Consider the following 450,777-nt stretch of genomic DNA (forward strand, 5'->3'; position numbering starts at 1 on the left):
GCGTTTCCTCGGTGGGGCAGTCCATCTGGCCGATGCGCAGGCGCGCCAGCAACTGGCCCGGGCCGGCCTGCAGCGCGGCGGCGCCGCCCGACATGCGGATGGCGCCGGCGTCGTGGCTGCAGCAGGCCGTGGCGGCGTGGCCATGCCCATGGTCGTGATCGTGGCGGTGGTCGTGACCTTGACCATGGTCGTGATCGTGGCCTTGGGCCTGGCCATGGTCGTGGCCGCAGCCCGGGCCGGCGCGCTTGGCGGCGGGCGCGTGTCCACCGCAGCAGGCGCCGGCGGTGGCGGAGTGTTCGGGGTGTCGGGTCGATGCTGAAGACATTCTCGTTGCCTTTTCGTAAGCCATTGACCGCATTGCACACCTTGGAGTTACTATAGGGTCAACCCCCTAAATCCATCGGATGCGTCCGGGAGGCACGATGCGTATCGGCGAATTGGCTACGGCGGCCGGCACCACGGTCGAAACCGTCAGGTATTACGAGAAGGAAGGGCTGCTGCCCGCCCCGGAACGGGGACTGAACAACTACCGCAGCTACGGCCAGCCCCACCTGGAGCGCCTGCGGCTGATCCGCAACTGCCGCGCGCTGGACATGACGCAGGACGAGATCCGCGCCATCCTGTCGCTGGCCGACAATCACCAGGCAGGATGTGGCCCCATTAATGAACTGTTCGATGAGCACATCTCCCACGTGGACGAGCGCATCGCCGAGCTGACCCAGTTGAAGACGCAATTGACCGATCTGCGCCAGCGCTGCCTGTCGGCGCGGCCCGACGCGGAAGACTGCGGCATCCTGCACGGCCTGTCGGAAATGCAGGTCGAGGAACGCCAGGAACGCCATACCCACCTCGGTTGAATCCGCCAGTCGCCATGCGCCGGGCAGGGGGATAGCCGTCCCCCGCGCGGCCATGGCGTAATATGAGAACCCTTCTCTTTCCCATTTGGGAAGCCGCCAGAATTCCGTAACTTGTGCCTGACTCCATGACCCAGACCACCACCGCCACGCCCCTGCACGCCATCACCTCGCGCCGTTCCGTCAAGTTCCTGCGGGCGCCGGCGCCCAAGCCCGACGAACTCGAACAGATCCTGCAGGCCGCCATGTCGGCCCCCGACCACGGTGCGCTGCGTCCCTGGCGTTTCGTGGTGATCAAAGGCGAGGCCATCGGCAAGCTGGCCGACGTGGCGCTGGAAGCCGTCAAGCGCAGCGGCGATCCGCGCATGACGCCGGAAAAGGAAAAGTCGGTGCGCGAGTGGATGGCCGGCGTGCCGCTATTCGTCGCCGTGGCGCAGAAGATCGCCCACGACAACACCAAGATCCCCGAGGCCGAGCAGCTGCTGGCCACTGGCTGCGCCACCATGAACATCCTGAACGCCGCCCACATGCTGGGCTACGGCGCGTTCTGGAGCACCGGCATCGGCACCTACGTCGAAGACGTGCAGGCGGCGCTGGGCCTGGATTCGCTCGACTACCGCTTCCTCGGCTTCCTGGCGATCGGCACCCCGGCGTGCGCGGTGCCGCCGGCCAACCGCCCGGACTACCGCGAGTTCGTCACCGAGTGGACCGGTCCGGCCTGAGGCGCGTCGTGGCGCAAAAAAAACCGGCTTCTGGCCGGTTTTTTTGCGTGCGTCGCTTACCGTTGCGACGCGATGGGCCGGAAGGCCGCGCGCACGAGTTTCTCCAGGCCCCAGCCCACGGCATAGAAGAGGGCCAGCGTCGGCAGCCCGATCAGCAGGTAGCCGCCGACCCAGGACAGCTCACCGAGCTGCCGGTCCAGGTTCAGTTCGTGCAGCAGCGCAAGCTGCAAGGCCAATGGCAATTGCAGCAGCACGAAGCGGCCCTTGTCGTCGCCGTCGGCCGACAGTGCGCCGGCGATGCAGAGGATGACGATGGCGAGGTAAAGCGCGGCAAACACGATGCCGGTCCAGCTGAACCCTTTCGAGGCAGTCAATCGAGGCACGTCGGTTTCCAGGGGAATCGGAAGCCGCAAGTATAGAGGTCGGCCAGATGCGGTCCAGCGAGCCAAGCCGCCCAGCCAAGCCACCGAGCCACGACACCGAGCCACGACACCGAGCCAGGCCGACGTTGCTCGCCATCCGGCTGTACCGGGCAGGCTTGCGCGGCCACCAATAAATGACAATAATTCTTATTGTTGATTAGCCCGCCCTCCCATTCCCTCCATGTCCCATCCTGCGCAGCCGACGCCGCACACCGCCGCCCAGCTGTACGAGGCCCATCATCCGTGGTTGCTGGAATGGCTGCGTCGCCGGCTGGGTTGCCGCCATGATGCCGCCGATCTGGCGCACGACACTTTCGTGCGGGTACTGGCCGGCCGCCCGACCGAGCCGATCCACGAACCCCGCGCGTTCCTGACCACGCTGGCGCAACGCACGCTGTACACGTTCTGGCGCCGCCGCGAACTCGAGCGCGCCTATCTTGACAGCCTCGAGGCCCTGCCGCATGCCAGCGTTCCCAGCGAAGAGCAGCGCGCCTTGGTGGTCGAGGCCCTGATGCAGATCGACCGGGCCTTGCAGCGCCTGCCGGCGCGCGTCCGGCAGATCTTTCTCCTGAGCCAGTTGCACGAGCTGACCTATCCGCAGATCGCCGAACGCCTTGGCGTATCCGCCATCACCGTCCGCCGCGGCATGAAGCAGGCCATCACGCTGTGCGTGGCGGCGCGCCTGGCCGCATGAGCGTGCCCGCGCTGCCGGCCGTCGTCGAGGCCGCGGTCGACTGGATGGTGCTGCTGTCGTCGGGCGAGGCGGCCGAGGCCGATCGCGTCCGCTTCGAGGCCTGGCTCCATGCCGATCCCCGTCACGCCGCCGCCTGGGAGGCGGTTGCCGGCGCCGTCACAACCACTTTTGCGCCGCTGGGCGACGGCGCCTCGATCCAGGCCGCGGGCGCGGCGCTGCTGGCGCCGGTCTCGCGACGCCGCGCGCTGCGCAATGCCCTGCTGCTGGTGCTGGCGGCCGGCGGGCTCGCTGCACTGGCCGACCGCCAGACGCCGTTGCGGACCCTGGCCGCCGACCTGCGCACCGGGACGGGCGAACGCCACACCTATCCGCTGCCGGACGGCAGCGAAGTCACGCTGAACGCGCGTTCAGCCGTCGACCTGGCGTTCGACGGCCGCGCCCGCGTGCTGCGGCTGCGCGCGGGCGCGGTGTACGTGCGGGTCGCGGCCGACGCCGCGCGGCCCTTCATCGTCGCCAGTCCCGATGGCGAGGTGCAGGCGCTGGGCACGGTGTTCGGCGTGGCGCGCGACGAGCAGGGCAGCGTCGCCTGTGTGATCGAGCACAGCGTCCAAGTCCGCGCGGCGGGCCAGCGGCGCGTCCTGGCGGCGGGAGAGGGCGCGCGCTTCGGGGCGGATGGCATCGGCGCGCCGGATGCCGCGCTGGCCGAAACCGCGGCCTGGCGCGACGGCATGCTGGTGGTGCGCGACCAGCCGCTGGGCGCGGTGGTGGCGGCGTTGCGGCCTTACCGGCGCGGCTTCCTGCGCATTTCACCCGAGGCCGCGCGGTTGCGGGTGCTGGGCGCCTTTCCGCTGGACGATACCGACCGCGTGCTGGAATCCCTGCGCCAGACCCTGCCGATCGAGGTCGGCGGGCTGGGCGGCTGGCTCGTCAGCATCGACCTGCGCGCCGATGCCGCCGAAAAAAAATGATCGCTTGCGGCGGGCTCGCTGGACATACCTCCTGAAGCACCCCCTTGTCGCAGGAGATTCCATGTTCCCCGTTCGTCCCGCGCCGCAGCTGGCGGCCGCGTTCCTCATTGCCCTGGCCGCGCCGGCCGCTATCGCCCAGGCGCAGGCGGGCGCCCAATCGGGCGCGTCCCTGGCGCAGCGCTACGATCTGCCCGCCGCGCCGCTGGCCGAGACCCTGACCCGCATCGCGCGCCAGAGCGGCCGCGCGGTGTCGGTCGATCCGGCGCTGGTGGCGGGCCGCCAGGCGCCAGCCGTGGCCGGCACCTACACGACCGAGCAGGCCTTGCGCCAGGCGCTGGCGGGCAGCGGCCTGGAACTGCGCATCACCGCCAACGGCACCTTCAGCGCGCGGCCCCTGCCGCAGACGGGCGGGGCGGCCCTGCTGGAGCCGGTGCGCGTGACCGGCGCGGCGGAATCGGCCACAGGCCCGCTGCATGGCTACGCCGCCCATGTCAGCGCCACCGGCACCAAGACCGATACGCCCATCATCGAGACGCCGCAGTCGATCACGGTGGTCGGCGCCGAGGAAATCGAGACGCTCAAGGCGCAGAGCCTGCAGGACGCGTTGGGCTACGTGGCGGGCGTGAGCCGCGCCGAGGGCCAGGACCGCACGTCCGACAGCCTGTTCCTGCGCGGCTTTCGCGGCACCCAGGGCAGCTACTATCGCGATGGCACGCTGTACACCGTGAACATCTACAACGGACGGCAGGAACTGTACGGGCTGGAACGGGTCGAGTTCCTCAAGGGCGCGGCCTCGGTGCTCTACGGCGCGGCGCCGCCGGGGGGCGTCATCAATACGGTCAGCAAGCGTCCCACCACCGAGCCGTTGCATGAACTGAATGTCGAGGCGGGCAACTTCCGCCGCAAGCAGATCTCCGGCGACTTCGGCGGCGCGCTCGATGACGAGGGAAAATGGTCGTACCGCCTGACCGCCCTGAAGCGCGACAGCGATACCTTCATCGATCACGTGCCGGACGATCGGACCTACGTGGCCCCGGCCCTCAAGTGGCAACCCAGCGACGCCACTTCGCTGACCCTGCTGGCGGAGTACCAGGAGGACCGCACGGTCTACGTCTACGGCCTGCCTGGCCAGGGCACGGTGCTGCCCAATCCCAATGGCAGGATTCCGCGCAATCGCTTCACGGGCGAACCGGGCTTCGACAAGTTCATCATGAAGCGCTATTCGATCGGCTACCTGTTCGAACACGCGTTCACGGACCAGTTCAAGCTGCGCAACAGCGTGCGCTACTTCCACGCGGACAGCACTTATTTCTCCACCGACATCTGGCAGTTGCAGGCCGACCAGCGCCACACCGCCGATCGCGGCGCGATGCCGCGCTGGGACCGGTCTTCGGCGGTTGTGGCCGATACATCGCTGCAGTACGACGCCACCACCGGCCCGCTGCGCCACACGCTGCTGGCGGGCCTGGACTACTCGCTGCCCAGACACGAGACCGAGCGCTACCTGCGCGGCAACACCAACATCGATCTCTATGACCCCGTCTATGGCGTCCCGCTGGGACCGACTACGCCGTTCCCGTGGTCGTCCTCGAGAACCGACATGAAGCGCCTGGGGGTCTACCTGCAGGATCAGGTCAAGATCGCCGATAAGTGGGTGCTGCTGCTGGGCGGCCGCCACGATTGGGTCACGGTCAACGAACGCAATTTCTTCACCGGCGAAAAGATCGCGGACGACGAAAAGAGCCAGGCCTTCACCGGCCGCGCCGGTGTCGTCTATCTGGCCGACAACGGCCTGGCGCCGTTCCTGAGCTACAGCGAATCGTTCGAGCCGACCAGCGGCCAGGATCGCCAGGGCAGCCGCTTCAAGCCCACCACCGGCGAGCAGTACGAAGCCGGGCTGCGTTACCAGCCGGCCGGGTCGGACACCATGCTGTCGGCGGCGGTGTACCAACTGACGCGCAAGAACGTGAACGTGGCCGACCCGTTCGATACCAACTACGAGATCCAGGCCGGCCAGGCGCGCACCCGCGGGCTGGAGCTGGAGGCGCGCACCCGCGTCGGCCGCCACGCCAACCTGATCGCCGCCTATGCCTACACCGATGCGCGCACCCTCAAGGCCAGCCCGCTGCAACCGGACGAGGTCGGCAAGCGCCTGAACTCGGTGCCGTTCAACCAGTTCTCGGTCTGGGGCGACTACGGCTTCGGCGCCTTCGGCCTGCCGGGGCTGCGGGTCGGCGCGGGGGTGCGCTACGTCGGCAGCACGCGCGGCCTGGCGCATGGCACGGCGGTCGAGGTGCCGTCCTTCACGCTGTTCGATGCCATGGTGAGTTACACCACCGGGCCGTGGAAATTCGCGCTCAACGCCACCAACCTGGCCGACAAGACCTACATCGGCAGTTGCACCTACGGTTGCTTTTATGGCGAGCCGCGGCGGGTGATCGGCACGGCGACCTATCGCTGGTAAAACCGGACGGGCAGGAGGGGGAAAACCTCCCGCCGCGCGCGCCGGCCGGTCCTGGGCCTGTGCGGCGAGCGAGGCCTGGCGCGGCCCCTGTCTCGGGGCCGCGCCCTGTGCTACTCTGGCTCCCGGCCGTGCATGTTTATCCCTTTGCACAGGCCGACGATGGCAATGTCCGAGGTCACCCCCCTGGGCAGTGTCTTGGTAAGAAGAATGCGCATGACACGATCAAGCGTGGAGACAATTCATGAGCCAATATGGGCCGCTGAAGTTGCACGTCCCCGAGCCTACCGGGCGTCCGGGTTGCAAGACCGACTTTTCCTACCTGCGCCTGTCGCCGCCCGGCGAGGTGCCCAAACCCCCCATTGATGTCGCCGCGATCGACACCGGCAGCCTGGCCTACAGCCTGGTGCGGGTCATCGACGACGACGGCCGCGCCGTCGGCCCGTGGGCGCCGGAGATCAGCGACGAGCTGCTGCGCCGAGGCATGCGCACCATGCTCAAGACGCGTATCTTCGACGGCCGCATGCTGACCGCCCAGCGCAAGAAGAAGATCTCCTTCTACATGCAGAGCCTGGGCGAAGAGGCCATCGGCTCGGCCCATGCGCTGGCGCTGGAGCAGGGCGACATGTGTTTCCCGACCTACCGCCAGCAGAGCATCCTGCTGGCGCGCGACGTGTCGCTGGTGACCATGATGTGCCAGCTCATGTCCAACGAGCGCGACCCGCTCAAGGGGCGCCAGCTGCCGGTCATGTATTCCGACCGCGAGAACGGCTTCTTCACCATCTCGGGCAACCTGGCCACGCAGTTCATCCAGGCGGTGGGCTGGGGCATGGCCTCGGCCATCAAGGGCGACACGCGTATCGCATCGGGCTGGATCGGCGACGGCGCCACCGCCGAGGCGGACTTCCATACCGCGCTGACCTTCGCGCACGTGTACCGCGCGCCGGTGATCCTGAACGTGGTCAACAACCAGTGGGCCATCTCGACCTTCCAGGCCATCGCCGGGGGCGAGGGCGCCACCTTCGCCGGCCGCGGCGTGGGCTGCGGCATCGCCTCGCTGCGGGTCGACGGCAACGATTTCCTGGCGGTCTACGCCGCCTCGCGCTGGGCCGCCGAGCGCGCGCGCAGCAACCTCGGCCCCACCCTGATCGAATGGGTGACCTACCGCGCGGGCCCGCACTCCACCTCTGACGACCCCTCCAAGTACCGCCCCGGCGACGACTGGAGCCACTTCCCGCTGGGCGACCCGATCGAGCGCTTCAAGAAGCACCTGATCCTGCGCGGCATCTGGTCCGAGGCCGAGCACGACGCGGTGCGCGCCGAGCTCGACGCCGAGATCCAGGCGGCGCAGAAGGAAGCGGAAAGCTACGGCACCCTGGTGGACGGCCACGTCCCCAGCGCCGCCAGCATCTTTGAAGACGTCTACAAGGACATGCCGGAGCACCTGCGCCGGCAACGTCAGCAGCTCGGAGTGTGAGTCATGGCTATCGATAACAATGCTGGTCCGGCGTCCGCGCCGATGACCATGATCCAGGCTTTGCGCTCGGCCATGGATGTGATGCTGGAGCGCGACGGCAACGTGGTGGTGTTCGGCCAGGACGTGGGCTATTTCGGCGGCGTGTTCCGCTGCACCGAGGGCCTGCAGGCCAAGTACGGCAGCTCGCGCGTGTTCGACACGCCGATCTCCGAAGGCGGCATCGTCGGCGTGGCGGTGGGCATGGGCGCCTACGGCCTGCGGCCGGTGTGCGAGATCCAGTTCGCCGACTATTTCTATCCGGCCTCCGACCAGATCGTGTCGGAAGCGGCGCGCCTGCGCTACCGCTCGGTGGGCGAATTCATCGCGCCCATGACCATCCGCATGCCTTGCGGCGGCGGCATCTACGGCGGCCAGACCCACAGCCAGAGCCCCGAGGCGATGTTCACCCAAGTGTGCGGGCTGCGCACGGTGATGCCGTCCAACCCCTACGACGCCAAGGGCCTGCTGATCGCGTCCATCGAGAACGACGATCCGGTCATCTTCCTGGAGCCTAAACGCCTGTACAACGGTCCGTTCGACGGCCACCACGACCGTCCCGTGACGCCGTGGACCGGACGCCCGGGCAGCGTGGTGCCGACCGGCTACTACACCGTGCCGCTGGACACCGCCGCCATCGTGCGGCCCGGCAACGCGCTGACGGTGCTGACCTACGGCACCACGGTGCACGTGTCGCTGACCGCGGCCGAGGAAACCGGCATCGACGCCGAGGTCATCGACCTGCGCAGCCTGTGGCCGCTGGATCTGGAGACCATCGTCAACTCGGTCAGGAAGACCGGCCGCTGCGTCGTGGTGCATGAAGCCACGCGCACCTGCGGCTATGGCGCCGAGCTGATCGCGCTGGTGCAAGAACACTGCTTCCATCACCTCGAAGCGCCCGTCGAGCGCGTGACCGGTTGGGACACTCCGTATCCGCACGCGCAGGAATGGGCGTATTTCCCCGGCCCGCGCCGGGTCGGCGAAGCGTTCAAGCGCGCGATGGAGGTGTGAGATGGGTATTCATGTCATCAAGATGCCCGACATCGGCGAAGGCATTGCCGAGGTCGAACTGGTGGGCTGGCACGTCAAGGTGGGCGACACGGTCGCCGAGGACCAGCCGCTGGCCGACGTCATGACCGACAAGGCCACGGTCGAGATCCCGTCGCCCGTGGTCGGTCGCGTGGTCGCGCTGGGCGGGGAAGTCGGCCAGGTGATGGCCGTGGGCGGCGAATTGATCCGCCTGGAAGTGGAAGGCGAAGGCAACGTCAAGGGTGACGTGGCGGCGCAGAAACCGCAGGCCGCGCCCGCGCCGGCGGCAAGCGCGCCGGCCGCCGCGCCGACGCCGGCCAAGGCCGACAAGACCCCGGCCGGCGGCGTTGCCGGCCAGATCGCCGCGTCGCTGCAACCTGCCGCCGCCGCGCCGCAAGCGCCATCCGCGCCGCCCAGCCGTCCGGCCGCCGCGCGCCAGTCCCCCGCCGCGGCCCGCCAACCCGGCGAGAAGCCGCTGGCCTCGCCGGCGGTGCGCAAGCGCGCCTGGGACCTGGGCATCGAGCTGCGCTACGTGCACGGCAGCGGCCCGGCCGGCCGCGTCATGCACGAGGACCTGGACGCCTATCTGCAAGGGCAGGGCGCGGTCACCGCCGCGCGCGGCCCGGCCTACGCCGAGCGCAACGACGAAGAGCAGGTGCCGGTGATCGGCCTGCGCCGCAAGATCGCGCAGAAGATGGCCGAGTCCAAGCGCCGCATTCCGCACTTCAGCTACGTGGAGGAAATCGACGTCACCGAGCTCGAGGACCTGCGCGCCAGCCTGAACGCGAAGTTCGGCGAGTCGCGCGGCAAGCTGACGCTGCTGCCGCTGCTGGCGCGCGCCATGGTGATCGCCCTGCGCGACTTCCCGCAGATCAACGCCCGCTATGACGACGAGGCCGGCCAGGTGACGCGCTATGGCGCGGTGCACATCGGCATCGCCACGCAGAGCGACGGCGGCCTGATGGTGCCGGTGATGCGCCACGCCGAAACCCGCGACCTGTGGTCGATGGCGGCCGAGATCGGCCGGCTGGCGCAGGCGGTGCGCGCCGGCAGCGCCGGACGCGACGAGCTGTCCGGCTCGACCATCACCATCACCAGCCTGGGGCCGCTGGGCGGCATCGTCACCACGCCGGTCATCAACCATCCCGAGGTCGGCATCGTGGGCGTGAACCGCATCGTCGAGCGGCCGGCCTTCCGCAATGGCGCCGTGGTGGCGCGCAAACTGATGAACCTGTCGTCCTCGTTCGACCACCGCGTGGTCGACGGCATGGACGCGGCCCGCTTCATCCAGGCCGTGCGCGCGCTGCTGGAACAACCCGCGCTGCTTTTCGTGGAGTAAGCATGAGCCAGACTACCAAGACGACAACCCTGCTGGTGATCGGCGGCGGGCCTGGCGGCTACGTGGCCGCGATCCGCGCCGGGCAACTGGGCGTGCCCACCATCCTGGTCGAGGGCGACCGGCTGGGCGGCACCTGCCTGAACATCGGCTGCATTCCATCCAAGGCGCTGATCCACGCGGCCGAGGAATTCGACAAGGCGCGGCACTACGCCGGCCAGTCGGCGCTGGGCATCTCGGTGTCGGCGCCCGCCATCGACATTGGCCGCACCGTGGCCTGGAAGGACGGCATCGTCGGCAAGCTGACCGGCGGCGTCGGCGCGCTGCTCAAGAAGAACGGCGTGCAGGTGGTGCAGGGCTGGGCCAGCCTGCTGGACGGCAAGACCGTCGAGGTCGAGAGCGCCGACGGCAGCCGCCAGCGCATCCAGTGCGAGCACCTGCTGCTGGCGGCCGGCTCCGAGCCGACGCCGCTGCCGTCGGTGCCGTTCGGCGGCATGGTGGTGTCCTCGACCGAGGCGCTGTCGCCGGCCGACATCCCGAAGAAGCTGGTGGTGGTGGGCGGCGGCTACATCGGCCTGGAACTGGGCACGGTGTACCGCAAGCTGGGCGCCGAGGTGGCCGTGGTCGAGGCGCAGGACCGCATCCTGCCGACCTATGACGCCGAGCTGACCAAGCCCGTGGCCGCCGCGCTGGCCAGGCTGGGCGTCGAACTGCACCTGGGCCGCAAGGTGCTGGGGCTGAATGGCGCAGGCACGGCGGTGCGGATCCAGGATGCCAGCGGCGCCGAGACCGCGCTGCCGGCCGACCGGGTGCTGATCGCCGTCGGCCGGCGTCCGCGCACGCAGGGCTGGGGCCTGGAAAATCTGCAGCTTGACCGCAAGGGCAACGCGCTGCGCATCGACGACCAGTGCCGCACCTCCATGCGCGACGTCTGGGCCATTGGCGACCTCGCCGGCGAGCCGATGCTGGCGCACCGCGCCATGGCGCAGGGCGAGATGGTGGCCGAGCTGGTGGCGGGCAAGCGCCGCCACTTCCAGCCGGCCGCGATCCCGGCGGTGTGCTTCACCGATCCCGAAGTCGTGGTGGCCGGCCTGTCGCCGGCCGAGGCCGAGGCGGCCGGGCTGGACTGCCTGGCGGCCTCGTTCCCGTTCGCCGCCAACGGCCGCGCCATGACGCTGGAATCCACCGACGGGTTCGTGCGGGTGGTGGCGCGCCGCGACAACCACCTGATCGTGGGTTGGCAGGCGGTGGGGCGCGGGGTGTCGGAACTGTCGACGGCGTTCGGCCAGTCGCTCGAAATGGGCGCGACGCTGGAGGACGTGGCGGGCACGATCCACGCCCATCCGACCCTGGGCGAAGCGGTGCAGGAAGCCGCGCTCAAGGCGCTGGGGCACGCGCTGCACATCTAGAAGCTGTCGCGGCGTATCCGGAGCCGTGGTGGTGGGCATCCTGCTCGCCGCCGCGGCTTTTTCCTGTGTGGGCCCGTTTGCCGGACGGCATGGGTTGCCCGTGATGCACGCAGGACACGCGGCGCGGCACGCGCGTTCAAGGCAACAGGCCTTGAACGCCCGCGTTCGTGCTCGCTAGCGGCGCGCGTCGATGTAGGGCCGCGCCTGCAGGATGATGATCCTGTCGCCGACCACCGCCCATTCGATGTCCTGGTCGACCTGGCCCAGGCGTTGCTTGACCTGCCGGCCCACGGCCGCCAGCCGCGCGACCAGCGCGTCGTTCAGCACCTGGCGCGCGTCCGGCGCGATCGGCACTTCGCGCACGCCGCCGCCGGCGTCCGCCACCAATTGCGTGTCCTCGGCCGAGCGGCTCAGCACCTGCACCGCCTTGGACCAGCTCGAATACATCACTTGCTCGGCCTGGCGCTTGCCTTCCACCACCTTGATGCCCAGGCCGCGCTTGGCCGAGATGTAGGTCACGTAGCGGCGGCTGGCGTCGAACGGATCGCGCGTGATCATGACGCCGGAGCTGTCGGACGGCGCCGCCAGCTGCACCAGCACGGCCATCACCACCGCGTCCTGGGGAATCCCGGCCGCGCGCCGCGCTTCGTAGGCGTCGAAGTTGTAGACCGAGGCCCATACCGTCTGCACCGCCTTGGCCAAGGCGTCGGGCTGGGTGACGTTGGGCACGGTGGTGTACAGGCCGGCGCCGCTGAAGCCGGGCAGGTCCTCGGAATTGGACGAGCTGCGCACGAACACGCCCGCGCCCTTCAGGCGCGATTGCCACAGCGCGCGCCAGGATTCGGCCTGCGCCGGGTCGACGGCGGCTTGCATGATGTCCTGGCGCAGGGCGGCCAGTTCCTTGCGCCGGACTTCGGCGTCGGCCACGAAGTCGGCGCGCTGTTCCAGCGCCGCCACCCGTTGCGCCACGTTCAGCCGCTTCATGAAGGCGGCGTATTGCGCGAACGGGATGCAAAAGCCGTCCGGCACGCTGGCGGCCGGCGGCAATGCGGAGCGGAGCGCGCCCAGGTTGGCGGCCTTGACGCCGCAATGGCGGCTGTCGCGCACCGCCAGGGCATCGAGCGGCTTGAGCGTCTGCACCGTCAGGTCCGGCTTGGGCAACTGCGCGCGCGGCTTGGGCGGCGTGGCCGGCGGCTGGGTGGCGGGCTTGTCGGCGGGTTGCACCCGGTAGTCGTTGCCGCTGACGGTCAAGGTGACCCATTGGCCGTCGTACTGGCGCAGCGCGGTGGTGGCGTCGCGCACGTAGGCGTTGGGAATGCCCCAGCCCTTGGCCAGCAGGTTGACGTGCGACAGCAGCGTGGACGGCCGCTGCGTGATCAGGCCGGCCACGGGCGGGATGGCGATCGGCACTTCGTCCAGCACCACGATGTCGTCGCGCTTGAGGTCGGGCGTGGCCTCGATCGAGGTGACGATGCGCAGCCGGCCCTGCGCGCTGCCGGGATTCAGCGGCAGGAAGGCCTGTTCGCGCAGCAGGGCTTCCTGGGTCACGAAGGTCAGGCCGGCCGTGGTGGCGGCCTGTTCGTGCAGGGTCGAGTTGGTCTTGAAGCGGACCGGGGCATAAAAGCTCTTGGCGACCACCTCGTCGGCCAGTTTGAGCAGCTCGGGGGTGAGGCGGTCGCCTTCCCAGAATTCATAGGTATATCCCGGCAGGTCACGCTGCCAGCTGAGGGTGCCGAACAGCAGGCGGCGGTTGGGGTCCTTGTACTGCGCGATCAGCACGGCCTTGTCCTTGCCGGGCAGCAGGCGCCGCTCGCGCGCGAAGGTCTCGTGCAGGCCGTAGCGCGGCGTGTCCAGGTAATGGATGCGATTGCCGCGCTGGCGGTCGATCACGAACAGCACGTGCGGGATTTCCAGCGGCGTGCCGGCGTTGTAGACCCGGGCCAGCTGGCGGAACGCGGCTTCGTTTTCGATCCGGGCCATGAAGGCCGGGCCGCCGCGTCGCGCATCCTCGGCCTTGCGCGCCGCGATCTCCTCGGGGGTGAGCGGCCGGGGAGGCTTGAGGGGTTCGATGACGTTGTTTTCGTACGGCGACGGCTTGCGCGCCGTCTGCGCCTGGGCGGCGGGGAGGGCGGCAAGCGCCAGCAGGCAGGCGGCCGTCAGGATGGCTGGACGGGACAGGGGCGATGGAAACCAGGACGCGCGCAGGGCTGGCATGGGGGAGGGGCTGAGTGGAAAAGCGCCCATCATAGCGAACCCGTCCCCGCCGCTCGTGCGAGATCGGAAACGAGGAATGACACGCCGTGACAGGTCATTTGCGTAGCGTGGCCACAAAAGAAAACGGCCCCGGAAATCCGGGGCCGCTTGTTTTCCCGCCAGGGAATCGCCGGCGTGTTACGCCGCCGTCTCCTGCAGCACGCGGCGGGCTTCCTCGGCCACGCGTTCGGGGGCGGTGCCGCCCACGTGCTTGCGCGCGGCCACCGAGCCTTCCAGCGTCAGCACCTGGTGCACGTCGTCGCCGATGGTCGGGTGATAGGCCTTGAGCTCATCCAGCGACAGGTCGGCCAGGTCGCAGCCGCGCTGTTCGCAGTCGCGCACGGCGTGGGCCACCACTTCGTGGGCGTCGCGGAACGGCACGCCGCGCTTGACCAGGTAGTCGGCCAGGTCGGTGGCGGTGGCGAAGCCCTGCAGCGCGGCGGCGCGCATGTTGTCGGCCTTGACCTTGATGCCGGCGGCCATGTCGGCGAAGATCGTCAGCGTGTCGCGCACGGTGTCGACGGTGTCGAACAGGCCTTCCTTGTCTTCCTGGTTGTCCTTGTTGTAGGCCAGGGGCTGGCCCTTCATCAGGGTCAGCAGGGCGACCAGGTTGCCGTTGACGCGGCCGGTCTTGCCCCGCGCCAGTTCGGGCACGTCGGGGTTCTTCTTCTGCGGCATGATCGAGCTGCCGGTGCAGAAGCGGTCGGCCAGGTCGATGAAGCCGACGCGCGGGCTCATCCACAGCACCAGTTCTTCGGACAGGCGCGAGACGTGCGTCATGATGAGCGCGCCGGCGGCGCAGAACTCGATGGCGAAGTCGCGGTCGGAGACGGCGTCGAGCGAGTTGCGGCAGACGCCGTCAAAGCCCAGCGTCTTGGCGACGCGTTCGCGGTCGATCGGGAACGAGGTGCCGGCCAGGGCGGCGGCGCCCAGCGGCAGGCGGTTGACGCGGCGGCGGCAGTCGGCCAGGCGCTCGGCGTCGCGGCCGAACATCTCGGCGTAGGCCAGCAGGTGGTGGCCGAACGTGACGGGCTGGGCCACCTGCAGGTGGGTGAAGCCCGGCATGATGGTGGCGGCGTTGTCCAGCGCCACCGTGGCCAGCGCGTGGCGCAGCTGGCGCAGCAGGTCGATCAGGGTGTCGATTTCGCCGCGCAGCCACAGGCGGATGTCGGTGGCCACCTGGTCGTTGCGCGAACGGCCGGTGTGCAGGCGCTTGCCGGCATCGCCGACCAGCTCGACCAGGCGCTTCTCGATGTTCAGGTGCACGTCTTCGAGGTCGAGCAGCCACTGGAAGCTGCCGGCGTCGATTTCCGACAGGATCTGGGTCATGCCGCGCTGGATGTCGGCCAGGTCCTGGGCGCCGATGATGCCCTGGGCCGCCAGCATGTCGGCGTGCGCCAGCGAACCCTGGATGTCGACGCGCGCCAGGCGCTTGTCGAAGTCCACGGACGCCGTGTAGCGTTTGACGAGTTCGGAAACCGGTTCCGAGAACCGGGCGGACCAGGCCTGCGCCTTGTTGGCGAACTGGTTTTGATCGGGGGAGGGAGTGTTTGCCATGATGGCGGGGATTATAGGGCCTGCCCCGGGCGGCTGACGAATCCCGGCGCGACGGGCCGCGCCTGCCGTTGTTGCGGCTGGAAACCTGCGCCGGCGCGAGTTGTCGGATAATTCAGGGTCATATCCGATTGCGGCGGGCTCCGTACGCCCCGGATGCCGGATGACGCCATCCCCCCACGTTGTTAGAAGAGAGCACACGACCTATGCCCATGGAATGGGAACAGCTGGCCACCGAACTCGATACCTATATGCCGCACCAGCCGTGGGCGCAAACGCTGGTCGGCATCGGCGTGCTGATCCTGACGGCGTTGTTCGTCCAGTGGGTGGTCGCGCGGGTGGTGCTGCTGCTGGCGCACCGGCTGCTGGTGGTCAGCGGCCACGAAGACTGGGACAAGGCCCTGCAGCGCCGCCGCGCCTACCAGAACCTGTGGTACGCGGTGCCGTTCGCGGTAGTGTCGGTGGGCATCGACCTGGTGCCGCACGTCGAGAAGGCCGTCACGCTGGTCGGGCGGCTGGCCCACGCCGGCGCCTGGATCTGCGTGTTCGTGGCGTTTTCCGGGGTGCTGAGCGCCTGGCAGGACACCTATTCGGCCACCACCCGGGCGCAGACGCGCTCGATCAAGGGCTATATCCAGATCAGCAAGCTGATCCTGATGGCGGTGTGCACCGTGTTGGTGCTGTCGATCCTGATCGACCGCTCGCCGCTGTGGATGATCTCCGGCCTGGGCGCGCTGTCGGCGGTGCTGCTGCTGGTGTTCAAGGACACGCTGCTGTCGCTGGTGGCCAGCACCCAGCTCACCAGCAACGACATGCTGCGCATCGGCGACTGGATCGAGATGCCGCAGTCCAACGCCGACGGCTTCGTCAAGGACATCGCCCTGCATACGGTCAAGGTGCAGAACTGGGACAACACCGTCACCACGGTGCCGACCTACAAGCTGTTCTCGGAAAGCTACCGCAACTACCGCCACATGTTCGAATCGGGCGGCCGGCGGATCAAGCGCACCCTGCGCATCGACGCCAGCAGCGTGCGCTTTCTGACCGACGACGAGGCCCAGCGGCTGATGCGCTTCCGGCTGCTGCACGACTACCTGCGGGTCAAGACGCAGGACATCGCCCAGGCCAACCAGACCATGGGCGAGCTGGCCAGCGTGCCGGCCAACCGCCGCCGCCTGACCAACATCGGCACCTTCCGCGCCTACGGCCTGGCCTACCTGAAGCAGAACCCCGAGGTGCGCCAGGACATGGCGATGATGGTGCGCATGATGGAACCCACCGCCGACGGCATCCCGGTCGAGGTCTATTGCTTCACCGCCGTCACCGCCTGGGTCGAGTACGAGCGCATCCAGGGCGACATCTTCGATCATCTGCTGGCGATCCTGCCGGAACTGGGCCTGCGGCTGTACCAGCAGCCGTCTGGCGCGGACATCGGCGCCATGGGCAACTACCTGCGCGAGGGCGCCGTCCAGGCCGCGATGGCTGCCGAAGGCGCGCATCACCGGGCCGATCCTGAGCGTCTGGCGCCGCCGTCCGGTGCATGACGCCGTGAGATAATCGCCCGGTAGGATTCCCAGGGCCTGCAGCAGGCCCGTTTCGTGCAGTTCCGTATCAAGGCGCCCCAGGCGATGAATCCGATGTCGAACCCGTTCTTCAACCTGTATTCCCATGGCTTCGCCCGGGTCGCCGTGGGCGTGCCCGAGTGCAAGGTCGCGGACCCGGCCTTCAACGCCGCGCAGACCATCGCGCTGGCGCAGCAGGCGGCCCAGGGCGGCGCCGTGCTGGTGGCGTTCCCCGAACTGGGCCTGTCGGCCTATACCTGCGACGACCTGTTCCACCAGAAGGCCCTCCTGGACGCCTGCGAGGCGGCGCTGGACCAGGTGGCGCGGGCCACGGCCGAACTGGATATCGCCGTCATCGTCGGCGCGCCGCTGCGGGTGGCGCACCAGCTGTACAACTGCGCCGTGGTCATCGCCGGCGGCCGCATCCTGGGCGTGGTGCCCAAGAGTTTCCTGCCCAACTACAGCGAATTCTACGAAGCGCGCCAGTTCAGCGCGGCCGATTGCGCCGTCGCCACCGAGATCCGCCTGCTGGACCAGACGGTGCCGTTCGGCCCCGAGCTGCTGTTCCAGATGGAAAAGCTGCCGCTGTTCCAGTTCCACGTCGAGATCTGCGAAGACGTCTGGGTGCCGATCCCGCCGTCCTCGTTCGCGGCGCTGGCCGGCGCCACGGTGCTGGTGAACCTGTCGGCCTCGAACATCGTGGTCGGCAAGTCGGCCTACCGCCACCAGTTGGTGGCGCAGCAGTCGGCGCGCTGCCTGGCGGCCTACATGTACACCTCGGCTGGCCGCGGCGAGTCGTCCACCGACCTGGCCTGGGACGGTCAGGCGCTGATCTACGAAAACGGCGAGCTGCTGGGCGAGTCCGAGCGCTTTCTGAACGAGTCGCACCTGCTGTTTGCCGACGTCGACCTGGAGCGCCTGTCGCGCGAGCGCATGCACCAGACCACCTTCGGCCAGTCGGCGCGGCGCCACCGCGATGAAGTGCGCAAGTTCCGCCAGGTGCTGGTGCCGGTCGCGGCGCCGCTGGAGGACGCCGAGCTGCCGCTGGAGCGGCGCGTGGCGCGCTTTCCGTACGTGCCGGCCGACCCCCGGCGCCGCGACGAGCGCTGCAAGGAGGTCTACAACATCCAGGTGCAGGCGCTGGCGCAGAGGCTCTCGGCCAGCGGCATGTCCAAGGTGGTCATCGGCATCTCGGGTGGGCTGGATTCGACCCACGCGCTGCTGGTCTGCGCCCAGGCCATGGACACGTTGGGGCTGCCGCGCGCCAACATCCTGGCCGTGACCATGCCGGGTTTTGCCACCAGCACGCGCACCCTGCAGCAGGCGCGCCAGCTGATGGCGGTGGTGGGCTGCACGGCCTCCGAGGTCGACATCCGCCCCAGCTGCCTGCAGATGCTCAAGGACCTCGGCCATCCCTATGCCGACGGCCAGCCGGTGTACGACATCACGTTCGAGAATGTGCAGGCCGGCGAGCGCACCAACCACCTGTTCCGCATCGCCAATTTCAACAACGCCATCGTCATCGGCACGGGCGACCTGAGCGAGCTGGCGCTGGGCTGGTGCACCTATGGCGTGGGCGACCACATGTCCCATTACAGCGTCAACGCCAGCGTGCCCAAGACGCTGATCACGCACCTGGTGCGCTGGGTGGCCGAATCCGGCCGCCTGGGCGAGGCGGGCGCGGCGGTGCTGCTGGACGTGCTGGGCACGGATGTCAGCCCCGAACTGGTGCCGGGCGGCGACGACGGCAAGCCGACCCAGAAGAGCGAAGACACGATCGGGCCCTACGAGCTGCAGGATTTCAACCTGTACTACACGCTGCGCTACGGTTTCGCGCCGACCAAGGTGGCGTTCCTGGCGCTGGCGGCCTGGCGCGACCGCGATGCCGGCGCCTGGCCGGAAGGCGGCCACGTGGCGCGCAACCAGTACGACCTGGCGGCCATCAAGCGCAACCTGAAGATTTTCCTGGACCGGTTCTTCCGTCTCAGCCAGTTCAAGCGCACCTGCGTGCCGAACGCGCCCAAGGTGGGCTCGGGCGGGTCGCTGTCGCCGCGTGGCGACTGGCGCGCGCCGAGCGATTCCGAGTCGGTGGTGTGGATGCGCGACGCCGACCGGATTCCCGACCAGACGCCACCGGCCTGACCGGTCTGCGGGTTTTCCCGGCAGGCCAGGCGCCGGGCTTGGCGGGCCGGGCGCCGGTGGTATTCTCTCAATCATCGTGCCCCGGTCCGATATGTAGCCCGGGGCGCCGCAACAGATCGAACAATCAGGACGACCAACGTGAAACAAGTCACCGCCATCATCAAACCCTTCAAGCTCGACGAAGTCCGCGAAGCGCTGGCCGAGGTCGGCGTCAGCGGGCTGACCGTGACCGAAGTGAAGGGGTTCGGGCGCCAGAAGGGGCATACCGAGCTTTACCGCGGGGCGGAATACGTGGTGGACTTTCTGCCGAAGATCCGCGTCGAGGTGGTGCTGCCGGATGATCAGGTCGAGGCGGCGATCGAGGCGGTGGTGAAGGCGGCCCGTACCGGCAAGATCGGCGATGGCAAGATCTTCGTGACGCCGGTGGAACAGGCCATCCGGATTCGGACGGGGGAGAGCGACGAAGAGGCGCTTTGAATTTGCGCTGGATTCGGTTTTGGGTTGGCTGTCGGGGGGATCGTTATGGTCTCCCCGAAGTTTTTTGGGCAGGTGTTGTGTTCTTGGGCCGCCCGGCGCGCTGACGCGACGGGTGCGGGCGCCAACGATTGCGGTCCGGAGCGTTCGCTCCGGACTGCCCCTTCGTCATCTTCGTTGTCGCCTGCGGCGACTGCCTCTCAAGAAACTCCACTTAAGTCATTGATACCTCGTTGGTTTCTCCTTAGGCGGTTAACGGCACCAAGCTGTAGCCCATGGTTTCTGCACGTTTTGTCAGGTGATGCAGGACGCGTTGGCGGTGGCGTTCTTCGTAGTACAGCTCACCTTGGTCGACGTATTCGGACCCTTTGGTCAGTAGGGTGTAAATCAGTCGAGCCAGTTTGTGCGCGGCTGCGGTGATGGCGCGCCGCTTGTCCAGGCGAGCGCACAGCCTTCGGTAGTAGGCGCCTAAAGCGGACTGGCTGTGACGTAGCGCCATGGCCGCCAGACGCAGGGCCTGTGCGGCGCGGTTGGGTGAGCGTTTGGTGGCGCCGTTCAGAACCTTGCCTCCGGAGATGCGTGTGCCCGGGCACAAGCCTAACCACGAAGCGAAGTGCTTGGCCGAAGGGAAGCGGTTCATGTCCGGACCGACCTCGGCCAGGACGGTAAAGGCAGTCATCTCGTCGATGCCGTTGATGCGGGTCAGGTCCACGCCGCACATGGCAAATAGATGCGTGCGCAGATCGAAGGCCATGGCCTTTTTGGGCCAGCGGCGCTGCGACTTGCCCGGATCGCCGTCATGGCGGTGCAGTTTGTGCAGTTCGGCTTGGATGTGCTGATCGCAATCGTTGAGCAGTTGTTGATAGGTGTCGTACAGGGCCAGCGCTTGCCGCAGCGCGAACAAGTGCTCGTGACGCCAGTTGCCTTGCAGCGCGGCAGCGATATCGTCCTCGCTGGCCTTGACCTGGCGCTTCTTCAGGCGGGCCAGTGCATGCGGGTCGCGCTCGCCGCCGACGATGGCGCGGATGATGGCCTGACCGGTGACCCCGACCACGTCCGACAGCACTTGCGTGAGCTGAATGTTCATCTGGGCAAGTGCCTTCTGCATGTGCTGCACGTGGCGCACCTGCGAGGCAAGCAGCATCTCGCGCTGGCGCGAGAACTCGCGCAAGACGCAAATCTCGTCAGAGGGACGGAAGGCGCCGGCCAACAGGCCATAGCTCATGAGCTGTTGCAGCCACTGGCAGTCCAGGACATCGGACTTGCGGCCCGAGACGTTCTTCACGTGACGGGCGTTGACTAGGTAAACGTTGAAACCCTGGCTATCGAGCAGCTCGTAAAGCGGGATCCAGTAAACGCCGGTGGACTCCATGGCCACGGCGGTAACGCCGCAGTCCTTGAGCCATTGCGCTAGGCGATACAAATCGGCCGTAAAGCTCTTGAACTCGCGGACAGGTTGGTCGTCGCGGTCATGAGGCACGGCGACGAAGTGGCTGGCCGACCCGATGTCGATGCCCGCGGCATCGGGATGGGCCAGGCTTAGGGTTGCATCGGACTTGCGAGGTGACATGGCTTGCTCCATCATCGCTAACGGAATGCCGCCAGGCATGGGTACGTCGTTGTACTCACTCTCTCAAACGGGATGCACGCGCTAAGCGTGTGCTCACCAATGTCGGTGACGTCACCCGGGGCCATGCTTCAGTACGGGCGTGGGCAAACACGCACCATTGGAAGGTCGGTCTTTACCTGAGCGGCATTCCACCTTGCCACAGGTGCAGCCACGAAGACAGTTTCTTCGTCACGGGCGTCGTGAATGACGACTATTGGGCTTCAGATTCCCTCGGGCGCATCGACGGCGCCCGCACCCGCCGCGCCAGCGCGCCGGGCTCGCACCTTTGAGAAATGAAGCGCTGCTGCGGCGGCTGCCTGCGGAGGACTTGCGGGGCCCGCCCGAGACGGCCGCGCGGGCGGCCGCCTCGGGCATACGCGGTGGCAGGCGTCGACCGGTGTCGCTTCGCGCTGGGGTAGAGAGGGGGAGTGGCCGCGGCCTTGACTGGCGGCGTCTTTGATGCGCGTTTTGCCTGATGGTTTGCGTGTTGTTCGTCGTGAATGTTTAGCGGTTGGTCGCCGCCCCTGTTGGCGTCCGTCATCGACTCTCCGAGGCCCGTGGGTGGACGCGGGCCTTTTCCTTTTGTGCGTCTAGCGGATCAGTTGATTCATTTCCAGGATCGGCATCATCACGGCCAGCACGATCAGCAGGACGAAGCCGCCCATCAGCAGGATGAGGGCGGGTTCGAGCAGGGCGGTCATGGCCATGGCGCGGCGTTCGAGGTCGCGTGAGAGGTTCTGCGCGCCGCGGTCCAGCAGTTCGGGGAGCTGGCCGGTCTTTTCGCCGCTGGCGATGAGGTGGATGAGGAGCGAGGGGAAGGCTTTTTGCGCGGCCAGCGAGGCCGATAGCGAGGCGCCTTCGCGCACGCGGGCCGCGGCTTCGTCGACGGCGCCGCGCAGGACGTCGTTGCCGAGGGTGCGGCGGGCGGCTTCGAGGGCGGTGAGCAGGGCGACGCCGCTGCCGCAGAGGATGGCCAGGGTCGAGGCGAAGCGGGCGGCGTTGACGCCGAGGGCGAAGCGGCCGACCAGGGGCAGGCGCAGGACGCGGGCGTGCCAGGCGCGGCGGGCGGCGGGCACGCGCAGGGAGTAACGCCACAGCACGATGGCCAGCGCGATGACGGCGCCGGTGGCCAGGCCCCATTCGCGCACGTAGTCGGACAGCGCCAGCATGATGCGGGTCAGCAGCGGCAGCTGCTGCTTGGCGTGGTTGAAGGCGGACACCACCTGCGGCACCACGTAGCCCAGCAGGAAGACCACGATGATGACGGAGACGCAGGCGACCACGGCGGGGTAGATGAACGCCGTCATGACTTTGCTGCGCAGCGTATTGCGTTCCTCGATGTAGTCGGCCAGTTTTTCCATGACCTGCGCCAGGTCGCCGGACTCCTCGCCGGCACCGATCAGGGCGCGGTAGATCTCGGGGAAGTCGCGCGGACGCGAGGCCAGCGCGGTGGACAGGCGATGGCCGGCGCGCACATCGTCGCGCACGCCTTCGAGCGTGGCGGCGATGTGCTTTTTCTCGGCCTGTTCGAGCGTGGCGCCGAGCGCGGCGTCCAGCGGCAGGCGGGCGGCGAGCAGGCTGGCGAGCTGGCGCGTGAGCCAGGCCAGGTCGGCGTCGGACAGGCGCGTGCGCAGGGCGGCGCCCAGGCCTTCGGCGCGCGCGGCGGGAGAGGTCGACAGGGGCAGCAGGCCGCGGCCGCGCAGCTGGTTGCGGGCGCCGCGCTCGCTGTCGGCGTCGATCGTGCCGTGCACGATTTTGCCGAGCGCGTCAGTCGCTTCGTAACGAAAGGATGGCATGGTGGGAGGTGGTTCGGGCCCCGCGCCGATCGGCGCAAAGGCCCGTAAATCAAGGCTTTGCAGCCCGTCACCTTGCCTTTGGATTATGACCGTAGTGTTGCAGTGTCACCCCGTATACTCCGACGCGCTTTCACGTTTTTTCACACGACTTCACGTCTCAGGCACATCCCGTCATGCGTCATATCGCGCAACTCAGCCTAGCGGTTTTGCTCGCGGCAAGCCAACTCGGACCCGCGGCCAACCAGGCCCATGCTCAACAGGCGGACAATCGCGTCAGCCTGAACTTCGTCGACACGGACATCCCCGCCGTGCTGCGTGCGCTGTCGTTGTTCACCAAGCGCAATTTCCTGGTGGATCCGCGCGTGAAGGGCAAGCTCACGCTGGTGTCCGACCGGCCGGTCGATAGCGGCCAGGCGCTGTCGATGCTTACCGGCGCGCTGCGGCTGCAGGGCTTTGCGATCGTCGAGGTGGACGGCGTGACGCGGGTGGTGCCGGAGGCCGATGCCAAGCTGCAGGGCAGCGCGGTGGTGGGCGATCCGCGCCCGGCGGCCACCCCGGCCGGCGCGGCCAAGGGGCCGGTGCCGGTGGCGGCGTTCGCGCGTGGCGCATCGGGCAACAGCGGCGAGATGCTGACGCGCGTATTCCCGCTGAAGTACGAGAACGCGGCCAACCTGGTGCCGGTGCTGCGCCCGATGGTGCCGCCCAACAACCCGATCAATGCGTATCCGGGCAACAACACGCTGGTGGTGACCGACTACGCCGACAACCTGGACCGCATCGCGGCGGTGATCGCCCGTATCGATGTGCCCAGTTCGATCGACACCGATGTGGTGCCGATCCGTTCGGGCATCGCGTCCGACATCGCCATCCTGGCCTCGCAGCTGCTGGATACCCAGAGCAGCGATCCGACGCAGCGCATCGCGGTGGTGGCGGACCCGCGCAGCAACAGCGTCCTGATCCGCGCGGGCAGTCCGGCGCGCACCCGGCTGGCGCGGGACCTGATCATGAAGCTGGATGCGCAGCAGAACCGCGCGGGCAATCTGCACGTGGTCTACATGCGCAACGCGCAGGCCACCCGCATCGCCGAAGTCCTGGGCGGCTTGCTGGCTGGCCAGGCCAATTCGGCGCCGGGAGCCAATCCCTCGGGCGGCGCTGGCGGCGGTCCCGGCCAGGCCGGCGGCAACCGGTCGCCCCAGGGTTCCGGCGGCAATACCGGCACCGGCCTGGGGATGTCCAGCTCGACGAATGCGTCCGGCAACGCCAAGGGCGGCCTGTCGGGCGACCAGGAGCGCATCGCGCGCGACGATTCCGGCAACCAGGCGGTGTCGTATTCCGCGGGCGGCGCCACCATCCAGGCCGATCCGGCCACCAACTCGCTGATCATCGCCGCGCCGGAGCCGCTGTACCGCAGCCTGCGCGAAGTGATCGACCAGCTCGACCAGCGCCGCGCGCAGGTGCTGGTGGAAAGCCTGATCGTCGAGGTCAGCGAGCAGGCGGCGGCCGAATTCGGCATCCAGTGGATGACCGGCGCCGGCAACATCAACAGCGGCGGCACCAGCTTCATCGGCGGCACCAACCTGGGCGGCAGCGGCCTGACGGGCACCGGCCCCACCTCGATCGACGCGCTCGGCAGCGGCCTGAGCCTGGGCGTGGTCAAGGGCACGGTGGACGTGCTGGGCAACAAGGTCATCAACCTGGGCGTGCTGGCGCGCGCGATGCAGAACACCGGCGAGGCCAACATTCTGTCCACGCCGAACCTGCTGACGCTGGACAACCAGTCCGCCAGCATCCTGGTGGGCAAGACGGTGCCGTTCGTGACCGGCCAGTACGTCACCAACGGCGGCAACAACAACAACCCGTTCCAGACCATCCAGCGCGAGGACGTCGGCCTGAAGCTGAACATCCGGCCGCAGATCTCCGAGGGCGGCGCGGTCAAGCTCGACATCTACCAGGAAGTCAGCAGCATCGACGAGAGCCGTTCGTCGGCCACCACGGGCATCGTCACCAACAAGCGCGCCATCGATACCAGCGTGCTGATCGATGACGGCCAGATCATCGTGCTGGGCGGCCTGCTCGAAGACAACGTGACGCTGACCTCCAACAACGTGCCGGGCCTGAGCTCGATTCCGGTGCTGGGTTCGCTGTTCAAGTACGACAGCCGCAAGCGCACCAAGACCAACCTGATGGTGTTCCTGCGTCCCTACGTGGTGCGCGACGCGCGCCAGAGCGCCAGCGTGACGATGGACCGCTACGACTACATGCGCCGCGCCCAGGGCGGCGCGCAGCCGGGCAATCATTGGCTGCTGCCCAACATGCAGGCGCCGATGCTGCCGCCGCCGGGCTCGGCGCCGTCGGTGTCCAACAACGTCTATGACATGCGGCCCGAGCAACTGGCCGAAACGATGCGGCGGCCGCCGCCCACCACGGTCGAGTCGTTCGCGGTGCGCCAGTATCCGGCGGCGCGCCAGACCAGCGATCCGTCGCTGCCGATCCGCGCCAACCTGCCGCTGGGCGTGAGCGTGGCGCGCGATCCCGCCTCGCTCTACGGCGAAGCCGACACCACCAGCGCGACCCTGCAGTTCGCCTCGGTCAAGACCCGCGGCGAAGCCGATCGCATTGCCCAGCGGGTCCAGGCCAGCGGCCTGCAGGCCTATGTGCAGACCGGTCCAGGCGGCATGGGCTATGTGGTGCGCAGCCAGGTGTCCAAGGACCCCGGCACCATCTCCACGGCCACCGCGCTGCTGCGCGAGCTGGGCTTCAAGGGCGAGCTGGTGTCGCACCTATGAGCGCGCATCCCTTGCCGTACGCGTGGGCGCGGGCGCAGCGGGCGGTGCTGTCGCTGCGCGCCGGCCATGCGCAACTGACCGTGAGCCCGCGCACGCCGGAATGGGCGGTGCGCGAGATCCGGCGCTGCCACGGCGACATCGCCGTGGCGCAGGTGGACGACGAGGCGCTTGAGACATTGCTGGCGGCGGCCTACAGCCACGCCGAGGACGCCGCCTCGGTGATGGGCGTGGCCGAAAACGAGATCGACCTGGACCGCCTGCTGCAGGACATGCCGGAGGTGGCCGACCTGCTGGACGCGCAGGACGACGCGCCGGTGATCCGCATGATCAACGCGCTGTTCGCCCAGGCCGCGCGCGATGGCGCCAGCGATATCCACATCGAACCGTTCGAGACCCATTCGGTGGTGCGCTACCGCGTCGACGGCACGCTGCGCGACGTGGTGTCGCCGCGCAAGGCGCTGCATGCGGCGTTGATTTCGCGCATCAAGATCATGGCGCACCTGGACATCGCCGAAAAGCGCCTGCCGCAGGATGGCCGCATCGCGTTGCGGGTGGGCGGCCGTCCGATCGACGTGCGCGTGTCGACCCTGCCGACCGGCCACGGCGAACGGGCGGTGCTGCGCCTGCTGGACAAGGAAGCCGGCCGGCTGCAGCTGGAAAAGCTGGGCATGGCGCCGGGCGTGCTGCGCCAGCTCGATCGCCTGATCCGCCAGCCGCACGGCATCGTGCTGGTGACCGGACCCACCGGCAGCGGCAAGACCACCACGCTGTATGCGGCGTTGAGCCGGCTGGACGCCGCCACCACCAATATCCTGACCGTCGAGGATCCCATCGAGTACGACCTGGCTGGCATCAGCCAGACGCAGGTCAACGCCAAGATCGACATGAGTTTCGCGCTGGCGCTGCGCGCGATCCTGCGGCAGGACCCGGACGTCATCATGATCGGTGAAATCCGCGACCTCGAAACCGCGCAGATCGCGGTGCAGGCCTCGCTCACCGGCCACCTGGTGCTGGCCACGCTGCATACCAACGACGCGGTGTCGGCGGTGACGCGCCTGACCGACATGGGGGTGGAGCCGTTCCTGCTGTCGTCCTCGCTGCTCGGCGTGCTGGCGCAGCGGCTGGTGCGCAAGCTGTGCCCCGCCTGCAAGAAGCCGGCGACGCAGGATGGCGCGCGGGTGTTCCAGCCGGTGGGCTGCGAGGCCTGCAATCACACCGGCTACGCGGGTCGTTCCGGCATCCACGAATTGTTCACGGTCGACGACGAGGCGCGCCGCTTGATCCACGAAGGCAGCGACGAGCGCGAACTGCGCCGCGCCGCCAGCGCCGCCGGCATGCTCAGCATGCGCGAGGACGGCGCGCGCTGGGTGGAAAGCGGCGAGACTTCGCCCGAGGAAATCCTGCGCGTGACCCGCGACGCGTAGCCGCGCGCGGCGGAGCGTGATCGCGCGCGCTCAGGGCGTCGCTTTGGCCGGCGCCTGCGCGTCCGCGCAGGCATCGGCGATGCGCCGCAGGTCCGTGGCTGACAGTGCGCCCAGCTGTCCGTCGCAGACGCGGGCCGTCCGGGTCGCCACGGTGAAGGGTAGGGCGCCGACGCGGTTGCCGGCGCTGCGCATCAGGGCCGCGACGTTGCCGCCGGGGCGCAGCACCGGCAGCGTGATCGCATGGGCGCGGACGAATTCGGTGGCGGCGGCCGGGGTATCGGTGCTGACCAGCAACACCGTCCACGTGGGATGGGCGTTGGCGAATGCTTGCAGGCGCGGCAACTCGGTGACGCAGGGCGGGCAGTCGCGGCTCCAGAAATTCACCAGGACCGGGCCTTGCTGGTCCGACAGCCGCACGAAGCGGCCGCCGTCCAGCGCCGGCAGCGAGAAATCCCAGGCCAGGCCCGCCTGCGGGCGGCCGGCCGGCTGGGCGCCCGCCAGGATGGGCGGGGCGCACAGCGCCAGGCATGTCCACAGCAGCAATCGACGCATCAGAAGCTCAGCTTGGTGCCGGCGTACAGGTAGCGCCCGCGGCTCGGCCCCCACAGCTGGGTCACGTCGAAGCCGCCGTCGCCATTGACGAAAAGCGGGCTTTCCTTGTCCGACTGCTTGTAGTCGAACACGTTGTCGACCCCGGCGTAGACCGTGAAATGCTTGTTGATGGCGTACTCGCCGCGCACATCCAGGGTGAAGAAGCCCGGGCTCTTGTCCCGCTTGGGCGTGCCGTCGAGGTTGTAGCGATCCTGCTGGCCCGAGCCGTCGTCGTGGAACTTGCGCAGGTTCATCGGGCCAGTCCAGACCAGCTTGGCGTTCAGGTCGAGATCGCCGCGGTCGTAGTCCAGGCCAAGATAGGCCTTGGCGTTGGGACGGGCGAAGATCAGCGTGCCTGCGGGGAATCTGTAGTTGAAGCCCTCGGCGGCGGCCATGACCGTCAGCGCCGGCGTGACCAGGTAGGACAGCGTCACGTCGACACCCTGCACGATGACGGGCTGCCTGGCGCTGCCGAACACCGTGATCGGCTTGCCGTCGGCGTCGGTCTGGTCGGGATCGAGCGTCGCGAAATTCTTGATGTGGTTGTAGTTGTACGACCCGGTCACGGCCAGCCGGTCGTCGGCGTAGTTCAACGCATAGCTGGCGTTGAGCGACTCCTCGGGCTTGCTGATCTGGCGATCGATGCGGATCGTGTTGAGGATGCCATGTTCCTGCTCGAAGAAGCTGGTGGGCGCGCGGAACCCCTTGCCGACGCTGAAGCGGCTGGAGAGCCGCTCGGTGTGGTGCCATAGGGCGTTCAGGCGCGGCGAGGTGATGCCGCCGAAGACGTTGTGGCGGTCATAGCGCACCGAGCCATTGATTTCAAGCGCGTCATCGAACAGGGAACGATAGGCTTGCAGGAACAGCGCGGGGGTCCGGTAGGTGTAGTCGTCGACGCCGCGTACCGGCGTGCCGTCTTCCATGCTGCCGTGGCTTCTCAAATCTTCGTAGCGGAAGTTGGTGCCCAGGGTGGTCAACCAGCCTGCGATGGGCGTCTGCCAGCTGGCCTCGGCGTAGTACTGCTTCTGGCGGGCGATGTAGGTGGCCAGTTCGTAGAAGCTGTCCTGCTTGTGCTCGGCCGCGCCCGCCGCCAGCCGCAGCAGGCTGTCGCCAAAGCGTTTTTCGCCGGTGGAGATGAACTGCACGCGGTCGGTGAAGATGATCTCGGACATGCCGCCACGGCCGTCGTCGTAGGCCATGACGCTGCCGTCCTCCGGATTGACCCAGCCTTCGCGGTCAGGCGAGCCGTGCACGCCGCCGCGCCAGTCGAAGGGATTGCCCGTGGTGCTGTGCTTGATGGCGGAATAGTCGGTGCCGAGCGCGCCGCCGCCGCGTTTTTCGTTGACCACGTCGAGCCGGCCGCGCACCTTGAAGCCGCCGGCGTCGTCCAGGAAGAAGCCGATGCCGCCCAGCCGGCGGTCGTAGCCGGTGTATTCGGAGATGCCGTTGTGGTCGGCGTCGACGGAATCGTGTTTGTTGTAGTTGAGCGTGGCGGTGATGGCGCCGCCTTCGAACGGCCGCGCCAGGTAGGCGTCGCCCTGGCGCGAGCCGTAGCTGCCGATCTGCGCGCGGGCGCGGTTCTCGGCCTCGGTGGGGCGCTTGGTGACGATGTTGACCGAGCCGGACAGCGCCTCGGGCGCGATCAGGCTGGCGCCGGCGCCGCGCGCCACGTCGATGCGTTCGACGCCATAGACGCTGACGCTGTCCAGTCCGTAGGCCGACGATACCGAGGAGAAGATCGGCACGCCGTCGATCATCAGCGTGGTGTAGCGGCCCGGCAGGTTGTTGAGCAGGATGTTGCGTACGTTGCAGATCGAGCATTCGACCTGGACGGCGATGCCGGGATTCTTGTCGAGCGCTTCGTTGACGTTGGTGGCGCCTGCCTTGGCGATGGCGCGTTCGCTGATGGATTCGGTCTTGACCAGTTCGTCGCGCAATGCGCCGGGGCGCATCGAGCCCTGGTTGGAGCGGTCAATGACGGTGATCGGGGCCAGTGTGGGGGCAGGGACGCCAGCGGTTCCAACATTCTGCGCCTGGGCGGTCCAGGCGGTGGTCAGGGACGCCGCCAGCACGGCGAGGCGCAGCGGCGTACGGGGGGCAAAGACGGAAGGCATGGCGCAGGGCATCTGATGGGCAGGTTCCAGGAGCGACGCGCCAGGCGCCACGGGCGACGAGCCCGGGCCATGGCGCGTCAGTTGATACAGGAACCGGCCGTTGCGAGACCGCGCGCCGCGGCGCCGGGCGAAAGAGGGGCGTAGCGGTTGTCGGCGGGAGAGGCGGGGGAATGTGGCATGGCGCGAGCGAAGCAAGACGGCGAAGGTAAAAACAATTCAAAACGTTATGTTTTATGAATTTTTGCGTCAATCGCGAGCCGGTCCGAGATTACGGTGTGGTCGCGGGATGGCCGCGCGGGCCGGCTGCGTGCCGGCAGGCGGGGCGTGGCGCGGACTGCGCGAGGGCCGTGGCGGGAGCGCGCGACGGCACGTGAATCGGTCCGGTATTGGGTGCGACGTGGCCGGCGCGCATCGCGGCGGCCGGCGTCCGGGGCTATGCCGGCGCTATTTGCCGGTGCCGAAGACCACCGTGTCGTCGCTGCGCCGCCCCAGCGCGGACATGAGGCCGTCGAGCGCGCCGCGTTCGGCCTCGGTGGCGCCGGCGGCAAAGGTGGCCTGGCCCTGGAAGCGCACGCCACGGGCGTTGAGGCTGCCCTGGCCGGTGACCGCCAGCGGGCCGCTGTCGGTGCTGAGCGCCAGCGTGGCGCCGGCGCGGCCGTCGCCGCGCACCCGCAGCACATAGGTGCCCACGGGCGCCACCGGCGACAGGGCGGTGGCCGCATCGCGCCAGCGCAACTCGGCCAGGGGCGCTTGCGGCAGGGCGGCGCCCAGGCGCAATGCCTGCCAGCTGATTTCCAGCGTGCCCTCGGGCGCCAGCGTATTCCAGGGCGCGCCCAATGCCGGCAACACCGTGGCCGGCAGCCGCAGCGATTGCGCCGACACGGCCACGCCGTCCCAGCCCAGGCCGGCGCGTAGCGGCCCCTGCAGCCACGGATGCGACAGCTCCAGCGTCAGCGACGACCAGCGCCATTGCCAATGCAGCGGTTGCGGCAGCATGCGGCGCGCGCCGGGCGGACCCAGCGCGATCCAGGCGGCGCCGTTCCAGAGGGTGCCGGCGGCATCCGCCAGGACCAGCGGGGCATCGTCCGGCTGCAGGGCCAGCAGCCAGCGGGCCGGCAGTACGGCGCCACCGAAAACCAGGGCGCTGGCGGCGCAGGCCAGCGCCAGGCCGGCGCGCTTGGGCAGGCGGGGCAGGCGCATCAGGAACGCGCCTGCGGGCCGGGCAAGGCCAGTGTCACGCTGCCGTTCACCAGGCCGGGCAAAGGCCGGCCGTTGGCATTGGTGGCGCGCGTCAGGGCTACCGTCTTGACCATCAGGCCCCAGTCGCCGGCGGTGTTTTCCAGCCACCGCAGCAGCGCCGACGACGGGATCTCGGTCACGGCCACGGTGATGCGGTCGCCCGGACCGGGCTGCGCTACTTTCCAATGGTCGGCCGGCAACCCGGCGCGCTCCAGGCTGGCGCCGATATCCGCCGCGGTCGGCAGGGTCGCGGCCGGGCCCGTGCGTTTGCCGCGCAGCGTCGCGGCCTGCGTGGTCAGGTCGGCCACCATGGCGGCCTGGCCGCGCAGGCGCGGCAGTTCGTCGCGCAGCTTGCGCACCGAATCCAGCGCCGGTTCGATCAGCACCGTGAACACCAGGGCCGCGCCCAGCAGGGCGGCGGCGCCATTGACCAGCAGCCGCTCGCGCGGGGCCAATGCCTGGTAGCGTTGGCGCGCGCGCCGGGCGGCGGGGGCCAGGGGAAGGACGGCGGCGCGCCAGCCGGCGCTCAGGCGTTCGATGGGCTTCATGGTTGCGTGCGCGTGATGCGCCAGGTGTTGTCGGTGTCGCCGCGCTCGAGCTTCAGGCCCTGGGCGGCCGCCTGCTTGACCAAGGCGGGCGTTTCGGCCACGCGCTGCGCCTGGGCGCCGCTGTCGGCCAATTGCAGCGTCAGCGCCTGGTCGGCATAGCCCAGTTGCGCCACGTTGTCGGCGGCAAACGGCAGGGTCTTGGCGGCGGCCCGCGCCAGCGGCAGGAAATCGCCGGCATGGGCGCCGCCGCGGCGGCTTTGCAGCGCCTCGAGTCCCTGTTGCGCCTGCCGGGCGGGGTCGAGCACCACCGGCACTTCGGGAAAGGCCGCCAGCACTTGCCGGCGCATGCCGTCGCGCAAGGCCTGGGCCTCGCCGCGCAATTGCGCCGCATGCAGGTTCAGTCCGCCGATCCACACCGCCGCGGCGATCGCGCTCCAGCGCCAGGCAGGGCGCCAGCGCGATACGCGCGCAGGCGCCAGTTGCGGCATGGCCAGCGACCAGGATGGCGACGGCGCCAGCCAGCGCGGGTCCGCGGGGTCGCGCAGTGGCGTGGCCTCGTGCGGCGCCAGCGCCTGGGGCGCGACCAGGGCGTGGGCGCGCAGCCCCTGCGCGTGCAGCAGGCTCCAGGCCCGGCGCACGGGCTCGCGCGGGGCCCAGGCCAATGCCACATTGCCATCGGCGCCGCGCGGGCCGTGGCCGATCGCCAGGTCGTCCAGGTCGCTCAACACCAGCGGTTCGAGCGCGCCGAGCACGGCGGCATTCAAGCGCGCCTTGGCGACGGCGGGAAGTTGCACCGTGGTGGCGATCACGTCGCTCGGATGCAGCACGGCTTCACAGGCGGCCTGGGGGTAGGCCTGCCCCAGGGCCTGCAGCGTCAATTCGCCCTGGCGCGCGCAGCGCCCGCGGCGGTCGAACCAGGCGTAGGGCAGCGGCGAGCCGGGACCGAGTTCGGCGAGCGGGGCCAGCGCGATGCGCAAGGAATTTTTCAAGGGTTCTCTCTCGTCCAGATGGTGTCGGGCGCAGTGGGCGGGGCGCTGCGTATCAAGGCCTGCATCGATACCCGGGCCCGTTCGTAGACCACGGCGCCGCTGGCCAGGAACCAGCCGCTGGCGGTGGCGACCGCGGGGGCCGGCGTCTTGACGCCGGTGGCGGCGAGCCGGTTGGCGAAATCGCCGCTGTTGTTGAACCAGTTGCCGCGGTCCCGTTCGCCAGCCAGGGCGCGCGCCTGGCTGAGCGACAGGCCCGGCACCAGCGCGGCGATGACTTCGGGCGGCGCCGTATTGACGTTGACGCTGGTGGCGACCGGCAGCACCGTCATGGTGCGTCGCAGTTCGCCGCGCACTGCCGGCTCGAGGCCCAGAAGGGCGGCGACGTCGTCGATGCCGCGCGGTTGCGGCGCGCGCGCGTCCGGCGTCTTGCCGCCCTGGGCCGGCATGGGCGCGCCGGCGGTTGGCGCCGGCGGCTGGCTGGCGGCGATGATGTCGATGATGCGGCCGGCGAGCGTATCGGGCAGGCCCATCACGCCCAGCAGGCGCCGCAGCACCTTTTCCTGCTCGGGCTGGGGCGCGCCGTGGCTGGCCAGGTTGCCGAGGTTGTACTTGCCCTGTTCATCCTCCACCTTGCCGGAGAACACCGCCACGCGATCGTCGCCCGGGCGCTCGATACGGGTGTCCAGCACCGGCGTGGCCCAGATCTGGTCGCCGCGGGTGGTGGATTCGCGCCGGCCATGGTCGCGTATCACCAGGCGCGCCCAGTCGATGCCGCCGGCCAGCAGCATGCGCGCCTGGACGCGCGCCATTTCGTTCTCGATGCGCCGGGTGCTGGCGGTCTGGCGCTGGAACAGGCTGGTGGTCAAGGCGGCGACGATGGCGACGATGATCAGCACGCTGACCACCGCGGCGCCGCGTTCGCGCGGCAGAGACGGCCTCATGGCAGCTCCAGGATGCGGCTGTAGCGCCGCAGGTCGCCGGCCGGGCCGCGCTCGAGGGTGATCTCGATGCCGGCCGGCGTGGCGGGGAAGGGCGCGCGCGTGTCCAACCAGCCCGTGCCTGTTACCCAGCCGCGCAGCGTCAGCGCGCGCACGCCGGACAGCAGCAGCACGCCCTCGTTGACCGGCGGCAGGGGCCCCTGTTCGGCCGGCACGCCGCTGGCGCGCCACAGGCCGTCCTGGCGCACCGACCACTGTACCCGTTGCCAGCGGCCGTCGCCGTCCGGGTCGGGGCGCAGGATTTCAAGGATCTGCGTGCCGGCCGCGCCGCGCAGCAGGCGCACGCCGGACGTGAATACCCGCGCGTCGATGCCGGGGGCGGCGAACGAGGGGCCGTTGTAGGCCATCTCCACGTCACGCCCCATCTGGCCGAGCGCGCGGACGATGGCATCGGTGTCGTCGGCCTGCCGCGCGATCCAGTCGCGCGCGCTGGAGACGCTGTCCAGGCCGCGCCAGGCCATCAGGCTGACTAGCGCCATCAGCGCCAGCGCCACCAGCACTTCGATCAGGGTGAAGCCGGCCTGGGCGTGGGAGGCAACGCGGCGAGGTGTCATCGCAGGCTCGACAGGAGGCCGTCCAGCTGTAGCAGGGACGCGCCGTTGGCGCCGTCGCGCACTTTGACGGAGACCTGGCGGAAGCTGCGGTTCAGCGAGTTGCTGAACACCAGTTCGCATTGCAGCGCCAGGCCGCCCTGCGGGCAGGCCACGGTCTGGGAGCCGGCCCGCGGCAGCGTCTGTTCCAGGCGCAGCTGGGTCAGCGCATTCTGCGCCGCCAGCAGCGCCAGGGTCTTGTCCTGCAAGGCGCGGTTGTTGGCCGCCATGACGCCGGTTGCGCGCAGGGCGGCGCCCATCGCCACGGCGATGATGGCCAGCGCCACCATCACTTCGATCAGGGTGAAGCCGCGTTGGCGGCCGCGCCGGCGCGCGGGAAGGGGCGGCAATTCAGCGGATGTCATAGTGTCCGGCGGCGTCGCGCGTCAGCGTCACATGCGAATCGCCCGCGCGCAGCCGCAGACTGAATGGATCGGCGACCCATTCGGTGTTGAAGACCAGCGGGCGGTCGGGATCCAGGCGCCACTGCACCTGGCCGGCGCGCCAGGACTGCGGGCGCAGGGCCGCGTCGTGTTCCAGCCGGTCCATGGGCAGGGGCCTGTCGTCCTGCGCGGTCGGCGCATCGGAACGGCCGGCGCGTTCGAACGACCAGCCGCCGCTGGCCGGCGACCAGCGCAGGGCGCGGCCGTCGCTGCGGGCCTCGCCTTCGGCCACGGTGAATGCGTCGAGCAGGCGCTGGGCATCGTCGCGCAACGGATCGGCGCCCTTGCCGACGGACAGGCTGACCATGCTGGCGGCGATGGCGACGATCACCAGCACCACCATGACTTCGACTAGCATGAAACCGCGCTCAGAGTTCCCACGAACCGATGTCGGCATCGCCGCCTTCTCCCCCGGGCTTGTTGTCGGCGCCGAACGAGAACACGTCGATTTCGCCTTTGACGCCGGGGCTCAGGTATTGGTAGGGGTGGCCCCAGGGGTCGTTGGGCAGCTTGTCCAGGTAGCCGCGCCAGTTGGAGGCGCCTTCGGGCTTTTCCACCAGCGCGCGCAGGCCTTGCGCGGTGGTCGGATAGCGGCCGTTGTCCAGTCGATACAGCTTGAGCGCCTGCATGATGCCGCCGATGTCCTGGCGCGCGGCGACCTGGCGCGCCTGGTCGGGGCGATCGAGCACGCGCGGCACGATCAGGGCGGCAAGAATCCCCATGATCACGATGACCACCATGATCTCGATCAGGGTGAAACCCTGCTGGCGGGCGAGCCCACGCGATGACTGGCGCACTTCACGACTCCGGTATTTCAGTGAGAAGCGTGCGATTGTGGACATGAAATATGACAGCAATATGAGGCGCGCGGCTCACGGCGCGGCGCGCGCGATGCCGCCATCGGGCGCGGGCGAGGCCGGCGTGGCCAGGCGGCTGGCGCGGCCGCCTTGCTCGACGGTGACGGCGTCGGCGCCGATGTTCTTGAGCACGATGCCGGGCGCGACCTCGTCGCCGACGCGCCAGGCCAGCGGCGGGCCGCCATCGACGCTGAAGACCGCGGCGCCGTCGGGGCCGGCCGCGATCACGCCCAGCACGCTGATCTGCGTGCGCAGCGCTTCATCGCGGCCGAACCACAGCGCCACCGGCGTGTTGTCGGCGGCGCGCGGGGCGGGCGCCGAGACCGCGGCGGGCAGGGCGGCCGGCGCGGGCGCCAACAGTATCGCGCCCCACACCCCCAGGCCGGCGGCCAGTGCCAGGATGGCAAGGACACGGAACGCGGCGGGGGCGGCGGGCAGGGACGGGCGCAAAGACAGGGGCATGGTCGGGCGATGGCGGTACGGCGGGAATGCGCCCGACTCTAGCAGCCGATCATGACAACCGCGCGATGGCACGCCGCATCGGGCGCTTCGGCCAGGCGCAGGCAGGCACCTTCCTGTTGCGGTCTGTAGCGCTGCAGAAAAAAAACCTGATCCATCGATCAACGATTCCTTTCTTCGCTTCATGGGTCTTTCACCTTGCGTCGCCACTATGTGGGCCACCCACAAAGCGGGTTTCGAAAGGGAAAGAGCATGCAGTTATTGAAGTGGAAGCGCTGGTGCGCCGCGCTGGCGGCCCTGGGCGCGCTGGCCGGCTGTGGCGGCGACGACGACAAGGACGACGACACGGCGGCGCCGCCGACCGTGCAACCGGGCAGCGGCGCGAACGCCAAGGTGCTGTTCATCGGCATGGATGGCATCACTTACGATGCCTACCGCCAGGGCATGACGGACAAGTCCCTGCCCAACCTGGCCCAGTTGACGGCGACCCGTTCCTGGACCGGCGGGGTCATCGGCGGCGTGACGCAGCAACCCACGCTGCTGGCGCCGGGCTGGGCCACGCTGCTGACCGGCCAATGGGCCGACCAGCACGGCGTGCGCAGCAACGCGCCGGGCCAGGCGCCCAAGTCGGCCACGCTGTTCCAGCGCATCAAGGCCGCCAGGCCGGCCACGCGCGCCGCGGCGGCCTTCAATTCGTCGCTGCTGGCGGGCCTGGTGGGCGGCGATCGCGATGCCGGCTACCTGCAAAGCCTGACCGACTGTGCCGGCGTCGACGATTGCGTCGCCAGCCAGGCGCGCGACCGCATCACCGAAGGCTATGACGTGGTGGTGGCGCAGTTCGGCGCCGCCGAGCGCGCGGCCGCCAGCGCCGGTTTCGGCGAGGGCTATCGCGCCACCCTGCGGCAGGCCGACAGCGCCATCGGCGCCTTGCTCAAGCAGGTCGCGGACCGCCGCGCCGCCCATCCGGATGAGAACTGGCTGGTGGTGGTGGCTTCCAGCCACGGCCTGGATCGCACCGGCGGCAGCGACGGCCTGCCGCTGTCGCTGAACAAGACCACGTTGCTGGCGCTGAACCGCGCGCCGTTGCTCGGCGGCAGCGCCGACGATGCCGCGGTCGACGGCGTCTGGGACACCGCGTGGTACGGCCTGCCGAGCGCGGCCGACGCGGCGCCGACGCTGCTGGCGCACCTGGGCGCGCTGCCGGCCCCGGGCCAGTACGACATGGCCGGCACCTCGCTGTTCGAAGCGGTGGCGCTGCGCCGCGGCGCCAGCCGCACCTCGATGGACAACAAGAGCGTGTCGCTCAGCTGGAGCCGCGTGGGCACGCCCACCGGCGAGATCGTGATCACGCGCGACGCCAAGGAAATCGCGCGCCTGCCGGGCACCGCCACGGACTACGTCGACACCGGCTTCACCTTCACCACCGAAGGCGTGCACGAGCTGAACTACGCCATCGCGGTGGGCGGCGCCGTCACGGCGGTGCGCGCCACGGTGGTCTACACCGCGCCGGTGCCGCTGCTGCCGTCGCTGAGTTCCGGCCTGACGATGCTGTTCCCGTTCGAAGGCAACCTGACCGACAAGGCCGCCGGCGGCGGCGTGATCACGCCCTATGACGGCGTGCAGGCGCCGGCGTTCGCCGACAAGGGCGTGTTCGGCAAGATGTTCCGCAACGAGCGCGGCGGCGATCCCATCGGCGCCTTCAAGCTGGACTACCCGGCGGGCCTGCTCGACAGCGTCCAGGCGTTCACCATCGGCTTTTGGTACCAGTCCGACGGCACCGCCAACGACCGCTCCATCCTGGGCAACAAGGACTACAACTCCGGCGGCAACCCGGGCATCACCATCGCCCAGTGGGCCGGCCCCGAGCTGCGCTTCAACCTGGCCGGCGGCAGCCGCGTGGACATCAACGGCGTCAAGTTCACGGCCAACAAGCCGGTCTACGTGGCGATGGTCGTCAACAAGACCGCCAAGACCATGGCCGCCTACGTCTACGACACCGAAATGGGCTGGTTCAGCCGCTCGATCTCCACCGGCACCGTCAACTTCGCCCAGATCGCCGGCCTGTTCGGTCCGCACCTGGGACTGAACGAAGACGGCAAGGGCACCTACGGCGTGTGCTGCGCCGGCACCAAGGGGCCCTACACCATGTATTTCGACGACCTGGCCTTCTGGTCGCGCGCCCTGACCGAAGCCGAGGTCAAGTCGCTGGCCATGTCCGGCAAGTCCGTTTCCGAATTGATTCCCTGATGTCCGAGGATAGACACCCCATGAATACCGCCAACCCGATCCTGCGCGCCTGCCTGCGCATGGGCGCCGCCCTGATGGTGGCCGCCGTCCTGACCGCCTGCGGCGGCGACAAGGATGACGACGACGATGCCGGCAACCCCGGCAACCAGCCCGAAACGCCGACCCAGCCGGCCAAGCCCCAGTTGCGTTGCGCGCCCTGACGCCGCGCCTTCTCCAGAATCCAAGGAATAGTATCCGTGACGTCCGCCAAAGACCCGATCCACGCCGGCAAGCGCCGCTTCCTGCGCAACGCCGCCGCCTCGACCGCCGGCCTGACCGCCTTGTCGATGTTCCCGCCCGCCATCCGCCGCGCGCTGGCCATCCCCGCCAACAATCGCACCGGCACCATCAACGACGTCGAGCACGTGGTCATCCTGATGCAGGAAAACCGCTCGTTCGACATGTACTTCGGCACGTTCAAGGGCGTGCGCGGTTTCGGCGACCGCATCACCGTGCCGCTGCCGCAGAACCGCTCGGTCTGGGAACAGACCAACGGCACCCGCGTGGTGCTGCCGTACCACCTGGACAGCACCAAGGGCAACGCCCAGCGCGTGTCCGGCACGCCGCACGACTACCCGGATGCGCAGAACGCCTGGGACGGCGGCCGCCTGTACCAATGGCCGCGCTATAAGCAGAACCAGTCGATGGGCTACTACACCCGCCAGGAGCTGCCGTTCCAGTTCGCGCTGGCCGAGGCCTTCACGCTGTGCGACGCCTACCACTGCTCCTCGCACGGCGGCACCAACACCAACCGCCTGTTCCACTGGACCGGCACCAACGATCCGCTGGCGCAGGGCAACGGCCCTTCGACCCGCAACCAGTGGGACGGCCTGGGCGCCTCGACCATCGGCTGGACCTGGAAGACCTACCCCGAGAAGCTGCAGGAGAACGGCGTCAGCTGGAAGGTCTACCAGAACCTGCCCGACAACTTCACCGACAACCCGCTGGCGGGCTTCCGCCAGTTCCGCAAGGCCTATGAGCTGTCCGGCAACGACCCGACCGCCAGCAACCCCAATCCGCCCGCCTGGACGCCCGCGGCCGACAGCGGCAATCCGCTGTACAAGGGCGTGGCCAACACCATGGCCGGCGACAACGGCCTGCTGCAGTCGTTCCGCGACGACGTGCTGAACGGCTCGTTGCCGCAGGTGTCCTGGATCGTGGCGCCGGCCAACTATTCCGAGCACCCCGGCCCGTCGAGCCCGGTGCAGGGCGCCTGGTACATCCAGGAAACGCTCAACGCCCTGACGGCCAATCCGGACGTCTGGAGCAAGACCGTGCTGCTGATCAACTTCGACGAGAACGACGGCTTCTTCGACCACGTGCCGTCGCCGGCCGCGCCGTCGCTCAACCCGGACGGTTCGATGGCGGGCGCATCCACCATCAACACCGACCTGGAGCGCCACATCAAGCCGTCGCTGCAGGATGCGGCCGACAAGCGCGTCTACGGCCCCGGTCCGCGCGTGCCGATGTACGTCGTCTCGCCCTGGAGCCGCGGCGGCTGGGTCAATTCGCAGGCCTTCGACCACACCTCGGTGCTGCGTTTCCTGGAAGCGCGCTTCGGCGTCAAGGAAACCAACATCAGCGATTACCGCCGCGCGGTGCTGGGCGACCTGACCTCGGCCTTCAACTTCGCCACGCCCAACAGCGAGCAGTTGCCCGACCTGACCATGTGGACCAAGGCCACGGCGGACCAGACCCGCGCCGACCAGCAGGCGCTGGCCCAGGTGCCGCTGCCCGACACCACCACCCAGGCCAAGCCCAGGCAGGAAACCGGCGTGCGTCCGTCGCGCGCCTTGCCCTACGAGATGCACACCAGCGGCCGCGCCCAGCCCGGCAGCAGCGCCATGTGGCTGGTGTTCGCCAACACCGGCAGCGCCGCCGGCGTGTTCCACGTGTACGACCGCCTGCACCTGGACCGCCTGCCGCGCCGCTACGCGGTCGAGCCCAACAAGCAGCTGGAAGGCAGCTGGGACGTGGCCGCCGACGGCGGCAAGTACGACCTGTGGGTGATGGGCCCGAACGGCTACCTGCGCCATTTCGCCGGCGACCTGGCGCTGGCCCGCACCGAAGGGCTGGGCGCGGAAATCCGTGTCTGCTACGACATCGCCAACGGCGACGTCTACACCAGCTTCATCAATAGCGGCACCAGGCCCTGCACCTTCGTCATCACGCCGAACGCCTACTACACCAACAATGAGAAGTGGACGATCACGGTGCCGGCGGGCAGCCAGGTCGAGCAGTCGTGGTCGCTCAAGGCCAGCGGCAACTGGTACGACTTCACGGCGCGCCTGAACGAGGACCCGGCCTACATCCGCCGCTTTGCCGGCCGGGTGGAGACGGGCAAGGCCTCGGTCACCGATCCGGCGATGGGCCAGTAAGGTCCGCCGCGCGGGTGCGGCCGGCAATGGCCGCGCCCGGCGCAACGCCTCGTGTCGCTTCCGCCCGGGAGACGACGCGGGGCGTTGTCGTTAGAGGCGGACCTGCGCCGGCTCTTGCGCGTCACGCGCCCGGAAGGCCGCGGCGCAGGCTTCGCAGATGGCCGTCGTGATGCCCTGGCGGGCGTGCTCGCGCCGCTCCAGCATGCCGATGGCGCGCGCCGCCGGCCCCAGGTCGTCGGGCAGGGGCAGGATGCGCAACTGCGGGCTGTCGCTCCAGTTCGAGCCGTTGATCAACGGCAGCAGCGTCACGCCAACCTCCTGGCGCACCAGCTCGACCAGGGTCTCGATCGCGTTCAGTTCCAGGAACTCGTCCAGCGGCACGGCCAGCCGCCGCAGCAGCCGGTCGATCTGCAGTCCGGTGCGCTGGGTGCGGTCAAAGCGCAGGAAGGGGTTGCCCGCCAGCACCTGGCGCGCGTCGCGCCCGGCGGCCGAGGGCGGGGCGATCACCACCAGCGGTTCTTCATACAGCGGGGTCCAGCGGGTGCTGGCCATCTTGCGGCCGGCCTCCACCAGGAAGGCCGCGTCCAGTTCGCCGTCCTCGACCTTGCCGGCCAGCTCGCTGGCCTTGCCCGACAGGATGCGCACGTCCAGCTTGGGATGCGACTTCTTCATGCCCGACACCACCTTGGACAAGGTGCCCATGCAGGACACGATGCTGCCCACTGAGACCGACCCGGCCAGTTCGCCCGGCACCGTGCGCGGTAGTCGCATGCGGTCGTATAAATCCAGCAAGTGCTTGATTTCCGGCAGCAATTCCCGGCCCGCCGCGTTCAGGATGGCCAGCCGCCCGCTGCGGTCGAACAGCTCGCGCCCCAATTCCGCCTCCAGCGAGCGCATCTGGAAGCTGACGGCGGCCTGCGTCAGGGCCACCTGTTCGGCCGCCTCCGAGAACGAACCATGGTGCGCCACGGCCAGGAAGGTGCGCAGGAATCGGATGGTGCTCATGGGATCAATTCACAAAAATTTCTTTTATTACCGAACAAAAAATCAAATTGATTTAATTAGATCACGGGAGTACCTTCGCCTGCTTACCTCTATGAGACAAGCGCCATGAAATCCTTCGACTGGGTCAACCCGTATCCCTCCATCCGCATCCCGCTGTTCGCGCGCAATGTGGTGTCGACTTCGCACCCGCTGGCCGCCCAGGCCGGCCTGCGCATGCTGCTCAAGGGCGGCAACGCAGTCGACGCCGCCATCGCCGCGGCCGCCACCATCGTGCTGGTCGAGCCGGTCTCCTGCGGCCTGGGCGGCGACTGTTTCGCCATTGTCTGGGACGGCAAGGAACTGCATGGCCTGAATTCCTCGGGCGTGGCCCCGGCCGCCTGGAATGTCGAGTACTTCAAGCGCAAATACGGCGTCGGCGCCGACGGCCTGGCGATCCAGCCCAAGCGCGGCTGGGACGCGGTCACGGTGCCGGGCGTGGTGGCCGGCTGGTCCGCGCTGCACGAAAAGCTTGGCAAGCTGCCCTTCGAACAACTGTTCGAGCCGGCCATCGAGATCGCCGAGCGCGGCTACGCCGTGCCGCCGGTGGTGGCGCACAAATGGGCCGCCGCCGCCAATGAACTGAGCAGCCAGCCGGGCTACGCCCAGGCCTTCATGCCCGAGGGCCGCGCGCCCAAGGTCGGCGAGCACTTCCGCTTTCCGGACGCCGCCTACACGCTGCGACGCATCGCCGCCACCAAGGGCCGTGATTTCTACGAAGGCGAGCTGGCCGAGCGCATCGCCGCCTTCAGCCAGGAATGCGGCGCCGCCATGACGCTGGAAGACCTGCGCGGCTACCGCCCGGAATGGGTCAAGCCGATCTCGCGGTCCTATCGCGGCTACGAGCTGCACGAGATCCCGCCGAACGGGCAGGGCATCGCCGCGCTGATCGCGCTGGGCATCGTCGAGCGCTTCAACATCGCCGACATGCCGGTCGACTCGGTGCAGTCGCAGCACGTGCAGATCGAGGCCATGAAGCTGGCCTTCGCCGACCTCTACAAGTACGTGGCCGACCCGCGCTCGATGGAGGTCACGCCCGAGCAGATGCTGTCGGATGACTACCTGGACAGCCGCGCCAAGCTGATCCGCCTGGACGGGGCCACCCATTTCAGCGCCGGTCGTCCGGCCGCCGGCGGCACCATCTATCTGACCGCCGCGGACGAGAATGGCATGATGATCTCGTTCATCCAGTCCAACTACATGGGCTTCGGTTCGGGCGTGGTGGTGCCGGGCACCGGCATCAGCCTGCAGAACCGCGGCGTCGGCTTCTCGATGGATCCCAAGTCGGCCAACGTGGTCGAGGGTGGCAAGCGGCCGTTCCACACCATCATCCCGGGCTTCCTGACGCGCGGCGGCAAGCCGGTCATGAGCTTCGGCGTGATGGGCGGCGACATGCAGCCGCAGGGCCACCTGCAGACCGTGGTGCGCATGATCGACTACCACCAGAACCCGCAGGCCGCCTGCTGCGCGCCGCGCTGGAAGGTCAACCGCGATTTCTCGCTGGACATCGAGACCAATATGAAGGCTTCCACTATTGCGGGCCTGAAAGACCTGGGGCATGCTTTGAAATCCGTGGACGATCCGTACATGGATTTCGGCGCCGGCCAATTCATCTGGCGCATGTCCGAAAGCGACAACGAGCTCGGCTACGTCGCCGCCAGCGACAGTCGCCGTGACGGCCAGGCCGTGGGTTTCTGACGCGGGCATTGCTGTCACGCATCGCGGCCCGGCCTTGCAGCCGGGCATTGCAGCCACAAGGGGAATAAACACAATGAAACGCTTGACCATGACCTTCGGCGCCAGCGTGCTGGCGCTGGCCGCCGGCGCCGCGTGCGCCCAGAACATCCGCATCGGCCTGCAGGAAGATCCGGACGTGCTGGACCCGCACCGCGCCCGCACCTACGTCGGCCGCATCGTCTTCACCTCGCTGTGCGACAAGCTGGTGGACATCGATCCCAAGCTGCACTTCGTGCCGCAACTGGCCACCTCGTGGTCGTTCAGCCCGGACAACAAGGTGCTGACCTTCAAGCTGCGCGAAGACGCGCTGTTCCATGACGGCAGCAAGTTCGACGCCGCCGCCGCCAAGGCCAACCTGGAACGCGCCATGACGCTGCCCGACAGCCTGCGCAAGGGCGAGCTGGCCTCGGTCGAGAAAGTCGAGGCGCCCGACGCCGCGACGCTGGTGCTGACCCTCAAGCAGCCCGACGCCACGCTGCTGGCGCAACTGTCCGACCGCGCCGGCATGATGCTGTCGCCCAAGTCGTTCGCCGACGCCGACGTGGCCTCGGTCGGCCGCAAGCCGATCTGCTCGGGTCCGTACAAGTTCGTCGAGCGCATCCAGAACGACCGCGTCGTGCTGGAGAAATTCGACCAGTACTACGACGCCAAGGACTACGCCTTCAAGCGCATCACCTTCCTGCCGATCCCGGACACCACCGTGCGCCTGTCGAACCTGCGCGCCGGCGACCTGGACCTGCTCGAGCGCCTGAACCCGTCCGACGCGGCGCAGGTCAAGGGCGACGCCAGCCTGACCTTCGCGCCGGTGGCCGGCCTGGGCTTCCAGCAGTTCATGTTCAACGTCGCCAACGGCAAGCGCGCCGAGGACAATCCCTTCAAGAACAAGCTGGTGCGCCAGGCATTCCAGCTGGCCATCGACCGCAACGCCATCAACGAAGTGGCCGGCGGCGGCATCTTCGAGCCGGCGCAACAGCCGTTCCCGCCCGCCAGCCCCTACCACAGCGACAAGTTCCCCGTGACCAAGCGCGACGTGGCCAAGGCCCGCGCGCTGCTCAAGCAGGCCGGCTTCGAGCGCGTCAAGGCCGAGGTCATGTTCGGCAACAACACCACCACCTCGTCGGTGGCCGAGATGGTCCAGGCCATGGCCTCCGAGGCCGGCTTCGACCTGTCGCTGCGGCCCACCGAGTACGCCGCGCTGCAGAAGGAATCCGCGGGCGGCAACTTCCAGGTGGTGATGCTGGGCTGGTCGGGCCGGGTCGATCCGGACGGCAACATCCACAGCTTCGTGACCTGCAAGGGCGCGCTGAACGACGGCCACTACTGCAACCCGGACGTCGACAAGCTGCTCAACGAGGCCCGCACGGTGCCCGATGAAACCAAGCGCCGCGCCATCTACGACCAGGCGCAGGCGATCATCCAGGACGAGCTGCCCGGCGTGTATAACTACTACCAGCCATGGCCGTTCGCGCTGGCCAAGAAGGTCAAGGGCTTCGTGCCGTACCCGGACGGCATGATCCGCCTGAAGGGCGTGACGTTCGCGCAGAAGTGATCGCGGCGCGGCGGTTCGCCGCCGCGCCCGCCGGCTGCCTGAACGCGGCCGGTCGTTTCCCGCGGCGGCCGCGCGCCGTGCCCTGACGGGCCGGCTCCGTCCGCCGCTTTCGTTCTACGGTTTTCCCTCATGCTCAAACTCATCTTGCGCCGCGTGATCGTCGCGATACCGACCCTGATACTGGTGTCGATGATCGTCTTCATGCTGCAGAAAATCCTGCCCGGTGACGCGGTGCTGACCATGGCCGGCGAAGAGCGCGACCCGGCCGTGCTGGACTACCTGCGCGAAAAATACCGCCTCAACGACCCGCTGCCGGTGCAGTACGTCGCCTGGGCCACCCAGGTGGTGCAGGGCGACCTGGGCAAGTCGCTGCGCACCGACGTGCCGGTGACCACCCTGATCGGCCAGAAGCTGCCGGTCACGCTGCAACTGGCCGCCATGGCGATGTTCTTCGCGCTGCTGATCGGCATTCCCATGGGCATCGTCGCGGCGGTGCGCAAGGGCAAGCCGGTCGAGATGGGCGCCAACATCGCGGCGCTGTCCGGCATGTCGATACCCAATTTCTGGCTCGGCATCATCCTGATCATGGTGGTGTCGGTGCAGTGGAAGCTGCTGCCGGCATCCGGCTACGTGTCGCCGACCGAGGACTTCTGGCTGTCGATCAAGACCATGCTGATGCCGGCGCTGGTGCTGTCCACGGCGATCGCCGCCTACCTGATGCGCCACACCCGCTCGGCCATGCTCGAGGCCCTGTCGGCCGACTACGTGCGCACCGCGCGCGCCAAGGGCGTGTCGCCGCGCCGCGTGGTGCTGCGCCATGCGTTGCGCAATGCCCTGATGCCGATCGTCACGCTGGTGACGCTGCTGTTCGGGGAACTGATGGCCGGCGCCGTGCTGACCGAACAGGTCTTCACCATCCCGGGCTTCGGCAAGCTGGTGGTCGACGCCGTCTTCACGCGTGACTACGCGGTGGTGCAGGGCGTGGTGCTCTGCGTCGCGGTGGGCTTCATCCTGATGAACCTGCTGGCCGACATCCTGTACATCCTGGTCAATCCCCGTCTGAGGCACGCATGAGCGCACTTCCCGCAACGGCCGCCGCCGTCACGCCGCCCCGCAGCCGCAGCCGCGCCTGGGCCAAGTTCAAACGCAACCACGTTGCCATGCTGGGCCTGGGCATCGTGCTGTTCTTCGTGCTGGTGGCGCTGGTGGCGCCGCTGGTCGCCAACCACGACCCGTTCCAGACCAGCTTCACCACCATCCGCAAGGCGCCGTCGGCCTCCTACTGGCTGGGCACCGACGAGCTTGGCCGCGACATCTTCAGCCGCATGGTCTATGGCGCCCGCGCCTCGCTCATGGCCGGCCTGGTGTCGGTGCTGATCGCGCTGGTGGTGGGCGTGCCGTTCGGGCTGGCCGCCGGTTACTTTGGCGGCTGGACCGACAGCTGCATCTCGCGCGCCACGGAGGCGCTGCTGGCGATCCCGTTCCTGATCCTGGCCATCGCGCTGGCCGCCTTCCTCGGCCCCAGCCTGACCAACGCCATGATCGCCATCGGCGTGTCGGCCGCGCCCAAGTTCATCCGGCTCACGCGCGGGCAGGTGCTGGCGGTCAAGAGCGAGGACTACGTGCAGAGCGCCCGCGCGCTGGGCGCCTCGGACCTGCGCATCATCTGCCGCCACGTCTTCCCGAACGTCATGCCGCCCCTGATCGTGCAGGCCACCATTACCATCGCCACGGCCATCATCGCCGAGGCCAGCCTGTCGTTCCTGGGCCTGGGCCTGCAGCCGCCGAACCCATCGTGGGGCTCGATGCTGAACACCGCCAAGAACTTCATGACCCAGGCGCCCTGGATGTCGATCTTCCCCGGATCGGCCATTTTCCTGGTGGTGCTGGGCTTCAATCTGCTGGGCGACGGGCTGCGCGACGCGCTGGATCCCCGTCAGGACAAGTAATCATCATGGCAACCATGGACCCAAAACGCGTCGTCCAGGTCAACGACCTGACCGTGCGCTTCAAAACCCCCGAGCGCGTCGTCGAAGCGGTGCGCAACGTGTCGTTCCACGTCGACCGCGGCGAAACCCTGGCGATCGTGGGCGAGTCCGGCTCGGGCAAATCGGTCACCTCGCTGGCGCTGATGCGCCTGGTGGAATACGGCGGCGGCCGCATCGTCAACGGCGGCATGCTGCTGCGCCGGCGCAACGGCGACGTGCTGGACCTGGTCAACGCGCCCGACAGCACGCTGCAACGCGTGCGCGGCGCCGACGTGGCCATGATCTTCCAGGAGCCGATGACCTCGCTCAACCCCAGTTTCACGGCCGGCAACCAGATCGCCGAGGCCCTGCAACTGCACCAGGGACTGGACGCGGCCGCGGCGCGCGCCGAAACGCTGCGCATGCTGGAGCGGGTGCGCATCCCGGAAGCCCGCGCCATTCTCGACCGCTATCCGCACCAGTTGTCCGGCGGCATGCGCCAGCGCGTCATGATCGCGATGGCGCTGTCCTGCAAACCGCAGCTGCTGATCGCCGACGAACCCACCACGGCGCTGGACGTCACCATCCAGGCCCAGATCCTGCAACTGATCCGCCAGTTGCAGGAAGAAATGGACATGGGCGTCATCTTCATCACCCACGACATGGGCGTGGTGGCCGAAGTGGCCGACCGCGTGCTGGTCATGTACCGCGGCGACAAGGTCGAGGAGGGCGGTTCCGACGACGTCTTCGCCCGTCCCCGGCATGCCTACACCCGCGCGCTGCTGTCGGCCGTGCCGCGCCTGGGCGCCATGCATGGCACCGACGAGCCGGCGCCGTTCCCGCTGCTCAAGGTCGAAGAGGCCGCGCGCCAGGCCGAGCCGGCCGCCGCCCCGGTGGCGCAGCCGTCCACCGTGCGCCGCGACAACGGCCCGGTGCTGAAGGTGCGCGACCTGACCACCAGCTTCGACATCACCGGCGGCATCTTCGGCCGGGTGCAAAAGCGCGTGCATGCGGTCGAAAAGGTCAGCTTCGACCTGTATCCGGGCGAGACCCTGTCGCTGGTGGGCGAATCCGGCTGCGGCAAGACCACCACCGGCCGTTCGCTGCTGCAACTGGTCAAGAGCAAGAGCGGCACGATCGAGTTCGACGGCCAGAACATCGGCGCGCTGCGCGGCAGCGCCATGCAGACGCTGCGCCGCCACATCCAGTTCATCTTCCAGGATCCGTTCGCCTCGCTCGACCCGCGCATGACGGTCGGCTATTCCATCATGGAACCGCTGCTGATCCACCGCGTGGCCAGCGGCGCCAAGGCCCAGGAACGGGTGCGCTGGCTGATGGACAAGTGCGGCCTCGCGCCCGAGATGATCGACCGTTATCCGCACGAGTTCTCGGGCGGCCAGCGCCAGCGCATCTGCATCGCGCGCGCCCTGGCGCTGAACCCCAAGGTGGTGATCGCCGATGAATCGGTGTCGGCGCTGGACGTGTCGATCCAGGCGCAGATCGTCAACCTGCTGCTCGACCTGCAGCGCGAGTTGGGCGTGTCGTTCCTGTTCATCTCGCACGACATGGCGGTGGTCGAGCGGGTCAGCCACCGCGTCGCGGTGATGTACCTGGGCCAGATCGTCGAGATCGGTCCGCGCCGCGCCATCTTCGAGAACCCGCAGCATCCCTACACGAAGAAGCTGATGGCGGCGGTGCCGATCGCCGATCCGCAGCGCCGCCACCGCGAGCGCTCGCTGCTGGTCGACGAAATCCCCAGCCCGATGCGCAAATTGGGCGACGATCCGCTGGTCGAGCCGCTGGTGCAGGTCGGGGAAGGGCACTACGTCGCGCGCCATTCCGTCGGCGTGTACTGAGCCACTGCCTGATCGCCCGCCGCATCGGCGGCGGGCGGCGGCCGTTGCGCGGGGCCGGCCGCGCCACAGGCGGTATCATGGCGGCCTTCAGTCATTCGCCCCATTCAACGGATTTTCTCGCCATGGCCCTGCGCGCCACTATCTACAAGGCCGACCTCAACGTGGCCGACACCGATCGGCACTACTACGGCAGCCACTCGCTGACGGTCGCCCGCCATCCCTCCGAAACCGACGAGCGCATGATGGTGCGCCTGGTGGCCTACGCGCTGCAGGCCCAGGAAGAACTGGCCTTCACCAAGGGCCTGAGCGACACCGACGAGCCGGACCTGTGGGTCAAGGACCTGACCGGCGCCATCACCCTGTGGATCGAAGTCGGCCAACCCGAAGAACGCCGAATCCTGCGCGCCTGCGGCCGCGCCGAGCAGGTCATCGTCTACTGCTACGGCGGTTCCGCCAGCAAGATCTGGTGGGACGGCGTGCGCAACAAGCTGGAGCGCACCCGCAACCTCAAGGTCATCAACCTGCCATCCGAGCAGACCCGCGCCCTCGCCAATCTGGCCGAGCGCACCATGCAGCTGAACGCCAATATCTCTGACGGGGTGGTGTATTTCTCGGCCGACAAGGGCGAAGTCAGCATCGAGCCCGAAATCTGGCGCTGACGGGTCTCTAGACGACTGGTCTAATAGTTGCTACAGTGCGGCGCATGGATACACCCGCCACACCCGCCGCCCCCTCCGACGTTCGCCAGCACATTCTCGACGTGGCCCGCCCGCTGCTGCTGGCGCGGGGCTATACGGCCGTCGGCCTGGCCGAGGTGCTGGCAGCCGCCAAGGTGCCCAAAGGCTCTTTCTACCATTACTTCGCTTCCAAGGACGCCTTCGGCGTTGCCCTGCTGGAGGACTACTTCAAGGGCTACCTCGCCTACATGGACGGCCTGATGGCCGGCCCGGGCAACGGCCGTGAACGGTTGGTCCGCTACTTTCACGAATGGCGCGAAACCCAGGGCTGTGAATCGCCGCATAGCCGCTGCCTGGTGGTCAAGCTCGGCGCCGAGGTCTGCGACCTGTCCGACCCGATGCGCACCGTGCTGCAAGCGGGTACCAGGGCCATCACCGAGCGCATCGAACGCGGCATCGAGGCGGGCAGGGCAGACGGCTCGCTGCCGCCGGCACCGGGCGGGCTGGCGCCCGCGATTCTGGCGGCCAACCTGTACGAGCATTGGCTTGGCGCCAGCCTGCTGGCCAAGATCATGCGCAGCCGGCAGCCGCTCGACACGGCCATGGCGGGTTCGCTGCATGCATTGGGCGTGGCGGACGACGAATAATCTCCGGGGCGGGACGCGTAGCGTTCCCGCTCTTTTTTTACCCAGTTTCTAGACGACTGGTCTACTTCAATCACATATCAGGATCGAATCATGCCGCAAACCGCAACCGTCAATCGCCGTATCGTCCTTGCCGCACGTCCCAATGGCTTGCCTGTGCCAGCCGATTTCCGCCTCGAACAGGAGGCGGTTGCGGAACCCGCCGAGGGCCAGGTGCTGACTCGTACGCTTTATCTGTCGCTGGACCCCTACATGCGTGGGCTGATGAGCGCAGAGGGCCCCGGCTATGCACCGCCGACGCCGCTGGGCGCGCCGATGGCCGGCGGCACCGTCAGCCGCGTGGTGGTGTCGCGCCATCCCGGTTTCCAACCGGGCGATCTGGTGCTGGGCTACGCCGGCTGGCAAGACTACGGCCTGTCCGAAGGGGCCGACCTGGTGCCGCTGGGGGATATGGCGCAGCCATCCCTGGCGCTGGGCGGACTGGGCATGCCGGCGTTCACCGCGCATTACGGCCTGCTGGACATCGGCCAGCCCAAGCCGGGTGAAACCGTGGTGGTGGGCGCCGCGACGGGCGCTGTCGGCGCGGTGGTGGGACAGATCGCCAGGCTCAAGGGCGCGCGGGTGGTGGGCATCGCCGGCGGCGCCGACAAGTGCCGCTACGCCGAGCAGGAGCTGGGTTTCGACTTGTGCCTGGATCGTCATGCTCCAGACCTGGCGGCGCGGCTCGCCCTGGCCTGCCCGGACGGCATCGACGTCTATTTCGAAAGCGTCGGCGGCGAGGTGTTCGATGCCGTGCTGCCGCTGTTGAATATCGGCGCGCGCGTGCCGGTCTGCGGCTATATCGCCGGCTACAACGATCAGGCCCCGCCCGCTGGCCCGGACCGCCTGCCGCGGCTGGTGGCGACCCTGCTGGCCAAGCGCATCCGCATGCAGGGCTTCATCATCCTCGACCACTATGGCGAGCGTTTCGACGCATTCCGCCGGGATATGCAAGGGTGGCTGGCCAGCGGCCAGGTAACGGTGCGCGAACAGATCGTGGAGGGGCTGGAGAACGCGCCCGCGGCTTTCACCGGGATGTTGCAGGGGGGCAACTTCGGCAAGCTCGTGGTGAAGGTGGCCAACGGCGACTAGTGCGCCGCAACAAAAAAGCGTGCAAAGCGTCCGGGGCGGGTTTATATTATGGTCATCATATTCAGGAGTCCCGACCATGGCCGGCCCCGCTTCCCGCAAAGAGATCTCCCATGACCGCATCGTGGAAGCGGCCGCGCGAGCGATTCGCCGGGAAGGCTATGCCGGCGTGGGCGTGGCGGACGTCATGAAAGAGGCCGGGCTCACGCACGGCGGCTTCTATGCGCATTTCCCGTCGCGCGACGCCATGCTGGTGGCGGCGATGGAACGCGCCGGCCGCGATGGCGCCGCCCGCATGGCGCAAGGCATGGCGCGGCGCCGCGCCGAAGGCGCCAGCCCGCTGCGCGCCCTGGTCAAGAGCTATCTGTCAGAGGGCCACCTGGTCGGTTGCGAAGGGGGCTGCCCGATTTCGGCGCTGGCCTCGGAGATGCCGCGCCAGTCGCCCGAGGTGCGTGAGATCTCGGCCAGCCGGGTGACCGGGCTGGTCGGCGTGGTGCAACAGGCGCTGCCGGCCGACGCCGGCCCGCACGCCGCGATGGCGATCACCAGCAGCCTGGTGGGCGCCATGCAACTGGCCCGCGCGCTCGGCGACAACGCGCAGGGCCACGCCATGTTGGCGGCCGCGCGCCAGTCCATTCTCGACCAGTACGACAGCGAGGGCCGCCAGGCCGCCCACTGAAGCCCCCTTTTTCGGGCCGCATTGCGCGGCCTTTCTTCATCCCATAAATATGATGACCATCATATTTATATAACCGGCCGGTGTTACCGGCCACAGCCAGAACGCAGCACCCAAGGAAAGACATCATGGAACTGAAGAACGCTACCGTCCTCATCACCGGCGCCAACCGCGGCATCGGCCTGGCCTTCGCCCGCGAGGCGCTGGCCCGTGGCGCGCGCAAAGTCTACGCCGGCGCGCGCGATCCGGCCAGCATCTCGCTGCCGGGCCTGCAGGCCATCAAGCTCGACGTCACCAGCGACGAGGACGTGGCCGCCGCGGCCGCGCTGGCCAAGGACGTGACGCTGGTCATCAACAACGCCGGCATTGCCGCGACCGGCGGCTTCCTGGCCGACGACAGCATCGAATCGGCCCGCCGGCACCTGGAGACCAACCTGCTGGGCCCGCTGCGCGTGGCGCAGGCGTTCGCGCCGGTGCTGGCCGCCAACGGCGGCGGCGCGCTGCTGAACGTGCTGTCGATTGCGAGCTGGATCAACCGGCCGCTGCTGGGCGTGTACGGCATGAGCAAGTCGGCCGCCTGGGCCCTGACCAACGGCCTGCGCCATGAACTGCGCGAGCAGGGCACCCAGGTGCTGGGCCTGCACATGGGCTTTGTCGATACCGACCTGACGCGCGGCCTGGACGCGCCCAAGAGCACGCCCGAATCGGTGGTGCGCCAGGCCTTCGACGCGTTGGAAGCCGGCGCCGAGGAAGTGCTGGCCGACGACGCCACGCGCCAGGTCAAGCAAGGCCTGGCGGCCGAGCCGCCCGTCTACCTGCAGGCATGAACCGCGGGCGCCACGCCTTCGCGACCTTCCCGACGCCATTTCCGAGTCCGATCGACATGCATTCCAATGCCACCCCCGCGGCTTCCCAAGCCGCCGCCGCGCCGTCCGCGGCCGAATCCCCCTGGCCGATCTTCTGGATCGCCAGCGTGGCCGTGTTCCTGGTTTCCCTCGACGCGACCATGCTCTACGCCGCGTTCGGCGCCATGCGCGCCGGCTTTCCCGAGGCCTCGGCCGCCGACATGTCCTGGGTGCTGAACGCCTACACGGTGGTCTATGCGGCCATGCTGATCCCGTCCGGCGGGCTGGCCGATACGCACGGGCGCAAGCGCATGTTCATGATCGGCGTGCTGCTGTTCCTGGCGGCCTCGGCCGCCTGCGGCCTGGCCGGCACCGTCGGCTGGCTGATCGCGGCGCGCGTGGCGCAGGCGGTCGGCGCGGCGTTGCTGACGCCGGCCTCGCTGTCCATCGTGCTGGCGGCGTTCCCGGCCGCGCAGCGCTCGGTGGCGGTGAGCCTGTGGGGCGCCGTGGCGGCGCTTGCCGCCGCGGTCGGCCCCAGCCTGGGCGCGTTCGTGGTCGATGCCGCCGGCTGGCCCTGGGCCTTCTACATCAACCTGCCGCTGGGCGCGCTGTCGCTGTGGTTCGGCGCCGCCCGCCTCGTGGAATCGGTGCGGCCCGAAGCGCGCCGGCGCGTCGATGGCGTCGGCATGGCGCTGCTGATGGTGGGCGTGGGCGCGCTGGCGCTGGCCATCGTGCAGTCGGAATCGCCGCACTGGAGCCGTGGCGAGCTGTGGATGGTGGCGGCCGTGGGGCTGGTGTCGCTGGCGGCCTTCGTGGGCTGGGCCCGCAGCACGCCGCATCCGCTGGTCGACCTGGCGCTGTTCAGGCATCGCACCTATCGCTACGTGAACCTGGCCACGCTCAGCTTCGGCATTGCCTTCGCGATGATGTTCTTCGCTTTCTTCTTCTACATGACGGGCGTCTGGCACTACAGCCTGCCGCGCGCCGGCCTGGCGGTCACGCCGGGTCCGCTGCTGGTGATGCCGACCGCGATCATCACCGGCAAGCTGGCCGCGCGCATGGGGCATCGGCCGTTCCTGGTGGGCGGCGCGCTGGTCTATGCCGCCAGCGGCCTGTGGTTCCTGCTGGTGCCCGGCGCCGAGCCCGCCTACCTGGCGCATTGGCTGCCGGGAATGCTGCTGAGCGGGTTGGGTGTGGGCATGGTGCTGCCCTCGCTGGCTGGCGCGGCGGTCAACCGGCTGCCGCCGCAGCACTATGCGGTGGGCAGCGCGGTCAACCAGGCCACGCGCCAGATCGGCGCGGTGCTTGGCGTGGCGTTGACGGTGCTGCTGCTGGGCAAGGGCGCGCTGAGTCACGCGGATTTCGACCCGCTGTACATCGGCCACGTTGGCCTGGCGTTGCTGACGGGCTTGCTGTGCCTGGCGGTGGACACGCGGCCGCGTCCGGCGCCGGCCCATGCCTGATCGGCAGCCCGGGGGCAAGGGCGCGGGATTGCATGGCGTGGGATGGCGCGCGGGCGGCCGCGCCCGCGGCATTGCGCCGCGCCTAGCGCGGCGTGCGCTGGTGCGGCACCAGCGGCGGCGCCGCGCGGCCCGCCAGCAGCTTCCAGAAGTCCGGCAGGAAACACTCGGCCACCAGCAGCGGCTGGCCCTGGCGCCAGAATACCGAGCGCCGCGCCCACACGCGGCCAGCCTCGCGCGCCTTGCCATTGGCCGCGAGGGCGCCCAGGGCAGTGGCGTGGAACGGCACCGGCGAGGCAAGGCGGCGACAGGCGAAAGGCGAGCGGATCACCGTGCTGTCGTGGTACAGCATGTCGGCCAGCGGTCGCGTCAGCAGCCGCCGCATGCCTTGCCAGGCGCCGTGCGAAGCGCGCAAGGGCGTCAGGCTGCGCGCCGGCACGCTGTCGATGCCGTCGACCGACATCAGGACTTCGCGCACCCATACGGGCGCGCCGGGCGCGATGCGCATGGCATGCGCCTCGTCGGCGGGGGCGCCGTCCGCATATTCGGCCAGCACCCGCAGGCGCACCTGTCCGACCTGGCGCAGGCCCGCGGTCAGGGCGCCCGGGCGGAACAGCCAGTGGCGCTGCGTGAGTGTCAGGACGGGCGGCGCGCTGGCCAGCCAGCCCGCGGCGAGGGGAGGGTGATGTGCTGCGGCTAGATTCATCATGGCTGCGTATTATGCCAAGGCCGGCGCGCCGTCCGGGCGCGATGCCCTGTGGCCGATTGCCGCAGGCGCGCCGGCGCAGGCCCCGAGGCGGGGGCGCCGGCGGGGCCTGCGCATACAATACCGCCCATGGAAAAAGTACGAATCTCCAAGCTCATGTCCGAGCGTGGACTCTGTTCGCGCCGCGAGGCCGACAGCTATATCGAACGCGGCTGGGTGCGGGTCGACGGCGAAGTGGTGTCCGAACTGGGCGCGCGCGCCTTCCCCAACCAGGTCATCACGCTGGAACGTGCCGCGCAGGCGCGCCAGACTTCCCGCGTCACTATCCTCATCAACAAGCCGGTCGGCTACGTCTCGGGCCAGGCCGAAAAAGGCTATACCCCCGCGGTCGCGCTGATCGACGCGCGTTCGCGCTTTGCCGGCGACCGCAGCCCGCAGCGCTTCGAGCGTGGTCACCTGGACGGCCTGGCCGTGGCCGGGCGGCTGGACATCGATTCGCAGGGCCTGCTGGTGCTGACGCAGGACGGCCGTGTGGCCAAGCTGCTGATCGGCGAGGACTCCAGCATCGACAAGGAATATCTGGTGCGGGTGCAGGGCGACCTGTCCGAGAACGGCCTGGCGCTGCTCAACCACGGCCTGTCGCTCGATGGCAAGGCGCTCAAGCCGGCCCAGGTGCGCTGGCAGAATCACGACCAGTTGCGCTTCGTGCTGCGCGAAGGAAAGAAGCGCCAGATCCGCCGCATGTGCGAACTGGTGGGACTGAAAGTGGTGGGCCTGAAGCGCGTGCGCATCGGCCGCGTGGCCCTGGGCGACCTGCCGCTGGGCCAGTGGCGCTACCTGCGCGACGACGAACGCTTCTGACGGGCGCGGCGGCGCAATGCCGCCGCGCGCCCGCCGCGCCGGCGCCTACCGGCCGCGTACAGATTTTTCAGTGTGTTTCCGGCTGTCTTTCATTTCATGAAGGGCGCGGTATCCTTCGCCTGCCCGTCGCCGCCCAGGCGCTCCATCAGGAACTCGATGAAGATCCGGGTCTTGGCGGGCAACAACCGGGTTTCCGTGACGGCATAGACCGGGAACGGGCCCAGTTGCCAGTCCGGCAGCACCCGTCGCAGCTGACCCGATTTCTGTTCGGCCGTCTGGCCTCCGACCAGCACGGTGATCCCCGCGCCCAGCATCGCCAGGCGCCGGGCCATCGCCACGCCATTGACGGAAAAGCGGTTGCCGGGCGTGAACTGGATGTGCTGGTCGCCGCTGTTGAGCGGCCAGCGGGTCACGCGGCCGGCGCCTTCGGCGCGGAACTCGATGCACTCGTGGCGGGTCAGGTCACTGGGGTGCTTCGGCTCCCCGTGCTTCTCCAGGTATTCGCGCGAGGCGTACAAATGGGCCGGCAGCATGCCCAGCAGCCTTGCGATCTGCGTCGAATCGGGCAGTTCGCCGATCTCGATGGAAATATCGCTGGTCTGGAACACGCGCTGCGCGTGGTCGGGATTGGCCAGGTCCAGGAAAAAGGTGACGTCGGGATAGCGGCGCGAGAACTCCATGAACGATTCAGCCAGGAAGTCCGTGCCGAAATCCGCCGGCATGTTCACCCGCAGCGGCCCCGACGGCGTGTCGACCAGCTTCTGCAGCTCCTCGTGGGCGATCTGGGCCTCGGCCACGATGCGCTGGCAGCGTTCGAAGTACAGCCGGCCGGCGTCGGTCAGTTCGACCTTGCGGGTGGTGCGGCTGAGCAGGCGCAGGCCGACCGACCGTTCCAGTTCGGCCACCTGGCGAGACAGTGTTGATTTGGGCACTCCCAGGGCGGCCGCCGCACGGCTAAAACTGTGCGTCTTGGCGACCTCCACGAAGAGCTCCATGCCTTGTAAGCGTTTCATGGAAGGAATTCTGTCACATGGCGGGGCGAATTATTGTCCCATATCTGGAATGATGTTTTCGTAATATGCCTCTTTGTTTCTCGGGCGGGATAACGCAAAATGCCGATTCTGCAATGCAGCAAAGCGTCGAAGCCCTGCCTGAATGTCTGAGGCGAAACCACCCCAGTCAATCCTCACGAGCCGAACCGATGCATGGTTCGGCTTGCGCCGTCGTTGTCGTCGGAATCCCGGCGGGCGCAGGCCCCGGTGGGCGGGTGTGAGGGCTACCTTTTTAGTTGGAAATCGGGAATGCAATCTATGAACAAGAAAAGCGCTATGTGGCGCGGCGCGGCGGTGGTCACGCTGACGGCATCGGCCCTGACGTTGGCCGCTTGCGGCAAGAAGCAGGAAGCACCCCAGGCGGGCAAGCCGCAGGTGACGGTCGTCACGCTCACCACCAAGCCGGTTTCCCTGACCACTGAATTGCCGGGCCGCACCTCGCCGTTCCGCGTCGCCGAAGTGCGGCCGCAGGTCAACGGCATCGTGCAGAAGCGCCTGTTCACCGAGGGCGGCGAGGTCAAGGCGGGCGAGCAGCTCTACCAGATCGACCCCGCGCTCTACCAGGCCAGCTTCGACAGCCAGAAGGCCGCCCTGGCGCGCGCCCAGGCGCAGCAGAAGACCGCCGCGCTGCTGGCCGAGCGCTACAAGCCGCTGGTGGCCACCCGCGCCGTCAGCCAACAGACCTATGACAACGCCGTGGCCGCGCGCGACCAGGCCGTCGCCGATGTGCTGTCGGCCAAGGCCGCGCTCGACACCGCGCGCATCAACCTGGTCTACACCAAGGTGCTGTCGCCGATCAGCGGCATCATCGGCCGTTCGTCGGTCACCGAAGGCGCGCTGGTCACGGCCAACCAGGCCACGGCCCTGGCCGCCGTGCAGCAGATCGACCCGATCTACGTCGACGTGACGCAGTCCAGCGTGCAGCTGCTGCGCCTGCAGAACGCGCTCTCCAGCGGCCAGCTCAAGAAGGCCGAGGGCGAGCAGGCCGCGCTGGTCACGCTGACGCTGGAAGACGGCTCGCAATACACCCAGCAGGGCAAGCTGCAGTTCTCCGAAGTCACGGTCGACCCGGGCACCGGCTCGGTCACGCTGCGCGCGGTGTTCCCCAACCCGGATCGCCGCCTGTTGCCGGGCATGTTCGTGCGCGCCCGCCTGGTCGACGGCGTTGCCGCCGACGGCCTGCTGGTGCCGCAACGCGGCGTGACGCGCAACCAGCGCGGCCTGCCGACGGCGCTGGTGGTCAATGCCGAGAACAAAGTCGAACTGCGTGAAATCAAGACCGACCGCGCCATCGGCGACCAGTGGCTGGTCACCGATGGCCTGAAGGCCGGTGACAAGGTCATCGTGGAAGGCGTGCAGATGGTGCGCCCGGGTGTCGAGGTGGTTGCCACTGAAGCCAGCGCCAAGCCGGCGCAGCAACCGCAAGCGGGCGCCGCGGCGGCCAAGCAGTAGTCAGGGAGCCTTGCATGGCAAAGTTTTTTATCGATAGACCGGTTTTCGCGTGGGTGATCGCGATCGTGCTGATGATGGCCGGCGCGCTGTCCATCCTGAAGTTGCCGGTTTCGCAGTATCCGAACATCGCGCCGCCCGCTATCGGCATCGCGGTGACCTATCCGGGCGCCTCGGCGCAGACGGTGCAGGACACCGTGGTGCAGGTGATCGAGCAGCAGATGAACGGCCTTGACGGCCTGGAGTACATTTCCTCGGAAAGCAACTCCGACGGCAGCATGTCCATCACGCTGACGTTCCGCCAGGGCACCAACCCCGACACCGCCCAGGTGCAGGTGCAGAACAAGCTGTCGCTGGCGCAGCCGCTCTTGCCGCAGGAAGTGCAGCAGCAGGGCATCCGCGTCACCAAGGCCACCAAGAACTTCCTGATCGTGGCGGGCTTCGTGTCCACCGACGGCACGATGACCAAGGACGACCTGGCCGACTACGTCGCCTCGTACGTCCAGGATCCCATCAGCCGCACGCAGGGCGTGGGCGACTTCCAGCTGTTCGGTTCGCAGTACGCCATGCGCATCTGGCTGGATCCGGCCAAGCTGGTGAACTACGGCCTGACCACGGTCGACGTGGTCAACGCCATCAAGGAACAGAACGTCCAGGTCTCGTCCGGCCAGTTGGGCGGCCTGCCCGCGGTGCGCGGCCAGCAGTTGAACGCCACCATCATCGGCCCCTCGCGCCTGGAAAAGCCGGAAGACTTCGGCCGCATCCTGCTCAAGGTCAATGCCGACGGCTCCCAGGTGCGCCTGGCCAACGTCGCCCGCATCGAACTGGGCGGCCAGACCTACGCCATCGACAGCTACTACAACGGCAAGCCCGCCTCGGGCCTGGCGATCAAGCTGGCCCCGGGCGCCAACGCGCTCGACACGGCGCAGGCGGTGCGCGACACCATCAATAACCTGAAGCCGTACTTCCCGCCGGGCATGGACGTGGTCTATCCGTACGACACCACGCCGTTCGTCAGCCTGTCGATCGAGGAAGTGTTCAAGACGCTGGTGGAAGCCATCATCCTGGTGTTCCTGGTGATGTACCTGTTCCTGCAGAACTTCCGCGCCACGTTGATCCCGACGCTGGCGGTGCCGGTGGTGCTGCTGGGCACCTTCGGCGTGCTGGCCGCATTCGGCTATTCCATCAACACCCTGACCATGTTCGGCATGGTGCTGGCCATCGGCCTGCTGGTGGACGACGCCATCGTGGTGGTGGAAAACGTCGAGCGGGTGATGGCCGAAGAGGGCCTGACGCCCAAGCAGGCCACCCGCAAGTCCATGACCCAGATCACCGGCGCGCTGATCGGCATCGCCATGGTGCTGGCCGCCGTGTTCATCCCGATGGCGTTCTTCGGCGGCTCGACCGGCGTGATCTATCGCCAGTTCTCCATCACCATCGTGTCCTCGATGGTGCTGTCGGTGATCGTCGCCATCGTCTTCACGCCGGCGCTGTGCGCCACGCTGCTCAAGCCGATTCCCAAGGGCCACCACGGCACCAAGCGCGGCTTCTTCGGCTGGTTCAACCGCGCCTTCGACCGCAGCAGCCATGGCTACGCCAATACCGTGGCGCGCGGCCTGGGCCGCACCAAGCGCCTGATGGTGGTGTACCTGGCCATCGTCATCGCCATGGGCTGGATGTTCACCCGCATCCCCACCGCGTTCCTGCCGGCCGAGGACCAGGGCATCCTGTTCGCCCAGATCCAGACGCCCGCCGGCGCCACCGCCGAGCGCACCAAGGCAGTCATCGACGAGGCCACCAACTACCTGCTGACCGAAGAGAAGGACGCGGTCACCTCGGTGTTCGCGGTCAATGGCTTCAACTTCGGCGGCCGCGGCCAGAACGCCTCGATCCTGTTCATCAAGCTGCGCGACTGGGAAGACCGCGGCGACGCCAAGCTCAAGGCGGCCGCCGTGGCGGCGCGCGCCAATGCCCACTTCAGGAAGACCGAGCGCGACGCCATGCTGTTCGTGGTGCCGCCGCCCTCGGTGATGGAACTGGGCAACGTCGATGGTTTCGACTTCCAGCTGATGGACCGCGCCGGCGTGGGCCATGAAAAACTGCTGGCCGCGCGCAACCAACTGCTGGGCGAGGCGGCGCAAAGCAAGATCCTGCAGGGCGTGCGCCCCAACGGCATCGAGGACGCGCCGCAGTACCAGCTCGACATCGACCGCGAGAAAGCGCGGGCGCTGGGCGTGGCCGTGTCGGACATCAACAGCACGCTGTCCACCGCCTGGGGTTCGTCGTATGTCAACGACTTCATCGACCGCGGCCGCGTCAAGAAGGTGTTCGCGCAGGGCGAGGCCTCGGCCCGCATGCTGCCCGAGGACCTGGACAAATGGTACGTGCGCAACAAGGATGGCGACATGGTGCCGTTCTCGGCGTTCGCCAAGGCCACCTGGAGCTTCGGCCCGCAGAAGCTGAACCGCTACAACGGCGTGCCGTCCTACAACATCCAGGGCCAGGCGGCGCCGGGCTACAGCTCGGGCGCGGCGATGGAGGAAATGGAACGCATCGCCAGCAAGCTGCCGGTGGGCGTGGGCTTCGAATGGACCGGCATGTCGTACGAAGAACGCCTGTCGGGCGCCCAGGCGCCGGCGCTGTACGCGATTTCGCTGATCGTGGTGTTCCTGTGCCTGGCGGCGCTGTATGAAAGCTGGACGATCCCGTCCGCGGTCATGCTGGTGGTGCCGCTGGGCATCATCGGGGCGCTGGGCGCGACCATGCTGCGCGGCCTGTCCAACGACGTGTACTTCCAGGTGGGCCTGCTCACGACCATCGGCCTGGCGGCAAAGAACGCCATCCTGATCGTGGAGTTCGCCAAGGAGCACTACGAGGCTGGGGCGAGCCTGACGGAGTCGGCGATCCACGCCGCCCGCCAGCGCCTGCGCCCGATCCTGATGACGTCGCTGGCGTTCATCCTGGGCGTGGTGCCGCTCGCGATCTCCTCGGGCGCCGGTTCGGGCAGCCAGAACGCCATCGGCACGGGCGTGATCGGCGGCATGCTGACCGCGACCTTCCTGGCCATCTTCTTCGTCCCCGCGTTCTTCGTGATCATGCTGCGCCTGTTCAAGGTGGAACGCATGAGCGCGCGGCGCGATCCGCACGACCCCAGCGCCAACGATGCGCAGGACGTGTCCGTCGAAGGAAAACCGCAATGAAGCTGCAGATGAGAACCCTGGTTTCCCTTTCCCTGGCGGCGGCCCTGGCGGGCTGCTCGCTGGCCCCCACCTACGAACGGCCCGACGCGCCGGTCTCGGCGGCCTATCCGGCCGGCCCGGCCTACAAGGCCGATGCCGCCGGTCCGGTGGCCACCGCCGACATCGGCTGGCGCGACTTCTTCGCCGATCCCTTGCTCCAGCAACTGATCGAGCAGTCGCTGGCCAACAACCGCGACCTGCGCGTGGCGGCCTTGAACGTCGAGGCGGCGCGGGCCCAGTACCGCATCCAGCGCGCCGACCTGCTGCCCAGCGTCGGCATCGCCGGCAAGGAAACCGCCCAGCGCACGCCGGCCGACCTGTCGCCCAGCGGCCAGGCCACCACCAGCCACAACTACCAGGTCGGCGCCGCGCTGTCCTCGTGGGAGCTGGACCTGTTCGGCCGCATCCGCAGCCTGAGCGACAAGGCGCTGGAATCGTACCTGGCGCTGGACGAAACCCGCACCGCGACCCAGTTGACGCTGATCGCCGAAGTGGCCAACGCCTACCTGACGCTGCGCGCCGACCAGGAGCTGCTGAGCCTGACGCGCGACACGCTCAAGAGCCAGGACGACTCCTACAAGCTCACCAAGCAGAGCTACGACCAGGGCCTGTCCACGGCGCTCGACCTGAGCCAGGCCGAAGTGTCGCTGCGCACCGCCCAGCGCAACCTGTCGCAGTACACGCGCCAGGCCGCGCAGGACCGCAACGCGCTGGTGCTGCTGGTGGGCCAGCCGCTGTCGCCGGAAATCTCGGCGGCACTGGACAACGCCGTCAAGCTCGACGACGGCATGCTGCCGACCGCGCTGCCGGCCGGTCTGCCGTCCGAACTGCTGGCGCGCCGCCCGGACATTCGCGCGGCCGAGCACCAGCTCAAGGGCGCCAACGCCAACATCGGCGCGGCCCGCGCCGCGTTCTTCCCGACCATCAGCCTGACGGGCAACGCCGGCACCGCCAGCGCCAGCCTGGGCGGGCTGTTCGACGCGGGCTCGGGCGCCTGGAGTTTCGTGCCCCAGATCACGGTGCCGATCTTCGCCGGCGGCTCGCTGCTGGCTGGGTTGGACCTGGCCAAGGTGCAGAAGAACATCCAGGTCGCGCAGTACGAGAAGACGATCCAGACCGGTTTCCGCGAAGTCGCCGACGCGCTCGCGGGACGCGGCACGCTGGACGAACAGATCCAGGCCCAGCAACTGCTGGTGGCCGCCAACCAGCGCGCCTATGACCTGTCCGAGCAGCGTTTCCGCCAGGGCATCGACGACTACCTGACGGTGCTGGATTCGCAGCGCTCGCTCTACACCGCGCAGCAGGCGCTGGTCGATACGCGCCTGTCGCGCCTGTCCAACCTGGTCACCTTGTACAAGGTGCTGGGCGGTGGCTGGACCGAGCGCACCGTCACGGCGGCGCAGCCCGCGCCGGACGCGGCGGTCGCGCCTGGCGGGCAGCCGGGCTGAGCCTCGCGGCGCGCCGGCAGTGGCAAAAAAAGCGGGCCGATCTTTCGATCGGCCCGCTTTGCATGGCGCGCGCCAGGCGCGTCAGCCGCGCTTCTTGGCGATGAGGCCGACCACGAACAGCACGATGATCGCGCCGACCACCGAGCCGATCCAGCCGGCCGGTTCGCCCGGGGCATACCAGCCCAGGTTCTGGCCGAGGAAGCCGGCCACGACCGCGCCCACGATGCCCAGTATGGTGGTCATGATGATCCCCATGTTCTGGTCTCCGGGCATGATCGCGCGGGCTATCAGCCCGACGATGAAGCCGACGATGATCATGATGATGATGCTCATGCGCGTACTCCTTGCGAGGGTAAAGGGCGATGTGCCCTGATATTACTCACGCGCGTGCCGCCGGGGCTGTAACAACTGGTGTGTGGGGCAAGCACGCAACATGCTGCGCCGCGTCGTCCGTGCAGCAATGTTGCAAGGCGCCTCTAAGAGGTCAGGTCGATGAGCTGGCGCAGGTCCTTGGTCATCGCCTCGATGCTGTCGGTGTCCGAAGCCAGCAGACGGGCGCGGCCCTGATTGTCGAAAATGTACACGCCGCGGCTGTGCGTTACCTCGTACTGGTCGGCGTCGTCGCCGGGCCGGGGCTTTTCGATCTGGTAGGCCACGCGGTAGCGGCGCGCCAGGTCGGCCACCTGCTTTTCATTGCCGGTGACGCCGATGGCCTGGCTGTTGAACGCATTGACGTAGGCCTGCAGGATGTCCGGGGTGTCGCGATGCGGATCGACGCTGACGAACACGATGCGCACGTCGCGCGCCTTGTCGCCCAGGTTCTGCAGCACCGCCGTCAACTGCGCCATGGTGGTGGGGCAGATGTCGGGACAACTAGCGTAGCCGAAGAACAGGAGCACGGTCTTGCCCTTGAGGTCGTCGCTGCTGACGGTCTTGCCGCCGGCGCCCGGTAGCGAGAACTTCAGGTCGGGCAGGTGGCCCTTGACGTTGTAGAGCGTCCAATCGACATTGCGGTCGCCGCAGGCGGCAAGCAGCATGCACAGGGCCAGAAAGAGACCGCGCCAGGCGCGTCCGGTAAGCAGGTGTCGCATGGGTTCCATCGCCGGTTGGAGGGATAAACCCGTCGATTCTACCCGTTGGCGGCGCGCTGGCCGCGCGCCGCCAACGGTGGTGTTTGTCCCGGCGCAAGGCGCGCGCGGCGCACTTGTGAAGCTTTGTCGAAATATTGTTGGAGAAGTGGCAAATCGGACCATGCGAACGGTTATTGACAGCTACAGTCAGGATATTGTCAGTTGCCGGCGAGGTGCCACCCTATGAACACCGCGGCCAGCCACGCGCTGGGCTACCCCTATTTTCCGTATTACCCCGTGGTGCTCGACATCCTGCGCAGCCGCCTGGCGGAGCGTGTGCTGGAAGCGCCTTGCAGCCGCGGCTGGCTGGGCGACATGGTGCGCCCGGCGACCGGACACGATGTCGAACTCGATGGCGTCGGTCCGGCCGGGTTGCCGGCGTCGGCCAATGGCTACCGGCGCCTGACCGTGCATGACCTCGAAACGCCGCTGCCCGCGGCCGCCCCCTACGACGCCGTGGTCTGCAGCGAAGCGATCCACCTGGCGTCCAACCCCGGCCTGCTGGTGCGCGGCTTTCATGACGCGCTGCGCCCAGGCGGCACGCTGGTGCTGACCACGCCCAACGCGGGCCGTGTGCGGGTCCGCCTGCGGGCGCTGCTGCGCGGTGTGCATGTCGATCCCTGGAGCGCCGCGGCGCGCACGGAAGGCGCGCTGTTCCCCCTGGGTTTTGCCCAGCTGCATCAATTGCTGGCGCATCATGGATTCCACGACATCACCCTGCATTCCGTGGTCGAAACCGGGCAAGGGCGCTGGCTAGATCATCTGCTGGCCTGGCCCGCGCGGCGCTATTGCCAGGCGCGCTTGAAACACGCGCAGGACGAGGACAGCCGCCACTTCTGGCGCCAGGCCGGTTCGGAACCGTCGGCGCATGGGAACTGGCTGGTGGTATCGGCGCGCCGGCCGCCGGCCGGCGGCAATGACGCCACGCCTTGAAAACCGGCCCGGCTTTGCGCGGGCCGGGGCTTGTCACGGCGCAGCGGGCCAGCGGCTCGGCGGCGCTCGCGATTTCCCGCATGCGCGTTGCCTTTCATGGCGTCGGCGCAGCGGCAGCATGTGCTGTTCTTCGATCTGATTTCCTGGGCTGAATGCAATTTTTTCGTATTTCCCGTATCTAAGAATTGGGGGCTAAATGCGCCGCCACGGCGCTATCGGCGTCGCTACCATGCTTGGCATGAAAAAGACCAAGCGATATCCCGTTCTTCCCTCATTCCAGAAGAAAACCCTTGCTTGCGTGATGCTGGCGTTATTCGGCCCGGTTTCGGCCGCGCCGGCCGCATCCGTTGTTGTCGTCGAGGAAGGGCAAGCGCTCAGGGGCGCCGACGGCGCTGTCGGCCGGAACGGCGCAGCAGGCATGGACGCCGTCCCAATCACGGGATGGAATCCAAGTCGGCCGCCTACGAAGGGAGCCAATGGGGCGAGGGGCGGGGACGGGCAGTCCGGGATCGTGGGGAGTGGTTTGAATATTGTCAACCATGGCGACATCTACGGCGGCAACGGCGGTGATGGCGGCAAGGGCGGTGACGGCGGCTACGGAGGGGATGCCAAGAAAATCAATAACTATAGCGGCAACGCAGGTAACGGCAGCGACGCAGGCAATGGCGGCAGCGGCGGCAACGGCGGCAACGGCGTCTCGGGAAGTGGATTGAGCATCACGAACTATGGGGTGATTGCGCCGGGCGTCGGCGGAAAGCCCGGCGCCGGCGGGGTTGGCGGGAGCGGAGGTGTGCCATCTGTTGATTACTTTTCGGGCGTCCTGGGTAAACCGGGGCGCCGGGGCGCCGACGGATTGGCTGGTTCCTTCGCTGGCCAGGTCGGCAATGCGATTACTTTCAACGGTGGCGCGAATCTCCTCACGCTCGAGGCAGGATCCAGGATCATCGGAGACGTGGTGTTGCCCGGTGTGGCTGCCGGCAGCGCCAACGATCTGCGGATTACCAGTCATGCCGCGACTGGCATAGTTGGCGGCTTGGCGGCGGGTAGCAGTGTGGGCATCACGCTTGCGGGAGGAGGGCTGAGCGTGGACCACGCGTCTCTGGCGAGCAATGCGACGCTGTCCATCATCGACACGCGCGGCGGCGACCCGAATCCGGAAAGCTTGCTGGTGGTCAACGACGTGAGCATCGGCGCGGACGTTGCCTTCAATCTGGCCGGCGTCAGCAACGCTTTCGCGACGGACAAGGTATTGTTTCGTACGACCGCTGGATCGATCGTCAACGATTTCGCCGATGTCAAGATCGGCGGCGTGTCGATCGCGCCGGACGCTGCCGGTATGCGGGCGACCGACTATCTGACCCAGATGACCGCCGCAAAGACGGCCGACGGCAAGGGTTACCTTGCGACCTATCAACTATCCTGGTTTGACGCGCCTGAAAAGTCGCACGGCACGTTCACGGTCGATGCGGGAGGAGAATTCACCGTCGCCGCCATATTGGAAGACGTCGCCTCCAACGCGGACGGTTCCTGGCGGGGCAACCGCCTGACCAAAGCCGGCTCGGGCGCGCTGATTCTGGCGGCCGACAATACCTATAGCGGCGGCACGAGCATCGAAGGCGGCACCCTGCAAGTGGGCGAGGGCGCAACCGCAGGCTCCGTGCTGGGAGACATCGCCAACCAAGGCGCGCTGGTCTTCAATCGTAGCGACGCCGTGGAATACGGCGGCGTGATTTCCGGAACGGGCACGGTCACCAAGCGGGGAAACGGCAGGCTGGCCTTGACCGGTGCCAACGCCTACAGCGGCAGCACCCGCATCGAGGGCGGCACGCTGCAATTGGGCGATGGCATTCCCGGCGTTGCGAACACCTTGGGCGGCGGCATCTGGGTGGCCGGCGGGGCAACGCTGGCAGTCCGTCCGCCGACGGCCGTGAACGTTGCCGGAGACGTCACCTTCCAGTCCGGCTCCCACTTGAGCCTGCGGGACGTGCGCGCCGCCGATCCGTCTTCTGGCGCGATGCTGGCGGACAAAGTGGTCATTGGCAGTGGCGCCATCTTCGATCTGGCGGACGTCGTCGGGGCCGATTTGAAGGGCAAAGTCCTGTTCAGCACACACAATGGCATCTATGGTGATTTCGGCAGCTTCACCTGGAGCGGGGTCGACGACAGCCAGCCCGACTATCTGACCTGGAGCGCCCGGAAATCGGCGGACAGCAAGCAGTACCTGGCGGACTATGGCCTGAGTTGGTTCGCCGGCAACAATCTGGCGCACGGCACGTTCACGCTCGATGCCGGCGCGCAGGACACCGTGTCCGAAGTGCTCAAGGACGTGGGGCCCAATCCCGCGTTGGCCTGGGAAGGAACGCGCCTGACCAAGAAGGGGGACGGCGCCTTGATATTGAGCGCCGGCAACACCTATGGCGGTGGCACGACCATCGAGGGCGGCACGCTGCAATTCGGCGGCGGCGCGGTCGCCGCGAATACGCTGGGCGGCAACATCCAGGTGGCCGCTGGCGCGACGCTGGCCATCCAGACGCCGGCGACCGTGAGCGTTGCGGGAGACGTCATGTTCCAGAGTGGCGCCCGCCTGACCCTGCGGGATGTTCAGATAGCCGATTCGCCTTCTGGCGCCATGCTGGCGGACAAGGCGGTCATCGGCGACGACGTCACCCTGAATCTGTTGGGCGGCGGCAGCGCAGTCAAGAACAAGGTGTTGTTCAGTACGCGCAATGGCATCGAGGGTGACTTCGCCAGCATTACCTGGGGCGGAGCCGACGACAGCAGGCTCGATTATCTGACCTGGATCACCAGGAAATCGGCGGACAGCAAGCAGTACCTGGCGGACTATGGCCTGAGCTGGTTCGCCGGCAACAATCTGGCGCATGGCACGTTCACGCTTGATGCCGGCGCGCAGGACACCGTGTCCGAAGTGCTCAAGGACGTGGGGCCCAATCCCGCGCTGGCCTGGGAAGGAACGCGCCTGACCAAGAAGGGAGACGGCGCCTTGATATTGAGCGCCGACAACACCTACAGCGGCGGCACCACGATCGCCGGCGGCACCCTGCAACTGGGCGCGGGCGGCACCACCGGCTCCTTGCGGGGAGACATCGTCAATGATGGCGCCCTGGTCTTTGACCGCCGTAACGCGGTGCGATACGACGGCGTCGTGTCTGGCGCGGGCGAGCTCGTCAAGCGGGGAACCGGCGCGTTGATCCTGACGGGCGACCATGTCTACCGTGGCGGCACCACGATTGCCGCCGGCACGCTCGTGCTGGGCAGTGGCGGCTTCACCGGCTCGTTGGCGGAGGATGGCGACATCATCAACAACGGCACGCTGATCTTCGATCGCGTCGACACGGTGACGCACTCAGGAGCGATTTCGGGCGTCGGCACGCTCTTCAAGAAGGGGCACAATACCTTGATGCTGACCGGTGAAAATACCTATACCGGCCGCACCACGCTCGAAGGCGGCGAATTGCTCATCGGCAATGGCGGCGCGAGCGGGTCCATGGTCGGGGACATCGCCTTCACCGGCATCTCCGGTATCTCCGGCGACGTGATCTTCGACCGCAGCAATGCCTCCCTCTATCCCGGGGTGATTTCGGGCGCGGCCAAATTGACCAAGAACGGCGACGGCACGCTGACTCTGTCGGGGCATAACGCCCACACTGGTGGCACCCTCATCAGCGCGGGCACGCTCAAGACCGGCGTGGCCAACGCGTTCGCGAGGACTTCCGACGTGGCGGTCAGGGCTGGCGCCAAGCTGAACCTGGGCGGATACAGCCAGATCATTTCCCAGTTGGATAATAGCGGCGTCATCCTGTTCAACGATCTGGGCGCACCCCGATCTTGGTCCGGCGTGACGGTAACGGGAAACATGAATAACCGTGGCACGCTGGTGCTCAATACGTGCTCCAACTGCGCCGGCCAAGTCTATACCCAGGCAGGCGATTGGGCGGGCAATGGAGGCTCCGTCTCCTTCGGCACGGTGCTGGGCGGTGATGACAGTAAAACGGACAAACTGATTATCACTGGCGACGCGACCGGCACCACCTACGTCGCGGTGGTCAACGAAGGCGGTTCGGGCTCGCGGACGGTCGAGGGCATCGAGTTGATACGGACGGCCAGTTCCACGCCGGACGCCTTCGTGCAGCAAGGCCGCATCGTGGCTGGCGCCTATGACTATCACCTGAAACAAGGCTCGGCCTCGGGAAACAATGAAAACTATTGGTATCTGACCAGCTTGATTTCTCCTGATGACCCCGTGTCGCCTGGGGCTGGCACGGCTGGCGGCGGCGATGCTGCTGGTGGTGGCACGGCTGGTGGCGGCGATGCTGCTGGTGGCGGCACGGCTGGCGGTGGCGATGCTGCCGGTGGCGATGCTGCCGGTGGCGATGCTGCCGGTGGCGGCACTGCTGGTGGCGGCACTGCCGGTGGCGGCACTGCTGGCGGTGGCACGGCTGGCGGCGGCGATGCTGCTGGTGGTGGCACGGCTGGCGGCGGCGATGCTGCTGGTGGTGGCACGGCTGGTGGCGGCGATGCTGCTGGTGGCGGCACGGCTGGCGGTGGCGATGCTGCCGGTGGCGATGCTGCCGGTGGCGGCACTGCTGGCGGTGGCACTGCTGGTGGTGGCACGGCTGGCGGCGGCGATGCTGCTGGTGGCGGCACGGCCGGCGGTGGCGATGCTGCCGGTGGCGGCACTGCTGGCGGTGGCACTGCTGGTGGTGGCACGGCTGGTGGCGGCACGGCTGGCGGTGGCGATGCTGCCGGTGGCGGCACTGCTGGTGGCGGCACTGCTGGCGGTGGCACGGCTGGTGGTGGCACGGCTGGCGGCGGCGATGCTGCCGGTGGCGGCACTGCTGGTGGCGGCACTGCTGGTGGTGGCACAGCTGGTGGTGGCACGGCTGGCGGTGGCGATGCTGCCGGTGGCGGCACTGCTGGCGGTGGCACGGCTGGTGGTGGCACGGCTGGTGGTGGCGGCAACCACGGGCCTCACTACTATCGTCCGGAGATCGGCAGCTACGCCGCCAACCTGGCGGCGGCGAACACGCTGTTCGACACACGACTGAGCGATCGCGAGAGCGGCGAATCCGTCGACCCGGTAACGGGCACGCGTGGCCGGGCTTGGGCCAGGATGGCGGGTGGGCACAGCCACGGGAGCCTGTCTGACGGACAGAATCATTACACCGCCCACCGCAGCGTGGTCCAACTGGGCGCTTCAGTGGCGGGCGGCAGTTTCAGCGGCGATGACGCTTGGCGCCTCGGAGTGATGGCCGGCTACGGCAGTCAGCGCAGCAAGGCGCGGGGCAGCATGTCGGGCTACCAGTCGCGCGGCGACATCACGGGCTACAGCGCGGGCGTGTATGGCACGTGGTACCAGGATGCGAGGACGCGCGCCGGGCTGTATGTGGACGGCTGGGCCCTGTTCAACCGGTTCGACAACACGGTCAAGGGTGACGGGCTGGACAAAGAACAGTACACGAGCCAGGGAGTCACCGCGTCGGTGGAGGCAGGCTACCTGTTCGAGGCCGGCTCGCATACGACGGGCAGTGGCAGGGAAAACCGCTTCTACGTCCGTCCACAGGCGCAGGTGCTGTGGTCGGGCGTCACAGCTGGGGATTACACGGAGCGGAGCGGCACGAAGGTGCAAGGCGGGAGCGGCGGCAACGTGCGGACCCGTCTGGGGGCGCGGTTGTCGTTGGCAAGCACCCGGCCGTCCGCCGGCCCGGGCAGGACCGGGCAGGTCGAGGTGTTCCTGGATGCTAATTGGCTGCACGCCGCCAATCCCTATGGTGTGACCATGGACGACACCCGCTCGGTGGTTCAGGGAGGCCGGAATGTGGTGGAGTTGAGGGCGGGCGTGGAAGGTCGCCTGACCGACCGTCTGAGCCTGTCGGCCGACATGACGCAGCGCCAGGGCAGTGGAGGCTACCGCGATACACAGGGTGCGTTGAATGTGAAGTTCCGCTTCTGAACCCCGTGGGGGGGTATGACGCGAGGCCCGGACGATCCGCGCGGAGATCGTCCGGGCTGGGGCGCCGTGAGGCGGCCCTCCCGCGAGATCTGCCCTGTCCGCAAGGGCGGCGGTACAAAAAAGGCCCGCTTATCGCGGGCCTCGGATCATGGCGCGGGCGGCTCAGCCCGCGCTCATGCCACTGTGGCGCAGCAGCGCGTCGATGCGCGGGGCGCGGCCGCGGAAGGCGGCGAACGATTCGGCGGCGGGGCGCGAGCCGCCGACGGCCAGCACTTCGCGGCGGAAACGCGCGCCGGTGGCCGGATCGAGCGTGCCCAGGGCGTTGTCGGCCTGCCTTGCCGCGGCTTCTTCAAATGCCTCGTAGGCGTCGGCGGACAGCACCTCGGCCCACTTGTAGCTGTAGTAGCCGGCGCCGTAGCCGCCCGCGAACAGGTGCGAGAAGGCATGCGGCAGGCGGTGCCAGGCGGGCGGGAACAGCACCGCGACCTCGGCGCGCACTTCCTGCAGCAGGGCCAGCACTTCGCCGATGCTGGCACCCTTGGCGCGGTCGTGCATCAGCATGTCGAACAGCGCGAACTCGATCTGGCGCACGGTCTGCATGCCGCTCTGGTAGTTGCGGGCCGCGACCAGGCGGTCGTAGAGCGCGCGCGGCAGCGGTTCGCCGCTGTCGACATGGGCCGACAGCTTCTGCACCACCGCCCATTCCCAGCAGAAGTTCTCCATAAATTGCGAGGGCAGTTCGATGGCGTCCCATTCGACGCTGGCGAAGGCGGCGGCGCCGGGCTCGTCCACCTCCGACAGCAGCGCGTGCAGGGCGTGGCCGGTTTCGTGGAACAGGGTGATGACGTCGTCGTGCGTCAGCACGGCGGCGCGGTCGCCGTTGGGGCGCGAGAAATTGCAGGTCAGGTAGGCGATCGGCGTCTGCACGCGGCCGGCGACCACGCGGCGGGTGCGCTCGCTGTCGACCCAGGCGCCGCTCTGCTTGCCGGCGCGGGCGTACAGGTCCAGGTAGAGGTAGCCGATCAGGTCGCCCTTGGGGCTTTCGACGCGCACGCCGCGCACGTCGGCATGCCACGACGACACCGGCGTTTCCGCCAGGCGCACGTCGAACAGAGTCTCGATGACCTCGAACAGGCCGGACAGCACGCGCGGCTCGGTGAAGTACTGCTTCACCTCGTCTTCGGAGTAGGCGTAGCGCGATTCGCGCAGGCGCTCGGAGGCATAGGCCACGTCCCACGGCTGCAATTCGGCCAGGCCGAGTTCGGCGGCGGCGTAGGCCTTCAGCTCGGCCAGGTCGCGCTGGGCATACGGCTTGGCGCGCGCGGCCAGGTCGCGCAGGAAGGTGGTGACTTCCTTGGCGTCGCGCGCCATGCGCGTCTGCAGCCGCAGCGCGGCGAAGGTGCCCAGGCCCAGCAGGGCGGATTCCTCGGCGCGCAGCGACAGCAGTTCCTCGATCAGGGGCGAGTTGTCGAACCGGGCGTCGCCCTGTTCCGACGCCACCGTGCCGTAGCCGCGGTACAGCGCCTCGCGCAGCGAGCGGTCCTGCGCGTACTGCATGACGGGCAGGTAGCAGGGCATCTTCAGCGTCAGCTTCCAGCCCGGCTTGCCGTCTTCCTCGGCGGCGGCGCGGGCGGCGGCCCGCACGTCGGCGGGAATGCCGGCCAGGCGGGCCTCGTCCTCGATCAGCAGCGACCAGGCGTCGATGGCGTCCAGCACGTTCTCGGAGAATTTCTGCGAGGCCTGCGCCTCGCGGTCGGAAATGGCGGCGTAGCGCTCGCGGTCGGCGCCGCGCAGTTCGACGCCGCTCAGGCGGAAGTCGCGCAGGGCCATCTCGACGATGCGGCGGCGCACCGGCGACCACGACGCGAAATCGGGCGCGGCGGCCAGGCGCTGGTACTGCTGGTACAGGCCTTCGTGCAGGCCGACCCAGGTCGAGAACTCGGTTACCAGCGGCAGGGCGGCGTTGTAGGCCTCGCGCAGTTCGGGCGTGTTGACCACGGCGTTCAGGTGGCCGGCCACCGACCAGGCGCGCCACAGCCGCTCGGACGCGGTATCCAGCGGCTCGACCACGGCTTCCCAGGTGGGCGCCAGCGCGGGATCGGCGGCGCGGTCCACGGCCTGGCGGGCGATGCCCAGCAGTTCCTCGATGGCGGGCACCACGTGGGCGGGCTTGACCGCCTGGTAGTCGACCAGGTCGGAGACGGGGGCGAGCAGGGGATTCTGGGTCATGGTGTTACCAATAGCGTGAGAGGAGGGCGGGCAGCACGCGAGCGCGCCGGCAGGCATAAGGGTCAGGTTGGGGCGGCAGGCCGAAAAGCAAGAGCAGGCCCTGGGCGCGCCCGGTCTCGTGCACCGCGCCCAGAGACGACTGTGGGTTTGCCCCCGTCCCCCGGAAGGGCGCGGGGCAAACCCACAAGGGTGCCACGGCGGGGCGCGGGACCGGTCTTCAGGCCGCGGCCCGTTCCGCCGCTTCGACGGTGTTGACCAGCAGCATGGCGATGGTCATGGGGCCGACACCGCCCGGCACGGGGGTGATGGCGCCGGCCACCTGGCTGGCGGAGGCGAAGTCGACGTCGCCGCACAGCTTGCCGTCGGCGCCGCGGTTGATGCCCACGTCGATGACGACCGCGCCGGGCTTGATCATCGAGCCGTCGATCATGCCGGGCTTGCCGGTGGCCACCACCAGCACGTCGGCGCGGCGGGTCTGCGCCGCCAGGTCGCGGGTCTTGGAGTTGCAGATGGTGATGGTGGCGCCGGCGGCCAGCAGCAGCATGGCCATGGGCTTGCCGACGATGTTGCTGGCGCCGACGATCACGGCCTCGGCGCCGCGCAGGGCCACGCCTTCCGATTCCAGCATCTTCATCACGCCGTAGGGCGTGCAGGGGCGGAACAGCGGCTGGCCGGTCATCAGCAGGCCGGCGTTGCTGACGTGAAAGCCATCCACGTCCTTCTCGGCGGCGATGGCCTCGATGACCTTGTGCGCGTCCATGTGCTTGGGCAGCGGCAGCTGCACCAGGATGCCGTGGATGGACGGATCGCGGTTCAGCTTGTCGATGCGGGTCAGCAGTTCGGCCTCGGTCATGTCGGCGGGGTACTGCTCCTTGACGGAATGCAGGCCGGCCTTCTCGCACGCCGCGACCTTGTTGCGCACGTACACCTGGGAGGCGGGGTCTTCGCCCACCAGCACCACGGCCAGGCCGGGGCGGGTGCCCTTGGCGGCCAGGGCGGCGACGCGTTGGGCGACTTCTTCGCGAATGCGCTGCGACAGGGCGGCGCCGTCGATGATCCTAGCGGTCATGCGTGTGCCTCGGGTTTGGCCAGAGCCACTTTCATCAGATCGGCAACGGTGGTCACTTCAAGTTTTTCCATGATGTTGGCGCGGTGCGCCTCGACGGTCTTGATGCTGATGCCGAGGTCGTCGGCGATCTGCTTGTTCAAGCGGCCGGCGACGATGCGCTCCAGCACCTGCTGCTCGCGCGCGGTCAGGCGCGCCAGCATGGCTTCGTGGTCTTTCTGGGCCTGGTGCTTGCTCACGCGCTGCGTGGCCTGCTCCAGCATGCGCGCCACGATTTCGCGCAGATCGGATTCGTTGAACGGCTTCTCGAGGAAGTCGACGGCCCCCTTCTTCATGGTCGACACGGCCATCGGCACGTCGCCGTGGCCGGTGATGAAGACGATGGGCAGGGGGGCGTTGCGGGCGATCAGCTGTTCCTGCAGCTCCAGGCCGCTCATGCCCGGCATGCGCACGTCGGCGATCAGCACGCCGATCTGGCTGGGGTCGTAGTCTTCCAGGAACGACTCGCCGCTGGCGTAGGCGCGAACGCGGTAGCCATTGGCCTCCAGCAGCCAGCGCAGCGAATCGCGGACCGCTTCGTCGTCATCAACAATGAATACCGTGCTCGACAGGTGGGGCGTGTTCATGCGTGCAACTCCTCTGACTGGTCATTCTGGGCCTGCGTCTGGGACGCAGCGCAGGGCAGGGTAAAGCGGAAAATAGTACCGCCGGCGGGGTTCGGGTCCGCCCACAGGCGGCCGTGGTGCGATTCGATAATGGTACGGCAGATATTCAGCCCCATGCCCAGGCCCTGGGTCTTGGTGCTGAAGAAGGGCTCGAACAGGCGCTCCGGCTCGGCCAGGCCATGGCCGCGGTCGACCACCGCGACCTCGATGTGCTGCTCGTGCAGGATCACGGCCACCTTGAGCTCGTCGGACTCGCTCTTTTCCATGGCTTCCAGGCCGTTCTTGAGCAGGTTCAGCAGCACCTGTTCGATCAGGATCGGGTCGGCCAGCACGTCCGGCGCATTCGACGGCACGAAGCTGTCGATGCGGATGCGGCGCTTGCGGGCGTCGATCTCGGCGAAACCGATGGCGTTGTCGACAATGCGGCCGATCGCCACGCGCTGGCGGCGCGGCTCGCTGCGCTTCACGAATTCGCGGATGCGGCTGATGATCTTGCCGGCGCGCTCGGCCTGCGAGGCGGCCTTCTCCAGCGCCGGCAGCAGCATGTTGGGGCTGGTGTGGCCGGCCTTGACCAGGGCCACCGCGCCCATGCTGTAGTTGGCGATGGCGGTCAGCGGCTGGTTCAGTTCGTGCGCCAGCGACGAGGCCATCTCGCCCATGGTGGTCAGGCGGCTGGTGAGCTGGATCTTTTCCTGCTGCACGCGCGAGGCTTCTTCGTGGGTGCGGCGCTCGGTGATGTCGCGCGCCACCTGCATGCGCACGCGGCGGCCGTCGGTCCAGGCCAGCATGCGGTGATGCACCTCGAACCAGCGCTGCACCGAAGGCGCGAAGACTTCCACGGATTCATCCGTGAAGCGGCCGCGGCGGCCGGCCAGCAGCTCGTCGTGGCCGCCGGTCTGGGCGCCGAACACGCGGCGGTAGGTGCGGTTGGCGAACAGCAGCTCCAGGCCGTCGTGGGTGTCGGCGGTGACCGAGATGGCGTCGTCCAGGCCTTCCAGCACCGTCATGAAGCGCTCGTGCGCGGCGGTCAGGGCCTCGCGGATGCGCTTGGGCTCGGTGATGTCGGTCATCGACGTCATCCAGCCGATCTGGTTGCCGTTGGGGTCCAGCAGCGGCGACACGTACATGCGCGCTGTGAAGCGCGAGCCGTCGCGGCGCTGGGCCTCGACTTCCAGGCCGCTGCTGGGCGTCTTTCCGGACATCAGCACGTCCAGGGTGTGCTGGTGCTGTTCATGGCGGCCCGGCACCCAGTAGGGGAAGGGCGGGCTGCGGCCGATCAGGTCGGCCTCGTTCCAGCCGATCATGCGGCAGAAGGCCGGATTGACGTAGGCGATGCGGCCTTCCATGTCCAGCACGCGCATGCCGGTGGACATGGAGTTCTCCATGGCGCGGCGGAAACCGGTCTCGGCGATCAGGGCGGCCTCGGCGGCGGAACGGAAGCGCGTATAGCGCCACAGCATCAGCAGGCTGATGACGATCACGCACGACAGCGCCAGCACCACCCAGATCAGGCGCTGCTGCCGCATTTCCTGGTCGATGGTCACGAACATGACGCTGTCGTCATGGATGCGCTGCAACCAGAAGAACACCCCCATCACACAGATATAGAGGATCAGCACCATCGCGGGCGTGACCCAGTACACCCCGCGGCGGCGCGTGCGGGCGTGGTCGTGGAACGGCGTGGGTATATTGGACTTGGGCGCGCTGGACATGTAATTTGGGCCGGATAGGCCGGGCATTTTTCATCGCCAGGCCGCCTCAAGATGAAAACGGCCCCGCGGGGCAGCAAGCCGAAGGCGCGGCGTGGGGGGCATTTTAGTGCGTGTCGGCGGGAATTGCCGGGAATCAAGCCCTTCAGAAGGGAGATGGGCTAAAAAAGTGCCTTCCATCCTTTTCAGCTTCTGTTCATATTTTCGCATTATGAAATGCCGTACCGCAACATGAAATTTTCCTTGCGACCGGTTAATCTTCTTTCTTAGAATGCCGGCTGATAGGGAAACCGCTCCCGAGTAGCTGGTCTCTAGCACAACACCCCGACCCATGCATGGCATGGTAGCCCGGATGATCCCGACTACCATGGCATGTCCGCGAGTAGATAAATAAGCGGGTGCGGTCACGAACGAACCCCAACAGGAGACACACGATGTCCTCTTTCGCCCAGGCTGGCGCCGTGCAGGCTGCCAACGACGAAGACACCCTAGAAACCCAGGAGTGGCTCGAAGCCCTGGCGGCAGTCCTTGATCGCGAAGGACCGCAGCGCGCGCACTACCTGCTGGAACGCCTGATCGACGAAGCCCGTCGTTCCGGCGCCCACATCCCGTTCTCGCCCAACACCGCTTACGTCAATACGATTCCGCCCGGTCTGGAGCCGGCGCACCCGGGCAACCTGGAACTGGAATCGCGCATCCGCTCGTACGTGCGCTGGAACGCCATGGCCATGGTGGTCAAGGCCAACAAGCACAATCCGCCGGACGGCGGCGACCTGGGCGGCCACATCGCCTCGTTCGCCTCGCTGGCCACCATGATCGGCTGCGGCCAGAACCACTTCTGGCACGCCGAAGACGAAAACCACGGCGGCGACCTGGTCTACTTCCAGGGCCACACCTCGCCCGGCATGTACGGCCGCGCCTACCTCGAAGGCCGCCTGACCGAAGACCAACTGAACCACTTCCGCCAGGAAGTGGACGGCAAGGGCCTGTCCTCGTACCCGCATCCGAAGCTGATGCCGGACTTCTGGCAGTTCCCCACGGTGTCGATGGGCCTGGGCCCGCTGATGGCCATCTACCAGGCCCGTTTCCTCAAGTACCTGCACGCCCGCGGCATCGCCGACACGAGCAAGCGCAAGGTCTGGGTGTTCTGCGGCGACGGCGAAATGGACGAACCCGAGTCGCTCGGCGCCATCGCCCTGGCGGCCCGCGAAAAGCTCGACAACCTGATCTTCGTCATCAACTGCAACCTGCAGCGCCTGGACGGCCCGGTGCGCGGCAACGGCAAGATCATCCAGGAACTGGAAGGCGACTTCCGCGGTTCGGGCTGGAACGTGATCAAGCTGATCTGGGGCGGCTATTGGGATCCGCTGCTGGCGCACGACAAGGAAGGCATCCTGCGCAAGATCATGGAAGAAACCGTCGACGGCGAGTACCAGGCGTACAAGGCCAACGACGGCAAGTTCGTGCGCGAGCATTTCTTCGGTAAGCACCCCAAGCTGCTGGAAGCCGTGTCGCGCATGAGCGACGAAGACATCTGGCGCCTGAACCGTGGCGGCCACGATCCGCACAAGGTCTACGCCGCGTTCGACGCCGCCTCCAAGCATGAAGGCCAGCCGACCGTCATCCTGGCCAAGACCATCAAGGGCTACGGCATGGGCCACGTGGGCCAGGCCAAGAACCCGACCCACCAGCAGAAGAAGCTGGAACTGGACTCGATCCGCGAATTCCGCGACCGCTTCGGCATCCCCATCCCGGACGACAAGCTGGCCGACCTGCCGTACTTCAAGCCGGCCGACGACTCGCCCGAAATGAAGTACCTGCACGAGCGCCGCGCCGCGCTGGGCGGCTACCTGCCGCGCCGCCGCGCCAAGGCCGACGAACAGCTCAAGGCGCCGGCGCTGGACGCCTTCAAGGCCGTGTTGGAACCCACCGCCGAAGGCCGTGAGATCTCCACCACCCAGGCCTTCGTGCGCATCCTGAACCAGGTGCTGCGCGACAAGCAGCTGGGTCCGCGCGTCGTGCCGATCCTGGCCGACGAATCGCGCACCTTCGGCATGGAAGGCCTGTTCCGCCAGATCGGCATCTACGCGCCGGAAGGCCAGAAGTACACCCCGGTCGACAAGGACCAGGTCATGTACTACAAGGAAGCGGCCGACGGCCAGCTCCTGCAGGAAGGCATCAACGAAGCGGGCGCGATGAGCTCGTGGATCGCGGCGGCCACGTCGTACTCCTCGAACAACCGCATCATGATCCCGTTCTTCATCTACTACTCGATGTTCGGGTTCCAGCGCATCGGCGACCTGGCCTGGGCGGCCGGCGACATGCAGGCGCGCGGCTTCCTCTTGGGCGGCACCGCCGGGCGCACGACGCTCAACGGCGAAGGCCTGCAGCACGAAGACGGCCACAGCCACATCCTGGCTTCGACCATCCCCAACTGCGTCTCGTACGACCCGACCTTCGGCCACGAACTGGCCGTGATCATCCAGCATGGCCTCAAGCGCATGGTGGAAGACCAGGAAAACGTCTACTACTACCTGACGGTGATGAACGAAAACTACCCGCAGCCTGGCCTGACCGCCGGCGACGAGGAAGGCATCATCAAGGGCATGTACAAGCTCAAGTCGCACGGCAAGGGCAAGAACCGCGTGCAACTGATGGGCTCGGGCACGATCCTGCGCGAAGTCATGGCCGCCCAGGAACTGCTGGAAGCCGACTGGGGCGTGGCCTCGGACCTGTGGAGCGTCACCAGCTTCACCGAACTGCGCCGCAACGGCCTGGACGCCGAGCGCCACAACATGCTGCACCCTGACGAGAAGAAGCCACAGGTGGCCTACGTCACGGAACAGCTGGCCAAGACCGAAGGCCCGATCATCGCGTCGACCGACTACATGAAGCTGTTTGCGGACCAGATCCGTCCGTTCGTGCCCAAGGGCCGCGAATACAAGGTGCTGGGCACCGACGGTTTCGGCCGTTCGGATTTCCGCGCCAAGCTGCGCGAGCACTTCGAAGTGGACCGCCACTTCGTCGTGGTCGCCGCCCTGCGCGCGCTGGCCGACGAAGGCAAGGTGCCGGTTGCCAAGGTGGCCGAAGCCATCAAGAAGTACGGCATCAACCCGAACAAAGCCAACCCGCAATACGCCTGAGGGTAAAGAGACATGAGCAACGTCGTGCAAATCAAGGTTCCCGACATCGGCGACTTCAAGGAAGTGGAAGTCATTGAAGTGCTGGTGGCGGTGGGCGACACGATCAAGGCCGAGCAGAGCCTGATTACCGTCGAATCCGACAAGGCCTCGATGGAAATCCCCGCCTCGCAGGGCGGGGTGGTGAAGTCGATCGCGGTCAAGGTCGGCGACAAGGTCGCCGAAGGCGCCGTGGTGCTCGAGGTGGAAGCGGCCGACGCCGCCGCCCCGGCCGCCAAGGAAGAACCCAAGGCCGAAGCGCCCAAGCAGGCTGCCGCCGCCGCGCCCGCCGCCAAGGCCGAGGCTGCCGCGCCGGCCGCCAGCAGCGGTCCGGTCGAGATCGAAGTGCCGGACATCGGCGACTTCAAGGAAGTAGAAGTCATCGAAGTCATGGTCGCCGTGGGCGACACCATCAAGGCCGAGCAGAGCCTGATCACCGTCGAGTCCGACAAGGCCTCGATGGAGATCCCGGCCTCGCAGGGCGGGGTGGTCAAGGAAGTGAAGGTCAAGGTCGGCGACAAGGTCGCCAAGGGCTCGGTCGTGGTCGTGGTGGAAGGCAGCGCGCCCGCCGCCGCCGCCGCGCCGGCTGCCAAGGCCGAAACCGCGCCGGCCAGGTCGGAAGCCCCGGCCTCCAAGGCGGAAGCGCCCGCGGCCCCGGCCACGCCCGCCGTCGGCTCGCGCCCGGCGCCGGCCGCCGCGCTGGAAGACGCCAACCTCAAGCCCGGCCAGCTGCCGCATGCCTCGCCGTCGGTGCGCAAGTTCGCCCGCGAACTGGGCGTGAACCTGAGCAAGGTCAAGGGCACCGGTCCCAAGGACCGCATCACCGCCGACGACGTGCGCGGTTTCGTCAAGACCGCGCTGGCCTCGGGCGCCGCCCCGGCCGCCGCCGGCGGTTCGGCCGATGGCGCCGCGCTGGGCCTGCTGCCGTGGCCCAAGGTCGACTTCACCAAGTTCGGCCCGATCGAAGCCAAGCCGCTGTCGCGCATCAAGAAGATCTCCGGCGCGAACCTGCACCGCAACTGGGTCATGATCCCGCACGTCACCAACAACGACGAAGCGGACATCACCGACCTGGAAGCGCTGCGCGTCACGCTGAACAAGGAAAACGAGAAGTCGGGCATCAAGGTCACGATGCTGGCCTTCCTGATCAAGGCCGTGGTCGCGGCCCTGAAGAAGTTCCCCGAGTTCAACGCCTCGCTGGACGGCGACAACCTGGTGCTCAAGCAGTACTACCACATCGGCTTCGCCGCCGACACGCCCAACGGGCTGGTGGTGCCGGTGATCCGCGATGCCGACAAGAAGGGCATTCTGCAGATCGCCCAGGAGATGACCGACCTGTCCAAAAAGGCGCGCGAAGGCAAGATCTCGCCCGCCGAAATGCAGGGCGGCTGCTTCTCGATCTCGTCGCTGGGCGGTATCGGCGGCACGTCGTTCACGCCCATCATCAATGCGCCCGAAGTGGCCATCCTGGGCGTGTCGCGTTCGTCGCACAAGCCCGTCTGGGACGGCAAGCAGTTCGTGCCGCGCCTGATCGTGCCGCTGTCGCTGTCCTATGACCACCGCGTCATCGACGGCGCCGCCGCTGCCCGCTTCAACGCCTATCTGGGCGCCTTGCTGGCCGACTTCCGCCGCATCGCGCTGTAAACGGGGAGCCCCATGAGCAATACCGTTCAAATCAAAGTGCCGGACATCGGTGACTTCAAGGAAGTCGAGGTCATCGAGGTGCTGGTCGCCGTGGGCGATACGATCAAGGCCGAGCAGAGCCTGATCACGGTCGAGTCCGACAAGGCCTCGATGGAAATCCCCGCCTCCACGGGCGGCGTGGTCAAGTCCATCAACGTCAAGGTCGGCGACAAGGTCGCCGAAGGCTCGGTGGTCCTGGAAGTCGAGGCGTCCGACGCCGCCCCGGCCGCCAAGCAAGCGCCCAAGGCTGACGCGCCGAAGGCCGAAGCCCCCAAGGCCGAGGCCAAGCCGGCCGCCGCGGCCCCCGCCGCCGCGACCTTCAAGGGCTCGGCCGACGCCGAGTACGACATGCTGGTGCTGGGCGCGGGCCCCGGCGGCTATTCGGCCGCCTTCCGCGCCGCCGACCTCGGCCTGTCCGTGGTGCTGGTCGAACGCTACGCCACGCTGGGCGGCGTCTGCCTGAACGTGGGCTGCATCCCGTCCAAGGCGTTGCTGCACAACGCCGCCATCATCGACGAGGCGCGCGAACTGGCCGCCCACGGCATCAGCTTCGGCGAGCCCAAGATCGACCTGGACAAGCTGCGCGGCTACAAGGACAGCGTGGTCGCCAAGCTGACCGGCGGCCTGGCCGGCATGGCCAAGGCGCGCAAGGTCACCGTGGTGACCGGCGTGGGCGAATTCGCCGATGCCAACCACCTGGCGGTCAAGGGCGCCGACGGCAAGTCGCAGACCATCCGCTTCAAGCAGGCCATCATCGCCGCCGGCAGCCAGTCGGTGAAGCTGCCGTTCCTGCCGCAGGACGAGCGCATCGTCGATTCCACCGGCGCCTTGCTGCTGCGTGAAATCCCCAAGAAGATGCTGATCATCGGCGGCGGCATCATCGGCCTGGAAATGGGCACGGTGTATTCCACGCTGGGCGCGCGCCTGGACGTGGTGGAAATGCTGGACGGCCTGATGCAGGGCGCCGACCGCGACCTGGTCAAGGTCTGGCAGAAGAAGAACGCCGGCCGCTTCGACAACATCATGCTCAAGACCAAGACGGTCGGCGCGGAAGCCCGGAAAGACGGCATCTACGTCACGTTCGAGGGCGAGGGCGCGCCGAAGGAACCGCAGCGCTACGACCTGGTGCTCCAGGCCGTGGGCCGCAGCCCCAACGGCAAGAAGATCGGCGCCGAGAAGGCGGGCGTGGCCGTGACCGACCGCGGCTTCATCGAGGTCGATCGCCAGATGCGCACCAACGTGCCGCACATCTTCGCTATCGGCGACATCGTCGGCCAGCCGATGCTGGCGCACAAGGCGGTGCATGAGGGCCATGTGGCGGCCGAAGCCGCCGCCGGCCAGAAGTCGTTCTTCGACGCCCGCGTGATTCCGTCGGTGGCCTACACCGATCCGGAAGTGGCTTGGGTCGGCCTGACCGAAGACGAGGCCAAGAAGCAGGGCATCAAGGTCGAGAAGGGCGTGTTCCCGTGGGCCGCTTCCGGCCGCGCCATCGCCAACGGCCGCGACGAAGGCTTCACCAAGCTGCTGTTCGACGCCGAGACGCACCGCATCCTGGGCGGCGGCATCGTCGGCACCCATGCCGGCGACCTGATCAGCGAAGTGGCGCTGGCCGTGGAAATGGGCGCGGACGTCATCGACATCGCCAAGACCATCCACCCGCACCCGACGCTGGGTGAATCGGTGGGCATGGCGGCCGAAGTGGCCGAAGGCGTGTGCACCGACCTGCCGCCGATGAAGAAGAAGTAGATCGCCGTGGCTCGCCGGATCTTCGGATCCGGACGCCGGCACCGCAGCCCGAAGCGCCCAAAGGCCTTCGGGCTGTTTTCATTGGGGGCCCCTTGCCGTGACGCCCGCAGTCACTGCGCGGAGGGCGAGCCGCGAACCACCCGCCGGCCGGGCCATGATTGGTACGGTTTTCTGGATAATCTATCCGGTCGCACCCGGCTGATCCGGCCCGCGCGGCTGCCTAGAATCGAATCTCCATCGACACATGCGGGAGATTTTCCATGGCAGACCATTCCATCAAGGGCAAAGTCGTACTGATCGCTGGCGGCGCCAAGAACCTGGGCGGCCTGATCGCCCGTGACCTGGCGCAGCAGGGCGCCAAGGCCGTCGCCATCCACTACAACAGCGCGGCGTCCAAGGCAGACGCCGACGCCACCGTGGCCGCGATCCAGGCCGCCGGCGCCAAGGCGGTGGCGCTGCAGGCCGACCTGACCACCGCCGGCGCGGTCGAGAAGCTGTTCGCCGACGCGGTGGCGGCGGTGGGCCGGCCCGACATCGCCATCAATACCGTCGGCAAGGTCTTGAAGAAGCCGCTGACCGAGATCAGCGAGGCCGAGTACGACGAGATGAGCGCGGTCAACGCCAAGACGGCCTTCTTCTTCCTGAAAGAGGCTGGCCGCCACGTCAACGACAACGGCAAGGTCTGCACCCTGGTGACCTCGCTGCTGGGCGCGTTCACGCCGTTCTACGCCGCCTATGCCGGCACCAAGGCGCCGGTCGAGCACTACACCCGCGCGGCCTCCAAGGAGTTCGGCGCGCGCGGCATTTCGGTCACGGCGGTCGGGCCGGGCCCGATGGATACGCCGTTCTTCTATCCGGCCGAAGGCGCCGACGCGGTGGCGTACCACAAGACCGCCGCCGCGCTGTCGCCGTTCTCCAAGACCGGCCTGACCGACATCGAGGACGTGGTGCCGTTCATCCGCCACCTGGTCAGCGACGGTTGGTGGATCACTGGCCAGACCATCCTGATCAACGGCGGCTACACCACCAAGTAACCATCGAGCCCCGGGCCGCCGCCCACGCGCCGGTTTGGGGCGTGCCTGGCGACGCGTGCTGGGCGAAGCGTGCTGGGCGAAGCGTGCTGGGCGAAGCGTGCTGGGCGAAGCCGCCGTCGGATGCCCGCGACGGCTGCCGGAGCGGCTATGCTGTCACGGGCGGCGGGGTGCCGCCGGCACTGCCGCAAACCGGGGGAGCATGGACAGGTTCGAACAGTATCGCGTCTTCGCGCAAGTGGCGGAGATGGGCAGTTTCATCAAGGCCGCCAACGCGCTGGAGCTGCCGCGCGCTTCCGTCTCGGCCGCCGTCCAGCAGCTGGAAGCGCAACTGGGCGCGCGGCTGCTGCACCGGACCACGCGCCAGGTGCGCCTGACCGCCGATGGCGCCCAGTTGCTGGAGCGCTTGCGGCCGCTGCTGTCCGAAGTCGAGGACATCGACCACCTGTTCCAGCAAAGCCAGCGCCAGGTGTCCGGCCGGCTCAACGTCGACGTGCCCAGCCGCATCGCGCGCCGCCTGGTGGCGCCGGCGCTGCCGGGCCTGCTGCGGCGCCACCCCCGATTGCAACTGGCGCTGGGGTCCAGCGACCGCGCCATCGACCTGATCCAGGAAGGCGTCGACTGCGCGGTGCGCGTCGGCGCGCTGCACGACAGCAGCCTGGTGTCGCGGCCGCTGGGCAATATCGGCCTGGTCAATTGCGCCAGTCCCGCCTATCTGCGCGACCAGGGCGTGCCCCATGCGCCGGACGAATTGCCGGCGGGGCATTGGATGGTGGGCTACGCCTCGCCCACCACGGGGCGCGAACTACCCTGGGAGGTGGTGGGCGACGACGGCGGCCGCCGGCTCATCGCGGTGCCCAGCCGGGTGGTGGTGAACAACGCCGAAAGCTATATCGCCTGCTGCCTGGCGGGCCTGGGGCTGATCCAGATTCCGCGCTTCGACGTGCAGGACCTGCTGGAAGCGGGCGAACTGGTGGAAGTCATGCCGGCGCATCGCGCCGCGCCCATGCCGGTGGCATTGCTGTATCCGCACCGGCGGCAGCGTTCGCGCCGGTTGGCGGTGTTCCTGGAGTGGTTCGAGGAATTGATGCGCAGGCACCTGGAGGCCTGACGGCGTGAGCCGGGGCGGACAGGGGAGGCGAAAGGGGGCGCGAGAGGGCGGCGCGAAAAGGCGGCGCAAAAGGGCGGCGCACGAAGAAGGCGCGCCAAAGCGAAGGGAGCGCGGCAATCGTTGCCGCGCGCCAGGGCGATTTATGCCTGGGTATTGATGCGGGTGCCGATCTTGCCGTCGATGGCGACGACCGGCAGGGACTGCATCAGCGTGGCGACCGTGTCGGCCTGGGCGTTGATGGCTTTCTTGGTGACGCGGGCCTGGACTTCCTGCATCAGCTGCGCATCACGCATGGCCAGGCCGGTGTTCACGGTGTTGCTGACGGAAAGATCCATGGTGGGGAGTCCTGTGAGGCTTGCCGGACGGCGTCCGGGACAGATGGATTATGCGTGATTATTGCGTACTTCAACGTCTCGCGGTGAAATTCTCGGACGAAGATTGCGCAGGGTCAGGGTTGGGCCGGACATTCCTTGACGGCGCCCCAGCCCTGGTTCGGGCCGCAATACTGCTTGCGCGCCGCCCAGGCGCAATCGGGGCGTTCGAAAAAACCCAGCGTGGCGCAGCGCGCCAGTTCGGCTTTCAGGTTGTCGACCCAGGCATGCGGATTCTCGGCGGGGATCTCGGTGATGCGCAACGTGGGCTTGGGCATGGCGGGGCTGTCCGCGTGCGGAGCGGCGCCTTCGCGGGCCGGGATGGCGGCTGCGGCGGGCGCCGCGCTCGCGGCGGACTGGCCCTGGGTGTGCGGCGTCGGCGCGGCGTCGTCAGGCGACGGCGCGGCGGAAGGGGGGACGCTGTCCGTGGCGCCCGGCTGCGGCGGGGGAGCATCGGCGGTGCGCGGCGCAATCGGAGCCGCGGGCGAGCGCGGGTCCGACGACCGGGCAGCCTCCGGTCCCACGCCCGGCGGCGCGCCCAGGGGTACGCGCACCGGACCGGCGGCGGATGCGCCCGTGCGCCCGGCATCGGGCGTGCTCCAGGAAACCACCAGCAGCACCAGCGCGCCATAGATCGCCAGGGTGTAGAGCACCGTCAGCGTGGCGTAGCCCACCCGTTTGCCGGTGATCGGCGTGGCGTCTTCACGGCCCACCAGGCTGCGCCAGCCGACCAGGGCGGCGCCGGGCGCGCTGATCAGCCACCAGCCCAGCCGCTTGAGCGGGCCGGGACGGCGCGGGATCGAAGCCTGGACCTGCGCGGCCAGCAGTTCGCGCAAGGCGCGGTTCTCTTCGCGCAGGCGCTGGGTGTGGGGGTCCACCGGCGCCTGGTCGTCTTGATCCGTGGTGCCGTCATGCCGCGTAGCGAGTGGATCGGGAGGCGTGGTGGTCATATTACGAAAAATATAGATACAAAAGCGTGCGAGGGCAATTATGAAGGCCCGCGGCGTGTCTCAAAAAAGCGAGAAGGTGGCAAAAAGCCACCTTCCACGATCGCTTGGAAATCCGGGCGATTCGCGGGCCCGGTTCGCAGCGGCAATCCACGCGCGCGGGCAACGGCGCAAGCGCGGCCGGGACGAAGGAGGTGCGGGGAATGAAGCGCCGAAGGCGTGCAAACCGCGGCCCGATGGCGCGTTGCCAGCCTTGGGGTGGACCTGGGGAGGGCGCGAATGCAAACAAGCCGGCTTGCGCCGGCTTGTTTTACGACCGGGTGCTGGGCACCCGGTGCGGGAGGCTGGCAGGGCAGGCCTTGCGGCCCGCCTTGCCCAACCGTCAGGCGTTGCGGCGTGATTAACGCAGCAGCGACAGAACGGTTTGCGGCACTTGGTTGGCTTGCGCCAGAACCGAGGTGCCAGCCTGTTGCAGGATCTGAGCCTTCGACATGTTCGACACTTCCGTGGCGTAGTCCGCGTCTTGGATACGCGAGCGGGCCGACGACAGGTTGTTCACGACGTTGTTCAGGTTGGCGATGGTCGATTCCAGGCGGTTCTGCACAGCGCCCAGTTCGCCCGTCAGCTTGTCCAGCTTGGTGAAGGCGGCGTCCAGCGTCTTCAGCGGATCGGACGTCTTGTCGCCCTTGCTGGTCGTTTCCGTGGTCAGCTTGCCCGAGGAATTGACGTAGGCGGTGGCGCCGATCTTGGGAGCGTAGTCGCCGGTGCCCGTGCCGCTCTTGACCGTGGCTTTGCCCGTGTTCGGATCGACGGTGTAGGTGGTGGTGAAGCTCGGGGTCTTGGTGAAAGTACCTGCGTCGTCAACCCAAGTGTTGTCAGAGGCGCCGGCCGTGAAGTTCAACTTCGCGCTAGTAATGCCTTGCCCCAGCGTGATTACGTTGTTCGTAGAGGCTGTAGCATCAGCCTTGAACGTGGCCAACAGAGCATCCTTGGCAATCGTGTCCGTATAAGTCACTACGCCGGCACCACCGCTGCTATTGAAGGTCTTGCCACCGAGAGTGACGCTCGCGCCACCGACAGCGGCGCTACTCGTAGCGGTCAAAACGCCGTTCAGCGTGGCTTGCGTGCCGGTACCGCCAGGATTGTTAGTGGACAGTTCACCGGTGGCAGCCAGATAGGCTGCTTTACCGCCGATGGTCACCTTACCCGTTGCGTCGACTTCGAACGTCGTAGCAGCCGATCCCTTGTTGGCATAGGTGCCAGTGACCGTGCCGGTGGCCGGGGTCAGCGACGTGGCCAGTTTGGTCAGGGCCGTGGCGTCAGCGGTCTGGTTCTCGAAGGTGAAATTGCCATTAGCAGCGTCGTACGTATAGGTCGTACCGCCCGTCAACACCGTATTGCCGTTTTCCAGCTTACCGAAGGCTTGTTCGGCGGTTGCAGCGGCGTGATTCGTGGTGACGGTCCAGTCATTACCAGCGGCCGGGGGGGGGGCACCCGCAGCTTGCAGGTCGGACACGGTGGCGGTGCGGTTTTGCGTCACGCCGGTGCCGTTCACGTTGAAGCCGTCCAGGCCCAGCGTCTTGACGCTGATTTCGGTCAGGTTCAGGGTGATGGTTTCACCGTCGTTGGCGCCGACTTGCAGCGTCAGCGGCTTGGCGTTGCCCGACAGGACCTTCACGCCGTTGAAGTCGGTTTGTTGCGAGATGCGGTCGATGTCCGACAGACGCTGGTTGATTTCGTCCTGCATCGAGTTGAGCTGCTCTTGCGAGTAGCTGCCGTTGGCGGCCTGCACCGACAGTTCGCGGACGCGCTGCAGGTGGGTGTTGATTTCGGAGGCGGCGCCTTCCGTCGTCTGGGCCAGCGAGATGCCGTCGTTGGCGTTGCGGGCGGCTTGGGTCAGACCCTTGACGTTCGCGGTGAAACGGTTGGCAATGGCCATACCGGCGGCGTCGTCCTTGGCGCTGTTGATGCGCAGGCCGGACGACAGGCGTTCGATGGCGGTACCCAGGGCGGATTGCGACTTGTTCAGGTTGTTCTGAGCAACCAGCGACAAGTAGTTGGTGTTGATAACTGCAGCCATGTTCAGGCTCCCAAGAGAGAAAGGCTTCTTCAAACCGGGCAGCGGGGCCGCCCATCGTTGTAACGGGAAGAATCCGAATCCTTGCGTCCTCGAATTTCTCCGTTGCCAGGATTACGGCAGGCCAAAAACAATCTTTAGGAGTTTTTTTGAGTTTTCGCTTTTTTTCATTTCCCCGCCGGGCCAGGCTCATCCCGGCGAGGTAGAGGGCTGGGGGTCAGAGCAGCAAGCCGATCGACCGAAACGCGCCCAAGATGCGTACAAGCAGTTCCTGAGCGACGGCGTCTACGTTACGCGCGCCTTTGAGCGCAAGGCCATCCGGGTGGGGAACGCGGCCCGCTGTCAGGGCATCCCGCAATTGTGTCCGGATTTCGGCCTGGGACAGCGAACCGTCCAGCAATGTGGCGACATAGCGGGTGGCAGGGTCGGTACTCAGGTTCACATGTTGGTGCCAGAGGTTGTACAGGCCCACCTGCAGTGTTTTCTCGCTGCTGGCGGCGATCAATTCCCGGACGCCGGGGATCAGTCTAGGTTTGGTCGAATCGTTGCCATAGCCGATCGGCTCGCATCGGTAACGCAGCCCGCCGCAGTTGAACAGCGTAATCAGATGCAACAGCGTGGCGTGTTCCAGGGCGTCTCCGGTATGGGGCGACTGGCATGCGACGACGCGTTGGGCTTGTTCGAACGCAATCGGAGCGGGCCAGTGTTCCTGCAGCACCTCGATCAGCGCGACTAGTGATGGATCCTGCGTCGCCAGGCCGGCGTTGCCAGGTGTGCGGAAATGCCGGTGGCCAGGCTCGGCCCGATCGCGTTCCGTGTCCGGCCGCAATTGGGCGGAAAACAGCATGGAAGAGAAGTGGCTGGCTTCGGGCCGTTCCAGGATCTGGTCGGCACGCTCGGCATGGACAAGCAGACTCTGGCGGAATGGCCGGCCCACCGCGAAATCCAGATATTGCTCGCGCATGACGCGATCGGCATCGCCGGACATGGCGGCGAGCGCGTTCGCCGTGGCCCCGCCGTAATTGGAGGGGAACGAGCCTTCCGGCTGGACATCGCTGACATAAGCCAGGCCAGCCTGCTGGATACTGGCGACGAACTCCAGGAAATAGCAGGGCGAATTGATCATTTCCAGGTATTCGTGGAAAAGATAATGATCCGGCTGCTGGCTCAGGGTGTGTGCGGCCTTGCTGATCGCCTCGCGCATCAGGTTATTGGTTGATAACCCATGTTGGAGCAGACCCAGCATTTCCTTGGCCTTCTTCAGCTTTTCCGCTGGCGTGGTGGCCGAGAAACTGTTGAGCTGCATGGCGTCGCGCAAGATATCCGACGTTTTCCAGCCGGGGTAGACGTTGTAGCTGATGAAGGCGATGCCCTCGGGCGCCAGGTTGTCGCGGCAGACACGCAGGATGGCCTCGCGCACGACAGGCGGCACCCAGCTGAAGACGCCATGGCAGATGATGTAGTCGAACTTGCCCAGGCTGTCGTCAATATCGGTGATGCTCAAGGCCCGCAGGTCCAGGTTGCGCAGGCCGAGTTTTTCCACCACTTCGCGTCCCGCGTTGACCTGTTCCGGTGACAGGTCGATGCCGATGACCTGCGCGTTCGGGTGGGCCACGGCGAACGGGATCAGGTTGCCGCCGGCGGCGCAGCCCAATTCCAGGACGCGGGCGCCCGCCAGCGGCGCCGAATCCAATCCATACAGACGCGCTACCGCCCGCAGGTGGCCTGGCGCGGTTTGGAGCAAGGCGTTGGAAAGGTAGGGCGTTTCGTCGTAGGCGTCGGAAATCGCCTGGTTCAACAGATCGGGTTCGGTCATCTTGGAGTCCGTGTCGAGGCGGCCGCAACTTTGGCCGCTTGGTCGCGCGCGTAGGCAAAGGCATTGTGCAGGCGACAGCCTATCAGCCGATGGTGGATGCGGAAGGCTTGAAAAAGGGCGGAAAGATCCCGGGTTTCGTCGGGTCGGAGTTCGATCCAGACTGGTCCCGGACTTGTACGGGCCACGGCGGCACGAACGTGCGCGGCCTCAGATGATCTGCGCGATCTGCCCTTCCTGGGGCAGGTCCTGCCAGGCCTGTTCGCGCAGCTTGGCGCGGATGCGGGCGGTGGCCTGCGAGCGCAGCTGGCAGACGCGGGCCTCGGTCACGTTCATGATCGCGCCGATTTCCTTCAGGTTCAGGCCTTGCTCGTAGCACAACGACAACAACAGCTTCTCGCGGTCGGGCAGCGAGTCGATGGCGTGGATCAGCGCCTGGCGGAAATCACCGGCCAGCAGGGAATCGAGCGGATTGCCGCTGGCCGCGCCGTGGTTCAGCGTGGCGGTCCAGTCGGACTGGCCGGAGCCCGAGCCCGTATCGGGTTCGGTCGCGAAATCCTCGTAGTGGACGATCTGCACACCCTGCGCGTCGTGCAGAAGCGTCTGATATTCGTTCAGCGGGATCTCCATCTGCTGGGCGATCTCGGCTTCCGTGGGCGCGCGCATCAGTCGCTGTTCCAGCGACTGGATGGCCTGTTCGATCTTGCGGGCCTTGGCGCGCACGCTGCGCGGCAGACCAATCCTGGCCGCGCAGCTCATCGAGCATGGCGCCGCGGATGCGGGTGGTGGCGTAGGTCTCGAACTGCGCGTCGGCCGTTTCCTGGTAACGCCGCACGGCGTCCAGCAGGCCGATCATGCCGGCCTGGATCAGGTCGTCCAGTTCGACGCTGGCGGGCAGCCGGGCGAGCAATTGCAGGGCCAGCTTCCGCACTAGCGGGGCATATTCGACCAAGCTGTCATCTGCGTGGGGCATTGCGGGAGTGTCAGGCGGTGTCCATCGTGACGCATTGTCGGTTGTTGTCAATTTGCGACATTGTCGACAAACGCGCGGCTGCGCTAAAGCTAGCAAGATTCTGTCATCGGCAAGGTGTCATTGTCGGTAAAAGACGGTATTTCATTCCTTAAAGCACGCAACGTTTTGAATGCTTATTTGCCAAATTGACGTACATTTGTGAGGACTTTCTATGTCAAGGTGTATCTAAAGTCTCAAGTTGCGCAATATCAACAAAGATTTGTCATATAAGTCATAGAAAATGACATGACCTGTGGTAAATTTTACTTAAATTGCGAACAAATGATACATTTCGCATTAAAACAGGATGCAGCGGGCAGGGTGCAACAGATGTTGCCAAATGCTTTTGGTTATCAAGCCCCTTCGGTGGGATAGGGAATAGGGAGTCGGGCGTGCAACAAGTCGAAAATTCTTTGCTGGCAGATATCCGTGAAGTGAATCTGTCCTATCTACTTCTCGCGCAGCGCATGCTGCGCGATGACTATGCTGCATCGATGTTCCGCCTGGGTTTCAGCAACGAGGTTGCCGATATCCTGATGCGTCTTTCTCCGGCCCAGCTGGTGAAGCTGGCCAGTTCCAGCTCGCTCCTGTGCCGCTTCCGTTTCGATGACTACAGCCTGCTGTCTGCCCTGACGCACGACGTGCTGGGTGGTGCGCTGCAGCAAGCGCACGCGACGATCCTGCTGGCCAAGCAACCTGTTGAAGAACTGGCCTGACGGCCGCTCGACTCCCACTCGGATACGTGCAATGGCCACCAAGAGCGTTTCGCAGGAAGCGGATGACATCCTGCTAGCCAGCTCCATGATCACCCTGGGCGCGCGGCTGCAGGTGCTGGAGGCGGAAACCAGCCTCAGCCATGACCGCCTGGCCCGTCTCTACCGCGAAATCCGCGGCTGCTCGCCACCGAAGGGCATGCTGCCTTTTTCGGTCGACTGGTTCATGACCTGGTTGCCGAACATTCATTCGTCGTTGTTCTACAACGTGTATTCGTTCCTGAACGCGCGTACCAGCAGCAAGGGTATCCGCGCCATCATCGACGCCTACCGCTTGTATCTCGAGAACGCCGGCGTCGACAACGCCGAGTCGGCCGAGCCGGTGCTCAGTTTCACCCGCGCCTGGATGCTGGTGCGGTTTTTCGACAGCGGCATGTTGCAACTTTCCGCCTGCCGCCAGTGCGGCGGGCATTTCATCGCGCATGCGCATGATCCCCAGTCGGATTTCGTGTGCGCGATCTGCCGTCCGCCACCCCGGGCCGGTAAGACCCGCGCCGCCGCCAAGGCGCGCGCGGGCAGCCGATCCGTGCCAGCCGTAGACGCCGCCCGTTCCTGAGCGGCGCGTCCAAATACATCAAAAGCCCTGGAAAACTCCCCGTAACCCGCCTTTTTGGGACGGGGGGAACAGGGGATCATTGACGCCGGTTTTAGACTTCGTTGGCAGGGGCCTGATGTGTTGATTGTTATCGGTTTTCTAGTGGTGATCGTGTCGGTCATCGGCAGCTTCGTAGCGCTGGGCGGCCACATGGGCGCGCTCTACCAGCCGTTCGAGTTGACGCTGATCTTCGGCGCGGCCTTCGGCGCCTTCCTGGCCGGCAACAGCAAGAAATCGCTGATGCTCGTCAAGAAGGCACTGCCCGACACGCTGAAAAGCTCGCGCTACGGCAAGGACGTCTATATGGAGCTCATGGCGCTCCTGTATGTGTTGCTGAACAAGGCGCGCCGCGAAGGCCTGATGGCGATCGAATCGCACATCGAGGATCCGGCCTCCAGTCCGATCTTCAGCGAGTATCCGCGCATCGCCAAGGACGAGAAGCTCATGGAGTTCATCACGGACTACCTGCGCATCATGATCAGCGGCAACATGAGCTCGTTCGAGATCGAAACGCTCATGGACGAGGAAATCGAAACCTACCGCCACGAACGTGAAGTGCCTGCCAGCATGATCCGGCAGATGGCCGACGGCCTGCCCGCGTTCGGTATCGTGGCCGCGGTGCTGGGCGTGATCAAGGCGCTGGCCGCCGTGGACCAGCCGCCCGCGATTCTCGGCGACCTGATCTCCAAGGCCATGGTCGGCACCTTCCTGGGCATCCTGCTGGCCTACGGCTTCGTCGGCCCGCTGGCCTCGCGCATCGAGCGCCGCACCGACGAGGCCATGAAGGTGCTGGAATGCATCAAGACCACGCTGCTGGCCAGCATGAACGGCTATCCGCCCCAGCTGGCGGTGGAATTCGGCCGCAAGGTGCTGTACTCGTCGGTGCGCCCGACTTTCGGTGAGCTGGAAGAACACGTCCGGCAGACCAAGTCCACCGCCAAGGCCTGACGGAGCGGGCCATGAGCACGGTAAACAACCACCGTGTGGTGATCCGCCGCAAGAAGGTCCACGGCGGCGGGCACCACGGCGGCAGCTGGAAGATCGCCTACGCCGACTTCATCACGGCGATGATGGCGTTCTTCCTGGTGATGTGGCTGATCAGCATCGTGCCGCGCGAGGAACTGAAGGGCATTGCCGAGTACTTCCGCATGCCCCTGCGCGTGGCGCTGACCGGCGGCCCCAGCAGTTCGGCCGAGACCAGCGCGGTTCCCGGCGGCGGACGCGACCCCCTGCGCAACGACGGCGACGAGCGCCGCGCCCAGGGCAACCGGGTCGAGGCCCAGCCCAAGGGCGACGCCGAGCGGCGCGACCAGCATCGGCTGGAAAACCTCAAGAAGCGGCTGGAAAACGTCATCGAGAACAGCCCGGTGCTGAAAAGCTTCCGGCCCCAATTGCTGATCGACATGACCACCGAAGGCCTGCGGATCCAGATCATCGACAACCAGAACCGCCCCATGTTCGCCACCGGCCGCGCCGAAGTGCAGCCGTACATGCGCGACATCCTGCGGGAATTGGGGCCGGTTCTGAACGAGCTGCCCAACAAGGTCAGCATCTCGGGCCACACCGACGCGTCGCAGTATGCGCGCGGCGAACGCGCCTACAGCAACTGGGAACTCTCGGCCGATCGTGCCAATGCCTCGCGCCAGGAACTGGTGGCCGGCGGCATGAACGAAAGCAAGGTCATGCGCATCCAGGGCCTGTCATCGAGCATGAGCCTGGTTAAAGATGATCCGTATGCGGCCGTTAATAGACGTATCAGCCTGGTGGTGCTCAATCAGAGCACCCAGCGGCGCATCGAAAACGAGAACGCCGCGGCCGCGGACGTCAGCGCCAAGGATGCCCGCGAGGTTGGGACGGCCGTGGAGGCGGTGAATGCCGCCGCCCAGGCCACGACGGCAACCAAGCAAGGCGAACCGGCGGCGACGCCGGCGGCCGAAGGGGCTCGATAGCAATGGCGGCAACGATTTTGGTGGCGGACGATTCGGCGACGATGCGAATGATCGTCCAGGCCACGCTGACGGGCGCGGGATGGAAGGTGTTGACGGCCGGCAACGGCCAGGAGGCGCTGGAGGTGGCGAAAAGCCATCCGGTCGACCTGGTGGTGAGCGACTGGAACATGCCCGTGATGGGCGGACTGCAGCTGATCCAGGGCCTGCGCGAACAGGAACAGTACCTGGATGTGCCGGTGCTGGTGTTGACCACCGAGGACGACGTGGACAGCAAGATGGCCGCGCGGGATCTGGGCGTATGCGGCTGGCTCTCGAAGCCGGTGGATCCCGATGTGCTGGTGGAATTGGCGTCTGAACTGCTCGACGAGCAGTCCGGCGCATAGGCGAGTTCATTTATGAAGGCGTACGGGTCATGAGTTCTGGATTGGACCTCAGTCAGTTTTACGAGACCTTTTTCGACGAGGCGGACGAGCTGCTCGCGCAAATGGAGCAGCTTCTGCTCGAGCTCGACGTGGGCGCGCCCGACATCGAACAGCTCAATGCCATCTTCCGCGCGGCGCACTCCATCAAGGGCGGCGCGGCGACGTTCGGCTGTTTCAACCAGCTGGCGGGCACCACCCACCTGCTTGAAAACCTGCTGGATGCGATCCGTCGCGGCGAAATGGCGCTGCGCACGGACATGATTGATATTTTCTTGGAAACGAAAGACGTGCTCAAAAGCCAACTGGATGCCTACCGGGCCTCCGAAGAGCCCGATGAAGCCGTGTTTGAGCGTATCTGCGCGGTGTTGAGACAGCTCGCCCTGGAGCACAAGGACCCCGCCGCGGCGTCCGCGCCGGCGCCGGCCCCCACCCCCGCGCCTGCTCCGGTGGCGCAGGTCGCGCCCGAACCCGAGCCGGTGGCGGCGCCCGCGCCCGTGGCCGAGGCGGCTCCGGTGGCCGAGTCCGCCGACACCGCCGGCCTGCCGCTGCGCGTGCGCATCACCAAGGTGTCCGACAAGGACGCAGCCTCGCTGCTCGAGGAAATGGGCAACCTGGGGCAGGTCAAGGCCAGCGAGCGCGCCAACGGCGTGCTGACCGTCTGGGTCGACAGCACCTGCACCCCGGATGACATCGAGGCCGTCTGCTGCTTCATCGTCGACGCCGACCAGCTCAGCATTGCGCGCGAAGCGCCTCCGGCCGCCGCGAACGAACCTGCCGCGGCGGCGCCCGCCGTGGCCGCTGCGCCGGTCGCCGCGGCACCCGAGGCCGCGCCGGTCGCGGCCGCGCCCGCCGTGGCCGAGTCCGCCGCCGCCGCCGAGGCCATCTCGCAGGCCGCGCGCACCAGCCGCGCCGCCGCCGCGCCGGCCCACGCCGACAAGGAGTCCACCTCGATCCGCGTGGGCGTGGAAAAGGTCGACCAGGTCATCAACCTGGTGGGCGAGCTGGTCATCACCCAGGCCATGCTGGCGCAGACCGCGTCGACGCTGGATCCGGTGCTGCACGACCGCCTGCTCAACGGCATGGAGCAGCTCGAGCGCAACGCGCGCGACCTGCAGGAAGCCGTCATGTCCATCCGCATGATGCCCATGGACTACGTGTTCAGCCGCTTCCCCCGCCTGGTGCGCGACATCGCCGGCAAGATGGGAAAGCAGATCGAACTGCAGACCTACGGCCGCGCCACCGAACTGGACAAGAGCCTGATCGAACGCATCATCGACCCGTTGACGCACCTGGTGCGCAACAGCCTGGACCACGGTATCGAGACGCCCGAGAAGCGTGTCGCCGCCGGCAAGGACCCGGTCGGCCAATTGGTGCTGTCGGCCCAGCACAACGGCGGCAACATCGTGATCGAGGTCAGTGACGACGGCGCCGGCCTGAACCGCGAGAAGATCCTCAAGAAGGCCATGGCCCAGGGCCTGCCGGTCAACGAGAATTCCCCCGACGACGAAATCTGGCAGCTGATCTTCGCGCCGGGCTTCTCCACGGCTGAAAAGGTCACCGACATTTCCGGCCGCGGTGTCGGCATGGACGTGGTGCGCCGGAACATCCAGGACATGGGCGGCCACGTGCAGCTCTCATGCGAGCCGGGCAACGGCACCACCACGCGCATCGTGCTGCCGCTGACGCTGGCGATCCTGGACGGCATGTCGGTGCGGGTGGGCGAGGAAACCTTCATCCTGCCCCTGAACCACGTGACCGAATCGCTGCAGCCGACCAACGACCAGATCTACTCGGTGGCTGGCAACGAGCGCGTCATGCACGTGCGCGGCGAATACCTGCCGCTGGTGGAAATGCATCGCGTGTTCTCGGTCAGCGATGCGCAGACCGATCCCACGCAGGCCATTGCCGTCATCATGCAGGCCGAGGACCGCCGCTTTGCACTATTGGTGGATCACCTGATTGGTCAGCACCAGGTGGTGGTCAAGAATCTCGAGTCGAATTACCGCAAGGTCCCCGGCATTTCCGCCGCCACCATCCTGGGCGATGGCAGCGTGGCGCTGATCGTCGACGTATTTGCGCTTGCGCGCGCCAACCGTGAGCGTTGGTCGCAGCCCGAAGCCATTCTGAATTGATGGAGAAATAGCCCCATGGCAGCCAAACCGCAAGCGCAAGCCGCGCGCAATGAAGATGTCGGCAACGAGTTCCTGGTGTTCACGCTGGGCGATGAAGAGTACGGCATCGACATCCTGAAGGTGCAGGAGATCCGCGGCTATGACGCCGACACGGTGACCCGTATCGCCAATGTTCCGCCGTTCATCAAGGGCGTGACCAATCTGCGCGGCATCATCGTGCCGATCGTGGACCTGCGCATCAAGTTCAACCTGGGCAGCGTCGAATACAACGAGCAGACCGTCGTCATCATCCTCAACCTCGATCGCCGCGTGGTCGGCATCGTGGTCGACGGCGTCTCTGACGTGCTGATGCTCAACGCCGGCCAGATTCGTCCGGCGCCGGAGTTCGGCGCCACCCTGTCCACCGAATACCTGACCGGGCTGGGCACGGTCGACGAACGCATGCTGATCCTGGTCGACATCGAAAAGATGATGACCAGCGATGAAATGGCCCTGGTGGAGAAGGTCGCCTCCTGATCGGAGCTGCGGGGTCCGGGCGCGCGGCCGGCCAGGCGAGAGGCCATGGCGGCTGCGCACCCCAGGAAGATGGGCGCGCCATATTGGATTCGATATGGCGCTTTTGTTAACGATTTCTGTCTGGAGTGGTGCTTGTGATGCGCAAGTTTTTCGCGAACATGACGATACGCAGCAGCCTGTTGTGGGTGCTGGCGTTCTTCTCATTCATGTTGGTGATTGGAGCGGCGCTGGGCGTGCTGTCGTTGCGTATCAGCAACACGACACTGGCGGAAATCAAGCAATCGCAAGAACTGAACGACGCGCTCGGCCGCGTCGTGTCCAGCTACAAGGACAGCCTGAACGGGCTGGGGCGCGCGGCGTCGGCGAACTACGCCGATATCGTGCGCAGCGTCGGCCAGCCGACGGTGCTGACCCAGGGCCTGTCGAGCGAGGCCGCCGGGCTGCTCGAGCGCGCCAAGGCGTCGCAGAACAAGGGCCAGGCCGAGTTCGATTATTTCAAGACCTTGCCCAAGCCGGCCGAGGCGACCGACTCGCTCAAGGAAGTCGAGGAGTCCTACGGCGCGCTGGTCCAGCAAGGCCTGTTGCCGCTGACGGCGGCGCTGGAAAAAGCCGACATGCCGGCCTACCAGACGCAGGTGCAGAAGGTGCAGGACGCGCTTGAAGGGCGTTTCGCCCGCGCCGTCGAAGGTTTCGATTTCTGGCGCGCCAGCAAGATGCTGGACGCTTTCGAAGTGGCCCAGGTGCGCTACCAGTTCGTGTTGATGGCGGTCGGGGCGGGCGGCGTGATCGCCGCGTTGCTGGTTTTCGCTACCTACGTGTTCCTGCGCCGCCGCGTGTTGCAGCCGCTCAAGGACGCCGGCCATCATTTCGACCGCATTGCCGGCGGCGACCTGACCGCCCGTGTCGAGGTTCGCAACACCAACGAGATCGGCCAGTTGTTCGCGGCCCTCAAGCGCATGCAGGAAAGCCTGACGCGCACGGTTTCTTCGGTGCGCCGCGGCGTTGACGAAATCAATACCGGTTCGCACGAGATCGCGGCCGGCAACACCGACCTGTCCAGCCGCACCGAGCAGCAGGCGGCCTCGCTGGAGGAAACCGCGGCCTCGATGGAAGAGCTGGCCTCGACGGTCAAGCAGAACGCCGACAACGCGCGCCAGGCGAACCAGCTGGCGGCCAGCGCGTCGGACGTTGCCGAGCGCGGCGGTTCGGCGGTGGCCGAAGTGGTGAACACGATGCAGGGCATCTCGGCCAGCTCGCGCAAGATCTCGGAAATCGTGTCGGTGATCGACGGCATCGCGTTCCAGACCAACATCCTGGCGCTGAACGCGGCGGTGGAAGCGGCCCGCGCCGGCGAGCAGGGCAAGGGCTTCGCGGTGGTGGCGGGCGAAGTGCGCTCGCTGGCGCAGCGCAGCGCGCAGGCGGCCAAGGAAATCAAGGGCCTGATCGAGGACTCGGTGAGCAAGGTGGGCGCCGGTTCGCAGCAGGTCGAGCGCGCGGGCGCGACGATGCAGGAGATCGTGGCGTCGGTCAAGCGGGTGACGGACATCATGGGCGAGATCTCGGCGGCGTCCGAGGAGCAATCGAGCGGCATCGACCAGGTGAACCGTGCGGTGTCGCAGATGGACGAAGTGACGCAGCAGAACGCGGCGCTGGTGGAAGAGGCGGCGGCCGCGGCCGGTTCGCTGCAGGAACAGGCGCAGCGCCTGGCCGAAGCCGTGGCGGTGTTCAAGATCAACGCCGGTGAAGTCATCGAGGTGCCGGCCCAGCGCCTGTCCTCGGGCCGATCCTCCGCCGCCGATGACTCGCGGCTGCAAGCGCCTGACGCGCTTGCCCTTGGACACTGAGGGCGGCGGTGGCAACAGCGGCAAACATGGCGCCGTCCATTCCGGTGGACCGCCAATTCGATTTCCGGGATGCGGACTTCACCCGCGTCCGCAAGATGATCCACGCGCGCGCCGGCATTTCGCTGGGCGCGCACAAGCGGGAAATGGTCTACAGCCGCCTGGCGCGGCGCCTGCGCGCGCTGGGGCGGCAGGACTTCGGCAGCTACCTGGACCAGCTCGAAAACGAGCCCGACGCGGCTGAATGGGAAGATTTCGTCAACGCCCTGACGACCAACCTGACAGCGTTTTTCCGCGAGTCGCATCACTTTCCGATCCTGGCCGATTTCGCGCAGAAGCGCGGCGGTCCGGTGTCGGTGTGGTGCTGCGCCGCTTCGACGGGCGAAGAGCCGTACTCCATCGCCATCACGCTGGCCGAAGCGCTGGGACCGCGGGCCAGTGCCTGCTCGGTGCTGGCGACCGACATCGACACCAATGTGCTGAACCGGGCGCGCACCGCCGTCTATCCGGCCGAACGCGTGGCCAAGATGGAGGAAAGCCGGCTCAAGCGCTTCTTCCTGAAGGGCCGCGGCGCCAATGCCGGGCAGGTCAGGGTGCGCCCCGAGATTGCCGACATGGTGCGGTATGAAACGTTGAACCTGCTGGCGCCGTCCTGGCCGATCAGCGAGAAGTTCGACGTGATCTTCTGCCGCAACGTCATGATTTATTTCGACAAGCCGACCCAGGCGAAGATCCTCGAGCGGTTCGTGCCGTTGCTCAAGCCGGGCGGGCTGCTGTTTGCGGGCCATTCCGAGAACTTCACCTATATCAGCCGGGATTTCCGTCTGCGCGGGCAGACAGTCTACGAATGCGCAGGTAAGGCCTAGGCGCGCCTCTGCGGCGAGCTTGCGGCCAGACTTAGGCGGTAAAAAATGCAGAAAATCAGAGTCTTATGTGTGGATGATTCCGCGCTCGTGCGCGGACTGATGACCGAGATCATCAACAGCCAGCCCGATATGGAAGTGGTTGCGACCGCGCCCGACCCCCTGGTGGCGCGCGAGCTGATCAAGAAGCACAATCCCGACGTGCTGACGCTGGACGTGGAAATGCCCCGCATGGACGGGCTGGATTTCCTCGAAAAGCTGATGCGCCTGCGGCCGATGCCGGTGGTGATGGTGTCGTCGCTGACCGAGCGCGGCGGCGAAATCACGCTGCGCGCGCTGGAACTGGGCGCCATCGACTTCGTGACCAAGCCCAAGCTGGGCATCCGCGACGGCCTGCTCGAATACACCGAGATCATCGCCGACAAGATCCGCGCGGCCTCGCGCGCCAAGCTGCGCGCGCCCAGCCCCCACGCGCCGGCCGCGGCGCCCGCGCCGATGTTGCGCCGCCCGCTGTCCAGCTCGGAAAAGCTGGTGATCGTGGGCGCTTCCACGGGCGGCACCGAGGCCATCCGCGAGGTGTTGCAACCGCTGCCGCCGGACAGCCCGGCGATTCTCATCACGCAGCACATGCCGGCGGGCTTCACCCGTTCGTTCGCGCAGCGGCTGGACGCGCTCTGTGCCGTCACCGTCCGCGAGGCAGTGCATGGCGAACGCGTGCTGCCGGGCCACGTTTACCTGGCGCCGGGCGGCGACACGCACATGCGCCTGGGGCGCAGCGGCGCCAACTACGTGATCGAGCTGGAGGCCAGCGAACCGGTCAATCGCCACCGCCCGTCGGTGGACGTGTTGTTCAATTCCGCCGCCGTGGCGGCGGGCAAGAACGCCATCGGTGTCATCCTGACCGGGATGGGCAAGGACGGGGCGGCCGGCATGCTGGCCATGCACCGCGCCGGCGCCCATACCATCGCGCAGGATGAAGCCAGTTGCGTGGTCTTCGGCATGCCCCGGGAGGCCATCGCAATCGGTGCGGCTGACGAAGTAGTGCCGCTGTCGGCGATGAGTGAGCGCATTCTGACTCGCCTGGGCGACCGGGGGCACCGCGTGTGACGCGGATGCGGTCCCGATCGATCTCAAGCAAATTTCTTCTGGAGTAAAAGATGGTAGACAAGGGCATAAAGATTCTGGTGGTGGATGACTTCCCCACCATGCGGCGGATCATCCGCAACCTGCTCAAGGAACTCGGTTTCGAGAACGTGGACGAGGCCGAGGACGGCGCGATCGGCCTGGAGAAGCTGCGCAACGGCGGCTTCCAGTTCGTGGTGTCCGACTGGAACATGCCCAACCTGGACGGCCTGGAAATGCTCAAGCAGATCCGCGCCGACGCCAGCCTGGCCTCGCTGCCGGTGCTGATGGTGACGGCCGAGGCCAAGAAGGAGAACATCGTCGCGGCGGCCCAGGCCGGCGCCAACGGTTACGTGGTCAAGCCTTTCACCGCGGCGACGCTGGAAGAGAAGCTGGTCAAGATCTTCGAGAAAATTGGCGGCTGAGGTGTGCAATGAGCACGACGCAGAATGATGACTCGACCGAATCGCCCGACCTGATTCACCGTATCGCCTCGCTGACGCGCATGCTGCGCGACAGCATGCGCGAACTGGGCCTGGACCAGGCGATCAAGGACGCCGCCAACGCGATTCCCGATGCCCGCGACCGCCTGCGCTACGTGGCGCAGATGACCGAGCAGGCCGCCAACCGGGTCTTGAACGCGACCGAGGCCGCGGGCCCGATCCAGGACGGCATGTCGCGCTCGGCGCAGGCGCTCGATGGCCGCTGGCAGCAATGGTACGACCAGCCGCTGGAACTGCCCGAGGCCCGTGAACTGGTCAAGGACACGCGCGCGTTCCTGCAGGACGTGCCCAAGCAGACGCAGCAGACCCAGTCCAAGCTGATGGAAATCATCATGGCCCAGGACTTCCAGGACCTGACCGGCCAGGTCATCATGCGCATGATGGACGTGGTCGGCGCGATCGAGCGCGAGCTGTTGCAGGTGCTGCTGGACAACGTGCCGCAGGAACGCCGCGACGAGGCCAACAGCCTGCTCAACGGCCCGCAGGTCAGCCCGCAGGGCAAGACCGACGTGGTCACCAGCCAGGACCAGGTCGACGACCTGCTGGCCAGCCTGGGCTTCTGATCCGGCGGGCGAGGGCGGGCCGCCAGGGCCCGCCGGCCACCGCCGCGAGGCCGGGCATGGACGTATTCCCTAAGGGTGCGAAGCGGCGCCCTTGGGTAGACTGCAAAACAATAAGAATCGGGGCCCAGCAGTAGGAGACGGGCGCGCGCGCCCAGGCAACGGATGTCCATAGAAGACGATCCGGGCCGCACAAGGAGGTGCCATCTTGGCCAGATCCACATTCCGATTCGGAGGCATCTGGGGGTTGTTGCGCCGGCTCAACCACGGCCGCGCCACGCTCTCGGAACGCCCGCTGTCGTTCAGTCCGGCCGCATGGCCGTTGTACCGCTTCCTGGCCGGCATCCGCGGCCGGATCGCCACGGTGCGGCAATCCAGCATCGAGATCGCCTTGAATACCGCCCGGACCCAGTTCCAGGCCGGCCGCTGCGCGCAACTGGCGCAGGAACAGGCGCGGGCGGCCGAGGCGCTGGCGGCCAGCGGCGCGCAGATCGCGGCGCTGTCGGCATCCACGTCCACCCACGCGCGCGAGATCGCCGACGTGTCCGGCCAGAATCTGCGCGCCGCCGAGCAGGCGCTGGCGGAGCTGTCCGAGGTCAAGGAGCGGGTCGACCGTATGACCCGGGAGATGGCCGCCTTCACCGATGTGGTGGGCCAGCTGACCGATCGGGCCCGGTCGGTGGGAGATATCAGCAAGCTGATCAAGGACATCGCGTTGCAGACGCAGTTGCTGGCCCTGAACGCGGGGGTCGAGGCGGCCCGCGCCGGCGACGCCGGCCGCGGCTTCGCCGTGGTGGCCAGCGAGGTCGGCCGCCTGGCCGAACGGGTCAATGCGGCCACCAGCGATATCGGCCGCCACACCGGTGAAATGCTGGGGCTGGTGGATTCGACCCAGCGCCAGACCGGCACGCTGCGCGAGGATGTGGACGCCTCGGGCGCGGTGCTGGACAAGACGCGCCAGGATTTCCAGCATTTCGTGCGGGATTTCGACAGCATGAATCGCCAGGTGGGCGAGGTGGTGCAGGCCATCGGCGAGGTCGATGCCACCAACCACGGAATGAGCCAGGACGTGAGCCGTATCGCGGCGCTGAGCGCCGACGTGCGCGAGCGGGTGGCGAGCATGTCCGGTGAGATCGATCGGATCCGGCGCCAGACCGAAAGCGTGCAGGAGGTGCTGTCGGACATGCGGACCGGCAATACCGCGTTCGACCGCCTGTCCGAGGCGCTGGACGCCTTCCGGGCGGCCGCGACCCGGCTGCTGGAACAGGCGCGGGCGCGCGGCCTGGATGTGTTCGATCGCCACTACCAGCGGATCGCGGGCAGCGAGCCGCCGCGCTACCACACGGCCTATGACCGCGGCATCGACGAGGCGCTGACACAGTTGCTGGACAGCGTGCTGGAGGCGGTGCCTGGCGGCAGCTACGCGCTGCTGGTGGATGCGCGGGGCTATGCGCCGGCCCACAACAGCCGCTATTCGCACCCTCCCAGCGGCGATCCGGCGCAGGATATCGCGCGGGTGCGGCACAAGCGGATCTTCGACGATCCGGTCGGGGCGCGCCTGGCCGCGAACACGGACACCCTGCTGTTTCAGACCTACTCCCGTGACACGGGGGAGATCGTCAACGATATTTCCATGCCTTTGTATCTGGACGGGGAACATTGGGGCGCGGTGCGCATCGGGCTGGATTACGTGCGTTTCCAGGCCGCGCTGGAGGCCGGCGCGGCGCCCCGCGGCGCGGTGGCGGCGGCCGGCTGAGCGGCGCCGTTGCGGGACGGGCGGGGCGGGGCGGACGAGTCCGCCGGCGCCCGGGCCGGGGCCAGGCCTGGCGCATCCGGGAATAGCGCCGCTTTCCCCCCGTTTCTTGGCTTATCGCCAAAGGGCCAGGCCTCCTAGAATCTCGGCGGGCAGCTCGTAATCCGAAAATCCGCGAGCCGCAACGATACCGCAGAGCATGGCCGAAGAAAGCGACCTCGAGAAAACCGAAGCCGCCTCTCCCAGGCGCCTGGAAAAGGCGCGCGAGGAGGGGCAGATTGCGCGTTCCCGGGAATTGGGCACGTTCATGATGCTGGCCGTCGGTGTCGGGGCGATCTGGGCCGGCGGCGGCACGATTTATAAGGGACTGAGCGGGGTGCTGCGCAACGGGCTGGCGTTCGACCAGCGCGTGGTGGCCGACCCGGGCGTGATGGTCGAACAGGCCGTCAACGGCTTCGGCCATGCGCTGATGGTGATCCTGCCGATCTTCGGCCTGCTGGCAGTGATCGCGGTGCTGTCCAGCGTGCTGCTGGGCGGGATCGTCATCTCGGGCAAGCCGCTGTCGCCGAATTTCTCCAAGCTGAGCCTGTTCGCCGGACTCAAGCGGATGTTCTCGGCCCAGACCGTGGTCGAGCTCATCAAGGCGCTGGCCAAGGCGATGCTGGTGGGTGGCGTGGCGGTGTGGATCCTGTGGCGCTACCACGACGACATGCTGGGCCTGATGCACGTGGCGCCATCGGCCGCGCTGACCAAGGCGCTGAGCCTGGTGGCGATGTGCTGCGCCTTCATCGTCGCCTCGTTGCTGGTGATCGTGCTGCTGGACGTGCCATGGCAGATCTGGAGCCACCTCAAGAAGCTGCGCATGTCCAAGGAAGACGTGCGCCAGGAACACAAGGAAAGCGAAGGCGACCCGCATACCAAGGCCCGCATCCGCCAGCAGCAGCGCCAGGCCGCGCGCCGCCGCATGATGTCCGAAGTGCCCAAGGCCGACGTGGTGGTGACCAACCCGACCCACTACGCCGTGGCGCTGAAGTACGAGGAAGACAAGAACGGCGCGCCGCGGGTGCTGGCCAAGGGCACCGGGCTGATCGCCGCCAAGATCCGCGAACTGGCCGCCGAACATCGCATTCCCACATTGGAGGCGCCGCCGCTGGCGCGCGCCCTGTATCAACACGTCGAGCTGGGGCAGGAAATCCCGGCCGAGCTATACACCGCGGTCGCGGAAGTGCTGGCGTGGGTATTCCAGTTGCGCTCGTGGCGCTCGGGATGGGGGGCCGAACCGACGGCGCCGAAGTCCCTGGCCGTGCCGGCCGCGCTGGACCCGCAGGCCAAAACCGCAGCACAAGGAGCTTAAGGAATGAGCGCTCTGCTCACCATGTTGAAAAGCAACGGAGCCACGCACGCGCGGCTTCTGGCCGGTCCCATCCTGATCGTGATGGTGCTGGGCATGATGGTGCTGCCGCTGCCCACCTTCCTGCTGGACCTGCTGTTCACCTTCAACATCGCGCTGTCGGTGATGATCCTGCTGGTGGCCATGTTCACCCGCAAGCCGCTGGATTTCGCCGCCTTCCCGGCCGTGCTGCTGTTCGCCACGCTGCTGCGCCTGTCGCTGAACGTCGCCTCGACCCGGGTGGTGCTGCTGCACGGCCACACCGGCCCGGACGCGGCGGGCAAGGTGATCGAGGCCTTCGGCCACTTCCTGGTGGGAGGCAACTTCGCCGTCGGCATCATCGTCTTCATCATCCTGACCATCATCAACTTCATCGTCATCACCAAGGGCGCCGGGCGGATCGCCGAAGTCGGCGCGCGCTTCACGCTGGACGCGATGCCAGGCAAGCAGATGGCGATCGACGCCGACCTGAATGCCGGCCTGATCGGCGAGGACGAGGCGCGCAAGCGCCGCGCCGAGGTGTCGCAGGAATCCGACTTCTTCGGCTCGATGGACGGCGCCAGCAAGTTCGTGCGCGGCGACGCCATCGCCGGCCTGCTGATCATGGCCATCAACATCATCGGCGGCCTGATCGTGGGCGTGGCCCAGCACGACATGTCTATGAGCGATTCGGCCCGCGTCTACACGCTGCTGACCATCGGCGACGGCCTGGTGGCGCAGATCCCGGCGCTGGTGATCTCGACCGCCGCCGGCGTGGTGGTGTCGCGCGTGTCGACCGACCAGGACATCGGCCAGCAGATCATCAGCCAACTGTTCTCCAACCCCAGCGTGATGTTCCTGACGGCCGGCATCATCGGCATCATGGGCCTGATCCCCAACATGCCGCACATCGCCTTCCTGACGCTGGCCGGCGCGCTGGCCTGGGGCGGCTGGGCCATGCACAAGCGGCGCAAGGCCGCCGAGGTGGCGGCCAGCGAGGTGCCGCAGCAGGCCGTGACGCAGGCGCAGGCGGCAGCGGCCGAAGCCAGCTGGGATGACGTTTCGATGGTGGACCAGCTTGGACTGGAAGTCGGCTACCGCCTGATCCCGCTGGTCGACCACGCCCAGAACGGCGAACTGCTGCACCGCATCCGCAGCCTGCGCAAGAAATTTGCCCAGGACGTGGGCTTCCTGCCGCCGGTGGTGCACATCCGCGACAACCTGGAACTCAAGCCCAACGACTACCGCATCCTGCTGTCCGGCGTCGAGATCGGCCACGGCGTGGCCATGCCGGGCCAGTGGCTGGCGATCGACCCGGGCGGCGTGACCATGCAGATCAAGGGCACGCCCACCACCGATCCGGCCTTCGGCCTGCCGGCGCTGTGGATCGACGGCAGCCTGCGCGACCAGGCCCAGGTGGTGGGCTACACGGTGGTGGATGCCGGCACCGTGGTCGCCACCCACCTGAACCACCTGATGCACCGCCACGGTTCCAACCTGCTGGGCCGCCAGGAAGTGCAGCAGTTGCTGGACCGCATCGGCCGCGACGCGCCCAAGCTGGTCGAGGACCTGGTGCCCAAGACGCTGTCGCTCACGGCGCTGCAGAAGGTGCTGCAGGGTCTGTTGGCCGAGGAAGTGCCGATCCGCGACATGCGCACCATCATCGATACGCTGTCCGAGCATGGGCCGCGCCTGGCGGCGCTGGCGGCGGGTTCGGGCGGCCAACCCGACATCAACGAGCTGATCGCGCTGACGCGCCGCTCGCTTGGCCGCGCCATCACCCAGCAGTGGTTCCCGGGCGAGGGCGAGTTGCGCGTGATCGGCCTGGACGTCAAGCTCGAACGCGTGCTGTCGCAGGCGCTGACGACCAGCGGCGGCCTCGAACCAGGCCTGGCGGATACGCTGCTGCGCGAAACCCAGGCGGCGGTCGAACGCCAGGAGGCGCAGGGCAACGCGCCGGTGCTGCTAGTGTCGCCGGTGCTGCGCGCGCCGTTGTCGCGCTTCCTGCGCCACCATCTGCCGCAGCTGGGCGTGCTGTCGAATACGGAAATTCCCGATGAACGCATGGTCCGCGTGACCGCGCTCATCGGCGGAGGTAATGGGCAATGAAAATAAGCCGCTTCTTTGGAGCCAACAGCCGGGACGTGATGCGCCAGGTGCGCCAGGTGCTCGGACCCGACGCGCTGATCGTGTCGAACCGTAGTGTCGATGGCGGCATCGAAGTGCTGGCCACCGTCGAAGGCGCTTTCGATGATGCGCAGCAGCACGCGCAGGAACCCGCGCCGCGCGGCTACGCCGACGGCTACGCGCGCGCGGCCGGCACGCCCGCCCCGCAGGTCCCGCCGGCCCCGGCCGCGCCGCGCCTGCAACCGCCGCCGGCCATGCCCGCGTCCTATGGCCTGGGCGCGCATGCCGCCATGGCGCCTCCTCCCCATAACGCGTCGATCGCGCCGCCCGCCGCGCCGCAGCCCGGTTACGCCGTGCCGTCGCGCTCGATTGCCGCCTATCAGTCGGCCTACGCCACGCCAGGCGTGCCGGAGCAGGAAGTCCTGCAGGAGCCCGTCGCCCGCCAGGCGCCGCCCGCAGCCGTGCCGCCGGCGGCGCCGGTCGTGGCGGCTCCGGCCCCCGCCGGGCCGGTGCGGATGGAGATGCCGGCCTTGCCGCCGGCGCGCCCGGCGCCGCCCGCGGCGCCTGCGCCAATGGAACGCCCGGCGCCGTCGGTTGGGCCATCGCCCATGGCGCGCATGCCGGACGCGCCGTTGCGCAATGGCCCGGCGATGCCGCCCGCGGCCCTGCCCAACGACGCGGCGGCCGGATTGCAGGACGCCATCAGCGCGTTGCGCGGCGCGCTGGAAAGCCGTATGGACGGGCTGCTCTGGGGCGGCCGGCAGGGGCCTGGCCGCGAGCCGGCGGGCGCCGCCTTGTTCCGCAGCCTGCTGGATGCCGGCTTCAGCACCAAGCTGGTGCGCACGCTGGTCGAACGCATGCCGGCGGGCGCGACGCCCGAGGCGGCGCTGGCCTGGGCCCGCAATGAACTCGTCACGCACCTGCCCGTGCTGGGTTCGGAAGATGAATTCCTGGGCGGTGGCGTGTATGCGCTGGTCGGACCGACCGGCGTGGGCAAGACCACCACGCTGGCCAAGCTGGCGGCGCGCTGCGTGGCGCGCGAGGGCCGCGAACAGGTGGCGATGCTGACCACCGACAATTTCCGGATCGGCGCCCTCGAGCAATTGCAGATCTATGGCCGCCTGATGGGCGTGCCGGCGCATTCGGTGCGCGACGCGGGCGAACTGCGCCGCATCCTCGGCGAACTGGGCAACCGCAAGATCGTGCTGATCGACACCACGGGTATCAGCCAGCGCGATCGCCAGGTGGCGGAGCAGGCCTCGATGCTGTGTAACGCCGGCAAGCCGGTGCGCCGGCTGCTGGTGCTCAATGCCGCCAGCCAGGGCGATACGCTGGACGAAGTCGCGCATGCCTACCGCAATGGCGTGGGCGAGGACGTGGCCGGCTGCATCATCACCAAGCTGGACGAGGCCTCGCGCCTGGGCGCGGCGCTGGACACGGCGATCCGCCACCGGCTGCCGATCCATTATTCGTCGATCGGCCAGAAGGTGCCCGAGCACCTTGAATTGGCGCGCGCCGATGCGCTGATCGACCGGGCCTTCGCCATGGTCGAGCGCGCCCGCGCGCTGTATGCGCCCAGCGAGGCCGACATGGCGTCGCTGTGGTCGACGCCGCGCGAGACCGAGGCCGTCGATCCGGCGCGGCGGCGGCAACTGCTGGCGTCCGCCATCCTGCGTCCGCAAGCCGGCGCGGGCTCGATCGAAGCCGCCCAGAACCTGGACGACACCCTGGGCTGGCTCGATAGCGATCCGGCCTGCGTGCAGGCGCGCGCTTCCTGGCGCGAGTATGTCAGCGACGGCGCCGGCTCCAGCCTGGCGGCGTTGGGTGAAACGCCGCTGGCGATGGCGCGGCGCGAGTTCCCCACGGCCTGCGGCCGGCATCTGCTGGCGATGCACGGCAAGACCAGCATGAAGGGCGAGGGCTTGCCCGGTGGCACGCTGCTCAGCACGATGCTGATGAGCGACCGGGGCGCGGCCTTGGCGGCGCCGGCGCAGCAACTGGTGCTGCCGCATGGCATGCTGTCCTCGTTCGCGCCGGCGGCGGCGGCGCAGCCGGATACGGCATTGGCGCTGGAGGCGCGGGTGCGCTGGCTGGGCGAGCAACTGGCCCGCCTGCCGCTGGTGCATATGCTGGAAGCGGGCACCTCGGCCCTGTGGCAGAGCCTGAGCGGGCAGGGGGCCTCATGGGTGGCGCGCAGTCCGGGCGGCATGCGCGTGATCCAGGATGAATGTCCGACCAACCTGAATGCGGTCGGCAAGAGCGTCGGCTACCTGCCGGTGGGGCAGCCGGGCGACATGCCGGGCCTGCGGGCCGTGCCGGGCACCCGCCCGGCGCCGCTGGCGCTGTGGGCCTCGGGCACTGAGATCGGCCTGCCCGGCCGGGGCGAAGAAACACGCCTGCGCCTGGTGTGCGCGCGGCTGATCGATACCGCCAGCGGCGAGGTCGCGGGCCAGCTGTTTGGCCTGACCAACCTTGCGGCCAGCCAGGCGGATGCCGCCACGGTGGCGCGCTGGCTGGTGCTGCAGGAAGAAGCGCGCGCGGGCTTTCGCTACATGGCCAACGCCTGGCAGGCGTTGCCCGCGGTCGACGGCGCCCACACGCTGGCGCGGCAGTCGCTCATGGCGGGCCAGCTCGGCGCGGCCTGCTGGCAGCTGGCGCACGCGCCGACGGCGGACGGCGTGCGCGCCACCCTGTCGGGCGTGGTCAGTCCGGAGCGCAAGCTCACGGGCCGGCTATTGCCGGTGGCGCTGTTGAAGATGTTCGCGATGCTGGAAATGGCCGGAGGCGTCTGAACGGTTCCGGCATCCCCTGCGGGGCCTCGAAAGCAAACAGCCCGCGGATGCGGGCTGTTTGTTTTTGAAGCAGGGAGAGGCTAGCCGGCGACGATCGACTTGCGGCCCGGCGTGGCGCGGGCCCCGCGGCCCTGCGCGTCGTAGGTGGACGGGCCGCCCATGCCGCCCAGGTTGCGCAGCGCGTCCAGCGATTGCTGGGTGTAGCGCAGGTGCACGTCGATCAGGGCGCCATTGCGCAGGTTGATCTCGTTGGCGGAGGCGGACTTGGCCAGCAGTGCCTGCCAGACGCCGGACAGCTGCGGATGCAGTACGGCGGCCTGTTCGGTGCCGGCGTGCCCGGCGGGCAGGCCGATCTCGGCCAGCAGGCCGTCGCGCGTCTGGCTCAGGTCGACCAGCTGCTGGGCGACCTGGCTCTTGCGTTCGGTGATGTCATGCAGCGCGTCGACGTTGCCCGGCCCGACCAGCACTTTGGTCTCTTCTTCGAGGATGGAAGAAAACTCGGTGATCAAGGTGTCTTCCTGCCGCAGGCAGGCTTGCAGGGACTCGACTGGGCTCATGGTCATGCTCTGGCGTACGGTCGGAAGGCGATGGGGTTACTTCAGCAGGTCGCGGGCGCTGGCGATCAGGCCGTCGGCGATGCGGCTGGTGTCGATCTTGAGCTGGCCCGAGGCGATGGCTGCCCGGATGGCCGCGACACGTTCGACGTTGATGTCGTTCGAGCCGTCCTGCAGGGCGAGCATTTTGCGCGAGGCCGAGCTCAGCGCGACTTGCGAGCTGCTGGCGCCGCTGCCGCTACCGGCGCCGTAGGCCTGGGCGACCGAGGATTCGGCGCGAGGGCTGACGGCGTCGGCCGAGATGGGCCGGTTGGTGGTCGAATTGATTTTCAAGGTTTTCTCCGGAGGGCGTCCTGGGTCGATTTGCGACGGATCCGCCTACTTATGCCTCTGTAACGACAAGGTCGGAAGGAACTTTAGGGTAGGCGGCGCCTGGCCGCAACGCGATATGTAACAGTACCTATAGTTGTATTTCGACCAACCCCGCGTTGCGCACCACGCCGCTGACCACCTGTCCGCTGGCCGTGCGCACCTGGACCGTGGCGCCGGGCGCCGCATTGTCCAGCGCCTGGCCTTCGCTACTGACCACGAAACCCTTGCCGCGGGCGTTGATGCGCACATTCGAGCCGCGCACCACCGACTGGGCATTGCGCAGCGCGGCGCCCTTGACCGGCTGGCCGGCATTGATGCGGTAGGCCGCCGTCATGCCGACCACGGTCTGGGGGTTGGTGATGACGCCAGGGGGCAGGGCCACCAGGTCGCCGTCGCGCGGGGCGAGGTCGGCGGGCGTCAGGGCCTGGCCTGCCGCGATCATGCGCGAGGCGACATAGTAATGGCCCGGCACGCTGACCGTGGCCTGCACGTAGGTGGTCCAGGCCTTGGGGCCGTTGCAGCGCACGCCCACCGTCATGCGCGAACGGAGCTTCATGCCTGACGGCATAAATGGGGACAAAGCGTCGCAAGGGGCCAGCCGTTCGGCCCGGGGCGGGTCGATGGCGACCGAGGGCTCGCCAGGCAGGCCGGCCAGTTGTTCCAGCAAATAGGCCCGCGCGGCGATGGTGATGGCCTCGGGCGCTTGGACGGCGGCCTCTTGCGCCCGGGCGGCGGCAACGGGAGCCAGCAGCAGGGCGGCCAGGCAGGCGGCGCGCGCGCGGAGGTTTGCGGGGGATTTCATGATGTCTGAATTGTAGAAGGCCGCGTCGCTTGGCAATACGTGAATTGGATGAGAAATGACGGGTTATTTGGCTGATTGTGTTGTGCCACCCGACCCTATGATGCCGTCATCCAATGGGATAACGGTGCGTCCGCTGTCCCGGGTTTCATCCGTATTGAAGGCGACCCGATGCTAGACCGGCTTAACGAAGATTTCCGCTTCTTCCAGCAGTCCCTGGGGCTGCGCGCGCAGCGCCAGGAAGTGCTGTCCTCGAACATCGCCAACGCCGACACGCCGAACTACAAGGCGCGCGATTTCGATTTCAAGGCGGCGATGCAGAACGCCATGGAAGGCTCCAAGCGCCTGCCCGACACGTCGCTGACGCTGACCTCGGCGCGCCATATCCCGGCGAAGGCCGTGTCTGAAGGGCCGACCCAGATGCTGTACCGGCTGCCCTACCAGCCCAGCATGGACGGCAACACGGTCGACATGGACATCGAGCGGGTCCAGTTCGCCGACAACACCTTGCACTACCAAAGCACGATGCAGCTGCTGTCGGGGCGTATCCGCACCATGATGGCCGCCATCCAGGATTGATTTTCATAGGGAACCGCAGGCAATGTCCTTGTTGAGCATTTTCGATATCGCCGGTTCGGCGCTGAGCGCGCAATCGCAGCGCATGAACGTGGCGGCCAGCAACATGGCCAACGCCGACAGCGTGGTCGGCCCGGACGGCCAGCCGTACCGCGCCCGCCAGGTGGTGTTCCAGGTCAATCCCCCGGCCGGCCAGGCGCTGGGCCGCGAGATCGGCGGCGTGCGGGTGGCCGGCGTGGTGGTGGACCAGTCTCCGCTCAAGCAGGTCTACGACCCCAAGCATCCGCTGGCCGACGCCCAGGGCTATGTCAGCATGCCCAACGTCGACCCCGTGGCGGAAACCGTCAACATGATCGCGGCGTCGCGGTCGTACCAGGCCAACGTCGAGGTGCTGAACACCGCCAAGAGCCTGATGCAAAAGACGCTCACCATCGGCCAATCCTGATTCAAGAACTCTGCGCGCCCGCGCCGCCCGCGCGGAAATGACTCCTGATCAAGCGAACTCATGACCACTGTCGACCAAACCACAAGCAAGACCGCCATGGGCCTGGCGCAAACCGGCGCCAACAGCGCCAGTACCGCGCAGGGCCTGCAGGACCAGTTCCTGAAGCTGCTGGTGACGCAGCTCAAGAACCAGGATCCGCTGAACCCCATGCAGAACGCCGAGCTCACTTCGCAGCTGGCGCAGATCTCCACGGTGGAAGGCATCACCAATCTCAAGAACACCATGCTGGCCATCAGCGGCCAGATCGACGTGTCGCAATCGATGAACGCCGTGGCGATGATCGGCAAGGGCGTGCTGGTGCCTGGCTCGAACGTCAAGGTGGGCGTCAGTACCGAGAATCCCGCCGAGCGCGTGGTCACGCCCTACGGCATCGATCTGCAGAAGGATGCCGCCAAGGTGCAGGTGCGCATTGCCGACAGCAACGGCGCGGTCGTGCGCACCATCGAACTGGGCGAGCAGAAGGCCGGCGTGTACACGCTGGACTGGGACGGCAAGAACGACGCCGGCGTGGCGCTGGACGCGGGCGCGTACACCGTGTCCGTCCTGGCCACGGACGGCGACGACAAGAAGGTGGCCGCCGAAGTACTGAAGTACGGCAAGGTCAAGAGCGTGGCGTACTCCACCAACGGCCTGCGCCTGGACATGGGCCTGGATGGCCAGACCAGCATGCTGGACGTGCGCAAGGTGATCGGCTGAAGCGGGCCGGTTTGATTATCAGCCGGCGCCACGGCGGCGGTTTCCAAATTTAGAGATCAGCGAGAGAAAACATGGGCTTCGGACAAGGATTGAGCGGCTTGAACGCCGCGGCGCAGAACCTGGACGTCATCGGCAACAACATCGCCAACTCGGGCACCGTCGGCTTCAAGTCGTCGACCGCCTCGTTCGCCGACGTCTACGCCAGTTCGCGCGTCGGCCTGGGCACCAAGGTGGCGGCCATCACCCAGCGTTTCACGGTGGGCACGGTCAACGGCGGTGGCGGCGAATACGACATCGCCATCGACGGCGCCAAGGGCATGTTCCGCGTCACGGACGAGAGCGGCGCGATCATGTACACGCGCAACGGCGAATTCCTGGTCGACAAGAACAACTTCATCGTCAACGCGCAGGGCTATCGCCTGACCGGCTACCCCGCGGGCGCGATCGGCGCCAACCCGGTCGAACTGCAGTTGCCGACCGCCAACGTCGCGCCCAAGGCCACCACCACGGCCACCACGGTCGCCAACCTGGACGCCAACGCCAAGGTCATCTACCAGGTCGACACGGTGACCGCGCCGGCCGTGAACGGCTCGGTGACGATGACCGGTGCCACGCCGGCTTCGCCCGCCACTCAGTACAACTTCACGCGCGACGCAACCGGCAACATCGTCTGGGTGAACCAGCCGCCGGCCGGCACCTATGGCGCCGCGCCCAACCTGATCACGATCGACGCCGCCGGCGCCGTCACGACCGGCAACCTGGCCCAGGTGCCCGGCTACAAGGACTACACCGCGGCCGTAACGGAGGTCGGCAAGCCGTTCGACCCCAAGGTCACCACTAGCTACACCAACGCCTCGCCCATGACGGTCTACGACTCGCTGGGCAACTCGCACCAGGTGATGCAGTATTTCGTCAAGCGCGCCGCCGACGCCGCGGGCAACAGCGTCTACGACGTCTATTACTCGATTGACGGCCAGGCCATGGCGCCGACCACCGAGACGGGCGGCGTGTGGGGCAACCCGACCCAGTTCACCTTCAACAAGGCGGGCGTGATGACCAGCGCCACCACGGTCAACCTGTCGTTCGCGGCCCCGGGCGGCGGCACCACGCCGGCCGATCCGCTGGCTGTCTCCGTGAATTATGCCGGCACCACCCAGTACGGCAGCGCCTACGCGCTCAAGGCCGTGCCGGACGGCTACACCTCGGGTGAATTCCGCGGCATCAACATCGGCGCCGACGGCAGCCTGGTGGCGCAGTACACCAACGGCGAGACCTCGATCGTCGGCACCATCGTGCTGGCCGACTTCGCCAACCTGCAGGGCCTGCAGCCGGTGGGCAACAACGCCTGGAAGGAAACCGCCACGTCGGGCCAGCCGATCCTCGGCCAGCCGGGCAGCAACGGCCTGTCCAAGGTGGTGGGCCAGGCGACCGAGTCGTCCAACGTCGACATGAGCAAGGAGCTGGTCAACATGATCATCGCCCAGCGCACCTACCAGGCCAACTCGCAGACCATCAAGACCCAGGACGAGATCATGCAAGTCCTGATGAACCTGAAGTAATGCCTGACGGGCACGCGACGACACCGACGGAATAGGCAATGGATCGAATCATCTACACCGCCATGAATGGCGCAGCGCGGATCACGGAGCACCAGGCCGCGCTCTCCAACAACATGGCCAACGTGAACACGCCGGGCTTTCGCGAGCAGATCGCGCTGTACCGGTCGGTTCCGGTGAATGACGGCGTGAGCCTGCCGACGCGTGTCTCGACGGTGGCGTCGACGCCCCGCAACAACTTCGAAATGGGCAATATGCAGACCACCGGCCGCGACCTGGACGTGGCCCTGGCCAGCTCCAACGGCTGGATCGCGGTGCAGACCCCGCAGGGCGAGGCCTATACCCGCGCCGGCAGCCTGCAGGTGGGCGTGAACGGCCTGCTGCAGACCTCGCTGGGCCAGCCGGTGATGTCCGACCAGAACGGCATCATCGACGTGCCCGACCAGGCCGCGCTGACGATCACCTCGGACGGCACCATCACCGCCATCGGCGCCGGCGACGCGCCCAACAACATCCTCAACCTGGGCCGCATCAAGCTGGCCAACCCGCCCGAGGCGCAACTGGTGCATGGCGACGACGGCGTCTTCCGCCTGGCGCCGGTCAACGGCCAGCCGGCCCCGCCGGTGCCGGCCGATCCCAGCCTGCGGGTGCTGTCGGGCGTGTTGGAAGGCAGCAATACCAATCCCATGGCGGCGATGGTGGGCATGATCGAAAACGCCCGCCGCTTCGAGCAGCAGATGCAGGTGGTGCAGCAGGCGGATCGCAACGCCGAACGCGCCAACGGCATCCTCTCGGTTTCCTGATCCGGTCAGCCGATCCGAACCAAATAATTTTCGCGCGCGGCCGGGCCGCCGCACCAGGAGTACTTCATCATGATGCGTTCGCTGTGGATTGCCAAGACGGGCCTGGAAGGTCAACAGACCTCGATGGACGTGATTTCCAACAACTTGGCCAACGTCGCGACCAACGGCTTCAAGCGTGGCCGCGCCGTGTTCCAGGACCTGATGTACCAGACCCTGCGCCAGCCCGGCGCCCAGGTCGGCGACGCGACGCAGCTGCCGTCGGGCCTGCAGCTCGGTACCGGCGCCCGCGTGGCCGCCACCGAGCGCATCCACACCACCGGCGGCCTGAACAACACCGGCGGCGAGCTGGACGTGGCGATCAGCGGCCGCGGCTTCCTGCAGGTCGAGCTGCCCGATGGCACCCAGGCCTATACGCGCGACGGCGCGCTGCAGCGCGACCAGAACGGCCAGCTGACCACCGTCAGCGGCTACGTGATCCAGCCGCCCATGAACGTGCCCGACAACGCCCTGTCGATCTCCATCGGCAAGGACGGCATCGTCTCGGTGACGCAGCCGGGCGCGGCCGGCGTCAACGTGCAGATCGGCCAGTTGCAGATCGCCACCTTCATCAACCCCACGGGCCTGCAGAGCGTGGGCGAGAACCTGTACCTGGAAACCGACGCCTCGGGTCCGGCCAACCTGTTGCAGCCCGGCGTGGACGGCGCCGGCACGTTCATGCAGAACTACGTCGAAACTTCCAACGTGAACGTCGCCGAGGAACTGGTCAACATGATCACGACCCAGCGCGCCTACGAAATGAACAGCAAGGCCGTCAAGACCTCGGACGAAATGCTGGCCCGCCTGACCCAACTGTGATGCCCATGTCGTCTGTCCTGCGTCTGGTTTCGAGTGCTGCCCTGGCTTTGCTGGTGGCCGGTTGCGCCATGATCCCGCCCGAACCCATCGTGACCGGGCCGACGACGGCGGCGCCGCCGCCGCCGCCGATGCCGGCGGCGCAGCCCACCGGCTCGATCTACCAGCCCACGACTTACGGCAATTACCCGTTGTTCGAGGACCGCCGTCCGCGCAATGTTGGCGATATCGTCACCATCGTGCTGAACGAAAAGACCAACGCCTCCAAGAACGTCGCCACCAACACCAACCGCAGCGGCAGCGCCAGCCTGGGCATCACGGCCGCGCCGTCCTTCATGGACAGCTGGGCCAATGCCAACCTGAACACCGACGCCAAGGGCGGCAACGTGGCGCAGGGCAAGGGCGACAGCACCGCCAACAATGCCTTTACCGGCACCATCACCACCACCGTGGTGGGGGTGATGTCCAACGGCAACCTGCAGGTGGCCGGCGAGAAACAGATCGCCATCAACCGCGGCAGCGAATACGTGCGCTTCTCCGGAGTGGTCGACCCGCGTTCCATCACCGGGACGAACACCGTGTCGTCCACCCAGGTGGCCGACGCCCGCATCGAATACCGCAGCAAGGGCGTCATGGACGAGGTCCAGACCATGGGCTGGCTGCAACGCTTCTTCCTGATCGCTTCGCCGTTCTGAACATGAAACAACCCACTCCGATTTCCGCCTTGCTGTCCCTGCTGGCGCGCGTCTGTGTCGCGGCGGGGCTGTTGGCCGGCGCTTCGGCGGCGCATGCCGAACGGCTCAAGGACCTGGCTTCCATCCAGGGCGTGCGCGGCAACCAGTTGATCGGTTATGGCCTGGTGGTGGGCCTGGACGGCAGCGGCGACCAGGTGCGCCAGACCCCGTTCACGCAGCAGAGCCTGACCAACATGCTGTCGCAGCTGGGCATCACCGTGCCCGCCGGCAGCAACATGCAGCTCAAGAACGTGGCGGCCGTCATGGTGACGACGACCCTGCCGGCCTTCGCCCGGCCCGGCCAGACGCTGGACGTGGTGGTCTCGTCGATGGGCAACGCCAAGAGCCTGCGCGGCGGCACGCTGCTGATGACGCCGCTCAAGGGCGCCGACAGCCAGGTCTACGCGATCGCCCAGGGCAACATCCTGGTGGGCGGCGCCGGCGCCTCGGCTGGCGGTTCCAGCGTGCAGATCAACCAGCTCAACGGCGGCCGCATCAGCGGCGGCGCGATCGTCGAGCGCGGCGTGCCGACCACCTTCGCGCGCGACGGCTACATCTACCTGGAGATGAACAACACCGACTTCGGCACCGCCCAAAACGTGGTCAACGCATTGAACCGCAAGTTCGGGCAGGGCACCGCCACCGCGCTGGATGGCCGGGTGGTGCAGGTGCGCACGCCGATGGAGCAGGCGTCGCAGGCGCGCTTCCTGTCGCAGGTCGAGGACCTTCAGGTGACGCGCGCGCCCACCGTGGCCAAGGTCATCATCAATGCCCGCACCGGCTCGGTGGTCATGAACCGCACGGTCATGATCGAAGAGGCCGCCGTGGCGCACGGCAACCTGTCGGTCATCATCAATCGCCAGAACCAGGTGTCGCAGCCGGACACGCCGTTCACCGAAGGGCAGACGGTGGTGGTGCCGAATACCCAGATCGAAGTGCGCCAGGACAACGGCTCGCTGCAGCGCGTCACCACCAGCGCCAACCTGGCCGACGTGGTCAAGGGCCTGAACGCCCTGGGCGCCACGCCGCAAGACCTGCTGGCGATCCTGCAGGCCATGAAGACCGCCGGCGCCTTGCGCGCCGAGCTCGAGATCATCTGACCGCCATGGCGTACACCAACAACACCGCGCGCCTGGGCAGCCGCCAGGATTCCGTGTTCGACATGGGGCGCCTGTCGGACCTGAAGCGCGATGTGACCAAGGATCCGGCCAACCCCGGGACCGAACAGCAGAAGCAGGTCGCCAAGCAGTTCGAGGCGCTGTTCCTGCAGATGATGCTCAAGCGCATGCGCGAGGCGACCCCGAAAGAGGGGCTGTTCGACTCGCAGCAGACGCAGATGCTGCAATCCATGGCCGACGAGCAGCTGGCGCTGCACCTGGCCACGCCCGGCATCGGTCTGTCGCAATCGATCCTGGCGCAGATGCAGCAGGGCAAGCCGGGCGATCTGCCGGCCGAGGCGGTGCAGCGCCTGGGGCAGGGCACCGACCTGGACTTCCAGACCGGCGGCTCGCGGCAGGTGTCGGCGCTGATGGACGTGATGCGCAACAACCGCGCCAGCGACCGCGCCCTGGCCGCGGCCGAAGGCGCGCCCGAGCACGTCATCAATTTCGTCTCGAAAATGTCGCGCGCGGCCACGCTGGCCTCGCAGCAAAGCGGCGTTCCGGCCCGCCTCATCATGGGCCAGGCGGCCCTGGAGTCCGGCTGGGGCCAGCGCGAAATCAAGCACGAGGATGGCCGCACCAGCTACAACCTGTTCGGCATCAAGGCCGGCCCCAGCTGGAAGGGCAAGGTCGTCAACGTGCTGACCACCGAATACGAAGACGGCGTCGCGAAAAAAGTGACGCAACCTTTCCGGGCCTATTCGTCCTACGAGGAATCGTTCGCCGACTACGCCCGCCTGATCGGCAACAGCCCGCGCTACGAAGCCGTGACGCAGGCCCGCAACGAGATCGAGGCGGCCCGCCGCATCCAGAGCGCCGGCTATGCCACCGATCCGCAGTATGCGCAGAAATTGATCGGTGTCATGAGCCAGCTGCGTGGCGCCGCCGCCAAGGTGGATATTTCGCGCCAGATGTTGGAAGGACTCTAAATTTGGACGGCCGGTTGCCGTTAACCGGGTATCCAGACATATCAGTTGCGGTTACATACGGGGCATTGTCAGCATGAATCTGTATAAATTGGCGTTGGGCGGGCTGAATGCGTCCCAGGCAGGCCTGGCGACCACCGGCCACAATATCAACAATGCCACCACGGTCGGCTACAACCGCCAGCGCGTCATGATCTCGACCGCCGGCGCCCAGGCCACCACCAACGGCTACATCGGCCGCGGCGTCCAGGTCGACACCGTCGTGCGCAGCTACGACAGCTTCCTGTACAAGCAACTGGTGGGCGCGCAGGGCAGCGGCGCCCAGCTGCAGGCGCAGCTCGACCAGGTGTCGCAGGTCAACAACCTGTTCGCCGACCGCACCGTGGGCATCGCCCCGGGGCTGACCAATTTCTTCACCAGCATGAATACCGTGGCCAGCAAGCCGGCGGATCCGGCCGCGCGCCAGGACTTGCTGGGCAAGGCCAACAGCCTGACCACCCAGATCCGTTCGGCCTACCAGGAAATGCAGAACCAGCGCCTGGGCCTGAACACGCAGATCACCACCACGGTCGAACAGGTCAACAGCTACCTGACCCGCATCAACGACCTGAACAGCCAGATTTCCACCGCCCGCGCCAAGGCCGGCGGCAATCCGCCCAACGACCTGCTGGACCAGCGCGACCAGGCCGTGTCGGAACTGAACCAGCTGATCGGCGTCACCACTTACGAGCAGGGCGACAAGCTCAGCATCTCGCTGGCTTCGGGCGGGCAGGCGCTGCTGTCGGGCGACACCGTCTATCCCTTGCAGGCCGTGTCGTCCGCCAAGGACGTCAGCCGCACCGTCATCGCCTATACGTTGCCGGCCGGTTCCGGCGGCAAGACCGTGGCGGTTGAGCTGAACGACGCCGAAGTCACCGGCGGCAAGCTGGGCGGCCTGCTGCAGTTCCGCGCCACCTCGCTGGACTTCATGCAGGCGCAACTGGGCCAGATGGCCGTGGGCCTGGCGCTGTCGTTCAACGAGCAGCACCGCCAGGGCCTGGACACCGCCGGCAATCCCGGCACCGATTTCTTCAGCATCGGCAAGCCGCAAGGCGTGCCGAACGCCGGCAACAAGAGCGGCGCGCAGATCAGCGGCGAGTTCACCAACGTGAACAACATCAACGCCAAAGACTACGAAATCAGTTTCGACGGCACCAACTACATGGTGACGCGCCTGCCGGAAGGCACCCAGGTCTACAACGGCCCGGCCACCGGCACGCCGCCCACCGCCACCCTGGACCTGAACGCCGAGATGGGCGTCACGCTGACGATCGACTCGCCGCCGCAGGCTGGCGACAAGTGGGCGCTGTCGCCCACTCGCGATGCCGCGCGCGACATCAAGGTGATCATCACCGACCCGGAGAAAGTGGCCGCGGCCGACACCGATGGCGGTGACGCCAACGGCAAGAACGCGCTCAAGCTGGCGCAACTGCAGAACACCAAGGTGCTGGGCCACGGCACCATGAGCATCACCGAGATGTTCGGGCAGGTGGTCAACACCGTCGGCGTGCAGACCGCGCAGATTCAATCGGCCAACACCGCGCAGAAGAACCTTATCGCCCAAAAGACCGCCGCGCAGCAGGCCGTTTCGGGCGTGAACCTGAACGAAGAATACGTGAGCCTGTCGCTCTACCAGGAGCAATACCAGGCCAGCGCCCGCATCATCGACGTCGCCAGCACGCTGTTCGATACGCTGCTGGGCCTGCGCGGCTGATCGGATCGTTGAAATCGTGACCTATCAAGAAAAAATCGGAGCTTCCCCATGCGCCTGAGCACCTCCATGATGTATTCGAACGGCCTGAAGGGCGTCCTCGCTCAGGAATCCGACATGAACCGCCTGGTCGAGCAGGTGGGCAGCGGCAAGAAATTCCTGACGCCGGCCGACGATCCGCTGTCCGCCTCGCTGGCGATCAACGTGGCGCAGACGCAGAGCATGAACTCGACGTACGCGCTCAACCGCAACACGGCGAAGACCAACCTCGGCCAGGAAAACAACGTCCTGGACTCCATCACGACGGCGTTGGCCGACGTGCGTACCCGCGTGGTGCAGGCCGGCAACGGCACCTTCGCCGACAGCGACCGCCAGGCGCTGTCCACCGCCCTGAAGAACGCCCGCGACGCACTGCTGGGCCTGGCCAACAGCACGGATGGCAACGGCCAATACCTGTTCTCGGGTTACCAGGGCGGCGTGGTGCCCTATTCGCAGGACACCAACGGCAAGATCGTCTACAGCGGCGCCACGGGCGAACGCACCGTGCAGGTCGACCAGTCGCGCCAGATGTCCACCAGCGACATCGGCAGCGACATCTTCAACCGCGCCAACCCGGGTTCGCAGGCCTACGTCAGCACTGCCGCGCAGGCCAACACCGGCACCGCCCAGTTCAGCACCGTGTCGGTGACGCCGGGCAGCCCCAATATCGGCAAGGATTTCCGCCTGCAGTTCGAATCGGATCCGGCCACAGGCAACATGGGCTACCGCGTCATCACGACCGATCCCAACGCCAACCCGCCGGTGCCGCCCGTCACCACGCCGGCGCCGCCGGCCGCGCCGACCGTGTACACGCCGGATGCCGCCATCGATTTCGGCGGCGTGTCGGTGGTGATCAAAGGCACGCCCCAGAACGGCGACGTGATCGACGTGCAGAGCGTGCAGTCGGCCGACGTGGACATGTTCAATACGCTGGACAGCCTCATCAAGACGCTGGATTCGCCGATTGCCGGCGACCCGGTCGCCTTGGCCAAGCTGAACAACGAACTGGCCACGGCCAACAAGAAGCTGTCCACCAACTACGACAACGTGCAGACGGTCGCGGCGTCGGTGGGCGCCCGCATGAACGAACTGGACGCGCTGGACGCCACCGGCACGCAGAAGGGCCTGTCCTATTCGAAGTCGCTGTCGGATCTCGAGGACCTGGACTACTACTCCGGCGCCAGCCAGCTGGCGCTGCGCCAGGTGGCCTTGCAGGCCGCGTCGGCCGCGTTCATGACCATTCAAGGATCCAGTCTGTTCAGCCGCAAATAACGCGGTGAGTCCATAGGCCGTGCCCATGGGCGCGGCATGTTGCGCGCCCTTACGGACGCTTCCGGTGGATACCGGAGCGTCCGTGTGTGCGTACAGGGTAGGAATTTTGTCGTTTCACCTCGCATAACGTCGGGTATTTCATGCTTGTCAATTTGAAAGTTCGCACCTGCATCATTCTGGTGTTGTTGCTCTTCACGGGTGCCATGTTCCTGTCCAATGGCGTGGCCTGGATGGGCTTGAATTCCAGCAACACCAAGCTGGACCAGATCAACAGCGCCTATACGGACCGGGCGGTGCCGCTCAACCGCGCCTACACCGTGTTCCTGCGCGCGCGCCTGTTGTTGTCCACGTCGTTGATGGACATGCAGCAGGGCAAGACCGAACAGGCGGCGGCGCAGGCCAAGCGTTCCGAAGGCCTGATGCAGGATGCCTTCAAGATGATGGATGCCTTCCGCAAGGCGCCGCCGCTGGCGGGCACGGAAGCGCTCGGCCAGGCGCTGGAAGCCGCGCTCAAGGAGTACGACACCGTCCTCAAGGGGCAGGCGGCCGCGCTGTCCAATATGGCGATCCAGGACTATCTGAACCTGAACGACTCCGCCAGCAACGTCAATACCAAGTTCCGCGAAGCTGTCGATAACTACCTCAGCTTCATCGACAAGCGCACCGACGAGTTCGCGGCGCAGGCAGCGGTCGACCACGGCGTATCTCGCAGCGTCACCATCGCCTTGCTGGTGATCGCATTGGTGTTGGCGGTCGGCTGTTGGATATTCATCAACCGCACGGTGCTCAAGCCCCTGCACGAGGCGGGTGATCATTTCGAGAAGATCTCGGGCGGTGACTTCACCGGCCGTATCGAGGTGCGCAGCACCAATGAAATCGGCCAATTGTTCGCCGCCATCAAGCGCATGCAGGAGAGCCTGACCCGTACGGTGGCGACCGTGCGCCGCGGCGTGGACGAAATCAACGTCGGTTCGCGCGAGATTTCGGCGGGTAATACCGACCTGTCCAGCCGCACCGAGCAGCAGGCGGCCTCGCTGGAGGAAACCGCGGCCTCGATGGAAGAACTGGCCTCGACGGTCAAGCAGAACGCCGACAACGCGCGCCAGGCGAACCAGCTGGCGGCGAGCGCGTCGGACGTTGCCGAGCGCGGCGGTTCGGCGGTGGCCGAAGTGGTCAACACGATGCAGGGCATCTCGGCCAGCTCGCGCAAGATCTCGGAAATCGTGTCGGTGATCGACGGCATCGCGTTCCAGACCAACATTCTGGCGCTGAACGCAGCGGTGGAAGCGGCCCGCGCCGGCGAGCAGGGCAAGGGCTTCGCGGTGGTGGCGGGCGAAGTGCGCTCGCTGGCGCAGCGCAGCGCGCAGGCGGCCAAGGAGATCAAGGGCCTGATCGAGGACTCGGTGAGCAAGGTGGGCGCCGGTTCGCAGCAGGTCGAGCGCGCGGGCGCGACGATGCAGGAGATCGTGGCCTCGGTCAAGCGCGTGACGGACATCATGGGCGAGATCTCGGCGGCGTCCGAGGAGCAATCGAGCGGCATCGACCAGGTGAACCGCGCGGTGTCGCAGATGGACGAAGTGACGCAGCAGAACGCGGCGCTGGTGGAAGAGGCGGCGGCCGCGGCCGGTTCGCTGCAGGAACAGGCGCAGCGCCTGGCCGAAGCGGTGGCGGTGTTCAAGATCAACGCGGGCGACGTGATCGAGGTGCCGGCGCGCCAGCTGGCGCAGCAACACAGTGCGCCGCGGGTTGCCGCAGCGCAGACCGAAGCGCAGGTTTCGGCCGCCAGGACCGCCAAGCCTGCCGCTCAGGCGGCTGCCAAGCCGGAACCCGCGGCAGAGCCGGATCATTCCCCGGTGACGCCGCCCGCGGCGCCGGCGCCGCGGCTGGCCCAGCCGGTCCGTGCCCGGCCGACGGCCAACAGCGGCGCGACGGCGGCCAGGCCCCTGCGCCGGCCGGTCGTCAAGACCACCGATGCCACCGATGTCAAACCCGTCAAACCGGCACCGTCGGCTGCCCGCCGCGCGCCGCCGGCCGACGATGATTGGGAGTCTTTCTGACGGAGTGATCCGCCAGCGTATTGAATAGGCAGTAGAAAACACATCCCTTTTACGGCGGGGCGACGACAGCGTGTCGCCCCGACGGTTACCGGAAATATCGGAAAATGTTAAGCAATCTGAAGGTGCGCACGGGCTTGATGCTTGCCCAATTGGCAGTTGCCGTGGCCGCGCTGGTTGCCATTGCCCTGGGTTGGAGCAGCATGCGATCCAACGCCGAAGCGATCAACGCTTTGGATAGCCTGAGTGTCCAACAGAGCAATCTGGTCAAGGACTCTTACGTGCAGATGCTGCGCGCCACCATCCGTGCCGACATCGCCGCCGCGCAGCGGGCGGCCGGTGACAAGGCGGGGGCCGCCGAGAACACGCGCATCGTGCAGCAACTGCTGACGGATGGCAAAGCCAAGCTCGAACGTTTCAAGGCCATTCCGAAAACCACCGATATCGGCCGCGAGGCCGAAGGGCAGCTGCTGGCGTCGTTCAATGGCTTTGCCGAAGGCCTGCAGGCCATGCTGGGCGCCCTGGACCGCGGCGACAATGCCGAGTACCTCAAGCTGAAGAACACCAAGACCGCCGCGGCCAGCGGCGCGTTCTCCAAGCAGCTGACCGAATTCGCCAACACGATCACCGCCTACAGCGAGGAGCAGGTGGCGTCGTCGCGCGCCAATGGCGCGGTCATGACCTATGTGTATCTGGCGCTGGTGCTGGTGATCCTGGCGGTCTCGCTGGGCGCGTTCCTGTTCATGAACCGCGTGGTGCTGCGTCCGTTGCGTATGGTCGGCGAGAGCTTCGACCGGATCGCCGGCGGTGACCTGACCACGCGCGTCGATGTCCAGTCGACCAACGAGATCGGCGTGCTGATGGCCGCCGTCAAGCGCATGCAGGAAAGCCTGGCGCGCACCGTAGCGACCGTGCGCCGCGGCGTGGACGAAATCAACGTCGGTTCGCGCGAGATTTCGGCCGGCAACACCGATCTGTCCAGCCGCACCGAAGAGCAGGCGGCCTCGCTGGAGGAAACCGCGGCCTCGATGGAAGAGCTGGCCTCGACGGTCAAGCAGAACGCCGACAACGCGCGCCAGGCGAACCAGCTGGCGGCCAGCGCGTCGGACGTTGCCGAGCGCGGCGGTTCGGCGGTGGCCGAGGTGGTCAACACGATGCAGGGTATTTCGGCCAGCTCGCGCAAGATCTCGGAAATCGTGTCGGTGATCGACGGCATCGCGTTCCAGACCAACATCCTGGCGCTGAACGCGGCGGTGGAAGCGGCCCGCGCCGGCGAGCAGGGCAAGGGCTTCGCGGTGGTGGCGGGCGAAGTGCGCTCGCTGGCGCAGCGCAGCGCGCAGGCGGCCAAGGAGATCAAGGGCCTGATCGAGGACTCGGTGAGCAAGGTGGGCGCCGGTTCGCAGCAGGTCGAGCGCGCGGGCGCGACGATGCAGGAGATCGTGGCCTCGGTCAAGCGTGTGACGGACATCATGGGCGAGATCTCGGCGGCGTCCGAGGAGCAATCGAGCGGCATCGACCAGGTGAACCGCGCGGTGTCGCAGATGGACGAAGTGACGCAGCAGAACGCGGCGCTGGTGGAAGAGGCGGCGGCCGCGGCCGGTTCGCTGCAGGAACAGGCGCAGCGCCTGGCCGAAGCGGTGGCGGTGTTCAAGATCAACGCGGGCGACGTGATCGAGGTGCCGGCGCGCCAACTGGCGCAGCACCGCAGTGCGCCGCGGGTTGCCGCGCCGCAAGCTGAAACGGTTGCGCCGACGCCGGCGCCGGCCCCGACAGCCGCCGCACCCGCGGCACGCCAGACCGCGCCCGCGGCGCGCCTGACGCACAGCGCGCCGCGCGCCAAGACGGCGACGGCGGAGGCGGCCAGCGCGGCGCGTCCGCCGCGCCGCCCGGCCCCCCGCGCGGCGGCCAACGACGCCAAGCCGGCACCGGCGGCCACCCGCCGCCAGGCGCCGGCCGACGATGACTGGGAATCTTTTTGACGCCGGTCGAGACCGGTAAATGGGCAGGTATGCGAGGCTATCTACAACATCTTCTGGCAGCAGCGGCGATCACGGCGCTGATCACGGGCTGCGCGGCGACGGGCCACAATTTCGACCCGGGCAAGCTGTCGACGCTGACCCCCGGGCAGACGACGCTGGAAGAGGCCTCGCGGGCGCTTACCGCGCCTCCTGACAAGTTCTACAAACAGACCGACGGCACCTTCCTCGCCCTCTGGTCCTTCAAGATCACGTTTGTCGCCGACGGCTTGTACAGCCGCAAGGAAGCGCTGCTGCAGTTCGGCCCGGACGGCCGCCTGATGCGCCTCGTCGACAGCACCAATATTCTGCTGGAACCCTGGGAACGCCAGAAACTGCTCGGCCCCGCGCCCGCGCCTGACGCCAGTCAGGAATGGGCGCAGCAGCCGGCGCCGGCCCCCCAGGTGGAAACCATCGTCATTCCGGTGCCGGCTGCGCCGCCCGAACCGACGCGCCAGGGGCGATAGGCCCCGTTCCGCGGAGAGCGTGCCGGCCCCCGGGCCGGCGCGTACGTCGCCCTGAAGCGTGCCCGCTCCGCAAGGATGGCGCGCCAGGGTGGTTTTTCATTTGGTCAGAGCTGTACCTGAGGGATGGGGAAAGAATATGGAAGCGAGTCTGGAATCCGGAGCGAAGTCCGGCAAGGTCGGTAAGAAAAAGGCCGCGCGCGCGCCCAAGGTGAAACGCAAGATGAGGCTGCGCGATGCCCGTGTCGGCACGATGCTGCTGTGGGTGATGGCGTTCTTCGCCGTGTTGATCGCGGCTGTCGGCGGACTGGCTGCCTTCTTCCTGCAGCACAACTATGAATCGATCCGCCAGGTCAATGAGCTGACCGAACGCGCCAAGCAGGTTGAAGTCATCAACAGCGACATGCTGCGCGCCCGCGTCAGCCTGATGGTCGCCGCCCGCCACCTGCAGGAATCCGGCTGGGGCAGTGGCGAGAACTCGGCGCGCGACGCCGCCGCCGCGCTCAAGGGCGCCACCGATCTGTTGACGGGCGTGCGCAGCCGTTTCGCGGAATTCCAGAAGAACATGCTGCAGGACGACACCGGCCGCCAGCTGTCGATGAACCTGGTCCGCCGCTACCGCTCGTATATCGATGACGGCGTCGACACCATGGTCGAGGCGCTGCGCAGCGAGGACTATTCCACTTTCTACATGGTGAACAACGAGTACGGTACGCCCCGCAGCGCGGCCTTCATCGAGGCCATCGCCGAGTTCAGCAAGTACATCGACGCCCAGCAGCAGGCCACGATTGACCAGGCCGAGGCCAATTTCAACCGTGCCATGGTTGCCGTGGCGGTTGCGGTGGCGCTGGCACTGGCGCTGATGGTGTTCTGCCGGGTGCTGTTTGGCCGCCTGGTGGTGCGCCCGCTGGTCGAGGCTGGCCAGCATTTCGACAAGATCGCCGCGGGCGACCTGACCAGCCGCGTCGAGGTGCGTTCACACAACGAAATCGGCCAGCTGTTCGCGGCCCTCAAGCGCATGCAGGAAAGCCTGACCCGCACCGTGTCCACGGTGCGCCGCGGCGTCGATGAAATCACGGTCGGTTCGCGCGAGATCTCGGCCGGCAACACCGACCTGTCCAGCCGCACCGAAGAGCAGGCGGCTTCGCTGGAGGAAACCGCGGCCTCGATGGAAGAGCTGGCCTCGACGGTCAAGCAGAACGCCGACAACGCGCGCCAGGCCAACCAGCTGGCGGCGAGCGCGTCGGACGTTGCCGAGCGCGGCGGTTCGGCGGTGGCCGAAGTGGTCAACACGATGCAGGGCATTTCGGCCAGCTCGCGCAAGATCTCGGAAATCGTGTCGGTGATCGACGGCATCGCGTTCCAGACCAACATTCTGGCGCTGAACGCGGCGGTGGAAGCGGCCCGCGCCGGCGAGCAGGGCAAGGGCTTCGCGGTGGTGGCGGGCGAAGTGCGCTCGCTGGCGCAGCGCAGCGCGCAGGCGGCCAAGGAAATCAAGGGCCTGATCGAGGACTCGGTGAGCAAGGTGGGCGCCGGTTCGCAGCAGGTCGAGCGCGCGGGCGCGACGATGCAGGAGATCGTGGCCTCGGTCAAGCGCGTGACGGACATCATGGGCGAGATCTCGGCGGCGTCCGAGGAGCAATCGAGCGGCATCGACCAGGTGAACCGCGCGGTGTCGCAGATGGACGAAGTGACGCAGCAGAACGCGGCGCTGGTGGAAGAGGCGGCGGCCGCGGCCGGTTCGCTGCAGGAACAGGCGCAGCGCCTGGCCGAAGCCGTGGCGGTGTTCAAGATCAACGCCGGTGAGGTCATCGAAGTGCCGGCCCAGCAATTGGGCGGCTATCAGGCTCCGACCCTGACGCAAGACTGATCCAGACGGGGCCGGCGCCCCGTCGGACAAGGCGCGCGGCCGCAACGGCCGTCACCCCAGCCGACCCGACGCCCGTTCGCGGACGCCGGGTCGAATGCTGTCCGCCGGTCGGACCTTATATCTCGATGGCTTAAGTTTTCGAAAATATTGCCGTTCATAGTCATAACGCCCAAAATACGGGCGGCGAAAAATTTCGGCAGGACCGCACGGCATCGGCATGCGCAGGTCGCGAGGCCGGACGGGTGGATAGCGGCCGGGCGCCAGGCCCGGCGCCCGCCGTGGCTGACCGTTCGCCGCCGCATACGATGTAACGGAGACCCGCTGTGCGTGTGAACCTTCCTGTCAATGATGTGGAAACCAAGCTGCGCGAAGATCAATACCTGATCTCACGCACCGATACCAAGGGTCGCATCCTCTACGCGAATCCGGCCTTTATCGAAGTCAGCGGCTTTTCGCGCGAGGAACTGATCGGCAAGGCTCACAACGTCGTCCGCCATCCGGACATGCCGCCGGAAGCCTACGCGGACCTGTGGCGTACCCTGCAGGCGGGTGAATCCTGGCTGGGCCTGGTCAAGAATCGCCGCAAGGACGGCGGCTACTATTGGGTGCTGGCCAACGCCACGCCGATCGTCGAGAACGGCGAGGTGGTGGCGTATTCGTCGGTGCGGGTGCGGCCCAGCGACGCCCAGATCGAAATGGCCGAGGAACTCTACGCGCGCATACGCGAAGGCCGCGCCCGTGGCGTGCGCATCCTGCGCGGCCGCCCGGTGCGGGCGGGCTGGCGCCGCGGGCTGGACTTGCTGGCCTTCCCGTTCCGGCGCAATGTGCGCGGCCGCATGTTCCGCCACGCGCTGCTGTCCTCGGGTATCGTGGTGGCGGCGGGCGTCTATGGCCTGCGGGCCAATTGGGATACGCTGGACGCGACCGGCGCCGGGGTGGCTTGTGGACTGCTGGCGCTGGGCGTGGCCGGGATCTTCGCGCTGGGCTGGCGCCTGAGCCGGTCGCTGCTGGATCCCATGGTCGAGGCCGCGAACATGGCGCGCCAGGTTGCCGCGGGCAACCTCACCACCCAGATCGTGGCCGAGTCCGACGACGAGATCGGCAGCCTGAATTTCTCGCTGGAAGTCATGCGCAAGAGCCTGGTCGGCATCGCCCAGGACGTGTACCGCGGCATCGAAGGCACCACGCAGGCGGCGGTGCATATCGCCCGCGGCAACCAGGAACTGGCGGGCCGCACCGAAGGCCAGGCCGCCTCGCTGCAACAGACGGCGGCGAGCATGGAACAGCTGACATCCACCGTGCGGCAGAACGCGGACAATGCGCGGCAGGCCAACCAACTGGCCGCCAGCAGCATGGACGTGGCGCGGCGCGGCGGCGTGGCGGTGGGGCAGGTGGTCAACACCATGCACGGCATTTCGGACAGCTCGCGCAAGATCGTCGACATCGTCAGCATCATCGAGGGCATTGCCTTCCAGACCAACATCCTGGCGCTGAACGCGGCGGTGGAAGCGGCGCGCGCCGGCGAATCCGGCAAGGGCTTCGCGGTGGTGGCAGGGGAAGTCCGCAGCCTCGCGCAAAAGAGCGCGCAAGCCGCCAAGGAAATCAAGGGCCTGATCGAGGACTCTGTCGAACGCGTCAGCGAAGGCTCGGCGCAGGCCGAGCAGGCGGGCGCGACGATGCAGGAGATCGTCGATGCGGTGCATCGCGTCACCGACATCATCGGCGAGATCTCGCAGGCCTCGCAGGAGCAGTCCAGCGGCATCGAGCAGGTCGACAGCGCCGTGTCGCAAATGGACGTGATGACGGTGCAGAACACGGCGCTGGTGCAGGAGCTGGGCGGGGCGGTGCTGCAACTGGGCAACCAGTCGGGCGCGTTGCGCGAGACCATCCGGGTGTTCCGCCTGACCGGACAGCAGTGACGTCTGCGCCATCGAAAAAAACGGCCCGCGCGGGCCGTTTTTTTCATGCGATCGCCAAGACGGCCGGGAATCCGTGCCGAACTTGCCGGCGTGTCGCCGGAAGCTAGCGTCCGGCCAGCGCGTCGGTCACCCGGCTCATGGCCGACAGTCCGGATTCGAACAACGATTCCAGGAAGGGACCGGAGTTCGGCAGTACCACGGTCAGCAGCACCACGCCGACGATCAGGCTGACCGGGAAACCCACCGAGAACACCGACAGCTGCGGCGCGGCGCGGTTCAGGATGCCCATGGCCAGGTTGATGGTCAGCAGCGCGCAGATCAGCGGCAGCGCCAGCAGCAGGCCGGATACGAACACGGTCTTGCCCCATTCCACCACCACGCCCCAGCCGTTCTGGTGCAGCTGGATCGCGGCCACCGGCAGCGTGTCGAACGACCGTACCAGGGCCGCCAGCACCAGCAGGTGGCCGTCCAGCGCCAGAAAAGTGAGCATGGCGACGATGTTGAACAGGCGCGACAGCACGGCGGTGTTGGCGCCCGTGCCGGGATCGAAGAACGAGGCGAACGACAGGCCCATCTGCAGGCCGACGAATTCGCCGGCGGTCTGCACCGCCGCGAACACCAGCCGCATCGTGAAGCCCATGGCGATGCCGATCAGCACCTGCTGCATCACCATCCACAGGCCCGCGAACGAGCCGGGCGCGATCGGCGGCGCCGGGTCGAGCGCAGGGCTGACGGCCACGGCCAGCACGAAGGCCAGGCCGATCTTGACCTTGACGGGAACGGTGGATTCGGAGAAGAGGGGAGCGGTGCCCACCAGCGCCAGGATGCGCACGAACGGCCAGAGGAACTGGCCGATCCAGCCATTGAGCTGTTCGATGGTGAAGGAAAACATGCGGGCGCGTCCCGGAGTGCGGCGGCGCGCGCCGCTACGACACCAGGCCGGGAATCTGCCCGATCAACTGGCGGATGTAGTCGACCATGATGCCGATCAGCCAGGGACCCAGCAGCACCAGCACGCCGCACATGGCCAGCAGCTTCGGGATGAACGACAGGGTCATTTCGTTGATCTGGGTGGCCGCCTGGAAGATGCTGATCACCAGGCCCACGATCAGGGTGATGACCAGCAGCGGACCGGCCATCGCGAGCGCGATCTTCATCGCCTGGTAGGTCATGGTCATGACGGTTTCGGCGGTCATGGCGATTCCCTATTGGTAGAAGCTCTGGGCCAGCGAGCCCATCAGCAGGTTCCAGCCGTCGGCCAGCACGAACAGCATCAGCTTGAACGGCAGCGCCACGGTGACGGGCGGCACCATCATCATGCCCAGCGCCATCAGCACGCTGGCCACCACCAGGTCGATGATCAGGAACGGAATGAAGATGGTGAAGCCGATCTGGAAGGCGGTCTTGAGTTCGCTGGTGATGAAGGCCGGCACCAGGATGCGCAGCGGCACCTGCGAGGGGTCTTCCAGCGCCGGCTGCTTGGCCAGGTTGGCGAACAGCGCCAGGTCGTTCTCGCGGGTCTGGTGCAGCATGAAGGTGCGCAGCGGACCGGCGGCGCGCTCGACCGCGGCCTCGAACTGGATCGAGCCCTCGGACAGCGGCTTGTAGGCGTCGGTGTAGATCTTGTCGAACACCGGCGACATCGTATAGAAGGTCAGGAACAGCGCCAGGCCGATCAGCACGTGGTTGGGCGGCGACATGGCCGTGCCCATGGCGCTGCGCAGCAGGCCGAGCACGATGATGATGCGGGTGAAGCCGGTCATCATCAGCAGCGCCGCGGGCAGGAACGACAGCGACGTCATCAGCAGCAGCGTCTGCATGCTGAGCGAATAGGTTTCGGAACCGCCCGGGCCCGGCGTCGCGGTCAGGGCCGGCAGCGTCGCCTGCGCCACCACGCCGGCGGGGAACAGGGCCAGGCCCAGCAGGGCGGCGGCGGCCAGCAGGGGGAGCGCGCCGCGGCGGGCGCGAGGGGAGTTGGGCAAGCTCATGGTGTGAAAACGCGCGCGCCGGCTAGCGGCGCTTGAGCGCCTGGCCCAGTTTGGCCGCGAAGGCGGCGGTGGGCAAGGGCGCGGCCTGCGGCAGTTCGCCGGCGGGCAGGGTATGCAGGGTGTTGAGCTGGCCGGGGCTGACGCCCACGACCACCCAGGTGTTCTCGATCTCGACGACGACGATGCTCTGCCGCGCGCCGATCGGCAGGCTGGCGACCTGCTTGAGCAGGTTGCCGCCGCCGCGCTGCGTCAGGCCGGCGCGGCGCGCCAGCCAGGCCGCGGCCAGGATGGCCGCCAGCACCAGCACCAGGCCGATGATGACGCGCAGCAGGGCGGAATCGTTCATCACGGGCGTGGCTTCAACGGCGGTTGTTGAGGCGGTTGATGCGTTCGGACGGGGTGATGATGTCGGTCAGGCGGATGCCGTACTTGTCTTCCACCACCACCACTTCGCCCTGGGCGATCAGGTAGCCGTTGACGAAGATGTCCATCGGTTCGCCGGCCAGGCCGTCCAGCTCCACCACCGAGCCCTGGCCCAGTTGCAGCAGGTTCTTGATGGTCAGGCGGGTGCGGCCCAGTTCCACCGTCAGCTGGACGGGCACGTCCATGATCAGGTCGATGTCGGTGCCATTGCCGGCGGCCGATCCGGCCAGCGGCTTGAACACCGATTGCGCGGCTGATTGGGCGGCAGGCGCGGCGGGGGCCGGTGCGGCCGGAGCAGCAGCAGCGGGCGCGGGCGCCGGCGCGGCGGCCGCGGGCGGCGTGGCCGCGGTCTGCTCGGCCATGGCGGCGGCCCAGTCGTCCTGGGCGGGCTTCAGGCCGTCCGCCTGGGTGGGCGGATTGGCGCGGGATTGTTCGGCGAGCGCGTCGGCCCAGTCGTCGGCCGGGGACGAGCCGGAGCCGGGCTCGTTCTTGTCAGTCATGGTCGGGGGCCTCGTTTGATTCGGTATCGTGGGTAAACATGTTTTGCACGCGCAGGGCGTACTGGCCGTTGAAGACGCCGTAGCCGCATTCCATCAGCGGCACGCCGTCGACGTGGGCGATGACGGTCTGCGGCACATCCACGGGCAGGATGTCGCCGACCTTCATGCGCATCAGTTCGCGGATGCTGGACGGAATGCGGGCGAATTCGGCGACCACGTCGATGTCGGCGCTGCGCACCTGGCGCGAGAGCTGCTGCGACCAGCGCTGGTCGACTTCCTCGAGCGTGGTTTCCTGCAGCGGCCGCGTGAGCAGGTCACGCACCGGCTCGATCATGGAGTAGGGCAGGCAGATGTTGAGGTCGCCGCCGGTCGCGCCGAATTCGATGTGGAAGGAGGTGACCACCACCACTTCATTGTTGCCGGTGATGCTGGCGAACTTGGTGTGCATCTCCGAGCGCACGTAATCGAATTCGATCGGATAGACGGGATCCCAGGACTTGCCGTAGCTTTCCAGGGTCAGGTTGAGCAGGCGCCGGATGATGCGCTGCTCGGTGGTGGTGAAGTCGCGGCCTTCGACGCGCGTGTGGTAGCGGCCATCGCCGCCGAACAGGCTGTCGATGACCAGGAACACCAGGTTCGGGTCGTAGGTGAACAGGGCGGTGCCGCGCAGCGGCTTCATCTGCACCATGTTCAGGTTGCTGGGAACCGGCAGGTTGCGTTCGAAGTCCGCGTACTTCTGGATCTTGATGGAACCGACGGTGATGTCGGCGCTGCGGCGCATGAAGTTCAACAGCACGCTGCGCATCTGCCGCGCGAAACGTTCGTTGATGAGCTCCAGCGTCTGCATGCGCCGGCGCACCACGCGGTCCGGCGAGCTCAGGTCATAGGCGCGGGCGCCGTCGTTGGGGCCCGCGGATTCCTTTTTGCTGTCGCTCTCGCCCGTGACGCCGGCCAGCAGCGCGTCGACTTCGTCCTGCGAAAGAAACGCCTCGTAGGCCATGCTTATTGCACCACGAACGCCGTATACAGTACGTCGGTGACATACTGGCCGTCCGGCAGGGGCGCGAACGGGCGATTGACGGCTTGCTTGATGGCGTTGGCCATGTCGGTCTTGCCCTGTTGCGTCTGCACGCCGGTGGGCGATTGCGAAGACAGCACCATCAGGATGCGGCTGCGCACTTCAGGCATGTACTTTTCCAGGCGGATGCGGGTCTGTTCGTCGCTCACGCGCAGGGTCAGGCCGACGTGCATGATGCGTTCGGTGTCGGCGTTCTGCAACGTGACCGTGAAGGCCTCGATCGGCACGAAGATCGGCGCCGGCACGGCAGCCGGCGTCGTGGGCGGGGCGACGAACGTGGTCGGCGTGGCCTGCGGGCCGGCGGCGCCGGGCTGGCCCGGCTGGTTGCCGGTCTGGCCCACGCCCAGTTGCACCGGCGCGCCACCGCCTTGCGGCTGCATGCGCTGCGCGATGAACCAGGTCGCGCCGGCGCTGGCGGCGGCCACCAGCAGCAGCACCAGGATCATGAGCAGCGGACGAAGAATGCGGCCTATGCCGCCGGAGCGTGTCGGAAGCGGGCCGCGCGGCGGCATGGTTGTGGGTTTGGAAGTCGCCATCTCGGTGTCGATGCGTGTTTTGCCGCTGATGAAAACGGATTCTTAGTGGATGAAAGCATTCTGCCCGAAATCGCGCCCCCGATTGGAGGCGAAAAACAGGGCGAAAGCCGTGTATCTCAAGCTATTGCTGCACCGCCCGCAACCGTTGCCAGCCGCGGGCCGCGTGATTGTTACGCGAAGGTGTCGACCAGCGCATTGGCGTTGCGCGCAGCCGTCACGGTGGCCGCCTGGCCATCGATCGCGGCATCGGCCACCGCGGCGCCATTGCCGCCGCCCTGGCGTTGCGAACCGCCGCCATTGTGCTGGGCGAATTCCTGCTGCGCGGCCTGTTCGCCAACGCTGGTCTGGCCCAGCGAGATGCCGGCCTGGGCCAGCGCCTGCTGCAATTGCGGAATCGCGGTTTCGATGGCCTGGCGCACCGAGGCGTGGGCCGACACGAACGAAGCGCTGGCGACGCCGTCGGCCAGGTTGATGCTGACGCGCAGCGGGCCGAGGTCGGGCGGGTCCAGGCGCAGTTCGGCGGTCTGGGTGCCCTGGCGCACGTTGTTGCTCATCACCACCATCTGCTGGCCCAGTTCGGTGCCCCAATGGGTGCCGCCGACCGGCGTGGCGACCTGCAGCATGACCGGCACGTTGGGCACGGCGACGCTGGCGGGGTTGGAGACGGGAGCCGGCTGCTGACGCTGGCTGGCAGCGGCGATCGCCTGCGCCAGGTGATCCTGGGCGTTGGTGGCGTGCTGCGGCAGCTGGAACTGTTGCGCGGTGCTGGGCAACGGCGCGGCCGGGTCTTCTTCGGTGCGGGCGTGTTGCGGCAAGGCGGGCGCGGCTTCGGGCGCGGCGACACGCGGGTTGGCCGCGCGCGGGGCGGCGGCTTCGGGCGCCGGACGCGGCAGCTCGGCTGCCGGCGCAGTCTTGACGGGGGCCGCTTCGACGGCGGGCGCGGAGCCCGCCTTGACGGCGGCGGTGACCACCGGCTGCGCGACCTGGGCGTCGCGGCTGGCCAGGGCCGCCGCGGCCTCGGCCTGCTGCGCGGTGGCGGGCACCGGCGTGCGCGGCGTTGCGATGGCATCGTTGGCGGTGAGCGCGGCCTGCACCACGGCGGCGCCGCTGCCAATGGCCGTGGCGGCGGCCTGGGCATTGCCCCGCGCCAGCTGAACCTGCTCGGCGGCCTGGGCGGCGATCTCGAGCGCCTGCTCCGGCAACACGACCGGCGTGGCCGGTTGCTGCGTGGCGGCGACGGCAAGCGCGCCGGCCTCGGCCTGGGCCGCGGTCTGCACGGCGTTGTCGATGGCCGAGGCGGCGGCGTCTTCGGCGTTGCCCGCGGCATCGCCGGAGGTCTTGCCGCCGGACGCGGGCGTCTTGGCGCCGTTGTTATTGGCCGGCCGCGCGTCGGCGGACGGGTTGGGACGCTGCTGGGCCAGCACGTCGGAGAACGACGGGCCCTTCTTGGTCGAGGCGGCCGCGGACTTGGCGCCGAGCGTGTCGGCGATCGAGACCGGCGCGGCGGGCGCGATGGCGGGGGTGGGCAGGGGAGCGGTCATAGCGGGCTTCCTGTGGGCAATTAATGCATTCCAGCCTGGCGCTGGACCAGGCGGGCGGAGTATTCGTCGTTGGCGCGCTGCTCGCGGCGCGATTCCACCACGGCCTGGGCGCGCAATTCACGCTGCGCCAGGGCGTCGTACGAGTTGAGCTTGCGCTTTTCCTGCTGCCAGTACAGACGGCCCTTGGCCAGGTTCTCGTCGGCCTGGCGCAGCACGTTCTGCTGCTGGCCGATGGCATCGTCCAGGGTGCCGATGAAGCGCTGGTAGTTGTGGCAGTCGCTGGCCGACATGCCGGTCGTCATGGCCTGCTGCAGGCGTTCGAGGTAGTCCTGGCGGTAGTCCTGCAACATGCCGAGCTGGCGTTCGGCATTGGTGCGCTCGGTGCTGAGCCGGCCCAGCAGGCGCGCGGCTTCGTCCGTGCTTTCCTTGGCCAGGTTGATCAGCATGTCCAGGGGCAATTGGCTAGGCATAGGTATCCCTCAATTCGAAACTGGCGCGCAGTTGTTCCACCGCATCCTCGTAGCCGACGTTTTCGCCGATATCCTGTTGCAGGAAGGCTTCCAGGCGCGGGTAGCGCGCGATGGCATCGTCCAGCTGCGGGTCATTGCCGGCGGCGTAGGCGCCCACGGCGATCAGGTCGCGGTTGCGCTGGTAGCGCGACAGCGTCTGCTTGAAGCGGCGCACCACCGAGAACTGTTGCGGCGTGATCAGCGAGGTCATGGCGCGCGAGATCGACGCCTCGATGTCGATGGCGGGGTAGTGGCCGGCTTCGGCCAGGTGGCGCGACAGCACCACGTGGCCGTCCAGGATGGCACGGGCCGAGTCGGCGATCGGGTCCTGCTGGTCATCGCCTTCGGCCAGCACGGTATAGAACGCGGTGATCGAGCCGGCCTTGCCGTTCGGGCCGGGCGCGCCCATGCCGGCGCGTTCGACCAGGGTCGGCAGCTTGGCGAACACCGAAGGCGGATAGCCCTTGGTGGCGGGCGGCTCGCCGATGGCCAGCGCGATTTCGCGTTGCGCCATGGCGTAGCGGGTGAGCGAATCCATGATCAGCAGCACGTCCAGGCCCTGGTCGCGGAAGTGTTCCGCCAGGCGCGTGGCGTAGGCCGCGCCCTGCAGGCGCAGCAGCGCCGAGACGTCGGCCGGGGCGGCCACCACCACCGAGCGCGCCAGGCCTTCCGGGCCCAGGTTGTGCTCGATGAATTCCTTGACTTCGCGGCCCCGTTCGCCGATCAGGCCGACCACGATGATGTCGGCCTTGGTGTAGCGGGCCATCATGCCCAGCAGCACGCTCTTGCCCACGCCGGAGCCGGCGAACAGGCCCATGCGCTGGCCGCGGCCGACGGTGAGCAGGCCGTTGATGGCGCGCACGCCGGTATCGAGCACGGTGTCGATCGGGGCACGCGACAGCGGATTGATCGGCTGGGCCGAGAGCGGCGCCAGTTCGGCGCCGGTCAGCGGGCCCAGGCCGTCCAGCGGCCGGCCGGCGCCATCCAGCACGCGGCCGAGCAGGGCGTTGCCCACCGGCAGGTGGCGGCCCAGCTGCGGCTTGGCGTTGCCGTTCAGCTCGGCCTTGCGCGGCAGCGGGATCTGGCGCTGCACCGGCGGTTCGCCGGGCACCACGCGGGCGCCGGGCGGCAGGCCGGAAATGTCGGCCTGCGGCATCAGGTAGAGGGTGTGGCCGTCGAAGCCGACCACTTCGGCATCGGCCCAGTGGTCGTGGCCGCGCGCGATCTCGATGCGGGCGGCGGCCCCCACGGGCAGGCGCAGTCCGGTGGCGTGCAGCACCAGGCCCGTGGCGCGCGTGATCTTGCCGCTGACCAGCCAGGGGTCGGTCGAGGCGGCGCGGATCGAACCGATCTGCAGCTGCGTCTGCCAGCGGTCGATCACGGGCACGGCCGGTTGGCCGGGCTGCGCGGGGGCCGGATTGGCGCTCACGCCGGCTCCTCCCAGTTGACGTTGCGGCCCAGCGAGGCCGCGACGCGGCGCCAGCGGGTCTGCAGGGTGGCGTCGATGTCGCCGAACGGCGTCTCGGCGCGGCAGCCGCCGCGGGCGATGGATTCGTCGGCCAGCACGCGCCAGTGGCCTTCCTTGAGCTCGTCGGCCAGGTGCAGGCGGATCAGCTCGATGTCGGCGGGGTTGGCCCACAGGCGCATCTGGCCGCCGGCGGTGGGATTGATGTGCAGCACTTCGCGCACGGCGCTGGCGACGGTCTCGGGCTGTTCGGCCAGGGTGGTGCGCACGACTTGCTGGGCGATGTCCAGGGCCAGCGTCAGCAGGCTCTGGCCCATCTTTTCTTCCAGCGAGCCGACCGATTCGGCGCAGGCCTGCACCAGCGCGTGCAGGTGTTGCGCTTCCTGCGCGCCTTGTTCGCGTGCCTGGGCCAGGCCCTCGGCGTAGCCGGCTTCGCGGCCGGCGGCCAGGCCCGCTTCATGGCCTTCGGCGCGACCGGCTTCCAGGCCGGCGGCATGGCCCTGCGCGTAGCCTTCCTCGCGGCCTTCGGCGATGGCCTGGGCGCGCAGCTGGGCCATCACCACTTCCGGGTCGGGGCCCGGGTCGGGTTCGGGCTCGGGTTCGACTTCGACGGGCGGCGGCTCGTCGAACGACAGCATCTGCCAGCGCCGCCAGGCGGCACTGCGCGAGATGAGCGTCGACTGGCCGGTATCCGCTTCAGACATACGCGTCGTCTCCGGAGTTGCCCAGCACGATCTGGCCGCTCTCGGCCAGGCGGCGGGCGATCTGCAGGATCTTCTTCTGCTCGGTCTCGACCTTCGACATGCGGATCGGGCCTTGCGCTTCCAGGTCCTCGCGCAGCATCTCGGCGGCGCGGCTGGACATGTTGCGCAGGAACTTGGCGCGCAGTTCTTCCTGGGCGCCCTTGAGCGCGACCATGAGCGTGTCGTTGTCGATTTCCTTGAGGATGAGCTGGATCGCGCGGTCTTCGATGTCGAGCAGGTTGTCGAACACGAACATCTCGTCGATGATCTTCTGCGCCAGGTCGTTGTCGCGTTCGCGCAGGCTGGCGACCACGGTTTCCTCTTCGGCCGAATTCATCATGTTGAGAATCTCGGCCGCGGTGCGCACGCCACCCATCTTGCTGCGCTTGGCGCCCTGGCCGGCCAGCACGGAATTGAGCACTTCGGTCAGTTCCGACAGGGCCGCGGGCTGCACGCCGCCGAAGGTAGCGATACGCAGCATGACGTCGTTGCGCAGGCGGTCGGTCAGCAGCGCCAGCACGCCGGCGGCGCGGTCGCGTTCCAGGTGCACCAGGATGGTGGCGATGATCTGCGGGTGTTCGTCGCCGATCAGCTCGGCCACGGTATGCGGATCGAGCCAGTTCAGGGCGTCGATGCCGCTGCCGCCTTCGCCGGCTTCCAGGATGTCTTCGATCAGGCCGGCGGCGCGGTCGCTGCCCAGCGCCTTGGTCAGCACGGTGCGGATGTAGTCGTCCGAACCCAGCGTGACGGCCATGAACTGGTCGGCTTCCTGCCGGAATTCCTCCAGCACCACGGCCACGTCGTTGCGGGTGACCTGCTTGAGGCTGGCCATGGCGGCGCCGACCTGCTGGACTTCGCGGGCGGTGAGGTACTTGAAGACCTCGGCCGCGGCGTCTTCACCCAGCGACATCATCAGGACGGCGCTGCGCGTCATGCCGTCCATGGGCTTGGAATCATTTTTCATCTTTGGTCATCCAGGTGCGCAGGACCATCGCGACGGCGCGCGGATCCTTGTTCGCCATCGTGCGGGCGCGTTCCAGGTTGTCCTGGTAACGGTCGGTTTCCTTGGCGCGGGCCAGGTCCTGGGCCTCGCGCTGGGCTTCGATGCGCTCGGCCTCGGCCACTTCGGGATCGACCGGCGGGTACAGGTAGTCGCCCACCGAGCGGCGGACCTTGCGGTACAGCCACAGGGCCAGCACGCCACCCACCAGCCAGGCCAGGATGGTCTTGAACAGCGAGATCATTTCCGGATCGCGCCACATCGGCACGGCCGGCGGGCCGTCGTTGAACTGGCTGTTGACCAGGTTCAGCGAATCGCCACGGCTTTCGGAGTAGCCCATCGCCTCGCGCACCAGGTTGGTGAGCTTGCTCAGTTCCTCGGGCGGCAAGGCCTGGGGTTCGCCGTCCTTGTCGCGCACGTAATTGACCACCACGGCCACCGACAGGCGCTTGAGCATGCCGACAGGCTGCTTGATGTGGCTGATGGTGCGGTCGACTTCGTAGTTGGTGGTGGCGTCGCGGCGATCGCTGACGGTGCCGCCGGCGCCCTGGGCGCCGGCGCCGGTGGTGGTCTGTTGCTGTTGCTGCTGGCCCTGCTGCTGCGGCTGGCCGGGGCGGGGCGGTTGGGTCTGTGGCGGATTGGCGATCGGCGCCTGGGCGTTGGCCGGAGGCTGGTTGGACAGCGCGCCGGGCACGCCCTGGGCCGGGTTGATGCCGCGCTGGTTCGATTCGCTGGTCTGCTGGCTGCGGATGGCGGCCTGGCCGGGCTCCTGGTTGGGGCGGTAGACCTCTGACGTTTCCTCGCGGCGCGAGAAGTCCATTTCGGCGCTGGCCTGAGCGTGCACGTTGCCCGGGCCGACCAGCGGATTGAGGATGGTGAGGATGCGTTCGACGGTGCGCTGCTCGGTCTCGCGGACCATGCGCATCTGGTCGGCGTCCATGCCCCGGCCTTCGCCAGTGGGGGCGGACAGCAGGCGGCCGTTCTGGTCGACGATCGAGACGTTTTCGGCGGTCAGTTCCGGCACGCTGGAGGCGACCAGCCAGGAAATGGCCGAGACCTGGGCATCGCTCAGGCTGCGGCCGGGGTAGACGTTCAGCAGCACCGAGGCGGTCGGCGGCTGGCGTTCACGCACGAACAGCGACTGGCGCGGCATGGCCAGGTGCACGCGGGCGTGCTGCACGGTGTGCATGGATTCGATCGAGCGCGCCAGCTCGCCTTCCAGGCCGCGCTGGTAGTTGATCTGCTCGGCGAACTGGCTGGCGCCGAAACGGGCGTTGTCCATCAGTTCGAAGCCGACCGAGCCGCCGCGCGGCAGGCCTTGCGAGGCCAGCTGCAGGCGGGCGTCGTAGACGCGGTCGGCCGGCACCAGCAGGGCGGTGCCGGTGTCGTTGTACTTGTAGGGCACGTTCATGGTGCCCAGGGCCGTCACGATGGCGCCGCCGTCGCGGTCGTCCAGGTTCGAGAACAGCACCTTGTACTTGGGCTCGCTGCTCCACATCGCCACGGCGACGATCAGCGCGACCAGCGCGGCGGCCGCGCCAAGCAGCACCGGCTTGGGCAGGGCGCGTATCTTTTCCAACACGGGAAACTTCGCCAGAAGCGACGCGCTCAGGGTAGCCTGCTGATTCATTGGCGGCTCCCGCTGGCTTCGCGGAGCAGGGAAAATGACTTCATGTTCGGGTAGGGCAGATTACACATGCAACGTGCTTCTGGTCTGGGGAGAGCCTGGATTATTGCTGCTGAGTTAGCAAACCCAATCGTCGAAAACAGCGGTTTTTTGGCGTTACTTATCCCCTATGTCGACAAGCGGGCGCGCCGGCCCCCCGGAGCGGCTCGCGGAGCGTGCCGGCGGGCTTGCCGCATTCGCGGAAATATCGGGTGTTTTGGCGGCTTTTAGGCGCTATGGCGCGTACGATGCCGGGTTACGCTGCATCCATCCTGGGCGTAGTCCCTCGTCCTACCAGCAAGGAATAACGTAATGGCTGTATCAGGCTTGTCCGGCATCGAGAGCATGCTCCAGCAGATGCGCGTGGCGGTGACCAAGGCGGAAACCGGCAATCTCGCCGCGGGCGAAGCCGTGGCCCAGCCCGATGGTTTCGCCGCCGAACTGCAGCGTTCCATCCGTCGCGTCACCTCGGCGCAGAACGCCGCCACCGCGCAGGCCAAGGCCTTCGAACTGGGCGCGCCGGACGTCTCGCTCAACGATGTCATGATCGACCTGCAGAAGGCCAGCATCGGCTTCCAGACGGCCGTGCAGGTGCGCAACAAGCTGGTTGCGGCCTACAAGGAAATCTCGTCGATGGCCGTGTAACCACGGGCAGGACTGCGGGGCGGCGGATCATGCCGCAACCCCGCCAAGCGGATCCGCCAGCGGCGGTGGATCCGCCGCATCTTCAGCCGTTCCGGCACAATCCACCGTCCGGCGGCGCTCCTGGCTTGCAGTGCGCCTATCGGGCGTTTTTCTCCAGGCGCCAGACCACCTGCTGCAGCCAGTTTTCCTGCCGCGCATCCAGGTTCAGGAACACCGCGCCCACATGGCTCAGGGGCGGCTCGCCGGTCAGCGACACATGGGTTGGCGCGGGTTCGTCCGGACTGGCGGCCTGGATCATGGGCTGGCCCGACACCGGATATACATTGCGCACTTCGAGGTTCGCGTTGAGCTTGCCCAGCTCGCCGAAGTCGAGCTGCACGTCCTCGAGTACCGCGCCGCGTTGCGGCAACGTCGGCACCGCCAGTTCCACCCGCAGGCCGACGCCATCCACCGAAATGTCGCGCACCGAGAAACTGATGGGTTTCGCGGCGGGCTCCGGACGCCACGAGGCGTGGCAGCGGCTGGCGCTGGAGACCAGCGAGGCCCGGAACATCTTGCGGCGCTGGATGCGCGCCAGGCGGTCGGGGAAGGGCGACATCAGCGCCGCGCTGCCGTCATCGAAGTGGATGACCTCCGGGCGCGCGACCCGGAAGCGGATCTGTACGCCGCCATAGGCGGTGGCGTTGAAATGGAAGGTGGTGCCGCTCAGCAGGCCCATGCTGTCCGACTGCTCGAAATCGGCGCCGGCATAGTCGCGCGGACGCCAGAAGAACTGCCGCGTCTGCTTGTCCGCCCCCAGCACCAGCACGGCCATTTCGCGGTCCGCGGCGTCGCGCACCAGGATGTGGCTGTCGGGGTGCGTCAGTTCGAAGAGGGCGGCGCGCATGTCTTCCGGCCGGGTGAGCAGGAATTCCGGATCGCTGGCGTCCAACACGGTGCTTGTCCTTAGAGAGTGGGGGCGGGCGGCGCGGCTTCGGGGAGTTCGCGCGATTCGAGGCGATAGAGCCAGGCCAGCAATTCTGCCACCGCCACGTAGAGTTGGGGAGGAATATGCGCGTCCAGGTCCACCTGCATCAGCAGGCCGACGAGTTCACGCGATTCGTGCACGTACAGCCCGTTCTCTTCGGCGGCGCGCACGATGGTGTCGGCCAGCTGGCCGTAGCCCTTGGCCACCACCCGCGGGGCGGCGTCCTTGTCGTCATACGAGATGGCGACTGCGGCGTTGCGGTTGGCGTTGGGGCCCTGTTCGGGGGGCGGAGCGGTGCGCATCAGATATCCGCGGGTATGACGGGACGCGGGTCCACCACGTTCACCACCAGGTGGCTGAGCGTGAGGCCGGCAGCCAGCAGGCGTGAGCGCAGCTGGTCAGAGGAGTCGTTGATTTCGGCGGCGCTATGGGGCGCGACCAGTTGCAGCACGATCTGGTCGCCGGCCAGGTTCAAGCGCGCGTCCACCAGGCCCAGCCGCGGCAGATCGAGTTTCAGGCGGGTCGCCCAGGTGGACACCGCCGATTCCGGATCGCCGCCGTAGGGGTCGCGCTCCACCTCCCATTCCATCGGCGTGCCGGGCCAGGCCTCGCCTTGCCAGGTCAGGGCCTGGTTGGCGAGCACGTCCAGTTGCTGGCGCACCAGCAGGGTGAGGTCCTGGTGGATGCCGCTGACCGGGGTGCCGGGCGCCGGGGCATTGGTGTTGCCGGGCGCAGCGTTGGCGTCGCCGGCGCGGCCGCCGCCGGCCTGGGGCTCGGCGCGCGGACGCGCGGTATCCGCGTCCGTGGGGACTCCGCTGCGAGTCAGCCGGGCCTGGGGTTCCTGCTGCAGCTGGGACGGGTTGCTGCGGCCAAAGACCAGGTCGGTCAGGTGCGATTCGTAGAACAGGCCGCTGGTCTGCAACGCGGCGCGTAACGCCTGGCCCAGGATCTTGGCCGACGGCGCGCCAGGAGCCAGGGTGGCGTGGGTCGTGGCTTCGGCGTTCCTGGCGCCGGTGGCGCCTTCGGCCGATCCGGCTGGGCGCGCGGGCCGGTTGGTGGACGGCGTCTCGGCGGCGGGGTCGGCACCGGCCGCGGCAGCCGCGGCCAGTGCCGCCGCGGTGGTGGGGGCAGGCGCGGGCGCTGCCGCCTGTCCGGCAGCGGGGGCGGCCGTGGGTTGTCCGGGGGCTCCCGGCTGGCTGGCGGGTTGGCCGGCCTGCTGGGCCGGCGCGCCGGTCGGTTGCGCAGAGGGGGGCGCCGTCCAGAGGGGGGCGCGGCCTTGCACGGCGGGCGCGGCTTCGGGGTACTGGGCCAGCAGGGCGAGGATCGCGCGTGCGGTGGTGCCGAGGGTGGTGGGCGCCGAGGCGGTGGTGTCGCTGCTGGTGACCAGGCCGCGCGCGGCCAGCGCCAGGGCGGCCGCGGTCTTGGCATCGATGACGGTGGCCGGACGATCGCCGCGGGCGCCGCCGGTCTGGATGCCTTGCCGGGGGTCGCGATTGGAGCCGTCGGCCGAGCCGGGCTTGTCCAGGTTGCCTGGCTGGCTGACCGCATCCGGCCGCGCGCCGGACACCTGGTTGGCGCTGGCGGCGGACATCGTCGTGCCAAGCACGGCGTCCAACCGCTGCACTAGGACATTGCCGAGTGCCGCGGGACCTACGCTCATGCTTCAGGCGCCTGGTAGCCGTAGGCCGAGAGCAGGGTCTGCTGGCGCTTCATGCGGCCCAGCAGTTCGCCCAGCCGGGCCAGTTGCGGCAGCGCCAGGTCACGCGTCATGGCGTCGTTTTCCAGGATGCGCACCAGCAGGTCGTATTTCATGGCGCGGCCGGCCTCATCCAGCGGCGCGGTCGGTTCCGCGATCCGCAGGCGTTCTACCAGCTCGCAGTATTGCTGCCCGTGGGCCATCGCCGTATCCCAGTCGCCGGCCTGGGCGGCCGTCAACATCTCGCCCGTGATGAGAGCGATCTCCTGGTAGTGTTCCAGAATGGGGGATGAGTACTGGGTAAGGGACGTCATGGAAATCTCGGGCGTTCGATGGCTGGCTGGATTTGTGTTTCTGGGCCATCAGGGCTGCGCTATGCCAGCCGGTCGGTCGATGGAGGTCTGCCAAGCCTCGGCCAGGTCCGCCAGGAGGCGGTCGGCGATATCGAGTTGCTCGGTATCCGCTTTCAGATTTGCCGTCAGCAGGGTGCGGACGATGTAATCGTAGAGCCGGGCGAGGTTGGCGGCGATGTCGCCGCCGGCCTCCATGTTCAACCCGGTCTTCAAGCCTTCATCGACGATCTTGATCGCTTTCGAGATAGCCGCGCCGCGCTCGGCGACCCGACCTTCCTGCAGGTGGATGCGTGCTTGCCCGATCGCTGCCCGGGCGCCCAGGTACAGCAGGGTGATCAGCCGCTCGGGACTCGCGCTCAGCACCTGGGTTTCCAGGCCGATATCGGCGTAGGAGCGGACGGATTGAGACCCTGTGGGGCGGCGGGCGGCGTAAGTCATTAATGCATCTTCTACAGGTTATTTGCTCGATTTGTTCATCGCCGCAAATTGTTGGGTCAGGTAGTTGGCGGTGGTCTGCATCTGCATGTAGAACTTGTCCAGCGCCACGAAACGCGTGCGCATCTGGTCGATTTCCGCGTCGCTGGCGGCCTTGGCGCGCTTTTGCTGGGCGTCCAGGTCGCTCATCGTCTTGGCCAGGCCGTCGGTGCGCGTCTTCAGCGAGCCGGTACTGCCCAACACGTCCTTGAAGGCGGCTTCGAAGTTCTTGGCCACGCCGTGTTCGCCGGTCAGCAGCTTGGTGACGTCGGCCGGGTTGCCGGTCAGCGCCTTGTCCAGCTTGGTCTGGTCGAGCTTGAGCTGGCGCGTCTGCGGATCGGTGGTGATGCCGAGGTCGGCTAGCGAGCGGACGGTGCCTTCGCCCAGCACTGCCTGCAGCGCGCTGGTGACGGACGACTGGATCGAGCGCGTGGTGCCGTCGCCGGTCAGCGGCTGGTTGGTGGCGGCCTTGGCGTCGAAGGCCGTCAGGTTCTTGATGGTCGTCTGCAGCGCGTTGTAGGTCTTGACGAAGTCCTGGATAGCCTTGTTGGCGACCGAGGTGTCGGATTCGAGCTTGAGCGTGATCGGCTTGCCGGCCTCGGTCTTTTCGGTCAGGTTCAGCGTGACGCCGTCGATGGCCTTGGACACGTTGTTCGAACCGCTTTTGACCGTGATGCCGTTGATGACCACTTCGGCGTCTTCGGCCTTGGTGTTGGCCATGCCGGTGGTGGTGCCGTCGGCGGCGGTGCTGAAGGACAGGATGTCCTTGAGCGACTGGTCGCCGGTGACGGTGATGTTTTTGACCGAGGCCTGGACGCCGGTGTCCTTGGCCGTCAGCATCAGGTAGTTGTTGCCGTTGCCATCGTTGATGACGGTGGCGCGCAGGCCCGACTTGTCGTCGGCGTTGATGGCCTTGACGATGCCGTTGAGCGAGGTGTCGCCCTTCAGGTCGATGGTGCGCTTGGTGCCGTCGGCCAGTTCGATCTCGAACGAGCCAGTGTCGCCGTGCTTGGCGGTGCGGTCGGCCACGGCGCCCGATTGCAGGCTCTGGGCACGGGCCAGGTTGTTCACGGTGATGGTGTACTCGCCCGCGACGGCGCCCTCGGCGGCCACGGTGGCCGTCAAGGCGGTGCCGCCGGTGACGCTGCCCTTGATGGCGGCCATGGTCTCGGTCTTGCCCAGCACGCCAGCCGACTTCTGCAGGGCTTCCAGCGCGCTTTGCAGCTGCGCGTAGGCATCGATGCGGGTCTTGTAGCTTTGCGCGCGCGTGGTGTAGATCGAGAGCTTCTTGTCCTCGGCGGTCTGCAGGTCAGACAGGATCTTTTCCAGGGGCAAGCCGGAAACCGAACCGAGGTTAGTGATAGAGGCCATGTGAAATTCCTTCCTAGCGATGCGATTCTGTCAAAAATAGGGTGCCGGCGATTGGCCGGGTAAGGGCATAAGGCAGGCCTAATTCGATGCTTCCATCATCGATTGGCGCCAAAACGGGCACAGCAGAAAATATCGGGTGCCATATCAAGCCGTGGTTTTGATGCCGTTTCCTTGCATGTTGACGATCATTTTGGCGATCTTCAGCACGGCTTCACTCGGGATGGTGCGTATGACGTCCCCTGATTCGGCGTCCACCACGGACACCACCACCTGATGCACGTCGGGGTCGACCTCGAACTGCAGCTGGGTGGACCAGGCCTTCATTTGCTCGTTGATTTCATCGAGCGCCTTATCCAGGGGCAGCTTCTGGGAAGTCGACTGCTCCGACGTGGCGGTGTCGGCGCCGCCGCTCTGGCTGCCGGCGACCGGCGGCGCGACGGTGACCGACGGATCGACGGCGACCGGCACGGGCGCGACCGGCGTCGGCGCGAACGTAGCGGGGGCTAAGGGGGTTACGGCCATGATCACTCCAACGGCGATGTGGGCGTCTCGGAGGAACGCGCTGTTTTCAGGGAATTCTCAGCTACGATTACGGCAGTCCCGCAGGGAACTTTAGGCCCGGGCGCGGACGGATGTTTCATGTGCTAACAAGTTGGGATCGGGCAATGAGTGTCAAGACGGCGTTGCGAGTCATAGAAATCATCGAAACCTACGCCCGGGAGAAGCGCGCATTGCCCCTGTCGGAACTGGCCCGGCTGCTGGACGTGCCGGTATCCAGCTGCCTGGCGCTGATCCGCACCCTGACCGGGCTGGGCTATCTCTATGAAACCGGCCGCCGCCAGGGGTACTATCCGACCGGCCGCCTGCTGGCGATGGCGCAGCGCATCGCCCGCGCCGATCCGGTGCTGGACCGGGTCTACCCCAGCCTGGTCGAGCTGCGCGACGCGACCCGCGAAACCGTCGTGTTCGCCAAGCTGGCGCAGGACGGCCGGGTGGTCTACCTGGATGTGCTGGACTCGCCCCATACGATCCGATACGCGCCGGTTGCCGGCGAGTTCAAGGACGTACACGCCAATTCGCTGGGAAAAGCGCTCATGTCGCTGATGGACGAGCCGGCCCGCGACGCGCTCCTGGCGGCCACGCCGCTGACGCGCTACAACGAGCGCACGTTGGTCACCCGCGACGCGGTATTGCAGGACATCGACCGGTCGCGCCAGCGCGGCTGGTTCATGAACAGCGGCGAATCGATTCCCGATGTCGGGGCCATCGCCTGGCCGGTGACGCTGTCGGGCGAGCACTACGCCATCTCGGTGGGCGGCCCGATCTACCGGATCGAGCCGTGCCAGGAGGAATACGCCCGCATTCTGCGCTCGGCCTGCACCGGGCTGGAACAGCAATCCTGAGCCCGGCCGTGGCCGGCCGGCTCGAACGGGCGCGGGTTCAATAGGACTTCGGCAGCCCCAGCACTTTTTCCGCGATGAAGCACATGATCAGCTGCGGGCTGACCGGCGCGATGCGCGGAATGAAGCTTTCGCGCAGCAGCCGTTCCACGTGGTATTCCTTGGCGTAGCCCATGCCGCCCAGTGTCATCACCGCCGTCTGGCAGGCGTTGTAGCCGGCTTCGGCCGCCAGGTACTTGGCGGCGTTGGCGGCGGGGCCGCAGGGCTGGCCGGCGTCGTACAGGCTGGCGGCCTTGAATACCATCAGGTCGGCCGCCTCCAACTGCATCCAGGCCTGCGCCAGCGGATGCTGGATGCCCTGGTTCTGGCCGATCGGCCGGCCGAACACCTTGCGCTCGCCGGCATAACGCACCGCCCGCTCCAGGGCGGCGCGGCCGATGCCGACCGCCTCGGCGGCGATCAGGATGCGTTCCGGATTCAGGCCGTGCAGGATGTATTCGAAGCCGCGGCCTTCCTCGCCGATGCGGTCGGCGACCGGAATCCGCAGGCCATCGATGAACAGCATGTTCGAGTCCACCGCCTTGCGGCCCATCTTCTCGATCTCGCGCACCTCGACCTTGGCCCGGTCCAGGTCCGTATAGAACAGCGACAGCCCCTGGGTCGGCTTGGCCACGTCCGCCAGCGGCGTGGTGCGCGCCAGCAGCAGCATCTTGTCGGCCACCTGGGCGGTCGAGATCCAGATCTTGCGGCCATGCACCACGTATTCGTCGCCCTGGCGCACGGCGCGGGTGCCGAGTTTGGTGGTGTCCAGGCCGGCATCGGGCTCGGTCACGGCGAAGCAGGCCTTCTCGCGGCCCGAGATCAGCGGCGGCAACCAGCGGGCGCGCTGCTCGTCGTTGCCGAACACCACCACCGGGTTCAGGCCGAAGATGTTCATGTGCACGGCCGAGGCGCCGGTGAAGCCGGCGCCCGAGGCGGCAATGGTCTGCATCATCAGGGCGGCCTCGGTCATGCCCAGGCCGGCGCCGCCGTGCTCCTGCGGCATGGCGATGCCGAGCCAGCCGTCGCGCGCCAGGTCGGCGTGCAGCGGCTCGGGGAAACCGCCCTCGCGGTCGCGTTCCAGCCAGTAGTCGTCGGGATAGCGTTCGCAGATGCGCGACACGGCGTCGCGCAGGGCCAGTTGGTCGGGGGTGAATTCGAAGTCCATCAGTGGGTTCCGTCCTGGGTGATGCGATGGGAGAAGAGGGCGTCGATGGCCGCGTCGTCGTAGCCGGCCTCGGCCAGCACTTCGCGGCTGTGCTGGCCCAGCGTGGGCGCCGGGCGGCGGATGGCGGTCGGCGTGCCATGGTAGCGGCCAAGGGGGGCGGGGGTGCGCAGGCGGCCTTCGGTGGGGTGGTCCTGCTGCTGCACGAAGCCGGTGGCCGCCAGGTGTTCGTCCCCCAGCAGGTCGTCGACCGTGTAGAGCTGCGAGGCGGGGATGTCGGCTTGCGCCAGGTCCCGCAGCCAGTCCTGGCTGGGACGGGTGCGGATCACGTCGGCGACGAAGGCGTAGACCTCGTCGATGTGCGCCGCGCGCGCGCCGTGGGTGTGGAAGCGCGGGTCCTGGCCCAGTTCGGGCTGGCCGATCAGGGCAAAGAAGTTGCGCCAGTGCTTGTCGTTGTAGATCAGCAGGCAGATGTAGCCGTCGGCCGTGGCGTACGGGCGGCGGTGCGGCGCCAGCAGCCGCGCATAGCCGGTGGGGCCCAGCGGCGGTTCGAAGGTCGCGCCGCCCAGGTGGTCGCCCAGCACCAGGTGGGCCATGCCTTCGAACATGGGGATTTCAACCTGTTGGCCCTGGCCGCTGGCGCGGGCGTGAAGGACCGCCGAGACCAGGGCGATGCCCACGTGCAGGCCGACCGCGCGGTCCGCCAGCGTCAGCGGCGCATAGCGCGGCACGTCGCCGCTTTGCTGCGCGGACAGCGCGGCGATGCCGGTCTGGCCCTGGATCAGGTCGTCGTAGGCCGGGCGGCCGGCGTAGGGGCCGGTCTCGCCGAAGCCGTAGGCGCCCAGGTAGACGATGCGCGGGTTGCGCGCGGCCACCGCCTCGTACGACAGGCCCAGGCGCGCCATGGCCCGGGGGCGGATGTTGTAGAGCAGGGCGTCGCAACTTTCGGCCAGTCGCAGGCAGGCCTCGCGGCCCTCGGGCGTCTTCAGGTCCAGTACCACCGACCGCTTGTTGCGGTTCAGGTGCAGGTACAGGTGCCCCATGCCCGGGTTGCGCATGGGGCCGACGGCGCGCATGTTGTCACCCGCCGGCGACTCCACCTTGATGACGTCCGCGCCCAGGTCGGCCAGCACCTGGGTGGCGTAGGGACCCATCACGACCGAGCTCAGGTCCAGGATGCGCACGCCGGCGAGGGGGCCGGCGGCCTGCGGGGGCGTTGCGTGGGGCGTCGTCATTGCTGCTCGATCCCCGCGTCGCGGATCAGCTTGCCCCACAGGTCGCGCTGCTCGCTGACGAACTGGGCGAAGGCCTCGGGCGAACTGGAGAAGGCGTCAAAGCCCAGGCCGGCCAGGCGCTTGCGCACGTCGGGCTTGGCCACTACCTGTTTGATGGCGTCGTTGAGCCTGGCCACCACTTCGGGCGGCATGCCGGCCGGACCGAAGTAGCCGTTCCAGGAATTCAGGTCGAAATCCTGCACGCCCGACTCCGCCATGGACGGCAGGTCCGGCACGATGGCGCTGCGCTCGGCGGTGGACACCGCCAGCGCCCGCAACTGGCCCGATTGCACGAACGGCAGGCCGGATGCCAGGTCGGTGAACATGAAGTCGACCTGGCCCCCGACCACGTCGGTCAGGCCTTGCGGCGTGCCCTTGTAGGGCACGTGCAGGATGTCGATCCTGGCGCGGTTGGCCAGCGTGGCGCCGGCCACGATGCCGGTGCTGTTGCCGCTGGCGTAGGTAATGCGGCCCGGGTGCTGGCGCGCATCGGCCACCAGGTCGGCCACGGTCTTCCAGGGCCGCTTGGGGTTGGCCACCAGGATGAAGGGCAGGTTGCCGCCGCGCGCGATGGGCGTGAAGTCCTTGACCGGGTCGTAGGGAATGTTCTTCATCAGCCAGGGCGCGGCCGAGTGCGAGGTGTTGGTGGTGACGAACAGCGTGTAGCCGTCCGGCTTGGCGCGCGCGACGTAGCTGGCGGCGATGGTGGCGTTGGCGCCGGGCTTGTTCTCGACCACGATCTGCTGTCCCAGGATGGTCGACAGCTCGGCGCCAAAGATGCGCCCGACGGCGTCGGTGCCCGAGCCGGCCGGGAACGGCACGATCAGCGTGATGGGTTTGTTCGGATAGTCCGCGGCATGGGCCGCGGGCAAGGCCAGCAGGCTGGCGCCGCCGAGCAGGGCGGCGCGCAACAGGCGGTGAAGTTGCATGGTTTGTCTCTCCAGATGGTGGGAAACCGGGCGCGGCTTCTGCGGCCGCTGCCCGGGGATGCCGGTGGCCCCGGCGCCTCAGGCGCCGGTTGCGGGCGCGGGAAAACCGCGGATGACGCGGTCGGGCGATTCTTCGTAGGGCGGCGTGTAGATCACCAGCAACCGCGCCGGCTCGTCGCTGGTGACGGTGAACACATGCGGGATGTCCGGCGGGAAGTAGCAGCAATCGCCCGGCCCCATGTCGGCCCATTCGTCCTGGACCTGGGCGCGGGCCGTGCCGGAAAGCAGGTAACAGACCTGCTCGATGCCGGGGTGGGCGTGCGGCAGTGCCCCCTTGCCCTTGTCGATCACCCCCAGCAGCACCTCCACGCCGCGCGCGCCCACGGTGTCGGGACCGATCAGGCGGCGGTTCAGGGTGCCGGTGTGGTTGGCCGGGTGGTAGCCGGGCACATCGGCTTCGCGGACCAGCCAGGCCGGGGTCTTCTGCTGCGTCATGTTCCTTCCTTTTGAATTCTCATATGTGAATTTATTTTTACGTATGAGAAAAACATCGGCAAGCGGTTTTTCCCGGAGAACCCGTGCCGCGCCCTGGGGGATTAGGGAAAACACCGGGCACGCGCTGCTAAAATCACGGGCTGTCCACCTTTGCGATCCCGTCATGCCTTCTGCCCTCAAGCCTGCCGCCGGCGCCTCCCTGTCCGATTGGCTCCAGTACCTGGAATCCATCCACGCCGTCGCGATCGACATGGGCCTGGAGCGCGTGCGGGAAGTGGCGGCGCGCATGAACCTGGAACTGCCCGGCGTGAAGTTCGTGGTCGGCGGCACCAACGGCAAGGGCTCGACCTGCGCCATGCTCGAGGCCATCCTGCTGGCCGCGGGCTACAAGGTCGGCCTGTACACCTCGCCGCACCTCATCGATTTCAACGAACGCGCCCGTGTCAACGGCCAGATCGCCTCGGACGAGGCCCTGATCGAACAGTTCACCGCGGTCGAGGCCGCCCGCGGCGACACTTCGCTGACGTACTTCGAATTCACCACGCTGGCGATCCTGCGCCTGTTCTCGCAATCGCGGCTGGACGCCGTGGTGCTGGAAGTCGGCCTGGGCGGCCGCCTGGACGCGGTCAATATCGTCGATGCCGACTGTGCCGTCGTCACCAGCGTCGACCTGGACCACATCGACTATCTCGGCGACACGCGCGAGAAGATCGGCTTCGAGAAGGCCCATATCTACCGTCCCGGCCGGCCCGCCGTGTGCGCCGACCCGGTGCCGCCGCAATCGCTGCTGGACCATGTCGAGCAGATCGGCGCCGACCTGTGGCTGTTCGGCCGCGACTACAACTATTCGGGCGATCGCCAGCAATGGGCCTATGGCGGGCGCGAACAGCGCCGCAGCGCGCTGGCCTATCCGGCGCTGCGTGGCGCCAACCAGCTGCTGAACGCGTCGGCCGCGCTGGCCGCGCTGGAATCGGTGCGCGACCGCCTGCCGGTGCCGCAGCAGGCGGTGCGCCAGGGGCTGCTGCAGGCCTCGTTGCCGGGCCGGTTCCAGATCCTGCCGGGCCAGCCCACCGTGATCCTGGACGTCGCCCACAACCCCCACGCCGCCGCCGTGCTGGCCCAGAACCTGGACAACATGGGTTTCCATCCCTACACCTATGCGGTGTTCGGCATGCTCAACGACAAGGACCTGGCCGGTGTGCTGGCCAAGCTCGGCACCCGGGTCGACCACTGGTTCTGCGCCGGCTTGCCGGGGCCGCGCGGCGGCACGGGCGAACGCCTGGCCGAGCAGGTGGCTGCCGCGCTGCCGGCGGCGCCCGCCGGGGCCGAGGCGCCGGGTGTCTCGGCCTACGCGGATCCCGCCCAGGCCTTCGCCGCGGCGCGTGAACGGGCGGGCGAGAATGATAGAATCGTGGTGTTCGGATCATTTCTCACCGTGGCCTCGGTTTTGCAGTCTCTGGGTCGCAAGGCGTAGGTAGAAGCGGCATAGCAAAACCGGGTGCAGCGTCGTGGCGGTCCGCCGCCATACCCGCCCCGCCGCAAGGCGCCGCAAGGAATTCTCTCCCATGGGTTTTTTCAAACGCAAAGATCCTGCCGACCAGGCGCAGCCCTCCAAGCGAGCGGCGGTGCCCAGCGAGGTCCAGGCGGCGGAATTGCGCGGGCGCGCCCGGCGCCGGCTGGCCGGCGCCATCGCGCTGGTGCTGGCCGCCGTCATCATCCTGCCCATGGTGCTGGACTCGCAGCCGGTGCCCGTTGCCGACAACATTCCCATCAAGGTGCCGGAGCGCAACACGCCGTTCCAGCCGCAAGTGAGCGAACCGCAGGCCACCGCGCCCGCCGCCACGCCGGCCCCGGGCGCCGCGCCCACCGATCCGGCCGCCGTCCAGACGCCGCCGCCGGTCACCTCGGCGCAGCCGCAGGCCACCACGCCGCCCGCCACTGCCACCCCGCCGGCCGCGACGCCGCCCGCGGCCACGCCGCCGCAGGTCGCCGCCACCACGCCGCCGCGCACGCAGCCGGCCACGCCGCCCAAGCCGGAACCCAAGCCCGAGCCCAAGCCGGCCACGCCCAAGCCCGAGACCCGTTCGGATGACGGCGCCCGCGCCCTGGCGTTGCTGGAAGGCCGCTCGGCGCCCGCCGCCACGCCGGCCCCCAAGCCGCAGGCCGCCAAGGGCAATTTCGTGCTGCAGATCGCGGCCTACACCACGTCCGAGGACGCCCAGTCGCGGCGCAGCAAGCTGCACCAGGCCGGGGTGACCAACGCATTCGTCGAGCAGGCTTCCATCGGAGGCAAGCAGCAGTACCGTCTGCGGGTGGGGCCGTTCCCCTCGCGCGAGGCGGCGCAGGCGGCCCAGGCGCGGTTGCGCACCCTGGGCTATGACAACGGTTTCATTGCCGCCCAGTAGTGACCGGCTTCGACTTCGTCGTGCTGGCCATCCTGGTGGTATCGGGTGTGCTGGGCCTGGTGCGCGGCCTGCTCAAGGAAGTGCTGTCGCTGGTCGCGTATCTGCTGGCCTTCGTGGCCGCGATCTGGTGGGGGCCCACGGTCTATACCTGGCTGGAGCCCTATATCGAAACAACGCTGCTGCGCATGGGTGTCTCGTACGCGGTGGTCTTCATTATCGTGCTGCTCGGCGTGGGGTTGGTCAACATGACGCTTGCCGCCTTGATCCGCAGCACCGGACTGAGCCCGGCCGATCACGGCCTGGGCGGCATGTTCGGGCTGGCCCGGGGTCTGCTGATCGTGCTGGCGCTGGTCGCCGCCGCCGGCTACACGCCGCTGCCGCAGGAGCCGTGGTGGCAGGACGCCATGTTTTCGCATTCGGCCATCGAGGCCATCAAACATATCAAGACGTGGCTGCCGCCATCCCTGGCGACGTGGCTGCCGTATTGATTGGCTTTACATCAACCAGGAAATCTCACCATGTGTGGAATCGTAGGGGTCATCGGGCGCGGGCCGGTCAACCAGCTGCTCTATGACAGCTTGCTGCTGTTGCAGCATCGCGGGCAGGACGCCGCGGGCATCGCGACGTCGCAAGGCAACCAGTTCAATATGTACAAGGCGCATGGCCTGGTGCGCGACGTATTCCGCACGCGCAACATGCGCGCCTTGCCGGGTACCTCGGGCGTGGGCCAGGTGCGCTATCCCACCGCCGGCTCCAGCGCCAGCGAGGAAGAGGCCCAGCCGTTCTACGTCAACGCGCCGTTCGGCATCATGTTCGCCCACAACGGCAACCTGACCAACTGGCGCGAGCTGCGTGAGTCGCTCTACCGCGTCGACCGCCGCCACATCAACACCAATTCCGACTCGGAAGTGCTGCTGAACGTGCTGGCCCACGAGCTGCAGTCGGCCGCCAGCGGCGTCTCGCTCGACGACGACGCGATGTTCCGCGCCGTCGCCGCCGTGCACAAGCGCGTGCGCGGCGCCTACGCGGTGGTGGCGCAGATTTCGGGCTACGGCCTGCTGGCGTTCCGCGATCCCAACGGCATCCGTCCGCTGTGCATCGGCCGCCAGGAAACCGACGAAGGCGTCGAGTGGATGGTGGCGTCGGAATCGGTGGCGCTGGAAGGCAGCGGCTTCGCCTTCGTGCGCGACGTCGAGCCGGGCGAAGCGGTGTTCGTCGACCTGGACGGCCGTTTCGTCAGCCGCCAGTGCGCCGACAATCCGCAGCTGGTGCCCTGCATTTTCGAATACGTCTACTTCGCCCGCCCCGATTCGCTGATCGACGGCGTGTCGGTGTACGACGCGCGCCTGCGCATGGGTGAATACCTGGCCGACAAGGTCGCGCGCAACATGCGCCTGGGCGACATCGACGTGGTCATGCCGATTCCCGATTCCTCGCGCCCGGCTGCCATGCAGTTGGCCGCCCGCCTGAATCTGGACTACCGCGAAGGCCTGATCAAGAACCGCTACGTCGGCCGCACCTTCATCATGCCCGGCCAGGCCGTGCGCCGTAAATCGGTGCGGCAGAAGCTCAACGCCATCGGCATGGAGTTCAAGGGCAAGAACGTGCTGCTGGTGGACGACTCCATCGTGCGCGGCACCACCAGCCGCGAGATCGTCGACATGGCGCGCGCTGCCGGCGCCAACAAGGTGTACTTCGCCTCGGCCGCGCCTCCGGTGCGCTTCCCCAACGTCTACGGCATCGACATGCCGACGCAGAGCGAACTGATCGCCACCGGCCGCAGCGACGAGGAGATCGCCCGCGCGATCGGCGCCGACAGCCTGGTCTACCAGGACCTGCACGACATGCAGCAGGCGGTGCGCGACCTCAACCCGAAGCTGTCGCGCTTCGAGGCGTCGTGCTTCGATGGCGAGTACATCACCGGCGACATCACCGCGGAATACCTGGCGCGCCTGGGCCAGTCGCGCGCGGAGTCGGGCGACGGCGAAGGCGCCAGCGGCCTGCAATTCAACATGGGCTACGCCGCCAACGACGCCTGAAGTCGACGCGCCCCATGCAAAAGCCGCTCCCTGGGGAGCGGCTTTTTTTTGTCCGTCGGCTCGCGCGGCTGGGAGCTTCACCACAGGCTCTCGCCGGTGGCCTCCAGATGGGTCAGGTAGAGTCGCAGGTCGAACTCATACTGGTGGTATTGCGGCTCCATCAACCGGCACAGGTTGTAGAAGGCCTTGTTGTGGTCCTTTTCCTTCAGGTGCGCCAGTTCGTGGACCGTGATCATCTTCAGGAATTCCCGCGGCACCGCCTTGAACAGCGTGGCGACGCGGATCTCGTGCTTGGCCTTGAGCTTGCCGCCCTGCACCCGCGAGATGAAGGTGTGCTGGCCCAGCGCATGCTGGATCACGTGGATCTTGCTGTCGAAGGCAATCTTGCTGAGCGGCGCGCCGTTGCGGATGTAGGTGTTCTTCAGGTCCACCACGTAGTCGTACAGCGCCTTGTCGGTGCGCACGTCGTGCGCGCCGGCGGGATAGCGGGCGCGCAGCGCCGGCCCGAGCTTGCCCTGGTCGAGCAGCGCGCGGGCCTGCGCCAGCAGCGTTTCCGGATAGCCGGTCAGGTATTTCATGATGTCAGGCATGGATCGAGGCCCGCCCGCGCGGGCCCGGCCATTTTTCCGTTGCCGTCCGTGGCGCGCAGGCGTCTGGCGTGGGGGCCGTCCAACGGCGGGGGCGCGGCTCAGGCGGCGCGGCCGCGGCCAAAGGCGGCGGGCAGGGCCATGAACAGCAGGATCACGAACAGCGCCAGGCTCCACAGGGCGTACTCGATGCCCAGCACCGGCACCACCGCATCCATGCAGGTGGCGTAGATGCCGAACAGCCACGGCACGCCGCCGTCCAGGCCGATGCCGGTCATGAAGCGGTCGGCGAAGGTCTGGTCGCACGACAGCATCTTGGCGGCCACGGTGTATTGGTACCAGGCCGCGGCGATGCCGCTGATCGACAGCAGGGCGGCCAGGGACGCGCAAACGCGCGTCAGCGCGCGGCCGCCGCCGAAACCACCGACCAGGGCGATGACGCCGATCACCAGGTAGATCAGGCGCTGCAGCACGCACCAGGCGCAAGGCGGCATGTCAAAGGCATACTGGGAAACCAGGGCGATGCCGACGGCGCCGAAGCAGAAGAGGGCGATCAGGCGGAGCAGGCGTTCTGAGCGAGAAGTCATGGTTGTTGCAAGATAAGGGTTCGCAGGGGCGTGGCCCCCGGGGATGGCCAGTCCGGCCGCCAGGCGTTAGGCCTTGGGAATCGGAATTGGTTGCATGACCTGCTGCAACACGCCGAGCAGCAGTTCGCGCGAGCCTTCCCAGAAGATCTGCACGCCCAGGCACAGCATGATGAAGGCGGACATGCGCATGAACACGGCGGTGCCATTATCGCCCAGCCGATGCAGCATCTGCGCGGCAAAGCGCAGGCAGACGTACAAAGTCAGCGAAACGACCACGATGCCGGGGATCGAGCCGCCCAGCCGCAGCAGGCTCAGCACGTGGTTCTGGTCGCGCAGCGACACGCCCACGGTGATGGCCGCCGCGATCGAGCCGGGGCCGCAGCTGATGGGGAAGGTGAGCGGGTAGAAGGCCCGCGTCTTGGCCATTTCCGGGGTGAACGATTCCGCCATGCGGGCGACCCGCTCGGTGTCGGCGTCGGGGGAATTGACCAGCCGCCAGGCGCTGGCGATGACCAGCATGCCGCCGCCCACGCGCACGATCGACAGCGAGATGCCGAAAAAGCTCAGCAGCACGTTGCCCGCCACCATCGCCACGATCAGCATCAGTCCGACATTGATGGCGACGCGCTTGGCCAGCACCGTGCGGGTCGACGACGAGGCGCCTTCGGTCAGCGACAGGAAGATGGGGGCGATCGCGGGCGGATTCAGGAACGGCAACAGCGTGGCCAGCGCGAAGAAGAAGCTGGTCCCCAGTACCCGCAAGTATTCGTTTAGCTCCATCGCACCGTATCGCCAGGCCGAAAACCGGATTGTATGCGGTCGGCGGCCGTCTGGCGACGGCCCGCGGGCGAGCCTCAGGCGGCCTGTTGCCGGGCCTCGTCGCCGGCCAGCGCGTCCAGGATGTCGCGCTCGAACTGCATCTGGCTGCGCGGGCGCGCCAGCGCAGCGCCGTCGACGATGAAAACGTCTTCGACCCGGTCGCCCAGCGTCATGATCTTGGCCATCAGCAGGTTGACTTCGTGCTGGGCGAAGACCCGCGCCAGGGCGTGCAACAGGCCGGGACGGTCGGTCGCCGTGACCGACAGCCGCCAGGAGGTGCTGCGCTCGTCGGGTTGCAGTTCCGCCTGCGGCATGATGGGAAACACGCGCGACATGCGCGACTGGCGCCCGCGGCCGTAGTAGCCGCCGCGCCCCGTGGTGGCCTGGGCGGCGGCCTGGATGTCCTTGAGCCGCTCGGCCAGTTCGTGTTCGACCAGCGTGGCCTGGGCGCGCAGGTCGCTGGCGCCCTCGGGCAGCAGCACGATGAAGCTGTCCAGCGCCCAGCCGTGGCGCGTGGTGTGGATGCGGGCGTCCTGCACCGATAGCGACTTGGCGTCGAAATACCCGCAGATCGCCACGAACAGGTCCGGCACGTCGCGCGTATAGACCATGATCTGCAGGCCTTCGCCCTGCTCGGTGGGGCGGGCCCGCACCACCGCATGGGCCGGCGTCACCTGGTGATATAGATGGCGCGTGTGCCAGGCGATGTCGGAAGCGTCGTGGCGCAGGAAATACGCCACGTCGAGCTGGTTCCAGAAGGCTTCGCGGGCGTCGTCGCGCAGGCCGGCCAGGCGCGTCAGGCGCGCGGCCTCTTCCTTGCGCTCGGTCAGCACCGTGTGGGCGTCGGCATGGGCGCCGCCCAGCGCGGCCAGGGTCAGCTTGTACAGGTCCTCGAGCAGCTTGCCCTTCCAGGCGTTCCAGACCTTGGGGCTGGTGCCGCGGATATCGGCCACCGTCAGCAGGTAGAGCGCCGTCAGGTGGCGTTCGTCCTTGACCGTGGCGGCAAATTCCTGGATCACGGCCGGGTCGGACAGGTCGCGCTTCTGCGCCACGGCCGACATCAGCAGGTGTTGGCGCACCAGGAATTCCACCAGCCTGGTGTCCTCGGGTTCCATGCCGTGGTCGTGGGCGAACTTGCGCACCTCGCGCGCGCCCAGCTCGGAATGGTCGCCGCCGCGGCCCTTGGCAATGTCGTGGAACAGCGCCGCCACATACAGCAGCCAATGGCGGTCCAGGCCGGCGATCAACTGGCTGGCCAGCGGATATTCCTGGGCATGCTCGGGCATGGTGAAGCGGCGCAGGTTGCGCACCACCGCCAGCGTGTGCTGGTCCACCGTGTAGGCGTGGAACAGGTCGTGCTGCATCTGGCCGACGATGCGGCGGAACACCGGCAGGTAGCGCGGCAGGATGTTCAGCATGGTCATGCGGCGCAGTTCATGCACGATGCCGCGCGGCTGCTGCAGGATCTGCAGGAACAGCTTGCGGTTGACCGGATTGCGGCGGAACTGCGCGTCGATGCGATGGCGCGAATGCCAGATGGCGCGCAGCGTGCGCGCCGACATGCCGGTCAGTTCGGGGTGCTGCTGCATCACCAGGAAGGCGCGCAGCAGCAGCGTGGGATTGCGCTCGAAACCATCGTCGCGAATGATGTCGAGGCGGTCGCGCAGGTTGCGGAAATCGTCGTCGATGTCGCGCGCGTCGCTGTCCGGGCGCGGGAACAGGCGTTCCTCGATGTTCTGCACCAGGATGCCGTTCAGCTGGGTCACCAGGCGCGCGGCCCAGTAGTAGCGCTGCATCAGCAGCTCGCTGCCGCGGCGCGTGGCGGTGGCGTGGATGCCGTAGACCTCGGCCAGGGCCGGTTGCAGGTCGAACAGCACGCGGTCCTCGCGCCGGTTGGCCAGCAGGTGCAATTCGATGCGCAGGCGCTTGAAGGCCTGTTCCGCCTTGCGCAGGTCGCGCGCCTCGGACGGCGTCAACAGGCCGGCTTGCGCCACCGCGCGCCAGTTCTCGCCAAAACCGGCCGCGCGCGCCATCCACAGGATCACTTGCAGGTCGCGCAGGCCGCCGGGCGATTCCTTGCAGTTGGGTTCGAGCGCGTAGGGCGTGTCCTGGTAGCGCGCGTGGCGCTGCTGCATCTCGACGCGCTTGGCGCGGAAGAAGGCGCGCGCATCCAGTCGCGACTGGGTGGCGGTTTCGAACTTCTTCATCAGCGCGCGGCTGCCCGCCAGCCAGCGCGATTCGAGCAGCGCGGTCTCGACCGTGATGTCGGCGTCGGCCTCGCGTTCGCAGTCCTCGATGGTGCGCACGCTATGGCCGGGTTCCAGACCCAGGTCCCAGAGCGCGGCGACCAGGCGCTCGATGGCGGACTCGTCTTCGGCGGTGGGCGCGTGCGGCAGCAGGATCAGCAGGTCGACGTCCGAATGCGGGTACAGCTCGCCGCGGCCGTAGCCGCCGACCGCCGCCAGCGTGGCGCCGGCCGGCAGGGGGGTGTGCTTGACCAGGTCGCGCAGCGCCGCGTCGACGATGCGGCGCAGGTCGCCCAGCAGGGTGTCGGGGCGCTCGTGTTCGCGGAACTGGGCCACCGCGGCCCGCCGGGATTCCTGGATGCGTTCGCGCAGGGTGCTGAGGATATCGGCGGTCATGGTGGCGGACTGGCCGGGGTCAGACGGCGGGAATGACGATCGGTTCGGTGATGAAGGCGGGCGGTTTGGGCATGCCGGGCGACAGGGTCAGGACCTCGTAGCCGGTGTCGGTGACGCAGACAGCATGCTCCCATTGCGCCGACAGGCTATGGTCGCGCGTCACGACCGTCCAGCCGTCGGACAACTGGCGGATCTCGCGGCGCCCGGCGTTGATCATGGGCTCGATAGTGAACAACATACCCGTCACCAATTCCACGCCGGTGCCCGGCTTGCCATAATGCAGCACCTGCGGGTCTTCGTGGAAGCGCTGGCCGATGCCGTGGCCGCAGAATTCGCGCACCACCGAGAAGCCGTTGGCCTCGGCGTGCTTCTGGATGGCGTTGCCGACGTCGCCCAATGTGGCCCCGTTTTTGACCTGCTGGATGCCTTTCCACATGCACTCGAAGGTGATGTCGGTCAGGCGGCGCGACAGGATCGACTGCTCGCCCACGGCGTACATGCGGCTGGTGTCGCCGAACCAGCCGTCCTTGATGATGGTGACGTCGATATTGAGGGAGTCCCCGTTTTTCAGCGCCTTGTCGCCCGGGATGCCGTGGCACACCTGGTGATTGACCGAGGTGCAGATGGCGCCGGGGAAGGGCGGGTAGCCGGGCGGGGCGTAGCCCACCGTGGCGGACTTCACCTTGAGCTCGTCGGTCAGGTATTCCAGGCAGAGGCGGTCCAGTTCCCCGGTGGTGACGCCAGGCTTGACGTAGGGAGTGATGAAATCGAGGACTTTGGCGGCGTCCTGGCAGGCCGCGCGCATTTTGGCCAGGTCGGCCGGATTGGTAATGGTGCCCATGGAATGACTGACGGATCTCGCTTGAATGTCTGCTTGAAAGAATAGTAGAATTATAGGCTTCCCTAAAATTTTGGGGAGCAATCTGGGTAGCGGCAAGCGCCGATCCCGGCGGGTGGGGATGGAATCATCCAGGCCACCCGGTTGGTTGTTCGACCCTGCATGTTGGGTCGCACCGCATCTTGTGAGATCGGTGGCGGGTCCTGGAGTTTCATCGCAAGCGAAGGTTGTGGTGGGAATTCGGGCCAGTCGCGAGGTTCCGGGGGCGAGGCGGCGCGGCAGGCGGGCGAGGGCGGCGGGCCGGGAAGGTTGGGCGTGTACATCCCTCAGGCTGGGGCGCTGCGTGCTCGCAAGCCCGGTCATGTTTTCGAGCAGCGATGCAGGTTCGATGTGGCTGCCGGTTTAAGTTCTTGGAAAGCCCGGGTTTTGAAACCCTGTTTTCCTGAAGAAATGCCCCCGGCGACTGATGCGCGTGATGATTGAAACCAGGGTTGAAAGATCCTGGTTGAAAACCAGGACGCGAGGGAACTGGATTTCGCTGCCAACAAAACAGGTCCGGGTGCGCTGGAAGAAACTGCCAGGGATTTCCTGGCGGGTCGGACGGCGCGATGCGTGCAGGCGGGGCAAGGCGCTTCGTCGTGGCGGCCGTCTGGGTTTATCGCGGCAGCGTGGCAGCAAGGCGCGCGGGGCACATGCCCGGCACGTCGGAGTAGTGCGGCAGTGATCGGCCGGCCCGGTTAAAATTCTGTTCATCCCGCAGGTGCGGGAAATCGCGCGCAACACCACCCAGGGTGTCAGCCACAGGCTGATGCAGGTGCGGCGCAAGAAATCAACCCTTGGAGAAAGTTATGTCTTTGATGCGCGAAATGCTGGAAGCGGGTGTCCACTTCGGTCACCAGACCCGCTACTGGAACCCCAAGATGGCCCCCTTCATCTTCGGCCATCGCAACAAGATTCACATCATCAACCTGGAAAAGACGGTTGATAAGTACCAGGAAGCCACCAAGTTCGTGAAGCAGCTGGCTGCTCGCGGTGGCAACATCCTGTTCGTCGGCACCAAGCGCGCCGCCCGCGAGCTGGTCGCCGCCGAAGCCGCCCGTTGCGGCATGCCTTTCGTCGACGCCCGCTGGCTCGGCGGCATGCTGACCAACTTCAAGACGGTCAAGACCTCGGTCAAGCGCTTGAAGGACATGGAAGCCGTGGTCGCCGAAGGCGGCGCCGAGCGCATGATCAAGAAGGAAGGCCTGCTGTTCCAGCGCGAACTGGAAAAGCTGAACAAGTCGATCGGCGGCATCAAGGACATGAACGGCCTGCCCGATGCCATGTTCGTGATCGACGTCGGCTACCACAAGATCGCCATCGCCGAAGCCAAGACCCTGGGCATCCCCGTGGTCGCCGTGGTTGACACCAACCACTCGCCCGAAGGCATCGATTACGTGATCCCCGGCAACGACGACTCGGCCAAGGCCATCGCGCTGTACGCCAAGGGCATCGCCGACGCCGTGCTGGAAGGCCGCGAACAGAACCTGAACGGTCTGGTCGAGGAAATCGGTGAAGGCCAGGAAGAGTTCGTCGAAGTGCAGGACAACCAGGCCTAAAGCCTGCTGTCATGTCCGGCGGTTAGTGTCTGGGGGCGGTCGCGGAAAGCGGCGTGCCCCCGCCTCGCCGGCAGTGCGAAGGCGGACTCCCGCCTTCCTCATCCGCTGCTTGCGGACGTCTCATCGAATCACACCAATGCCCCGGCCCGCCGGGGCATGTCTTAGCAAAATTTGGAGCTAACATGGCTGAAATTACCGCCGCCCTGGTCAAGGAACTGCGCGAAAAGACCGATGCGCCCATGATGGAGTGCAAGAAGGCCCTGACGGAAGCCGAAGGCGACCTGGCCCGCGCCGAGGAAATCCTGCGCGTCAAGCTGGGCAACAAGGCCAGCAAGGCTGCCGCCCGCGTCACCGCCGAAGGCCTGATCGGCCTGTTCATCTCGGCCGACGCCAAGCAAGGCGCCGTCATCGAAGTGAACTGCGAAACCGACTTCGTGGCCAAGAACGACGACTTCGTCGCCTTCGTCAACAAGCTGGCCGAGCTGGTCGCCACCCAGAACCCCGCCGACGTGGCCGCCCTGTCGGCGCTGCCCTACGGCGACGGCACCATCGAATCGACCCGTACCGCCCTGATCGGCAAGATCGGCGAAAACATCTCGATCCGCCGCTTCGAGCGCATCCAGACCCCGAACGCCCTGGCCAGCTACGTGCACGGCGGCAAGATCGGCGTGCTGGTGGAATACGCCGGTGCCGAGGAAGTGGGCAAGGACCTGGCGATGCACATCGCCGCGACCAAGCCGAAGGCCCTGAACGCCGACGGCGTGAACCCGGCCGACATCGCCGCCGAACGCTCGGTCGCCGAGCAGAAGGCCGCCGAATCGGGCAAGCCGGCTGAAATCGTCGCCAAGATGGTCGAAGGCTCGGTGCAGAAGTTCCTGAAGGAAGTGACGCTGCTGTCGCAACCGTTCGTCAAGGACGACAAGAACACCGTCGAACAGATGCTCAAGGCCAAGGGCGCCTCGATCAGCAAGTTCGTGCTGTTCGTCGTCGGCGAAGGTATCGAGAAGAAGACCAGCGACTTCGCCGCTGAGGTTGCCGCCGCCGCCGCCGGCCGCGCCTGATCTCAGGGTAGTGCTTAGAGGCCGGCGCTAGATTATTCTAGTCCGGCCTATTTCTTGTCTTAAACTTTCGTCGGATTGTTCTTCGGGATATCACCTATGAGCAGCAGATCATACAAACGGGTTCTTCTCAAACTTTCCGGCGAGGCGCTGATGGGCGACGATGCATTCGGCATCAATCGCGCCACCATCGTCCGCATGACCGATGAGATCGCCGAAGTCGCCGCCACCGGCGTCGAGCTGGCCATCGTCATCGGCGGTGGCAACATCTTCCGTGGCGTCGCCCCGGGTGCGCAGGGCATGGACCGCGCCACCGCCGACTACATGGGCATGATGGCCACCATCATGAACGCGCTTGCCCTGCAGGACGCGCTCAAGCACAAGGGTATCGACACCCGCGTGCAATCGGCCCTGAACATCGACCAGGTCGTCGAACCGTACATCCGCCCCAAGGCCCTGCGTTATCTCGAAGAAGGCAAGGTCGTCATCTTCGCCGCGGGCACCGGCAACCCCTTCTTCACGACCGACACCGCGGCCGCCCTGCGTGGCGCCGAGATCGGCGCGGAGATCGTGCTGAAGGCCACCAAGGTCGACGGCATCTACAGCGCGGATCCCAACAAGGATCCTTCCGCCACGCGCTATGCGCGCATCAGCTTCGACGAGGCCATCGTCCGTCGCCTGGAAGTCATGGACGCCACGGCGTTCGCCCTGTGCCGCGACCAGAAGCTGCCGATCAAGGTGTTTTCGATCAATAAGTCGGGCGCGCTCAAGCGCGTCGTCAGCGGCGAAGACGAAGGCACGTTGGTACACGTTTAAAGAAAAGGAAAATCCATGAGCGTCGCAGAAATCCGCAAATCCGCCGAAGCCAGGATGGCCAAGTCGCTTGACACGCTCAAGACCAACCTGGCCAAGATCCGCACGGGCCGCGCCCACACCGGCATCCTGGACCACGTGCAGGTCGAGTACTACGGTTCGCCCGTGCCGATCAGCCAGGTCGGCAACGTGAACCTGATCGACGCGCGCACCATCAGCGTCCAGCCCTACGAAAAGAGCATGGCCGCCGCGATCGAGAAGGCCATCCGCGAATCGGACCTGGGCCTGAACCCGATGTCCATGGGCGACAGCATCCGCGTGCCGATGCCGGCCCTGACCGAAGAGCGCCGCCGCGACCTGACCAAGGTCGTGCGCAGCGAGGGCGAGGACGCCAAGGTGGCCGTGCGCAACCTGCGTCGCGAAGCCAACGAAGGGCTGAAGAAGCTGGTCAAGGACAAGGAAATCTCCGAGGACGACGAGCGTCGCGCGCAGGATGATGTCCAGAAGCTGACGGACCGCAGCGTGGCCGACATCGACAAGATGGTCACGCAAAAAGAAGCGGAAATCATGACCGTATAATCCTTGCAGTGCCGGGCAGGGGCGGCTAGCCACGCCCGGCGCCAGGATTGCTGCCTTCGCGCGCCGTCCCATCCATTGCCTCGCAGCTCGCTGGCGCAGCAGTGGATCGACGGCGCGGATTTTTCCCGTATTCCCTGTTTTACGCCGGTCGACGGCGCTCCCCAGACCCATGGCAACCAGTTCTACCCAGGCGGTTCCCGCTACCCGCGATATCCCGGAGCACGTGGCCATCATCATGGATGGCAACGGTCGCTGGGCGACGCGGCGATTGCTGCCGCGCACGGCGGGCCATGCCAAGGGCGTGCAGGCGGTGCGGCGCGTGGTCGAGGCCTGCGGTCGCGCCGGGGTGCGTTACCTGACGCTGTTCGCCTTCAGTTCCGAGAACTGGCGCCGGCCCGCCGAGGAAGTGTCGCTGCTGATGCGCCTGTTCGTGCAGGCGCTGGAGCGCGAGGTCGGCAAGCTGGAAGAGCAGGGGGTGCGGTTGCACGTCATCGGCGACCTGTCGGCCTTCGAGCCGCGCCTGCAGGAACTGATCTTCGCGGCCCAGGCCCGCACCGCCCACAATGACCGCCTGCACCTGACGGTGGCTGCCAACTACGGCGGCCGCTGGGACATCCTGCAGGCCACCCGCGCCATGCTGGCGGCCGAGCCGGCCCTCGCGACGCAGCCCCAGCTGGTCGACGAAGAGCGGCTGGCGCGGCACCTGTCCATGTCCTGGGCCCCCGAGCCCGATCTGTTCATCCGCACCGGCGGCGAGCAGCGCATTTCCAATTTCCTGATCTGGCAGATGGCGTACGCCGAGTTCTATTTCACCGACCGCTACTGGCCCGACTTCGGCGCCGACGAGTTGCGCGAGGCATTCGACTGGTACCGCACGCGCGAGCGCCGTTTCGGCCGCACCAGCGCACAGCTCGCCGCAAGCGGCGACAAATAACGGCTTGCCGCCAGCCGCGCGGCGCGCGGCGGCCCTGAGCCGACCTCGAGGAGACCGTCACATGTTGGGTCAGCGTATCGTTACCGCCGTCATCCTGCTCGCCATCCTGGCGGCGGCGATGATGAGTGCCAATCCCTGGTGGTTCGTGGCGCTGCTCGCGCTGGCCGCGGCCTGCGCCAATTGGGAGTGGCTGCGCCTGACGTTGCCGCAGCCGCCGTCGCCGCTGATCGCCGCCGGTATCCCGGTCCTGTTGTTCGCGGCCATGTTGGCACTGACGTCGGCCTGGCTCTCGGGCGGACGCGAAGGCGTCACCGACCCCGCCTGGGTCCTGCGCTACGCGGCGCCGCTGGTTGCCGCGGTATGGCTGCTGGGCGCCACCGCCGCGGTGATGCGCGGCCGTTCCGACGCGGCGCCGGCCAGCCTGGCCTGGTCGCTGTTTTCCGTGCCGGCCGCCTTCACGGCCTGGGCGGTGCTGGCGCAGATGTTCATGACCCATGGCGCCGGCTTCGTGGTGTCGCTGCTGGCGCTGGTCTGGGTGGCCGACATCGCCGCTTATTTTGCCGGCCGCGCGTTCGGCAAGCGTAAACTGGCGCCGCGGGTCAGCCCCGGCAAGACAGTGGCGGGCGCGGTGGCCGGCGTATTGGGCGCGGTGATCTGGATCGGCCTGTCCAGTCTGTGGGACGGCACCTATGGCCACGCCCTGGTCGCGCGCTGGAGCTTCTGGCTGGCCCTGCCGATCGCCGCCTTGCTGGGAGTGCTGTCGATCATCGGCGACCTGTTCGAGTCCCTGCTCAAGCGCCGCGCCGGCCGCAAGGATTCCAGCGCGCTGCTGCCCGGCCATGGCGGGGTCTATGACCGGATCGACGCGATCCTCCCGGTTGCGCCGCTCGCATTCATTTTGTCTGGAGTGTTGTTTTGACGGCTTTTCAACGCGTCGTGGTGCTGGGGTCGACCGGTTCGATCGGCGAAAGCACGCTGGATGTCATCGCCCGCCACCCGGATCGCCTGGCGGTGTACGCGCTGTCCGCCTACAGCCGCATGCAGCGGCTGGCCGAACAGGCGCTGGCCAGTCGTGCGGCGGTGGTGGTGGTGCCGGATACCGAGGCGCGTGCCAGGTTCATGGCGGCCTGGCCCGCCGGTGAAACCCCGCCGGAAATCCGCGTGGGCGCGCAAGCGCTGGCCGACACGGCCGCGGATCCGCAGTGTGATTCGGTGATGGCGGCGATCGTCGGCGCCGCCGGCCTGCCGGCCGCGTTGGCGGCCGCCCGCAAGGGCAAGCGCGTGTTGCTGGCCAATAAAGAAGCGCTGGTGGCGGCGGGCTCGCTGTTCATGCAGGCAATACGCGACAACGGCGCCGAATTGCTGCCGATCGACAGCGAACATAACGCCATTTTCCAATGCATGCCGCACGGCGGACGCGCCGGTGCGCCCGCTGCCCCCGCGCCGGGCGTGCGCCGCCTGCTGCTGACCGCGTCCGGCGGTCCGTTCCGTGGCCGTGACCTGGAGGACCTGCATGAGGTCACGCCGGCGCAGGCCTGCGCCCATCCCAACTGGAGCATGGGCCGCAAGATCTCGGTCGATTCCGCCACCATGCTGAACAAGGGACTGGAAGTGATCGAGGCGCACTGGCTGTTCGCCATGCCGCCGGACCGTATCGAGGTCGTGGTGCATCCGCAGAGCGTGGTGCACTCGATGGTCGAATACGACGACGGGTCGGTCCTGGCGCAGCTGGGCCAGCCCGACATGCGCACGCCGATTGCCTACGGGTTGGGTTTTCCCGAACGCCTGAACAGCGGCGTGGGGCCACTGGACCTGACGCGCCTGGGGCGGCTGGATTTCGAAAAACCGGACCTGGCGCGGTTCCCGTGCCTGGCTCTGTCGTTCGAGGCGCTGCGGGCCGGGCAGGCCGCCTGCATTGCGCTGAACGCGGCCAACGAAGTGGCGGTGGAGGCGTTCCTGGGAGGGCGGCTGGCCTACACCTGGATTGCGCGCGTCATCGAGGCGACCCTGGAGTGGCAGGGGGGGCAATCATCTGTTACGCTCAACAGTCTTGACGATGTGCTGGCGCTGGATGCCGCCGCGCGCGCCTATGCCGGCAATCTGGGCCTGGCGTAACCGCGCTCGATTGCGTATCAGCGCTCCGGCCCGCCTCGTCCCTGATTCCTGGATTTCCTGACCCCGATGCTTTTCACCCTGCTGGCCTTTGCCGTCGCGCTTGGCTCCCTGATCATTTTCCATGAGTTGGGGCATTACTGGGTGGCGCGCCTTTGCGGCGTGAAGGTGCTGAGGTTTTCGGTGGGCTTTGGCAAGGTCGTCCTGCGCCGCACCGACCGTCACGGCACCGAATGGGCCCTGTCGGCCCTGCCGCTGGGCGGCTACGTCAAGATGCAGGACGATGCCCCGGCCGGCGCCACCGCCGAACAAGCCGCGGGCGCCTTCAACAACAAGCCGGTCGGCAAGCGTATCGCCATCGTGGCGGCCGGTCCGATTTTCAATCTCATCCTCGCGGTCTTCCTTTATGCCGGCCTGAACATGGCGGGCACCGAGGAGCCGGTGGCCGTGATCGCGCCGCCCGCGGCCGATACGCCCGCCGCGCGCGCCGGCCTGGTCGCTGGCGATCGCATCCTGGCCATCGATGGCCAGGAAGTGGCGTCGTGGTCCGATGCCCGCTGGCGCCTGATGGACGTGATGGCCACGGGCGGCCGCGCGCTGGTCGAGGTCGGCACGCCGGGCGGCTCCGCGCAGCAGCGCGAGCTGATCCTGCCGGCCAATGCCATGGATCCGGCTGGCGGCGATCCGCTGGCGGCCGCCGGCATCCGCCTGGCCCAGCCCAAGCCCGCCGTGCGCGTCGTCAACGACGGCGGCGAAGGGCAGGCGGCCGGCCTGCGCCAGGGCGACCTGATCCTGGCCGTCGACGGCCAGCCCACCCCCGACACCGGCGCGCTGGTCAAGCAGATCCAGGAAAGCGCCGGCAAGTCCCTGGCGCTGACCCTGGCGCGCGACGGCGCCCAGATCTCGATCAACGTCACGCCGCGCGCCGAAACGGTCAACGGCCAGGTCATCGGCCGCCTCGGCGTCCAGCTGGGCGGCGACGTGCCCATGGTGACCGTGCGCTACGGGGTGTTCGACAGCCTCTGGCGCGGGGCGGTCCGTACCTGGGACACGGCACTGTTTTCGTTGCGCATGATGGGCCGGATGGTGACGGGCGACGTTTCCTGGCGCAATGTCAGCGGTCCGGTGACCATCGCCGATTACGCCGGCCAGACGGCCCGGATCGGTATTGTTGCGTACATCGCCTATATCGCGTTGATCAGTATCAGCCTGGGCGTACTAAATTTGCTGCCCATTCCTATGCTGGACGGGGGGCATCTGCTGTACTATCTCGTCGAAATTGTGCGGGGCAGTCCACCGCCCGCACGGTGGATCGATATCGGACAGCGCGCAGGCATTGGTTTATTGGCAAGCCTGATGGGGCTTGCGTTGTTCAATGATTTCACGCGCCTGTTTACTTAAGCGCCAATTAGCATAAAATCCCCCGCCATTTGCACGACCGAGGATACTCAAGGATGTCTTTTCGCCGGATGTTTCATCACAAAAAGGGTGTACTGCCGGGCGTAGTGCCGAGTCTGATCGCCGCATTGCTGCTGCCAGGCATGGCTCACGCCTTCGACCCTTTTGTCGTGCGGGATATCCGCGTAGAGGGGATCCAGCGCACCGACGCCGGCACCGTCTTCGGTTATCTGCCGGTCAAGGTGGGCGAGAAATTCACCGAGGAAGAAGCCACCGAGGCGATCCGCCGCCTGTATGGCACCGGCTTTTTCACCGACGTGCAGATCCAGACCGACAATAATGTCGTGGTCGTGGTGGTGCAGGAACGTCCGACGATCGCATCCGTGAATTTCAACGGCATGCGCGAATTCGATTCCAAGGCCATTACCAAATCGCTGGGGCAGGTTGGGTTTGCCGAAGGCCGTATTTTCGACCGCTCGATGCTCGAGCGTGCCGAATACGAACTCAAGCAGCAATACCTGTCCAAGGGCAAGTATGGCGTGGAAGTGACCTCCACCGTCACGCCGCTGCCGCGCAACCGCGTCGGCGTCAGCTTCGACGTGTTCGAAGGGTCAGTCGCTCGCATCCAGGAAATCCGCTTCGTCGGCAACAAGGCCTTCTCCGAAAGCGACCTGCTCGACGAATTCAAGCTGACCACGCCGGGCTGGCTCACCTGGTACACCGATACCGACAAGTATTCGCGCGAAAAGCTCGAGGGCGATCTCGAACGCCTGCGTTCGTTCTACCTCGACCGCGGCTACCTCGAATTCACCGTCGAGCCGCCGCAGGTCACGATCTCGCCGGACCGCAAGGACATCCGCATCACCATCACTGTCCATGAAGGCGAGCCGTACAAGGTGCGCAGCGTCAAGCTGGCCGGCAACCTGATCGGCCTGGACAAGGAAATCAACGACCTGGTCAAGATCAAGCCGGACGAAACCTTCTCGGCGGCCAAGGCCAACGATTCGGCCAAGGCGATCACCGACTACCTGGGCGAACTGGGCTACGCGTTCGCCAACGTCAACCCGAACCCGCAACTGGACCGCGCCAAGCACGAGGCCGACCTGACGTTCTACGTCGACCCGAGCCGCCGCGTGTACGTGCGCCGCATCCAGATCGGTGGCAACACCCGCACGCGCGACGAAGTCGTGCGCCGCGAAATGCGCCAGCAGGAAGCCGCCTGGTACGACGCCAAGGACATCAAGACCTCGCGCGACCGCGTCGACCGCCTGGGCTACTTCAGCGACGTCAACGTCAAGACCGATCCGGTGCCGGGTTCGCCCGACCAGGTCGACGTCAACGTCGACGTGAAGGAAAAGCCCACCGGCATGATCAACCTGGGTGTGGGTTACGGTTCGTCCGAAAAAGCGATCCTGTCGGCCGGCATCAGCGAAGACAACGTGTTCGGCAGCGGCACCAACCTGACGCTGCAGTTGAACACCAGCAAGACCAACCGCGCGATCGTGCTGTCGCACACCGATCCGTATTGGACCAAGGACGGCATCAGCCGCACCACGTCCGCCTATTACCGCGTGACCGAGCCCTGGAACAACAACGACGGCGACTACCGCGTCAAGTCGATGGGCCTGGGCATGAACTTCGGCGTGCCGATCTCGGAATACGACCGGATCTTCCTGGGCGCCAACATCGAGCGCAACCAGATCGACCTGTTCTCGAACTCGCCGCTCGCCTATCGCAATTTTGTCGACCAGTACGGCGACGCGACCAACTCGGTGATCTTCACCGCCGGCTGGTCCAACGACACCCGCGACAGCGGGCTGGCCCCGACCAAGGGTTCGTACACCCGCCTGAAGAGCGACTTCTCGACGGTCGACCTGAAGTACTACATGCTCACGGGCCAACAGCAGTACTTCATCCCCTTGGGCAACTCGTACACCCTGGCGCTGAACGGCATGGTCGATTGGGGCCAGAGCTACGGCGGCAAGGACTACCCGATCATCAAGGACGTGTACGCCGGCGGCATCGGCACGGTGCGCGGCTACGAGGGTTCGTCGCTGGGTCCGCGCGACTCGGTCACGGGCGACTACCTGGGCGGTTCGCGCCGTATCGTGGCCAACGCCCAGCTGTACCTGCCGTTCCCGGGCGCATCCAAGGATCGCACGCTACGCTGGTTCATCTTCAGCGACGCGGGCCAGGTCAGCGCCGGCAGCGGCCTGTCGTGCACCAAGGGCAAGCCGGGCAGCGAGGTCGAGGATCCCTGCGGCTGGCGTTTCTCGGCCGGTATCGGCCTGTCGTGGCAGTCGCCGATGGGGCCGCTGCAGCTGTCGTATGCCCGTCCTCTCAATTCCAAGGCGGGCGACGACAAGCAGAGCTTCCAGTTCCAGATCGGGACCGGGTTCTGATCGGCGTTACGCTTGAAAACAAGGGAGGGGCCCGCCGGCCCGGCCCTTTTGCCGTTTAGTGGCACAATACACACTTTGGCTTTGCCTTACTGGAAGGTGAGATTTTCATGATGTCTGACTTCGCACTTAAATCATCGAATTCGCCGCGCGCCACGCGCCGTGGCAAGCTGGGCGGCTCCATTGCCCTGGTGGGTGCGCTCATTCTCGGTTCCGTTGCGGCGGTGCCCGCTCAGGCTCAGAACACCAAGATCGGCTTCGTCAATACCGAGCGGATCCTGCGTGAGTCCGGTCCGGCCAAGACGGCGCAAAGCAAGATCGAAGCCGAATTCAAGAAGCGCGACGACGAGCTGCAGCGCCTGAACACCAGCCTGCGTTCGCAAGCCGAAAAGTTCGACAAGGACGCGCCGGTGCTGTCGGAATCCGACCGCGTCAAGCGCCAGCGTGAACTGTCCAACCTGGATACGGACCTGCAGCGCAAGCGCCGTGAATTCCAGGAAGACTTCAACCGCCGCCGCAACGAAGAGTTTTCCAGCATCGTGACGAAGGCCAACGAGGCCATCAAGCGCATCGCCGAGCAGGAAAACTACGACCTGATCATCCAGGACGCCGTGACGGTCAACCCGCGCATCGACATCACCGACAAGGTGATCCAGAGCCTGGGCAAGTAAGCTGCAGTCGCCGTATGCCGGTTCTACTGGATCTTGCCCGCGCGCCGACGCTTGAAGCGCTGTTGAGCGCCGCCAATACCCAGGGCATGGACTGGCGCATCAGCGCGCCGGCCGGCGCCGATCCCTTGCGGGTCCGCGGCATCGGCACGCTGGCGTCGGCCAGCGGCCAGGAAATCAGTTTCCTGGCCAATCCCAAGTACCAGAGCCAGCTTGCCGCCACTCAGGCGGGAGCGGTGATCGTCTCGGCCGATGTGGCCGAGACGCTGGAGGCCGCCGGCGCCGACCGGCCGCGTTTCGCGCTGGTCGTGTGCAAGCATCCCTATCTGCTGTACGCCCGGGTGGCGCAGTGGTTCGACGCCGCGCGGCGTCCGGCCCTGCCAGCCGCCACGCACCCCTCGGCGGTGGTCGCGGCTGACGCGCACATCGAGGACGACGTGCGTATCGGTCCGAATTGTGTCATCGAGTCGGGAGCGCGGATCGGCCGCGGCAGCGTGCTGGGCGCAGGCTGCGTGATTGGCGCCGGATCGTCGATCGGTCCCGACAGCCGCCTGCATGCCCACGTCACGTTGTACGAGGGCGTCAAGGTCGGCGCCCGCGCCATCATCCACAGTGGCGTGGTGCTGGGCGCGGACGGTTTCGGCTTCGCGCCGGACCCGTCGCTGGGGCAGGGCGCCTGGGGCAAGATCCCGCAGCTGGGCGGGGTGTCGGTGGGGGACGACGTCGAAATCGGCGCCAACACCACCATCGACCGCGGCGCGCTCGAAGACACCACGGTGGCCGACGGCGTCAAGCTCGACAACCAGATCATGGTGGGTCACAACGTGCGCATTGGCAAGTACACCGCGATCGCGGCTTGCGTGGGCGTTGCCGGATCCACCACGATCGGCGAGCGTTGCACCATTGGTGGCGCCGCCATGCTCTCGGGGCACCTGACCCTGGCCGATGACGTGCATATATCAGGCGGCACCGCGGTGACGTCGAATATTTCCAAACCTGGACGCTATACCGGGGTGTACCCGTATGCGGATCACGGTGAATGGCAGCGCAACGCCGCCGTGATACAACAGTTGGCGCAGTTGCGCCGCCGCGTGCGGACGCTGGAAAAAGACTAGGGCGCATCCTCGCTGCCCTGGGCGCGTCCGGCGCCGCAAGATTTATCTCATTTCGCAGGAATTCACAGAAAAATGGAACTCGACATCAAGGGGATCATGGAGAGGCTGCCGCATCGTTACCCGATGCTGCTGATTGATCGCGTCGTCGAAATGGTGCCTGGCAAGTCCATCGTCGCCATCAAGAATGTCTCGATCAATGAACCGTTTTTCAACGGCCACTTTCCCCACCACCCGGTGATGCCGGGCGTGCTCATCGTGGAAGCCATGGCGCAGGCCTCGGCGCTGTTCTCGTTCACCGACGAAAACGGCGGCCTGAAGTGCGAAGGCGCCAAGACGGCGTACTACCTGGTGGGCATCGACGGCGCGCGTTTCCGCCGTCCCGTGGTGCCGGGCGACCAGTTGCGCATCGAAGTCGAAGCCGAACGCCTGAGCCGCAGCATCTGTAAATACCAAGCGCGCGCCACCGTGGACGGTCAGGAAGTGGCGTCGGCCAAGCTCATGTGCGCGATCCGCAGCCTGGAAGAGTAAATGGCAGGAAACATCCATCCTACCGCCGTCGTCGATCCGGCGGCGAAAATCGACCCCAGCGTGGTCATCGGCGCCTTTTGCGTCGTGGGACCCGACGTGACGATCGGCGCCGGCACCGAGCTTGGCCCGTATTGCATGGTCGATGGCGTGACCACCATCGGGCGCGACAACCGGTTCTACCGGTATTGCTCGATCGGCGGGATGCCGCAGGACAAGAAGTACAAGGGCGAGCCGACCCGGCTGATCATCGGCGACCGCAACACGGTGCGCGAATTCGTCACGCTGAACACCGGCACGGTGCAGGATGGCGGCGCCACCACGCTGGGCGATGACAATTGGATCATGGCCTACGTGCACATCGCGCACGATTGCCACGTTGGCAACAACACCATCCTGGCCAACTCCGTGCAACTGGGCGGCCACGTCCATGTGGGCGACTGGGCCATCGTCGGCGGCCTGACCGGCGTGCACCAGTTCTCGCGCATCGGCGCGCACAGCATGACCGGCGGCAACAGCTCGCTGATGCAGGACACGCCGCCGTTCGTGCTGGCCGCAGGCAATCCCTGCCGTCCGGTGGGTGTCAACGTCGAAGGCCTCAAGCGCCGCGGCTTCACGCCGGCGCAGGTGTCGGCGCTGCGCGACGCCTACAAGATCATCTACCGCCGCGGCTTGCCGCTGGATACGGCCCGCGCCGAACTGCGCGCCCGCCAGCAGGCCGAGCCCGAAGTCGCCGAGCACCTGCAGACGCTGCTGGATTTCCTCGACGTCGCTTCGCGCGGCATCATCCGTCCATGAACATGCGGATCGGCATGGTGGCCGGCGAGCCCTCGGGCGATCTGCTGGCCGGCCGCATCATTGCCGGTCTGCAGGAACGCGCCCCGGGCGTCCTGTGCGAAGGCATCGGCGGCCCGCAGATGCAGGCCCGCGATTTCGATACCTGGCATCCGATGCATGCGCTGACGGTGTTCGGCTACGTCGACGCGCTCAAGCGCCTGCCCAGCCTGCTGCGCACCTACCGCGACGTATCGCGGCGCTGGCTGGCCGAACCGCCGTCGGTATTCGTCGGCATCGACGCGCCTGATTTCAACCTGCGTTTGGAACACCAACTGCGCCAGGCCGGCACGCCCACCGTGCATTTCGTCGGACCGTCGATCTGGGCATGGCGCTACGACCGCATCCACAAGATCCGCGATTCGGTGTCGCACATGCTGGTGCTGTTCCCGTTCGAGGAAGAGATCTACCGCAAGGAAGGCATTCCGGTCACCTATGTCGGCCATCCGCTGGCCGGCGCGGTGCCGATGCAGCCGGACCGCGCGGCGGCGCGCGCGCGGCTGGGCATCGATCAGGACGCGCGCGTGCTGGCGATCCTGCCGGGTAGCCGTTCGTCCGAGATTCGCCTGCTGGCGCCGCGCTTCCTGCAGGCCGCGCAGATGCTGCAGAAGCGCGATCCGGCGCTGCAATGCGTGGTGCCGATGGTCAATGACCAGCGCCGTGCCGAATTCCAGGCGATCCTGGCCAAGTATCCCGTGCCGGGGTTGCGCTGCGTGACCGCGCAGGACCTGCATGGCGAAGGCGGCGAACGCCAGGCCCCGGTGGCGTGGTCGGTGATGGAAGCCAGCACCGCGGTGCTGGTGGCCAGCGGTACCGCCACCCTCGAGACGGCGCTGTACAAGCGCCCCATGGTGATCTCGTATGTGCTGTCGCCGCTGATGCGGCGCATCATGGCGTGGAAATCGGGGCAGGAACGGCCCTACCTGCCGTGGGTCGGCCTGCCCAACGTGCTGCTGCGCGATTTCGCGGTGCCGGAACTGTTGCAGGACGACGCCACGCCGGAAAAGCTGGCCGAAGCCACCTGGACGGCGTTGACCGACGAGGCCCTGGCGGCCCGCATCGAAGCCCGCTTCACGGCGCTGCACCAGGAACTGCTGCGTGATACGCCGGCGCTGGCGGCCCAGGCGATCCTGGAGGTGGCGGGTGGAGCAGCCTGACCTGTTTGCCGCGCCGGCCCAGCCGGCCCTGGTGACGGCCGGTGTCGACGAGGCGGGCCGCGGTCCCCTGGCCGGCGCCGTGTATGCCGCCGCGGTGATCCTGGATCCGGCCCGGCCCATCGATGGACTGGCCGATTCCAAGGTGCTCAAGGCCGCCACCCGCGAGGCGTTGGCGCTGGAGATCCAGGCGCACGCGCTGGCCTGGTGCGTGGCCAGCGCCAGCGTGGCCGAGATCGACAGCCTGAACATCCTGCGCGCCACGCTGCTGGCCATGCGCCGCGCGGTCGAGGGCCTTTCGCTGGCGCCCCAGCTGGCGCTGGTGGATGGCAACCAGGCGCCCAAGCTGGGCTGCACGGTGCAGACCGTGATCAAGGGCGACGCCCTGGTGCCCGCCATTTCGGCCGCCTCCATCCTGGCCAAGACCGCGCGCGACGCCGACCTGCTGCGCCTGCATTCGCTGTATCCACAGTACGCGTTCGACCAGCACAAGGGCTACGGCACCGCCTTGCACCTGCAGATGCTGCGCGAACACGGCCCCTGCGCCGAGCACCGCCGCAGTTTCGCGCCCATCAAGGCCTTCGGCCTGGTCCCATGAAACACATCAGTTCCCGCGACAATCCCGCGGTCAAGGCGCTGGTCAAGCTTGCCGGCACCGCCGGCAAGCGCGGCGCGCCCGTGCTGCTGGACGGCGTGCACCTGTGCCAGGCCTGGCTGCAGCATCATGGCGCGCCGGACCAGGCCATCTTCGATATCGACCGCCTGTCGCAGCCCGATATCGCGGCGCTGGCGGCCGCCGTGCCGGACGCCCGCTGCCTGGCGCTGGACGCGCGCCTGATGCAGGCGCTGGCCAGTGTCGAAAGCGGGCAGGGCGTTGCCTTCGTGGTGACGCCGCCGCCCTTGTCCCTGCCCGCCGCGGTGGACGAGAATTGCGTGCTGTTCGATCGCATCCAGGATCCCGGCAATGTCGGCACCTTGCTGCGCACCTGCGCCGCGGCCGGCATCAAACGCGTGTTCCTGGCCACCGGCACCGCGGCCGCCTGGTCGCCCAAGGTGCTGCGCAGCGGCCAGGGGGCGCATTTCGCGCTGGCGATCCACGAGCACGTGGACCTGTCGGCCCTGCTGCCCGCGCTGGGGGTGCCGCTGGTGGCAACCGCCCTGGAAGGCGCGCAGGACCTCTATGCGGGACGCCTGCCCGCGCGCTGCGCCTGGGTCTTCGGCCATGAGGGCCAGGGCGTCGCCGCCGAGTTGCTGGCGGCGGCGCGGCTCAAGCTGCGCATTCCCCATGACATGGCCGCGGTCGAGTCGCTGAATGTCGGCGCCGCCGCCGCCATCTGCCTGTTCGAGCAGCGCCGCCAGGCGCTCGCAGACGCGGCCCGCTGATTCTGCATTGGTGCGTGTCTGACCCGCCAGGCGGGCGCCGGGCCGGCATATACTCGACGCTTTGCCGCTCCCTAGGTGTTCCATGGCGCCATTGCCGGTCGCTCATTCCCTGACAGGCCGCGCCACGCGCGCGCGCTGCCAGTCATTGCTTGCCGCCTGCCTGTGCGCGCTGGCGCTGGGCGGATGCGCCTCGGGCAAGCCGCAACGGGTCAGCCTGGTGCCGGTCGACATGACCGAATCGGCCGGCCGGCTGCAACTGTCGCGCGAGGTGGTGGCGAAGCTGCCCAATGACGCCGCCGTGACGCTGCCTTCCGGCTCGCAATGGCGGCGGGCCGGCGCCATCGTGCAAGGCGACGTGTTCCGGCCGCTGGGCGGTCCGTTCGCGATTGCCTTGCCGCGGCACACGGAGGCCTATCTGGTGGCTTCTTCGGGCAAGCTGGTGGGCTTCTACCTGCCGGTCGACAGCAGTTACATCGAACTGTCCCTTCCCGTCGTCCTGCCCGGGGCGGTGCGACAGTGACGGATGGGCGCGCCAACGGCGCGCCCTGATCGTTTTCAGCCCCGATCCAGGCCCACTTCCTGCAGCACCGTGGTCGAGATTTCCTCGATCGACTTGGTGGTGGTGGACAGCCAGGAGATACCCTCGCGGCGCATCATGCGTTCGGCCTCGGCCACTTCGTAACGGCACTGCTCCAGCTGCGCGTAGCGGCTGTTGGGACGGCGTTCGTTGCGCACCTCGGCCAGACGCTCGGGCTGGATCGACAGGCCGAACAGCTTGGCGCGGTGCGGCGCGATGGTCGAGGGCAGGGTGCCGCGCTCGAAATCGTCCGGCGTCAGGGGGAAGTTGGCGGCCTTGATGGCGTACTGCATGGCCAGGTACAGGCTGGTCGGGGTCTTGCCGCAGCGCGACACGCCCACCAGGATGACGTCGGCCTGGTCGAGCTGGTTGACGAACTGGCCGTCGTCGTGCGCCAGGCTGAAGTTGATGGCGTCGATCCGGTTGCGGTACTTTTCGGAATTGGCCTGCATGTGCGAGCGGCCGATGGAATGGCTGGATTTCAGTCCCAGCGCCTGCTCGATGTGGCTGACGAAGGTGCCGAACAGGTCCAGGAAAATTCCGTTCGCCTGGCGAACACGCGCCAGGATGTCGGGATTGACCAGGGTGCTGAAGACGATCGGCGGGACGCCGGCTTCCTGGGCGCTGCGGTCGATGCGCATGGCCACTTCGGCGGCTTTTTCCAGCGTGTCGACAAACGGCAGCCGCACGGGCTTGAAATCGACTTCCTCGAACTGGGAAAGCACCGACTGGCTGAAGGTTTCCGCAGTGATGCCGGTACTGTCGGAAACGATGTATACCGTGCGTACGATCGGGGTAGATGTCATATGTAAAAATTCCAACCAGGCGGATGGCCGGATGTGCTCCTCCGAGTACAATCAGGCCCCTATAAGTCACCCCAAGGGCGGTCCAAGGCCAGTTTGGTCAGCGCAGGCGGATCGGCGAAATCCGGGCGGTAGCCGGCGTCGAATCTGCATTGACCAAACTCGCTTTCATTCCATTGTAAAAGGTGACTTCAATGTCGTATGTTGTTTTGTTCGAGCAGCTCCGCATGACGGACGTGGACTCGGTAGGAGGCAAGAACGCATCATTAGGCGAAATGATCAGCCAGCTGTCTGGCGCGGGTGTCCGCGTGCCGGGCGGCTTTGCCACGACCGCTGACGCCTTCCGCGACTTTCTCAAGGCTTCCGGCCTGGACAAGCGCATCGCCGAACGCCTGACCACGCTGAACCCCGAAGACGTGCGCGAGCTGGCCAACGCCGGCGCGCAGATCCGCCAATGGATCGTCGAGGCGCCGTTCTCGGCCGAATTCGAAGCCCAGATCCGCGACGCCTTCGCCAAGCTCGACGCCGATGGCAAGGGCTCGTTCGCGGTGCGTTCGTCAGCCACCGCCGAAGACCTGCCCGACGCCTCGTTCGCCGGCCAGCAGGAAACCTTCCTGAACGTGGTCGGCATCGACGACGTGCTGGACAAGATCCGCCACGTGTTCGCCTCGCTCTACAACGATCGCGCCATCTCCTACCGCGTGCACAAGGGCTATGCCCACGCCGATGTGGCCCTGTCGGCCGGCATCCAGCGCATGGTGCGTTCGGACAAGGGCAGCGCCGGCGTGATGTTCACCATCGACACCGAATCGGGCTTCCAGGACGTGGTGTTCATCACCTCGTCGTACGGCCTGGGCGAAACGGTGGTGCAGGGCGCCGTCAACCCCGACGAGTTCTACGTCTTCAAGCCCACGCTGGCCCAGGGCCATTTCCCCATCGTCGGCCGCCGCATCGGTTCCAAGCTGATCAAGATGGAATTCGACCCCGAGCGTCCGGAAGGCCGCGCCGTGCGCACGGTCGACGTGCCGGTGTCCGAGCGCAACCGCTACTCGCTGACCGACGACGAGGTCAATGAACTGGCGCGCTACGCCGTCATCATCGAGAAGCACTACGGCCGTCCGATGGACATCGAGTGGGGCCGCGACGGCGTTGACGGCAAGATCTACATCCTGCAGGCGCGCCCGGAAACGGTGAAGTCGCAGCAGGGCGCCAACGACGTGCAGCAGCGCTACCGCCTGAAGGCCACCGGCCAGGTCCTGATCACCGGCCGCGCCATTGGCCAGAAGATCGGCTCGGGCCCGGTGCGCGTGGTCGGCGACATCTCCGACATGGACAAGGTGCAGCCCGGCGACGTGCTGGTCACCGACATGACCGACCCCAACTGGGAACCCGTCATGAAGCGCGCCTCGGCGATCGTGACCAACCGTGGCGGCCGTACCTGCCACGCGGCCATCATCGCGCGCGAACTCGGCATTCCGGCCGTGGTGGGCTGCGGCAACGCCACCGACCTGCTCAAGGAAGGCCAGGCCGTGACCGTGTCGTGCGCCGAGGGCGACGAAGGCCGCATCTATGACGGCCTGATCGAGACCGAGGTCGAGGAAGTGCGCCGTGGCGAAATGCCGGCCATCGACTTGAAGATCATGATGAACGTGGGCAACCCCCAGCTGGCGTTCGACTTCGCCCAGATTCCCAACGGCGGCGTCGGCCTGGCGCGCCTGGAATTCATCATCAACAACAATATCGGCATCCACCCGAAGGCGGTGCTGGACTACCCGAACGTCGACGGCGAGCTGAAGAAGGCCGTGGAATCGGCCGCCCGCGGCCATGCCAGCCCGCGCGCCTTCTTCGTCGAGAAGATGGCCGAAGGCGTGGCCACCATCGCGGCGGCGTTCTACCCGAAGCCCGTGATCGTGCGCATGTCGGACTTCAAGTCCAACGAGTACCGCAAGCTGGTCGGCGGTTCGCGCTACGAGCCCGAGGAAGAGAACCCCATGCTGGGCTTCCGCGGCGCCTCGCGCTACATCGCCGACGACTTCGCCGAGTGCTTCCGCATGGAATGCGAAGCGCTCAAGAAGGTGCGCGATGACATGGGCCTGACCAACGTCGAAATCATGGTGCCGTTCGTGCGCACCCTGGGCCAGGCGGAAAAGGTGGTCAACCTGCTCGCCAAGCACGGCCTGGCGCGCGGCGAGAACGGCCTGAAGCTGATCATGATGTGCGAGGTGCCGTCCAACGCCATCCTGGCCGACGAGTTCCTGCAGTACTTCGACGGCTTCTCGATCGGTTCGAACGACATGACCCAGCTGACCCTGGGCCTGGACCGCGACTCCGGCATGGAACTGCTGGCGGCCGATTTCGACGAACGCGACGACGCCGTCAAGTTCATGCTGCGCCGCGCGATCAAGGCCTGCCTGGCGGCCAACAAGTACGTCGGCATCTGCGGCCAGGGCCCCAGCGATCACCCGGATTTCGCGCAGTGGCTCAAGGACGAAGGCATCCTGTCGATGTCGCTGAACCCGGACACCGTGGTCGACACCTGGCAGCGCCTGGCGAAGCAGTAAGTCGCCCGCGTTGACGCAAACCCCCGCATTCGAAAGAGGCGGGGGTTTTTTCTTGGGGCGGCTCCGTCGCCGGTCAGCCGCCGGCGGGGCGTCGGTGCCCATGCCAGGGCGACCACGCTCACCAGCGGTAGGTCAGGGTGCCGATGACGGTGCGTCCGGCGCCGTAGAAACACTTGGTCGCGGTGGCGCACGCCGATACGTATTCGCGATCGAACAGGTTGCTGGCGTTGATGCCGGCGGTAAGTCCCTTCAGCGAAGGGATGGCTTGCCCCAGGTCGTAGCGCACCGCGGCATCCACCACCGTGAAGGGCGATACCTTCAATGTGTTGTCGGCGTTGGCATAGCTGCTGCCGACGTAACGCACGCCGCCGCCCAGGCTCAGGCCTGCCAGCGCGCCGCTGTGGAATGTGTAGTTGGCCCAGGCGTTGGCGCTGTGGCGCGAGACGTAGGTGGGGTGCTTGCCCTGCGCGGTGGTGCTGCGCGTGTTGACGTTGTCCATCAGGGTGTAGGACGCCAGCAGGTCCAGGTTGCGCGTCAGGCTGGCCTTGCCTTCCAGTTCCAGGCCGCGCGAGCGCACCTCGCCCGTCTGGATGCTGTAGTTGGTGTTGGCCGGATCGGTCGTGAGCACGTTGCTCTGGGTGAGCTGGTAGACGGCGGCGCTGACGAAGGCGTCGTGGCCCGGCGGCTGGTACTTGATGCCGGCCTCGTATTGCTCGCCCTTGGTGGGCTTGAACAGATTGCCCTGGGCGTCGGCGTCGGCCACCGGCTGGAACGAACGCGAATAGCTGACGTAGGGCGCCACGCCGTTGCTGAATTCATAGACTGAGCCAAGGCGCCAGGTGAAGGCGCGGTCGGACTGGTTGGTGGTGTCGCCGTTGATCCGGTTGCGCCGGTCGTTGCCCGCCCAGTCCTGGCGGATGCCGCCCAGCAGTGTCCATTGGCCCAGTTTCACCTGGTCCTGCGCGTACAGGCCTATCTGGTCCAGCGTCTGTTTGCTGCGCACGGTGATCGACGGCGTGGCGATGGCGGCGTCGTAATCGGGCCGACTGATCGACAAGGATGGCGCGGCGCCCATGCCCTGGTCTTCGCGATAACTGAGGCGCTGGTAGTCGATGCCGAACAGCGCGGTGTGCGCGAGGGCGCCGGTGTTGAAACGGGCCTGGGCATGGTTGTCCGTGGTCACCGCGTCCATGTTGGCGTGATTGACGATGGCCCGCCGCGTCAGCAGCGAGTTGGCCGGATCGGCGGCATTCAGCCCCGTGGTGTAGACGCTCTTGTAGTCCGTTTTCATCTGCATGTAGCGTAGGTTGGACTGCACCGACCAGACCTCGTCGGTCCGATGCTCCAGCAGATAGCCCAGGGCCGTCTGCGTGCGCTTGAATTCATCGAAGCGCGGCGACCCGTCGAAGAAGCGGCGACCGATGCGGCCGCCGCCGGGCAGGTCCTGGATGGTGCCCACGGCCGGCAGGAAGCCGAAGTAGCCGCCATAGGGGTCATGCTGGTACTGCGCCAGGAGCGTCAGAGATGTGTCGGCGTTGGGGCGGAACGTGACGGCCGGCGCGATCGCCACGCGCTCGTCTTTCTGGTAGTCGATCTGGGTCTTGCCGGTGTGAGCGACGCCGGTCAGCCGGTAGAGCACCTTGCCGGCGTCGTCCACCGGACCGCCGAAGTCGAAGGCGGCCTGCCCGAAGCTGTGGCTGCCCGCCTGCAATTCGATCTCGTGCAGCGGCGTGGCGGTGGGTTTCTTGCTGACCAGGTTGATCAGGCCGCCCGGAGTGCCCTGGCCGAACAGCACGGATGACGGGCCGCGCAGCACTTCGATGCGCTCCAGGTTGTAGGTGTCGATCTGCGGGATGGCGTAGTTCGTGCCCAGCAGGCGCATCCCGTCCAGATAGGCGTAGTCGTAATTGATGCCACCGCCAAAGCCGCGGTAGATCACCGTGTCGTAGCGCGAGCCGCCGGCGCCGCGGTATTCGGCGGTCAGGCCAGGCGTATAGCGCAGTGCCTGGCGCACGTTCTGCACCGCCTGGTCGTCCATCTGCTGGCGTGTCACCACCGAGATGGATTGCGGCGTCTCGATCAGCCGGGCGTCGGTCTTGGTGCCGGCGCCGGAAGTGTCGACCACGTATCGGACGGTCTCGCTCGCGCCTTGCACCCGGATGGGGTCGAGCGTGGTGGCGTCGCTCGCGGCGGCGGGCAGCCGCGACACGATCAGGGTGTTGCCGCGGGGGCGCCAGCCCAGGCCCGAGCCGGCCAACAGGCGCGTCAAGGCCTCATCGCGGGTATAGCTGCCGTGCAGCGCGGGGGCGGTTCGGTCGCGCGCGATGTCGCCGCTCATGACCAGTTGCAGGCCGGTGGACGCGGTATAGGACAGCAGGGCGCTGGCCAGCGGCTGGCTGGGGATATCGAAGCGTTGATGCGTGGCGGCGTCGGCGGGAGCGGCTTGCGCCCGCGCCGCAGGCTGACCCGCGGCCCAGGCGGTGGCCGCCAGCAAGGCGGCCGCCAGGCGGCGCAGGCCGTGGCGGCCGGTGTGCAGGGAGGCGCCAGCGCGGTGGCGTAGGGGATGGTGTTGTGCGGCCGACATGTGCGGTTTGCCCTTGTTCGTGTTTCGATATCGCGACGGCGAATTGCGCGTCCTCTCCCTGTCAAACACCGGACGGGCGGAAACTGATGATCGAGGCGGGCGGGAAGTTGGTAACTGAATGTTGTCGGGTGGTCAGCGCGCGTAGACCAGGGTGGCGTAGCCCGCCACGACACGCAGCCGGATCGGGAAGGTTTCCGCCAGGCCACGCAGGGCCTCCTGCGGATCCGCCGTGTGGAAGGCGGCCGTGACCGGCAGCGCGCCCACGCCGGCATCCATCAGGAAGATGGGGCCGCGCTGGTAGCGTTGCAGCTCGGCCAGCACGGTGGCCAGCGGCACGTCGTTGAATACCAGGCGATCCTGGCGCCAGGCCAGCGCGGCCGCCTGATCGAAGCGCGCGGGCGCGGCGCCGCCCGAGACGCCGTACCGCATCTGCCAGCCGGCTTCGAGCGTCACGGGGGGCGCGTCGGGACGCGGCCGCACCGCGACCGCATGCTCGGTGACCGACACGGTGACGATGTCGTCCAGCAGCTTGACGTCGAATTGCGTGCCGAGCGCAGTGCTGATCCCCTGGCCGGCCCGCACGGAAAAGCGTCGTGTGGCGTCGGCGGCGACCTGGAAGTAAGCCTGACCGCGATGCAGGGTCAATTGGCGTTGGCGGCTGTCGAAGCGGACCGACAACGCGGTGTCGCTGCCCAATTCGAGCGCGCTGCCGTCGGCGAGGACGATGCGGCGCCGTTCGCCGATGCCGGTGCGATAGTCGGCCAGCAGGTGCAGGCGCGACAATGCATACAGCGCGGGAACCGTCACGGCCGCCGCGAGCACGCCCAGCATGGCGCGGCGACGATGCATGCGGTCAACGACGGGGCGGACTGCGTCGAAGCGGTTCCACAGCGCCTGCGCCCGCGCATAGGCGGCGGGGTGGGCCGGGTCGGCCTCCAGCCAGCCGGCGAAGGCGCGGCGATCCTGTTCGGTGGCGTCCTCGTCGTGCAGCCGCGCGAGCCATTCCAGCGCGGCCAGGTAGATCGGGTCCGGGGTGGGGGCGGCCATGGCTCAGGCGGGCTCCAGCGCGGCGTCCAGCTGCGCCATGGCGGCCACGACCTGCGAGATCACGGTATTGCGGCTGGTGCCCATGCGTTCGGCGATCTCGTCATAGGACAGGCCTTCGATGCGCTTGAGCACGAAGGCCTCGCGGCGGCGGTCGGGCAGCGTCGCGATGGCCTCCAGCAGGCGTTGCAGCTCGCGCCGGTACAGCACGATCATTTCCGGCGTGGGGCGGGAGTCGGGGAGGTGGTCCAGTTCCAGGCCGGTCAACTCCACCTCGGCGCGGCGGCGCGCATCGCGCAGGTGGTTGAGGGCCAGGTTGTGGGCCGCCCGGGTGATGTAGCCGGCATTGACCTGGGCGCGCTGGGCGCCCATGCGCAGCAAATTGGTGAAGGCCTGCTGCACGACGTCCTCGGCCGCGCCTTGGCTGCCGACGATACGGCGCACGATGGCGCGCAGGCGCCGCACTTCGGCTTGGTAGAGGGCGGAGATGTCGCCAACAGGCACGTTCATGGCAGGCCGGCGGGCGAGAAAGCCCGGGTGAGAACAGTTAAATGTGATTGAAAACCGTTCTCAATTATAGCGGGCTTGCCATCTGTGCCGCGCAGCGCCCCTGGCAAGGACGCGGGCCAGAGGTCCCTCAGGCCGCCTTGGCCTCGCGCTCGATCAGTTCGCGCTTGCGTTCGATGCCCCAGCGGTAGCCGGCCAGCGAGCCGTCGGTGCGCACCACGCGGTGGCAGGGGATGGCCAGCGCGATGTTGTTGGTGGCGCAGGCGCGCGCCACCGCGCGCACCGAACGCGGCGAGCCGATGCGTTCGGCGATATCGGTGTAGGTGGCGGTGGCGCCCACCGGGATCTCGCGCAGCGCTTCCCAGACGCGGCGCTGGAACGCGGTGCCGCGCACGTCCAGTGGCAGGTGCAGGCCCACCGACGGGTTTTCGACGAAACCGACCACCGCGGCCATCCATTGCTCGAATTCGCGGTCGGCGCCGATCAGTCTGGCGGCCTTGAAGCGGTCCTGAAGGTTGCGCACCAGCTGTTCGGGATCCTCGTGCAATGCGATTTCGCAGATGCCGGTGTCGCTGGCCGCGACCAGCAGCGCGCCGAGCGCGCACTGGCCCACGGCGAAGCGGATCTCGACGCCTTCGCCGTCCTTGCGGAAGGCGGTGGGCGTCATGCCGAGGATGGCGGGGGCGGCTTCGTAGAAGCGGCCACTGGAATTGAAGCCGGCGCCGTACATGGCGTCGGTGACGCTGGCGCTCTGGCGCAATTGCTGGCGGGCGCGGTCGGCGCGCAACGCGTTGGCGTAGGCCTTGGGCGTGATGCCGGTGGCCGCTTTGAAGATGCGGTGGAAGTGGAAGCGGCTCATGCCGGCCTGTTCGGCCAGGGTGTTCAGGTCGGGCGGCTGTTCGGCCTCCAGCGCCCGGCAGGCGCGTTCGACGGCGGCGGCGTGCTGTTTGCTCAGGGGGGCGGCGTGGGTCATGTCTGGCTCCTGGGGCGCGCAGGTTCGCGCGCTTTCGGCAATGTTCTCAGGGACCGGCCGCCGCCGCACTCCGGTTTTTGCCCGGCGTGCGCCTCAGGCGGGCGCGTAGGCGTCCAGGAAGCGCCGCACCAGGTCGCCGGACACCGGGGTGGCGCGCACGTTGGCCGACAGGCCCGGCACGTCGAGGTTTTCGGCGGCATAGCGGCGGCCGAAGCGCTCCAGGTGGGCGCGCACGAAATCCGGGCCGAATTCGGGGTGGAACTGGGTCGAGAAAATATTGCGGCCGATGCGGATCATCTGGTGCGCGTCGAGGTCGGAACGCGCCAGCACGGCGGCGCCGGGCGGCGGCTGCAGCACGGTCTGCGCGTGCAGCATCTGGGCCGGGAAGGTGGGTGGCAGGCCGGCCAGCAGCTTGTCGCCGGCGGCCGTGGGCAGCAGTTCGACCGTCTGGGTGCCGACTTCGCGGCCGGCGGGGTTGTAGCCGACCTTGCCACCCATGGCATGGGCCAGCAGCTGGTGGCCGTAGCAGATGCCGAACATGGGCAGGCCCGCGGCGGCGGCCTCGCGCAGCCAGGCGGCGGTGTCTTCGCTCCAGGGTTCCAGGTCGGTGACCATGGCCGGGGAGCCGGTGATCAGGGCGGCGCGGTATTGGTCCGGGGCGCGCGGACGCCGGCCCGCGTGCACCGCGACGACTTCGAGGTCGTCCGGCGCCAGGCCCGAGGCCCGCGCCAGTTGTTCGGCATAGCCGCCGAACTGGCTCTTGAGCGTGTCGTCCGGGTCTCCCGTGTGCAGGATGAGGACGGGACGGACGGGGGGTATTGCAGCGGTCATGGGGTATGTGCGTTGAAAATGCAGGGCGCCGCGACCGGGTCGGACGGGATGCCAGGGCACATCATAATCCAGGGCGATTGTCCGAGGCGCAGGCCGGGTGTCACCGCTGCGGCATGGAAATACGTACAATCCGCTGACCGACTCATCCTTTCAGGTAAAACTCAACTATGTGGATCTGGCTTGGACTTGCCGCGCTGGCGCTCATCGGCGAACTGGCGACGGGAACGTTCTATCTGCTGTTGGTGGCGCTCGGCCTGGCCGCCGGCGGCATCGCCGCGTGGTTGCTGGCGGGCCTGGAGTGGCAACTGGTCGCTTGCGGCGCGGTGCTGCTGCTGGGCCTGCTGGTCCTGCGCAAGACGCGCGTGCTGAAAAAACGCGAGGTCGATGCGGCCAGCAATGCCGACGTCAACCTGGACATCGGCCAGACGGTCAACGTCGAGGCCTGGGCCGACAACGGCACGGCACGCGTCTGGTACCGCGGCGCGCACTGGCAGGCCGAGCTGGCGGCCGGTCAGCCGGCCCATGGCGGCGAACACACGATTACCGAACTGCGCGGCACGCGCCTGGTCCTGACGCCCAAGGGCGGCGTGGCCGGCGCCCCGCGCTGACAAAAGGGGAAGCGGACTTCGCATTCCCCGCGCAGGACCCGGCCCGGTGGTACGCGGGCCGGCCGCAGCAGGCGCCCTGGCTCTCGCGGGCAGGCGCGTCACCGCATTCACCCAGAAGAGGCACTACACCATGATGGACACTTCCACTATCGTCCTGCTCGTCATCGTCGCGCTGGCGATCCTGATCGTCATCAAGGCGATCGCCATCGTTCCCCAGCAGCACGCCTGGGTGGTCGAGCGGCTGGGCAAGTTCGACCGCGTGCTGTCGCCGGGCGCCGGTTTCGTGATCCCGTTCATCGAGCGCGTGTCGTACAAGCATTCGCTCAAGGAAATCCCGCTGGACGTGCCGAGCCAGGTCTGCATCACGCGCGACAACACCCAGTTGCAGGTGGACGGCGTGCTGTACTTCCAGGTGACCGACCCGATGCGCGCGTCCTACGGTTCGTCCAACTACATTTCGGCCATCACGCAGCTGGCGCAGACCACGCTGCGCTCGGTGATCGGCAAGATGGAACTGGACCGCACCTTCGAGGAACGCGACGCCATCAACAGCACCATCGTGTCGTCGCTGGACGAGGCGGCGCTGAACTGGGGCGTGAAGGTGCTGCGCTACGAAATCAAGGACCTGACGCCGCCCAACGAGATCCTGCGCTCGATGCAGGCGCAGATCACCGCCGAACGCGAGAAGCGCGCGCTGATCGCGGCTTCGGAAGGCCGCCGCCAGGAGCAGATCAACATCGCCACGGGCGAACGTGAAGCCGCCATCGCCCGCTCCGAAGGCGAGAAGCAGGCGCAGATCAACCAGGCCCAGGGCGAGGCCGCGGCGGTGCTGGCGATCGCCGAGGCCACCGCCAAGGCCATCACCCAGGTGGCCGACGCGGTGCGCCAGCCGGGCGGCATGGAAGCGGTCAACCTGAAGGTGGCCGAGCGCTACGTGGAGGCCTTCGGCAACGTGGCCAAGGAAGGCAACACGCTGATCCTGCCGGCCAACCTGTCGGATGTGGGCGGCATGATCGCCTCGGCCATGACCATCGTCAAATCCACCCGCAACAGCTGAACCGCGCGCCGCAAGGCGCACCGCCCATGATCGCTCCCGTGCATTTGCTGTCGATCGCAGTACTGACGGGAGTGCTGTCGCTGTGCGTGCTGGGGTCACTGGCGCGCAGCGGCATGGCCGGCATCCGCGAGACCATACGCGCCAACCTGCTCACGCTGTTGGCGTTTTTTCTGTTCGGGCTGCAGGCCACCGAGGCGCCGCGCTGGGCTTCGATCCTCCTGCCTAACATGCTGATCAGCCTGGCGTTGTGCGCCTATTACACGGGCGTGCGGCGCCTGCTGGGGCAACGGGTGCCGAGGCGCCTGATGGGCGTGGCATGCGCCGCGGCCTGGCTGGCGCTGGTGGGATACACCTACCTGGACAGCCAGGTGGCGCCGCGCATCGTCGCCATGTCGACGTTGCAGATGGGCTTCATGTTTGCCGTGGCGGTGGCGGTGGCGCGCGGCGTGCCGGCCAACCGCTCACGCTACAGCTATTACTTCGTCTGGTCGGTGGCGATGATCTCGGGCCTGACCTGCGCGTTGCGTTCGATACTGTTCGCGACGGGCGTGGCGCAGGCCGACTTCCTGTTGCAGCCGACCACCTGGAACATCGTGTTCATGACACTGGGCGTGCTGGCGATGCCGTGCCTGACGCTGGGCACCATCATGATCATCCACGACCGTATGCTGGCCGATCGCGAGCACGAGGCCAGCACTGACTTCCTGACCGGGCTGATGTCGCGCAAGGCGTGGTGGCTGCAGGCCGAACGCTATTGCGCCCAGGCGCTGCGCACGCGGCGGCCGCTGTCGCTGCTGTTGCTGGACATCGATCATTTCAAGCGCATCAACGACACCCACGGGCACGCCGCCGGCGACGCCGTGCTGCGCCATTTCGGCCTGCTGGCAACGGCCACGCTGCGCACCGGCGATCACCTGGGCCGGGTGGGGGGCGAGGAATTCAGCGTGCTGTTCGCCGAGATGCGCAGCGACGCGGTGCTGGAGGTGGCGCAACGGCTGCTGGATTCGGTGCGGCGCACGCCCTGCGCCCACGGCGGCAGTACCATTGCGTATACCTTCAGTGCCGGGGTGGTGGACTGGTTGCCGGGCGAGAACCTACAGGCATTCTTCGAGCGCGCCGACCGCATGCTGTACGCGGCCAAGCAGGCCGGACGCAATCGCGTGCTGGGGCCGGGCATGCACCAGGCCGAGCGCGCGCCGCTGCCGGTGGCCGCCTGACCTGGCGTTGCGCCCGGCGGGGCGGCGTGGCGATACGGTTCAGCTGTCCTTGCGCGAGGCGCGCGTATCGTGCTTCATGATGCGTTCTTTCTCGCGCTGCCAGTCTTTCTCGCGCGCCGTGTCGCGCTTGTCGAACAGCTTCTTGCCGCGCCCGAGCGCGAAATCCAGCTTGATGCGGCCGTTCTTGTAGTGCAGGTTGAGCGGCACCAGCGTGTAGCCGCGCTGCTCGACCTTGCCGATCAGCTTGCTGATTTCCTCGGCCTTGAGCAGCAGCTTGCGCGTGCGCATGGCGTCGGGGTGGATGTGGGTGGAAGCGGTGGGCAGGGGGCTGACGTGCATGCCCAGCAGGAACAGTTCGCCATCGCGCACGATGACGTAGCTTTCCTTGAGCTGCACGCGGCCGTCGCGGATCGCCTTGACCTCCCAGCCCTGGAGAACCAGGCCGGCTTCGTAGCGGTCTTCGATGAAGTAGTCGTGCGTGGCCTTGCGGTTATCGATAATGCTCATCTTGTGGGGCCCAATATGCCCGTTTGTTCTTCGTTTGTGCCCGTTTGCGCCCCGGATGGCGCGGTGCCGGTAAAATCCTATCATTCTAGCCATTTGCGATAGTCGATGCACAAAGTACAGCGATCCGTCCTGGTGCCCTACAGCGCCGCCCAGATGTTCGACCTGGTGGCCGACGTGGAGAAGTACCCCGAGTTCATGCCGTGGTGCGGCGGCGCCGAGGTGCAGACGCGCGACGAGCACGGCATGCAGGCGTCCATCCTGATCAGCTTCGCGGGCATGAAGCAGCGCTTCACCACGCGCAACCGGCACGTCTACCCCGACCGCATCGACCTGGAACTGGTCGACGGGCCTTTTTCCAGCCTGGTGGGGCACTGGGAGTTCCAGCCACTGGCCGAGGACGCCTGCAAGGTGCTGTTCACCATGGAATACGCGTTCTCCAACCGGGCGCTGGAAATGGTGGTGGGGCCGGTGTTCAACCGCATTGCCACCAGTTTCATCGATTCCTTCACCAAGCGCGCGCAGGCCAAGTATGGGGAATGAGGCGTGCGCGGACGGGCGGATCGCGGTATCGGTCTGCTATGCCTTGCCAGCCCAGGTCTGGCTGCGCGAACTGCGCTTGCCGGCGGGCGCGACGGTGGCCGACGCCCTGCGCGAGAGCGGCTTTGCCCAGGCCTTCCCGGTGGTCCAGCCCTGGGAGCGGGGCGTGGGCGTGTTCGGCCGCGTGGTCGAGGCCGGCACGCCGCTGCGTGACGGCGACCGGGTCGAGATCTATCGCGGGCTGAGCTTCGATCCCAAGGAATCGCGCCGCCGCCGTGCCGAGCATCGCCGCGCCAGGACCGCCCGCAACGGGCGAGTGCGTCCGGCCGGGCTGCTGTAGCCGGCGCGACGGGGCGGCCGTGCCCGGCGGCGGCAGGTCGACGCCGCCACATTGTCATCAATAGGACAAATCGCGCCGGCGCTTCCGGCGTAAGATTGACTGCGCCGCACACTTACGTTTACGTCAACGTCATGTCAAAATGGCCTGGCTGGCGTTCACGAGACGGCAGCAACGCCAACAGACAATACCGATGACATCAGGAGACAGGCTGTGGACTTGGAACTGACCGACGAGCAGCGCGCGTTCGCGCAGGCCGCGCGCGACTATGCCGAAGGCGAGCTGGCGCCGCACGCGGCGCACTGGGACGCCGAGGGCATCTTCCCCAAGGAGGCGTTCGCGCGCGCCGGCGAGATGGGCTTCTGCGCCATCTACGCCAGCGAGGACATCGGCGGCCTGGGGCTGCCGCGCCTGGACGCCACCCTGGTGTTCGAGGAAATGGCCGCCGTCGATCCCTCGACCACCGCGTTCCTGACGATCCACAACATGGCCACCTGGATGGTCGGCAAGTGGGGCCAGCCGGCCCTGCGCGAGACCTGGGGGCCGCTGCTGGCCAGCGGCCAGAAGCTGGCCTCGTACTGCCTGACCGAACCGGGCGCCGGCTCCGACGCCGCCTCGCTCTCGACCCGGGCGCAGCGCCAGGGCGACCACTACGTGCTCAACGGCGCCAAGGCCTTCATCTCGGGCGGCGGCGACACCGACCTGCTGGTGGTGATGGCGCGCAGCGGCGGCGAGGGCGCGGGCGGCATCAGCGCCTTTGCCGTCCCGGCCGACAGCGAGGGCATCAGCTACGGCCGCAAGGAAGAGAAGATGGGCTGGAACAGCCAGTCCACCCGCCCGATCGTGTTCGAGAACGTGCGCGTGCCGGCCGGCAACCTGCTGGGCGAGGAGGGCGAGGGCTTCAAGATCGCCATGAAGGGCCTGGACGGCGGCCGCATCAACATCGGCACCTGCTCGGTCGGCGCGGCCCAGGGCGCGCTGGATGCGGCCCGCCGCTACATGGACGAGCGGCGCCAGTTCAATCGCCGCCTGGCGGAATTCCAGGCGCTGCAGTTCAAGCTGGCGGACATGGCCACCCACCTGGTGGCGGCGCGCCAGATGGTGCGGTTGGCGGCCTGCAAGCTGGATGCGGGCGCGCCCGACGCGGCCACCTATTGCGCCATGGCCAAGCGCTTCGCCACCGACATGGGTTTCCAGATCTGCCTGGACGCGCAGCAGATCCACGGCGGCTACGGGTACCTGCGGGACTATCCCTTGGAGCGTCTGGTGCGCGATACTCGCGTACATCAGATTCTGGAGGGAACCAACGAGATCATGCGCGTGATCATCGCCCGCCAATTGTTGGAAAAAGGAGCCGACATAAGATGAATGCACCGGTGCTGTTCGAAGAAAGGGCCGCCGCCAATGGAATGCGCTTCGGGATCGCGACGCTGAATTCGCCGCAGACCCTGAATGGTCTGTCGCTGGAGATGGTCGACCTGCTGGCCGAGCGCCTGGACGCCTGGGCGCGTGACCCGGGCCTGGCGCTGGTGGTGCTGCAGGGCGCCGGCGAAAAGGCCTTCTGCGCCGGCGGCGACCTGCACGGCCTGTACCGCAGCATGACCGAGAACGCCGGCAAGGGCGCCTGGGGCAATGCCTACGCGCGCCGCTTCTTCGAACACGAATACCGCCTGGACTACCGCATCCACAGCTACCCCAAGCCGGTGCTGTGCTGGGGCCACGGCATCGTCATGGGCGGCGGCATCGGCCTGATGATGGGCGCCAGCCATCGCGTGGTCAGCGAGACCTCGCGCCTGGCCATGCCGGAGGTTTCCATCGGCCTGTTCCCGGACGTGGGCGGCAGTTGGCTGCTGAACCGCATGCCGGGCCGCACTGGCGTGTTCCTGGCGTTGACGGGCGCGCAGATCAACACCGCCGATGCGTTCTTCGCCGGGCTGGCGGATTTCCGCCTGAACCACGAAGACTGGCCCAAGCTGCTGGCCTCGCTCGAAGAGCAACCCTGGGCCGGCCAGGCCAGCGGCGGTGCCGAGGACGCGATTCCGCCGCGTTCGATCAACGACGGCCTGCTGCGTCGCGCCCTGACGGCGCTGGAGCCGCAGGCGCCGCTGGAAGGCGGCAACCTGCGCCAGCATTCGTTCCTGATCAACAGCCTGTGCAGCGGCAACCGCCTGGACGAGATCTACGAGGAACTGGCCGGCCTGAAGGACCACGCCGATCCGTGGCTGGCGCGCGCCGCCAGCACCATGCTGGCCGGCTCGCCCGGTTCGCTGCGGCTGTCGTTCGCGCTGCAGCAGCGCATGCGGCTGCGGTCGCTGGACGACGTGTTCCGCGCCGAGTACATCGCCGCGCTGCATTGCACCGCGCATGGCGATTTCGCCGAGGGCATCCGCGCGCTGCTGATCGACAAGGACAAGACGCCGCGCTGGAACCCCGCGGTGCTGGACATGGCCACCGAGGCCTGGGTGCAGAAGTTCTTCGACGAGCCCTGGCCCGAAGGCCAGCCGCATCCGCTGGACGACCTGGGCAAGGAAGGCCGCTGACGCCCGCCGCAGAGCGGGCCGGCATCGCGTCGCATCACTGATTTCATACCTACAGCAATAGCAACAGGAGACAGGACATCATGAGCAGTATCGCGTTTATCGGTTTGGGCAACATGGGCGCGCCCATGGCATTGAATCTGGTCAAGGCCGGCCACAGCCTGACGGTGTTCGACCTGGTGCCGGCGGCGGTCAAGGTGCTGACCGACGCGGGCGCCAAGTCGGCGGCCTCGGCCGCCGAGGCGGTCAACGGCGCCGAGGTGGTGATCTCGATGCTGCCGGCCAGCAAGCACGTCGAAGGCCTGTACCTGGACCAGGACCTGCTGGGCAAGATCCCGTCCAGCGCGCTGGTGATCGAGTGCAGCACCATCGCGCCGGACTCGGCCCGCAAGGTGGCCCAGGCGGCCGAGGTTCGCGGCATCGCCATGATCGACGCGCCGGTCTCGGGCGGCACCGGCGGCGCCGCCGCCGGCACGCTGACCTTCATCGTCGGCGGCCAGGCCGCGGCGCTGGAGCGCGCCCGCCCGGTGCTGGAGAAGATGGGCAAGAACATCTTCCACGCCGGCCCCGCGGGCGCCGGCCAGGTCGCCAAGATCTGCAACAACATGCTGCTCGGCATCCTCATGGCCGGCACTTCGGAGGCGCTGGCGCTGGGCGTGGCCAACGGCCTGGATCCCAAGGTGCTGTCTGACATCATCGCCAAGAGCTCGGGCCGCAACTGGGCCACCGAGCTGTACAACCCATGGCCCGGCGTGATGGAGCATGCCCCGGCCTCCAAGGGCTATGCCGGCGGCTTTGGCGTCGACCTGATGCTCAAGGACCTGGGCCTGGCGGCCGAGGCGGCGCTGTCGGCGCGCGCCTCGATCCCGCTGGGCGAGCTGGCGCGCAACCTGTATTCGCTGCACAGCGCGGGCGGCTCGGGCCGGCTGGATTTCTCCAGCATCGTCAACCTGGTCAAGCGCGACCAGGACTGACATGGCCGCGCCCGCCACTTGCGCCGATCCGGCCGGGCGGGTCCAGGCGAGCTTCGAGCGGCAGAGCATCATGCGGCTGCTCGGCGCCAGCCTGGACGTGGTCGAGCCGGGCAGGGTGGACATCGTGCTGCCGTACCGCGCCGACCTGTGCCAGCAGAACGGCTTCCTGCATGCCGGCATCTCCACCACCATTGCCGATTCGGCCGGCGGCTACGCCGCCTTCAGCCTGTTCCAGCCGGGCGAGGACGTGCTGACCTCGGAATTCAAGATGAACTTCCTGGCGCCGGCCAAGGGCGAGCGCTACGTGGCCAGCGGCCGCGTGGTCAAGCCGGGCAAGCGCCTGTCGATCTGCCAGGTCGAAGTGCATGCCTACGAGGGCGAACAGGCCACGCTTTGCGTGATAGGCTTGCTCACCGCGGTGCGCGTGACGCCGCGTTGAGCCGCTTGCGGCGGGGGCCGCCGCAAGCCTTGTCGCACCTTGATCGGGTCTACGGCAATGCCTTCCAAAGAACACCATCGGATTTTCCGCAGCAACTGGCTGCGCGCCGCCGTGCTGGGCGCCAACGACGGCATCGTGTCCACCGCCAGCCTCATCACCGGCGTGGCGGCCGCCCAGGCCTCGCACGAGGCGGTGCTGACCTCGGGCCTGGCCGGGCTGGTGGCCGGCGCGCTGTCGATGGCGGCGGGCGAATACGTTTCGGTGCGGTCGCAATCGGATATCGAGGCCGCCGACCTGCGCATGGAGCAGCGTTCGCTCAAGCGCAATTCGGGCGAAGAGCTGGAGGAACTGATCGAGATCTATGTTGAACGCGGCCTGTCGCGCGACCTGGCGGAACAGGTGGCGCGGCAGTTGACGCGCCACGACGCGCTCGATGCCCACGCGCGCGATGAGTTGGGCATTTCCCTGCACAATCGTGCCCGGCCGGTGCAGGCGGCGGTGGCGTCGGCGGCTTCCTTTGCCGGCGGCGCCGCGTTGCCGCTGGTAGTGGCCGCGCTGGTGCCGGAGGCGCCGTTGATCGGCTCGGTGATCGCCGCGTCGGTGGCCTGTCTGGCCTGTCTGGGGGCCCTGGCCGCCGGGGCCGGGGGAGCGCCCAAGGCGCCGGCGGCGCTGCGCGTGACCGTGCTCGGGGCGCTGGCGATGGCGGTGACCGCCGGCGTCGGCGCCCTGTTCGGCACCGTGGTCTGACGCCCGTTACGGCGTGATGGCGTAGGGCAGCGGCGCCGTGGCGATGCGCGGGCCGTCAACCGCGCCCAGCCGCAGGTCGCCTTCCGGCAGGGCGGCCAACGTGGTTTCGAACAGCACTGATACCGTGTCGTGCGCGCGGGAAGCGTCGACGATGCGGCCGGCGGGTTCGCCGGGCTGGGTGGCGTCGAACACGTCCTTGCCGGCCAGCTCGGCGCCTGGCAGGTCCGCGCCGGCAATGGTGCCGAAGGCCATGCGGCGCTTGACCGTGCCGCGGTAGTGGCTGCGCGCCACCACTTCCTGGCCCGGATAACAGCCCTTGGTGAAGCTGACGCCCTGGATCAGGTCCAGGTTGACCGTTTGCGGGATGAAGACATCCTGGGTGGCGGTGGTGATCCAGGGAATGCCGGCGGCCAGGTCGGCGGCGTGCCATTGGGCGGCCGGGGCCAGCCCGAGCACGGCGGCCAGCGGCGCGGCCGCCGCCAGCTGCGCGTCGGAGGCGATCCACCACCAGCGCAGCGCGGAATCGGCGGAGGGGGCGGCGATCCAGGTGCCCGAGGGCAGCTCGGCGCGCTGCCACGGGGTGCGCGGCAGCGCGCCGGCGGCGGCTTCCAGCGCGGCCACCTGCGCCGGCGCGGACTGCACGCCAGCGATGTGCAGGGCGGCCGGCGCCAGCCTGGCCTTGGCGCGCAGCACGAACATGGACAGGCGCTTGACCAGGGCCGCGACCAGGTCCTGGCGCACCAGGCCGTAGAGACGCGGCGCGTCTTCGGCCGGATCGGCGCCGCGCCACATGACCAGCGTGGCCAGCAGGCGGCCCTTGGCGGTGCAATAGCCGGCCAGGCGGGCGGCGTCGGCCGGCAAGCCGGTGACGTCCTGCGTCAGCTGGCCGTGCAGGAAGGTCAGCGCGTCGGCGCCGCTGGCACCGAAAACCGCGAAATCCTCCAGGGGGGCGCATTGCGCGCAACCTTCGGCGCGCGCCGGGATCGAAGCAAAGAAAGCATGCATGGCTGGGTAGGCCCGAGACTCGTCATCAAAGGCTTGATGATAGCTGTGTTCTCATTCCGGCAGGCCCATGCCCGCGACGGGCAAAGGGGCGCGTGACGCGCTCCGGCCCTTGTTTTGCAGCGACAGGGGCGCGCGATCCATTAAACTTCCCACACTTATGAAGAAGCGACTCCGTTTTTACGTCCTGTGGTCTTTCCTGCTCATCGTGCTGGCCGCTGCCGCGGCTGTCGGCGCGGCCTGGCACTGGATGCACCGACCCATACTCCTGTCGGCCGACAGGATCGATTTCGTGGTGGACCCGGGCAGCAGCCCGCGCACGGTCGCGCGCGCGCTCAATGCGGCCGGCGTGCCGGTCTGGGAGCCGGGGTTCGTATGGATGGCGCGCCTGTCGGAACAGGACAAGCTGCTCAAGGCGGGCGGCTACCAGGCCATCAACGGCGATACGCCGTGGCTGCTGCTGCAACGCATGGCGCGCGGCGACATGACACAGCGCCAGATCACCTTCCTGGAGGGCTGGACCTTCCGCCAGATCCGCCAGGCGCTGCGCGAGAACCCGGACGTCAAGCAGACGCTGGGCGACATCAGCGACGAGGCGCTGATGGAACGCCTGGGCTCGGACATCAAGCATCCGGAAGGCCTGTTCTTTCCCGATACCTACGTCTTCACGCCGGGCAGCACCGATTACGACCTGCTGCGCCGCGCCTACCAGGAAGGCCAGCGCATCCTGGACGACACCTGGGCCAAGCGCCAGTCCGGCTTGCCGCTGTCCACGCCGTACGAGGCGCTGGTGCTGGCGTCCATCATCGAGAAGGAAACCGGCCATGGCCCGGACCGCCGCCGGGTCGCGGGCGTGTTCGCCAACCGCCTGAAGATCGGCATGCTGCTGCAGACCGACCCCACCGTCATCTACGGCATGGGCGATGCCTACCAGGGCCGCATCCGCAAGCGCGACCTGCAGACCGACACGCCCTGGAACACCTACACGCGTCCGGGCCTGCCGCCCACGCCGATCGCGGCCGCCGGCCGCGCGGCGCTGCTGGCCGCGGTGCAGCCCGAGCAGCACAAATTCCTGTTTTTCGTGTCGCGCGGCAATGGCACCAGCGAGTTCTCGGTGAACCTGTCCGAGCACAATCGCAACGTCTCCCGCTATATCCTGGGCCAGACCCCGGCGGCGCGGCCGGCCCCCGCCGGCAAGCCGCCGGCCCCCGCCGCGCCCTCGGGCGCAACGGCCCCGGAACCCGCATCCACCCCCGCGCCGGACAGCGATCCGGCGCCAGCAGAAGGACAAGAGCAATGACCTCACGCGGACGTTTCATCACGCTGGAGGGAGTGGACGGCGCCGGCAAGAGCACCCACACCGAGTGGATCGCCGAGTTCCTGCGCGGCCAGGGGCTGGAGGTGGTGTCCACGCGCGAACCCGGCGGCACGCCGCTGGGCGAAAAGCTGCGCGCGCTGGTGCTGACCGACCCGATGGGCCTGGACACCGAAACATTGCTGATGTTCGCGGCCCGTTGCGAGCACCTGCACCAGGTCATCGAGCCGGCGCTGGCGCGCGGCGCCTGGGTGGTGTGCGACCGCTATACCGACGCCACCTACGCCTACCAGGGCGGCGGCCGCGGCCTGGGCGCCGAACGCGTGGCCGCGCTGGAAACCTGGATGCAGGCGGGCCGGCCCGACCGTACCTGGCTGTTCGACGTGCCGCTGGAGGTGGCGCGCGCGCGCCTGGCCGACGCCCGCGAGCCGGACCGCTTCGAGCGCGAAGGCGCCGCCTTCTTCGAACGCACCCGCGCGGCCTACCAGGCCCGCGCCGCGGCCGAGCCCGACCGCATCCGCGTGATCGATTCGACCCGCGCGATTGCCGCGATCCGCGCCGAACTCGAAGCCGGGCTGCGCGAACTGGTGGCGGTCCGGCCATGAGCGCGCCCCAGTTCCTGCCCTGGCAGATGGAGACGGCGCGCGCCTGGCTCGGCAACCGCGAGCGCTTCGCCCATGCCTGGCTGGTGCATGGCCTGGCCGGCATCGGCAAGCTCGATTTCGCGGTGGCCGCCGCCGCCAGCCTGCTGTGCGAGACGCCGCAGGACGGCCTGGCCTGCGGCCATTGCGCCGCCTGTGCCTGGTTCGCTAGCGGCAACCACCCCGACCTGCGCCGCATCCGGCCCGAGGCCGTGGCGGTCGAGGAGGGGGCCGACGCCGCCGAGGTCTCGGAAGACGCCGAACCCGCCGCCGGCGCGGCCAAGAAGGCGCCGTCCAAGGAAATCCGCATCGATCAGATCCGCTCGCTGGAATCCTGGTTCAACACCGCCACGCACCGGGGCGGCTGGCGCGTGGCGCTGCTGTATCCGGCGCACGCGCTGAACGTGGTGTCGGCCAATGCCCTGCTCAAGGTGCTGGAAGAGCCGCCGCCGCACACCGTGTTCCTGCTGGTGGCGGACGCGCCTGATCGTCTGCTGCCGACGCTGGTGTCGCGCTGCCGCCGCCTGCCGCTGCCGGCGCCCGATCCCGACACCGCGCTGCAATGGCTGCGCGACCAGAACGTGGAACCGGCGCGCGAATGGCTGGCCGCCGCGGGCGGTGCGCCGCTGGCGGCGCTGCGGCTGGCGCAGCATGCGGAAACGGCCTGCCCGCCATGGCTGACGCAACTGGTCGGCCCCCTGGCCAAGGGCCAGACGCCGGACGTCGGCACCCTGGCCGAGGCCCTGGAAAAGGCCGCGCCCGCCGAGTGGATCGACGCCTTGCAGCGCCTGTACACCGATCTGATGCTGGCCGCCGCCGGGGCGCCGGTGCGTTATTTCCCGACGCTGGCGGCGGCCGTGGCCGAGGTGGCGGGGCGCATGAACACCGCGCGTGCCGCCGAAGCGGCGCGCTGGCTCACGCGCCAGCGCGCGCTGGCCACGCACCCCCTGAACGGCAAGCTTTTCGCCCATGCGACGCTGCAGCGCGTGGTGCTATCCTGCCAGGCATAACCCGTCGTGACGCCGCCGCCCGCCACCCCGCCCGGGTGGCCGCGGCGGCGTCGCGCCATCCCTGATCCAAGCCTCATGTACGTCGATTCACACTGCCATTTGAACTTTCCCGAGCTGGCGGCCGACCTGCCCGCGATCCTCGATCGCATGGCCGCCAACCAGGTGACCCACGCGCTGGTGGTCAGCGTCAACATGCCCGAATGGCCGGGCCTGATGTCGCTGGTCGAGCCGCAGCCCAACCTGTGGGCTTCGGTCGGGGTGCATCCCGATTACGAAGACACGCCGGATCCGGAGCCGGAGGAACTGGCGCGCCTGTCGGCGCATCCCAAGGTGGTGGCGATCGGCGAGACCGGGCTCGACTATTACCGCCTGTCCGAGCCGCTGGACTGGCAGCGCGAGCGTTTCCGCCGCCACATCCGCGCGGCGCGCGACACCGGGCTGCCGCTGATCGTGCATACGCGTTCCTCGGCCGAGGACACGGTGCGGATGCTGCGCGAGGAACGCGCGGCCGAGGTCGGCGGCGTGATGCACTGTTTCACCGAGACCTGGGAAGTGGCCCAGGCCGCGCTCGACCAGAATTTCCTCATCTCCCTGTCCGGCATCGTGACCTTCAAGAACGCCCACGTGGTGCACGAGGTCGCCGCCAAGGTGCCGCTGGACCGGCTGCTGATCGAGACCGATTCGCCGTACCTGGCGCCGGTGCCGTACCGGGGCAAGCTCAACGATCCGTCCAAGGTGATCCATGTGGCCGAGAAGATCGCCGAGCTCAAGGGTGTCAGCGTGGCCGAGGTGGCGCGGGCGTCAACCGATAATTTCTTTAATCTTTTCAGTAAGATAAAGAGATAATTTAAAGTCAAATATCTAAAGTAATTCATCAGGATGACCATGGCTGCCCGCAACGCGTTCTCCCGTCACCGCCTTGTTTCCCATTGCCGCGGCGCGCTGCTGGCGCTGTGTGTCGCCGTGGCGGCGCCGGCCGCCCAGGCGGCGGCCAATCCCTCGGACTGGTGGGTCTACGTTGCCAACGATTACCCCGACGAGATCAATGAACTGCTGGCCCGGGGCGCCGATCCCAACGTGCGCTACCGCAATGGCCAGCCGGCCCTGATGCGGGCGGTGGTGGATGGCGCCTGGAAAGTCTTCGACGCGCTGGCGGCCAATCCGCGCACCGACGTCAATGCCGAGAATCCGGCGGGCGAGACCCCGCTGATGTACCTGGCCATCGCCGGCCAGGTAGACCGCGCCCGCAGCCTGATGGCGCGCGGGGCCCAGGTCAACCGCCTGGGCTGGACGCCGCTGCACTATGCCGCGTCCAAGGGCCAGCTGGCGATGGCGCGGCTGTTGCTGGACAACAAGGCCATGGTGAACGCGCCCGCGCCCAACGGCGAGACGCCGTTGATGATGGCGGCGCTGTCGGGCAACAGGGCAATGGTGGACCTGCTGCTGAAGGCGGGGGCCGACGTCACCACGCGCGACACCAAGGGCCAGGACGCGTCCGATTGGGCGACCACGGGCAAGTCCGCCAAGCTGGCCGCGGAACTGAAGACCCTGATCGCCCAGCAGGAGGACGCCAAACGGGCCCGCCGCGCCAGCGCGCCGCCCGGACCCGAGGCGCCGGTGCCGGGAGCCGCGGACGGCGACGTCGCGGGCGCCGCGATACCCGCTGCCACGGACGCAACGCCCGCCGCGCCGGCGCAGGCGTCTTTGCCAGCCCCCGCTGCGCAGGACGCCAGCCCGAAGTCCGCGCCCAGCGTCGGTGGCGTGTCGGGCGTGCGGTTGAACAACTACGACCAGCCTGCGGCGCCCTGAGCGCCTGCGGTCCCGCTTCCTTGCAAACCCGCCCGATGGCGGGTTTTTTTTGGCCGTCCGGCCGGTGCGCGGGGAGGGCGCGAGGATCGACGGCTTCCCGCGCATGGCCCCGCGAGACCGGCTCAAGCCGTCCCGCGTCGGATTTTTCGCATCCTTTGTTCGGGGTTTTCCCTTGTTATTCTCAATTTATGGGAAATATAGGTCGTTTTTGCACCATGAATTGATAATCTGGCGGCCATCAACATCTGGAGTGCTTTTTGATGGATCAGTCGGTAGGGGCGGGCGCGGACCGCGTGCTGTACGTGTTGGCCACGCTGGCCCGGCACGACGGCCCCCTGAGCATCGCCGCGCTGGCGGAAAAGACCGGCCTGGCCCAGAGCACCCTGTACCGCCAGGTGGCGCTGCTCAAGCGCTGGGGCTTCGTCGCCGAGCATGAGGGCGAATACGGCCCCGGCCCGTTGTGCGTGCAACTGGCCTGGGGCTTCGACCAGTCCTCTTTCCTGATCCACGAAGCGCAGCCGGACATGGCCGCCCTGGCGGCCGCGTCGGGCGAGACCATCGGCCTGCTGGTGGCCGTCAAGGACCAGGCGGTATGCCTGGACATGGTCGAAAGCCAGCATCCGCTGCGGTGCTCCTTCACCAAGGGCCGCGGCCTGCCGCTGGCGCGTGGCGCCTCGGCCAAGTCGCTGCTGGCGTTCATGCCGGCGGCACGGCTGCAGGCTGCGCTGGCCGTGCTGGCCAGGGAATCGGGCCTGGACCCGGCGCGCCTGGCCGACGAACTGGAGGCCATCCGCGCCCAGGGCTATGCCGTGACCGACAGCGAAGTCGACGCCGGCGTCTGGGGCGTGAGCGTGCCGATCTTCCAGCGCGCCAACCAGGCGGTGGCCTCCATCACGCTGATGGCGCCGTCCACCCGCGCCGCCCAGCGGCCGCAGGCCTTCATCGACCTGACCGTCGCCGCCGCCCGCCGCATCTCGGGCAAGTTGCAGGCGCACTGACCTATTTCGTACCCGGATTCCTCGTTGTCCCCGCCATTCCCGCCTCATCTCTAGACACCGCCACACCCGTTACGCCGCTCCGATCGCCGTATCCGCATCCACTTTTTCTTTCAGGATTCGCCATGACTACTCGCCGCACCCTGTTGACCGCCGCCCTGACCCTGGGCCTGGCCTGGAGCATGGGCACCGCCCACGCCCAGGAAACCATCCGCGCCGTGACCGACGCCACCTTCCCGCCCATGGAGTTCGTCAAGGACGGCAAGCGCACCGGCTTTGACATCGAATTGGTCGAGGCCCTGGCCGCCGCCATGGGCAAGAAGGTCGAATGGATCGACATCGACTTCAAGGGCCTGATTCCCGCCCTGCAGGCCGGCCGCGCCGACATCGCCGTGTCCGCTATCTACATCACGCCCGAGCGCAGCAAGGTGGTGGACTTCACCGACCCGTACTACGCCGGCGGCCTGGTGGTGCTGACCAAGAAGGACGGCCCGGTCAAGACCTTGAAGGACCTGGACGGCCGCAAGGTGTCGGTGCAGGTCGGCACCAAGTCGGTCAACTACCTGAAGGAACACTACCCGTCGGTGCAGCGCGTCGAGGTCGAGAAGAACCAGGAGATGTTCAACCTGGTGCAGATCGGCCGTGCCGATGCCGCCGTCACCGGCAAGCCGGCCGCCAAGCTGTTCGCCCAGAGCACCACCGACCTGACCGTGCTGGCCGACCAGATCACCACCGAGGACTACGGCATCGCCGTGCCCAAGAACAAGCCGGAACTGACGCGCGGCCTGAATGAGGCGCTGCAGAAGATCAAGGCCGATGGCAGCTACCAGGCCATCGTCAACAAGTGGTTCGAGGCGCCCGCGAAATGAACCTGGATTTTGCTCCCGTCTTCGCCGACTTCGACGCGCTGGTGCGCGGCGCGGTGGTCACCATCGAGGTGACCGCCGGCGCCTTGCTGCTGGGCTGTGTCATCGGCCTTCTGGTCGGCGTTGGCCGGCTCAACCCGCAGCGCAGCATCATCTACAACCTGTGCAGCGTCTACCTGCTGTTCTTTCGCGGCACGCCGCTGCTGGTGCAGCTGTTCATCTGGTTCTTCGGCCTGCCGCAGTTCGGCGTGACGCTGCCGGCGTTCGCCTGCGGCGTGCTGGGGCTGGGCATGTATTCCGGCGCCTACGTGTCGGAAATCGTGCGCGGCGCGATCCAGTCGGTCGACCGCGGCCAGACCGAGGCCGCCCGCTCGCTGGGCATGTCGTCGGGCCAGGCCATGCGCATCATCATCCTGCCGCAGGCGGTGGTGCGCATGATCCCGCCGCTGGGCAACGAATTCATCGCGCTGATCAAGAATTCGGCGCTGGTGTCGCTGCTGACGATCCATGACCTGATGCACGAAGGGCAGAAGATCATCAGCGTGTCGTACCGCTCGCTGGAAACCTATCTGGTGGTGGCGCTGATCTACCTGGTCCTGACCACGGCCGCCATGTTGATACTGCGCAGGATCGAGCAACGCCTGCGCGCGGGGGGGATGGTGCAATGAACGCCGCGAATCCGAAAGAAATGATCCGCATCCGCGGCCTGCAGAAATCCTACGGCGACCACGCCGTGCTGCGCGGCATCGACTTCGATGTGCTGCCGTCGCAGGTGGTGGTGGTGATCGGCCCCAGCGGTTCGGGCAAAAGCACCTTGCTGCGTTGCTGCAACGGGCTGGAAGTGGCCCAGGGCGGCACCGTGGAGATCTGCGGCCAGACGTTGCAGAACGAAGGCGAGCTGTTGCCCGAGGCCGAGCTGAACCGCCTGCGCATGCAGGTCGGCATGGTGTTCCAGGGCTTCAACCTGTTCCCGCACCTGTCGGTGCTGGACAACGTCACCGTCGGGCCGCGCAAGCTGCGCGGCATGGGGCGCGACGAGGCCAACGCGCTGGCCGAGGACCTGCTGCGCAAAGTTGGCCTGGCGCAGAAGATGTCGGCCATGCCGGCCAGCCTGTCGGGCGGCCAGAAGCAGCGCGTGGCGATCGCCCGCGCGCTGGCGATGCAGCCCAAGGTCATGCTGTTCGACGAACCGACCTCGGCGCTGGATCCGGAGCTGGTGGGCGAAGTGCTGCAGGTCATGAAACTGCTGGCGCGCGAAGGCATGACCATGATGGTCGTGACCCACGAAATGGGCTTCGCCCGAGACGTGGCCGACGTGGTCGCGGTGATGGACGGCGGCGTGATCCTGGAGTCGGGCGCGCCCGAGGTCATCTTCAGCCAGCCGCGCGAGGCCCGCACCCGCGAGTTCCTGCAGGCCGTGCTGAGCACGGGGCAGGGGGCGGCATGACGGCGGCGCAACTCGACCGGAGCCTGTGGACCGCGCGCGACGACAGCGCCGAGCGCGGCGACACGCGCCGCCTGGCGCACATCGTCGAGCCGGCCGCGGGCCAGGCGCCGGTGGCGGGCGAGCCGGTGCTGCTGGGATTCGCCTGCGATGCGGGGGTGGCCCGCAACCAGGGGCGCGTAGGCGCGGCCGCCGGCCCGGCCGGCATCCGCAAGTACATGGCCGGCCTGCCGGCGCATGGCCTGACGCGCCTGCTGGACGCGGGCGACGTGGCCTGCGAGGGCGACCAGTTGGAGGACGCGCAGGAGCGCCTGGGCCTGGCGGTGGCCGACCTGTTGCGCCAGGGCGCGCGCCCGGTGGTGCTGGGCGGCGGCCACGAGATCGCCTGGGGCAGCTTCCAGGGTCTGGCGCGCTGGCTGGCGGACCGGGGCGATGAGGGCCCGGTGCTGGTGCTGAACCTGGACGCGCATTTCGATCTGCGCACCGGCCGGCCGGGCAGTTCCGGCACGCCGTTCGACCAGATCGCGCATTACTGCGAGGCGCAGGGGCTGGCGCTGCAATACGCCTGCCTGGGCGTGTCGCGGCTGGCCAATACGCCGGCGCTGTATGCGCGCGCGGCGGAAGTGGGCGCGGTGTGGGTCGAGGACCGCGACATGCAGGAACGCCACCTGGCGGCGCGCCTGGCGAACGTCGACGCCTTGCTGGCGCGGGCCCGCCACGTCTACCTGACCATCGACCTGGACGTGCTGCCGGCGGCGGTGATGCCGGGCGTGTCGGCGCCGGCGCCCTATGGCGTGCCGATGGCGGTGATCGAGGAGATCGTGCTGCGCGTCAAGGCCAGCGGCAAGCTGCGCCTGGCCGACATGGCCGAGTACAGCCCGCGCTTCGACATCGACGGCCATGGCGCCCGCGCGGCGGCGCGCCTGGCCTGGCAACTGCTGTCCGCCTGACACGGTCCGCGGCGGACTTCCGGCCCGCCGTCATGGCCGCTCGCGCGGCGCATGGCGGCGGGCTTTTTCACGCCTGCGGCGCGGCCAGCGGGATCGACATCTCGTGGTGGAAGAGATTGTCGGGATCGACGCTGCGCTTGGTGGCGATCAGCGCGGCGGTCTTGTTGCCGTAGTACAGGTCGAGCCACTGCGGATCGACGTGGCTGTGGCTGGCGTCGGTGTACTTCATGTCGGTGTCGGGGTAATTGATGTAGCACCCCTCGAACGGCGAGCCCGGCTGGTTGCTGGGCTTGCCGCCGTACTGCGCGAAGTACTCGTCGTACAGGTCGGCGATCCACTTGATGTGGAAGGCGTCCTGGGCCGGATCGGTCCAGTACACCTGGAACTGCGACTTCAGCAGCGACGAGCGCTGGCATACGCTGGTCGGGTTGGCGGCTTCGTCGTTACGGTTGATGCGGCCGCCGTACGAGTCGATCTGCACCAGCGCCTGGTTCAGGCGCGGGTCGTCCGAGCCGTTCAGGTACTCCCACATGGCCATGATTTCGACGTCGCTGAAATTGGCCTTGTGATACGCGGACTTGTACTTGCCGCGCTGGTTGCTGCCCGAGCCGTTGATGCTTTGCGTCAGCCACAGCCAGTCCATCTTCTGCGCATCGTTCACGGCGTGCGCCAGCAGGCGCGGGGCCGGTTCGGCCATGCGGTGCGACGGGCCGTGCCAGCTGGTGGCCAGGTTGACGCCGGGCGCCGCGCCGGCCGCCGCGTTCATGGTGGCGACGAAATCCAGGAACGGCTGGTCGCGCGCGCCGCCCACCTTGCCGTCCTTGCCGGTGTACTGGATGCTGAGCACCACGTCGCCGGTGGAACGGTGCTGCACCTTCAGCAAGGTGAACAGGCCGCCGTTGGCCTTGGCCGGATCGGGGCTGTTCCAGTCCGCGTCATGGTCGGCGAACCATTGCCAGTAGGCGCGCATGAAGCGGGCGAAGTTGGCGCGGCCGGCCGTGCCGGTGCCGAAGCTGGCCCAGGGATAGGACAGCGACAGCCAGTAGGCCTCCTGCGGCGCGACCGGCAGTTCGGCGTAGTAGTAGGTCAGGATGATGCCGAAGTTGCCGCCGCCGCCGCCGCGGCAGGCGATGAAGAGGTCGCGGTCGGCGCCGGCGCTGTGCAGGTTGACATGCTTGGGCACCAGCTTGCGCGAACCCGGGCCCTGCGGCACCAGGATGTCCACGCCCGACAGCCAGTCCACCGTCAGGCCATGCAGGCGCGACAGCAGGCCGTAGCCGCCGCCGACGATGTGGCCGCCCGAACCGACCGAATAGCACGAGCCGCCGGGCAGGGTGCGGTTGGCGGTCTTGTACAGGTCCAGGTAGCCGTCCCAGTTCTGGTTGCCCGCCGCGGCCGCGAAACGGTAGCGGGCGGCGGGGTTCCAGGGCGAGGCAATGTCGCCGGCCTCGCGGTAGCGCAGGCCGGTCATCAGGCTCAGGTCGATGATGGCCAGGGGTTGGCCGTGGTCCTCGGGCAGTTTGTTGGCGACGAAACCTTCGTAGCAGTGGCCGCCGCTGCGCACCGTGATGCGGCAGCCCTGGGCCAGCGCGGCGTTGGCCGCGTCGAGCACGTCCTGCGGGGTCTTGCAGACGTAGATGGCGTTGGCGCCCTGGCCCGTGGTGGGGAAGCGCAGGTTGAAACCCTTTTGCAGGGTCGCGTAACGCGGGTCATTGCTGTCAATCAGGGAAAAATCCGACATGCGCACCTCTATGGTTGATTTTCATAAGTGCAGGATGCAAGCGGGGGTCGCCCGCCGGCAACGCGGGATGACAAGCTTTGGAAGCCGCCGGTGCCGGGTACCGCTAAAACCGGGGCCGGTTGATTCTGATTCAACTGGATGACGCTTTCAAGCAAGGTGCGACAGGCGCCCCGGGCCGGACTGACACGCGAATGTGATGTGGCGTCGGGGCGCAAGCAAGAGGGGGAGGGGGCGGCCGGGGCGCGGTAGGCAGGGCCTTGCTGGCGCGGGTGTCTGGGCTGGGGCCGGGCGAGTCGAGTGGGCGGGGCGGGCGCGCACGGGGTGGACGCTGCCGACGAGCGGGGCTAGGATAGGCGCAGCGTTTCGGCAGGCTCGGTGACGCTCACGGTCTTCATTTCCGTATTATGTCCCCAATTAATATTTTTCCATAAAATATGGGGACACAACAAGGATATGGATAAAATGGCGCAACTTTGTCAGGAGAGCATGTTCATGTCTCAAACTCCCACCCATGCCTTGCCGTCTTATCTGAATGCCGACGAACTCGGCCCCTGGGGTAATTACCTGCAACAAGTCGACCGGGTCACGCCGTACCTCGGTTCGCTGGCGCGCTGGGTCGAGACCCTGAAGCGTCCGAAGCGCTCGCTGATCGTCGATGTGCCGATCGAGCTGGACAATGGCAGCGTGGCCCACTTCGAGGGTTATCGCGTGCAGCACAACACCTCGCGCGGTCCGGGCAAGGGCGGCGTGCGTTTCCACCAGGACGTGACGCTGTCGGAAGTGATGGCGCTGGCCGCCTGGATGTCGGTCAAGAACGCCGCGGTCAACCTGCCGTACGGCGGTGCCAAGGGCGGCATCCGCGTCGACCCGCGCAAGCTGTCGCAGTCCGAGATCGAGCGCATGACGCGCCGCTACACCTCGGAAATCGGCGTCATCATCGGCCCGTCCAAGGACATTCCCGCCCCTGACGTGAACACCAACGCCCAGACCATGGCCTGGATGATGGACACGTACTCCATGAACGAAGGCTCGACCGCCACCGGCGTCGTGACCGGCAAGCCGATCGCGCTGGGCGGCAGCCTGGGCCGCGTCGAGGCCACCGGCCGCGGCGTGTTCGTGGTCGGCTGCGAAGCCGCGCGCGACCTGAACATCGACGTGTCCAAGGCGCGCGTGGTGGTGCAGGGCTTCGGCAACGTGGGTGGCACCGCCGCCCGCCTGTTCCATGAAGCCGGCGCCAAGGTCATCGCGGCCCAGGACCACACCGGCACGGTGCACAACGCCGCCGGCCTGGACGTCCACAAGCTGCTGTCGCACGTGTCGCAGCATGGCGGCGTGGGCGGCTTCTCCGGCGGCCAGGCGATGGACAAGAACGAGTTCTGGACGCTCGAAACCGAATTCCTGATCCCGGCGGCCCTGGAAAGCCAGATCACCGCCGACAACGCCGCCAAGGTGCGCGCCAAGATCGTGGTGGAAGGCGCCAACGGCCCGACCACCCCGGAAGCCGACGACATCCTGTTCGAGCACGGCGTGTACGTGGTGCCGGACGTGCTGGCCAACGCCGGCGGCGTGACGGTGTCGTACTTCGAATGGGTGCAGGACTTCTCCAGCTTCTTCTGGAGCGAGGACGAAATCAACCAGCGCCTGGAACGCATCATGCGCGAGGCCTATGCCTCGATCGCGCTGGTGGCCAAGGAGCACAAGGTGACGCTGCGCACCGCCGCGTTCATCGTGGCTTGCACGCGCATCCTGCAGGCCCGCCAGGTGCGCGGCCTGTACCCGTAAGTCCTTCTGGCGCCGGGCCCGGCCCGGCGCGCGGAGGAGCCAGAGGAAGACAGGAAAACCGCCCCGACAGGGGCGGTTTCCATTTTGGGCCGCGGAGTTGGCGGGACGCGTCGCTTACGGCGGGATGGCGGCCACCGGCGCCGCCGGCCGGAACGCGCGGGTCCTCAGGACTTGGGCAGCAGTTCCGGCTTGAGGATGCCGCGCAGGTCCGAGTACGGAATGCTCAGTTCCGGTTCGCCATGCGAGTAGGGGGCGATCGAGTAGGCGTCGTACTTGACCACGATGCCGTCGCGCGTGAGCGCGAAGTTGTCGCTTTCCTGGAACGGCCACATCTTGTTGTAGGCGGCCGGGTCGCGCTTGGCGTCCGCATTGCCGGCCAGCCACTTGGCGTGCGCCTGGCGCAAGGCGGCGACGTATTCGGCGCGGCGCCCGGGGATCAGGGCCTCGTCCAGCGCCATGACGCGGCCGCGGCTGCGCTCCCAATTCAGGTACTGGGTGGCGGGAATGCCGTGCGCGGCGCCCGTCAGGAACTGCTCGGTGTGCAGCTCGATCGAGACGATGTCGCCCACGGTGTCCTTGACACTGGCCTTGAAGTAGGTGGCGTCGCGCGGGCGCGCGGTGGACCAGAAATACTGCGTGTATTCCGACAGCGTCTCGTACGGGCCGCGGCGATTGGCGTCGGTGCCGGTCATGTAGGCCAGTACGTGGTCGACCAGCGCGGTCAGCTTGGGGATGCCGGGAAAGGCCACGCTGTCGATCTCGATGCGCGGGCAGTCGCCCTTGCAGTCGGGCTTGTTGGACGCCCACTTGATGCGCTCGGTGGCCAGGTCGCCGATCTTCTCGGGCGTGGCCGTGCCGGCCGTTGGCGAGTCCAGGGTGATGTTGGCGGGGGGCGAACTGCCGCAGCCGGCCAGGGCCAGCAGGACGGCTCCCAGACCCGCGGCGGACAGGCCGCGCGGCTTGCGGGGAAGACGCATTGAACTACCTCCAGAAAACCCGGCCGCGCCCGCGGGCGCGACCGTCCGACTCAAACCCGCGGCGCCTCAGGGGACGACCGCGGTCCATTCGGGCGTGGAGAACTTTTCGGCGGCCTGGGCCTCGGCCTGGGCCAGCGTGGCCGCGCCCAATTGGCCCGGCGTCAGCCGGTGCAGGCTGGCGAAGGTGTCCACCATGCGCTGGATGATGACCTCGCGCGCCAGCCCGGTCTGGGTGCGCAGCGGGTCGACCCGCTTCTTGGCGCTGGTGGTGCCCTTGTCCGACAGTTTCTCGCGCCCGATGCGCAAGACTTCCACCATTTTATCGGCGTCGATGTCGTAGGACATGGTGACGTGGTGCAGCACTGCCCCAGCGCGGCGCGCCTGGGCCGCGCCGCCGATCTTGCCGATGTCCGAGGCGATGTCGTTGAGCGGCTGGTACCAGGCCTTGATGCCCAGCCCCTGCAGGGCCTGCAGCACCCACGCGTCCAGGAAGGCATAGCTTTCCTGGAAGCTCATGCCGTGCACCAGCGCCTGCGGCGCGCTCAGCGAATAGGTGATGCTGTTGCCCGGTTCGATGAACATGGCGCCGCCGCCGCTGACGCGGCGCACCACCTCGATGCCGTGGCGCCGGGCGCCTTCGGGATCGACTTCGTTCTTGAGCGATTGGAAGCGGCCGATCACGACCGCGGGCGCCGACCATTCCCAGATGCGCAGGGTGGGCGGGCGCGTGCCGGCGCCGACCTCATCGGTGATGACGGCGTCCAGCGCCATGTGCAGCGCGGGGCGCTGCGGGGCTTCGTGGATCAGTTGCCAGTCGTAGTCGTTCCAGTCGGTGCGCGTCATGCCAGCGCCCTCCGCAGCACCACCGCCACGGCCTCGGCCGAGAAGCCGAACATTTCGGTGTCGGGCGGCAGCGCCGACTGCACCGCCAGCGCCAGTTCCAGTTCGCCGGCGTCGGCCGGCAGGCCGTTCAGGCCGCGGTTGATGGCTTCCAGCGCCTCGGGCGGTTCCAGGAAGAAATCACCGCTGATGCGGACGTCGGCCAGGCGGCCGTCGCGGACTTCCAGGTCCGCGACCACCAGCTTGCCGCCGGGGACTTTGTATTCGCCGTGCATGGGCGCTCCTTGTGTATCAGGCCTGGCGCCGGGGGCGGCGCTACAGGCTCAGTTTCATGCCGTCATGGCTGGCCACGAAACCCAGGCTTTCGTAGAAGCGGCGGGCGTCGGGCCGGGCGCGGTCGGTGGTCAGCTGCACCATGGCGCATCCCTGCGCCCGGCACTGCTCGATGGCCCACTCGAACATGGCGCGTCCCAGGCCCTGGCCGCGCGCCGACGAGGCGATGCGCACGCTTTCGATCTGTCCGCGCCACTGGCCCAGCCGCGACAGGCCGGGTATGAACGATAACTGCAAACAGCCGATCAGGCGCGCGTCGCGCTCGACCACCGCGAAGTACTGGTTCGGGTCCTGCTCGATGGCGGCAAAAGCCGCAGTGTAGCGGGGGTTGAGCGGAATCGAGGGATCTTCGCGCTTGGCGCCGAGTTCGTCGTCGGCCAGCATGGCCACGATCTCGGGCAGGTCGCCCACGCGCGCGCGGCGGAACCGCAGCGGGGAATCGGTCATGGCGGCCTCCGCTCAGCGCACGTTCTGGGCGGTCTGGCCGAACAGGATGCGGCGCGATTCCTCGTCGCTGACCGACGGCGCGGTGTTGACCTTGTCGGCCAGCGCGTAGGCGCGCTGCACGGCCGGGCGCGCGGCGATGGCGTCGAACCAGCGCTTCAGGTGCGGGAAGTCGTTCAGGTCCTGGCCCTGCTTGGCGTGCGGCACGATCCAGGGGTAGGACGCCATGTCGGCGATGGAGTAGTCGCCGGCGACGAATTCGCGGTCGGCCAGGCGCTTGTTCAGCACGCCGTAGAGGCGGTTGGTTTCCTTGACGTAGCGCTCGATGGCGTAGGGGATGCGCTCGGGCGCGTAACCCGAGAAGTGGTGGTTCTGGCCGGCCATGGGGCCCAGGCCGCCCATCTGCCAGAACAGCCATTGCGAGACCTCGGCACGGCCGCGCAGATCGGCGGGCAGGAAGCGGCCGGTTTTTTCGGCCAGGTACTGCAGGATGGCGCCAGACTCGAACAGCGACAGCGGCGCGCCGCCGTCGGCCGGCTGCTGGTCGACGATGGCGGGAATGCGGTTGTTGGGCGCGATGGCCAGGAATTCGGGCTTGAACTGGTCGCCCTTGCTGATGTTGACCGGGTGGATCTCGTACGGCAGTCCGGCTTCTTCCAGGAAAATCGTGATCTTGTGGCCGTTCGGGGTGGTCCAGTAATAGAGATCGATCATGGGGATTCCTCAGCGTCTTGGCGCCGCCGGCCACTGCCGGCGGATCGGAAGGCCCATGATAGCGGCGCCCCGGGCGCGCGGCCGAATACCCGGGGGCGCGGTGCGGGTTTGGCTCGCGCTTCAGGGTCGGGCCGTGCCTGGCCGCGCGCCGCCGCGCAGGCGCCACTGCCAGTTCAGGCTGACGCCGGCGGCCGCCAGGAAGATCATGGCCACGCCCAGCACCTGGGTGGCGTCCATGTGGTGGCCGTACACCACCAGGTCCAGCAGGATCGCCACGGCCGGGTAGATGAAGCTCAGGGCGGCGGTCGAGGTGGTCGGCAGCTTCTGGATCGCCGAGTACATCAGGATGTACATCAGGCAGGTGTGGACCAGGCCCAGCGCCGCCAGGTAGCCCCATTGCAGCGGCGCGGCGGGCAGCGCCTGGAAGTCGGCCATCGGCAGCAGCATCACCGCGCCCAGCGTCACCTGCACCAGCGCCAGCACCTGCGGCGGGATGCCCTTCAGGCGCTTGACGATGACGGCGGTGACGCCGTAGAGCGCCGCCGCGCCCAGCCCCAGCAGCAGGCCCGACAGATAGGCGTCGCCGCCGCTATGGTCGGTGAGCTTGAGCACCAGCAGCAGGCCGGCGAAGGCGATCACCGACCAGGCCAGCTTGCCGCGCGTGGGCCGTTCGCCCAGAAACAGCGCGCCCAGGCCGATCAGGAAGAAGGGCTGCACGTTGTAGACGGCGGTGGCCAGCGAGATCGAGGCCAGCCGGTAGGCCGAGAACAGCAGCACCCAGTTCAGCACCAGCGCGGCGCCCGCGGCCAGGGCCAGCGCCAGGGTGCGGGCCGTGAACAGGCCGGGCTTGAGCAGGCCGCGGGCCCAGCAATACAGGAACAGCGACAGGGCGCCGAAGACGCAGCGGAAGAACACCACGTTCCAGGCGCTCTGGCCGGATTCCAGGACGAACACGCCCAGGGTGCCGGACAGGGTCATGGCGGCGGCCATCTGGGCCAGGCCAACGCGATCGGATGAGGGGGACATGGAAGGCTCCAGCGGGCCGTTCGGCCCTTGATTCGATGGAGAAATTATCCCAGGCCGATCGGGCCGGTTATATGATGTCGCTGCGGCAGTTTTGCCTTTCAACCTTCGTTCGGGTGGAATTTATGCAGAATGACCTAAAGAATGAAAACCCGGTTCTCGATGGCATCGACCGCCGCCTGGTGGAGATGCTGACGGCCAATGCGCGCACCACCACCGCCGACCTGGCGCGCCAGGTCGGCATGTCCGCGCCGAGCGTGGCCGACCGCCTGCGGCGGCTGGAGGAATCGGGCGTGATCCGCGCCTACACGCTGGACGTGGATCCGGTGGCGCTGGGCTATACGCTCGAAGCGATCGTGCGCATCCGGCCGTTGCCCGGGCAGTTGCGGCGGGTCGAAGGGCTGATCCAGGAGATTCCGGAATTCGTGGCGTGCGACAAGGTCACGGGCGACGACTGTTTCTTCGCGCGCATGGTGCTGCGTTCGATCTCGCACCTGGACGGCATCCTGGAACGCGTGACCGAATTCGCCGAAACCAACACCGCCATCGTCAAGGCGCACACGGTGCGCGGCCGCCTGCCGCCGCTGCGTTGAGCGGCGCGGCGGGATGCGTGCCGGATTGGGGGAGCAGGGCGGCGGGCGTGACGATTCAGTGGCCGGCCCCGGACCCGGGATGGCCGGGCGGACGGCAGCCGGCCTCGGGGTGAATCAGGCGGCCGGGGCCGCCAGGGCGCGGACGATGTCGTCCTTCAGCCCGGCCGGCGTGTCGGTGGGGGCGTAGCGCTTGATCACCTGGCCGTCGCGGCCCACCAGGAACTTGGTGAAGTTCCACTTGATGCCCTCGGTGCCGAAGACGCCGGGCTTCTCGCCCTTGAGCCAGCGGTACAGCGGGTCGGCGTTGGCGCCGTTGACGTCGATCTTGGCGAACAGCGGGAAGGTGACGTCGTACTGCGTGGTGCAGAAATCAAGGATCTCGGCCTCGTTGCCCGGCTCCTGGCGGCCGAACTGGTCGCACGGGAAGCCCAGCACCGTCAGGCCGTCGTCGCGCAAGGCGCGGTACAGCTCTTCCAGGCCCGAATACTGCGGCGTGAAGCCGCATTTCGAGGCCACGTTCACCACCAGCAGGACCCGGCCGCGGTAGGCGGCCAGCGGCTGGTCGGCGCCGTGGATGTCGCGGGCCGAGAAATCGTAGATCGTGCTCATGCGGGCTCCCAGGGGTCAGGCGTCGGAACGGGACGAGGCCAGCGCGCCGGCCGGCGGCGTCTGCGTCATCCCGGCGTGGCGCCCATAGTAGCGCGTACCCCACAGGGTCAGCAGCAACACCGCCGCGGTGATGGCCGCCGACATCCACGGCAGATCGGTCAGCGGCAGGCCGTGGCCCAGTGCCAGGCTGCCCAGCCAGGCGCCGCCGGCGTTGCCCAGGTTGAAGGCGCCCTGGTTCAGCGTCGAGGCCAGGTTGGGGGCCTCGGCCGCCTGGTCCACGATCAACGTCTGCAGCAGCGGCACCACGGCAAAGCCGAACGTGCCCCAGATGAAGGTCATCACCAGCATCGGCGCCAGCGCGTGGATGGCCTGGCTGAGCGCCAGGAACACCAGCAGCAGGCCCAGGAAGATGCGGCGCAGCGACACTTCCAGGTTGCGGTCGCCCAGCTTGCCGCCGAGCGTGCTGCCCACCGTGAGCGCGACGCCGAACAGCAGCAGCACGCCGGTCACGCCGCGTTCGGACACGCCGGTGATGTCGCGCAGGATCGGCGCGATGTAGGTCAGCACGCAGAACAGCGCGGCCGAGGCCAGCACGCTGGCCAGCAGCGGCCACAGCACGCGCACGTCGCGCAGCACGCGGAATTCGCGCAGGATGTTGCCGGGCTGCATCGGGATGCGGCCGGGCAGCCAGGCCGCCAGCGCCGCCACCGCGGCCAGGCCGATGGCGCTGACCACCCAGAAGGTCGAGCGCCAGCCCGCCACCTGGCCCAGCGCGGTGCCCAGCGGCACGCCCAGCACGTTGGCCAGCGTCAGGCCGGTGAACATCAGCGCGATGGCGCTGGAGCGCTGGTGGCGCGGCACCAGGTCGGCCGCCACCACCGCGCCGATGCCGAAGAAGGCGCCATGGCAGAAGGCGGTGAAGACGCGCGCGGCCATCAGCGTGCCGTAGCCCGGCGCCAGCGCACAGAGCAGATTGCCCAGCACGAAGGTGCTGGCCAGGCCGATCAGCGTGGCCTTGCGCGGCAGCCGAGCGGTGATGATGGCCATGATGGGCGCGCCGATCACGACGCCCATGGCGTAGCCGGTGATCAGCAGGCCGGCGATGTCGATGCTGACGTCGAGGTCGGCGGCGACGTTGGGCAACAGCCCCATGATGACGAATTCGCTGGTGCCGATGCCGAAGGCGGCGGCGGCCAGCGCGATGAGATGCAGGGGCATGTAAAACCGGCGAGAGGGCCGCGCGCTCGGGCGCCCGCGGCAGGGAAAGGAGCACGGATTTTAGAGCAGCGTTTCACGCCGGCCGGCGCAAATCCCTGTCGGCGCTACGGGTATGGCCGTGTTGCGATGCTATCCCCGCGCGGCGCGGGGCTATTGCCGTCGCGGCGTGGGCCGCGGCCTATCATGTACCATCGCTGTCAGCGCAATCGGCGCAAAGGAGGCCGGCCATGCGGGAAATGATCGATCGTCTGGAAACCATGTTGGCCAAGGGCACCGACAACATGTTGTTGCGATTCTCGCTGGGCAAGGCCTACGCCGAACAGGAGTGCTTTGGCGATGCCGAAACGCACTTGCGCGCCTCGCTCGCCTTCGATCCCGCCTATTCGGTGGCCTGGAAGTGGCTGGGCAAGGCCTGCCTGGGGCGGGGTGACAAGGCCGGCGCGCGCGAGGCCTGGGAGGCCGGCCTGAAGGCCGCGCAGGCGCGCGGCGACAAGCAGGTGGAAAAGGAACTGCTGGTGTTCATGAAGCGCCTGGACAAGGACGCGGCCGTCGCCCCATGACACGCCGGTCGGCCCGGCCTGGCGCCGCTCAGGCGTCGGCCGCGGCGTCGACCAGCCATTGCTTCAAGGCCGCCAGCGCCGGCGCCGCGCCCGCTGGCGTGGCGCGCGATTCGATCAGCCCGTAGCTGGAGCCGTCGGGCGTGAAATCCAGCGGCGCCACCAGGCGGCCGCTGCGCAGGTCGTCCAGCGCCAGGATGCGCGGACTGAGCGCCACCCCGAGGCCGGCGGCGGCCGCTTCCACCATCAGGAAATGATGATCCAGGCTGCGGGTGGCGCGCGGGGCGGGCCGCCCCGGGGCTTGATTCAGCCAGTCGTCCCAGGCGCGCGGCCGGGTGCGCGAGGACAGCGCCACGTAGTCGCCGGCCTGGAACGCGGGCAACAGCGACGGGGCCATGACCGGGCCCATGTTTTCCGCCATCAGCGGCGTGACGATCCAGTCGGGATGCACCGGGAAGTCCAGGCGCCGCAGCGCCAGCGTGGCCTGGTCGCGGGCGAAGTCCAGCGGGCCGCCGCCGACCGACAGGTGCAGTTCGATCTGCGGATGCCGGTCCTGGAATGCCGACAGCCGCGGGATCAGCCAGCGCATGGCCACCGAGCGCTCGCAGGACAGCACCAGCGGCCGCCGCGTATCGCGCGCCTGCAGGGTGTCGATGGTGTCCTGGATCAGCGCCAGCGCGCGCTGCATGGTCGAGGCCAGCAACTGGCCGTCCGCGGTGACGCGCAAGCCGCGGCCGGCGGGCTCCACCAGGGCCAGCCCGAGGTCGTCGGCCAGCTTGGCCACGCGCCGGCTGACCGCGCCGTGGGTCAGCGCCAGTTCGTCGGCGGCCGCGCGCACCGAGCCCAGGCGGGCGACCGCCTCGAAGGCGCGAAGGTCGTTCAGGGAGGGGCGGCGGGTCGGCTTCATTGGTGATATTTAATCACGAATAATCGTCAGAAATGATCGATTTTCCTGGTGGGTGAGATGCATTTTAATCACCAATATGAACTCACCGGAAAACCCTCGCCAGGCGATCGGCATCCTGGCCGACGACCTCACCAGCGCCGCCGATGGCGCCGCGCCGTTCCTGCGCGGTTTCGGCGCGGTGCGGGTGCATCGCCGCGTGTCGGGCGACCAGACGCACGCCGTGTTGTCCATCGACACCGGCAGCCGCGCCCGTCCCGAAGCGCAAGCCGGCCGCCTCGTGGCGCAGGCCACCCGGGCGCTGGCGGCGCGCGGCATCCTGTACAAGACCATGGATTCGACGCTCAGGGGCCACGTCCGGACGGAACTGGCGGCGGCCATGCGCGCCAGCGGCCGGCGGCTGCTGGTGGTGGCGCCGGCCTTTGCCGAGGCGGGGCGGGTGACGCGCGAGGGGATCCAGTACGTGCATGGCGTGCCGGTGGATGCCAGCCCCTACGGCGCCGATCCGGTGCATCCGGCGCGCAGCGCGCGCCTGCTCGACCTGATCGACCCGGACATCGGGCCTGCCTGCGTCATCCCCGAGGACGCCAGCGCGATGCAACTGCGCGCGGCGATCGCCACCGCGCGCGTGCTGGTGCTGGACGCCGCTACGCAACAGGCGCTGGATGCGCGGGTGGCACAGCTTTGGGGGCAGGGGTGTTCATGCCTTTGGGCCGGATCGCCGGGCCTGGCGCGGGCATTGGCGGCGCAAAGCGCGGAGGCGCCCATCACCGCCGCCGCCACGGCCCGCTGCGCGACGCGCGTGCTGGTCGTGGTCGGCAGCGCCAACCCGGCCAGCCAGGCGCAGTGCGAGGCTCTGCGGGCGGCCGGCGCGCGCCTGGCGACCCGGGCCGACGAGATCGCGGACGAGGACACGCTGGCCTGCCTGCGCGCACCGCGTTCGCCGCAAGCCGAACCGGCGGCGGTCCTGGCGGCGCTGGTGGCGCAGGCCGGGCGCGCCATGGCGCGGCATCGCTTCGATGGCCTGATCGCAACCGGCGGCGACACGCTGGCCGCGCTGCTCGACGCGCTGGCCATCGACACCCTTACCTTGACCTGTGAACTGGCGCCCGGCTTTCCCGCCGGGACCGCCGTGTGCGCCGGCCAGCCGTTGTCGATCGCCATGAAGGCGGGCGGCTTTGGCGGGTCCGGCGCATTGCGCGATGCCGCCTGGAGACTGCTGTGCCGATGAACCCTGTGACCGCGCGCGCCGGCCTGCCCGCGCCCGCCTTGCCCTTGGCCATCACCATGGGCGATCCCGCCGGCATCGGGCCGGAAATCGTCGCCAGGACCCTGCTGCGGGCGCGCTACGCGCAATGCTGCGTCGTCGTCGGCGATGCCGGCGTGATGGCGCGCGCGCTGGCGCCGCTAGGCGCGGCCGCCCGCCTGCGGGTGGTGGAAGACGTGGCCGGGATCCGGGCCGGATGGGAGGCCGGCGAGATTCGCCTGTTGCCATCGTCGCGCATGCCGGCGCCGCCGCCATTCGGGCGGATCGACGCGGCTGCCGGCCGGGCGGCATACCAGGCCATCTGCCTGGCCATCGACCTGGCGCGCCAGGGCCGGGTTGCGGGCATGGTCACGGCGCCCGTGCACAAGGAAGCGCTGGCCGCGGCCGGCGTGCCGTACCCCGGCCACACCGAGATCCTGGCCGAACGCGGCGGCGCCGCGCGCGTGGCGATGATGCTGGCCAATGGGGCCATCGCCACGGTGCTGGTCACCATACATTGCTCGCTGCGCCAGGCCATCGAGCGCGCCGATTTCGACGCGCAACTGTCGGCGATCCGGCTGGCGCACCTGGGCGGCCGCGCGCTGGGCGCCGCCGCGCCGCGGGTGGCGGTGGCCGGGCTGAACCCGCATGCCGGCGAAGGCGGCCTGTTCGGCGACGAGGAACAACGCATCATCGCCCCGGCCATTGCCGCCGCGCGCCGGGAAGGCATCGATGCCAGCGGCCCGTGGCCGGGCGACACGGTCTTCATGCAGGCGCGCCAGGGCCGTTTCGACGTGGTGGTGGCGCAGTACCACGACCAGGGCCTGATCCCGGTCAAGTACCTGGGCCTGGAACAGGGCGTGAACATCACGCTGGGCCTGCCCTTTGTCCGCACCAGTCCCGACCACGGCACGGCGTTCGATATCGCCGGCCAGGGCATCGCCGATCCCGCCAGCCTGCAGACCGCCATCGACCATGCCTTGCGGCTGGCCGCCAACCCGCCGGACGCCGCCGCGTCCGGCCACCGCGCGTAAGCGCCCCGACCTATGATCGAACCCATTGCCCCTGGCGCGACCCGCATGCCCGCCGACTTCATCTTCATGCTGACCCGCAACGACCGCACCATCGACGCGGCCGATGCCTGCCTGGACATCGCGCTGGCCAGCGGCGTGCGCCACCTCGGCTTCAAGGACATCGGCCAGCCGCTGGCCGTGCTGGGACGCCTGCGGCGCGCCATCCACGCGGCGGGCGCGCGTTGCTATCTGGAGGTGGTCTCGCAGGACCGCGAGAGCGAACTGGCGTCGGTGCGCGCCGCGCTGGAACTCGACGTGGACTGCCTGTTGGGCGGCACGCATGTGGATGAGGCGCTGGCGCTGCTGGCCGGCTCGCGCATCCGCTATTACCCGTTTCCGGGACGCGTCCACGGCCATCCCAGCATCCTGGGCGGCACACGCGAACAGATCGCGCACAGCGCGCGGCAACTGGCCGCCAAGCCCGGCGTGCACGGCCTGGATCTGCTGGCCTACCGTGCCGATGTCGACGTGCCGGCGCTGATGCGGGAAGTGTGCGGCGTGGCGCGGCCGGTGATCGTGGCGGGCTCGCTCGATACGCCGGCCCGCATCCAGGCGGCCTGCCGCGCGGGAGCGGCAGGTTTCACGGTCGGCACGGCCGCGCTGGACGGCCGCTTTGCCGCCGCGCAGGCGGGCCTGGCGGGCCAGCTTGCGGCGATCCAGGCCGCCGCCGCGGCGGCCTGAGCCCGCGCGCCGCGCGTCACTGGGCGCGCCGTTCCAGCAACGGCTGCGCCGGCCGCGACGCGGGCAGCAACGCCGCCGCCGGCGCCGCGGCGCGCTTGGGCAGCACGGTCTGCGCGCCGGCAATGCGGAACACCTCGATGGCGTGGCGCAGTTGCGCGCCGCGCGTGCGCAGGTTGTCCACCGCCCGGCTGGCCTGTTCCACGCGCGCCGCGTTGCTCTGCGCGGCGCTGTCGGTTTCCGAGATGGTGCGGCTGACGTTGTCGATGCCGGTGTGCTGCTCGTTGGAGGTGGCCGCGATCTCGTTGACGATCTGGGTCACCTGCTGCACCGAACCGACGATGTCGAGCATGGCCTCGCCGGCGCGCTCGACGTGGCGCACGCCGTCCTCGACCTTGTGATTGGAGGCCTCGATCAGCTCCTTGATCTCGCGCGCGGCGGTGGCGCTTTTCTGCGCCAGGCTGCGCACCTCGGCGGCCACCACCGCGAAGCCCTTGCCGGCCTCGCCGGCGCGGGCCGCCTCGACCGCGGCATTGAGCGCCAGGATGTTGGTCTGGAAGGCGATGCCGTCGATGATGCCGACGATCTCGCTGATGCGCGCGGTGCTCTGCACGATGCCCTGCATCGCCCGCACCGCGTCGTCGACCACCTGGCCGCCGCGCCGGGCCACGTCCGAGGCCTGGTTGGCCATCTGGTCGGCCCCGTGCGCGTTGGTGGCGGTCTGCTTCACGGTCGAGGCCAGTTGCTCCATGCTGGCCGCGGCTTCCTCCAGCGAGGCCGCCTGGCGTTGCGTATGGGCCGACAGGTCCGCATTGCCGTCGGCGATCTCGGCGGCCGAGGTGAGCGCGCTTTCGATGCCGTTGTGCACGTCGCGCGTGATGCTCACCAGGCTCTTGCGCATCACTTCCAGCGAGAACTTCAGCGCGCCGATCTCGTCGCGGATGCTGGCCGGCGGCAAGGGCGTGCTGAGATTGCCGGCGGCGATCTGGCGCGTGAAATCGGTGGCGGTGACCAGCAGCCCGGAAATCGAGCGGGCAAAGCCCCAGCCCGAAGCGAAGATCAGGATCACGCCGGTCGCCAGCATGGCCGCCGCCAGGGCGATTTCCTCGGTGCTCATGCGATCGAGCATGCCATACAGCGCCACGCCGGCCGCGCCCAGGAACAGCGTGCTGGCCAGCACGGCCCAGGCCAGCATGCGCGAGCGCACGCCGGTCAGGCGCCACAGCTTCAGGCATGCCAGCACGCCGCGCAGGCCGGTCGGCTTGACCTGGCCGCGGCTGAGCCGGAAGCCGCGCGCGCTGCCGTCGCGCAGGCTGCGGTAGGCGGCGTCGGCGGCCTCGATCTGCGCGCGGGTCGGCTTGACCCGCACCGAGGCATAACAGACCGTCTCGCCGCGTTCGATGATGGGCGTGACGTTGGCCAGCACCCAGTAGTAGCCGCCGTCCTTGCGGCGGTTCTTGACCACGCCGGTCCAGGATTCGCCGCGCTGGATGGTGCGCCACAGGTCCTCGAAGGCCGCTTCGGGCATGTCGGGATGGCGCACGATGTTGTGGGCCGCGCCCACCAGTTCTTCGCGCGCGAAGCCGCTGACCTCCACGAACGCCGGGTTGGCGTAGATGATGCGGCCGCGGGCGTCGGTGCGCGATATCAGGTACTGCTCGTCGTGTAGCGTGTATTCCTTGTCGTAGACCGGCTGGTTATTGCGCATGCGTCATTCGTCCTGTGATGGGCGGGGCGTGTTGCTGCCGGATCATCGGGGACGGACGATATCGCTGGGTTGATCTACGTCAAAACATTCTGAAACTATACGAAACGTAAATGAGCGCAAGCCGGGGCGGCCATGATGTGATGGACGATTTTGGCCGCCGCTCAGGCCTTGGGCAGGTTGCCGAAGGCCTCCAGCGCGCGCAGCCGGCTTTGGGGCAGGTCGACGATCGGCGCGGGATAGCCGGCCGCCGCGCGCTCCATCGGGCTGGGATCGTGGATGGCGTTGTCGTCCAGGTGCGCCAGCTCGGGCAGCCATTCGCGCAGGAACACGCCGCGCGGATCGAACTTGCGCGATTGCGATAGCGGGTTGAAGACGCGGAAGTAGGGCACTGAATCGGCGCCGGTCGAGGCGCTCCATTGCCAGCCGCCGTTGTTGGCCGCCAGGTCGCCGTCGACCAGGTGCGCCATGAACCAGGCTTCGCCCAGTCGCCAGTCGATCAACAGGTTCTTGGTGAGGAACATGGCCGTCACCATGCGCAGCCGATTGTGCATCCAGCCCAGCGCCAGCAGCTGCCGCATGGCGGCATCGACGATCGGCAGGCCGGTGCGGCCCTGCTGCCAGGCGCGCAGGTCGTCGGGCGCGTCGCGCCACGGCACGGCCGCGGTTTCCGGCTTCATGGGCTGGTGCATCGACAGCGCTGGACACGCCGCCAGCAGGTGCTGGTAGAACTCGCGCCACAGCAGTTCGTTGATCCAGGTGGCCGCGCCCGCCTTGCCGCTTTCGAGTTCGCCCTGGTTGGCGGCCAGCGCGGCGCGCAGCGCCTGGCCCGGTGACAGCACGCCGGCCGCCAGATAGGGCGACAGGCAACTGGTGGCCGGCAGGCTGGGGAAGTCGCGTTCGTCGCGATAGGCGTCGATGACGCCGTCGGCAAAGGCGTCCAGGCGCGCGCCCGCCGCGCTCTCGCCGGCAGGCCACAGCGCGCGGATGGCGTCGCTGGCGGGCGCATAGCCTTCGAAGGCCTCGGGCAGCGGGTCGGCGGCCCAGGCCGGGGCCGCCTGCGGCCGGGGCGCCGGCAGCGCGCGCGGCGGCGCGCTGCGCAGGCGTTCGCGGCAGGCGCGCGCATAGGGGGTGTAGACGCGGTAGCAATCGCCCTTGCCGGTGACCACGGTGCCGGGACGCAGCAGCGACGCGCCATGGTGCAGGGTCCAGTCGATGCCGGCCTCGGCCAGGCGGCAGGCCACCGCGTCGTCGCGGCGCCGTTCGTTCACGGCCCATTCGGTGTTGGCGTGGACCGCCGTGATCCCGTGTTCGCGGCAGAACCGCGGTAGCGCATCGGGCACCTGCTCCCAGGTGTCCACGGTCAGCAGCTTCAGGGGAATGCCGAGCCGGGCCAGGTCGCGCGACAGCGTGCGCAGGTTGCGCAGCCAGAAGTCGACCTTGGCCGGGGCGTCGCCATGCAGGCGCCACTGGCCCGGCGCGGCAATGAACAGGGCGGTGGCGGTGCCTTCAGCGGCCGCGGCCGCCAGGGCGGGGTTGTCGTGCAGGCGCAGGTCGGTGCGCAGCCAGATCAGGGTATGCATGCGGGCGGTGGGTCCGGAAAGCGCGGGCGGGAGGCGCGCGGCGAGGCTGGCATTCTATCTCGCGGACCCAGGCCGTCCCGCGCCGCGCCGCACACCTTGTAAAAACTACGAGTAGATGTGACGAACCGCGGCGCCGTGGACCGGCCGATGGAGACGGCGTCCCACAGCCAAAGCTCGCCGGATCGGGCGCGGCGGGCGGTCAAACCATGAAACACGCTGGCGCTTTCCCTGTATTGACGCCGTCGTCACGGGCACCATGTAATTCATCTGACGATCAAACAAAAAAATGACGATATGGGACATTTGATGGATCTCCGCCCGTCCTTCCTCAAAGGACGCACACCCGCCGCCAGGACGTCGCGCGATGTCCTGCAACAGTTGTGGCGCTCGCTCGAGCTGCCCGACGAAGCGCTCGAGCACGTGGTGTTGACCGGCGCGGATCCGGTGTTGCCGTCTTCGTTCGCGGTGGGCACCGCGGCCCAGGCCAGCATGGCCGCGGCGGCGCTGGCGGCGGCGGAAATCTGGCATCTGCGCGGCGGCGAACGCCAGCAGGTCGGTGTCGACATGCTGCATGCGGCGCAGGAATGCCGCAGCCATTTCACCATCAACGGCGTCGCGCCCGACCCGCGCGATCCTATCACCGGGGCCTATCGCTGCGGCGATGGCGGCTGGGTGCGCATCCACGCCAATTTCCCGCATCACCGCGATGGCGCCCTGGCGCTGCTGGGCTGTCCGACCGGCGACGGCGCGACCCGCGAGGCGGTCGAGCAGGCGTTGGCACGCTGGCGCGCGCTGGATTTCGAACAGGTGGCCGCGGATGCCGGCATGGTGGTCGCCGCCATGCGCAGCTTCGAGGAATGGGACCGCCATCCGCAAGGCCAGGCCATCGCGGCGCAGCCGTTGCTGACGATCGAACGCATCGGCGAGGCCGACCCGCGGCCGCTGCCGAAGTACGGACACGATGCGCGTCCGCTCAAGGACATCCGCGTGCTGGACCTGACCCGCATCATCGCCGGGCCGGTGTGCGGCCGGGCGCTGGCGGCCTATGGCGCCGACGTGATGCTGGTGAACTCGCCGCATCTGCCCAACATCGCCAACCTCATCGACACCAGCCGCGGCAAGCTGTCGGTGCAGGCCGACCTGGATACCGCCGATGGCCGCATCGCGCTGGCCAACCTGCTGCGCAGCGCGCACGTGTTCGTGCAGGGCTATCGCCCCGGAGGCATGGCGGCGCTCGGCTTCGGCCCCCAGGACGCGGCGCGCTTGCGTCCCGGCATCGTGTACGTATCGTTGTCCGCCTATGGCGCCGTCGGCCCCTGGGCCAACCGCCGCGGCTTCGATTCATTGGTGCAGACCGCCGCCGGCTTCAACCAGGCCGAAGCGGCCGCCGCCGGACAGGAGGCGCCCAAGCCTTTGCCGATGCAGATCCTGGACCATGCCTCGGGCTACCTGATGGCTTTCGGCGCGCAGGTGGCGCTGGCGCGCCAGGCCACCGAGGGCGGCAGCTGGCATGTGCGGGTGTCGCTGGCCCAGACCGCGCACTGGCTGCGCACGCTCGGCCGCGTCGACGGCGGCCTGTCCTGTCCGATGCCGGGCTTCGCCGGCCTGCTCGAAACCGAGCCGTCGGGCTTCGGCGAGCTGGTGGCGTTGCGCCATGCGGCGCAGTTCTCGCAGACGCCGGCGCGCTGGACCCGGCCTTCGAGTCCACCGGGCACGCATCCGACCGTGTGGCCGTTCAACTGAGTCGGAGCAGCGTTTAGCGCGCGGCCGGCGGCCGTTCCCTGCCGGGCGTCGCTGCGGGTCAGCGGATACTTGCCGGGCGGCCGAACGTGATCCCCGGTGCGGCCGCGTTCAGCCAATCACTTGCGGCCGGCCTTCCATTCGCGCAGCGCGCGCATGGTGTTGCTGACGTGGGCTTCGGGATTCATGTTGGTGTATTCGTACAGGATCCTGCCATCCGGCGTGATCACGTAGGACACGCGCTGCGCGCGGTCGGGGCGGGCGTCGAGCACGGCATCGTAGGACTTCATGATCTTGCCGTCGCCATCGGCGGCCACCGCGAACTTGCTGCGGCATTCGCTGACCGAGAACTTGTTCAGGGTGTCGATATCGTCGGCCGAGACGCCAATGACGGTGGCGCCCAGCGACTTGTATTCGTCGGTGGCCTCGGCGAAATCGTGTGCCTCGATGGTGCAGCCGGCCGTGAACGCGGCGGGGTAGAAATACAGCACCACGGGGCCTTGCTTGAGCGCCTCGGCCAGCTTGAAGGTGAACACGTTGCCGCCGAGCGAAGCCTGGGCGCTGAAGTCGGGCGCGGGCGCGCCGACGTCGAGGGCGGCGTGGGCGGCGGGGCCGGCCAGCAGGCCGCAGGCGAGGAACAGGGGGGCAAGGCGCTTCATGGGATCTCCGGGTATCGGGTGGCCGCGGGCCGCGTGGACATCGACGGGGCCGGGCCTTACCACTGTAGCCGCGCCGTGCGCCGGAATCCAGTCCGGCGGGCGGCGCGGCGCATCGTCGCGGTCAATCTCGGCCCCTTTCACGTGATGGGCCGCCGCGATCACCCCCGCCGTGATCACCCCCGCCGCGATCACCCCCGCCGTGATCACCCCCGCCGTGATCACCCCCGCCGTGATCACCACCGCCGCGATCACCACCGCCGCGTTGCGCTTCCTGGCCGCCGGCCGCGCGGCCGCCGCCATGTTGCGGGTTGCCCTGGGGCCGGGCCTCCGGGCGATTGGCGGGCGCCGCGTGATGTTCGCGTGGCGCGCCCCGCGCCAGGTTGTCGGGCGCCGGACCGGGGCGCGAAGCTTGCGGCGGGCGCGCCTCGGGCTGGGCCTGCTGCGGACGGGCCTGTGGCTGGTTGGGCGACTGCGACGGCCGCGACTGTGGCTGGCCGGGCGACTGCGATTGCGGCGGGCGCGCCTGCGATTGACCGGGCGCCTGGGCGGCCGGCGGGCCGCCGCGATTGAACTCGGGGCGCGCACCGCCGGGCGTGGCGCCGGCCGGCCCCTTGTCCGGACCGTTGCCCGGTCGATTGGCCGGACCGCTCCCGGGCCCATTCCCAGGCGCCTTTCCCGGGCCATTCCCCGGGCCGGCGCCGGCGCGCGCAGCCGCGGGAGAACCGCCACGGCCGGACGCATGGTCGATGAAGGCTTGCGGCGGACGGCCCTGGTTGTGGTCGAAGAACTGCGCGCGGTTGCCGCCCGCCTCGCGCGCAAAGCCGCGTTGCACATCGGTGGGCGGATGGTGGGGTTCGTTGCGCGCGGCGACCTCGCGCGGGTCGGCGCGCCGCTGGATGCCGGCGGGGCCGCCGTTGTAGCTGATACGGCGGTTGTCGACGTTGTTGACCACCACGGTGTGGTTGTACACGTTGGTCACGCGCGTGACGTTCACGTTGGTCACGGCGCGGTTGTAGAAGAAGCGGTCACGATTCCAGTAGCCACCGACGTAGCCGATGCCGATGTAGCCGAAGCCGTAGTTGATGCCGCCGTAAAAGCCGATATGCGGTCCCCAGTAGCCGGCATGCCAGAGATAGACGCCGTCGACGAAACCCCAATAGCCCGGGGTCCACAGCGCGCCGGTGTAGGGCGCCAGCACCCACGCGCCCGGCACCCAGAAATAGCCGTAGCGGTTCAGGCTCCAGTATCCCGGCACCCACATATAGCCATCGCCGGGGGCGGGCGGCTGGGTATAGACGGGCAGGGGCGGCGGCGGTTGCGGACTGCGGTCGAGCGGCGCGAGGTTGGCGTTGGCGGGATCGCCGTTGTCATAGGCGGGCGCGGCCGGGGCCGGCGGTGGCGCGTAGGTCTGCGCCGCCGCGCCGGCACAGGCTGTCATCAGCAGAACGGCGGCCAGCGGACGCGGGCGGAGAATCCTGGAGGTGGCATTCATGGCATGTCCTTTACGCGGCGGCGGGGCCGGCATCAGTAGCCGTGGTAATAGCCGCCGTGATAGTAATAATGCGGCGCCGGGTAATAGTAGTAGGCCGGAGCCGGCCGGTAATAGGCCGGACGGGCCGGCACCACCACGCAACCGGTAAGGGCGCTGGCCATGGCCAGCATCAGCAAAATGGTTTTCTTCATGGTCGGATCTCCTGCCGAGCAACGGGGCGTGTGTCACGCCCTTTGTGGGCTCGTAGGGATTAGGCCACGGTCTGCGGGTGCGAGTTCGGGACTGTAATGGTTCCGAAACAGCTTTCAGGTGACGGATGTTTGCGCGGGCGTGACCATTGATGTCGTTGGTAGCAATTGTTCCGGCGCGACCGTACGGACCATGAAAAAAGGCTGCCTTGCGGCAGCCTTCCGGATTGGCGCGGGGGGTGGAACGGTCAGTTCCAGCGGCCGCCGTTGCCGGCCAGGCTGAAGCGCCCGGCGCCCATGAAGGCAATGGCCAGTGCCGAGAACAGGAACATGCCTTGCAGTTCCAGCGCCCAGCCGCCGTTATTGGTCAGGCTGCCGATCTGGCCGGTGTGCGCCAGCAGGATGGCGACCAGCATGTTGATGGCGATGATCAGGCCGCCCAGGCGGGTGTAGACGCCGATGATCAGCAGCACGGGCGCGATGATTTCGCCGATGTAGACGCCGTAGGCCAGGAAGCCGGGCAGGCCGTGCGAGGACAGCATGCCGGCGATGCCGCCGACGCCGCCGCCGGTGATCTTGAACAGGCCGTGGAGCAGAATCAGAATGCCGAGGGTCAGGCGCAAAACCAGCTTGCCGGTGTCGTCGGATTTGATCATTGTGGATTTCTCTTTTGGTGGTTGAGAGGATGCGATGCGCCGGTTTGAGCGCACGCCGAGCCTATGGTTCCCGTTCCCGCGCCAAGTGGCGCAAGGTGGGCCATTATTGCAAATCCGGAAGATGACCATCAAGCTTTTGCCCCGGACGGGCAGGCCGGCCGGCGCATGTTGCCGCGCCGTCGGGGCCTATATACTCTCGCGCTATGTTTCATGTCCAAGATTCTCTCTATATCGACGAGCGCGAGATCGAGTTCTCCATGATCCGGGCGCAGGGCGCGGGCGGGCAGAACGTCAACAAGGTGTCGAGCGCCGTGCATCTGCGGTTCGACGTGCGGGCGTCGTCGCTGCCCGCCGAGATCCAGGAGGCGCTCTGCGCGATGAACGACCATCGCATCTCCAAGGAGGGGGTGATCGTCATCAAGTCGCAGTCGTTCCGCAGCCAGGACAAGAACCGGGCCGAGGCGATCGAGCGGCTGGTGAACATGGTGCGGGCCGCGGCGAAAGTGGAGAAACCGCGGCGGGCGACCAAGCCCACGCGGGCCTCGCAGCGGCGGCGGGTGCAGCGCAAGGTGCAGCATGGCGAGGTCAAGCGCCTGCGGGGACGGGTGCAGGGGGAGTGAGAACCGGTTGGCGAAGGCGCCGGGCGGCCGGGCGATGATGACGGGTGGCCGGGGGAAAGCCCCTTGGCCGGCAGGGGCATAACGATATATCGAAATGTCTCGATATAAGATTCGATAAATTGCGATATTTCAATATGACGACCACTGCTTCCACCGCCATCGAGGCCGCCACGGACATTGATGTCGACGCCATTCTCAAGGCGTTGGCCAATCCCGTGCGCCGCGAGATCCTGGGGTGGTTGAAGACGCCGCAGGCGCACTTCGAGGAACGTCCGGGCCATACCTTCGAACACGGGGTGTGCGCGGGCCATATCGATGGGCGCTGCGGGCTGTCGCAGTCCACCGTGTCTTCGCACCTTGCGGTGCTGCAGCGCGCGGGACTGATCTCGGCCACCAAGGTGGGGCAGTGGGTGTTCTTCCGTCGCAATGAACCCGTGATTGCCGCGTTCCTGCGGCAATTGAACCAAGACATGTAGCCTGCCGCCGCTACCCAAGCCCGCCCGCCGGGCACGAGGATTGTTATGAGCCTGCTGTTCGAACCCTTGCAAGTGGGGGAACTGACCCTGCCCAACCGCATCATCATGGCCCCGTTGACGCGCCAGCGCGCCAGCGAAGGCCGGGTGCCGAACGACCTGATGGTCGAATACTACGTCCAGCGCGCCGAGGCCGGGCTGATCCTGACCGAGGCCACCTCGGTGACGCCGCAGGGCGTGGGGTATGCCGACACGCCGGGGCTGTGGTCGCAGGAGCAGGTCAAGGGCTGGCGCAAGGTGACGGCGGCGGTGCATGAGGCCGGTGGCCGCATCTTCGCGCAGTTGTGGCACGTGGGCCGCATTTCCGATCCGGTCTTCCTGAACGGCGAACTGCCGGTGGCGCCGAGCGCGATCGCGGCGGGCGGCCATGTCAGCCTGGTGCGTCCCAAGCGCGGTTACGTGGTGCCGCGCGCGCTCGAGACCGATGAGATCCCGGGCATCGTCGAGGCCTATCGGCGCGGCGCGCAACTGGCGCAGGAAGCCGGTTTCGACGGTGTCGAGGTGCATGGCGCCAATGGCTATCTGCTGGACCAGTTCCTGCAGGACAGCACCAATCAGCGCACCGACGGCTACGGCGGCTCGCTCGAGGCCCGCGCCCGCCTGATGCTGGAAGTGGTGGATGCCTGCGTCAGCGTCTGGGGCGGCGGCCGGGTCGGCCTGCACCTGTCGCCGCGTGGCGATGCGCATACGATGGGCGATTCGGATCCGGCGACGACTTTCAACTATGTGGCGCGGGCGGCGCGCCGTCGTGGCCTGGCGTTCCTGTGCGCGCGGGAGCGCGAGGGCGCCGACAGCCTGGGCCCGCAGCTCAAGGAGTCGTTCGGCGGCGTGTACATCGCCAACGAAGGCTTCACGCGCGAATCGGCCGAGGCGGCGATCGCCGCGGGCCGCGCCGATGCGGTGGCGTTCGGCGTGCAGTACATCGCCAACCCCGACCTGGTGCGCCGCTTCGCGCTGAACGCGCCGTTGAACGCCCCGGACTCGTCGACCTTCTACGCCTCGGGCGCGGCCGGCTACACCGACTACCCCGCCCTGGCGGTGGCCTGAGCCCCGCCGCCGTTGCCGGCCGCAAAGGACTGGCAACGGCGGCGTCCGCGTCTCAATACAGGGCGGCGCGCATCGGGTAGGTGAACAAGCCGTAGTGCGCCGCGTTCAGGCCCAGGTGGGCCAGCACGGCGGCCGCCAGGCCGCCGTAGCGGTAGGCCAGGCCGTAGCCCACGCCGGCAATGCCGGCCAGCAGCATCCATTGCCAGCCGCCGGCATAGTGCGCCAGTCCGAACAGCAGCGCCGCGATCGACAGCGCCGCCGTGGCGCCCCAGGGACGGTCGCGCCAGCAGCGCGCCAGCCGTTCCTGCACATAGCCGCGGAACAGCGCTTCCTCGGCCAGCGTCACCAGCAAGGCGTTGTTGGCGAGCCAGAGCCAGCCCGAGTCGGGCCATTTGGGCGCCCATGCCACCACGTCCAGCGCCAGGGCCAGCCCCAGGCAGGCCACCACCGCGGCCGCGCAGGCGGCCAGCGCCGCCAGCAGCGTGGCGCGCGCGCCGGCGCCGGCCATGGCGGGCGCGGCGGCCAGCACCACCCAGAACGCCACCAGCGGCTTGTCCAGGTTCAGGTACATGCCGAAGGGCACGGCGTCGGGCGTCAGCGCGGTGCGCGGGATCACCAGGGGATTGTGGAAACCGGGCAGCCAATGCAGGAACAGCAGCACCGCCAGGATCACGAACAGCGTATGACCGGCGGCGCTGGCCGCCCCTGGCGTGGCCGGTCGCACCAGCAGCGCGGCCAGCAGCAGCAATGCCGGCCAGGCCAGCGCCACGGGGTCGATGCCGCCCTGCGTCCAGGCCCAGGCATAGGCGAGCGCCAGCGGCAGCGGCGCCCAGCGGCGGGTGGCCGCCGGCCACAACATGGCGGCGGCCAGAAACATCAGGGTTCCGGGAGAGGCGAAGGGCATGTATCTTCCTGCGAGGCGACGGGCGGCGCACGGCCGGCACAGTGGCCGCGGTCGCGCGGCGCCGCCCAAAACCCGCAAGTGTAAGCGCCGCCTTGCGCATTCGCCTTTGCCGGCGGCCGCTTTCCGTTTGCGGTGCGCCATCGGGCACTTTTCATTTCCGCGCTTTCGGGCGACCATGCCGCAGCGGCGGCACCTCCCGTCCGGTGGCGGGAAGGGGCGCGTGCGCGCAAGGAGCAACAATGAAAATGATCGCTTGGTTGATGCTGGCGGCGGCGATCCTGCCGTTCGTCTGCACGATCGTGGCCAAGGCCGGTGGCAAGCAGTTCGACAACAATGATCCGCGTACCTGGCTGGCCCGCCAGGAAGGCTGGCGCGCCCGCGCCAATGCGGCGCAGGCCAATACCTTCGAGGCCCTGCCGTTCTTTTTCGGGGCGGTGCTGTTCGCCCTCTACACGCAGGCGCCGGCTGCGCACGTGGCCACGCTGATGGCATGCTGGCTGGGCGTGCGCCTGGGCTATCTGGCGATGTACCTGGCGGGCTGGGGCGCGCTGCGTTCGCTGGTCTGGACGATCAGCATGGGCTTCATCATCGCCATCCTGTTCTCGGGCGTGTAGGACGCCGCGGCGGCCAACGCCCGGTCCGAGGCGCCCCGCGCGCCTCGCCAGGATGCCTGGCCGTCATTGCCGCTTCACTTCCACTCGAACACGGCGCGCGCGGTGCCGCTGTTCTCCACCTTCACGTCGCGTTCCTGCGCCTTGCCTTCGTAGGTGGCGGAGACCTTGTAATGGCCGGCGGGCAGCTTGACCAGCATGTAGGGGCCGCCGGATTCGGCGTGCAGCACCTGCTTGCCCTGGCCGTCCTTGATGGTGACGGCGACGTTGGCGACGTAGTCGGCCTTGCCGTCGCGCTGGGCGGCGAAGGTCAGCGCCAGGGGGTAGTCCTTGGCCGCGGCCTTCATGGCCTCGGATTCGTCCAGGCCGATGCCGCCGCTGACGTACTGCACGCTGCCCTGTTGCTGCACGGGCGGCAATGCCGCCTGCGCGGTGGACAGGACGCCGGCAAAGGCCAGGGTGCCCAGGGCCATCGCGGCGGCCATGGTGCAACGTTCGATGCGCTTGTTCATGCAATTCTCCTTGAAGGGATGATCACGCAGGAAGTTCGACCGCGCTGGCGTCGGCGAGTTCGCCGCGGCGGGGCGTTTGCGCGGGCATGCGCTATCCCGGCGTGGCGCTCGCGGGATGATCACGCCACGCGAATGCCAGGACGCTTTCGCCATTGGCGCCGCCGTCGGGGGCGAAGCGTTTTTCGGTCAGCAGGCCGGTGCCGTCATCGCGCAAGGCCAGCACCGTGGAACTGCGAGTGCCATAGTTGGGACTGACGATGAACGGGCTGCTCAATAGCTTTTCGCGATCCGGCGCCAGACCGGTGGCGGGCAGGTCGGCATCGTCGGCCGGACTGCGATCGGCCAGCGCCTCGAACAGCGCCGGCAGGTCGGGTTGCGGGTCATGGGCCAGCACCCGTTCGAAGGCGGCCTTGGTGCGCGCCAGCTTGGGCCAGGGCGTGTCCAGCAGGTGGTTCGACAGGGCGTAGACGCCGGCCGCAAGGGGCCGGGGGGCGCCATCGCGGTTGCTGGCGTACCAGGCGCCCCGGGCGTCGCCGACGATCAGGTTGAAGCCGTTGTAGGCCGGGCCCGCGGCATGGGCGGCGGCAATGTAGTCGGCCGGCGCGGCATGGCCGCGCAGGAAATTCTCGACCAGGGCGCCACGCGAGGGGGCGTCGGCGACCACCCGGCCGGGTTCGCGGAAATTGGTGACGAGCGCATAGCGCCCGCCGGTGGTCGCGCCCATCCAGGTGCCACCGGCCAGCGCGTCGCGTCCGCCGTACACGTGGGCGGCGTCGGCCCACTGCGCGGCGGGCAGCGTCGGCCGGGCATGGAATTCGTCGCGGTTGGCGGCGATCAGGACGGGAATGCCCGGTACGGTATGCAGGGCGAGAACGGCAAGGCACATGGTTCAGTCCGGTTGGGTTCTTGGGGAGGGCGGGCGCGGGCGGCCGGGTTCGGTGGCAAAGCCCGGACCGGCCAGCGTCGCGCGCAGGGCTTCGATCGCGCCGGCGGCTTCGCGCAGGGCGGGCTCGTCCGTTGCCACCGGGGCGGGGCCGACCGCCACGCCGTGCGTCACGGCCTGCGCCATGGCGTGCAGGGTGTCGGCCAACCGCGCCACCGCCGCCGGCGCGGGCGGCGGCTGGTCGGCCGGCAGCGCCCAGGCGCTGTCGGACACCGCGTTGGCCACGCGCTCCAGCGCCACTTCGACGGGCCACCAGGCCAGTGCGCGACGGCTCACCAAACGCGGTTCCGACAGGCCGCGCTGCAACGCGATGCGCAGGTCGGACAGGCGCGCGTAGGCCTGGGTGCGCAGCTCGTGGCGGGCCGTCGAATCGGCCTGGAACACGGCATTCAGATAGGCGGCCAGGGTGTCGATCGCGGTGGCCACGGCCTGGTCCAGATTGTGGCGTTCGATCCGCATCCAGGGCAGGTAGCCCACCGCCAGCACGATGGCGGCTGCCACCGCCACGTCTTCCAGCCGCGCCAGCGCGATCGGCCAACTGCCCGGTTGCAGTGCGCCGATCAGCAGCATCAGGATGGGCAGCAGGATCGCCGAGAACAGGCCGTAGTTGCGGCGGATCGACCACGGCAGCAAGGCCGCCAGGCCGGTCACGGCGAGCAGGCTGACGACGCCGCTGCGGTCCAGCGCCAGCACGGTGGCGCTGATCGCCACGCCCACCACGCTGCCGGCGCAGCTTTGCAGCGCCCGGGCGAAGACCGACCCGAAATTGGGCTTGAACACCACCACCACGATCAGCGGCACCCAGTAGGAACGCGGCAGGGCCAGGGTGCGCGCCACGGCTTCGGCGACGACCAGGCACAGACCCAGCCGCACCAGGTAGCGCAGCGTGGTCGGGCCGGGGCGGTAAGTGCGCGCCAGCACCCGCCACGGCGTGCGCGGGCGCGCCGGTGGCAAGGCCGGGAAGGCGTCCGGCCGCGCCGGGCCGCTGCCTTCCAGCAACGGCCGCGCCTGTTCCAGTGCGTCGGCCAGTGCCGTCGCGCCGGCCTGGCGCACGGCCGCGATGTCGTCGCCTGGCGCCGGCGGCGTGGCGTTCTCGACGTGGTCGGCCAGCCGGTTCATGGCTCGCGAGCACTCGGGTGGCAATACCCGGCCGGCCCGCGCCAGCGCTAGCGCGGCGTCCGACAGTGGCGTGCATGCCTGCAACTGCGCGGCCAGCCGGGCCAGCCGCGGCGAGGGGCCGGCGGCGCGGCGCCGGGCCGCCAGCACCGTGTCGTAGGCGCCGGCCATGGCGGCTTCCATGTCGCGCCGCGCCGTCATGATGCGCGAGGTGCCGATGGCGGCGAACATGGCCGCCAGCTTGCGATAGGCCAGGGCCACCGCCGCCCGTTCGGGTGCGATCGGGTTGACCACCCAGCCCAGCAGGGTCAGCGCCAGGCCGAACAGGCCGCCCGCGCCCACCAGCGCCGGCGGTAGCCAGGGCGGCAGGGGCGACGTCAGGCTGGCGCCGACGATGACGTAGGTGGCGAATTGCAGCGTGGCGACGGCGGCGATGTTGTTGAAGGTGCCGACCAGGCTGGCCGCCAGGACCAGCAGCGTCATGGCGGCGGCGCTGAGCAGGCCGTGGCCGGACAGCAGCGAGCCCAGCAAGTAGCCCAGTGCGCCGCCGAACACGGTGCTGCCGATCGACAGCGCGCGGTTGCGGTAGGGGCCGCCGTTGTCGCCGGTGATGGCGGGCAGGGCGCCGAGGGCCACCAACGCGGCCGCCGCGCTCTGGTCCAGCGCCAGGCCGGCCGCGGTCGGCAATCCGATGGCCAGCGCTGCGCGCAGCGCCACCCAGCGGCTGACCGGCGACGGCTCCATGTGCGCCAGGCTCATCAGCCAGCGCATGTTGGAGGTGCGGGCGTGGGGCGCGGCAGGCGTGTCCGGCAAGGGGGCCTCGGCGACGGCTAGCCTTTGATCAGCGGCGCCTCTTGTGGCGCGGCCAGGCGGAAATAATCGGCGGTCGCCATCAGGATGGATGCGTCCAGCCGTCCGGCGTTGAACACGATTTCATCGTGCCGCTGGCGCAGGGTGGGGTCCACCAGCACGTGCAGGTCGGGATTGAAGCTGAAGGGCGGGATCGCGCCGATCTCGCAGCCGGTGAGTTCGCGCGCCAGGTCCTGCGAGGCCAGCGAGGCCTTCTTGCCGCCGGCGGCGCGGGCGATGGCTTCCAGGTCGGCCTGCCGGTCGGCGGGGAACACCGCCAGCACGTTGCGGCGCTGGTTGGACGAAATCTTGACGCGGCAGACCAGCGCCTTGGCGCCCTGGCTGACGGCGGTGCCGCGCACGGCGGCGACTTCCACCGAGCGGCCGGCGGCGGGATGGGAAATGAGGCGGTAGCGGGCCTGATGCTCGGTCAGCAGGGCCTGCAGGCGTTCGTAGACTTCCATGGCGGGGCGCAGCGGGTTGGCGGGCCGGCGCCGGGGATCCGGCCGGCCATGCCGCATGATACGCCCGCCGCGCGCGCCGCAGGCCCTAGATGTCGCCGGTGAAGGCGTAGCCCCAGCCCCAGACGGTGCGGATCGGCAGCTCCATATCGGTTTCCTGGGCCTTGCGGCGCAGCCGGCTGACCACCACGTCGGTGCGCCGCAGCGATTCGCGGCCGGCCTGCGGGTCGCTGGGCGGCACGTCGCCGCGCGGCATGCGCCTGTCGGGGCTGGTAGTCAGCTTGAGCAGGAAGTCGCGCTCGGCCTGGGTCAGCGCCAGGCGGGTGCCTCGCGGGCTGACCAGGGTCCAGGCGGCATCCTGGAAGTGCCATTTGCCATTGGCCTCGGCCGGTACGGCGGCTGGGCGGGGTTCGGCATCGGCCGGCCGCCGGCCGTTCACGGGGACGCGGCGCACCAGCGCCTGCAGCGCGGCGGCGATCTCGGCGCTGGCGACGTCGGGCGGAAAGCAGGCGTCGGCGCCGCAGTGCAGGCCGAGGATGCGGTTTTCCGGGGAATCGAAAGTGGATACCGCGACGATGCCGGCGGTGGTGTCCATGGCGCGCAGGCCGGCCACGGCCATGCAGAGATCGGTCAGCTCGGCTTCCATCACCAGCAGCGGCGTGCGCCGCGCCTGGAACAGCCGGAACAGGCCGTTGGAGTCCTCGCAACCGCGCGGCGAGAAGCCCATGCCCGCCAGCGCGTCGCAGCGGTGCGCGCGTTGGCGGGAATCGGGCGAGAAGACGATCAGGTCTAGTAGGTCATTCATGAATCGTTGTCGAGATCAGTGCAGCTTGAGCGCATGCATGATGCATCGGATACAACGGATTCCTAAACGCCGCACAACGCCATTTTCTGACCCGAATTCTCGGACATGGCCCCGGGATGTACGGTTTGGCGCGCTTTGCGGGCTATTGCATGGCGGCAACCGGATCGGCCGGCGGCGCGTTCCACCAGCCGCCGCCCAGCGCCTGCAGCAGGGCGGCGGTATCGGCGTAGCGCGCCGCGTCGGCCGCGCCGCGGGCGATGCGCGTCTGCAGCAGCTGGCGTTGGCTGTCCAGCACGTCCAGGTGGCTGATGCCGCCGGCCTGGTAGCGGTCGCGGGCGATGCGCGCGGCATCGTCGGCGCGGCGCCAGGCCGTGTCATACGCGTCATAGGCCCGCGCATCGCTCTGCAGCGCGCGCAGGGCGTCCGCCACCTGCCTGAAGCCGTCCAGCACGGTCTGGCGGTAGGCCGCCGCGGCGGCTTCGTAGGCGGCCTGGGCCGAGCGCGTGCGGGCGCGCAGCTCACCGCCGCGAAACAGCGGTTGCGCCAGCCCCAGTCCCAGGTTCCAGACATTGACGCCATCGCCGACGTCGCCGGCGCGGGTGCGCTGCGAGCCGAAACTGGCGGTCAGCGTGAACCGCGGATACTGGTTGGCCGTGGCCACGCCGATCTGGGCCGAGGCCTGGTGCAGCAACGCTTCGGCTGCCAGGATGTCGGGCCGCTGGCGCGTCAGCGCCGACGGCACGCCGGTCGGGATTTCGGCGGGCAGCGTCAGGTCGGCCAGGCGCAGCGGCGGCGCCTGCCAGGCCGCCGGTGGCTGGCCCAGGTAGGTAGCCAGCTGGTGATGGGCCTGGGCCAGCTGGTATTCCAGCGGCGGCACGCTGGCCTCGGTCTGCGCCAGCAGCAGTTCCTGGTTGCGCAGGTCGGCCTCGGCGATGCCGCCGGCCCGCAGGCGCTGCGCCATGATGTCGCGCTGGCGTTGTTGCGCCAGCAACAGCTCGCGGGTGTCGGCCAGGCGCCCGGCCAGGTCGGCCTGGCGGATGGCGGTGGTGACCACGTTGGCGGCCAGCGTCATGCGCGCGGCTTGCAGCTCATGCGACTGGTAGTCCACCTGGGCCGCCAGGCCCTCCAGCGCGCGGCGGTTGCCGCCGAACACATCCAGCGTGTAGGACACGTCGATCGACGCGTTGTAGAGGGTGAACGGCGGCGGCTGCTCGGCGACGGGCACGCCGTAGGCGGACGGATCGACCTTCTGCCGCGTCGCCGACAGGTTGGCGTCCACCGCCGGCAGCAGGCGGCCGCCGGTCTCCGCGTTCAGGTCCTCGCCGGCTTGGCGCAGCCGGGCGCGGGCCTGTTCCAGGGTCGGGCTGGCGTCCAGCGCCTGGCGCACCAGCGCATCCAGCGCAGCGGAACGGAACAGGCGCCACCATTGGGCCGGGATGTCGGCGTCCGTGAGCCGCGGTTGCGCGCCGCTGGCGGACGCATTGTCGGCCGGCGGGGTATAGGCGGCGACCGGCGGCGGCGCGGGGCGCTCGAAGTCCGGCCCGACGGCGCAGCCGGGCAGCAGGACGCAGGCGGCCACGAGCGCGGCGCGGCGGGCGAAGGGCGGGTGGGGGCGGGGCATGGCGGCCTTCAATCCAGGGTGCGGCGGTAGAACTTCACGGCGGCGGTCATGACGACCACGGTGAACAGCAGCATGGGCCAGATGGCGGGCCACAGGTCCCACCAGCCGTTGCCCTTGAGCAGGATGCCGCGGATCAGCCGGTTGAAGTGCGTCAGCGGCAGCAGGTTGCCCAGGTACTGGGCCCACTTGGGCATGCCCAGGAACGGGAACATGAAGCCGGACAACAGCATGTTGGGCAGGAAATAGAACATCGTCAGCTGCATCGCCTGCAGTTGGTTCTGCGCCAGCGACGACAGCGTGATGCCGACGGTCAGGTTGGCCGCCACGAAGATCAGCGCGCCCAGGTATACCGTCACCAGGCTGCCCAGGAACGGCACGTGGAACACGAAATACGCCGCCAGCAGGATGATGGTGGACTGGATCAGGCCAATGGCGATGTAGGGCACGATCTTGCCCGTCATCACCTCCAGCGGCCGCACCGGCATGGCCAGCAGGTTTTCCATGGTGCCGCGCTCGCGTTCGCGCGTCATGGCCAGGCCGGTCATCATCACCAGTGTCATGGTCAGGATCACGCCCATCAGCCCCGGCACCGTGTTGTATTGCGAGATCTGCTCTTCGTTGTAGAGCTGGTGCACGCGCACGTCGAACGGCGGCTGGCCGCCGGCCAGGTGCGCCAGCGGGCCGATCAGGTCTTTCTGCGCCACCGCCTGCGCCAACTGTGTGGCCGAGCCGATCGCCAGCCCGACCGCCATCGGATCGGTGGCGTCGGCCTCGATCAGCAGCGCCGGCCGCTCGCCGCGCAGCAGCCTGCGCGAGAAGTCGGGCGGAATGGTCAGCACGAACAGCACCCGGCCCTGTGCCAGCGCGGCGCGGCCGGCCTCTTCGTCGGGCAGGGTCTCGACGATGTCGAAGTAGTCCGATGCCGTCATCGCCGCCACGAAGCTGCGCGTGAACGGGCTCTGGTCGGCCACGATGACCGCGGTCGGCAGCTGCTTGGGGTTGGTGTTGATGGCGTAGCCGAACAGCGCCAGCTGCATGATCGGAATGCCGACGATCATGCCGAAGGTGATGCGGTCGCGCCGCAACTGCAGGAACTCCTTGAGCACCATGCTCCACCAGCGCGACCACGAGAAGCCCTCCAGGTGGCGCCTCATGTCGGGCTCGCATAGTTGTCGTCGGAGCGGTTCATCAGATAGATGAAGACGTCCTCCAGGCTGGTGTTGATGCGTTCCAGGCGCAGGTCCTGGCCGGCCACGACGTCTCGCAAGGTGCGTTCGAGCACGGCGGCGTCGCGGCCGCTGATGTGCAGCGCGGTGCCGAAGGCCACGGTCTGGTCCACCCCCGGCGCGCCGCGCAGCCGCTGCGCCAGCGGCACCAGGTCGTGGCCATGGATGGCCCAGGTGGTCAGGCGTTGCCGGGCGATGACTTCGTCGGCGGTGCCCTGGATCAGCAGCTTGCCGTACGAGATGTAGGCCAGCTTGTGGCAGCGCTCGGCCTCGTCCATGTAGTGGGTGCTGACCAGCACCGAAATGCCGCGCGCGGCCAGCTCGTGCAGCCGTTCCCAGAAGTCGCGCCGCGCGGTCGGGTCGACGCCGGCGGTGGGCTCGTCCAGCAGCAGCAGGCGCGGTTCATGCAGCAGGCAGGCGGCCAGCGCCAGCCGCTGCTTCCAGCCGCCCGACAGGGCGCCGGTGAGCTGGTTGGCGCGGGTCTGCAGGCCCAGGTCTTCCAGGGCGCGGTCAACCGCCTCGCGGCGGTTCGGCATGCCGTACATGCGGGCGACGAAGTCCAGGTTCTCGCGGATGGTAAGGTCGTCCCAGTACGAGAATTTCTGCGTCATGTAGCCGACGTGGCGCTTGATCTGGGCGCTGTCCCTGAGTATGTCGTAGCCCAGGCAGGTGCCGCTGCCGGAATCCGGCGTCAGCAGGCCGCACATCAGCCGGATACTGGTGGTCTTGCCGCTGCCGTTGGGGCCGAGAAAGCCGAAGATCTCGCCTTCGCGCACCTGCAGCGAGACGTCGTTGACCACGTGCTTGTTGCCGAAGTGCTTGTTCAGGCCGTGCACGTCGATGACGTAGCCGGCCTCGTCGGTCGCCGAGCGGGCGGGGGCGTCGTTCATTGCAACGCCGCCTCCACCGGCTGGCCGGGATGCAGCCGCGTCGCCGCCTGCGGCGCGGGCCGGGCCTCGACCATGTAGACCAGCTTGCTGCGGGTCTCGCGGCTGTAGATCACCGGCGGCGTGTACTCGGCCTGTGGCGAGATGTAGTCGATGCGCACCGGCACCGGGTCGCCGCAACCGTCGCAGCGCACCGTGGCCTGTTGCCCGGGCTTGAGCGTGCCGACCACCGTCTCGGGCACGAAGAAGCGCACCTTGATGTTGCCGGGCGGCAGCAGGCTGACCACCGGACTGCCGGCCGGCACCCATTCGCCCACTCGGTACAGCGTGTCGAACACCAGGGCGGCGGCGGGCGCCGCCAGGCGTTTCTCCGCCAGGGCCCAGTCGGCCTGCGCCAGCGTGGCGCGCGCCGCGTCGACCTGGGCGGCCTGGGCGCGGCGCTGGTCCTGGCGGCCGGGCAGGTTGGCCACTTCCAGCTGGGCGCGCAGCTCGCGCACGCGCGCGGCATCCGATTGGGCCTGTGCGCGGCTGTCGTCCAGCTGCGCCCGCGCCACGCCGCCGGCGCGGAACTGCGCGGTGTCGCGCGCCAGTTGTGCCGCCGAGCGCCGGCTGGCGGCCTCGGCCTGGGCCAGCTGGGCGCGGGCGACGTCGACCTCGGGCGGACGCTTGCCGGTGGCGATGTCCTCCAGCTGCGCGCTGGCCGCGGCCAATTGCGCGCCGGCCTGGTCGCGCGCCGCGGTCTCGCGCTCGGCCTCCAGCGCGAACAAGGGCGCGGCGGCGGCAACCTGCTGGCCGCGCCGGACCGATAGCGTGTCCAGCCGGCCGGCCTCGGACGAGGCGATGTAGAGGTACTCGCCCTCGACATAGCCCTGGTAGACGGCCTCGCCACTCTTGCCACAGCCGGCCAGCAACGACAGGCCGAGCGCGGCGGCGGGCAGCGCGAAACGGGGGAGGGAAGCGGTGCGCATGGTCAGCGTCCTGTGGCGGGCGGTTCGGCGTCCGGAGCGGCGCCGGCGCGCCGGGTCCGTTTGGCGGGCGTTGCGGACGCCGGTGGCGGCGCGGCCGGCGGGGAAAACAATCCGCCCGTGAGCATGGCGGTGGCGTGCGCGGCGATGGTCTCGTGGCCGATGGCGCGGGCCTGTGGATCGTCCTGCCAGATGCGGCGCCACAGGCTGGACGTGGCCAGCGGCAGCAGGGTCAGGCCCAGGATCGACAGGAACACCAGCCGCGGCTCCACGTCCGGGGTGATGGCGCCGGCGCGCTGGCTGTCGGCGATCAGGCCGACGAACACCTGCAGGCGCTGCGCCGGCAGGTGGCGCAGCACGCGCTCGCGCAACTGGCCGCCTTCGTTGACGACCTCGTGTATCCACAAGGACGGCAGCCAGGGCCGGTCAGTGCCGCAGCGCACGATGCGCGAGACGATTTCGGCGATGACGGCGCGCGTCGCCTCGGCCGACCCCTGCAGCCGCCGCGGCGTCTGCGGCACCGGGCTCCAGACGTAGCCGATGACCGGCACCACGCGTTCCAGCACCACGGCGTCCAGCAACTGGTCGCGGCTCTTGAAGTAGTAGTGCAGCATGGCCGAGGTGAACCCGGCGCGTTCGGCAATGTGGGCCAGGCGGGTGGCGGCCACGCCCTGCTTGGCGAACAGGTCGGTGGCAATGTCCAGCAGCTGGTCGCGCACGGCGGCGCTGTCGGGGCGGGCGGGGCGGCCGGGACGGCGCGCGGGGGAAGGCTTGGCAGGCATGGGCGGATTCTAATTAAATACTTAATTAATTAAAAGCGGGGTGGGCTGCAGGGTCGGCGGGCAGGCGACCGGACAGGGGTGGTGTAATGGCCAGATCGGAACAGAAGGAGTCAGCACGCCATGCCGCAATCGTCCTCCCTCAACCGCCGCATCGTCCTGGCCTCGCGGCCACGCGGCGAACCCGCCGACAGCGATTTCCGCCTGGAAACCGGCGCGGTCCCCGAACCCGGCCCGGGCCAGCTGTTGCTGCGCACGGTCTATCTTTCCCTCGATCCCTACATGCGCGGGCGCATGAGCGACGCGCCCTCGTACGCCGAGCCGGTGCAGGTCGGCCAGCCCATGGTGGGCGGCACCGTGGCCCGGGTGGCGGCCTCGCGCCACGCCGACTATCCGGTGGGCGAGTGGGTGCTGTCCCAGTCCGGCTGGCAGGACTACGCCGTGTCCGACGGCAGCGGCCTGCTCAAGCTGGGGCCGGCGCCCGAACGCCCGTCGTATTCGCTGGGCGTGCTGGGCATGCCGGGCTTCACCGGCTACATGGGCCTGCTGGACATCGGCCAGCCCAAGGCCGGCGAGACCGTGGTGGTGGCCGCCGCCAGCGGCGCGGTGGGCGCGGTGGTGGGCCAGTTGGCCAAGATCCACGGCTGCAAGGCGGTCGGCATCGCCGGCGGCCCCGACAAGTGCCGCTACGTGGTCGAGGAACTGGGCTTTGACGCCTGCATCGACCACAAGGATCCGGCCATGGCCAATCTGCTGGCCAAGGCCGTGCCGCAAGGCATCGACGTGTATTTCGAGAACGTTGGCGGCGCGGTGTTCGACGCGGTGCTGCCGCTGCTCAATCCGCGCGCGCGGGTGCCGGTCTGCGGCCTGATCTCGGCCTACAACGCCACCAGCCTGCCCGACGGCCCCGATCGCCTGCCGCTGTTGATGCGCACCATCCTGACCAAGCGCATCAAGATGCAGGGCTTCATCATCTTCAACGAATACGCGCCGCGCTTCGGTGAATTCCGCGCGGCCATGCAGGAGTTGCTGCGCGACGGGCGCATCAAGTATCGCGAAGACGTGGTCGATGGCCTGGAAAACGCGCCGCGTGGCCTGATGGGGCTGCTCAAGGGCGAGAATGCCGGCAAGCGCATCGTGCGCGTCGGCCCGGATGAATAGGAACGCAACATGAGGAGCGCAACATGAGGAGCGCAACATGAGGAGCGCAACATGAATATCCTGATCGTGCTGACTTCCCACGACACGCTGGGCGACACCGGCCGCAAGACCGGCTTCTGGCTGGAGGAATTCGCGGCCCCGTACTACGCTTTCCTGGACGCGGGGGCCACGCTGACGCTGGCCTCGCCGCAGGGCGGCCAGCCGCCGCTCGATCCCAAGAGCGACGACCCGGACGCCCAGACCGACGACACGCGCCGCTTCCGCCAGGACGCCGAGGCGCAGCGCCGCCTGGCGAACACGCGCCGCCTGGCCGAGGTGCAGGCGGCCGACTACGACGCCGTGTTCTATCCCGGCGGCCACGGTCCGCTGTGGGACCTGGCCGAAGACGCCCGGTCCGTGTCGCTGATCGAAACCATGCTCGCGGCCGGCAAGCCGGTGGCGGCGGTGTGCCACGCGCCGGGCGTGCTGCGCCATGCCAAGACCGCCGATGGCAAGCCGCTGGTGCAGGGCCGCCAGGTCACGGGTTTTTCCAACACGGAAGAGGCGGCGGTGCAATTGACCGCCGTGGTGCCTTTCCTGGTCGAGGATGAACTGGCGATGTTGGGCGGTCTGTACAGCAAGGCGGCGGATTGGCAGCCGCACATCGTCTCGGATGGGCTGCTCATCACCGGGCAGAATCCGGCTTCGTCGGTCGGCGTCGCGCAGGCGCTGCTGGAACGCCTGAAGGCCTGAGCCCAAGGCGCGGGGCGACGGCGGGGGTGAATCCGCGGATGAATCCGCGGGTTGATACGTGGGCAGGGCCCGCAGCGCCGGAACGGTACGTGCTTGTGTCAGAATCGATACTTTCTGACACAGACGCGCGGTTCCGCTGCAACCGCGCGCGCCAAGACCGATGCCTCCAGATGTTCCCCCCAGCGCGGCGGCCACGCGTGCCGCAGGCTCCTGCGAAGCCGCGCTGTTTGCCGCGATGCAGGCCCGAGACGCCGCCACAGGCCGCCATTGCCACCGCGTCGTCGCCCTGAGCGTGGCGCTGGCTCGCGCCTGCGACCTGAACCAAGATGAACAAGACATGGTGGCCGTGGCCGCGCGGCTGCACGACGTCGGCAAGATCGGCACGCCGGACCGCGTGCTGTTCTCGCCCCGGCGACTCGAAAAGGAAGATTGGGAAATCATGAAGGCCCATGCGGCCATGGGCGCCGACATCATTCTGCATAGCGATATGCCGCAACGCGAGCGGATCGCGCAGGCGGTGCGCCACCACCACGAACACTTCGATGGATCGGGCTATCCCGACGGACTGGCCGGGCACGCCATCCCGCTGTCCGCGCGCATCATTTCGCTGGCCGACTCCTACGATGCGCTCGGCGACGCGCGGCCCTACCATCCCGCGCGCACCCACGCCGAGATCATGCGCATCCTCAACCTGGAGGCCGGAGCCAAGTGCGATCCCGACCTGCTGCGCGTGTTCGAAAACATGATCCAGCACAGCCCGCTGCGCGTGCCGTAGCGCATTGCGGCGCGGCGTTGTCGGGTTGGCGGACCTGGATGCAAGCAGCGCCCGGGCGGGTCGCGCGGCGTCAGCGCGTCATTTCAGCCGTGTCATTTCAGCCGTGTCATTTCAGCCGATAGTGCGCCGCCACGCCGGCCAGTTCCTGCAGCGTGCGCTGCTGCCAGGCGGCGTCGTGGCCCAGTTCTTCGGCCAGGATGCGCGCCACTTCGGGCGCGGCCAGCATGGCCGCCTCGGCGTCCAGGAACAGCGCGCGGTTGCGGCGCGCCAGCACGTCCTCGGCGCTGCGCGCCAGTTCGAAGCGCGCGGCGAAACGCACATGCGCTTCCGACAGGCCGCTGCTCCTGACCAGCATGCGCTCGGCGCCGGGCAGGGCCTTGAGCGTGGCCAGGTCGCTGCCGTAGTAGCTGTCCGGCGTGCCGGCGTGTTCCTGCGACGGCGCCAGGCCGTTGGCGCCATGCAGCGCCAGCGACTCGGTGCGGCAGCTGGCCTGCGTCAGCAACTGGTGCTGGATGGCGGTGTCGACCACGTCCTGCGCCATGCGGCGATAGGTGGTCCACTTGCCGCCCGTGACCGTCACCAACCCCGCCTGCGACACCAGGATGGTGTGCTCGCGCGACAGCGATTTGGTGGAGGCGTCGCCGGTGGCCTTGACCAGCGGCCGCAGGCCCGCCCAGACGCTGGTGACGTCGTCGCGGGTCGGCTTGCGGCTGAGATAGCGCGCGGCGGTGTTCAGGATGAAGTCGACGTCCTCGGCGCCGGCTTCCGGGTCCAGCGGCAGGTCGTTGCGCGGCGAATCGGTGGTGCCGACGATGGTGTGGCCGTTCCACGGCACCACGAACAGCACGCGGCCGTCGTCAGTCTTGGGGATCAGGATGGCGCGCTTGCCGGGCAGGAAGTCGTGCGGCAGCGTCAGGTGCACGCCCTGGCTGGGAGCCACCATGGTGGGCGCGTTCTTGTCTTCCATGCGGCGCACGCTGTCGACCCAGACGCCGGTGGCGTTGATGACGCAGCGCGCGCGCAAGGTGAAGCTGGCGTCGCCCAGCGCGTCCTCGGCTGTGACGCCGTCGACCTTGCCGCCGGTGGTGGTCAGGCCGGTGGCGCGCACGTAGTTGACCGCCGTGCCGCCCAGGTCGAACAGGGTGCGCATCAGGCTCAGCGCCAGGCGCGCGTCGTCGAACTGGCCGTCGTAGTACAGCACGCCGCCCTTCAGGCCGCGGCCGTTGACGGTTTCGGCCAGCGTCGGCGCGTTGGCCAGCGTCTCGCGGCGCGACAGCCAGCGGCTGGGCGACAGATTGAGCTTGCCGGCCAGCATGTCGTACATCTTCAGGCCCACGCCGTAGAACGGCTGGTCCAGCAGGTTGTAGGCCGGCACCACGAAGCCCAGCGGCCACACCAGGTGCGGCGCGTTGCGGTTGAGCAGGCCGCGTTCGTGCAGCGCCTCGCGCACCAGGCTGATGTTGCCTTGCGCCAGGTAGCGCACGCCGCCGTGCACCAGCTTGGTGGCCTTGCTGGAGGTGCCCTTGGCGAAGTCGGCGGCCTCGATCAGCAGCGTGCGGTAGCCGCGGCTGGCGGCGTCGACGGCGGTGCCCAGGCCGGTCGCGCCGCCGCCGATGACGATCACGTCCCAGGCGGGCGTGTTGTCCAGTTGCGCCAGCAGGCGGTTGCGGTCGGGCGGGGTGACGGTGGCGAGCGGTTGGTTCATATGCTTGGGCGGCGGGGCCGCTAGGGTTCGGTGCGTTGTTCGTTTCTGTTGGTGCCGGCCGGGCGCGGCGCCAGCGCCGTGCCGCCGGTCCGGGTCAAGCCGGTCAGGCGGGTACCTTGGCCGCGTTCGGCGCGGCGGCCACCTCGCAGCGCACGCCGGCGTCCAGCAGCACTTGCGCCAACGGTTCCTGCGGATGCGCGTCGGTGAAGAAGCGGTCGATCTGCGAGATGTGCGCCAGTTCCACCATGGCCTGGCGCTTGAATTTGCTGCTGTCGGCGGCCAGCCACACTTCGCGCGACTGTTCGATGATGGTGCGGGCCACGCGCACTTCGCGGAAGTCGTAGTCGCGCAGGGTGCCGTCGGCCTCGATGCCGGAAATGCCGATCAGGCCGATGTCGACCTTGAACTGGCGGATGAAATCCATGGTGGCCTCGCCGACGATGCCGCGGTCGCGCGAGCGCACCACGCCGCCGGCGACGATGACTTCGCAATCCGGGTTGTCGGAAAGAATGTCGGCCACGTGCAGGTTGTTGGTGATGACGCGCAGGCCGCGATGGCGCAGCAGGGCGCGGGCGATGGCCTCGGTGGTGGTGCCGATGTTCAGGATCAGCGAGCAGCCGTCGGGCACGGCGCGCGCCACGGCCTCGGCGATGCGTTGTTTGCCGGCCGCGTGCAGCCCCTGGCGCTTGCGGTAGGCGATGTTCTCGATGGTCGAGGCCTCGATGCGCACGCCGCCATGGAAGCGCGACAGCAGGCCGGCTTCGGACAGGATGTTGACGTCGCGCCGCACGGTCTGCAGCGTGACGTCGAAACGTTTGGCCAGTTCCTCGATGGTGGCCGAGCCCTGGGCCCGCACCATTTCGATCAAGGCGCTTTGTCGGGGATTGAGTGTCATGTTCGCATAGTGAGTGTCACGTTCGCATCATAAAACAACAAAAGCGAAAAATAATGACGCACTGCAAGATTGTTTTTTGTTCGCTTCTTCGGTAAAACGCACAAAAAACGAAAGCGATCTGAAAGAAGACCCCTGGCCGGCGCGTTCCCGCGCGCCGCGAGGGCCGCTGTACCGAGGTACCGAAGTCCGGCCTGAAAACCGGGGACGTATTAGAGGTAGAGGAGACCAGATGCAGCTGACCCTGGACAGGATAGGTTTGCGAGCCGGCTCGCAGACGCACCTGTATCCGATGAGCCTGGCCCCGGTGCCGGGCGCCATGACCGTATTGCTGGGGGTGACCCTGGCAGGCAAGACATCGCTGATGCGCATCATGGCCGGGCTCGACCGGCCGACCGAAGGCCGGGTGCTGGTGGACGGCGCCGACGTGACCGGCGTGCCGGTGCGCCAGCGCAACGTCGCCATGGTGTACCAGCAATTCATCAACTATCCGTCCATGACGGTGTTCGACAACATTGCCTCGCCGCTCAAGCTGCGCGGCGCCAGTGGCATCGCCGACAAGGTGCGCGCCATGGCCGCGCGCCTGCACATCGACCACCTGCTGGAACGCCTGCCCGCCGAACTGTCCGGCGGCCAGCAGCAGCGGGTGGCCCTGGCGCGCGCGCTGGTCAAGGACGCGCCGCTGATCCTGCTGGACGAGCCGCTGGTCAACCTGGACTACAAGCTGCGCGAGGAGTTGCGCGACGAGCTGTCGGCGCTGTTCGCCGAAGGCCGCTCGACCGTGGTCTACGCCACCACCGAACCCGGCGAAGCGCTGCTGCTGGGCGGCCACACCGCGGTGCTGGATGCAGGCGAACTGCTGCAATACGGCCCGACCGCCGAGGTCTTCCACCGGCCCAATTCGATCCGCGTGGCGCGCGCGTTCAGCGACCCGCCCATGAACCTGTTCAGCGCCCGGCGCGGGGCCAGCGGCTTCACGTTGCGGGGCGGCGTCACGGTCTCGCGGCAACTGCCCCCGGGCGACGGCGCCGGGCTCACCGCCGGCCTGCGCGCCGGGGCGCTGGACATCGCGCCGCGCCCCGGCCACATCGGCCTGGACGGCGTGGTCAAGCTGGCCGAAATCTCCGGGTCCGACACTTTCGTCCATGCGGAGACGGCGGCCGGCGACGTGGTCGCGCAATTGCCGGGCGTGCACCGCTACACGCTGGAGCAGCGCCTGACGCTGTACTTCGATCCGGCCCAGACCTACGCCTTCGGCGGCGACGGCGCCTTGCTGGCCGCGCCCGCGCGGCCTCACGCCAGCGGGGGGATCGCCTGATGGCGCAGATCGAGCTGGACCTGTCGCATTCCTACGTCGCCCATCCGCAGGCCGACGAGGACTACGCGCTGCTGCCGCTGCAGTTCACCTTCCGCGACGGCGGCGCCTACGCCTTGCTGGGGCCCTCGGGCTGCGGCAAGACCACCTTGCTCAATTGCGTTTCGGGCCTGTTGCGGCCTTCGCATGGCCGCATCCTGTTCGACGGCCGGGACGTCACCAAAAAGACGCCGCAGGCGCGCAACATCGCCCAGGTGTTCCAGTTCCCGGTGGTGTACGACACCATGACCGTGGCCGAGAACCTGGCGTTTCCGCTGCGCAACCGCGGCGTGCCGCCCAAGCAGATCCGCGAGCGCGTCGGCCGCATCGCCGAGATGCTGGAGATGTCGCAGGTGCTGGACCGCCGCGCCAGCGGCCTGACGGCCGACGCCAAGCAGAAGATCTCGCTGGGGCGCGGCCTGGTGCGCAACGACGTGTCGGCGGTGCTGTTCGACGAACCGCTGACCGTGATCGACCCGCAACTGAAGTGGGAGCTGCGCCGCAAGCTCAAGGAAATCCACCATGAGTTCAAGCTGACGCTGATCTACGTCACGCACGACCAGACCGAGGCGCTGACCTTCGCCGACCAGGTGATGGTGATGGCGCGCGGCCGCGCGGTGCAGGTGGGCAGCGCCGACGACCTGTTCGAGCGGCCGGCGCATACCTTCGTCGGCCATTTCATCGGCTCGCCCGGCATGAACTTCCTGCCGGCGCAATGGCGCGACGGCGGCCTGATGGTGGGCCAGCGCCGCGTCGACGGCCTGCCGGATGCGATGGCGACCCGGCTGGCCGACGCCGGCCCGGTCAAGCTGGGCGTGCGCCCGGAATACCTGCGCCTGGCCGATGCCGGGGCGCCCGGCGCCATCCCGGCCACGGTCCAACGGGTGCAGGACGTGGGCACCTATACCTTGCTGCTGGCCGACTTCGAGGGCACGCCGCTGCGCGCCCGGCTGGGCACCGACGCCGCCGCGATCGCGCCCGGCGCCACGGTGTGGCTGTCGGTACTCAATACGCACACCTGCTTCTACCGCGACGAGGAGCTGATCCGATGAAACCGATCGATCACCGGGCCTGGTTCCTGGTGCTGCCCGTGGTGCTGTGCGTGGCGTTCTCGGCCATCCTGCCGCTGATGACCATCGTCAACTACTCGGTGCAGGACATCATCTCGCCCGAGCGCCGCGTGTTCGTCGGCACCGAATGGTTCGCCGCGGTGCTGCAGGACGAGGAACTGCACGGCGCGCTGCTGCGCCAGATCGGCTTCTCGCTGGCGGTGCTGGCCATCGAGATTCCGCTGGGCATCCTGCTGGCGCTGTCGATGCCGGCCAGCGGCTGGCGCGCCTCGGCGGTGCTGGTCATCATCGCGCTGTCGCTGCTGATCCCGTGGAACGTGGTGGGCACCATCTGGCAGGTGTTCGGCCGCACCGATATCGGCCTGCTGGGGGCGACGCTGTCGTGGCTGGGGGTGGACTACAACTACACCGGCAACGACCTGGACGCCTGGGTCACGGTGCTGGTGATGGACGTCTGGCACTGGACGCCGCTGGTGGCGCTGCTGTGCTATGCCGGCCTGCGCGCCATTCCCGACGCCTACTACCAGGCCGCGCGCATCGACGGCGCTTCGCGCCTGGCGGTGTTCCGCTACATCCAGCTGCCCAAGATGCGCGGCGTGCTGATGATCGCGGTGCTGCTGCGTTTCATGGACAGCTTCATGATCTACACCGAGCCGTTCGTGCTGACCGGCGGCGGGCCGGGCAACGCCACCACCTTCCTGTCGCAGTACCTGACGCAGAAGGCCGTGGGCCAGTTCGACCTGGGCCCGGCGGCGGCGTTCTCGATCATCTACTTCCTGATCATCCTGCTGCTCTGCTTCATTCTGTACAACTGGATGCAGCGCGCCGGCACCACCGGCGGTTTCGACGAGGAGCGCGCCAATGCGTGAGCAATCGACCTGGTGGCGCGGCGCCTTCCTGGCGCTGTACCTGGTGTTCGCCATCCTGCCGCTGTACTGGATGCTGAACATGTCGTTCAAGACCAATACCGAGATCGTCAGCACCCTGACGCTGTGGCCGCGCGAGTTCACGCTGGAGCACTACCGCACCATCTTCACCGATCCGGCCTGGTATTCGGGCTACATCAACTCGCTGATCTACGTGGTCATCAACACGGTCATCTCGCTGGCCGTGGCGCTGCCGGCGGCCTACGCGTTCTCGCGCTACCGCTTCATCGGCGACAAGCACGTGTTCTTCTGGCTGCTGACCAACCGCATGACGCCGCCGGCGGTGTTCCTGCTGCCGTTCTTCCAGCTGTACAGCTCGTTCGGGCTGATGGACACGCACCTGGCGGTGGCGCTGGCGCACCTGGTGTTCAACGTGCCGCTGGCGGTGTGGATCCTGGAGGGCTTCATGTCCGGCGTGCCGCGCGAGATCGATGAGACGGCCTACGTGGACGGCTATTCGTTCCCGCGCTTCTTCCTGACGATCTTCCTGCCGCTGATCAAGTCGGGCGTGGGCGTGGCGGCGTTCTTCTGCTTCATGTTCAGCTGGGTCGAGCTGCTGCTGGCGCGCACGCTGACTTCGGTGAACGCCAAGCCCATCGTCGCCACCATGACGCGCACGGTCTCGGCCTCTGGCATGGACTGGGGCGTGCTGGCGGCGGCCGGGGTGCTGACCATTGTGCCCGGCGGCATCGTCATCTGGTTCGTGCGGCACTACATCGCGAAGGGCTTCGCGATGGGCCGGGTCTGAGGGGGGAGAGCGCCACATGTTCAGCTGGATGGTATGGACCACCCCCGTCGCCGTGTTCTTCTCCTGCATCGTGCTGATGCTGGTCGGCATGACGATCTGGGAACTGAAATCGCCCACGGTCGAGCGCAAGGGCTTCCTGCCGCTGCGCACGACCCGCGGCGACCGCCTCTTCATCGGCTTGATGGCGGCGGCCTGGCTCAACCTGGCGTTCCTGGGGTTCGGGCAGAAGGCGGTGGAATGGTTTTCGCTGGATGAGCCGCCATCGGTGTGGATCAGCTTCCTGCTGTCCATGCTGCTGCTGGCCTTCATCATGAGAAAAGGCTGAAGGGGCGTCAGACCCCGCGCGATATCAGCGGTTTGGAAGGACGATCGGCCAATGTCTTCCCCGGCCAGAAGTCCGCAGCACCACAGGGGAAGACCTATCGAGGAGACAGGTCATGAAATTGCGCATGCACGCCATGGCGGCCGCCATCGCCCTGATCGGTACGTCAGGGGCCTGGGCCGGCGAGCCGGAAGCGAAGAAGTGGGTCGATTCGGAATTCCAGCCGTCGACCCTGTCCAAGGATCAGCAGATGGCCGAGATGAAGTGGTTCATCGAGACCGCCGCCAAGCTCAAGGCCAAGGGCGTCAATGAAATCAACGTGGTGTCGGAAACCATCACCACCCACGAGTACGAGTCCAAGGTGCTGGCCAAGGCCTTCACCGAGATCACCGGCATCAAGGTCAACCACGACCTGATCCAGGAAGGCGACGTGGTCGAGAAGCTGCAGACCTCGATGCAGTCGGGCAAGTCCATCTACGACGGCTGGATCTCCGACTCCGACCTGATCGGCACCCACTATCGCTACGGCGCCATCCTGCCGCTGTCCGACTACATGGCTGGCGCGGGCAAGGAATGGACCAATCCGGGCCTGGACCTGAAGGACTTCATCGGCACCAAGTTCACCACCGCGCCGGACGGCAAGCTCTACCAGTTGCCCGACCAGCAGTTCGCCAACGTCTACTGGTTCCGCGCCGACTGGTTCGCGCGCCAGGACCTGAAGGACAAGTTCAAGGCCAAGTACGGCTACGAGCTGGGCGTGCCGACCAACTGGTCCGCCTACGAGGACATCGCCGACTTCTTCTCAAACGACGTCAAGGAGATCGACGGCAAGAAGGTCTATGGCCACATGGACTACGGCAAGAAGGACCCGTCGCTGGGCTGGCGCTTCACCGACGCGTGGCTGTCAATGGCCGGCGCCGCGGACAAGGGCCTGCCCAACGGCATGCCGGTGGACGAGTGGGGCATCCGCGTGGCCGACGACAAGTGCACGCCGGTGGGCGCCTCGGTGGCGCGCGGCGGCGCCACCAACAGTCCGGCCGCGGTCTATGCGCTGACCAAGTACGTCGACTGGATGAAGAAGTACGCGCCGCAGCAGGCCATGGGCATGACGTTCTCGGAATCCGGCCCGGTGCCGGCCCAGGGCCAGATCGCGCAGCAGATCTTCTGGTACACGGCCTTCACCGCCGACATGACCAAGAAGGGCCTGCCCGTGGTCAACGAGGACGGCACGCCCAAGTGGCGCATGGCGCCGTCGCCGTACGGTCCGTACTGGAAGGACGGCATGCAGAACGGCTACCAGGACGTGGGCTCGTGGACCTTCTTCAAGTCCACCAACCCCGACAAGATGGCCGCCGCCTGGCTCTACGCCCAGTTCGTCACGGCCAAGTCGGTGTCGCTGAAGAAGTCGATTACCGGCCTGACCTTCATCCGCGACAGCGACATCCACAGCGACTACTTCAGCAAGAACGCGGCCAACTACGGCGGCCTGATCGAGTTCTACCGCAGCCCCGCGCGGGTGGCCTGGACCCCGACCGGCAACAACGTGCCCGACTATCCCAAGCTGGCGCAGCTGTGGTGGAAGAACGTCGCCACCGCCGTCACCGGCGAAAAGACGCCGCAGGCCGCGATGGACAACCTGGCCAACGAAATGGACCAGGTCATGGCGCGGCTGGAGCGGGCCGGCATGGCGCAATGCGCGCCCAAGCTGAACGCCAAGGGCGATCCGAACAAGTGGCTGTCGGACCAGCACGCGCCGTGGAAGAAGCTGGCCAATGAAAAGCCCAAGGGCGAAACGGTGGCGTACGAGAAGCTGCTGGAAGCCTGGAAGGAAGGGAAGGTGCGGTAACTACCGCGCGATATCTTCGCCATCTCGAAGCGCCACGGTTTCCGTGGCGCTTTTTCATTGCAAAAACGTAATCCCCTTATCCGCTTTCTGTCCGCATCGCCTTCCTAGAATGAATCCCGTGCAGTACCCCCCCACGATTCATAGGAGTGAAGCATGCAGATTCTTCGTAAAACCGCACTGGTCCTGGCCCTGGCTGCCGGCGTTTCGGGCACGGCGCTGGCGCAGCAGGCGCCGTCCACGGCCATGACCGACCCCTACGGCGCGCCGCTCACGCGCGCCGAAGTGCTGGCCGACCTGGCGCTGTGGAAGCGCGCGGGCGTGGACCGGTTCTGGCGCGGCGAGGCCACGCCGGACATCTACAGCCCGGAATACAAGGCGGCGTTTTCCGAATATGTGCGCCTGCGCTCCGGTCCTGACTACCAGGCCGAAGTGCAGCGCCAGAACGCGGCGCGCCGATAGCCGGGCCCGCGAGGCAGGGGCCTTGCGCAATGGCTCACGTCCTGCTGACGTGTATCCCCGAGTCCGGCGACAGGCTGCAATTCGCGGACCTGGAGCTGGACCTGTTGCGCTTTCGCGCCTACCGCGATGGCCAGCCGCTGCTGCTCACGCCGAAGGAGTTCGGCCTGCTGGCCCTGCTGATGGGCAGCCCGGGGGCGGTGTTCACCAGTTGGCAGCTGGCGGAATCGGTCTGGAAGGCCAAGCCGCCGGCCGCCGGCGCGCGGCATGTCAAGTGCCAGGCGGTCGCGATCGCCATGCGACGCCTGCGCCGGAAAGTGGACGGCGGCAGCCGGCCTCGGTTGCTGCATGTGATCCGCGGCGGCAGTTTCATGCTGGCCGCGGGGCCGCTGTGAGGCCGTCGCGCCAATAGCGGTGCAGGCCCTTGATGTCGCCCGAGCACAGCAAGGGCATGGCGCCGGCCAGCCTGTCTTCGGGCCAGTCCCACCACTGCATTTCCAGTAGCAGGGCGATGTCGTCGTCGGCAAAGCGTTTCTTGAGCGGCTTGGCGGGGTTGCCGCCCACGATCGCGTAGGGCTCCACGTCCTTGGTGACGAGGGCGCGGCTGCCGATCACGGCGCCGTGCCCGATGGTGATGCCGGGCATGATCATGGCTTCGGAACCGATCCAGACGTCGTTGCCGATGACGGTGTCGCCGGCTTTCCGGAAGGCGTCGCGCGATTGCGCGAACGCCGGCACTTCGCTCATGTAGAAGAACGGGAACGATGACGCCCAGTCGTACCGATGGCCCTGGTTGCCCGCCATGATGAAGGCGGCGCCCGAGCCGATGGAGCAGAAGCTGCCGATGATCAGCTGGTCGACGTCGTCGCGGTCCGGCATGAGATAGCGCGCGCAGTCATCGAACGAGTGGCCGTGGTAGTAGCCGGAATAGTAGCTGTAGCGGCCGACCTTGATGTTCCTGTTGGTGACGTCGTCGGAGAGCAGCTTGCCCTTGAAGGGGCTTTCGAAGTGATTGGTCATGATGAGGGCCTCGGTGGCCGGCCCCGGCCCGCGCGGTGTCGCGGTGGCTGGCGGAGCGGCTCGCAGCCGCCGATGATCGCACAATCGCGGGCCGGCGCGCGCATCGCCGCGCGGTCCCTCAGGCTGGCAGCGCACAGCGCTCCAGGCAGTCCGCCTGCCAGGCGTGTTCGATGTCGAACGACGCCGGATCCGATACCGCGCCATGGCCTCCCTGACCATAGACGGCGGCGTAGGCCGCGTATTCGGCCGCGCGCAGGGCCTTGCCGGCCAGCGCACTGGCCACGGCGTAGGTGGCGGACACGGCGGCATGGCCACAGCCGTCGATGGAGATCGAACCCGGATGATGGTTGGCCAGCCGCGACGCCGTGGCGGCGGCCTGCGCCAGTTGTTGGGGGCCGCAAGTGCCCTCGAGATAGCGGCCCAGGATGGCCAGGCATTCCATCGCCAGGGGGTCTTCGAGCAGATGCTCGACGCGCCGGGCACAGGCGTGGCCGAAGGCCAGGCGCAGGGTTTCGTTGCGGGGCGCGTCCAGGTCGAGCTGCCGCGCCAGGCGTTCCAGTGCGATGTTCATGATCGGGTTCCTTGCTTTTGAGCGGATCGGCGTGGTGGCGGGAAGCGGCGTCCCCTCGCGCATGATCGCCAGGCCATTTTCCGTCAGCGCCGGCAACGCTGTGAAGTGCAATTAATTGCTGGGTTGATGCAAAAAAACAATGAAAGCACCGGTCTCGGCCGTGCCCGCCGGGGCTTGCGGTATGCTGGGCGCTTTCCAGCATCGGCCGCCCGCGTTGCGGCCCGTCAACGCGCATGTCCAGACGCACGAACACGGTGGCCGCAACGGTCGAAGGCCGCATCGACGCGATGCGGGTCGCGGTGCCTTTCGTCCGCGGCCAGGTGTGGTTACGGGTGAACGGCGTGGCGGTCAACGGCACCTTCGACGATCCGGCCGATATCCGCACGCTGCGGGGGGTGCAGCAACAGGCCACGCCGGTGCGCGTCGGCGTGCTCGAAGGCGGAGCGCCGGGATTGCGCCATTTTTCCTGGTTGAACGCGGGGCAGGGCCGAGGCATCCCGCCGCGCTATTACGTCGACCAGCGCCGCCGGGGATGGCGCGGCATCGGCATCAGCCTGGCCGTGGCCGCAGTGGCCGGGGCCGGCGCCAGCCTGCTGGACTTGTCGTCGTTCGCGCAGGTGCTGCTGCTCGTGCTGGCGCTGACGGTGGCGCTGGTTGCCGTGCTGCTGGCGGGCTTCTCGCTGTACGGCCTGTGGGACAACCGTCGGCACCGGGCGGCGATCCTGCGCAGCGAAGCGCTCTACCGCGACTTGCTGCAGACCCCCGTGCCGCGCGTCGCGCCGCCGGCGCAAGCGTCCGTCCCGCACCCGCAAGGCGAGGGCGAGACGCTGATCACCGACGCGGCGCCCGAGATCCTGCTGGTACGCGGCGCCCTGGCATCGCTGACGCATGAGGCCAGGCCGTCGATCCGCACGGCGCCCAGCTATGGCGTCTATCGCTTCCAGGTCGGCGCGCGCCGCTTCATCATGTACGTGGCCGAGAATTTCGGCGACGTGCTGCCGTTCCTGGCCGAAGGCGATCAGGTGGAGGTGGCCGCCTATGCCGGCCAGATCGCCGGCGCCGGGCCCGAGCAACTGGTCTACGGCCTGCGCAATCGGGAAGACGGCCGCGTCTATGTCTGTCACCACTATTTCCGCGCCGCTTTCACCGACATCGCGCCCGTGGGCGTGGGCCTGAGGCAGCGCGTGCCGATGCTGTCTTTGCTGGCGATCCTGCTCCTGGTGTGCTGGGTGGTGGTGGTAGCGGTGCTGGCTTCCTCCGACTCGCCGTCGGGCCGCGAGGCGGCGCCCGAACTGGCCGCGGTGACGTTCGTTTTCCTGCTGCTGGCATGGCTGTGCATCGCGTTGCCGCTGCTGTTCCTGGACACGCGCTGGCGCATGGGCAGGCCGACGCGGCGCCAGCGCATCCTGGAACGCATCTATCGCGCGCTGGGACTGGGCACGCCGTTCGCGCCCACGACGGTGATCGAGGAGGTCTAGCATGCCGCGAGCGCGCGCGTCTTGTGCGGCCACCGCTGTCGAGGAACCATTGCTGGACCCCGTGCTGCTGCGCCGCCTGCTGCGCGCCAGGGACCGCATTGACGCCGCCTCGCACGAGGCCTGGCCGGTGGAGCGCCTGGCCGAGGTCAGCGGCGTGTCCGTTGCCTATTTCGCCCGCTGCTTCAAGCGCGCCTTCGGCCTGCCGCCGCATCGCTACCTGCTGACGCGGCGCGTCGAGCACGCCATCGCCCTGTTGCGCGACACCGACCTGCCCATCACCGAGATCGCCTACGCCACCGGTTGGCAAAGCCTGGGCACCTTCGGCCGTATCTTTCGCGACATCACGGGGTTTAACCCCGGCGCCATGCGCGCGCGGGTCCGAGCCGGCCGGGAGGGGCTGGGCCTCGTGCCGGCCTGCGTGGTCAAGGCCGCGTTGCGCCCCGATCTGAACATCGCAGTTTTGGAGAAGCGCCGCCGCCAGGCGAAGGATAAAGTGCGGTGATCGGCCCGCGTCGGGTCGCCCATCACCCGATCAACGTGTCCAGGGGAGCAACCATGAGTGCAGGAATCAATGTCGTCGGCGTCTACGTGGACGACCAGGAGGAGGCGCTGCGGTTCTATGTCGACAAGCTCGGCTTTCGTGTCCATACGGACGTGGGCAACGGCCCGTATCGCTGGCTGACCGTGCAGCATCCGGACCAGCCGTCGTTCCAGCTGGGCCTGTTCCGGCCCGGCCCGCCGGTCCATGACGAGGCCACCGCGCAGGCGCTGCGCGCCATGGTCGCCAAGGGGGCGATGCCGCCGCTGGTGCTGGCGGTGGCCGATTGCCGTGCCAGCCATGCCCGGCTGAAGGCGCTGGGCGTGGAGTTCACCCAGGAGCCGGTCGAGCGCTATGGCAGCATCGACGCGGGGTTTCGCGATCCGGCGGGCAATGGCTGGAAGATGATCCAGGGGCCCGCCGCCTGAGGCGCATCGCTGCTGCGCGGGTCGCTGTTCCCCAAGCGGGTGTTTTTGCCTTGGAGCGGCCCGGCGAAAAAAACGCGCGTTCCCGGACGGACCCGGAAACGCGCGGCGATAAACCACCCATCCCTTCGCGGAGGCGGGTGTCATCAACGGGAACTTGCGCAAGGCGGGAGCGATCCCGCGGCGATCAGAAGCGGTGGCGTATGCCCATGTTGACCTCGGTCGCCTTGGCGTTGTCCAGGAACGCCCAGTTGGTGGTGTAGGAGGCCGCGGCATACAGGTCCGTGCGCTTGGACAGGTTGTAGTTGTAGCCCAGGCTGTAGGTGTTGCTGGTCGAGTCGCCGCCGGTGAGCTGCTTGCTGTTGGCGTCGGCGCGCTGCCACGAGGCGAACACGCCGCTCGACTTGCCGATGGGCGCGGCCAGCGCCAGCATGTACGAATTCGACCGGAAGCCCTTGGAGAAGGCGTACGACGGCGTGCCGGTGAAGCCGCCGATGCTGCCGCCGCCGGGCAGGCTCTTGCCGGCGAACCAGCCGTCGGTGAGGCGGTTGTAGGCCAGCGCGACCTTGAAGACTTCGAAGTCGTAGGAACCGCCCACGATGTACGAACGCGGTGTGGCGTCGACCTGGTCCTGGCCCAGCTTGTTGGAGGCGTTGAGCTGGTCGTAGGTGGCAAAGCCCATCAGCGGGCCGTTGTCGTAGCGCACGCCGGCGGTGATGGCGCGGGTGTTGTCGGCGGTGGCAAAGCCCGTTTGCGCGGTGCGGCGATCGTCGGCGTTGAAGGCGTAGCCGGCGGCGGCGCGCAAGCCGCCCAGCGACGGCGTCTCGTACACCACCAGGTTGTCGTAGCGCGGGAAGTAGGCCGAGCTGAAGCCCAGGCCGGCGCCGGTGTTGAGCTGGTTGAAGCCGCCGCCGAACGACGGGCCCAGCATGCCGGAGAAATAGCGCGTGGCGACGTTGTACTGGCGGCCCAGGCGCACCTCGCCCCAGTCGGCGCTGCCCAGGCCGACGGTGGCTTCGCGGCCGAACAGGCGGCCGCTTTGCAGCGAATTGCCGTTGCGGCTGTCGAAACCCGACTCCAGCTGGAACACGGCGTACAGGCCATCGCCCAGGTCTTCCTTGCCGCGCAGGCCCCAGCGCGAGCCGGCCGTGGTGCCGGTGGTCGTGCCGATACGGCTGTTGTCGATGCTGCTGCGGCGGCCGGTGGCCGGGTCGGTGTAGCTGCCGTCGACGTTGGCGTAACCGATGCCCGTGTCGATCAGGCCGTAGAGCGTGACCGACGTCTGCGCGGACGCCGCGCCGGACAGCGCCATGGCGGCCGCGGCGGCGAATTGTTTTTTCATGGATGACTCCGTAGGCTGGGAAACTCGAATGGCGCCGTGCGGTCGAAGGGATGCCTTCCGTTGCAGGGCGATTCGAAGTCTGCGCGGCGTCGATCGACAGTTCGCGAACATTAAAATGACAATATCGATCGCGTTGCCGTCGCGATACTGTCATCTTTTCCTGCCAGGGCCCGTCCCGCACCGCCTGCCTTCGATTCCATGTTCAAGCCTTTCCTGCGCGCCTGTTTCGCCTTGTCATTGCTCGCCACCGGCGCCGCGCACGCGGCCGGATTCCAGCGGCTCAACCTGCCCATGGACATGAACGGTCCGGCCTTGCAGGGCGGCATCTGGTATCCGTGCGCCGCGCCCGCGCAGGACGTCGCCATCGGCCGCGTCACCCTGGCGGCGACGCCGGACTGCCCGATGACCGACGGGGCCAAGCCGCTCATCGTGATGTCGCACGGATCGGCCGGCTCGTATCTGGGGCATCACGACACCGCCGCGGCGCTGGCGGACGCGGGCTTCGTGGTGGCGGCGATCAACCACGTCGGCGACAACGCGGTGGACCGCTCGCGACAGGGCTATCTGTCGATCTTTTCGACCCGTCCGCGCGAGATCCGGCGGCTGCTCGACTACCTGACCGGCGCGTGGCCCCAACGGGCGCGGCTGGATGGCGCCATCGGCTTGTTCGGGTTCTCGCGCGGCGGCTATACGGGGCTGGTGCTGGCGGGCGCGGCGCCCGATTTCAAGCTGGGCCTGAGCCTCTGCGCCGACGAGCCGGCGTTGCCGATGTGCCGCGACATCCGCGACGGCAAGGTGCCGGCGCAGCCTTATGTGAAGGATGCGCGCATCAAGGCGCTGGTCATCGCCGATCCGCTCAACGCCTTCAGCGCCGAGGCGCTCAAGGCGGTATCGATTCCGGTGCAGCTGTGGGCCTCGGCGCGGGGCGGTGACGGCGTCACGCCGGCCAGCGTCGATGCGGTACGACTGGGGCTGGCGGCGCCCGAGTTCCACCCGGTCGCCGGCGCCGGGCATTTCGCCTTCCTGGCGCCGTGCTCCACCGCGCAGGCCGAGGCCGCGCCGGCGATCTGCCGCGATGCGGCGGGTTTCGACCGGGCGGCGTGGCATCGCGATTTCAACGCGGCCGTGGTCGCGTTCTTCAGGAACGCGTTGCGCTGACCGGCGCTGGGCAAGCCGGCCTTCAACCGCTGCTGTCGTGAAGGCCGCTGCCCGCTAGCGCGCCGAATTCTGGCGGTTGGCCTGTTCGGCGGCCCGTCTCCTGGCCGCCGCCTTCGGCCCGTCGCGCAGCGCGACGTAATTGCAGTAACGCGCGAAGTCCTTCCTGGCCAGCGCCAGGTACAGCCCTGTCGCCACCATGGCGGCACTGCACACAAAGCGGTGCAGCCAGATGTCGATCGAATAGGGCATGAGCGAGGTCGTCAGGTACATGACCGGCACACCGAAGCCCAGCAACGATATCATCAGCAGCCACCGCGCCCATTCGCTGCCACGGTACAGCCCGGCCAGCAGCAGTCCGGGCACGATCAGCTTGAGCAGGGGCGAGAGCTGGCCGCGCAGCAGCGGCATGAGGTCATAGCTGAGGGTGACCAGCGTGCCCGCCAGGACGATGTACCAGAACCGCTGACCGGTAGGCGCGTGGCGCCGGGTAGCTTGCCTTCCTTCACCATTGTTCTGCTGCATGGGGTCTCCTTTTGGCAAGGGGCCAGTGTAACGTCGTGCCGGCGGTCGTGCCGGCGGCCTTGCGGGTAGACTGGCGGCTGGGTTTTCACCGGAGCACCGCCTTGGCCACCTCGCTGCGCAGATACACCGAGCTTCCCTACCTGATCGACTACCTGCAGTCGGGCGAACTGGCGCTGCTCAATCCGAAGGCGTGGGACGACCGCAACGATTCCTTCTACATCGAGGAATACGCGCGCGCCAAGCGCCTGCTGGGCATCTATGCGCTGTGCCTGGCCGAGGCCTCCGAGACCTACCACCACTGGCGCGTGTTCTCGCATGGCAGCGGCGGCGTCTGCATCGAATTCGACAAGGAAAAGCTGATCGAGCAGGTGAAGGCGGTGCCCGACCTGCGGGCCGAAGCGGTGCAGTACCGCACCATCAAATCGCTGCGCGAGCAGCCGCCGGCCGAGGCCGACCTGCCGTTCCTCAAGCGCCATGCCTTTCGCGATGAAAAGGAATTCCGCCTGTTCGTCTGCCGCAAGATGCGCGACATGCCGGTGCTGCGCATCCCGGTTTCGCCCGCGACCATCAAGCGCGTCACGCTCAGTCCGTGGCTGCCGGCCACGGTCTGCGACCAGGTCAAGAAGGTGCTGAAATCGATCAAGGGCTGCGAGAAACTGCGCGTGTTCCGTTCGACGCTGGTCGAGAACGAGGACTGGAAGAAATTCGCCAGCGCCGGCCGCAAGGATCCGGCATGACGGATGCCCGCGACACGGCGGACGCCGCGCTCTGTCATCGGCCCCACGACACGGTCCGCGCAGGCGCCTACACCGGCCGGCTGGCCTGCGCGCGCCAGCATTTGACGGGGTCTTCGCGCACCAGCGACTGGTGCACGCCCACGCCCGCCATGACGCCCGAGGCGCTGGCCAGCGTGGCGTTGCCCATCTGCAGGCTGGCGTCGCCCGCCGCATAGACGCCGGGCACCGTGGTCTGCTTGAAATCATCGACCCGCAGGTAAGGCCCCAGCAAGCCCTCATCGAAGGCGCAGCCCAGTTGCATCGCCAGCGGACTGGCCATGTGCACGCGGCTGGCGACGAACAGCGCGTTGACCAGCAGGCGGCGGCCATCGGCCAGTTGCACCGCGTCGATCCGGGGCGCCGGACCCAGCAGCAGCGCCACCGGCGTGCGCTCGATGCGCACGCCGCGGGCGGCGAGCAGCGCGGCCTGCTCGGCGTCCGGCTCGAACTCGCCCTGGGTGAAATAGGTGGTCGGCCCCCAATCGGGCAGCAGCGCCGCCTGGTGCGAGGACATGGGGTGGGCGGCCAGCACGCCGAGCGGCTGGTCGGCCACTTCATAGCCATGGCAATAGGGGCAATGCAGCACCGTCTGGCCCCAGCGTTCGCGCAGGCCGGGTAGGTCGGGCAGTTCGTCGCGCACGCCGATGGCCAGGATCAGGCGGGCGCCGCGCAGTTCGCGGCCGTCCTCCATGGTGACGAGGAAGCGGCCCGATTCCCCGGCGGCGCTGGCGGCGGTGCCGTCGATGAAGTCCACCGTGCGGTAGGCGGCCAACTGTGCCCGCCCCATGGCCACGATTCCGGCCGGCGTGTTGCCGTCCTGGCCCAGGAATCCGTGCGAATGCGCCGCAAAGCGGTTGCGTGGCAGGCCGGCATCCACCAGCGCGATGCGGCGGCGGGCGCGGGCCAGCTGCATGGCGGCCGACAGGCCGGCGAAGCTGCCGCCGATGATGATGGCGTCGTAGCAGGGGGGCAGTTTTTCGGGCTTCATGGACTTCTCGATACTTTAAAAGTTGCATGATATGGCAGGGATGCCTGGTCACGCAACTTATAATGTTTCGAACCATGAACCAGGAGTCTTTCCATGCGCAGCGATAACCGCCTGTCCCGCATGCTGCACGTGCTGCTGCACATGGCGGAGCAGGACGCGCCGCTGACCTCCGAGACCATCGGCAAGATGCTGAGCACCAATCCCGTGGTGGTGCGGCGCATGATGTCGGGCCTGCGCGAACGCGGCTACGTGCAATCGGAAAAGGGCCACGGCGGCGGCTGGGTGCTGACGCGCCCGTTGTCCGAACTGACCTTGCTGGACGTCTACCAGGCGCTGGGCGAGCCGCCGATCTTCGCGCTCGGACTGGACCAGAGCGAACCCAAGTGCCTGGTGGAGCAGGCCGTCAACGCCGGGCTGGAAGGCGCGATGGCCGAGTCGCGCCGGCTGCTGCTGGAACGCTTCGCGGCGATCCGCATGGACCAGCTGGCGCGGGACTTCCAGGAACGGCTCAAGCAGCGGCCGCATTGCGGCTGACGGCGGTCGTCAGCGCGCGCACCACATCCACCAGGGCGACCTGGCCCTTGATGATCCGGTCGCGCGGACCTTCGAAGTCGATCCAGCCTTCATTGAAGCCATCCAGCATCTGAATGCGGGGGATCGGATCGCGCATCCCCTGGGCCGTGAACAGCGCGCCCCAGCGCTCGCGCGGCACGGCGCGGACGGCCACCGACCGGCCCAGCACCTCGGCAAAGGCCCGGGCGGCATCGAGCGGACTGACGCGTTGCGGGCCCTCCAGTTCCACCACGCGCAGGCCGGTCCAGTCTTCCCGCAGCAGTTGCGCGCCGACGCGGCCGACGTCGGCCGTGGCCACCATCGGAATGGCGCGCTCCAGCGGTTGCAGGTACGAGTCGATGACGCCATGGTCGCGGGCGCTGGCAACATCCCAGGCCAGGTTCTCCATGAACCAGCCCGGGCGCAGCAGCGTCACCGGCAATGGCAGGCGGCGCAGCGCCTGTTCCATCAGGGTGCGCTGGGTCAGCAGGTTCTGCTGGTCGGACTGGGCGCCGATGGTCGACAGGCACACGACCTTGGCGGGTTGGCCCAGCGCAATGGCGGAGGTGACCGCGTCGATCACGGCGCGGGCCTCGGGGAAGCCGGGCGTCGGATCGAATTCAGGCGGCGGCAGGATGAACGCCCCCTCCGTTCCGGCAAAGGCGCGCGCCAAGGCGTCGGCGTCCGTCATGTCGGCAATGGCCACGTCGCAGCCGCGGGCGATCCAGGCGGCGGCGTTGGCGGGGTTGCGCAGCACGGCGCGCACGGGCAGGCCCGCTTGCAACAAGGCGGCGGCGAGCGCGCCGCCGACCTTGCCGCTGATTCCGGTAATGGCATACATGGGATTCTCTCCAGTTGGGGGGGCGGGATGCGGATCGATCACGCCGGAACGCATCGTAGGCGCTGGCGATCATTGAGAAAATGGCAATTCAGTCATAACATTCATGATGTTTGATCACTTCTTCGGAATGTCTCGATGGATGGCCGCATATTGGCGAATATCGGCGTATTGGCCGCCGTGGTGGAAAGCGGCAGCTTCGCGCGCGCCGCGCAAACGCTGGGGATCACCGCCTCAGGGGTCAGCCGCGCCGTGAGCCGGCTGGAGGCCGGCGTCGGCGTGCGCCTGCTGGACCGCACCACGCGGGCGGTGGCGCTGACCGAAGAGGGGCGGCGGCTGTACGAACAGATCAATCCGCTCGTCGCCGGCATCGGCGAAGCGATCGACAGCGCCAGCGGCGCTTCGGTGGCGGTCAAGGGCCGCCTGCGCGTCAACGCCGACGCCTTTTTCGCCCGTCTGATCCTGGCGCCCCACGTGGGGCGGTTTCTGCAGGCGCATCCCGACCTGACGCTTGATCTGGCCACGCGCGAGCAATTGGGAGACCTGGTTTCCGATGGCTTCGACGTGGCGATCCGTTTCGGCGAGCCGCCGTCTTCCTCGCTGGTATCGCGCAAGCTGCTCGATACCCGTTCGCTGACCGTGGCGGCGCCTTCCTATGTGCGCAAGCATGGCGCGCCCGCGACGCCGGCCGATCTGGCGCGTCATGCCTGCATCCAGATGCGCAGTCCCATGACGGGCCAACCGTTGGCGTGGTCCTACCGCAAGAACGGCCGGACCACGCAAGTACAGACCTCGGGTCAATTGCACCTGTCCGACGGCTGGACGATGCTGGGCGCGTGCCTGGCGGGCGCCGGCATCGCCCGTTTCAAGGCCAGCGGCGTGCGTGAACTGATCCGCAAGGGCGAGCTGGTCGAGTTATTGCCGGACTATGCCGGCGACCGCTACGCTCTCTACGCGTTGTATCCCTCCCGCCATCTGCCGGCCGCCAAGGTGCGGGCGTTCATCGAGTTCGTGGTCGGCATCCTGGACGATCCGGCGGCGTAGGGCACGCCGACGGCGGCCGGTGTATTCTCGCAATCGTGCCGCGCCCGCATCCCGGGCGCCGGCCCGCGCAAGAGAACACGGACGGCGTCCACCCGCGCCAGTCCGGCACTGCCCGACCAGGAGACATCGAACATGCTATTGACCGAAGAACAGCTCAGCGTCCAGGACATGGCGCGCCGTTTCGCGCAGGAACGCCTGGCGCCCAATTCCGAGCGCTGGGATCGCGAACACCACTATCCGGCCGACGCCATCCGCGAGATGGCCGACCTGGGATTTTTCGGCATGCTGGTGCCGGAGGAATGGGACGGCAACGCCAGCGGCTACCTGTCGTACGCCGTGGCGCTCGAGGAGATCGCGGCCGGCAATGGCGCCTGCTCGACCATCATGAGCGTGCACAACTCGGTCGCCTGCATGCCGATCCTGAAGTACGGCAGCGATGCGCAGAAAGACCAGTTCCTGCGGCCGCTGGCCACGGGCGCGGCCATCGGCGGCTTCGCGTTGACCGAGCCGCAGGCCGGCTCCGACGCCAGCAGCCTGCGCACCCGCGCGGTGCGCGACGGCGACCACTACGTGCTCAACGGCGCCAAGCAGTTCATCACCTCGGGCCGCACGGGCCAACTGGTGATCGTGTTCGCGGTGACCGATCCGCAGGCCGGCAAGCGCGGCATCTCGGCCTTCATCGTGCCGACCGACACCCCGGGCTACCAGGTGGTGCGGGTCGAGGACAAGCTCGGCCAGCATCTGTCGGACACCTGCCAGATCGCCTTCGAGGACATGCGCATTCCCGCCGCGTGGCGGCTGGGCGAGGAGGGCGAGGGCTACAAGATCGCGCTGTCGAACCTGGAAGGCGGGCGGATCGGCATCGCCTCGCAGTCGGTCGGCATGGCGCGCGCGGCGTTCGAATGCGCGCGCGACTATGCGCGCGACCGCCAGGCCTTCGGCAAGCCCATCATGGAGCACCAGGCGGTGTCGTTCCGGCTGGCCGACATGGCCACGCAGATCCACGCGGCGCGCCAGATGGTGCTGCACGCGGCGGCATTGCGCGAGGCCGGCAGGCCGGCGCTGACCGAGGCCTCGATGGCCAAGCTGTTCGCCTCCGAGATGGCCGAGAAGGTCTGCTCGGCCGCCATCCAGACGCTGGGCGGCTATGGCTACCTGGCCGACTTTCCGGTGGAACGCATCTACCGCGACGTGCGCGTGTGCCAGATCTACGAAGGCACCAGCGACATCCAGCGGCTGGTGATCGCGCGCGCCTTGTAGGACGGCGCGACGCGCGGGCGATGCCCGCCCGGGCGGGCGGCCCGCGGGCGCCGGCGGCATGGTTGACGCTGCGCGCCGGCAGGGCCTGCCGGGAGCTCAGTCCAGCAAGGCCTGCACGGCGGCCTGCGCCGGCGCCGCCAGCGGCTGTTCACGTTGCAGCCGCGCAATCCTTTCCTCGAACTCGCCCGCCACATCCGGCCGCACCTTCTTCAGGGCGCGCACCGTCTGCGCCAGCAGCAGGCGCGCGTTGACGCTGCGCGGGAAGTCCAGGCACTGGCGCAGGTTGCCGTCAATGATCTCGCGTTCGCCGTTGAGATGGCCCGGCTGTTCCGGATTGGCGCCGTTGCAGCGCACGGCCAGCAACTGTTCCAGGCGCAGCAGGTAGTACGGGAAGGCGGCGCCGTCCGGCACCGTGTAGTTGGCAGGCGCCGCCAGCGGCGCCTGCGCGGTGGCGCGGCCGACCAGCGCCACCAGTTCCTCGGTCAGGCGCTGGATCGCGGCGGTCGGATCGGCCATCGGGAATTCGGCCGACAACGCGCCGATGCATTCGGCGTCCTCGGTGCGTACCACGCGCACTTCGGCGCGCCACGGCTCGGCCACGGTGACCAGGTGCGAGATCACCACGTAATCGCTCTGCGCCTCGCATTGCTGCGCGTAGCCGATGGCGTCGGTGTCGTCCCAGGCCGCGCCGCTCAGCAGGAAGCCGGGATGCGGCTCGGTCAGCCACGGCACCAGCGTCTGCGTGCGCAGGCCGCAGCGCAGCGCCAGTTGTTCGTTGAAGTACAGCGGCAGCGCGCGGCTCAGGCGGCCGGTGGCGTCGGCCAGTTGCCGCTCGGCGCCCTCGGGCGCGGCGCCGATCTCGGCCGAGCCGCCCAGGAACGACACCAGCGGACGGTCGGGCGTCACCGGCGTGAACAGCGCCGCCGCGGGCGAATCGGGCGTCAGCCAGACCGGGCCGCGGCCCAGCAGCATGGCCAGCCGCATCTGCGCCGGCTCGGTGGCGCCGTCACCCAGCGCGGCGCGCGCCAGTTCGGTGTCCCAATAGCCCAGGTTGTCCTTCCAGTCGGGGCGCTGCTGCGCGTAGAGCTGGTCGAGGATGGCGCGGGCCTCGTCGTGGCGGCCCAGTTCGACGTAGGCGCGGATCAGGTTGTTGCCGACCTGGATGCCGTGGTGGGCGGCCTCGAAGCGCGGCCCGGCCAGTTGCACGATCGGCTCGATCGCGCCGGCGTTGCCCAGGTCGCCGCTCATCTGCGCCAGCAGGTCGGCGGGCGCGGGCGTGCCGGCGCGGGCGAGCGATTCTTCATACATGGCGAGCGCGCCGGACAGGTTGTGCGCGCCCAGTTCGCCATGCGCCAGCCACAGTTGCGCGCGCCAGCTCCCGGGCAGGGCGGCGACCTTGCGCATGGCGGCCACGCCGGCGGCGTCGCCGCCGTGTTCGCGGTGGATCGCCTCGTACCAGCCCAGGCCGTTGTCCTGGTTGGGATCCAGCTCCAGCGCATGCCACAGCGTGGCCAGGGCGCCGGCCTCGTCGCCGCGCTCGTCCTGGATCTTGGCCAGATTGGTCAGGACGATGCCGGTCTCGCCGTGCGCGGCCATGAAATCGCGCAGCACCCGTTCGGCGTCGTCGAGCCGGCCGGTCTTCATGTAGACGATGGCCTGCAGCACCACGCCGCGCTCGGCGCCCGGTTGCAGTTCGACCAGTCGGTCGGCGGGCCTGACCATTTCATCGATGAAGCCGTCGCCGAGCGACTGGATGATCAGGCCGGCGAGCGAGTCGAGGTCGTCCCAGTGGCGCTCGATGGCGCCGGCCAGCACGTTGTCGCGCCACTGGTCGCGCGGCACGAAGATTTCGCGGCCATAGGCGTCGTAGGCGCGGATCATGTCGGCCTGGCTGTCCGGCGCGGAGGCCGGCTCGGAGTCGGGCTCGGAAATGGGTTCGGAAATCGGTTCGGGAACCGACGCCGCATCGGCCGCGGGCGCGGCGCCGTCATGGGCGGGGGCGGCTTGCTTGCCGAGCAGTTTCTTCAGGAAGCTCATGGGATGTCGTGTCCAGGATTCAGGCGCCCAGCGCGCGGGCGCGGCGGGCCAGGCGGCGGCGCGCCCAGAGGGTGTAGATGACGAGGTTGCCAACGACCAGCAGCAGCGCCAGCGCGATCTGGATGCCGCGCGTCAGGCCGTCCGGGTAGATCAGCGCCAGCACGTAGTGTTCGATGAAGCCGCCGGCATAGCCTTGCTGGCCGGCCTGCTGCCGCAGCGAGACTTCCAGCGGGGTGAGCGGGCAGACCCAGCCCATGCCGATGACCATCGCGCCCCAGGCCAGCGCCGGCAGGTGCAGGTAGGCCACGCGCCAGCGCCACAGCGCCAGCAGGCCGCCGAACACCACGAAGGCGACGAACAGGCCGTGCACGATCAGGACGGCGTCGGCCAGCAGGCGAGGAATCATGCGGCAGGTCCTCCGAGGTTGGCATCCGCGCCGCCGGGCATTGCGCCCGCGGCGGCGGGGATCGGCGACCGGGCGCGCGGCCCGGCGTCGCGGGTCAGGGTTTCAGGTCGCGCAGCAGCTTGGCCAGTTCCGGCGCCGTCATCAGCGACACGCCCTCGGCGCGGGCGTACTGCAACGCGTTGTCGGACACCTCGCCCAAGGCGATATAGATGGCTTCGCGCGCGCCGCGCTTTTCGCGCGCGGCCTGCAGTTCGCGCAACGGCTCGACGCCGACGCGCGCGGCCTTCCAGCGCTTGGCGCCGACCATGGCGACGTGGCCATCCTTGGTCAAGGCGAAATCGGCGCCTGGCCCTTGCAGCCGTTCGACCTCGCAGCCGTCGCGCCGAAAACCGGCCTCGACGGTGGCGGCGAACTGCTGCCACGACATGGCCGCGGCGGCCTGCGCCACGGCCTCGACGCGCGCGCCCGACGGCGCGCGCAACTGCCTGTAGGCCGCGATGATGGCGATCACCGCGAACGGCACCGCGGCAAACACGCCCATCGCCGCATACTCCAACGGCAACGCGGCAAAACCGCCGACCGACAGCAGCAGCGCCACGCCGGCGCTCATCCACCACGGCGAGCGCAGCAGCACCGCGAAGATGGAGTTCTGCGACATCCTGAACCTCATGGCGCGCGCACCACGATACGGACGTCGCCGCAGGTGACGATCTGGCCGGGACGGATCTTGGCCGTCTTGCGGCTTTCGACTACCCCGCCCACGCTTACGTGGCCTTCGGCCACCAGCATCTTGCCGGCGCCGCCGCTGTCGCAGACCCCGGCGGCCTTGAGCAGTTGGTTGACTTCAATAAAGGGGCTGCCTTCGGCAAGCGTGAATTCGATGATGGGCATGGAACGGACGGGCGTTGAATGAGGAGCGGGCGGTTCAGGCCTGGCCGCCGGGGACATTGCCGCCGGCGGGCGGAGCCGGCGGGGCGGGCGGCATCGGCGGCACGTCGGCCGGCGCCATGGGGCGGCCGCTGGGGGTTTCGGCGCGCGCCATCCAGGCGATCAGCGACGAGCGCATGGCTTCCTCGACCGACATCTGGATCGGCTGCACCCATTCCTGCGGCACGAACACGGTGTAGCCCCCGATCATATAGCCCATCGGCAGGTACACGGCCACGCGCTCGCCTTGCGTGAAGCCTTCCGGCAGGCCTTCCAGGTTGCGGCGCGTCACCAGGCCGACCAGCTCCAACTGCTGGCCCGGCACGCGCAGGATCACCACCTGCTGGGCGGTGGCCTTGGAACTGGGCGAAAAGTAGTCGGCGAAGCTCTTGAGCGACGAATAGATGCTCTTGACCACCGGCAGGTTGGTGAAAGGCATTTCCAGCAACGCTATCACGCGCTTGACGCGCTCCTTGGACACCAGGTAGCCGATCGCCAGGATGCCGAGGATGCCCAGCAGCAGGCCCAGGCCGGGGAAGTAGAAGCCGCCGATGAACGGGCGCAGGAAGGTCAGCGCCACCGCCTCGGTCCAGGCCAGGAAGATGTAGAGCAGGTAGATCGTCAACGCCAGGGGCAGGACGGTGATCAATCCGCGGAAGAAGTACTTGTAGAGACGGGTCATAGAGTCATGGGGCAAAGAAATCGGGGTCAGGTCATCGGGACCGGGGCGGGCGCCGGGCGCGGACAGGGAGGGCCGCAGCATAGCAGCAGGTGGCGCGCCTGCCGGTAACAAGACGCGGGAATTGCTACCGGTCGACGGGCAGGTACAGCGTCTCCTTGATCTCCTCCATCACCACATAGCTGCGGGATTCGGCCGACGCGGGCAGGCGCTTGAGGATTTCGCCAAGAAGGCGGCGGTATTCATTCATTTCGGTCAGGCGGGCCTTGACCAGGTAGTCGAAATCGCCCGACACCAGGTGGCATTCCATGACCTCGGGCACGTACAGCAGTTCTTTCTTGACTTTGTCGAACACGTCGCCCGACTTGGCCGAGAGCTTGATCTCCAGGAACACCAGCAGGTTCTTGCCGAGCGCCGCCGGATTGACGCGCGCATGGTAACCGGAGATCACGCCTTCGCGTTCCATGCGCTTGATCCGGTCGGAGCAGGGCGTGGCCGACAGGCTGACACGCTCGGCCAGTTCGGTCACGGAAATACGGCCTTCGCGCTGCAGGATATCCAGGATTTTCAGGTCGATACGATCAAGGTCGCGCATTTCACTTCGGACGGGTAAAAAAACAGGGTTGGCCGGGAAAAAGCACTGCCTAATGAAAATCTTCAGTGATTTTCACTGTCATGAGGCTCATAGACTACCGAAATTCCTGACCAAATCCAAACTTCGGAAAGAATCATGCACGTCATCGTCCTCGGCAGCGGCGTCATCGGCACCACCACCGCCTATTATCTGGCCCGCCAGGGGGCCAAAGTGACGGTGCTGGACCGCCAGCCCGGCGCCGCCCAGGAGACCAGCTACGCCAACGCGGGCCAGGTGTCGCCGGGGTATTCCACGCCCTGGGCCGCGCCCGGCATTCCGCTCAAGGCCATCAAGTGGCTGTTCAAGAAGCACGCGCCGCTGGCGATCCGCCTGGACGGCGGCCTGTACCAGCTGAAGTGGATGGCGGCGATGCTGGCCAACTGTTCGGCCGAGCGCTACGCGGTCAACAAGGAACGCATGCTGCGCCTGGCCGAGTACAGCCGCGATTGCCTGCGCGAGCTGCGCGCCGACACCGGCATCCATTATGAAGAGCGCGCCCGCGGCACGCTGCAGCTGTTCCGCACCGAGGCGCAGATGGAAGCCGCGCGCCGCGACATCGCGGTGCTGGAAGAGGTCGGCGTGCCCTACGAGCTGCTGGACCGCAACCGCCTGGTCACCGCCGAGCCGGCGCTGGCGCGTTCCCTGCACAAACTGGCCGGCGGCCTGCGCCTGCCGAACGACGAAACCGGCGACTGCCGCCTGTTCACCACCCGCCTGGCCGAAATGGCCGCGGCGCTGGGCGTGGAGTTCCGCTACAACCAGTCCGTCACCGGCCTGAACACCGCCGGCGGCCAGGTGACCGGCGTGCGCGTCGGCAATGAGGTCCTGACGGCCGACCGCTACGTCGCCGCCTTCGGCAGCTACACCCGCGGCTTCCTGGAGCCGCTCGGCCTGGACCTGCCGGTGTACCCGGTCAAGGGCTACTCGCTGACCATCCCCATGAAGGACGAGGCCGCCGCGCCGGTCTCCACCATCCTGGACGAAACCTACAAGATCGCCGTCACGCGCTTCGACGACCGCATCCGCGTCGGCGGCATGGCCGAGCTGTCGGGCTTCGACCTGCGCCTGAAGGACGCGCGCCGCAAGACGCTGGAGCTGGTGGTCAATGACCTGTTCCCGGGCAGTGGCGACGTGGCCCGCGCCGAGTTCTGGACCGGCCTGCGCCCGATGACGCCGGACAGCACGCCCGTGGTCGGCCCTACCCGCTACGGCAACCTGTTCCTGAACACCGGCCACGGCACGCTGGGGTGGACCATGGCCTGCGGTTCCGGCAAGCTGGTGGCCGACCAGGTCCTGGGCCAGCGTCCGCAGATCCGCACCGACGGCCTGGCGCTGTCGCGCTACGATCGCCACGCCCCGGCCGAACGGCCGCTGGTGCTGGGCGGCAAGGGCGCCTGAGTCCGGCCCGATCCCCGCACGCGTTTCCTTCGGCGCCGGCCAAAAGCCGGCGTCTCGACGGCCCGCCCGGCGCACAATGCCGGCCGGGCCGTTGTTCGCTCCGGGCGCGGGCGGATGCTTTTGCGACAGCTTGCGGCCTGCCGATGTTCCTGGCGGCCGCCGCCGGCCTCTACAATCCCCGCATGACCCATTTCCTGCACACCGCCGATTGGCAGATCGGCCGCCAGTACGGCCAGTTCGAAACCGATGACGCCGCCTTGCTGGCCGAGGCCCGCTTCGATGCCGTGGCGCGCATCGCCGCGCTGGCCGCCGAGCGCCAGGTCGACGCGGTGCTGGTGGCCGGCGACGTGTTCGATACGCAGGGCGTGTCCGACCGTACCATCCGCCGCCTGTTCGCGGCGCTGGCCGCCTATGCCGGCCCCTGGGTCATGATCGCCGGCAACCACGACGCGGCGCTGGCCGACAGCGTCTGGAGCCGCGCCGCGCAACTGGGCTGCATTCCGCCCAATGTGCGGGTGCCGCCGCGCCCTGGCGTGGTCGACCTGGCGGCGCAGAACCTCGCGGTGCTGGCCGCGCCGCTGACCCAGCGCCATACCTACGACGACGTCACCCAGGCCTTCGACGCCATGGAGTCCGAGCCGGGTCGCATCCGCGTAGGCCTGGCCCATGGCAGCGTGGCCGGGCGCCTGCCCGACACCATCGACGCCACCAACCCCATCGCTCCCGATCGCGCCAGCCGCGCGCGGCTGGACTACCTGGCCTTGGGCGACTGGCACGGCTGCCTGTCCATCGACGAACGCACCTGGTACGCCGGCACGCCCGAACAGGACCGCTTTCGCGGCAACGAACCCGGCTACGTGCTGGACGTGCGCATCGCCGCGCCCGGCGCCACGCCGCAGGTCGAGCGCGTGGCCACCGGCAAGTACCGCTGGTCGGCCTGGACCGAAACGCTGAGCCTGCCGACCGACGCCCAGGCGCTGGCCGAGCGCCTGGCGGCGCTGCGCGCCGAGGACGTGCTGCGGCTGGAGCTGCAGGGCCACGTCAACGTGCCGACCTGGGAGGCGCTGCAACGCGCCGTGGACCAGGCCGCGGCGCAGGCGAGGGCGGTGCTGCCGGACTTTTCCGGCCTGCTGCTCGAACCCGATGACGCCGACCTGGCGCAACTGGGCGCCAGCGGCTACGTCGGCGAAGTGGCGGCGCAATTGCAGGCCATGCAGGCCGATCCCGAGCAGGCGGCGGTGGCCGGCGAGGCCTTGCGGCTGCTGCTGCGCTTCCAACGCGAAGGCGCCGCCGCGGGAGGCGCGCAATGAAGCTCACGCGCATCGCCCTGGAAGAATTCCGCAAGTTCCGCCAGCCCCTGGTGCTGGATGGCCTGCAGGATGGCCTGAACCTGTTCGTCGGTCCCAACGAGGCCGGCAAGAGCACCGTGGCCGCGGCCATCCGCGCCGCGTTCCTGGAACGCTACAGCACCCGCACCGTGTCCGACCTGGCGCCGCGCGGCGAGAGCGGCGCCCGTCCCGGCGTCGAGCTGGCGTTCAGCCATGACGGCCATGATTACCAACTGAAGAAGCACTTTCTGTCGCGCGCCCGCTGCGAGCTGCTGATCGACAACGGCGCGCAACGGCTGGAGGGCGAGGAAGCCGAGAACACGCTGGCCGCATTGCTGGGCTTCGAACTGGCCGCGCGCGGCCAGAGCAAGCCCGACCTGGCCGGCGTGCCGGGCCTGCTGTGGATCCAGCAGGGCGACGGCCAGAACCTGCAGGCCGCCGCGGGCCATGCCGGTGGCCATTTGCGCGAGGCCCTGACGCAGTTGTCCGGCGAGCTGGCCTCCGGCGACGGCGACCGGCTCTATGAACGCGTGGCCGCCGAGCGTGCCAGCTTGCTGGATGCGCGCAACGGCCGCCCCAAGGGCATCTACAAGGACGCCGAGGACGCGCTCGCCGCCGCCCAGGCCGAGCGCGACCAATGCGCCCAGGCCAAGGCCCAGCTCGACGCCGACGTCGACCGGCTGGCGGCGCTGCGCGCCGAGCATGCGCGCGCCGAGGCCGACCAACCCTGGAAGGATCTCGAGGCGCGCGCGGCCGAGGCGCGCGCCCGGCTCGCGGCCGTGGCCAAGGAACGCGAAGCCTTCGAAGGGCTGCAGCGCGAGCAGCGCCAGGCCGCGCAGACCCTTGCGGTGCTGCAGGAGCAGGTGCGCCGCGACCAGCAGGACGAAATCGAACTGCAGGCCCTGGTGGCGCAGGCGCAGGCCGCCCGCGCCGCCGTCCAGGAGGCGCAGGAGCCGCTGGCCCGCGCCCGGCGGCTCCGGGATACGCACGTTGCCGCCGCCGAGCAGGCGCGCCAGCGGGTCGCGGCGGTGCAGGCGGTGGCCGACCGGCGCGATCTGCAGCAGCAACTCGACCAGCTGGCGCGCGACATCGAACGCCTGGACGGCGCGCTGGAAGAAGCCAGCCGCCTGATCGAGCAGGGCTCGACGTTGAAGGCCGAAGCGGTGCGCATCGAAATCGCCGACGCCGATATCCAGGCCCTGCGCAAGAGCGAGCGCGCGCTGGGCGACCTGCAACTGCGCCAGCAGGCCATTGCCACGCGCCTGTCCTATGCGTTCGACGCGGGCCGCGAGGCCCGGCTGGACGGCGCCGCGCTGGCCGGCAACGGCGAGTTGCTGCTGACTGCCGCGGCCGAACTGGAATTGCCCGGCCTGGGGCGTTTGCGCATCGAACCGGGCGGCCAGGACCTGCCGGCGCTCAAGCGCGAACTGGCGCAGATGCAGGCCGCCAGCGCCGCCTTGTTGTCGCGCCTGGGCGTGGCCCACGCGGCCGAGGCCGAGGAACGCCACGCGCGCGGCATCGCCTTGCAGCGCGAGCTGGACGCCATGCGCAAGACGCTGGCGATCCACGCGCCCAAGGGCGTGGACGCGCTGCGCGGCCAGCGCAACGAAGCGCAGGCGCGGCGCGCGCAACTGGCCGAACGGCTGGCACTGCTGCCCCCGGCGGAAGAGGCCGACGACGTCGATCCGCCGGCCGCGCGCCAGGCGTTGCGCGATGCCGAAGCCAGCGCCGCGCAAGCCGAGCAGGCCCTGGCGGCGGTCCAGCGCGCCCTGGATGCCGACGGCGCCCGCGCCCAACTGCTCGAAACCCAGGCCGCCGCGCGCGGCGCCGACCTGGAATCGCCCGAACGCGCGGCTCAGCGCCAGGATCGTGCCGGCCGCCTGGCCGAGGCCCGCAGCGGCCACGACCTGCTCGAACAACGCCTGCATCAGGCGCAGGCCGCGCTGGAAGCGCTGCGCCCCGAATTGCTGGAGCAGGACGCGCAACGCTACGAGAAATCCGCCGCCATCGAACGCGACGCCCAGCACAGACGCCACAGCGAGATCCAGCAACTGCTGGGCAAGCTGGAGCAGGCCGGCGCGCAAGGCCTGGGCGAACGATTGTCCGAAGCCGAGGCCGCCTGCGAACGCCTGCAGCGCCGCCGCGATGAGTTCCAGCGCCGCGCGCAGGCGCTTGAGCTGCTGTCCACCTTGCTGGCCGGCAAACGCGACGCCGCCACCCAGCGCCTGCAGGCGCCGCTGGCCCGCCGTCTGAGCCACTACCTGGCGCTGCTGTTCCCCGAATCGGCGCTGCGCCTGGACGAAGCGCTGTTGCCTGCCGCCCTGCAGCGTGCCGGCGGCGAGGACCCGCTGGACGCGCTCAGCTTCGGCACGCGCGAGCAATTGGGCATCCTGGCGCGCTTTGCCTACGCCGACCTGCTGCGCGAGGCCGGGCGCCCGACGCTGCTGTTGCTGGACGACGCCCTGGTGCACACCGACGACGGCCGCCGCGACCTGATGAAGCGCGCGCTGTTCGATGCCGCCACGCGCCACCAGATCCTGATGTTCACCTGCCATGGCGAGGCCTGGCGCGACCTGGGCGTCGAGCAGCGTCGCATCGGCGCTTGACGCCTGGGCGCCGCGCCGGTAGGCTACGCGGGTTCATCACCGAACCCGACGCGTTTCACATGCCCGACTTCACGCCATCCGCCGAATCCGCCTTCGCTGCCCGCGCAGCCGGCGCCGGCCTGCGCGCGAGCCTGCGGCATGGCGTGTCCTCTCCCGTGGTTTCTCCTGTCGTCTCGACGGTCGTATCGCCGCCGGCTGCTCCGCCGCCGCCGTGCGATGTCGTCGCCGGCGTCGTGGGCGCCTATCCGCCCGTGGCCGCCGTCGTCGGCTGACCGCCGCACACCTCCCGCTCCCGCTTTATCGCCTGGATCCGCCGCGCTGATGCGCCGACGCGTTTGCGTCCGCCCGCCGCGCGTCCATGCCTGATTCGTTCCGCGCTTCGCAAGATGCGCGCACGCCGCGGGAGCCTGTTCCATATTCGACAGGTAGAAATTCTCATGTCTTCAAATCGCAATGCGTGGGCCGCCTACGGCTCCACCTCCTTGTTCGTGCTGCTGTGGAGCGGCGGCGCGATCTTCGCCAAATGGGGCCTGGCGCATGCCTCGGCCTTCGGCTTCCTGCTGCTGCGCTTCATTCTGGCCCTGGCGGTGTTGCTGCTGATCTGCGCGGGGCGGCGGCGCTGGCTGCCCGCGCCGGGCACGCGCGGTATCGTCGCGCTGACCGGGCTGCTGCTCATCGGCAGCTATTCCATCTGCTATCTGCTGGCGCTGGATCATGGCATCACGCCGGGCGTGCTGGCCACGCTGCTGGGGGCGCAACCCATCCTGACCCTGGCCCTGCTGGAGCGCCGCTTTCCGCCCATGCGGCTGGCGGGCCTGCTGCTGGCCCTGTGCGGGTTGGCGATGGTGATGTTCCAGAGCATCGGCATGGCGCGTTTCTCGGTGGCCGGCATGGCCTTCGCATTCGCGGCGCTGGCCAGCATGACGGTCGGCGCCATCCTGCAAAAGCGCGTGCGCCAAGCGCCGATGGACGTGATGCCGCTGCAGTACGTGGTGAGCCTGGCGCTGTGCCTGCTGTTCGTGCCGTTCCAGCCGCTGCATGCGGATTGGAGCGTGGGCTTCATCCTGCCGCTGCTGTGGATGGGCCTGGTGATCTCGGTCGGCGCGACGCTGTTGTTCTACCGCATGATCCAGTCCGGCAACCTGGTCAACGTCACCAGCCTGTTCTACCTGGTGCCGGCGGGCACCGCGGCGCTGGATTACCTGGTGCTCGGCAACCGGCTGTCGCTGCTGAGCCTGGGCGGCATGGCGGGAATCCTGCTGGGTTTGATGCTGGTGCTGCGCGCGCCGGCCGCGCAGCCTGGGAGCTGATATTCCCCCGCGCTACGCGTGCGCGGTTTCTTCCTGGCCGGCCCAGTGGCCGCTGACCAGTTGCGCCGGGCGCTCGCGCGCCTGGACCCGGGCGCAGACCGCCCAGGCGTCCAGGCGCACATTCAGGCCGGCATAGACGCCATGGCCGTCGCCCGCTTGGATGCAGCCATCGGCATGCACGCCTTCGCCGGCGCGGATCGAGCCGTCGGCGCGGATGTCTTCGCCTGCGATCAGGCCCCAGCCCGCGGCCAGGTGGCCGCCGCAGGCAATGGTGGCGCCCGCCTGGATGCCGCAGGCGGCATCGATGTCCTTGGCGGCCTGGACGCCGCCGCCGGCCTTGATTCCCTGGCCGCATTTGAGGGCGCCTTGCACCTGCACGTCCTGCCCGGCCCGAAGGTGGCCGGTCACGGCCAGGTCCTGGCCGGCGCAGATGTCCCATTTGGCGCGCACGTTGCCGCGGCAGTCCAGCAGGGTGGCGACCTCGATGCCCCATTCGGCGGAAACGTCGCCGCCCGCGCGCAGGTCGCCGGCGCTGGCGATGTTGGCGCCGGCGGTGATGTTCTCGCCCGCAACGATGGATTCCCCGGCGCGAATGCCGCCGCCGGTGATGATGCTGCGGCCGGCGCGCACCACGCTGTCGACGTTGATGCCCATGCGCACCTCCAGCGTGCCGGCAAAGACGATGGCCTGCGCGTCGAGCGTGTCCAGCTTCAGCACTGCGTCGGTCGGCCCGAACTGGTCCAGCAGCCAGCAGGCGTCGCCCACGCGCCCGTCGGCCACCAGGGCATCGAGGACGGCCTGGTAGTCCCCCTGTCCGTTGTGGTCCCGCAGGAACCATTTGTAGCCTCCCGCGCAGGGATTCTTGGCTTTGACGAATTTCTTGGTGAGTTGCATGGCTCGGTGGCGATCAAGGCGTGGCGCCGCCCGCCGGACGAAGCCGGCGCGCGGACGAAACATGTGGCGAAAACCGCCCGGCCATTCGGCGAGGCGGTTGCGGCGGCCGGCCTGGCGCCTGGCGGTGCGCACGGCATGGGGACGTGCGGACGTGCTGGCGGCCGGCGGCGGCCGGTACGGACGAGACGGAAGGGAGGGGAAGCGGCGCTTAGCCGGGCTTGGAACGCGCGTAGGCGGAACGCGCAGCGACTTCCTGCGAGCTCAACAGGGTCGAGCGCAGGGCGCAAAGGACGCAGGCGGCGTCGGAGAGGCGGGAAAAATCGGTTCGCACGGGCGAAATGGTAGCAGAGCCCGCGCCCGCCATCCGCCGATGTGTCGCGGGCGCCTCGTCCGAATGGTCCGAATCCGCTGATCCGGCCGCCACGCTGCCAGCCTGCGGCGCGGGGGGAGCGGCGGACAGGGAGCCTGCCCGCCGGCTACGCGGCAATGCCTTGCGGCAAGCCTCAGTTGCTCGACTGGATGTTGCGTTCCTTGGCGATGCGCTGGCGCAGTTCCAGTTCACGCTTGATCTGGGCGGCGTATTCGGCCGGCGTGTTGCCGTCGACCAACGAGCCGCCGTCGGCCAGGCGTTGCGCGATCTTGGGATCCTTCAGCGCCTTGACGGTGGCATCGTGGATGCGGTCGATCACCGCCTGGGGCGTGCCGGCGGGCGCGACCAGGCCGTACCAGGCCATATTGTCCATTTCCGGCAGGCCGCCTTCGGCGAAGGTCGGCACGTCCGGCAGGGCGGGCAGGCGCTTGGGCGCGGCAATGGCCAGGGCGCGCAGCTTGCCGGCCTGGATGTGCGGCATGGACGAGGGCAGGTTGTCGAACTGGGCGTTGACCTGGCCGGCGATCACGTCGTTCAGGGCCGGGCCCGAACCGCGATAGGGTACGTGCACCATGTCGGTCTGGGTCAGCGACTTGAACAGTTCGCCGTCCAGGTGGCCGATGCCGCCGGCGCCCGACGAGGCGTAGCTGTACTTGCCGGGGTTGGCCTTGAGCAGGGCGACGAACTCCGCCACCGACTTGGCCGGCACCGCGGGATTGACGGTCAGCACGTTGGGCACATTCACCATATTGGTGATGGGCGCGAAGTCCTTGAGCGGGTTGTAGGGGGTCTTGGGATTGGTGGCGGGGTTGGTGGCCATGGTGCTGACGGTGGCCACGCCCAGGGTGTAGCCGTCCGGTGTGGAGCGCGCCAGCGCGTCGGCGCCGATCGAGCCGCCGCCGCCGCCGCGGTTTTCCACCACCACGGCCTGGCCGAGTTCACGGCCCAGGCCTTCGGCCACCACGCGGGCGACGATGTCGGTGGTGCCGCCGGCCGCGAACGGCACGATCAGGCGGATGGGTTTGTTCGGGTAGGCGTCAGCGGCTTGCGCGGCGCCGCTGAGACAGAGGCCGGCGAGGGCGATGGCCAGGGCGGCCTTGGCTTGGGACAGCACGGTCAAGAGTCTTCTCCATATTATTGAATCCGAGCCGGCCGGCTTCGTGGCCGGCGTCGGTGAAGCGCGCCGGACGCGGATGCGGGCCTGGCCGACGCTTCGTGGGCGCCATTCCACACAGTTACACCACCCCGGTCAATCGGGATTCCCCCTGCATCGCATGGGGTATTTGATGCCGCGCAGAAAAGGCCCTGATCGGCGAAGTTGTGGCTAAAAAACGTATGCTGACAATAACTTGAACGAAAACGGGGGCATCATGGATGCGTAATGATTGCGCATCGAACATGTCGTCATCCCCTCGGTACGTGCATAAATCTCTGCATAACTTACAAGAATCTGATATTTTTCGGATGAGATTCTTGGCCGGTCTTGCAAGAAAGCTATTGCGTTTGTTTCTGTCTGCGCCGTTCAATGGGGCGTTGGTTGAAGTCCCCGCGGGGCAACGTGTAGTGCAGCGACGCACCGGGCCAGGGTTCCGTCCGTTTTTCAATCCCCGGTTCGTTTCGTCTCTCGCTGCCGCGCTGGCGGGAGGGGGCCCGGACATTCTCGGAACGCCATGTCGCTGATACTGATCCTCGCTCTGCCGTTTGCCGGCAGCCTGTGCGCCGCGCTGCTGCCTTCCAACGCCCGCAATGCCGAGGCCTGGTTGGCGGGCATCATCGCGCTGGTGTGCGTGGTTCTGGTCGCCAGCCTGTATCCGCAGGTGGCCGATGGCGGCGTGATCCGCGCCGACATGCCCTGGGCGCCCGCGCTGGGGCTGCAATTCACCCTGCGCATGGACGGCTACGCCTGGCTGTTCGCGCTGATCGTCTCGGGCATGGGCGCGCTGGTGGTGCTGTACGCGCGCTATTACATGTCGCCGGAAGACCCGGTGCCGCGCTTTTTCTCGTTCTTCCAGGCCTTCATGGCCGCCATGCTCGGCGTGGTGCTGTCGGGCAACCTGATCCAGCTGGTCATGTTCTGGGAAATGACCAGCCTGGCCTCGTTCATGCTGATCGCCTATTGGCATCACCGCCTCGATGCCCGCCGCGGCGCGCGCATGGCGCTGACGGTGACCGGCGCCGGGGGGCTGTGCCTGCTGGCCGGGGTGCTGATCCTGGGGCACATCGTCGGCAGCTACGACATGGACCGGGTGCTGGCCGCCGGCGACCTGGTGCGCGCCGACCCCTGGTATCCCGCCGTGCTGGTGCTGGTGGCGCTGGGGGCGCTGACCAAGAGCGCGCAGTTCCCGTTCCACTTCTGGCTGCCCAATGCCATGGCGGCGCCCACGCCGGTGTCGGCCTACCTGCATTCGGCCACCATGGTGAAGGCCGGCGTGTTCCTGCTGGCGCGCTTCTGGCCGGTGCTGGCGGGCACCGACGAATGGTTCTGGATCATCGGCGGCGCCGGCCTGATCACCCTGGTGCTGGGCGGCTATGCCGCCATCTTCCAGCAGGACATGAAAGGCGTGCTGGCGTACTCGACCATCAGCCACCTGGGCCTGATCACCTTGCTGCTGGGGCTGAACAGCTCGCTGGCGCTGGTGGCGGCGGTGTTCCACATGGTCAACCACGCCACCTTCAAGGCCTCGCTGTTCATGGCGGCGGGCATCGTCGACCACGAAACCGGCACGCGCGACCTGAGCCGCCTGTCGGGGCTGTACAAGGCCATGCCGATCACGGCCACGCTGGCCATGGTGGCCGCCGCCTCGATGGCGGGCGTGCCGCTGCTCAACGGCTTCATCTCCAAGGAAATGTTCTTCGCCGAGACCACCTTCGTCAGCGGCGACTGGATAACGCGCACCGGCCTGCCGCTGGCGGCCACGGTGGCGGGGGCTTTCAGCGTGGCCTATTCGCTGCGCTTCATCCTGCAGGTGTTCTTCGGCCCGCCAGCCACCGACCTGCCGCGCGCCCCGCACGAGCCGCCCGGCTGGATGCTTGTGCCCAGCGGCCTGCTGGTGCTGATGTGCCTGGTGGTGGGCATCCTGCCGGGCGTGACCCTGGGCCCGTTCCTGGCCACGGCGGCGCGCAGCATCCTTGGCGCCAACATGCCCGAATACAGCCTGGCCGTGTGGCACGGCGTCAACCTGCCGCTGGTGATGAGCTTCGTGGCCATGACCGCGGGCGTGATCCTGTACCTGGCGCTGCGCGCGCACCAGCGCGCCAATCCGGGCCGGGTGCCGTTCATCTACCGCCTGGATGGCCGCCGCTCGTTCGAGGCGCTGCTGGACGGTTCCAGCGTCGCGGCCGCCTGGTTGCTGCGCTGGCTGGCTTCGTCGCGCCTGCAGGTGCAGATGGTGCTGATCGTGCTGGGCACGCTGTTCGTGGCCTGGCTGCCGCTGCGCGCGGGCGGCTGGCTGGACGGCACCGGCCGCGCGGCCCCGGTGGACCCGGCGTTCGCCCTGTTGTGGCTGGTGGGCTGCGTGTGCGCCGTGGCGGCCGCCTACCAGGCCAAGTACCACCGCCTGGCGTCGCTGGCGCTGGCCGGCGGCGCGGGCCTGGTGACCTGTCTCACGTTCGTCTGGTTCTCGGCGCCCGACCTGGCGCTGACGCAACTGTCGGTCGAAGTGGTGACCGTGGTGCTGTTGCTGCTGGGCCTGCGCTGGCTGCCGCGCCGCATCGCGCAGGACGAGGACGAAGGCCTGGGCGCGACGCTGCGGGCTCGTGGCCGCCGCCTGCGCGACCTGCTGCTGGCCACCGCCGCCGGCACCGGCATGGCGGCGCTGGCCTATGCCGTGCTGGTGCGGCCGCAGGGCGAGACCATCTCCTCGTATTTCGTCGACCGCGCGCTGCCCGATGGCGGCGGCACCAACGTGGTCAACGTGATCCTGGTGGACTTCCGCGGCTTCGATACCTTTGGCGAGATCACCGTGCTGGGCATCGTGGCGCTGACGGTCTATGCGCTGCTGCGCCGCTTCCGCCCGGCGCCCGAGAGCGCCGACCTGCCGCGCCAGCAGATCGATCAGGACGGCCCGGTGCCGGCCGCGCCCGACATCAAGTCGGTGGTGCCGACCGGCCCGATGATGGTGCCCACGGTGCTGGTGCGCCTGCTGCTGCCGACCGCGGCGCTGATCTCGGTGTATTTCCTGCTGCGCGGCCATAACCAGCCGGGCGGCGGCTTCGTCGGCGGCCTGATCTTCGCCACCGCCGTGATCCTGCAATACATGGTGGGCGGGGTCTACTGGGTCGAGTCGCGCAGCCGCCTGAACCCGCAGAACTGGATCGGCATCGGACTGCTGTTCGCCGGAACGGCGGCGGTGGCCGCCTGGCTGGCCTACAAGCCGTTCCTGGCCGCGCTGGCCTGGGACATCGCCTTGCCGCTGGTGGGCCACGTGCACCTGTCCAGCGTGCTGCTGTTCGACCTGGGCGTCTACATGCTGGTGGTCGGATCCACCGTGCTGGTGCTGGTGGCGCTGGCTCACCAATCGCTGCGCGCGCAACGCAAGGCAGCCGCCGAAAGCCAGGCGGCCGCCGCACAAACGGGGGAAGCCTGATGGAATTGATTTACGCCGTCGCGATCGGCGTCCTGGCGGGCTCGGGGGTCTGGCTGCTGCTGCGGCCGCGTACCTTCCAGTTCATCATGGGCCTGTCGCTGGTCTCCTACGCGGTCAACCTGTTCATCTTCGGCATGGGCCGCCTGACCTCGGGCCGTCCGCCGGTGGTGGACCCGGCCATGGCCCATGATCCTTCCTGGTATGCCGATCCGCTGCCCCAGGCGCTGGTGCTGACGGCCATCGTGATCGGCTTTGCCACCACCGCGCTGTTCCTGGTGGTGCTGCTGGCTTCGCGCGGCTTGACGGGCACCGACCACGTCGATGGACGGGAGTCCCAATCTTGAGTTTCTGGCTGCAACACCTTCCCATCCTGCCCATCATCACGCCGCTGCTGGCCGGCGCCGTGATGCTGTTGCTGGCCGACACCAGCCGCTACGCGCGTGGCGCCATCGCCATGGTGTCGACGCTGGCGCAACTGGCCGCCGCCATTGCGTTGCTGGCGGTCGCCGGCGGCGTCGTGCCGGGCGTCTGGCCGGACGGCGTCGGCGTCTACCTGGTGGGCGACTGGCCCGCGCCGTTCGGCATCGTGCTGGTGGTGGACCGCCTGGCCGCGGTCATGCTGACCCTGACCGCGGTGCTGGGCCTGGCCACGCTGACCTACGCGCTGGCGCGCTGGGACCGCGCCGGGGTGCACTTCCATTCGCTGTTCCAGTTCCTGCTGATGGGCCTGAACGGCGCCTTCCTGACGGGCGACCTGTTCAACCTGTTCGTGTTCTTCGAAGTGCTGCTGGCCGCGTCCTATGGGCTGCTGCTGCACGGCTCGGGCGTGGCGCGCGTCAGCGCCGGCCTGCAGTACATCGCCGTCAACCTGGTGGCCTCGTTCCTGCTGCTGATCAGCATCGCGCTGATCTATGGCGTGAGCGGCACGCTCAACATGGCCGACCTGGCGCTGCGCGCCGGCAACCTGACCGGTTCGGACCGCATGCTGTTCGAGGCTGGCGCCGCCATCCTCGGCGTGGCCTTCCTGGTGAAGGCGGGGGCGTGGCCGTTGAACTTCTGGCTGGTCAAGGGCTACGGCTCGGCCGGCGCGCCGATCGCGGCCATGTTCTCGATCATGACCAAGGTCGGCATCTACGCGCTGCTGCGCATTGGTTCGCTGCTGCTGCCCAGCGGCGCGCCGGCCGCGTTCAGCCTGGACTGGATGTTCGCGGCCGGCCTGGCCACGCTGCTGTTCGGCGGCCTGGGCCTGCTGGCCACGCAGCAGCTCGAGAAGATGGTGGGGTATTGCGTCATCGTCTCGGCCGGCACGCTGCTGACGGCGCTGGGCATGCCGGGGGTGACGCTGACCGGCCCGGCGCTGTTCTACCTGATCAGCTCGGTGCTGACCACGGGCGCTTTCTTCCTGCTGGCCGAGCTGATCGAGCGCACCCGCAGCTTCGGCGCCAACGTGCTGGCGGTGACGCTGGACGCCTTCGACCTGGACGACCCGACCTCGGTGAATCGTTCCGACGACGTGGTCGGCGTCGCCATCCCGGCAGCCATGGCTTTCCTGGGGCTGGCATTCATCTGTTGCGCCTTGCTGGTGACCGGGCTGCCGCCGCTGTCGGGCTTCGTAGCCAAGTTCTCGCTGCTGTCGGCGGCGGTTTCCGCCGCCAATGAATCGGCGCCGCCGATGGACGCGTGGATCCTGGTGGCGGCGGTGCTGGTGTCCGGCCTGGCGGGCCTGATCGGCCTGGGCCGCACCGGCATCCGCGTGTTCTGGGCCAGCGACGACCGCAGCACGCCGCGCCTGCGAGTTATCGAAGCCGGGCCGGTGGCCGTCCTGCTGCTGCTGTGCGTGGGCCTGGCGGCGGGCGCGGGCCCGGTGTCGGCCTACCTGGACGACGCCGCGCGTTCGCTGGACCAGCCCAAGAGCTACATCGATGCCGTCATGTCCGCGCAGACGGTGCGCGCCGCGCAAGGAGGCAGCTGATGCGCCGTCTGTATTTCCTCTTCCTGCCGGTGTTCCTGTTCGTCCTGTGGCTGGTGCTGAACGAAAGCCTCTCGGCCGGCCAGATCGCGCTGGGCGTGGCGCTGGCCCTGTGGTTCACCTGGGCCGCGTCGCGCCTGCGTCCGCTGCACGCCAAGCCGCGGCGACTGTGGAAGGCGATTCCGCTGTTCCTGCACGTGACCGCGGACATCATCAAGTCCAACGTCGCGGTCGCCAAGCTCATCCTGAACCCGCGGCCCAACGATTTTTCGCCCGGGTTCATCAAGATCCCCCTGACCATGCGCGACCCGCACGGCCTGGCCATGCTGGCCTGCATCGTCACCTACACGCCCGGCACCGTCTGGGTCGAACTGACCGACGACCACCGTCTCAAGCTGCACGTGCTCGACCTGCAGAACGAGGAAGACTGGGTGCGCCTGGTGCAGGACCGCTATGAGCGCCCCTTGATGGAGATATTCGAATGAACGCCATACTGTATTGGGCGGCGTCCTTTGCCCTGGTGTGCTTTGCGCTGGGCATGGTGTTCGCCACCGTCCGCCTGTTGCGCGGCCCCACCGCGCAGGACCGCGTGCTGGCGCTGGACACGCTCTACATCAACGGCATGCTGACCATGCTGGTGTTCGGCATCCGTTCGGGCACGCCGGTGTACTTCGACATCGCGCTGCTGATCGCGCTGTTCGGCTTCGTGGGGTCCACGGCCATGGCGCGCTTCCTGTTGCGCGGCGAGGTGATCGAGCCATGATCGAAACCCTTCCCCTGTGGGCCAGCATTCCGGCCAGCATCCTGCTGGTGCTGGGCGGCCTGCTGGCGCTGACCGGCTCGGCCGGCCTGCTGCGCTTTCGCACTTTCTACGCCCGCATCCATGCGCCGACGCTGGGCAACACCATGGGCTGCGGCTGCGTGCTGGCCGCGTCGATCCTGGTGTTTTCGGCGCTGTCGTCGCGGCCGGTGTTTCATGAAGTGATCATTACACTGCTGCTGATCGTCTCGTCGCCGGTGACGGCGATGCTGCTGATGCGCGCGGCGGTATACCGTAACCGTTTGACCAAGGCCGACGCCGATCTGGACGCGCGCTAGGCGGGCGGGGGCGGAGCAGGGCACGCAAAGGGACGGAACGGAAAAATCCGGCGTCGGGTTGCGCGGGCGCAATGGATATTGCGTCGCAGCATCGGAAACTTCAGCTTACGATTGCACGTTGCTGGACATGTCCCCGTCGTCCCATCGTGGGATAGTTGTATCAAGCAGACGGCGCCGGCCCACGAAGCCGCGTCGTCCCGGGTTCAATCCTCTTTCTCCAAGGAGCTGGCCATGAATGTACGTCCCATGCACACCAAACGCCTTGCGGCATCCCTTTGCGCGGCAGGCCTGATGCTGGCCGCGGGAGCGGCGCAGGCGGCCGACCCGATCGGCCGCGCCGGCATCCAGGCGCAATACGAACAGGATGTGGCGGCTTGCAAGAACGGCAGCACCGGGCAGGAACGCACCGCCTGCATGCGCGAGGCGGGCGCCGCCCGCCAGGAAGCCAATCGCCAGCACCTGAGCGATGGCAGCACCGACCAGCACCAGCAGAACATGGTGGAACGCTGCAACCGCCTGCCGGCCGACTCGCGCCAGGACTGCATCACGCAGATGACTTCGCCGACCCAGGTGCGCGGCAGCGTGCAGGGCGGTGGCGTGCTGCGTGAAACCGTGATCCAGGTGCCCGCTGGCACCGCCGGCACGGTGCCGCCCGCGCCGCCGGCCGCGGCGCCCGGCATGGCGCCCGCCCCGGGCATGGCGCCGCCGCCGGCGCCGATGCGCCAGTAACGGCGCTCGAAGGGCCAGGGGAGGGCGTCATGCCCTTTCCCCGCGCCCCTGGGGCCCGGCCGCCGCCACAATCAGGCAAAATGGCGGCTGTCGCCCTTACTCACGCATATCCATGTCCGACGTCATCGCCCTGATTTTCGATTTCGACGACACGCTGGCCTCGGACAGCACGTCCGGTTTCCTGGAAAGCATCGGGGTGGACACGGCGTCCTTCTGGAAAGACCAGGTCGACCCCCTGCTGTCCAGGCAGGACTGGGATCCCGTTCCGGCCTACCTCTACCAGATGATCCAGCTCTCGCGCGAGGGCAGGCATGGCCTCATCACGCAGCAGCGCCTGCAGGACTGGGGCGCGCGGCTCGAACTGCACGACGGCGTGTCCACGCTGTTCCAGCGCCTGCGCGCCGCGGTGCGGGCCGAGCAGCCGCAGGTGCAGCTGGAGTTCTACCTGATCTCCAGCGGCATCGGCGACGTGGTCCGCTCCACGCCCATCGCCCACGAGTTCACCGAGATCTGGGCCTCCGAATTCACCTATGGCGCCGACGGCGGCATCGAGTTTCCGCGCCGCATCGTCAGCTTCACCGACAAGACGCGCTATCTGTTCCACATCCAGAAGGGCATCATCGGCCGCGATTTCCGCAACAAGCCGTTCGAGGTCAACCGCAAGGTGCCCGAAGACCGCCTGCGGGTGCCGTTCGACCAGATGGTGTTCGTCGGCGACGGCTACACCGACATCCCGTGCTTCTCGCTCATCCGCCGCGCCGGCGGCTTCGCCTTCGGCGTGTGGGATCCGAAGCACCGCGACAAGCGCAGCCGCGCCTGGGGCTTCATCGAGGAAGGCCGGGTATCGAACCTGAACCAGGCGCGCTACGACGAGAACGCCGAGCTTTACCAGTGGCTGGAAGAGGCCGTGACCAGCCTGGCCGGGCGCATCGCGCTCAAGTCGCGGGTGTACCGTGGTTGAGCCGCTCGCCATGGCGGCCACGCCGCCCTGGACCGCGCAGGATGCCGATTTCATGACGCTGGCGCTGGACGAGGCGCGGGCGGCCTATGACATCGGCGAGGTGCCGGTGGGCGCGCTGGTGGTCTCGGCCCAGGGCGACATCCTGGGGCGCGGCTACAACCGCACCATCATCGACCACGACCCCACCGCGCATGCCGAGATCGTCGCGCTGCGCGGCGCCGCGCGCGCGCTGGAAAACTACCGCCTGCCGGGCATCACCGTGTACGTCACGCTGGAACCCTGCGTCATGTGTATCGGCGCCATGCTGCACGCGCGCCTGGCGCGGGTGGTGTTCGGCGCCTACGATCCCAAGACCGGCGCCTGCGGCAGCGTGCTGGACGTGGGCTCGGTGCCCAGACTCAATCATCACACTTCAGTCACCGGCGGCGTGCTGGCGGAACCCTGCGGCGAGCTGCTGCGCCGGTTCTTCCGCGAACGCCGCGCCAAGGAATCCATCGCATGAGCAACACCCGAGGCGCCAAGGCGCGCGCCGCCAAGGCGGCCGCCGCCCCGGCGCATGACCACGCCAGCCACGATCACGACCACGAATGCGGCGAGGACTGCGGCCACGACCACAGCCACGACCACGAGCCGGGCCACGTCCACGGCTTCCCGGACGCCCGCGGCATCTACCTGATCTCGCCGTCGTCCGCCGTGCGCGACCCGCGGACGGTGGAGCTGGCGCGCGAGCGCCTGGCCGCGCAGGGCTTCAAGACCGCGCTGGACCGCACCGCGCTGGCCGAGCACCAGCGCTTTGCCGGCACCGACGCGCAGCGCCTGGCCAGCCTGACGCGCGCCGCCAAGCAGAAGCTGCCGATCGTCATGGTCACGCGCGGCGGCTACGGCATGGGCCGGCTGCTGCACGCGATCGACTGGAAGGCCATGGCCGACAGCGGCAAGCGCTTCGTCGGCATGAGCGACTTCACCGCCTTCAACCTGGCGTTGCTGGCGCAGACCGGCGCGGTCAGCTACACCGGCGCCACCGCCATCTACGACTTCGGCGGCAAGAAGGTCGACGACCTGACCGAAGCGCTGTTCGGCGAAGTCATGCGCGGCGAACTGGAAATCCTCAGCTTCGAGACCCAGGACGCTGACCCGGTCGATTGCCGCGGCATCCTGTGGGGCGGCAACCTGGCGATGTTGACCTCGCTGGTGGGCACCCCCTACATGCCGAAGGTGCGCGGCGGCATCCTGTTCCTGGAAGACGTGGCCGAGCATCCCTACCGCATCGAGCGCATGCTGATACAGCTTTGGCAGGCCGGCATCCTGGGCAGGCAGAAGGCCATCGTGCTGGGGCGCTTCTCCGACTACAAGCTGGCGCCGCACGACAAGGGCTACGACCTGCACGAAGTGGTGGCCTGGCTGCGCAAGACGGTCAAGGTGCCGGTGGTGACCGGCCTGCCGTACGGTCACGTGGCCACCAAGGCGACGCTGCCGATCGGCCAGAAAGTCGGCATCGCCACCGAAAAGGGCCTGGCCCACCTGGTGCTGGACGAACACCATCACTGAGGCCCCGGCCCGCCTGGTTTTTTCGACCGCCCGGCCCGCGCCGGGCGGTTTGCCATCCGGGCTTGGTACACTATCAGGTTTCGCCGCATGCCGGCGTTGTCGCGCCATCCTGGCGCCACATCCATTTCCCGCTGCTAAAACACTGTGATATCCACCGCCAATCTCACCATCCAGTTCGGTCCCAAGCCCCTTTTCGAGAACGTCAGCGTCAAGTTCGGGGAAGGCAACCGCTACGGGCTGATCGGGGCCAACGGGTCCGGCAAGTCGACGTTCATGAAGATCATCGGCGGCGACCTGGAGTCGTCGGCCGGCAACGTCTCGCTGGAGCCGGGCGTGCGCCTGGGCAAGCTGCGCCAGGACCAGTTCGCCTTCGAGGACCTGCGCGTGCTGGACGTGGTGATGATGGGCCACACCGAGATGTGGGCCGCGATGTCCGAGCGCGACGCGATCTACGCCAACCCGGAAGCGTCGGAAGACGACTACATGCGCGCGGCCGACCTGGAGGCCAAGTTCGCCGAATATGACGGCTACACCGCCGAAGCCCGCGCCGGCGAGCTGCTGCTGGGCCTGGAAATCGCCGTGGACCAGCACAACCTGCCGATGCGCGAAGTGGCGCCGGGCTGGAAGCTGCGGGTGCTGCTGGCGCAGGCGTTGTTCTCGAACCCGGACGTGCTGCTGCTGGACGAGCCGACCAACAACCTGGACATCAACACCATCCGCTGGCTGGAAAACGTGCTCAACAGCTACCAGAGCACGATGATCATCATCAGCCACGACCGCCACTTCCTGAACCAGGTCTGCACCCACATGGCCGACCTGGACTATGGCGAGATCCGCATCTACCCGGGCAACTACGACGACTACATGCTGGCCTCGACGCAGGCGCGCGAGCGCCTGGTGGCCAACAACGCCAAGGCCAAGGAACGCGTGGCCGAACTGCAGGACTTCGTGCGCCGCTTCGCCGCCAACAAGTCCAAGTCGCGCCAGGCCACCTCGCGCCTCAAGCAGATCGACCGCATCAAGGCCGAGCAGGTCGTGGTCAAGCCGTCGTCGCGCCAGAACCCGTACATCCGCTTCGAGCAGAACAAGGTCATGCACCGCCTGGCGGTCACGGTCGAGAACCTGTCCAAGTCCTACGACGCGCCCGTGATCCGCAACTTCTCGGCCATGGTCGATGCCGGCGAGAAGATCGCCATCATCGGCGCCAACGGCGTCGGCAAGACCACCTTGCTGCGCCTGTTGGCCACCGACCTGGCGCCGGACGCCGGCAGCGTCAAGTGGTCGGAAAACGCCGACCTGGGCTACATGGCCCAGGACGTGTCGGATCAGTTCCTGCAGACCGACATCAACCTGCTCGACTGGATGGGCGACCATCGCCAGCCGGGCGACGACGACCAGTCGATCCGTTCGGTGCTGGGCCGCCTGCTGTTCTCGGCGGACGACCTGCCCAAGGCGCCCAAGGTGCTGTCCGGCGGCGAAAAGAACCGCATGACCTTCGGCCGCCTGATGCTGGGCCGCCACAACGTCATGCTGCTCGACGAGCCGACCAACCACCTGGACATGGAATCGATCGAATCGCTGCAGTTCGCGCTGGAAAAGTACGAAGGCACGCTGGTGTTCGTGTCGCACGACCGCGAATTCGTGTCCGGCCTGGCCACGCGCGTGATCGAGATCCTGCCCTCGGGCGAGATCGTCGACTACCGCGGCGGCTACGAAGACTACCTGTCCTCGCGCGGCATCGAAGCCTGATACTCGGAGCCCGATGCCACGGGCCTGATATGCGGGCCTATGGCCCGGGCCTGCTGGCGGGCCTGACTCCCGGGCCAGGGCGGCGGGCTGGACGGCGTTCAGCCTGCCGCAATCCTGCTGGGCTATCATCCGGGTAAACCCTGGCCCGTTGCGCCAGGTTCCACCCAGTCTGCCATGCCTCCCACTCCTCATACCACGCCCGATGGCGCGCCCATCGGGACGTTCGCATTGACCGCGCGCATCGTCGCGATCGCCTTTTTCACCTTCATCTGTTATCTGGCCATCGGCCTGCCGCTGGCGGTGCTGCCGGGCTACGTGCATGACCAGCTCGGCTACGGCTCGGTGCTGGCCGGGCTGGCCATCAGCGTGCAGTATGTGGCCACGCTGCTGAGCCGGTCGCACGCGGGCCGCATGGCCGATACCGTGGGCCCCAAGCAGACCGTGGTGATCGGCATGGCCGCCTGTGCCGCCAGCGGCGTGTTCCTGCTGCTGGCCTACGCCTTCGAGCGCAGCGCCTGGCTCAGCCTGGGCGCCATCATCGTCAGCCGGCTGGCGCTGGGCTTCGGCGAAAGCTGGGTCGGCACTGGCTCGGCCACCTGGGCCATCGCCCGGGTCGGCCCGCTGCACACGGCGCGGGTGATTTCCTGGAACGGCATCTGCACCTACGGCGGATTGGCCTTGGGCGCGCCGCTGGGGGTCTACCTGGAGACCGAATGGAGCATGGGCGCGCTGGGCGGCGCCGTGCTGCTGCTGGGCCTGGCCGGCCTGGGGCTGGCGCTGGCGCGGGCCGCGGTGGCCATCGTCGGCGGCCACCGCATGGCCTTCAAGAGCGTGGTGCTGCGGGTGTTCCCGCATGGCATGGCGCTGGGACTGGGCTCGGTCGGCTTCGGCACGCTGGCGGCCTTCGTGGCGCTGTACTACGCCAGCTTCTCGTGGGAGGGCGCGGCGCACGCGCTCAGCGCCTTCGGCTGCGCCTTCATCGGCGTGCGCCTGCTGTTCGCGGGCACCATCACGCGCTATGGCGGCTTCAGGGTGGCGCAGGTGTCGTTCCTGGTGGAGGCGGCCGGCCTGGCGCTGCTGTGGCTGGCGCCCAATCCCGGCGCCGCGCTGGTGGGCGCGGCCCTGACCGGCTGTGGCTTCGCGCTGGTGTTCCCGGCCATCGGGGTCGAGGCGGTGGCGCGGGTGCCGGCGGGCAGCCGCGGCGCGGCGCTGGGGGCCTATTCGGCCTTCCTCGACCTGGCGCTGGGCGCGACCGGTCCGGTGGCGGGTTATATCTCCGGCGGTTTCGGCTATCCGGCGATCTTCCTGTCCGCCGCGGTGGCGGTGCTGTTCGGCTTCCTGATCGCGGTCGGCCTGCAACGGCATGCCAGCCGGTCGGGGGCGGCCGCTTGAAGTGGCTGTTTTATAACTCCAGGCATTAAGGACATGCGATATTTATCGTTTGGATTCATATAACGAATTGTTAGATTAGGCCCGTTCCCCACGCGCGCCCACGATTCGTTCCATGAACCTGACTTTCGACCACGTCCACAAGCAATTCGGCGACCTGCCGGTCGTCGACGGTTTCACCAGCGAATTCAAGACCGGCGAGCTGGTCGCGCTGGTGGGGCCGTCGGGCTGCGGCAAGTCGACCCTGCTGCACCTGGCGGCCGGCCTGGAAAAACCCACGCAAGGGCAGGTGCTGGCCGACGGCAAGGCCGTGAGCGGTCCGCATCCCAGCCGCACGCTGGTGTTCCAGGAGCACGCGCTGTATCCGTGGCTGACGCTGGAAGACAACGTGGCGCTGGCGCTGGAATTCCAGAAGACCCCCAAGAAGCGGGCCCGCGAGGCGGCGCGCCAATGGCTGGCGCGCGTCAGCCTGGCCGGCTTCGAACACTATTACCCGCACCAGGTGTCCGGCGGCATGCGCCAGCGCGCCGCGCTGGCCCGCGCCTTCATCGCGCAGCCGCAGACGATGCTGATGGATGAACCTTTCGGCGCGCTCGATGCGCTGACGCGCCTGGCGCTGCAGGACGTGTTGCGCCAGCTGATCGCGCAGGAAAAACCCACGGTGCTGCTGGTGACCCACGACGTCGACGAGGCGCTGTTCCTGGCCGACCGCATCGTGGTGTTCAGTCCGCGCCCGGCGCGGGTGCTGCGCGAATTCAACCTGGCCCATCGCGCCAAGAGCCACGACCTGTCCGACCTGGCCGCCGAGAAGCGCGAGATCCTGCGCCTGCTGGGCATCGCGGTCGACGGCGCGGCGGCGCATTCCGACCTGGCGCTGGCCGCCTGACCCTTTCGATTTTCCGGTTCACGGGCGGCGCCACCAGGCGTCGGCCATCCTCGATTCCCTGGAGCCTTTCCCATGAAATTCAAGCAATGGCTGTCCCTGCCGCTGGCCGCGGCACTCCTGGCCGCGGCGCCCGCCATGGCCGCCGAGAAATTCCGCGTCGGCTACCTGCGCGTGATGGACGACGCGCAGGCCATCGTGGCGCAGGAAGGCGGCTACTACAAGAAGGCCGGCCTGGATTCCGAGCTGATCGAGTTCAAGTCGGGCACCGACCTGATCAAGGCCATCGTCGGCGGCCAGCTGGACATCGGCGTGCTGGGCTTCACCAACGCCGTGGCCTGGGCCTCCAAGGGCGCGGACCTGAAGGTGGTGGGCGGCGCGCAGCAGGGCTACCACTCGCTGATCGTGCGCGACGATTCGGGCATCAAGGACATCGCCGGCCTGAAGGGCAAGACGCTGGCCTCGCAGGCCGAAGGCAGCACCGCCGACGTGGTGCTCAAGGGCGTGGTGCTCAAGCAGGGCAACCTGGCCGCCGACGACGTCAACGTGATGGGCGTGAGCCCGGCGGTGGCGGTGCAGTCGCTGGTGGGCAAGCGCGTCGACGCGGCCTTCCTGTTCGAGCCCTACGACCGCATCGCGCAACTGGTGGCGCCGGTCAAGCAGATCTACGAAGTGGGCCAGGCCTGGCCGTTCCCGTGCATGGTGGTGATCACCTCGGGCGAGACGCTGGCCAAGCGCAAGGACGACGTCTGGAAGGCGCTGGACGCGCAGAACCAGGCCATCGCGCTGCTGCAGAAGGAGCCGGCCCAGGCCTCCAAGCTGATCGCCTCGTACTTCATTGCCGAGCCCACGCTCAAGACCCTGAACCGTGGCGAGCTGCCGCGTGAGACGGTGATCGCCGAAGCCATCAGCACGCAGGTGTTCACGCCCAAGCTGACCGAGAAGGACACCAAGCGCATGCAGGAGATCGCCGACATCCTGCAGGCTCAGGGTTCGCTCAAGACGCGCGACGGCAAGCCGTATGACGTCTCCAGCATCGTCGACCTGTCCTGGCAAGAGGCTCGCAAGCTTTGAGCGCATCGACCCGTGTGACCGGCGCCCGTAAGCATCTGGCGGGCGTGCTGGGTGTGCTGTTCATCCTGGCGCTGTGGCAGGCGGCGGCGTTGGCCTTGCCCGACTTCCTGATGCCGGGCGTGCCCGCCGTCCTCGAACGCCTGTTCGAGGACCTGGGCAAGCAGTCGTTCCACCAGAGCCTGATGGGCACGCTGGGCCGCCTGGGTGCGGGCTACGGCCTGGCGCTGGCGGCGGGCATCGGCTTCGGGCTGGTGGCGGCCGTGCTGTTCTTCTTCCGTGAAGTGCTGCGCAGCGCCATCGTCATCCTGCAATCGATCCCGTCGATCGCCTGGGTGCCGCTGTTCCTGATCGTGATGGGTTTCGGCAGCACGCCGATCATCGTGGTGGTGGCGCTGTCGGCGTTCTTCCCGGCGGCGCTGAGCGTGATGAACGCCACCGAATCGGTGCAGCGCGTGCATGTTTCGGCCGCCCGCGTGATGGGCGCCACGCCCTGGGGCCTGGTCAAGCGCGTTTACCTGCCGGCTGTCATGCCCGAGCTGATCACCGGCGCCCAGCTGGCGTTCGGCAATGCCTGGCGCGCGCTGATCTCGGCCGAAATGCTGATCGGCTTCGGCAAGGGCCTGGGCCGTTCGCTGGCCTATTCGGGCGAGATCGCCGACATGACCGGCGTCATGACCAACATCCTGGTCATCGCGGTGCTGGCCGCGCTGATCGACCAGTTCGTGCTCGAGAATCTCAAGCACCGGCTGCTGCGCTACCAGTACGTGTGAGGCCCATCATGCGGCGCGGTCTGCGTTTCCTGGCCAGCCTGGCGGCCTTGCTGTCCGCCACCGGCGGCGTGGCGGCGGCCGACGGCCTGGCGGCCGCGCGCCAGCGCGGCGAGCTGGTGGTGGGCGTGCCGTACCTGGCGCCCGCGCCGGTGGCCGGCGCCAAGATCCGCACCCCGGAAGGACTGGATATCGCCATGGCCGAGAAGCTGGCGCAGGACCTGGGCCTGCCGTTCAGCCTGCGGCAGGTGGCGGTGGCCGACGCGGCGCGGCTGCTCGCCGCGGGCGAGGTCGACATGGTGCTGGCCGATCGGGCGCAGCCGGCCCAGGCGCTGCCCGGCGATCTGGCGGCGGTGGCCACCGGCTACGCCGCGCGTCCCAAGGCTGTGATCCGCAGCGATACCCGCATGCGCCAGGGCAGCGATGCCCGCGGCCGCAGCGTCTGCATGGCCGAGGCCGCCGTCGGCGCGCAGGCGCTGGCGCGGGGCTGGGGCGCGGTGGTGCGCACTTATCGGGTGCCGTCCGACGCGCTGGTCGCGGTGCGCGAGGGCAGCTGCGACATCGGCCTGATCGACGACGCGGTCTGGGAACCGCTGATGCGTTTTCCCGAATGGAAGAAATTCTCGGCCACGCTGCGCCCCGACGGCGCCCGCTCTGAGCGGGTCTGGCTGCTGCCGGCGGCCGATACGGCCACGCAGTCCTGGCTCGATGCGCGCATGCGCGAATGGGCGCGGGCCGACGCCTGGAAGGCCTTGACCGCCAAATGGGCCAGAGACGTGGCTTTCGACGTCTATCTGGACCAGGAAGTCGCCGACTGCCACGGCTGAGCCCGACGCGGCCCGGATCCGTCCGCAAAGGCCGGGCAGGCCGGTGGGGCGCGGCCCTTACAATGGCGGGCTATGACCACCACCTTGACCGCCGTCTGCTCGCACGAGGAAGACGTCAAGAAAAGCCGCTTCATCGCCCATGCCGCGCCCGTCGCCACCGTCGACGAGGCCATGGCGTTCTTCGCGGCGCACAGCGAGCCCGAAGCCACCCACAACTGCTGGGCCTACCGCATCGGCCAGGAATACCGCTTCAATGACGACGGCGAGCCCGGCGGCACGGCAGGACGTCCGATCCTGCAGGCGATCGAGGGGCAGGGCATGGACCGCGTGGCGGTGCTGGTGGTGCGTTGGTTCGGGGGCGTCAAGCTGGGCGCGGGCGGACTCGTGCGGGCCTATGGCGGCTGCGCCGCCAACTGCCTGCGCAACGGCCCGCGCACCGAGATCGTGGACCTGGCCACGGTGGCGTGCGCCTGCGGCTTCGCCGAGCTGCCGCTGCTGAAGTCGCGGCTGGCGCAGGCCGGCGCGGTGATCGTGCAGGAGGACTTCAGCGCGGACGGCGTGGCGTTGCGCTTCACGGTGCCGCGCGGCGCCGTGGCCGACCTGGAGATGACGGCGGCCAACATCACGCGCGGCCGCTCGGCGTGGGAACAATTGGCGTGACATGCGACAAGGGCCCCGAGGGGCCCTTGTGCGTCACGCGTCCTGGCTGTCCTGGGCCGCGGCGATTTCCTGGTGGACCTTTTCCATGTCGACTTCCTTGATCTTGGCGAGCAGCTCATTGAGCTGGCCGCCGGACAAGGCGCCGGGCTGCGAGAACAGCAGGACTTTCTCGCGGAACACCATCAGCGTGGGAATCGAGCGGATGCCCAGCGCGCCGGCCAGTTCCTGTTCCACGTCGGTGTTGACCTTGGCGAAGGTGACGTCGGGATGCTCGGTGGCGGCCTGCTCGAAAACCGGCGCGAAGCCACGGCACGGGCCGCACCAGGGGGCCCAGAAGTCCACGATCAAGGTGCCGTCCGGCGTGATGGCTTCCTGGAAGCTGTCTTTGGTGAGTTCAACAATACTCATTTTGGATCCTTGCCGCTGGCGCGGCGCAAAGTGTCGGTATCAGCGGCCCGGGGACGCCTGCCCCGGACCGGATGCGGCGACGCGGTTGCCGGTCCTGCCGGTCCATAGTAGAGCGGGGACCGGTCGCGTCGCAATGGTTGGCGCTGTGGCGAGCGCGGTCTGCGGAGCTTGTGGGGCCGGCGGCGGGGCCGCCGGCCTCACGCCGCGGTTGTTGTGGGTACGCCGTCGCGCTGCTTGAGCGCGGCGACGATCTCGAAGGAACGCAGGCGATCGGCGATATCGTAGAAATCGGACACGATCATGACTTCGTCGGCTTCCGTCTCGGCGACCAGGGCTTCCAGCCGGCGCTTGACGGTGTCGGGGCCGCCGACGATGGCGGCGCCCAGTCTTTGATTGACCGCCTCGCGCTCCCATTCGTTCCAGAGCCCGTCCATGCTGTCGACCGGCGGCTGCAACTGCAGGCGGTTGCCGCGCACCAGCGACAGGAACTTGAGCTGCTGCGTGGTGGACAGGCGCCGGGCCTCTTCATCGGTGGGGGCGGCCACCACCGGCACCCCGATCATGGCGTAGGGTCGGGCCAGCGTTTCGGACGGCTTGAACAGGTGGCGGTACAGGCGCATCGCCGCCATGCCCTCGGGCGAGAAGTGGCCGGCGAACGAGAACGGCAGGCCCAGTTCAGCCGCCAGCCGGGCGCTGAAATCGCTCGAACCCAGCAGCCAGATGGGGATGTCCAGGCCTTCGCCAGGGATGGCGCGCACCGGCTGGCCTGGCCGCGAAGGCGCGAGAAAGCCGCGCAACTCCTCGACCAGCGCCGGGAATTCCAGGCCGCTGCGCGGGCCGCGGCGCAGCGCGTGCTGCGTGGCGCCATCGCTGCCGGGCGCCCGGCCCAGGCCCAGGTCGATGCGGCCAGGGTAGAGGGTTTCGAGCGTGCCGAACTGCTCGGCGATGATCAGCGGCGCATGGTTGGGCAGCATCACGCCGCCCGAGCCGACGCGCAGCGTCGAGGTGTGCCCGGCGATGTGGCCGATCAGCACCGCCGTGGCGCTGCTGGCCACGCCGTTGATGTTGTGGTGTTCGGCCAGCCAGAAACGCTTGTAGCCGAGCCGTTCGACGTGCTGCGCCACCGCCACGCTGTTGCGGAAGGCGTCGGCGGCGTCGCGGCCCTGCACGATCGGGGCCAGGTCCAGCACCGAGAAGGGGATGCGGGCCAGGGTGCTCATGCGCGGCGCTCGCGTGGGCGGCGGGGACAGGTCGAATGCGGGGTGTGGCGAGGCAAGGTCGGCTCCATGGTCTTATATACATGGGGAGTGTATCGGCGAATTCAACCGCTCCCGCCAGCAACCATACGGGCCGGCGGGTTGATAGCCGGGCTCAATGATGACGATTTGCCGGGCGGCCCGCGACCCGGGCAGTCGTACCGGTATAGTGGTCACTTCGGCGCCGCAAGCATCGTTCCCGCGGCTCCAGGCCCAACCTCCGATCGCACCGTCGCGCCTGCGATTGCCAGCATGATCGGCAGCGTCTGGCCGTTTCGTTCAAGACGCGGCCACTCGAATCGGCGATGATGCGGTTTTCTTCGATATCCGCGGGAGATACGCATGGGCGCCACCGGCAATAACCACCAGATCGACAACATCGAATTCAACGTCGCCGACATCGCGCGCAGCAAGCGCTTCTATGGCGACGCCTTCGGCTGGTCGTTCACCGACTACGGGCCGACCTACACCGAATTCACCGATGGCCGCATCAAGGGCGGCTTCACCACCGGCGAGCCGGTGCGCCCGGGCGGGCCGCTGGTGATCCTGTACGCCGACGACCTGGCCGACGCGCAGCGCCGCGTGACGGCGGCGGGCGGCCGCATCAGCCGCGAGGCCTTCGATTTCCCCGGCGGCCGCCGCTTCCACTTCGCCGACCTCGATGGCTATGAACTCGCGGTCTGGACCGCCGTGGCCTAGCGGCGGGTACGCGCCGGCATGAAAAAACCGCCGCCTTCCGGACCGGAAGCGCGGCGGTTTTGCATGGGGCGCGTCTGGCGGACGTTATTCCGGGAAGAACGCGTAGCGGATGACGAACAGGATCGCCACCAGCCAGGTGGCCGGATGCACGTCGCGCACGCGGCCGGTAGCGGTCTTGAGCACCACGTAGCTGATGAAGCCGAAGGCGATGCCGTTGGCGATGGAGTAGGTGAACGGCATCACCAGCGCCGTCAACGCGGCCGGGGTGGCTTCGCAGACGTCGTTCCAGTCGATGTCGATCAGCTCGCGCATCATCAGGCCGGCCACGTAGAGCAGGGCGGGGGCGGTGGCGTAGGCGGGCACGGCGCCGGCCAGCGGCGAGATGAACAGCGCGGCCAGGAACAGCAGGGCCACCACCAGCGCGGTCAGGCCGGTGCGGCCGCCGGCCTGCACGCCCGAGGCGCTTTCGACGTAGGCGGTGGTGCTGCTGGTGCCCAGCATCGAGCCGGCCACGATGGCGGTGCTGTCGGCGAACAAGGCGCGGCCCAGGCGGTTGGGGCGCCCCTCCGGCATCAGGCCGGCGCGTTTGGCTACGCCCACCAGCGTGCCGGTGGCGTCGAACACCTCGACCAGCACGAACACCAGGATGACGTGCACGAATCCGGTGTGCAGCGCGCCCAGGATGTCCATCTTGAACAGCGTCGGCGCCAGGCTCGGCGGGGCCGCGAACACGCCCTTGAATTCGTTGTAGCCCAGCGCCATCGACAGCACCGTGACCACCAGGATGCCGATCAGGATGGCGCCGCGCACGCGCAGCGCGTCCAGCGAGGCGATGATGAAAAAGCCCAGGATGGCAAACAGCGGTCCCGGGGTGGTCAGGTCGCCCAGCGTCACCTTGGTGGCCGGATGCGCCACCACGATGCCGGCGCTGGACAGCGCGATAATGGCCAGGAACAGGCCGATACCGGCGGCGATGGCGCTGCGCAGCGAATGCGGGATGCCCTTGACCAGCCAGACCCGGATGCCCGAGATGGTCAGGACCAGGAAGATCACGCCCGAGATGAACACGGCGCCCAGCGCCTGCTCCCAGGTGTAGCCCATGGTCTTGACCACGGTGAAGGCGAAGAAGGCGTTCAGCCCCATGCCCGGCGCCATGCCGATCGGCCAGTTGGCGATCAGCGCCATCACCAGCGAGCCCAGCGCGGCGGCCAGGCAGGTGGCGACGAATACGGCGTTGCGGTCCATGCCGGTGGACGACAGGATGTCCGGGTTCACGAAGATGATGTACGACATCGTCAGGAATGTCGTCAGGCCGGCCACGATCTCGGTTCTCGCGGTCGTGCCGTGTTCACGCAGGTTGAATAGCTTCTCCAGCATTCTTATCCCCAGGGTGCTTGCAGGCTCGGTTTGTCGGAAGGGGGCTTGGCCGCCCTCGGTCATTTTGTAAACGGGCGTATTTTCGCATCAGTTGTAAACTCTGCCGCCATGATTATTCTCGGCTTTGAAAGCTCCTGCGACGAAACGGGCGTCGCAGCCGTCTGTACGGAACGCGGCCTGCTCGCGCACGCGCTGCACACCCAGATCGCCATGCACCAGGAATACGGGGGCGTGGTGCCTGAACTCGCCTCGCGCGACCATATCCGCCGCGTGGTGCCGCTGACGCACCAGGTGCTGCAGGAGGCGGGCCTGGAAATGTCGGACATCGGGGCGGTGGCGTATACGGCCGGGCCCGGTCTGGCCGGCGCGCTGCTGGTGGGCGCCAGCGTGGCGCAGTCGTTCGCCTGGTCGCGTCACCTGCCGGCCATTGCCATCCATCACCTGGAAGGCCACCTGTTGTCGCCGATGCTGGCCGACCCGCGGCCCGATTTCCCGTTCGTGGCGCTGCTGGTGTCCGGCGGCCATACGCAGTTGATGCGGGTCGACGGGGTGGGGCGCTACGAATTGCTGGGCGAAACCCTGGACGATGCCGCCGGCGAAGCCTTCGATAAGTCGGCCAAGCTGATGGGCCTGGGCTATCCGGGCGGACCGGCGCTGGCGCGCCTGGCGGACCAGGGCGATGCCGCGCGCTTCGACCTGCCGCGCCCCATGCTGCACAGCGGCGACCTGGATTTCAGCTTCAGCGGCCTGAAGACGGCCGTGCTGACCCGGGTCAAGGCGGCCGAGCAGGACGGCGGACTGGACGAGCAGACCCGCGCCGACCTGGCGGCGGCCACCCAGGCCGCCATTGTCGAGGTGCTGGCCGCCAAGTCGATCCGCGCCCTCAAGCAGACCGGCCTGCGCCGCCTGGTGGTGGCCGGCGGGGTGGGCGCCAACCAGCTGCTGCGCGCCAGGCTGGCCGCCGCGCTCAAGCCGCTCAAGGCACAGGCCTATTTCCCGCCGCTGTCGCTGTGCACCGACAACGGCGCCATGATCGCCTTCGCGGCGGCCGAACGGGTCAAGGCCGGGCTGGTGACCCTGGATCCCGATGCGCACGGATTTACCGTGCGGCCGCGCTGGGACCTGGCGGAGATTGGCTGAGCCGGGCAATGAAAAGGGGGCCGCGGCCCCCTTTTCATTTGTGCCGCGACGCCCGTACCGGCGCGCGGATCACTTTTTCTTGCCGCCGCCGATGCGGCTTTCGGTGCCTTGCACCAGGCGCGTGATGTTGGCGCGGTGGCGGTAGAACAGCAGCACGCCGATGATGGCCAGGGCAATGCCCATGGCCGGCTGGGCATACCAGGCCAGGCCGGAGCCGAACACGTAGTAGACCGGCGCGAAGAATGCGGCCACCAGCGAGGCCAGCGATGAATAGCGGAAGAACACCGCGATGATCAGCCAGGTGGCCGCCGTGGCGACCGCCAGCCAGGGCTGGATGGCGACCAGCACGCCCAGGGCGGTGGCCACGCCCTTGCCGCCCTTGAAGCCCAGGAAAATCGGGTACAGATGGCCCAGGAAGGCGGCCACGGCGACCGCGGCCAGCGGCCCGGGGGTGATGCCGGGCGCCAGGCGCTGCGCCAGCCAGACGGCGAACCAGCCCTTGGCGGCGTCGCCCAGCAGGGTCAGCGCGGCGGCGGTCTTGTTGCCGGTGCGCAGCACGTTGGTGGCGCCGGGGTTCTTCGAGCCGTAGCTGCGGGGGTCCTGCAGTCCCATCAGTTTGCTGACGACCACCGCGAACGGCACGGAGCCAATCAGGTAGGCCAGCAGGATGAGCGCCGCGGAGAACGCCAGGGAGGGTTCGGTGATCGCCATGGGTAAGGGGTCCGTTGTTGTCGTGCGTTGTCTCGATGGCTGCGGATTCTACCCCGGCGGCCCGGCGGGCCGGGTACGGGTAAGCGAGAGGCTGATCGGAACCGGGTTCGCCGACGGACATGCCGAGGTCCTCCTTGGACGGTACAATCCAGCGCGTCACCCGCGTTTTATTTTCTTTCGGATGCACAATGCGAATTCTGGTTTCGAACGATGATGGTTATTCCGCCCCTGGGCTCGAAGCGCTGGTCAAGGCGCTGCAGGGCCTGGGCGACCTGACCGTCGTCGCGCCCGAGACCAACCACAGCGGCGCATCCAATTCCCTTACGTTGAACCGGCCGCTGTCGGTGCGCACGGCGTCCAACGGCTTCATTGCCGTCAATGGCACGCCGTCCGACTGCGTCCATGTGGCCCTGACCGGGCTGATGGACGCGCGCCCCGACCTGGTGGTGTCCGGCATCAACAACGGCGCCAACATGGGCGACGACACGCTCTATTCGGGCACCGTGGCGGCCGCCAGCGAGGGTTACCTGTTCGGCATCCCGGCCATCGCCTTCTCGCTGGCCGAGAAAGGCTGGGAGCACATCGATTCCGCCGCCCGCGCGGCGCGGATGGTGGTCGAACGCCACCTGGCGCAGCCCTTGGCCGCGCCGGTGCTGCTGAACGTCAACATTCCCAGCCGCCGGTTCGAGGACATGCACGGCTTTCAGGTCACGCGCCTGGGCAAGCGCCATCCGTCGCAGCCGGTGGTGCGCACCACCACCCCTTATGGCGACCCGGTCTACTGGATCGGCCCGGTGGGGCAGGCGGCCGACGCCACGCCCGGCACCGACTTCCACGCGGTCGCGCAGGGCATGGTGTCTGTCACGCCGCTGCGGCTGGACCTGACCCAGCACAGCCAGCTCGACGAAATCCGGACCTGGGCGGAGCCGCTATGCGTCGACGCGTAAGCCAGCCGGACGTCTCCCAGGCGGTTCCCGGGCGGCCCAGCCCGGTGCGCTACGACTCGGGCCGGCTCAGCCCCGGCGTCACGCCGGCCAACAGCAACACCCGGGTTTCGGCCGCGACCCTGCAAAGCCAGGCCAAGGCGCCGACGCCCGCGGCGGGCGGCAACCTGGGGCTCAATTCGGATCGCCTGCGCCAGGCCATGGTGCAGCGCCTGCGCGCCCAGGGCGTGACCGACGAGCGCGTGCTCAACGCCATGGCCGCGGTGCCGCGCCACCTGTTCGTCGACGAGGCCCTGGCCAGCCGCGCCTATGAAGACGCGGCCCTGCCGATCGGCCATTCGCAAACCATTTCGCAACCCTGGGTGGTGGCGCGCATGATCGCCGCCATCTGCGAAGACCGCACCCCCACCCGCGTGCTCGAAGTCGGCGCCGGCTGCGGCTACCAGGCGGCGGTGCTGGCCCAGTTCGTGCGCGAGGTCCATTCCATCGAACGCATCCGCGGCCTGTACGAACTGGCGCGCGAACACCTGCGCGCCTTGCGGCTCACCACCCGCATCCGCTTGATCTATGGCGACGGCATGCTGGGCCTGCCCGGCGTGGCGCCGTTCGATGCTATCGTTGTGGCTGCCGCCGGCCTGACCATCCCGCAGGCGCTGCTGTCGCAGCTCGCGCCGGGTGGACGCCTGATTGCTCCCGAAGGGGGCTCGAACCAGCGCCTGGTGCTGATCGAACGCACGGGCGCGGCCAGCTGGAAACGCACTGAATTAGAGGCCGTGCGCTTTGTGCCGCTGCGTGCCGGAATACAATCTTGAGCAAACAGGAGAAACGTATGCTCAACGGGCAGTTGCAACTGACCGATATGAACCTCGGCGTGTCCATGACGCGCCTGCGCCGCCCGGTTTTCGTGGCCGGCGTCCTCAGCCTGGCCATCCTGGCCGGCTGCGCATCCAAAGGCACGCGCGCGCCGGTCGTCGACCTGGCCGGCGGCCAGCCGTCCGCGGCCGCCCAGCCGGGTGGCAGTTATGTCGTCAAGCCGGGCGATACGCTCTACAAGATCGCGCGCGCCAACAACGTCGATATCGAGAACATCAAGCGCTGGAACAACCTCAGCGATCCCAACCAGATTTCGGTGGGGCAAGTGCTGAAGATGTCCGGTTCGTCGGGCGGTGTCGCGCAACCCGCGCCCATTGCCAGCAACAAGGCGCAGCCGCGCCCGCTGGACCAGCCGGCCGATACCTCGGGCACCGCCACGGCATCACTGCCGCCGCCCGCGCCCGCTCCCACGCCCGCTGAAACCAAGCCGGCCACGCGCGCGGCCGACGCCGGCGTGATCAACTGGGCCTGGCCGGCCGGCGGGCAGATCATGCAGGGCTTCAACAACAACAGCAAGGGCATCGACATCGCCGGCGCGCTGGGCGACCCCGTCACCGCCGCGGCGGATGGCAAGGTCATGTACAGCGGCAACGGTGTGCGCGGCCTGGGCAACCTGATCATCGTCAATCACCAGAACGGCTTCATCACGGCCTACGCGCACAACCGCACGCTGCTCGTGAAGACTGGCCAGGACGTCAAGCGCGGCGCCAAGATCGCCGAGATCGGCCAGAGCGACACCACTTCGCCGCGCCTGCATTTCGAGATCCGCCGTCAGGGCACGCCCGTGGATCCGATGCAGTACCTGCCCGCCAAATGACGCCTACCCTGGTATTCGACCTCGAGACCATTCCCGACGCGGATGGCCTGCGCAAGCTCAACGGCTGGAGCGCGGACGTCCCCGACGCCGAAGTGGTCGAGCGCGCGCTGACCGCGCGCCGCGAGGCCGTGGGGCATGATTTCCTGCCGCTGCACCTGCACAAGGTCGCGGTGGTGGGCTGCGTGTTCCGCGACGACCAGGGCTTTCGCGTCAAGACGCTGGGCCAGGCGGACGATCCGGAAGCCGCCTTGCTGGCCGGCTTCTTCAAGACCATCGAGCGCTACACGCCCAAGCTGGTCAGCTGGAACGGTTCCGGCTTCGACCTGCCGGTGCTGCACTACCGCAGCCTGATCCAGGGCGTGCCCGCGCCGCGCTACTGGGACATGGGCGAGGAAGACCGCGATTTCAAGTTCAACAACTACATCTCGCGCTATCACTCCCGCCACACCGACCTGATGGACCTGCTGGCCAAGTACAACGGCCGCGCCAACGCGCCGCTGGACGAGCTGGCCAAGCTGTGCGGCTTTCCGGGCAAGCTCGGCATGGACGGCAGCAAGGTCTGGGAGGCCTGGAGCCAGGGCCGCGCCGACGAGGTCCGCGCCTATTGCGAAACGGACGTGGTCAACACCTGGCTGGTGTATTGCCGCTTCCGCTTCCTGCGCGGTGAACTCGACCGCACCGCCTACGACGCCGAGATCGCGCTGGTGCGCGACACGCTGACGGCCAGCGAGGCGCCGCACTGGAAGGAATACATGGCGGCCTGGGACGCCAGCTGAGTGGCGCGCGGTTGGCGCGACAGGCTCGACAGACGGGGTCCGCTGGGCCCCGTTTTCACGTCCAGCACTGGCGCAATCGACTGAAACATAGCTTGCGGGGGCGAAACCTGGATGAAACCGGGCCGATCGCACAATGGCCTCGCTTTCTTCACTTTCAGGAGACCTACATGTCCCGATTCGCACTCCGCTCCAACCTGGCCGCGCTTGCCATGGTCGCCGCCGCCGGCGGCTTGCTGGCCGCTCCCGTCATGGCGGCGGCGCCCGCCGACGGTGGCCCCGCCGCCATGCACGAAGGCCATCGTGGCGGCGGCTTCCACAAGGGCATGCGCGACGGCCTGTGGATCCCGGGCCTGGGTCCCGTGTCCAAGGCGCAGCTCGACCAGCTCAAGCTGGATGACAAGCAGCAGGCCCTGGTCAAGACCGCGCAGGACGGCCAGCGCAGCCTGCACGAAGCCATGCGCGCTTCCGGCGGCCAGCGCCACGATCTGCTCAAGGCGCAGCTGGACAGTGGCAAGCTGGACCCGCGCGCGCTGCTCGAGCAGTCCGATAAATCGCGCGATCAGTTCGGCACGCAGGCCAAGCAGGTGCGTGACCAATGGCTGGCCGTGTGGGACAGCCTGAACGACGCCCAGCGCACCCAGGTGACCCAGATGCTCAAGGAGCGCCAGGCCAAGATGCAGGAGCGCCACGCCCGCATGGAAGGCCGCCATGGCAAGGGTCCGGGCAATGCCCCGGGCGCCGTGCCGCCGCCGCCGGCCGCGCCCGCCGCCAATTGAGGAGGATCCGGCCGGACGGCCATGCCCTCCGGCTCCGCCCCTGCCGGCGCCCCAGGTGAGGCCGCGCCCGCCAACCCCGTCCCGCCAGCCCGCGGGGCGGGGTTTTTCTTTGCGTGCCCCGGACCGCGGCGCGCAGGCCCCATTTTGAGGCGGCCCCGCCTGTGCACGTGGCGCGGCGCACCGCGATGGTGCGCAGCGCCGCGCGGATTCAGCGCGGCGCCAGTGTGCTGACACGCAGATGAAACCTGGCACGGACATTGCTTGAGGAAAGGTGAGCCGGTTACCTGCCGTTGCAAGACCGGCCTGACGGATGCGCCCATGGCCTTCCTCCTCTCGTCAAATCCGATCAGGACACCGCACCATGAAGAAGACGTTGCTAGCCTTGCCCGTTGCGCTTGCCGCTTGTTTCGTTGCAACGGCCCAGGCCGAACCCACCGACCTGGGCGGCGGTTTCTCGCTCAGCGGCAATGCCACGATCGCCAGCGACTACCGCTTCCGCGGCTATTCGCAGACCGACTTCCGGCCGGCCGCACAACTGGGCTTCGACCTGAACCACAGTTCCGGCTTCTACCTGGGCAACTGGAACTCCAACGTGTCCAGCTTCGTCTTCACCGACGGCAACCTTGAAATGGACTTCTACGGCGGCTGGAAGGGCGACGTGGGCGGTGGCTTCACGCTCGATGCCGGCGTGCTGCACTACTACTATCCGGGTTCCAGCTCGCCCAAGGGCGGCAACTACAACAACACCGACCTGTACCTGGCCGGGACCTACGGCAACTACACGCTGAAGTACTCCTACACGCCCAGCGACTTCTTCAGCACGCCCGACAGCAAGGGCACCTGGTACCTGGACGGCACCGCCAACTTCGACCTGGGCGACGGCTGGGGCCTGGTGGGGCACCTGGGTTACCAGAAGCTCAAGAACCAGGTCAACATGGACGGCGATTCCATCAGCCATTACGTCGACTACAAGCTCGGGGTGACCAAGGACCTGAAGGGCTGGGTGCTGGGCCTGGCGGCGGTGGGCGCCACCAAGGACAACTGGCTGCCGACCAAGTACGGCCATCCGTCGGGCCGCCTGGGCGCGGTGTTCTCGGTGTCGCGCTCGTTCTGATTCCCATCCGTGGCGGCGCCCTGACCGGCGCCGGCTTTGGGGGGCTTGATGGAGACTGCCCGGCGGGCCGTCTCCGGCAAGTCCCCCTTTTTTCCGGGGGCGGGCGCGGCCTGGTAAATATACTGGGCGCTTCATCGCCAGACGCCAGATGCCCCAATGATCGAAACCCGCCTGTTGCGGCAATTCATCGCCGTTGCCGAAGAGCTGCACTTCAACCGCGCCGCCGAGCGCTTGCACATGGCCCAGCCGCCCTTGAGCCAGGCGATACGCCGCCTCGAACAGGAGATCGGCTCGGCCCTGTTTGAGCGCAATAACCGCAGCGTGGCGTTGACGCCCGCGGGTGCCGCCTTTCTCGAGACGGCGCGCGGCACCTTGGCCGCGCTGGAGGAGGGCGTCGCGCACACGCGCCGGGTGGCGCAGGGCATGGCGGGGCACTTGACGCTCACCTTCCTCAATATCGCGCCCTATGCCGAACTGCTGCGTGCCTTGCGCGACTATCGCCGCGATACGCCGGCGGTCGCCTTCACGCTGCGCGAGGCTTCGACGCGCGAGCAGGTGGCTGCGCTGGAAAGCGGCGCGGCCGATGTCGGCTTCCTGCGCACGCCCGGCACGACGACGCCGGATCTATGCCTGGAGCCCATCCTGCGCGAACCGATCGTCGTGGCGCTGCCCGCGGGCCATTCGCGGGCGGGGCAGGACGCGGTTGCGCTGGCGTCCCTGGCGGACGAGGCGTTCGTGGCGTCGCCGCGGGCGTCGGGCCAGGGCTTTCACGACCAATTGGTGCAGTTGTGCCGGACCGCGGGCTTCGCGCCGCGGATCGTGCAACATGGCCGCCAGTTGCAGACGCTGGTGGCGCTGGTGGCGGCGGGCTTCGGCATCGCCATGCTGCCGGCGTCGTTGGCGCTGCCTGACCGGTCCGATATCGTGTTCCGGCCATTGCTGGCGGACGCGCCGGATAGCCTGCTGCAACTGGAGCTGCTGATGGCATGGAACCATGTCCGCGTCTCGCCGGTGAGGGATCGCTTCATCGACGCGATCCGGCGGGCCATGGTCGGCTGAGAAATAAGACAAAAAACGTCTCACTGAACCATAAACAAGATATTTTACGAACCGCATCGCGATCCCTAAGCTCAGAGGCATCTTCCTTTTCCGAGTCCGGGGTCGCGATGCCTGCCGCCGTTTACCTGTTTTCCCTTTGCACGTTTGCCTTTGGCCTGTCCGAGTTCGTGGTGGCCGGGCTGGTGTCGGCCATGGCCCATGACCTGCTGGCGCCGGTCCAGGCCGTGGGCGGGGCGGTCGCCGCCTATGCTCTCGGCGCTGCCGTGGGCGCACCGTTCCTGACCGCATTGGCGGCGGGATGGCAGGACCGCCGCCAGCTGGCGCTGGCGATGGCGGCGCTGACGATCGGCAGCGCCGCCATCGGCCTGGCCTCGACGCTGAGCGGCGTTCTGGTCCTGCGCTTCGCGGTGGGCCTGGCGCATGGCGTCTTCATGGCGGTGGCGTCGGATGCCGCGACGCGCCTGGTCGGCCCGGCGCGCGCGGGCAGGGCGCTGTCGCTGGTGTGGCTGGGGCTGACACTGGCATTGGCCGTCGGGGTGCCGCTGGGCACCTATCTCGGCAGTGTCTGGTCGTGGCGTGCCGTGTTCCTGGCGATGGCGGCGCTCGGGCTGCTGGGCATGGGCGGCCTGCTGCTGCTGATGCCGCCGCGTCCGCCTGCGGGCCAGGCCGCCGGCGCGGCTGCCGCGCTGCGTGCCCTGCGGCACCCGCAAATGCTCATGACGGCCGGCGTGGGCGCCCTGGTCAGCGTTGCGGTGTTCGCCTTTTTCACCTTCATTTCGCCTTATCTGCTGCAGGTGGCGTCGGCCGATGCGCGCTGGTTGAGCCTGGCGATGCTGCTGTTCGGCGCGTGCACGGTCGGCGGCAATCTGCTGGGAGGCTATCTGGCCGATGGGCCGGCGCCCGATCGCAATGCACAGAGGGCGTTGGCCGCGCTGGCCCTGAACCTCTGCGGCCTGTTCCTGCTGCGGCATTCGCCGGTCGCGGTGGCGGCGTTGGCGGGAGGGCTGGGGCTGTGCTTTTTTGCCATCGTCACGATGCTGACGCTACGGCTGCTGGCGTTGGCGCGGCGCTATGTTCCGGCGTCCACGGCCGCCGCGGCCGGCTTGAACATCGCGTCGTTCAATCTGGGGACGGCCTTGGGTGGCGCGTTGGGCAGCTTGGTGATCGCGGCGGGAGGCCTCGCCGGCCTGCCGCTGGCGGGGGCGGCGGCGGCCGTGGTCGCGGCGGCGGCGCTGCGCTGGCAGGCGGCCAGGACCCCGCTGAGGCATGCCGCCTGATTCCTCTTACAATGCCGGGTTGCGTGAATTTTCTGGACTGCGTGAGATGTCTGACGTTTTGAGTATCGAATCCCTGGACCTGGAAGCCCGGGGTATCGCCCGCCGCGATGGCAAGGTCGTGTTCGTGGAAGGCGCCTTGCCCGGCGAGCGGGTCACGGCGACCACCGTGCGCCGCAAGCCGTCCTATGAAATCGCGCGGGTCGACCAGGTCATGCGCCCGTCGTCGCAGCGCGTCGCGCCGCGCTGCCCGCATTTCGGCGTCTGTGGCGGCTGTGCCATGCAGCATCTCGAACCGTCCACGCAGGTGGCGATCAAGCAGCGTTCGCTCGAAGACACCTTCTGGCACGTCGGCAAGCTGCGTCCGGCCCGCATCCTGGCGCCGCTGCATGGCCCGACCTGGGGCTACCGCTACCGCGCCCGCCTGTCGGTGCGCGTGGTGCCCAAGAAAGGCGGGGTGCTGGTGGGCTTTCACGAGCGCAAGAGCAGCTACGTGGCCGACATGCGCGAATGCCACGTGCTGCCGCGCCACGTCAGCGACCTGCTGATGCCGCTGCGCGCCATGATCGCGTCGATGTCCGCGCCCGACCGCCTGCCGCAGGTGGAAGTGTCGCTGGGCGACGGCGTGACCGCGCTGGTGCTGCGCCACCTGCTGCCGCTGACCGACCACGACATCGCCGTGCTGCGCGCCTTCGCCGACAAGCACGATGTGCAATGGTGGCTGCAGCCCAAGGGCCCGGACACGGTGCATCCGCTGGTGCCCGAGCATCGCGACGCGCTGACCTACACCATGCCCGAGTTCGGCCTGCGCATGCCGTACCGGCCGACCGACTTCACCCAGGTCAACCACGCCATCAACCGCGCGATGGTGTCGCGCGCGCTGCAATTGCTGGAAGTGCAGCCGACCGACCGCGTCGCCGACCTGTTCTGTGGCCTGGGCAACTTCACGCTGCCGCTGGCCACCCAGGGCCGCGAGGCCGTGGGCGTGGAAGGCAGCAAGGCGCTGACCGACCGCGCCCATGAGGCCGCCGCGCGCCACGGGCTGGGCGAGCGCACCAGTTTCGCCACCCTCAACCTGTTCGAGGTGGACGTCGAATGGCTGCGCGGCCTGGGCTTCTTCGACCGCATGCTGATCGATCCGCCGCGCGAAGGCGCGCAGGCCGTGGCGCAGGCGCTGTCGCAACTGAAGGCCGAGGAACGCCCGCGCCGCATCGTCTACGTGTCCTGTAATCCCGCCACGCTGGCGCGCGACGCCGCCATCATGGTGCATGAGGGCGGCTACCTGCTCAAGAGCGCCGGTGTCATCAACATGTTCCCGCACACCGGGCACGTGGAGTCCATTGCCGTGTTCGAATCGCTGGATGCCGAGGGCGTGCGCGAAGTGCAGGAGCGCGCCCGCCAGCGCGCCTTGCAGCAGGCTGCCGAGGCGGCGGCCGCCGAAGCGGAAAAGGAAGCAGCGGCTGCCGAGAAGGCCGCGTCCAAGCAGGCGGCCACCGAGGCCTACCACGCCCGCGTCGCGGCCGAAGGCGAGGCGCCGGCGCAAAGCCAGGCGTGAGACCCCGACCCGGCGTGGACCGGGCCGCATGCAAGAAGGGCAGGCCGGTTGGCTTGCCCTTTTTTCTTAGTGGGAGCGCCCCAGGTCTTCCAGGATGGGGCAGTCGGGTCGATCATCCCCGTGGCAGTTGTGCGCCAGGTGCTTGAGCGTGGCCGCCATGTCGCGCAGGGCGCAGGCCTTGCGCTCCAGTTCGGCCACGTGTTCGAGCGCGATGCGCTTGACGTCGGCGCTGGCGCGGCTGCGGTCGCGCCACAACGCCAGCAGCTCGTTCATCTGCTCCACCGAGAAGCCCAGGTCGCGCGCGCGCCGCACGAAGCGCAGCGTATGCAAGTCATGCTCGCTGTAGACGCGGTAGCCCGAATCCTTGCGCAACGCCGGGCCGATCAGGCCGATGCTTTCGTAGTAGCGGATCATCTTGGCGGAGATGCCGGATTCCTGGGCGGCTTGTCCGATGTTCATGTGAGGTCTCCTGGTTGGCTGGCGCGTCAGTGCGCGGCGCGCGGGCGGAAGGTCTTCAGGCGCAGCGCGTTGCCCAGCACGAACACGCTGGACAGCGCCATGGCGCCGGCCGCGAAGATCGGCGACAGCGACAGGCCGTAGGCCGGGTACAGCGCGCCCGCCGCCAGCGGGATCAGCGCGGCGTTGTAGGCGAAGGCCCAGAACAGGTTCTGGCGGATATTGGCCAGCGTGGCGCGGCTGAGCGCGATGGCGTTGGGCACGCCGTGCAGGTCGTCGGCCATCAGCACCACGGACGCGGCCTCGATGGCGACGTCGGTGCCGGTGCCGATGGCGATGCCGGTATCGGCCGCGGCCAGCGCCGGCGCGTCGTTGATGCCGTCGCCGACAAAGGCCAGCTTGCGGCCGCCGGCGCGCAGCGCGGTGATGGCCTCGACCTTGCCGTCGGGCAGCACTTCGGCGCGCACTTCGTCGATGCCCAGCTGGCGCGCCACGGCCTGCGCCGTGTGGCGGTTGTCGCCGGTGATCATGGCGGTCTTCAGGCCCTGCGCGTGCAGCGCCGCGATGGCGTCCACGGCCGACGGCTTGACCGGGTCGGTCACGGCGATCATGGCGGCGGCCTTGCCATCGATGGCGACGTAGATCGGCGTCTTGCCCTCGTTGCCCCACTGCTCGGCGCGCTGGCCGAAGGCGCTGACGTCCACGCCGCGCTCGGCCATCAGCCGGTCGGCGCCTGCCAGCACGCGCTTGCCGGCCACGCTGGCTTCGACCCCGGCGCCGGTGATGGCAGCGAAGCCTTCGGCCGGCAGCAGGTCGATCTTGCGGTCGGCGGCGGCCGCCACGATGGCCAGCGCGATCGGGTGCTCGGAGCGCGCCTGCACCGACGCGACCCATTGCAGCACGTCCGCATCACGGAAGCCTGCGGCCGGCTCCAGTTCGGTCAGGGTCGGCTTGCCCAGCGTCAGCGTGCCGGTCTTGTCGAAGGCCACCACCTGCACGTCGCGCAGCGTCTGCAACGCGTCGCCCTGGCGGAACAGCACGCCCATTTCGGCGGCGCGGCCGGTCCCGACCATGATCGAGGTCGGCGTGGCCAGGCCCATGGCGCAAGGGCAGGCGATGATCAGCACCGCCACCGCGTTGACCAGCGCATGCGACAACGCCGGCGCCGGCCCCAGGAAAAGCCAGGCCAGGAAGGTCAAGAGCGCCATGCCCATCACGGCCGGCACGAACCAGGCGGTGACCTGGTCGACCAGCGCCTGGATCGGCAGGCGCGCGCCCTGGGCGGCTTCGACCATGCGGATGATGCGCGCCAGCATGGTGTCGGCGCCGGTGTGGGTGACGCGCAGCGTGAAGCTGCCCGACGTATTGAGCGTGCCGCCGGTGGCCTGCATGCCCGGCTGCTTTTCCACCGGCACCGGTTCGCCGGTCAGCATCGACTCGTCGACGTACGAGCTGCCTTCGATGATCTCGCCGTCCAGCGGGATCTTCTCGCCGGGACGCACCACCACGATATCGCCCTTGCGCACCTGTTCGATGGCGATGTCCTGCGGCTGGCCGTCGCGCAGCACGCGCGCGGTGCGCGGCTGCAGGCCGATCAGGCGCTTGATGGCGGCGCCGGTCTTGCCCTTGGCGCGCGCTTCCAGCGTGCGGCCAAGCAGGATCAGCGTGACGATGACGGCGGCGGCTTCGTAATAGACGTTGCGGGCGCTTTCCGGCAGCCAGTCCGGCGCGAAGGTGGCGACCACCGAGTAGCCCCATGCCGCGCCGGCGCCCAGCGCCACCAGCGAGTTCATCTCGGGGGCGCGGCGCCACAGCGCCACCAGGCCCTTGCTGAAGAAGTGGCGGCCGGGCCAGGCCAGCACGGCCGTGGTCAGCACGAACTGCAATAGCCAGCTGTTCTGCTGGCCGATGTTGGCCAGCACCCAGTGGTGCATGGCGGGGATCAGGTGCGAGCCCATTTCCAGGGCGAACACGGGCAGCGTCAGCACCAGCGCGGCGATGAAGGCGCGCTGCAGGCGCCGCGCCTCGGCGTCGCGCGCCTCGGACTGGCGTTCGGCGTGGTCGTCCTGCGCGGCGATCGGGCGCGCCTCGTAGCCCATCTTGACCACGGCCTCGACCAGGGCGTCGGGCTGGGCCGCGGCCGGGTCATAGGCCACCAGGGCGCGTTCGGTGGCCAGGTTGACCTGCGCCTGGGCGACGCCCGGGACGCGGGTCAGGGCCTTTTCCACGCGCTTCACGCAGGACGCGCAGGTCATGCCCTCGATGGCAAGTTCAAGCTCGACGGAAGGGTTGGCAACGCTCATGGCAGTCTCGGTTGAGGTAGGAAGACCTCAGTTTCATCCTTCCAATGATGGGAAGGTCAAGGATTATTCTACGCTTGACCTTCCTATAATGGGAAGGTCTAAGCTGGATTCCAGTTCGCACCGAAGGCGGCGCGACCATCCTTGATTCACACGGAGAACACCATGAGCATCCAATTCCAAGTCCTCGACATGACCTGCGGCCATTGCGTCAAGACCATCACCGGCGCGGTGACGGCAGCCGTGCCGGGGGCCAGCGTGGCGGTGGACCTGTCCACGCACCGCGTGACGGTCACCGGCAGCGACCAGGCCGACAAGGTCGAAGCCGCCATCCGCGACGCCGGCTACGAGCCGCAGCCGGTGTAAGGGTGGGCCGCCGCCAGGCGTATGATAGATAACGTCTGGCGGCGATGAACTTGTTATTGTCAAAAACTATCAATCAATTAAACTAATTAAATTTGATTAATTGATAGTTGGGATTTATCATTCTTTCCATGGTGGTTGAACAGACCCCGCTACCCCAAGGAGAGATTGAATGCTGCAAAACCGTGAAGGCCAACGTGTTCCCAACGTAACGTTCCCCGTCCGCGAGGGCAACACCTGGAAGAAGGTCACGACCGACGACCTGTTCAAGAACAAGACGGTCGTGGTCTTTTCGCTTCCCGGCGCTTTCACGCCGACCTGCTCGTCGACCCACTTGCCGCGCTACAACGAACTGGCTCCGGCCTTCTTCGCCGCCGGCGTCGACAGCATCGTCTGCGTGTCGGTCAACGACACCTTCGTCATGAACGAATGGGCCAAGGACCAGGAATCGGCCAACATCACGCTGCTGCCCGACGGCAACGGCGAATTCACCGAAGGCATGGGCATGCTGGTCGACAAGAGCGACCTGGGCTTCGGCAAGCGCAGCTGGCGCTATTCCATGCTGGTCAAGGACGGCGTGGTGCAGAAGATGTTCATCGAGCCCGAAAAGGAAGGCGACCCGTTTGAAGTGTCGGATGCCGATACCATGCTGGCCCACTTCGCCCCGTCGGCCAAGAAGCCCGACCAGGTCGTGGTGTTCTCCAAGCCCGGCTGCCCGTTCTGCGTGGAAGCCAAGGCGCTGCTCGAAGACAAGGGCTATGCCCCGATCGAGATCCCGCTGGAGAACAAGGTGCGCGGCCGCGTGATCGGCGCCGTGTCCGGCAAGGGCACCGCTCCGCAGGTGTTCATCAACGGTTCGCTGATCGGCGGCCTGGAAGACCTGAAGGCGCACTTCGCCTGATGCTGGCCGGGAAGGGGACGCAGTCCCTTTCCCTTGCCGCGGCCGCTCCCGCAAGGAGCGGTCCGGCGCGCCGGTTTCCCTTTTTCCGCATCTTCGCGCGGCCCCGAGCGGTGCCGCGGGACGGCGTTCGTCCCGAGGGTGCGCAACAAGGCGGAATCCGCCTTTGACAACGTTTGCTCCACGCCACACCGGGGGATCCACTCATGAAGACTTTGCACACCGATATCGCCGTCCTGGGCGCTGGCACCGCCGGCCTGGCCGCCTACCGCGCCGCCAAGGCCGCGGGCAAGCGCGCGCTGCTGATCGAAGGCGGCCCCTACGGCACCACCTGCGCCCGGGTCGGCTGCATGCCGTCCAAACTGCTGATCGCGGCCGCCGAGGCCGCGCACCAGGCGGCGCACACCGCGCCGTTCGGCGTGCACGTCGAGGGCGAGGTCACGGTCAACGGCGAAGAGGTGATGGACCGCGTCAAGCGCGAGCGCGACCGTTTCGTCGGCTTCGTGCTCGAGGGCGTGGAGAACATCCCGGCGGAAGACAAGATCCGCGGCTATGCCCGCTTTGAATCGGACACGGTGCTGCGGGTCGACGACCACACCGAGATCCATGCGTCCCGCGTGGTGATCGCGACCGGCTCGCGGCCGTCGGTGCCGCCGCCGTTCCGCGGGCTGGGCGACCGCCTGGTGCTGAACGACGACGTATTCGCCTGGGATGACCTGCCGCGCCGCGTGGCGGTGTTCGGCCCCGGCGTGATCGGGCTGGAGCTGGGCCAGGCGCTGGCGCGGCTGGGCGTCGAGGTGCGCGTGTTCGGCGTCAGCGGCAGCCTGGGCGGCATCAGCGATCCGCAGGTGCGCCACAGCGCCCGCAAGATCTTCCAGCAGGAGTTCTACCTGGACCCGGATGCGCGCGTACTGGAAACCCAGCGCGTCGGCGACGAGGTCGAGGTGCGCTACGTGGCGCTGGACAACAGCGAACGCACCGAGCGCTTCGACTACGCGCTGGTGGCCACCGGCCGCCGCCCCAATGTGGACGGCCTGGGCCTGGAGAACACCTCGCTGCAGTTGAACGCGCAAGGGGTGCCGTTGTTCGACCGCGACACCATGCAGGCGGGCGCTTCGGCGATCTTCATCGCCGGCGACGCCAACGCCGACGCGCCGCTGCTGCACGAGGCCGCCGACGAAGGCCGTATCGCCGGCGAGAACGCGGCGCGCTATCCCGAAGTGCGCCAGGGGTTGCGCCGCGCGCCGCTGGCGGTGGTGTTCTCGGACCCGCAGATCGCGCTGGCCGGGCAGGGCCACGCCCGCCTGACGCCGGGCACTTTCGTGACGGGCGAGGTCGATTTCGGCGACCAGGGCCGCTCGCGGGTGATGCTGAAGAACCGTGGCCTGCTGCACGTGTACGCCGATATCGCCACCGGCCGTTTTCTGGGCGCGGAGATGGTCGGCCCCAGCGCCGAGCACATCGGCCACCTGCTGGCGTGGGCGGTGCAGCAGGAGCTGACCGTGGCGCGCATGCTGGAAATGCCGTTCTACCATCCGGTCATCGAGGAAGGCCTGCGCACCGCGCTGCGCGACGCGGCCGCCAAGCTGGCGCGGGCGCAGGAAGCGCTGCGCCAGGTGGAGGCGGAAGACGCCGCGGCCTGAACGCCGTCTCCATGCAAAAGGGCTGCCCCGTGGGCAGCCCTTTTTCGTTCCGGCCTGAAATCAGTCGTCGGACTGCTTCTTGGGCGCGGGGAACGGATTCTCGCGGAATTGCAGCGTGAAGCCGGCGCGTTCGTCCTGGCCCAGCTCACGCGCCAGGTAGGGCATGGTCTGCTTGAGGGCGTCGTGCAGCGTCCACGGCGGGTTGATCAGGAACATGCCGCTGCCGTGCAGGCCGTAGCCGTCGATGGTGGCCTTCTTGACGGTGAGGGTGGCGTGCAGCCAGCTCTTGACCTTGAGGTTCTCGAAGTGACGCGCCATTTCGCTGGCCTCGCGCCGCTGCACCAGCGGATACCAGACGGCGATGGTGCCGGTGGCGAAGCGTTTGACGCATTCCTTGACGGTGACCAGCGTGCGGCGGTAGTCGTTCTTGTCTTCATAGGACGGGTCGATCAGCACCATGCCGCGGCGCGTCGGCGGCGGCAGCAGGGCCTTGACGCCCTCGAAGCCGTCGTCGCCGTAGATGGTGGTCTGGCGCTGCGCGGTGCGGTCCATGTGTTCGAGGTTGCCGACCAGCGTGTCGATCTCGGTCGGGTGCATTTCGAACAGGCGCAGGCGGTCGGACGGGCGCAGCGCGTCCAGCGTCAGCCAGGGCGAGCCGGGGTAGCGCTTGAGACGGCCGTTGGTGTTGAAGGCGCGGATGCGGGCGACGTAGTCGGCCAGCAGGGGCGGCAGGTCGTCGCGTTCCCACAGGCGGCCGATGCCATCGGCGAATTCCGAGGTCTTGGCGGCCCAGTCGCTGTCCAGGCTGTAGAGGCCGGCGCCCGCGTGGGTGTCGATGACCCAGTAGGGCGCGTCCTTGCGGTTGAAGTAGTCCAGGGTGTGGACCAGGATGGCGTGCTTGAGCACGTCGGCGTGGTTGCCGGCGTGGAAGGCGTGGCGATAGCTGAACACGGGGCGGGGGCCTCAGGCGGCCGGCCGGATGGCGGCCAGTTCGTCGGTGAAGATGCCGTCGATGCCCCAGTCGAGCAGCAGGCGCGCGCGCTCGGGGTCGTTGACGGTCCAGGCGGCGATGCGGTAGCCGGCGGCGTGCACGGCGTCGATCAGTTCGCGCGTGGCGTCCTTCTGGTTGATGTTCAGGGCGACACAGTCGTACTTGACCAGGCGGTCGAGCCAGTCGGCCGGCACCTTCTCGACCAGCAGGGCGCGCGGCAGTTCGGGCGCGGCGTCCTTGGCGGCCTGCAGGGCTTCCTCGGCGAAGGAGGACAGCAGGGGGGCCACGGCGGCGCCTTTCCAGAGTTCACGGGCTGCCAGGGCGACGGCGGCGCCGGTCTCGGCTTCGCGGCCGGGGCAGGGCTTGATCTCGACGTTGCTGGCGATGCCGTTGGCGACGGTGTAGCGGGCCACGGCGGCGAAGGTGGGCAGGGGCTCGCCGGCGTAGGCGGCGGAGTGCCAGCTGCCGAAGTCCAGTTGCGCCAGTTCGCTGAAGGTCTTGGCGGCGGCGGGACCGTGGCCGTTGGAGGTGCGGTCGACGACGTCGTCGTGCATCAGGACCAGGACGTTGTCACGGCTGAGCTTGACGTCGTATTCGAACATGGTGAAGCCGTGTTCGGCGCCGACGCGCATGGCGGCGAGGGTGTTCTCCGGGGCCAGGCGGCCGCCGCCGCGGTGGGCGATGTGGCGGGAATAGGGCCAGGTGGGGAGGGATGCGGTCATTTCTGTTGATGCTTTGGGGTTCTTTGGGACAGGGTGGAAGGATACTCTGTTCTGGGGGTTCCTTTCCTTTCGTGCGGGGGCGGGTTTTGCTTCGTGCCTGTGTGGCGGCTTCGGTTCTTTTGGGCGCGGCTGCGGGGCCGTGGCGCGGGGCCGGGGCTACGAGGCTTGTCCGGCGCCTGCGCGCCGGACAGCGCATCCTCATCCTTGTCGCCTGCGGCTCCTTCGGATTCCGTCGCGCGCGCCTCTACACGCCCCGGCCCCGCGCCACGGCCCCACAGCCGCTCGCGGTGGTGAAAGTTCGGGGCGTCGCTGGGGCGGGGGGTGTGCTTGGGCTTCGTGGGAAGGATTGCGGCGCTTGAAGGATTTGCTGGCGCCCGTCCGACAAGGCCGCCCTGCGCGGCCTTGTCGGACATACGTGGTGGCTGCTCGCGCGGGCGCATCCTGGGGCGGGAGGTGGGATTTGCGGGCGGGGAGCCTGTCGCCTTGAGGGCAGGGGCGACCTTCGTAGGGTTGCGCCGCCGCAGGCGCCTGGCGCTTATTTCATCGGGGCCTTGTCCTGGGAGACGTCCATGATCATGCGGGCGGCCAGGTAGAGGCGGGGGACGATGGAGGGGATCTGGATGTATTCGGCGTCGTTGGAGTGGGCGCCGAAGCCGCTCAGGCCCATGCCTTCGATGACGGGGCCGCGGGCCTTGAGGGCGGCGAAGGCGGCGTCGGTGCCGCCGCCGCTGGCGCGGTCGATGACTTTCATGGGCAGGCCGAGTTCTTGGTAGATGGCGACGCCGTGGTTGGCGAGGGCGCGCGAGGCGGGGGTGGCTTCCAGCGGCGGGCGGCGCACTTCGAATTTGAGGCTGACCTTGGCGTCGGGCAGCAGCTTTTTCTGGATGCGTTCCTGCAAGGTGCGTTCCAGGGCGTCGAAGTCGGCGACCTTGAGGGCGCGGGCATCGGCCTGGGCGGTGGCCTGGCCGGGGATGACATTGCGGTTGGTGCCGGCCTGGGCCACGGTCCAGTTCAGTTTCAGACCTTCCTCGGGCTTGGACAGGTCTTTCAGTTGCAGGATCTGGTGGGACAGCTCGGTCAGGGCGTTGACGCCGCCCTCGGGACGGGCGCCGGCGTGCGAGGTCTTGCCCTGCACGGTCAGGTAGGCGGCGCCGATGCCGCTGGTGGCCAGGGTCAGGCGGCCCTCGGCGCCGCCGCCTTCGAAGGAGAAGACGGCGTCCTGGTCGGCGCCCAAGCGGGTGATGGTGGCGCGGGCGCCGGGAGAGCTGATTTCTTCGTCGCCGTTGATCAGCACGGTCAGGGTGCCGTAGTCCTTGAAGTCCAGTTTCTGCAGCAGGGCCAGGGTGTGCAGGATGGTGGCCACGCCGTGTTTGTCGTCGGCGATGCCCAGGCCGTAGGCGCGGTCGCCATCGATGCGGAAGGGCTGGTCCTTGAGCATGCCGTTGCGGTAGACGGTGTCCATGTGCGCGATCAGCATGATCTTCTTCTGGCCGCTGCCCTTGAATTCGGCGTGCACCATCGGGCCGACGCGCTCCGGCGTGTCATCCAGGCGGAAGATGTCGGCGGGTTGAATGATCTCGACCTTGCCGCCCAGGGCCTTGAAGCGTTCGCCGATGAGCGCGGCGATGCGTTCCACGCCCTCCACGTCCTTGCTGCCCGATTCGATGCCGACCAGGTCGCGCATGGTGTCCAGCATGGGCTGCTGCTGGGCCTTGGCGGCGTCGTGCACGGCGGCCAGCGGGGCGGCCTGAAGGGCGGACGCGCCGCCCAGGCAGGCCAGGGCAAGGAGGGCGCGAAGGACGAGCGGACGTGAAGACGGGAGCGGCATCGAAAGTCACCTCTGCATGAAAAAGGGGAAGGATGGCGCCGGCCACGGCGTGGCGGCCCGGGTTTCACGATACGAGTGGGGACGGAAGGCGAAAACCGGGGTTTCCCGGGTTGACCGGGACGGGCTTCCGTGGGGGTGGAAACCCCGTGCCGCGGGGGCGGGAGGGGCGCTGGGCGCACCGGTGTAAGCAGACGCTGCGGGACGAATGAGAAATGCTAAAATCCGCCCGCTGACCCGGTTTGACCGGTATGGGAATAGGGCGAATGAGATTCGCCTTTTTTTATGCGTTTTCGTGCGGCCCGGGCGGAAGTCTCCTCCCGAGTGCGGCAACAGGGATTCCATGTTCGAATTTATTCGCAGCCACCGGCGCTGGATGCAGTTCATCCTGCTGCTTCTGATTGTGCCGTCCTTCTTCCTCGTTGGGATCCAGGGCTATGAGAGCTTCATGCGCAAGGAGCCGGAATTGGCGACGGTCGCCGGCCAGCCGATTTCCCGCGCGGAGTTCGACCAGGCGCACCGCAACCAGCTGGAACAGTATCGCCAGCGCCTGGGGGCGCAGTTCGACCCGGCCGTGATCGACACGCCGCAGCTGCGCGAAGCGCTGCTGAACCAGCTGATCAACCAGCGCCTGCTGGCGAACGTGGCCGTGGACAACCGCTTCTCGGTGTCCGATGAAACGCTGCGCAACACCATTGCCGCGATTCCGGAAGTGCAGGACAACGGCCGCTTCTCGCCCGAGCGTTATCGCCAGGTGCTGGCGGCCCAGGGCATGTCGCCGACCTCGTTCGAGGCCGGCCTGCGCCGTGACCTGGCCGTGGCCCGCGTGCTGGAACCGGTCGGCCAGTCGGCCCGCGCGCCGGCGGAGGTGGTGGCTTCGCTCGAAACCGCCCTGACGCAACAGCGCACCGTGCAACTGCGCCGCTTCGCCGCCGCCGACTTCCGCTCGCAAGTGAACGTCACCCCGGCCGACATCCAGGCCTGGTACGACGCCAACAAGCAGCAGTTGCAGGTTCCCGAGCAGGTCCAGGTGCAGTACCTGGTGCTGAACGAGGCCGCCGCCACCGAGGGCGTTCAGGTCAAGGACGAGGACCTGGCGTCGTATTACGAACAGAACAAGAACCGCTTCGGCCAGCCCGAGCGCCGCCGCGCCAGCCACATCATGATCGAAGTGCCCGCGGGCGCTTCGGAAGATGCGCGCAAGGCCGCCCGCGCCAAGGCCGAGGCCCTGGCTACGCAGGCCGCCGCCAATCCGGCGCAGTTCGCCGAGCTGGCCCGCAAGAATTCGCAGGACGCCGGTTCGGCCGCCAATGGCGGCGACCTGGGCTGGCTGGCGCCGGGCATGCTGTCCGGCCCGCTGGAAAAGGCGATCTTCAGCCAGTCCAAGGACCAGGTGTCCGGCGTGGTCGAAAGCCCGTCAGGCTTCCACGTGGTCAAGGTCACCGAGATCCAGCCGGCCGCGATCAAGCCGCTGGCCGAGGTGAAGGACCAGATCACCGCCGAAGTGCGCAAGCAACTGGCCGCCGTGCGTTTCTCGGAAATGGCCAGCCAGCTGAACAAGCAGGTCTACGACCAGCGCGACAGCCTGCAACCGGCCGCCGACGCGGTGGGCCTGAAGCTGCGCACCGCTTCGGGCGTGACGCGCGAGGGCCTGTTGCCCGCCGACCAGGCCGGCCCCGGTTCCGCCGTGGACAGCCCGGACGCCGCGCTGCTGGACAACCCGCGCGTGCGCCAGGTGCTGTTCTCGCCCGACGTGCTGCGTGAAAAGCAGAATTCCGGCGTGATCGAGCTGTCGCCCGACACCATGCTGGCGGTGCGCGTGGCCGCGGTGCAGCCGGCCCATGTGCCGCCGCTGGACAAGGTCAGCGATTCGATTCGCGCCAAGCTGCTGGATGAGCGTTCGGCCGAAGCCGCCAAGAAGGCCGGCGAGGCCGCGCTGGCGGCCGACCAGGCCAACCCGGCCGCCGCGCCGGAAGGCTTCGGCGGTCCGCTGGTGGTGTCGCGCCAGGATCCGAAGAACCTGCCGCGCTCGGTGCTGGACGCCGTGATGCGCCTGCCGGCCGCCAAGTTGCCGGCCTACACCGGCGTGCAGTCGGGCGCCGATTACACGCTGGTGCGCCTGGAGAAGGTCGAGGCCGGCACGGTCGAGGCCGCCGACAAGGAACGCCTGGCGCAGCAATTGGCGGGCGCCTGGGGCCAGGCCGAGAACGAAGCGCTGGTGCGCATGCTGCGCGAGGAATACAAGGTGCAGGTGCTGCCGGCGGCCGCCGAGGCCATCCGCGGCGGCGACGCCTCGCAGCAGGCGGCGGGCTGACCGGCCTGCCGCGTCGCGCGCGGGCCGCCCAGGCCCGCGTCATTGCATCATTGCAGCAAGGGCCGCAGCACCGGCCACACATTGTCCAGCAACCTGGCCTGGGCATCCTCGTTGGGATGGATGCCATCGGCCTGGAACATCGCCCGGTCCGTTGCGATACCTTCCATCAGGAAGGGCACGAGCCGGGCGTTTTCGTCTTTGGCGACGGTCGGGAATACCTGCGAAAAGCGCTGGGTGTAGTCACGGCCATAGTTGGGCGGGATCTGCATGCCGACGATGACCACCTTGGCCTCGGCCTTGCGCGCCGCCTGCGCCATGGTGCGCAGGTTCTGTTCGGTCATGTTCAGCGGCAGCCCGCGCAGGGCGTCGTTCGAACCCAGTTCCAGCACCACCACCGCCGGCTCGTGCTGGCGCAGCAGGGCCGGCAAGCGGGCGACGCCGCCGCTGGTGGTGTCGCCGCTGATGCTGGCGTTGACCACCTTGTACTTCGGGTATTGTTCGGAAAGCCGCGCGGACAGCAGCGGCACCCAGCCGGTGCCGCGCTTGATGCCGTATTCGGCGGCCAGGCTGTCGCCCACCACCAGCACGGTGCGCTGCGCGGAACCCTGGGCCGCGGTGGCGGTCTGAGCGTGGGCGGGCGCCATCAGCGTGGCCGTGGCGAGCGTGGATATCAGTAGTGAACGGCGAATCAGGGGAATCAGGCGCATGGATAGCAAGAATTCGATCGAGGTGAAAGGGCTGGGCAAGCGGGTGGCCGATGCCGGCGGGACGCTGTCTATCCTGGAAGACATCGATTTTACGGTGGCGTCGGGCAGCGCCGTGGCCATCACCGGCAGCTCCGGGTCGGGTAAGTCCACCTTGCTGGGACTGCTGGCCGGGCTGGATGTTCCCAGCAGCGGCAGCGTGCGGCTGGCCGGGCAGGACCTGTTCGCCCTGGACGAGGACGGCCGCGCGCGCCTGCGGGCCAATCACGTGGGGTTCGTGTTCCAGTCGTTCCAGCTGCTGCCGAACCTGACCGCGCTGGAAAACGTCATGCTGCCGCTGGAACTGGCGGGCCAGCCGGCGCGCGAGGCGGCCCAGGCCATGCTCGAGCGCGTCGGCCTGGGCGCGCGCCTGCATCACTATCCGCGCACCCTGTCCGGCGGCGAGCAGCAGCGTGTATCGCTGGCGCGCGCGTTCGTGGTGCGGCCCGACCTGCTGTTCGCCGATGAACCTACGGGCAGCCTGGACGCCGCCACCGGCGTCACCGTCATCGACCTGATGTTCGACCTGCACCGGGAGCACGGCACCACGCTGGTGCTGGTGACGCACGATCCCCAACTGGCGGCGCGTTGCGGCCGGCAGGTGGTGCTGGCGGCGGGACGCATGGCCGCGTAGGCGGGATGCGGCCGGCCCCTGCGGCCCGCGCCGGCGATACCAGCCTGAAACGAAAACGCCACCCGAAGGTGGCGTTTTTGCTTGGCCTTTGGCGCGAGCCTTACTTGGCCTTGGCCACGGCCTGGTTCCAGGCGGCGACGACGGCTTCGTACTCCTTGGCGGCCGCGTCCTGGCTCACCGGGAAGATCTTGATGCTGTTGAAGTCGGGCAGGGTGGTCAGGCTGGCCACCGCGATGTCGCTGCGGGTCGGGCGGCGGAAGTTCTTCACCAGTTGCGCTTCCTGCGCCTCCTTGCTGAGCAGACCGTCGTACAACGCCTTGGCGGCCTCCAGGTTCTTGGCGCCCTTGATGATGAACATGCCTTCCGGCGCCAGGTAGCTGCCCTCGGTCGGGTAGACCAGCTTGATCTCCTTCTGGCCGCCGGCCACGTATTCCTGGGCGGCGTATTCCAGCGTCATGCCGACCGCGTACTCGCCGGCCGCCACACCCTTGTAGGTGGTGCCGGACGAGGCCGTGACCACGGCGTTGGCGGCGATCTTGTTCAGGCCTTCCTGGCCGAACTGCTTGTACAGGCCGTAGACCAGCATGTAGGCGGTGCCGCTCTTGGACGGATCGGTGATGGCGAACTTGCCTTTCCATTGCGGCTGCATCAGGTCGGACCAGGTGGCCGGCGCCGCCAGGCCCTTCAACTGACGCTCGTTGACCATCAGCACCATGATGTGCACGTTGGTGCCGACCCACAGGTCGTCCGGGCCGCGGAACTCGGCCGGGATCTTGTCGATGTCGGCCGGACGGTAGGGCTGTAGGTGCTGGCGGTAGGCGCCCAGCGTGCCGAAGCCGCCGCTCCAGAACAGGTCGCCGCGAGGGTTCTGGGCCTCGGCCTCGATGCGCTTCATCATGGTGCCGGTGCCGCCGGTGACCGGCTGCACGTTCAGCTTGGGCGACTGCTTCTTGACGGCGTCGAGCGCGGTCTCGATGGTCTCGGTGTTGTTGGACGAGTACAGGACCACGTTCTGCGCCTGCGCGGCGCCCGCGGCCAGGGTGGCGGCCAGCAGGCCGGTTTGCAGGAAGTGTTTGAGGTGCATGGTTAGCCTTTGTGGATGCGGGTTATTTGCCGGAGAACAGCTTGATGCGGAACGCCTTGACCGACACGATGATGGGCAGCACGATCACCGTGACCAGCGCCGCGCCATAGGCCGAGGCCATGCCCAGGCGGCCGCCGTCGACCTGGCGGAAGATGGCGATCGGCATGGTTTCGAGGCCGCCGCTGTAGGCCACGATCGAGGCCGACAGCTCGGAAATCGTGGTCAGCCACATCAGGATGGCGGCCGAGATGATCGAGGCCTTCATGGCCGGCAGGATGACCTTGAAGAAGGTCATCAGCGGCGATACGCCCAGGCTGATCGAGGCTTCCTCGATCGAGTCGGGTATGTTGAACAGCATCGACGAGGCGTTGCGCACCGCGAAGGGCAGGCGCCGCACCGCGTAGCACAGCACCATGATGCCGGAGGTGCCGGCCAGCACCAGCCAGCCGGTGTTGAAGGTCTGCACCAGCGCGATGCCCAGCACCGTGCCGGAGATGGTCAGCGGCAGCACCACGATGTAGTCCAGCACCTGGGTGAAGGCGCTGCGTTTCTTGATGGTCAGGTAGCTCACCAGCACCGCGAAGGCCACGCCCGTGACGGTGGCCAGCGAGGCGAACTTGAGCGAGTTCAGGATCGGCTCGGGCGCGCCGTGCAGCGCGCGCTGCATGCTGGCCAGCGACCACGAGCCCCAGTGCATCACCGGCCCGCTGGTCTTGGTGAAGGCGGCGATGAACACCACGATCAGCGGCAGCAGCGACAGCAGGATCACCAGGCCGACGCCGCCCGTGTACAGGATGGCCTGCCACGAACGCACCCGCCGCGCCGCCGGCGCGCGGCCCTGGGTCATGGTGTAGACCTTGCGCTCGACCACGCGCTTCTGCACGAACAGCACGATGGCGACGATGGCGATCGACACCACCGACATGGCGCTCTGCAGTGTCGGGCTGCCGCCCATTTCGCTGACGAAGGTGTTGTAGGTCATCACCGACAGCAGCGGCACGCGGCTGCCCAGCAGCATCGCCAGCGCGAAGTTGCCGACCACCAGCGTGAACACCACCAGCGCGTTCACCAGCACCGCCGGCAGCAGCACCGGCACCAGCACTCGCAGCTGCGTCATGAGCGGCGGCGTGCCCAGGCTCAGGCCGGCTTCCTCGAGCTGCCCGTCGAAGCCGCGCAGCGCGGCCAGCACGCCCAGGTAGATGTAGGTGTAGTAGACCAGCGTCATCGAGAACACCATGCCGGTCCAGCCGTAGAACGACGGCAGCGAGATGCCCGCGTCGCCCAGCAGATTGGTCAGAATGCCGTTGTTGCCGAGCACCAGCAGCCACGACTGGCCGACGATGATCTCGGGAATGACGATGGTCAGCACCGGCAGGATCGCCACCAGGTTCTTGAGCGGGAAGTCGTAGCGCGCCACCATGTAGGCGAACGGCACGCCCACCAGGATGGTGCAGGTGGTCACCACCAGCCCCAGCACCAGCGTGTTGCCGAAGGCCTCCAGGTATTGCGAGTCGGCCAGCAGCGCGCGGAAACCTTCCAGCGAGAAGCCGCCGTCCTGGCCGGTGACGCTGTTGCTGAACAACACCGCCAGCGGATACAGCACGAAGAACAGCAGCAGCGCCAGGCTGATTGCCGTCAGGATGCCCCAGGGCCACCATTTGATTTTCATGGCGTGGCGGTCCTCAGGCGTTGACGACGCGGCTGTCGGCGGGAATCAGCACCTGCACGGCCTCGCCGGGCTGGAACTGCGCCACCATGTTGCCCGCGTGCAGCTCCACGCGGATCTCCGAGCCGTCCTGCAGCGCGATGCGATAGGCGGTCTTGAAGCCCAGGTATTGGCGCCGCAGCACCTTGCCGGGCAGCGTGTTGGGCACGTAGGGCGAGGGCGCCATCAGGGCCAGTTCCTCGGGGCGGGCGATCAGCACCGCGCGTTCGGCCAGCGTGTCGCTGCCGAGCGTGCCGTCGAAACCCAGGCCGCACAGCTCGTAGCGCACGTGGCCGGCAGGCGCGCCGGGCAGCCCGCCGCGCGCCGGCACCGGGATCACGTTGGCCGAACCGATGAAGTCGGCCACATAGGCGTTGACCGGCGTGCCGTACAGTTCTTCGGGCGTGCCCAGTTGGGCGATGCTGCCGTGGTCCATGATGGCGATGCGGTCGGACATGGCCAGGGCTTCTTCCTGGTCATGGGTGACGAACACGGTGGTGATGCCGGCCTCGCGCACCAGGTCCAGGATGACGTCGCGCATCTGCAGGCGCATCTTGGCGTCCAGGTTCGACAGCGGCTCGTCCATCAGCAACACGCGCGGCCGGATCACCAGGGCGCGCGCCAGGGCCACGCGCTGGCGCTGGCCGCCGCTCATCTGCGCCGGGTAGCGGTCGGCCAGGGCCGCCAGCCCGACCTTGTCGAGCGCCTCGTCGACGCGCCGCTTGATCTCGGCCCGCGCCACGCCACGGGCCCGCAGGCCGTAGGCGACGTTGTCGAAGGCGGTCTTGTCGGGAAACAGCGCGTAGTCCTGGAACACCATGCCGATGTCGCGGCGGTGCGCCGACACGTGCGTGACGTCGTCCTGGTCGAACAGCAGGCGGCCGCCGTCGGGCGCGTAGAAGCCGGCGATGCAGCGCAGCAGGGTGGTCTTGCCGCAGCCGCTGGGGCCCAGCAGCGTGTAGAACGCGCCGTCGGGAATGTGCAGCGACAGGTCGCGCAGCACCTGCTGGCCGCCGAATGTCTTGATGATGCCGTCTACGGTGATCGATGCCATGAAGGGTTCCTGCCTGGGATTGAGCGCATCATAGGAATGCCGGGCCATGGCGACCAGCGGTGTTTTTTAAGGGCTGGCGTTAGTTTTTCTAAGAGGTCGGCGGCGCCGCAATCCCCTAGAATGCCGCTCATAGCAACGGTGCGGCCGCGAGCGGCGCCGAATAAAACAGACGACAAGGGAAATCGTGGGAAATCGCAGCAAAGCCTTGCGCCGGCCAGGCGCACGGGCGGGTATCGCCTGAGATGGCGGGCCCGAGCCTGCCGCCGCTGAAAGCCTTGCGGGTGTTCGAGGCCGCGGCGCGCCTGCGCAGTTTCACCGCGGCGGCCGACGAACTGAGCATCACGCACAGCGCGGTCAGCCAGCAGATCCGCATCCTGGAGGATTACATCGGCCAGCCGCTGTTCGCGCGCGAGGCGCGCGGCGTCACGCTGCTGCCGTGCGCGCAGGCATATTTTCCCGAGGTCCAGGCCAGCCTGGAGCGCATCGCCGCGGCCACCGCCAAGCTGCGCTCGCCGGGCCATGGCGGGGTGCTGCGCGTCAGTGCCACGCCGTCGCTGACGATGAAATGGCTGATTCCGCGCCTGTCTGCGTTCCAGGCGCTGCATCCCGGTATCGATGTGCAGCTCACCACACAGGGGCGTTCCTTCCTGGACCGCGGCGACGAGGGCGGCAGCGACGTGTTCATCCGCCACGGTTTTGTGGCGCACGCGGAGATGAGCTGCGTGCACTGCCTGGACGACTTCCACGTGCCGGTGGCGTCGCCGCGCTTCATCGAGCGCAACCGGCTGGCCGCGCCGGCGGATTGCCTGGGGCATCCCTTGTTGAAGGTAGCAGGTGGCATGGACCACTGGCCGCGCTGGTTCGCGCTGGCCAGGGTGGACGTGCCGGCGCAACTGCCCGGGCCGGTGTTCGACCATCAATTCCTGTGCATGCAGGCCGCCATGAATGACCTGGGCATCGCCCTGGCGCCGTGGTGCCTGCTGCAGGACGACCTGCGCGCCGACCGGCTGCGGCCGTTGTTCCTGCAGCCGCGCCTGCCCAACGCCGGCGTCCATGCGCTGTTCCGCCCGGATGCGCCAGCGGCGGCCGCGGCGCGCCATTTCATCGACTGGCTGGGCCGCGAGGCCGGCCATCCGCTACCTGACCAATAGATAAGGAATGCCCATGCAAGATTTCCAGAGCGATGCCGGCCTGCACTGGCGCGGCATCCAGCCGCCGCTGGCGCTGTCGGACTACAAGGTCATCGCCTTCGACATGGATTCGACGCTGATCGCCATCGAGACCCTGGACGAGATGGCCGACCTGATGGGAAAAAAGGCGGAGGTGGCCGCGCTGACGGAAGCGGCCATGCGCGGCGAGATCGTCGACTACAAGCAGAGCCTGCGGCAGCGCGTGGCGCTGTTGGCCGGCATGCCGGCGGCGGCGCTGGACGAGGTGTATGAACACCGCCTGGCGCTCAATCCGGGCGTGGAAACGCTGATCGCGGCCTGCAAGGCCGCCGGCCTGTTCTGTCTGCTGGTGACGGGCGGCTTCACCTGCTTCACCGATCGGCTGCGGCTGCGCCTGGGGCTGGACGACGTGCGCGCCAACGTGCTGGAGATCGTCGATGGCCGCCTGACTGGGCGGCTGCTGCCGCAAGCCTGGGGCGACTTGTGCGACGGCGAGGAAAAGCGCCGCAAGTTGCTGGAGGTGTGCGCGGCGCTGGGGGTCGGACCGGAGCGCGCCATCGCGGTGGGCGACGGCGCCAACGACCTGCCGATGCTGCGCACCGCCGGGCTGTCGGTGGCGTATCACGCCAAGCCGGCGGTGCGGCGCGAGGCCAAGGTGGCGATCGACCAGGGCGGGCTGGACCAGGTGCTGCGCCTGTTCAGCGCCGGCAAGGCGTAGGCGCGGCGCCGGCAGGCCGCCGCCGGCGGCGCGAACGCGGCCCTCGGTGGACCCGAACCCGCCTCAGGCGGTGATCAGTCCGGGGATCTTCACATCCGGGTCGACATCGGCGTTGTAATCGACCCCATCGATCTCGAACCCGAACAGGCGCAGGAAATCGCGCTTGTAGCCGGCGAAATCGGTCAGTTCATACAGATTGGACTCGGTCACCTGAGGCCACAGCGCCTGCACTTGCGCCTGCACCGCAGGGTCCAGCTCCTTGCCGTCCGCGCGCAGGCGGCCTTCGGCGTCCAGGATCGGCGCCGCGCCGCACAGGCTGTCGCGGTACAACCCGTACACCTGCTCGATACAGCCCTCGTGCGTGCCCTGTTGTTTCATGACCTTGAACAGCAGCGACAGGTACAGCGGCATCATCGGAATGGCCGAACTGGCCTGGGTCACGACCGCCTTCAGCACCGAGACGCGGGCGTCGCCGCCGCGCGCGGCCAGCTTGGCGCGGATGTCCAGCACCTTCTGGTCCAGATCCTTCTTGGCCGCGCCGATCGAGCCGTTCCAGTAAATGTCATGGGTGATCTTCTCGCCCAGGTAGGTGAAGGCGGTGGTGGTGGCGCCCTCGGCCAGCACGCCGGCCTCAAGCAGGGCGTCGATCCACATCTGCCAGTCCTCGCCGCCCATGACCGCCACCGTGGCGTCGATCTCTTCCTGGGTGGCCGGTTCCAGCACCGATTCCTTGATGACTTCCTTGTCGGTGTCCAGGCCGCGCAGCGTCACCGCCTGGCCGACCGGCTTGAGGGTCGAGTTGAACACCGTGCCGCTCACCGGATGGGTGCGGCGCGGTGCGGCCAGGCTGTAGATCACCTGGTCGACCTGGCCCAGGTCCTGCCTGATGGCGGCGATGGTCTGGGCCTTGATGGCGTCGGAGAAGGCGTCGCCGTTGATGCTCCTGGCGTACAGGCCCGCGGCGCTGGCGAACTTGTCGAAGGCGGCGCTGTTGTACCAGCCCGGGGTGCCGGCCTTGGCGGCCTCGCCGGGCCGCTCGAAGAACACGCCCAGCGTCTGGGCGCCACAGGCGAAGGCGGCGCTGATGCGGGCCGCCAGGCCGTAGCCGGTGGAGGCGCCGATCACCAGCACGCGCTTGGGGCCCCCGCTGATCGGGCCCTGGGCGCGGACATAGTCGATCTGGTTCTTGACGTTGGCCTCGCAGCCGACGGGATGGGTGGTCACGCAGATGAAGCCGCGCACGCGGGGTTTGATGATCATGAAGACCTCGTTCTGGGAATGCCGGGACGGTGTCCCGCGCCAGAGGCGGGACCGCTCCGGATTGTACGGGAGCGGGGCGGCGCGCCGGGCGAGGGCGCCGGGGCATCCCGCGGGCCCCGATCGCCGCGCTCAGCGCGCGTTGGCGGCGGCCGCGGCCAACGCGCGGCCGCGCCGCCATTCCACCAGCCCGATGCCGATGCCGCTGGCGCAGATGATGGCGATGCCGAGCCAGGTCAGGGGATCCGGGAAGTGGTCCCACACCAGCCAGCCGACCGTGGTGGCGCTGATGATCTGCAGGTAGATGAAGGGCGCCAGGGTCGAGGCCGGCGCGCGGCGGTAGGCCGCGATCTGGAACAGGTGGCCCAGGCCGCCCGTGACGCCGGTGGAGATCAGCAGGGTCCAGTCCAGCGGGGTCAGCGCCTGCAGCACCGGCAGCGCCGGGGGCAGGATGAAGGGCAGGGCCAGCGTCAGGCAGCCGGTGCCGACGGCGCCGCTCCAGATCAGCGAGGTGAACGGATCGTCGCCCGCGACGCGGCGCGTGGCGATGAACTGGGCCGCGAAGCAACAGGCCGTCAGCAGGCCGAAAATGGTGCCGACCGGATGCAGGCCGCCGCCCGGGCGGATGACGATGATGACGCCGACGAAGGCGATGCCCGCGGCCACGAAGCGCGACATGCGCGCCGGTTCCTTGAGGATCCACGGCGCCAGCGACAGCACCAGCAAGGGCGCCAGGAAATTGATGGCGGTGGCCTCGGCCTGGGGAATGTAGCTGAGCGTGGTGAAGAACATCAGCGTGGCCAGGAACATCGAGCCGCCGCGCAGGAGCTGTTCGCGGGGCTTTTTGCTGCGCAGGATGCCGGTTCCGCGCGTGGGCAGCACCAGCGCCAGCACCAGCACCAGGTGCACCGCGTAGCGGAACCACGACAGCACCAGTAGCGGCACCCCGGCGTTCATGACCCACTTGCCACTGGCGTCCAGGCACGACAGCGTCCACATCGACAGCACCAGCAGCAGGATCCCGACGAGCGGGCCGCTGGCGGCGGGCGCGCCGGGGCGCGGGCGACCGGTATCGGCCGGGGACATGGACGGACTCCTTGTGCGCGATCAATCCCGGGCGGGGGCCACGGGGCGGCTGACATGATACGCTCATCGCGGCAGGGGGAAAGGTTCATGATCGAACTACGCAACATAGAAACATTCTTTTGGGTCGCCACGCTGGGCAGCTTCCGCGCCGCGTCCGACAAGCTCAACACCACGCAGCCGGCGGTATCGCAACGCATCGCCTCGCTCGAGGCCGATCTGGGCGTGCGGCTGTTCGAGCGCGACGCCCGCGGCGTCAAGCTGACCGCCAAGGGCCACGAACTGCTGTCGCACGCCGAACGCATGCTGCAGGTGCGGCGCGACATGTTCGAGGCCGCGCGCGAGCAGAACGTGATGACGGGCACGGTGCGCATCGGCGTGGCCGAGACCATCGTGCAGACCTGGCTGCCGACGCTGATCGAGCTGGTGCACGCCGCGTATCCGGCGCTGGTGCTGGAGATCGAGGTGGACACCACCCATGTGCTGCGCTCGCACCTGATGTCGCGCCAGATCGACCTGGCCTTCCTGATGGGGCCGGTGCTGGAAGCGCGGGTCGAGAACCTGCCGCTGTGCACCTATCCGCTGGCCTGGGTCGCCAGCCCGCTGCTGGAACTGGGCCCCGAACCCTTGACGCTGGAACGCATCGGCCGCCTGCCCATCGTCACCTATCCGTCCAATAGCGCGCCATATCGTGTGGTGCGCGACATGCTGACGCGCGCCGGCGTGGTGTCGCCGCGCATGTACGGCAGCGCCTCGATGTCGATGGTGGTGCGGATGACGCAGGACTGCATCGGCACGAGCGTGATCGCCCCGGTGTTCCTGGGCAAGGAACTGGCGCGAGGCGAACTGCGCATCCTGCGGGTCGATGCCGACCCGCTGCCCGAATTGAGTTTCACGGCCACCTGGGTGCAGGGGCCGGACAGCCACGCGGCGCGGCTGATCGCGCAGATGGCGCAGAAAGTGGCCGCGCAGGCGGGCGACGGCGTGGCGTCGTCCTAGCGCCTGTCCGCACGAAAGGAAGCCGCGCGCGGACCCCCGGGCCGCGCCGGCAACGGCGCGCATCATGATCCGCCGCGGCGCTCGCGCCTAGGTGTTTTCCCCAGCGCCACGCGCGCGGGCGGTCATGCGAAGCGCTCGCGGCGCGCCCGCGTCCGACCCCCCGATTCCGCGCCAGGCCGCATGGTTGCTGGCTCTGCGGCCGGCGCCGGGCGGCCCGCCGGCGAGACCCAAGAAATATTTATACCCCCACATCGCAACATACGATTGGACGCTCGGCGCCCCTGACGCTGCAATGGCGGCATATCAAGAAGATCGCCTGGAAAGACAGGCGCGGGGGAAAAACTTTGCTCCTCTGACGTTCCGATTTCTACCCGCGCGCTCAAGGTAACGGGGACCCGCGCGCGCCAGACCATCCCGCCAGCCAGGAGTTTCGTCCATGAAGAAGTCGCTCGCTCTCGCCGCCGTCGCCGCCAGCCTGTTGGCCGGCGCCGCCCAGGCGCAAGACCTGCCCAAGACCCACCTCAAGGTGGTCGGCGGCCTGTCCAACCTGACCGCCTACAACGATTACGAAAAGCCGTTCTGGACCAAGACCATTCCGGAAGCGTCCAAGGGCCAGATCACCGCGGACATCAAGGGCTTCAACGAAATGGGCCTGAAGGGCCCGGAACTGCTGCGCCTGATGTCGACCGGCGTGGTCGAGTTCGGCACCGCCACGCTGTCGTACTTCGCCAGCGACAACCCGATCAACGAAGCCATCGATCTGGCAGGCCTGGCGCCGGACGTGAAGACGGCGCGCGAGGTGACCAACGCCTTCGAGCCGGTCTACGCGCGCCTGTACGGCGAGGGCAGCAACGTCAAGCTGCTGGGCATCTCCACCTATCCGGCGCAGGTGCTGTTCTGCAACGCCGAGATCAAGGGCCTGGCCGACATCAAGGGCAAGAAGGTCCGCACCAGCAGCCGCACCACCGCCGAATTCGTGGAAGCGCTGGGCGGCTCCAGCGTCACCATGGCGTTCGGCGAAGTGGTGCCGGCGCTGCAGAACAAGGTGGTCGATTGCGCCATCACCGGCTCGCTGTCGGGCTACTCGGCCAAGTGGTACGAAGTGTCGACCCACCTGGTGGCGCTGCCGATCAACTGGAACCAGCAGATCCACGCCGTCAACCAGAAGGCCTGGGACAAGCTCGACCCCAACGTGCGCACCTTCCTGCAGGCCAACGTCAAGACGCTGGTCGACAACATCTGGGACGCCGCGGCGCGCCAGACCCAGGAAGGCTATGACTGCAACACCGGCGCGGCGGCGTGCCCGTTCCCGGTCAAGGGCAAGATGGTGCTGGTGCAGCCTTCGGACGCCGACCGCGAACTGCTCAAGAAGGTGACGCAGGAAGCCGTGCTGCCCAAGTGGGCCGCGCGTTGCTCGGCGCAGTGCGTCAAGGACTTCAACGCCACCGTCGGCAAGACGCTGGGCGTGACCGCCAGCAAGTAAGGCTGTCCCCATGACCCGATCCGAACATTTCCGCCTGCTGGGCGGGTTGCTGCGGCGCGCCGAGACCTTCTCGCGCGTCGCGGTATGGGCGGGCGGCGCGCTGACCATCGCCAGCGTGCTGCTCATTTCCTTCGACGTGCTGGCCCGCAAGTTCCTCGGCTTTACCACCGGCGGCGCCGACGAACTGTCCAGCTACGCCTTCGCCATCAGCACCTCCTGGGCGCTGGCTTTCGCCACGCTGCAGCGCGCCAACGTGCGGGTGGACGTGCTGTACCAGAAGCTGCCGGTGCGCCTGTCGGCCGTGCTCGACTGGGTTTCCATGGTGGCGCTGGCCGTCTTCATGGTGTTCCTGACCTATTACGCCTATGAAGTGGTGCAGATGTCGTGGGCGCAGAAGTCCGCCGCCAACACGCCGCTGGCCACGCCGTTGTGGATTCCGCAGGGCCTGTGGCTGCTCGGCCTGGCGTGGATGTGCGTCACGGTGGCCTTGATGCTGGCGCGCGCCTCGGCCGCGCTGGTGACCGGCGACATCGAACTGGTCAAGGAAATCTGCGGCGTGCGTTCCGCGCAGGAAGAGGCCGATGAGGAAGCCGCCGCCGGCGAACGCATGGTCAAGGGAGCCGCCGCATGATCGCCACCGCCCTGACTCTGCTGCTGGTCCTGATCGGCCTGTCGATCCCCGTGGGCGCGGCCCTGGGGGTGCTGGGCCTGATCCTGGACCCGATGTTCTCGATGCTGCCGCTCTCGCGCGCGATCGGCGAGATCTCCTGGAGCACCAATAACGAGTTCCTGCTGGTCGCCATTCCGCTGTTCATCATGCTGGGCGAGGTGCTGCTGCGGGCCGGCTTCGCCGAACGCATGTACGGCGCCATGAGCCTGTGGCTGTCGTGGCTGCCGGGCGGCCTGATGCACGCCAACATCGGCGCCTCGACGCTGTTCTCGGCCACCTCCGGCTCCAGCGTCGCCACCGCCGCGACCGTGGGCACGGTGGCGATTCCGCAGATCCGCAAGTACGGCTACAACGAGCCGCTGTTCCTGGGCAGCCTGGCCGCCGGCGGCACACTCGGCATCCTGATCCCGCCCTCGATCAACCTGGTCATCTACGGCGTGCTGACCAATTCGTCCGTGCCCAAGCTGTACCTGGCCGGCATCATTCCGGGCTTCGCCATGGCGGCGTTGTTCATGCTGACGGTGATGATCGCCTGCGTGGCCAAGCCGTCCTGGGGCGGCAAGAAGATCCAGGCCACCTGGGGCCAGCGTTTCGCCAGCCTGGTGCACCTGGCGCCGCCGATGGGCATCTTCCTGCTGGTGGTGGGTTCGATCTACGCCGGCCTGGCCACGCCGACCGAGGCCGCCGCGCTGGGCGTGCTGGGCGCGCTGATCCTGGCCGCCTGGTTCCGCCGCCTGACCTGGACCATGCTGCGCGAAGCCATGGAAGGCACCATGCGCTCGACCGCCATGATCATGCTGATCGTGGTGGCCGCCAGCTTCCTGAACTTCGTCATGTCGGCCACCGGCCTGACCGACGCGCTGACGCAGTCCATCACCGGGCTGGGCCTGTCGCCGGGCTGGATGCTGCTGATCGTGATCGTGTTCTACCTGGTACTGGGCTGCTTCATGGAGACCCTGTCGATGATGATCACGACCATCCCGATCGTCGCGCCCATCATGATCGCGCTGGGCTACGACCCGATCTGGCTGGGCATCATCATCATCATCCTGGTCGAGGCCGCGCTGATCACGCCGCCGGTCGGACTGAACCTGTTCGTGGTGCAGAGCCTGCGCAAGAGCGGCTCGATGGGCGCCGTGATCACCGGCAGCCTGCCGTTCGTGGCGGCGATGTTCGTGATGCTGGCGCTGCTGGCGTGGTGGCCCGACCTGGCCTTGTGGCTGCCGCGGGTGTTCGGCTAGCGCGCCGGGCCCATAACCGTTGCGGGCGTGGCCTCCGGGAGCCACGCCCATTTTCCCCGTTTTCTCCGCAGGACTTTTCATGAAAGCCGTATTCCAGATCGAAGCCGATTCCCCCCGCCAGGTCGAGGTGGATTTCAACACCCTCATCGTGGCGGGCTGGGCCGGCCGCGACATGGCCGCCATCGAGCACCATATCGAGGAACTGGCCGCCATCGGCGTGCCGCGTCCCACCAGCGTGCCGCTGTACTACCGCATCGCCGACAACCAGCTGACCCAGGCCGAACGGGTGCAGGCGGTGGGCGGCGATTCGTCCGGCGAGGTCGAGACCTTCGTGTTCGCGGCCGACGGCGAAATGTACGTAAGCATTGCCTCGGACCACACCGACCGCAAGCTGGAGACGGTCAGCGTGGCCATGTCCAAGCAGGTCTGCGTCAAGCCGGTGGCGACCACGGCCTGGCGCCTGGCCGACGTGGCCGACTACTGGGACGAGCTGGTGATCCGTTCGTACATCGTCGAGAACGGCGCCGAGGTGCTGTACCAGGAAGGCCCGCTGGCCTCGCTGCGCACGCCGCAGGACCTGATCGCCGGCTACACCGGCGGCGCTACGCTGCCCGAAGGCGCCGGCATGACCTGCGGCACCGTCGGCGCCATCGGCGGCATCCGCCCGTCGGCCGAATTCGCCATGGAGCTGTACGATCCGCGCCGCCAACGCAGCCTGCGCCACCGTTATCATGTCGAGGTCCTGCCGGTGGTGGCCTGAGGCCCGGCCGGCGTCCTGATTTGTCATGACGCGCCCCGGCGGGGCGCGCCGGTCCAACACTTTCATGCCGTCACGCGGCACCTGGAATCGTATGTATCCGACCTTGAACGACCTGACCGCCGCCCTGAACGACGGTCGCAGCACCTCCGTTGAACTGACCGAAGCCGCGCTGGCCCGTGCCGGCGATCCGGACGGCGAGGGCGCCCGCGCCTTCACCCGGCTGTACGCTGAATCGGCCCTGGCGCAGGCGCGCGCCTCGGACACACTGCGCGCCGCCGGCATCGTGCGCTCGGCCATCGAAGGCCTGCCGATCAGCATCAAGGACCTGTTCGACGTCGAGGGCGAGACCACCATGGCCGGCTCGGTGGCGCGCGAAGGCGAACCCGCCGCCGACGCCAACGCCGAAGTGGTGCAGCGCCTGATCGCCGCCGGCGCGGTCATCATCGGCCGCACCAACATGACCGAATTCGCCTATTCGGGCCTGGGCATCAATCCCCATTACGGCACGCCGCTGAATCCCTGGGATCGCGCCACCGGCCGCATTCCCGGCGGCTCGTCCTCCGGCGCGGCGGTGTCGGTGGCCGACGGCATGGCCGTGGCCGGCATCGGCTCGGATACCGGCGGCTCGGTGCGCATTCCCGCCGCGCTGTGCGGCCTGACCGGCTTCAAGCCCAGCGCCTGGCGCGTCTCGATGGACGGCGTGCTGCCGCTGTCGGCCAACCTGGACTCCATCGGCCCGATCGCCGCCAGCGTGCGCTGCTGCGCCGAACTGGACGCGATCCTGTCGGGCGAGGGCGGCCCGGTGCCCGAGGCGCTGCCGCTGCGCGGCCTGCGCCTGGCGGTGCCCAGGACGCTGGCGCTGGACGGCATGGACAAGCACGTGTCCGACACCTTCGCCCGCGCCGTGGCGCGCCTGAAGGAAGCCGGCGCCCTGGTCGACGAGATCGCCATTCCGGAATTCGCCGAACTGGCCAACATCAATGCCAAGGGCGGCTTCACCGCAGCCGAGGCCTGGGCCTGGCACCGCGACCTGATCGCGCGCGCCGGCAAGCGCTACGATCCGCGCGTGGTGTCGCGCATTCTGCGCGGCAAGGACATGAGCGCCGCCGACTATCTGGACCTGCTGGATGCGCGCGAAGCCTGGGTGGCCGCGGTCGACCGCCGCATCGCCGGCTACGACGCCCTGATCCTGCCGACGACGCCGATCGTGGCGCCGGCGGTGGCGGATCTGCAAGCCTCGGACGAAGCCTATTACGCCGCCAACGGCCTGATCCTGCGCAATCCCACCCTGATCAATTTCCTGGATGGCTGCGCGCTGTCGCTGCCGTGCCATGCCGCGGGCACCGGGCCGGTCGGCCTGATGATCGCCGCCAGCAATGGCGCCGACCGCCGCGTGCTGGCGATCGGCCTGGCGGTCGAGGAATTGCTCGCCGCTTGAACCGGCGCCGGGGCCGCGTTGCGTCGCGGCCCGCGGTTTCCCGCCGTCCCACGGCGCGGGCGGGTCGGGCCGGCGCCGCGCGGGCGGGCAGGGCGGTGTTTTCCGCCATATCGGCATTGTCCTTCCGACGCTAACATGGCGACGGGACAGGCCGCGCAACGGGGCAGGAATCGGGCGCCATGATAGATCTGCGCAATATCGAGACGTTTTTCTGGGTGGCCACGCTGGGCGGCTTTCGCGCAGCGGCCGAAAAACTCAACGCCACCCAACCGGCGATTTCCCAGCGCATCGCGTCGCTGGAGTCCGACCTGGGCATCCGCCTGTTCGACCGCGACGTGCGCGGCATCAAGCTGACCGGCAAGGGCCGCGAGCTGCTGTCGCATGCCGAGCGCATGCTGCAGCTGCGGCGCGACATGCAGGAGGCGGCCCGCGCCAAGAGCGTGATGAGCGGCACCCTGCGGCTGGGCGTGTCCGAGACCATCGTCCACACCTGGCTGCCGACGCTGATGGAATACCTGCACGACGCCTACCCGGCGCTGATGGTCGAGATCCAGGTCGACACCACCACCATGCTCAAGACCCAGCTGGCCTCGCGCCAGATCGACCTGGCGTTCCTGCTGGGGCCGATGGAAGAGCCGCGCATCGAAAACCTGTACCTGTGCAATTACCCGCTCAGCTGGGTCGCCAGTCCCAAGCTCAAGGTGGGGCGCCAGCCCATCAGCCTGAAGCGGCTGGGGCAATGGCCGGTGATCACCTATTCGTCCACCACCGATCCGCACCGCGCGGTGCGGCAGGTGCTGCAGCAGGCCGGCGTCGACGCGCCGCGCATGTATGGCAGCTCGGCCCTGAGCGTGATCGTGCGGATGGCGCTGGACGGCATCGGCACGGCGGTGATCGCGCCCGTCATCCTGCATAAGGAGCTGGCGCAGGGCGAATTGCGGCTGCTCGACGTGAAGGCGCCGCCGCTGCCGCCGCTGCACTACACCGCCTGCTGGATGCAGGGGCCGGACAGCCAGGTGCCGCGCACCGTGGCCGAGGCCGCGCAGCAGATTGCGCGCGAAGAAGCGCTGCGCCATCCGGCAAAACCCTGATAAGGAATTCTGATCGGGACCTATCGCAACATGTGATTAGACGCTGCGGCCGAGTTCCTGTGCAATGTCCCCATACCAACATCGATGCAAGGGGAATTGACATGGCACTGGATTCGGCGCTCCGCAGCAGCGTGGAACTGGCGCGCCGCGCGCGGCTCGATGCCCGCAGCGGCAAGCTGACCGGCCCCACCGCCAACCTGGCCCCGGGCCATGTGCAGGCCAACCTGGCGATCCTGCCGCGCGCCCTGGCGGCCGATTTCCTGCACTTCTGCCAGCGCAATCCCAAGCCATGCCCGTTGCTGGCCATGTCCGAGCCGGGCGACCCGGCGTTGCCCGAGCTGGGCCACGATATCGACATCCGCAGCGACATCCCGCGTTATCGCGTCTGGCAGAACGGCGAGCTGGTGGCCGAACCCACCGACGTGCGCGACTGGTGGCGCGACGACCTGGTGTCGTTCCTTATCGGCTGCTCGTTCTCGTTCGAGGAAGCAATGCTCGACAACGGCCTGCCGGTGCGCCACATCGAGCAGGGCTGCAACGTGCCGATGTACCGCACCAGCATCCCGACCCATGCCGCCGGCGTGTTCGGCGGTCCGCTGGTGGTGTCGATGCGGCCGCTGAAGGCCGCCGACGCCATCCGCGCCATCCAGGTGACTTCGCGTTTTCCCTCGGTCCATGGCGCGCCGGTGCACCTGGGTGACCCGGCATTGATCGGGATTGCCGACATCAACCGGCCGGATTATGGTGATCCCGTGGAGATCCGTCCGGGCGAAATGCCGGTGTTCTGGGCCTGCGGCGTCACACCGCAGTCGGTGGTGGCCGCGGTGCGCCCCGACTTCTGCATCACGCACGCGCCTGGCCACATGCTGGTCACGGATCTCGTCAACAGCCGCATGGCGATCCTGTAGTCGCCATCGGAGTCGCCACCAGCCATTCTCAGTCAACCGTCAGCGGAAAACCGCTAGAAACAGGAATCGCATCGATCAGGAATCAGCCGTACCGGGCGTCCTTGTGACGTCCCCATGACGTGCTCATGGTGCCTTCATGGCACCCTCATGGCGCCCTCATGGCGCCTGTCATGGCGTACCCGCAGCTTTGGTTTTGCCTCCAGAAAGATCCATGAAAGGACAAGGGGAAAAGGCGACAGAAGTTTCAGGCCCAGCGCCTGCCGGCATGCCGGCGGGGCAGGGCCGCCGCAGGCCCGGATCCGCCGGGCCCGGGGCCGCGCGCCCCGTGGATTGCATTGCTTTCACAGTGGAATTTTTTCCAGGAGTCAGGTAATGAAGATGAAGCTCATTGCGGGTGTCGCCGCGAGTCTGGCGCTGTTGGCCGCCGCGCCGACGCAGGCGCAGGTCAAGACCGTGAAGATCGGCGCGATCTATCCCCTGTCCGGCGCGCTGGCGTCCACCGGCGCCGAGATCAAGGCCGCGGTGGAATTGGCCGTGGACATCGTCAATAACCCGCATCCCGAACTCGAAGGGATCCCGCTGGCCGCGGGCGCCGGCCTGCCGGCGCTGGGCGGGGCCAAGATCGAAGTGGTGTTCGGCGATTCGCAGGGCAAGCCCGAAGTGGGCCTGGCCGACGCGCAGCGCCTGATCGACCAGGAGAAAGTGGTGGCCCTGACCGGCGCCTACCAGTCGGCCGTCACCAAGACCGCCAGCCGCATCGCCGAGCAGCGCGGCATTCCCTACCTGAATGGCGAGTCCAGCAGCCCGGACCTGACCGAGCGCGGCTACAAGTGGTTCTTCCGCACCTCGCCCAACGACGACACCTTCGTCGAGAACATGATGCAGTTCCTGGACGGCGTGAAGGGCGCGCCCACCGCCAAGATCGCGGTGGTGTACGAGAACACCGACTTTGGCGTCAACACCTACAAGGCGGTCGAGAAGTTCGCCAAGCAGTACAAGCGCCAGGTGGTGGCCAACATTGCCTACAGCGCCGGTTCGGCCTCGGTGACGGCCGAGGTGCAGAAGCTGGCCGCCGCCAAGCCCGACGTGGCGATCTTCGCCAGCTACACCTCGGACGCCATGCTGTTCGTGCGCACCATGCGCGAAAGCAAGTACGCGCCGCCGGTGCTGCTGGCCAACGACGCCGGCTTCATCGACTCGCGCTTCGTGCAGGAAGTGGGCCCGCAGGTGCAGGGCGTGCTGACGCGCGACGTCTGGGGCAACGACGTGGCCGCCGCCAAGGCCGGCCTGAAGAAGATCAACGACATGTACAAGGCCAAGACCGGCAAGGACCTGAACGGCAACAACGCCCGTTCGATGCAGGGCGTGCTGGTGCTGGCCGACGCCATCAACCGCGCCGGTTCCACCGATCCGGAAGCGATCCGCAAGGCGCTGGCGGCCACCGACCTGGGCGAGGCGCAAGTAGCCATGCCCTGGGCCGGCGTGAAGTTCGACGACAAGGGCCAGAACACCAAGGGGTCCGGCCTGATCCTGGAACTGAAGGGTTCGTCCTACCAGACGGTATGGCCGGAAAAGTACCGCACCGACAAGACGCTGCCCACGCTGCCGTTCTCCTGGAAGTAATCACCAGCCGTGGCGGGCCGCGGGGGCCCGCCACAGGAGCACTCCATGTTCGAAGCTCTCTCGGCAGGCCTGTTCAACGGCCTGATCTATGCCGCGGTGGCGGTGGGGCTGGCGCTGATCTGGGGCATCACCGACGTCATCAATTTCGCCCATGGCGAATTCCTGATGCTCGGCATGTATGCCGCCTATTGGCTCTACACCCTGGGTCATATCGACCCCACGCTGTCGGCGCCCTTGGTCGCCGTCGTGCTGGCCTTCGTCGGTTTCCTCACCTATGCGCTGATCATCAAGCGCCTGCAGAAAGGGCCCGCGATGGCGGTGATCCTGGCCACCTTCGGCCTGGGCCTGGTGCTGCGCCAGCTGGCGTTCATCGCCTTCAGCCCGGACTACCGCAGCCTGCCCGATACCCTGGTGTCCGGCAGCGTCACGCTGGCCGGCGTTTCGCTGGGTCGCCCGCAAGTGGTGACCGGGCTGGTGGCATTGGTGGTGGTGGCCGCGCTGTTCGTGCTGGTGTACCGCACGCGCTGGGGGCACGCCTTGCAAGCGGTGGCCGAAGACCGCCAGGTGGCCGCGCTGGTCGGTATTTCGCCGGACCGCGTCAACGCCCAGGTCTGGATGCTGGGCAGCGCCGCGGTCGGCCTGGCCGGCGCGCTGCTGACCACGTTCTTCTACGTGTTTCCCTCCGTGGGTACGGTGTTCGGCCTGCTGGCCTTCGTGGCGGTCTGCATGGGTGGCTTCGGCTCGCTGCCGGGCGCCTTCATCGCCGGCATCCTGATCGGCATCATCGAGGCCATGACGGGCTATTTCGTGGCGCCCGCGCTGAAGACGGTCAGCGTCTTCATCCTCTTCATCCTGGTTCTCTGGTATCGGCCGCGCGGCCTGTTCGGGCGGTGGTGACATGACGACGACACAGAAAAAGGACGGCGCCGGCTCGGGCGTGCCGAAATGGCCGGTGGCCGTGGCGCTGGCGGCGGCGGTGCTGCTGGCGCTGGTGCCGCTGGTGGTGACCGACTCGTTCACCTTGCAGGTGCTGCTGCTGGCCATCATGTTCGGCGCGCTGGGCGCGTGCTGGAACCTGGTGGGCGGCTTTCTCGGGCGCATTTCCTTCGGCCACGCCGTGTTCGTGGGCGTGGGCGGCTACACCACCTTGCTGCTGCTGCATCACCTGAAGCTGACGCCGCTGCTGGGCATCCCGCTGGGCGGCCTGATCAGCGCGGCGCTGGCCTGGCTGGTGGGCGGGCCGACGCTGCGCCTGTCCGGCCATTACTTCGCCATGGCCACCATCGCGCTGCTGCAGATCGGGCTGCTGCTGATGATCAACTGGGACTGGGCCGGCGGCGCCGTCGGGCTGGAAGCGCCGATCGGCGACGCCGCCTGGATGCTGCTGTTTCGCAGCAAGGTGCCGTACTACTGGATCGCGGTGGGACTGGCGTTCCTGACGTTCTGCGCCACGTACTTCCTGGTGCACTCCAAGACCGGCTTCTACTGGCGCGCCATCAACGGCGACGAAGCAGCCTCGCGCAGCCTGGGCGTGCCGGCGGACCGCTACAAGATGCTGGCGTTCGTGCTGTCCGCCGGCATGACCGGGGTGTGGGGCGGCTTTTTCGCCATGTACGTGGGCTTCATCGATCCCGAATCGATGTTCAGCCTGACGATGTCGGTGCAGGTGGTGCTGGTGGCCATCCTGGGCGGCGTCGGCACGCTGGTCGGCCCGTGGCTGGGCGCGGCCGTGCTGTTGCCGCTGTCGGAAGGCACGCGGGTGCTGTGGGGCAGTTCGGGCCTGGGCCTAGATCTGCTGATTTTCGGGTTGGCGATCCTGCTCGTCACCCTGTTCCTGCCAGGCGGTCTGGTGACATTGAGGAGGCGCCGTGGCTCTGCTCGACGTTAAGAACCTGACCAAGCGCTTCGGCGGCCTGGTCGCCAACAAGGACATCTCGCTGTCGGTCGAGGCGGGCGAGATCGTCGCCATCATCGGCCCCAATGGCGCCGGCAAGAGCACGCTGTTCAACGGCCTGGTCGGCCATCACGAGCCGACCTCCGGCACGGTGGCGTTCGCCGGCGAGTCCATGATCGGCCGGCGGCCGGAGCAGGTCGCGGCGATGGGGCTGGTGCGCACCTACCAGATCCCGCGCAGCTTCGGCCAGATGACGGTGCTGGAAAACGCCATGGTCGGCGCGCTGCTGCGCCATCCGCGCCTGCCCGACGCGCGCCGCGCCTCGGCGCGGGTGCTGGAACTGGTGGGGTTGGCCGACCGCGCCGACACGCTGGCGGCGGAACTGAACGTGGCGGGGCAGAAGCGGGTGGAGCTGGCGCGCGCGCTGGCGACCGAGCCGCGCATGCTGCTGCTGGACGAAGTGGCCGGCGGCCTGAATCCGGCCGAAGCCATCGCGCTGGCCGAGATCCTGCGCGGCATCCACGCCGCCGGGGTCACGCTGATCATCGTCGAGCACGTGCTGGAGGTGGTCATGCGGCTGGCTCAGCGGGTGCTGGTGCTGAACTTCGGCCAGATGATCGCCGAAGGCGCGCCGCAGGACATCGTGCGCAATCCCGCCGTGATCGAAGCCTATCTGGGGAGGAAGCACCGTGCCTGACGTGATGTTGAAGGTCGACAACCTGAGCGTGGCCTATGGCGGCGTGCAGGCCGTGCGCGACGTGTCGCTGCAAGTGCGCCCGGGCGAAATCGCGGCGCTGCTGGGCGCCAACGGCGCCGGCAAGTCCAGCACCCTGCTGGCCATCATCGGTTCGGTCAAACCCAAGGAAGGCCGGGTCGTCTTCGAAGGGCGCGACATCACGGGAACGCCGCCGGACCAGCTGGTCAAGCAGGGTATTGCCATGATTCCGGAGGGCGCGCGGGTGTTCGCGCGCCAGCCGGTCGAGCAGAACCTGCGCCTGGGGGCCTACACGGTGCGCGACGAGCGCGTCTATCGCGAACGGCTTGACAAGGTCTACGCGCTGTTCCCGCGCCTCAAAGAGCGCCGCGAACAGCTGGCGGGCACCATGTCCGGTGGAGAGCGGCAGATGCTGGCGATCGGCCGGGCCCTGATGAGCGGGCCACGGCTGCTGCTGATCGATGAGCCCAGTCTCGGTTTGTCGCCGCTGCTGGTCGAGCAGGTGTTCGACGCGCTGGCCGCCCTGAACCGCGACGACGGCCTGTCGGTGCTGCTAGTGGAGCAGAACATGGCGCAGGCGCTGGAAGTCGCGGCGCGCGCCTATGTGATGCAGAGCGGGCGCGTCGCGCTGTCCGGCAACGCGGCCGAACTGGCGGCGTCGGACGAGGTGCGGCAGGCGTATCTGGGGATGTAGCCCGGGCAAGGCGCTGGACGAAAAAAAGCCCGTCGCGCGAGCGACGGGCTTTTTGACATGCGGCCGGGGGCGGGCCGTAAGTCGCGAAGGACTTAGAAGATGTGGCGGATGCCCACGCCGGCGCCCAGCTGGCTGGTGCGGCCGGCGATTTCGCCGGTGACGGCGTCGCGGACCTTGTTGTAGTCCACGGTGCCGTATACCTGGGTGCGCTTGGACAGCGCGTACTCGGCCACGGCCACCAGGGCGTAGCGCTTGCCCTTGTCGCCGTCTTCGACCACGTTCTTGCTCTGGTCGTAGTAGGCGGCGCCGGTGATGGCCCAGCGCGGGGTGGCCTGCCAGGTCACGCCGGCGAAGTAGCCGTTGTCCTTGCGGTCGAGTTGAGCGGTGGTGGTGCCGCCCATGACGGCGTTGACCCAGCCGGTCTGATCGCGGCCGTTGAAGTAGCCGGCGAAGACCTTGGCGCTTTCGAACTGGTACGAGGCGCTGAAGTTCCACACTTGCTGGCGCAGGTCGGAATCGTTGCCTTCGTAGGTGCGCATGAAGGCGCCGCCCAGGCCGAGCTGGCCGACCGTGTAGCGCAGGCTCACGCCCATCTGCTGCCCGGCCTTGTTGTCCGACCACTTGTCGCCGTTAGCCCACGACGCGATCACGTTCAGGTCGCCCAGCGTGTTCGAGTAGCGGAAGGTGTTGTTGTTGCGCACGCGGCCCATGGCGGCGGGCAGCCACGAGTTTTCGTTGTAGTTACCGACGGTCAGCGGATCGAAGTAGTCCGCCATCAGGTCCTGGATCACCGTGTTCTGCAGACCCAGCGTCAGCGCGCCGATGCTGCCGCCGTCCAGGCCGACGTAGGCCAGGCGGTTGAAGGTCTTCTTGCTATCGGTGGAATTGCCATTCTGCACATTGAAGCCTTGCTCCAGGCGGAAGAAGGCGCGGTTGCCGTCGCCCAGGTCTTCCGAGCCGCGCAGGCCCCAGCGGCTGTTGGAGATGGCGCCGTTTTCCATCGAAAGACGGCTGCCGTCTTCGCCGGTCGAGCCGGAGCTGGTGTTGACGTAGCGCATGCTGACGTCGGCGATACCGTACAGGGTGACGCTGGTTTCAGCGGAAGCGGCGCCTGCGGCCAGGCCGAGGCCGGCGGCGGCGAGCGTAAGAGTGATGCGTTTCACTGAGGCTTCTCCTAATGTTTCTGTTCTTAGCGTGGGCCGGGCTTTTGGCTCGGCTGGACGCGCCTGGCGGTTCGCCTGGAGCTGGGCCGTTGCACCGACGCCAGGGGTTGGCGCGGGTCCGGAGCATGGGCCCTCTGTACGTTCCGTGCGCCATAGTGGTGCCAATCCAGAACGCCACGAGGATTCTAGAAAAGTTACGGCTTGTGTAGTGCGTTTATCTTTTTCGCGTTTTCCCTGGGTTTACAGAAATGCAAAAAAGGCGATGACTGGAACAATCCTGGCATTGTTCCAAAAAAAACCCCGTTGCAGGAACGGGGTTTTGGGCGGGTGGTGTGCGGATCAGAGCGTCATGTGCAGCGGCAACCACGTCGCGATGCCCGGCACCAGGTACAGCAGCAGCACCGCCAGGATCATCAGGAAGAACATCGGCAGCGAGGCGCGGGCGATATAGGGCAGCTCGCGCCCGCTCATGCCCGACAGCACGAACAGGTTGAAGCCCACCGGCGGCGTGATCTGTGCCATTTCCACAACGAAAACGATGAAGATGCCGAACCAGATCAGATCGATGCCGGCCGCCTGCACCGTCGGCAGCAGCACGCCCATGGTCAGCACGACGATGGAAATGCCGTCCAGGAAGCAGCCCAGCACGATGAAGAACACCATCAGCGCCACGATCAGCCCGAACTGCGACAGGCCCAGTCCGCCGATCCACTCGGCCAGCGCCCGCGGCAGGCCGATGTAGCCCATCGCCAGCGTCAGGAACTGCGCGCCCGCCAGGATCAGCGCGATCATGCAATACAACCGGGTGGCGCCCAGCAGCGATTGCATGAAGGTGGCGCGCGACAGCGACCCTTGCAGGCCCGACAGGATCAGCGCCCCGACCACGCCCACCGCTGCGGCCTCGGTCGCCGTGGCCAGGCCGGTGTAGATCGAGCCCAGCACCGCGCCGATCAGCAGCATCACCGGAATCAGGTGGCGCGAACGCGACAGTTTTTCCTTGAACGTCAGGCCGGGGTCGGCGGCGGGCACTTCGTCCGGATTTCGGATTGCCCACCAGGCGATGTAGCCCATGAACAACAGCGCCAGCAGGATGCCCGGCACGATACCGGCGATGAACAGCTTGGCGATCGACACGTCCGCCGCCACCCCGTAGACGATCATGATGATCGACGGCGGGATCAGCAGGCCCAGCGTGCCGGCGCCCGACAGCGTGCCCAGGATCTTCGATTCGGGGTAGCCGCGACGCGTCAGCTCGGGGATGGTCATCTTGCCGACCGTGGCGCAGGTGGCCGCGGACGAGCCCGACACCGCCGCGAAGATGGCGCAGCCGATCACGTTGGTGTGCAGCAGCCGGCCCGGCAGGCGGTTGAGCCAGGGGGCCAGGCCCTTGAACAGGTCTTCCGACAGGCGGGTGCGGAACAGGATTTCACCCATCCACAGGAACAGGGGCAGGGCGGTCAGCGTCCAGCTGGACGAGGCGCCCCAGATGGTGACGGCCATGGCATCGCCGGCCGGGCGGCTGGAGAACATCTCCATGCCGATCCAGGCGGTGCCCGCCAGCGTCAGGCCGACCCAGACGCCGCATCCCAGGAATGCGAAGATCGAGACGACCAGCAGGGTAATGACGAGAAGTTCATTCATGGGTTTGCTGCGAGGTGGCGGCGGCCAGGCCGCGTGAACGACGTACCAGCTCATCGAGCAGGGCGACCAGGAACAGGACCGTGCCCACGGCCATGCTGAGCTGCGGAATCCACAGCGGCGTGGCGTCGTTGGACGTGGAGATGTCGTTGAACTGCCAGGAGTCGTAAGTGAGCTTGACGCTGAAGAAGGCGAAGGCGGCGGCCATCAGGGTGCCTGCCGCCAGCGCGAAGATATCCAGGCGGCGGCTGCCGGCCGGCGACAGCGCGTTCAGCAGCAGCGTCACGCGGATGTGTTCGCCATGCTTGAAGGTGCTGGCCAGCGCCAGGAACCCGGCGGCGGCCATGAAATACCCGGCATAGGCGTCCGTGCCGGGAATGTTCAGGCCAAGCTGGCGCGCGACGATCGCGGCCAGCACCGCAACCAATACACCGATCGTGCACAGGCCGGCCAGCAGGCCGGCCGCGCCGTAAAGTCCATCCAGAAAGCGGCGCATGGTCGTATCACTGCTTCCGGTAGGCGTCGATCATGGCCTGGCCGTCGGCGCCGGCCTTCTTGAGCCAGTCATCCAGCATGCGCTTGCCGATCACCGACAGGCCTTCCTTCAGCTCGACCGTGGGCTTGACGGTTTCCATGCCGTTCTTGGCCAGTTCTTCCTGGTACCACTTGTTCTTTTCCTGCGACAGCTTCCAGCCGCGTTCCTCGGCCTGCGCGCCGGCCTTCTTCAGTGCGGCCTGCGTCGCCGGGTCGAGCGCGTCGAACGCCTTCTTGTTGACGATCACGGCGTTCTTGGGCAGCCAGGCCTGGGTGTCGTAGAACTTCTTGATGTACTCGTAGGTCTTGGTGTCGTAGCCGGTGGAGGCCGACGACATGTACGAGTCGATCACGCCGGTGGCCAGCGCCTGCGACAGTTCGGCCTGCTGCACCGTCACCGGCTGGGCGCCGACCAGTTCGGCGATCTTGGCCGTCACCGGGCTGTAGGCGCGCCACTTCAGGCCCTTCATGTCGCTGATCTGCTTGATGTCCTTGTTGGCGAAGATGCCCTGGGGCGGCCAGGCCACCGCGTACAGCAGCGTCATGCCCTGCGAATTCAGCTTCTTTTCCAGGAACGGCTTCTGCGCCTGGTACAGCTTGAACGAGGCGTCGTAGCCGGTGGCCAGGAAGGGTAGGCCGTCCAGTTCGTAGATCGGATCTTCGTTGGCGAAGTTGGTCAGGAGGATCTCGCCGATCTGGGCCTGGTTGCCTTGCACCGCGCGCTTGATCTCGGGCGCCTTGTACAGCGAGGCGTTGTTGTGCAGCGTGATCTTGAGCTTGCCTTCCGACAGCGTGTCGACGTCCTTGATGAAGGTCGTCAGGTTTTCGACGTGGAAGTTGCTGGCGGGATAGGCGCTGGGCAGGTCCCACTTGGTCTGGGCCTGGGCACCGGCGCTGAACGCCAGGACGATGGAGCCGGTCAACAGCGAGAGCTTCTTGAACATGATGGTCCTTCTTTGCGAATGATGAGTGCGGGCAGGGCCCGGAGGCATTGCGAAAAAGCGCGCGGCGCGGCATGACGCATAGCTGAAAAGCCGTGCCATTCTATGTTGCCTCTTGGTCACAAAGTGCCTGCAAGCGCGTGTTTACGGGTAATTCCTAGGCCGCCGGGTCCGAAATACTTGATGATTGAAATAGTGTGCCCACGGGCCGGACGTTGTCTTGCGGCAGCGTCTTTTTCTTCTAAGATCTCGTCATCGCAGTCGTGTCGCAGAGGGTCGTGTGAATTTCGTTTTTCGTCGTGACGAGTTGCTGGTCGAGGAAGCCACCAGCGTGTTGCCGGACCTGGATGCCTGTGGGCGCGCCGGGCTTGGGGCCGACGCCCTGCAGCCGGTCTGGGCCACGCCGGATTCGCCGGCCCGCGCCGCGCATGTCGAACCGGGCATCGAAGCGCCGCACGGCTACGCCTTCAAGAAGCTGCGGTCCTTGTTCGGGGTGCTGGACGAGGAACGCATGGCGCTTGCCGGGCGCGCCTACCAGATCGCCGAATGGGCCCGCACCCATCGCTTCTGCGGCGCCTGCGGCACGCCCACCACGCGCGTCAGCGGCGAGTTCTGCCAGCGTTGCCCGGCCTGCGGCTTCTCGGCCTATCCGCGCATCTCGCCGGCCATGATGGTGCTGATCCGCAAGGGCGACAGTATCCTGCTGGCGCGCCACACCGCCAATGCCGCCGGGCGCTACACGGCCCTGGCCGGCTTTGTCGAGCCGGGCGAAAGCATCGAGCAGACGGTGCACCGCGAGGTGCTGGAAGAGGTCGGCCTGAGGGTCGGCAACCTGAAGTACTTCGGCAGCCAATCGTGGCCGTTCCCGCATTCGCTGATGGTGGCCTACACGGCCGAATACGTGTCGGGCGAGATCCGCGTGCAGGAAGACGAGATCGCCGACGCGCGCTGGTTCGGTCCGGGCGATCCGATGCCAGAGATCGCGGCGCGCATCTCCATTGCCGGTTCGCTGATCCGCGCGCACCTGCCGGCTGGCTGGGACGCGCCCTAGCAAGGCGCGGAGTGCCGCCCGCGCGCCTTAGGCGGGCATTCATCCTAGGGGTATTCCCTCGAATCGAGGGATTTTTTCCGTCCCTGTTTTGTTTTTTATTGATGAAATATAGATAAATTATTAGTATTTCGCGCAGATAAACTTGTTGCGCGGCCCTTATGACCTCCACGTTGATCGCCTCGTCGGCCCACCTGGCCGGCGGCAGCGCGCCGGACCTGTCCGAAGTCGAATTCGGCCTGATGATCGCCAGCCACGCCTTCGATCGCTGGACCGTGCGCTGCATGGCGGCGGCGGGCCTGCCCGACCTGACGCCCACCGACGTCATGGTGTTCCACCACGTGTTCCACCGCCAGCGCCCCAAGAAGCTGGCCGACATCTGCTTCACGCTGAATGTCGAGGACACGCACATCGTCAACTACGCGCTGAAAAAGCTCGACCGCCTGGGCGTGGTCAAGGGCGAGCGCGCCAGCAAGGAAGTGTTCTACAGCGTCACGCCCGAGGGCGCGGCCATCATCAAGCGCTACGGCGAAATCCGCGAGCAATGCCTGACCGCCGGCCTGGACGCGCCGGGCGGGGGAGGCCTGGAATTCAGCCGCCAGCTGGCGCACACGCTGCGCGCCCTGTCCGGCCTGTACGACCAGGCCGCGCGCGCCGCGACCTCCCTGTAAACCGATACGCGGGGCAGCGCCCCGTACCGCAACCCGCACGCCGCGGCCGGCAGCGCCGTGGCGGCTTCTTGTACCCGAGGATAGTTATGAAGTGGCAATTCTGGATTGATCGTGGGGGCACCTTCACCGACATCGTGGCGCGCCGCCCCGACGGCACCACCACCACCGCGAAGATGCTGTCGGAAAATCCCGAGCAGTACCGCGACGCGGCGGTGGCGGGCATCCGCAAGCTGCTGGGCATCGCGCCCGGCCAGCCGGTGCCGGCCGAGCAGGTCGAATGCGTCAAGATGGGCACCACGGTCGCCACCAACGCGCTGCTCGAGCGCAAGGGCGAACGCACGCTGCTGGTGACCACGCGCGGTTTCCGCGACGGCCTGCGCATTGCCTACCAGAACCGTCCGCGCCTGTTCGACCGCAATGTGCTGCTGCCGGAAATGCTCTACGAAGCCGTGGTCGAGGCCGACGAGCGCGTCGCCGCCGACGGCGAAGTGATCCGCGACCTGGACGAGGCCGCGCTGCGCCGTGACATGCAGGCGGCGTACGACAGCGGCATCCGCACCGTCGCCATCGTCTTCATGCACGCCTGGCACGCCACCGGCCACGAGCAGCGCGCCGCCCGCATCGCGCGCGAGATCGGCTTCACCCAGGTGTCGGCCTCGCACGAGGTCAGCCCGCTGATCAAGTACGTCTCGCGCGGCGACACCACCGTGGTCGACGCCTACCTGTCGCCCATCCTCAAGCGCTATGTCGACCAGGTGGCCGGCGAACTGCCCGGCATCCGCCTGATGTTCATGCAATCGAGCGGCGGCCTGACCGACGCGCACCGCTTCCGCGGCAAGGACGCCATCCTGTCCGGCCCGGCCGGCGGCATCGTCGGCATGGTGCGCACCAGCGAGCAGGCCGGTTTCGACAAGATCATCGGCTTCGACATGGGCGGCACCTCCACCGACGTGTCGCACTACGCCGGCGAATTCGAGCGCGAGTTCGAGACCCTGGTGGCCGGCGTGCGCATGCGCGCGCCCATGATGAGCATCCACACGGTCGCGGCCGGCGGCGGTTCGATCCTGCATTTCGACGGCGCGCGCCTGCGCGTCGGCCCGGATTCGGCCGGCGCCAACCCCGGCCCCGCCTGCTACCGCCGCGGCGGGCCGCTGGCCGTGACCGACTGCAACGTGCTGCTCGGCAAGATTCAGCCCGATTTCTTCCCCAAGGTGTTCGGCCCCGACGCCAACGAAGCGCTGGATCGCGACGCCGTCGTGCAGCGCTTTGAGGCCATGGCCGACGAGGTCCGCGCCGCCACCGGCCGCGACATGACGCCGGAACAGCTGGCCGAAGGCTTCCTGGAAATCGCCGTCGGCAACATGGCCGAAGCCATCAAGCGCATCTCGGTGCAGCGCGGCCACGACGTCACCGAATACGCGCTGACCGTGTTCGGCGGCGCCGGCGGCCAGCACGCCTGCCTGGTGGCCGACGCGCTCGGCATGACCACGGTCTTCGCGCACCCGCTGGGCGGCGTGCTGTCGGCCTACGGCATGGGCCTGGCCGACCAGACCGACATGCGCCAGAAGACCGTCGAAAAGACGCTCGACGCCGCGCTGATGACCGAGCTGCAAGGCGAACTGGACGCGCTGGCCGAGCAGGCCGTGGGCGAACTGCGCCGCCAGCATGTGGCCGACAGCGACATCCAGGTGCAGCGCCGCCTGCACCTGAAGTACCGCGGCACCGACACCGCGCTCGAAGTGCCGTATTCGGACCTGGACCAGGCCCGCAAGGACTTCGAGGCGGCCTATCGCCAGCGCTATTCCTTCCTCATGCCCAACCGCGAGCTGGTGGTGGAGACCATCTCGGTGGAAGCCACCGGCGGCGGCGAGCGCGTCACCGAGACGCCCGCTTCGCGCAGCCGCGACGGCGCGCTGGCGCCGCGCCGCGCCGTGCGCATGTACAGCGGCGGCGCCTGGCGCGACACGCCGTTGTACGTGCGTGAAGACATGGCCGGCGGCGACGTGGTGGCGGGCCCCGCCATCATCTCCGAGCCGAACCAGACCACCGTGGTCGAGCCCGGCTGGCAGGCCGAGCTGACGCAACAGGACCACTTCGTGATCCGCCGCGTCGAGGCCCGCCCCGAGCGCCGCGCTATCGGCACCCAGGCCGACCCGGTGATGCTGGAGGTGTTCAACAATCTGTTCATGTCGATCGCCGAGCAGATGGGCTACCGCCTGCAGAACACGGCGTATTCGGTCAACATCAAGGAACGCCTGGACTTTTCCTGCGCCATTTTCGACGCCCAGGCGCGCCTGATCGCCAACGCGCCGCACATGCCGGTGCACCTGGGCTCCATGGGCGAGTCGGTGCGCACCGTCATGAACGCCAACGCCGGCCGCATGCAGCCGGGCGACGCCTACGTGGTCAACGACCCGTACCACGGCGGCACCCACCTGCCGGACGTCACGGTGATCACGCCGGTGTTCGACCGCAAGGGCAGCGAGATCCTGTTCTACGTCGGCTCGCGCGGCCACCATGCCGACATCGGCGGCACCACGCCGGGCTCGATGCCGCCGGATTCGAAGACGGTCGAAGACGAAGGCGTGCTGTTCACCAACTTCCAGCTGGTCAAGGGCGGCGAGTTCCGCGAACAGGCCGCGCGCGACATCCTCGGTTCCGGCCGCTGGCCGGCGCGCAATCCGGACCAGAACATCGCCGACATGCACGCGCAGATCGCCGCCAACGAAAAGGGCGTGCAGGAACTGCTGCGCATGTGCGATCACTTCGGCCTGGACGTGGTGCGCGCCTACATGGGCCACGTGCAGGACAACGCCGAAGAGGCGGTGCGCCGCGTGATCTCGGTGCTCAAGGACGGCAGCTACGAGTATCCGCTGGACAACGGCGCGGTCATCCGCGTCGCGGTGCGGGTGGACAACCAGGCGCGCAGCGCCGTGGTCGACTTCACCGGCACCTCGGACCAGCTGGACAACAACTTCAACGCCCCGGGTGCCATCGCCGTGGCCGCGGTGCTGTACGTGTTCCGCACCCTGGTCAACGACGACATCCCGCTGAACGACGGCTGCCTGGTGCCGCTGTCGATCATCCTGCCGGAAGGCTCGATGCTGCGCCCGAACCCGCCGGCCTCGGTGGTGGCGGGCAACGTCGAAACGTCCATGTGCATCGTCAACGCGCTGTACGGCGCGCTCGGCGTGCTGGCCGCCAGCCAGGGCACCATGAACAACTTCACCTTCGGCAACGCGCGTCACCAGTACTACGAGACCATCTCGGGCGGCACCGGCGCCGGTCCCGTGCGCATCGATGCCGCCGGTCCCCACGACGAAGGCTTCCCGGGCACTTCGGTGGTGCAGGCGCACATGACCAACTCGCGCCTCACCGACCCCGAAGTGCTGGAGTTCCGCTTCCCGGTGCGGCTGGAGTCGTACGAGATCCGCCACGGTTCGGGCGGGGCGGGGCGCTATCCGGGCGGCAACGGCGGCGTGCGCCGCATCCGCTTCCTGGAAGACATGACCGCCGCGATCCTGTCCAACAACCGCCGCTATGCGCCGTTCGGCCTGGCCGGCGGCGAGCCGGGCGCGATGGGCCGCAACTATGTCGAAAGGCTGGACGGCACGGTCGAGGAACTCGGTCCGCAGGATAGCGCCCAGTTGCATCCGGGCGACGTGTTCGTGGTGGAAACGCCGGGAGGCGGGGGCTACGGCGCGGCGTAAGCGCCGCCCACCATCGGCGTCCGAGTCCGTTCAGGCGGGATCGGGCGCCGCGTCGTCCGGATCGTTCATCACATCCAGCACAATGTCCGCCTTGGCCTTGCGGTCATAGACCCGCAGCGTCACCTCGCCATCGCCGATTTCGAAGATCGCGGTGGCGAGCGTGTTTTCGCCGTCCGGGTCCTTGGGATCGGTGCGCAGGATCGGCAGTTCGCCCTCGGTGTCATGCAGCGCCGTCAGCAGGTCGGCGCCGACGGTGGCGGGGGACCAGGTGTCGACGATGCCCTCGATGCGGCGCTGGCGCTCGCGCGACGAGTCGGTGATGATCTGCGATTGCCCCCGGCTGGCCTGATGCACCATGTGGTTGGCGTGGCCATACCGGGTGCCGATCTCCTGCGCTGACGCGGCGCCCGGCGTCGCCTCGACGCTGAAGATGCGGGCGTCGGCCGCCGACCCCAGCGTATGGTGAAAGCCCCCCGCGCGCGGCGCGTCGCGCAGCAGCGCCACGGCCTCGTCCAGCGTGGCGCAGTCGAGCACGGCGCGCGCCAGCAGCATGCGCGGCAGGCCGCGCTGGCGCAGGCGCGTGCGCAGGTTGTTGATGGTCTGCACCAGGCCGGCGCGATTGGCCCCGAAGGTATGGCCGGGCAGGGATCCCGGGTAATAGAAGCTCAGGTAGCCGGGCGCGTCGTCCAGCGCCACGTCGACCAGATGGCAGCGGCCGTACAGGAACGGATCGCCGTCCTCGTTGTGGCCGATCCAGCGGGTGCCATCGGCCGCCTTCAGCGCCACCGAGGTGCAGCCGTCGCCGCTGCCGCTACTGTGCAGCAGGTCGCCCCGGCAGTTCCACAGCAATACGTCCGCCAGCGGCATCCCCAGCCCCTCGGCCAGCCCCTCCAGTTCGTCCCACACGGCGGGCAGGGCGCGCCGGGCCTGTTCGCCCAGTTCGTCCAGGTACGGATGGCCGCGCCAGGGGCGCAGGGCCTTCCAGGTGGCGCTCTGGTCCAGGTAGGTCGCCATCAGCGGGCGGGCCAGTTTGCCGAGGGCCACGCCGACCTGGCGCCGGTTGCCGGCGATGCGTACATACTTGTAGGGCATGGGGATTCTCCGGGGTGTCATGCGGATTGTAATTTTTCTAAGCTCTCTGCGGTGGGGACGGATGCGTTAACATGCGCCGTAAGTTGCTCCGGCGATCCCGGCGTGGCCCGCGCATCATGTTCCAACTGCAACCCCGGGCGCTATCAGCCCCAAGAGGAGAGTTTCATGATTAAACGTAAAGTCGCCGCCGCCTTGGTCGGCCTGTCCATGGCCATGTTCGGCGCCGCCTCCGGCGCCTACGCCCAAGGCAAGGAATTGGTGGTGGCCACCGACACGGCGTTCGTGCCGTTCGAGTTCAAGCAGGGCAACACCTACACCGGCTTCGACGTGGACCTGTGGGCGGCCATCGCCAAGGAACTGAACGTCAAGTACAAGCTGCAGCCGATGGACTTCAACGGCATCATCCCCGGCCTGCAGACCAAGAACATCGACGTGGCGCTGGCCGGCATCACCATCCGCGATGACCGCAAGAAGGTGATCGACTTCTCCGATCCCTACTACGAAAGCGGCCTGGCCATCCTGGTCGGCGAAAAGAACACCGACATCAAGGACGCCAAGTCGCTGGCCGGCAAGACCGTCGCGGTCAAGACCGGCACGGCCACCGTGGACTTCCTGAAGGCCCAGGTGCCGGACGCCAAGCTCAAGCTGTTCCCCAACATCGACAACGCCTACCTGGAACTGGCCACCGGCCGGGTCGATGCCGCCGTGCACGACACGCCCAACGTCCAGTACTACGCCAACACGGCTGGCAAGGGCCGCGTCAAGGTGGTCGGCTCGGTCAAGAGCGGCGACTTCTACGGCATCGCCTTCCCCAAGGGCAGCGAACTGGTGCCGCAGGTCAACAAGGCCCTGGCCACGCTCAAGTCCAACGGCCAGTACGACGCCATCTACGAGAAGTGGTTCGGCAAGAAGCCCTGAGCTTTTCTGCCGGATTGATGTTGCATTTCGGGGCCGCCCGGCAGTCTGGGGCCCCGGCGCTTCGCTCCGGCGGCGCCGGGCCCGGGACGGGGCGGCCCCGAGTCGCGTGCGTCGCCGGGCGTTCCGCCATGATGCGGCGCGCGAGGCGCGCCATTGAGGGGTAATTCGTGGATTTTGACTGGAATGTAGTGATGGATGCGCTGCCCAACCTGTGGGTGGGCACGCAGATGACCATCAAGATCACCTTTTGGGGCCTGTTCGGCGGCTTTCTGCTGGGCGCGCTCTCCGGCGTGACGCGGGCCTACGGGCATCCGATACTGTCGGGCATCGCCCAGGTGTATGTCGCGGTGATCCGCGGCACGCCGATCGTGGTGCAGGTGATGTTCATTTATTTCGCCTTGCCGCTCTTGGCGAACATCCGGGTGGACGCCGAGTGGGCGGCCATCGTCACGCTCATCATCAATTCAGGCGCCTATATTTCCGAGATCGTGCGCGGTTCGCTGCTGTCGGTCCACAAGGGGCTGAAGGAAGCCGGGCAGGCGATGGGCCTGCCGTTTCACAAGATCCTGTTCCACATCATCGGGCCGGTGGCGTTCCGCCGCATGATTCCGCCGCTGGGCAACCAGTGCATCATCAGCCTGAAGGATTCGTCGCTGTTCATCGTGATCGGCGTCGCGGAACTGACCCGTCAGGGCCAGGAGATCATGGCCAGCAACTTCCGCGCGGTCGAGATCTGGTCGGCCATTGCCATCGTCTACCTGATCCTGACGGGCACGATGGCGCTGATCCTGCACCTGGTGGAAAAAAGGATGCGCATACTATGAGCATGGTTGAATTTCATGACGTCACCAAGACGTTCGGCGCGTCCACGGTGCTGGACGGCATCTCGCTCAACATCGACGCGGGCGAGGTGGTCGTGGTGGTGGGGCCGTCCGGCTCCGGCAAGTCCACTTTCCTGCGCTGCATCAACGTGCTCGAAACGATCAACGGCGGCGACCTGCTGGTCGACGGCCTGAGCGTGCATGGCGGGGCCGCCCAGGTGCGCGAGATCCGGCGCGAGGCCGGCATGGTGTTCCAGCAGTTCAATCTGTTCCCGCAGATGACCGCGCTGCAGAACGTCATGTTCGGGCCGATCCACACGCGCGGCCAGGGCCGCGACGAGGCGCGCGAACTGGCCGAGCAGCTGCTGGGCAAGGTCGGGCTGGCCGAGCGCATGAACCACTACCCATCCGAGCTGTCCGGCGGCCAGCAGCAGCGCGTGGCGATCGCCCGCGCGTTGGCGATCAAGCCCAAGCTGATGCTGTTCGACGAGCCGACCTCGGCGCTCGATCCGGAACTGCGCCACGAGGTGCTGAAGGTGATGCGCGACCTGGCCGAGGAGGGCATGACCATGGTGGTGGTCACGCACGAAATGGAGTTCGCGCGCAAGGTCGGCAGTCGCCTGATCTTCATCGACGCCGGCAAGATCGCCCATGACGGGCCGCCGGCCGAGCTGCTGGACAATCCGCCCAGCCAGCGCCTGAAGGACTTCCTGCAACACGTGGCCTGAGCACGGATCGCCCCACGCTTCAAAGGCCGCAATGAGAGCGCCCCCAAGCGGGATGTCACGGATCCGGCTCCGCCGGTCCGTAGACATGCCCCCTTGAGGGGGAAGCGCGCAGCGCTTCGGGGGTGGGCTCCCCCCTAGCCCTTCACGCGCACGATCTTCTGCACTTGCGGCACGTGGCGGATGGCGCGGATCACCTGCGCCAGGTGCTTGCGGCTGTCCACCTGGATGGTCAGGTGCAGCGACACCGTCGAGACCGCGTCATCGTGCATGGTCACATGCATGATGTTGGCGTCGGCCGCCGTGACTTCCGCGGCCAGCCGGCCCAGCACGCCGCGCTCGTTGCGGGTGACGATGTCCAGGCGCGTGGCCAGGTGCTTGGCGGTGTGGGCGTCCCAGGCGACGTTGATCCAGCGTTCCGGTTCGCGCAGGCGCTGGCGCATGGCCACCGGGCAGTCGGCGGTGTGCACCACCAGGCCATGGCCCATGCGCATGCCGGCGATGATCGGGTCGCCGGGCAGTGGGCCGCAGCACGGCGCCAACTGCACCGCCTGGCCTTCGTTGCCCTGGATCAGGATCGGGGCGCTGCGCGCCGAGGTCAGCTCGTCCACCGCCGCGGCGGTGGTGGCCACCAGCTGGTGTTCGGGCGCGAAGCGGCGCGCCACGACGGCGGCCAGGCGCTTGCCCAGGCCGATGTCGGCCAGGATTTCCTCGCGTGAGCTGGCGCCGGTGCTGCGCGCCAGCTTCTGCCAGGCCGGGTCGTCGGTGGCCGGCAGCGGCATGTGCAATTCCTGCAGGGCCTGGCCCAGCAGGCGCTCGCCGAAGGCCACCGATTCCTCGTACTTGACGGTGCGCAGGTAGTGGCGGATTTCCGAACGGGCGCGGCCGGTGCGCACGTAATTGAGCCATTGCGCGTTCGGGCGCGAAGCGGGGGAGGTGACGATCTCCACCGTGTCGCCGCTGTTCAGTTCCGTGCGCAGTGGCACGAACTCGCCGTTGACCTTGGCCGCCACCGCCTGGTTGCCGATGTCGGTATGGATGGCGTAGGCGAAATCCACCGGCGTCGCGCCGCGCGGCAGCGAGATGATCTTGCCGCGCGGGGTGAAGACGTAGACGGCGTCCGGGAACAGGTCGACCTTGACGTGTTCGAGGAACTCGCCCGAATCGCCGGTCTGGCTCTGGATGTCCAGCAGCGATTGCAGCCACTGGTGGGTACGCTTCTGCAGGTCGTTGAGCGTCAGGTCGGCGCCCTTGTACAGCCAGTGCGAGGCCACGCCTTCTTCGGCCACGTGATGCATGTCGCGGGTGCGGAACTGGAATTCCACCGGGGTGCCGTAGGGGCCCACCAGCGTCGTGTGCAGCGACTGGTAGCCGTTGACCTTGGGGATCGCGATGTAGTCCTTGAACTTGCCGGGCACCGGCCGGTACAGCTGGTGCAGCGTGCCCAGTGCCAGGTAGCACTCGGGCAGCGTGTGGACGATGACGCGGAAACCATAGATGTCGAGCACGTCCGAGAACGACTTCTTCTGGTCGACCATCTTGCGGTAGATGCCGAACAGCGTCTTCTCGCGGCCGGTGACTTCGGCCTCGATGCCGGCGGCGGGCAGCGCGGCACGGACCGAGTCGGCGATCTTGCCGATCACCTCGCGGCGGTTGCCGCGCGCGGCCAGCACGGCCTTGTACAACACCTGGTAGCGGTTCGGGTACATGGCCGCGAAGCACAGGTCCTGCAGTTCGCGGAACAGCAGGTTCAGGCCCAGCCGGTGGGCGATGGGCGCATAGATGTCCAGCGTTTCGCGGGCGATGCGGCGGCGCTTCTCGGGGTTGACCGCGTCCAGCGTGCGCATGTTGTGCAGGCGGTCGGCCAGCTTGATGAGGATGACGCGCACGTCGCGCGCCATCGCCAGCAGCATCTTGCGGAAACTTTCGGCCTGCTGCTCGGCCTTGGTGGCGAAGTCCAGGCGGTCCAGCTTGGACAGGCCATCGACCAGCTCGGCGACTTCCGGACCGAACTTCTCGGCCAGCTCGTGCTTGGCGATGCCCTGGTCTTCCATCACGTCGTGCAGCAGGGCGGCGGACAACGCATTCGCGTCGAGCTTCCAGCCCGCGCAGATTTCCGTGACGGCGATGGGGTGCGAGATGTAGGGCGAACCGCTGGCGCGGAACTGGCCCAGGTGCGCCTGGTCGGCGAAGCGATAGGCTTCGCGCACGCGTTCTACATCTTTCTTGTCGAGATAGCTGCCGATGATTTCGGTCAGCGGCGCCAGCGAGGCGACCGGCGAGGCGGTCGCATCCGCCGCTTCTTGCGCGGCGACGGAGGGTGGCGTGGGGGAATTCTTGTCTTTCTTGCCCGTGCGGCGCCCGAGACGGGAGCCGGCACGTAGCGCGGCAAGCAGACCTGATGAAGCGTACTTCAGCCCGGGAAAAGCCATGCTTGCCGCCCCCCGGAAAAGATCAGGTGGGAACTTTACGCAGCATTTCCACGCCGGTGAGGCCGCCCGCGATTTCGCGCAGGGCAGTGACCGTGGGCTTGTCTTTGCTGTCCAGGCGCGGGGCATGGCCTTGCGCCAGCTCGCGGGCGCGGTAGGTGGCGGCCAGCGTGAGCTTGAAACGGTTGGGGATCTGGTTCAGACAGTCTTCGACGGTAATGCGAGCCATTAGGACACCTGGTGCTGATGGTGGATAGGGAGAATGCGGTTTCGTTTCAGTGCGCCGCCGGGATGCCGAGCTGCGCAAACAATTCGGCGTGGCGCACGGCCTGAGACGAAAAACGCAGCCGTGCGGCGCTGACGATTTGAGTCAGTTCCGACAAGGCCACGCTAAATTCTTGATTAATAATAACATATTCGCATTCAGGCGCGTGCGCGATTTCGCCGCCCGCGGCCATCAGCCGGCGCGCGATCACTTGCGGCGCATCCTGGCCGCGCGCCTTGAGCCGGCTTTCGAGTTCCTCGATCGAAGGCGGCAGCACGAAGATGCCGATCGCGCCGGGAAAGCGCTGGCGCACCTGGCGCGCGCCTTGCCAATCGATTTCCAGCAGCACGTCGCGGCCCTCGCGGGTGGCTTCGTCGATGCGATCGCGCGGCGTGCCGTAGAAATTGCCATGGACCTCGGCCCACTCCAGCAGGCGCTGCTCGTCGCGCAATTGCTTGAATTCGTCGATGCCGATGAAGCGGTATTCGCGGCCGTCTTCCTCGCCGGGACGCGGCGCGCGGGTGGTGCAGGAGACGGAGAGGAGAATGGACGGGTCTTGCTGCAGCAAGGCCTTGACCAGGCTGGACTTGCCGGCCCCGCTGGGGGCGACGACCATGAAGACATTGCCGGAAGTGGCGTGCATGAATGTGACGAGCGTGTGATGCCGAGACCCGAAGAATAGCAAATCGCGCAGCGCGGCAGGGGGAAAACCCTGCGCGCGTCGTCAATGCCAACCACCTGCGGATTGGGGGCGCGCGATGCGGCCCCGCAAGAAAGCGGCCCCGAACGGCGGCCCGTGGCGGGGCCGCCGCGCGGGAGCGGATCAGCGCGCCGCCGCCTGCGTCAGCTTGCCGCCCGGCGCGGGCGCGTCGCTGCCGAGCAGGTGGCCGTTCACCTCGATGCCGTAGAGCGAGTCGTCGGAGTCGTGGTACTTGGCGCGGGTCTTGGCCACCGATTCGGTGTAGCGCGGATCCTGGGGGCGTTCGTGGGCGTTCATGAAGTAGGCCACGTCCCACGCTTCCTGGTCGCTCAGCATGCCTGCCTGGCCCAGCGGCATGTTGGCCTTGATGAAGCCGGCGGCGTTGCCGATCTGGTGCATGCCGGCGCCCCAGTTGAAGGAATCCGGGCCCCACAGCGCGGGGAATACCCAGTGCTCGCCGTTCTTCTGTCCCTTGCCCTCGGCGCCGTGGCAGACGGCACAGTACTGGGCGTAGACCTCGCTGCCGCGCACGTAGTCGGCCTTCTGGGCCGGCTTGGGCAGCTTGAGGTAGCCCTGGCCCTTGAGCGCGACGCCGGTGGGCGCCTTGCTCGCCAGCCAGAACATATAGGTCTGCAAGGCGGTCAGCACCGGGTCGTCGGCCGCGGGCGGCTTGCCGTTCATGCTGAAGCGGAAACAGCCTTGCAGGCGCTCGGCCAGCGTGTTGACGTGGCCGTTCTTGGCGCGGTAGGCCGGATACAGCACGTAAGCCGCCCACATCGGCGCGGAATCGGGGCGGCGGCCCGCGTCCAGGTGGCAACTGGCGCAGTTCAGGTCGTTGCCGACGAATTTGCTGGCGTTCTGCGGCGTGTGCAGGAAGATCTGCTCGCCCTGGCGCACGATCTTGCCGAATTCGCTGTCGGGTAGCGACGCGGCGCTGGGCGGCGTGAAGTCGGGGCGCGCATCGGCGGCCACGGCCGCTCCGGTCGACAGCAACGCGCTGGTTGCCGCGGCGGCGAACAGAAGATGAGCGAGTCGGTGACGGATCGGGGTCATTGCTTGGCTCCCGCGGCGGTGTTGGCTTGCGCGGCAAGCAGGTCGGCGGCCTTGGGCAGGCCGGCGTAGTAGGCGGACACGGCGTCGATCTCGGCGTCGGTCAGGCGGGTGGCCACGGCTGGCATCAGGCCGAGCGGGCCGGGCGGACGCTGGCCCTGGCGCCAGGCGCGCAGTTGGCCCGCGATGTAGGCGGCGGGCTGGCCGGCCAGGCTGGGAAAGTTGGCGCCCACGCCGATGCCGCCCGGGCCGTGGCATTGATTGCAGGCTGGCACGTTCTTGTCCCAGGCGCCGCGCGTGGCCAGCCAGGCGCCGGTATCGTCGGGCTTGACCGGATGCCGGGCCGTGGCGGCCAATCGGTCGATGTTCAGCGGCGACGGCAGGCCGGCGTAATAGGCGGCCACCGCTTGCCGCTGCGCGGGGTCCAGCGCCTTGGCGGTGGCGGCCATCACCGGGCTCACACGCGAGCCGTTGGCCATGGCTTCGAGCTGTTCGGCGAGATAGGCGGCGCCCATGCCCGCCAGATGGGGGAAGCCGGCGGCGGGGTTGCCTTCGCCGTTGGCGCCGTGGCAGGTCATACAGGCCGGCGCGCCGTTGGCGCCCTGTGTGCTGATCTGGCGCCCATCGGGAGCGGCCTGCGCGGGACCGGGCAGCGCACCGAGCACGCCGGCGCCCAGGGCGAGCGCGCCCGCCCAACGGACGGTGGAAAAGGGCAGTAATGCCATGATCAAACTCCGAAATTTATTGGAATTTTGGTAATAAGTTAATTTCCAGAAATTATATGGAAATTTGTGACAGATCAAAGCCCGCCAGGGGTTTTGCGCGCGTTCAATTTGCAACAGCGATGGCGGCAATCGCGGCGGCGCTGCATCCGTTCGCCGGCTCGTTTCCTGATCCGTGCTTGTCCAGCCGCACTCGGCGCGTAGCGAATGGAACGTTCGCTTGCACCATCGCCAGAATGATTCGGGTAGCATTTCGCCGACAGATAACAAGGAGCATCCAATGCACACGAACGAGATCGACCCTCCCCGCGTTGCGCTGGTCACCGGCGCCGGCACCGGCATTGGCCGCGCGGTGGCGCTGGAATTCTTGGCGCAAGGCTATCGCGTGGTGCTGGCCGGCCGTCGGCGCGAGCCGCTCGAAGCCACGCGCACGGCGGCGGGCGAAGATGGTGTGCGGGCCCTGGTGGTTCCCACGGACGTGTCCGACGAACAGGCGGTGCGCGAGCTGTTCGACACCACCCAGCGCGAATACGGGCGCCTGGACGTGCTGTTCAATAACGCGGGCCGCGGCGCGCCGGCGATGCCGATCGAGGAACTGCCGGTGGCGCTCTGGCGCGAGGTGGTCGATACCAACCTGACCGGCATGTTCCTGTGCGCGCAGGCCGCGATCCGCGTGATGAAGGCGCAGACCCCGCAGGGCGGCCGCATCATCAACAATGGCTCGATCTCGGCGCACGCGCCGCGGCCGTTCTCGATCGCCTACACCGCCACCAAGCACGCGGTGACGGGCCTGACCAAGTCGATCTCGCTGGATTGCCGTCCGTACCACATTGCCTGCGGCCAGATCGATATCGGCAATGCCGCCACCGACATGACCGAACGCATGGCCGCCGGCATCCTGCAGGCCGATGGCAGCACCAAGGTCGAGCCGCGCATGGACGTGGCCCACGTCGCGCAGGCCGTCGCGGCCATGGCCCGCCTGCCGCTGGACGCCAATGTCCAGTTCATGACGATCATGGCGACCAACATGCCGTTCGTCGGGCGCGGCTGAACCGCGCCACCAATGAAAAAAGCGCCCGCGGGCGCTTTTTTATTTTTTATCGAGCCATTTCGTCGACAAGCGCATGGCGCGCAGCGCGGGGGCCCGTCCTTCGGGCTTTACTTCTGCGCCAGCATCTGGCCCTTGGCCGTATCGATGTAGCTGCGGGCGCCGAGGTAGCGCTTGGACCAGTACGGATTCTTCATTTCGTCCACGCGCACCTTGGCGCCGCGGCGCGGGGCGTGCACGAACTTGTCCTGGCCGATGTAGATGCCCACGTGCGACGTGATGCCGCGGCCCCGGGTGGCGAAGAACACCAGGTCGCCGGGCTTGAGCTGCTTCTTGTTGTTCACCGTGTCGCCCTGGGTGCGTTGCTGGCGCGCGGTGCGCGGCAGTTCCAGGCCGGCGATCTCACGGTAGACGTACAGCACCAGGCCGCTGCAGTCGAAGCCTTCGGCGGCATCGTCGCCGCCCCAGCTGTAGGGCGTGCCGATGGCGGCCAGGCCGGCCTGCACCACGCGTTCGCGCAGGGTCGGCACGGTGGGGTCCTGCGCCAGGCGCAGGCCGGACAGGGAGGCGCGGGCCTGCTCGGAGGGGATCGACGCCTGGGCGGCGCCGGGTAACCAGGAGAACGTCAGGGCCAGCAGGGGCGCTGACAGCAAAGCGGGAAGGCGGAAAAAGGCAAGGCGGGCTTTTCGCGTGGGCGGCGTCATTACGTCACTTCAAAAATCGGAGTGGGCGGCATGGCTTTGTCCACGGGGGACAAGCCGGCGGAAAGGGGCAGGGGAGGCTTGAGCTTCACAAACTGCCATCGCATTGTAATGGAATAAAGTTTCATTACATTTGTAGTGCAATGCAGCATCCTGGCGGGCCGCCCGTTACCTGATCCGGTCGGGGAAAGGTAACGGGCAACGGGCGCCAGGGTCAGAAGCTGCCGCGCAGGCCGACCATCACGGCGCGGCCGCCCTCGGGCGCGACGTCGCGCAGCACCGAGGTGGCGTAGCGGATGTCCTGGTTGGTCAGGTTGATGCCGCGCACGTAGGCCTGCCACTGCACCGCCGCGACCTTGAAGCGGTAGCGGGCGTTGGCGTCCAGGCTGTAGTAGCCGGCGGTGGCGGTGTCGTTGTCCGGACGGCTGTGCTGGGCGAAGGCCTTGGACACGCTCAAGCCGGCGCTGTACGGGCCGTAGCCGTAGTCCAGCGCCACGCGCAGGCGCAGCGGCGGAATGCGCGGCAGCGAGCGGCCGGTATCGCTGTTGCGCGCCACCGTGTAGTCGCCCGACAGGCCCAGGTCCAGCTTGTGGCCGCCCGATTGCAGCACGCGCGTGCTGCTTTCGGCCTCCACGCCGTACAGGCGCGCGGACACGCCCTGGTAGCGCGCCTCGGGCAGGGCCTCGTCGTCCCCGGCGGCCACCAGATCGCCGTCGTCGTCGCGGAAGCGGCCGGTGTTCATCTCGGCAAGGTAGTTGGAGAAGCGGCTGTAGAACACGCCCACGCTGGCGCTGTCGGCGTCCTTCTTGTAGCGCAGCGACAGGTCGCCGGACCAGGCGCGTTCCTTGGCCAGGTTCTGGTCGCCCACCAGGTATTGGCCGGTGGCGGCGTGCGGGCCGTTGGCGTACAGCTCATAGAAGGTGGGCGCGCGCTCGGTGTAGGCGGTGTTGGCGGCCACCGACCAGGCGCTGTCCAGCTTGTAGATGCCGCCCAGCGAGAAGCTGCCGGCGGTGAAGGTGCGGCGGTTGGAGCCGTCGAAGCGTTCGTTGCCGCCGCCGCCCGGGGTCAGGCGGGTATGGTCGGCGCGCGCGCCGGCGCTCAGCGTCAGGCGATCATTGATCTTCCATTCCTCCAGCGCGAACAGCGCGATGGCGTCGGTGTCGGTGGTGGGCACCAGCGCTTCCTCGCCCAGGGCCGAGAAGCGCGTCTGGCCCAGTTGCAGGCCGACCACGCCGTGCAGCGGGCCGATGTCGGCGTGGCGCGCCTCGATGCGGGCCTCGTAGCCGCGGTTCTTGAACAGGGTGCCGGTTTCGCCGTCCTCGATCTCCTTGTGCTGGTAGTCGGTGTAGGCGAAGTTCAGCTTGACGCTCGTGAACAGGCCTTCCAGGTCGCGCAGCTCGCTGGCGAAGCCGAAGCGTTCCTGGCGCATCCTGATGCGCACGTCCGGCTCGGCCACCGAACCGTAGTCGGAGTCGTAGCCGCTGTAGGACAGGCCGGCATAGCCGCGGTCGCCGGTCCAGGACATGCCGAGCGCGCCGCCGCTGGCCTGGCCGTCGCTGTTGGGCAGGGTGCCGCGCGGCTGGTCCCGGTCGGGGCCGTCGATCGCGCGTTGCCGCGAGGTGCGGGCGTAGCCGGGAATGCGCAGGTCGCCGGTCTTGCGGCTGAAGGCGTCGGCGTGGATGGCGAAGGTGCCGTCGCCGCCTTCGAGCTGGATCGCGCCGTTGCGGTCGTTGTTGGCGCCGCCGTAGCTGCCGGCGACGTCGCCGTGGATGCCGTCGATGGGCTCGGTGGGGATGCGGTTGTCGATGGTGTTGACCACGCCGCCGATGGCGCTGCCGCCATACAGCAGGGCGGCCGGCCCGCGCAGGATCTCGACGCGGTTGGTGGACAGCGGGTCCAGCGGCACGGCGTGGTCGAACGACAGCGACGAGGCGTCGAGCGAACCGACGCCGTTGTTCAGCAGGCGGATGCGGTCGCCGTCCATGCCGCGGATGATGGGGCGGCCCACCATCGGGCCATACGTGGTGGTCGATACGCCCGGCAGGCCGTTGAGCGTCTCGCCCAGGTTCGAGGCGCGTCGCAGGTCCAGGCCGGCGCCTTGCAGCACGGTCGACGGCGAGGCCAGCGCTTCGCTGCCCAGGGGGTTGGCGGTGATGATGACGGGCGACAGCGTGGCCGCGTCAGGCGTGTCGGCCTGGGCGCGGGCGGCCGGCGGCAAGGCGAGCAGGCAGGCGAGGGCGAGCGGGCTCAGGGAAAAGGCGCGCAGGGACGAACGCGTCCCCGCATGGGAAGCAGCAAAAGGCATGGTGGCAATCCTGGTTGCCGGCCGGCGGGCGGCGGCGGTTGAAATCGGGCGGGCGGGTGTCAGGCCGCGGCGGGCGGGGCGCGCGATTGGAACCAGGGCGTGGCGATGAGGGTGGTGCCGCTTGGCACCGGCGCGGACGCCGCGATGCGCGGCGCGCCGCAGGCGAATGCGGGAACGGAAGCCGGCAGCGTGGCGTCCAGCAGATCCCAGATATGACAGAGGTCGCAATGGCCCAGCTTGTCGGGGGTGTGCGCGTCGTCCTGGCTGGAAGCGGGACTCCCCGCCAGGTGCGACAGCGCGTGCCGCACGCCGCCCAGCGGTGACAGCAACAGGCAGGCGCACAGCCAACCCAGCACTGCCCATCGGGCAGGGCGCGCAGCGGGATGGAGGCGGGAAGCCGGCGGCATGGGCGGGGCGGAAAGGCGAAAAATCGGAATGATATATTGTTTCTTTGATTGTGGCGATGCGCGCCCGCGCATCCGGCCGCGCAACGCGGCCGAATATGACGCTTCATGTAGTCCTAGGCTCGGGCATAATCGTTGGCATCGGCCCTCCCGGCTTGATCGCCGCGAGCGGCCGCTGAAAGAAGACCATAAGAAAGCGGAGCCAAGCTCAATGATGAACGCAGTACACCCTTTGTCCTCGATGAACCGGCCCGAGGCGATTCCTTTCGAGCCCTACCATGACGCCGTGGCGGCGGTGGACCGGCTGGCCGAAATCTATGCGCGCAACACGGCCTTCCTGCGCGCGGCGTTCCGCGACGTCCTGAAGGGCTCCACCAGCGGCCGCGAGCGGGCCCGCGCCTATTACCCCGCCATCCGCATCCTGGTCGAGACCTACGACCCGATCGATACCCGCCTGTCATATGGCCACGTGGCCGAGCCCGGCATATACCAGACCACCATCACCCAGCCGACCCTGTTCCGCGACTACCTGATCGAGCAGGTCGGCCAGTTGCTGCAGAACCACCGCGTGGCGGTGGAAGTGGGCGAATCCGATTCGCCGATCCCGCTGCATTTCGCCTTCCCGGAAGGCGCCTACGTCGAAGGCGAGCACCTCGAGGCCCTCAAGCGCCCGCTGCGCGACCTGTTCGACGTGCCGGATCTGGCGGTGACGGACGATGCCATCGTCAACGGCTCCTGGCGCGGCAAGGAGGGCGAACCCAAGCCGCTGGCCCCGTTCACGGCGCAGCGGGTGGACTATTCGTTGCATCGCCTGCAGCACTACACCGCGACGGCGCCGGCGCATTTCCAGAATTTCGTGCTGTTCACCAATTACCAGTTCTACGTTGACGAGTTCTGCGCCCGCGCCCGCGCGCTGATGGCCAGCGGCAACGAGGACTACGAGATGCTGGTGGAGCCGGGCAACCGCATCACGCGGCGCGGCGAATCCGGCCCGGCCGACGAAGGCCAGGGCCAGCGCCTGCCGCAGATGCCGGCCTATCACCTGGTGCGCGGCGATCACTCCGGCATCACGCTGGTCAACATCGGCGTGGGGCCGTCCAACGCCAAGACCATCACCGACCACATCGCGGTGCTGCGCCCGCACGCCTGGCTGATGCTGGGCCACTGCGCCGGCCTGCGCGATTCGCAGCGCCTGGGCGATTACGTGCTGGCGCACGGCTACGTGCGCGAGGACCACGTCCTGGACGACGACCTGCCCACCTGGGTGCCGGTGCCGGCGCTGGCCGAAGTGCAGGTGGCCCTGGAGCAGGCGGTGGAAGAGGTGGCCGGCCTGTCCGGCTGGGACCTCAAGCGCATCATGCGCACGGGCACGGTGGCCACCATCGACAACCGCAACTGGGAATTGCGCGACCATGTCGAGCTGGTCGAGCGCTTCGCGCAGTCGCGCGCCATCGCGCTGGACATGGAGTCGGCCACCATCGCGGCCAACGGTTTTCGTTTCCGCGTGCCGTACGGCACGCTGCTGTGCGTGTCCGACAAGCCCCTGCATGGCGAGCTGAAATTGCCGGGCATGGCCAGCGCGTTCTACCGGCGCCAGGTCAACCAGCACCTGGAAATCGGCATCCGGGCGCTGGAGCGCCTGCGCGGCATGCCGCCCGAGCGGCTGCACTCGCGCAAGTTGCGCACCTTCATGGAAACGGCGTTCCAATAGCCCCGTAGCGGGCTTTCGCGGGCGGGGACGGATCCTCGCCGGCTCCCCCGCGGTTTCGACGGCCGGGGGGCAGTTGCGCTATGCTCGCGCGTTGCGTGGAAATCCACGGCGCCCGGGGGCACAATCCGCGGGGGCTTTTTTGCTCTGAAGGAACACGACTTTGGCATTGACGGAACACGACCAGCACCGCGCCGGCGGCAAGAAGGGGGCGGCAGAACCGTCCGAATTGCGCCGCGCCCTGTCGGCGCGCCACCTGACGATGATCGCGGTGGGCGGCTCCATCGGGACGGGGCTGTTCGTGGCCTCCGGCGCCACCATCGCCCAGGCCGGACCGGGCGGGGCGCTGCTGGGCTATGTGCTGATCGGCGTGATGGTCTATTTCCTCATGACCAGCCTGGGCGAGCTGGCCGCCGCCATGCCGGTGTCCGGGTCGTTCTCGACCTACGGTGCCCGTTACGTCGAGGACGGCTTCGGCTTCGCGCTGGGCTGGAACTACTGGTACAACTGGGCCGTCACGGTGGCGGTGGACCTGGTGGCCGCGCAGCTGGTGATGGCCTACTGGTTTCCCGACGTGCCGGGCGTGTACTGGAGCGCCTTGTTCCTGGCCATCACGTTCGGCCTGAACGCGTTGTCGGCGCGCGGCTTTGGCGAAGCCGAATTCTGGTTCGCGCTGATCAAGGTGATCGCGGTGCTGGCTTTCGTTGCCATGGGCGTGATGATGCTGCTGGGCATCATCCGCGGCGGCGAGGACGGCGGCGTGGCCAACTGGACCGTGGGCGACGCGCCGTTTGCCGGCGGTTTCGCGGCGCTGATCGGCGTGGCCATGGTGGTGGGCTTTTCGTTCCAGGGCACCGAACTCATCGGCATCGCCGCCGGCGAATCCAAGGATCCGGCGCGCAACCTGCCGCGCGCCGTGCGCCAGGTGTTCTGGCGCATCCTGCTGTTCTACGTGATGGCGATCCTGGTGATCGGCCTGCTGATCCCCTATACCGATCCGCACCTGCTGCGCAACGACGTCACCGACGTCAGCGTCAGCCCGTTCGCGTTGATCTTCGAGCGCGCCGGCCTGCTGGCGGCGGCCTCGATCATGAACGCGGTGGTGCTGACCTCGGTGCTGTCGGCCGGCAACTCCGGCATGTACGCCGCCACCCGCATGCTCTACAGCCTGGCGCGCGATGGCAAGGCGCCGCGCATCTTCGGCCGCGTGGCGCGCAACGGCGTGCCGCTGTGGGCGCTGCTGGCCACCACGGTGGTGGCGGCGCTCTGTTTCTTCTCGTTCATCTTCAGCCCCAAGGCGGTCTACATCTGGCTGCTGAACACGTCGGGCATGACCGGTTTCATCGCCTGGCTGGGCATTGCGATCAGCCACTACCGCTTCCGCCGCGGCTACGTCAAGCAGGGCCGCAACCTGGCCGACCTGCCTTACGTGTCGCCGTTCTTCCCGTTCGGCCCGATCTTCGCCTTCGTGCTGTGCCTGATCATCACGCTGGGCCAGAACTATCAGGCCTTCCTGGAGCACCGGATCGACTGGGGCGGGGTGGCGGCCACCTATATCGGCATCCCGCTGTTCCTGCTGATCTGGCTGGGCTACCGCCTGGTCAAGGGTTCGCGCTTCGTGAGCTACAAGGACATGACATTCCCGGACGCCCGGGCGCGCAGCGCCTACCTGGACTCGGCGCTGCGCGGCGAGCCGGCCACGGTCGGGCCGGAGACGGCGCCTGCGCCGGGCACTGGCGGGCGATGAAAGGTGGGATACCCCGTTGTCCTGGCGCCGATGAACGGAGCCGCGGCAGCGGGGCGCCGATAGCCAGCACGAGCAGAAGCACTACAAGCGTTCAGCTTATGTCAGTGCTTCCATCACCGCTTCGGGGTTTCTTTCAATCACGTTAAGCAATACCAGCGCCGGTCCTCGCGGAGAACGGTCGCCGCGTTCCCAGTGCCGCAACGTCGCAGTGGAAAAGCCGAATCGGGCGGCGAATTGCTCCTGGGTCATGCCCACTTTGGCTCGTACCGCTTTTACGTCGACTTGACGGGGGCGGTGCACGCGCACGCCCCGAGTATCGCCCTCGGCATGGGCGATCGCTTCGTGCAAGCCCTGCTTGATGTTGTTGAATGTGCTGCTCATGATTGCGCTCGCCTCTTCCAGATGTTCGTCAAGACGTCGACCAGGCTGACCAGATCATTGCGCTCGGCCTTGGTCAGATTGCCTTTGTCGCCTTTGGCGAAGAGCGTCAGCAGATACAAGGGCATGAGGTCATCATGGTAGTAGTAAACGACGCGCACGCCCGCGCTCTTGCCGTGGTCACCGCGGCGCCAGCGCAGTTTGCGTACGCCGCCCGTGCCTTCCATGATGTCTCCGGCTTTTGGATTCCCGGCCAGATAGTCGATAAGGTCCTGGCGTTCCTGCGCAGTCAGAAGCTTGTCGGCCAAGCGGATATAAGAGGGCAATTCGACAAGGCCGTGCATGACTTCGCGTGAGTCCTATCCTAATCCAATGGATTAGCTGATACAAGAGCAACTGGCATTGTATTGATAGGCAGCGGGTCGATTGGCGGGCCAGGGACCGATTCGTCATCTGTTCCTGGACGAGCGGGCAATGTCGATCCATGCCCGGGCGCATGCGGGCCGTTCGCTCAAACGACAAGCGGGTTCTATGTTCCCGAGGGGGCCATACTGGCTGTACGGCCCAGGGTGCGCCGCAAGACTTCAGTGCATGCGCCGCGATCGGCAATGCGGATGCGCGAGCCTTATCGACGCTTCACTCGATGTTCTGCGCCTGCTCGCGCATCTGCTCGATCAGCAGCTTCAGGTCCATGGCGGCGCGGGTGACTTCCATGCTGCCTGCCTTGGAACCCAGCGTATTGGCTTCGCGGTTCATTTCCTGGAACAGGAAGTCCAGGCGCTTGCCGGCGCTGCCGGCGTTCTTCTTGCCCGCGGCCTTGCCGCCGCCGTCGGTCAGCAGGTGGCGCAGTTCCTCCACGTGCGAACGCAGGCGCGACAGTTCCTCGGCAACGTCGATGCGCAGCGCGAACAGGTTGGCTTCCTGCGACAGGCGCTCGGACAGTTCGGCGCCCGAGATATGGGTGAAGCCGCCGGGGAAGGCGGATTCCACGCTTTCGCGCAGCTTGGCGGCGAGTTTGTCGCGGTGGTCGGCCAGCAACTGGGGCAGGTGGTTCTGCACCAGTTCGACGATGCCGGCCACGCCGTCGGCGCAATCGCGCATCATGCCGGCCAGGCGTTCGCCTTCGCGCGCGCGGCCTTCCTGCAGCTGCTTGAGCGCTTCCTGGGCGGCCTGCATGCAGGCCGCGCCCCACACTTGCGGGTCGAGCGCGTCATTGGCGCGCTGGCCGGGCCAGTTGAACAGTTCCACCAGGCGCGGCGCGGCGATGTCGGGCAGGATGCGGCGCGCGGCCTGCAGTTGTTCGGCCAGGCTTTCGAGCCAGGCCGGCTCCAGCTTGGACAGGTCGGTGCTGGCATTGCGCGTGTACGACACGCGGATCTCGACCTTGCCGCGCGCCAGTTGCGCCGTCAGCAGTTCGCGCAGCGGCGTCTCGACGTGGCGCAGCTCGTCGGGCAGGCGGAAATAGAGGTCTAGGAAGCGGCTGTTGACGCTGCGCAGTTCCAGCGCCAGCGTGCCTTGTTCCAGGTCTGCCCGGGCGTTGCCGAAGGCGGTCATGCTGCGAATCATGGTGTCGATATCCTGTTGCTTGTTTTGGATCGGGCCGCGCCGGTTCCGCCTGTCCGTCGTGCGCGGACGCGGGCGGGTATATGCAACCCGTGTATCGCGGCAGGATACTCCAAACCCGGGCGGGGCAGCGACCGGCAACCCGTACAATGCCGCCAACCGAATCTGATTGGAGCCTTGCCATGACCACTGCCAACGCCATTGCCCGCCCGTCGGGCCGCGCCGTCGACGAACTGCGCCCGTTCAGCCTGGAGCGCGGTTTCACGCGCTACGCCGAAGGGTCGGTGCTGGTGAAGGCCGGCAATACGCACGTGCTGTGCACCGCCAGCGTGCTGGAAAAGGTGCCGCCGTTCCTCAAGGGCAAGGGCGAGGGCTGGGTCACGGCCGAATACGGCATGCTGCCGCGCGCCACCCACACCCGCGGCGACCGCGAGGCCGCGCGCGGCAAGCAGAGCGGCCGCACCCAGGAAATCCAGCGCCTGATCGGCCGCAGCCTGCGCGCCGTGTTCGACATGCGGGCGTTGGGCGAGCGCACGCTGCACCTGGATTGCGACGTGCTGCAGGCCGACGGCGGCACGCGCTGCGCCAGCATCACCGGCGCCTGGGTGGCGGCGTCCGACGCGGTCGCGCTGCTGATGCAACGCGGCGACCTGGCCGCGAACCCGATCCGCGACGCGGTGGCGGCGGTATCGGTCGGGCTGGTGCAGGGCCGTCCGGTGCTGGACCTGGACTACGAGGAAGACTCGGCCTGCGACGCCGACGTCAACGTCATCATGACGGGCGGCGGCGCCTTCGTGGAAGTGCAGGGCACGGGCGAGGGCGCCACCTTCACGCGCGCCGAGCTGGACGCGATGCTGGGCCTGGCCGAGAACGGCATCGCCGGCCTGGTGCGGGCGCAGCGGGCGGCGCTGGCCTAAGCGGCCGGCGCGGGCCTCACGGCAGCAGGGCGCCCACCTTGCCGGCCCGCTCCAGGCCCCAGATCGCGTCGATCAGACCGCGCAGTTCGGCCTCGGTGGCGGCGTCGGCATAGCGGCCCAAACTCAGCGTCTTGGTTTCGATCTCGTCGCGCGACAGGGTGTTGCCGGGATCGCCCTTGGGTTCGTCGACGCGGCCGTGCAGCACGCGGCCGTCGCGGGTATGCACCGTGACCTTGCCGATCCAGCGCTGCGGATAGGCGCCGTCGACTTCCGGATCCAGTTCCATCGTGACCCGGCCGCGGAAGTCGGCCACTGCCGGATCGTCCAGCGCGGCGTCGAATTCCGGCAGGCCGGCGCGGCCCTGGCGCGCGATCAGCCCCAGCACCGTACCCATCGAGAACTTGGACTGGTGCACGGTGCGCGGATCGACCACCGGCCCCAGCACGTCGATGGCGCCCTGGTGCACGTGCGCCACCACGCGCGCGATATCGCTTTCGGCCAGCTCGTGTTCGCGCAGCACCTGTTGCAGGGCGTCCGCCGCCGGATGGGTGTGGCGGCACGATGCATGGAACTTGAACGAGGTCTCGGCCAGCGCCCAGCGCGTGCCGAGGCGGTCGGTCAGGCGGGCCGGGTCGGCGTCGCTCGACATGCCGGCGGCCATGCCCTGCGGTCCTTCGAGGATGTGGCGCGCGCCGGTGAAGCCTTCCTGCGCCAGATAGGCCGCGGCGATGCCGTTGGCGGCGGCGCGGGCGGTGTGCAGCTGCTTGGAATCGGCGGCATCGCGCAGGAATTCCCACAGGCCGGCGGCCTGGGTGCCGGCCGAGCCGAAGGCGTCCAGCATGGCCGCGGGCGACAGGCCCAGCAGGCGGCCGGTGGCCGCGGCGGCGGCCAGCGTGCCGGCGGTGCCGGTGGTGTGGAAGATCTTGTAGTGCGAACGGCCCAGGAATTCGCCGACGCGGATGCCGACTTCGTAGCCGGCCACGGCCGCCACCAGCAGGTCGCGGCCGCTGCGGCCCAGCGCCTGGGCCACCGCCAGCGCCGGCGGGAACACCACGGCGGCGGGGTGGAACACCGAACCATTATGTACGTCGTCCTGCTCGACCACGTGGGCGGCGGCGGCGTTGACCATGGCGGCGAACACCGGCGAGGTGCGGCGCCGGTTGATCAGGATCTCGCTGGGACCGTCCGCAGGCCCCATGGCGGCGGCGTAGCGGTCGATGGCCAGCACCGGGCGCGACGCGGCGCCCGCCAGGATCGAGGCCAGACAGTCCAGCAGCAGGTCTTCGGCGCGCCGCAGCACCGGGGCAGGGATGTCCTCGAAGCGCAGGTTGGCGGCGAAGGCGGCGAGGGTGGCGCTGGGGTGGGAGGTGTCGGTAGTCATGGTCAGAAGGAACGCGGCAGGCCCAGGATGTGTTCGGCGACGTAGGAGAGGATCAGGTTGGTCGAGATCGGCGCGACCTGATAGAGACGGGTCTCGCGGAACTTGCGCTCGACGTCGTATTCGGTGGCGAAGCCGAAGCCGCCGTGGAACTGCAGGCAGGCGTTGGCGGCCTCCCAGGAGGCGTCGGCGGCCAGCAGCTTGGCCATGTTGGCCTGCGCGCCGCAGGGTTCGTGCGCGTCGAACAGGCGGCAGGCCTCGTAGCGCATCAGGCTGGCGGCTTCGACGTTGATGTGGGCGCGGGCGATGGGGAACTGCACGCCCTGGTTCTGGCCGATGGGGCGGCCGAACACCATGCGTTCCTTGGCGTAGGCGGTGACCTTGTCGACGAACCAGTAGCCGTCGCCGATGCACTCGGCGGCGATCAGGGTGCGCTCGGCGTTCAGGCCGTCCAGGATGTACTTGAAACCCTTGCCTTCCTCGCCGATCAGGTTGTCGGCCGGGATTTCGAGGTTGTCGAAGAACAGTTCGTTGGTCTCGTGGTTGACCATGTTGGGGATCGGGCGGATCGACATGCCGTGCTTGACCGCCTCGTGCAGGTCCACCAGGAAGATCGACATGCCCTCGGACTTGCGCGTGACCTGGTCCAGCGGCGTGGTGCGCGCCAGCAGGATCATCAGGTCGGAATGCTGCACCCGCGAGATCCAGACCTTCTGGCCGTTGATGACATAGCGGTCGCCGCGGCGCACGGCGGTGGTCTTGATCTTGGTGGTGTCGGTGCCGGTGGTGGGTTCGGTCACGCCCATGGACTGCAGGCGCAGCTCGCCGGCGGCGATGCGCGGCAGGTATTCGCGCTTCTGCGCCTCGGAACCATGCCGCAGCAGGGTGCCCATGTTGTACATCTGGCCGTGGCAGGCGCCGGAATTGCCGCCGCTGCGGTTGATTTCCTCCATGATGACCGAGGCTTCGGTCAGGCCCAGGCCCGAGCCGCCGTATTCCTGCGGGATCAGCGCCGCCAGCCAGCCGGCCTCGGTCAGGGCACGGACGAAGGCGTCGGGATAGCCGCGTTCTTCATCGATCTTGCGGAAATATTCGGCGGGGAACTGGGCGCACAGGTCGCGGACGGCTTCGCGGATGTCCTGGTAGGCGTGGGAGGCTTGAGGCATGGGGTGGGTTGCGATGTCGACAATGAAAGGGAATTCGGAACAGGATCGAATGTGCCGCAAGGCGTCGCGCCTGCCAATTCACAATTCATTAATACGGGGTTCCTGTTCGCAAAAGCGCATTTATGTGACCGCCGTTCGTCATGCGGGGAGCGGGGTTGTGTCAAGAAATTGCCAAACTGCATCCCCATAATCGCCCCGATACGCCTAGGTGGCGATGCAACAGACGGATGGATATGCGGAAAAATCTCAGGGTGACGACGGCGGTTTCCGCCATTCTGGCGGTGTTTGTGGCGCTGTTTGCGCTGGCCGCGGCGGCCGGCATCTTCGTGCTGCGCGAAAACCGCGCCGACATCGAGGCGCTGGGCCGCGGCAGCATCGAGCGCGCCAGCGACCTGTCGGACATGACCAGCCGCCTGTTCCAGGCGCGCGCCGCGCTGACCGACGCCAAAACCGCCATGGAAGGCGGACTGGAGGAGGCTCGCGACCAGTCGCTGAACCAGGCCGACGCGCTGCTGAAACAGGCGGCGGCCAGCCAGGCGCGGCTGCGCGCCAATGCCGACACCAGCGCGCAGGGCGCGCCGCTGTTCGATCAGACGCTGGCGGCGTATGCCGCCTTCGCCGACCAGACCCTCGCGCCGATGTTCAAGGCGATCAAGGGCTGGAACGGCATCGAGGTCAACCGGCTGGTCGACAAGGTGCTGCCGGTGTCCGGCGCGGCCTACGTCAAGCAGGCCGAGGCCTACCAGGCCTACGCGCGCCAGCAGGGCCAGGCGGCGGTGGCCGGCGCCAGCCAGACCATGCAGCGGGTGACGCTGGTGGCCGCGGCCGTGCTCGGCTTCGTGCTGGTGCTGGCGGTGCTGATCCGGCTGGCCGTGCGCCGACGCATCCTGCGCCCGTTGAACGAGGCCGGCGCGCACTTCGACCGCATCGCCGACGGCGACCTGACCGGCAATATCGCCGTCCATGGCGACAACGAGATCGGCGTGCTGTATTCGGCCATGCGCCGCATGCAGACCGGCCTGTCGGCGGCGGTGGCGTCGGTGCGCCATGGCGTCGAGGAAATCCATACGGGCTCGGGCGAGATCGCCGCCGGCGGCGCCGACATGTCGGACCGCACCGCGCGCCAGGCCGGGTCGTTGCAGGAAGCGGCGGCCAACATGACGCAGCTGGCGCACACGGTGCAGATGACCGCGGGCAACGCCGATCTGGCGAGCCGCCAGGCGCTCGGCGCCACGCAGCTTGCGCAGCGCGGCGGGCAGGCGGTGGAGGAAGTCGTGACCAGCATGCAAGGCATCGCCGACAGCGCGCGCCGCATCGGCGAGATCGTCGGCGTGGTCGACAGTATCGCCTTCCAGACCAACATCCTGGCGCTGAACGCGGCGGTGGAAGCGGCCCGCGCCGGCGAGCAGGGCAAGGGCTTCGCGGTGGTGGCGGGCGAAGTGCGCTCGCTGGCCCAGCGCAGCGCGCAGGCGGCCAAGGAAATCAAGGGCTTGATCGAGGATTCGAATTCGCGCGTCGAGGCCGGCGTGCGCCAGGTCAATCTGGCCGGCGACACCATGCGCGACATGCTGGTGTCGGTCGACCGCGTGACGCAAATCGTGGCCGAGATCTCCAGCGCCACGGCCGAGCAGGCCGCGGGTATCGCTTCGGTCAATGACGCCGTGGCGGACATCGAGCGTTCGACCCAGGAGAACGCCGCCATGGTCGAACAGACGGCCGCCGCCGCGGCCGCGCTGGAACTGCAGGCGCAGCATCTGCGCCGGGCGGTATCGGTATTCCAGATCGCCCAGGCGCAGGCCGCCGGCCACGCTTCAGGCGGCGACCTGCGGCAGGCTGGCGCCGCTGTAGCGCTCGGCCACCAGCGACAGGTTCCCATGCTTGACCTTGTGCTTGACATGGGCGGCGGCCGACGCGATGTCCTCCGGGCGGATGCGCTCGCATAGGGACGGGGTGACGGTGAGGGCGCCGACACCCAGTGTCACGAACGGGAAGAAGCGCGGCACGCCGTAGCGGTCCTCGGCCTCGATGCCGCCGTTGCGGCGGCCTTCGTCGTCGTACAGGTCGATGGCGCGTTCATTGAATTCGGCGATGATGCGCTGGATGCGTTCGCTCCAGTCGGGGCTGCGCAGCAGCACCACGAAGTCGTCGCCGCCAACGTGGCCGACGAAATCGCGCAGCGGGTCGCAGTGGCGCTTGATGACGTCGGCGGTCAGCATGATCATGTCGTCGCCGCGCCAGTAGCCGTAGACGTCGTTGAACGGCTTGAAGTTGTTCAGGTCGCCATAGCAGATGGTGAAGTCCGCGGCGTCGTCCAGCAGCGTGGCGATATGCCGGCTGATGGGGATGTTGCCCGGCAGCGAGGTCAGCGGATTGGCATAGCGCGCGGCCTCGATGCGCATCTCGGTCACGGACCGCACCAGCGTCTCGCCGGTGGCCAGGCCGTCGTAGCGGCCGTCGCGGGTGATGATCAGCCCGTCCATCAGGTAGCGCTGGTCTTCGGAGATCAGCACGTGGCTCAACTGGTCGATGGACACGTCCAGGTCGACCAGCACCGGCTCGGCGTTCATGAAGGTCGAGCAGGCGTCGCGGCCGAACAGCTCGCGGGTGTAGCGCTGCGCATAGTGCTCGGAAAAATCGCGGCGGTTGATGATGCCCACCGGCCGGTTGTCGGCGTCGACCACGGCCACCGCGTGCAGGCTCTTGTGCTCGATGAAGAGACGATGCACGTCGTCGTTGGTGTGCTTGTTCAGCAAGGCGGCCGGGGCTTCGACCCGCAGGCTGGCGGCGGTGCCGCCGGCCGAGCGTTGCGACAGCGGAGCCGGCGCGCGCACCCGCAGCGAGTCGCGCAGCGGCGGGGTCAGTTCGGTCAGCAGGGTTTCGTCGGGACGGCCCAGCAGCCAGCCCTGGGCGTAGCGGATCTCCAGGTCGCGCACCACCGCCAGGTCCTCGGCGGTCTCGATGCCCTCGGCGACGATGGCCGTGCCCAGGTACTGCGCCACCTTGAGGATGGCGCGCACCATGTTCTGCTTGCGGTCGTCGTGGCCGATGCCATTGAAGAAGTAGCGGTCGATCTTGACCAGGTCGGGCTGCATTTCTGCCCACAGCTGCAGGTTCGAATTGCCCACGCCATAGTCGTCCAGCGCGATGCGCATGCCATATTCGCGCAGGCAGGCGAAGGCGCTGCCCAGCGTCGACATGTGCTCGGACAGCGGGTCCTGCTCGGTCAGTTCGACAATGATGTCGGACGGCGCCAGGGTGCAGTCCTTGAGCAGGCGCAAGGGCATTTCGTCGCCCCACAGCGACCAGTAGTGGATCAGCGCCGAACCCGACAGGTTCAGGAACAGCTTGCCGGCAGCCGGGTTCTGGTTGAAACCCTGGGCGCCGGCGCGAAAGCTCGCCAGCTCCAGTTGTGGATGCAGGCCCTGGCGGCGGGCCTCGGCGAACAGGGCGTCGGGAAAGTGCAGGGTGGTGTCGACCGGGCCGCGGATCAGGCTTTCGTGGCCATAGATGCGGCTGTGGGACAGGTCGATCACCGGTTGAAAACGGGGTCGCAACAGCCGTTCGCGCAGGATGCCCGCCAGGCTGACCGGCGCGGGCGTCGCGGCGCCGGTGGAAAGGGGAGGCGCGCTGGCCGCGGCCGGCCGGGGCAAAGCGTGAAGTGGGTTCATCGCCGGGACGTTCAGATACGATCAGTGACAAGATTGATCATATTGACAACGAAATATGTCGGCGTTGTTTCGCCATCGCGGCGGTTACGCCTGGGCATCCGCGCCGCGCCCTATACAATTTGGCCCATGACATCCCCCAAGATTCCCGATTCCCTGCGCCGCGTCGTGCTGGCGTCCAACAACCCCGGCAAGCTGCGCGAGTTTTCCGCCTTGTTCGCGCCGCTCGGCATCGAGCTGGTGCCGCAGGGCGAACTCGGCGTGCCCGAAGCCGAGGAGCCGCACGTCACCTTCGTCGAAAACGCGCTGGCCAAGGCGCGCCACGCCAGCCGCCTGACCGGCCTGCCGGCGCTGGCCGACGATTCGGGCCTTTGTGTGGCCGCGCTGGGCGGCGCGCCGGGCGTGTACTCGGCCCGCTACGCCAAGATGCATGGCGGCGAGAAATCCGACCAGGCCAACAACGCGCTGCTGGTCGAGAAGCTGGCGGCGGCCAGCGACCGCAGCGCCTGTTACGTGGCGGTGCTGGCCCTGGTGCGCGGCGAGAACGATCCGCGTCCCCTGATCGGCGAAGGCCTGTGGCAGGGCGAGATCATCGACCAGCCCGAAGGGGTGAACGGTTTCGGCTACGATCCGCATTTCTATCTGCCCGATCAGGGCCTGACGGCCGCCGCGCTCGAACCCGAGGAAAAGAATGCCATCAGCCATCGCGCCCGGGCCCTGCGCGAATTGCTGAGCAAGCTGAACCAGGCTTGACACGGGCGCCGTGGCGCCCAGGAACACCGAATGTCCATCACCATCCCCATCCGCGCCGAATCGGGCGCGGCCCGTACGCGCCTGGTCACCCCGGCCGGTGCCACGCTGACCAGCCTGCCGCCGCTGTCGGTCTATGTGCACGTGCCATGGTGCGTGCGCAAGTGTCCGTACTGTGATTTCAACTCGCATGCGGCGCCCGGCGGCGAGATTCCCGAACGCGCCTACCTGGACGCATTGCGCAGCGACCTGGAGCAGGCGCTGCCGTCGATCTGGGGCCGCCAGGTGGTTTCGGTATTCATCGGCGGCGGCACGCCCAGCCTGCTCTCGGCCGCCGGCCTGGACGAGCTGCTGGCGATGCTGCGCGCCTGTCTGAACGTATGGCCCGACGCTGAAATCACCATGGAGGCCAATCCCGGCACCGCCGAGGCCGGCCGGTTCCGCGACTACGCCGCCAGCGGCGTGACGCGCTTTTCGCTGGGCATCCAGAGCTTCGACGACGCCCAATTGAAGAAGCTGGGCCGCATCCACGATTCGGCCCAGGCCCGCGCCGCCATCGAGATGGCCCAGCGCGCCGCGCCGCGCGTCAATCTGGACATGATGTTCGCGCTGCCCGGGCAGACCCTGGCGGCCTGCGTGGACGATCTGCGCCAGGCCATCGGCTTCGGCACCGAGCACCTGTCGCTCTATCACCTGACGATGGAGCCGAACACGGTATTCGCCAAGTTTCCCCCCGAAGACCTGCCGGACGACGACACCAGCGCCGCGATGCAGGACGCGGTCGAGGCCGAACTTGCCGCGGCCGGCCTGGCGCGCTACGAGGTCTCGGCGTACGCGCGGCCCGGCGCGCGCTGCCGCCACAACCTGAATTACTGGGAATTCGGCGACTACCTCGGCCTGGGGCCGGGCGCGCACGGCAAGTTGTCGTTCCACGACCGCATCGTACGCGAGGCGCGCCTGCGCAGTCCGGAGTCCTGGTTGCGGGCCGCCGCCGCGCGCGACGGCAGCCACCTGGCCGAGAGCCGCCAGGTCGGCCCGGACGAACTGCCGTTCGAGTTCATGCTCAATGCCTTGCGGCTCAAGGACGGGGTGGCCGCCACCCTGTTCAACGAGCGCACCGGCCTGTCGCTGGCCGCCATTGCGCACCAATTGGAGGCAGCATCCGCCAAGGGCCTGCTGGACGCCGATCCCACCCGGCTGCGGGCCACGCCCCTGGGCTGGCGCTTCCTGAACGACCTCCAGGAAATGTTCCTGTAGCAATCAGGCACCAGGATGGGGCAATCATGCCCCATCTTTTGCACCAAATTGGTGCTACATTTTCCCATCGCCTTGCCGCCTTCCCCGGGCAATCCCGGGGGTGAAACCTGGCACGCTTATTGCTTCCTTCTTTTATGCCAGTCGAGCGGCACAGCCCTCGACCCTTTTATCTAATGGAGATGACATGGCAAGCCCGAAAGACGTCCTGAAACAGATCGCCGACAACGAAGTCAAATTCGTGGATTTCCGCTTTACCGATACGGTCGGCCGCGAGCACCACGTGTCGGTGCCCACGACCGCGATCGATGAAGACAAGCTGGAAAGCGGGCAGGCCTTCGACGGTTCGTCGATCCCGGGCTGGAAGGGCATCGAAGCCTCCGACATGCTGCTCATCCCCGACCTGGCCACCGCCAACCTGGATCCGTTCCGCGAAGAGCCGACCCTGATCCTGTCGTGCGACGTGGTCGAGCCGTCCGACCTGAAGGGCTACGACCGCGACCCGCGTTCGCTGGCCAAGCGCGCCGAAGCCTATCTGAAGGCCTCGGGCCTGGGCGACACCGCCTACTTCGGTCCGGAACCCGAATTCTTCGTGTTCGACGGCGTGACCTGGAACACCGACATGTCGGGCACCTTCGTCAAGATCAAGTCGGAAGAGGCCTCCTGGTCCACCGGCCTGGAATTCGAAGGCGGCAACACCGGCCATCGTCCCGCGGTCAAGGGCGGCTACTTCCCGGTTCCTCCGGTTGACTCGTTCCAGGACATGCGTTCGGAAATGTGCCTGCTGATGGAACAGATGGGCGTGCCGGTCGAAGTGCACCACCATGAAGTGGCCGGCGCCGGCCAGCTGGAAATCGGCACCAAGTTCAGCACCCTGGTGCAACGCGCCGACTGGACCCAGATCGTCAAGTACATCGTGCACAACGTGGCCCATGCCTACGGCAAGACCGCCACCTTCATGCCCAAGCCCGTCGTCGGCGACAACGGTTCCGGCATGCACGTGCACCAGTCGATCTGGAAGGACGGCCAGAACCTGTTCGCGGGCAACGGCTACGCCGGCCTGTCGGAATTCGCGCTGTACTACATCGGCGGCATCATCAAGCACGCCCGCGCCCTGAACGCCATCACCAACCCCGGCACCAACTCGTACAAGCGCCTGGTCCCGCACTACGAAGCCCCGGTCAAGCTGGCCTACTCGGCCCGCAACCGTTCGGCCTCGATCCGCATCCCGTACGTGGGCAACCCGAAGGGCCGCCGCGTCGAAGCGCGCTTCCCGGACCCCCTGGCCAACCCGTACCTGGCCTTCTCGGCCCTGATGATGGCCGGCCTGGACGGCGTGCAGAACAAGATCCACCCGGGCGATCCGGCCGACAAGAACCTGTACGACCTGCCGCCGGAAGAAGACGCGAAGATCCCGACCGTCTGCTCCTCGCTGGAACAGGCCCTGGAAGCGCTGGACAACGACCGCGAGTTCCTGACCCGCGGCGGCGTGTTCAGCAACGACATGCTCAACGCCTACATCGACCTGAAGATGGCCGATGTGAACCGTCTGCGCATGACCACGCATCCGGTCGAATTCGACATGTACTACAGCCTCTGATCCCAGGGGCCGTGGCTGGGGGAGCGCGATGATGTAGGCAGAAACCAGGGCCGACACCACGCGCACCGCCAGGTCGCCGACCGAAGACTTGCCCGCCCGGCCCCGTGCCGGCGGGCAGGGCGCCGCGCTCGCGGGCGCCGCCGGACCGGCGTGCCGATTTCCCCCATGTAGTCATTCGGGTACGTTGAAAAATGAATGTAGAAGCTCTCGATCTGCTTGCCACGTCCGTTTTCCTGGTCAACGAACGCGGTCATATCGAATACGCCAATGCGGCCGCCGAGGATCTTTTCGGCCGTTCCCGCAAGCAGCTGCGCGGCCATTCCGCCGCCACGCTGTTCGACAATCCTGAGAACATCCAGTCGTCCATCGACCGCGCCGCGGCCGGCAGGTATGCCGACGTCCGCCAACTGGCATCGCTGCGCCGCGCCGCTGAATCGGTGGAAGTGGCGGTGACCACGGTGGGACTGAGCGGCCAGCCCTGGCCCGCGTTGATCGAGACCCGCGAGATCGAGCAGCGCGTGCTGGCCGACCGCAATCACCGCCTGGTCGACGAGATCGAGGCGCACCGCGAACTGCTGCGCAACCTCGCGCACGAAGTCAAGAACCCCCTGGGCGGCTTGCGCGGCGCCGCGCAACTGCTGGAAGCCGAGCTGCCGAGCGCGGCGCTGGCCGAATACACCCAGGTCATCATTTCCGAAGCCGACCGCCTGCAGGCGCTGGTGGACCGCCTGAGCGGGCCGCAGCGCGTGCCGCTGAACGCGAGGCCAGTGAACATCCACGAGATCTGCGAGCGCGTCTGCGCCCTGATCCAGGCCGAATTCCGCAACGACGTCACGCTGGTGCGCGACTACGACGCCTCCATGCCCGACCTGAAGGGCGACGCCGCGCGCCTGATGCAGGCGGTGCTGAACGTGGCCCGCAACGCCGCGCAGGAACTGGTGGCGCGGCCGCAGACGCCCGGGCTGGAGCCGGGTGTGGTCACGCTGCGCACGCGGGTCGCGCGGCAGGTCATGCTGGCGCACCGCCAGCACCGCCTGGCGCTGGAACTGTCCATCATCGACAACGGCCCCGGCGTGCCGGACCACATCCGCGACCGCATCTTCCACCCCCTGGTCACCGCTCGCGCCGGCGGGACCGGGCTGGGCCTGAGCCTGGCCCAGGATTTCGTGCAGCAGCACGGAGGCATCATCGAATTTGAATCCCGACCCGGGCGCACCGAGTTTCGCCTGGTCCTACCGATGGAGCCCGCACTCTGATGAAACCCGTATGGATCGTCGACGACGACCAGGCCATCCGCTGGGTCCTCGAAAAGGCCCTGGCCCGCGCCGGTGTCCCCACCCGTAGTTTCTCCCAGGCCGCCGACGTGCTCGAAGCGTTGTCGCACGAGACGCCCGTCGCCCTGGTTTCCGATATCCGCATGCCCGGCGGCAATGGCCTCGAACTGCTGCGCCAGCTCAAGGAACGCCATCCGGGCCTGCCGGTCATCGTCATGACCGCCTTCGCCGACCTGGACAGCACCGTGTCGGCCTTCCAGGGCGGCGCCTTCGACTATCTGGCCAAGCCCTTCGACGTGAACGAAGCGGTCGCCCTGATCCAGCGCGCCATGCAGGAATCGGCCCAGCCCGAGAGTCCCGAAGGGCAGGGCGAAGCCCAGAACAACGAGCGCTGGATGATGACGCAGTCCTCGTCCACCGCCATGCAGGAAGTGTTCCGCGCCATCGGCCGGCTGGCGCAGTCCAAGGTCACCGTGCTGATCACCGGCGAGTCCGGCACCGGCAAGGAGCTGGTGGCGCGCGCGCTGCACGGCCACGGCGTGCGCGCCGGCGGCCCGTTCGTGGCGCTGAACGCCGCCGCCATTCCGCGCGACCTGCTGGAAGCCGAACTGTTCGGCCACGAACGCGGCGCCTTCACCGGCGCCAACACGCTGCGCCGCGGCCGCTTCGAGGAAGCCCACGGCGGCACGCTGTTCCTGGATGAAATCGGCGACATGCCGATCGAGCTGCAGACCCGCCTGCTGCGCGTGCTGGCCGAAGGCAGCTTCTATCGCGTCGGCGGCGCCCAGCCGGTGCGGGTCGACGTGCGCATCGTCGCCGCCACCCATCAGCCGCTGGAACAGCGGGTCGAGCAGGGCCTGTTCCGCGAAGACCTGTTCCACCGCCTGAACGTGATCCGCCTGCGCCTGCCGCCGCTGCGCGAGCGGGTCGAGGACATTCCCGCGCTCGCCCAGCATTTCCTGACCGCCAGTGCGCGCTCGCTGGGCGTGCCGGTCAAGCGGCTGACGCCCGAGGCGCTGGCGGTGCTGACCAAGTTCGACTTTCCCGGCAACGTGCGCCAGCTGGAGAACTTCTGCCACTGGCTCACCGTCATGGCCCCCGGCCAGACGGTCGAGCGCGCCGACCTGCCGCCCGAGATCCGCGCCATGGAACACGCGCCGGCCGCCGGCACGGTCTCGCCGCGCCCACCGGCCGGCGCCAGCGTCGCCGCCATCGGCACCGTGGTCCAGCACGCGCCGGCCGCCGCCATCGACGACGACGCGCCGCGCAACTGGCAGGACTCGCTGCTGCGCGACGCCCAGTACCGCCTGGAACGCGGCGAACCCGCCGTCATGGCGACCCTGACGCGCCAGTTCGAGAAAATCCTGCTGCAAAGCGCCCTGGACGCCAGCCGCGGCCGCCGCGTCGAAGCCGCCTCGCGGCTGGGCATCGGCCGCAACACCATCACCCGCAAGCTGCGCGAACTCGGCATCGAGGACGAGTAGGGCGCGTTTGTCTGGAACACGCGGGCGGCGCTGCGTCGCCCGCGTGGCGTCCTCTCGCGGAAACGACGCGCTCACGCCATGCCGAGCAGCCCTTCGCACAGGCGCGGCGACTTCAGCTTCTGCAGCCACCATTTCAACGCCTCTCCCGGCGCCTCCGCCCGCCACGCATACGCCACGTGCTCGGTCAGCGACATGCCCTCGTCGGTGTCGCAGACCACCAGCACGCCCTGCGCCAGATAGGGCGCGGCCAGCGTCAGCGGCAGGTAGCCGCAGCCCAGGCCGCGGATCTGCGCCTCGATCTTGGCCTGCATCGTCGGCATCACCAGCGTCGGCTGCTCGGCCAGGATGCCGCGGGATTGAGGCGGCAGGTTGCGCGAGGTGTCGGCCACCACCACCGCGCAATAGCGCGTGATGTCGGCGCGGCTCAAGGGCTGCGGCGCCGACGCCAGCGGGTGATGCGCGGCCACGCAGAAGCCGAACTGGGCCTGGCCCATGGTCTGTGAGCGGTAGGGGCCGGTGGGCTCGCCCGCCGCGCCCGCGCCGATCACGAGGTCGGCGCGGTTCGAGGTCAGCGCGTCCCAGTTGCCGCTCAGCACTTCGGTCGAAAAGCGCAGCGTGGTCGCGCTGCCCAGCGCCTGGAACTCTTCAACCAGATCGTACAGCGGCCGCCATGGCAGCACCGCGCTGACCGCGATGCGCAGTTCCACCTCCCAGCCGGTCGCGATGCGCTTGACCCGGCAGGCCAGATCGTCCAGCGACTGCAATACGTGGCGGCCATCCTTGAGCAGCGTCTCGCCGGCTGGCGTCAGCACGGCGCGGTGGCCGGAGCGGTCGAACAGCAGCACGTCCAGCCCATCCTCCAGCTTGCGGATCGCGTAGGTCACGGCGGAGGGCACCTTGTCCAGCTCGCGCGCCGCCTTGGCGAAGCTGCCGTGGCGCGCGATCGCGTCCACCAGGACCAGCAATTCGGGGGTGATCGGCTGTTGCATGGGGACGGGCTCCGTAAAAAATCATTCAAATAATTTGAATGGTTTCTTCAAATCATAGCGTCAAACCGGCTTCCAAGTACGCGCACAATGTCATTCATGCCGGTTGCGCAGCGCTGTCTTCCCGACCAGAAAGCAGGGAAGCCAGCCCACCGCGAAACCATTCACTTATTTGAAACAGGGAGTCCACTATGCTTACCATTCGCCGTAGCGCCGAACGCGGTCACGCCAACCACGGGTGGCTCGATTCGTTCCACACCTTCTCGTTCGCCAACTACTACGATCCGGCCCATATGGGTTTCGGCGCGCTGCGCGTGATCAACGATGACCGCATCGCCGCCGGCCGCGGCTTCGGCACCCACGGGCACCGCGACATGGAGATCATCACCTACGTGCTGGACGGCGCCATCGCGCACAAGGACAGCATGGGCAGCGGTTCCACCATCCAGCCCGGCAACGTGCAGCGGATGAGCGCCGGCCGCGGCGTGATGCATTCCGAGTTCAACCCGCGCGCCGACAAGGAAACGCACATGCTGCAGATCTGGATCGAGCCGAACGTCACCGGCATCGCGCCGGAGTACGAGGAAAAGGCGTTCAGCGACGCGCAAAAGCGCGGCCGCCTGCAAGCCCTGGTGTCGGGCGACGGCGTCGATGGTTCGATGATCATCCACCAGGACGCGCGGCTCTACGCCGGCCTGTTCAACGGCGACGAGTCGGCCACGCTGGAATTGGCCCCCGGCCGCCGTGCCTGGGTGCACGTGGCGCGCGGCAGCCTGACGGTCAATGGCGTCGCCCTGGCGGCCGGCGACGCGGTCGCCATCAGCGATGAAACGCGGGTGGCGCTGTCCGGCGGCGACAACGCCGAGGTGCTGGTGTTCGACCTGGCCTGACGGCCAGCGGCCGGGCGGACCAATGGTCCGCCCGGCCTGTTTTCAATGCGTGGCCGGTCCGCCGTCGGGCGATGGCGCGGCAGGCGGTTCAGCAAAGGCCCCCGGGCCTTAACATGGTCCCAAGACGGCCAACCTACAGGAGCATTTCCATGTCCACCTTGTCCCAACCCGGCGATAGCCAGATCGAAACCGTGGTGGTGCCGCGCAGCAGCGATCTCGGCGGCTTCGAAGTCCGCCGCGCGCTGCCCTCGGCGCAGCGCCGCACCGTCGGCCCGTTCGTGTTCCTGGACCACATGGGCCCGGTCGAATTCGCCGCGGGCTCGGGCATTGACGTGCGCCCGCATCCGCACATCGGCCTGTCCACCGTGACCTACCTGTACGAAGGCTCGATGGTGCACCGCGATGGCGCCGGCAACACGCAGACCATCCTGCCGGGCGAAGTGAACTGGATGACGGCCGGCCGCGGCATCGTCCATTCCGAACGTTCCTCGCCCGAAAGCCGCCAGGCCGCGCAGCGCCTGACCGGATTGCAGATCTGGGTCGGCCTGCCCAAGGCGCACGAGGAAACCGATCCCGGCTTCACCCACTACGGCCTGGACGCCCAGCCCGTGGTCGAAGGCGAGGGCGTGCGCGCCCAGGTCGTGGCCGGCTCGCTGTTCGGCAAGACCTCGGCCGTCAAGACCCATTCGCCGCTGTTCTATGGCGACATGCAGTTGCGGGCCGGCGCCGTCACGGTGCTGCCCGCCGAACATGAAGAACGCGCCGCCTACCTGGCGGTCGGTTCGGTCGAGGTGGATGGGCAGGTGTTTGAAAGCGGCCGCCTGATCGTGTTCGCGCCGGGCCGCCCGGTGCAGATCCGCGCCTGTACCGACGCGCGCTTCGCGGTGCTCGGCGGCGAGCCGCTGGAAGGCCCGCGCTTCATCTGGTGGAACTTCGTCTCCAGCAGCAAGGACCGCATCGAGCAGGCCAAGCAAGACTGGCAGCGCAACCGCTTCGGCCAGACCGTGCCGGGCGACGAGACCGAGTTCATCCCGCTGCCGCCGCCGCGGGCCTGACGTCGGCGGCCGGAGCGTCGGGGCGGCATGCGCCCGGCGGCTCCGGCCGATTCGTCGCCTATCGGGCTTTCAGCAACTCGAACGCCTCTCCCTTGAACACGCGCGCGGGGCCGCCCCGAGCCACCTCGTGGTGGAATTGCCGCCGCCGGGCGCGTTCCGTGGCATGCGCGGCCTGCTCGTGTTGGGCCAGCCGATGCGCGATCAGCAGCGCGGCGATGCGCTTGTTGGCATGCTGGCTGCGTTCGGACTGCACCTTCACGCTGATGCCCGTTGCCACGTGCGTCGCGCGCACCGCGGATTCCGTCTTGTTGACGTGCTGGCCGCCCGGCCCGGATGAACGCGTCGTTTCGAAGCGTATTTCCGCGTCGAGGCGGCTGGCGGGCGGGTCGCAGCGCAAGGCGCCAATGAACCAGTTCTTGCGTTGATGGCCAGGGCGATAGGGGCTGGGGCAGATCCACTGGATCGATCCCCCCCAGCACGCGGCCAGGTCGGCCGCGCCACGGCCGTCCAGGGCCAGCAGCACCGAGCGGTACGTGCCGGCCTTGGCGCCGCTCTCCCGTTCGAGGATATCGACGCCAACGCCATGGGCCTCGGCCTCGCGCAACAGGTAGGCGAGGGCCTTGGCGACCGCCAGGCAGCATTCGTCGGGCCCCTGGGCCGCGGATAACTGTAGCAGCATCATCAGCAGCACTCCCCCCGGGTCTTGTAGGTCAACACCGGGCGCAGCCGGGCCAGCACCGTCAGCAGGCCCGCTTGCTGCAGGCTGGCGATGATGCTGTCCACGGGCTTGTAGGCTTCCGGCGCTTCCTCGTAGATCAGCTGCCTGTCCTGGCATATCACGTGGCTGCCCAGCCGGGTCTTGCTCAGTTGCGCGGGGCTGTAGCGTTTGAACAGCCGGTCCTTGCACTCGCTGCGCATCCACTTGCGGCCCGCGCCGTGCGCCAGCGAGAACAGGCTGGCCTCGCTGGCGATCGGCGCCACCAGATAGCTGAAATCGCCGCGCGAACCGGGGATGATGACCGGTCCGCCGTCGGACGGGGTCGCGCCCTTGCGGTGCAGCCAGCCCGCTTCTCCGGCGATGGTGGCCGGGGTCACCAGGTTGTGGTCGACATCCAGTACCTGTTCGCCGTCCACGCCCCAGCGCGCCAGCATGCGGCGCGCAATGAGGTGGCGGTTGGCCTGCGCGAACCGCAACGCGTCGTCGTGTTGCGCCAGGTAATCCCGGCATGCGGCGCTGTCCTGCCCGAGGCCGTCATGGCCATGGCGACGGACATGTTCCTCCAGGATCGAGCGGCCCAGGCCGCGCGAACCGCTGTGCACCAGCAGCAGCAGTTGTTTCTCGTCGATGCGCAAGGCTGCCAATGCCTGCGCATCGTGGATTTCATCGATGCACTGCAACTCGGCGAAGTGGTTGCCGCCGCCGATGGTGCCCAGCGTCTGCCGATGGCCCACGCCAGCGGGCGCCAGTTCCGACACCAGCGCCTGCCACGTGTCGTCCAGCGGTTCGTCGATATTGCGCAGCCGCTTGTCGAGCTTGTCCGGCGCGACTTTGCGGCTTTCCAGGTTGGTCGACCAGAGCGCCATGCCGCAGCCGATGTCGCCGCCGATCAAGGCCGGATACAGGCGACCGAGCGAGAAGAACGCGGCGCCCACTGGATAGCCGCGTCCGGGATGCAGGTCCGGCATGCCCGCGACGCGGCGCATGCCGGCGAGCCTGGCGGTGGTGTGTAGTTGTTGGATCGCGTTGCCTTCGATCCAGGTGTCGTCCGAGGCGATCAATGTGACGCGCTCGGACAATGCTTGAATGCAATTGCCCATGGAAATTCCAGATTAGGTCATGAGAAGGGCTGCTCTCATTGCGATACGAATGAGAGACCCTGTCAGGCAGGTCCGGGCCAGGGCAATGCGAACGATCTGCCGCTATGAGCGGCAAGGAAATTCGAACGTGCTAGACGCGGCCTGCAACGGCGGAAGTCTGTTGTTGCATGGTGCTTTCCTCCTGTGCAGTCGGTGGGTATGGGCGGGGCCGCGCATCGGGCGCGGCGCCTCGGGGCTGGCGAAGCCGGGACGCAATCGAGGCGCCGCTTGCCGGGAAGTCGGCACTGTATCACCGATCGCGGCTGATGGATCGGGGCGCGCGCGAAGAACCGCGATTTCGTTCTTCATGGCGTCTGAATTGCGCCACACAGTATGATGCGCATCCCTAACGTGATAACAATCGGGATGGAGACATCATGCAACGTTTTACCCTGAACGCGCTGCGCGGCCTGGCCGCGCTGGCCTTGGTCCACGGCGCCGCCGTGGCGCAGGCCGCCGGCTATCCGGCCAAGCCCATCGTGTTCATCGTGCCGTACACCGCCGGCGGCACCACCGACCTGGTGGCGCGCACCGCCGGCGCCAAGGTGGCCGAGAAACTGGGCCAGCCCGTCATCGTCGAGAACCGTCCCGGCGCGGGCGGCAACATCGGCATGGATGCGGTGGCCAAGGCCGCGCCGGACGGCTACACCATCGGCTTCGGCGCCATCTCCACCAATGCGCTCAATCCTTTCGTCTATCCGTCGATGCCGTTCGACCCGACCAAGGACTTCACCGGCATCAGCATGCTGGGCGCGTCCTCGGTGGTGCTGGAAACCGGCCCGTCGCTCAAGGCCGACAGCGTCAAGGACCTGGTGGCCTACGCCAGGCAGCATCCTGGCACCGCCTTCGGCACGCCTGGCACCGGCACCTCGATGCACCTGGCCGGTGTCATGTTCGACCAGCTCACCGGCGCCGGCATGCAGCACATACCCTACAAGGGCAGCGCGCAGGCGCTGAACGACCTGCTGGGCGGCCATCTGCCGATCATGTTCGACAATCTGCCGGCTTCGCTGCCGCACATCAAGTCGGGCAAGGTCCGCGCGCTGGCCGTCACCGGCAGCAAGCGCGCGCCGGCGCTGCCGGACGTGCCGACGCTGGCCGAACTGGGCTACGGCGGGGCAGTGGTGGATCCGTGGTTCGCCGTCTATGGCCCGGCCAGGATGCCGGCGGAAATCACCAACGCGTTGAGCGAAGCCTTCCAGGCCGCGCTGGCGATGCCGGACGTCAAGGACAAGCTGGAGCAAGCCGGTTTCATGCCCTATGGCTCGACGCCGGCGGAAGTGGAGCGCCTGACGCGCAGCCAATACGAGTCGTTCAAGGCGCTGTCGCAGAAGGTCAAGCTGTCGGCCGACTGATCGGCCGTCGTCGGCGCGCGCCGCGCGGTTGGCCGAACCGGTCGCAAGCGCTGACTGCGGGCGCGATCACCGCGTGTCGCGCCCATGTTCCGGGAGCGGCGATCCGGCTGGCGGATCAGCGGCCGCGGGCAAACACCTGCTCGCGCTGTTCCACCAGCGCTTCACGGCGGATGAAGTCGCGCACGAAGTCGTCTGCCGGGTGGTGGTGCAGGTTGTAGGGCGTGTCCCATTGCGCGATGCGCCCGGCCGCCATCACGCCGATGCGGTCGGCGATGGCGAAGGCCTCGGCCTGGTTGTGCGTCACCAGGATGGCGGTGTGGCCGGTGGTCTTCAGGATCTCCCGCACCTCGAAGGCGAGGCGTTCGCGGGTGTCGACGTCCAGATTCGAGAACGGCTCGTCCAGCAGCAGCAGGTCGGGCGAGGGCGCCAGGGCCCGCGCCAGCGCCACGCGCTGCTGCTGGCCGCCGGAGATCTCGTGCGGATAACTGTTGGCGGCGTGCGCCAGGCCCACCAGGGCCAGCATCTCTTCGACGCGGCGCGCTCGCTCGGCGCGTTCCAGGCGGCGCAGGCCGAAGGCAACGTTTTGCGCCACCGACAGGTGCGGGAACAGCGCGTAGTCCTGGAACATCATGCCGACGCGGCGTTTTTCCGGCGCGACCTGTTCGGCGGGCGACGAAATGACCGCGCCATCGAGCAGGATGCGGCCGGCGCGCACCGGTTCGAAGCCGGCGATGGCGCGCAGCACGGTGGTCTTGCCGCAGCCGGATTCGCCCAGCAGGCAGCCGATGTGGCCGGCGGGCAGGCCCAGCGTCAGGTCCTGCACCACGGGCCGCAGGCCCTTGGGGGTGTCGTAGGCCAGCGAGATGTGATCGAGTTCAAGCAGTTCGGGCACGATGTTCAATGTCCCATTTTCAGATTGGTGCGGGCCAGCAGGATGACGGGCAGCAGGCCGGCCAGCACGATCGCCAGCGCGGCGACCGCGCCTTCCTCGTAGGTGCCGCGGGCCGCTTCGGCATAGAGCCAGGTGGCGAGCGTGTCGAAATTCATGGGCCGCAGCAGCAGCGTGGCCGGCAATTCCTTCATGGCGTCCACGAACACCAGTAGCGCGCTGGCCGCCAGCGCCGGGCGCAGCAGCGGCAGGTGGACGCGGCGCAAGGTGCCCGCCGAGCTTTCGCCCAGCAGCCGCGAGGCCTGTTCCAGCGACGGCGGAATGCGCGCCAGGCCGGCTTCGAGCGCGCCGGTGGAGATGGCCAGGAAGCGGATGGCATAGGCGCACACCAGCGCCGCCATCGAACCCATCAGGAACAGGCCGCTGCCGCCGAAGACCTTGGCCACCGCGGTGTCGATCCAGACGAAGGGCGTGAGCAGGCCGATGGCCAGCACGGTGCCCGGCACGGCGTAGCCCAGGCTGGCGACGCGGGCGCAGGCGCGGCCCGGATTGAAGCCGGCGCTTTCGCGCAGCGTGCGGCCGGCCCAGGCCACGATCAGGCCGCAGAGCAGCGTCACAATGGTGGCGCTGAACGCCACGATCAGCGTGTTGCCCAAGCCGTTGAGCAGTTGGTTGGAAACGCCGCCCACCAGGTGCAGGCGCTTGTAGGTTTCGACCACCAGGTACAGCGCCGGCGCGACGAAGCCGACCACCACGGGAATCCAGCCCAGCACCGCCGCCAGCACGGCGGCCGCGCCGCGCAGGCGCCGCGGCTGCATCGGCCGCATGCGTTGCGTGTTGGCGTAGCGCTGGCGCTTGCGGCCATGGCGCTCAAGCAGGATCAGGCCGATGACGATGGCCAGCATGGTCAGCGCGATCTGCGCCGCGCCGGCCAGATCGGAACGCGTGACCCAGGTGGTATAGACCGATACGGTCAGCGTCTGCACGCCCAGGAATTCCGAGGCGCCGATGTCATTCAGGGTTTCCAGCAGCGCCAGGCTGACGCCCACCACGATGGCCGGCCGGGCCAGCGGCAGCGCCACCCGGAAGAACACGGCGTAGCGGCCGGCGCCCAGCGTGCGGGCCGCTTCCAGCAGGCTGGCCGCCTGCGTCATGAACATGACGCGGGTGCTCAGGTAGACATAGGGATACAGCACGAAGCCCAGCACGAAGATGGCGCCGTAGATCGAGCGCAGGTCCGGCAGCCGGAACTGGCGCGGGCTGTCGTAGCCCAGCAGCGCGCGGATGCCGCTCTGGATCGGGCCGATCGGGTGCAGCAGGTCGAGATAGGCGAAGGCGATGATGTAGGTCGGCACCGCCAGCGGCAACAGCAGCGCCCAGGTCAAGGCGCGCCGCGAGGGGAATTCGTAGGCCGTCACCAGCCAGGCCGAACCGGTGCCCAGCAATGTCACCAGCACGCCGACGCCGGCCAGCAGCACGGCGGTGTTGGCCAGCGCCTGCGGTAGCACGTAGGTGGCCAGGTGCCGCCAGTGCGACAGATCGCCGCCCAGCGCCCACCAGACCAGGGTGAGCACCGGCGCCAGCACCGCCAGGCCGATCAGGGCGGCGCCGGCCAGCCAGCCGGCGCCGCGTTCAGCCCAGCGCAAACGCAGTGGCCGGGGCAGGGAATCTGTATGCATGCTTCAGAAGGTTTACTGCGGGGAAGACGCCGCGCGGGCGGCGCCTATAGTAGCGTCAAGGCCTGCCGTCGCCCGTCCGGGTGTTTTCCGGGCGAGCGAGGGCAGGCCTGAGTGCCGCGAGACGGCGCCCGTGGGCGCCGCCTGGCTGCGGTTTAGTTGTCGAAACCGACCTTGTCCACCAGCTCGCTGGCTTGTTTGCGGTACTTGGCGATCTCGGTCAGGGGCAGGGGATCGACCTTCAGTTCGCCGAAGCTGGCGATGACCGGGTCGAGCTTGACGCCCTTGCGCACCGGGTACTCGTAGTTGGCCTGCGCGTACAGCGCCTGCGCCGGCTCGGACACCAGGAAGTCGAGCAGCTTGATGGCGTTGGCCTTGTTGGGCGCATGGGCCGCCACGGCGGCGCCGCTGACGTTCACGTGGGTGCCGCCGCTCTTTTCGTTGGCGAAGGTCGGGCGGACCACCTTGATGGCGTCGCCCCACTTGCGGGCGTCGGTGCCGGGCTCGGCGTTCTTCATGTGGCCGACGTAGTAGGCATTGGCCAGGCCGATGTCGCAGATGCCGCCCAGGATGTCGCGGGCCACGTCGCGGTCGCCGCCGGCGGCCTTGCGGGCCAGGTTGGCCTTGACGCCGCGCAGCCACTTCTCGGTGGCCTCGGCGCCGTCATGGGCGATCATGGAGGCGACCATGGCGGTGTTGTAGGGGTGCTGGCCCGAGCGGATGCAGACCTTGCCCTTCCATTTCGGGTCGGCCAGGTCTTCGTAGCGGAAGGATTCCAGCTTCAGGTCCTTTTCGACGTACAGCACGCGGTCGCGCAGCGACAGGGCGTACCATTTGCCATCGGCGCCGCGCAGGTTGGCGGGGATGACGGATTCCAGCGTCTGCGACTTGATCGACTGCGTCACGCCGCCATCCACCAGGTCGAGCAGGTTGCCGATGTCGACCGTCATGAGGACGTCGGCGGGCGACTTGGCGCCCTCGGCCTTGACGCGTTCGAGCAGGCCGTCCTTGACGAAGACGGTGTTGACCTTGATGCCGCTTTCCTTGGTGAAGGCGTCCAGCAGCGGCTGGATCAGCTTCGGTTCCCGGGTGGTGTAGAGGCTGACTTCCTCGGCCGCGTGGGCCGGGACGGCGAAGGCGGCGGCGCCGGCCAGGGCCAGGGCGCGCAGCAGGGTGGTCATTTGGGGACGCTTGGACATAGGGACTCCAGCAAAGCGGTCTGCTAACGAAAATGATTATCAAGTCAGAGCGGGACGATAACAGGAAGTTTTATCGTATTCAACTCAATGTAAGACTGTGCATAAGACCCTTGATCCCCATCAATACGGCATAAGGGTATTACGGAATAATGAGAGCAATTATCATCAAGTCCCTGTAGAATAGGGACAACCCTAATGCCGGGCGCGTCTTTTGTGCGCCATGGCGAACCCCTCGCGGAACGAGCCGAGGCCGTCGCGGTTTCCCGTCGACCCCTGGTTCCGCCCTTACTAGATACGACATGGCTGCTTTCAATACCGAGCGCGTGCTGAGCGTGCACCACTGGAACGACACCCTGTTCTCCTTCACCACCACGCGTGACGCGGCCCTGCGGTTCCACAACGGCCACTTCGTCATGATCGGCCTGGAAGTCGAAGGCAAGCCGCTGCTGCGGGCGTACAGCATCGCCAGCGCCAATTACGAAGAGAACCTCGAATTCCTCAGCATCAAGGTGCAGAACGGTCCGCTGACCTCGCGCCTGCAGCATCTGAAGGAAGGCGACACCATCCTGGTCAGCCGCAAGCCGGTCGGCACGCTGGTGGTCGACGACCTCAAGCCCGGCAAGCACCTGTTCCTGTTCGGCACCGGCACGGGCCTGGCGCCCTTCATGAGCATCATCAAGGACCCCGACGTCTACGAGCGCTTCGACAAGGTCATCCTGGTGCATGGCGTGCGCTGGGTCAGCGAGCTGGCCTACGCCGACTTCATCGAGAACGAACTGCCCAACAACGAGTTCTTCGGCGACGTGGTGCGCGAAAAGCTGGTCTATTACCCGACCGTCACGCGCGAGCCGTTCCGCAACCAGGGCCGCATCACCGAGCTGATGGAAAACGGCAAGCTGTGCGAAGACATCGGCATTCCGCAGATCAACCCCGAAACCGATCGCGCCATGATCTGCGGCAGCCCGCATATGCTGGCCGACATCAGCGCCATGCTGGACAAGCGCGGTTTCGTGGTGTCGCCGGGCGTGGGCCAGCCGGGCGACTACGTGGTCGAGCGCGCCTTCGTCGACAAATAAGTCGCGCTTCATCCGCTCCAGCAAAAAGCCCCGTCGCATCTGCAACGGGGCTTTTTGTTTCTGCGGGAAAGGCGCCAGCAGGGCGGCGCGCAGCCGCCCGGGACGGTCATTCCGGCTGGATGCCGGCCTTCTTGATGATGTCGCCCCACTTCTTCGACTCGGCCTGCTGGAACTGCGCCAGCTCGTCCGGCGTGGAGCTGGCCGGGTCGGTGCCTGTCTGGGCGTAGAACTGCTTGGCCGGCGCACTCTGCGTGGCCTTGACCAGCAGTTCGTTCAGGCGCTTGACCACGTCCGGCGGGGTGCCGGCCGGCGCGTAGGCCGCGAACCAATAGCCCATCTCGTAGCCCGGCACGCCGGATTCGGCGATGGTGGGCACGTCCGGCGCCAGCGGCGAGCGCGCCTGGCCGGTCACGCCCAGGGCCCGCAGCTTGCCGGACTTGACCTGCGGCAGGCCGGTGGCGGTGTCGGTGATCATCATGTCGATCTGCCCGCCCAGCAGGTCGGTGACGGCCAGCGGGTTGCTCTTGTAGGGCACGTGCAGCAACTGCACCCCGGCCATCTGCTGCAGCAGTTCCCCGGCGATGCGGCTGCTGGAGCTGCCGCTGCCGAAACTCAGCTTGCCGGGCGACTGGCGCGCCTGCGCCAGGAAGTCGCCGACCGACTTGGCGGCGGAATTGGGGTTGACCACCATGATCTGGCCGCCCTTGCCGAGCAGCGAGATCGGCGCGTAGTCCTTGACCGGGTGGTAGGTCAGCGTCTTGTACAGGTGCTCGTTGGCGGCGTGGGTGGTGTTGGTGGTGATCAGCACCGTGTAGCCGTCGGGCGCGGCGCGGGCCCCGGCGGCGGCGCCGATCATGGCGCTGGCGCCGGGCTTGTTCTCGATCACCACGGCCTGGCCGGTCTGCTCGGTGACGCCCTGGCCGATGGCGCGGCCGATCTGGTCGGTGGCGCTGCCGGCGGCGAACGGCACGATGAAGGTGATGGGCTTGGTCGGAAAGCCGTTGGCGGCGGCGCCCTGGGCCAGGGCGGTCAGCGGCATGGCGGCCAGCAGCAGGGCCAGCCGGCCCTTGAGGGTAAAGCGCATGATGTGTCTCCTGTCGTGTGTTGTGTGTGTTGTTGTCGTGGTGGTGCGGCGGGGTCAGGCGGGGGCGGGACGGTCCTCCGGAATGTCGGGCAGGCGGGCGGCCAGCGCGGCGCTGACCGGCACCGTCATGTCCAGCAGGCGGAAAGACAGGCTCTTGCCGTGCGCGTCCAGGTTGAGCGCGTCGTTGACGCCGCCGTCCAGCACGCCTTCGAGCACGAAGTTCATGGCGTGCAGGGTCGGCAGCAGGTAGCGGGTGACGCGGGCCGGCTGGCGATAGGCGAACCAGGCGGCCACGCGCGCCTCGGTGACCTGCGCGGCCAGCACTTCATAGCATTCGGGGTCCCAGGCGATCAGGCTGAGGTTGGAGGTGTCGCCTTTGTCTCCGGAGCGGCTGTGCGCCAGGCGGTACAGGGGGACGGTCATCGACGGGGTATTCATTGCGGGATCTCGTCCAGGAAGCGCCAGCCGCTGGGCACGGCATCGCGGGGGATGGTGCAGGACACCATGTTCAGGCGCGGGCGCAGCGCCGTGCGCACGCCGCCGCCGCCCGCCGGGCCGCAGGTATAGAGCGCGGTGACTTCGCGCAGCACGCGCTCGGCGATGGCGCGATCGGTGTGCTCGCCGGCGATCCGCAGGCGGACATCGCGGGCATGTCCCGCCGCCTGGTCCTGCCGCAGGGCGCCCGCGTCGTTGTCCAGGATGCTGATGGCGCCGATGAGGTCGGCGCGCAGGCGCAGCGCCGGGCCGATGCGCTGGCGCACGATGTCGGCGGCCAGCCGCGCGCGCGCCTCGGCCTGCACGCCGGCGTATGAAATTTCGGCCTCGGCCAGCCAGCCGCCGTGGTGGCAGACGTTGACCTTGAGTTCGGCCGGGCGCGCGTGGCCGGTGATGCCGCGCACGGCGACACGGTCGCGGCCCAGTTCCTCGACGCGCGCCTGGCTCAGGTCGGCGGTCACGTCGGGGGTCAGGTAGCGCGCGGGATCGTGCACCTCGTACAGCAGTTGTTCCTTGACCGTGCGGGCGTCCACCATGCCGCCGGTATCGGCGGCCTTGCCGATGACGAACTCGCCGTCGGCGTGGATCTCGGCGATGGGAAAGCCCGCGGCATGCACGTCCGGCACTTCCTTCAGGCCCGGCACGCAGAAGTAGCCGCCGGTGACCTGCAGGCCGCATTCGAGCATGTGGCCGGCCATGGTGGCGCGGCCCAGGCGCGGCCAGTCATCGTGGCGCCAGCCGAAGTGGGCCAGCGCCGGACCCAGTGTCAGCGACGGGTCGGCGACGCGGCCGGCGACGACGATCTGCGCGCCGGCGGCCAGCGCCTGCGCGATCTCGGTGGCGCCCAGGTACGCGGTGGCGCTGACCACCTCGACCCCGTCCAGCGCCGCGCCCAGGCGCTGGCGCAGCAGGTCGCGCTGGTCTGGCGTGTCGAGGGCGTCGCCATGGATCACGGCGATGCGCGGCGCCGGCAAGCCCTGTTGCGCGGCCAGCTCGGCGATGCGGCGCGCGGCGCCGACCGGGTTGGCGGCGCCGAAGTTGCTGACGATGGCGATGCCGTGGCGCAGGCAGTCGGCCAGCACCGGCGCCACCAGCTCGTCCAGCAACGGTTCGAAGCCGCGGCGGGGGTCGGCATTGCGCGCCAGTTGCGCCAGCGCCAGGGTGCGCTCGGCCAGCGTTTCGAAGATCAGCGTGCCGCCGCCCCGGGCGGCCAGCGTACGCACCACGGCGGCGGCGCCGTCGCTGCGGTCGCCCGAGAAGCCGGAGGCGCAGCCGATGAGCAGGGGAGAGGAAGGCATAAAAGTCGCGTAGGGGAAGCCGAAGCCCACTATAGGCAGCGTCCGATCATCCGTAAAATAGAAATATCGGATCAATTAATCCAGAAAAGCCATGAATCTATCCGCCCGCCAATTACGCGCTTTCGTGGCCCTGGCCGACGAAAGGCACTTCACCCGCGCCGCGCAGCGCTGCCACCTGACGCAGCCGGCCTTCAGCGCGTTGATCCGCCAGTTGGAAGACAGCGCCGGCCTGCGCCTGTTCGATCGCAATACCCGCAACGTGGAATTGACGGCGGAAGGGCGCGTGCTGGATGCCTCGGCGCGCCGCCTGCTGGCAGACATGGACCTGGTAATGGAAGACCTGCGCGACCACGCGGCCCGTCGCCGCGGCCGGGTGGCGCTGGCCGCGCTGCCGTCGCTGGCGGCGGGCTGGCTGCCGCCGCTGCTGGCGCGGTTCCGCGAGCAGCATCCGGGCATCGCGGTGGACCTGCGCGACGCCTTGCTCGATCCGTGCCTGGACATGGTGCGCGACGGCCAGGTGGATTTCGCGGTGGCGTCGAGGCGGCCGGACATGAGCGACCTGGACAGCGAGTTCCTGCACGCCGACCGCTATTTCCTGGTGTGCCGCGCCGACCATCCGCTGGCGGCGATGGCGCGGGTGCGGCTGCGCGACGTGGCGCGCCATGCGGTGATCCAGCTGGCGCGCAACAGCAGCGTGCGCAAGCATCTGGATGCGGCCTTCGGCGCCGATGCGCCGCCGCCGGTGTTCGAGGTCGAGCACCTGGCGACCGTCACGGGACTGGTGCGCGCCGGCCTGGGGGTGGCGGTGGTGCCGGCGATGACGCTGTTCCATTTCGGCGGGCCGGACCTGCGCATCGTGCCGCTGGCGGGCAAGGCGCTGCTTCGGCCGCTGTACCTGGTGTGGCGCCAGGGGCGCAGCCTGCCGCTGGCGGCCCAGGCGCTGTACGACCTGCTGTGGGCCAGCCGGGCGGAGATCGGCGCGGCGTTCCGATGACGGATTGCCCTTGCGCGCCGTGAAGTGTGGGTAACATGGAAGGCTCGGGTCGGCTCGCATGAGCCTTTCGCAAAACCCTATTGCCGATTAAAATCCGATAGTTGTAGCTATCCGTCACCAGAAGGATTCCGCCCATGAGCAAGCAAATCATCCATACCGACGCCGCGCCCGCCGCCGTCGGCCCTTACTCGCAAGCGGTTGCCGTCAGCGGCACCAAGACCGTCTACCTGTCGGGCCAGATCGGCCTCGAACCCGGCACCGGCGACCTGGTCTCCGAGAACTTCGATGCGCAGGTGCGCCAGGCGTTCGCCAACATGACCGCGGTGGTCGAGGCCGCCGGCGGCACGCTGGACCAGGTGGTCAAGCTGACGCTGTTCCTGACCGACCTGGGCAAGTTCACCGCCGCCAACGCCATCATGGCCGAGCTGATTCCGCAGCCGTTCCCGGCCCGTTCGACGGTGGGCGTGGCCAGCCTGCCCAAGGGCGCCCAGTTCGAGGTCGAGGCCATCCTGGTCCTGTAACGCCACCACGCGTTTTCCCAGGGGTTTCATCCCGATATGCCGGCCGCGGCCGTGGCTACCAAGCGATCCGGCGCCGATACCAAAGGCGCCGGCAAAGCCATGACGGATACGGAGCGCAAGCTGCGTAACCTGGGCTTGGTGCTGCCCGAGGACTTCGTGCTGCACCTGCCGCTGCGCTACGAGGACGAGACCCGGGTGATCCCGATCAGCCAGTTGCGCCCCGGCTTCGCCGGCCAGGTCGAAGGCGAGATCACCAAATCCGAAGTGCTCTACCGGCCGCGTCGCCAGCTCACCGCCACCTTGGCGGACGACAGCGGCGAACTGCAATTGCGCTGGTTGAATTTCTATCCCAGCCAGCAAAAGCAGGTCAGTGTCGGCAAGCGGCTGCGCGCGCGCGGCGAGGTGCGCGGCGGCCTGTTCGGACGCGAGATGGTGCATCCGCGCCTGACCAATGCCGACGCGCCGCTGCCCACCGCCCTGACGCCGGTCTATCCCAGTACCGAGGGCCTGCCGCAGCTGACGCTGCGGCGCGCCATCGCCCAGGCGCTCGACCGCGCCGACCTGTCCGATACCCTGCCGCCGCAAGCGTTGGCGCGCTACGACCTGCCGCCGTTCGCGCCGGCGATCCGCGCGCTGCACACGCCGGCGCAGGGCGAATCCGAAGCGGCGCTGCTGGACCGGGTGCATCCGGCCTGGCGTCGCATCAAATTCGATGAACTGCTGGCCCAGCAGTTGTCGCTGGCGGCGGCGCGCGCCGCGCGCCGGGTCAAGGAGGCCGAGGTGTTGCCCGTGCGCGACGAGCCGGGCGGCCTGGTGGACCGACTGTACCAGGCGCTGCCGTTCAAGCTGACCGGCGCCCAGCAGCGCGTGGTGGCCGAGATCTCGGCGGACCTGGCGCGGCCGTACCCGATGCACCGCCTGCTGCAGGGCGACGTCGGCAGCGGCAAGACCGTGGTCGCCGCCATCGCCGCGGCCCAGGCCATCGCCGGCGGCGCGCAGGTGGCGTTGATGGCGCCCACCGAGATCCTGGCCGAACAGCATTTCCGCAAGCTGGTGTCGTGGCTGCAGCCGTTGGGCGTGAACGTCGCCTGGCTCAGCGGCAGCCTGACGGCCAAGGCGCGCCGCGAGGCCGCCGCCGCCGCGGCCGACGGCAGCGTGCAACTGGTGGTGGGCACGCAGGCGCTGATCCAGGACCATGTCGAATTCCAGCGCCTTGGCCTGTCGATCGTCGACGAGCAGCACCGCTTTGGCGTCGGCCAGCGGCTGGCGCTGACGCGCAAGGGCGAGACGGTGCGCGGCCGCATCGTGCCGCATCAGCTCAACATGAGCGCCACGCCGATCCCGCGCACGCTGGCCATGACCTTCTTCGCCGACCTGGACGTGTCGGTGATCGACGAACTGCCGCCGGGGCGCACGCCGGTGCTGACCAAGCTGGTGTCGGACGCGCGCCGCGAGGAAGTCATCGCCCACATCGCGCAGGCCGCGCGCGGCGGACAGCAGGCGTATTGGGTCTGTCCGCTGGTCGAGGAAAGCGAAGCGCTGGAACTGCAGACCGCCGTCGATACCTACGAAGGCATGCGGGTGGACCTGCCGGACCTGCGCATCGGCCTGGTGCATGGGCGCCTGCCGCAGGCCGAGAAGGCGGCGGTGATGCAGGCGTTCCGCGAGGGCGAGATCGACCTGCTGGTGGCCACCACCGTGATCGAGGTCGGGGTGGACGTGCCCAATGCCTCGCTGATGGTCATCGAGCACGCCGAACGCTTCGGCCTGGCGCAACTGCACCAGTTGCGCGGCCGGGTGGGGCGGGGCACCGCCGAATCGGTCTGCGTGCTGCTCTACCAGACGCCGCTGTCGCAGGTGGCGCGAGAACGCCTGCGCGCCATGTTCGAAACCTCGGACGGTTTCGAGATCGCGCGCCGCGACCTGGAGCAGCGCGGCCCCGGCGAATTCCTGGGCACGCGCCAGTCGGGCATGGCGCTGCTGCGCTTTGCCGATCTGGAAACCGACGCCGAGATCGCCGAACAGGCGCGCGATGCCGCCGTCTGGCTGCGCGCCGAACATCCCGCCGCCGTCGAGGCGCACCTGGCCCGCTGGATGCGGGGCAGGGAAGACTTCCTGCGCACCTAGGCCCCAGCGGATGAATGCCACCATGACCTTCCCATTTTCCAGCGCCGCCCGCCGGGCGCGCGCTCAACCCCCGGGGGCGTAGTCCACCATGACTCTGACCGAACTCAAATACATCGTGGCCGTGGCGCGCGAGCGCCATTTCGGCCGGGCGGCCGAGGCCTGTTTCGTCAGCCAGCCCACGCTGTCGGTGGCAATCCGCAAGCTCGAGGACGAACTGGGCGTGACGCTGTTCGAGCGCGGCGGCGCCGAAGTGGGCGTCACGCCCATCGGCCAGCGCATCGTCGCCCAGGCCCAGAAGGTGCTGGAAGAGAGCGCCAGCATCAAGGAGATCGCGCGCCAGGGGCACGACCCGCTGGCCGGCCCGTTGCGGGTCGGAGTGATCCATACCATCGGCCCGTATCTGTTGCCGCGCCTGGTGCCGGTGCAGATCGGCCGCACCCCGCAGATGCCGCTGCTGCTGCAGGAGAACTTCACCGTGCGGCTGGTGGAGCTGCTGCGCCAGGGCGAGATCGATTGCGCCATCATGGCGTTGCCGCTGCCGGAAGCGGGGCTGGTGATGCAGCCGCTGTACGACGAGCCATTCGTGGTGGCGGTGCCGCAAGACCACGAGCTGGCGCAGCGCGAATCGATCGACGCGCAGGACCTGAAGCAGCAGACCATGCTGCTGCTGGGCAGCGGCCACTGTTTCCGCGACCAGGTGCTGGAGGTGTGTCCGGAACTGTCGCGCTTCTCGGCCGCCAGCGACGGCATCCAGCGCACCTTCGAGGGCTCTTCGCTGGAGACGATCCGCCACATGGTGGCCGCGGGCATCGGCGTGACGGTGCTGCCGGTGACGGCGGTGCCGGAGCAGCCGCCGTCCAACAGCCTGCTGCGCTACCTGCCGTTCGAGGGCCACGTGCCCGAGCGCCGCGTGGTGCTGGCCTGGCGCCGCAGCTTCCCGAGGCTGGCGGCGATCGAGGCGCTGGCCCAGGCGGTGTACGAATGCGAGCTGCCCGGCGTGCGGATGCTGTCGGACGAAGCCGCGGCCGTGCAGGATTGAAATTGCGAGCGCATTTGCGCTCGATCAAGCCGCCTCGCGCCGGCCGGCGTTTGGGCCGGATTGTCGCAATCGCGGTGTTATCCTCGTTTTGTCTACCAACCCCACAGGGAGCTAGCAATGGCAAAGTCCTCCAAGAAGACCCCCAGCGTTCCGCGCATCAACATCGGCATTTCGGACAAGGACCGCGCCGCCGTCGCCGGTGAACTGTCCAAGCTGCTGGCCGACTCGTACACCTTGTACCTGATGACGCACAACTTCCACTGGAACGTCACGGGGCCCATGTTCAACACGCTGCACCTGATGTTCATGACCCAGTACACCGAGTCCTGGAACGCGCTGGACAGCATCGCCGAACGCATCCGCGCGCTGGGCCACTACGCCCCGGGCACGTATCGCGAATACGCCAAGCTGTCGTCCATCGCCGAGCCCGAGTCCGTGCCGGAAGCCCTGGAGATGGTGCGCCTGCTGGTCAACGCCAACGAATCGGTCGCCAAGACGGCCCGCGCCGCCTTCGAGAAGGCCGATGCCGCCAATGACCAGCCCACCGCAGACCTGCTGACCCAGCGCCTGGACGTGCACGAAAAGAACGCCTGGATGCTGCGCAGCCTGCTGCAATAGGCAGGGCGGCGCCTGGCCGGCGCCAGCGGCATGCCAAGCCCCCGGGGACCTCGCGGTTCCCGGGGGCTTTTTCATGCGGCCGCGCTCCGGTTTCCCGCCGGGACGCCGGGCGCATTATCCGGAAGGCGGGGCGGGTATATGCGCGGATCGGCGGCCACCCTTTGGCGCACTTGTTCGAATGTGTAATCCACCGGCCTGTCATCGGTGGAAGTCATTTCAATATCAGGACAGATTTCCGGGTACGCCACTCGCGGGCGCATATGCCACGGCCTTTGGAAATGGTCAATCGGCGTGATTATTTTCGATTCCCTTCTAGCACGATATTTTTTGGAAATTCGGACGCTATCCGTGACTTGAAGTTGCAATAAAGACATTTGTCCCAGGGCGCTTACTGCTGCTCCCGAACGAATGCTCATTCCTTGCAGTTTTATTAAGCCAAGATAAGAAAACGACTTTATATATTTGCTAACAAGACAAACGATCTCATTCATTTCAAATTGTGTTGGAAAAGAGATTATTTCAGGGATTTCCCCACGTTTATTACGACCTCGGCGACTTATTTCCATAGCATCGAAAACTTTTAGAAAAAAATTTGCTGTCTGCCCGGCCTACGATTCGTTGGCTCGCTACCCGACCGTATGACGGGGTATCGAGATGTAATCAATTTTGAGCAACGCGTCCACCCCGGGCAGGCAAATGCGATGCGATTCCGCATCGATTCGGTAATGCCCGGGTGTCGGTTTCTAGTGTCTTCGACACGACGAAAACAGTGAGGTCCCCGTGGTAAAGAGAATCGCAGTGTGCGGTCTAGGATATGTCGGCCTGCCCGTGGCCGTGGCATTTTCCAGGCGTTTTGATGTCGTCGGCTTTGATGTGGACAAGCGGCGGATCACGAGCCTGAAAGAGGGTGAGGACTGGACCGGCGAGATCGAGCGTGATGCATTGCTGGCTTCCCCCATGCAGTTCACCGACCAGGTGAGCGAATTGGAAGGGTGCGATTTCTTCGTCGTGGCCGTGCCGACGCCGGTCGACGAGAAAAACAATCCTGATTTTTCCCTGCTGGTGCGCGCCTGCCGGTCGATCGGCCCGGTGCTGCGTCCCGGCTGCATCGTGGTTTTCGAATCCACCGTGCACCCCGGCGCGACCGAGGAAATCTGCGGTCCGGAGCTGGAAAAGGCATCCGGCCTGCGCTGCGGCGTGGATTTCAAGCTCGGCTATAGCCCCGAACGGATCAATCCGGGCGATCGCGAGCATCCGTTGGAGAAGATCGTCAAGATCGTGTCCGGCCAGGACGAGGAATCGCTGGAGATTATCGCGGGCGTCTACGAGCAGATCATCGACGCGGGCGTGCATCGCGCCTCTTCCATCAAGGTGGCCGAGGCCGCCAAGGTGCTCGAAAACACGCAGCGCGACATCAACATCGCGCTGATGAACGAGATGTCGAAGATCTGCGACCTGGTCGGCATCCGCACCGCCGAGGTGCTGGCAGCGGCGGGCACCAAGTGGAACTTCCTCAAGTTCACGCCCGGCCTGGTCGGCGGCCACTGCATCGGCGTGGATCCCTACTACCTGACGTCCAAGGCGCAGGAGCTGGGCTACCACCCCGAGGTCATCCTGTCGGGCCGCCGCATCAACGACGGCATGGCGGGCCACGTGGCCTCGCGCGTGGTGCAGACCCTGGCGCGCAATGGTCGCCTGAACGCCTCGACCCGGGTCGGCATCCTCGGCATGACGTTCAAGGAAAACGTGCCGGACATCCGCAATTCGAAGGTGGTCGATCTGTATCGCGCGCTGGGCGACTACGGCATCACGCCGGTGGCCTGCGACCCGATGGTCGACGTGGAACAGATGCGCCATGAGTACGGCATCAGCCTGGTGGAGCGCGACCAGTTCCGCGACATGGACGTGCTGATCCTGGCCGTGCCGCACCGCGAAACCATGGACACCATCTGGGAAGACCTGCCGCAACTGGTCAAGGCCGGCGGCATGGTGTGCGACCTGAAGTCGGTGCTGGACAGCCGCCGGCTTCAGTCCGACCTGTTGTACTGGACGCTCTGAGTCCAGGCCCGCCGCAACCCATCAAACACAGGAGAGGCCCGGAATGACAGCCTTTACCATCGCTCCGATCGGCACCTGCCGCATCCATACCCCGCTGCGCGATGCCGTGGCGCGCTACCCGATCAAGCAACAGCTCGGGCGCAACTACGGTTTCGTGCACACCAGCGCCGAGGCGCTGCAGCAGGCCCGCTTCATGTTCGGCCAGGCCGAGATTCCCACCGACGTGCAGCGCGTGATCTTCCGTCCGTCGAACGGCGAGCAGGCCCGGCGCGGCGTGCACAAGCCGGCCGACCTGTATATGGTCGAGCTGTCCTCGCGCAAGCTGCTGACCGTCGGCGGCTATCCGATCCAGTCCAACTACCTGGGGCGCTACTTCAGCGAGTTCTTCGCCGACCGGGCGCGCACCCGCGCGTTCTGGGCGCAGGCCAGCGACGAACGGCTCGCCGAGCGGCGCGCATGGCTGGACCAGGATCCCGTCTTCAAGAGCCTGTCGGCGGACAATCGGGACCTGCTTGCCCGCATCGTCAAGCGTGAGCAGACGGACGACGAGATCGAGCAGCAGATGCAGCAACTGGTCGACCTGCTGGGCCGGGACAAGGTGGTGTTCGTCACGCACGTCAACGCCATGACGCCCGACAACGTGCCGATCGAACAACGCGCCCAGCTGATCGCCGCGGTGACCGCCAGCGCCCAGCGCATCGGCGTGCCTTGCTACGATCCGACGCCGCTGATGAACAAGATCGGGCAGGCCGACGCGATGGAAGATGGCGGGCTGGACCTGACGCACTACACCCCGCTGTTCGCCGAACGCCTGTATACCGAGTGGTTCAAGACCTTCGTGCGTCCGCGCCTGAGCGCCTCCACCCCGCAGTTGAGCGTGCCCAAGCTGGGCGCCGAAGAAAGCGCGGAGCGCATCGAGAAGATCTGGGACGCGGGCGAGCTGCGCGAAGCCTCGCGCCGCCTGCGCGACGTGCTGCGCCGCCATCCGGGCCTGCCCGACCACACGCTGCTGTTCGCGCGCATCCAGGAAGAGCTGGGCGACTACGAAGGGTCGCTGGCGCTGCTGGGCGGCGCGGACGGCACGCTGGCCACCGGCAGCAAGGCCGAGCAGATCCTGATGCGCAACCACTTCAAGCTGGGTCGCTATGACCTGGCGCACTCGCTGGCCGCCGGCCTGCTGGGCGACGAGATCGAGACGCCGGAAATCGTGCGCATCGCGGCGATTTCGGCCGGTCACCTGGGATTCGTGGACGAAGCCCTGGGCAACTGGAAGCAGCTGTTCCGCATTTCCGCGCCGCAGGACGCGACCGCCACGGAGGCGGCCGACACCGTGCTCTCGCTGCTGCAGGCGGGCAGCGATATGGACGCCACCCTGCGCTGGGTCCATGAGGTGCGCGCCGCGATTCCGTCGCATGGCCGCAGCTTCGCCATGCTGTGGCGCGACCGGTTGATCGCCGGGGACCGTACGGGGCTGCGAGCGCTGGCGTCCGAGTCGCCCACGCTCAAGGACGTGGAGGCGCTGGAACTGGTCAAGGAAGCGACCTGGCGCGGATGCATCATGGCCGCCGCCGCGCTGGCCGTGTCCTGCAAACTGGCCGACAGCGAGCAGGAGGACATTTCGGCCTGGCTGCGCGCGCAATCCACAGCCTGGGCGGAAGAGGGCGCGCAGGCGCTGGAAGAAGGCCGCCTGCGCGATGCCGCCGAGCGCATCTGCGCGCACCGCCTGCTCAACCCCGACGCCCTGGCCGGCGTGCGCGCGCAGCGCGCCTTCGAGCGCGCCATGCGCCTGGGCGTGCGGGCGGCGCTGGTGGCGGGCAACCACAAGGAAGTGATCGACCTGACCGACATCGCGCTGGACACCGGCGTCGAGTTCCCGGAACTGCATGCGATGCGCGGCCGCGCGGCCGACGCGCTGGGCGACAAGCAGACCGCCATGCGGCACCTGGAGCAGGCCGCCGCCAACGAATCCGCGCCTTTCAGCACGCAGCTGCATTTCGCGCGGGTCGCGTTCAACGGCGGCTGGTTCGGCGAGGCCATCGACGCCTACAAGATGGTGCTGGCCCATGGCTCGGCCGACCAGAGCGCCAAGGAGGAAGCCGAACGCCAGCTGGGAAGGCTGGGACCGCGCGCCATCCGCGGCGCCCGCGAAATCCTGTCGGCGGGCGATCCCAAGGCGGCCTGGAACCTGCTCGAGCGCGTGGCGCAGTCGTGGCCGCAGATGACGGAAGTCGACCACGAGAAGCGGCGAATCCTGGCCGTGCTGTACGCCGAATCGCGCGCGCTGGACTCGTCCAGCACCACCGAGCGCCTGGCGCTGGGTGAGCGCATCCTGCAGCTGGTGCCGGACGATCCCATCGGCCTGCGCCTGGCCGCGGTCGGCGCCATGCGGCTGCACCGCTTCGAGCAGGCCTTGCCCTACTGGCGCGCGCTCCAGGAACGTTCCGACAATCCGGCCCAGTACGACCACTACATCCAGCGCTGCCTGGTGTGGATCGACAAGGCCAACCGCAGGAAGGCCGCATGAATCCGCCACTGACTACCGAACGCAAGAACACCGCGTCCGACCTGCAGGAGGTCAAGACGCGGCTGGAGGAAATCGTGGCGGCGTCGGGACGGGTCCAGGTGGCGCAGGCGAACCTGGTCGACGCGCAAGCCTTGGCGCGCGGCCACATGGCCGACTCCAAGGTGCGCTTCCTGCTGCTCCGGCTGAAGGAAGCGGCCGGCCTGAACGAGGGCATGGCCGAGCAATGGGCCACGCTGCTGCGGGAATGCCCGGACGACCTGGAGATCGTGCGTTATTGCGCGACCCGGCTGGTCAAGGAGCGCCGCGTCGACGACGCGCTGGCGCTGGTCGAGCGGCACCTGCCCGAGTCCACGGACAATCCGTCGCGGCTGTTCGCCCGCGCCAAGCTGCTGAGCGATATCCGCGCGCATGAGCAGTCCGACGAGCTGTTCCGCCGGCTGATCCTGCAGCATACGGACCGCAACATCCGCGTCGAGTTCGCCAAGCGCCTGCGCAAGCGCGGCCTGCTGGCGGACGCCTTCGACGTCATCGCGCCCGTGGCCAAGCATCTTGCGCCGGGCAGCAAGGCGGCGGAACTGGCCGACGGCCTGGCCAGCGACTACGCCTTCTATCAGCGCCTGGAGCCCGAAGCCGCGCTGGCCGGCAAGGACATCAGGATCGTCTCGATGAAGCATGCGATCCTGCATTTCCGCAATCGGCAGATTCCGGAATACTCGCCCGACAAGCCCGTCTCGGTCGCGCTGGTGACCGGCAGCCTGGGGCCCGGCGGCGCCGAACGGCAGCTGACGCGGCTGGCCGGGGAACTGGCCCGCATGGCGGATACGCCCGCCCCGCGGCCCGCCGACGTGCCGATGAAGCCGGAAAAAGTCGAGGTGCTGGTCAAGCAGCACACCGAGCCGGCCGGTTCCACCAAAAAGCAGGGGCTGGACTTCTTCCTGTCGGTGCTGGTCAAGGCGCGGATTCCGGTCACGGAAATCAACAAGCTGCCGGCGATCTCGGTGGCCCACCAGTCGGTGCCGGACGGCAGCCTGAGCCGGCTGCTGGAACAATTGCCGCCGCCGGTCCACTACGGCGTGACGCGATTGGCGCCGGTGTTGCGCGCCAACACCTTCGACGTGGTCAGCCTGTGGCAGGACGGCACGTGCCTGTTCGGCGCCCTGGCGGCGCTGCTGGCCGGCGCGCCGACCATCCACCTGGTGTTCCGCGGCCTGCCGCCGAACATCCGCAAGGACCGCTTCCGCGAGGAGTATCCCGAGCTGTACCAGGCGCTGGCGCAGGTGCCCGGCGTGCATTTCGTCAGCAACAGCCGCAAGGCCGCCGAGGCCTACGCGGAGTGGCTCGGCATTCCCATCGTGCGCTTCCACGTGCTGTACAACGGCGTGCCGGACCTGGCCACCGATGCCGCGGCGACGGACCAGGAAAAGTGGCGCGCCTTCCAGGAAAGCACCGCCGACGCGACGGAGACCATCGGCGGCGTGTTCCGCCTGGAGCCGGACAAGCGGCCGCAACTATGGATAAAGCTCGCGGCGCTCTACCTGAAGCAGCGTCCGCAGGCGCGCTTCGTCATCGTCGGCGACGGCCGCCTGCACGAGAACATCGTGGCGCTGGCGCAGGAATTGTGCGTGATGGACCGGTTGCTGCTGGTCGGCTTGTCGAACCACGTGGGCTACTGGTATTCGCAGATGGATGCCAAGGTGCTGCTGTCGCGCTACGAGGGCCTGCCCAACGTGCTGATCGAAGCCCAATTGCTCGGCGTGCCGGTGGTCTCGACGCCGGCCGGCGGGGCGGGCGAGTGTTTCGAGGAGGACCAGACCGGCCACCTGCTGGGCGATGTCGAACATCCGGACCTGCACGAGGCCTGCGACAAGGTCGCCTCGATCGTGGATCGGGTGCGCGCCGACGCGAGCCTGAGGGCGCAAAGCCGCCATCGGGCGCAGACCCTGTTCTCGCTGGAGGCCATGCTGGCCAAGTTCCTGAGCCTGTGCATGCCGGCCATGCCCGAGTCGGAGAACGACGAGAGCATGGATATGCCGCCGATGCGCCTGATGCAGGCCTGAACGCCCGCCTTACCCAGGTCCCCTCCAGGTCCCCTGGTTTCGAAGACAAAGGAAACTATGCAAATGAACGTCCCGGCCGCGGGCCCGCGCCGCCTCGCGGCGCCGGCCCTGCTGCTGATTACCGTGCTTACGCTCAGCGGCTGCCAGTTGCCGCGTTCCGGCCCCATGCTCAGTGAGGTGACAGGCGCCCACGACGCCAAGGACGTGGTCGTGATGCAGGCTTCGCGCGAGCTCGCGCGCGCGAGCCGGGTTGCCGAGGTCTCGGATTTTCCCGTGCGCTACCGCGACCTGACCCAGGCCGGTTTCGACCGCCTGGTGCCGGGCGACGGCGTCAACGTGAAAGTGTGGGAGCGCGGCGGGCTGGGCGTGTTCACGGCGGACCCGTCCGGCGTGAGCGACCTGGGCAACCAGGAACTGGACCGCAACGGCAATGTCGCGTTTCCCATTCTCGGCAAATTCCAGGCCGGCGGCATGACGCTGGCGCAACTGCACGACGCCATCGTCGGGCGCCTGAGCCGGCTGGTGGCCGGCGCCGACGTCAGCGTGACGCGCGTGGCCGACGCCCGCGGACAGATGGTGACGGTGCAGGGCAACCTGACCAAACCGGGCATGTATCCCATCACGCAGACCGCCCAGCGCCTGAGCAGCGCGCTGGCGCAGGCCGCGCCGGTGCAAACCAATCCGGAGCAACTGGTCGTCAGCCTGCGACGCGACAATCAGGTCGCCTCGGTGCGCCTGTCGGACATCTACCGCAACCAGAACAACGACATCCTGCTGCGCCCGGGCGATGTCATCACCGCGTATGAATCGCGTGAGTTCCTGACGGTGCTGGGCGCCGCCGGCAACCAGGGCCGCGTGGCGATCAGCAAGCGCAACTACAGCGTGCTGGACGCGCTGGCCGATGCCAGGGGCCTGGACGACAAGACGGCGGACCCGCGCTCGGTCTTCCTGTTCACGCCCGCGCAGGCCGGCGTGGACGGCAAGCCGGACTTGCTGCCGGTGGTGTATCAGTTCGATCTCACGCGCGCCGAGCAGGTGGCGCTGGCGCGCGAATTCAGCGTGCACGAGGGCCAGGCGATCTATATCTCCGACGCGCCGTTCACGCAGGTGCAGAAAGTGCTTTCGGCGTTCCGCGTGACCATGAGCGCCGGCTTCAGCGCGACGCGCGCCATCGACTCCGACTCCGGCTCGAGTTCCTCCAGCGGCGTCAGCCAGTAGCGTGTCGATGAGCAACGAGGATCGGATCAAGGGTTGGCGCGCGCGGAGAAAGGACAGCAGCTACGCGGTGGGTTCGGGCGTCGCCGCGTGGCGCCTGGATCCCGCCGCGCTGTTCGAGGCGAAGGCCGAGCCGGCCGTGCTGTTCAGGCCTTTGCTGGCGCGCCTGCAGGGCGAGCCGCATGACTCCGTGGCCGCCCGGCGGGCGGTGTACGAGGCGGTGCAGGAGGAGCTGGACGCGGAGATTGCGCGCGCCAAGGTCGACGAGACGCTGGCGGACTTCTCCCGGCGGCGCCTGCGCATCATCGTGCGCCTGCTGGAGCAGGACATCCGCGCGGGCGTCGACGTGTTCGCGCCGGGCTATATGCCGGCCCGGCTGGTGGCCGAGGACCGGCGCCTGGCCGAGGCGCACGCGCGGCGCGAGGAACGGCGCAGGCAGGAGGAGGCGCGGGAGGCCCGCCGCGAGGCGTCGCGCAACGACGTCGCGCTGGAAATGGAGCTGCCCCCGGGGGAGGCCGGCGACCTGGATATCCTGCGGGAGCGGCTGCGCGGGTTGCATGCCGGGCATCATCCGCGCCTGGCCGGCCGCGGCTGGCCAGGCGGACGCACGTTGCTGGCGCTGTTCGTCTACCAGCTGCACGTGATGCACGGCGAGAGCCGCATCGCCCTGTTGTGGGCGCTGGTGGGCCCGGTGGTGCTGCTGACGCTGATTTCGTCGCTGTACATCCTGATGGGCACGCACTACATCCTGGGGATGGACGTGCAGACCTTCTCGCTGCTGGGCGCCACCACCTGGATCATGTTCCGGCAGATCATCTTCAGGAGCAGCACGGCGTACGTATCGGCCCGCGGCCTGTTGAATTTCCAGGGCGTCTCGCCCTTGATGTGCGCGCTGGTGCAGGCGCTGCTGTACGTGTCGGTGTACCTGGTGGTGTTCGTGGTGCTGATCGGCGCCGGCCATGCGCTGGACCTCATCACGCTGCCCAAGAGCTGGCCGGGCTTCATGCTGTACGTGGTGCTGATGGCGTGCTGCGCCGCCGCGATGGGCCTGCTGTTCGGCGCGATCGCGACCTTCTGGCACTTCTTCCTGCGGCTGGCGCCGGTGATCGAGCGCTTCCTGCAGATTTTCTCCGGCGTCTTTTTCGTCTCGGAGCAGCTGCCGGAGCAATTGCGGCCCTGGATGCTGTGGCTGCCGTTCTCGCATGGCATGCAGCTGTTGCGATCGGCCTATTTCGACGCCTACACGTCGCAGGACGCGAGCCTGGGATATTTCCTGACCAGCCTGGTTTTCCTGATGGTGGTCGCCCTGGCGGCCGAGCGGCTGGCCCGTCCCAATATCCAGCCCATGTGAGGAACGACGATGATTCATCTCAATGGCGTGACGGATGAACCCCTGGCCTTCGGCAGCCGGCAGGCGCTGCTGGCCGGCGCCCATCTCGACATTCCCGTCGGCCGCTACGCCTTGCTTTCGCCCGCGCCGGAGCTGCATCGCCAGATCATCGACCTGCTGTGCGGCCTGCGTCCGCCGCGCCAGGGCTTCGTGCGGCACGAGGGCAACGTGTCCTGGGCCATCGGCCGGCAGGGCTTCATCCGTGGCAAGGCCAACGGCCTGAGCATGATCGAGCTGGTGAGCCAGATGTACGAGATCGATGCCGATGCGACGTACGAACTGGTGGCCGACCTGATCAGCGACCCCAGGAGCCTGAGCCGGCCGATGGAACATTGGCCGCTGTATGCGAGGCAGGAGTTTTCGTTCGCGCTGGCGCTGGCGCCGGCGTTCGACATCTACGTGATCGAAGGGGCGATTCCCTTCGAACCCTGCCGTTTCACCCGCCTCTGGCTGGCGCTGTTCGAAGAACGCCTGGTCGGCAGGACGCTCATTCTTTCCAGTTACCGCCAGAATCAATTGGCGGACTATTGCCTGAAGGGCCTGATTTATGAACGAAGCGCACTCCGCATCGAAGACGACCTCGACCAGTGCATCAGTAAGTTCCCCCCGCGACGATCACGCAGCGAATCCGGAACAGGCGACGACGTCTTCGGCGGCTTCGACGAGGGCCAGCTCGGCTTCTGAGAGCGGTTCCGAGATCGAGCGCCGGCGCCGCGAGCGGCAGGCCGCGCTGGACGAACGTCGCCGGCGCCGCTGGGTCAATGCCTTCATCGTCGTCGCCCCGGTCGCCCTGGCGCTGGTCTACGTGCTGTTCGTGGCCACGCCGCGCTACGAAGCGGAATCGCGCTTCTTCGTGCAATCGGGCTCGGGCCAGCAGGGCGGCGGCGCCATGGCGGCCAGCCTGCTCACCACGGGGAATTCGGGCGGCATGCTCGGCGGTTTCGTCGACGGCTGGGCCGTCAGCGATTTCCTGCGGTCGCGCGACAGCATGCGGCAGCTGGACAAGAAGGTCGGGTTGCGGCAGTACCTGCGCAACGCCGGCCTGGACCCGGCCAACCACCTGTCCGAGGATTCGAGCGAGGACGATCTGTATCGCGCCTACCGGGCCTCGGTCCAGGTTTCCTTCAATGCGCTGGAGCAGATCGACGTACTGCGGGTGCGCGCGTATTCGCCCGAAGACGCCGAAATGCTATCGAAGGCCTTGATCGGCCTGGCGGAGGACTTCGTCAGCTCCATGAACGAAAAGGGCGTGGCGGACAAGCTGAAGGTCAGCGAGGAATCGGTCCGGCAGGCCGAGCAGAAGGCGCTGGCCGCGCGCGAAGCCCTGACCTCGTGGCGAACCACGCACGGCAATATCGACCCGACCGCCACGGTGGCCATGCTGCTGAACCTGTCCAGCCAGCTCGAAGCGGAACTGAGCAGCGCCCAGATCAACCTGGACAAGATCCGCGCGCTGGGCAACAAGGACCACTTCATGCTCAAGCCCGCGGAAACGCAGGTCGTGGCCCTGAAGAAACGGCTCGCCAGCGTGCGCCAGCGCCTGAGCGGCGAAGGCAACACGGAAGCGAAACAACTGAAATCCTACGAGGCGCTGCGCAACACCCAGGCCTTTGCGGATTCGAACCTGACGCTGGCGCAGCAGTCGTACCAGCAGGCCGTGACCGACGCCCTGCGCCTGCAGCGTTACCTGTCCATCATCGCGCAGCCGGTCTCCACGGACCGGCCCAGCAGTCCGCGCACCGGCGTGCTGCTGTTGCAGGCGCTGGCGCTGGGCTTCGTGCTCATGTTCGTCCTGCGCGCGGCGATGGCCTTGCTCAGAGGATTGCGCCATGGTTGATACGACGATAGAACGCCCCGGCATCGCCGCGGCACCGGCATCGGCGGCGCCCGCCGCCGTCGCAAACACCGCCGCCAGCGATGCCACCAGCCGCCTGCGCGCGGTCATCAAGCGGATCCTGGAGGCGGACGACCCCTTGCAGGCCATGGCCGAGCTCGGGCCGGCGCTGGCGCGGGTGGAAGAGGGCTGGCGCGATGCGCGCCGCCTGCTGGTGTCGCCGTTCGTGCGGGTGGGGCGACTGGAACCGGCGATCGCCGCGCTGGAACGGCTGGTCCAGGCCTATCCGGCGCGCACCGACGACCGCCGCCTGCTCGCCAGCCTGCTGGGCCGCACCGAGCAGTGGGAACGCGCCATCGCCCAGGCGGACGCCGCCGCCGCCATCGCGCCGGATTCCGCGGCGCTGCAGGCCGCGCGGATTCAACTGCGGGTGCAGGCCGGGCATATCGCGCAGGCGGCCGACGTCGCGCGCGAGACCGCCGCCCTGGCGGCGGCCGCGCCGGGCGACGCGCATTGGTGGATGCTGGCCTTTTCGCGCAACGGCGACGCGGTCGAGGCGGCCGGCATTGCCATGGCCTTGCAGGCCGATGACCTGCCAAACGCGCGCGTGGCGACGGTGGCGGTGCGCGCGCTGCTCGACGACGACCGGGTCGAGGCGGCGATCCTGCTGGGCAATGCTGCGCTGGACGCGGGGCACGATGCCCCGGCGTTGCGCGCATCGCTGGGGCTGGCGCACCTGCGGCGCGCCACGGACGACGACCGCAAAGTGCATGCCCTGGCGCACTTCGAGGCGGGCCTGGAAGCGGCCCCGACCGACGTGCGGCTGTTGACGCTGCACGGAGAAACCCTGCTGCGCGCGGGCCGCTACAAGGACGCCGTGGCGCCGCTGCGCCAGGCCATGGAGCTGGCCCCCGAACTGGAGCAGACACGCGCCCTGTATGCGCGCGCGCTGCGCTACACGCTGCAGTACGGGGAGGCCGCCGATCAACTGCTGCACCTGGTCGAAAAATCGCCCGACAAACAACTCTGGCAGCGCGCCGCCATCGGCGCGCTCTCGCAAGCGGGACGCAAGCAGGAAGCCGAAGCCTTGTTCGAGCGCTATGTCGGGCAACGCGGCCAGGCGCTGCCGCCAACGTTCCAGCAGGCGCTGGAACAACTGGAGCAGAAGCTGGATACCGCGCCCATACCGCAGGCGCGACTGGACTGGGCCTGGTCGCTGCGTGGCGATGCCGGGGCTGATCGCGCGCAATGGGAGCGGCGGGCGCGCTGGGGCCACCTGGTGGATCACCTGCTGTTCGATTGGCTCGAATGCCGCGAAGACAGCGTCGAGGAAGCCATGCAAATGCTGGGCGAACTGGACACCGGCGAACGTTTCTTCGCGCCGCTGCTGGCGGCGGGCCGGGGCGTGGTGGTGGCCACGGCGCACGTCGGCCCCATGTATGCCGGGCTGATGGCGCTGGAACTGCTGGGCATTCCTTCCCGCTGGCTGGCCACCGCGCCCAGCATCGCCCAGAGCAGCTATGCCGCCGCCCTGATCTCCACCGCCGACCAGACCGAGGCGCAGGTCGCCAAGGCCTGCATGCGCGCGCTGGCGGCGGGCAATGTGCTGTGCCTGGCGGTGGACGGCGCGGCCAACCCGGCGGCGCCCCGCACCCAGTTCGAAGGGCAGGCGGTGACCTATTCCAGTTTCGCCGCCCACCTGGCGCACCGCCAGGGCGTGCCATCGGTGTTCTACACCCCGCGCTGGGAAAACGGCCGCGTCGCCTATACGCTGGAGATGCTGCCCGCGGCGGAACCCGGCGAGGACGCCGATGCGTACGCGCAGCGCTGGCAAGAGGCGTATTTCAAACACCTGAGGGCGCATGTGGCCGGTCCGCCGGAAAACCTGCGCCTGAGCGGCGGCATCTGGCGCCACGTGCAGCCCGCGGATCGATCCGCGCGGCCCGCCGGCGCAGTGTTGGGGAGCGAGTTTCGATGAATCCGCGAACGAATTCGAGAGAGAGTATGGGGAGCAGGGCGCCGCAATGGGCCAGGCGCTGGTCCAAGCGGTTGCCGCGCGCGCTGGCCTGGCTGGCGGCGCTGGCCATGCTGTACGGCGGCGCGGCGGCCGCCAACGAGTCCTGCGCCAGCCCGGACGAGCGTTGTCCATTCGTGTCCGCGCTGCTGCAGCAGCGGGAGGGCTATGGCGCCCGCGCCACGGGCGGCCTGGGCGGCCGGTTCATCGAGGTCACATCCGACCAGGATGCCGGACCGGGCACGCTGCGCGCCGCGCTGGCGCAGGCCAAGAAGGGACCCACCTGGATCCGTTTCGCCTCCGACATGACCATCGTGCTGGAATCGCAACTGCGCGTGCCGTCGAACACGACCATCGATGGCCGCGGCAGGCACGTGGCCCTGATCGACGACGGGCTGGGCGTGTATGGCAGCCGGAACGTGATCCTGACGCACCTGACCATCGATGGCCGCCTGAACCGCCTGACGCAGGCGGTGAACATCGCCAACGACAGCCGCGATGTCTGGGTGGACCACATGGATCTGTCGCGCATGTCCGACCGCCTGCTCAACGTGAAGAACGGCTCGACCGACGTGACGATTTCCTGGACCAAGTTCCACAACTCGAACAAGGTCATGCTGCTCAACAACATCACCTCGAAGGACCTGTTCGCGAACTACGAACGTGATTCCATCGCGCGCGTGACGCTGCACCACAATTACTTCTTCAACACGGTGCAGCGCAACCCCAGGGGCCAGTTCGGCACCTTCCACCTGTTCAACAATCTGCTGGAGAATTGGGATTTCTACGGCATGAGTTTCAGCCTGGAGGCCAAGGCGCTGGTCGAAGGCAATATCTTCAACAACGATTCGAAGCGCGAGTGCGTGGAGCCGGAATTCTTCCCCACGGTGGAAGGCGTCAAGGTGAATTACTGCCGCTACATTCCCATGGCCGCCAAGCGCAGCGCGCTGGACAACGGCGCCTCCGACGAGGGCGCCTACCAGCAATTGAAGGCCGTGCACGGCTATACGCGCGACTTCAAGGCATTCCTGCGCCTGAAAGACAACCTCTACCTGGGGGACGCCAAGCCGGTGCTGCAGGACTATCGCCCGGAAGCCGCGCCGACGCCGCCCTATTGCTATGGGTATGAGAAGCCCTCGGCGGAGCTGGCGGAGCGCATCCGCAAGCACGCGGGGAACACCAGCGGCGATACCCCGCTGCCCGCATCACGGGTCGGGACGAACTGCGCAGGGTGACGGGCGGCGATGGGTTTCCCGCCTGCCGCGGGCCGACGCGCGCGTGGCGGGCAAGAGAGCCGGCGGCCTCAGGCCTGGTGCGACAGGGGACGCTCGGGAATCGGCGCGATGCGCTCGGGCGGCGGCGATACCCGCCACGAGGCGCGGCGGCGCAGCGCGCCGAACAGCTTGAGGCCTTGCGGCCAGTCTTCCAGGCCGCTGTCGGCGTTGATGTGGCCGGCGCCCGGAATCACCACCACGCGGCTGCCCCAGTGCTCGGCGAAGGCGCGGGCCCGTTCCAGCCGGCAATAGGGATCGTTGTCGCTGGCCACCACCACGCTCTGGAACGGCAGCGAGTGCCGCGGGATCGGCGCGAAGCCGCGCAGGCATTCCGGGGCGTCGGCGCGCTCGACGTCGGCCGGCGCCACCAGCAACGCGCCGGCGACCTTGGCGCGCAGCGGCACCGGCAGCGCCGCGCTGATCAGGCAGCCCAGGCTATGGGCGATCAGCAGCACCGGGCTGCGGGCCTGGTCGACCTGCGCCGCCAGCGTGGAAATCCATTCCGCGCTGACCGGGTTTTCCCAGTCGCGTTGCCGTACCCTGACCGCGTGCGGCAGCAGGGCCGCCCAGCGCGATTGCCAGTGTTCGGGTCCGGAGTCTTTCCATCCGGGGACGATGATCGGTTGGAGTCTCATGGCGGCCATGATGCCGCGCCGTCTTAGTAACGCAAACGAATAAATGCGCTTTTGCATATACGGCGGCGGGCATAAAGGAAATCGGCCGGGGAGAGGGGCGGCGCCGGGGTCGCCGATGCGGCACCGCAATATCGAAACCTCGCCCAAGTCGGGCCGGAACCCCCTGCAAATGCCGGTATTTTTCAGTGTATGCTTGCCGTGCTAATGCAACGTAACGGGGCGTGACCAACACATTTCCGGCTGTCCGTCCGTGCGAAAACCAACGATTACAAGCCATTAAAGGAGTCCACTCATGAAGCAAGCATTTCGTCTGACCCCGGTCATCGCGGCGCTGGGCGTCGCCGCGGGGTTGGCGTTCAGCGCCGGCGCGCAGGCGCAGACCATCAAGATCGGCGTGGTGGGCCCCACCACCGGCGCGGTCACCCAGTACGGCGACATGGTGCGTGAAGGCGTCGACACGGCGGTCGAGCGCATCAACGCCGCCGGCGGCATCAATGGCAAGAAGCTGGAAACCGTGGTCATCGACGACGGCTGCGAACCCAAGCAGGGTCCGGTCGCCGCCAACCGCGTGGTCAACAGCAAGATCGGCTTCGTCGTCGGCCACGTCTGCTCGGGCGCCACCATCGCCGCCGCCGACGTCTACAACAACGAAGGCGTGGTCATGGTCACGCCCTCGGCCACGTCGCCGGCCCTGACCGACGGCAAGAACTACGAGTTCATCTTCCGCACCATCGGCCGCGACGACCAGCAAGGCCCCGCCGCCGCCAAGTTCATCCTGGAAAAGCTCAAGCCCAAGAAGGCCGCCGTGCTGCACGACAAGCAGTCGTATGGCCAGGGCATCGCCACCGCGGTCAAGAACGACCTCGAAAAGGGCGGCGTGCCGGTCGCGATCTTCGAAGGCATCAACGCCGGCGACAGCGACTACTCGGCCGTCATCACCAAGCTCAAGAGCCAGGGCGTGGACTTCGTCTACTACGGCGGCTACCACCCCGAAATGGGCCTGCTGCTGCGCCAAGCGGCCGAGCAGGGCGTGAAGGCCAAGTGGATGGGGCCGGAAGGCACGGGCAACCCGGACATCAACGCCATTGCCGGCGACGCCGTCGAAGGCATGCTGCTGACGCTGCCGGCCGACTTCACCCAGAACGCCGCCAACGCGGAGATCGTCAAGGCCTTCGCCGCCAAGAAGCGCAATGCGGCCGGCGCGTTCCAGATGACGGCCTACACCGCCACCCAGGTCATCGCCGACGGCATCAAGGGCGCCGGCAGCGAAGACCCGACCAAGGTCGCCAAGTACCTGCACGCCAATTCGTTCGACACGCCGATCGGCAAGGTCAGCTGGAACAAGCAGGGCGACCTGACGAACTTCCAGTTCGACGTGTTCGTGTGGCACAAGGACGGCTCCAAGTCCGTCTACAAGTAAGCACCTAGCGTGCGCCGGGCGGCCTTGCCGCCCCGGACGCGCGCCGGGCGCCAGACCCTTCGGCCGGGCCGGAAGCAGCGTCTTCCCGCCCGGCTTTTGCGTGGGCGGCTGCCTTCGGGAACCGATCGGCCGGTCCCCCGGTCGAACGCCGCTTGCGCGGTTTTGCGTAGAATGCGGCCAAATCGAACTCTCTTTTCCTGTCCGGACACCCCATGACCAAGGCCTTGCTAGTCGAAGACGATCCGAAGCTGTCGCGCCTGATCGCGCAGTTCCTGGAGCAACACGGGTTCAATGTCGCCCAGGCCTACCGCGGCGACCACGCGGTGGAGGCTTTCCGCCGCCATGAGCCGGCCATCACCATCCTCGACCTCATGCTGCCCGGCCGCGACGGCCTGCAGGTCTGCCGCGACCTGCGCGCGTTTTCGTCGGCGCCGATCCTGATGCTGACCGCCCGCGAGGACGACCTGGACCAGATCCTGGGCCTGGAGTCGGGCGCGGACGACTACGTCATCAAGCCGGTCGAGCCGCGCGTGCTGCTGGCCCGCATCCGCGCGCTGCTGCGGCGCCACAGCCAGCTGGAGGAACCGCCGGAGCGCCTGGAGTTCGGGCCGCTGGTCATCGACCGGCGCACCCGGGCGGTGGTGCACGGCGGGGTCGAGGTCGACCTGACCACCATGGAATTCGAAATGCTGTGGGCCCTGGCCAGCCAGGCCGGCCAGGTGCTCACGCGCGACGACCTGCTCAATGCGGTGCGCGGCATCGAGTTCAACGGCCTGGACCGCAGCGTCGACGTCTGCGTCAGCAAGCTGCGCCGCAAGCTGGACGACGACCCGCGCGATCCGGCGCGCATCAAGACCGTGTGGGGCAAGGGCTATCTGTTCTCGCCCAAGGCGCACGAGGACGGCGATGATTAAATTCGTCCTGCGGCTCTTCGTGGTGCTGGCGATCGGTTTCGTGATTTCCAACGAAGTCGTGGACCGCTCCGCCAACTACCTGTTCGAGCCGGTCAGCGACGCTTACACCCGCGAATCGGTGCGCGGGCAGATCCACAGCCTGGTGCAGGAACTGTCGAAGGTCGAGCCGGGCGCCCGCGCGGCCCACATCGAGCAACAGCTGGCGCCGTACTACGGCCTGGGGCTGCGGGTGTTCAACGCCGCGGACTACAACGCCAGCGACAAGGAACGCCGCATCGCCGCCAAGGGCGACTTCTTCATCCGCGACAAGATGCAGACCTTCGTGGCCGCCATTCCGGGGCCGGGCAACCAATGGCTGGAGGTCAAGCTGCCGCCCGAGCCGTCATTCGGCCCGTGGGTGGTGGCGGCGGTGTATTCGGCGCTGGGCCTGCTGCTGTGCGCCTTCATGCTGGTGTGGGCGCTGCCGATCTGGCGCGACCTGGAAGCCCTCAAGACGGCGGCGTTGCGCATGGGGCAGGGCGACCTGCAGGCCCGGGCCCGCCTGTCGCGCCATTCCAGCATCGGCAACCTGGGCGACACCTTCAACCAGATGTCCGAGCGCATCGGCGCGCTGATCAACAACCAGCGCGAACTGACCAACGCGGTCTCGCACGAGCTGCGTACGCCGATCGCGCGCCTGTCGTTCGAACTGGACATGATCGGCCGCGCCGAGGAACCGCTCGAGCGCAAGCGCCTGATCGACGACATGAAAAGCGACGTCGCCGAACTGGACAGCATGGCTTCGGAACTGCTGATGTACGCCCGCCTGGAGCACAAGGGCGATGGCGTCACCCTGCAGCCGCAGGACGCCCGCAGCTGGCTCGATTCGGTTGTGCAGCACGCCGCGTTCCAGGCCGAGCAGTCCGGCGTGCGTTGCGAAGTGGTGCTGTGCCAGGTGCGCGAGGTGCACCTGCATCAGCGCTACATGACACGGGCGTTGCTGAACCTGCTGCAGAACGCCATCCGCTATGCCAGCGGCCGGGTGCAGGTCAGCCTGGTGTCGCCGGCCCCGCGCGAGTATGTGCTGATGGTCGACGACGACGGCCCCCGGCATTCCGGCCGCGGATCGCAAGCGGATCTTCGAACCATTCATCCGCCTGGACGAAAGCCGCGACCGCGGCACCGGCGGCACCGGCCTGGGGCTGGCCATCGTCAGCCGGGTGGCGCGCTGGCACAATGGCAGCGCCGAGGCGGCCGACAGCCCGCTCGGCGGGGCCCGTTTCATCGTGAGCTGGAAGGCGGCCTGAGCGGCCCCGCGGGGCATCCGGCACGCCTTTAACAAACTTCACAATCTGCCCCGGCATTCTTCACAAACTCCATACAAAGCGGGAAAGATCGGCGCGGCATCCCTGACTAGCATGACGGCAGTTCTCCAAAGAGGGTCGTCCGCTCGTCATGTTCACGCTTACCCGCCTGGCCGCCGTTGCCATGCTCCTGATCGTCGCGGGCGGTTGCCAGGGCGTCGCCCCGGCCGCGCCGCCCGCCATCGCCAAGGGCGACTATCCGGCGGTGGTGGCGTACCTGAAGCAGCGCATCGCCTACGACATGGATGCGCAGCGGGTGCCGGGCCTGTCGATCGCGATCGTCGATGACCAGCGCACGGTCTGGAGCGGCGGCTTCGGCTACGCCGATGCGGCGCGCCACCGCAATGCCACCGGCGACACGCTGTACCGCGTAGGCGCCATTTCCAAGATCGTCACCGCCGCCGGCGTGCTGCGTGCCGCCGACGACGGCCGCCTGTCGCTCGACGTGCCCGCGGCCCAGGCGCTGCCGCACTGGGAAGCCGAGCCGCGGCGGGTCGCCATGCACTGGATGGGCACCTATCCGTTCACCGCGCGCCGCCTGCTGGCGCTGCGGCCCGATACGCTGGAAGACACCATGGGCCGGGCCCGCGCCGACATGGGCTACGCCTTGCTCGGCGACATGGTCGCGCACGTGGCCGACGAGCCGTTCGACGCCTACGTGCGGCGCACGCTGCTGCGGCCGTTGAACATCTCCCGCGCCGGTTTCCGGCTTGCGGCCGAAGGCGACGAGGTGCGCGAATTGCGCGCCGCCGGCTACCGCCGCGGCATGCCGTGGACCGAGCAACCGCAGTCCAACGAGGCTGCCGAAGGCCTGTGGGCCAGCTCGGCCGAGATGGCGCGGTTCTCCAGCATGCTGTTCGCCGGCGGCACCTACCAGGGCCGCCGCATCCTCAAGGACGAATCCGCGCTGGCCCTGCTGAATCTGGAGACCGTGGCCAGCGGCATGGAGCTGGAATGCCGCCTGGCGCTGTCGTGGCTGGCGGCGCCGTGCGACCGCGACTACATCGCCGGCGATGCCCTGCGCCAACACAGCGGCGCGACCGAGGCCTTCCATGCGCGCTGGGTGCTGGCGCCGCGCGAAAAGCTGGCGGTGCTGGTGATGAGCAATGCCGATAGCGCCGAGCCGCTGGTGACCTCGGTCTCCAGCCTGGCGATGAACCTGATGCGCCAGGCCAAGGGCGTGGCGCAAGAGTAGGTCCGCGCCGCGATGGCCGCGGCGCGTGTTCGATTTCCCCACAACCTCGTTTCCCGGATGTACTTATGAAGCGATATCCCTCTATGTCCCTGATGCAGCGCCGCGCCGGCGCGGCGTGTCTGCTGGCGAGCCTGCCAGCGTTGTCGTTCGCCGCGGGCGGCCAGCAGGTCGCCGACAACTCGGTCTATGGTTCGCGCGGCGCCAGCTCGCGCGGCATCGAGGTGTCGACCGGAACCGAAAAGCCGGCCGATGAATGGAAGTTCTACGGCACGCTGGGCGTCGGCTACGCGCCGCGCTACAGCGGCAGCGACGAAAGCTCGGCGCTTCCCATCGTCGGCCTGGGCATCCGCAGCCCGGGCGGCTTTTTCCTGAATACCGAGCGCGGCCTGGGCTGGGAGACCCAGGCGCTGGACAGCACCTTCCGCTTCTACCTGGGCGCCAGCGCCTCGCGCAAGGACCGCAAGAAGGGCTTCGAAGGCTCCAACAAGCTGCGCGGCATGGGCGAGATCAAGAGCCGCGCGCAGATCGGCATGGACGCCGAGACCACGCTGGGTCCGGTGACCCTGTCGGCCACGGTGGCGCACGCCTTCAAGAAAAGCAGTGAACACAGCGACGTGGGCAGTGGCTACACCCTGTTCGACCTGGGCGCCAGCACCACCGTGTACGAGGGTTCTGCGGGCGCGATCTCGCTGTCGCTGAACGGCACCTTCGGCGACGGCAACTACATGCGCACCTGGTACGGCGTGAGCGACAGGCAGTCGGCCAATTCGGGCTATCGCCGCTACAACCCCAAGGGCGGGCTGGAAAGCGTGGGCCTGGGCGCGAGCTGGGTGCTGCCGCTGAGCAAGGAGTGGTCGTGGACCGTGGCCGCCGAGGCGCGCCGCCTGTATGGCGATGCGGCCGACAGCCCCATCGTCAAGGAGCGCAACCAGTACTCCATCGGCACCATGGTGACGTACACGTATTGAGCTTGTCCCTTCCCGGACGGGCAGGGTGGCGGCGGGGCCGGCCGGGCGGATTGCCGCCGGCCCCGCGCATTGAGGAGACTTACAGGCCCTGCACGCGGCGGCCGGTGTCGGCCTCGAACCAGTGCAGCGGATGGCGGCCGTCGGGGCCGACGTTGACGCGGTCGCCGACCTTGGCCGAGGACTCGGACAACTGGCGCGTCGTGCAGCGCACCACCAGCGTCGACTTGCCGCAGCGGCAGTGGACCAACTGTTCGGAACCCAGCGTTTCGACCATCTCGACTTCGGCCGGCACGCCCTGCGTGTTCAGCAGCATGTGCTCGGGGCGCATGCCCATGATCACCTTGCGGCCACGCACCTGCGACGGCACCTGCAGCGGCGAGATTTCCAGCGCCAGGCCGTCGACGGTCTGCACCGTGCCGTCGCCCGCGACGTTGACTTCCATCAGGTTCATCGGCGGCGAGCCGATGAAGCCGGCGACGAAGGTCGAGGCGGGTTTTTCGAACACTTCCATGGGCGTGCCGATCTGCTCGGGCACGCCTTGGTACATGACGATCATGCGGTGCGCCAGCGTCATGGCCTCGACTTGGTCGTGCGTTACGTACAGGCTGGTGGTGCCCAGGCGGCGGTGCAGCTTCATGATTTCCAGGCGCATCGCCACGCGCAGCTTGGCATCCAGGTTCGACAGCGGTTCGTCGAACAGGAACACCTTGGGTTCGCGCACGATGGCGCGGCCCATGGCCACGCGCTGGCGCTGGCCGCCCGACAGGGCGCGCGGGCGGCGGTCCAGCAGGTGGGTCAGCTCCAGGATCTGCGCGGCGGCGTCGACGCGCTTCTTGATCTCGTCCTTGGAGAACTTGCGGATCTTCAGGCCGTACGCCATGTTCTCGAACACGGTCATGTGCGGATAGAGCGCGTAGTTCTGGAACACCATCGCGATGTCGCGTTCGGCCGGCTCGAGGTTGTTGACGACCTTGTCGTCGATCACAATCTCGCCGCTGGTCACGGTCTCCAGGCCGGCGACCATGCGCATCAGCGTGGACTTGCCGCAGCCCGAGGGGCCGACGATGACGATGAATTCACCGTCCTTCACATCCATGTCGATGCCATGGATGACCGGCACGTTGCCGGCGTAGGTTTTCTTTACGTTGCGAAAGCTGAGAGTAGCCATGAGTTATTCGTATCGGAGTCGTTGTCGTGGGGGCAGCAGGCCGAAGGCGCGGCGTGGGGGCCTCATTTTTCAGTGTCGACCAGCCCCTTGACGAACCATTTCTGCATCAGGATGACGACCAGCGCCGGCGGGATCATCGCCAGCATGGCGGTGGCCATGGTGATGTTCCATTCGGTCACGCTGTCGCCGCCGCTGATCATCCGCTTGATGCCGATGACGACGGGGTACATGTCTTCCTGCGTGGTCACCAGCAGCGGCCACAGGTATTGGTTCCAGCCGTAGATGAACTGGATCACGAACAGCGCGGCGATGCTGGTCTTGGACAGGGGCAGCAGCACGTCGCGGAAGAAGCGCACCGGACCCGCGCCGTCGATGCGGGCGGCCTCGATCAGCTCGTCCGGCACCGTCAGGAAGAACTGGCGGAACAGGAACGTGGCCGTGGCCGAGGCGATCAGCGGCAGCGTCAGGCCGGCGTAGCTGTTGAGCAGGCCCAGGTCGGCCACCACCTTGTAGGTGGGCGCGATGCGCACTTCGACCGGCAGCATCAGGGTGACGAAGATCATCCAGAAAAAGAACATACGGCCGGGGAAGCGGAAATACACCACCGCGAAGGCCGACAGCAGCGAGATGGCGATCTTGCCGATGGAAATCGCCAGCGCCATGATCAGGCTGACGTACATCATGCGGCCCACCGGCGCGCCGGACGAGCCGCCGGAGGAGCCGCCAAAGAGCGCCTGCATGTAGTTGTCGACGAAGTGCGGACCGGGGATCAGCGACATCGGCGCGGAAGCCACTTCCTGCGCGGTCTGGGTCGACGCGACGAAAGTGACGTAGAGCGGAAAGGCCACCATGGCCACCCCGCACAGCAGGATGACGTGGGCCAGAATATCCAGCCAGGGACGGCGTTCAACCATTGTTATCTGCCTCGAGAATCAATACTGCACTTTGCGGTCGACGTAGCGGAACTGCACGACCGTCAGGGCAATCACAATGAACATCAGCACCACCGACTGGGCCGCGGACGAGCCGAGGTCCAGGCCGCGGAAGCCATCGCTGTACACCTTGTAGACCAGGATCGAGGTCGACGTGCCCGGACCGCCCTGCGTGGTGGTGTCCACCACCGCGAAGGTGTCGAAGAAGGCATAGATGATATTGACCACCAGCAGGAAGAAGGTGGTGGGCGAGAGCAGCGGGAACACGATGCTCCAGAAGCGGCGCGACGGGCTGGCGCCGTCGATGGCGGCGGCTTCGATGAGCGAACGCGGAATCGACTGCAGGCCGGCCAGGAAGAACAGGAAGTTGTACGAGACCTGCTTCCAGACGGCGGCAATCAGCACCAGGATCATGGCCTGGTTGCCGTCCAGGCGTGGGTTCCAGTCGACGCCGGCCTGGCGCAGGGCCACGGCCAGGATGCCGACCGAGGGCGAGAACAGGAACAGCCACAGCACGCCGACCACGGCGGGCGCGACGGCGTAGGGCCAGATCAGCAGGGTCTTGTAGAGCCCGGCGCCGCGGATCACGCGGTCGGCCATGACGGCCAGCAGCAGCGACACGCCCAGGCCGACCACCGCGACCAGGATCGAGAACACCGCCGTGACACGGAAGGAATCGAGGTAGGCCTGCTGCGAGAACAGTTCCATGAAGTTGTCGAGGCCGACGAACTCGGAGGACAGGCCGAACGCATCTTCCAGCCGCATCGACTGCCACATGGCCTGGCCGGCGGGAAGGAAGAAGAAGACCACGGTAATGACGATCTGCGGCAGGAGCAGCAGATAGGGCAGGGTCTTATGCCCGAAGACGACACGTTTTTCCATAGGGGGAACCCAAGGTACGAAAAGCGGCGGTTGGATTAACCGCCGCCTGGTGAAACAGCCGCCGGGGTGGGCCGGCCGGCCTGCGGCGCGGGGATGCGCCGGTACTCATAAAACACGATAGGCTTAAAGCCCTAAAAAAACCAGGGCTTTAAGCCTTGTTCGCCAGGGGCAAGTCCTTGTTGCACAACGGGAATCGTGCATCGCGGGACTTGCCGGCAAGCCACGGAACGGGCGTTACTTTACACTCTTCTCGAACTTTTCCAGCAGCTCGTTGCCGCGCTTGACGATGTTCTCGGCGCCGTCCTTGGCCGAGACCTTGCCCGACACGATACGTTCGATTTCAGCGTCCTCGATTTCACGGATCTGCGGCAGGAAGCCCAGGCGCAGGCCGCGCGATTGCGCGGTGGTTTCGACGTTCAGCTGCTTGACGCCGACTTCGGTGCCCGGGTTCTTGTCGTAGAAGCCTTCCTTCTTGGTCAGCTCGTAGGCGGCCTTGGTGACGGGCACGTAGCCGGTCTGCTGGTGCCAGCGGGCGGCGATTTCCGGGCTGGCCAGGAACTTGAAGAACGCGGTCACGCCCTTGTAGGTTTCCGGCTTCTTGTTGGCGAAGACCCACAGCGAAGCGCCGCCGATGATGGTGTTCTGCGGCGCGCCCTGCACGTCGCCGTAGTAGGGCAGGGTCGAGGTGCCGAACTCGAACTTGGCGTTCTTGGCGATGTTGGCGCGCAGGCCCGACGAACCGGTGATCATGGCGCACTTGCCGCTGATGAACAGCGAGTTCGGCTCGTCGCCGCGACCGCCGTACATGAAGATGCCTTCCTTGCCCAGCTTGGCCAGGTTTTCCAGGTGGCGCACGTGCAGCGGGGTGTTGATGGCGATGCGGGCGTCCAGGCCGCCGAAACCGTTATCCTTGGTGGCGTACGGCACGTTGTGCCAGGCCGAGAACGTTTCCAGCTGGACCCACGACGGCCACGAGGTGGTGTAGCCGCATTCCTGGCCGGCGGCCTTGAGCTTCTGGCCGGCGGCGGCCAGTTCTTCCCAGGTCTTGGGCGGCTTGTCGGCGTCCAGGCCGGCCTTCTTGAAGGCGTCCTTGTTGTAGTAGAACACCACGGTCGAGCTGTTGAAGGGCATCGACACCAGCTTGCCGTCGGCCGACGAGTAGTAGCCGGCCACGGCGCCGATGAATTCCTTCGGGTCGATCGGGTTGCCGGCTTCTTCCGACATCTGCTGCACCGGCTTGATGGCGCCCTTGGCGTACATCATGGTGGCGGTGCCGACTTCGAACACCTGGAGGATGTCCGGGGCGTTGCCGGCGCGGAACGCGGCGATGCCGGCGTTCATCGATTCGCCGTAGTTGCCCTTGTAGACGGCCTTGACCTGGTAGTCGGGGTTCTTCTTGTTGAACTCGTCGACCAGACCGTTGACGCGGTCGCCCAGCGCGCCTTCCATCGAGTGCCAGAACGTGATTTCGGTGGCCGCGTGCGCGGAGGCGCCGGCAAAGGCCGCCATCACGGCGGCGAAGGTAAGGGCAATTCGGTGGGATCGCATGAGAGGTTTCCTCCAGTTGGTCGTGTCGCGACCGGGGTTGTCCCGGCGCGGAAAACACGTCACCTTATGAATTGTTTGTGACAAAACCGTGACTTTCACATCAGTTAAAACGCCTGTCAAATTGCGCGTTTCAGGCGCGAACGAACATTTTCTTTTTTTTCCCGCCGGGGCGGCCCGGTTTACAATCGCATCCTATGAAAAACGAACTTTCGATTGCGTTCATCGGCGGCGGCAATATGGCCGCCGCGCTGGCCTCGGGTCTTGCGGGCAAAGTATGCCCCGCCGGCAGCATTCATGTCATTGACATTAACCAGGATTCGCACGCTGCCTGGCAGGCTCGCGGCATGACCACCGCGACCGCCCCGGACGAGGCCCTGGCGCGCTGCCGCGTATGGGTGTTCGCGGTCAAGCCACAGAACATGAAAGACGTTGTGGCTTCCACGCGTCAGTGGTTGCGCGACGACACTTTGGTGATAAGCGTGGCGGCCGGGATCCGCGCCGACACCCTGGCGGGCTGGCTGGGCACGCCCGAGGCGCCGTGGCGCCGCCTGGTGCGCTGCATGCCCAACACGCCGGCGCTGGTGGGCGCCGGCATCACCGGCCTGGCGGCGCTGGATGGCGTGGGGCAGGCCGACCGCGACCTGGCCGCCACCATGCTGGCCAGCGTCGGCGAAGTGGTCTGGGTGGCTGACGATGCCGCGCTGGACGCCGTGACGGCGCTGTCAGGCAGCGGCCCGGCCTATGTCTTCCTGTTCCTGGAAGCCCTGATCGCCGGCGGCCAGAAGGTCGGCCTGACGGCCGAGCAGGCGCGCCAGCTGGCGCTGGGCACCTTCGCCGGCGCCACCAGGCTGGCGGCGGAATCGTCCGAACCCCCCTCGGTGCTGCGCGAGCGCGTCACCTCCAAGGGCGGCACCACCGCCGCGGCGCTGGCCGCGTTCAACGCCGCCGGCTTTGCCGGCATCGTCGAGGACGCCATGGCCGCGGCCGCGCGGCGTTCGCGCGAGCTGGCCGAGGAGTTCGGCAAGTGAGTCACGCCGTTGCGCGCTTTGCCCCCATGAGCCGGGCGCAGTTCGGCATCGCCGTGCTGTGCATGCTGGTGGTAGTGGTGGGCTCGAACATCCTGGTGCAGGTGCCGCTGAACGACTGGCTGACCTGGGGCGGCCTGTCGTATCCGGTGGCGTTTCTGGTGACCGACGTGCTCAATCGCCGCTTCGGTCCCGCGGCCGCGCGCCGCGTGGTGTGGTTCGGTTTCGCCGCGGCATTGGCGGTGTCGGTGTGGGCGGCGTCGCCGCGCATCGCGCTGGCCTCGGGGCTGGCCTATATCTGCGCGCAACTGGTCGACATCCAGGTGTTCGATCGCCTGCGCGATCAGCGCTGGTGGCGCGCGCCGCTGGTTTCCGGCGTGCTGGGCGCGATCCTCGACACCGCGGTGTTCTTCAGCGTGGCCTTCGCGGCCAGCGGCGCGCCGTGGGTCACCTGGATGATGGGCGACCTGGCGATCAAGCTGGCGGTCAATATCAGCATGCTGGCGCCGTTCCGCGCGCTGATGTGGAACCTGGCCAAGCCGGCCAGCGTGTGATTGTCGAAAATCAGTCGGTATTAATTAACGGGATAATCATTATCCGTAAGACTCGCGTAAGTACTGTATGAAAATGCGCGGTCAAACGGCGTATTAATGATTATTCATATAAATCACCTGCCATCGATTCGCGCGCCGCGCCATGGGTAATCCAAGGCGCGGTGCGGATTTCCCCTGCGATTTCACGCACTTGTCGTACTAATCCGTCACGATTAAAGGTTTCTCCTGAAATATTGGGGATTACACGCAGTGACAGTATGTCTGCTTGCTTCCAGAATACCGCCCACACCGTGTTTTTGCCCAAGAAGCCGGCGACGGGCGATGCGGGTTTAGGGGTATCCACCCGATAAACCGGATCGAACAGAGCCGCTCAAAACCTCGCTGGAGAACTCCGCATGAAGTTTCTGCATCGCCTTACCCCGGTAGCTATGGCATTCGGGGCGCTTGCCCTGGCAGGTTCCGTGCACGCCGCCGATACGATCAAGATCGGCATCCCGCAGCCCATGACGGGCCCCAACACCCAGTACGGCGACCAGATCCAGGCTGGCGCGCTGACTGCCATCGAGACCATCAACGCCAAGGGCGGCGTGAAGGGCAAGAAGCTCGAACCGATCCTCATCGACGACGGTTGCGAACCGAAGCAGGCCGTGCCGGCCGCCAACCGCGTGGTCAATTCCGGCGCCAAGTTCGCCGTGGCCCATGCGTGCTCGGGCGTGACCGTGGCCGCCGTCAACGTCTACGAACAGGAAGGCATCGTCGGCATCACCCCGGGCGCCACCTCGCCCCTGGTCACCGACACCATCAAGCCGCACTTCTTCTTCCGCACCATCGGCCGCGACGACCAACAGGGTCCGTACGCCGCGCGCTACATCGCCAACACCCTCAAGCCCAAGAAGGTCGCCGTGCTGCACGACAAGCAGACCTACGGCTCGGGCGTGGCCACCCAGGTCAAGGACACCCTGGCCAAGGAAGGCGTGAACGTGGCGCTGTTCGAAGGCATCAACGTCGGCGACAGCGATTACTCGGCCATCATCACCAAGCTCAAGTCGGCCGGCGTCGACCTGGTCTATTTCGGCGGCTACCACCCCGAACTGGGCCTGCTGCTGCGCCAGTCGCGTGAACAGGGCCTGAAGGTCCAGTTCATGGGTCCGGAAGGCACCGCCAACCAGGACCTGGTGGCGATCGCCGGCCCGGCCATCGACGGCCTGCTGGTCACGCTGCCCGCCGACTTCACCAAGCTGCCGGCCAACGAAAGCATCGTCAAGGCTTTCAAGGATGCCAAGCGCGATCCGGACGGCGCCTTCCAGATGCCGGCCTACGCCGCGGTCCAGATCCTGGCCGACAGCATCACCGCGGTGGGCGAGGACCCCGCCAAGGTGGCCGACTACATGCACAAGACCACCTTCAACACCGGTATCGGCAAGGTCGAGTACGACGCCAAGGGCGACCTGAAGAACTTCGAGTTCGCCGTCTACAAGTGGGACAAGAACGGCAAGAAGACCCAGCTGTAAACTCCCGCGATTCCGCCGGCGTGGTGCCGGCGCGAGGGCCTGTCGTCGTCGTTGTGCCGTAATCCGCGTAGCGATGCGCCAAAAGCGCTGTGCGGCCGGCAGGCGGTGATCACAGGCCCTTAAAATACGCCCAGGTTTCCGGCTCCGGGTCTCTCTACCGGAGCCGGAACTATTTGGAGCAAGAGAAATAATGTCCGACCTCATACCCCAACTTACCCAGCAATTCTTCAACGGATTGTCTCTGGGCGCGATCTACGCGTTGATTGCCATCGGCTACACAATGGTCTACGGCATCATCGGTATGATCAACTTCGCTCACGGCGAAATCTACATGATCGGCGCCTATGTCGGCCTGGTCACCCTGACGGCCATCGGCACCAATAGCGGCCTGCCGGTACCGTTCATCATCGCCGCGATGCTGCTGGTGGCCATCGTCGTCACCGGCATCTACGGTTTCAGCGTCGAGCGGGTCGCGTACCGCCCGGTGCGGGGCAGCCCCCGCCTGGTGGCGCTGATCTCGGCCATCGGCATGTCGATCTTCCTGCAGAACTGGGTCGCGCTGGGCCAGGGCGCGCGCGATATGGCGGTGCCTTCGCTGGTGTCCGGCGCGGTGCAGTTCCACATGGGTTCCGACTTCGATGTGACGGTGCCGTATTCGCGCATCATGATCATCCTGGTGACCGTCGCCCTGATGGTCGGCCTGACGCTGTTCATCAAGTATTCCCGCATGGGCCGCGCCTCGCGCGCCTGCTCGCAGGACATGCACATGGCCAACCTGCTGGGCATCGACACCAACCGCGTGATCTCGTTCACCTTCGTGATGGGCGCGATCCTGGCGGCGGTGGGCGGCGTGCTGATCGCCATCACCATCGGCAAGCTCAATCCCTTCATCGGCTTCCTGGCCGGCATCAAGGCCTTCACGGCGGCGGTGCTGGGCGGCATCGGCAGCATTCCCGGCGCCATGCTGGGCGGCGTGCTGCTGGGCCTGGCCGAAACGTTCGCGGCAGCCTATATCTCGTCGCAGTACAAGGACATCGTGGCGTTCTCGCTGCTGGTCCTGATCCTGCTGTTCCGTCCCACCGGGCTGTTGGGCAAACCTGAGGTGGAAAAAGTCTGATGTCGAACAACAACCTGAAAAACGCCACCATGGCGGCGGTGCTGACCGCCGTCATCGTCACCCCCGTCTTCGGCCTGCAACTGATCCGCCAGGGCGCGCGCACCTCGATGGAGTCGCACTGGTCGCTGGTGGCCATCGCCGCCGCGGTCGTGTTCGTGTTCCAGTTGCTGCGGCCCTGGATCGCCAAGCCGTTCCAGAAGCTCAAGGTGGGCCTGCCGACGCTGCCGTCGGCCCCGGCCAAGAACAACAAGCTGCTGATGCTGCTGATCCTGGCGGTGGCCGTCACCTGGCCATTCTTCGCCGGCCGCAGCTCGGTCGACATCGCCACGCTGGTGCTGATCTACGTGATGCTGGGCCTGGGCCTGAACATCGTGGTCGGTTTCGCCGGGCTGCTGGACCTGGGCTTCGTCGGGTTCTATGCCGTGGGGGCCTACACCTATGCCTTGCTGTACCACTGGGGCGGCTGGAGCTTCTGGGAAGCGCTGCCGTTCTCGGGCGCCATGGCCGCCTTGTTCGGCTTCGTGCTGGGCTTTCCGGTGCTGCGCCTGCGCGGCGACTACCTGGCCATCGTGACGCTGGGCTTCGGTGAAATGATCCGCCTGCTGCTGATCAACCTGAACACGCTCACGGGCGGTCCGGACGGCATCTCGGGCATTCCCAAGCCGTCGGTGTTCGGCCTGGAAATGACGCGCCGGGCAAGCGAGGAGGGCGCGACCACGTTCCACGACTTCTTCGGCCTGACGTTCCAGAACCAGCACATGGTGATCTATCTGTACATGATGGCGCTGCTGCTGGCGCTGGTCACGCTGTTCGTCTCCACGCGCCTGATCCGCATGCCGGTGGGCCGCGCCTGGGAGGCGCTGCGCGAGGACGAGATCGCCTGCCGTTCGCTGGGCCTGAACCCGACCCGCATCAAGCTGTCGGCCTTCACGCTGGGCGCGACCTTCGCCGGTTTCGGCGGCGCGTTCTTCGCGGCGCGCCAGGGCATGGTCAATCCGGAATCCTTCACCTTCATCGAGTCGGCGCTGATCCTGGCCATCGTGGTGCTCGGCGGCATGGGTTCGCAGGTCGGGGTGATCCTGGCGGCGATCCTGCTGACGGTGCTGCCCGAGCTGGCGCGCGAGTTCGCCGAGTACCGGATGTTGATGTTCGGCCTGGTGATGGTATTGATGATGATGTGGCGTCCGCAGGGGTTGTTGCCCATGAAGCGTCCCCACGTGGAGCTGGCTAAATGAGCGAGGCATTGCTGAAAGTATCCGGACTGACCATGCGCTTCGGCGGCCTGCTGGCCGTCGACAGCGTGGCGTTCGAAGTCAAATCCGACGAGGTGTTCGCCATCATCGGCCCCAACGGGGCCGGCAAGACCACCGTGTTCAACTGCGTGGGCGGTTTCTACGCGCCGACGGCCGGCGATATCGTGATGGACGGCAAATCCATCACCGGCCTGCCCAGCCACAAGGTGGCGCGCCATGGCCTGGTGCGCACGTTCCAGAACGTGCGGCTGTTCAAGCAGCTGACGGTGCTGGAGAACCTGCTGGTGGCGCAGCATACGCAGGTGGAGGCGCGCCTGCTGCCCGGCCTGCTCAAGACCAAGGCCTACCGCCAGGCGGAGGCCGATGCGTTGTCGCGCGCGGCCCAGTGGCTGGATTTCATGGGACTGCGCGAGTACGCCAACCGCGAGGCCGGCAACCTGGCCTACGGCCACCAGCGCCGCCTGGAGATCGCGCGCTGCATGATCACCAAGCCGCGCCTGTTGATGCTGGACGAGCCGGCCGCCGGCCTGAACCCGCAGGAAAAGCGCGATCTGCAATCGCTGATCGACCAGCTGCGCCGCGAGTTCGGCGTGGCGGTGCTGCTGATCGAGCACGACATGAGCCTGATCATGGGCATTTCGGACCGCATCCTGGTCATGGAACACGGCAAGCCCATCACTACCGGCACCCCCGAGCAGGTGCGCAACGACGAGCGCGTCATCAAGGCGTACCTGGGGGAGGAATAAATGCTGAAGCTGGAAAACATCCACACCTACTACGGCGCCATCCAGGCGCTGAACGGCGTGTCGGTGGACGTCAACAAGGGCGAGATCGTGACCCTGATCGGCGCCAACGGCGCCGGCAAGACCACGCTGCTGATGACGGTCTGCGGCAATCCGCGAGCCAAGGAAGGCAAAATCACCTTCGAGGGCGAGGACATCACCAACAAGGACACCCACCACATCATGCGCAATGGCATCGCCATTTCGCCGGAAGGGCGGCGCGTGTTCAAGGACCTGACGGTGGCCGAGAACCTGAAGATGGGGGGCTTTTTCTCCAAGCGCGAGGAGATCCAGGCGGGGATTGACCACGTCTATGGATTGTTCCCGCGCCTGAAGGAACGGGCCAGCCAGCGCGCCGGGTTGATGTCGGGCGGCGAGCAGCAGATGCTGGCGATCGGGCGGGCGTTGATGACGCGGCCGCGCCTGCTGCTGCTGGACGAGCCGACGCTGGGGCTGGCGCCATTGGTGATCGCGCAGATCTTCGACATCATCCGCGAGATCCGGGAACAGGGCGTGACGGTGTTCCTGGTCGAGCAGAATGCCAACAAGGCACTGCAGGTGGCGGATCGCGGCTACGTGCTGGAGAACGGGCGGGTCGTGCTGCAGGATACGGGGGCGAATCTGCTGGTCAATGACCAGGTTCGGAAGGCGTATCTGGGCGGGTGATTCGAATTACGGTTTATTCCCCGCGAAGGGAAATTTGGGCGCTGCTGAAAGGGGCGCCCTTTTTTTGTTTTGTCGGCGCGGATGGTGCTTCGTAGGTCGCCCGAGGCGGGTGGCCGGTGGGCACGGCAGGCCAACGATTGCGGTCCGGCGCGCGGGCGCCGGACTTCCCCTGCGTCAACCTCGTACGCCTTCGGCTCCCTTCGGTTTCCCTCGGGCGCATCGACGGCCCGCCGCGCCCACCGGCCACCCACCTCGGGCTGCGGATTGCGAGGCTTGTCGCGTTGCTGGAGCGTGGGGTAAGGGGCGACGTTTGCGGGGCCCGCAAAGATCGGCCGCGCGGGCGGCCGATCTTTGCATACGCGCTGATTTTGCGTCGGGAGGATGACGCTGTGCGCTTGGGGAGGGGGTGACCCGCCGGGGAGGGGAGAGAGAGAGGGATATGCCGAACTGCATCAAACATGGAGCCCGGACGATATCGAATTCAACGGTTAGCAGCCTTCAATCTCCGGCACTGGGATCGGGGCGCCTGAGCTTTCAAATAGCAAAACTCGACCACCCCGGAGCGCGTCGCGTATTACTTGCCCGCGGGGCCCAGCGCTTCTGCCCAGTTCTTTTTCATGGCGGCGATGCGGTCCTCGTAGGCGGATTTCAGGCAGGCGGCGTCGGGGCAACGGTCGCGCACGGTGGTGCGCCATTGCGTCTGCTCGTTCGCCACGGGATCGCGCCGTTCACCGGTTTCACCGTCGCGGCCGGCGGTTTCGGCCTGAATCCTGTCGTAGAGATCCTTCATCTGATCGTCCAGCCTGGACAGCGATGGGTCGGCGCAGATCAGATGTTCGACATGGGTTTTGGCGGCCTTGCAGTCGAAGCCGGCGGCATGGGCGGCCTGGATCGGCAGGAAAGAAGCGCTGGCGAGGACGGCGCAGACCACAGCGTGCACAATCGCGGGTTTGCGTTGGGCGTGTTGTTGCCGGCGCCGGCCTTTCATGGCGCTGGCCGGTATTGCCGCGAGAACGGGGTTGCGCACGTCCTTGACTCCTGAATGGTCCGGGGCCACCGACAGGGTGGCCCACGGATCGATTCTCCCGGTTGTCGCGCGGTTGTGCAACTCGCAGGCCTTGCCTACGCCGCGATGCGTTGCTCGGGCTGGTCGGCCAGGTAGTGGGCGATGGCGGCGCGGGCCAGGGCGTCGATGGAGTCGGTCAGGGTGATGCCGAGGCTGGGACGCAGGGCGTGGGGCACGGCCAGCGGCAGTTCGGTGCAGCCGAGGACGACGGCGTCGGCGCCGCGGGCCTTGAGGCGGGCGATGCAGTCGGCGGCGGGGGCGAAGGCGGCTTCGAGCTGGTTGCCCTTGACGGCGCGGATCGAGGCCATGCAATAGCGTTCGACTTCATCGTCGTCGGGGACGATGCATTCGTAGCCCTGGGCTTCGAGGTGGCGCTGGTAGAGGCCGAGCTTGAGCGTGGCGGCGGTGCCCATGAGGCCGATGCGGCCCTGCTGCAGGCCGAGGCGGCGCAGGTCGTCGATAACGGCCTGGATGATGTGCAGCACGGGGCGCCGGGTGGCGGCGGCGATGTCGTCGTACCAGAGATGCGCGGTGTTGCAGGGGATGGCGATGAGCTGGGCGCCGGCGCGTTCCAGGAAGCGCACGCCTTCGACCATGTAGGGCAGGGGATTCTCGCCGCCGGCCATGTAGGCGCTGGAACGATCGGGGATGCGCGGATCGTTGCGCAGCAGGGTGGGGATGTGCTGCTGGTCCGCGTCGGCGGGCGTGAGCGCCGCCAGGCGGAGCGCGAAGGCGGCGCCGGCCATGGGGCCCATGCCGCCCAAAACACCCAGGTAACAGCCCTGGGAATAGCTATTCACTTTGTTGACTCCAAGGTATTGCATCACCGGGTGCCAGTACCTGGCCCGGGCGTTCGGCGCCGGTCCGTTCCCCATCCCAGACCTGCCTGCCATTGACCCACACGGCGTGGATGCCCTGGCTGACCTGAATGGGAGCTGAAAAAGTGGCCGTGTCTGTGACGTTGGCGGGATCGAACAGCACCAGATCAGCATGATACCCCTGCCGCAGCAGGCCGCGCTCGGTCAGGCCGTATTGGGCCGCCGCCAGGCCGGTCATCTTGTGGATGGCGGTTTCCAGCGACAGCAGCCGTTGTTCGCGCACCATGGTGCGCAGCACGTTGGTGAAGGTGCCCCACTGGCGCGGGTGCGGGTGCGGGTCGAAGGGCAGGCCGTCCGAGCCGACCATGGTCAGCGGATGGCTGAAGATGCGGTTGACGTCGGCCGGATCCATCAGGAAGTAGATGGCGCCGGCGGGCGCCAGGCGGGCGATGGCGGCTTCGTCGTCCAGGCCCAGTTCGGCCATGACCGCGGCGAAGTCGCGGCCGGTGGCCTCGGGGTAGCCCTTGGACCAGGTGATCATGGTGCGGCTGGCCAGGCGGGCGCGGTCCAGCCGCAGCATGGTCGAGGTGGCGGGATACGGATGGCAGTCGAGGCAGACGCGCTGCGTGGCGGCGGCGCGGCTGATCATGTCCAGCGTTTCGCGGCTGCGGCCGTGGTTGCGTTCGCCTGCCAGCTTGTGGTGCGAGAACACCACGCGGCAGTCCAGTTCGCGGCCGATCAGCAGGGCCTCTTCCATGGCCGGCACGATGTGGTCGGCCTCGTCGCGCAGGTGGGTGGCGTAGATCGCGCCGGCGCGGCCGCGCAGCGGCTGGCAGACGTCGATGATCTCGTCGGTGGGCGCGGCGCTGGCGGGCGGGTAGAAGGTGCCGGTGGAGACGCCGAAGGCGCCGGCCGCCAGCGCTTCGTCCAGCAGGGCGCGCATGGCCTGGCGTTCGGCGTCGGTGGCGGCGCGGCCGGTGTCGTCCATGACGGCCACGCGCAGCGTGGTGTGGCCGACCAGCGGGATCACGTTGACGGCGGCGGGCGTTTCGGCAAGGGCCCGCAGCCAGTCGCGGAAGGTGGCGAAACGGAACAGCTCGGGCGGGCCCAGCAGGTCGAGCGGCTGCGGGATCTGCCGGCGCGACAGTGGCGCCAGGCTGATGCCGCAGTTGCCGGTGACGACCGTGGTGATGCCTTGCGAAACCTTGGGCAGCATCTCGGGATGCGCCAGCAGGTAGCCGTCGTCGTGGGTGTGCGAGTCGATGAAGCCGGGCGCCAGCGCCAGGCCGCGGGCATCGATCACCGGCACGCCCGGCAGGTGGGCGAAATCGCCCAGCGCCACGATGCGCCCGCCGCGCACCGCCAGGTCGCCCTGGCGGGCGGGGCCGCCGCCGCCGTCAATGAGGGTGGCGCCGGCGATGATGAAGTCGGCTTGCGCGGGAGCGTCGTCCGAGGTGCTGCGGTCCGTCATGGCCAGGTTCAGTCCAGTTTCTCGATGCCGGCGGTTTCGATGATCTGCTTCCACTTGGCGGTTTCGCGATCGATCAGCTGCTTGAATTCGGCCGGGCTGCCGCTGGCGGGTTCGGCGCCAAGCGTTTCCAGGCCGGTGCGGACCTCGGGCGCCTGCAAGGCTTTCTGGATGGCGGCGTTGAGCTGCGCCACGACCTCGGGCGGGGTGTCCTTGGGCGCGACCACGCCGCCCCAGGCCACAGTCTCGTAGCCCTTCAGGCCGGCTTCGTCCAGCGTCGGCACGTCGGGCATCAGCGCCAGGCGCTTCAAGCTGCTGACGCCGATGGCGCGCACCTTGCCGCTCTTGACCAGCGGGGTGGCTTCGGAGGTGTTGACGAACAGGTAGTCCAGGCGTCCGCCGAGCAGGTCCTGGATGGCGGCGGGGCCGCCGTTGTACGGGATGAACATGACATCGACCTTGGCCATGCTCTTGAACAGTTCGCCGCCCATGTGGCCGGTGGTGCCGACGCCGGAAGCGCCGTACGACAGGCGGCCGGGTTCCTTGCGGGCGCGGTCGATCAGGTCCTGCACGCTCTTGACGGGCGAATCGGCCGGCACGATCAGCGCGTTGTACAGGTCGAACATGTGCGCCACGGGCGTCAGGTCCTTGTCGACGTCGTAGGGCAGGCGCTTGAACAGCGAGCGGTTCACCGCCAGCGTGTTGATGTTGCCGTAGCCCACGGTGTAGCCGTCGGGCGCGGCGCGCTTGACCAGTGCGATGCCGATGTTGCCGGCGGCGCCGGGGCGGTTTTCCACCACCAGCGTGGCGCCGGTGTCCTTGGCCAGTTGCGTGGTGATCAGGCGCGACAGCACGTCGGGCGAACCGCCGGCGGCCGACGGCACGATGAAGGTGATCGGCTTGTCGGGATAGGCGCCGGCGGCCTGCGCGCCCGTGCTGAAGGTGGCGGCTAGCGCCAGGGCGGCGAGGCCGCGGATGAAGGTGCGTTGCATGCTGGATTCCCCTTGTTTTGTTGTGTGGAGGCGGGCAGATTAGCACCGGGGTTGCGGCACCGCGTCATCGAAAAATGTCGAAAACCTATAATCCGCCGTTATTGACCAAGGGGAACAACATGGATGCGCACGACGATGCCGACGCGCTCGCGCCCAGCGCCGGCCGCGCGTTGAACCTGCGCCAGATCGAGGTGTTCCGCGCCATTATGATGGCCGGCTCGATCAGCGGCGCGGGCCGCATGCTGCACGTCTCGCAACCGGCGGTGAGCCGGGTGCTGGCGCTGACCGAAAGCCGCCTGGGCTACCGGCTGTTCGAACGTGTCAAGAGCCGCCTGTCGCCCACCGCCGAGGCGCGCCGGCTGTATGCCGAAGTCGAACAGGTCTACGGCGGGATCCAGCGCGTCAACGACCTGGCGGCCGCCTTGGGGCAGTCGGGCGCGGGCATGCTCAAGGTGGTGGCCAGCGCCAGCTATGGCCAACGACTGGTGCCGATGGCGCTGGGGCGTTTGCGCGACCGCAATGGCGCCGCGCGGGTCGACTATCGCAGCGTCACGTTCGACGAACTGGCGGCGTATTTCCTGTCGGGCCAGGCCGATATCGGCATCTCGATGCGACCGCCCGACCATCCCAACCTGACCTCGGTCAAGCTGGCGACGGTGCCGGTGATCTGCGTCCTGCCCAAGGGGCATCCACTGGCGGCGCACGAGGTGGTGCATCCGGAGGATTTCGCCTCGGCAGCCTGGATCGGCTACCCGCGCGACACCCCACTGGGACGCGCGCTGCAATCGTTCTTTGGCGGCGCGCCGGCCTGTCCTGCGGCGGTGGAAGTGCATTCGCCGGTGACTGCCTGTTCGTTCGTGCAGCAGGGGCTCGGTCCGGCACTGGTGGATGCCTGGTGCGTGTCGCCCGACCAGACCGAAAGCATGGTGCTGCGGCCCATCGCGCCGGGCGCCAGCGTGGAGATCTGGGCCACGCATTCGAACCTGAGCGCGCCGCCATTGCTGGCGCGGCGCTTCCTGGCGGCGGTCAAGAAGACGCTGGACAGCGCGGCCCCGGCCCTGGCGGGCGGCTGAAGGAAATCAGGCTGGCGCGCAAGAGAAAACGCCCCGGCGCGCAAGGGCGGCGGGGCGTTCGGGCCGGCCGGTCATACCGGCCTGGCGGGCTTATTCCAGGCCTTCGGCCTTGAGCGCGGCCTTGACGCCGGCGTTGTCCTGCATGCGCTTGAAGAACGCGGCCAGGTGGTCCTGGCCCGACAGGTCGACCTGCTTGGCGTGGGCCCAGCGCAGCACCACGTACAGATAGGCGTCGGCGACCGACGGCGCCTCGCCGCCCAGGTAGGGCTGGTTGATCAGTTGGGCGTCGAGCAGCGCGAACAGGCGCGTCAGCAGCTTGGAGGCGGACGCCGCCAGTTCCTGCTGCGGCGCTTCCTCGCTGAGGAAACGGCCGGCGCCGAAGATCATCGAGAACGTCTTGTGGATGTCGGAATTGATGAAACCGAGCCAGCGGCGCACGTCGGCGCGCGAACGGGCCGAGCCGTCGCCCAGCAGGTTGGCCTGCGGCGCCTGTTCGGCCAGGTATTCGAGGATCGCGACGTTCTGGGTCAGCGTGAAACCGTCGTCGTCCAGCGCGGGCACGGCGCCGAGCGGATTGACCTTGAGGAACTCGGGGCCCTTGAGTTCGTCACGGCTGAGCTTGCGGGTTTCGTACGGCTTGCCGATCCATTCCAGCACGATGTGGGAAGCGAGCGAGCACGCGCCGGGCATGTAGTACAGTTTCATGTAAGGGAGTCTCCTGAAAGGAAAGGACGGGGAGGCCGCCCGTCACAGGCTCCTATGGTACGCCACCCGCAAGGCGCCGCCGAGCACCGCCGCGCCTCACCCAGCCGCCGGAGATGTCCATGCCGTCACGCCCGCCCGCGATCCGTCGCGTCTCGTCCCTGATCGCTTTCGCCGGCGCCGCGCTATGGACGGCCGCGGCCTGGGCCACGTCACAGAAAAGCCCCGGCCAGCCGCCCGCCGCGCGCGCGCAGGTGACGGTGGTCGTGGGCGGCCTGGACCACCCGTGGTCGATGGCATTCCTGCCCGGGGGCGGCGTGCTGATCACGGAAAGGCCTGGCCACCTGCGCCTGCTGCGCGCGCCCGGCGGCTTGTCCAAGCCGCTGGCGGGCGTGCCGAAGGTGGCGGCGCAGGGGCAGGGCGGTTTGCTGGACGTGGCGCTGTCGCCGGACTTCGCGCGGGATCGCTACGTCTACCTTTCGTATGCCGAATCGGACGGCTCGCGCAGCGGCACCGCCGTGGGCCGCGGCCGCCTGTCGGCCGACGCCGGCGCGCTGGAGGATTTCCAGGTGCTGTTCCGCCAGGCGCCCAAGTTGTCGCAAGGGCAGCACTTCGGGTCGCGCCTGGTGTTCGACGGCAAGGGCCACCTCTTCATTTCGCTCGGCGAGAACAACCAGCGGCCCACCGCGCAGGATCTGGACAAGCTCCAGGGCAAAGTGGTGCGCCTCGCGCCCGATGGCTCGGTGCCGCCCGACAATCCCTTCGTCGGCAAGGCCGGCGCGCGTCCCGAGATCTGGTCGTACGGCCATCGCAATCCGCAGGGCATGGCACTCAATCCGTGGACCGGCGCGCTGTGGGAGCACGAGCATGGTCCGCGC

The 450,777-nt window shown here is 67.9% G+C and carries 412 protein-coding genes and 3 pseudogenes (2 of these 415 running past the window's edge); 246 read left to right on the forward strand and 169 right to left on the reverse strand.

Annotated features, from left to right (window positions below):
- A protein-coding gene (locus tag ACUTAG_RS27310; RefSeq protein WP_262352217.1) for a heavy metal translocating P-type ATPase crosses the window boundary here: on the reverse strand, window positions 1–325 show its 5' end (the start). It extends 2,063 nt beyond the left edge of the window; the window shows 325 of its 2,388 coding nt (coding positions 1–325); it begins with the start codon at window positions 323–325; its stop codon lies off the left edge, out of view.
- Window positions 326–422: 97 nt separating this feature from the next.
- On the opposite strand from ACUTAG_RS27310, the gene cadR reads away from it, so the two are divergent.
- Together cadR and ACUTAG_RS27320 are read left to right on the forward strand one after the other, a co-directional pair.
- Window positions 423–857 (forward strand): Cd(II)/Pb(II)-responsive transcriptional regulator, encoded by a 435-nt coding sequence (gene cadR / locus ACUTAG_RS27315; protein WP_006386392.1) that lies wholly within the window; start codon window positions 423–425, stop codon window positions 855–857.
- 125 nt (window positions 858–982) lie between these two features.
- Window positions 983–1,576, forward strand: a complete 594-nt coding sequence (locus ACUTAG_RS27320) for a nitroreductase family protein (protein ID WP_054518264.1) — start codon at window positions 983–985, stop codon at window positions 1,574–1,576.
- 56 nt (window positions 1,577–1,632) lie between these two features.
- On the opposite strand, the gene ACUTAG_RS27325 is transcribed toward ACUTAG_RS27320, so the two are convergent.
- Window positions 1,633–1,959, reverse strand: a complete 327-nt coding sequence (locus ACUTAG_RS27325; protein WP_148316860.1) for a hypothetical protein — start codon at window positions 1,957–1,959, stop codon at window positions 1,633–1,635.
- A gap of 220 nt (window positions 1,960–2,179) precedes the next feature.
- Here ACUTAG_RS27325 and ACUTAG_RS27330 point away from each other — a divergent pair, with 220 nt between their 5' ends.
- The 7 genes from ACUTAG_RS27330 to lpdA (ACUTAG_RS27360) all read left to right on the forward strand — a co-directional run bounded on the left by ACUTAG_RS27330 (window position 2,180) and on the right by lpdA (ACUTAG_RS27360) (window position 11,408).
- Entirely contained in the window at window positions 2,180–2,692 is a 513-nt protein-coding gene (locus ACUTAG_RS27330; RefSeq protein ID WP_006386389.1) for a sigma-70 family RNA polymerase sigma factor, read from the forward strand.
- Window positions 2,689–3,660, forward strand: a complete 972-nt coding sequence (locus ACUTAG_RS27335) for a FecR family protein (RefSeq protein ID WP_262352218.1) — start codon at window positions 2,689–2,691, stop codon at window positions 3,658–3,660. Before ACUTAG_RS27330 ends, ACUTAG_RS27335 begins: the two co-directional genes overlap by 4 nt.
- 61 nt (window positions 3,661–3,721) lie before the next feature.
- Window positions 3,722–6,124 carry a TonB-dependent siderophore receptor gene (locus ACUTAG_RS27340; protein WP_446650403.1) on the forward strand — a complete coding sequence of 801 codons (2,403 nt, stop codon included), beginning with the start codon at window positions 3,722–3,724 and terminating at the stop codon, window positions 6,122–6,124.
- Window positions 6,125–6,365: 241 nt separating this feature from the next.
- A complete protein-coding gene (locus ACUTAG_RS27345) occupies window positions 6,366–7,598 on the forward strand; it encodes a 3-methyl-2-oxobutanoate dehydrogenase (2-methylpropanoyl-transferring) subunit alpha (protein WP_054432036.1) in 1,233 nt (410 codons plus the stop codon).
- A gap of 3 nt (window positions 7,599–7,601) precedes the next feature.
- Entirely contained in the window at window positions 7,602–8,645 is a 1,044-nt protein-coding gene (locus ACUTAG_RS27350; RefSeq protein ID WP_020927269.1) for an alpha-ketoacid dehydrogenase subunit beta, read from the forward strand.
- Between the two features lies 1 nt (window position 8,646).
- Window positions 8,647–10,002, forward strand: coding sequence for a dihydrolipoamide acetyltransferase family protein (locus ACUTAG_RS27355; protein WP_238876482.1), 1,356 nt, complete (start codon window positions 8,647–8,649; stop codon window positions 10,000–10,002).
- A gap of 2 nt (window positions 10,003–10,004) precedes the next feature.
- On the forward strand, window positions 10,005–11,408 hold the full coding sequence (lpdA, locus tag ACUTAG_RS27360) for a dihydrolipoyl dehydrogenase (protein WP_116793309.1): 1,404 nt from the start codon (window positions 10,005–10,007) through the stop codon (window positions 11,406–11,408).
- A gap of 174 nt (window positions 11,409–11,582) precedes the next feature.
- On the opposite strand, the gene ACUTAG_RS27365 is transcribed toward lpdA (ACUTAG_RS27360), so the two are convergent.
- Both ACUTAG_RS27365 and argH read right to left on the reverse strand, forming a co-directional pair.
- On the reverse strand, window positions 11,583–13,622 hold the full coding sequence (locus tag ACUTAG_RS27365; protein ID WP_446650404.1) for a PEP/pyruvate-binding domain-containing protein: 2,040 nt from the start codon (window positions 13,620–13,622) through the stop codon (window positions 11,583–11,585).
- A 177-nt stretch (window positions 13,623–13,799) separates the two neighbouring features.
- Entirely contained in the window at window positions 13,800–15,218 is a 1,419-nt protein-coding gene (gene argH / locus ACUTAG_RS27370; RefSeq protein WP_006386379.1) for an argininosuccinate lyase, read from the reverse strand.
- Window positions 15,219–15,427: 209 nt separating this feature from the next.
- On the opposite strand from argH, the gene ACUTAG_RS27375 reads away from it, so the two are divergent.
- From ACUTAG_RS27375 to ACUTAG_RS27385, 3 genes are all read left to right on the forward strand, one after another.
- Window positions 15,428–16,759, forward strand: a complete 1,332-nt coding sequence (locus ACUTAG_RS27375; RefSeq protein ID WP_049053945.1) for a mechanosensitive ion channel family protein — start codon at window positions 15,428–15,430, stop codon at window positions 16,757–16,759.
- A gap of 93 nt (window positions 16,760–16,852) precedes the next feature.
- Window positions 16,853–18,919: an NAD(+) synthase gene (locus tag ACUTAG_RS27380; RefSeq protein WP_238874903.1), complete on the forward strand. Its 2,067-nt coding sequence runs from the start codon at window positions 16,853–16,855 to the stop codon at window positions 18,917–18,919.
- 138 nt (window positions 18,920–19,057) lie between these two features.
- On the forward strand, window positions 19,058–19,396 hold the full coding sequence (locus ACUTAG_RS27385) for a P-II family nitrogen regulator (RefSeq protein ID WP_006386376.1): 339 nt from the start codon (window positions 19,058–19,060) through the stop codon (window positions 19,394–19,396).
- 241 nt (window positions 19,397–19,637) lie between these two features.
- Here the strand turns inward: ACUTAG_RS27385 and ACUTAG_RS27390 are convergent, their stop codons facing one another.
- On the reverse strand, window positions 19,638–20,963 hold the full coding sequence (locus ACUTAG_RS27390; protein WP_054500207.1) for an IS110 family transposase: 1,326 nt from the start codon (window positions 20,961–20,963) through the stop codon (window positions 19,638–19,640).
- A 629-nt stretch (window positions 20,964–21,592) separates the two neighbouring features.
- Window positions 21,593–22,798, reverse strand: coding sequence for a type II secretion system inner membrane protein GspF (gene gspF / locus ACUTAG_RS27395; RefSeq protein WP_446650405.1), 1,206 nt, complete (start codon window positions 22,796–22,798; stop codon window positions 21,593–21,595).
- Window positions 22,799–22,971: 173 nt separating this feature from the next.
- Between gspF and gspD the strand changes: the two genes are divergently transcribed.
- Complete coding sequence (gene gspD, locus ACUTAG_RS27400) at window positions 22,972–25,584, forward strand: type II secretion system secretin GspD (RefSeq protein WP_020927278.1); 2,613 nt, start codon at window positions 22,972–22,974, stop codon at window positions 25,582–25,584.
- Window positions 25,581–27,008, forward strand: a complete 1,428-nt coding sequence (gene gspE, locus ACUTAG_RS27405) for a type II secretion system ATPase GspE (RefSeq protein WP_020927279.1) — start codon at window positions 25,581–25,583, stop codon at window positions 27,006–27,008. The genes gspD and gspE overlap by 4 nt, the downstream gene beginning before the upstream one ends.
- 30 nt (window positions 27,009–27,038) lie before the next feature.
- Here the strand turns inward: gspE and ACUTAG_RS27410 are convergent, their stop codons facing one another.
- The 11 genes from ACUTAG_RS27410 to ACUTAG_RS27460 form a co-directional block, all read right to left on the reverse strand.
- Entirely contained in the window at window positions 27,039–27,560 is a 522-nt protein-coding gene (locus tag ACUTAG_RS27410; RefSeq protein WP_446650406.1) for a TlpA disulfide reductase family protein, read from the reverse strand.
- Window positions 27,560–29,713, reverse strand: coding sequence for a TonB-dependent receptor plug domain-containing protein (locus ACUTAG_RS27415; protein WP_446650407.1), 2,154 nt, complete (start codon window positions 29,711–29,713; stop codon window positions 27,560–27,562). The genes ACUTAG_RS27410 and ACUTAG_RS27415 overlap by 1 nt, the downstream gene beginning before the upstream one ends.
- 444 nt (window positions 29,714–30,157) lie before the next feature.
- On the reverse strand, window positions 30,158–30,913 hold the full coding sequence (gspN, locus tag ACUTAG_RS27420) for a type II secretion system protein N (protein ID WP_038503329.1): 756 nt from the start codon (window positions 30,911–30,913) through the stop codon (window positions 30,158–30,160).
- Window positions 30,913–31,500 (reverse strand): type II secretion system protein GspM, encoded by a 588-nt coding sequence (gene gspM, locus ACUTAG_RS27425; protein WP_446650408.1) that lies wholly within the window; start codon window positions 31,498–31,500, stop codon window positions 30,913–30,915. The genes gspN and gspM overlap by 1 nt, the downstream gene beginning before the upstream one ends.
- Window positions 31,497–32,489 carry a type II secretion system protein GspL gene (gene gspL / locus ACUTAG_RS27430; protein WP_054444251.1) on the reverse strand — a complete coding sequence of 331 codons (993 nt, stop codon included), beginning with the start codon at window positions 32,487–32,489 and terminating at the stop codon, window positions 31,497–31,499. The genes gspM and gspL overlap by 4 nt, the downstream gene beginning before the upstream one ends.
- Complete coding sequence (gene gspK / locus ACUTAG_RS27435; RefSeq protein ID WP_446650409.1) at window positions 32,486–33,430, reverse strand: type II secretion system minor pseudopilin GspK; 945 nt, start codon at window positions 33,428–33,430, stop codon at window positions 32,486–32,488. Before gspK ends, gspL begins: the two co-directional genes overlap by 4 nt.
- Window positions 33,427–34,041, reverse strand: a complete 615-nt coding sequence (locus ACUTAG_RS27440; protein WP_006387452.1) for a prepilin-type N-terminal cleavage/methylation domain-containing protein — start codon at window positions 34,039–34,041, stop codon at window positions 33,427–33,429. Before ACUTAG_RS27440 ends, gspK begins: the two co-directional genes overlap by 4 nt.
- Window positions 34,038–34,442, reverse strand: coding sequence for a type II secretion system minor pseudopilin GspI (gene gspI, locus ACUTAG_RS27445; RefSeq protein ID WP_054515772.1), 405 nt, complete (start codon window positions 34,440–34,442; stop codon window positions 34,038–34,040). Before gspI ends, ACUTAG_RS27440 begins: the two co-directional genes overlap by 4 nt.
- The gene (gene gspH / locus ACUTAG_RS27450) at window positions 34,429–34,917 is read right to left on the reverse strand and encodes a type II secretion system minor pseudopilin GspH (protein ID WP_446650410.1); all 489 of its coding nucleotides are present in this window, start codon (window positions 34,915–34,917) and stop codon (window positions 34,429–34,431) included. The genes gspI and gspH overlap by 14 nt, the downstream gene beginning before the upstream one ends.
- On the reverse strand, window positions 34,889–35,317 hold the full coding sequence (gene gspG / locus ACUTAG_RS27455; RefSeq protein WP_020927290.1) for a type II secretion system major pseudopilin GspG: 429 nt from the start codon (window positions 35,315–35,317) through the stop codon (window positions 34,889–34,891). Before gspG ends, gspH begins: the two co-directional genes overlap by 29 nt.
- Window positions 35,318–35,392: 75 nt before the next feature.
- Window positions 35,393–35,839 (reverse strand): general secretion pathway protein GspC, encoded by a 447-nt coding sequence (locus ACUTAG_RS27460; RefSeq protein WP_020927291.1) that lies wholly within the window; start codon window positions 35,837–35,839, stop codon window positions 35,393–35,395.
- A 249-nt stretch (window positions 35,840–36,088) separates the two neighbouring features.
- Here ACUTAG_RS27460 and ACUTAG_RS27465 point away from each other — a divergent pair, with 249 nt between their 5' ends.
- From ACUTAG_RS27465 to ACUTAG_RS27475, 3 genes are read left to right on the forward strand one after another with little or no spacing between them, the layout of a single operon-like run.
- On the forward strand, window positions 36,089–38,083 hold the full coding sequence (locus tag ACUTAG_RS27465; protein WP_076468887.1) for an alkaline phosphatase family protein: 1,995 nt from the start codon (window positions 36,089–36,091) through the stop codon (window positions 38,081–38,083).
- A gap of 20 nt (window positions 38,084–38,103) precedes the next feature.
- Entirely contained in the window at window positions 38,104–38,283 is a 180-nt protein-coding gene (locus ACUTAG_RS27470) for a hypothetical protein (protein ID WP_020927293.1), read from the forward strand.
- 36 nt (window positions 38,284–38,319) lie between these two features.
- Window positions 38,320–40,500 (forward strand): phosphocholine-specific phospholipase C, encoded by a 2,181-nt coding sequence (locus tag ACUTAG_RS27475; RefSeq protein ID WP_054444254.1) that lies wholly within the window; start codon window positions 38,320–38,322, stop codon window positions 40,498–40,500.
- A gap of 90 nt (window positions 40,501–40,590) precedes the next feature.
- Here ACUTAG_RS27475 and ACUTAG_RS27480 read toward each other — a convergent pair whose 3' ends face one another.
- Complete coding sequence (locus ACUTAG_RS27480) at window positions 40,591–41,505, reverse strand: LysR family transcriptional regulator (RefSeq protein ID WP_049050962.1); 915 nt, start codon at window positions 41,503–41,505, stop codon at window positions 40,591–40,593.
- A gap of 105 nt (window positions 41,506–41,610) precedes the next feature.
- Between ACUTAG_RS27480 and ggt the strand changes: the two genes are divergently transcribed.
- The 11 genes from ggt (at window position 41,611) to ACUTAG_RS27535 (ending at window position 54,083) form a co-directional block, all read left to right on the forward strand.
- Entirely contained in the window at window positions 41,611–43,239 is a 1,629-nt protein-coding gene (gene ggt, locus ACUTAG_RS27485; RefSeq protein WP_006387462.1) for a gamma-glutamyltransferase, read from the forward strand.
- 73 nt (window positions 43,240–43,312) lie between these two features.
- Complete coding sequence (locus ACUTAG_RS27490; RefSeq protein WP_006387464.1) at window positions 43,313–44,827, forward strand: ABC transporter substrate-binding protein; 1,515 nt, start codon at window positions 43,313–43,315, stop codon at window positions 44,825–44,827.
- A gap of 129 nt (window positions 44,828–44,956) precedes the next feature.
- Window positions 44,957–45,901 carry an ABC transporter permease gene (locus ACUTAG_RS27495; RefSeq protein WP_006387465.1) on the forward strand — a complete coding sequence of 315 codons (945 nt, stop codon included), beginning with the start codon at window positions 44,957–44,959 and terminating at the stop codon, window positions 45,899–45,901.
- Window positions 45,898–46,776 (forward strand): ABC transporter permease, encoded by an 879-nt coding sequence (locus ACUTAG_RS27500; protein ID WP_006387466.1) that lies wholly within the window; start codon window positions 45,898–45,900, stop codon window positions 46,774–46,776. Before ACUTAG_RS27495 ends, ACUTAG_RS27500 begins: the two co-directional genes overlap by 4 nt.
- Window positions 46,777–46,790: 14 nt before the next feature.
- Window positions 46,791–48,650, forward strand: a complete 1,860-nt coding sequence (locus ACUTAG_RS27505; RefSeq protein ID WP_148319479.1) for a dipeptide ABC transporter ATP-binding protein — start codon at window positions 46,791–46,793, stop codon at window positions 48,648–48,650.
- 122 nt (window positions 48,651–48,772) lie between these two features.
- A complete protein-coding gene (locus ACUTAG_RS27510) occupies window positions 48,773–49,309 on the forward strand; it encodes a YaeQ family protein (RefSeq protein WP_006387468.1) in 537 nt (178 codons plus the stop codon).
- Window positions 49,310–49,353: 44 nt separating this feature from the next.
- Complete coding sequence (locus tag ACUTAG_RS27515; RefSeq protein WP_148319452.1) at window positions 49,354–49,974, forward strand: TetR/AcrR family transcriptional regulator; 621 nt, start codon at window positions 49,354–49,356, stop codon at window positions 49,972–49,974.
- Window positions 49,975–50,064: 90 nt separating this feature from the next.
- Window positions 50,065–51,102 carry an NADP-dependent oxidoreductase gene (locus ACUTAG_RS27520; RefSeq protein WP_054447257.1) on the forward strand — a complete coding sequence of 346 codons (1,038 nt, stop codon included), beginning with the start codon at window positions 50,065–50,067 and terminating at the stop codon, window positions 51,100–51,102.
- 76 nt (window positions 51,103–51,178) lie between these two features.
- Window positions 51,179–51,778 (forward strand): TetR/AcrR family transcriptional regulator, encoded by a 600-nt coding sequence (locus ACUTAG_RS27525; RefSeq protein ID WP_148319454.1) that lies wholly within the window; start codon window positions 51,179–51,181, stop codon window positions 51,776–51,778.
- A gap of 125 nt (window positions 51,779–51,903) precedes the next feature.
- Window positions 51,904–52,602, forward strand: coding sequence for an SDR family oxidoreductase (locus ACUTAG_RS27530; protein WP_053500797.1), 699 nt, complete (start codon window positions 51,904–51,906; stop codon window positions 52,600–52,602).
- 56 nt (window positions 52,603–52,658) lie between these two features.
- On the forward strand, window positions 52,659–54,083 hold the full coding sequence (locus ACUTAG_RS27535) for a DHA2 family efflux MFS transporter permease subunit (protein WP_148319456.1): 1,425 nt from the start codon (window positions 52,659–52,661) through the stop codon (window positions 54,081–54,083).
- Between the two features lie 82 nt (window positions 54,084–54,165).
- Here ACUTAG_RS27535 and ACUTAG_RS27540 read toward each other — a convergent pair whose 3' ends face one another.
- Entirely contained in the window at window positions 54,166–54,786 is a 621-nt protein-coding gene (locus ACUTAG_RS27540; RefSeq protein ID WP_038504796.1) for a chorismate--pyruvate lyase family protein, read from the reverse strand.
- A 129-nt stretch (window positions 54,787–54,915) separates the two neighbouring features.
- Between ACUTAG_RS27540 and ACUTAG_RS27545 the strand changes: the two genes are divergently transcribed.
- Entirely contained in the window at window positions 54,916–55,647 is a 732-nt protein-coding gene (locus ACUTAG_RS27545) for a pseudouridine synthase (RefSeq protein WP_020927307.1), read from the forward strand.
- A gap of 89 nt (window positions 55,648–55,736) precedes the next feature.
- Here ACUTAG_RS27545 and ACUTAG_RS27550 read toward each other — a convergent pair whose 3' ends face one another.
- Window positions 55,737–56,642 (reverse strand): LysR family transcriptional regulator, encoded by a 906-nt coding sequence (locus ACUTAG_RS27550; protein WP_026382680.1) that lies wholly within the window; start codon window positions 56,640–56,642, stop codon window positions 55,737–55,739.
- Between the two features lie 315 nt (window positions 56,643–56,957).
- On the opposite strand from ACUTAG_RS27550, the gene ACUTAG_RS27555 reads away from it, so the two are divergent.
- The 3 genes from ACUTAG_RS27555 to adeC are packed head-to-tail and all read left to right on the forward strand — an operon-like array spanning window position 56,958 to window position 62,835.
- Entirely contained in the window at window positions 56,958–58,151 is a 1,194-nt protein-coding gene (locus ACUTAG_RS27555; RefSeq protein WP_026382679.1) for an efflux RND transporter periplasmic adaptor subunit, read from the forward strand.
- 14 nt (window positions 58,152–58,165) lie between these two features.
- Complete coding sequence (locus ACUTAG_RS27560) at window positions 58,166–61,348, forward strand: efflux RND transporter permease subunit (protein WP_327764225.1); 3,183 nt, start codon at window positions 58,166–58,168, stop codon at window positions 61,346–61,348.
- Window positions 61,345–62,835, forward strand: coding sequence for an AdeC/AdeK/OprM family multidrug efflux complex outer membrane factor (gene adeC, locus ACUTAG_RS27565; protein WP_058664215.1), 1,491 nt, complete (start codon window positions 61,345–61,347; stop codon window positions 62,833–62,835). Before ACUTAG_RS27560 ends, adeC begins: the two co-directional genes overlap by 4 nt.
- Before the next feature lie 81 nt (window positions 62,836–62,916).
- On the opposite strand, the gene ACUTAG_RS27570 is transcribed toward adeC, so the two are convergent.
- On the reverse strand, window positions 62,917–63,168 hold the full coding sequence (locus ACUTAG_RS27570; protein WP_006387478.1) for a GlsB/YeaQ/YmgE family stress response membrane protein: 252 nt from the start codon (window positions 63,166–63,168) through the stop codon (window positions 62,917–62,919).
- Between the two features lie 143 nt (window positions 63,169–63,311).
- A complete protein-coding gene (locus tag ACUTAG_RS27575) occupies window positions 63,312–63,926 on the reverse strand; it encodes an SCO family protein (RefSeq protein WP_047992772.1) in 615 nt (204 codons plus the stop codon).
- Between the two features lie 222 nt (window positions 63,927–64,148).
- Here ACUTAG_RS27575 and ACUTAG_RS27580 point away from each other — a divergent pair, with 222 nt between their 5' ends.
- The gene (locus tag ACUTAG_RS27580; RefSeq protein WP_081322341.1) at window positions 64,149–64,898 is read left to right on the forward strand and encodes a class I SAM-dependent methyltransferase; all 750 of its coding nucleotides are present in this window, start codon (window positions 64,149–64,151) and stop codon (window positions 64,896–64,898) included.
- Between the two features lie 229 nt (window positions 64,899–65,127).
- Window positions 65,128–70,869 (forward strand): autotransporter outer membrane beta-barrel domain-containing protein, encoded by a 5,742-nt coding sequence (locus ACUTAG_RS27585; RefSeq protein WP_446650411.1) that lies wholly within the window; start codon window positions 65,128–65,130, stop codon window positions 70,867–70,869.
- A gap of 162 nt (window positions 70,870–71,031) precedes the next feature.
- Here the strand turns inward: ACUTAG_RS27585 and ACUTAG_RS27590 are convergent, their stop codons facing one another.
- The 4 genes from ACUTAG_RS27590 to ACUTAG_RS27605 form a co-directional block, all read right to left on the reverse strand.
- Window positions 71,032–73,098, reverse strand: a complete 2,067-nt coding sequence (locus tag ACUTAG_RS27590) for a M3 family metallopeptidase (RefSeq protein WP_446650412.1) — start codon at window positions 73,096–73,098, stop codon at window positions 71,032–71,034.
- 217 nt (window positions 73,099–73,315) lie between these two features.
- Window positions 73,316–74,167, reverse strand: a complete 852-nt coding sequence (gene folD, locus ACUTAG_RS27595; protein WP_054447310.1) for a bifunctional methylenetetrahydrofolate dehydrogenase/methenyltetrahydrofolate cyclohydrolase FolD — start codon at window positions 74,165–74,167, stop codon at window positions 73,316–73,318.
- Window positions 74,164–74,790 (reverse strand): response regulator transcription factor, encoded by a 627-nt coding sequence (locus ACUTAG_RS27600; RefSeq protein WP_020927318.1) that lies wholly within the window; start codon window positions 74,788–74,790, stop codon window positions 74,164–74,166. Before ACUTAG_RS27600 ends, folD begins: the two co-directional genes overlap by 4 nt.
- The gene (locus tag ACUTAG_RS27605; protein ID WP_020927319.1) at window positions 74,787–76,541 is read right to left on the reverse strand and encodes a PAS domain-containing sensor histidine kinase; all 1,755 of its coding nucleotides are present in this window, start codon (window positions 76,539–76,541) and stop codon (window positions 74,787–74,789) included. The genes ACUTAG_RS27600 and ACUTAG_RS27605 overlap by 4 nt, the downstream gene beginning before the upstream one ends.
- 431 nt (window positions 76,542–76,972) lie before the next feature.
- On the opposite strand from ACUTAG_RS27605, the gene aceE reads away from it, so the two are divergent.
- The 5 genes from aceE (at window position 76,973) to ACUTAG_RS27630 (ending at window position 85,288) form a co-directional block, all read left to right on the forward strand.
- A complete protein-coding gene (aceE, locus tag ACUTAG_RS27610) occupies window positions 76,973–79,681 on the forward strand; it encodes a pyruvate dehydrogenase (acetyl-transferring), homodimeric type (RefSeq protein WP_006387485.1) in 2,709 nt (902 codons plus the stop codon).
- A gap of 12 nt (window positions 79,682–79,693) precedes the next feature.
- Window positions 79,694–81,361, forward strand: a complete 1,668-nt coding sequence (gene aceF / locus ACUTAG_RS27615) for a dihydrolipoyllysine-residue acetyltransferase (RefSeq protein ID WP_446650413.1) — start codon at window positions 79,694–79,696, stop codon at window positions 81,359–81,361.
- A gap of 12 nt (window positions 81,362–81,373) precedes the next feature.
- Window positions 81,374–83,146 carry a dihydrolipoyl dehydrogenase gene (gene lpdA / locus ACUTAG_RS27620; protein WP_054485760.1) on the forward strand — a complete coding sequence of 591 codons (1,773 nt, stop codon included), beginning with the start codon at window positions 81,374–81,376 and terminating at the stop codon, window positions 83,144–83,146.
- Window positions 83,147–83,406: 260 nt separating this feature from the next.
- Window positions 83,407–84,180: an SDR family oxidoreductase gene (locus ACUTAG_RS27625; protein WP_049055697.1), complete on the forward strand. Its 774-nt coding sequence runs from the start codon at window positions 83,407–83,409 to the stop codon at window positions 84,178–84,180.
- Between the two features lie 199 nt (window positions 84,181–84,379).
- Window positions 84,380–85,288, forward strand: a complete 909-nt coding sequence (locus tag ACUTAG_RS27630) for a LysR family transcriptional regulator (RefSeq protein WP_054485761.1) — start codon at window positions 84,380–84,382, stop codon at window positions 85,286–85,288.
- Window positions 85,289–85,428: 140 nt separating this feature from the next.
- Here ACUTAG_RS27630 and ACUTAG_RS27635 read toward each other — a convergent pair whose 3' ends face one another.
- The 5 genes and pseudogenes from ACUTAG_RS27635 to ACUTAG_RS27655 all read right to left on the reverse strand — a co-directional run bounded on the left by ACUTAG_RS27635 (window position 85,429) and on the right by ACUTAG_RS27655 (window position 91,469).
- Window positions 85,429–85,623, reverse strand: coding sequence for a putative motility protein (locus tag ACUTAG_RS27635; protein WP_006387491.1), 195 nt, complete (start codon window positions 85,621–85,623; stop codon window positions 85,429–85,431).
- Window positions 85,624–85,736: 113 nt separating this feature from the next.
- Entirely contained in the window at window positions 85,737–86,609 is an 873-nt protein-coding gene (locus ACUTAG_RS27640; RefSeq protein WP_148319465.1) for a hypothetical protein, read from the reverse strand.
- Window positions 86,610–87,006: 397 nt separating this feature from the next.
- Entirely contained in the window at window positions 87,007–88,686 is a 1,680-nt protein-coding gene (locus ACUTAG_RS27645; protein ID WP_148319467.1) for a flagellin N-terminal helical domain-containing protein, read from the reverse strand.
- 214 nt (window positions 88,687–88,900) lie between these two features.
- A complete protein-coding gene (locus tag ACUTAG_RS27650) occupies window positions 88,901–90,499 on the reverse strand; it encodes a methyltransferase regulatory domain-containing protein (RefSeq protein ID WP_148319469.1) in 1,599 nt (532 codons plus the stop codon).
- Window positions 90,500–90,706: 207 nt separating this feature from the next.
- A pseudogene (locus ACUTAG_RS27655) lies at window positions 90,707–91,469 on the reverse strand (RNA polymerase sigma factor FliA).
- A gap of 431 nt (window positions 91,470–91,900) precedes the next feature.
- Between ACUTAG_RS27655 and flhD the strand changes: the two are divergent.
- The 16 genes from flhD (at window position 91,901) to flhF (ending at window position 110,825) form a co-directional block, all read left to right on the forward strand.
- Window positions 91,901–92,224, forward strand: a complete 324-nt coding sequence (gene flhD / locus ACUTAG_RS27660) for a flagellar transcriptional regulator FlhD (protein WP_006219025.1) — start codon at window positions 91,901–91,903, stop codon at window positions 92,222–92,224.
- A 31-nt stretch (window positions 92,225–92,255) separates the two neighbouring features.
- Window positions 92,256–92,837 (forward strand): flagellar transcriptional regulator FlhC, encoded by a 582-nt coding sequence (gene flhC, locus ACUTAG_RS27665; protein ID WP_006387508.1) that lies wholly within the window; start codon window positions 92,256–92,258, stop codon window positions 92,835–92,837.
- Window positions 92,838–92,954: 117 nt separating this feature from the next.
- Window positions 92,955–93,824, forward strand: coding sequence for a flagellar motor stator protein MotA (motA, locus tag ACUTAG_RS27670; protein ID WP_006387509.1), 870 nt, complete (start codon window positions 92,955–92,957; stop codon window positions 93,822–93,824).
- An 11-nt stretch (window positions 93,825–93,835) separates the two neighbouring features.
- Window positions 93,836–94,825 (forward strand): flagellar motor protein MotB, encoded by a 990-nt coding sequence (gene motB, locus ACUTAG_RS27675; protein WP_006387510.1) that lies wholly within the window; start codon window positions 93,836–93,838, stop codon window positions 94,823–94,825.
- Window positions 94,826–94,827: 2 nt separating this feature from the next.
- On the forward strand, window positions 94,828–95,208 hold the full coding sequence (locus ACUTAG_RS27680) for a response regulator (RefSeq protein WP_006387511.1): 381 nt from the start codon (window positions 94,828–94,830) through the stop codon (window positions 95,206–95,208).
- 29 nt (window positions 95,209–95,237) lie between these two features.
- Window positions 95,238–97,379 carry a chemotaxis protein CheA gene (gene cheA, locus ACUTAG_RS27685; RefSeq protein WP_148319471.1) on the forward strand — a complete coding sequence of 714 codons (2,142 nt, stop codon included), beginning with the start codon at window positions 95,238–95,240 and terminating at the stop codon, window positions 97,377–97,379.
- Window positions 97,380–97,394: 15 nt separating this feature from the next.
- Window positions 97,395–97,895 carry a chemotaxis protein CheW gene (gene cheW / locus ACUTAG_RS27690; protein ID WP_006387513.1) on the forward strand — a complete coding sequence of 167 codons (501 nt, stop codon included), beginning with the start codon at window positions 97,395–97,397 and terminating at the stop codon, window positions 97,893–97,895.
- 137 nt (window positions 97,896–98,032) lie between these two features.
- Window positions 98,033–99,739, forward strand: a complete 1,707-nt coding sequence (locus ACUTAG_RS27695) for a methyl-accepting chemotaxis protein (RefSeq protein ID WP_076472360.1) — start codon at window positions 98,033–98,035, stop codon at window positions 99,737–99,739.
- Window positions 99,740–99,765: 26 nt separating this feature from the next.
- On the forward strand, window positions 99,766–100,602 hold the full coding sequence (locus tag ACUTAG_RS27700; RefSeq protein WP_020927331.1) for a CheR family methyltransferase: 837 nt from the start codon (window positions 99,766–99,768) through the stop codon (window positions 100,600–100,602).
- A gap of 45 nt (window positions 100,603–100,647) precedes the next feature.
- Window positions 100,648–101,706 carry a protein-glutamate methylesterase/protein-glutamine glutaminase gene (locus tag ACUTAG_RS27705; protein ID WP_006387516.1) on the forward strand — a complete coding sequence of 353 codons (1,059 nt, stop codon included), beginning with the start codon at window positions 100,648–100,650 and terminating at the stop codon, window positions 101,704–101,706.
- A 50-nt stretch (window positions 101,707–101,756) separates the two neighbouring features.
- Window positions 101,757–102,146, forward strand: a complete 390-nt coding sequence (gene cheY, locus ACUTAG_RS27710) for a chemotaxis response regulator CheY (protein WP_006387517.1) — start codon at window positions 101,757–101,759, stop codon at window positions 102,144–102,146.
- Window positions 102,147–102,154: 8 nt separating this feature from the next.
- The gene (gene cheZ / locus ACUTAG_RS27715) at window positions 102,155–102,787 is read left to right on the forward strand and encodes a protein phosphatase CheZ (protein ID WP_006387518.1); all 633 of its coding nucleotides are present in this window, start codon (window positions 102,155–102,157) and stop codon (window positions 102,785–102,787) included.
- A gap of 205 nt (window positions 102,788–102,992) precedes the next feature.
- Window positions 102,993–104,540 carry a methyl-accepting chemotaxis protein gene (locus tag ACUTAG_RS27720; RefSeq protein ID WP_262352311.1) on the forward strand — a complete coding sequence of 516 codons (1,548 nt, stop codon included), beginning with the start codon at window positions 102,993–102,995 and terminating at the stop codon, window positions 104,538–104,540.
- Between the two features lie 196 nt (window positions 104,541–104,736).
- Window positions 104,737–105,891: a flagellar biosynthesis protein FlhB gene (flhB, locus tag ACUTAG_RS27725; RefSeq protein ID WP_148319473.1), complete on the forward strand. Its 1,155-nt coding sequence runs from the start codon at window positions 104,737–104,739 to the stop codon at window positions 105,889–105,891.
- Window positions 105,892–105,894: 3 nt separating this feature from the next.
- A complete protein-coding gene (flhA, locus tag ACUTAG_RS27730; RefSeq protein ID WP_026385335.1) occupies window positions 105,895–108,015 on the forward strand; it encodes a flagellar biosynthesis protein FlhA in 2,121 nt (706 codons plus the stop codon).
- Window positions 108,012–110,825, forward strand: a complete 2,814-nt coding sequence (flhF, locus tag ACUTAG_RS27735) for a flagellar biosynthesis protein FlhF (RefSeq protein WP_148319475.1) — start codon at window positions 108,012–108,014, stop codon at window positions 110,823–110,825. The genes flhA and flhF overlap by 4 nt, the downstream gene beginning before the upstream one ends.
- A gap of 80 nt (window positions 110,826–110,905) precedes the next feature.
- On the opposite strand, the gene ACUTAG_RS27740 is transcribed toward flhF, so the two are convergent.
- The 3 genes from ACUTAG_RS27740 to flgA all read right to left on the reverse strand — a co-directional run bounded on the left by ACUTAG_RS27740 (window position 110,906) and on the right by flgA (window position 112,553).
- Window positions 110,906–111,382 (reverse strand): flagella synthesis protein FlgN, encoded by a 477-nt coding sequence (locus tag ACUTAG_RS27740; RefSeq protein WP_026385116.1) that lies wholly within the window; start codon window positions 111,380–111,382, stop codon window positions 110,906–110,908.
- 36 nt (window positions 111,383–111,418) lie between these two features.
- Window positions 111,419–111,712: a flagellar biosynthesis anti-sigma factor FlgM gene (gene flgM / locus ACUTAG_RS27745; RefSeq protein ID WP_026385115.1), complete on the reverse strand. Its 294-nt coding sequence runs from the start codon at window positions 111,710–111,712 to the stop codon at window positions 111,419–111,421.
- Window positions 111,713–111,839: 127 nt separating this feature from the next.
- Complete coding sequence (flgA, locus tag ACUTAG_RS27750) at window positions 111,840–112,553, reverse strand: flagellar basal body P-ring formation chaperone FlgA (RefSeq protein WP_047992805.1); 714 nt, start codon at window positions 112,551–112,553, stop codon at window positions 111,840–111,842.
- A 168-nt stretch (window positions 112,554–112,721) separates the two neighbouring features.
- Here flgA and flgB point away from each other — a divergent pair, with 168 nt between their 5' ends.
- The 16 genes from flgB to ACUTAG_RS27830 all read left to right on the forward strand — a co-directional run bounded on the left by flgB (window position 112,722) and on the right by ACUTAG_RS27830 (window position 131,741).
- The gene (gene flgB / locus ACUTAG_RS27755; protein WP_006385249.1) at window positions 112,722–113,129 is read left to right on the forward strand and encodes a flagellar basal body rod protein FlgB; all 408 of its coding nucleotides are present in this window, start codon (window positions 112,722–112,724) and stop codon (window positions 113,127–113,129) included.
- Between the two features lie 22 nt (window positions 113,130–113,151).
- On the forward strand, window positions 113,152–113,571 hold the full coding sequence (gene flgC, locus ACUTAG_RS27760) for a flagellar basal body rod protein FlgC (protein ID WP_006385248.1): 420 nt from the start codon (window positions 113,152–113,154) through the stop codon (window positions 113,569–113,571).
- Window positions 113,572–113,631: 60 nt separating this feature from the next.
- Window positions 113,632–114,327, forward strand: a complete 696-nt coding sequence (locus tag ACUTAG_RS27765) for a flagellar hook capping FlgD N-terminal domain-containing protein (protein ID WP_006385247.1) — start codon at window positions 113,632–113,634, stop codon at window positions 114,325–114,327.
- Window positions 114,328–114,398: 71 nt separating this feature from the next.
- Window positions 114,399–115,886, forward strand: coding sequence for a flagellar hook-basal body complex protein (locus tag ACUTAG_RS27770; RefSeq protein ID WP_026385112.1), 1,488 nt, complete (start codon window positions 114,399–114,401; stop codon window positions 115,884–115,886).
- Between the two features lie 38 nt (window positions 115,887–115,924).
- On the forward strand, window positions 115,925–116,686 hold the full coding sequence (locus ACUTAG_RS27775; RefSeq protein WP_006385245.1) for a flagellar basal body rod protein FlgF: 762 nt from the start codon (window positions 115,925–115,927) through the stop codon (window positions 116,684–116,686).
- A gap of 69 nt (window positions 116,687–116,755) precedes the next feature.
- The gene (gene flgG / locus ACUTAG_RS27780; RefSeq protein ID WP_026385111.1) at window positions 116,756–117,541 is read left to right on the forward strand and encodes a flagellar basal-body rod protein FlgG; all 786 of its coding nucleotides are present in this window, start codon (window positions 116,756–116,758) and stop codon (window positions 117,539–117,541) included.
- Window positions 117,541–118,233 carry a flagellar basal body L-ring protein FlgH gene (locus ACUTAG_RS27785; protein WP_006385243.1) on the forward strand — a complete coding sequence of 231 codons (693 nt, stop codon included), beginning with the start codon at window positions 117,541–117,543 and terminating at the stop codon, window positions 118,231–118,233. Before flgG ends, ACUTAG_RS27785 begins: the two co-directional genes overlap by 1 nt.
- 2 nt (window positions 118,234–118,235) lie before the next feature.
- The gene (locus ACUTAG_RS27790; RefSeq protein ID WP_006385242.1) at window positions 118,236–119,372 is read left to right on the forward strand and encodes a flagellar basal body P-ring protein FlgI; all 1,137 of its coding nucleotides are present in this window, start codon (window positions 118,236–118,238) and stop codon (window positions 119,370–119,372) included.
- A 5-nt stretch (window positions 119,373–119,377) separates the two neighbouring features.
- Window positions 119,378–120,361, forward strand: a complete 984-nt coding sequence (flgJ, locus tag ACUTAG_RS27795) for a flagellar assembly peptidoglycan hydrolase FlgJ (RefSeq protein WP_006385241.1) — start codon at window positions 119,378–119,380, stop codon at window positions 120,359–120,361.
- 73 nt (window positions 120,362–120,434) lie between these two features.
- Window positions 120,435–122,111 carry a flagellar hook-associated protein FlgK gene (gene flgK / locus ACUTAG_RS27800; RefSeq protein ID WP_006385240.1) on the forward strand — a complete coding sequence of 559 codons (1,677 nt, stop codon included), beginning with the start codon at window positions 120,435–120,437 and terminating at the stop codon, window positions 122,109–122,111.
- A gap of 48 nt (window positions 122,112–122,159) precedes the next feature.
- On the forward strand, window positions 122,160–123,419 hold the full coding sequence (flgL, locus tag ACUTAG_RS27805) for a flagellar hook-associated protein FlgL (RefSeq protein WP_054441627.1): 1,260 nt from the start codon (window positions 122,160–122,162) through the stop codon (window positions 123,417–123,419).
- A gap of 140 nt (window positions 123,420–123,559) precedes the next feature.
- Complete coding sequence (locus tag ACUTAG_RS27810) at window positions 123,560–125,476, forward strand: methyl-accepting chemotaxis protein (protein ID WP_058664228.1); 1,917 nt, start codon at window positions 123,560–123,562, stop codon at window positions 125,474–125,476.
- 104 nt (window positions 125,477–125,580) lie between these two features.
- Window positions 125,581–127,452: a methyl-accepting chemotaxis protein gene (locus ACUTAG_RS27815; RefSeq protein ID WP_045953120.1), complete on the forward strand. Its 1,872-nt coding sequence runs from the start codon at window positions 125,581–125,583 to the stop codon at window positions 127,450–127,452.
- A gap of 29 nt (window positions 127,453–127,481) precedes the next feature.
- A complete protein-coding gene (locus tag ACUTAG_RS27820) occupies window positions 127,482–127,955 on the forward strand; it encodes a hypothetical protein (protein ID WP_020927348.1) in 474 nt (157 codons plus the stop codon).
- A gap of 136 nt (window positions 127,956–128,091) precedes the next feature.
- Window positions 128,092–129,822: a methyl-accepting chemotaxis protein gene (locus ACUTAG_RS27825; RefSeq protein WP_006385236.1), complete on the forward strand. Its 1,731-nt coding sequence runs from the start codon at window positions 128,092–128,094 to the stop codon at window positions 129,820–129,822.
- Between the two features lie 323 nt (window positions 129,823–130,145).
- Entirely contained in the window at window positions 130,146–131,741 is a 1,596-nt protein-coding gene (locus ACUTAG_RS27830; protein WP_006385235.1) for a methyl-accepting chemotaxis protein, read from the forward strand.
- Between the two features lie 103 nt (window positions 131,742–131,844).
- Here the strand turns inward: ACUTAG_RS27830 and fliR are convergent, their stop codons facing one another.
- From fliR to fliF, 13 genes are all read right to left on the reverse strand, one after another.
- Window positions 131,845–132,633, reverse strand: coding sequence for a flagellar biosynthetic protein FliR (gene fliR, locus ACUTAG_RS27835; protein WP_026385347.1), 789 nt, complete (start codon window positions 132,631–132,633; stop codon window positions 131,845–131,847).
- A 34-nt stretch (window positions 132,634–132,667) separates the two neighbouring features.
- Window positions 132,668–132,937 carry a flagellar biosynthesis protein FliQ gene (gene fliQ, locus ACUTAG_RS27840; RefSeq protein WP_006385233.1) on the reverse strand — a complete coding sequence of 90 codons (270 nt, stop codon included), beginning with the start codon at window positions 132,935–132,937 and terminating at the stop codon, window positions 132,668–132,670.
- 9 nt (window positions 132,938–132,946) lie between these two features.
- The gene (gene fliP, locus ACUTAG_RS27845; RefSeq protein ID WP_262352306.1) at window positions 132,947–133,729 is read right to left on the reverse strand and encodes a flagellar type III secretion system pore protein FliP; all 783 of its coding nucleotides are present in this window, start codon (window positions 133,727–133,729) and stop codon (window positions 132,947–132,949) included.
- Between the two features lie 22 nt (window positions 133,730–133,751).
- Window positions 133,752–134,075, reverse strand: a complete 324-nt coding sequence (gene fliO, locus ACUTAG_RS27850; protein WP_006384758.1) for a flagellar biosynthetic protein FliO — start codon at window positions 134,073–134,075, stop codon at window positions 133,752–133,754.
- A 13-nt stretch (window positions 134,076–134,088) separates the two neighbouring features.
- On the reverse strand, window positions 134,089–134,652 hold the full coding sequence (gene fliN, locus ACUTAG_RS27855) for a flagellar motor switch protein FliN (RefSeq protein WP_047992755.1): 564 nt from the start codon (window positions 134,650–134,652) through the stop codon (window positions 134,089–134,091).
- Window positions 134,645–135,652 carry a flagellar motor switch protein FliM gene (gene fliM, locus ACUTAG_RS27860; RefSeq protein WP_006385231.1) on the reverse strand — a complete coding sequence of 336 codons (1,008 nt, stop codon included), beginning with the start codon at window positions 135,650–135,652 and terminating at the stop codon, window positions 134,645–134,647. Before fliM ends, fliN begins: the two co-directional genes overlap by 8 nt.
- 2 nt (window positions 135,653–135,654) lie before the next feature.
- Window positions 135,655–136,266 carry a flagellar basal body-associated FliL family protein gene (locus tag ACUTAG_RS27865; RefSeq protein ID WP_026385346.1) on the reverse strand — a complete coding sequence of 204 codons (612 nt, stop codon included), beginning with the start codon at window positions 136,264–136,266 and terminating at the stop codon, window positions 135,655–135,657.
- A 170-nt stretch (window positions 136,267–136,436) separates the two neighbouring features.
- Window positions 136,437–137,807, reverse strand: coding sequence for a flagellar hook-length control protein FliK (locus ACUTAG_RS27870; protein WP_020927355.1), 1,371 nt, complete (start codon window positions 137,805–137,807; stop codon window positions 136,437–136,439).
- 20 nt (window positions 137,808–137,827) lie between these two features.
- A complete protein-coding gene (gene fliJ, locus ACUTAG_RS27875; RefSeq protein WP_006385228.1) occupies window positions 137,828–138,277 on the reverse strand; it encodes a flagellar export protein FliJ in 450 nt (149 codons plus the stop codon).
- Window positions 138,270–139,745, reverse strand: a complete 1,476-nt coding sequence (gene fliI, locus ACUTAG_RS27880; protein ID WP_020927356.1) for a flagellar protein export ATPase FliI — start codon at window positions 139,743–139,745, stop codon at window positions 138,270–138,272. Before fliI ends, fliJ begins: the two co-directional genes overlap by 8 nt.
- The gene (gene fliH, locus ACUTAG_RS27885) at window positions 139,742–140,485 is read right to left on the reverse strand and encodes a flagellar assembly protein FliH (protein WP_006385226.1); all 744 of its coding nucleotides are present in this window, start codon (window positions 140,483–140,485) and stop codon (window positions 139,742–139,744) included. The genes fliI and fliH overlap by 4 nt, the downstream gene beginning before the upstream one ends.
- Window positions 140,478–141,488, reverse strand: coding sequence for a flagellar motor switch protein FliG (gene fliG, locus ACUTAG_RS27890; RefSeq protein ID WP_006385225.1), 1,011 nt, complete (start codon window positions 141,486–141,488; stop codon window positions 140,478–140,480). Before fliG ends, fliH begins: the two co-directional genes overlap by 8 nt.
- Complete coding sequence (fliF, locus tag ACUTAG_RS27895; RefSeq protein WP_045953122.1) at window positions 141,478–143,154, reverse strand: flagellar basal-body MS-ring/collar protein FliF; 1,677 nt, start codon at window positions 143,152–143,154, stop codon at window positions 141,478–141,480. The genes fliG and fliF overlap by 11 nt, the downstream gene beginning before the upstream one ends.
- A 348-nt stretch (window positions 143,155–143,502) precedes the next feature.
- Between fliF and fliE the strand changes: the two genes are divergently transcribed.
- Window positions 143,503–143,835: a flagellar hook-basal body complex protein FliE gene (gene fliE / locus ACUTAG_RS27900; protein WP_006385223.1), complete on the forward strand. Its 333-nt coding sequence runs from the start codon at window positions 143,503–143,505 to the stop codon at window positions 143,833–143,835.
- Window positions 143,836–143,971: 136 nt separating this feature from the next.
- Here the strand turns inward: fliE and ACUTAG_RS27905 are convergent, their stop codons facing one another.
- From ACUTAG_RS27905 to ACUTAG_RS27935, 7 genes are all read right to left on the reverse strand, one after another.
- Window positions 143,972–144,769: a flagellar brake protein gene (locus ACUTAG_RS27905; protein ID WP_026385338.1), complete on the reverse strand. Its 798-nt coding sequence runs from the start codon at window positions 144,767–144,769 to the stop codon at window positions 143,972–143,974.
- Between the two features lie 11 nt (window positions 144,770–144,780).
- The gene (locus ACUTAG_RS27910; RefSeq protein WP_006385221.1) at window positions 144,781–145,104 is read right to left on the reverse strand and encodes an EscU/YscU/HrcU family type III secretion system export apparatus switch protein; all 324 of its coding nucleotides are present in this window, start codon (window positions 145,102–145,104) and stop codon (window positions 144,781–144,783) included.
- A complete protein-coding gene (gene fliK / locus ACUTAG_RS27915; protein WP_148319265.1) occupies window positions 145,104–146,462 on the reverse strand; it encodes a flagellar hook-length control protein FliK in 1,359 nt (452 codons plus the stop codon). Before fliK ends, ACUTAG_RS27910 begins: the two co-directional genes overlap by 1 nt.
- Window positions 146,459–146,812, reverse strand: a complete 354-nt coding sequence (locus tag ACUTAG_RS27920) for a flagellar protein FliT (protein ID WP_006385218.1) — start codon at window positions 146,810–146,812, stop codon at window positions 146,459–146,461. Before ACUTAG_RS27920 ends, fliK begins: the two co-directional genes overlap by 4 nt.
- A gap of 48 nt (window positions 146,813–146,860) precedes the next feature.
- A complete protein-coding gene (gene fliS / locus ACUTAG_RS27925) occupies window positions 146,861–147,289 on the reverse strand; it encodes a flagellar export chaperone FliS (protein WP_020927361.1) in 429 nt (142 codons plus the stop codon).
- Between the two features lie 18 nt (window positions 147,290–147,307).
- Window positions 147,308–148,696, reverse strand: a complete 1,389-nt coding sequence (gene fliD / locus ACUTAG_RS27930) for a flagellar filament capping protein FliD (protein WP_148319267.1) — start codon at window positions 148,694–148,696, stop codon at window positions 147,308–147,310.
- Between the two features lie 144 nt (window positions 148,697–148,840).
- Window positions 148,841–149,218, reverse strand: coding sequence for a flagellar protein FlaG (locus ACUTAG_RS27935; RefSeq protein WP_026385327.1), 378 nt, complete (start codon window positions 149,216–149,218; stop codon window positions 148,841–148,843).
- A gap of 143 nt (window positions 149,219–149,361) precedes the next feature.
- Here ACUTAG_RS27935 and ACUTAG_RS27940 point away from each other — a divergent pair, with 143 nt between their 5' ends.
- Window positions 149,362–150,099 (forward strand): IclR family transcriptional regulator, encoded by a 738-nt coding sequence (locus ACUTAG_RS27940; RefSeq protein ID WP_006385214.1) that lies wholly within the window; start codon window positions 149,362–149,364, stop codon window positions 150,097–150,099.
- Between the two features lie 37 nt (window positions 150,100–150,136).
- Here ACUTAG_RS27940 and ACUTAG_RS27945 read toward each other — a convergent pair whose 3' ends face one another.
- From ACUTAG_RS27945 to ACUTAG_RS27960, 4 genes are all read right to left on the reverse strand, one after another.
- Window positions 150,137–151,303, reverse strand: coding sequence for an acyl-CoA dehydrogenase family protein (locus ACUTAG_RS27945; RefSeq protein WP_006385213.1), 1,167 nt, complete (start codon window positions 151,301–151,303; stop codon window positions 150,137–150,139).
- The gene (locus ACUTAG_RS27950) at window positions 151,303–152,535 is read right to left on the reverse strand and encodes a CaiB/BaiF CoA transferase family protein (RefSeq protein WP_148319269.1); all 1,233 of its coding nucleotides are present in this window, start codon (window positions 152,533–152,535) and stop codon (window positions 151,303–151,305) included. The genes ACUTAG_RS27945 and ACUTAG_RS27950 overlap by 1 nt, the downstream gene beginning before the upstream one ends.
- Window positions 152,532–153,503 carry a Bug family tripartite tricarboxylate transporter substrate binding protein gene (locus tag ACUTAG_RS27955; protein ID WP_053500695.1) on the reverse strand — a complete coding sequence of 324 codons (972 nt, stop codon included), beginning with the start codon at window positions 153,501–153,503 and terminating at the stop codon, window positions 152,532–152,534. The genes ACUTAG_RS27950 and ACUTAG_RS27955 overlap by 4 nt, the downstream gene beginning before the upstream one ends.
- A gap of 78 nt (window positions 153,504–153,581) precedes the next feature.
- Window positions 153,582–153,998: a cupin domain-containing protein gene (locus ACUTAG_RS27960; RefSeq protein ID WP_026385329.1), complete on the reverse strand. Its 417-nt coding sequence runs from the start codon at window positions 153,996–153,998 to the stop codon at window positions 153,582–153,584.
- Between the two features lie 163 nt (window positions 153,999–154,161).
- Here ACUTAG_RS27960 and folC point away from each other — a divergent pair, with 163 nt between their 5' ends.
- The 4 genes from folC to purF all read left to right on the forward strand — a co-directional run bounded on the left by folC (window position 154,162) and on the right by purF (window position 158,442).
- On the forward strand, window positions 154,162–155,472 hold the full coding sequence (gene folC, locus ACUTAG_RS27965; RefSeq protein ID WP_024068643.1) for a bifunctional tetrahydrofolate synthase/dihydrofolate synthase: 1,311 nt from the start codon (window positions 154,162–154,164) through the stop codon (window positions 155,470–155,472).
- A 91-nt stretch (window positions 155,473–155,563) separates the two neighbouring features.
- A complete protein-coding gene (locus ACUTAG_RS27970; protein ID WP_020927369.1) occupies window positions 155,564–156,403 on the forward strand; it encodes an SPOR domain-containing protein in 840 nt (279 codons plus the stop codon).
- On the forward strand, window positions 156,403–156,891 hold the full coding sequence (locus ACUTAG_RS27975; protein WP_006385208.1) for a CvpA family protein: 489 nt from the start codon (window positions 156,403–156,405) through the stop codon (window positions 156,889–156,891). The genes ACUTAG_RS27970 and ACUTAG_RS27975 overlap by 1 nt, the downstream gene beginning before the upstream one ends.
- 30 nt (window positions 156,892–156,921) lie before the next feature.
- Window positions 156,922–158,442 (forward strand): amidophosphoribosyltransferase, encoded by a 1,521-nt coding sequence (purF, locus tag ACUTAG_RS27980; protein WP_006385207.1) that lies wholly within the window; start codon window positions 156,922–156,924, stop codon window positions 158,440–158,442.
- Between the two features lie 77 nt (window positions 158,443–158,519).
- Here the strand turns inward: purF and ACUTAG_RS27985 are convergent, their stop codons facing one another.
- The 5 genes from ACUTAG_RS27985 to map form a co-directional block, all read right to left on the reverse strand.
- Window positions 158,520–159,032 (reverse strand): M48 metallopeptidase family protein, encoded by a 513-nt coding sequence (locus ACUTAG_RS27985; RefSeq protein WP_035200971.1) that lies wholly within the window; start codon window positions 159,030–159,032, stop codon window positions 158,520–158,522.
- Window positions 159,033–159,130: 98 nt separating this feature from the next.
- Window positions 159,131–159,616 (reverse strand): disulfide bond formation protein B, encoded by a 486-nt coding sequence (locus ACUTAG_RS27990; RefSeq protein WP_006385205.1) that lies wholly within the window; start codon window positions 159,614–159,616, stop codon window positions 159,131–159,133.
- Between the two features lie 66 nt (window positions 159,617–159,682).
- Window positions 159,683–160,396, reverse strand: a complete 714-nt coding sequence (locus tag ACUTAG_RS27995) for a MarC family protein (RefSeq protein WP_006385204.1) — start codon at window positions 160,394–160,396, stop codon at window positions 159,683–159,685.
- Window positions 160,397–160,470: 74 nt separating this feature from the next.
- Window positions 160,471–163,077, reverse strand: a complete 2,607-nt coding sequence (locus ACUTAG_RS28000) for a [protein-PII] uridylyltransferase (RefSeq protein ID WP_058664235.1) — start codon at window positions 163,075–163,077, stop codon at window positions 160,471–160,473.
- A 19-nt stretch (window positions 163,078–163,096) separates the two neighbouring features.
- On the reverse strand, window positions 163,097–163,918 hold the full coding sequence (gene map / locus ACUTAG_RS28005) for a type I methionyl aminopeptidase (RefSeq protein WP_006385202.1): 822 nt from the start codon (window positions 163,916–163,918) through the stop codon (window positions 163,097–163,099).
- Window positions 163,919–164,763: 845 nt separating this feature from the next.
- Between map and rpsB the strand changes: the two genes are divergently transcribed.
- From rpsB to ACUTAG_RS28090, 17 genes are all read left to right on the forward strand, one after another.
- Window positions 164,764–165,513, forward strand: a complete 750-nt coding sequence (gene rpsB / locus ACUTAG_RS28010) for a 30S ribosomal protein S2 (protein ID WP_006385201.1) — start codon at window positions 164,764–164,766, stop codon at window positions 165,511–165,513.
- 182 nt (window positions 165,514–165,695) lie between these two features.
- Window positions 165,696–166,574: a translation elongation factor Ts gene (gene tsf, locus ACUTAG_RS28015; protein ID WP_006385200.1), complete on the forward strand. Its 879-nt coding sequence runs from the start codon at window positions 165,696–165,698 to the stop codon at window positions 166,572–166,574.
- Between the two features lie 96 nt (window positions 166,575–166,670).
- Window positions 166,671–167,387: a UMP kinase gene (gene pyrH, locus ACUTAG_RS28020; protein WP_006394495.1), complete on the forward strand. Its 717-nt coding sequence runs from the start codon at window positions 166,671–166,673 to the stop codon at window positions 167,385–167,387.
- A 15-nt stretch (window positions 167,388–167,402) separates the two neighbouring features.
- Window positions 167,403–167,963, forward strand: coding sequence for a ribosome recycling factor (gene frr, locus ACUTAG_RS28025; protein ID WP_006385198.1), 561 nt, complete (start codon window positions 167,403–167,405; stop codon window positions 167,961–167,963).
- 169 nt (window positions 167,964–168,132) lie between these two features.
- On the forward strand, window positions 168,133–168,897 hold the full coding sequence (uppS, locus tag ACUTAG_RS28030) for a polyprenyl diphosphate synthase (RefSeq protein ID WP_026384626.1): 765 nt from the start codon (window positions 168,133–168,135) through the stop codon (window positions 168,895–168,897).
- Between the two features lie 61 nt (window positions 168,898–168,958).
- On the forward strand, window positions 168,959–169,816 hold the full coding sequence (locus ACUTAG_RS28035; protein WP_020927371.1) for a phosphatidate cytidylyltransferase: 858 nt from the start codon (window positions 168,959–168,961) through the stop codon (window positions 169,814–169,816).
- A complete protein-coding gene (locus tag ACUTAG_RS28040) occupies window positions 169,813–171,012 on the forward strand; it encodes a 1-deoxy-D-xylulose-5-phosphate reductoisomerase (RefSeq protein WP_054484470.1) in 1,200 nt (399 codons plus the stop codon). Before ACUTAG_RS28035 ends, ACUTAG_RS28040 begins: the two co-directional genes overlap by 4 nt.
- 66 nt (window positions 171,013–171,078) lie before the next feature.
- Window positions 171,079–172,410, forward strand: coding sequence for an RIP metalloprotease RseP (gene rseP, locus ACUTAG_RS28045; RefSeq protein ID WP_020927373.1), 1,332 nt, complete (start codon window positions 171,079–171,081; stop codon window positions 172,408–172,410).
- 53 nt (window positions 172,411–172,463) lie between these two features.
- A complete protein-coding gene (gene bamA / locus ACUTAG_RS28050) occupies window positions 172,464–174,809 on the forward strand; it encodes an outer membrane protein assembly factor BamA (protein ID WP_026384629.1) in 2,346 nt (781 codons plus the stop codon).
- Window positions 174,810–174,916: 107 nt separating this feature from the next.
- Window positions 174,917–175,477: an OmpH family outer membrane protein gene (locus ACUTAG_RS28055; RefSeq protein WP_020927375.1), complete on the forward strand. Its 561-nt coding sequence runs from the start codon at window positions 174,917–174,919 to the stop codon at window positions 175,475–175,477.
- A gap of 14 nt (window positions 175,478–175,491) precedes the next feature.
- Window positions 175,492–176,589 (forward strand): UDP-3-O-(3-hydroxymyristoyl)glucosamine N-acyltransferase, encoded by a 1,098-nt coding sequence (gene lpxD / locus ACUTAG_RS28060; RefSeq protein ID WP_020927376.1) that lies wholly within the window; start codon window positions 175,492–175,494, stop codon window positions 176,587–176,589.
- A gap of 72 nt (window positions 176,590–176,661) precedes the next feature.
- Complete coding sequence (gene fabZ, locus ACUTAG_RS28065; protein ID WP_006385190.1) at window positions 176,662–177,117, forward strand: 3-hydroxyacyl-ACP dehydratase FabZ; 456 nt, start codon at window positions 176,662–176,664, stop codon at window positions 177,115–177,117.
- Window positions 177,118–177,912 (forward strand): acyl-ACP--UDP-N-acetylglucosamine O-acyltransferase, encoded by a 795-nt coding sequence (lpxA, locus tag ACUTAG_RS28070; protein WP_026384630.1) that lies wholly within the window; start codon window positions 177,118–177,120, stop codon window positions 177,910–177,912.
- Window positions 177,909–179,105: a lipid-A-disaccharide synthase gene (gene lpxB, locus ACUTAG_RS28075; RefSeq protein ID WP_006385188.1), complete on the forward strand. Its 1,197-nt coding sequence runs from the start codon at window positions 177,909–177,911 to the stop codon at window positions 179,103–179,105. The genes lpxA and lpxB overlap by 4 nt, the downstream gene beginning before the upstream one ends.
- Window positions 179,092–179,700 (forward strand): ribonuclease HII, encoded by a 609-nt coding sequence (gene rnhB / locus ACUTAG_RS28080; protein WP_006385187.1) that lies wholly within the window; start codon window positions 179,092–179,094, stop codon window positions 179,698–179,700. Before lpxB ends, rnhB begins: the two co-directional genes overlap by 14 nt.
- Window positions 179,697–180,485 (forward strand): TrmH family RNA methyltransferase, encoded by a 789-nt coding sequence (locus ACUTAG_RS28085; RefSeq protein WP_148319271.1) that lies wholly within the window; start codon window positions 179,697–179,699, stop codon window positions 180,483–180,485. The genes rnhB and ACUTAG_RS28085 overlap by 4 nt, the downstream gene beginning before the upstream one ends.
- An 82-nt stretch (window positions 180,486–180,567) precedes the next feature.
- Window positions 180,568–181,005 (forward strand): hypothetical protein, encoded by a 438-nt coding sequence (locus ACUTAG_RS28090; RefSeq protein WP_241117624.1) that lies wholly within the window; start codon window positions 180,568–180,570, stop codon window positions 181,003–181,005.
- Window positions 181,006–181,040: 35 nt separating this feature from the next.
- On the opposite strand, the gene ppsR is transcribed toward ACUTAG_RS28090, so the two are convergent.
- Window positions 181,041–181,868 (reverse strand): posphoenolpyruvate synthetase regulatory kinase/phosphorylase PpsR, encoded by an 828-nt coding sequence (gene ppsR, locus ACUTAG_RS28095; RefSeq protein ID WP_006385184.1) that lies wholly within the window; start codon window positions 181,866–181,868, stop codon window positions 181,041–181,043.
- Between the two features lie 191 nt (window positions 181,869–182,059).
- Here ppsR and ppsA point away from each other — a divergent pair, with 191 nt between their 5' ends.
- Complete coding sequence (gene ppsA, locus ACUTAG_RS28100) at window positions 182,060–184,426, forward strand: phosphoenolpyruvate synthase (RefSeq protein WP_053501267.1); 2,367 nt, start codon at window positions 182,060–182,062, stop codon at window positions 184,424–184,426.
- A 118-nt stretch (window positions 184,427–184,544) separates the two neighbouring features.
- Here the strand turns inward: ppsA and ACUTAG_RS28105 are convergent, their stop codons facing one another.
- The 5 genes from ACUTAG_RS28105 to ACUTAG_RS28125 form a co-directional block, all read right to left on the reverse strand.
- Window positions 184,545–187,010, reverse strand: coding sequence for a TonB-dependent siderophore receptor (locus ACUTAG_RS28105; RefSeq protein WP_446650414.1), 2,466 nt, complete (start codon window positions 187,008–187,010; stop codon window positions 184,545–184,547).
- 132 nt (window positions 187,011–187,142) lie between these two features.
- Window positions 187,143–188,057, reverse strand: coding sequence for a FecR family protein (locus ACUTAG_RS28110; RefSeq protein ID WP_446650415.1), 915 nt, complete (start codon window positions 188,055–188,057; stop codon window positions 187,143–187,145).
- 3 nt (window positions 188,058–188,060) lie between these two features.
- Window positions 188,061–188,564 carry an RNA polymerase sigma factor gene (locus tag ACUTAG_RS28115; protein WP_020927383.1) on the reverse strand — a complete coding sequence of 168 codons (504 nt, stop codon included), beginning with the start codon at window positions 188,562–188,564 and terminating at the stop codon, window positions 188,061–188,063.
- Window positions 188,565–188,691: 127 nt separating this feature from the next.
- A complete protein-coding gene (locus ACUTAG_RS28120) occupies window positions 188,692–189,534 on the reverse strand; it encodes a bifunctional transcriptional activator/DNA repair enzyme AdaA (RefSeq protein ID WP_051429205.1) in 843 nt (280 codons plus the stop codon).
- Between the two features lie 93 nt (window positions 189,535–189,627).
- Window positions 189,628–190,365 carry a glutamine amidotransferase gene (locus ACUTAG_RS28125; protein ID WP_446650416.1) on the reverse strand — a complete coding sequence of 246 codons (738 nt, stop codon included), beginning with the start codon at window positions 190,363–190,365 and terminating at the stop codon, window positions 189,628–189,630.
- Between the two features lie 167 nt (window positions 190,366–190,532).
- Between ACUTAG_RS28125 and ACUTAG_RS28130 the strand changes: the two genes are divergently transcribed.
- From ACUTAG_RS28130 to ACUTAG_RS28140, 3 genes are all read left to right on the forward strand, one after another.
- A complete protein-coding gene (locus ACUTAG_RS28130) occupies window positions 190,533–190,973 on the forward strand; it encodes an NfeD family protein (RefSeq protein WP_020927385.1) in 441 nt (146 codons plus the stop codon).
- 130 nt (window positions 190,974–191,103) lie between these two features.
- Window positions 191,104–192,030, forward strand: a complete 927-nt coding sequence (locus tag ACUTAG_RS28135; protein WP_006385179.1) for an SPFH domain-containing protein — start codon at window positions 191,104–191,106, stop codon at window positions 192,028–192,030.
- Window positions 192,031–192,056: 26 nt separating this feature from the next.
- The gene (locus ACUTAG_RS28140) at window positions 192,057–193,247 is read left to right on the forward strand and encodes a GGDEF domain-containing protein (protein ID WP_148319273.1); all 1,191 of its coding nucleotides are present in this window, start codon (window positions 192,057–192,059) and stop codon (window positions 193,245–193,247) included.
- Between the two features lie 39 nt (window positions 193,248–193,286).
- Here the strand turns inward: ACUTAG_RS28140 and smpB are convergent, their stop codons facing one another.
- Entirely contained in the window at window positions 193,287–193,754 is a 468-nt protein-coding gene (gene smpB / locus ACUTAG_RS28145; protein ID WP_006385177.1) for an SsrA-binding protein SmpB, read from the reverse strand.
- A gap of 105 nt (window positions 193,755–193,859) precedes the next feature.
- Here smpB and ACUTAG_RS28150 point away from each other — a divergent pair, with 105 nt between their 5' ends.
- From ACUTAG_RS28150 to ACUTAG_RS28180, 7 genes are all read left to right on the forward strand, one after another.
- The gene (locus ACUTAG_RS28150; RefSeq protein ID WP_006385176.1) at window positions 193,860–194,294 is read left to right on the forward strand and encodes a type II toxin-antitoxin system RatA family toxin; all 435 of its coding nucleotides are present in this window, start codon (window positions 193,860–193,862) and stop codon (window positions 194,292–194,294) included.
- Window positions 194,284–194,631: an RnfH family protein gene (locus ACUTAG_RS28155; protein ID WP_020927387.1), complete on the forward strand. Its 348-nt coding sequence runs from the start codon at window positions 194,284–194,286 to the stop codon at window positions 194,629–194,631. Before ACUTAG_RS28150 ends, ACUTAG_RS28155 begins: the two co-directional genes overlap by 11 nt.
- Window positions 194,632–194,841: 210 nt before the next feature.
- Complete coding sequence (locus tag ACUTAG_RS28160; RefSeq protein ID WP_006385174.1) at window positions 194,842–195,996, forward strand: acyl-CoA dehydrogenase family protein; 1,155 nt, start codon at window positions 194,842–194,844, stop codon at window positions 195,994–195,996.
- Complete coding sequence (locus ACUTAG_RS28165; protein WP_020927389.1) at window positions 195,993–197,168, forward strand: enoyl-CoA hydratase/isomerase family protein; 1,176 nt, start codon at window positions 195,993–195,995, stop codon at window positions 197,166–197,168. The genes ACUTAG_RS28160 and ACUTAG_RS28165 overlap by 4 nt, the downstream gene beginning before the upstream one ends.
- A gap of 80 nt (window positions 197,169–197,248) precedes the next feature.
- Entirely contained in the window at window positions 197,249–198,139 is an 891-nt protein-coding gene (mmsB, locus tag ACUTAG_RS28170; protein WP_006385172.1) for a 3-hydroxyisobutyrate dehydrogenase, read from the forward strand.
- Between the two features lies 1 nt (window position 198,140).
- Window positions 198,141–198,578: a PaaI family thioesterase gene (locus ACUTAG_RS28175; RefSeq protein WP_148319275.1), complete on the forward strand. Its 438-nt coding sequence runs from the start codon at window positions 198,141–198,143 to the stop codon at window positions 198,576–198,578.
- 57 nt (window positions 198,579–198,635) lie between these two features.
- Window positions 198,636–199,325, forward strand: a complete 690-nt coding sequence (locus tag ACUTAG_RS28180; RefSeq protein WP_148319277.1) for a VIT1/CCC1 transporter family protein — start codon at window positions 198,636–198,638, stop codon at window positions 199,323–199,325.
- 6 nt (window positions 199,326–199,331) lie between these two features.
- Here ACUTAG_RS28180 and ygfZ read toward each other — a convergent pair whose 3' ends face one another.
- Window positions 199,332–200,330 (reverse strand): CAF17-like 4Fe-4S cluster assembly/insertion protein YgfZ, encoded by a 999-nt coding sequence (gene ygfZ / locus ACUTAG_RS28185; protein ID WP_020927393.1) that lies wholly within the window; start codon window positions 200,328–200,330, stop codon window positions 199,332–199,334.
- Between the two features lie 157 nt (window positions 200,331–200,487).
- Between ygfZ and mltG the strand changes: the two genes are divergently transcribed.
- The 10 genes from mltG to hutG all read left to right on the forward strand — a co-directional run bounded on the left by mltG (window position 200,488) and on the right by hutG (window position 209,357).
- Entirely contained in the window at window positions 200,488–201,627 is a 1,140-nt protein-coding gene (gene mltG / locus ACUTAG_RS28190; protein WP_070783339.1) for an endolytic transglycosylase MltG, read from the forward strand.
- A complete protein-coding gene (gene tmk, locus ACUTAG_RS28195) occupies window positions 201,624–202,247 on the forward strand; it encodes a dTMP kinase (protein WP_006384542.1) in 624 nt (207 codons plus the stop codon). Before mltG ends, tmk begins: the two co-directional genes overlap by 4 nt.
- Window positions 202,244–203,293 (forward strand): DNA polymerase III subunit delta', encoded by a 1,050-nt coding sequence (holB, locus tag ACUTAG_RS28200; protein WP_020927395.1) that lies wholly within the window; start codon window positions 202,244–202,246, stop codon window positions 203,291–203,293. The genes tmk and holB overlap by 4 nt, the downstream gene beginning before the upstream one ends.
- A gap of 75 nt (window positions 203,294–203,368) precedes the next feature.
- A complete protein-coding gene (locus tag ACUTAG_RS28205) occupies window positions 203,369–204,139 on the forward strand; it encodes a TatD family hydrolase (protein WP_006385303.1) in 771 nt (256 codons plus the stop codon).
- Between the two features lie 39 nt (window positions 204,140–204,178).
- The gene (locus ACUTAG_RS28210) at window positions 204,179–205,102 is read left to right on the forward strand and encodes an ankyrin repeat domain-containing protein (RefSeq protein WP_446650417.1); all 924 of its coding nucleotides are present in this window, start codon (window positions 204,179–204,181) and stop codon (window positions 205,100–205,102) included.
- A 260-nt stretch (window positions 205,103–205,362) separates the two neighbouring features.
- Window positions 205,363–206,100: an IclR family transcriptional regulator gene (locus ACUTAG_RS28215; protein WP_006385305.1), complete on the forward strand. Its 738-nt coding sequence runs from the start codon at window positions 205,363–205,365 to the stop codon at window positions 206,098–206,100.
- A 122-nt stretch (window positions 206,101–206,222) separates the two neighbouring features.
- Entirely contained in the window at window positions 206,223–206,966 is a 744-nt protein-coding gene (locus ACUTAG_RS28220) for a transporter substrate-binding domain-containing protein (RefSeq protein WP_006385306.1), read from the forward strand.
- Window positions 206,963–207,631 carry an amino acid ABC transporter permease gene (locus ACUTAG_RS28225; protein ID WP_006385307.1) on the forward strand — a complete coding sequence of 223 codons (669 nt, stop codon included), beginning with the start codon at window positions 206,963–206,965 and terminating at the stop codon, window positions 207,629–207,631. The genes ACUTAG_RS28220 and ACUTAG_RS28225 overlap by 4 nt, the downstream gene beginning before the upstream one ends.
- On the forward strand, window positions 207,628–208,410 hold the full coding sequence (locus ACUTAG_RS28230) for an amino acid ABC transporter ATP-binding protein (protein WP_054504446.1): 783 nt from the start codon (window positions 207,628–207,630) through the stop codon (window positions 208,408–208,410). The genes ACUTAG_RS28225 and ACUTAG_RS28230 overlap by 4 nt, the downstream gene beginning before the upstream one ends.
- On the forward strand, window positions 208,407–209,357 hold the full coding sequence (gene hutG, locus ACUTAG_RS28235) for a formimidoylglutamase (RefSeq protein WP_054504447.1): 951 nt from the start codon (window positions 208,407–208,409) through the stop codon (window positions 209,355–209,357). The genes ACUTAG_RS28230 and hutG overlap by 4 nt, the downstream gene beginning before the upstream one ends.
- A gap of 67 nt (window positions 209,358–209,424) precedes the next feature.
- Here the strand turns inward: hutG and ACUTAG_RS28240 are convergent, their stop codons facing one another.
- The gene (locus ACUTAG_RS28240; protein ID WP_058664250.1) at window positions 209,425–211,098 is read right to left on the reverse strand and encodes a BBE domain-containing protein; all 1,674 of its coding nucleotides are present in this window, start codon (window positions 211,096–211,098) and stop codon (window positions 209,425–209,427) included.
- A 492-nt stretch (window positions 211,099–211,590) separates the two neighbouring features.
- Here ACUTAG_RS28240 and ACUTAG_RS28245 point away from each other — a divergent pair, with 492 nt between their 5' ends.
- Window positions 211,591–212,880, forward strand: a complete 1,290-nt coding sequence (locus ACUTAG_RS28245; protein WP_006385312.1) for a Glu/Leu/Phe/Val family dehydrogenase — start codon at window positions 211,591–211,593, stop codon at window positions 212,878–212,880.
- A 164-nt stretch (window positions 212,881–213,044) separates the two neighbouring features.
- Here ACUTAG_RS28245 and ACUTAG_RS28250 read toward each other — a convergent pair whose 3' ends face one another.
- The 6 genes from ACUTAG_RS28250 to ACUTAG_RS28275 form a co-directional block, all read right to left on the reverse strand.
- Window positions 213,045–213,857 carry an RsiV family protein gene (locus ACUTAG_RS28250; RefSeq protein ID WP_047992727.1) on the reverse strand — a complete coding sequence of 271 codons (813 nt, stop codon included), beginning with the start codon at window positions 213,855–213,857 and terminating at the stop codon, window positions 213,045–213,047.
- A gap of 66 nt (window positions 213,858–213,923) precedes the next feature.
- The gene (locus ACUTAG_RS28255; protein ID WP_006385314.1) at window positions 213,924–214,700 is read right to left on the reverse strand and encodes a lipoate--protein ligase family protein; all 777 of its coding nucleotides are present in this window, start codon (window positions 214,698–214,700) and stop codon (window positions 213,924–213,926) included.
- Window positions 214,697–214,972 (reverse strand): lipoate protein ligase C-terminal domain-containing protein, encoded by a 276-nt coding sequence (locus ACUTAG_RS28260; RefSeq protein ID WP_006385315.1) that lies wholly within the window; start codon window positions 214,970–214,972, stop codon window positions 214,697–214,699. Before ACUTAG_RS28260 ends, ACUTAG_RS28255 begins: the two co-directional genes overlap by 4 nt.
- Before the next feature lie 40 nt (window positions 214,973–215,012).
- Entirely contained in the window at window positions 215,013–215,477 is a 465-nt protein-coding gene (locus tag ACUTAG_RS28265; protein ID WP_006385316.1) for a GNAT family N-acetyltransferase, read from the reverse strand.
- Between the two features lie 12 nt (window positions 215,478–215,489).
- A complete protein-coding gene (locus ACUTAG_RS28270; protein WP_026384946.1) occupies window positions 215,490–216,188 on the reverse strand; it encodes a glutathione S-transferase N-terminal domain-containing protein in 699 nt (232 codons plus the stop codon).
- A gap of 120 nt (window positions 216,189–216,308) precedes the next feature.
- Window positions 216,309–217,214: a DMT family transporter gene (locus ACUTAG_RS28275; protein ID WP_020927404.1), complete on the reverse strand. Its 906-nt coding sequence runs from the start codon at window positions 217,212–217,214 to the stop codon at window positions 216,309–216,311.
- 122 nt (window positions 217,215–217,336) lie between these two features.
- On the opposite strand from ACUTAG_RS28275, the gene ACUTAG_RS28280 reads away from it, so the two are divergent.
- A complete protein-coding gene (locus tag ACUTAG_RS28280; protein ID WP_020927405.1) occupies window positions 217,337–217,804 on the forward strand; it encodes an Lrp/AsnC family transcriptional regulator in 468 nt (155 codons plus the stop codon).
- A 114-nt stretch (window positions 217,805–217,918) separates the two neighbouring features.
- Here the strand turns inward: ACUTAG_RS28280 and ACUTAG_RS28285 are convergent, their stop codons facing one another.
- Window positions 217,919–218,413, reverse strand: a complete 495-nt coding sequence (locus ACUTAG_RS28285; protein ID WP_020927406.1) for a glutathione peroxidase — start codon at window positions 218,411–218,413, stop codon at window positions 217,919–217,921.
- A 15-nt stretch (window positions 218,414–218,428) separates the two neighbouring features.
- Window positions 218,429–219,631, reverse strand: a complete 1,203-nt coding sequence (locus ACUTAG_RS28290; protein ID WP_054444973.1) for an MFS transporter — start codon at window positions 219,629–219,631, stop codon at window positions 218,429–218,431.
- A gap of 227 nt (window positions 219,632–219,858) precedes the next feature.
- Between ACUTAG_RS28290 and ACUTAG_RS28295 the strand changes: the two genes are divergently transcribed.
- The gene (locus ACUTAG_RS28295) at window positions 219,859–220,191 is read left to right on the forward strand and encodes a hypothetical protein (protein ID WP_020927408.1); all 333 of its coding nucleotides are present in this window, start codon (window positions 219,859–219,861) and stop codon (window positions 220,189–220,191) included.
- A gap of 28 nt (window positions 220,192–220,219) precedes the next feature.
- Here the strand turns inward: ACUTAG_RS28295 and ACUTAG_RS28300 are convergent, their stop codons facing one another.
- The gene (locus ACUTAG_RS28300; RefSeq protein WP_054443473.1) at window positions 220,220–221,095 is read right to left on the reverse strand and encodes a LysR substrate-binding domain-containing protein; all 876 of its coding nucleotides are present in this window, start codon (window positions 221,093–221,095) and stop codon (window positions 220,220–220,222) included.
- 76 nt (window positions 221,096–221,171) lie between these two features.
- Between ACUTAG_RS28300 and ACUTAG_RS28305 the strand changes: the two genes are divergently transcribed.
- From ACUTAG_RS28305 to ACUTAG_RS28315, 3 genes are read left to right on the forward strand one after another with little or no spacing between them, the layout of a single operon-like run.
- A complete protein-coding gene (locus ACUTAG_RS28305) occupies window positions 221,172–222,323 on the forward strand; it encodes a four-carbon acid sugar kinase family protein (RefSeq protein ID WP_148319281.1) in 1,152 nt (383 codons plus the stop codon).
- Window positions 222,320–223,372, forward strand: a complete 1,053-nt coding sequence (pdxA, locus tag ACUTAG_RS28310) for a 4-hydroxythreonine-4-phosphate dehydrogenase PdxA (protein ID WP_102964857.1) — start codon at window positions 222,320–222,322, stop codon at window positions 223,370–223,372. The genes ACUTAG_RS28305 and pdxA overlap by 4 nt, the downstream gene beginning before the upstream one ends.
- A 12-nt stretch (window positions 223,373–223,384) precedes the next feature.
- On the forward strand, window positions 223,385–224,092 hold the full coding sequence (locus ACUTAG_RS28315) for a 4-hydroxythreonine-4-phosphate dehydrogenase (RefSeq protein WP_197742930.1): 708 nt from the start codon (window positions 223,385–223,387) through the stop codon (window positions 224,090–224,092).
- Window positions 224,093–224,108: 16 nt separating this feature from the next.
- On the opposite strand, the gene ACUTAG_RS28320 is transcribed toward ACUTAG_RS28315, so the two are convergent.
- The gene (locus ACUTAG_RS28320) at window positions 224,109–225,797 is read right to left on the reverse strand and encodes a methyl-accepting chemotaxis protein (protein ID WP_054444970.1); all 1,689 of its coding nucleotides are present in this window, start codon (window positions 225,795–225,797) and stop codon (window positions 224,109–224,111) included.
- Window positions 225,798–225,958: 161 nt separating this feature from the next.
- The gene (phrB, locus tag ACUTAG_RS28325) at window positions 225,959–227,377 is read right to left on the reverse strand and encodes a deoxyribodipyrimidine photo-lyase (RefSeq protein WP_054444969.1); all 1,419 of its coding nucleotides are present in this window, start codon (window positions 227,375–227,377) and stop codon (window positions 225,959–225,961) included.
- Between the two features lie 294 nt (window positions 227,378–227,671).
- Between phrB and ACUTAG_RS28330 the strand changes: the two genes are divergently transcribed.
- Complete coding sequence (locus tag ACUTAG_RS28330; RefSeq protein WP_047992720.1) at window positions 227,672–229,120, forward strand: CoA transferase; 1,449 nt, start codon at window positions 227,672–227,674, stop codon at window positions 229,118–229,120.
- 116 nt (window positions 229,121–229,236) lie between these two features.
- Here the strand turns inward: ACUTAG_RS28330 and ACUTAG_RS28335 are convergent, their stop codons facing one another.
- From ACUTAG_RS28335 to ACUTAG_RS28350, 4 genes are all read right to left on the reverse strand, one after another.
- A complete protein-coding gene (locus ACUTAG_RS28335; protein WP_020927416.1) occupies window positions 229,237–229,776 on the reverse strand; it encodes a peroxiredoxin in 540 nt (179 codons plus the stop codon).
- Between the two features lie 121 nt (window positions 229,777–229,897).
- Entirely contained in the window at window positions 229,898–231,268 is a 1,371-nt protein-coding gene (locus tag ACUTAG_RS28340; protein WP_148319283.1) for a YXWGXW repeat-containing protein, read from the reverse strand.
- 32 nt (window positions 231,269–231,300) lie between these two features.
- Window positions 231,301–231,459 (reverse strand): hypothetical protein, encoded by a 159-nt coding sequence (locus ACUTAG_RS28345; protein ID WP_006385045.1) that lies wholly within the window; start codon window positions 231,457–231,459, stop codon window positions 231,301–231,303.
- A gap of 245 nt (window positions 231,460–231,704) precedes the next feature.
- Complete coding sequence (locus tag ACUTAG_RS28350; RefSeq protein WP_006385046.1) at window positions 231,705–232,112, reverse strand: DoxX family protein; 408 nt, start codon at window positions 232,110–232,112, stop codon at window positions 231,705–231,707.
- A gap of 203 nt (window positions 232,113–232,315) precedes the next feature.
- On the opposite strand from ACUTAG_RS28350, the gene arfB reads away from it, so the two are divergent.
- From arfB to ACUTAG_RS28365, 3 genes are all read left to right on the forward strand, one after another.
- Complete coding sequence (arfB, locus tag ACUTAG_RS28355) at window positions 232,316–232,732, forward strand: alternative ribosome rescue aminoacyl-tRNA hydrolase ArfB (protein WP_026385083.1); 417 nt, start codon at window positions 232,316–232,318, stop codon at window positions 232,730–232,732.
- 134 nt (window positions 232,733–232,866) lie between these two features.
- Window positions 232,867–233,208 (forward strand): ArsR/SmtB family transcription factor, encoded by a 342-nt coding sequence (locus ACUTAG_RS28360; RefSeq protein WP_006385048.1) that lies wholly within the window; start codon window positions 232,867–232,869, stop codon window positions 233,206–233,208.
- Between the two features lie 45 nt (window positions 233,209–233,253).
- Window positions 233,254–234,312, forward strand: coding sequence for an alkene reductase (locus ACUTAG_RS28365; protein WP_047992718.1), 1,059 nt, complete (start codon window positions 233,254–233,256; stop codon window positions 234,310–234,312).
- Between the two features lie 52 nt (window positions 234,313–234,364).
- On the opposite strand, the gene ACUTAG_RS28370 is transcribed toward ACUTAG_RS28365, so the two are convergent.
- Window positions 234,365–235,216: a CPBP family intramembrane glutamic endopeptidase gene (locus ACUTAG_RS28370; RefSeq protein ID WP_058664255.1), complete on the reverse strand. Its 852-nt coding sequence runs from the start codon at window positions 235,214–235,216 to the stop codon at window positions 234,365–234,367.
- A 239-nt stretch (window positions 235,217–235,455) separates the two neighbouring features.
- Here ACUTAG_RS28370 and ACUTAG_RS28375 point away from each other — a divergent pair, with 239 nt between their 5' ends.
- Window positions 235,456–235,830 carry an MAPEG family protein gene (locus tag ACUTAG_RS28375; protein WP_006385051.1) on the forward strand — a complete coding sequence of 125 codons (375 nt, stop codon included), beginning with the start codon at window positions 235,456–235,458 and terminating at the stop codon, window positions 235,828–235,830.
- A gap of 74 nt (window positions 235,831–235,904) precedes the next feature.
- Here ACUTAG_RS28375 and ACUTAG_RS28380 read toward each other — a convergent pair whose 3' ends face one another.
- The 10 genes from ACUTAG_RS28380 to ACUTAG_RS28425 all read right to left on the reverse strand — a co-directional run bounded on the left by ACUTAG_RS28380 (window position 235,905) and on the right by ACUTAG_RS28425 (window position 245,994).
- Window positions 235,905–236,339, reverse strand: a complete 435-nt coding sequence (locus ACUTAG_RS28380) for a carboxypeptidase-like regulatory domain-containing protein (protein ID WP_026385086.1) — start codon at window positions 236,337–236,339, stop codon at window positions 235,905–235,907.
- A gap of 91 nt (window positions 236,340–236,430) precedes the next feature.
- Window positions 236,431–237,225, reverse strand: coding sequence for an NRDE family protein (locus tag ACUTAG_RS28385; protein ID WP_047992716.1), 795 nt, complete (start codon window positions 237,223–237,225; stop codon window positions 236,431–236,433).
- A gap of 3 nt (window positions 237,226–237,228) precedes the next feature.
- The gene (locus ACUTAG_RS28390) at window positions 237,229–239,211 is read right to left on the reverse strand and encodes an FUSC family protein (protein WP_235442375.1); all 1,983 of its coding nucleotides are present in this window, start codon (window positions 239,209–239,211) and stop codon (window positions 237,229–237,231) included.
- A 17-nt stretch (window positions 239,212–239,228) separates the two neighbouring features.
- A complete protein-coding gene (locus ACUTAG_RS28395; RefSeq protein ID WP_446650418.1) occupies window positions 239,229–239,711 on the reverse strand; it encodes a YbaK/prolyl-tRNA synthetase associated domain-containing protein in 483 nt (160 codons plus the stop codon).
- 85 nt (window positions 239,712–239,796) lie between these two features.
- On the reverse strand, window positions 239,797–240,513 hold the full coding sequence (locus ACUTAG_RS28400) for a response regulator transcription factor (RefSeq protein WP_148319289.1): 717 nt from the start codon (window positions 240,511–240,513) through the stop codon (window positions 239,797–239,799).
- Between the two features lie 142 nt (window positions 240,514–240,655).
- The gene (locus ACUTAG_RS28405) at window positions 240,656–242,134 is read right to left on the reverse strand and encodes an efflux transporter outer membrane subunit (protein ID WP_148319291.1); all 1,479 of its coding nucleotides are present in this window, start codon (window positions 242,132–242,134) and stop codon (window positions 240,656–240,658) included.
- Between the two features lie 8 nt (window positions 242,135–242,142).
- Window positions 242,143–243,288, reverse strand: a complete 1,146-nt coding sequence (locus tag ACUTAG_RS28410; RefSeq protein ID WP_148319293.1) for an ABC transporter permease — start codon at window positions 243,286–243,288, stop codon at window positions 242,143–242,145.
- Window positions 243,285–244,250: an ABC transporter ATP-binding protein gene (locus ACUTAG_RS28415; protein WP_148319295.1), complete on the reverse strand. Its 966-nt coding sequence runs from the start codon at window positions 244,248–244,250 to the stop codon at window positions 243,285–243,287. Before ACUTAG_RS28415 ends, ACUTAG_RS28410 begins: the two co-directional genes overlap by 4 nt.
- Entirely contained in the window at window positions 244,247–245,215 is a 969-nt protein-coding gene (locus tag ACUTAG_RS28420; RefSeq protein WP_054444959.1) for an HlyD family secretion protein, read from the reverse strand. Before ACUTAG_RS28420 ends, ACUTAG_RS28415 begins: the two co-directional genes overlap by 4 nt.
- Before the next feature lie 2 nt (window positions 245,216–245,217).
- Window positions 245,218–245,994, reverse strand: coding sequence for a TetR/AcrR family transcriptional regulator (locus ACUTAG_RS28425; RefSeq protein WP_054444958.1), 777 nt, complete (start codon window positions 245,992–245,994; stop codon window positions 245,218–245,220).
- 120 nt (window positions 245,995–246,114) lie between these two features.
- Between ACUTAG_RS28425 and ACUTAG_RS28430 the strand changes: the two genes are divergently transcribed.
- The 3 genes from ACUTAG_RS28430 to ACUTAG_RS28440 all read left to right on the forward strand — a co-directional run bounded on the left by ACUTAG_RS28430 (window position 246,115) and on the right by ACUTAG_RS28440 (window position 248,659).
- A complete protein-coding gene (locus ACUTAG_RS28430) occupies window positions 246,115–247,152 on the forward strand; it encodes an NADP-dependent oxidoreductase (RefSeq protein ID WP_054444957.1) in 1,038 nt (345 codons plus the stop codon).
- Between the two features lie 51 nt (window positions 247,153–247,203).
- Window positions 247,204–247,884, forward strand: a complete 681-nt coding sequence (locus tag ACUTAG_RS28435; RefSeq protein WP_148319297.1) for a type 1 glutamine amidotransferase domain-containing protein — start codon at window positions 247,204–247,206, stop codon at window positions 247,882–247,884.
- A gap of 160 nt (window positions 247,885–248,044) precedes the next feature.
- On the forward strand, window positions 248,045–248,659 hold the full coding sequence (locus tag ACUTAG_RS28440) for an HD-GYP domain-containing protein (protein ID WP_054444955.1): 615 nt from the start codon (window positions 248,045–248,047) through the stop codon (window positions 248,657–248,659).
- A gap of 106 nt (window positions 248,660–248,765) precedes the next feature.
- Here the strand turns inward: ACUTAG_RS28440 and ACUTAG_RS28445 are convergent, their stop codons facing one another.
- On the reverse strand, window positions 248,766–250,364 hold the full coding sequence (locus tag ACUTAG_RS28445; RefSeq protein ID WP_148319299.1) for a glycerol-3-phosphate dehydrogenase/oxidase: 1,599 nt from the start codon (window positions 250,362–250,364) through the stop codon (window positions 248,766–248,768).
- Window positions 250,365–250,467: 103 nt separating this feature from the next.
- Complete coding sequence (locus tag ACUTAG_RS28450; protein WP_006385275.1) at window positions 250,468–251,259, reverse strand: DeoR/GlpR family DNA-binding transcription regulator; 792 nt, start codon at window positions 251,257–251,259, stop codon at window positions 250,468–250,470.
- Between the two features lie 229 nt (window positions 251,260–251,488).
- On the opposite strand from ACUTAG_RS28450, the gene ACUTAG_RS28455 reads away from it, so the two are divergent.
- The 8 genes from ACUTAG_RS28455 (at window position 251,489) to ACUTAG_RS28490 (ending at window position 258,373) form a co-directional block, all read left to right on the forward strand.
- Window positions 251,489–252,574: an ABC transporter ATP-binding protein gene (locus ACUTAG_RS28455; protein ID WP_148319301.1), complete on the forward strand. Its 1,086-nt coding sequence runs from the start codon at window positions 251,489–251,491 to the stop codon at window positions 252,572–252,574.
- Complete coding sequence (locus ACUTAG_RS28460; protein ID WP_054444952.1) at window positions 252,574–253,662, forward strand: ABC transporter ATP-binding protein; 1,089 nt, start codon at window positions 252,574–252,576, stop codon at window positions 253,660–253,662. Before ACUTAG_RS28455 ends, ACUTAG_RS28460 begins: the two co-directional genes overlap by 1 nt.
- A complete protein-coding gene (locus ACUTAG_RS28465) occupies window positions 253,659–254,549 on the forward strand; it encodes a carbohydrate ABC transporter permease (RefSeq protein WP_006385278.1) in 891 nt (296 codons plus the stop codon). Before ACUTAG_RS28460 ends, ACUTAG_RS28465 begins: the two co-directional genes overlap by 4 nt.
- A complete protein-coding gene (locus ACUTAG_RS28470; RefSeq protein WP_020927431.1) occupies window positions 254,542–255,354 on the forward strand; it encodes a carbohydrate ABC transporter permease in 813 nt (270 codons plus the stop codon). Before ACUTAG_RS28465 ends, ACUTAG_RS28470 begins: the two co-directional genes overlap by 8 nt.
- Before the next feature lie 16 nt (window positions 255,355–255,370).
- Window positions 255,371–255,679: a DUF2160 domain-containing protein gene (locus ACUTAG_RS28475; protein WP_054516552.1), complete on the forward strand. Its 309-nt coding sequence runs from the start codon at window positions 255,371–255,373 to the stop codon at window positions 255,677–255,679.
- Between the two features lie 112 nt (window positions 255,680–255,791).
- Window positions 255,792–257,522, forward strand: coding sequence for an ABC transporter substrate-binding protein (locus ACUTAG_RS28480; RefSeq protein WP_026383593.1), 1,731 nt, complete (start codon window positions 255,792–255,794; stop codon window positions 257,520–257,522).
- A gap of 153 nt (window positions 257,523–257,675) precedes the next feature.
- The gene (locus tag ACUTAG_RS28485) at window positions 257,676–257,981 is read left to right on the forward strand and encodes a DUF4148 domain-containing protein (RefSeq protein ID WP_148319303.1); all 306 of its coding nucleotides are present in this window, start codon (window positions 257,676–257,678) and stop codon (window positions 257,979–257,981) included.
- A 29-nt stretch (window positions 257,982–258,010) separates the two neighbouring features.
- Entirely contained in the window at window positions 258,011–258,373 is a 363-nt protein-coding gene (locus ACUTAG_RS28490) for a winged helix-turn-helix domain-containing protein (RefSeq protein WP_020927433.1), read from the forward strand.
- Here ACUTAG_RS28490 and catB read toward each other — a convergent pair.
- Window positions 258,348–258,998, reverse strand: coding sequence for a type B chloramphenicol O-acetyltransferase (gene catB / locus ACUTAG_RS28495; RefSeq protein WP_026383591.1), 651 nt, complete (start codon window positions 258,996–258,998; stop codon window positions 258,348–258,350). The genes ACUTAG_RS28490 and catB overlap by 26 nt on opposite strands.
- 118 nt (window positions 258,999–259,116) lie before the next feature.
- A complete protein-coding gene (locus tag ACUTAG_RS28500; protein WP_148319307.1) occupies window positions 259,117–259,569 on the reverse strand; it encodes a hypothetical protein in 453 nt (150 codons plus the stop codon).
- Window positions 259,570–259,802: 233 nt separating this feature from the next.
- On the opposite strand from ACUTAG_RS28500, the gene ACUTAG_RS28505 reads away from it, so the two are divergent.
- The 3 genes from ACUTAG_RS28505 to ACUTAG_RS28515 are packed head-to-tail and all read left to right on the forward strand — an operon-like array spanning window position 259,803 to window position 262,013.
- Window positions 259,803–261,047, forward strand: a complete 1,245-nt coding sequence (locus ACUTAG_RS28505; RefSeq protein ID WP_187378330.1) for a hypothetical protein — start codon at window positions 259,803–259,805, stop codon at window positions 261,045–261,047.
- 1 nt (window position 261,048) lies between these two features.
- On the forward strand, window positions 261,049–261,549 hold the full coding sequence (locus tag ACUTAG_RS28510) for a helix-turn-helix transcriptional regulator (protein ID WP_148319309.1): 501 nt from the start codon (window positions 261,049–261,051) through the stop codon (window positions 261,547–261,549).
- A 53-nt stretch (window positions 261,550–261,602) separates the two neighbouring features.
- On the forward strand, window positions 261,603–262,013 hold the full coding sequence (locus ACUTAG_RS28515; RefSeq protein ID WP_054513952.1) for a VOC family protein: 411 nt from the start codon (window positions 261,603–261,605) through the stop codon (window positions 262,011–262,013).
- Between the two features lie 184 nt (window positions 262,014–262,197).
- On the opposite strand, the gene ACUTAG_RS28520 is transcribed toward ACUTAG_RS28515, so the two are convergent.
- A complete protein-coding gene (locus tag ACUTAG_RS28520; RefSeq protein WP_148319311.1) occupies window positions 262,198–263,352 on the reverse strand; it encodes a porin in 1,155 nt (384 codons plus the stop codon).
- Window positions 263,353–263,550: 198 nt separating this feature from the next.
- Here ACUTAG_RS28520 and ACUTAG_RS28525 point away from each other — a divergent pair, with 198 nt between their 5' ends.
- On the forward strand, window positions 263,551–264,510 hold the full coding sequence (locus ACUTAG_RS28525) for an alpha/beta hydrolase family protein (protein ID WP_148319313.1): 960 nt from the start codon (window positions 263,551–263,553) through the stop codon (window positions 264,508–264,510).
- A gap of 54 nt (window positions 264,511–264,564) precedes the next feature.
- Here ACUTAG_RS28525 and ACUTAG_RS28530 read toward each other — a convergent pair whose 3' ends face one another.
- Window positions 264,565–265,032: a membrane protein gene (locus ACUTAG_RS28530; protein WP_026383584.1), complete on the reverse strand. Its 468-nt coding sequence runs from the start codon at window positions 265,030–265,032 to the stop codon at window positions 264,565–264,567.
- 101 nt (window positions 265,033–265,133) lie between these two features.
- Here ACUTAG_RS28530 and ACUTAG_RS28535 point away from each other — a divergent pair, with 101 nt between their 5' ends.
- Window positions 265,134–265,769 (forward strand): DUF2971 domain-containing protein, encoded by a 636-nt coding sequence (locus tag ACUTAG_RS28535; protein ID WP_232063749.1) that lies wholly within the window; start codon window positions 265,134–265,136, stop codon window positions 265,767–265,769.
- 67 nt (window positions 265,770–265,836) lie between these two features.
- Here ACUTAG_RS28535 and ACUTAG_RS28540 read toward each other — a convergent pair whose 3' ends face one another.
- Window positions 265,837–266,796 (reverse strand): NAD(P)/FAD-dependent oxidoreductase, encoded by a 960-nt coding sequence (locus ACUTAG_RS28540; RefSeq protein WP_148319316.1) that lies wholly within the window; start codon window positions 266,794–266,796, stop codon window positions 265,837–265,839.
- Window positions 266,797–266,889: 93 nt separating this feature from the next.
- On the opposite strand from ACUTAG_RS28540, the gene ACUTAG_RS28545 reads away from it, so the two are divergent.
- A complete protein-coding gene (locus tag ACUTAG_RS28545) occupies window positions 266,890–267,330 on the forward strand; it encodes an Rrf2 family transcriptional regulator (RefSeq protein WP_054444944.1) in 441 nt (146 codons plus the stop codon).
- Here ACUTAG_RS28545 and ACUTAG_RS28550 read toward each other — a convergent pair.
- The gene (locus tag ACUTAG_RS28550) at window positions 267,305–268,189 is read right to left on the reverse strand and encodes an NmrA family NAD(P)-binding protein (protein WP_054444943.1); all 885 of its coding nucleotides are present in this window, start codon (window positions 268,187–268,189) and stop codon (window positions 267,305–267,307) included. The genes ACUTAG_RS28545 and ACUTAG_RS28550 overlap by 26 nt on opposite strands.
- A gap of 135 nt (window positions 268,190–268,324) precedes the next feature.
- Between ACUTAG_RS28550 and ACUTAG_RS28555 the strand changes: the two genes are divergently transcribed.
- The gene (locus ACUTAG_RS28555; protein WP_148319318.1) at window positions 268,325–269,230 is read left to right on the forward strand and encodes a LysR family transcriptional regulator; all 906 of its coding nucleotides are present in this window, start codon (window positions 268,325–268,327) and stop codon (window positions 269,228–269,230) included.
- Window positions 269,231–269,362: 132 nt separating this feature from the next.
- Complete coding sequence (locus tag ACUTAG_RS28560) at window positions 269,363–270,490, forward strand: acyl-CoA dehydrogenase family protein (RefSeq protein WP_006385295.1); 1,128 nt, start codon at window positions 269,363–269,365, stop codon at window positions 270,488–270,490.
- A 96-nt stretch (window positions 270,491–270,586) separates the two neighbouring features.
- Here ACUTAG_RS28560 and ACUTAG_RS28565 read toward each other — a convergent pair whose 3' ends face one another.
- From ACUTAG_RS28565 to ACUTAG_RS28590, 6 genes are all read right to left on the reverse strand, one after another.
- Window positions 270,587–272,527, reverse strand: a complete 1,941-nt coding sequence (locus ACUTAG_RS28565; protein WP_187378331.1) for a tetratricopeptide repeat protein — start codon at window positions 272,525–272,527, stop codon at window positions 270,587–270,589.
- Window positions 272,528–272,546: 19 nt separating this feature from the next.
- A complete protein-coding gene (locus ACUTAG_RS28570; protein ID WP_006384555.1) occupies window positions 272,547–272,933 on the reverse strand; it encodes a DUF2784 domain-containing protein in 387 nt (128 codons plus the stop codon).
- 94 nt (window positions 272,934–273,027) lie between these two features.
- Window positions 273,028–273,603, reverse strand: coding sequence for a restriction endonuclease (locus ACUTAG_RS28575; protein ID WP_148319320.1), 576 nt, complete (start codon window positions 273,601–273,603; stop codon window positions 273,028–273,030).
- The gene (locus tag ACUTAG_RS28580; RefSeq protein ID WP_026383578.1) at window positions 273,600–273,824 is read right to left on the reverse strand and encodes an RNA-binding S4 domain-containing protein; all 225 of its coding nucleotides are present in this window, start codon (window positions 273,822–273,824) and stop codon (window positions 273,600–273,602) included. Before ACUTAG_RS28580 ends, ACUTAG_RS28575 begins: the two co-directional genes overlap by 4 nt.
- Window positions 273,825–273,858: 34 nt before the next feature.
- Window positions 273,859–274,542 carry a DUF502 domain-containing protein gene (locus ACUTAG_RS28585; protein WP_148319322.1) on the reverse strand — a complete coding sequence of 228 codons (684 nt, stop codon included), beginning with the start codon at window positions 274,540–274,542 and terminating at the stop codon, window positions 273,859–273,861.
- Between the two features lie 124 nt (window positions 274,543–274,666).
- Window positions 274,667–275,134 (reverse strand): winged helix-turn-helix transcriptional regulator, encoded by a 468-nt coding sequence (locus ACUTAG_RS28590; protein ID WP_026383576.1) that lies wholly within the window; start codon window positions 275,132–275,134, stop codon window positions 274,667–274,669.
- Window positions 275,135–275,269: 135 nt separating this feature from the next.
- Here ACUTAG_RS28590 and ACUTAG_RS28595 point away from each other — a divergent pair, with 135 nt between their 5' ends.
- The 5 genes from ACUTAG_RS28595 (at window position 275,270) to ACUTAG_RS28615 (ending at window position 281,815) form a co-directional block, all read left to right on the forward strand.
- Window positions 275,270–276,571 (forward strand): D-amino acid dehydrogenase, encoded by a 1,302-nt coding sequence (locus ACUTAG_RS28595; protein ID WP_446650419.1) that lies wholly within the window; start codon window positions 275,270–275,272, stop codon window positions 276,569–276,571.
- A gap of 182 nt (window positions 276,572–276,753) precedes the next feature.
- Window positions 276,754–277,881, forward strand: coding sequence for a metallophosphoesterase family protein (locus ACUTAG_RS28600; protein WP_148319324.1), 1,128 nt, complete (start codon window positions 276,754–276,756; stop codon window positions 277,879–277,881).
- Entirely contained in the window at window positions 277,878–280,505 is a 2,628-nt protein-coding gene (locus ACUTAG_RS28605; RefSeq protein WP_148319325.1) for an AAA family ATPase, read from the forward strand. Before ACUTAG_RS28600 ends, ACUTAG_RS28605 begins: the two co-directional genes overlap by 4 nt.
- 59 nt (window positions 280,506–280,564) lie before the next feature.
- Entirely contained in the window at window positions 280,565–280,777 is a 213-nt protein-coding gene (locus tag ACUTAG_RS28610) for a hypothetical protein (protein ID WP_024068709.1), read from the forward strand.
- 165 nt (window positions 280,778–280,942) lie between these two features.
- Complete coding sequence (locus tag ACUTAG_RS28615; protein WP_148319327.1) at window positions 280,943–281,815, forward strand: DMT family transporter; 873 nt, start codon at window positions 280,943–280,945, stop codon at window positions 281,813–281,815.
- Window positions 281,816–281,827: 12 nt separating this feature from the next.
- Here ACUTAG_RS28615 and ACUTAG_RS28620 read toward each other — a convergent pair whose 3' ends face one another.
- On the reverse strand, window positions 281,828–282,709 hold the full coding sequence (locus tag ACUTAG_RS28620; protein ID WP_026383573.1) for a hypothetical protein: 882 nt from the start codon (window positions 282,707–282,709) through the stop codon (window positions 281,828–281,830).
- A gap of 503 nt (window positions 282,710–283,212) precedes the next feature.
- Entirely contained in the window at window positions 283,213–284,199 is a 987-nt protein-coding gene (locus ACUTAG_RS28625; RefSeq protein WP_020927456.1) for a Bug family tripartite tricarboxylate transporter substrate binding protein, read from the reverse strand.
- Between the two features lie 550 nt (window positions 284,200–284,749).
- On the opposite strand from ACUTAG_RS28625, the gene ACUTAG_RS28630 reads away from it, so the two are divergent.
- The 17 genes from ACUTAG_RS28630 (at window position 284,750) to ACUTAG_RS28710 (ending at window position 301,319) form a co-directional block, all read left to right on the forward strand.
- Window positions 284,750–287,665 (forward strand): monovalent cation/H+ antiporter subunit A, encoded by a 2,916-nt coding sequence (locus tag ACUTAG_RS28630; RefSeq protein WP_054444936.1) that lies wholly within the window; start codon window positions 284,750–284,752, stop codon window positions 287,663–287,665.
- A complete protein-coding gene (locus ACUTAG_RS28635; RefSeq protein ID WP_006227452.1) occupies window positions 287,665–288,009 on the forward strand; it encodes a Na+/H+ antiporter subunit C in 345 nt (114 codons plus the stop codon). Before ACUTAG_RS28630 ends, ACUTAG_RS28635 begins: the two co-directional genes overlap by 1 nt.
- Window positions 288,006–289,637, forward strand: a complete 1,632-nt coding sequence (locus ACUTAG_RS28640) for a monovalent cation/H+ antiporter subunit D (protein WP_006388134.1) — start codon at window positions 288,006–288,008, stop codon at window positions 289,635–289,637. Before ACUTAG_RS28635 ends, ACUTAG_RS28640 begins: the two co-directional genes overlap by 4 nt.
- Complete coding sequence (locus ACUTAG_RS28645; RefSeq protein WP_006388135.1) at window positions 289,637–290,119, forward strand: Na+/H+ antiporter subunit E; 483 nt, start codon at window positions 289,637–289,639, stop codon at window positions 290,117–290,119. Before ACUTAG_RS28640 ends, ACUTAG_RS28645 begins: the two co-directional genes overlap by 1 nt.
- Window positions 290,116–290,397: a K+/H+ antiporter subunit F gene (locus tag ACUTAG_RS28650; RefSeq protein ID WP_020927460.1), complete on the forward strand. Its 282-nt coding sequence runs from the start codon at window positions 290,116–290,118 to the stop codon at window positions 290,395–290,397. The genes ACUTAG_RS28645 and ACUTAG_RS28650 overlap by 4 nt, the downstream gene beginning before the upstream one ends.
- Window positions 290,394–290,732 carry a monovalent cation/H(+) antiporter subunit G gene (gene mnhG / locus ACUTAG_RS28655; RefSeq protein ID WP_006388137.1) on the forward strand — a complete coding sequence of 113 codons (339 nt, stop codon included), beginning with the start codon at window positions 290,394–290,396 and terminating at the stop codon, window positions 290,730–290,732. Before ACUTAG_RS28650 ends, mnhG begins: the two co-directional genes overlap by 4 nt.
- Window positions 290,733–290,963: 231 nt before the next feature.
- A complete protein-coding gene (locus ACUTAG_RS28660) occupies window positions 290,964–291,461 on the forward strand; it encodes a hypothetical protein (RefSeq protein ID WP_024068714.1) in 498 nt (165 codons plus the stop codon).
- 112 nt (window positions 291,462–291,573) lie between these two features.
- The gene (locus tag ACUTAG_RS28665) at window positions 291,574–292,422 is read left to right on the forward strand and encodes an HAD family hydrolase (protein WP_024068715.1); all 849 of its coding nucleotides are present in this window, start codon (window positions 291,574–291,576) and stop codon (window positions 292,420–292,422) included.
- A gap of 10 nt (window positions 292,423–292,432) precedes the next feature.
- Entirely contained in the window at window positions 292,433–292,924 is a 492-nt protein-coding gene (tadA, locus tag ACUTAG_RS28670; protein WP_006388140.1) for a tRNA adenosine(34) deaminase TadA, read from the forward strand.
- Window positions 292,921–293,970 (forward strand): LD-carboxypeptidase, encoded by a 1,050-nt coding sequence (locus ACUTAG_RS28675; protein WP_107316582.1) that lies wholly within the window; start codon window positions 292,921–292,923, stop codon window positions 293,968–293,970. The genes tadA and ACUTAG_RS28675 overlap by 4 nt, the downstream gene beginning before the upstream one ends.
- A 144-nt stretch (window positions 293,971–294,114) precedes the next feature.
- Window positions 294,115–295,719 (forward strand): ABC-F family ATPase, encoded by a 1,605-nt coding sequence (locus ACUTAG_RS28680; protein WP_049050954.1) that lies wholly within the window; start codon window positions 294,115–294,117, stop codon window positions 295,717–295,719.
- A gap of 174 nt (window positions 295,720–295,893) precedes the next feature.
- Entirely contained in the window at window positions 295,894–297,111 is a 1,218-nt protein-coding gene (locus ACUTAG_RS28685) for an MFS transporter (protein ID WP_024068718.1), read from the forward strand.
- Window positions 297,112–297,223: 112 nt separating this feature from the next.
- Window positions 297,224–297,994: an ABC transporter ATP-binding protein gene (locus tag ACUTAG_RS28690; RefSeq protein WP_006388145.1), complete on the forward strand. Its 771-nt coding sequence runs from the start codon at window positions 297,224–297,226 to the stop codon at window positions 297,992–297,994.
- Between the two features lie 72 nt (window positions 297,995–298,066).
- A complete protein-coding gene (locus ACUTAG_RS28695; RefSeq protein ID WP_006388146.1) occupies window positions 298,067–299,065 on the forward strand; it encodes an ABC transporter substrate-binding protein in 999 nt (332 codons plus the stop codon).
- Window positions 299,062–299,835, forward strand: coding sequence for an ABC transporter permease (locus tag ACUTAG_RS28700; protein ID WP_026383568.1), 774 nt, complete (start codon window positions 299,062–299,064; stop codon window positions 299,833–299,835). The genes ACUTAG_RS28695 and ACUTAG_RS28700 overlap by 4 nt, the downstream gene beginning before the upstream one ends.
- A gap of 8 nt (window positions 299,836–299,843) precedes the next feature.
- Complete coding sequence (locus tag ACUTAG_RS28705) at window positions 299,844–300,659, forward strand: transporter substrate-binding domain-containing protein (RefSeq protein WP_148319329.1); 816 nt, start codon at window positions 299,844–299,846, stop codon at window positions 300,657–300,659.
- A gap of 72 nt (window positions 300,660–300,731) precedes the next feature.
- Window positions 300,732–301,319: an IMPACT family protein gene (locus ACUTAG_RS28710; protein ID WP_006388149.1), complete on the forward strand. Its 588-nt coding sequence runs from the start codon at window positions 300,732–300,734 to the stop codon at window positions 301,317–301,319.
- 33 nt (window positions 301,320–301,352) lie between these two features.
- Here ACUTAG_RS28710 and ACUTAG_RS28715 read toward each other — a convergent pair whose 3' ends face one another.
- Both ACUTAG_RS28715 and ACUTAG_RS28720 read right to left on the reverse strand, forming a co-directional pair.
- Window positions 301,353–301,727, reverse strand: a complete 375-nt coding sequence (locus tag ACUTAG_RS28715; protein ID WP_006388150.1) for a thioredoxin family protein — start codon at window positions 301,725–301,727, stop codon at window positions 301,353–301,355.
- A gap of 197 nt (window positions 301,728–301,924) precedes the next feature.
- A complete protein-coding gene (locus tag ACUTAG_RS28720; RefSeq protein WP_020927468.1) occupies window positions 301,925–302,947 on the reverse strand; it encodes an LLM class flavin-dependent oxidoreductase in 1,023 nt (340 codons plus the stop codon).
- A 378-nt stretch (window positions 302,948–303,325) separates the two neighbouring features.
- On the opposite strand from ACUTAG_RS28720, the gene ACUTAG_RS28725 reads away from it, so the two are divergent.
- Window positions 303,326–303,682, forward strand: coding sequence for a VOC family protein (locus tag ACUTAG_RS28725; RefSeq protein WP_020927470.1), 357 nt, complete (start codon window positions 303,326–303,328; stop codon window positions 303,680–303,682).
- Between the two features lie 84 nt (window positions 303,683–303,766).
- Here the strand turns inward: ACUTAG_RS28725 and ACUTAG_RS28730 are convergent, their stop codons facing one another.
- Window positions 303,767–305,059 (reverse strand): NCS2 family permease, encoded by a 1,293-nt coding sequence (locus ACUTAG_RS28730; protein ID WP_006388153.1) that lies wholly within the window; start codon window positions 305,057–305,059, stop codon window positions 303,767–303,769.
- 108 nt (window positions 305,060–305,167) lie between these two features.
- Between ACUTAG_RS28730 and tsaD the strand changes: the two genes are divergently transcribed.
- A complete protein-coding gene (tsaD, locus tag ACUTAG_RS28735) occupies window positions 305,168–306,199 on the forward strand; it encodes a tRNA (adenosine(37)-N6)-threonylcarbamoyltransferase complex transferase subunit TsaD (RefSeq protein ID WP_006388154.1) in 1,032 nt (343 codons plus the stop codon).
- Window positions 306,200–306,268: 69 nt separating this feature from the next.
- Here the strand turns inward: tsaD and plsY are convergent, their stop codons facing one another.
- The gene (gene plsY, locus ACUTAG_RS28740; RefSeq protein WP_006388155.1) at window positions 306,269–306,910 is read right to left on the reverse strand and encodes a glycerol-3-phosphate 1-O-acyltransferase PlsY; all 642 of its coding nucleotides are present in this window, start codon (window positions 306,908–306,910) and stop codon (window positions 306,269–306,271) included.
- A 188-nt stretch (window positions 306,911–307,098) separates the two neighbouring features.
- Here plsY and surE point away from each other — a divergent pair, with 188 nt between their 5' ends.
- The 9 genes from surE (at window position 307,099) to rlmD (ending at window position 316,098) form a co-directional block, all read left to right on the forward strand.
- On the forward strand, window positions 307,099–307,857 hold the full coding sequence (gene surE / locus ACUTAG_RS28745) for a 5'/3'-nucleotidase SurE (protein ID WP_020927471.1): 759 nt from the start codon (window positions 307,099–307,101) through the stop codon (window positions 307,855–307,857).
- Window positions 307,842–308,666 (forward strand): protein-L-isoaspartate(D-aspartate) O-methyltransferase, encoded by an 825-nt coding sequence (locus ACUTAG_RS28750; RefSeq protein ID WP_026383565.1) that lies wholly within the window; start codon window positions 307,842–307,844, stop codon window positions 308,664–308,666. The genes surE and ACUTAG_RS28750 overlap by 16 nt, the downstream gene beginning before the upstream one ends.
- 17 nt (window positions 308,667–308,683) lie before the next feature.
- Window positions 308,684–309,544: a peptidoglycan DD-metalloendopeptidase family protein gene (locus tag ACUTAG_RS28755; protein WP_024068722.1), complete on the forward strand. Its 861-nt coding sequence runs from the start codon at window positions 308,684–308,686 to the stop codon at window positions 309,542–309,544.
- Window positions 309,541–310,320 carry a 3'-5' exonuclease gene (locus tag ACUTAG_RS28760; RefSeq protein ID WP_024068723.1) on the forward strand — a complete coding sequence of 260 codons (780 nt, stop codon included), beginning with the start codon at window positions 309,541–309,543 and terminating at the stop codon, window positions 310,318–310,320. Before ACUTAG_RS28755 ends, ACUTAG_RS28760 begins: the two co-directional genes overlap by 4 nt.
- A 167-nt stretch (window positions 310,321–310,487) precedes the next feature.
- Window positions 310,488–311,096, forward strand: coding sequence for a hypothetical protein (locus ACUTAG_RS28765; protein WP_020927474.1), 609 nt, complete (start codon window positions 310,488–310,490; stop codon window positions 311,094–311,096).
- A 361-nt stretch (window positions 311,097–311,457) separates the two neighbouring features.
- Complete coding sequence (locus tag ACUTAG_RS28770; RefSeq protein WP_020927475.1) at window positions 311,458–312,210, forward strand: TorF family putative porin; 753 nt, start codon at window positions 311,458–311,460, stop codon at window positions 312,208–312,210.
- Window positions 312,211–312,366: 156 nt separating this feature from the next.
- Entirely contained in the window at window positions 312,367–313,269 is a 903-nt protein-coding gene (locus ACUTAG_RS28775; RefSeq protein WP_024068725.1) for a LysR substrate-binding domain-containing protein, read from the forward strand.
- Between the two features lie 107 nt (window positions 313,270–313,376).
- The gene (locus tag ACUTAG_RS28780; protein WP_054438389.1) at window positions 313,377–314,546 is read left to right on the forward strand and encodes an MFS transporter; all 1,170 of its coding nucleotides are present in this window, start codon (window positions 313,377–313,379) and stop codon (window positions 314,544–314,546) included.
- A 46-nt stretch (window positions 314,547–314,592) separates the two neighbouring features.
- Window positions 314,593–316,098: a 23S rRNA (uracil(1939)-C(5))-methyltransferase RlmD gene (gene rlmD, locus ACUTAG_RS28785; protein ID WP_006388164.1), complete on the forward strand. Its 1,506-nt coding sequence runs from the start codon at window positions 314,593–314,595 to the stop codon at window positions 316,096–316,098.
- A 66-nt stretch (window positions 316,099–316,164) separates the two neighbouring features.
- Here the strand turns inward: rlmD and cueR are convergent, their stop codons facing one another.
- Window positions 316,165–316,557, reverse strand: a complete 393-nt coding sequence (cueR, locus tag ACUTAG_RS28790; RefSeq protein ID WP_006388165.1) for a Cu(I)-responsive transcriptional regulator — start codon at window positions 316,555–316,557, stop codon at window positions 316,165–316,167.
- 26 nt (window positions 316,558–316,583) lie between these two features.
- Window positions 316,584–318,857, reverse strand: a complete 2,274-nt coding sequence (locus ACUTAG_RS28795; RefSeq protein ID WP_049054260.1) for a heavy metal translocating P-type ATPase — start codon at window positions 318,855–318,857, stop codon at window positions 316,584–316,586.
- Window positions 318,858–319,019: 162 nt separating this feature from the next.
- Here ACUTAG_RS28795 and ACUTAG_RS28800 point away from each other — a divergent pair, with 162 nt between their 5' ends.
- The 3 genes from ACUTAG_RS28800 to ACUTAG_RS28810 all read left to right on the forward strand — a co-directional run bounded on the left by ACUTAG_RS28800 (window position 319,020) and on the right by ACUTAG_RS28810 (window position 321,758).
- A complete protein-coding gene (locus tag ACUTAG_RS28800; RefSeq protein WP_006388167.1) occupies window positions 319,020–319,220 on the forward strand; it encodes a heavy-metal-associated domain-containing protein in 201 nt (66 codons plus the stop codon).
- Between the two features lie 169 nt (window positions 319,221–319,389).
- On the forward strand, window positions 319,390–320,118 hold the full coding sequence (locus ACUTAG_RS28805; protein WP_006388168.1) for a glutathione peroxidase: 729 nt from the start codon (window positions 319,390–319,392) through the stop codon (window positions 320,116–320,118).
- A gap of 203 nt (window positions 320,119–320,321) precedes the next feature.
- Window positions 320,322–321,758 carry a dihydrolipoyl dehydrogenase gene (locus tag ACUTAG_RS28810; protein ID WP_047992688.1) on the forward strand — a complete coding sequence of 479 codons (1,437 nt, stop codon included), beginning with the start codon at window positions 320,322–320,324 and terminating at the stop codon, window positions 321,756–321,758.
- Window positions 321,759–321,818: 60 nt separating this feature from the next.
- Here ACUTAG_RS28810 and ACUTAG_RS28815 read toward each other — a convergent pair whose 3' ends face one another.
- From ACUTAG_RS28815 to ACUTAG_RS28825, 3 genes are all read right to left on the reverse strand, one after another.
- Complete coding sequence (locus tag ACUTAG_RS28815) at window positions 321,819–322,709, reverse strand: 23S rRNA (adenine(2030)-N(6))-methyltransferase RlmJ (protein ID WP_020927481.1); 891 nt, start codon at window positions 322,707–322,709, stop codon at window positions 321,819–321,821.
- Between the two features lie 12 nt (window positions 322,710–322,721).
- Window positions 322,722–323,471: a glycerophosphodiester phosphodiesterase gene (gene ugpQ / locus ACUTAG_RS28820; RefSeq protein WP_148319331.1), complete on the reverse strand. Its 750-nt coding sequence runs from the start codon at window positions 323,469–323,471 to the stop codon at window positions 322,722–322,724.
- 535 nt (window positions 323,472–324,006) lie between these two features.
- Window positions 324,007–325,299 carry a M20/M25/M40 family metallo-hydrolase gene (locus ACUTAG_RS28825; protein ID WP_148319333.1) on the reverse strand — a complete coding sequence of 431 codons (1,293 nt, stop codon included), beginning with the start codon at window positions 325,297–325,299 and terminating at the stop codon, window positions 324,007–324,009.
- A 340-nt stretch (window positions 325,300–325,639) separates the two neighbouring features.
- Between ACUTAG_RS28825 and ACUTAG_RS28830 the strand changes: the two genes are divergently transcribed.
- Entirely contained in the window at window positions 325,640–327,610 is a 1,971-nt protein-coding gene (locus tag ACUTAG_RS28830) for a SurA N-terminal domain-containing protein (protein ID WP_026383558.1), read from the forward strand.
- A 47-nt stretch (window positions 327,611–327,657) separates the two neighbouring features.
- On the opposite strand, the gene ACUTAG_RS28835 is transcribed toward ACUTAG_RS28830, so the two are convergent.
- Complete coding sequence (locus ACUTAG_RS28835) at window positions 327,658–328,317, reverse strand: arylesterase (protein WP_026383557.1); 660 nt, start codon at window positions 328,315–328,317, stop codon at window positions 327,658–327,660.
- Here ACUTAG_RS28835 and ACUTAG_RS28840 point away from each other — a divergent pair.
- Window positions 328,316–328,987 carry an ABC transporter ATP-binding protein gene (locus tag ACUTAG_RS28840; protein WP_006388175.1) on the forward strand — a complete coding sequence of 224 codons (672 nt, stop codon included), beginning with the start codon at window positions 328,316–328,318 and terminating at the stop codon, window positions 328,985–328,987. The genes ACUTAG_RS28835 and ACUTAG_RS28840 overlap by 2 nt on opposite strands.
- Window positions 328,988–329,087: 100 nt before the next feature.
- On the opposite strand, the gene ACUTAG_RS28845 is transcribed toward ACUTAG_RS28840, so the two are convergent.
- From ACUTAG_RS28845 to ACUTAG_RS28855, 3 genes are read right to left on the reverse strand one after another with little or no spacing between them, the layout of a single operon-like run.
- Entirely contained in the window at window positions 329,088–330,071 is a 984-nt protein-coding gene (locus ACUTAG_RS28845; protein ID WP_054444925.1) for an ABC transporter substrate-binding protein, read from the reverse strand.
- 22 nt (window positions 330,072–330,093) lie between these two features.
- Window positions 330,094–331,740 (reverse strand): ABC transporter permease, encoded by a 1,647-nt coding sequence (locus ACUTAG_RS28850; protein WP_446650420.1) that lies wholly within the window; start codon window positions 331,738–331,740, stop codon window positions 330,094–330,096.
- Between the two features lie 13 nt (window positions 331,741–331,753).
- On the reverse strand, window positions 331,754–332,830 hold the full coding sequence (locus ACUTAG_RS28855) for an ABC transporter ATP-binding protein (RefSeq protein ID WP_054444924.1): 1,077 nt from the start codon (window positions 332,828–332,830) through the stop codon (window positions 331,754–331,756).
- 242 nt (window positions 332,831–333,072) lie between these two features.
- Between ACUTAG_RS28855 and ACUTAG_RS28860 the strand changes: the two genes are divergently transcribed.
- On the forward strand, window positions 333,073–333,981 hold the full coding sequence (locus ACUTAG_RS28860) for a LysR substrate-binding domain-containing protein (RefSeq protein ID WP_026383553.1): 909 nt from the start codon (window positions 333,073–333,075) through the stop codon (window positions 333,979–333,981).
- Window positions 333,982–333,994: 13 nt separating this feature from the next.
- Window positions 333,995–334,717, forward strand: a complete 723-nt coding sequence (serB, locus tag ACUTAG_RS28865; RefSeq protein WP_054444923.1) for a phosphoserine phosphatase SerB — start codon at window positions 333,995–333,997, stop codon at window positions 334,715–334,717.
- A gap of 63 nt (window positions 334,718–334,780) precedes the next feature.
- On the opposite strand, the gene fabV is transcribed toward serB, so the two are convergent.
- Both fabV and ACUTAG_RS28875 read right to left on the reverse strand, forming a co-directional pair.
- Complete coding sequence (gene fabV, locus ACUTAG_RS28870) at window positions 334,781–335,977, reverse strand: enoyl-ACP reductase FabV (RefSeq protein WP_054444922.1); 1,197 nt, start codon at window positions 335,975–335,977, stop codon at window positions 334,781–334,783.
- 129 nt (window positions 335,978–336,106) lie between these two features.
- Window positions 336,107–337,060 carry a DMT family transporter gene (locus ACUTAG_RS28875; RefSeq protein ID WP_054444921.1) on the reverse strand — a complete coding sequence of 318 codons (954 nt, stop codon included), beginning with the start codon at window positions 337,058–337,060 and terminating at the stop codon, window positions 336,107–336,109.
- Between the two features lie 87 nt (window positions 337,061–337,147).
- On the opposite strand from ACUTAG_RS28875, the gene ACUTAG_RS28880 reads away from it, so the two are divergent.
- The 13 genes from ACUTAG_RS28880 to ACUTAG_RS28940 all read left to right on the forward strand — a co-directional run bounded on the left by ACUTAG_RS28880 (window position 337,148) and on the right by ACUTAG_RS28940 (window position 350,573).
- A complete protein-coding gene (locus ACUTAG_RS28880; protein WP_038503432.1) occupies window positions 337,148–338,056 on the forward strand; it encodes a LysR family transcriptional regulator in 909 nt (302 codons plus the stop codon).
- A gap of 436 nt (window positions 338,057–338,492) precedes the next feature.
- A complete protein-coding gene (locus ACUTAG_RS28885) occupies window positions 338,493–339,539 on the forward strand; it encodes a TRAP transporter substrate-binding protein (protein WP_054444920.1) in 1,047 nt (348 codons plus the stop codon).
- 10 nt (window positions 339,540–339,549) lie between these two features.
- A complete protein-coding gene (locus ACUTAG_RS28890; protein ID WP_020927491.1) occupies window positions 339,550–340,170 on the forward strand; it encodes a TRAP transporter small permease subunit in 621 nt (206 codons plus the stop codon).
- Window positions 340,167–341,450: a TRAP transporter large permease gene (locus ACUTAG_RS28895; RefSeq protein WP_054444919.1), complete on the forward strand. Its 1,284-nt coding sequence runs from the start codon at window positions 340,167–340,169 to the stop codon at window positions 341,448–341,450. The genes ACUTAG_RS28890 and ACUTAG_RS28895 overlap by 4 nt, the downstream gene beginning before the upstream one ends.
- 79 nt (window positions 341,451–341,529) lie before the next feature.
- Window positions 341,530–342,210: a DUF2848 domain-containing protein gene (locus tag ACUTAG_RS28900; RefSeq protein ID WP_148319335.1), complete on the forward strand. Its 681-nt coding sequence runs from the start codon at window positions 341,530–341,532 to the stop codon at window positions 342,208–342,210.
- A gap of 91 nt (window positions 342,211–342,301) precedes the next feature.
- Window positions 342,302–343,648, forward strand: a complete 1,347-nt coding sequence (locus ACUTAG_RS28905; protein ID WP_148319337.1) for an amidase — start codon at window positions 342,302–342,304, stop codon at window positions 343,646–343,648.
- A gap of 179 nt (window positions 343,649–343,827) precedes the next feature.
- Window positions 343,828–344,739 carry a LysR family transcriptional regulator gene (locus ACUTAG_RS28910; protein ID WP_006388190.1) on the forward strand — a complete coding sequence of 304 codons (912 nt, stop codon included), beginning with the start codon at window positions 343,828–343,830 and terminating at the stop codon, window positions 344,737–344,739.
- A gap of 101 nt (window positions 344,740–344,840) precedes the next feature.
- Window positions 344,841–345,647 carry a putative hydro-lyase gene (locus ACUTAG_RS28915; RefSeq protein WP_058664299.1) on the forward strand — a complete coding sequence of 269 codons (807 nt, stop codon included), beginning with the start codon at window positions 344,841–344,843 and terminating at the stop codon, window positions 345,645–345,647.
- Window positions 345,648–346,019: 372 nt separating this feature from the next.
- Window positions 346,020–347,270, forward strand: coding sequence for an ABC transporter substrate-binding protein (locus ACUTAG_RS28920; protein WP_054438417.1), 1,251 nt, complete (start codon window positions 346,020–346,022; stop codon window positions 347,268–347,270).
- 45 nt (window positions 347,271–347,315) lie between these two features.
- Window positions 347,316–348,167, forward strand: coding sequence for a branched-chain amino acid ABC transporter permease (locus tag ACUTAG_RS28925; RefSeq protein WP_148319339.1), 852 nt, complete (start codon window positions 347,316–347,318; stop codon window positions 348,165–348,167).
- A gap of 1 nt (window position 348,168) precedes the next feature.
- A complete protein-coding gene (locus ACUTAG_RS28930; RefSeq protein WP_020927498.1) occupies window positions 348,169–349,158 on the forward strand; it encodes a branched-chain amino acid ABC transporter permease in 990 nt (329 codons plus the stop codon).
- Window positions 349,139–349,861, forward strand: coding sequence for an ABC transporter ATP-binding protein (locus ACUTAG_RS28935; RefSeq protein ID WP_020927499.1), 723 nt, complete (start codon window positions 349,139–349,141; stop codon window positions 349,859–349,861). Before ACUTAG_RS28930 ends, ACUTAG_RS28935 begins: the two co-directional genes overlap by 20 nt.
- Before the next feature lie 4 nt (window positions 349,862–349,865).
- Window positions 349,866–350,573: an ABC transporter ATP-binding protein gene (locus ACUTAG_RS28940; RefSeq protein ID WP_053501252.1), complete on the forward strand. Its 708-nt coding sequence runs from the start codon at window positions 349,866–349,868 to the stop codon at window positions 350,571–350,573.
- A gap of 92 nt (window positions 350,574–350,665) precedes the next feature.
- Here ACUTAG_RS28940 and ACUTAG_RS28945 read toward each other — a convergent pair whose 3' ends face one another.
- From ACUTAG_RS28945 to ACUTAG_RS28960, 4 genes are all read right to left on the reverse strand, one after another.
- The gene (locus tag ACUTAG_RS28945; protein WP_148319341.1) at window positions 350,666–351,736 is read right to left on the reverse strand and encodes a porin; all 1,071 of its coding nucleotides are present in this window, start codon (window positions 351,734–351,736) and stop codon (window positions 350,666–350,668) included.
- A gap of 339 nt (window positions 351,737–352,075) precedes the next feature.
- Entirely contained in the window at window positions 352,076–353,377 is a 1,302-nt protein-coding gene (locus ACUTAG_RS28950; protein WP_047992675.1) for a TRAP transporter large permease, read from the reverse strand.
- Window positions 353,370–353,870 (reverse strand): TRAP transporter small permease, encoded by a 501-nt coding sequence (locus ACUTAG_RS28955; RefSeq protein ID WP_020927502.1) that lies wholly within the window; start codon window positions 353,868–353,870, stop codon window positions 353,370–353,372. Before ACUTAG_RS28955 ends, ACUTAG_RS28950 begins: the two co-directional genes overlap by 8 nt.
- 7 nt (window positions 353,871–353,877) lie before the next feature.
- The gene (locus ACUTAG_RS28960) at window positions 353,878–354,852 is read right to left on the reverse strand and encodes a TRAP transporter substrate-binding protein (RefSeq protein WP_006388200.1); all 975 of its coding nucleotides are present in this window, start codon (window positions 354,850–354,852) and stop codon (window positions 353,878–353,880) included.
- A 277-nt stretch (window positions 354,853–355,129) separates the two neighbouring features.
- Here ACUTAG_RS28960 and nudC point away from each other — a divergent pair, with 277 nt between their 5' ends.
- The 3 genes from nudC (at window position 355,130) to ACUTAG_RS28975 (ending at window position 360,278) form a co-directional block, all read left to right on the forward strand.
- Window positions 355,130–355,900, forward strand: a complete 771-nt coding sequence (gene nudC, locus ACUTAG_RS28965) for an NAD(+) diphosphatase (protein WP_006388201.1) — start codon at window positions 355,130–355,132, stop codon at window positions 355,898–355,900.
- Window positions 355,901–356,058: 158 nt separating this feature from the next.
- Entirely contained in the window at window positions 356,059–356,568 is a 510-nt protein-coding gene (locus tag ACUTAG_RS28970) for a winged helix DNA-binding protein (protein WP_006388202.1), read from the forward strand.
- Between the two features lie 86 nt (window positions 356,569–356,654).
- Entirely contained in the window at window positions 356,655–360,278 is a 3,624-nt protein-coding gene (locus ACUTAG_RS28975) for a hydantoinase B/oxoprolinase family protein (RefSeq protein WP_148319345.1), read from the forward strand.
- Window positions 360,279–360,308: 30 nt separating this feature from the next.
- On the opposite strand, the gene ACUTAG_RS28980 is transcribed toward ACUTAG_RS28975, so the two are convergent.
- Window positions 360,309–361,370 (reverse strand): C45 family autoproteolytic acyltransferase/hydolase, encoded by a 1,062-nt coding sequence (locus ACUTAG_RS28980; RefSeq protein WP_148319347.1) that lies wholly within the window; start codon window positions 361,368–361,370, stop codon window positions 360,309–360,311.
- Window positions 361,371–361,535: 165 nt separating this feature from the next.
- On the opposite strand from ACUTAG_RS28980, the gene glnH reads away from it, so the two are divergent.
- From glnH to glnQ, 3 genes are all read left to right on the forward strand, one after another.
- Entirely contained in the window at window positions 361,536–362,288 is a 753-nt protein-coding gene (gene glnH, locus ACUTAG_RS28985; RefSeq protein ID WP_006388205.1) for a glutamine ABC transporter substrate-binding protein GlnH, read from the forward strand.
- A gap of 167 nt (window positions 362,289–362,455) precedes the next feature.
- A complete protein-coding gene (gene glnP / locus ACUTAG_RS28990; RefSeq protein ID WP_035360348.1) occupies window positions 362,456–363,112 on the forward strand; it encodes a glutamine ABC transporter permease GlnP in 657 nt (218 codons plus the stop codon).
- Window positions 363,109–363,837: a glutamine ABC transporter ATP-binding protein GlnQ gene (gene glnQ / locus ACUTAG_RS28995; protein ID WP_148319349.1), complete on the forward strand. Its 729-nt coding sequence runs from the start codon at window positions 363,109–363,111 to the stop codon at window positions 363,835–363,837. Before glnP ends, glnQ begins: the two co-directional genes overlap by 4 nt.
- Before the next feature lie 134 nt (window positions 363,838–363,971).
- Here glnQ and ACUTAG_RS29000 read toward each other — a convergent pair whose 3' ends face one another.
- The 5 genes from ACUTAG_RS29000 to ACUTAG_RS29020 form a co-directional block, all read right to left on the reverse strand.
- Window positions 363,972–366,266 (reverse strand): RelA/SpoT family protein, encoded by a 2,295-nt coding sequence (locus tag ACUTAG_RS29000; RefSeq protein WP_006388210.1) that lies wholly within the window; start codon window positions 366,264–366,266, stop codon window positions 363,972–363,974.
- Window positions 366,267–366,288: 22 nt separating this feature from the next.
- Window positions 366,289–366,492 (reverse strand): DNA-directed RNA polymerase subunit omega, encoded by a 204-nt coding sequence (rpoZ, locus tag ACUTAG_RS29005; protein WP_006219679.1) that lies wholly within the window; start codon window positions 366,490–366,492, stop codon window positions 366,289–366,291.
- Window positions 366,493–366,538: 46 nt separating this feature from the next.
- A complete protein-coding gene (gene gmk, locus ACUTAG_RS29010; RefSeq protein ID WP_020927510.1) occupies window positions 366,539–367,171 on the reverse strand; it encodes a guanylate kinase in 633 nt (210 codons plus the stop codon).
- A 180-nt stretch (window positions 367,172–367,351) separates the two neighbouring features.
- Window positions 367,352–368,272 (reverse strand): c-type cytochrome, encoded by a 921-nt coding sequence (locus tag ACUTAG_RS29015; protein WP_026383536.1) that lies wholly within the window; start codon window positions 368,270–368,272, stop codon window positions 367,352–367,354.
- Between the two features lie 5 nt (window positions 368,273–368,277).
- Window positions 368,278–369,003: a c-type cytochrome gene (locus ACUTAG_RS29020; RefSeq protein ID WP_054444909.1), complete on the reverse strand. Its 726-nt coding sequence runs from the start codon at window positions 369,001–369,003 to the stop codon at window positions 368,278–368,280.
- Between the two features lie 277 nt (window positions 369,004–369,280).
- Between ACUTAG_RS29020 and ACUTAG_RS29025 the strand changes: the two genes are divergently transcribed.
- Window positions 369,281–370,051 carry an SDR family oxidoreductase gene (locus tag ACUTAG_RS29025; RefSeq protein WP_006388214.1) on the forward strand — a complete coding sequence of 257 codons (771 nt, stop codon included), beginning with the start codon at window positions 369,281–369,283 and terminating at the stop codon, window positions 370,049–370,051.
- 107 nt (window positions 370,052–370,158) lie between these two features.
- Here the strand turns inward: ACUTAG_RS29025 and ACUTAG_RS29030 are convergent, their stop codons facing one another.
- The 3 genes from ACUTAG_RS29030 to ACUTAG_RS29040 form a co-directional block, all read right to left on the reverse strand.
- Window positions 370,159–370,752 (reverse strand): C40 family peptidase, encoded by a 594-nt coding sequence (locus ACUTAG_RS29030; RefSeq protein ID WP_006388218.1) that lies wholly within the window; start codon window positions 370,750–370,752, stop codon window positions 370,159–370,161.
- A 211-nt stretch (window positions 370,753–370,963) separates the two neighbouring features.
- On the reverse strand, window positions 370,964–373,054 hold the full coding sequence (locus ACUTAG_RS29035; RefSeq protein WP_148319351.1) for a TonB-dependent receptor: 2,091 nt from the start codon (window positions 373,052–373,054) through the stop codon (window positions 370,964–370,966).
- A gap of 59 nt (window positions 373,055–373,113) precedes the next feature.
- A complete protein-coding gene (locus ACUTAG_RS29040; RefSeq protein WP_233639364.1) occupies window positions 373,114–373,410 on the reverse strand; it encodes a hypothetical protein in 297 nt (98 codons plus the stop codon).
- Window positions 373,411–373,669: 259 nt separating this feature from the next.
- On the opposite strand from ACUTAG_RS29040, the gene ACUTAG_RS29045 reads away from it, so the two are divergent.
- The gene (locus tag ACUTAG_RS29045) at window positions 373,670–375,169 is read left to right on the forward strand and encodes an AMP nucleosidase (RefSeq protein WP_006388221.1); all 1,500 of its coding nucleotides are present in this window, start codon (window positions 373,670–373,672) and stop codon (window positions 375,167–375,169) included.
- A 160-nt stretch (window positions 375,170–375,329) separates the two neighbouring features.
- Window positions 375,330–376,913 (forward strand): amino acid permease, encoded by a 1,584-nt coding sequence (locus tag ACUTAG_RS29050; protein ID WP_024068754.1) that lies wholly within the window; start codon window positions 375,330–375,332, stop codon window positions 376,911–376,913.
- A gap of 96 nt (window positions 376,914–377,009) precedes the next feature.
- Here the strand turns inward: ACUTAG_RS29050 and ACUTAG_RS29055 are convergent, their stop codons facing one another.
- The 3 genes from ACUTAG_RS29055 to ACUTAG_RS29065 form a co-directional block, all read right to left on the reverse strand.
- Complete coding sequence (locus tag ACUTAG_RS29055; RefSeq protein WP_081105005.1) at window positions 377,010–377,294, reverse strand: helix-turn-helix domain-containing protein; 285 nt, start codon at window positions 377,292–377,294, stop codon at window positions 377,010–377,012.
- Window positions 377,291–377,635: a hypothetical protein gene (locus ACUTAG_RS29060; RefSeq protein ID WP_058664318.1), complete on the reverse strand. Its 345-nt coding sequence runs from the start codon at window positions 377,633–377,635 to the stop codon at window positions 377,291–377,293. Before ACUTAG_RS29060 ends, ACUTAG_RS29055 begins: the two co-directional genes overlap by 4 nt.
- 292 nt (window positions 377,636–377,927) lie before the next feature.
- Window positions 377,928–378,857: a YicC/YloC family endoribonuclease gene (locus tag ACUTAG_RS29065; RefSeq protein ID WP_006388223.1), complete on the reverse strand. Its 930-nt coding sequence runs from the start codon at window positions 378,855–378,857 to the stop codon at window positions 377,928–377,930.
- Between the two features lie 179 nt (window positions 378,858–379,036).
- On the opposite strand from ACUTAG_RS29065, the gene rph reads away from it, so the two are divergent.
- A complete protein-coding gene (gene rph, locus ACUTAG_RS29070) occupies window positions 379,037–379,771 on the forward strand; it encodes a ribonuclease PH (RefSeq protein ID WP_054472158.1) in 735 nt (244 codons plus the stop codon).
- Window positions 379,772–379,787: 16 nt separating this feature from the next.
- Here rph and ACUTAG_RS29075 read toward each other — a convergent pair whose 3' ends face one another.
- Window positions 379,788–381,158, reverse strand: coding sequence for an MmgE/PrpD family protein (locus ACUTAG_RS29075; RefSeq protein WP_392388267.1), 1,371 nt, complete (start codon window positions 381,156–381,158; stop codon window positions 379,788–379,790).
- A complete protein-coding gene (locus tag ACUTAG_RS29080; RefSeq protein ID WP_006388226.1) occupies window positions 381,155–382,315 on the reverse strand; it encodes an acyl-CoA dehydrogenase family protein in 1,161 nt (386 codons plus the stop codon). The genes ACUTAG_RS29075 and ACUTAG_RS29080 overlap by 4 nt, the downstream gene beginning before the upstream one ends.
- 233 nt (window positions 382,316–382,548) lie before the next feature.
- On the opposite strand from ACUTAG_RS29080, the gene ACUTAG_RS29085 reads away from it, so the two are divergent.
- Window positions 382,549–384,258 (forward strand): methyl-accepting chemotaxis protein, encoded by a 1,710-nt coding sequence (locus tag ACUTAG_RS29085; RefSeq protein WP_422109181.1) that lies wholly within the window; start codon window positions 382,549–382,551, stop codon window positions 384,256–384,258.
- A gap of 144 nt (window positions 384,259–384,402) precedes the next feature.
- On the opposite strand, the pseudogene ACUTAG_RS29090 reads toward ACUTAG_RS29085, so the two are convergent.
- Window positions 384,403–385,983, reverse strand: a pseudogene (locus tag ACUTAG_RS29090) (EAL domain-containing protein); the annotation flags it as partial.
- A 126-nt stretch (window positions 385,984–386,109) separates the two neighbouring features.
- On the opposite strand from ACUTAG_RS29090, the gene rdgB reads away from it, so the two are divergent.
- From rdgB to ntrC, 5 genes are all read left to right on the forward strand, one after another.
- The gene (gene rdgB / locus ACUTAG_RS29095) at window positions 386,110–386,733 is read left to right on the forward strand and encodes an RdgB/HAM1 family non-canonical purine NTP pyrophosphatase (RefSeq protein WP_006388229.1); all 624 of its coding nucleotides are present in this window, start codon (window positions 386,110–386,112) and stop codon (window positions 386,731–386,733) included.
- Window positions 386,734–386,763: 30 nt separating this feature from the next.
- Window positions 386,764–387,987 (forward strand): radical SAM family heme chaperone HemW, encoded by a 1,224-nt coding sequence (gene hemW / locus ACUTAG_RS29100; protein WP_020927522.1) that lies wholly within the window; start codon window positions 386,764–386,766, stop codon window positions 387,985–387,987.
- A 184-nt stretch (window positions 387,988–388,171) separates the two neighbouring features.
- A complete protein-coding gene (gene glnA, locus ACUTAG_RS29105) occupies window positions 388,172–389,584 on the forward strand; it encodes a type I glutamate--ammonia ligase (RefSeq protein ID WP_024068759.1) in 1,413 nt (470 codons plus the stop codon).
- A 191-nt stretch (window positions 389,585–389,775) separates the two neighbouring features.
- Window positions 389,776–390,840 (forward strand): nitrogen regulation protein NR(II), encoded by a 1,065-nt coding sequence (gene glnL / locus ACUTAG_RS29110; protein WP_054484417.1) that lies wholly within the window; start codon window positions 389,776–389,778, stop codon window positions 390,838–390,840.
- The gene (gene ntrC, locus ACUTAG_RS29115) at window positions 390,840–392,342 is read left to right on the forward strand and encodes a nitrogen regulation protein NR(I) (protein WP_054484416.1); all 1,503 of its coding nucleotides are present in this window, start codon (window positions 390,840–390,842) and stop codon (window positions 392,340–392,342) included. The genes glnL and ntrC overlap by 1 nt, the downstream gene beginning before the upstream one ends.
- 71 nt (window positions 392,343–392,413) lie before the next feature.
- Here ntrC and ACUTAG_RS29120 read toward each other — a convergent pair whose 3' ends face one another.
- Entirely contained in the window at window positions 392,414–393,331 is a 918-nt protein-coding gene (locus tag ACUTAG_RS29120) for a LysR family transcriptional regulator (RefSeq protein ID WP_006388234.1), read from the reverse strand.
- Window positions 393,332–393,519: 188 nt separating this feature from the next.
- Between ACUTAG_RS29120 and ACUTAG_RS29125 the strand changes: the two genes are divergently transcribed.
- Window positions 393,520–394,218, forward strand: coding sequence for a pirin family protein (locus ACUTAG_RS29125; protein ID WP_006388235.1), 699 nt, complete (start codon window positions 393,520–393,522; stop codon window positions 394,216–394,218).
- A gap of 149 nt (window positions 394,219–394,367) precedes the next feature.
- Window positions 394,368–395,273 carry a pirin family protein gene (locus tag ACUTAG_RS29130; RefSeq protein WP_006388236.1) on the forward strand — a complete coding sequence of 302 codons (906 nt, stop codon included), beginning with the start codon at window positions 394,368–394,370 and terminating at the stop codon, window positions 395,271–395,273.
- 58 nt (window positions 395,274–395,331) lie between these two features.
- Here ACUTAG_RS29130 and prfH read toward each other — a convergent pair whose 3' ends face one another.
- Together prfH and ACUTAG_RS29140 are read right to left on the reverse strand one after the other, a co-directional pair.
- The gene (gene prfH / locus ACUTAG_RS29135; RefSeq protein ID WP_148319353.1) at window positions 395,332–395,955 is read right to left on the reverse strand and encodes a peptide chain release factor H; all 624 of its coding nucleotides are present in this window, start codon (window positions 395,953–395,955) and stop codon (window positions 395,332–395,334) included.
- Window positions 395,955–397,091, reverse strand: coding sequence for an RNA ligase RtcB family protein (locus ACUTAG_RS29140; protein ID WP_054482286.1), 1,137 nt, complete (start codon window positions 397,089–397,091; stop codon window positions 395,955–395,957). Before ACUTAG_RS29140 ends, prfH begins: the two co-directional genes overlap by 1 nt.
- 416 nt (window positions 397,092–397,507) lie before the next feature.
- Between ACUTAG_RS29140 and ACUTAG_RS29145 the strand changes: the two genes are divergently transcribed.
- A complete protein-coding gene (locus ACUTAG_RS29145; protein ID WP_020927529.1) occupies window positions 397,508–398,485 on the forward strand; it encodes a Bug family tripartite tricarboxylate transporter substrate binding protein in 978 nt (325 codons plus the stop codon).
- A 115-nt stretch (window positions 398,486–398,600) separates the two neighbouring features.
- Here the strand turns inward: ACUTAG_RS29145 and ACUTAG_RS29150 are convergent, their stop codons facing one another.
- The 3 genes from ACUTAG_RS29150 to ACUTAG_RS29160 form a co-directional block, all read right to left on the reverse strand.
- Window positions 398,601–399,377, reverse strand: a complete 777-nt coding sequence (locus ACUTAG_RS29150; RefSeq protein WP_026383520.1) for an ABC transporter ATP-binding protein — start codon at window positions 399,375–399,377, stop codon at window positions 398,601–398,603.
- A gap of 5 nt (window positions 399,378–399,382) precedes the next feature.
- The gene (locus ACUTAG_RS29155) at window positions 399,383–401,053 is read right to left on the reverse strand and encodes an ABC transporter permease (protein ID WP_054484415.1); all 1,671 of its coding nucleotides are present in this window, start codon (window positions 401,051–401,053) and stop codon (window positions 399,383–399,385) included.
- Window positions 401,054–401,205: 152 nt separating this feature from the next.
- Complete coding sequence (locus ACUTAG_RS29160; protein ID WP_006388240.1) at window positions 401,206–402,249, reverse strand: Fe(3+) ABC transporter substrate-binding protein; 1,044 nt, start codon at window positions 402,247–402,249, stop codon at window positions 401,206–401,208.
- A 299-nt stretch (window positions 402,250–402,548) separates the two neighbouring features.
- Here ACUTAG_RS29160 and ACUTAG_RS29165 point away from each other — a divergent pair, with 299 nt between their 5' ends.
- Complete coding sequence (locus ACUTAG_RS29165) at window positions 402,549–403,325, forward strand: ferredoxin--NADP reductase (protein ID WP_006388241.1); 777 nt, start codon at window positions 402,549–402,551, stop codon at window positions 403,323–403,325.
- Between the two features lie 106 nt (window positions 403,326–403,431).
- Here ACUTAG_RS29165 and ACUTAG_RS29170 read toward each other — a convergent pair whose 3' ends face one another.
- Genes ACUTAG_RS29170 through ACUTAG_RS29180 form a run of 3 tightly spaced genes read right to left on the reverse strand, consistent with a single transcriptional unit; the run spans window position 403,432 to window position 406,202 of the window.
- Window positions 403,432–404,409, reverse strand: coding sequence for a Bug family tripartite tricarboxylate transporter substrate binding protein (locus tag ACUTAG_RS29170; protein WP_316314201.1), 978 nt, complete (start codon window positions 404,407–404,409; stop codon window positions 403,432–403,434).
- Window positions 404,410–404,463: 54 nt separating this feature from the next.
- On the reverse strand, window positions 404,464–404,847 hold the full coding sequence (locus ACUTAG_RS29175; protein WP_054444900.1) for an AtuA-related protein: 384 nt from the start codon (window positions 404,845–404,847) through the stop codon (window positions 404,464–404,466).
- On the reverse strand, window positions 404,844–406,202 hold the full coding sequence (locus ACUTAG_RS29180) for an acyclic terpene utilization AtuA family protein (protein WP_446650421.1): 1,359 nt from the start codon (window positions 406,200–406,202) through the stop codon (window positions 404,844–404,846). The genes ACUTAG_RS29175 and ACUTAG_RS29180 overlap by 4 nt, the downstream gene beginning before the upstream one ends.
- Window positions 406,203–406,293: 91 nt before the next feature.
- Here ACUTAG_RS29180 and ACUTAG_RS29185 point away from each other — a divergent pair, with 91 nt between their 5' ends.
- From ACUTAG_RS29185 to ACUTAG_RS29205, 5 genes are all read left to right on the forward strand, one after another.
- Window positions 406,294–407,196, forward strand: coding sequence for a LysR family transcriptional regulator (locus ACUTAG_RS29185; RefSeq protein ID WP_024068766.1), 903 nt, complete (start codon window positions 406,294–406,296; stop codon window positions 407,194–407,196).
- A gap of 134 nt (window positions 407,197–407,330) precedes the next feature.
- Complete coding sequence (locus tag ACUTAG_RS29190; RefSeq protein ID WP_006386425.1) at window positions 407,331–407,717, forward strand: Rid family detoxifying hydrolase; 387 nt, start codon at window positions 407,331–407,333, stop codon at window positions 407,715–407,717.
- A gap of 36 nt (window positions 407,718–407,753) precedes the next feature.
- The gene (gene recG, locus ACUTAG_RS29195) at window positions 407,754–409,844 is read left to right on the forward strand and encodes an ATP-dependent DNA helicase RecG (RefSeq protein ID WP_020927534.1); all 2,091 of its coding nucleotides are present in this window, start codon (window positions 407,754–407,756) and stop codon (window positions 409,842–409,844) included.
- Between the two features lie 88 nt (window positions 409,845–409,932).
- On the forward strand, window positions 409,933–410,883 hold the full coding sequence (locus ACUTAG_RS29200) for a LysR substrate-binding domain-containing protein (RefSeq protein WP_006386427.1): 951 nt from the start codon (window positions 409,933–409,935) through the stop codon (window positions 410,881–410,883).
- Between the two features lie 117 nt (window positions 410,884–411,000).
- Complete coding sequence (locus ACUTAG_RS29205; protein WP_006386428.1) at window positions 411,001–411,501, forward strand: Dps family protein; 501 nt, start codon at window positions 411,001–411,003, stop codon at window positions 411,499–411,501.
- A gap of 71 nt (window positions 411,502–411,572) precedes the next feature.
- Here ACUTAG_RS29205 and ACUTAG_RS29210 read toward each other — a convergent pair whose 3' ends face one another.
- Entirely contained in the window at window positions 411,573–411,992 is a 420-nt protein-coding gene (locus ACUTAG_RS29210) for a hypothetical protein (protein WP_446650422.1), read from the reverse strand.
- Between the two features lie 307 nt (window positions 411,993–412,299).
- On the opposite strand from ACUTAG_RS29210, the gene ACUTAG_RS29215 reads away from it, so the two are divergent.
- From ACUTAG_RS29215 to ACUTAG_RS29255, 9 genes are all read left to right on the forward strand, one after another.
- Window positions 412,300–413,559 (forward strand): nucleotide sugar dehydrogenase, encoded by a 1,260-nt coding sequence (locus ACUTAG_RS29215; RefSeq protein WP_080981506.1) that lies wholly within the window; start codon window positions 412,300–412,302, stop codon window positions 413,557–413,559.
- Between the two features lie 43 nt (window positions 413,560–413,602).
- Window positions 413,603–416,083 carry a capsular polysaccharide biosynthesis protein gene (locus tag ACUTAG_RS29220; RefSeq protein WP_020927536.1) on the forward strand — a complete coding sequence of 827 codons (2,481 nt, stop codon included), beginning with the start codon at window positions 413,603–413,605 and terminating at the stop codon, window positions 416,081–416,083.
- The gene (locus tag ACUTAG_RS29225) at window positions 416,080–418,140 is read left to right on the forward strand and encodes a glycosyltransferase (RefSeq protein ID WP_006386431.1); all 2,061 of its coding nucleotides are present in this window, start codon (window positions 416,080–416,082) and stop codon (window positions 418,138–418,140) included. The genes ACUTAG_RS29220 and ACUTAG_RS29225 overlap by 4 nt, the downstream gene beginning before the upstream one ends.
- Window positions 418,141–418,197: 57 nt before the next feature.
- Entirely contained in the window at window positions 418,198–419,358 is a 1,161-nt protein-coding gene (locus ACUTAG_RS29230) for a polysaccharide biosynthesis/export family protein (RefSeq protein ID WP_026383511.1), read from the forward strand.
- Window positions 419,359–419,365: 7 nt separating this feature from the next.
- Window positions 419,366–420,706, forward strand: a complete 1,341-nt coding sequence (locus tag ACUTAG_RS29235) for an ABC transporter permease (RefSeq protein WP_045953139.1) — start codon at window positions 419,366–419,368, stop codon at window positions 420,704–420,706.
- A gap of 9 nt (window positions 420,707–420,715) precedes the next feature.
- A complete protein-coding gene (locus ACUTAG_RS29240; RefSeq protein WP_006386434.1) occupies window positions 420,716–421,429 on the forward strand; it encodes an ATPase in 714 nt (237 codons plus the stop codon).
- 121 nt (window positions 421,430–421,550) lie between these two features.
- Entirely contained in the window at window positions 421,551–422,582 is a 1,032-nt protein-coding gene (locus ACUTAG_RS29245) for a sugar ABC transporter (RefSeq protein ID WP_006386435.1), read from the forward strand.
- Window positions 422,575–424,557 carry a Vi polysaccharide transport protein VexE gene (locus ACUTAG_RS29250; RefSeq protein ID WP_446650423.1) on the forward strand — a complete coding sequence of 661 codons (1,983 nt, stop codon included), beginning with the start codon at window positions 422,575–422,577 and terminating at the stop codon, window positions 424,555–424,557. The genes ACUTAG_RS29245 and ACUTAG_RS29250 overlap by 8 nt, the downstream gene beginning before the upstream one ends.
- Before the next feature lie 107 nt (window positions 424,558–424,664).
- The gene (locus tag ACUTAG_RS29255; protein WP_050807735.1) at window positions 424,665–425,828 is read left to right on the forward strand and encodes a pectate lyase family protein; all 1,164 of its coding nucleotides are present in this window, start codon (window positions 424,665–424,667) and stop codon (window positions 425,826–425,828) included.
- Window positions 425,829–425,896: 68 nt separating this feature from the next.
- Here the strand turns inward: ACUTAG_RS29255 and ACUTAG_RS29260 are convergent, their stop codons facing one another.
- On the reverse strand, window positions 425,897–426,502 hold the full coding sequence (locus ACUTAG_RS29260; protein ID WP_026383505.1) for an RBBP9/YdeN family alpha/beta hydrolase: 606 nt from the start codon (window positions 426,500–426,502) through the stop codon (window positions 425,897–425,899).
- 292 nt (window positions 426,503–426,794) lie between these two features.
- On the opposite strand from ACUTAG_RS29260, the gene ACUTAG_RS29265 reads away from it, so the two are divergent.
- From ACUTAG_RS29265 to ACUTAG_RS29285, 5 genes and pseudogenes are all read left to right on the forward strand, one after another.
- Window positions 426,795–427,922: a branched-chain amino acid ABC transporter substrate-binding protein gene (locus tag ACUTAG_RS29265; protein ID WP_006386439.1), complete on the forward strand. Its 1,128-nt coding sequence runs from the start codon at window positions 426,795–426,797 to the stop codon at window positions 427,920–427,922.
- 212 nt (window positions 427,923–428,134) lie between these two features.
- Window positions 428,135–428,836, forward strand: a complete 702-nt coding sequence (locus ACUTAG_RS29270) for a response regulator (RefSeq protein WP_446650424.1) — start codon at window positions 428,135–428,137, stop codon at window positions 428,834–428,836.
- A pseudogene (locus ACUTAG_RS29275) lies at window positions 428,829–430,122 on the forward strand (ATP-binding protein). Before ACUTAG_RS29270 ends, ACUTAG_RS29275 begins: the two are co-directional and overlap by 8 nt.
- 148 nt (window positions 430,123–430,270) lie before the next feature.
- On the forward strand, window positions 430,271–431,374 hold the full coding sequence (locus tag ACUTAG_RS29280) for a serine hydrolase domain-containing protein (RefSeq protein WP_024068770.1): 1,104 nt from the start codon (window positions 430,271–430,273) through the stop codon (window positions 431,372–431,374).
- An 83-nt stretch (window positions 431,375–431,457) separates the two neighbouring features.
- Window positions 431,458–432,342 carry a MipA/OmpV family protein gene (locus ACUTAG_RS29285; RefSeq protein ID WP_020927545.1) on the forward strand — a complete coding sequence of 295 codons (885 nt, stop codon included), beginning with the start codon at window positions 431,458–431,460 and terminating at the stop codon, window positions 432,340–432,342.
- Window positions 432,343–432,421: 79 nt separating this feature from the next.
- On the opposite strand, the gene ACUTAG_RS29290 is transcribed toward ACUTAG_RS29285, so the two are convergent.
- From ACUTAG_RS29290 to ugpB, 4 genes are all read right to left on the reverse strand, one after another.
- On the reverse strand, window positions 432,422–433,510 hold the full coding sequence (locus ACUTAG_RS29290; RefSeq protein ID WP_006386444.1) for a sn-glycerol-3-phosphate import ATP-binding protein UgpC: 1,089 nt from the start codon (window positions 433,508–433,510) through the stop codon (window positions 432,422–432,424).
- A 62-nt stretch (window positions 433,511–433,572) separates the two neighbouring features.
- Window positions 433,573–434,424, reverse strand: a complete 852-nt coding sequence (ugpE, locus tag ACUTAG_RS29295; RefSeq protein WP_006386445.1) for a sn-glycerol-3-phosphate ABC transporter permease UgpE — start codon at window positions 434,422–434,424, stop codon at window positions 433,573–433,575.
- A gap of 18 nt (window positions 434,425–434,442) precedes the next feature.
- Window positions 434,443–435,324 carry a sn-glycerol-3-phosphate ABC transporter permease UgpA gene (ugpA, locus tag ACUTAG_RS29300; RefSeq protein WP_006386446.1) on the reverse strand — a complete coding sequence of 294 codons (882 nt, stop codon included), beginning with the start codon at window positions 435,322–435,324 and terminating at the stop codon, window positions 434,443–434,445.
- Between the two features lie 234 nt (window positions 435,325–435,558).
- A complete protein-coding gene (ugpB, locus tag ACUTAG_RS29305; RefSeq protein WP_006386447.1) occupies window positions 435,559–436,872 on the reverse strand; it encodes a sn-glycerol-3-phosphate ABC transporter substrate-binding protein UgpB in 1,314 nt (437 codons plus the stop codon).
- A gap of 194 nt (window positions 436,873–437,066) precedes the next feature.
- Here ugpB and proC point away from each other — a divergent pair, with 194 nt between their 5' ends.
- Window positions 437,067–437,900: a pyrroline-5-carboxylate reductase gene (gene proC / locus ACUTAG_RS29310; protein WP_006386448.1), complete on the forward strand. Its 834-nt coding sequence runs from the start codon at window positions 437,067–437,069 to the stop codon at window positions 437,898–437,900.
- 26 nt (window positions 437,901–437,926) lie between these two features.
- On the forward strand, window positions 437,927–438,451 hold the full coding sequence (locus tag ACUTAG_RS29315) for a queuosine precursor transporter (protein ID WP_054484412.1): 525 nt from the start codon (window positions 437,927–437,929) through the stop codon (window positions 438,449–438,451).
- Between the two features lie 100 nt (window positions 438,452–438,551).
- On the opposite strand, the gene ACUTAG_RS29320 is transcribed toward ACUTAG_RS29315, so the two are convergent.
- Window positions 438,552–438,794 (reverse strand): hypothetical protein, encoded by a 243-nt coding sequence (locus ACUTAG_RS29320; RefSeq protein WP_131728610.1) that lies wholly within the window; start codon window positions 438,792–438,794, stop codon window positions 438,552–438,554.
- A gap of 52 nt (window positions 438,795–438,846) precedes the next feature.
- On the opposite strand from ACUTAG_RS29320, the gene ACUTAG_RS29325 reads away from it, so the two are divergent.
- From ACUTAG_RS29325 to ACUTAG_RS29345, 5 genes are all read left to right on the forward strand, one after another.
- Window positions 438,847–439,962: a branched-chain amino acid ABC transporter substrate-binding protein gene (locus ACUTAG_RS29325; RefSeq protein WP_006386450.1), complete on the forward strand. Its 1,116-nt coding sequence runs from the start codon at window positions 438,847–438,849 to the stop codon at window positions 439,960–439,962.
- A 190-nt stretch (window positions 439,963–440,152) separates the two neighbouring features.
- Window positions 440,153–441,079 carry a high-affinity branched-chain amino acid ABC transporter permease LivH gene (gene livH / locus ACUTAG_RS29330; protein WP_020927547.1) on the forward strand — a complete coding sequence of 309 codons (927 nt, stop codon included), beginning with the start codon at window positions 440,153–440,155 and terminating at the stop codon, window positions 441,077–441,079.
- Window positions 441,079–442,314 (forward strand): high-affinity branched-chain amino acid ABC transporter permease LivM, encoded by a 1,236-nt coding sequence (locus ACUTAG_RS29335; RefSeq protein WP_006386452.1) that lies wholly within the window; start codon window positions 441,079–441,081, stop codon window positions 442,312–442,314. The genes livH and ACUTAG_RS29335 overlap by 1 nt, the downstream gene beginning before the upstream one ends.
- Window positions 442,311–443,078, forward strand: a complete 768-nt coding sequence (gene livG, locus ACUTAG_RS29340) for a high-affinity branched-chain amino acid ABC transporter ATP-binding protein LivG (RefSeq protein WP_006386453.1) — start codon at window positions 442,311–442,313, stop codon at window positions 443,076–443,078. The genes ACUTAG_RS29335 and livG overlap by 4 nt, the downstream gene beginning before the upstream one ends.
- Complete coding sequence (locus ACUTAG_RS29345) at window positions 443,079–443,780, forward strand: ABC transporter ATP-binding protein (protein ID WP_006386454.1); 702 nt, start codon at window positions 443,079–443,081, stop codon at window positions 443,778–443,780.
- Window positions 443,781–444,354: 574 nt separating this feature from the next.
- On the opposite strand, the gene ACUTAG_RS29350 is transcribed toward ACUTAG_RS29345, so the two are convergent.
- Genes ACUTAG_RS29350 through ACUTAG_RS29365 form a run of 4 tightly spaced genes read right to left on the reverse strand, consistent with a single transcriptional unit; the run spans window position 444,355 to window position 448,124 of the window.
- A complete protein-coding gene (locus ACUTAG_RS29350; RefSeq protein WP_446650425.1) occupies window positions 444,355–444,888 on the reverse strand; it encodes a lysozyme inhibitor LprI family protein in 534 nt (177 codons plus the stop codon).
- A gap of 14 nt (window positions 444,889–444,902) precedes the next feature.
- Window positions 444,903–445,646, reverse strand: coding sequence for an aspartate/glutamate racemase family protein (locus ACUTAG_RS29355; RefSeq protein WP_054484410.1), 744 nt, complete (start codon window positions 445,644–445,646; stop codon window positions 444,903–444,905).
- Window positions 445,639–447,135: an N-acyl-D-amino-acid deacylase family protein gene (locus ACUTAG_RS29360; RefSeq protein WP_446650426.1), complete on the reverse strand. Its 1,497-nt coding sequence runs from the start codon at window positions 447,133–447,135 to the stop codon at window positions 445,639–445,641. The genes ACUTAG_RS29355 and ACUTAG_RS29360 overlap by 8 nt, the downstream gene beginning before the upstream one ends.
- 8 nt (window positions 447,136–447,143) lie before the next feature.
- Window positions 447,144–448,124 (reverse strand): Bug family tripartite tricarboxylate transporter substrate binding protein, encoded by a 981-nt coding sequence (locus tag ACUTAG_RS29365; protein WP_446650427.1) that lies wholly within the window; start codon window positions 448,122–448,124, stop codon window positions 447,144–447,146.
- Window positions 448,125–448,243: 119 nt separating this feature from the next.
- Between ACUTAG_RS29365 and ACUTAG_RS29370 the strand changes: the two genes are divergently transcribed.
- Window positions 448,244–449,197 carry a LysR family transcriptional regulator gene (locus ACUTAG_RS29370; RefSeq protein WP_020927552.1) on the forward strand — a complete coding sequence of 318 codons (954 nt, stop codon included), beginning with the start codon at window positions 448,244–448,246 and terminating at the stop codon, window positions 449,195–449,197.
- 90 nt (window positions 449,198–449,287) lie between these two features.
- Here ACUTAG_RS29370 and ACUTAG_RS29375 read toward each other — a convergent pair whose 3' ends face one another.
- Window positions 449,288–449,902, reverse strand: a complete 615-nt coding sequence (locus tag ACUTAG_RS29375) for a glutathione S-transferase family protein (protein ID WP_020927553.1) — start codon at window positions 449,900–449,902, stop codon at window positions 449,288–449,290.
- 119 nt (window positions 449,903–450,021) lie between these two features.
- On the opposite strand from ACUTAG_RS29375, the gene ACUTAG_RS29380 reads away from it, so the two are divergent.
- Window positions 450,022–450,777, forward strand: the 5' portion of a protein-coding gene (locus ACUTAG_RS29380) for a PQQ-dependent sugar dehydrogenase (protein WP_446650428.1). It continues 417 nt past the right edge of the window; the window shows 756 of its 1,173 coding nt (coding positions 1–756); its start codon is at window positions 450,022–450,024; its stop codon lies off the right edge, out of view.

The sequence above is a fragment of the Achromobacter sp. CSND-B12 genome, from assembly GCF_052906545.1.

Bases quoted from the DNA above. Each gene is read 5' to 3' on its own strand.
- ACUTAG_RS29120 (WP_006388234.1), bottom strand. From the start codon at position 393,331: ATGCAACAGCCGATCACCCCCGAATTGCTGGTCCTGGTGGACGCGATC.
- ACUTAG_RS27480 (WP_049050962.1), bottom strand. From the start codon at position 41,505: ATGAGCACCATCCGATTCCTGCGCACCTTCCTGGCCGTGGCGCACCAT.
- ACUTAG_RS27520 (WP_054447257.1), top strand. From the start codon at position 50,065: ATGCCGCAAACCGCAACCGTCAATCGCCGTATCGTCCTTGCCGCACGT.
- flhB (WP_148319473.1), top strand. From the start codon at position 104,737: ATGGCCGAAGAAAGCGACCTCGAGAAAACCGAAGCCGCCTCTCCCAGG.
- fliK (WP_148319265.1), bottom strand. From the start codon at position 146,462: ATGAGCGTAGGTCCCGCGGCACTCGGCAATGTCCTAGTGCAGCGGTTG.
- fliQ (WP_006385233.1), bottom strand. From the start codon at position 132,937: ATGACCGCCGAAACCGTCATGACCATGACCTACCAGGCGATGAAGATC.
- ACUTAG_RS28845 (WP_054444925.1), bottom strand. From the start codon at position 330,071: ATGCACCTCAAACACTTCCTGCAAACCGGCCTGCTGGCCGCCACCCTG.
- ACUTAG_RS28560 (WP_006385295.1), top strand. From the start codon at position 269,363: ATGCTATTGACCGAAGAACAGCTCAGCGTCCAGGACATGGCGCGCCGT.
- livH (WP_020927547.1), top strand. From the start codon at position 440,153: ATGTCCGACCTCATACCCCAACTTACCCAGCAATTCTTCAACGGATTG.
- ACUTAG_RS28425 (WP_054444958.1), bottom strand. From the start codon at position 245,994: ATGCCTGCCAAGCCTTCCCCCGCGCGCCGTCCCGGCCGCCCCGCCCGC.
- ACUTAG_RS28465 (WP_006385278.1), top strand. From the start codon at position 253,659: ATGAAACCGATCGATCACCGGGCCTGGTTCCTGGTGCTGCCCGTGGTG.
- ACUTAG_RS29230 (WP_026383511.1), top strand. From the start codon at position 418,198: ATGCAAATGAACGTCCCGGCCGCGGGCCCGCGCCGCCTCGCGGCGCCG.
- ACUTAG_RS29200 (WP_006386427.1), top strand. From the start codon at position 409,933: ATGACTCTGACCGAACTCAAATACATCGTGGCCGTGGCGCGCGAGCGC.
- flgK (WP_006385240.1), top strand. From the start codon at position 120,435: ATGAATCTGTATAAATTGGCGTTGGGCGGGCTGAATGCGTCCCAGGCA.
- ACUTAG_RS29325 (WP_006386450.1), top strand. From the start codon at position 438,847: ATGAAGTTTCTGCATCGCCTTACCCCGGTAGCTATGGCATTCGGGGCG.
- ACUTAG_RS27985 (WP_035200971.1), bottom strand. From the start codon at position 159,032: ATGCCTGACATCATGAAATACCTGACCGGCTATCCGGAAACGCTGCTG.
- ACUTAG_RS27505 (WP_148319479.1), top strand. From the start codon at position 46,791: ATGGACCCAAAACGCGTCGTCCAGGTCAACGACCTGACCGTGCGCTTC.
- ACUTAG_RS28520 (WP_148319311.1), bottom strand. From the start codon at position 263,352: ATGAAAAAACAATTCGCCGCCGCGGCCGCCATGGCGCTGTCCGGCGCG.
- ACUTAG_RS28575 (WP_148319320.1), bottom strand. From the start codon at position 273,603: ATGAGGTTCAGGATGTCGCAGAACTCCATCTTCGCGGTGCTGCTGCGC.
- ACUTAG_RS28690 (WP_006388145.1), top strand. From the start codon at position 297,224: ATGAACCTGACTTTCGACCACGTCCACAAGCAATTCGGCGACCTGCCG.
- ACUTAG_RS28600 (WP_148319324.1), top strand. From the start codon at position 276,754: ATGACCCATTTCCTGCACACCGCCGATTGGCAGATCGGCCGCCAGTAC.
- ACUTAG_RS28225 (WP_006385307.1), top strand. From the start codon at position 206,963: ATGAACCTGGATTTTGCTCCCGTCTTCGCCGACTTCGACGCGCTGGTG.
- phrB (WP_054444969.1), bottom strand. From the start codon at position 227,377: ATGCATACCCTGATCTGGCTGCGCACCGACCTGCGCCTGCACGACAAC.
- ACUTAG_RS28940 (WP_053501252.1), top strand. From the start codon at position 349,866: ATGTTGAAGGTCGACAACCTGAGCGTGGCCTATGGCGGCGTGCAGGCC.
- ACUTAG_RS29280 (WP_024068770.1), top strand. From the start codon at position 430,271: ATGTTCACGCTTACCCGCCTGGCCGCCGTTGCCATGCTCCTGATCGTC.
- ugpE (WP_006386445.1), bottom strand. From the start codon at position 434,424: ATGGTTGAACGCCGTCCCTGGCTGGATATTCTGGCCCACGTCATCCTG.
- ACUTAG_RS27500 (WP_006387466.1), top strand. From the start codon at position 45,898: ATGAGCGCACTTCCCGCAACGGCCGCCGCCGTCACGCCGCCCCGCAGC.
- ACUTAG_RS28900 (WP_148319335.1), top strand. From the start codon at position 341,530: ATGAAAGCCGTATTCCAGATCGAAGCCGATTCCCCCCGCCAGGTCGAG.
- ACUTAG_RS28810 (WP_047992688.1), top strand. From the start codon at position 320,322: ATGAAGACTTTGCACACCGATATCGCCGTCCTGGGCGCTGGCACCGCC.
- ACUTAG_RS28230 (WP_054504446.1), top strand. From the start codon at position 207,628: ATGAACGCCGCGAATCCGAAAGAAATGATCCGCATCCGCGGCCTGCAG.
- ACUTAG_RS28980 (WP_148319347.1), bottom strand. From the start codon at position 361,370: ATGCCCTACAAGTATGTACGCATCGCCGGCAACCGGCGCCAGGTCGGC.
- ACUTAG_RS28295 (WP_020927408.1), top strand. From the start codon at position 219,859: ATGCGGGAAATGATCGATCGTCTGGAAACCATGTTGGCCAAGGGCACC.
- ugpA (WP_006386446.1), bottom strand. From the start codon at position 435,324: ATGGAAAAACGTGTCGTCTTCGGGCATAAGACCCTGCCCTATCTGCTG.
- ACUTAG_RS28410 (WP_148319293.1), bottom strand. From the start codon at position 243,288: ATGAGGCGCCACCTGGAGGGCTTCTCGTGGTCGCGCTGGTGGAGCATG.
- ACUTAG_RS27355 (WP_238876482.1), top strand. From the start codon at position 8,647: ATGGGTATTCATGTCATCAAGATGCCCGACATCGGCGAAGGCATTGCC.
- ACUTAG_RS28345 (WP_006385045.1), bottom strand. From the start codon at position 231,459: ATGAAGAAAACCATTTTGCTGATGCTGGCCATGGCCAGCGCCCTTACC.
- ACUTAG_RS27785 (WP_006385243.1), top strand. From the start codon at position 117,541: ATGCCCATGTCGTCTGTCCTGCGTCTGGTTTCGAGTGCTGCCCTGGCT.
- ACUTAG_RS28620 (WP_026383573.1), bottom strand. From the start codon at position 282,709: ATGCAACTCACCAAGAAATTCGTCAAAGCCAAGAATCCCTGCGCGGGA.
- ACUTAG_RS27825 (WP_006385236.1), top strand. From the start codon at position 128,092: ATGGAAGCGAGTCTGGAATCCGGAGCGAAGTCCGGCAAGGTCGGTAAG.
- ACUTAG_RS29125 (WP_006388235.1), top strand. From the start codon at position 393,520: ATGCTTACCATTCGCCGTAGCGCCGAACGCGGTCACGCCAACCACGGG.
- cheZ (WP_006387518.1), top strand. From the start codon at position 102,155: ATGAGCACGACGCAGAATGATGACTCGACCGAATCGCCCGACCTGATT.
- ACUTAG_RS29035 (WP_148319351.1), bottom strand. From the start codon at position 373,054: ATGCCTTTTGCTGCTTCCCATGCGGGGACGCGTTCGTCCCTGCGCGCC.
- ACUTAG_RS27460 (WP_020927291.1), bottom strand. From the start codon at position 35,839: ATGCCCCTGTCTTTGCGCCCGTCCCTGCCCGCCGCCCCCGCCGCGTTC.
- ACUTAG_RS28780 (WP_054438389.1), top strand. From the start codon at position 313,377: ATGCCTGCCGCCGTTTACCTGTTTTCCCTTTGCACGTTTGCCTTTGGC.
- frr (WP_006385198.1), top strand. From the start codon at position 167,403: ATGAGCGTCGCAGAAATCCGCAAATCCGCCGAAGCCAGGATGGCCAAG.
- ACUTAG_RS28605 (WP_148319325.1), top strand. From the start codon at position 277,878: ATGAAGCTCACGCGCATCGCCCTGGAAGAATTCCGCAAGTTCCGCCAG.
- ACUTAG_RS28550 (WP_054444943.1), bottom strand. From the start codon at position 268,189: ATGTATGCCATTACCGGAATCAGCGGCAAGGTCGGCGGCGCGCTCGCC.
- mmsB (WP_006385172.1), top strand. From the start codon at position 197,249: ATGAGCAGTATCGCGTTTATCGGTTTGGGCAACATGGGCGCGCCCATG.
- ACUTAG_RS29085 (WP_422109181.1), top strand. From the start codon at position 382,549: ATGCGGAAAAATCTCAGGGTGACGACGGCGGTTTCCGCCATTCTGGCG.
- aceF (WP_446650413.1), top strand. From the start codon at position 79,694: ATGAGCAACGTCGTGCAAATCAAGGTTCCCGACATCGGCGACTTCAAG.
- gspE (WP_020927279.1), top strand. From the start codon at position 25,581: ATGAGCGCGCATCCCTTGCCGTACGCGTGGGCGCGGGCGCAGCGGGCG.
- ACUTAG_RS27605 (WP_020927319.1), bottom strand. From the start codon at position 76,541: ATGTCCAGCGCGCCCAAGTCCAATATACCCACGCCGTTCCACGACCAC.
- tsf (WP_006385200.1), top strand. From the start codon at position 165,696: ATGGCTGAAATTACCGCCGCCCTGGTCAAGGAACTGCGCGAAAAGACC.
- ACUTAG_RS27935 (WP_026385327.1), bottom strand. From the start codon at position 149,218: ATGGCCGTAACCCCCTTAGCCCCCGCTACGTTCGCGCCGACGCCGGTC.
- lpdA (WP_116793309.1), top strand. From the start codon at position 10,005: ATGAGCCAGACTACCAAGACGACAACCCTGCTGGTGATCGGCGGCGGG.
- ppsA (WP_053501267.1), top strand. From the start codon at position 182,060: ATGTCGTATGTTGTTTTGTTCGAGCAGCTCCGCATGACGGACGTGGAC.
- ACUTAG_RS28330 (WP_047992720.1), top strand. From the start codon at position 227,672: ATGGGACATTTGATGGATCTCCGCCCGTCCTTCCTCAAAGGACGCACA.
- ACUTAG_RS28300 (WP_054443473.1), bottom strand. From the start codon at position 221,095: ATGAAGCCGACCCGCCGCCCCTCCCTGAACGACCTTCGCGCCTTCGAG.
- hutG (WP_054504447.1), top strand. From the start codon at position 208,407: ATGACGGCGGCGCAACTCGACCGGAGCCTGTGGACCGCGCGCGACGAC.
- livG (WP_006386453.1), top strand. From the start codon at position 442,311: ATGAGCGAGGCATTGCTGAAAGTATCCGGACTGACCATGCGCTTCGGC.
- ACUTAG_RS27335 (WP_262352218.1), top strand. From the start codon at position 2,689: ATGAGCGTGCCCGCGCTGCCGGCCGTCGTCGAGGCCGCGGTCGACTGG.
- ACUTAG_RS29060 (WP_058664318.1), bottom strand. From the start codon at position 377,635: ATGCACGGCCTTGTCGAATTGCCCTCTTATATCCGCTTGGCCGACAAG.
- uppS (WP_026384626.1), top strand. From the start codon at position 168,133: ATGGCAACCAGTTCTACCCAGGCGGTTCCCGCTACCCGCGATATCCCG.
- ACUTAG_RS28610 (WP_024068709.1), top strand. From the start codon at position 280,565: ATGCCCGACTTCACGCCATCCGCCGAATCCGCCTTCGCTGCCCGCGCA.
- ACUTAG_RS28405 (WP_148319291.1), bottom strand. From the start codon at position 242,134: ATGCCCCGCCCCCACCCGCCCTTCGCCCGCCGCGCCGCGCTCGTGGCC.
- ACUTAG_RS28915 (WP_058664299.1), top strand. From the start codon at position 344,841: ATGGCACTGGATTCGGCGCTCCGCAGCAGCGTGGAACTGGCGCGCCGC.
- ACUTAG_RS29130 (WP_006388236.1), top strand. From the start codon at position 394,368: ATGTCCACCTTGTCCCAACCCGGCGATAGCCAGATCGAAACCGTGGTG.
- ACUTAG_RS28955 (WP_020927502.1), bottom strand. From the start codon at position 353,870: ATGCGCCGCTTTCTGGATGGACTTTACGGCGCGGCCGGCCTGCTGGCC.
- ACUTAG_RS28840 (WP_006388175.1), top strand. From the start codon at position 328,316: ATGGATAGCAAGAATTCGATCGAGGTGAAAGGGCTGGGCAAGCGGGTG.
- ACUTAG_RS28650 (WP_020927460.1), top strand. From the start codon at position 290,116: ATGAACGCCATACTGTATTGGGCGGCGTCCTTTGCCCTGGTGTGCTTT.
- proC (WP_006386448.1), top strand. From the start codon at position 437,067: ATGAAAAACGAACTTTCGATTGCGTTCATCGGCGGCGGCAATATGGCC.
- ACUTAG_RS27920 (WP_006385218.1), bottom strand. From the start codon at position 146,812: ATGACGTCCCTTACCCAGTACTCATCCCCCATTCTGGAACACTACCAG.
- ACUTAG_RS28750 (WP_026383565.1), top strand. From the start codon at position 307,842: ATGCGTCGACGCGTAAGCCAGCCGGACGTCTCCCAGGCGGTTCCCGGG.
- ACUTAG_RS28835 (WP_026383557.1), bottom strand. From the start codon at position 328,317: ATGCGCCTGATTCCCCTGATTCGCCGTTCACTACTGATATCCACGCTC.
- ACUTAG_RS28370 (WP_058664255.1), bottom strand. From the start codon at position 235,216: ATGCCCTTCGCCTCTCCCGGAACCCTGATGTTTCTGGCCGCCGCCATG.
- fliD (WP_148319267.1), bottom strand. From the start codon at position 148,696: ATGGCCTCTATCACTAACCTCGGTTCGGTTTCCGGCTTGCCCCTGGAA.
- flgB (WP_006385249.1), top strand. From the start codon at position 112,722: ATGCTAGACCGGCTTAACGAAGATTTCCGCTTCTTCCAGCAGTCCCTG.
- ACUTAG_RS28960 (WP_006388200.1), bottom strand. From the start codon at position 354,852: ATGTTCAAGAAGCTCTCGCTGTTGACCGGCTCCATCGTCCTGGCGTTC.
- ACUTAG_RS27640 (WP_148319465.1), bottom strand. From the start codon at position 86,609: ATGACCACCACGCCTCCCGATCCACTCGCTACGCGGCATGACGGCACC.
- ACUTAG_RS27940 (WP_006385214.1), top strand. From the start codon at position 149,362: ATGAGTGTCAAGACGGCGTTGCGAGTCATAGAAATCATCGAAACCTAC.
- prfH (WP_148319353.1), bottom strand. From the start codon at position 395,955: ATGATGCTGCTACAGTTATCCGCGGCCCAGGGGCCCGACGAATGCTGC.
- ACUTAG_RS27340 (WP_446650403.1), top strand. From the start codon at position 3,722: ATGTTCCCCGTTCGTCCCGCGCCGCAGCTGGCGGCCGCGTTCCTCATT.
- ACUTAG_RS27600 (WP_020927318.1), bottom strand. From the start codon at position 74,790: ATGAACACGCCCCACCTGTCGAGCACGGTATTCATTGTTGATGACGAC.
- ACUTAG_RS28215 (WP_006385305.1), top strand. From the start codon at position 205,363: ATGGATCAGTCGGTAGGGGCGGGCGCGGACCGCGTGCTGTACGTGTTG.
- ACUTAG_RS28350 (WP_006385046.1), bottom strand. From the start codon at position 232,112: ATGATCAAATCCGACGACACCGGCAAGCTGGTTTTGCGCCTGACCCTC.
- ACUTAG_RS28155 (WP_020927387.1), top strand. From the start codon at position 194,284: ATGGGGAATGAGGCGTGCGCGGACGGGCGGATCGCGGTATCGGTCTGC.
- gspN (WP_038503329.1), bottom strand. From the start codon at position 30,913: ATGCGCCTGCCCCGCCTGCCCAAGCGCGCCGGCCTGGCGCTGGCCTGC.
- flgG (WP_026385111.1), top strand. From the start codon at position 116,756: ATGATGCGTTCGCTGTGGATTGCCAAGACGGGCCTGGAAGGTCAACAG.
- ACUTAG_RS28305 (WP_148319281.1), top strand. From the start codon at position 221,172: ATGAACTCACCGGAAAACCCTCGCCAGGCGATCGGCATCCTGGCCGAC.
- tadA (WP_006388140.1), top strand. From the start codon at position 292,433: ATGGCGGCCACGCCGCCCTGGACCGCGCAGGATGCCGATTTCATGACG.
- ACUTAG_RS27790 (WP_006385242.1), top strand. From the start codon at position 118,236: ATGAAACAACCCACTCCGATTTCCGCCTTGCTGTCCCTGCTGGCGCGC.
- ACUTAG_RS28210 (WP_446650417.1), top strand. From the start codon at position 204,179: ATGGCTGCCCGCAACGCGTTCTCCCGTCACCGCCTTGTTTCCCATTGC.
- ACUTAG_RS29145 (WP_020927529.1), top strand. From the start codon at position 397,508: ATGCAACGTTTTACCCTGAACGCGCTGCGCGGCCTGGCCGCGCTGGCC.
- ACUTAG_RS27740 (WP_026385116.1), bottom strand. From the start codon at position 111,382: ATGAGCCCAGTCGAGTCCCTGCAAGCCTGCCTGCGGCAGGAAGACACC.
- ACUTAG_RS27580 (WP_081322341.1), top strand. From the start codon at position 64,149: ATGAACACCGCGGCCAGCCACGCGCTGGGCTACCCCTATTTTCCGTAT.
- ACUTAG_RS27545 (WP_020927307.1), top strand. From the start codon at position 54,916: ATGGAAAAAGTACGAATCTCCAAGCTCATGTCCGAGCGTGGACTCTGT.
- ACUTAG_RS28595 (WP_446650419.1), top strand. From the start codon at position 275,270: ATGCACGTCATCGTCCTCGGCAGCGGCGTCATCGGCACCACCACCGCC.
- bamA (WP_026384629.1), top strand. From the start codon at position 172,464: ATGTCTTTTCGCCGGATGTTTCATCACAAAAAGGGTGTACTGCCGGGC.
- ACUTAG_RS29375 (WP_020927553.1), bottom strand. From the start codon at position 449,902: ATGAAACTGTACTACATGCCCGGCGCGTGCTCGCTCGCTTCCCACATC.
- ACUTAG_RS28475 (WP_054516552.1), top strand. From the start codon at position 255,371: ATGTTCAGCTGGATGGTATGGACCACCCCCGTCGCCGTGTTCTTCTCC.
- ACUTAG_RS29345 (WP_006386454.1), top strand. From the start codon at position 443,079: ATGCTGAAGCTGGAAAACATCCACACCTACTACGGCGCCATCCAGGCG.
- ACUTAG_RS27380 (WP_238874903.1), top strand. From the start codon at position 16,853: ATGTCGAACCCGTTCTTCAACCTGTATTCCCATGGCTTCGCCCGGGTC.
- rpoZ (WP_006219679.1), bottom strand. From the start codon at position 366,492: ATGGCTCGCATTACCGTCGAAGACTGTCTGAACCAGATCCCCAACCGT.
- ACUTAG_RS29370 (WP_020927552.1), top strand. From the start codon at position 448,244: ATGGATGCGCACGACGATGCCGACGCGCTCGCGCCCAGCGCCGGCCGC.
- ACUTAG_RS27995 (WP_006385204.1), bottom strand. From the start codon at position 160,396: ATGGAGCTAAACGAATACTTGCGGGTACTGGGGACCAGCTTCTTCTTC.
- ACUTAG_RS28255 (WP_006385314.1), bottom strand. From the start codon at position 214,700: ATGACGCGCACCGACTGGAACGACTACGACTGGCAACTGATCCACGAA.
- gspF (WP_446650405.1), bottom strand. From the start codon at position 22,798: ATGCCATCCTTTCGTTACGAAGCGACTGACGCGCTCGGCAAAATCGTG.
- ACUTAG_RS28375 (WP_006385051.1), top strand. From the start codon at position 235,456: ATGAAAATGATCGCTTGGTTGATGCTGGCGGCGGCGATCCTGCCGTTC.
- flgC (WP_006385248.1), top strand. From the start codon at position 113,152: ATGTCCTTGTTGAGCATTTTCGATATCGCCGGTTCGGCGCTGAGCGCG.
- gspD (WP_020927278.1), top strand. From the start codon at position 22,972: ATGCGTCATATCGCGCAACTCAGCCTAGCGGTTTTGCTCGCGGCAAGC.
- ACUTAG_RS28470 (WP_020927431.1), top strand. From the start codon at position 254,542: ATGCGTGAGCAATCGACCTGGTGGCGCGGCGCCTTCCTGGCGCTGTAC.
- ACUTAG_RS29175 (WP_054444900.1), bottom strand. From the start codon at position 404,847: ATGAATACCCCGTCGATGACCGTCCCCCTGTACCGCCTGGCGCACAGC.
- ACUTAG_RS28320 (WP_054444970.1), bottom strand. From the start codon at position 225,797: ATGCGCAATAACCAGCCGGTCTACGACAAGGAATACACGCTACACGAC.
- ACUTAG_RS29265 (WP_006386439.1), top strand. From the start codon at position 426,795: ATGAAGCAAGCATTTCGTCTGACCCCGGTCATCGCGGCGCTGGGCGTC.
- ACUTAG_RS28420 (WP_054444959.1), bottom strand. From the start codon at position 245,215: ATGCGCACCGCTTCCCTCCCCCGTTTCGCGCTGCCCGCCGCCGCGCTC.
- ACUTAG_RS29290 (WP_006386444.1), bottom strand. From the start codon at position 433,510: ATGGCTACTCTCAGCTTTCGCAACGTAAAGAAAACCTACGCCGGCAAC.
- ACUTAG_RS28890 (WP_020927491.1), top strand. From the start codon at position 339,550: ATGACCCGATCCGAACATTTCCGCCTGCTGGGCGGGTTGCTGCGGCGC.
- ACUTAG_RS28695 (WP_006388146.1), top strand. From the start codon at position 298,067: ATGAAATTCAAGCAATGGCTGTCCCTGCCGCTGGCCGCGGCACTCCTG.
- ACUTAG_RS28315 (WP_197742930.1), top strand. From the start codon at position 223,385: ATGATCGAACCCATTGCCCCTGGCGCGACCCGCATGCCCGCCGACTTC.
- ACUTAG_RS28220 (WP_006385306.1), top strand. From the start codon at position 206,223: ATGACTACTCGCCGCACCCTGTTGACCGCCGCCCTGACCCTGGGCCTG.
- ACUTAG_RS28130 (WP_020927385.1), top strand. From the start codon at position 190,533: ATGTGGATCTGGCTTGGACTTGCCGCGCTGGCGCTCATCGGCGAACTG.
- ugpB (WP_006386447.1), bottom strand. From the start codon at position 436,872: ATGCGATCCCACCGAATTGCCCTTACCTTCGCCGCCGTGATGGCGGCC.
- ACUTAG_RS29180 (WP_446650421.1), bottom strand. From the start codon at position 406,202: ATGCCTTCCTCTCCCCTGCTCATCGGCTGCGCCTCCGGCTTCTCGGGC.
- ACUTAG_RS28805 (WP_006388168.1), top strand. From the start codon at position 319,390: ATGCTGCAAAACCGTGAAGGCCAACGTGTTCCCAACGTAACGTTCCCC.
- ACUTAG_RS29235 (WP_045953139.1), top strand. From the start codon at position 419,366: ATGAGCAACGAGGATCGGATCAAGGGTTGGCGCGCGCGGAGAAAGGAC.
- ACUTAG_RS28825 (WP_148319333.1), bottom strand. From the start codon at position 325,299: ATGCCGCTCCCGTCTTCACGTCCGCTCGTCCTTCGCGCCCTCCTTGCC.
- ACUTAG_RS28775 (WP_024068725.1), top strand. From the start codon at position 312,367: ATGATCGAAACCCGCCTGTTGCGGCAATTCATCGCCGTTGCCGAAGAG.
- ACUTAG_RS28545 (WP_054444944.1), top strand. From the start codon at position 266,890: ATGCGCAGCGATAACCGCCTGTCCCGCATGCTGCACGTGCTGCTGCAC.
- tsaD (WP_006388154.1), top strand. From the start codon at position 305,168: ATGATTATTCTCGGCTTTGAAAGCTCCTGCGACGAAACGGGCGTCGCA.
- plsY (WP_006388155.1), bottom strand. From the start codon at position 306,910: ATGGCGATCACCGAACCCTCCCTGGCGTTCTCCGCGGCGCTCATCCTG.
- cueR (WP_006388165.1), bottom strand. From the start codon at position 316,557: ATGAACATCGGACAAGCCGCCCAGGAATCCGGCATCTCCGCCAAGATG.
- ACUTAG_RS28395 (WP_446650418.1), bottom strand. From the start codon at position 239,711: ATGGAAGTCTACGAACGCCTGCAGGCCCTGCTGACCGAGCATCAGGCC.
- rlmD (WP_006388164.1), top strand. From the start codon at position 314,593: ATGTCTGACGTTTTGAGTATCGAATCCCTGGACCTGGAAGCCCGGGGT.
- ACUTAG_RS28430 (WP_054444957.1), top strand. From the start codon at position 246,115: ATGCCGCAATCGTCCTCCCTCAACCGCCGCATCGTCCTGGCCTCGCGG.
- ACUTAG_RS28880 (WP_038503432.1), top strand. From the start codon at position 337,148: ATGATCGAACTACGCAACATAGAAACATTCTTTTGGGTCGCCACGCTG.
- ACUTAG_RS27950 (WP_148319269.1), bottom strand. From the start codon at position 152,535: ATGACGACGCCCCACGCAACGCCCCCGCAGGCCGCCGGCCCCCTCGCC.
- pyrH (WP_006394495.1), top strand. From the start codon at position 166,671: ATGAGCAGCAGATCATACAAACGGGTTCTTCTCAAACTTTCCGGCGAG.
- ACUTAG_RS27630 (WP_054485761.1), top strand. From the start codon at position 84,380: ATGGACAGGTTCGAACAGTATCGCGTCTTCGCGCAAGTGGCGGAGATG.
- ACUTAG_RS28415 (WP_148319295.1), bottom strand. From the start codon at position 244,250: ATGAACGACGCCCCCGCCCGCTCGGCGACCGACGAGGCCGGCTACGTC.
- fliH (WP_006385226.1), bottom strand. From the start codon at position 140,485: ATGTCTGAAGCGGATACCGGCCAGTCGACGCTCATCTCGCGCAGTGCC.
- fliN (WP_047992755.1), bottom strand. From the start codon at position 134,652: ATGACTGACAAGAACGAGCCCGGCTCCGGCTCGTCCCCGGCCGACGAC.
- ACUTAG_RS28950 (WP_047992675.1), bottom strand. From the start codon at position 353,377: ATGAATGAACTTCTCGTCATTACCCTGCTGGTCGTCTCGATCTTCGCA.
- ACUTAG_RS28275 (WP_020927404.1), bottom strand. From the start codon at position 217,214: ATGTCCCCCTCATCCGATCGCGTTGGCCTGGCCCAGATGGCCGCCGCC.
- map (WP_006385202.1), bottom strand. From the start codon at position 163,918: ATGGGCACCATTACCAATCCGGCCGACCTGGCCAAAATGCGCGCGGCC.
- ACUTAG_RS28885 (WP_054444920.1), top strand. From the start codon at position 338,493: ATGAAGAAGTCGCTCGCTCTCGCCGCCGTCGCCGCCAGCCTGTTGGCC.
- smpB (WP_006385177.1), bottom strand. From the start codon at position 193,754: ATGAGCATTATCGATAACCGCAAGGCCACGCACGACTACTTCATCGAA.
- ACUTAG_RS28675 (WP_107316582.1), top strand. From the start codon at position 292,921: ATGAGCAACACCCGAGGCGCCAAGGCGCGCGCCGCCAAGGCGGCCGCC.
- ACUTAG_RS28920 (WP_054438417.1), top strand. From the start codon at position 346,020: ATGAAGATGAAGCTCATTGCGGGTGTCGCCGCGAGTCTGGCGCTGTTG.
- ACUTAG_RS27415 (WP_446650407.1), bottom strand. From the start codon at position 29,713: ATGCCTTCCGTCTTTGCCCCCCGTACGCCGCTGCGCCTCGCCGTGCTG.
- adeC (WP_058664215.1), top strand. From the start codon at position 61,345: ATGAAGCTGCAGATGAGAACCCTGGTTTCCCTTTCCCTGGCGGCGGCC.
- ACUTAG_RS27680 (WP_006387511.1), top strand. From the start codon at position 94,828: ATGGCGGCAACGATTTTGGTGGCGGACGATTCGGCGACGATGCGAATG.
- ACUTAG_RS27695 (WP_076472360.1), top strand. From the start codon at position 98,033: ATGCGCAAGTTTTTCGCGAACATGACGATACGCAGCAGCCTGTTGTGG.
- ACUTAG_RS27990 (WP_006385205.1), bottom strand. From the start codon at position 159,616: ATGACTTCTCGCTCAGAACGCCTGCTCCGCCTGATCGCCCTCTTCTGC.
- rph (WP_054472158.1), top strand. From the start codon at position 379,037: ATGACCACTGCCAACGCCATTGCCCGCCCGTCGGGCCGCGCCGTCGAC.
- ACUTAG_RS27490 (WP_006387464.1), top strand. From the start codon at position 43,313: ATGAAACGCTTGACCATGACCTTCGGCGCCAGCGTGCTGGCGCTGGCC.
- ACUTAG_RS27330 (WP_006386389.1), top strand. From the start codon at position 2,180: ATGTCCCATCCTGCGCAGCCGACGCCGCACACCGCCGCCCAGCTGTAC.
- ACUTAG_RS28490 (WP_020927433.1), top strand. From the start codon at position 258,011: ATGGCTCACGTCCTGCTGACGTGTATCCCCGAGTCCGGCGACAGGCTG.
- ACUTAG_RS28460 (WP_054444952.1), top strand. From the start codon at position 252,574: ATGGCGCAGATCGAGCTGGACCTGTCGCATTCCTACGTCGCCCATCCG.
- flhF (WP_148319475.1), top strand. From the start codon at position 108,012: ATGAAAATAAGCCGCTTCTTTGGAGCCAACAGCCGGGACGTGATGCGC.
- pdxA (WP_102964857.1), top strand. From the start codon at position 222,320: ATGAACCCTGTGACCGCGCGCGCCGGCCTGCCCGCGCCCGCCTTGCCC.
- ACUTAG_RS27585 (WP_446650411.1), top strand. From the start codon at position 65,128: ATGCTTGGCATGAAAAAGACCAAGCGATATCCCGTTCTTCCCTCATTC.
- ACUTAG_RS29315 (WP_054484412.1), top strand. From the start codon at position 437,927: ATGAGCCGGGCGCAGTTCGGCATCGCCGTGCTGTGCATGCTGGTGGTA.
- ACUTAG_RS29160 (WP_006388240.1), bottom strand. From the start codon at position 402,249: ATGTCCAAGCGTCCCCAAATGACCACCCTGCTGCGCGCCCTGGCCCTG.
- ACUTAG_RS29285 (WP_020927545.1), top strand. From the start codon at position 431,458: ATGTCCCTGATGCAGCGCCGCGCCGGCGCGGCGTGTCTGCTGGCGAGC.
- ACUTAG_RS28380 (WP_026385086.1), bottom strand. From the start codon at position 236,339: ATGAACAAGCGCATCGAACGTTGCACCATGGCCGCCGCGATGGCCCTG.
- ACUTAG_RS27440 (WP_006387452.1), bottom strand. From the start codon at position 34,041: ATGACACCTCGCCGCGTTGCCTCCCACGCCCAGGCCGGCTTCACCCTG.
- ACUTAG_RS28905 (WP_148319337.1), top strand. From the start codon at position 342,302: ATGTATCCGACCTTGAACGACCTGACCGCCGCCCTGAACGACGGTCGC.
- ACUTAG_RS27820 (WP_020927348.1), top strand. From the start codon at position 127,482: ATGCGAGGCTATCTACAACATCTTCTGGCAGCAGCGGCGATCACGGCG.
- ACUTAG_RS29065 (WP_006388223.1), bottom strand. From the start codon at position 378,857: ATGATTCGCAGCATGACCGCCTTCGGCAACGCCCGGGCAGACCTGGAA.
- ACUTAG_RS27470 (WP_020927293.1), top strand. From the start codon at position 38,104: ATGAATACCGCCAACCCGATCCTGCGCGCCTGCCTGCGCATGGGCGCC.
- flgJ (WP_006385241.1), top strand. From the start codon at position 119,378: ATGGCGTACACCAACAACACCGCGCGCCTGGGCAGCCGCCAGGATTCC.
- ACUTAG_RS27945 (WP_006385213.1), bottom strand. From the start codon at position 151,303: ATGGACTTCGAATTCACCCCCGACCAACTGGCCCTGCGCGACGCCGTG.
- ACUTAG_RS28125 (WP_446650416.1), bottom strand. From the start codon at position 190,365: ATGACCGCTGCAATACCCCCCGTCCGTCCCGTCCTCATCCTGCACACG.
- gspK (WP_446650409.1), bottom strand. From the start codon at position 33,430: ATGAGGCCGTCTCTGCCGCGCGAACGCGGCGCCGCGGTGGTCAGCGTG.
- ACUTAG_RS28720 (WP_020927468.1), bottom strand. From the start codon at position 302,947: ATGAGCACCCTGGCCCGCATCCCCTTCTCGGTGCTGGACCTGGCCCCG.
- ACUTAG_RS27810 (WP_058664228.1), top strand. From the start codon at position 123,560: ATGCTTGTCAATTTGAAAGTTCGCACCTGCATCATTCTGGTGTTGTTG.
- ACUTAG_RS28910 (WP_006388190.1), top strand. From the start codon at position 343,828: ATGATAGATCTGCGCAATATCGAGACGTTTTTCTGGGTGGCCACGCTG.
- ACUTAG_RS28480 (WP_026383593.1), top strand. From the start codon at position 255,792: ATGAAATTGCGCATGCACGCCATGGCGGCCGCCATCGCCCTGATCGGT.
- flgA (WP_047992805.1), bottom strand. From the start codon at position 112,553: ATGAAATCCCCCGCAAACCTCCGCGCGCGCGCCGCCTGCCTGGCCGCC.
- ACUTAG_RS28685 (WP_024068718.1), top strand. From the start codon at position 295,894: ATGCCTCCCACTCCTCATACCACGCCCGATGGCGCGCCCATCGGGACG.
- flgL (WP_054441627.1), top strand. From the start codon at position 122,160: ATGCGCCTGAGCACCTCCATGATGTATTCGAACGGCCTGAAGGGCGTC.
- ACUTAG_RS28850 (WP_446650420.1), bottom strand. From the start codon at position 331,740: ATGAAAATCAAATGGTGGCCCTGGGGCATCCTGACGGCAATCAGCCTG.
- ACUTAG_RS29080 (WP_006388226.1), bottom strand. From the start codon at position 382,315: ATGCCTCAAGCCTCCCACGCCTACCAGGACATCCGCGAAGCCGTCCGC.
- ACUTAG_RS28770 (WP_020927475.1), top strand. From the start codon at position 311,458: ATGAAGAAGACGTTGCTAGCCTTGCCCGTTGCGCTTGCCGCTTGTTTC.
- fabV (WP_054444922.1), bottom strand. From the start codon at position 335,977: ATGATCATCAAACCCCGCGTGCGCGGCTTCATCTGCGTGACCACCCAT.
- mltG (WP_070783339.1), top strand. From the start codon at position 200,488: ATGAAGAAGCGACTCCGTTTTTACGTCCTGTGGTCTTTCCTGCTCATC.
- ACUTAG_RS28525 (WP_148319313.1), top strand. From the start codon at position 263,551: ATGTTCAAGCCTTTCCTGCGCGCCTGTTTCGCCTTGTCATTGCTCGCC.
- ACUTAG_RS29335 (WP_006386452.1), top strand. From the start codon at position 441,079: ATGTCGAACAACAACCTGAAAAACGCCACCATGGCGGCGGTGCTGACC.
- ACUTAG_RS27350 (WP_020927269.1), top strand. From the start codon at position 7,602: ATGGCTATCGATAACAATGCTGGTCCGGCGTCCGCGCCGATGACCATG.
- folD (WP_054447310.1), bottom strand. From the start codon at position 74,167: ATGACCGCTAGGATCATCGACGGCGCCGCCCTGTCGCAGCGCATTCGC.
- ACUTAG_RS28660 (WP_024068714.1), top strand. From the start codon at position 290,964: ATGAATGTACGTCCCATGCACACCAAACGCCTTGCGGCATCCCTTTGC.
- ACUTAG_RS28260 (WP_006385315.1), bottom strand. From the start codon at position 214,972: ATGCACGGCGAATACAAAGTCCCCGGCGGCAAGCTGGTGGTCGCGGAC.
- ACUTAG_RS28830 (WP_026383558.1), top strand. From the start codon at position 325,640: ATGTTCGAATTTATTCGCAGCCACCGGCGCTGGATGCAGTTCATCCTG.
- fliE (WP_006385223.1), top strand. From the start codon at position 143,503: ATGGCTGTATCAGGCTTGTCCGGCATCGAGAGCATGCTCCAGCAGATG.
- flhC (WP_006387508.1), top strand. From the start codon at position 92,256: ATGGCCACCAAGAGCGTTTCGCAGGAAGCGGATGACATCCTGCTAGCC.
- ACUTAG_RS27320 (WP_054518264.1), top strand. From the start codon at position 983: ATGACCCAGACCACCACCGCCACGCCCCTGCACGCCATCACCTCGCGC.
- serB (WP_054444923.1), top strand. From the start codon at position 333,995: ATGCAAGATTTCCAGAGCGATGCCGGCCTGCACTGGCGCGGCATCCAG.
- ACUTAG_RS28925 (WP_148319339.1), top strand. From the start codon at position 347,316: ATGTTCGAAGCTCTCTCGGCAGGCCTGTTCAACGGCCTGATCTATGCC.
- ntrC (WP_054484416.1), top strand. From the start codon at position 390,840: ATGAAACCCGTATGGATCGTCGACGACGACCAGGCCATCCGCTGGGTC.
- cheW (WP_006387513.1), top strand. From the start codon at position 97,395: ATGGCAGCCAAACCGCAAGCGCAAGCCGCGCGCAATGAAGATGTCGGC.
- arfB (WP_026385083.1), top strand. From the start codon at position 232,316: ATGTTTCATGTCCAAGATTCTCTCTATATCGACGAGCGCGAGATCGAG.
- ACUTAG_RS28440 (WP_054444955.1), top strand. From the start codon at position 248,045: ATGCCTCCAGATGTTCCCCCCAGCGCGGCGGCCACGCGTGCCGCAGGC.
- ACUTAG_RS27550 (WP_026382680.1), bottom strand. From the start codon at position 56,642: ATGGAGCTCTTCGTGGAGGTCGCCAAGACGCACAGTTTTAGCCGTGCG.
- ACUTAG_RS28290 (WP_054444973.1), bottom strand. From the start codon at position 219,631: ATGCCCCTGCATCTCATCGCGCTGGCCGCCGCCGCCTTCGGCATCGGC.
- ACUTAG_RS28205 (WP_006385303.1), top strand. From the start codon at position 203,369: ATGTACGTCGATTCACACTGCCATTTGAACTTTCCCGAGCTGGCGGCC.
- ACUTAG_RS28240 (WP_058664250.1), bottom strand. From the start codon at position 211,098: ATGTCGGATTTTTCCCTGATTGACAGCAATGACCCGCGTTACGCGACC.
- ACUTAG_RS28140 (WP_148319273.1), top strand. From the start codon at position 192,057: ATGATCGCTCCCGTGCATTTGCTGTCGATCGCAGTACTGACGGGAGTG.
- fliG (WP_006385225.1), bottom strand. From the start codon at position 141,488: ATGAAAAATGATTCCAAGCCCATGGACGGCATGACGCGCAGCGCCGTC.
- ACUTAG_RS27390 (WP_054500207.1), bottom strand. From the start codon at position 20,963: ATGTCACCTCGCAAGTCCGATGCAACCCTAAGCCTGGCCCATCCCGAT.
- tmk (WP_006384542.1), top strand. From the start codon at position 201,624: ATGACCTCACGCGGACGTTTCATCACGCTGGAGGGAGTGGACGGCGCC.
- ACUTAG_RS28450 (WP_006385275.1), bottom strand. From the start codon at position 251,259: ATGACACTCAATCCCCGACAAAGCGCCTTGATCGAAATGGTGCGGGCC.
- rseP (WP_020927373.1), top strand. From the start codon at position 171,079: ATGCTTTTCACCCTGCTGGCCTTTGCCGTCGCGCTTGGCTCCCTGATC.
- ACUTAG_RS28860 (WP_026383553.1), top strand. From the start codon at position 333,073: ATGGCGGGCCCGAGCCTGCCGCCGCTGAAAGCCTTGCGGGTGTTCGAG.
- surE (WP_020927471.1), top strand. From the start codon at position 307,099: ATGCGAATTCTGGTTTCGAACGATGATGGTTATTCCGCCCCTGGGCTC.
- ACUTAG_RS27815 (WP_045953120.1), top strand. From the start codon at position 125,581: ATGTTAAGCAATCTGAAGGTGCGCACGGGCTTGATGCTTGCCCAATTG.
- gspM (WP_446650408.1), bottom strand. From the start codon at position 31,500: ATGAAGCCCATCGAACGCCTGAGCGCCGGCTGGCGCGCCGCCGTCCTT.
- ACUTAG_RS27645 (WP_148319467.1), bottom strand. From the start codon at position 88,686: ATGGCTGCAGTTATCAACACCAACTACTTGTCGCTGGTTGCTCAGAAC.
- ACUTAG_RS29365 (WP_446650427.1), bottom strand. From the start codon at position 448,124: ATGCAACGCACCTTCATCCGCGGCCTCGCCGCCCTGGCGCTAGCCGCC.
- cheA (WP_148319471.1), top strand. From the start codon at position 95,238: ATGAGTTCTGGATTGGACCTCAGTCAGTTTTACGAGACCTTTTTCGAC.
- ACUTAG_RS28250 (WP_047992727.1), bottom strand. From the start codon at position 213,857: ATGCGTCTTCCCCGCAAGCCGCGCGGCCTGTCCGCCGCGGGTCTGGGA.
- ACUTAG_RS28665 (WP_024068715.1), top strand. From the start codon at position 291,574: ATGTCCGACGTCATCGCCCTGATTTTCGATTTCGACGACACGCTGGCC.
- ACUTAG_RS27540 (WP_038504796.1), bottom strand. From the start codon at position 54,786: ATGAATCTAGCCGCAGCACATCACCCTCCCCTCGCCGCGGGCTGGCTG.
- ACUTAG_RS28930 (WP_020927498.1), top strand. From the start codon at position 348,169: ATGACGACGACACAGAAAAAGGACGGCGCCGGCTCGGGCGTGCCGAAA.
- ACUTAG_RS27960 (WP_026385329.1), bottom strand. From the start codon at position 153,998: ATGACGCAGCAGAAGACCCCGGCCTGGCTGGTCCGCGAAGCCGATGTG.
- ACUTAG_RS29165 (WP_006388241.1), top strand. From the start codon at position 402,549: ATGGCTGCTTTCAATACCGAGCGCGTGCTGAGCGTGCACCACTGGAAC.
- ACUTAG_RS28505 (WP_187378330.1), top strand. From the start codon at position 259,803: ATGTCCAGACGCACGAACACGGTGGCCGCAACGGTCGAAGGCCGCATC.
- ACUTAG_RS28510 (WP_148319309.1), top strand. From the start codon at position 261,049: ATGCCGCGAGCGCGCGCGTCTTGTGCGGCCACCGCTGTCGAGGAACCA.
- ACUTAG_RS28645 (WP_006388135.1), top strand. From the start codon at position 289,637: ATGCGCCGTCTGTATTTCCTCTTCCTGCCGGTGTTCCTGTTCGTCCTG.
- glnQ (WP_148319349.1), top strand. From the start codon at position 363,109: ATGAGCATGGTTGAATTTCATGACGTCACCAAGACGTTCGGCGCGTCC.
- ACUTAG_RS29170 (WP_316314201.1), bottom strand. From the start codon at position 404,409: ATGCGCTTTACCCTCAAGGGCCGGCTGGCCCTGCTGCTGGCCGCCATG.
- ACUTAG_RS29055 (WP_081105005.1), bottom strand. From the start codon at position 377,294: ATGAGCAGCACATTCAACAACATCAAGCAGGGCTTGCACGAAGCGATC.
- recG (WP_020927534.1), top strand. From the start codon at position 407,754: ATGCCGGCCGCGGCCGTGGCTACCAAGCGATCCGGCGCCGATACCAAA.
- ACUTAG_RS28760 (WP_024068723.1), top strand. From the start codon at position 309,541: ATGACGCCTACCCTGGTATTCGACCTCGAGACCATTCCCGACGCGGAT.
- fliO (WP_006384758.1), bottom strand. From the start codon at position 134,075: ATGAACGATTCCGCCCTGCTGCGCGTCATCATCGGCCTGGTGCTGGTG.
- ACUTAG_RS28975 (WP_148319345.1), top strand. From the start codon at position 356,655: ATGAAGTGGCAATTCTGGATTGATCGTGGGGGCACCTTCACCGACATC.
- ACUTAG_RS29220 (WP_020927536.1), top strand. From the start codon at position 413,603: ATGACAGCCTTTACCATCGCTCCGATCGGCACCTGCCGCATCCATACC.
- ACUTAG_RS28515 (WP_054513952.1), top strand. From the start codon at position 261,603: ATGAGTGCAGGAATCAATGTCGTCGGCGTCTACGTGGACGACCAGGAG.
- aceE (WP_006387485.1), top strand. From the start codon at position 76,973: ATGTCCTCTTTCGCCCAGGCTGGCGCCGTGCAGGCTGCCAACGACGAA.
- ACUTAG_RS29025 (WP_006388214.1), top strand. From the start codon at position 369,281: ATGCACACGAACGAGATCGACCCTCCCCGCGTTGCGCTGGTCACCGGC.
- ACUTAG_RS29255 (WP_050807735.1), top strand. From the start codon at position 424,665: ATGCTGTACGGCGGCGCGGCGGCCGCCAACGAGTCCTGCGCCAGCCCG.
- fliR (WP_026385347.1), bottom strand. From the start codon at position 132,633: ATGTTTTCCTTCACCATCGAACAGCTCAATGGCTGGATCGGCCAGTTC.
- ACUTAG_RS29360 (WP_446650426.1), bottom strand. From the start codon at position 447,135: ATGACGGACCGCAGCACCTCGGACGACGCTCCCGCGCAAGCCGACTTC.
- folC (WP_024068643.1), top strand. From the start codon at position 154,162: ATGCCTTCTGCCCTCAAGCCTGCCGCCGGCGCCTCCCTGTCCGATTGG.
- fliS (WP_020927361.1), bottom strand. From the start codon at position 147,289: ATGACTTACGCCGCCCGCCGCCCCACAGGGTCTCAATCCGTCCGCTCC.
- fliF (WP_045953122.1), bottom strand. From the start codon at position 143,154: ATGAATCAGCAGGCTACCCTGAGCGCGTCGCTTCTGGCGAAGTTTCCC.
- ACUTAG_RS27465 (WP_076468887.1), top strand. From the start codon at position 36,089: ATGCAGTTATTGAAGTGGAAGCGCTGGTGCGCCGCGCTGGCGGCCCTG.
- ACUTAG_RS28105 (WP_446650414.1), bottom strand. From the start codon at position 187,010: ATGTCGGCCGCACAACACCATCCCCTACGCCACCGCGCTGGCGCCTCC.
- ACUTAG_RS28455 (WP_148319301.1), top strand. From the start codon at position 251,489: ATGCAGCTGACCCTGGACAGGATAGGTTTGCGAGCCGGCTCGCAGACG.
- ACUTAG_RS27770 (WP_026385112.1), top strand. From the start codon at position 114,399: ATGGGCTTCGGACAAGGATTGAGCGGCTTGAACGCCGCGGCGCAGAAC.
- ACUTAG_RS28035 (WP_020927371.1), top strand. From the start codon at position 168,959: ATGTTGGGTCAGCGTATCGTTACCGCCGTCATCCTGCTCGCCATCCTG.
- ACUTAG_RS29260 (WP_026383505.1), bottom strand. From the start codon at position 426,502: ATGAGACTCCAACCGATCATCGTCCCCGGATGGAAAGACTCCGGACCC.
- ACUTAG_RS28175 (WP_148319275.1), top strand. From the start codon at position 198,141: ATGGCCGCGCCCGCCACTTGCGCCGATCCGGCCGGGCGGGTCCAGGCG.
- ACUTAG_RS27555 (WP_026382679.1), top strand. From the start codon at position 56,958: ATGAACAAGAAAAGCGCTATGTGGCGCGGCGCGGCGGTGGTCACGCTG.
- lpxD (WP_020927376.1), top strand. From the start codon at position 175,492: ATGCCGGTTCTACTGGATCTTGCCCGCGCGCCGACGCTTGAAGCGCTG.
- ACUTAG_RS28615 (WP_148319327.1), top strand. From the start codon at position 280,943: ATGTCTTCAAATCGCAATGCGTGGGCCGCCTACGGCTCCACCTCCTTG.
- ACUTAG_RS27365 (WP_446650404.1), bottom strand. From the start codon at position 13,622: ATGCCAGCCCTGCGCGCGTCCTGGTTTCCATCGCCCCTGTCCCGTCCA.
- ACUTAG_RS27650 (WP_148319469.1), bottom strand. From the start codon at position 90,499: ATGACCGAACCCGATCTGTTGAACCAGGCGATTTCCGACGCCTACGAC.
- ACUTAG_RS29250 (WP_446650423.1), top strand. From the start codon at position 422,575: ATGGTTGATACGACGATAGAACGCCCCGGCATCGCCGCGGCACCGGCA.
- ACUTAG_RS28085 (WP_148319271.1), top strand. From the start codon at position 179,697: ATGAAACACATCAGTTCCCGCGACAATCCCGCGGTCAAGGCGCTGGTC.
- glnL (WP_054484417.1), top strand. From the start codon at position 389,776: ATGAATGTAGAAGCTCTCGATCTGCTTGCCACGTCCGTTTTCCTGGTC.
- ACUTAG_RS28110 (WP_446650415.1), bottom strand. From the start codon at position 188,057: ATGGCCGCCCCCACCCCGGACCCGATCTACCTGGCCGCGCTGGAATGG.
- ACUTAG_RS27575 (WP_047992772.1), bottom strand. From the start codon at position 63,926: ATGCGACACCTGCTTACCGGACGCGCCTGGCGCGGTCTCTTTCTGGCC.
- ACUTAG_RS27625 (WP_049055697.1), top strand. From the start codon at position 83,407: ATGGCAGACCATTCCATCAAGGGCAAAGTCGTACTGATCGCTGGCGGC.
- ACUTAG_RS28565 (WP_187378331.1), bottom strand. From the start codon at position 272,527: ATGAGCTTCCTGAAGAAACTGCTCGGCAAGCAAGCCGCCCCCGCCCAT.
- glnA (WP_024068759.1), top strand. From the start codon at position 388,172: ATGGCAAGCCCGAAAGACGTCCTGAAACAGATCGCCGACAACGAAGTC.
- ACUTAG_RS27705 (WP_006387516.1), top strand. From the start codon at position 100,648: ATGCAGAAAATCAGAGTCTTATGTGTGGATGATTCCGCGCTCGTGCGC.
- holB (WP_020927395.1), top strand. From the start codon at position 202,244: ATGAGCGCGCCCCAGTTCCTGCCCTGGCAGATGGAGACGGCGCGCGCC.
- ACUTAG_RS28245 (WP_006385312.1), top strand. From the start codon at position 211,591: ATGTCTCAAACTCCCACCCATGCCTTGCCGTCTTATCTGAATGCCGAC.
- ACUTAG_RS27495 (WP_006387465.1), top strand. From the start codon at position 44,957: ATGCTCAAACTCATCTTGCGCCGCGTGATCGTCGCGATACCGACCCTG.
- ACUTAG_RS27765 (WP_006385247.1), top strand. From the start codon at position 113,632: ATGACCACTGTCGACCAAACCACAAGCAAGACCGCCATGGGCCTGGCG.
- ACUTAG_RS28500 (WP_148319307.1), bottom strand. From the start codon at position 259,569: ATGAACATCGCACTGGAACGCCTGGCGCGGCAGCTCGACCTGGACGCG.
- ACUTAG_RS28705 (WP_148319329.1), top strand. From the start codon at position 299,844: ATGCGGCGCGGTCTGCGTTTCCTGGCCAGCCTGGCGGCCTTGCTGTCC.
- gspI (WP_054515772.1), bottom strand. From the start codon at position 34,442: ATGACATCCGCTGAATTGCCGCCCCTTCCCGCGCGCCGGCGCGGCCGC.
- mnhG (WP_006388137.1), top strand. From the start codon at position 290,394: ATGATCGAAACCCTTCCCCTGTGGGCCAGCATTCCGGCCAGCATCCTG.
- ACUTAG_RS28485 (WP_148319303.1), top strand. From the start codon at position 257,676: ATGCAGATTCTTCGTAAAACCGCACTGGTCCTGGCCCTGGCTGCCGGC.
- fliP (WP_262352306.1), bottom strand. From the start codon at position 133,729: ATGAGCTTGCCCAACTCCCCTCGCGCCCGCCGCGGCGCGCTCCCCCTG.
- ACUTAG_RS28555 (WP_148319318.1), top strand. From the start codon at position 268,325: ATGGATGGCCGCATATTGGCGAATATCGGCGTATTGGCCGCCGTGGTG.
- ACUTAG_RS28280 (WP_020927405.1), top strand. From the start codon at position 217,337: ATGCAGAATGACCTAAAGAATGAAAACCCGGTTCTCGATGGCATCGAC.
- ACUTAG_RS28570 (WP_006384555.1), bottom strand. From the start codon at position 272,933: ATGATTCCTCGCCTGCTGGCCGACGCCGTCCTGATCGTGCACGGCCTG.
- catB (WP_026383591.1), bottom strand. From the start codon at position 258,998: ATGACCAATCACTTCGAAAGCCCCTTCAAGGGCAAGCTGCTCTCCGAC.
- hemW (WP_020927522.1), top strand. From the start codon at position 386,764: ATGTCCATCACCATCCCCATCCGCGCCGAATCGGGCGCGGCCCGTACG.
- ACUTAG_RS28585 (WP_148319322.1), bottom strand. From the start codon at position 274,542: ATGACCCGTCTCTACAAGTACTTCTTCCGCGGATTGATCACCGTCCTG.
- ACUTAG_RS29000 (WP_006388210.1), bottom strand. From the start codon at position 366,266: ATGGCTTTTCCCGGGCTGAAGTACGCTTCATCAGGTCTGCTTGCCGCG.
- ACUTAG_RS27955 (WP_053500695.1), bottom strand. From the start codon at position 153,503: ATGCAACTTCACCGCCTGTTGCGCGCCGCCCTGCTCGGCGGCGCCAGC.
- ACUTAG_RS28120 (WP_051429205.1), bottom strand. From the start codon at position 189,534: ATGACCCACGCCGCCCCCCTGAGCAAACAGCACGCCGCCGCCGTCGAA.
- ACUTAG_RS28795 (WP_049054260.1), bottom strand. From the start codon at position 318,857: ATGAGCGTTGCCAACCCTTCCGTCGAGCTTGAACTTGCCATCGAGGGC.
- ACUTAG_RS28165 (WP_020927389.1), top strand. From the start codon at position 195,993: ATGAATGCACCGGTGCTGTTCGAAGAAAGGGCCGCCGCCAATGGAATG.
- ACUTAG_RS28365 (WP_047992718.1), top strand. From the start codon at position 233,254: ATGAGCCTGCTGTTCGAACCCTTGCAAGTGGGGGAACTGACCCTGCCC.
- flhA (WP_026385335.1), top strand. From the start codon at position 105,895: ATGAGCGCTCTGCTCACCATGTTGAAAAGCAACGGAGCCACGCACGCG.
- ACUTAG_RS29020 (WP_054444909.1), bottom strand. From the start codon at position 369,003: ATGGCATTACTGCCCTTTTCCACCGTCCGTTGGGCGGGCGCGCTCGCC.
- fabZ (WP_006385190.1), top strand. From the start codon at position 176,662: ATGGAACTCGACATCAAGGGGATCATGGAGAGGCTGCCGCATCGTTAC.
- ACUTAG_RS28285 (WP_020927406.1), bottom strand. From the start codon at position 218,413: ATGAGCACGATCTACGATTTCTCGGCCCGCGACATCCACGGCGCCGAC.
- ACUTAG_RS28055 (WP_020927375.1), top strand. From the start codon at position 174,917: ATGATGTCTGACTTCGCACTTAAATCATCGAATTCGCCGCGCGCCACG.
- ACUTAG_RS27410 (WP_446650406.1), bottom strand. From the start codon at position 27,560: ATGCGTCGATTGCTGCTGTGGACATGCCTGGCGCTGTGCGCCCCGCCC.
- ACUTAG_RS27775 (WP_006385245.1), top strand. From the start codon at position 115,925: ATGGATCGAATCATCTACACCGCCATGAATGGCGCAGCGCGGATCACG.
- purF (WP_006385207.1), top strand. From the start codon at position 156,922: ATGTGTGGAATCGTAGGGGTCATCGGGCGCGGGCCGGTCAACCAGCTG.
- ACUTAG_RS27910 (WP_006385221.1), bottom strand. From the start codon at position 145,104: ATGCGCACCGCTCCGCCCCCCGAACAGGGCCCCAACGCCAACCGCAAC.
- ACUTAG_RS27345 (WP_054432036.1), top strand. From the start codon at position 6,366: ATGAGCCAATATGGGCCGCTGAAGTTGCACGTCCCCGAGCCTACCGGG.
- ACUTAG_RS28090 (WP_241117624.1), top strand. From the start codon at position 180,568: ATGGCGCCATTGCCGGTCGCTCATTCCCTGACAGGCCGCGCCACGCGC.
- ACUTAG_RS29185 (WP_024068766.1), top strand. From the start codon at position 406,294: ATGAATCTATCCGCCCGCCAATTACGCGCTTTCGTGGCCCTGGCCGAC.
- ACUTAG_RS28580 (WP_026383578.1), bottom strand. From the start codon at position 273,824: ATGCCCATCATCGAATTCACGCTTGCCGAAGGCAGCCCCTTTATTGAA.
- ACUTAG_RS28875 (WP_054444921.1), bottom strand. From the start codon at position 337,060: ATGTCCCCGGCCGATACCGGTCGCCCGCGCCCCGGCGCGCCCGCCGCC.
- ACUTAG_RS28635 (WP_006227452.1), top strand. From the start codon at position 287,665: ATGGAATTGATTTACGCCGTCGCGATCGGCGTCCTGGCGGGCTCGGGG.
- fliM (WP_006385231.1), bottom strand. From the start codon at position 135,652: ATGGCCTACGAGGCGTTTCTTTCGCAGGACGAAGTCGACGCGCTGCTG.
- lpxB (WP_006385188.1), top strand. From the start codon at position 177,909: ATGAACATGCGGATCGGCATGGTGGCCGGCGAGCCCTCGGGCGATCTG.
- ACUTAG_RS28725 (WP_020927470.1), top strand. From the start codon at position 303,326: ATGGGCGCCACCGGCAATAACCACCAGATCGACAACATCGAATTCAAC.
- argH (WP_006386379.1), bottom strand. From the start codon at position 15,218: ATGGCAAACACTCCCTCCCCCGATCAAAACCAGTTCGCCAACAAGGCG.
- ACUTAG_RS28855 (WP_054444924.1), bottom strand. From the start codon at position 332,830: ATGGCATCGATCACCGTAGACGGCATCATCAAGACATTCGGCGGCCAG.
- ACUTAG_RS28435 (WP_148319297.1), top strand. From the start codon at position 247,204: ATGAATATCCTGATCGTGCTGACTTCCCACGACACGCTGGGCGACACC.
- lpxA (WP_026384630.1), top strand. From the start codon at position 177,118: ATGGCAGGAAACATCCATCCTACCGCCGTCGTCGATCCGGCGGCGAAA.
- ACUTAG_RS28765 (WP_020927474.1), top strand. From the start codon at position 310,488: ATGTCCCGATTCGCACTCCGCTCCAACCTGGCCGCGCTTGCCATGGTC.
- ACUTAG_RS28265 (WP_006385316.1), bottom strand. From the start codon at position 215,477: ATGACCGATTCCCCGCTGCGGTTCCGCCGCGCGCGCGTGGGCGACCTG.
- cheY (WP_006387517.1), top strand. From the start codon at position 101,757: ATGGTAGACAAGGGCATAAAGATTCTGGTGGTGGATGACTTCCCCACC.
- ACUTAG_RS27570 (WP_006387478.1), bottom strand. From the start codon at position 63,168: ATGAGCATCATCATCATGATCATCGTCGGCTTCATCGTCGGGCTGATA.
- ACUTAG_RS28630 (WP_054444936.1), top strand. From the start codon at position 284,750: ATGTCGCTGATACTGATCCTCGCTCTGCCGTTTGCCGGCAGCCTGTGC.
- cadR (WP_006386392.1), top strand. From the start codon at position 423: ATGCGTATCGGCGAATTGGCTACGGCGGCCGGCACCACGGTCGAAACC.
- ACUTAG_RS27510 (WP_006387468.1), top strand. From the start codon at position 48,773: ATGGCCCTGCGCGCCACTATCTACAAGGCCGACCTCAACGTGGCCGAC.
- ACUTAG_RS28730 (WP_006388153.1), bottom strand. From the start codon at position 305,059: ATGCTGGAGAAGCTATTCAACCTGCGTGAACACGGCACGACCGCGAGA.
- ACUTAG_RS29140 (WP_054482286.1), bottom strand. From the start codon at position 397,091: ATGGGCAATTGCATTCAAGCATTGTCCGAGCGCGTCACATTGATCGCC.
- ACUTAG_RS29205 (WP_006386428.1), top strand. From the start codon at position 411,001: ATGGCAAAGTCCTCCAAGAAGACCCCCAGCGTTCCGCGCATCAACATC.
- ACUTAG_RS27560 (WP_327764225.1), top strand. From the start codon at position 58,166: ATGGCAAAGTTTTTTATCGATAGACCGGTTTTCGCGTGGGTGATCGCG.
- ACUTAG_RS27635 (WP_006387491.1), bottom strand. From the start codon at position 85,623: ATGGATCTTTCCGTCAGCAACACCGTGAACACCGGCCTGGCCATGCGT.
- ACUTAG_RS27375 (WP_049053945.1), top strand. From the start codon at position 15,428: ATGGAATGGGAACAGCTGGCCACCGAACTCGATACCTATATGCCGCAC.
- ACUTAG_RS28115 (WP_020927383.1), bottom strand. From the start codon at position 188,564: ATGAACGTGCCTGTTGGCGACATCTCCGCCCTCTACCAAGCCGAAGTG.
- ACUTAG_RS29240 (WP_006386434.1), top strand. From the start codon at position 420,716: ATGATTCATCTCAATGGCGTGACGGATGAACCCCTGGCCTTCGGCAGC.
- ACUTAG_RS27525 (WP_148319454.1), top strand. From the start codon at position 51,179: ATGGCCGGCCCCGCTTCCCGCAAAGAGATCTCCCATGACCGCATCGTG.
- ACUTAG_RS28400 (WP_148319289.1), bottom strand. From the start codon at position 240,513: ATGAATGACCTACTAGACCTGATCGTCTTCTCGCCCGATTCCCGCCAA.
- ACUTAG_RS29210 (WP_446650422.1), bottom strand. From the start codon at position 411,992: ATGAATGAGATCGTTTGTCTTGTTAGCAAATATATAAAGTCGTTTTCT.
- ACUTAG_RS27590 (WP_446650412.1), bottom strand. From the start codon at position 73,098: ATGACCCAGAATCCCCTGCTCGCCCCCGTCTCCGACCTGGTCGACTAC.
- ACUTAG_RS28590 (WP_026383576.1), bottom strand. From the start codon at position 275,134: ATGCGCGACCTTGATCGTATCGACCTGAAAATCCTGGATATCCTGCAG.
- ACUTAG_RS28895 (WP_054444919.1), top strand. From the start codon at position 340,167: ATGATCGCCACCGCCCTGACTCTGCTGCTGGTCCTGATCGGCCTGTCG.
- ACUTAG_RS27535 (WP_148319456.1), top strand. From the start codon at position 52,659: ATGCATTCCAATGCCACCCCCGCGGCTTCCCAAGCCGCCGCCGCGCCG.
- fliJ (WP_006385228.1), bottom strand. From the start codon at position 138,277: ATGCCTAGCCAATTGCCCCTGGACATGCTGATCAACCTGGCCAAGGAA.
- ACUTAG_RS27870 (WP_020927355.1), bottom strand. From the start codon at position 137,807: ATGACCGCTCCCCTGCCCACCCCCGCCATCGCGCCCGCCGCGCCGGTC.
- ACUTAG_RS27700 (WP_020927331.1), top strand. From the start codon at position 99,766: ATGGCGCCGTCCATTCCGGTGGACCGCCAATTCGATTTCCGGGATGCG.
- ACUTAG_RS29270 (WP_446650424.1), top strand. From the start codon at position 428,135: ATGACCAAGGCCTTGCTAGTCGAAGACGATCCGAAGCTGTCGCGCCTG.
- ACUTAG_RS28135 (WP_006385179.1), top strand. From the start codon at position 191,104: ATGATGGACACTTCCACTATCGTCCTGCTCGTCATCGTCGCGCTGGCG.
- ACUTAG_RS28150 (WP_006385176.1), top strand. From the start codon at position 193,860: ATGCACAAAGTACAGCGATCCGTCCTGGTGCCCTACAGCGCCGCCCAG.
- ACUTAG_RS28385 (WP_047992716.1), bottom strand. From the start codon at position 237,225: ATGTGCCTTGCCGTTCTCGCCCTGCATACCGTACCGGGCATTCCCGTC.
- rdgB (WP_006388229.1), top strand. From the start codon at position 386,110: ATGACATCCCCCAAGATTCCCGATTCCCTGCGCCGCGTCGTGCTGGCG.
- motB (WP_006387510.1), top strand. From the start codon at position 93,836: ATGAGCACGGTAAACAACCACCGTGTGGTGATCCGCCGCAAGAAGGTC.
- ppsR (WP_006385184.1), bottom strand. From the start codon at position 181,868: ATGACATCTACCCCGATCGTACGCACGGTATACATCGTTTCCGACAGT.
- ACUTAG_RS28530 (WP_026383584.1), bottom strand. From the start codon at position 265,032: ATGCAGCAGAACAATGGTGAAGGAAGGCAAGCTACCCGGCGCCACGCG.
- ACUTAG_RS28540 (WP_148319316.1), bottom strand. From the start codon at position 266,796: ATGAAGCCCGAAAAACTGCCCCCCTGCTACGACGCCATCATCATCGGC.
- ACUTAG_RS27515 (WP_148319452.1), top strand. From the start codon at position 49,354: ATGGATACACCCGCCACACCCGCCGCCCCCTCCGACGTTCGCCAGCAC.
- lpdA (WP_054485760.1), top strand. From the start codon at position 81,374: ATGAGCAATACCGTTCAAATCAAAGTGCCGGACATCGGTGACTTCAAG.
- ACUTAG_RS29155 (WP_054484415.1), bottom strand. From the start codon at position 401,053: ATGCATACAGATTCCCTGCCCCGGCCACTGCGTTTGCGCTGGGCTGAA.
- gmk (WP_020927510.1), bottom strand. From the start codon at position 367,171: ATGCACGCCACTTCCGGCAATGTCTTCATGGTCGTCGCCCCCAGCGGG.
- ACUTAG_RS28710 (WP_006388149.1), top strand. From the start codon at position 300,732: ATGACCACCACCTTGACCGCCGTCTGCTCGCACGAGGAAGACGTCAAG.
- ACUTAG_RS27530 (WP_053500797.1), top strand. From the start codon at position 51,904: ATGGAACTGAAGAACGCTACCGTCCTCATCACCGGCGCCAACCGCGGC.
- ACUTAG_RS27970 (WP_020927369.1), top strand. From the start codon at position 155,564: ATGGGTTTTTTCAAACGCAAAGATCCTGCCGACCAGGCGCAGCCCTCC.
- ACUTAG_RS29225 (WP_006386431.1), top strand. From the start codon at position 416,080: ATGAATCCGCCACTGACTACCGAACGCAAGAACACCGCGTCCGACCTG.
- ACUTAG_RS28715 (WP_006388150.1), bottom strand. From the start codon at position 301,727: ATGAGTATTGTTGAACTCACCAAAGACAGCTTCCAGGAAGCCATCACG.
- ACUTAG_RS28755 (WP_024068722.1), top strand. From the start codon at position 308,684: ATGCTCAACGGGCAGTTGCAACTGACCGATATGAACCTCGGCGTGTCC.
- ACUTAG_RS29030 (WP_006388218.1), bottom strand. From the start codon at position 370,752: ATGACGCCGCCCACGCGAAAAGCCCGCCTTGCCTTTTTCCGCCTTCCC.
- ACUTAG_RS27865 (WP_026385346.1), bottom strand. From the start codon at position 136,266: ATGGCGACTTCCAAACCCACAACCATGCCGCCGCGCGGCCCGCTTCCG.
- ACUTAG_RS28445 (WP_148319299.1), bottom strand. From the start codon at position 250,364: ATGAACCAACCGCTCGCCACCGTCACCCCGCCCGACCGCAACCGCCTG.
- ACUTAG_RS28800 (WP_006388167.1), top strand. From the start codon at position 319,020: ATGAGCATCCAATTCCAAGTCCTCGACATGACCTGCGGCCATTGCGTC.
- glnH (WP_006388205.1), top strand. From the start codon at position 361,536: ATGATTAAACGTAAAGTCGCCGCCGCCTTGGTCGGCCTGTCCATGGCC.
- ACUTAG_RS28970 (WP_006388202.1), top strand. From the start codon at position 356,059: ATGACCTCCACGTTGATCGCCTCGTCGGCCCACCTGGCCGGCGGCAGC.
- ACUTAG_RS29045 (WP_006388221.1), top strand. From the start codon at position 373,670: ATGATGAACGCAGTACACCCTTTGTCCTCGATGAACCGGCCCGAGGCG.
- rpsB (WP_006385201.1), top strand. From the start codon at position 164,764: ATGTCTTTGATGCGCGAAATGCTGGAAGCGGGTGTCCACTTCGGTCAC.
- ACUTAG_RS28360 (WP_006385048.1), top strand. From the start codon at position 232,867: ATGACGACCACTGCTTCCACCGCCATCGAGGCCGCCACGGACATTGAT.
- ygfZ (WP_020927393.1), bottom strand. From the start codon at position 200,330: ATGCATGCTTTCTTTGCTTCGATCCCGGCGCGCGCCGAAGGTTGCGCG.
- gspH (WP_446650410.1), bottom strand. From the start codon at position 34,917: ATGCCGACATCGGTTCGTGGGAACTCTGAGCGCGGTTTCATGCTAGTC.
- ACUTAG_RS28270 (WP_026384946.1), bottom strand. From the start codon at position 216,188: ATGATCGATCTCTATTACTGGACCACCCCGAACGGCCACAAGATCACG.
- ACUTAG_RS28335 (WP_020927416.1), bottom strand. From the start codon at position 229,776: ATGAAGCGCCTTGCCCCCCTGTTCCTCGCCTGCGGCCTGCTGGCCGGC.
- ACUTAG_RS28340 (WP_148319283.1), bottom strand. From the start codon at position 231,268: ATGAATGCCACCTCCAGGATTCTCCGCCCGCGTCCGCTGGCCGCCGTT.
- ACUTAG_RS29190 (WP_006386425.1), top strand. From the start codon at position 407,331: ATGAGCAAGCAAATCATCCATACCGACGCCGCGCCCGCCGCCGTCGGC.
- ACUTAG_RS28000 (WP_058664235.1), bottom strand. From the start codon at position 163,077: ATGACCGCCGATATCCTCAGCACCCTGCGCGAACGCATCCAGGAATCC.
- ggt (WP_006387462.1), top strand. From the start codon at position 41,611: ATGAAATCCTTCGACTGGGTCAACCCGTATCCCTCCATCCGCATCCCG.
- ugpQ (WP_148319331.1), bottom strand. From the start codon at position 323,471: ATGACCGCATCCCTCCCCACCTGGCCCTATTCCCGCCACATCGCCCAC.
- ACUTAG_RS28180 (WP_148319277.1), top strand. From the start codon at position 198,636: ATGCCTTCCAAAGAACACCATCGGATTTTCCGCAGCAACTGGCTGCGC.